Annotated in this window: 317 protein-coding genes, 3 tRNA genes, 10 pseudogenes and 1 riboswitch (1 of these 331 cut by a window edge); of the genes and pseudogenes, 203 read left to right on the top strand and 127 right to left on the bottom strand. The window is 73.5% G+C overall.

The annotated features are described in order from the left end of the window. A pseudogene (locus tag ACTMS0_RS13935) lies at positions 1–216 on the top strand (hypothetical protein); the annotation flags it as partial. A 110-nt stretch (positions 217–326) separates the two neighbouring features. Here the strand turns inward: ACTMS0_RS13935 and ACTMS0_RS13930 are convergent. Beyond that, positions 327–944 carry a DUF4126 domain-containing protein gene (locus ACTMS0_RS13930; protein WP_441155564.1) on the bottom strand — a complete coding sequence of 206 codons (618 nt, stop codon included), beginning with the start codon at positions 942–944 and terminating at the stop codon, positions 327–329. A gap of 82 nt (positions 945–1,026) precedes the next feature. Between ACTMS0_RS13930 and nucS the strand changes: the two genes are divergently transcribed. Continuing rightward, complete coding sequence (gene nucS, locus ACTMS0_RS13925) at positions 1,027–1,686, top strand: endonuclease NucS (protein ID WP_441155563.1); 660 nt, start codon at positions 1,027–1,029, stop codon at positions 1,684–1,686. 34 nt (positions 1,687–1,720) lie between these two features. On the opposite strand, the gene ACTMS0_RS13920 is transcribed toward nucS, so the two are convergent. After that, entirely contained in the window at positions 1,721–3,217 is a 1,497-nt protein-coding gene (locus ACTMS0_RS13920; protein WP_441155562.1) for an aldehyde dehydrogenase family protein, read from the bottom strand. Positions 3,218–3,505: 288 nt separating this feature from the next. Here ACTMS0_RS13920 and ACTMS0_RS13915 point away from each other — a divergent pair, with 288 nt between their 5' ends. The 5 genes from ACTMS0_RS13915 (at position 3,506) to ACTMS0_RS13895 (ending at position 8,502) form a co-directional block, all read left to right on the top strand. Next, the gene (locus tag ACTMS0_RS13915) at positions 3,506–4,003 is read left to right on the top strand and encodes an FHA domain-containing protein (protein WP_441155561.1); all 498 of its coding nucleotides are present in this window, start codon (positions 3,506–3,508) and stop codon (positions 4,001–4,003) included. Positions 4,004–4,103: 100 nt separating this feature from the next. Continuing rightward, complete coding sequence (locus ACTMS0_RS13910; protein ID WP_441155560.1) at positions 4,104–5,171, top strand: alpha/beta hydrolase; 1,068 nt, start codon at positions 4,104–4,106, stop codon at positions 5,169–5,171. Between the two features lie 226 nt (positions 5,172–5,397). After that, entirely contained in the window at positions 5,398–7,188 is a 1,791-nt protein-coding gene (locus tag ACTMS0_RS13905) for a 3-hydroxyacyl-CoA dehydrogenase family protein (protein WP_441155559.1), read from the top strand. A 95-nt stretch (positions 7,189–7,283) separates the two neighbouring features. Next, positions 7,284–7,610 (top strand): hypothetical protein, encoded by a 327-nt coding sequence (locus ACTMS0_RS13900; RefSeq protein WP_441155558.1) that lies wholly within the window; start codon positions 7,284–7,286, stop codon positions 7,608–7,610. 82 nt (positions 7,611–7,692) lie between these two features. Continuing rightward, the gene (locus ACTMS0_RS13895) at positions 7,693–8,502 is read left to right on the top strand and encodes an alpha/beta hydrolase (RefSeq protein ID WP_441155557.1); all 810 of its coding nucleotides are present in this window, start codon (positions 7,693–7,695) and stop codon (positions 8,500–8,502) included. Position 8,503: 1 nt separating this feature from the next. Here the strand turns inward: ACTMS0_RS13895 and ACTMS0_RS13890 are convergent, their stop codons facing one another. From ACTMS0_RS13890 to mce, 5 genes are all read right to left on the bottom strand, one after another. Beyond that, on the bottom strand, positions 8,504–9,778 hold the full coding sequence (locus ACTMS0_RS13890) for an AI-2E family transporter (RefSeq protein WP_441155556.1): 1,275 nt from the start codon (positions 9,776–9,778) through the stop codon (positions 8,504–8,506). Positions 9,779–9,960: 182 nt separating this feature from the next. Next, complete coding sequence (locus ACTMS0_RS13885) at positions 9,961–12,300, bottom strand: hypothetical protein (RefSeq protein WP_441155555.1); 2,340 nt, start codon at positions 12,298–12,300, stop codon at positions 9,961–9,963. 165 nt (positions 12,301–12,465) lie between these two features. Then, complete coding sequence (locus ACTMS0_RS13880; RefSeq protein WP_441155554.1) at positions 12,466–13,710, bottom strand: DivIVA domain-containing protein; 1,245 nt, start codon at positions 13,708–13,710, stop codon at positions 12,466–12,468. Between the two features lie 288 nt (positions 13,711–13,998). Continuing rightward, a complete protein-coding gene (gene ccrA, locus ACTMS0_RS13875; protein ID WP_441155589.1) occupies positions 13,999–15,354 on the bottom strand; it encodes a crotonyl-CoA carboxylase/reductase in 1,356 nt (451 codons plus the stop codon). 268 nt (positions 15,355–15,622) lie between these two features. Continuing rightward, positions 15,623–16,096 (bottom strand): methylmalonyl-CoA epimerase, encoded by a 474-nt coding sequence (gene mce / locus ACTMS0_RS13870; protein ID WP_441155553.1) that lies wholly within the window; start codon positions 16,094–16,096, stop codon positions 15,623–15,625. 62 nt (positions 16,097–16,158) lie between these two features. On the opposite strand from mce, the gene ACTMS0_RS13865 reads away from it, so the two are divergent. The 5 genes from ACTMS0_RS13865 to ACTMS0_RS13845 all read left to right on the top strand — a co-directional run bounded on the left by ACTMS0_RS13865 (position 16,159) and on the right by ACTMS0_RS13845 (position 22,625). After that, positions 16,159–17,358 carry an acetyl-CoA C-acetyltransferase gene (locus ACTMS0_RS13865; RefSeq protein WP_441155552.1) on the top strand — a complete coding sequence of 400 codons (1,200 nt, stop codon included), beginning with the start codon at positions 16,159–16,161 and terminating at the stop codon, positions 17,356–17,358. Positions 17,359–17,401: 43 nt separating this feature from the next. Further along, positions 17,402–18,403, top strand: a complete 1,002-nt coding sequence (meaB, locus tag ACTMS0_RS13860) for a methylmalonyl Co-A mutase-associated GTPase MeaB (RefSeq protein ID WP_441155551.1) — start codon at positions 17,402–17,404, stop codon at positions 18,401–18,403. A 102-nt stretch (positions 18,404–18,505) separates the two neighbouring features. Beyond that, positions 18,506–20,194 carry an acyl-CoA mutase large subunit family protein gene (locus ACTMS0_RS13855; RefSeq protein ID WP_441155550.1) on the top strand — a complete coding sequence of 563 codons (1,689 nt, stop codon included), beginning with the start codon at positions 18,506–18,508 and terminating at the stop codon, positions 20,192–20,194. Positions 20,195–20,320: 126 nt separating this feature from the next. Continuing rightward, entirely contained in the window at positions 20,321–21,235 is a 915-nt protein-coding gene (locus ACTMS0_RS13850; RefSeq protein ID WP_441155549.1) for a tetratricopeptide repeat protein, read from the top strand. A 73-nt stretch (positions 21,236–21,308) separates the two neighbouring features. Then, entirely contained in the window at positions 21,309–22,625 is a 1,317-nt protein-coding gene (locus ACTMS0_RS13845) for an arginase family protein (protein ID WP_441155548.1), read from the top strand. Positions 22,626–22,719: 94 nt separating this feature from the next. On the opposite strand, the gene ACTMS0_RS13840 is transcribed toward ACTMS0_RS13845, so the two are convergent. Continuing rightward, positions 22,720–24,675, bottom strand: a complete 1,956-nt coding sequence (locus tag ACTMS0_RS13840) for a penicillin-binding transpeptidase domain-containing protein (protein ID WP_441155547.1) — start codon at positions 24,673–24,675, stop codon at positions 22,720–22,722. 288 nt (positions 24,676–24,963) lie between these two features. Between ACTMS0_RS13840 and ACTMS0_RS13835 the strand changes: the two genes are divergently transcribed. Next, positions 24,964–30,018 (top strand): NAD-glutamate dehydrogenase, encoded by a 5,055-nt coding sequence (locus ACTMS0_RS13835; protein ID WP_441155546.1) that lies wholly within the window; start codon positions 24,964–24,966, stop codon positions 30,016–30,018. 58 nt (positions 30,019–30,076) lie between these two features. Here the strand turns inward: ACTMS0_RS13835 and ACTMS0_RS13830 are convergent, their stop codons facing one another. From ACTMS0_RS13830 to ACTMS0_RS13810, 5 genes and pseudogenes are all read right to left on the bottom strand, one after another. Continuing rightward, entirely contained in the window at positions 30,077–30,808 is a 732-nt protein-coding gene (locus ACTMS0_RS13830; RefSeq protein ID WP_441155545.1) for a class F sortase, read from the bottom strand. Position 30,809: 1 nt separating this feature from the next. Beyond that, positions 30,810–31,925, bottom strand: coding sequence for a hypothetical protein (locus tag ACTMS0_RS13825; RefSeq protein WP_441155544.1), 1,116 nt, complete (start codon positions 31,923–31,925; stop codon positions 30,810–30,812). A gap of 361 nt (positions 31,926–32,286) precedes the next feature. Continuing rightward, positions 32,287–32,793, bottom strand: a pseudogene (locus ACTMS0_RS13820) (tyrosine-type recombinase/integrase); the annotation flags it as partial. Between the two features lie 95 nt (positions 32,794–32,888). After that, positions 32,889–33,363, bottom strand: a pseudogene (locus ACTMS0_RS13815) (site-specific integrase); the annotation flags it as partial. A 53-nt stretch (positions 33,364–33,416) separates the two neighbouring features. After that, the gene (locus ACTMS0_RS13810) at positions 33,417–33,617 is read right to left on the bottom strand and encodes a hypothetical protein (RefSeq protein ID WP_441155543.1); all 201 of its coding nucleotides are present in this window, start codon (positions 33,615–33,617) and stop codon (positions 33,417–33,419) included. Between the two features lie 154 nt (positions 33,618–33,771). Between ACTMS0_RS13810 and ACTMS0_RS13805 the strand changes: the two genes are divergently transcribed. Further along, positions 33,772–34,107 carry a hypothetical protein gene (locus ACTMS0_RS13805; protein ID WP_441155542.1) on the top strand — a complete coding sequence of 112 codons (336 nt, stop codon included), beginning with the start codon at positions 33,772–33,774 and terminating at the stop codon, positions 34,105–34,107. A gap of 12 nt (positions 34,108–34,119) precedes the next feature. Here ACTMS0_RS13805 and dprA read toward each other — a convergent pair whose 3' ends face one another. The 3 genes from dprA to ACTMS0_RS13790 all read right to left on the bottom strand — a co-directional run bounded on the left by dprA (position 34,120) and on the right by ACTMS0_RS13790 (position 37,378). After that, positions 34,120–35,379, bottom strand: a complete 1,260-nt coding sequence (gene dprA / locus ACTMS0_RS13800) for a DNA-processing protein DprA (RefSeq protein WP_441155541.1) — start codon at positions 35,377–35,379, stop codon at positions 34,120–34,122. A 103-nt stretch (positions 35,380–35,482) separates the two neighbouring features. Further along, positions 35,483–37,003: a YifB family Mg chelatase-like AAA ATPase gene (locus ACTMS0_RS13795; protein ID WP_441155540.1), complete on the bottom strand. Its 1,521-nt coding sequence runs from the start codon at positions 37,001–37,003 to the stop codon at positions 35,483–35,485. A 15-nt stretch (positions 37,004–37,018) separates the two neighbouring features. Beyond that, positions 37,019–37,378: a YraN family protein gene (locus ACTMS0_RS13790; RefSeq protein ID WP_441155539.1), complete on the bottom strand. Its 360-nt coding sequence runs from the start codon at positions 37,376–37,378 to the stop codon at positions 37,019–37,021. A gap of 178 nt (positions 37,379–37,556) precedes the next feature. Here ACTMS0_RS13790 and ACTMS0_RS13785 point away from each other — a divergent pair, with 178 nt between their 5' ends. From ACTMS0_RS13785 to ACTMS0_RS13745, 9 genes are all read left to right on the top strand, one after another. Further along, a complete protein-coding gene (locus ACTMS0_RS13785; protein ID WP_441155538.1) occupies positions 37,557–37,748 on the top strand; it encodes a hypothetical protein in 192 nt (63 codons plus the stop codon). 47 nt (positions 37,749–37,795) lie between these two features. Continuing rightward, positions 37,796–38,731: a hypothetical protein gene (locus tag ACTMS0_RS13780; protein ID WP_441155537.1), complete on the top strand. Its 936-nt coding sequence runs from the start codon at positions 37,796–37,798 to the stop codon at positions 38,729–38,731. A 274-nt stretch (positions 38,732–39,005) separates the two neighbouring features. Next, positions 39,006–39,830: a 30S ribosomal protein S2 gene (rpsB, locus tag ACTMS0_RS13775; RefSeq protein WP_441155536.1), complete on the top strand. Its 825-nt coding sequence runs from the start codon at positions 39,006–39,008 to the stop codon at positions 39,828–39,830. A gap of 136 nt (positions 39,831–39,966) precedes the next feature. After that, positions 39,967–40,794 carry a translation elongation factor Ts gene (gene tsf / locus ACTMS0_RS13770; protein ID WP_441155535.1) on the top strand — a complete coding sequence of 276 codons (828 nt, stop codon included), beginning with the start codon at positions 39,967–39,969 and terminating at the stop codon, positions 40,792–40,794. 214 nt (positions 40,795–41,008) lie between these two features. Next, entirely contained in the window at positions 41,009–41,776 is a 768-nt protein-coding gene (pyrH, locus tag ACTMS0_RS13765) for a UMP kinase (RefSeq protein WP_350648226.1), read from the top strand. A gap of 67 nt (positions 41,777–41,843) precedes the next feature. After that, positions 41,844–42,401: a ribosome recycling factor gene (gene frr, locus ACTMS0_RS13760; protein WP_168000193.1), complete on the top strand. Its 558-nt coding sequence runs from the start codon at positions 41,844–41,846 to the stop codon at positions 42,399–42,401. Positions 42,402–42,787: 386 nt separating this feature from the next. Next, positions 42,788–44,101 (top strand): phosphatidate cytidylyltransferase, encoded by a 1,314-nt coding sequence (locus ACTMS0_RS13755; RefSeq protein WP_441155534.1) that lies wholly within the window; start codon positions 42,788–42,790, stop codon positions 44,099–44,101. Positions 44,102–44,205: 104 nt separating this feature from the next. Further along, complete coding sequence (gene rlmN / locus ACTMS0_RS13750) at positions 44,206–45,351, top strand: 23S rRNA (adenine(2503)-C(2))-methyltransferase RlmN (RefSeq protein ID WP_441155533.1); 1,146 nt, start codon at positions 44,206–44,208, stop codon at positions 45,349–45,351. Positions 45,352–45,382: 31 nt separating this feature from the next. After that, positions 45,383–46,468, top strand: coding sequence for a DivIVA domain-containing protein (locus ACTMS0_RS13745; RefSeq protein WP_441155532.1), 1,086 nt, complete (start codon positions 45,383–45,385; stop codon positions 46,466–46,468). Between the two features lie 75 nt (positions 46,469–46,543). Here the strand turns inward: ACTMS0_RS13745 and ACTMS0_RS13740 are convergent, their stop codons facing one another. Beyond that, on the bottom strand, positions 46,544–46,765 hold the full coding sequence (locus ACTMS0_RS13740; RefSeq protein ID WP_441155531.1) for a DUF2631 domain-containing protein: 222 nt from the start codon (positions 46,763–46,765) through the stop codon (positions 46,544–46,546). An 89-nt stretch (positions 46,766–46,854) separates the two neighbouring features. On the opposite strand from ACTMS0_RS13740, the gene ACTMS0_RS13735 reads away from it, so the two are divergent. The 3 genes from ACTMS0_RS13735 to ACTMS0_RS13725 all read left to right on the top strand — a co-directional run bounded on the left by ACTMS0_RS13735 (position 46,855) and on the right by ACTMS0_RS13725 (position 50,146). Further along, complete coding sequence (locus tag ACTMS0_RS13735; protein ID WP_441155530.1) at positions 46,855–47,721, top strand: tetratricopeptide repeat protein; 867 nt, start codon at positions 46,855–46,857, stop codon at positions 47,719–47,721. A 112-nt stretch (positions 47,722–47,833) separates the two neighbouring features. Then, a complete protein-coding gene (locus tag ACTMS0_RS13730) occupies positions 47,834–49,414 on the top strand; it encodes a Rieske 2Fe-2S domain-containing protein (protein WP_441155529.1) in 1,581 nt (526 codons plus the stop codon). An 87-nt stretch (positions 49,415–49,501) separates the two neighbouring features. After that, on the top strand, positions 49,502–50,146 hold the full coding sequence (locus ACTMS0_RS13725) for a TMEM175 family protein (RefSeq protein ID WP_441155528.1): 645 nt from the start codon (positions 49,502–49,504) through the stop codon (positions 50,144–50,146). Here the strand turns inward: ACTMS0_RS13725 and ACTMS0_RS13720 are convergent. Next, complete coding sequence (locus tag ACTMS0_RS13720) at positions 50,135–51,733, bottom strand: phytoene desaturase family protein (RefSeq protein WP_441155527.1); 1,599 nt, start codon at positions 51,731–51,733, stop codon at positions 50,135–50,137. The two genes, ACTMS0_RS13725 and ACTMS0_RS13720, sit on opposite strands and share 12 nt — an antisense overlap. A 238-nt stretch (positions 51,734–51,971) precedes the next feature. On the opposite strand from ACTMS0_RS13720, the gene ACTMS0_RS13715 reads away from it, so the two are divergent. The 9 genes from ACTMS0_RS13715 to ispG all read left to right on the top strand — a co-directional run bounded on the left by ACTMS0_RS13715 (position 51,972) and on the right by ispG (position 59,498). Further along, complete coding sequence (locus tag ACTMS0_RS13715; RefSeq protein WP_441155526.1) at positions 51,972–53,135, top strand: alkaline phosphatase PhoX; 1,164 nt, start codon at positions 51,972–51,974, stop codon at positions 53,133–53,135. Positions 53,136–53,364: 229 nt separating this feature from the next. Then, a complete protein-coding gene (locus ACTMS0_RS13710) occupies positions 53,365–53,913 on the top strand; it encodes a GNAT family N-acetyltransferase (RefSeq protein WP_441155525.1) in 549 nt (182 codons plus the stop codon). Between the two features lie 99 nt (positions 53,914–54,012). Continuing rightward, positions 54,013–54,162, top strand: coding sequence for a DUF397 domain-containing protein (locus tag ACTMS0_RS13705; RefSeq protein ID WP_441155524.1), 150 nt, complete (start codon positions 54,013–54,015; stop codon positions 54,160–54,162). Positions 54,163–54,219: 57 nt separating this feature from the next. Further along, on the top strand, positions 54,220–54,354 hold the full coding sequence (locus ACTMS0_RS13700; protein ID WP_441155523.1) for a hypothetical protein: 135 nt from the start codon (positions 54,220–54,222) through the stop codon (positions 54,352–54,354). 192 nt (positions 54,355–54,546) lie between these two features. Continuing rightward, on the top strand, positions 54,547–55,005 hold the full coding sequence (locus ACTMS0_RS13695; RefSeq protein WP_441155522.1) for an LppU/SCO3897 family protein: 459 nt from the start codon (positions 54,547–54,549) through the stop codon (positions 55,003–55,005). 170 nt (positions 55,006–55,175) lie between these two features. Beyond that, positions 55,176–55,811 carry a Uma2 family endonuclease gene (locus ACTMS0_RS13690; RefSeq protein WP_441155521.1) on the top strand — a complete coding sequence of 212 codons (636 nt, stop codon included), beginning with the start codon at positions 55,176–55,178 and terminating at the stop codon, positions 55,809–55,811. Positions 55,812–55,854: 43 nt separating this feature from the next. Next, positions 55,855–57,066 carry a 1-deoxy-D-xylulose-5-phosphate reductoisomerase gene (gene dxr, locus ACTMS0_RS13685; protein WP_441155520.1) on the top strand — a complete coding sequence of 404 codons (1,212 nt, stop codon included), beginning with the start codon at positions 55,855–55,857 and terminating at the stop codon, positions 57,064–57,066. Then, positions 57,066–58,316, top strand: a complete 1,251-nt coding sequence (locus ACTMS0_RS13680; RefSeq protein ID WP_441155519.1) for a M50 family metallopeptidase — start codon at positions 57,066–57,068, stop codon at positions 58,314–58,316. Before dxr ends, ACTMS0_RS13680 begins: the two co-directional genes overlap by 1 nt. A 9-nt stretch (positions 58,317–58,325) precedes the next feature. Further along, entirely contained in the window at positions 58,326–59,498 is a 1,173-nt protein-coding gene (gene ispG, locus ACTMS0_RS13675; protein WP_441155518.1) for a flavodoxin-dependent (E)-4-hydroxy-3-methylbut-2-enyl-diphosphate synthase, read from the top strand. 147 nt (positions 59,499–59,645) lie between these two features. On the opposite strand, the gene ACTMS0_RS13670 is transcribed toward ispG, so the two are convergent. Next, the gene (locus tag ACTMS0_RS13670; RefSeq protein WP_441155517.1) at positions 59,646–60,209 is read right to left on the bottom strand and encodes a PadR family transcriptional regulator; all 564 of its coding nucleotides are present in this window, start codon (positions 60,207–60,209) and stop codon (positions 59,646–59,648) included. A gap of 184 nt (positions 60,210–60,393) precedes the next feature. Between ACTMS0_RS13670 and ACTMS0_RS13665 the strand changes: the two genes are divergently transcribed. From ACTMS0_RS13665 to ACTMS0_RS13645, 5 genes are all read left to right on the top strand, one after another. After that, the gene (locus tag ACTMS0_RS13665) at positions 60,394–61,233 is read left to right on the top strand and encodes a GNAT family N-acetyltransferase (RefSeq protein WP_441155516.1); all 840 of its coding nucleotides are present in this window, start codon (positions 60,394–60,396) and stop codon (positions 61,231–61,233) included. 110 nt (positions 61,234–61,343) lie between these two features. Next, a complete protein-coding gene (locus ACTMS0_RS13660; RefSeq protein WP_441155515.1) occupies positions 61,344–62,207 on the top strand; it encodes an ATP-binding cassette domain-containing protein in 864 nt (287 codons plus the stop codon). Further along, positions 62,204–64,438, top strand: a complete 2,235-nt coding sequence (locus ACTMS0_RS13655; protein ID WP_441155514.1) for a YhgE/Pip family protein — start codon at positions 62,204–62,206, stop codon at positions 64,436–64,438. Before ACTMS0_RS13660 ends, ACTMS0_RS13655 begins: the two co-directional genes overlap by 4 nt. A 32-nt stretch (positions 64,439–64,470) precedes the next feature. Further along, positions 64,471–65,064 carry a TetR/AcrR family transcriptional regulator gene (locus ACTMS0_RS13650; protein ID WP_441155513.1) on the top strand — a complete coding sequence of 198 codons (594 nt, stop codon included), beginning with the start codon at positions 64,471–64,473 and terminating at the stop codon, positions 65,062–65,064. Between the two features lie 128 nt (positions 65,065–65,192). Then, positions 65,193–68,729 (top strand): ATP-binding cassette domain-containing protein, encoded by a 3,537-nt coding sequence (locus ACTMS0_RS13645; RefSeq protein WP_441155512.1) that lies wholly within the window; start codon positions 65,193–65,195, stop codon positions 68,727–68,729. A gap of 192 nt (positions 68,730–68,921) precedes the next feature. On the opposite strand, the gene ACTMS0_RS13640 is transcribed toward ACTMS0_RS13645, so the two are convergent. The 4 genes from ACTMS0_RS13640 to ACTMS0_RS13625 all read right to left on the bottom strand — a co-directional run bounded on the left by ACTMS0_RS13640 (position 68,922) and on the right by ACTMS0_RS13625 (position 73,256). Beyond that, positions 68,922–69,989, bottom strand: a complete 1,068-nt coding sequence (locus ACTMS0_RS13640; RefSeq protein WP_441155511.1) for an NADH:flavin oxidoreductase/NADH oxidase — start codon at positions 69,987–69,989, stop codon at positions 68,922–68,924. 67 nt (positions 69,990–70,056) lie between these two features. Continuing rightward, positions 70,057–71,349, bottom strand: coding sequence for a dicarboxylate/amino acid:cation symporter (locus ACTMS0_RS13635; RefSeq protein ID WP_441155510.1), 1,293 nt, complete (start codon positions 71,347–71,349; stop codon positions 70,057–70,059). Positions 71,350–71,584: 235 nt separating this feature from the next. Beyond that, a complete protein-coding gene (locus ACTMS0_RS13630; RefSeq protein ID WP_441155509.1) occupies positions 71,585–72,205 on the bottom strand; it encodes a DUF998 domain-containing protein in 621 nt (206 codons plus the stop codon). A gap of 85 nt (positions 72,206–72,290) precedes the next feature. Further along, positions 72,291–73,256, bottom strand: coding sequence for a glutathione S-transferase family protein (locus tag ACTMS0_RS13625; RefSeq protein WP_441155508.1), 966 nt, complete (start codon positions 73,254–73,256; stop codon positions 72,291–72,293). A 106-nt stretch (positions 73,257–73,362) separates the two neighbouring features. Here ACTMS0_RS13625 and pcaF point away from each other — a divergent pair, with 106 nt between their 5' ends. The 11 genes from pcaF (at position 73,363) to ACTMS0_RS13570 (ending at position 89,497) form a co-directional block, all read left to right on the top strand. After that, the gene (gene pcaF, locus ACTMS0_RS13620) at positions 73,363–74,568 is read left to right on the top strand and encodes a 3-oxoadipyl-CoA thiolase (protein WP_441155507.1); all 1,206 of its coding nucleotides are present in this window, start codon (positions 73,363–73,365) and stop codon (positions 74,566–74,568) included. A gap of 291 nt (positions 74,569–74,859) precedes the next feature. Beyond that, positions 74,860–75,678, top strand: coding sequence for an SAM-dependent methyltransferase (locus ACTMS0_RS13615; RefSeq protein ID WP_441155506.1), 819 nt, complete (start codon positions 74,860–74,862; stop codon positions 75,676–75,678). 5 nt (positions 75,679–75,683) lie between these two features. Next, positions 75,684–77,846, top strand: coding sequence for a putative bifunctional diguanylate cyclase/phosphodiesterase (locus ACTMS0_RS13610; RefSeq protein ID WP_441155505.1), 2,163 nt, complete (start codon positions 75,684–75,686; stop codon positions 77,844–77,846). Between the two features lie 76 nt (positions 77,847–77,922). Next, a complete protein-coding gene (locus ACTMS0_RS13605; RefSeq protein ID WP_441155504.1) occupies positions 77,923–78,423 on the top strand; it encodes a DUF456 domain-containing protein in 501 nt (166 codons plus the stop codon). 377 nt (positions 78,424–78,800) lie between these two features. After that, entirely contained in the window at positions 78,801–80,360 is a 1,560-nt protein-coding gene (locus tag ACTMS0_RS13600) for an amino acid permease (RefSeq protein WP_441155503.1), read from the top strand. Between the two features lie 70 nt (positions 80,361–80,430). Next, positions 80,431–81,222 carry a FadR/GntR family transcriptional regulator gene (locus ACTMS0_RS13595; protein ID WP_441155502.1) on the top strand — a complete coding sequence of 264 codons (792 nt, stop codon included), beginning with the start codon at positions 80,431–80,433 and terminating at the stop codon, positions 81,220–81,222. A 64-nt stretch (positions 81,223–81,286) separates the two neighbouring features. Continuing rightward, on the top strand, positions 81,287–82,651 hold the full coding sequence (locus ACTMS0_RS13590) for a glutamine synthetase family protein (protein WP_441155501.1): 1,365 nt from the start codon (positions 81,287–81,289) through the stop codon (positions 82,649–82,651). 110 nt (positions 82,652–82,761) lie between these two features. After that, entirely contained in the window at positions 82,762–84,117 is a 1,356-nt protein-coding gene (locus ACTMS0_RS13585; RefSeq protein ID WP_441155500.1) for an aldehyde dehydrogenase family protein, read from the top strand. 4 nt (positions 84,118–84,121) lie between these two features. Further along, positions 84,122–84,889, top strand: a complete 768-nt coding sequence (locus ACTMS0_RS13580; RefSeq protein WP_441155499.1) for a 3-oxoacyl-ACP reductase — start codon at positions 84,122–84,124, stop codon at positions 84,887–84,889. Then, entirely contained in the window at positions 84,886–85,596 is a 711-nt protein-coding gene (locus ACTMS0_RS13575; RefSeq protein ID WP_441155498.1) for a gamma-glutamyl-gamma-aminobutyrate hydrolase family protein, read from the top strand. Before ACTMS0_RS13580 ends, ACTMS0_RS13575 begins: the two co-directional genes overlap by 4 nt. Positions 85,597–85,825: 229 nt before the next feature. Then, positions 85,826–89,497, top strand: coding sequence for a SpoIIE family protein phosphatase (locus ACTMS0_RS13570; protein WP_441155497.1), 3,672 nt, complete (start codon positions 85,826–85,828; stop codon positions 89,495–89,497). A 39-nt stretch (positions 89,498–89,536) separates the two neighbouring features. Here the strand turns inward: ACTMS0_RS13570 and ACTMS0_RS13565 are convergent, their stop codons facing one another. Further along, positions 89,537–89,851 carry an STAS domain-containing protein gene (locus ACTMS0_RS13565; protein WP_441155496.1) on the bottom strand — a complete coding sequence of 105 codons (315 nt, stop codon included), beginning with the start codon at positions 89,849–89,851 and terminating at the stop codon, positions 89,537–89,539. Positions 89,852–89,946: 95 nt separating this feature from the next. On the opposite strand from ACTMS0_RS13565, the gene map reads away from it, so the two are divergent. Next, positions 89,947–90,804: a type I methionyl aminopeptidase gene (map, locus tag ACTMS0_RS13560; RefSeq protein WP_441155495.1), complete on the top strand. Its 858-nt coding sequence runs from the start codon at positions 89,947–89,949 to the stop codon at positions 90,802–90,804. Then, positions 90,801–91,514: a VIT1/CCC1 transporter family protein gene (locus tag ACTMS0_RS13555; protein ID WP_441155494.1), complete on the top strand. Its 714-nt coding sequence runs from the start codon at positions 90,801–90,803 to the stop codon at positions 91,512–91,514. Before map ends, ACTMS0_RS13555 begins: the two co-directional genes overlap by 4 nt. A 57-nt stretch (positions 91,515–91,571) precedes the next feature. Here ACTMS0_RS13555 and ACTMS0_RS13550 read toward each other — a convergent pair whose 3' ends face one another. The 7 genes from ACTMS0_RS13550 to ACTMS0_RS13520 all read right to left on the bottom strand — a co-directional run bounded on the left by ACTMS0_RS13550 (position 91,572) and on the right by ACTMS0_RS13520 (position 97,972). Further along, positions 91,572–92,294, bottom strand: a complete 723-nt coding sequence (locus ACTMS0_RS13550) for a nucleotidyltransferase domain-containing protein (protein ID WP_441155493.1) — start codon at positions 92,292–92,294, stop codon at positions 91,572–91,574. A gap of 44 nt (positions 92,295–92,338) precedes the next feature. Then, positions 92,339–92,839, bottom strand: a complete 501-nt coding sequence (locus ACTMS0_RS13545) for a nitroreductase/quinone reductase family protein (protein WP_441155492.1) — start codon at positions 92,837–92,839, stop codon at positions 92,339–92,341. Between the two features lie 90 nt (positions 92,840–92,929). After that, the gene (locus tag ACTMS0_RS13540; RefSeq protein WP_441155491.1) at positions 92,930–95,689 is read right to left on the bottom strand and encodes an FtsX-like permease family protein; all 2,760 of its coding nucleotides are present in this window, start codon (positions 95,687–95,689) and stop codon (positions 92,930–92,932) included. Then, positions 95,686–96,432 (bottom strand): ABC transporter ATP-binding protein, encoded by a 747-nt coding sequence (locus ACTMS0_RS13535; protein WP_441155490.1) that lies wholly within the window; start codon positions 96,430–96,432, stop codon positions 95,686–95,688. The genes ACTMS0_RS13540 and ACTMS0_RS13535 overlap by 4 nt, the downstream gene beginning before the upstream one ends. Beyond that, positions 96,429–97,022 carry a PadR family transcriptional regulator gene (locus ACTMS0_RS13530; RefSeq protein WP_441155489.1) on the bottom strand — a complete coding sequence of 198 codons (594 nt, stop codon included), beginning with the start codon at positions 97,020–97,022 and terminating at the stop codon, positions 96,429–96,431. The genes ACTMS0_RS13535 and ACTMS0_RS13530 overlap by 4 nt, the downstream gene beginning before the upstream one ends. A gap of 57 nt (positions 97,023–97,079) precedes the next feature. After that, entirely contained in the window at positions 97,080–97,529 is a 450-nt protein-coding gene (locus ACTMS0_RS13525) for a ferritin-like domain-containing protein (RefSeq protein ID WP_441155488.1), read from the bottom strand. Next, entirely contained in the window at positions 97,526–97,972 is a 447-nt protein-coding gene (locus tag ACTMS0_RS13520) for a hypothetical protein (protein ID WP_441155487.1), read from the bottom strand. The genes ACTMS0_RS13525 and ACTMS0_RS13520 overlap by 4 nt, the downstream gene beginning before the upstream one ends. A 230-nt stretch (positions 97,973–98,202) precedes the next feature. On the opposite strand from ACTMS0_RS13520, the gene rimP reads away from it, so the two are divergent. The 10 genes and pseudogenes from rimP (at position 98,203) to ACTMS0_RS13470 (ending at position 108,070) form a co-directional block, all read left to right on the top strand. After that, entirely contained in the window at positions 98,203–98,892 is a 690-nt protein-coding gene (gene rimP, locus ACTMS0_RS13515; RefSeq protein ID WP_441155588.1) for a ribosome maturation factor RimP, read from the top strand. Next, entirely contained in the window at positions 98,889–99,932 is a 1,044-nt protein-coding gene (gene nusA, locus ACTMS0_RS13510; RefSeq protein WP_441155486.1) for a transcription termination factor NusA, read from the top strand. Before rimP ends, nusA begins: the two co-directional genes overlap by 4 nt. Before the next feature lie 16 nt (positions 99,933–99,948). Continuing rightward, positions 99,949–100,282 (top strand): annotated as a pseudogene (locus ACTMS0_RS13505) (YlxR family protein). A gap of 93 nt (positions 100,283–100,375) precedes the next feature. Continuing rightward, a complete protein-coding gene (gene infB / locus ACTMS0_RS13500; protein ID WP_441155485.1) occupies positions 100,376–103,381 on the top strand; it encodes a translation initiation factor IF-2 in 3,006 nt (1,001 codons plus the stop codon). Between the two features lie 87 nt (positions 103,382–103,468). After that, entirely contained in the window at positions 103,469–103,762 is a 294-nt protein-coding gene (locus ACTMS0_RS13495; RefSeq protein WP_441155484.1) for a DUF503 domain-containing protein, read from the top strand. Between the two features lie 151 nt (positions 103,763–103,913). Beyond that, positions 103,914–104,396: a 30S ribosome-binding factor RbfA gene (gene rbfA, locus ACTMS0_RS13490; protein WP_441155483.1), complete on the top strand. Its 483-nt coding sequence runs from the start codon at positions 103,914–103,916 to the stop codon at positions 104,394–104,396. A gap of 77 nt (positions 104,397–104,473) precedes the next feature. Further along, entirely contained in the window at positions 104,474–105,496 is a 1,023-nt protein-coding gene (locus tag ACTMS0_RS13485; protein WP_441155587.1) for a DHH family phosphoesterase, read from the top strand. A 123-nt stretch (positions 105,497–105,619) separates the two neighbouring features. Further along, a complete protein-coding gene (locus ACTMS0_RS13480; RefSeq protein ID WP_441155482.1) occupies positions 105,620–106,027 on the top strand; it encodes a hypothetical protein in 408 nt (135 codons plus the stop codon). Beyond that, complete coding sequence (locus ACTMS0_RS13475; protein ID WP_205800853.1) at positions 106,027–106,236, top strand: DUF6186 family protein; 210 nt, start codon at positions 106,027–106,029, stop codon at positions 106,234–106,236. The genes ACTMS0_RS13480 and ACTMS0_RS13475 overlap by 1 nt, the downstream gene beginning before the upstream one ends. A gap of 505 nt (positions 106,237–106,741) precedes the next feature. Next, positions 106,742–108,070: an MATE family efflux transporter gene (locus tag ACTMS0_RS13470; protein ID WP_441155481.1), complete on the top strand. Its 1,329-nt coding sequence runs from the start codon at positions 106,742–106,744 to the stop codon at positions 108,068–108,070. Between the two features lie 37 nt (positions 108,071–108,107). On the opposite strand, the gene ACTMS0_RS13465 is transcribed toward ACTMS0_RS13470, so the two are convergent. Beyond that, positions 108,108–108,434, bottom strand: a complete 327-nt coding sequence (locus ACTMS0_RS13465) for a hypothetical protein (protein ID WP_441155480.1) — start codon at positions 108,432–108,434, stop codon at positions 108,108–108,110. 95 nt (positions 108,435–108,529) lie between these two features. Between ACTMS0_RS13465 and truB the strand changes: the two are divergent. The 7 genes and pseudogenes from truB to ACTMS0_RS13430 all read left to right on the top strand — a co-directional run bounded on the left by truB (position 108,530) and on the right by ACTMS0_RS13430 (position 116,376). Beyond that, a pseudogene (gene truB / locus ACTMS0_RS13460) lies at positions 108,530–109,466 on the top strand (tRNA pseudouridine(55) synthase TruB). A 35-nt stretch (positions 109,467–109,501) separates the two neighbouring features. Continuing rightward, positions 109,502–110,431 carry a bifunctional riboflavin kinase/FAD synthetase gene (locus tag ACTMS0_RS13455; protein ID WP_441155479.1) on the top strand — a complete coding sequence of 310 codons (930 nt, stop codon included), beginning with the start codon at positions 109,502–109,504 and terminating at the stop codon, positions 110,429–110,431. A 272-nt stretch (positions 110,432–110,703) separates the two neighbouring features. Continuing rightward, a complete protein-coding gene (gene rpsO, locus ACTMS0_RS13450) occupies positions 110,704–110,973 on the top strand; it encodes a 30S ribosomal protein S15 (protein WP_441155478.1) in 270 nt (89 codons plus the stop codon). Positions 110,974–111,210: 237 nt separating this feature from the next. Continuing rightward, positions 111,211–113,586, top strand: coding sequence for a polyribonucleotide nucleotidyltransferase (locus ACTMS0_RS13445; protein WP_441155477.1), 2,376 nt, complete (start codon positions 111,211–111,213; stop codon positions 113,584–113,586). A gap of 48 nt (positions 113,587–113,634) precedes the next feature. Further along, the gene (locus ACTMS0_RS13440; RefSeq protein ID WP_441155476.1) at positions 113,635–115,029 is read left to right on the top strand and encodes a M16 family metallopeptidase; all 1,395 of its coding nucleotides are present in this window, start codon (positions 113,635–113,637) and stop codon (positions 115,027–115,029) included. 54 nt (positions 115,030–115,083) lie between these two features. Beyond that, positions 115,084–115,857 carry a 4-hydroxy-tetrahydrodipicolinate reductase gene (gene dapB, locus ACTMS0_RS13435; protein ID WP_441155475.1) on the top strand — a complete coding sequence of 258 codons (774 nt, stop codon included), beginning with the start codon at positions 115,084–115,086 and terminating at the stop codon, positions 115,855–115,857. Positions 115,858–115,899: 42 nt separating this feature from the next. Continuing rightward, on the top strand, positions 115,900–116,376 hold the full coding sequence (locus ACTMS0_RS13430; RefSeq protein ID WP_441155474.1) for a GNAT family N-acetyltransferase: 477 nt from the start codon (positions 115,900–115,902) through the stop codon (positions 116,374–116,376). Between the two features lie 499 nt (positions 116,377–116,875). Here the strand turns inward: ACTMS0_RS13430 and ACTMS0_RS13425 are convergent, their stop codons facing one another. Next, positions 116,876–119,002, bottom strand: coding sequence for an amylo-alpha-1,6-glucosidase (locus ACTMS0_RS13425; protein ID WP_441155473.1), 2,127 nt, complete (start codon positions 119,000–119,002; stop codon positions 116,876–116,878). Positions 119,003–119,148: 146 nt separating this feature from the next. On the opposite strand from ACTMS0_RS13425, the gene ACTMS0_RS13420 reads away from it, so the two are divergent. From ACTMS0_RS13420 to ACTMS0_RS13405, 4 genes are all read left to right on the top strand, one after another. Then, positions 119,149–120,138: a LacI family DNA-binding transcriptional regulator gene (locus ACTMS0_RS13420; RefSeq protein ID WP_441155472.1), complete on the top strand. Its 990-nt coding sequence runs from the start codon at positions 119,149–119,151 to the stop codon at positions 120,136–120,138. A 26-nt stretch (positions 120,139–120,164) separates the two neighbouring features. Next, a complete protein-coding gene (locus tag ACTMS0_RS13415) occupies positions 120,165–121,412 on the top strand; it encodes a sugar ABC transporter substrate-binding protein (protein ID WP_441155471.1) in 1,248 nt (415 codons plus the stop codon). A 78-nt stretch (positions 121,413–121,490) separates the two neighbouring features. Then, positions 121,491–122,612, top strand: a complete 1,122-nt coding sequence (locus ACTMS0_RS13410; protein ID WP_441155470.1) for a carbohydrate ABC transporter permease — start codon at positions 121,491–121,493, stop codon at positions 122,610–122,612. Then, positions 122,609–123,508: a carbohydrate ABC transporter permease gene (locus ACTMS0_RS13405; RefSeq protein WP_441155469.1), complete on the top strand. Its 900-nt coding sequence runs from the start codon at positions 122,609–122,611 to the stop codon at positions 123,506–123,508. Before ACTMS0_RS13410 ends, ACTMS0_RS13405 begins: the two co-directional genes overlap by 4 nt. A 49-nt stretch (positions 123,509–123,557) precedes the next feature. On the opposite strand, the gene ACTMS0_RS13400 is transcribed toward ACTMS0_RS13405, so the two are convergent. Beyond that, the gene (locus ACTMS0_RS13400) at positions 123,558–124,526 is read right to left on the bottom strand and encodes a sigma-70 family RNA polymerase sigma factor (RefSeq protein WP_441155468.1); all 969 of its coding nucleotides are present in this window, start codon (positions 124,524–124,526) and stop codon (positions 123,558–123,560) included. Between the two features lie 36 nt (positions 124,527–124,562). Then, complete coding sequence (locus tag ACTMS0_RS13395; protein ID WP_441155467.1) at positions 124,563–125,144, bottom strand: N-acetyltransferase family protein; 582 nt, start codon at positions 125,142–125,144, stop codon at positions 124,563–124,565. A 35-nt stretch (positions 125,145–125,179) separates the two neighbouring features. Between ACTMS0_RS13395 and ACTMS0_RS13390 the strand changes: the two genes are divergently transcribed. The 7 genes from ACTMS0_RS13390 (at position 125,180) to ACTMS0_RS13360 (ending at position 133,209) form a co-directional block, all read left to right on the top strand. Continuing rightward, positions 125,180–126,439 carry a glycosyltransferase 87 family protein gene (locus tag ACTMS0_RS13390; protein ID WP_441155466.1) on the top strand — a complete coding sequence of 420 codons (1,260 nt, stop codon included), beginning with the start codon at positions 125,180–125,182 and terminating at the stop codon, positions 126,437–126,439. Between the two features lie 10 nt (positions 126,440–126,449). Beyond that, complete coding sequence (locus ACTMS0_RS13385; protein WP_441155465.1) at positions 126,450–127,679, top strand: winged helix-turn-helix domain-containing protein; 1,230 nt, start codon at positions 126,450–126,452, stop codon at positions 127,677–127,679. After that, positions 127,676–128,296, top strand: a complete 621-nt coding sequence (locus ACTMS0_RS13380) for a DUF2752 domain-containing protein (RefSeq protein ID WP_441155464.1) — start codon at positions 127,676–127,678, stop codon at positions 128,294–128,296. The genes ACTMS0_RS13385 and ACTMS0_RS13380 overlap by 4 nt, the downstream gene beginning before the upstream one ends. A 114-nt stretch (positions 128,297–128,410) precedes the next feature. After that, positions 128,411–129,154 (top strand): FAD-dependent thymidylate synthase, encoded by a 744-nt coding sequence (gene thyX, locus ACTMS0_RS13375; RefSeq protein ID WP_441155586.1) that lies wholly within the window; start codon positions 128,411–128,413, stop codon positions 129,152–129,154. Positions 129,155–129,200: 46 nt separating this feature from the next. Then, complete coding sequence (gene dapA, locus ACTMS0_RS13370; RefSeq protein WP_441155463.1) at positions 129,201–130,127, top strand: 4-hydroxy-tetrahydrodipicolinate synthase; 927 nt, start codon at positions 129,201–129,203, stop codon at positions 130,125–130,127. A 52-nt stretch (positions 130,128–130,179) separates the two neighbouring features. Next, entirely contained in the window at positions 130,180–131,868 is a 1,689-nt protein-coding gene (locus ACTMS0_RS13365; RefSeq protein ID WP_441155462.1) for a ribonuclease J, read from the top strand. A 165-nt stretch (positions 131,869–132,033) separates the two neighbouring features. Further along, complete coding sequence (locus ACTMS0_RS13360) at positions 132,034–133,209, top strand: S1 family peptidase (protein ID WP_441155461.1); 1,176 nt, start codon at positions 132,034–132,036, stop codon at positions 133,207–133,209. A gap of 44 nt (positions 133,210–133,253) precedes the next feature. On the opposite strand, the gene ACTMS0_RS13355 is transcribed toward ACTMS0_RS13360, so the two are convergent. Together ACTMS0_RS13355 and ACTMS0_RS13350 are read right to left on the bottom strand one after the other, a co-directional pair. Continuing rightward, entirely contained in the window at positions 133,254–134,894 is a 1,641-nt protein-coding gene (locus tag ACTMS0_RS13355) for a YbjN domain-containing protein (RefSeq protein WP_441155460.1), read from the bottom strand. Beyond that, entirely contained in the window at positions 134,891–135,367 is a 477-nt protein-coding gene (locus ACTMS0_RS13350) for a YbjN domain-containing protein (protein WP_441155459.1), read from the bottom strand. The genes ACTMS0_RS13355 and ACTMS0_RS13350 overlap by 4 nt, the downstream gene beginning before the upstream one ends. A gap of 113 nt (positions 135,368–135,480) precedes the next feature. Between ACTMS0_RS13350 and ACTMS0_RS13345 the strand changes: the two genes are divergently transcribed. Next, entirely contained in the window at positions 135,481–137,931 is a 2,451-nt protein-coding gene (locus ACTMS0_RS13345) for a DNA translocase FtsK (protein WP_441155458.1), read from the top strand. A gap of 81 nt (positions 137,932–138,012) precedes the next feature. Here ACTMS0_RS13345 and ACTMS0_RS13340 read toward each other — a convergent pair whose 3' ends face one another. Together ACTMS0_RS13340 and ACTMS0_RS13335 are read right to left on the bottom strand one after the other, a co-directional pair. Continuing rightward, on the bottom strand, positions 138,013–138,258 hold the full coding sequence (locus ACTMS0_RS13340) for a hypothetical protein (protein WP_441155457.1): 246 nt from the start codon (positions 138,256–138,258) through the stop codon (positions 138,013–138,015). 81 nt (positions 138,259–138,339) lie between these two features. Continuing rightward, positions 138,340–138,654 (bottom strand): DMT family transporter, encoded by a 315-nt coding sequence (locus ACTMS0_RS13335; protein ID WP_441155456.1) that lies wholly within the window; start codon positions 138,652–138,654, stop codon positions 138,340–138,342. Between the two features lie 63 nt (positions 138,655–138,717). Next, positions 138,718–138,783: riboswitch (guanidine-III (ykkC-III) riboswitch) on the bottom strand. 89 nt (positions 138,784–138,872) lie between these two features. Here ACTMS0_RS13335 and ACTMS0_RS13330 point away from each other — a divergent pair. The 7 genes from ACTMS0_RS13330 (at position 138,873) to pspM (ending at position 145,223) form a co-directional block, all read left to right on the top strand. Next, positions 138,873–139,793, top strand: a complete 921-nt coding sequence (locus ACTMS0_RS13330) for an ornithine cyclodeaminase family protein (RefSeq protein WP_441155455.1) — start codon at positions 138,873–138,875, stop codon at positions 139,791–139,793. 103 nt (positions 139,794–139,896) lie between these two features. Continuing rightward, complete coding sequence (gene rimO, locus ACTMS0_RS13325; protein WP_441155454.1) at positions 139,897–141,390, top strand: 30S ribosomal protein S12 methylthiotransferase RimO; 1,494 nt, start codon at positions 139,897–139,899, stop codon at positions 141,388–141,390. Between the two features lie 77 nt (positions 141,391–141,467). After that, the gene (gene pgsA, locus ACTMS0_RS13320; RefSeq protein ID WP_441155453.1) at positions 141,468–142,061 is read left to right on the top strand and encodes a CDP-diacylglycerol--glycerol-3-phosphate 3-phosphatidyltransferase; all 594 of its coding nucleotides are present in this window, start codon (positions 141,468–141,470) and stop codon (positions 142,059–142,061) included. A 76-nt stretch (positions 142,062–142,137) separates the two neighbouring features. Further along, positions 142,138–142,704, top strand: a complete 567-nt coding sequence (locus ACTMS0_RS13315; RefSeq protein WP_441155585.1) for a CinA family protein — start codon at positions 142,138–142,140, stop codon at positions 142,702–142,704. A gap of 138 nt (positions 142,705–142,842) precedes the next feature. Beyond that, positions 142,843–143,292: a helix-turn-helix domain-containing protein gene (locus ACTMS0_RS13310; RefSeq protein WP_441155452.1), complete on the top strand. Its 450-nt coding sequence runs from the start codon at positions 142,843–142,845 to the stop codon at positions 143,290–143,292. A gap of 246 nt (positions 143,293–143,538) precedes the next feature. Further along, a complete protein-coding gene (locus ACTMS0_RS13305) occupies positions 143,539–144,420 on the top strand; it encodes a PspA/IM30 family protein (RefSeq protein WP_441155451.1) in 882 nt (293 codons plus the stop codon). 23 nt (positions 144,421–144,443) lie between these two features. Next, a complete protein-coding gene (pspM, locus tag ACTMS0_RS13300) occupies positions 144,444–145,223 on the top strand; it encodes a phage shock envelope stress response protein PspM (protein WP_441155450.1) in 780 nt (259 codons plus the stop codon). On the opposite strand, the gene ACTMS0_RS13295 is transcribed toward pspM, so the two are convergent. From ACTMS0_RS13295 to ACTMS0_RS13285, 3 genes are all read right to left on the bottom strand, one after another. Continuing rightward, entirely contained in the window at positions 145,224–148,901 is a 3,678-nt protein-coding gene (locus tag ACTMS0_RS13295; protein WP_441155449.1) for a hypothetical protein, read from the bottom strand. It lies immediately after the preceding gene. A gap of 509 nt (positions 148,902–149,410) precedes the next feature. After that, positions 149,411–150,238 carry a hypothetical protein gene (locus tag ACTMS0_RS13290; protein ID WP_441155448.1) on the bottom strand — a complete coding sequence of 276 codons (828 nt, stop codon included), beginning with the start codon at positions 150,236–150,238 and terminating at the stop codon, positions 149,411–149,413. Positions 150,239–150,314: 76 nt separating this feature from the next. Beyond that, positions 150,315–151,166 (bottom strand): DNA-formamidopyrimidine glycosylase family protein, encoded by an 852-nt coding sequence (locus ACTMS0_RS13285; protein WP_441155447.1) that lies wholly within the window; start codon positions 151,164–151,166, stop codon positions 150,315–150,317. 110 nt (positions 151,167–151,276) lie between these two features. Here ACTMS0_RS13285 and ACTMS0_RS13280 point away from each other — a divergent pair, with 110 nt between their 5' ends. Next, complete coding sequence (locus ACTMS0_RS13280; protein ID WP_441155446.1) at positions 151,277–152,488, top strand: hypothetical protein; 1,212 nt, start codon at positions 151,277–151,279, stop codon at positions 152,486–152,488. A gap of 50 nt (positions 152,489–152,538) precedes the next feature. On the opposite strand, the gene ACTMS0_RS13275 is transcribed toward ACTMS0_RS13280, so the two are convergent. Then, entirely contained in the window at positions 152,539–153,324 is a 786-nt protein-coding gene (locus tag ACTMS0_RS13275; RefSeq protein ID WP_441155445.1) for an S-adenosyl-L-methionine hydrolase, read from the bottom strand. A gap of 175 nt (positions 153,325–153,499) precedes the next feature. Between ACTMS0_RS13275 and ACTMS0_RS13270 the strand changes: the two genes are divergently transcribed. Then, a complete protein-coding gene (locus tag ACTMS0_RS13270; RefSeq protein ID WP_441155444.1) occupies positions 153,500–154,051 on the top strand; it encodes a hypothetical protein in 552 nt (183 codons plus the stop codon). Positions 154,052–154,065: 14 nt separating this feature from the next. On the opposite strand, the gene ACTMS0_RS13265 is transcribed toward ACTMS0_RS13270, so the two are convergent. After that, entirely contained in the window at positions 154,066–158,712 is a 4,647-nt protein-coding gene (locus tag ACTMS0_RS13265; RefSeq protein WP_441155443.1) for an ATP-dependent helicase, read from the bottom strand. A gap of 181 nt (positions 158,713–158,893) precedes the next feature. On the opposite strand from ACTMS0_RS13265, the gene ACTMS0_RS13260 reads away from it, so the two are divergent. The 11 genes from ACTMS0_RS13260 (at position 158,894) to ACTMS0_RS13210 (ending at position 171,144) form a co-directional block, all read left to right on the top strand. Then, a complete protein-coding gene (locus ACTMS0_RS13260; protein WP_441155442.1) occupies positions 158,894–159,307 on the top strand; it encodes a hypothetical protein in 414 nt (137 codons plus the stop codon). A 333-nt stretch (positions 159,308–159,640) separates the two neighbouring features. Further along, positions 159,641–162,478, top strand: coding sequence for a Na+/H+ antiporter subunit A (locus ACTMS0_RS13255; RefSeq protein ID WP_441155441.1), 2,838 nt, complete (start codon positions 159,641–159,643; stop codon positions 162,476–162,478). After that, positions 162,475–162,960: a Na(+)/H(+) antiporter subunit C gene (locus ACTMS0_RS13250; RefSeq protein WP_441155440.1), complete on the top strand. Its 486-nt coding sequence runs from the start codon at positions 162,475–162,477 to the stop codon at positions 162,958–162,960. The genes ACTMS0_RS13255 and ACTMS0_RS13250 overlap by 4 nt, the downstream gene beginning before the upstream one ends. Positions 162,961–162,982: 22 nt before the next feature. Then, complete coding sequence (locus tag ACTMS0_RS13245) at positions 162,983–164,488, top strand: Na+/H+ antiporter subunit D (RefSeq protein WP_441155439.1); 1,506 nt, start codon at positions 162,983–162,985, stop codon at positions 164,486–164,488. 55 nt (positions 164,489–164,543) lie between these two features. Continuing rightward, complete coding sequence (locus ACTMS0_RS13240) at positions 164,544–165,128, top strand: Na+/H+ antiporter subunit E (RefSeq protein ID WP_441155438.1); 585 nt, start codon at positions 164,544–164,546, stop codon at positions 165,126–165,128. Further along, positions 165,125–165,388: a monovalent cation/H+ antiporter complex subunit F gene (locus ACTMS0_RS13235; RefSeq protein WP_441155437.1), complete on the top strand. Its 264-nt coding sequence runs from the start codon at positions 165,125–165,127 to the stop codon at positions 165,386–165,388. The genes ACTMS0_RS13240 and ACTMS0_RS13235 overlap by 4 nt, the downstream gene beginning before the upstream one ends. After that, entirely contained in the window at positions 165,388–165,729 is a 342-nt protein-coding gene (mnhG, locus tag ACTMS0_RS13230; protein WP_441155436.1) for a monovalent cation/H(+) antiporter subunit G, read from the top strand. Before ACTMS0_RS13235 ends, mnhG begins: the two co-directional genes overlap by 1 nt. Positions 165,730–165,926: 197 nt before the next feature. Further along, positions 165,927–167,486, top strand: coding sequence for a M20/M25/M40 family metallo-hydrolase (locus tag ACTMS0_RS13225; RefSeq protein ID WP_441155435.1), 1,560 nt, complete (start codon positions 165,927–165,929; stop codon positions 167,484–167,486). A gap of 185 nt (positions 167,487–167,671) precedes the next feature. Further along, the gene (locus ACTMS0_RS13220) at positions 167,672–169,030 is read left to right on the top strand and encodes a hemolysin family protein (protein WP_441155434.1); all 1,359 of its coding nucleotides are present in this window, start codon (positions 167,672–167,674) and stop codon (positions 169,028–169,030) included. Then, entirely contained in the window at positions 169,027–170,091 is a 1,065-nt protein-coding gene (locus ACTMS0_RS13215; protein ID WP_441155433.1) for a hemolysin family protein, read from the top strand. The genes ACTMS0_RS13220 and ACTMS0_RS13215 overlap by 4 nt, the downstream gene beginning before the upstream one ends. Before the next feature lie 120 nt (positions 170,092–170,211). Then, the gene (locus tag ACTMS0_RS13210; RefSeq protein WP_441155432.1) at positions 170,212–171,144 is read left to right on the top strand and encodes a sporulation protein; all 933 of its coding nucleotides are present in this window, start codon (positions 170,212–170,214) and stop codon (positions 171,142–171,144) included. A gap of 13 nt (positions 171,145–171,157) precedes the next feature. On the opposite strand, the gene leuE is transcribed toward ACTMS0_RS13210, so the two are convergent. Both leuE and ACTMS0_RS13200 read right to left on the bottom strand, forming a co-directional pair. Beyond that, positions 171,158–171,826 carry a leucine efflux protein LeuE gene (gene leuE / locus ACTMS0_RS13205; RefSeq protein WP_441155431.1) on the bottom strand — a complete coding sequence of 223 codons (669 nt, stop codon included), beginning with the start codon at positions 171,824–171,826 and terminating at the stop codon, positions 171,158–171,160. Next, positions 171,823–173,067, bottom strand: coding sequence for a bifunctional pyridoxamine 5'-phosphate oxidase family protein/GNAT family N-acetyltransferase (locus ACTMS0_RS13200; protein WP_441155430.1), 1,245 nt, complete (start codon positions 173,065–173,067; stop codon positions 171,823–171,825). Before ACTMS0_RS13200 ends, leuE begins: the two co-directional genes overlap by 4 nt. A 38-nt stretch (positions 173,068–173,105) precedes the next feature. Here ACTMS0_RS13200 and ACTMS0_RS13195 point away from each other — a divergent pair, with 38 nt between their 5' ends. The 10 genes and pseudogenes from ACTMS0_RS13195 (at position 173,106) to rny (ending at position 183,838) form a co-directional block, all read left to right on the top strand. Beyond that, positions 173,106–174,446: an aminotransferase class I/II-fold pyridoxal phosphate-dependent enzyme gene (locus ACTMS0_RS13195; protein WP_441155429.1), complete on the top strand. Its 1,341-nt coding sequence runs from the start codon at positions 173,106–173,108 to the stop codon at positions 174,444–174,446. Between the two features lie 249 nt (positions 174,447–174,695). Next, the gene (locus tag ACTMS0_RS13190; protein ID WP_441155428.1) at positions 174,696–175,397 is read left to right on the top strand and encodes a UdgX family uracil-DNA binding protein; all 702 of its coding nucleotides are present in this window, start codon (positions 174,696–174,698) and stop codon (positions 175,395–175,397) included. A gap of 71 nt (positions 175,398–175,468) precedes the next feature. Then, positions 175,469–176,608 (top strand): acyl-CoA dehydrogenase family protein, encoded by a 1,140-nt coding sequence (locus ACTMS0_RS13185; protein WP_441155427.1) that lies wholly within the window; start codon positions 175,469–175,471, stop codon positions 176,606–176,608. A gap of 79 nt (positions 176,609–176,687) precedes the next feature. After that, complete coding sequence (locus tag ACTMS0_RS13180; RefSeq protein ID WP_441155426.1) at positions 176,688–178,079, top strand: MFS transporter; 1,392 nt, start codon at positions 176,688–176,690, stop codon at positions 178,077–178,079. A 3-nt stretch (positions 178,080–178,082) separates the two neighbouring features. Next, positions 178,083–178,283, top strand: coding sequence for a DUF3046 domain-containing protein (locus ACTMS0_RS13175; protein ID WP_441155425.1), 201 nt, complete (start codon positions 178,083–178,085; stop codon positions 178,281–178,283). Between the two features lie 184 nt (positions 178,284–178,467). After that, positions 178,468–179,319: pseudogene (gene recA / locus ACTMS0_RS13170) on the top strand (recombinase RecA); the annotation flags it as partial. A 60-nt stretch (positions 179,320–179,379) separates the two neighbouring features. Further along, positions 179,380–179,934: pseudogene (locus ACTMS0_RS13165) on the top strand (LAGLIDADG endonuclease); the annotation flags it as partial. 171 nt (positions 179,935–180,105) lie between these two features. Continuing rightward, positions 180,106–180,606, top strand: a complete 501-nt coding sequence (locus ACTMS0_RS13160) for a hypothetical protein (protein ID WP_441155584.1) — start codon at positions 180,106–180,108, stop codon at positions 180,604–180,606. A gap of 9 nt (positions 180,607–180,615) precedes the next feature. Next, positions 180,616–181,299, top strand: coding sequence for a regulatory protein RecX (locus tag ACTMS0_RS13155; protein WP_441155424.1), 684 nt, complete (start codon positions 180,616–180,618; stop codon positions 181,297–181,299). 772 nt (positions 181,300–182,071) lie between these two features. Then, on the top strand, positions 182,072–183,838 hold the full coding sequence (gene rny, locus ACTMS0_RS13150) for a ribonuclease Y (RefSeq protein ID WP_441155423.1): 1,767 nt from the start codon (positions 182,072–182,074) through the stop codon (positions 183,836–183,838). Positions 183,839–183,895: 57 nt separating this feature from the next. On the opposite strand, the gene ACTMS0_RS13145 is transcribed toward rny, so the two are convergent. From ACTMS0_RS13145 to ACTMS0_RS13130, 4 genes are read right to left on the bottom strand one after another with little or no spacing between them, the layout of a single operon-like run. Beyond that, positions 183,896–184,864 (bottom strand): amino acid ABC transporter permease, encoded by a 969-nt coding sequence (locus tag ACTMS0_RS13145; protein WP_441155422.1) that lies wholly within the window; start codon positions 184,862–184,864, stop codon positions 183,896–183,898. Next, positions 184,861–185,568 carry an amino acid ABC transporter permease gene (locus ACTMS0_RS13140; protein ID WP_441155421.1) on the bottom strand — a complete coding sequence of 236 codons (708 nt, stop codon included), beginning with the start codon at positions 185,566–185,568 and terminating at the stop codon, positions 184,861–184,863. Before ACTMS0_RS13140 ends, ACTMS0_RS13145 begins: the two co-directional genes overlap by 4 nt. A 41-nt stretch (positions 185,569–185,609) precedes the next feature. Next, positions 185,610–186,485: a glutamate ABC transporter substrate-binding protein gene (locus ACTMS0_RS13135; protein ID WP_441155420.1), complete on the bottom strand. Its 876-nt coding sequence runs from the start codon at positions 186,483–186,485 to the stop codon at positions 185,610–185,612. A 59-nt stretch (positions 186,486–186,544) separates the two neighbouring features. Beyond that, the gene (locus ACTMS0_RS13130; RefSeq protein WP_441155583.1) at positions 186,545–187,300 is read right to left on the bottom strand and encodes an amino acid ABC transporter ATP-binding protein; all 756 of its coding nucleotides are present in this window, start codon (positions 187,298–187,300) and stop codon (positions 186,545–186,547) included. Between the two features lie 181 nt (positions 187,301–187,481). Here ACTMS0_RS13130 and selD point away from each other — a divergent pair, with 181 nt between their 5' ends. After that, positions 187,482–188,471, top strand: a complete 990-nt coding sequence (gene selD / locus ACTMS0_RS13125) for a selenide, water dikinase SelD (RefSeq protein WP_441155419.1) — start codon at positions 187,482–187,484, stop codon at positions 188,469–188,471. A 201-nt stretch (positions 188,472–188,672) separates the two neighbouring features. Continuing rightward, positions 188,673–189,152: a hypothetical protein gene (locus tag ACTMS0_RS13120; RefSeq protein ID WP_441155418.1), complete on the top strand. Its 480-nt coding sequence runs from the start codon at positions 188,673–188,675 to the stop codon at positions 189,150–189,152. Between the two features lie 25 nt (positions 189,153–189,177). Here the strand turns inward: ACTMS0_RS13120 and ACTMS0_RS13115 are convergent, their stop codons facing one another. Next, complete coding sequence (locus ACTMS0_RS13115; protein WP_441155417.1) at positions 189,178–189,408, bottom strand: DUF2277 family protein; 231 nt, start codon at positions 189,406–189,408, stop codon at positions 189,178–189,180. A 53-nt stretch (positions 189,409–189,461) separates the two neighbouring features. Between ACTMS0_RS13115 and miaB the strand changes: the two genes are divergently transcribed. Beyond that, on the top strand, positions 189,462–190,961 hold the full coding sequence (gene miaB, locus ACTMS0_RS13110; protein WP_441155416.1) for a tRNA (N6-isopentenyl adenosine(37)-C2)-methylthiotransferase MiaB: 1,500 nt from the start codon (positions 189,462–189,464) through the stop codon (positions 190,959–190,961). A 79-nt stretch (positions 190,962–191,040) separates the two neighbouring features. Here miaB and ACTMS0_RS13105 read toward each other — a convergent pair whose 3' ends face one another. Then, positions 191,041–192,249, bottom strand: a complete 1,209-nt coding sequence (locus ACTMS0_RS13105) for a DUF349 domain-containing protein (protein ID WP_441155415.1) — start codon at positions 192,247–192,249, stop codon at positions 191,041–191,043. 352 nt (positions 192,250–192,601) lie between these two features. On the opposite strand from ACTMS0_RS13105, the gene ACTMS0_RS13100 reads away from it, so the two are divergent. The 5 genes from ACTMS0_RS13100 to ACTMS0_RS13080 all read left to right on the top strand — a co-directional run bounded on the left by ACTMS0_RS13100 (position 192,602) and on the right by ACTMS0_RS13080 (position 198,557). Further along, on the top strand, positions 192,602–193,336 hold the full coding sequence (locus ACTMS0_RS13100) for a class III extradiol dioxygenase subunit B-like domain-containing protein (RefSeq protein WP_441155414.1): 735 nt from the start codon (positions 192,602–192,604) through the stop codon (positions 193,334–193,336). Further along, positions 193,321–194,409, top strand: coding sequence for a tRNA (adenosine(37)-N6)-dimethylallyltransferase MiaA (gene miaA / locus ACTMS0_RS13095; RefSeq protein WP_441155582.1), 1,089 nt, complete (start codon positions 193,321–193,323; stop codon positions 194,407–194,409). Before ACTMS0_RS13100 ends, miaA begins: the two co-directional genes overlap by 16 nt. A gap of 7 nt (positions 194,410–194,416) precedes the next feature. Further along, entirely contained in the window at positions 194,417–195,262 is an 846-nt protein-coding gene (dapF, locus tag ACTMS0_RS13090) for a diaminopimelate epimerase (protein ID WP_441155413.1), read from the top strand. A gap of 374 nt (positions 195,263–195,636) precedes the next feature. Further along, the gene (locus ACTMS0_RS13085) at positions 195,637–197,229 is read left to right on the top strand and encodes a hypothetical protein (RefSeq protein ID WP_441155412.1); all 1,593 of its coding nucleotides are present in this window, start codon (positions 195,637–195,639) and stop codon (positions 197,227–197,229) included. Further along, the gene (locus ACTMS0_RS13080; RefSeq protein WP_441155411.1) at positions 197,226–198,557 is read left to right on the top strand and encodes a hypothetical protein; all 1,332 of its coding nucleotides are present in this window, start codon (positions 197,226–197,228) and stop codon (positions 198,555–198,557) included. Before ACTMS0_RS13085 ends, ACTMS0_RS13080 begins: the two co-directional genes overlap by 4 nt. A gap of 85 nt (positions 198,558–198,642) precedes the next feature. Here ACTMS0_RS13080 and ACTMS0_RS13075 read toward each other — a convergent pair whose 3' ends face one another. After that, positions 198,643–200,115: an NAD-dependent malic enzyme gene (locus ACTMS0_RS13075; protein ID WP_441155410.1), complete on the bottom strand. Its 1,473-nt coding sequence runs from the start codon at positions 200,113–200,115 to the stop codon at positions 198,643–198,645. Between the two features lie 176 nt (positions 200,116–200,291). On the opposite strand from ACTMS0_RS13075, the gene hflX reads away from it, so the two are divergent. Then, complete coding sequence (hflX, locus tag ACTMS0_RS13070) at positions 200,292–201,734, top strand: GTPase HflX (protein ID WP_441155581.1); 1,443 nt, start codon at positions 200,292–200,294, stop codon at positions 201,732–201,734. A gap of 57 nt (positions 201,735–201,791) precedes the next feature. Continuing rightward, positions 201,792–203,432 (top strand): hypothetical protein, encoded by a 1,641-nt coding sequence (locus tag ACTMS0_RS13065; protein WP_441155409.1) that lies wholly within the window; start codon positions 201,792–201,794, stop codon positions 203,430–203,432. A gap of 56 nt (positions 203,433–203,488) precedes the next feature. On the opposite strand, the gene lexA is transcribed toward ACTMS0_RS13065, so the two are convergent. Then, positions 203,489–204,274, bottom strand: coding sequence for a transcriptional repressor LexA (gene lexA / locus ACTMS0_RS13060; RefSeq protein ID WP_441155408.1), 786 nt, complete (start codon positions 204,272–204,274; stop codon positions 203,489–203,491). Positions 204,275–204,838: 564 nt separating this feature from the next. Between lexA and nrdR the strand changes: the two genes are divergently transcribed. Both nrdR and ACTMS0_RS13050 read left to right on the top strand, forming a co-directional pair. Next, a complete protein-coding gene (nrdR, locus tag ACTMS0_RS13055; protein ID WP_441155407.1) occupies positions 204,839–205,339 on the top strand; it encodes a transcriptional regulator NrdR in 501 nt (166 codons plus the stop codon). Between the two features lie 58 nt (positions 205,340–205,397). Continuing rightward, on the top strand, positions 205,398–208,271 hold the full coding sequence (locus ACTMS0_RS13050; RefSeq protein ID WP_441155406.1) for a vitamin B12-dependent ribonucleotide reductase: 2,874 nt from the start codon (positions 205,398–205,400) through the stop codon (positions 208,269–208,271). Between the two features lie 208 nt (positions 208,272–208,479). Here the strand turns inward: ACTMS0_RS13050 and ACTMS0_RS13045 are convergent, their stop codons facing one another. Next, positions 208,480–208,665, bottom strand: coding sequence for a DUF397 domain-containing protein (locus ACTMS0_RS13045; protein WP_441155405.1), 186 nt, complete (start codon positions 208,663–208,665; stop codon positions 208,480–208,482). Positions 208,666–208,675: 10 nt separating this feature from the next. Then, positions 208,676–209,536 (bottom strand): DUF5753 domain-containing protein, encoded by an 861-nt coding sequence (locus ACTMS0_RS13040; RefSeq protein WP_441155404.1) that lies wholly within the window; start codon positions 209,534–209,536, stop codon positions 208,676–208,678. A gap of 125 nt (positions 209,537–209,661) precedes the next feature. Between ACTMS0_RS13040 and ACTMS0_RS13035 the strand changes: the two genes are divergently transcribed. Genes ACTMS0_RS13035 through ACTMS0_RS13015 form a run of 5 tightly spaced genes read left to right on the top strand, consistent with a single transcriptional unit; the run spans position 209,662 to position 211,195 of the window. Further along, positions 209,662–209,850 (top strand): hypothetical protein, encoded by a 189-nt coding sequence (locus tag ACTMS0_RS13035; RefSeq protein ID WP_441155403.1) that lies wholly within the window; start codon positions 209,662–209,664, stop codon positions 209,848–209,850. Beyond that, positions 209,847–210,026 carry a hypothetical protein gene (locus tag ACTMS0_RS13030; protein WP_441155402.1) on the top strand — a complete coding sequence of 60 codons (180 nt, stop codon included), beginning with the start codon at positions 209,847–209,849 and terminating at the stop codon, positions 210,024–210,026. The genes ACTMS0_RS13035 and ACTMS0_RS13030 overlap by 4 nt, the downstream gene beginning before the upstream one ends. Further along, on the top strand, positions 210,023–210,241 hold the full coding sequence (locus ACTMS0_RS13025; RefSeq protein WP_441155401.1) for a hypothetical protein: 219 nt from the start codon (positions 210,023–210,025) through the stop codon (positions 210,239–210,241). Before ACTMS0_RS13030 ends, ACTMS0_RS13025 begins: the two co-directional genes overlap by 4 nt. Further along, positions 210,238–210,423, top strand: coding sequence for a hypothetical protein (locus ACTMS0_RS13020; protein WP_441155400.1), 186 nt, complete (start codon positions 210,238–210,240; stop codon positions 210,421–210,423). Before ACTMS0_RS13025 ends, ACTMS0_RS13020 begins: the two co-directional genes overlap by 4 nt. A gap of 55 nt (positions 210,424–210,478) precedes the next feature. After that, the gene (locus tag ACTMS0_RS13015) at positions 210,479–211,195 is read left to right on the top strand and encodes a nucleotidyltransferase domain-containing protein (RefSeq protein ID WP_441155399.1); all 717 of its coding nucleotides are present in this window, start codon (positions 210,479–210,481) and stop codon (positions 211,193–211,195) included. Positions 211,196–211,243: 48 nt separating this feature from the next. On the opposite strand, the gene ACTMS0_RS13010 is transcribed toward ACTMS0_RS13015, so the two are convergent. After that, positions 211,244–211,669: a winged helix-turn-helix transcriptional regulator gene (locus tag ACTMS0_RS13010; RefSeq protein ID WP_441155398.1), complete on the bottom strand. Its 426-nt coding sequence runs from the start codon at positions 211,667–211,669 to the stop codon at positions 211,244–211,246. 91 nt (positions 211,670–211,760) lie between these two features. Here ACTMS0_RS13010 and ACTMS0_RS13005 point away from each other — a divergent pair, with 91 nt between their 5' ends. Continuing rightward, entirely contained in the window at positions 211,761–212,432 is a 672-nt protein-coding gene (locus ACTMS0_RS13005) for an NADPH-dependent F420 reductase (RefSeq protein ID WP_441155397.1), read from the top strand. 77 nt (positions 212,433–212,509) lie between these two features. On the opposite strand, the gene ACTMS0_RS13000 is transcribed toward ACTMS0_RS13005, so the two are convergent. Together ACTMS0_RS13000 and ACTMS0_RS12995 are read right to left on the bottom strand one after the other, a co-directional pair. Continuing rightward, a complete protein-coding gene (locus tag ACTMS0_RS13000; protein ID WP_441155396.1) occupies positions 212,510–212,830 on the bottom strand; it encodes a TraR/DksA family transcriptional regulator in 321 nt (106 codons plus the stop codon). 337 nt (positions 212,831–213,167) lie between these two features. Then, entirely contained in the window at positions 213,168–213,734 is a 567-nt protein-coding gene (locus ACTMS0_RS12995; protein ID WP_441155395.1) for a dihydrofolate reductase family protein, read from the bottom strand. Positions 213,735–213,851: 117 nt separating this feature from the next. Here ACTMS0_RS12995 and ACTMS0_RS12990 point away from each other — a divergent pair, with 117 nt between their 5' ends. After that, on the top strand, positions 213,852–214,841 hold the full coding sequence (locus ACTMS0_RS12990; protein WP_441155394.1) for an asparaginase: 990 nt from the start codon (positions 213,852–213,854) through the stop codon (positions 214,839–214,841). A gap of 22 nt (positions 214,842–214,863) precedes the next feature. Beyond that, on the top strand, positions 214,864–215,106 hold the full coding sequence (locus ACTMS0_RS12985; RefSeq protein ID WP_441155393.1) for a DUF5522 domain-containing protein: 243 nt from the start codon (positions 214,864–214,866) through the stop codon (positions 215,104–215,106). 131 nt (positions 215,107–215,237) lie between these two features. On the opposite strand, the gene ACTMS0_RS12980 is transcribed toward ACTMS0_RS12985, so the two are convergent. Beyond that, positions 215,238–215,924, bottom strand: a complete 687-nt coding sequence (locus ACTMS0_RS12980; RefSeq protein WP_441155392.1) for a metal-dependent transcriptional regulator — start codon at positions 215,922–215,924, stop codon at positions 215,238–215,240. 94 nt (positions 215,925–216,018) lie between these two features. Between ACTMS0_RS12980 and ACTMS0_RS12975 the strand changes: the two genes are divergently transcribed. The 3 genes from ACTMS0_RS12975 (at position 216,019) to ACTMS0_RS12965 (ending at position 220,748) form a co-directional block, all read left to right on the top strand. Further along, on the top strand, positions 216,019–216,891 hold the full coding sequence (locus tag ACTMS0_RS12975; protein ID WP_441155391.1) for a sulfurtransferase: 873 nt from the start codon (positions 216,019–216,021) through the stop codon (positions 216,889–216,891). Between the two features lie 92 nt (positions 216,892–216,983). Next, a complete protein-coding gene (locus tag ACTMS0_RS12970; RefSeq protein WP_441155390.1) occupies positions 216,984–218,168 on the top strand; it encodes an acetoin utilization protein AcuC in 1,185 nt (394 codons plus the stop codon). 24 nt (positions 218,169–218,192) lie between these two features. After that, a complete protein-coding gene (locus ACTMS0_RS12965; protein WP_441155389.1) occupies positions 218,193–220,748 on the top strand; it encodes a bifunctional acetate--CoA ligase family protein/GNAT family N-acetyltransferase in 2,556 nt (851 codons plus the stop codon). Positions 220,749–220,808: 60 nt separating this feature from the next. On the opposite strand, the gene ACTMS0_RS12960 is transcribed toward ACTMS0_RS12965, so the two are convergent. From ACTMS0_RS12960 to sigB, 3 genes and pseudogenes are all read right to left on the bottom strand, one after another. Next, positions 220,809–221,216 carry a VOC family protein gene (locus ACTMS0_RS12960; protein ID WP_441155388.1) on the bottom strand — a complete coding sequence of 136 codons (408 nt, stop codon included), beginning with the start codon at positions 221,214–221,216 and terminating at the stop codon, positions 220,809–220,811. After that, positions 221,215–221,302 (bottom strand): annotated as a pseudogene (locus ACTMS0_RS12955) (ATPase); the annotation flags it as partial. The pseudogene ACTMS0_RS12955 and the gene ACTMS0_RS12960, both read right to left, overlap by 2 nt. A gap of 49 nt (positions 221,303–221,351) precedes the next feature. Next, positions 221,352–222,368 (bottom strand): RNA polymerase sigma factor SigB, encoded by a 1,017-nt coding sequence (gene sigB, locus ACTMS0_RS12950; RefSeq protein ID WP_441155387.1) that lies wholly within the window; start codon positions 222,366–222,368, stop codon positions 221,352–221,354. Positions 222,369–222,619: 251 nt separating this feature from the next. Here sigB and ACTMS0_RS12945 point away from each other — a divergent pair, with 251 nt between their 5' ends. Then, positions 222,620–223,408, top strand: a complete 789-nt coding sequence (locus tag ACTMS0_RS12945; protein WP_441155386.1) for a sporulation protein — start codon at positions 222,620–222,622, stop codon at positions 223,406–223,408. Positions 223,409–223,516: 108 nt separating this feature from the next. Here ACTMS0_RS12945 and dtd read toward each other — a convergent pair whose 3' ends face one another. Continuing rightward, positions 223,517–223,939, bottom strand: a complete 423-nt coding sequence (dtd, locus tag ACTMS0_RS12940) for a D-aminoacyl-tRNA deacylase (protein ID WP_441155385.1) — start codon at positions 223,937–223,939, stop codon at positions 223,517–223,519. Next, positions 223,939–225,423: a DUF7782 domain-containing protein gene (locus ACTMS0_RS12935; protein WP_441155384.1), complete on the bottom strand. Its 1,485-nt coding sequence runs from the start codon at positions 225,421–225,423 to the stop codon at positions 223,939–223,941. The genes dtd and ACTMS0_RS12935 overlap by 1 nt, the downstream gene beginning before the upstream one ends. A gap of 174 nt (positions 225,424–225,597) precedes the next feature. Between ACTMS0_RS12935 and ACTMS0_RS12930 the strand changes: the two genes are divergently transcribed. Beyond that, positions 225,598–226,815, top strand: coding sequence for a S8 family peptidase (locus ACTMS0_RS12930; RefSeq protein ID WP_441155383.1), 1,218 nt, complete (start codon positions 225,598–225,600; stop codon positions 226,813–226,815). A gap of 177 nt (positions 226,816–226,992) precedes the next feature. Here the strand turns inward: ACTMS0_RS12930 and ACTMS0_RS12925 are convergent, their stop codons facing one another. The 3 genes from ACTMS0_RS12925 to ACTMS0_RS12915 all read right to left on the bottom strand — a co-directional run bounded on the left by ACTMS0_RS12925 (position 226,993) and on the right by ACTMS0_RS12915 (position 230,707). Then, positions 226,993–228,051: an ABC transporter ATP-binding protein gene (locus tag ACTMS0_RS12925; protein WP_441155382.1), complete on the bottom strand. Its 1,059-nt coding sequence runs from the start codon at positions 228,049–228,051 to the stop codon at positions 226,993–226,995. Next, positions 228,048–229,583 (bottom strand): ABC transporter permease, encoded by a 1,536-nt coding sequence (locus tag ACTMS0_RS12920; RefSeq protein WP_441155381.1) that lies wholly within the window; start codon positions 229,581–229,583, stop codon positions 228,048–228,050. Before ACTMS0_RS12920 ends, ACTMS0_RS12925 begins: the two co-directional genes overlap by 4 nt. 65 nt (positions 229,584–229,648) lie before the next feature. After that, positions 229,649–230,707, bottom strand: a complete 1,059-nt coding sequence (locus tag ACTMS0_RS12915) for an iron ABC transporter substrate-binding protein (protein ID WP_441155380.1) — start codon at positions 230,705–230,707, stop codon at positions 229,649–229,651. 169 nt (positions 230,708–230,876) lie between these two features. On the opposite strand from ACTMS0_RS12915, the gene ACTMS0_RS12910 reads away from it, so the two are divergent. Then, positions 230,877–231,458 carry an HhH-GPD-type base excision DNA repair protein gene (locus tag ACTMS0_RS12910; RefSeq protein ID WP_441155379.1) on the top strand — a complete coding sequence of 194 codons (582 nt, stop codon included), beginning with the start codon at positions 230,877–230,879 and terminating at the stop codon, positions 231,456–231,458. A 36-nt stretch (positions 231,459–231,494) separates the two neighbouring features. Then, positions 231,495–231,635 (top strand): annotated as a pseudogene (locus ACTMS0_RS12905) (low temperature requirement protein A); the annotation flags it as partial. 187 nt (positions 231,636–231,822) lie between these two features. Here the strand turns inward: ACTMS0_RS12905 and ACTMS0_RS12900 are convergent. Together ACTMS0_RS12900 and ACTMS0_RS12895 are read right to left on the bottom strand one after the other, a co-directional pair. Further along, positions 231,823–232,131 (bottom strand): hypothetical protein, encoded by a 309-nt coding sequence (locus ACTMS0_RS12900; protein WP_441155378.1) that lies wholly within the window; start codon positions 232,129–232,131, stop codon positions 231,823–231,825. A 13-nt stretch (positions 232,132–232,144) separates the two neighbouring features. Beyond that, on the bottom strand, positions 232,145–232,432 hold the full coding sequence (locus tag ACTMS0_RS12895) for a hypothetical protein (RefSeq protein WP_441155377.1): 288 nt from the start codon (positions 232,430–232,432) through the stop codon (positions 232,145–232,147). A 106-nt stretch (positions 232,433–232,538) separates the two neighbouring features. Between ACTMS0_RS12895 and ACTMS0_RS12890 the strand changes: the two genes are divergently transcribed. After that, positions 232,539–232,895 carry a DUF3099 domain-containing protein gene (locus ACTMS0_RS12890; RefSeq protein WP_441155376.1) on the top strand — a complete coding sequence of 119 codons (357 nt, stop codon included), beginning with the start codon at positions 232,539–232,541 and terminating at the stop codon, positions 232,893–232,895. A gap of 135 nt (positions 232,896–233,030) precedes the next feature. Here ACTMS0_RS12890 and ACTMS0_RS12885 read toward each other — a convergent pair whose 3' ends face one another. Continuing rightward, positions 233,031–233,927 carry a carbohydrate kinase family protein gene (locus ACTMS0_RS12885; protein WP_441155375.1) on the bottom strand — a complete coding sequence of 299 codons (897 nt, stop codon included), beginning with the start codon at positions 233,925–233,927 and terminating at the stop codon, positions 233,031–233,033. Then, positions 233,924–234,844 (bottom strand): pseudouridine-5'-phosphate glycosidase, encoded by a 921-nt coding sequence (locus ACTMS0_RS12880; protein ID WP_441155374.1) that lies wholly within the window; start codon positions 234,842–234,844, stop codon positions 233,924–233,926. Before ACTMS0_RS12880 ends, ACTMS0_RS12885 begins: the two co-directional genes overlap by 4 nt. Before the next feature lie 83 nt (positions 234,845–234,927). Here ACTMS0_RS12880 and ACTMS0_RS12875 point away from each other — a divergent pair, with 83 nt between their 5' ends. The 3 genes from ACTMS0_RS12875 (at position 234,928) to ACTMS0_RS12865 (ending at position 237,754) form a co-directional block, all read left to right on the top strand. After that, entirely contained in the window at positions 234,928–235,152 is a 225-nt protein-coding gene (locus tag ACTMS0_RS12875) for a DUF3039 domain-containing protein (protein ID WP_441155373.1), read from the top strand. Between the two features lie 40 nt (positions 235,153–235,192). Continuing rightward, positions 235,193–235,834 carry a trimeric intracellular cation channel family protein gene (locus tag ACTMS0_RS12870; protein ID WP_441155372.1) on the top strand — a complete coding sequence of 214 codons (642 nt, stop codon included), beginning with the start codon at positions 235,193–235,195 and terminating at the stop codon, positions 235,832–235,834. 186 nt (positions 235,835–236,020) lie between these two features. Continuing rightward, positions 236,021–237,754, top strand: a complete 1,734-nt coding sequence (locus ACTMS0_RS12865; protein WP_441155371.1) for a DEAD/DEAH box helicase — start codon at positions 236,021–236,023, stop codon at positions 237,752–237,754. A 165-nt stretch (positions 237,755–237,919) separates the two neighbouring features. Here ACTMS0_RS12865 and ACTMS0_RS12860 read toward each other — a convergent pair whose 3' ends face one another. Further along, entirely contained in the window at positions 237,920–238,153 is a 234-nt protein-coding gene (locus tag ACTMS0_RS12860; protein ID WP_074474066.1) for a DUF7455 domain-containing protein, read from the bottom strand. 244 nt (positions 238,154–238,397) lie between these two features. After that, positions 238,398–240,014 carry an RNA polymerase sigma factor gene (locus ACTMS0_RS12855; RefSeq protein ID WP_441155370.1) on the bottom strand — a complete coding sequence of 539 codons (1,617 nt, stop codon included), beginning with the start codon at positions 240,012–240,014 and terminating at the stop codon, positions 238,398–238,400. A gap of 288 nt (positions 240,015–240,302) precedes the next feature. Here ACTMS0_RS12855 and ACTMS0_RS12850 point away from each other — a divergent pair, with 288 nt between their 5' ends. Beyond that, entirely contained in the window at positions 240,303–241,124 is an 822-nt protein-coding gene (locus ACTMS0_RS12850) for an inositol monophosphatase family protein (protein WP_441155369.1), read from the top strand. A gap of 99 nt (positions 241,125–241,223) precedes the next feature. Here ACTMS0_RS12850 and ACTMS0_RS12845 read toward each other — a convergent pair whose 3' ends face one another. Beyond that, positions 241,224–241,736 carry a LytR C-terminal domain-containing protein gene (locus tag ACTMS0_RS12845; RefSeq protein WP_441155580.1) on the bottom strand — a complete coding sequence of 171 codons (513 nt, stop codon included), beginning with the start codon at positions 241,734–241,736 and terminating at the stop codon, positions 241,224–241,226. A gap of 434 nt (positions 241,737–242,170) precedes the next feature. Here ACTMS0_RS12845 and ACTMS0_RS12840 point away from each other — a divergent pair, with 434 nt between their 5' ends. Both ACTMS0_RS12840 and ACTMS0_RS12835 read left to right on the top strand, forming a co-directional pair. Continuing rightward, the gene (locus ACTMS0_RS12840; protein WP_091269374.1) at positions 242,171–242,467 is read left to right on the top strand and encodes a DUF4193 domain-containing protein; all 297 of its coding nucleotides are present in this window, start codon (positions 242,171–242,173) and stop codon (positions 242,465–242,467) included. Between the two features lie 143 nt (positions 242,468–242,610). After that, a complete protein-coding gene (locus tag ACTMS0_RS12835; protein ID WP_441155368.1) occupies positions 242,611–243,429 on the top strand; it encodes a hypothetical protein in 819 nt (272 codons plus the stop codon). A 25-nt stretch (positions 243,430–243,454) separates the two neighbouring features. On the opposite strand, the gene ACTMS0_RS12830 is transcribed toward ACTMS0_RS12835, so the two are convergent. Next, a complete protein-coding gene (locus ACTMS0_RS12830; RefSeq protein ID WP_441155367.1) occupies positions 243,455–243,943 on the bottom strand; it encodes a DUF3093 domain-containing protein in 489 nt (162 codons plus the stop codon). 84 nt (positions 243,944–244,027) lie between these two features. Here ACTMS0_RS12830 and dut point away from each other — a divergent pair, with 84 nt between their 5' ends. From dut to ACTMS0_RS12810, 4 genes are all read left to right on the top strand, one after another. Continuing rightward, positions 244,028–244,540, top strand: coding sequence for a dUTP diphosphatase (gene dut, locus ACTMS0_RS12825; RefSeq protein WP_441155366.1), 513 nt, complete (start codon positions 244,028–244,030; stop codon positions 244,538–244,540). A gap of 90 nt (positions 244,541–244,630) precedes the next feature. Beyond that, positions 244,631–245,314, top strand: a complete 684-nt coding sequence (locus ACTMS0_RS12820; protein ID WP_441155365.1) for a DUF3710 domain-containing protein — start codon at positions 244,631–244,633, stop codon at positions 245,312–245,314. A 128-nt stretch (positions 245,315–245,442) separates the two neighbouring features. After that, positions 245,443–245,823 (top strand): OB-fold nucleic acid binding domain-containing protein, encoded by a 381-nt coding sequence (locus ACTMS0_RS12815; RefSeq protein WP_155333429.1) that lies wholly within the window; start codon positions 245,443–245,445, stop codon positions 245,821–245,823. A 19-nt stretch (positions 245,824–245,842) separates the two neighbouring features. After that, positions 245,843–246,520 carry a DUF3159 domain-containing protein gene (locus ACTMS0_RS12810; RefSeq protein ID WP_441155364.1) on the top strand — a complete coding sequence of 226 codons (678 nt, stop codon included), beginning with the start codon at positions 245,843–245,845 and terminating at the stop codon, positions 246,518–246,520. Positions 246,521–246,577: 57 nt separating this feature from the next. Here the strand turns inward: ACTMS0_RS12810 and ACTMS0_RS12805 are convergent, their stop codons facing one another. Then, positions 246,578–247,267: a potassium channel family protein gene (locus ACTMS0_RS12805; RefSeq protein ID WP_441155363.1), complete on the bottom strand. Its 690-nt coding sequence runs from the start codon at positions 247,265–247,267 to the stop codon at positions 246,578–246,580. A gap of 2 nt (positions 247,268–247,269) precedes the next feature. Next, positions 247,270–247,935, bottom strand: coding sequence for a potassium channel family protein (locus ACTMS0_RS12800; RefSeq protein WP_441155362.1), 666 nt, complete (start codon positions 247,933–247,935; stop codon positions 247,270–247,272). Between the two features lie 165 nt (positions 247,936–248,100). On the opposite strand from ACTMS0_RS12800, the gene ACTMS0_RS12795 reads away from it, so the two are divergent. From ACTMS0_RS12795 to dxs, 4 genes are all read left to right on the top strand, one after another. After that, complete coding sequence (locus ACTMS0_RS12795; RefSeq protein WP_441155361.1) at positions 248,101–250,197, top strand: APC family permease; 2,097 nt, start codon at positions 248,101–248,103, stop codon at positions 250,195–250,197. Further along, positions 250,194–251,429: a class I SAM-dependent RNA methyltransferase gene (locus tag ACTMS0_RS12790; protein WP_441155360.1), complete on the top strand. Its 1,236-nt coding sequence runs from the start codon at positions 250,194–250,196 to the stop codon at positions 251,427–251,429. Before ACTMS0_RS12795 ends, ACTMS0_RS12790 begins: the two co-directional genes overlap by 4 nt. A gap of 62 nt (positions 251,430–251,491) precedes the next feature. Then, entirely contained in the window at positions 251,492–252,655 is a 1,164-nt protein-coding gene (locus ACTMS0_RS12785) for an anhydro-N-acetylmuramic acid kinase (protein WP_441155359.1), read from the top strand. 106 nt (positions 252,656–252,761) lie between these two features. After that, positions 252,762–254,708: a 1-deoxy-D-xylulose-5-phosphate synthase gene (dxs, locus tag ACTMS0_RS12780; protein WP_441155358.1), complete on the top strand. Its 1,947-nt coding sequence runs from the start codon at positions 252,762–252,764 to the stop codon at positions 254,706–254,708. A gap of 184 nt (positions 254,709–254,892) precedes the next feature. On the opposite strand, the gene ACTMS0_RS12775 is transcribed toward dxs, so the two are convergent. Further along, entirely contained in the window at positions 254,893–256,086 is a 1,194-nt protein-coding gene (locus ACTMS0_RS12775; RefSeq protein ID WP_441155357.1) for a hypothetical protein, read from the bottom strand. Between the two features lie 272 nt (positions 256,087–256,358). Between ACTMS0_RS12775 and ACTMS0_RS12770 the strand changes: the two genes are divergently transcribed. Together ACTMS0_RS12770 and ACTMS0_RS12765 are read left to right on the top strand one after the other, a co-directional pair. After that, entirely contained in the window at positions 256,359–258,152 is a 1,794-nt protein-coding gene (locus ACTMS0_RS12770; RefSeq protein WP_441155579.1) for a hypothetical protein, read from the top strand. Beyond that, entirely contained in the window at positions 258,152–260,014 is a 1,863-nt protein-coding gene (locus ACTMS0_RS12765; RefSeq protein WP_441155356.1) for a hypothetical protein, read from the top strand. Before ACTMS0_RS12770 ends, ACTMS0_RS12765 begins: the two co-directional genes overlap by 1 nt. 9 nt (positions 260,015–260,023) lie before the next feature. Here the strand turns inward: ACTMS0_RS12765 and ACTMS0_RS12760 are convergent, their stop codons facing one another. Continuing rightward, a complete protein-coding gene (locus ACTMS0_RS12760; RefSeq protein ID WP_441155355.1) occupies positions 260,024–261,868 on the bottom strand; it encodes a hypothetical protein in 1,845 nt (614 codons plus the stop codon). A 227-nt stretch (positions 261,869–262,095) separates the two neighbouring features. Between ACTMS0_RS12760 and ACTMS0_RS12755 the strand changes: the two genes are divergently transcribed. After that, positions 262,096–263,382, top strand: a complete 1,287-nt coding sequence (locus ACTMS0_RS12755) for an outer membrane protein assembly factor BamB family protein (RefSeq protein ID WP_441155354.1) — start codon at positions 262,096–262,098, stop codon at positions 263,380–263,382. 105 nt (positions 263,383–263,487) lie between these two features. Beyond that, the gene (locus tag ACTMS0_RS12750) at positions 263,488–264,783 is read left to right on the top strand and encodes an outer membrane protein assembly factor BamB family protein (RefSeq protein WP_441155353.1); all 1,296 of its coding nucleotides are present in this window, start codon (positions 263,488–263,490) and stop codon (positions 264,781–264,783) included. Position 264,784: 1 nt separating this feature from the next. Here the strand turns inward: ACTMS0_RS12750 and ACTMS0_RS12745 are convergent, their stop codons facing one another. Next, positions 264,785–265,981 (bottom strand): peptidase C39 family protein, encoded by a 1,197-nt coding sequence (locus tag ACTMS0_RS12745; protein ID WP_441155352.1) that lies wholly within the window; start codon positions 265,979–265,981, stop codon positions 264,785–264,787. A gap of 130 nt (positions 265,982–266,111) precedes the next feature. On the opposite strand from ACTMS0_RS12745, the gene ACTMS0_RS12740 reads away from it, so the two are divergent. The 3 genes from ACTMS0_RS12740 to ACTMS0_RS12730 all read left to right on the top strand — a co-directional run bounded on the left by ACTMS0_RS12740 (position 266,112) and on the right by ACTMS0_RS12730 (position 268,613). Beyond that, positions 266,112–266,780, top strand: a complete 669-nt coding sequence (locus ACTMS0_RS12740) for a response regulator transcription factor (RefSeq protein ID WP_441155351.1) — start codon at positions 266,112–266,114, stop codon at positions 266,778–266,780. Continuing rightward, positions 266,777–267,949 (top strand): sensor histidine kinase, encoded by a 1,173-nt coding sequence (locus tag ACTMS0_RS12735; protein WP_441155350.1) that lies wholly within the window; start codon positions 266,777–266,779, stop codon positions 267,947–267,949. The genes ACTMS0_RS12740 and ACTMS0_RS12735 overlap by 4 nt, the downstream gene beginning before the upstream one ends. A gap of 277 nt (positions 267,950–268,226) precedes the next feature. Beyond that, positions 268,227–268,613, top strand: coding sequence for a VOC family protein (locus ACTMS0_RS12730; RefSeq protein WP_441155349.1), 387 nt, complete (start codon positions 268,227–268,229; stop codon positions 268,611–268,613). Between the two features lie 93 nt (positions 268,614–268,706). Here ACTMS0_RS12730 and ACTMS0_RS12725 read toward each other — a convergent pair whose 3' ends face one another. From ACTMS0_RS12725 to ACTMS0_RS12700, 6 genes are all read right to left on the bottom strand, one after another. Beyond that, positions 268,707–269,561: a hypothetical protein gene (locus tag ACTMS0_RS12725; protein WP_441155348.1), complete on the bottom strand. Its 855-nt coding sequence runs from the start codon at positions 269,559–269,561 to the stop codon at positions 268,707–268,709. Positions 269,562–269,718: 157 nt separating this feature from the next. Next, on the bottom strand, positions 269,719–270,597 hold the full coding sequence (locus ACTMS0_RS12720) for a hypothetical protein (protein ID WP_441155347.1): 879 nt from the start codon (positions 270,595–270,597) through the stop codon (positions 269,719–269,721). Positions 270,598–271,221: 624 nt separating this feature from the next. After that, a complete protein-coding gene (locus tag ACTMS0_RS12715; protein WP_441155346.1) occupies positions 271,222–273,291 on the bottom strand; it encodes a 3-hydroxyacyl-CoA dehydrogenase NAD-binding domain-containing protein in 2,070 nt (689 codons plus the stop codon). Then, a complete protein-coding gene (locus ACTMS0_RS12710; RefSeq protein ID WP_441155345.1) occupies positions 273,288–274,481 on the bottom strand; it encodes a thiolase family protein in 1,194 nt (397 codons plus the stop codon). Before ACTMS0_RS12710 ends, ACTMS0_RS12715 begins: the two co-directional genes overlap by 4 nt. Before the next feature lie 200 nt (positions 274,482–274,681). Then, positions 274,682–275,944 carry a ribonuclease D gene (locus ACTMS0_RS12705; protein WP_441155578.1) on the bottom strand — a complete coding sequence of 421 codons (1,263 nt, stop codon included), beginning with the start codon at positions 275,942–275,944 and terminating at the stop codon, positions 274,682–274,684. A 290-nt stretch (positions 275,945–276,234) separates the two neighbouring features. Next, positions 276,235–276,807 carry a DUF3000 domain-containing protein gene (locus ACTMS0_RS12700; protein ID WP_441155344.1) on the bottom strand — a complete coding sequence of 191 codons (573 nt, stop codon included), beginning with the start codon at positions 276,805–276,807 and terminating at the stop codon, positions 276,235–276,237. A 211-nt stretch (positions 276,808–277,018) separates the two neighbouring features. On the opposite strand from ACTMS0_RS12700, the gene hemE reads away from it, so the two are divergent. The 3 genes from hemE to hemQ are packed head-to-tail and all read left to right on the top strand — an operon-like array spanning position 277,019 to position 280,229. Further along, positions 277,019–278,116, top strand: a complete 1,098-nt coding sequence (hemE, locus tag ACTMS0_RS12695) for a uroporphyrinogen decarboxylase (protein WP_441155343.1) — start codon at positions 277,019–277,021, stop codon at positions 278,114–278,116. A gap of 5 nt (positions 278,117–278,121) precedes the next feature. After that, complete coding sequence (gene hemG, locus ACTMS0_RS12690; protein ID WP_441155342.1) at positions 278,122–279,531, top strand: protoporphyrinogen oxidase; 1,410 nt, start codon at positions 278,122–278,124, stop codon at positions 279,529–279,531. After that, the gene (gene hemQ, locus ACTMS0_RS12685; RefSeq protein ID WP_441155341.1) at positions 279,528–280,229 is read left to right on the top strand and encodes a hydrogen peroxide-dependent heme synthase; all 702 of its coding nucleotides are present in this window, start codon (positions 279,528–279,530) and stop codon (positions 280,227–280,229) included. Before hemG ends, hemQ begins: the two co-directional genes overlap by 4 nt. 70 nt (positions 280,230–280,299) lie before the next feature. On the opposite strand, the gene ACTMS0_RS12680 is transcribed toward hemQ, so the two are convergent. From ACTMS0_RS12680 to ACTMS0_RS12655, 6 genes are all read right to left on the bottom strand, one after another. Then, positions 280,300–282,609 carry an N-acetylmuramoyl-L-alanine amidase gene (locus tag ACTMS0_RS12680; protein ID WP_441155340.1) on the bottom strand — a complete coding sequence of 770 codons (2,310 nt, stop codon included), beginning with the start codon at positions 282,607–282,609 and terminating at the stop codon, positions 280,300–280,302. A 179-nt stretch (positions 282,610–282,788) separates the two neighbouring features. Then, a complete protein-coding gene (locus ACTMS0_RS12675) occupies positions 282,789–283,442 on the bottom strand; it encodes a cellulose binding domain-containing protein (protein ID WP_441155339.1) in 654 nt (217 codons plus the stop codon). A 119-nt stretch (positions 283,443–283,561) separates the two neighbouring features. Continuing rightward, positions 283,562–284,008, bottom strand: coding sequence for a GNAT family N-acetyltransferase (locus ACTMS0_RS12670; protein WP_441155338.1), 447 nt, complete (start codon positions 284,006–284,008; stop codon positions 283,562–283,564). 43 nt (positions 284,009–284,051) lie between these two features. Beyond that, positions 284,052–284,951 (bottom strand): cytochrome c biogenesis CcdA family protein, encoded by a 900-nt coding sequence (locus ACTMS0_RS12665; RefSeq protein ID WP_441155337.1) that lies wholly within the window; start codon positions 284,949–284,951, stop codon positions 284,052–284,054. 1 nt (position 284,952) lies between these two features. Next, positions 284,953–285,540 (bottom strand): redoxin domain-containing protein, encoded by a 588-nt coding sequence (locus tag ACTMS0_RS12660; protein ID WP_441155336.1) that lies wholly within the window; start codon positions 285,538–285,540, stop codon positions 284,953–284,955. 165 nt (positions 285,541–285,705) lie between these two features. Beyond that, the gene (locus tag ACTMS0_RS12655; RefSeq protein WP_441155335.1) at positions 285,706–285,969 is read right to left on the bottom strand and encodes a Prokaryotic metallothionein; all 264 of its coding nucleotides are present in this window, start codon (positions 285,967–285,969) and stop codon (positions 285,706–285,708) included. A 157-nt stretch (positions 285,970–286,126) separates the two neighbouring features. Between ACTMS0_RS12655 and ACTMS0_RS12650 the strand changes: the two genes are divergently transcribed. The 3 genes from ACTMS0_RS12650 (at position 286,127) to ACTMS0_RS12640 (ending at position 287,893) form a co-directional block, all read left to right on the top strand. Continuing rightward, complete coding sequence (locus ACTMS0_RS12650) at positions 286,127–286,402, top strand: isoamylase early set domain-containing protein (RefSeq protein WP_441155334.1); 276 nt, start codon at positions 286,127–286,129, stop codon at positions 286,400–286,402. Between the two features lie 127 nt (positions 286,403–286,529). Then, on the top strand, positions 286,530–287,270 hold the full coding sequence (locus tag ACTMS0_RS12645; protein WP_441155333.1) for a lytic polysaccharide monooxygenase: 741 nt from the start codon (positions 286,530–286,532) through the stop codon (positions 287,268–287,270). Continuing rightward, the gene (locus ACTMS0_RS12640) at positions 287,255–287,893 is read left to right on the top strand and encodes a DUF305 domain-containing protein (protein ID WP_441155332.1); all 639 of its coding nucleotides are present in this window, start codon (positions 287,255–287,257) and stop codon (positions 287,891–287,893) included. Before ACTMS0_RS12645 ends, ACTMS0_RS12640 begins: the two co-directional genes overlap by 16 nt. A 5-nt stretch (positions 287,894–287,898) precedes the next feature. Here the strand turns inward: ACTMS0_RS12640 and msrB are convergent, their stop codons facing one another. Then, positions 287,899–288,309: a peptide-methionine (R)-S-oxide reductase MsrB gene (msrB, locus tag ACTMS0_RS12635; protein WP_441155331.1), complete on the bottom strand. Its 411-nt coding sequence runs from the start codon at positions 288,307–288,309 to the stop codon at positions 287,899–287,901. A gap of 47 nt (positions 288,310–288,356) precedes the next feature. Here msrB and ligD point away from each other — a divergent pair, with 47 nt between their 5' ends. Next, positions 288,357–289,382: a non-homologous end-joining DNA ligase gene (gene ligD / locus ACTMS0_RS12630; RefSeq protein ID WP_441155330.1), complete on the top strand. Its 1,026-nt coding sequence runs from the start codon at positions 288,357–288,359 to the stop codon at positions 289,380–289,382. A 31-nt stretch (positions 289,383–289,413) separates the two neighbouring features. Here the strand turns inward: ligD and ACTMS0_RS12625 are convergent, their stop codons facing one another. After that, positions 289,414–289,707 carry a hypothetical protein gene (locus ACTMS0_RS12625; protein WP_441155329.1) on the bottom strand — a complete coding sequence of 98 codons (294 nt, stop codon included), beginning with the start codon at positions 289,705–289,707 and terminating at the stop codon, positions 289,414–289,416. A 47-nt stretch (positions 289,708–289,754) separates the two neighbouring features. On the opposite strand from ACTMS0_RS12625, the gene ACTMS0_RS12620 reads away from it, so the two are divergent. Further along, positions 289,755–290,183 carry a hypothetical protein gene (locus ACTMS0_RS12620; RefSeq protein ID WP_441155328.1) on the top strand — a complete coding sequence of 143 codons (429 nt, stop codon included), beginning with the start codon at positions 289,755–289,757 and terminating at the stop codon, positions 290,181–290,183. 78 nt (positions 290,184–290,261) lie between these two features. Here the strand turns inward: ACTMS0_RS12620 and ACTMS0_RS12615 are convergent, their stop codons facing one another. Continuing rightward, complete coding sequence (locus ACTMS0_RS12615; protein ID WP_441155327.1) at positions 290,262–290,705, bottom strand: N-acetyltransferase family protein; 444 nt, start codon at positions 290,703–290,705, stop codon at positions 290,262–290,264. A gap of 74 nt (positions 290,706–290,779) precedes the next feature. Here ACTMS0_RS12615 and ACTMS0_RS12610 point away from each other — a divergent pair, with 74 nt between their 5' ends. After that, positions 290,780–291,292 (top strand): ion channel, encoded by a 513-nt coding sequence (locus ACTMS0_RS12610; RefSeq protein WP_441155326.1) that lies wholly within the window; start codon positions 290,780–290,782, stop codon positions 291,290–291,292. Here the strand turns inward: ACTMS0_RS12610 and ACTMS0_RS12605 are convergent. Beyond that, on the bottom strand, positions 291,219–292,766 hold the full coding sequence (locus tag ACTMS0_RS12605; RefSeq protein ID WP_441155577.1) for an alpha/beta hydrolase: 1,548 nt from the start codon (positions 292,764–292,766) through the stop codon (positions 291,219–291,221). The genes ACTMS0_RS12610 and ACTMS0_RS12605 overlap by 74 nt on opposite strands. A 148-nt stretch (positions 292,767–292,914) precedes the next feature. Continuing rightward, positions 292,915–294,024 carry an ATP-dependent DNA ligase gene (locus ACTMS0_RS12600; RefSeq protein ID WP_441155325.1) on the bottom strand — a complete coding sequence of 370 codons (1,110 nt, stop codon included), beginning with the start codon at positions 294,022–294,024 and terminating at the stop codon, positions 292,915–292,917. Positions 294,025–294,160: 136 nt separating this feature from the next. Here ACTMS0_RS12600 and ACTMS0_RS12595 point away from each other — a divergent pair, with 136 nt between their 5' ends. Then, on the top strand, positions 294,161–294,373 hold the full coding sequence (locus ACTMS0_RS12595; RefSeq protein WP_441155324.1) for a hypothetical protein: 213 nt from the start codon (positions 294,161–294,163) through the stop codon (positions 294,371–294,373). 28 nt (positions 294,374–294,401) lie between these two features. On the opposite strand, the gene ACTMS0_RS12590 is transcribed toward ACTMS0_RS12595, so the two are convergent. Continuing rightward, positions 294,402–294,884, bottom strand: coding sequence for a GNAT family N-acetyltransferase (locus ACTMS0_RS12590; protein ID WP_441155323.1), 483 nt, complete (start codon positions 294,882–294,884; stop codon positions 294,402–294,404). A 79-nt stretch (positions 294,885–294,963) separates the two neighbouring features. Between ACTMS0_RS12590 and ACTMS0_RS12585 the strand changes: the two genes are divergently transcribed. Then, on the top strand, positions 294,964–295,464 hold the full coding sequence (locus tag ACTMS0_RS12585; RefSeq protein ID WP_441155322.1) for a DUF1990 family protein: 501 nt from the start codon (positions 294,964–294,966) through the stop codon (positions 295,462–295,464). Between the two features lie 52 nt (positions 295,465–295,516). Here the strand turns inward: ACTMS0_RS12585 and ACTMS0_RS12580 are convergent, their stop codons facing one another. The 10 genes and pseudogenes from ACTMS0_RS12580 to ACTMS0_RS12535 form a co-directional block, all read right to left on the bottom strand. Further along, a complete protein-coding gene (locus ACTMS0_RS12580) occupies positions 295,517–296,434 on the bottom strand; it encodes a DNA-3-methyladenine glycosylase family protein (protein ID WP_441155321.1) in 918 nt (305 codons plus the stop codon). Positions 296,435–296,773: 339 nt separating this feature from the next. Then, a complete protein-coding gene (locus tag ACTMS0_RS12575; protein WP_441155320.1) occupies positions 296,774–297,433 on the bottom strand; it encodes a COG4315 family predicted lipoprotein in 660 nt (219 codons plus the stop codon). Between the two features lie 206 nt (positions 297,434–297,639). Then, positions 297,640–298,419 (bottom strand): anti-sigma factor family protein, encoded by a 780-nt coding sequence (locus ACTMS0_RS12570; protein WP_441155319.1) that lies wholly within the window; start codon positions 298,417–298,419, stop codon positions 297,640–297,642. Next, positions 298,416–299,111 (bottom strand): sigma-70 family RNA polymerase sigma factor, encoded by a 696-nt coding sequence (locus ACTMS0_RS12565; protein WP_441155318.1) that lies wholly within the window; start codon positions 299,109–299,111, stop codon positions 298,416–298,418. The genes ACTMS0_RS12570 and ACTMS0_RS12565 overlap by 4 nt, the downstream gene beginning before the upstream one ends. A gap of 78 nt (positions 299,112–299,189) precedes the next feature. Next, positions 299,190–300,047, bottom strand: a complete 858-nt coding sequence (locus tag ACTMS0_RS12560; protein WP_441155317.1) for a spermidine synthase — start codon at positions 300,045–300,047, stop codon at positions 299,190–299,192. Positions 300,048–300,151: 104 nt separating this feature from the next. Next, a pseudogene (locus ACTMS0_RS12555) lies at positions 300,152–301,123 on the bottom strand (hypothetical protein); the annotation flags it as partial. Positions 301,124–301,154: 31 nt separating this feature from the next. Then, complete coding sequence (locus ACTMS0_RS12550; protein ID WP_441155316.1) at positions 301,155–303,629, bottom strand: AAA family ATPase; 2,475 nt, start codon at positions 303,627–303,629, stop codon at positions 301,155–301,157. After that, positions 303,629–304,777, bottom strand: a complete 1,149-nt coding sequence (locus tag ACTMS0_RS12545) for an exonuclease SbcCD subunit D (RefSeq protein ID WP_441155315.1) — start codon at positions 304,775–304,777, stop codon at positions 303,629–303,631. Before ACTMS0_RS12545 ends, ACTMS0_RS12550 begins: the two co-directional genes overlap by 1 nt. A 12-nt stretch (positions 304,778–304,789) precedes the next feature. Further along, positions 304,790–306,541 (bottom strand): ATP-binding protein, encoded by a 1,752-nt coding sequence (locus ACTMS0_RS12540; RefSeq protein ID WP_441155314.1) that lies wholly within the window; start codon positions 306,539–306,541, stop codon positions 304,790–304,792. A gap of 125 nt (positions 306,542–306,666) precedes the next feature. Beyond that, positions 306,667–307,413: a pyrimidine reductase family protein gene (locus tag ACTMS0_RS12535; protein WP_441155313.1), complete on the bottom strand. Its 747-nt coding sequence runs from the start codon at positions 307,411–307,413 to the stop codon at positions 306,667–306,669. A gap of 149 nt (positions 307,414–307,562) precedes the next feature. Here ACTMS0_RS12535 and ACTMS0_RS12530 point away from each other — a divergent pair, with 149 nt between their 5' ends. From ACTMS0_RS12530 to ACTMS0_RS12505, 6 genes are all read left to right on the top strand, one after another. Then, complete coding sequence (locus ACTMS0_RS12530; RefSeq protein WP_441155312.1) at positions 307,563–308,108, top strand: plasmid pRiA4b ORF-3 family protein; 546 nt, start codon at positions 307,563–307,565, stop codon at positions 308,106–308,108. 321 nt (positions 308,109–308,429) lie between these two features. Beyond that, positions 308,430–309,722 carry an ABC transporter substrate-binding protein gene (locus ACTMS0_RS12525; protein WP_441155311.1) on the top strand — a complete coding sequence of 431 codons (1,293 nt, stop codon included), beginning with the start codon at positions 308,430–308,432 and terminating at the stop codon, positions 309,720–309,722. Between the two features lie 197 nt (positions 309,723–309,919). Further along, entirely contained in the window at positions 309,920–310,891 is a 972-nt protein-coding gene (locus tag ACTMS0_RS12520; protein WP_441155310.1) for a carbohydrate ABC transporter permease, read from the top strand. 11 nt (positions 310,892–310,902) lie between these two features. Beyond that, the gene (locus ACTMS0_RS12515; RefSeq protein ID WP_441155309.1) at positions 310,903–311,745 is read left to right on the top strand and encodes a carbohydrate ABC transporter permease; all 843 of its coding nucleotides are present in this window, start codon (positions 310,903–310,905) and stop codon (positions 311,743–311,745) included. Next, on the top strand, positions 311,742–313,175 hold the full coding sequence (locus ACTMS0_RS12510) for a GH1 family beta-glucosidase (RefSeq protein WP_441155308.1): 1,434 nt from the start codon (positions 311,742–311,744) through the stop codon (positions 313,173–313,175). Before ACTMS0_RS12515 ends, ACTMS0_RS12510 begins: the two co-directional genes overlap by 4 nt. A 77-nt stretch (positions 313,176–313,252) precedes the next feature. Continuing rightward, positions 313,253–314,299, top strand: coding sequence for a LacI family DNA-binding transcriptional regulator (locus ACTMS0_RS12505; RefSeq protein ID WP_441155307.1), 1,047 nt, complete (start codon positions 313,253–313,255; stop codon positions 314,297–314,299). Positions 314,300–314,458: 159 nt separating this feature from the next. Here ACTMS0_RS12505 and ACTMS0_RS12500 read toward each other — a convergent pair whose 3' ends face one another. Next, on the bottom strand, positions 314,459–315,679 hold the full coding sequence (locus tag ACTMS0_RS12500; RefSeq protein ID WP_441155306.1) for an acyl-CoA dehydrogenase family protein: 1,221 nt from the start codon (positions 315,677–315,679) through the stop codon (positions 314,459–314,461). Next, complete coding sequence (locus tag ACTMS0_RS12495; protein WP_441155305.1) at positions 315,679–316,749, bottom strand: phosphotransferase family protein; 1,071 nt, start codon at positions 316,747–316,749, stop codon at positions 315,679–315,681. Before ACTMS0_RS12495 ends, ACTMS0_RS12500 begins: the two co-directional genes overlap by 1 nt. 147 nt (positions 316,750–316,896) lie before the next feature. Here ACTMS0_RS12495 and ACTMS0_RS12490 point away from each other — a divergent pair, with 147 nt between their 5' ends. Next, positions 316,897–317,595 (top strand): amino acid-binding protein, encoded by a 699-nt coding sequence (locus tag ACTMS0_RS12490; protein ID WP_441155304.1) that lies wholly within the window; start codon positions 316,897–316,899, stop codon positions 317,593–317,595. 106 nt (positions 317,596–317,701) lie between these two features. Then, positions 317,702–318,757: a GNAT family N-acetyltransferase gene (locus ACTMS0_RS12485; RefSeq protein WP_441155303.1), complete on the top strand. Its 1,056-nt coding sequence runs from the start codon at positions 317,702–317,704 to the stop codon at positions 318,755–318,757. A gap of 137 nt (positions 318,758–318,894) precedes the next feature. Here the strand turns inward: ACTMS0_RS12485 and ACTMS0_RS12480 are convergent, their stop codons facing one another. The 5 genes from ACTMS0_RS12480 to bioB all read right to left on the bottom strand — a co-directional run bounded on the left by ACTMS0_RS12480 (position 318,895) and on the right by bioB (position 323,745). Beyond that, entirely contained in the window at positions 318,895–320,460 is a 1,566-nt protein-coding gene (locus ACTMS0_RS12480; RefSeq protein WP_441155302.1) for an aldehyde dehydrogenase family protein, read from the bottom strand. A 376-nt stretch (positions 320,461–320,836) separates the two neighbouring features. After that, on the bottom strand, positions 320,837–321,550 hold the full coding sequence (locus tag ACTMS0_RS12475) for an LPXTG cell wall anchor domain-containing protein (protein WP_441155301.1): 714 nt from the start codon (positions 321,548–321,550) through the stop codon (positions 320,837–320,839). Positions 321,551–321,958: 408 nt separating this feature from the next. Next, positions 321,959–322,465 (bottom strand): GNAT family N-acetyltransferase, encoded by a 507-nt coding sequence (locus tag ACTMS0_RS12470; RefSeq protein WP_441155300.1) that lies wholly within the window; start codon positions 322,463–322,465, stop codon positions 321,959–321,961. A gap of 4 nt (positions 322,466–322,469) precedes the next feature. Next, positions 322,470–322,742: a biotin synthase auxiliary protein BsaP gene (gene bsaP / locus ACTMS0_RS12465; protein ID WP_441155299.1), complete on the bottom strand. Its 273-nt coding sequence runs from the start codon at positions 322,740–322,742 to the stop codon at positions 322,470–322,472. Positions 322,743–322,749: 7 nt separating this feature from the next. Next, entirely contained in the window at positions 322,750–323,745 is a 996-nt protein-coding gene (bioB, locus tag ACTMS0_RS12460) for a biotin synthase BioB (protein WP_441155298.1), read from the bottom strand. A 186-nt stretch (positions 323,746–323,931) separates the two neighbouring features. Here bioB and ACTMS0_RS12455 point away from each other — a divergent pair, with 186 nt between their 5' ends. After that, a complete protein-coding gene (locus ACTMS0_RS12455; protein WP_441155297.1) occupies positions 323,932–325,068 on the top strand; it encodes an 8-amino-7-oxononanoate synthase in 1,137 nt (378 codons plus the stop codon). Between the two features lie 23 nt (positions 325,069–325,091). Beyond that, positions 325,092–325,796: a dethiobiotin synthase gene (bioD, locus tag ACTMS0_RS12450; RefSeq protein WP_441155576.1), complete on the top strand. Its 705-nt coding sequence runs from the start codon at positions 325,092–325,094 to the stop codon at positions 325,794–325,796. Positions 325,797–325,855: 59 nt separating this feature from the next. On the opposite strand, the gene ACTMS0_RS12445 is transcribed toward bioD, so the two are convergent. Both ACTMS0_RS12445 and ACTMS0_RS12440 read right to left on the bottom strand, forming a co-directional pair. Continuing rightward, on the bottom strand, positions 325,856–327,076 hold the full coding sequence (locus ACTMS0_RS12445) for a cytochrome P450 (RefSeq protein ID WP_441155296.1): 1,221 nt from the start codon (positions 327,074–327,076) through the stop codon (positions 325,856–325,858). A gap of 1 nt (position 327,077) precedes the next feature. Then, positions 327,078–327,746: a class I SAM-dependent methyltransferase gene (locus tag ACTMS0_RS12440; protein ID WP_441155295.1), complete on the bottom strand. Its 669-nt coding sequence runs from the start codon at positions 327,744–327,746 to the stop codon at positions 327,078–327,080. 149 nt (positions 327,747–327,895) lie between these two features. Here ACTMS0_RS12440 and ACTMS0_RS12435 point away from each other — a divergent pair, with 149 nt between their 5' ends. Next, positions 327,896–328,747 carry a hypothetical protein gene (locus ACTMS0_RS12435; protein ID WP_441155293.1) on the top strand — a complete coding sequence of 284 codons (852 nt, stop codon included), beginning with the start codon at positions 327,896–327,898 and terminating at the stop codon, positions 328,745–328,747. A gap of 155 nt (positions 328,748–328,902) precedes the next feature. Next, positions 328,903–330,051 (top strand): alkane 1-monooxygenase, encoded by a 1,149-nt coding sequence (locus ACTMS0_RS12430; protein ID WP_441155292.1) that lies wholly within the window; start codon positions 328,903–328,905, stop codon positions 330,049–330,051. Positions 330,052–330,055: 4 nt separating this feature from the next. Here ACTMS0_RS12430 and ACTMS0_RS12425 read toward each other — a convergent pair whose 3' ends face one another. After that, a complete protein-coding gene (locus tag ACTMS0_RS12425) occupies positions 330,056–330,631 on the bottom strand; it encodes a TIGR03086 family metal-binding protein (RefSeq protein WP_441155291.1) in 576 nt (191 codons plus the stop codon). 52 nt (positions 330,632–330,683) lie between these two features. After that, positions 330,684–331,286 (bottom strand): TetR/AcrR family transcriptional regulator, encoded by a 603-nt coding sequence (locus ACTMS0_RS12420; RefSeq protein ID WP_441155290.1) that lies wholly within the window; start codon positions 331,284–331,286, stop codon positions 330,684–330,686. Positions 331,287–331,532: 246 nt separating this feature from the next. Between ACTMS0_RS12420 and ACTMS0_RS12415 the strand changes: the two genes are divergently transcribed. From ACTMS0_RS12415 to ACTMS0_RS12405, 3 genes are all read left to right on the top strand, one after another. Then, positions 331,533–331,605, top strand: a tRNA-Gly gene (locus tag ACTMS0_RS12415). A gap of 34 nt (positions 331,606–331,639) precedes the next feature. Continuing rightward, positions 331,640–331,710 (top strand) — tRNA-Cys (locus tag ACTMS0_RS12410). 12 nt (positions 331,711–331,722) lie between these two features. Beyond that, positions 331,723–331,797: transfer RNA gene (locus tag ACTMS0_RS12405), tRNA-Val, on the top strand. 76 nt (positions 331,798–331,873) lie between these two features. Here ACTMS0_RS12405 and ACTMS0_RS12400 read toward each other — a convergent pair. Genes ACTMS0_RS12400 through ACTMS0_RS12390 form a run of 3 tightly spaced genes read right to left on the bottom strand, consistent with a single transcriptional unit; the run spans position 331,874 to position 334,076 of the window. Continuing rightward, on the bottom strand, positions 331,874–332,749 hold the full coding sequence (locus ACTMS0_RS12400) for an NAD(P)-dependent oxidoreductase (RefSeq protein WP_441155289.1): 876 nt from the start codon (positions 332,747–332,749) through the stop codon (positions 331,874–331,876). 11 nt (positions 332,750–332,760) lie between these two features. Next, a complete protein-coding gene (locus ACTMS0_RS12395; RefSeq protein WP_441155288.1) occupies positions 332,761–333,222 on the bottom strand; it encodes an anthrone oxygenase family protein in 462 nt (153 codons plus the stop codon). Continuing rightward, positions 333,219–334,076, bottom strand: coding sequence for an LLM class flavin-dependent oxidoreductase (locus ACTMS0_RS12390; protein ID WP_441155287.1), 858 nt, complete (start codon positions 334,074–334,076; stop codon positions 333,219–333,221). The genes ACTMS0_RS12395 and ACTMS0_RS12390 overlap by 4 nt, the downstream gene beginning before the upstream one ends. Before the next feature lie 197 nt (positions 334,077–334,273). Between ACTMS0_RS12390 and ACTMS0_RS12385 the strand changes: the two genes are divergently transcribed. From ACTMS0_RS12385 to ACTMS0_RS12375, 3 genes are all read left to right on the top strand, one after another. Further along, the gene (locus ACTMS0_RS12385) at positions 334,274–335,419 is read left to right on the top strand and encodes a nucleotide disphospho-sugar-binding domain-containing protein (protein ID WP_441155286.1); all 1,146 of its coding nucleotides are present in this window, start codon (positions 334,274–334,276) and stop codon (positions 335,417–335,419) included. Positions 335,420–335,529: 110 nt separating this feature from the next. Beyond that, positions 335,530–336,870 (top strand): phosphopantetheine-binding protein, encoded by a 1,341-nt coding sequence (locus ACTMS0_RS12380; protein WP_441155285.1) that lies wholly within the window; start codon positions 335,530–335,532, stop codon positions 336,868–336,870. Further along, on the top strand, positions 336,863–337,480 hold the full coding sequence (locus tag ACTMS0_RS12375; RefSeq protein WP_441155284.1) for a helix-turn-helix domain-containing protein: 618 nt from the start codon (positions 336,863–336,865) through the stop codon (positions 337,478–337,480). Before ACTMS0_RS12380 ends, ACTMS0_RS12375 begins: the two co-directional genes overlap by 8 nt. A gap of 508 nt (positions 337,481–337,988) precedes the next feature. Here the strand turns inward: ACTMS0_RS12375 and ACTMS0_RS12370 are convergent. Both ACTMS0_RS12370 and ACTMS0_RS12365 read right to left on the bottom strand, forming a co-directional pair. Then, positions 337,989–339,071: a beta-ketoacyl synthase N-terminal-like domain-containing protein gene (locus tag ACTMS0_RS12370; protein WP_441155283.1), complete on the bottom strand. Its 1,083-nt coding sequence runs from the start codon at positions 339,069–339,071 to the stop codon at positions 337,989–337,991. After that, positions 339,068–340,390: a beta-ketoacyl-[acyl-carrier-protein] synthase family protein gene (locus ACTMS0_RS12365; RefSeq protein WP_441155282.1), complete on the bottom strand. Its 1,323-nt coding sequence runs from the start codon at positions 340,388–340,390 to the stop codon at positions 339,068–339,070. The genes ACTMS0_RS12370 and ACTMS0_RS12365 overlap by 4 nt, the downstream gene beginning before the upstream one ends. 244 nt (positions 340,391–340,634) lie before the next feature. Between ACTMS0_RS12365 and ACTMS0_RS12360 the strand changes: the two genes are divergently transcribed. The 10 genes from ACTMS0_RS12360 (at position 340,635) to ACTMS0_RS12315 (ending at position 351,388) form a co-directional block, all read left to right on the top strand. Continuing rightward, a complete protein-coding gene (locus ACTMS0_RS12360) occupies positions 340,635–340,970 on the top strand; it encodes a TcmI family type II polyketide cyclase (RefSeq protein WP_366597785.1) in 336 nt (111 codons plus the stop codon). After that, a complete protein-coding gene (locus ACTMS0_RS12355) occupies positions 340,963–341,418 on the top strand; it encodes a cupin domain-containing protein (RefSeq protein ID WP_441155281.1) in 456 nt (151 codons plus the stop codon). The genes ACTMS0_RS12360 and ACTMS0_RS12355 overlap by 8 nt, the downstream gene beginning before the upstream one ends. After that, on the top strand, positions 341,415–342,692 hold the full coding sequence (locus ACTMS0_RS12350; protein ID WP_441155280.1) for a beta-ketoacyl-[acyl-carrier-protein] synthase family protein: 1,278 nt from the start codon (positions 341,415–341,417) through the stop codon (positions 342,690–342,692). Before ACTMS0_RS12355 ends, ACTMS0_RS12350 begins: the two co-directional genes overlap by 4 nt. After that, positions 342,689–343,909 carry a ketosynthase chain-length factor gene (locus ACTMS0_RS12345; RefSeq protein WP_441155279.1) on the top strand — a complete coding sequence of 407 codons (1,221 nt, stop codon included), beginning with the start codon at positions 342,689–342,691 and terminating at the stop codon, positions 343,907–343,909. The genes ACTMS0_RS12350 and ACTMS0_RS12345 overlap by 4 nt, the downstream gene beginning before the upstream one ends. A gap of 59 nt (positions 343,910–343,968) precedes the next feature. Further along, positions 343,969–344,445 (top strand): SRPBCC family protein, encoded by a 477-nt coding sequence (locus ACTMS0_RS12340; protein ID WP_441155278.1) that lies wholly within the window; start codon positions 343,969–343,971, stop codon positions 344,443–344,445. A gap of 24 nt (positions 344,446–344,469) precedes the next feature. Then, a complete protein-coding gene (locus tag ACTMS0_RS12335; protein WP_441155277.1) occupies positions 344,470–346,092 on the top strand; it encodes an FAD-dependent monooxygenase in 1,623 nt (540 codons plus the stop codon). Beyond that, positions 346,089–346,784: a TenA family protein gene (locus ACTMS0_RS12330; protein ID WP_441155276.1), complete on the top strand. Its 696-nt coding sequence runs from the start codon at positions 346,089–346,091 to the stop codon at positions 346,782–346,784. Before ACTMS0_RS12335 ends, ACTMS0_RS12330 begins: the two co-directional genes overlap by 4 nt. A gap of 211 nt (positions 346,785–346,995) precedes the next feature. Then, positions 346,996–348,507, top strand: coding sequence for a right-handed parallel beta-helix repeat-containing protein (locus ACTMS0_RS12325; protein ID WP_441155275.1), 1,512 nt, complete (start codon positions 346,996–346,998; stop codon positions 348,505–348,507). 99 nt (positions 348,508–348,606) lie between these two features. Then, positions 348,607–349,941: a cation:proton antiporter gene (locus ACTMS0_RS12320; RefSeq protein WP_441155274.1), complete on the top strand. Its 1,335-nt coding sequence runs from the start codon at positions 348,607–348,609 to the stop codon at positions 349,939–349,941. 61 nt (positions 349,942–350,002) lie between these two features. After that, a complete protein-coding gene (locus tag ACTMS0_RS12315; RefSeq protein ID WP_441155273.1) occupies positions 350,003–351,388 on the top strand; it encodes an NAD(P)/FAD-dependent oxidoreductase in 1,386 nt (461 codons plus the stop codon). A gap of 91 nt (positions 351,389–351,479) precedes the next feature. Here ACTMS0_RS12315 and ACTMS0_RS12310 read toward each other — a convergent pair whose 3' ends face one another. After that, a complete protein-coding gene (locus ACTMS0_RS12310; RefSeq protein ID WP_441155272.1) occupies positions 351,480–352,508 on the bottom strand; it encodes an LLM class flavin-dependent oxidoreductase in 1,029 nt (342 codons plus the stop codon). A gap of 276 nt (positions 352,509–352,784) precedes the next feature. On the opposite strand from ACTMS0_RS12310, the gene ACTMS0_RS12305 reads away from it, so the two are divergent. The 3 genes from ACTMS0_RS12305 to ACTMS0_RS12295 are packed head-to-tail and all read left to right on the top strand — an operon-like array spanning position 352,785 to position 355,908. Continuing rightward, complete coding sequence (locus ACTMS0_RS12305) at positions 352,785–353,642, top strand: LLM class flavin-dependent oxidoreductase (protein WP_441155271.1); 858 nt, start codon at positions 352,785–352,787, stop codon at positions 353,640–353,642. 7 nt (positions 353,643–353,649) lie between these two features. Next, positions 353,650–354,879, top strand: coding sequence for an FAD-dependent oxidoreductase (locus ACTMS0_RS12300; protein ID WP_441155270.1), 1,230 nt, complete (start codon positions 353,650–353,652; stop codon positions 354,877–354,879). Positions 354,880–354,894: 15 nt separating this feature from the next. Then, positions 354,895–355,908, top strand: coding sequence for a methyltransferase (locus tag ACTMS0_RS12295; protein WP_441155269.1), 1,014 nt, complete (start codon positions 354,895–354,897; stop codon positions 355,906–355,908). Between the two features lie 174 nt (positions 355,909–356,082). On the opposite strand, the gene ACTMS0_RS12290 is transcribed toward ACTMS0_RS12295, so the two are convergent. Further along, positions 356,083–356,327, bottom strand: the final stretch of a protein-coding gene (locus ACTMS0_RS12290) for a methyltransferase (RefSeq protein ID WP_441155268.1). It continues 763 nt past the right edge of the window; the window shows 245 of its 1,008 coding nt (coding positions 764–1,008); its start codon lies off the right edge, out of view; its stop codon occupies positions 356,083–356,085.

The raw sequence follows: 356,327 nt of genomic DNA, 5'->3' as shown, positions 1-356,327 counted from the left end.
CAGCGCCCCTCCAGCGGGTGGGGCACGGTCGAGCAGATCACCGACCCGGAGTACTCGACGATGGCGTTCCTGAAGGGCCTCAAGCAGGTCGACGGCTGGCAGGACATGCCGCTGACCAAGGCCGCCCAGACCGTGCAGGTCTCGGCCTACCCCTTCCACTACGCACAGTGGGAGACCCAGGCCGCCGACCTCGTCGCCGAGCACTGGAACAGCTGACCTCTGGAACAGCTGACCTCTGGAACACCACGCTGGCCGGCACCCGAACACGGGTGCCGGCCAGCGGCGTCTCCACGCCTGGCCCGCACCCGACGACGGGCGTCGGCGGATCAGACGCGGAAGCCGGCGGCGCGGGCCGCCTCCCGTTCGCGCCGGCGGTCGGCGCGGCGACGGCGGAACCAGAAGACGAAGAGCGCCAGGCCCAGCAGGAACGCCAGCACGAGGGCCGGCAGGAGGATGGCGACCACCGACATCACCACGCTGGTGGCGTCCTCGGCGGTGCTCGCGACCGGCGCACCGACCCCGCCCGTGGTCGCGTTGACGACCGGCCGGGCGGCGGACTTGAGCAGGTGCACGCCGAGTGCGATCAGGACGCCGGTCGCCACCGGCACCCACTGGTTCGACGAGAAGAAGCTCGCCGGGTCGCTCACCGTGACCGTCTCGGAGGTGGCGCCGGCCCCGAACGCCAGACCGCCCGCCGTCGGCCGGACCACGGTCTGGACGACGTCGTTGACGTGGTCGACCACCGGGACCTTGTCGGCCACGACCTCGACCGCCAGCAGCACCGCCAGGATGGCGAGCACCCAGCCGTTGCCGAGCCACTGCCACCCGGAGGGCAGGTCGATCAGATCCGTGTAGCGGGCGAGCAGACCCATGGTGAGCAGCGGGATGTACGCGTTGAGGCCCGCCGAGGCGGCGAGGCCGGTACCGGTGAGCACTTCGAGCACCGTCTCAGCATTGCACCGGCACGCCAGTGGCGCTCGGTGGCGTTGTGAGGCTGTCGGGCCGGTCCTCCGCTACCCTCGTCGGGTGCGGTTGGTGATTGCGAAGTGCTCGGTGGACTACGTCGGACGGCTCTCGGCCCACCTGCCGCCGGCCACCCGGCTGCTGATGGTGAAGGCGGACGGGTCGGTGTCGATCCATGCGGACGACCGGGCGTACAAGCCGCTGAACTGGATGAGCCCGCCATGCCGGCTGGAGGAGGCACCGGGCGTCTGGCGGGTGGTCAACAAGGCCGGCGAGGAGCTGCGGATCACCCTGGAGGAGATCTTCCAGGACACCTCGTACGAGCTGGGCGTCGACCCGGGGCTGCGCAAGGACGGGGTGGAGGCGCACCTTCAGGAGCTGCTGGCGGCCAACCCGGAGACGCTGGGCGACGGCTTCACCCTGATCCGCCGGGAGTACATGACCGCGATCGGCCCGGTCGACCTGCTGTGCCGTGACGCCGGGCAGGGCACGGTCGCGGTCGAGGTGAAGCGCCGTGGCGAGATCGACGGCGTCGAGCAGCTCACCCGCTACCTCGAACTGCTCAACCGGGATCCGCTGCTCGCCCCGGTCAGCGGCGTCTTCGCGGCGCAGGAGATCAAGCCGCAGGCGCGCGTGCTCGCGACCGACCGCGGCATCCGCTGCGTGGTCGTCGACTACGACAGGCTCCGCGGCATCGAACGCGACGAGCTGACCCTGTTCTGACCCGGCGGGCCCCGCCGGTGGCCCGGTGTGCGGCTCAGCGGCCGTACATCATCTTGACGACCTTGACCAGGCGGGCGACGTCGGCGTCGGTGCGGTCGAAGGTCATCGCCGGCAGCAGCGACCGGGCCCGGCGGCGGGTGATGGCCTTGGCCCGCGCGAACTCGCGCAGCCCGTCCTCGCCGTGGATGCGCCCGAAGCCGGAGTCGCCCACGCCGCCGAAGGGCAGGGTGGACATCCCGGCGAAGGTCAGGGCCGAGTTCACCGAGGCCATCCCGGAGCGCAGGCGCCGCGCGACCGCCACGGCCCGCCGCCGGCCGAAGACCGAACCCCCCAGGCCGTACGGGAGGGCGTTGGCCAGCGTCACCGCCTCGTCGGCGTCGCGTACGCGGTTGATGGTCAGCGTCGGGCCGAAGGTCTCCTCGCGAACGGCGGCCGAGTCCTCGGGGACGTCGACCAGGACGGTCGGCCGGACGTACGGCGGCTGCACCGCCTCGGCGCCGCCCAGCACCGCGCGGCCGCCCCGGGCCAGCGCGTCGTCGATGTGCCGGCGGATCACGTCGAGCTGGCTCGGCATGGTGATCGGCCCGATGTCCGCGCCGTCGGCGCCGACCGTGAGCCGGTCGGCCCGCTGGACCACCTTGTCGACGAAGGCGTCGAAGACCGGCTCGACGGCGTACACCCGCTCGATGCCGATGCAGGTCTGGCCGGCGTTGGTGAGGGCCCCCCAGACCGCCGCGTCGGCCGCCGCATCCAGGTCGGCGTCGGCGTCGACGATCATCGCGTCCTTGCCACCCGCCTCGATGAGGACGGGGGTGAGCGACTCCGCGCAGGCCGCCATCACCTTCCGGCCGGTGGCCGTCGAGCCGGTGAAGGCGACCTTGTCCACTCCGGACCGGCACAGCGCCGCGCCGACGTCGCCGAGCCCGTGCACCGCGCTGAACACCGGCTGCTCGCCGACGACCTCGGCGAACGTGTCGACCAGCCACTGCCCGACGGCCGGCGTGTACTCGCTGGGCTTGAGCACCACGGTGTTGCCGGCGGCCAGCGCGTACGCGACGGAGCCGATCGGGGTGAAGACGGGGTAGTTCCACGGGCCGATCACGCCGATCACCCCGTGCGGCTGGTACTCGAGGTGGGCGGAGAACTCCGCCAGCACCAGGCGGGACCGCATCCGGCGCGGCCCGAGCACCCGTCGGGCGTTGCGGGCGGCCCAGTCGACGTGCTCGACGGCGGTGACGATTTCGACGATCGCGTCGGGGACGGGCTTGCCGCCCTCGACGTGCACCAGCTCGGCGAGCTCCTCGATCCGCTTCGCGAGCACGGCGCGCCAGCGCAGCAGGCGCTCCCGGCGACCGGTGAAACCCAGCCCGGCCCACCAGGGCGCGGCGGCGCGGGCACGGGCCACCGTCGCCTCGACATCCGCCACGCTCGCGACCGGGACGCGCCCGGCCTCCGCGCCGGTCGCCGGGCTCGTCGACACGAGCCGCCCGTCCTCGATGACCGGGGTCCCCGGGACATGCACAGCCGTCATGGCGGAAGTCTAGACCCGAGGATTACTCACCGGTAGGGGGCGCGTGGGGCGGTGACACGGGGTGGTCCCGAGCCATTGAACGCAGCGGGCGCCCAGCCCGTGTCATGGGGCGGGACCGCGACGGGTGAGGCGCACATCCCTCGATACCGGACACCGGAGACCGAAGAACCGAACATGAGGTGTCCGGCTGGCGACAGGGAGATGGCCGCCCGGGCGGTGAAGACCACTACCGTGTGGTGGCAGGCTGACGCGCGGGGTCACCGTGCGGGGTGGAGGGGCGGACTGTCCATGGAGGAGCATCCGGAGTTTCTGCCGTTGTTGACGGTGGCCGGCGGGCCGATGCGGGGGTTGAGCTTCCGGCTCGGGCGGATCCGGCTGGTGATCGGGCGGGCGCCGACGGCGGACGTCGTCCTGGCCGACGCGCACCTGAGCCGACGGCACGCCGAGATGTGGCTGGCTCCGGAGGGGGCGTCGGTGGCAGACCTCGGCTCGACCAACGGCACCTGGCTCAACGACCGGCGGATCACCGGGGTGGAACGGCTCGCCGACGGTGACGTGATCCGGATCGGCCGCACCGAACTCCGGATCTACGACCCCGGGGTGGCCCGGACCGATCCGGTCGGGCTGACCTTCGGCCTGGGACGCCGGGACCACCGGCCGACCCTGCCGCTGCCGATCGCCACGCCGGAGCTCCCCGTCGCGACGCGACCGGTCGCCGCGGAGCTCCCCGTCGCGGCGGAGGCGGTCGTTCCCGTCCCAGAGCCCGCCGACCCCGTGCCGGCCTGAGCAGCGGCGGGACGCCGCCGACCGCGTCCGGGCGCCACACGTCGGGCACCCGCGTCATGTCGCCGGGCCCCATGGACGGGCGGGTGGGCGGGCTGGCAGCATGCCGCGGATGGAGAGCCAGCAGCAGGTCGTGTCGGCGAACGGGATCACCCAGGCGGTACGGGTGGCCGGGCCGCCGGACGGCGTACCGGTGCTGCTGATCCACGGCAACTGCTCGTCCGCCCTCTTCTGGGAGCCCCTGATCCGGCGCCTGCCCGGCCACCTGCGAGTGATCGCGCCGGACCTGCGCGGCTACGGGGACACTGACACCGCCCCGGTCGACGCGACGCGGGGGCTGGCCGACTTCGCCGACGACGTCGCCGCCCTGCTCGACCAGGAGTCGCTCGTCCCGGCCGGCGCGCGGCCGGTGGTCGCCGGGCACTCGCTGGGCGGGGGAGTGGCCATGCGGCTGCTGGTCGACCACCCCGACCGGGTGGCCGGGCTGCTGCTGGCGGCGCCGGTCTCGCCGTACGGTTTCGGTGGCACCCGCGACCTCGACGGCGCCCCGACCACACCCGACTTCGCGGGCACCGGTGCCGGCACCGCCAACGCGGACTTCGTCCGCCGGCTGGCCGCCAAGGACCGCGGCGACGAGGCCCCGACCAGCCCGCGGGCGGTGCTGCGGAGCGCGTACGTCGCCGATCCGGCCTCGCTCGGCGACGACGAGGAACTGCTGCTGGACACCGTCCTGTCCACCGCGACCGGCGAGGACAACTACCCGGGGACGGCCGAGCCATCCGCCAACTGGCCGGGCACCGCCCCCGGCGGGCGGGGTGTGCTGAACGCCCTGGCGCCGGCGTACTTCCGGCTCGCCGACGACCTCGTCGCCGTCGCCGGCAAGCCGCCGGTCACCTGGGTACGCGGGGACGCCGACGTGATCGTCTCGGACACCTCGCTGTTCGACCTGGCGTACCTGGGGGCGCTGGGCGTGGTGCCCGGCTGGCCGGGGGAGGCGGACTGCCCGCCGCAGCCGATGGTCGGGCAGACCCGGGCGGTGCTGGAGCGGTACGCCGCGGCCGGCGGCGCGTACCGGGAGGTGGTGCTGCCCGGCTGCGGCCACAGCCCGCACATCGAGCGGCCGGCCGAGTTCGTCGCCGAGCTGCTCGCCCTGGTCGACGGCCGGCGCTGACGCGTCGCGGCGGGCTGAGCGTCACCGGGCCGGCCGTGCTGACGCGGCCGGAACGCGACGACCGGCGGCGCCGACCGGACCCGCCATGAGGGCCGGCGTCCATCGACGGCGACGGAGCCGTGAAATATCCCACGGCGTCTCGACAACCGTGCGTCACGTGGCAGACTCCGCTTAACTTAGCGGCCGTTCATGTCGGCTGCGTGGAGCGAACCAGGGGAGGCCGGTCGTGGCGCGCGAGTTCACCAGTGTGGGTGTGGTGGGTCTGGGCACCATGGGTGCCGGCATCGTCGAGGTCTTCGCCCGCAACGGCATCGAGGTCGTCGCGGTCGAGATCTCCGAGACCGCGGTGGAGCGAGGCCGGGCCACCCTGACCGGCTCGACCGACCGGGCGGTGGCCAAGGGGAAGCTCGCGCCGGCCGACCGGGACGCCCTCCTGGCCCGCGTGAACTGGCAGGTCGGGCTGGACGCTCTGCACTCGGTCGACCTGGTGATCGAGGCCGTCCCCGAGCACCTGGACCTGAAGCAGCGGATCTTCGCCGAGCTGGACCGGGTCTGCAAGCCCGAGACGATCCTCGCCACCAACACCTCGTCGCTGTCGGTCACCGAGATCTCGGTGGCCACCACCCGACCCAACCAGGTCATCGGCATCCACTTCTTCAACCCGGCGCCGGTCATGAAGCTGGTGGAGATCGTCCGTACGGTGGTCACCTCCGCGGAGGTGGTCGCCGACGTGGAGGCGCTCTGCGAGCGGCTCGGCAAGGTCGACGTGACGATCAGCGACCGGGCCGGGTTCATCGCCAACGCGCTGCTCTTCGGCTACCTCAACCACGCCGTCAGCATGCTCGAGTCGCGGTACGCCACCCGCGAGGACATCGACGCCGCGATGAAGCTCGGCTGCGGCCTGCCCATGGGCCCGCTCGCACTGATGGACCTGATCGGCCTGGACACCGCGTACGAGATCCTCGACACGATGTACCGGCGTGGTGGCCGGGACCGCCGGCACGCCCCGGTGCCGCTGATCAAGCAGATGGTCACCGCTGGGCTGCTCGGCCGGAAGTCCGGCCGGGGCTTCTACACCTACGAGCGGCCGGGCTCGCCGGTCGTCGTACCCGACGAGCAGACGCCCGTGACCACGGAGTCGGCGCTCGCCGACGGCACGCACGGCATCGCGAAGGTCGGCGTGGTCGGCTCCGGCACGATGGCCACCGGGATCATCGAGGTGTTCGCCAAGGCCGGGTACGAGGTGGTCTCCGTGACCCGCGGTGCGGAGAAGTCCGCCAAGGTCTTCGAGGCGGTCAAGACCTCGCTGAACAAGGGCGTGGTCCGGGGCAAGCTCGGCGAGGCCGACCGGGACGCCGCCCTGGGCCGGATCACCTGGTCCGCCACCCTGGAGCACCTGGCCGACGTCGACCTGGTGGTCGAGGCCGTGGTCGAGGAGCTGAGCGTCAAGAAGGCGCTGTTCGCCAGCCTGGACGAGATCTGCAAGCCGGGCGTGGTGCTGGCCACCACCACCTCGTCGCTGCCGGTGATCGAGGTGGCGATGGCCACCCAGCGTCCGGCCGACGTGGTGGGCCTGCACTTCTTCAACCCGGCGCCGATCATGCCGCTGGTGGAGATCGTGCAGACCATCCGCACCTCGGCGGAGACCACCACCACCGCCAAGGCGGTCTGCGCGAAGCTGGGCAAGACCGGCGTCGTCTGCGGGGACCGGTCCGGATTCATCGTCAACGCGCTGCTCTTCCCGTACCTGAACGACGCGGTGAAGATGCTGGAGGCCAGCTACTCGACCGCCGACGACATCGACCACGCGATGAAGCTGGGCTGCGGCTACCCGATGGGCCCGTTCGAGCTGCTCGACGTGGTCGGCCTGGACGTGTCGCTGGCCATCCAGCGGGAGCTGTACCTGGAGCTGCGCGAGCCCGGGTTCGCCCCGGCGCCGCTGCTGGAGCACCTGGTGACCGCCGGGTACCTCGGCCGCAAGACCGGCCGCGGCTTCCGCGACCACACCCGCCGCTAGGCCCGGTACCCGGGCCGGCCGGCGTCGGGCGTGCGCTCCGCCGCCCGTGCCGGCCGCGCGGCCGGTCCCGCCGGTCCGGCCGTACGCTGGAAAGCGTGAGCCCCCGGCGCAACCGACCCCGTCGTGACGAGACCGCGCACCTGGACTCCGATCGGGCGCGCCAGGGCGTCGCGTCGGTGCAGCAGTGGCGGGACGGGGACTGGCAGGTGCGGGGCATCAGCGGCGGGGCGTCGGTCAAGACGTACCGCTGTCCGGGCTGTGACCAGGAGATCCCGCCGGGTGTGGCGCACGTGGTGGCCTGGCCGGCGGACGGGCGGGGCGACCTGACCGACCGCCGGCACTGGCACAGCGGCTGCTGGCGGGCCCGGGACCGGCGCGGCCCGGCCGTCCAACGGGGGCGCAGCGCACCCCGCTACGGCTGAGCGGCTGTCGGGACGGGCGATCTGGATCACCGCGTTTCCGCCCGGACGGGCGGCCGTGCCGGCGGCGCGGGAGACTGGACGGGTGAGCACACCCATCCGCGCCTCGTCGATCCTGCCCGGCCGCCGGGAGGAGATCGAGCTGCACACCGCCGACGGTCTGCGCCTGGTCGGTGAGCTGTCCCGCCCGGCCGACCGCGAGCCGGTGGCGACGCTCGTCTGCCTCCACCCGCTGCCCACCCACGGCGGGATGATGGACAGCCACGTCTTCCGCAAGGCCGCCTGGCGCCTGCCGGCCCTGGCCGACCTGGCGGTGCTGCGGTTCAACACCCGGGGCACCAGCAGCGTGCGCGGCACCAGCGAGGGCTCCTTCGACAACGCCGTCGGCGAGCGCTACGACGTCGCCGCCGCCATCGAGTACGCGGAGTTCCACGAGCTGCCCGACATCTGGCTGCTGGGCTGGTCGTTCGGCACCGACCTGACGCTGAAGTACGGCTGCGACCCGGCGGTGACCGGGGCGATCCTGCTCTCCCCGCCGCTGCGCTTCTCCACTCCGGAGGACCTGGCGCAGTGGGCCGCGTCCGGCAAGCCGCTCACCGTGCTGGTGCCGGAGTTCGACGACTACCTGCGGCCCGACGAGGCCCGCGAACGGTTCGCGGCCGTGCCGCAGGCCGAGGTGGTCGGCGTGCCCGGTGCCAAGCACCTCTGGGTCGGCGACGCCGAGACCGTGCTCGACGAGATCGTCCGGCGGGTCAACCCGGCCGCGCCGGTGCCGCTGCCGACCACCTGGGACGGCCCGATGGAGACCGGCGACGTCAGCGCGTACGCCGACCGGACCGTGGCCGCTTTTGCCGACACCCCGGTGCCCGGCCCGGAGGCCGGTCGGGCGGGCTGACTCAGCGTCGGTCCTGCCGGGGAAGGATCACCTCGCGCAGGATCAGCTGGATCGCCGCGACGGTCGGGATCGCGATGATCGCACCGACGACGCCCACCAGTGCCACGCCGAGCAGCGCGGCCACCAGGGCGGCCACCTCGTTGACCTTGACCGACCGGCGCATGATCTTCGGGTAGATCAGGTAGTTCTCCAACTGCTGGTAGATCAGGAAGAACACCACGCAGGCGATCCCCACCGGCAGGTCGGTGGCGAACCCGACCAGGCTCACGATCACCGCACCGAGGGTGGCGCCGATCTGCGGGATCAGGTCGGTCACCGCCACCACCACGGCCAGCGCGAACGGGTACGGCAGCCCCGCGATCAACGCGAACACGAACGTGGTCGTCCCGGCGAGCACCGCGATGCTGATCGCGCCGACCATGTACGCGCCGACCTTCGTGATGATCTCGTCGCCGATGAGCTGGACCCGCTGCCGCCGGGACCGGGGCACCAGCGCGTACCCGAGGGCCCGCAGCCGGTCGAAGTACGCCAGGAAGTAGATGGTGAGGACCAGCACGGTCAGCGTCCGGAAGACGGTGCCGAAGATGAGTTGGGCGCCGCCGAGCACCCCGCCGAGGGCTCGCCCCACCGTGTCGGCGTTCGCCGCGTTCTGCGCCCGCTCCATCAGGTCGTACCGCTCGACCAGTTCGTTGATCGTCTCGTTGCGCCGCAGGGACTCCACGTAGCTCGGGATCTGCTCGACGAACTGGCTGGACTGGGTGACGACCGGCGGCACCAGGGCGACCAGGCCACCGCAGAGCAGCAGCAGGACGGTCAGCCCGACTGTGGCCACCGCCAGGCCGTGCGGCAGCCCGAGCAGGCGCAGCCGCGCCACCGCCGGGTAGAGCCCGACCGCGAGGAAGAGCGCGATCACCACCAGGACGAGGACGCCGGCGGCGTTGCGCAGCCCCAGGAAGAGCGCGTACGCCAGCAGCACGCCGAGCCCGCCGGTGAACCCGACCAGGAAACTGCTGCGCCGCAACGGCCGCCCGGGGGCGCCGAACCGTCCCGAGCCGTTGTCCGGCGGGGCGTCGTCCGGGTCGTCCGGGCCGGTGGGAGCGGAGTCGCCGGCGCGGGCCGAGCCGGGGTCGTCCGGGTCGGAGTCGTCAGCGGGGGGCCGTGGGTCGCCGGAGGGCGGTGGGGACTGCTCGCCCGGGCCGGCGCCACCGTCCGGCCGCGACGGCGGACGATCGGGCTGGTCGGCCGGCTCGTGCGACTCCGGATCGCCCTGTGCCACCGAACCTCCCGAGGATCACGCTCCGGCGACCGCCGGAGAAACCTCGACACCGGCCCGCGACTGCGGGTCCCACCGGGAGCGTAGCCGCCCCGGTCGCCGTGGGGGGCAGCCTGCGTAAGCAGATCGTGGATGTCGAGGCGACCCGGAGGGACCTGGTCCGTCCGAGATCCTGGACGGACCGATCAGTCCTTCTCGACGACGACCTTGCTCGGCTTGGCGCTGCGCTCGTCGGTGGTCGGCTTCGCGGGGCGGTTGCCGTTCTCACCGATGCTGGTGATCTTCGCGGGTGCGGCGTCCCGGCCGCCCTCGCCCGGGACGGCCGCGACGGTCGATTCGCCGTCCACCCCGGCGCTGGCGGTCCCGCCGTCCTTGGTGGTCACCGACGCGACCTTCTCCCGGTCCGGTTCACCGGTGGCCGGCTCGATCCGTCCCCGGGCCGGCTGGCCGGCCGCGGCCGGCTCGACCTTGCCGGCGCCGGACCGGACCCGATCGGCCGCTCCGGCAGTCCCCGACTTCGTCGAGGTGGCCCGGGCGTCGGCGGGCGCCGTCGTGGCGGCCTCGGCGCGCGCTCCGGCGGCGGCCGGCGCCGCGGAGCCCCCCTTCGCGGAGCCCTTCGCGGGGCCCGCACCGTCACCGGTGACCGGTGCCGCGGAGCCCTTCGCGGGGCCTGCACCGTTGCCGGCGGCCGCTGCGGTGGAGGCCTTCGCCGGGCCCGCACCGTCACCGGTGGCCGGTGTCGGCGGCCGGACCGTGACCGCCGCCGTCACGCCGTCGGTGCCGGGCGTCGCGCCGCCGGCCGGCCGCCCCGGTGCGCCCGCCAGCTCCAGCCGCAGCTCGGTCACCTGCCGCTGCAGCTCGTCGGACTCCTGCCGCGAACGCCAGGTCTCCTGCCGCAGGTCGGCGAGCTGCTGCTGGGCCTGGGCGATCTCCAGCATCACCTGCGCGAGCTGCTGGCGGCCCGCCGCCGCCTCCTGCTGCGTGGCGGCGAGGTGCTGCTGCGTGGTGGCCAGCGCCTGCTGGGTCGTGGCCGCGTACTCCTCGAACTGCCGCCGGGACTTCGCGACGTGCTCGTCGGCCTTGCGGCGCTTCTCGGTGGCCTCCTCCTCGGCCCGGCTGAGCAGCGCCGCCGCCTCCTCCTCGACCTCGCGGCGCATGGTCAGCGCGTCCTGCTCGGCGGCCCGGCGGATGTCGGCGGCCGCGCCCTCGATCTCGTTCCTCAGGGCGGTGTACCGCGACTCCAGCTCGGCGCGCCGGGTCTCGAAGCCCGACTCCAGCTCGGCGCTGCGCGTCTCGAAGCCCGACTCCAGCTCGGCGCGCCGGGCCGTGAACCCGGACTCCAGCTCCTGCTGACGCGCCGCGTGCTGCTTCGCCAGCTCGACCTGCCGCGACTTGTACTGCTTCTCCAGGTCGTCACGGCGCTTCGTGAACTCCTGGTCGGCGGCGGTACGCCGCTGCGCCAGCTCGCGGTCGGCCGCCTCGCGACGGCTGTTGACCTCCTTCTCCACGCCGGCCCGCCAGGCACCCAGCTCCTGCTGGGTCTGGGCGCGGGCGTGCTGCACGTACGCCTCGGTCTCGGCGCGCATCCGCTGGACGTACGACTCGGTCTCCGCGCGCTGGCGCTTCGCGGCCTCGGCCGCCTGCGTGGTGAGCCGCTCCGCCTCCTGGCGGGCCTTGTTGCGGGTGGCCCGGCCGGCGGTGCTGGCGTCGTCGATGATCTGCTTGGCCTCCTGCTGCGCCTTGGCGTGGGTGGCCCGGCTCGCCTCGGTGGCCTGCTCGACGAGGCGCTTGGCCTCCTGCTGGGCCTTGGCGTGCACCTCCTTGGCGGCCTCCCGCAGCTCCGTCGCCTCCTGCTGGGCCTTCGCGTGCACCTCACGGGCCGCCTCGCGCAGCTTGGTGGCCTCCTGCTGGGCCCGCGTGTGGATCTCCTTCGCGGTGTCCCGGAGGTGGGTCGCCTCCTGCTGGGCCTTCGCCAGCGCCTCCTGCGCGGCCTTGCGCAGCCGGGCAGCCTCGTCGGTGGCGGCCTTGACCGCGGCGTCCGCCTCGGCCTTGCGGGCGGCGGTGTGCCGATCCTCCTCGGCGCGCCGGGCGGTGAGCGCGATCTCGAAGTCCTTGAGGGCCTTGGCCGCCTGCTCCCGCGCCTCGTCGATGATGTGTTCGGCGGCCGCCCGACGGGCCTCGATCTCCTCGTTGGCGGCGGCGAGGATGTCCTCGGCCTGCTCCTCGGCCAGCGTCAGGATCTGCTCGACCCGTGGGCCGAGGTGGCGGAACGCGGCGCGGTCGACGACGCCAACCTGTTTGCGCACCTGGGCGAGATCCCGCTGGAGCACCTCCACCTGGCCGGCCAGCTTGTGGATCTGGGTGTAGGCCTGCTCCCGTTCGGCGGTCAGGGTGGCGATCTCGTGCTCCGCGCGAGCGACGTACCGGTCGACCTGTCGTTTCTCGTACCCCCGCAGAGCGGACTCGAAGCTGGGCTCCGTGGTCACATCCCCGCCGAGAGCGAACAGTTCCTCGCCGTGCGACATGCCCCCATCCTCACACGCAACGGGCCCTCCTGGGGCGATACGGACGCCTCGGATGGCAGCTGCTTCATGGACCCGGTTTCACCTGTTGGGAAACGCGTAACGGCGCGGGGCGGCACCGGTCACCCGGTGTCACCCCGCGCCGTGGATCATGCCCCGTCGGGATGGTCAGTTGGACGCCTCGGCGGCCGCCCGCGCCTCCGTACCCTCGGTCTTCGCCTCCGGCTTGGCGGCCGGCACACCCGGCACGATGCCGGCGAGCCCGGACAGCATCTGACCGAGCTGGGACGTGACGGCGTCCTTCTGGCGGGTCAGGTCCTCCACCTCGCGTCGGGCCGCCTGCGTGGTCAGCTCGGCCTCCGTGCGGGCCTCGGTCAGCAGGCGCTGGGCCTCGGACTTCGCCTCGCTGAGGGTCTTGTCGGCGAGCGCCTTCGCCTTCTCCACCGTCTCGATGGCGGTGCGCTCCGACTCGACCCGGCGCGCCTCGGCCCGCTGCTCGATCTCCTTGGCCCGCTCCTGCGCGGCCCGCGCCCGCAGCTCGGCCTCGCTGACCAGCTTCTGGGTCTGCGCGACCTGGGCGGCGTGCCGCTCCGACTCCTCCCGCTCGGCCTTCTCCCGGCGTTCGGCGAGCTGGAGCTCCAGGGCCTGCAGGTCCTTGTCGCGCTTGTCCCGCGCGTCGGTGAGGAGCTTGGTCGCCTCGGCGCGCTTCTCCTCGGCCTCGCGGGCGGCCTTCGCCCGCTGCTGGGTGATCTCCCGCTCGGCCGTCGCCCGGAGCGTGGCCACCTCCCGCTCGACCGTCGACTTCAGCTCGGCGACCTCGTGCGCGGTAACGGTGCGCAGCTGCTTGGTCTCCCGCTCGGCGTCGGCGCGCAGCGTGTCGGCCTCACGACGGGCCTGGACGCGGACCTCGGCCGCCTCCCGCTCGGCGGAGGTGCGGACGTTGCCCGCCTCGCGCTCGGCGGTGGCCTTCATCGCCGCCGCCTCGGCACGCGCCTTGTCGGTGATCTCCCGCGCCTCGAGACGGGCGGCGGAGAGGATGCCCTCGGACTCCCGCTTGGCGTCGTTGCGGTGGTCGTTGGCCTGCTCCTCGGCGAGCCGGAGGATCTGCTCGACGCGGGTGCCCAGGCCGGACAGGGTCGGCCGGCTGTTCTCCTCGAGCTGCTTGTTGATCTCGGTGAGCTTCTGCTCCAGGGCGCCCATGCGCTGCTCGGCCTGGCGCAGCCGACGCTGGGCGTCGTTCATCCGCTGCTCGGCCTCGGCCCGGGCCTGCTCTGACTGGGTCAGGGCGGCGGTCAGCCGGCCGATGAAGTCGTCGACCTGGCCGGTGTTGTAACCGCGGAGGCCGACCGTGAAATCGGGCTGGGTGTTCGCGTTATCGAAGAACGCAAGAGGGGAGGACTGCTGCTGGGGCATTGGGACATACTGGCAGACGCCCCGGGGTCCTTCGCAAGAGCGTCCCGGAGCTTTCGTGTCCTCTTTACATGGTCAACTCGGCGGCGTCCCGCCGGCCGGACCGGCCGGCGATCTTGGCAGCTCCCGGCCGCGGCTAATCCCACGGCGAAGCACGGAAAAGGGCCGCGCGGACATCCCCGCGGCCCTTTCTCGTTGTCGCCTGGTATCACTCGAATGGGTGCCCGGTGGCGGCGAGTGGAAAGCCAATCGCCGGTCACCGCAATGGTCGTCGGCGCCTCGTCCGTACGGTCAGTGGCCGCGGAACCGGTTGATCCCCGCTTCGTGCCGCGCACGGAACTCGGGGTCACGGACGCCGAGCCCGTCGGCCGGGGCGAGGCAGCGGACGCCGACCTTGCCCTGGTGCGCGTTGCGGTGCACCTCGTACGCGGCCTGGCCGGTCTGCTCCAGCGCGTACGTCTTCGACACGGTGGGGTGGATCTTGCCGAGCGCGACGAGCCGGTTCGCCTCCCACGCCTCCCGGTAGTTGGCGAAGTGGCTGCCGACGATCCGCTTGAGGTGCATCCACAGGTAGCGGTTGTCGTACTGGTGCTGGTAGCCGCTCGTCGAGGCGCAGGTGACGATGGTGCCGCCGCGCTTGGTGACGTAGACGCTGGCGCCGAAGGTCTCCCGACCCGGGTGCTCGAAGACGATGTCCGGGTCCTCGCCGCCGGTCAGCTCCCGGATCCGCTCGCCGAAGCGGCGCCACTCGTCCTGGTCCTGCGTCTGCTCGTCCTTCCAGAACCGGAAGCCCTCCGCGGCCCGGTCGATGACCAGCTCCGCGCCCATCTTCCGGCACAGCTCCGCCTTGTCCGGCGAGGAGACCACGCAGACCGGGATCGCGCCGCCGTTCAGCGCCATCTGGGTGGCGTAGCCGCCGAGGCCGCCGGAGGCGCCCCAGATCAGGACCACGTCGCCCTGCTTCATGTTGGCGCCGTGGTGGGACACGAGCTGCCGGTACGCGGTGGAGTTGACCAGGCCGGGGCTCGCCGCCTCCTCCCAGCTGAGGTGGCGGGGCTTCGGCATGAGCTGGTTGGCCTTGACCACGGCCAGCTCGGCGAGGCCGCCGAAGTTGGTCTCGAAGCCCCAGATCCGCTGCTGCGGGTCGAGCATCGTGTCGTCGTGGCCGGCCGCGTCCTCCAGCTCCACCGACAGGCAGTGCGCGACGACCTCGTCACCGGCCTTCCACCGGGTCACGCCCGGGCCGGTCCGGAGGACGACGCCGGCGGCGTCGGAGCCGACCACGTGGTACGGCAGGTCGTGCCGCTTGGTGAGCTCGGAGAGCCGGCCGTAGCGCTGGAGGAACTTGAAGGTCGACACCGGCTCGAAGATGCTGGTCCAGACGGTGTTGTAGTTGATCGCACTCGCCATCACGGCGACCAGCGCCTCACCGGGGCCGAGCTCCGGGGTGGGCACCTCCTGCACGTGCAGGGCCTTGCGCGGGTCCTTGTCCCGGGACGTCATCCCGTCGAACATCCGCGCCTCGTCAGCGCGCACGACGACGCCCCGGTAGGACTCCGGTACCGGAAGTCCGGCGACGCCGGCCAGCTCGCGCTCCGGTTGCGCCGAGCCCTCCGCCGCCATGATCGCTTCGAGGATGTCCTGCACGTCGACCTCCCGTTCGTCCGCACCCGCGCGTCGCGGCATGGGTGCTGCCATCGTCGGCGCCGGTGCGGCCGCCCGCCATGTCGGCATCCGACACATCCGGCACCGGCCGCGTTGCTGTGGGGCCGGACGTTACTGAACGGTAGCTAGAGTCGGAAGTCCTCTGTGAAAAACTGCATCAGCCGGTGAGTGAAGCTGCCCGGGTGGGCGGTGAACCGCGCAGCGTCGTGCTCGGCGGGGCCGGGGCCGACCGGCCCCGGCCCCGCGTGGATCAGTGGCTCGCGGCGGGCTCGACCAGCTCGACCAGGACGCCGCCGGCGTCCTTCGGGTGGACGAAGTTGATCCGGGAGTTCGCCGTGCCGCGCTTCGGCTCCTCGTACAGCAGGCGGACGCCGCGCTCGCGCAGCTTCGCGCAGGCGACGTCGATGTCGGCCACGGTGTACGCGACCTGCTGCACACCGGGGCCGTTGCGGTCGAGGAACCGCCCGATCGTGCTCTCCGGGCTCAGTGGGGCGAGCAGCTGCACGCAGCCGCCCTCGGTGGTCGGACCGACCGCCAGCATCGCCTCGCGGACGCCCTGCTCCTGGTTCGTCTCCGTGTGCACGCAGCGCATCCCGAAGGTGCGCTCGTAGAAGTCGATCGCGGCGTCCAGGTCGGGGACGGCCACACCGACGTGGTCGATGCGGCGCAGCCCGATGTCTGTGATGTAGTCCGCAGCGGACTCGACGGGGGAGTTCTCAGCCATGGCGCTAGTCTGGCCGAACAATCGTTAAGGCGTACAGGTCGGCACCCCCCTCGGAGGCAGGTATGGCTTCGGTGATCGTCAGCGGCGCTCGGACCCCCATGGGGCGCCTGCTGGGCAACCTCAAGGACCTCCCCGCGACGAAGCTCGGCGGCGTGGCGATCAAGGCGGCGCTGGAACGCGCCGGTGTCGCCCCCGAGCAGGTCCAGTACGTGATCATGGGTCAGGTGCTCCAGGCCGGCGCCGGGCAGATCCCGGCCCGCCAGGCGGCCGTCGAGGCGGGCATCCCGATGTCCGTGCCGGCCCTCACGATCAACAAGGTGTGTCTCTCCGGCCTCGACGCGATCGCGCTGGCCGACCAGCTGATCCGGGCCGGCGAGTTCGACATCGTGGTGGCCGGCGGCATGGAGTCGATGACCAACGCCCCGCACCTGCTGCTCGGCCAGCGCGGCGGCTACAAGTACGGCGACGTGGTGGTCAAGGACCACATGGCGCTCGACGGTCTCTCCGACGCCTGGGACTGCTGCTCCATGGGCGAGTCGACCGAGCGGCACGGCACCACGAAGGGCATCAGCCGCGAGGAGCAGGACGCCTTCGCCGCGGCCAGCCACCAGCGTGCCGCCGCCGCCCAGAAGAACGGCCACTTCGCCGACGAGATCACCCCGGTGGTCATCCCGCAGCGCAAGGGCGACCCGCTGGTGATCAGCGAGGACGAGGGCATCCGCCCGGACACCACGGCCGAGTCCCTGGCCAAGCTGCGGCCGGCCTTCACCAAGGACGGCACCATCACCGCCGGCAGCTCGTCGCCGATCTCCGACGGCGCCGCCGCCGTCGTGGTGATGAGCAAGGCCAAGGCCAAGGAGCTGGGGCTGACCTGGCTGGCCGAGATCGGCGCGCACGGCAACGTGGCCGGCCCGGACAACTCGCTGCACTCGCAGCCGTCCAACGCCATCCAGCACGCGCTGCGGAAGGCCGGCCTGGCCGTCGACGACCTCGACCTGATCGAGATCAACGAGGCGTTCGCCCAGGTGGGCATCCAGTCCACGCGGGACCTCGGGGTCAGCCCGGAGAAGGTCAACGTCAACGGCGGCGCCATCGCGCTGGGCCACCCGATCGGCATGTCCGGTGCCCGGCTGGTGCTGTCCCTGGCGCTGGAGCTGAAGCGGCGTGGCGGCGGCACCGGCGCGGCGGCGCTCTGTGGCGGTGGCGGCCAGGGCGACGCCCTGATCATCCACGTCCCGGCGGGTGCCGAGAGCGAGCAGTGAGCACGGTCCTGCGAGCCCCGCAGGCGCGAACGGAAGGGTCACGGTGACTGACGCCGTCGACGACGCCCCGGCCGCGGCGACGCCGGTGCGCCGCAGCCGGGACGTACCCATCCTGGTCGAGCGGGCCCGCGCGGGCGACCCCCGCGCGGTGGCCCGGCTCATCACGCTGGTCGAGTCCGGCGACGAGACGCTGCCGCGCATCGCGGCGGCGCTCGCGCCGTACGCCGGTCAGGCCCAGGTGGTCGGCCTGACCGGCTCGCCCGGCGTGGGCAAGTCCACGACCACCAACGAGTTGGTCCGGGCGCTGCGGGCGCGGGGCCACCGGGTCGGGGTGCTGGCCATCGACCCGTCCAGCCCGTTCACCGGCGGGGCGATCCTCGGCGACCGGGTCCGCATGCAGGATCACGCCACCGACCCCGGCGTCTACATCCGCTCGATGTCCAGCCGGGGCCACCTCGGCGGGCTCTCGGCGGCCACGCCTCAGGCGGTACGGGTGCTGGAGGGCGCCGGCTGCGACGTGGTGCTGGTGGAGACGGTGGGCGTCGGGCAGGCCGAGGTGGAGGTCGCCTCGCTCGCGGACACCACGCTGGTGCTGCTCGCGCCCGGGATGGGCGACGCCATCCAGGCGGTGAAGGCGGGCATCCTGGAGATCGCCGACGTCTTCGTGGTCAACAAGGCCGACCGGGACGGCGCCGACGCCACGGTCCGCGACATCCAGGGCATGATCGCCCTGGGCGAGCGCGGTCCGGGGCAGTGGCGGCCGCAGGTGGTGCGGGCGGTCGCCGCGCGCGGCGAGGGGATCGACGACATCGCCGCCGCCATCGACAAGCACCGTGGCTGGCTGGTCGAGCACGGCGAGCTGCGCCGCCGGCAGGAGGCGCGGGCCGCCGCCGAGATCGAAGCGATCGCGCTCGGCGTCCTGCGCGACCGCATCGGCTCACTGCGCGACGGTACGGAGCTGCCGGCGCTCGCCGCCAAGGTGGCGGAGGGCTCCCTGGATCCGTACGCGGCGGCCGACCAGTTGCTGACCCAGATCGCCTCCTGACGACCGGTCACGTTACCCACCGGTACGAACTTCCTTAGCGATCGTTCAGGTCGGGGCTCTACACTCGGGGTGCAGTCGAGGACTCGAGGAGGAGCCCCGGGGATGAACGCCGACGAGATCGCCGCCGGACGGGCACGCTGGCAGGCCCGCTACGACGCCGCGCGCAAGCGGGACGCCGACTTCACCACCCTCTCCGGGATGGCCGTCGACCCGGTCTACGGGCCGCCGGACGGGGTGGCCTGGCCGGGCTTCGAGCGGATCGGCTGGCCGGGCGAGTTCCCGTACACCCGGGGGTTGCACCCGACCGGCTACCGCGGGCGGACCTGGACGATCCGGCAGTTCGCCGGCTTCGGCAACGCGCGGCAGACCAACGAGCGCTACAAGATGATCCTGGGCGCGGGCGGCGGCGGGCTGTCCGTCGCGTTCGACATGCCCACCCTCATGGGCCGCGACTCCGACGACCCGCAGTCGCTCGGCGAGGTGGGGCACTGCGGTGTCGCCGTCGACAGCGCCGCCGACATGGAGGTGCTCTTCGATGGCATCGACCTGGCCGGCGTGACCACGAGCATGACCATCTCCGGGCCGGCCGTGCCGGTGTTCTGCATGTACCTGGTCGCCGCCGAGCGGCAGGGCGCCGACCTGTCCCGCCTGGACGGCACCCTCCAGACGGACATCTTCAAGGAGTACATCGCGCAGAAGGAGTGGCTCTTCGACCCCGAGCCGCACCTGCGCCTCATCGGCGACCTGATGGAGTACTGCGCCCGGGAGATCCCCCGCTACAAGCCGCTCTCCGTCTCCGGCTACCACATCCGCGAGGCCGGCTCGACGGCCGCGCAGGAGCTGGCGTACACCCTCGCCGACGGGTTCGGGTACGTCGAGCTGGGGCTCTCGCGCGGTCTCGACGTCAACGTCTTCGCGCCGGGCCTGAGCTTCTTCTTCGACTCCCACGTGGACTTCTTCGAGGAGATCGCCAAGTTCCGGGCGGCCCGCCGGATCTGGGCCCGCTGGCTGCGCGACGTCTACGGCGCCACCAGCGAGAAGGCCCAGTGGCTGCGGTTCCACACGCAGACCGCGGGTGTCTCGCTGACGGCGCAGCAGCCGGTCAACAACGTCGTCCGTACGGCCGTGGAGGCCCTCGCGGCGGTGCTCGGCGGCACCAACTCGCTGCACACCAACGCCCTCGACGAGACCCTCGCGCTGCCCACCGACGAGTCGGCCGAGATCGCCCTGCGGACCCAGCAGGTGCTGATGGAGGAGACCGGGGTGACCAACGTGGCCGACCCGCTCGGCGGGTCCTGGTACGTCGAGGCGCTCACCGACCGCATCGAGGCCGAGGCGGAGGAGATCTTCGCCCGGATCAAGCAGCACGGCGGCGAGGGCCCGCACCAGATCGGCCCGATGACGTCCGGCATCCTGCGCGGCATCGAGGACGGCTGGTTCACCGGGCACATCGCCGAGGCGGCGTTCGCCTACCAGCAGGCGCTGGAGAAGGGCGACAAGAAGATCGTCGGGGTCAACTGCCACACCGGCACGGTCACCAAGGACCTGGAGATCCTGCGCATCTCGCACGAGGTCGAGCTGGAGCAGCGCCGGGTGCTCGCCGAGCGGAAGGCGACCCGGGACGAGACGGCCGTCAAGACGGCACTCGAGCGGATGGTGGCGGTCAGCCGCACCGACGAGAACATGATCCCCGCCATGCTCGACGCGGTCCGCGCCGAGGCCACCCTCGGCGAGATCTGCGACGTCCTCCGCGGCGAGTGGGGCGTCTACCGGGAGCCCGCCCGCTTCTGACGCGACCCGTCCGCACCCCGCCCCCGTGAACGTGGGGGGCGGGGTGCGTGAGCTGGGGTGAGAGACGCGACTGTCGGCGTCTCGGTTGATCGGAGATCGGCGTAGCGCGTGCGAGACTAGGTAACCATGAGCGACCCACGGATCACCTCGTCGATCTTCACCCGCGGCGCGGTCGACCTCAGCGCGCTGCGCACCCCCGCGCCCACCCCGGCGTCCGCACCCGTCCAGTCCGGCCCACCGGCCGGGGCGCCCGGCGGTGCCCCCGCCAGCGCGGTCACCGTCATCGACGTGACCGAGGCGACCTTCCAGGCCGAGGTCCTCGAACGGTCCCTCAGCACACCCGTGGTCATCGACTTCTGGGCCGAGTGGTGCCAGCCCTGCAAGCAGCTCTCCCCGGTGCTGGAGCGGCTGGCCGTCGAGGGCGGCGGTGCCTGGGTGCTCGCCAAGGTCGACGTGGACGCCAACCCCCGGCTGGCGCAGATGTTCCGCGTGCAGGGCATCCCCATGGTGTACGCGGTCGTCGGCGGCCAGCCGGTCGACGCGTTCTCCGGGGTCGTCCCCGAGGCGCAGCTGCGGCAGTGGATCCAGGCGATCCTCAAGGCCGGCGGTGTGACCGTGGCCGAGCCGGTCGACTCCCGCCTGGACGAGGCCGACGACGCGCTGATGAGCGGCGACCTGGACGCCGCCGAGCGCGCGTACCGGAAGATCCTCGCCGAGACCCCGTCGGACACCGCGGCGGAGGCGGGGCTGGCCCAGGTCGGGCTGGCCCGCCGGGTCGCCGGCGCCGACCCGCAGGCGGCGCTCGCGGCCGCGGCCGGAAAACCCGACGACGTCGACGCGCAGCTGCTGGCCGCCGACATCGAGGTGCTCAGCGGGATGGCCGAGCAGGCATACCAGCGCCTGGTCGGCCTGGTCCGCCGCATCGCCGGTGACGACCGGGAGAAGGTACGCCAGCACCTGGTGGGCCTCTTCACCATCGCCGGCCCCGACGACCCCGCGGTGGCCTCGGCCCGCCGGGCACTGGCCAGCGCCCTGTTCTGACCCTGACCACGCCAGCGCGGGCCGGTGCACCCTGGCCGGCCCGCCCCGACACTTCGAGGACGGGAGCCAAACGATGCGCCGGATCGCCGTCCTCGACGCGCCCAGCAACCTGGGTCTGCGCCCGCCCACGCCCACCTCGGTGCCGGGCTGCGCCAAGGCCCCCGGCGCCCTGCGCGACCACGGGCTGCTCGCCCGGCTCCGCGCGCGTGACGCCGGCTGCCTGACCCCACCCCGGTACGATCCCGGCGACTGGCGGCCCGGCGACGGCGTCTGCCACGCCCGGGAGATCGCGGACTACTCGGTGGCGCTCGCCGAGCGCATCGGGGCGATCATCGACCGGGGCGAGTTCCCGCTGGTGCTCGGCGGGGACTGCTCGGTGCTGCTCGGCTCGGCGCTGGCGATGCACCGCCTCGGCGAGGCGGTCGGCGGCCGGATCGGGCTGGTCTTCGTCGACGGCCACTCCGACTTCCGGCACCCCGGCAACGCCTCGTACGTGGGCGCGGCGGCCGGTGAGGATCTGGCCCTGGTCACCGGCCGCGGCCAGGCCGACCTGGCGGCCATCGAGGGGCGGCGCCCGTACTTCCGGGACATCGACGTGGTGGTGCTGGGCATCCGCGCGCAGGACGAGTACCGGCTCGACCTCCAGGCCGCCGGGATCACCACCCGGCCGGTGCCGGCGCTGCGCGCCGAGGGCGCGGCCCGCACCGCGCAGTGGGCGCACGAGCAGCTCGCCGACTGCGCCGGCTACTGGGTGCACGTCGACGTGGACGTGCTCGACCCGGCGGTGATGCCGGCCGTCGACGCCCCCGACCCGGGCGGGATCGCCTTCGCCGAGCTGGAGATCCTGCTCGCCGGCCTGGTCGACACCCCGCACTGCCTCGGCGTCGAGCTGACCGTCTTCGACCCGGACTACGACCCGGACGGGTCGTACGCCGCCGAGATCGTCAACACCCTCGTGGCCGGCCTGCGCCCGGTCTCCGCGCCGGGATCGGTCCCGCCCCGGCTGCTGCCCGAGGCGCCCGCCGCCCCCGCCCCGCGCCGGGGTACGGGACGCCCCGTGGCCGTCGCCGGCCCGGATCCCGTACCGCCGCCGGGGCCCGTCGTCCCGGGAGTCCGGGACGATGCCCGGCAGGAGTCGCCCGCAGTCCCGGAGCCGCGCGTCGACCGGCGGGACTCGCCCGCTGTCCCGGGCGTTTCGGACGGTGACCGGCGGGAGTTGCCCGGCGGTCCGGAGATCCCGCACGCCGACCGGTTGGAGCCGGTCGGGCCGCCCGCCTCGGCCGGGCCCGGCCTGCTGCGCCGCACCCTGCCACCGGGCCTCGGCCCGGACGCTGACGGCCGGCCGGCGACCGACGACGACACGCCGCAGGCGGCGGCCGGCACCGCCTGACCCCGCCCCGACCGCCGGCGAAGCGGCACGGTGTGGATCACCTGCCCCGCACGGCGTCGGCGCGGTGCGGATCACCGGGCCGGCGGCCGCCGGGTCAGCGGGGGAGGGCGCGCAGGAAGCGCTCGGCGATCGGGACGGCCGTGCCGCTGCCGGAGCCGCCCCGCTCGACGAAGACCGCGAAGGCGACGTCGCCCTGCCAGCCCACGAACCAGGCGTGCGTGTTCTTCGGGTTGTCGTCGTACTCGGCGGTGCCCGTCTTGCCGTGGACCGGGCCGCCCGGCACGTCGGCCAGGGCGCTGCCGCTGCCGGCCGTGACCACCTCGCGCATCATCGCCCGCACCGCGGTCAGCGACTCGGCCTTCAGCTCCGGCCCGTCGGCGGCCGGCTTCGCCGGGGCCGGGTCGAGCACCAGCTTCGGCTGGACGAACCGGCCCCGGGCGACCGCCGCCGTGGCCGAGGCCATGGCCAGCGGGCTCACCACCGTGGTGCCCTGACCGATCGCCGCGGCGGCCTGCTCGGTCGGGCCGCCGTTCGCCGAGACCTTGCCGGAGAACGCGTCCAGGCCGACGTCCCAGGTGCCCTCCAGGCCCAGCGCCCGGCCGGTGACGGCGAGCCCGTCGGCGCCGAGCTGCGGCGCCAGCGCCACGAAGGCCGTGTTGCAGGACTTCGCGAAGTCGGTGCGGAACGGGACCGACCCGAGCGCGAAGTCGTCCGAGTTCTTGAAGGACCGGCCGTCGACCTCGCGGGTCTTCGGACACTCCACCGGCTGGTCCGGGGTGACCGCGCCCCGGTCGAGCAGGGCCAGCGCGCTGACCATCTTGAAGGTGGAGCCGGGCGGGACCTGGGCGGTGAAGGCCAGGTTCTCACCGGCCGGGCCGGGACCGTTGGCCGCGGCGAGCACGGCGCCGTCGCTGATGCGGACGGCCACCAGGGCCGCGCGTCGCTTCTCGGCGCCCAGCGCGGTGTCGGCGGCCTTCTGGGTCGCGACGTCGAGCGTGGTCTTCAGCGGCTCACCGGGACGGAACTCCCGGCGGAACAGCTCGGTGCCGGTGGGGGCCAGCGTGCCCTCCGGGCCGGGTCGGTTGACGATGACGGTGAGGCCGGGGGTGCCGCGCAACCGCTCGTCGTACCGGCCCTGGAGGCCCCCGTGGCCCACCAGATCGCCGCGCGCGTACCGGTCGGGGTGCTTGGCCAGGTCGTCGGCCTGCGCCGGGTCCACCGTGCCGAGCGCGGCACGGGCGAACTCGCGGGTGGGCGCGAGCTCCAGCTTGTCGGTCGGGAACCGGGTGCCGGGCAGCTCGTAGACGCGGGGCTTGATCTGCCGGTACGACTCGTCGCGCAGCGTCACCACCTCGACCAGCGCGTCGGGCTTGGCCTCGGCGAGGCGCTTCGGGAGGTCGGCGAGGTCCACCGGCGGGACGAGAGCGGGCCGGATCGCCTTGAACGCCGCGTCGAGCTTCCGGACCACCCCGGGTACGTCGTCGACCTCCTGGGGCACGAGGGAGACCCGGACCACCGGCCGGGGCGCCACCAGCGGCTGGCCGGCCGCGTCCAGCACCGCCGCCCGGGGACCCGCCTCGCGGCGCAGGCCCAGCCGGTCGCCCCGACCGAGCTGCTCGTGCACGACCTGCGGCTCCCAGATCACCTGCCACTCGTCGTCCCCGCCACGGGTGAGCCGCACCGGGCGGTCGTACGCCCAGCGGGTGTCGCCGGGCAGCGTCCACTCGACGCGTACGGTGGCGGTCGCGGTGCCGGACGTGACCGTCGGCTCGCCGGTGCGGCGCAGCTCCGGCGGCGTGGCCGCCAGCTCACCGGACAGCTCCTTGATCTCCCGCGCCACGTCGTCCGCCGGCACCCGCGCGCCGGTCGCGTCGACGAAGCCGACCGCTTGGAGGTTCCCCGAACGCCAGCCCTTCAGGAAGGCGTCGACGCTGCGCGCCGGCCCGTCCTCGCCCGAGCAGGCGGTGAGCCCGCCGGCGGCGAGCAGGGTGGCGGCGAGGAGCGCCAATGAACGTGACGGACGGTGACGGCGATGGTACGACAGACGCATGGAACGATCCCCCGAAGTCCTGGACTTCCTGCACCGTAGTACGGCCTCGCCGTCCGCATCGTGCCCGGTCGGGGTGGCTGGGCGGAAAGACGGACCCGTGACGGTGTGATGAACATCCCGCGGCGGGGTATCCCGGGACGGGCCAACCGCGTACCCGCAACAGGTGAAAGGACGACAGTCCCGATCCGGACGTCCGCACTGTGGTCCGCCGACCAAGGCGCTCATCGGCAGGGCCTAGGCTGGCGGCAGAGTGACCCACAACGCGGTGGGTCGAGGGGAGTGGCACCGATGGACCGGCGTCCGGCTACTAAACCGGGACCCGATCTCCGGCAGGTTGACACCGGCCGGGACGACAACTTCGATTCGGCAACCGATTCCGACGGCTACGGCGAGGTCGACACCGGCGTGACCGGTCTGACCGGCTCGAGCATCGACACGATCTACGACATGGGCCTGCCCGCCGACGCGCTGGCCGAGGACGTGGAGGACGCGGAACTCGACGAACCGGTACCCAACGCGGAGCGCCTGGTGGCCCAGGCGGTCGCGCTCGCCGGCGACGATCACGACTTGGCGACCCTGGCCGGCCGTTACTGGCGGTTCGCGCCGGACGAGGAGCTGATCGGCTTCACCGCCGAGGAGATGCTCGACGCGGCCCGCAGCCACCGGGAGCTGGCCGAGCAACGGGTACCAGGCGAGCTGAAGTTGCGGATCCACTCACCCGACGCCGACCAGCACCACACGGTCGTGGAGATCGTCACCGACGACATGCCGTTCCTGGTGGACTCGGTGACCGCCCTGCTCAACTCGCACCACCTCGACGTGCACCTGCTGGTCCACCCGCTGCTGGTGGTCCGGCGCGAGCCGCTCGGCCGGCTGGTCGAGGTGGCCGCCGACGTGGAGCCCGACGACGCGATCGCCGGTGACCTGGTCGAGAGCTGGATGCGGATCGAGATCGACCCGGTCCGGGACGCCGGCGAGCGGGACAAGCTGCGCCGGGAGCTCCAGCGGGTGCTCACCGACGTGCGCGAGGCGGTCGAGGACTGGCCGAAGATGCGCCAGCGCGCCCTGGCCCTCGCCGACGAGCTGGCCACCGCCCGCACCAGCGACAACCGGCCGCCGGTGCCGGAGAAGGACATCACCGACTCGGTCGAGCTGCTGCGCTGGCTCGCCCACGACCACTTCACCTTCCTCGGGTACCGGGAGTACCGCCTGGTGGACGCGCCCGGCGAGGGCGGCGGCAAGGCGTTGCACGCCGTCCTCGGCACCGGCCTCGGCATCCTGCGCTCGGACTCCACGGAGGCCCGGGTGCTGACGTCGATGACGCCGGAGGCGCACGAGAAGGTCACCGAGAAGCGCCTGCTCATCATCACCAAGGCGAACTCGCGGGCCACCGTGCACCGTTCCGCGTACCTCGACTACATCGGGTTCAAGGTGTTCGACGAGGCCGGCGAGGTGGTCGGGGAGCGGCGCTTCCTCGGCCTCTTCTCCACCGCCGCGTACCGCACCAGCGTGCGGGAGCTGCCGGTGGTCCGGCGCAAGGTGGCGGAGGTGCTCGACCGGTCCGGCCTGAGCCAGCGCAGCCACTCCGGCAAGGACCTGCTCCAGATCCTGGAGACCTACCCGCGCGACGAGCTGTTCCAGATCAAGACCGACGACCTGTACCACGCGGTGATCGGCGTGCTGCGCATGGCCGGTCGCCGCCAGCTACGGGTGTTCCTGCGGCGGGACGCGTACGGGCGGTTCATCTCCTGCCTGATCTACCTGCCGCGGGACCGGTTCACGACGCAGAACCGGCTGCGCATGCAGGACATCCTGCTGCGGGAGCTGAACGGTGTCGGGGTGGACTACACGACCCGGGTCACCGAGTCGATGCTCGCCCGGGTGCACTTCATCGTCCGCACCGACCCGACGCAGCCGCCGGGCGACATCGACGCGGACCTGCTCGCCGAGGAGCTGGCCGACGCCACCCGCCTCTGGGACGACGACTACCGGCTGGTGCTGGAGCGCAAGCTCGGCGACGAGCAGGCCAAGCACCTGTTCAGCCGGTACGCCGACGCCTTCCCGGAGGGCTACAAGGACGGGCACACGCCGTACGAGGCCATGAAGGACCTGGCGAAGCTGGAGCTGCTGGAGGAGCCCGGCCAGCTGGAGATGCACCTGTTCCGCAAGCAGCTGGCGCCGCGCGCCGGCCGCGCTGCGGACGTCGACGAGTCGATGGACGTGCGGTTCAAGGTCTACCGGTACGGCGAGCCGATGATGCTGTCGGCGGTGCTCCCGGTGCTGCACTCGCTCGGCGTGAAGGTGGTCGACGAGCATCCGTACGAGGTGGAGCGTGTCGACGGCCGGATCTGGCTGTACGACTTCGGCCTGAAACTGCCCGAGGCGCACCAGGAGCTGGCCGAGGTGCGCCCGCACGTGGAGAACGCGTTCGCGGCGGCCTGGCGTGGCGAGGCCGAGGTGGACGGGTTCAACGAGCTGGTCCTGCGCGGCGGCCTCACCTGGCGGCAGGTGGTCGTGCTGCGGGCGTACGCGAAGTACCTGCGGCAGGCCGGCACGGTGTTCTCGCAGGACTACATGGAGTCCACCTTCATCGCGTACCCGCGGATCGCGGCCCTGCTGGTGCGGCTCTTCGAGGTCCGGTTCGCGCCGGGGGCGACGAGTGCGGAGCAGCGCCAGCAGCAGAGCAAGGAGCTGGTGAGCGAGATCCACGCCGCGCTCGACGACGTGGCCAGCCTCGACCAGGACCGGATCCTCCGGTCGTACCTGACGCTGATCCAGGCCACCTTGCGGACCAGCTTCTACCAGAAGCGGGCCGACGGGCGACCGAAGTCGTACGTGGCCGTCAAGCTCGACCCGCAGGCGATCCCCGACCTGCCGGCGCCCCGGCCGAAGTTCGAGATCTTCGTGTACTCGCCCCGCTTCGAGGGCGTGCACCTGCGCTTCGGGCCGGTGGCCCGCGGCGGCCTGCGCTGGTCCGACCGGCGGGAGGACTTCCGCACCGAGGTGCTGGGCCTGGTCAAGGCGCAGATGGTGAAGAACGCGGTGATCGTGCCGGTCGGCGCGAAGGGCGGCTTCGTGCTCAAGCAGAAGCCGGGCGACCGGGACGAGGCGGTGGTCTGCTACAAGGAGTTCGTCTCCGCGCTGCTGGACGTCACCGACAACATCGTCAGCGGCGAGATCGTGCCGCCGGAGGACGTGGTCCGGCACGACGCCGACGACCCGTACATGGTGGTCGCGGCCGACAAGGGCACGGCGACGTTCTCCGACATCGCCAACGAGATCTCGACCGCGCACAACTTCTGGCTGGGCGACGCCTTCGCCTCCGGTGGTTCCGCCGGCTACGACCACAAGAAGATGGGCATCACCGCCCGCGGCGCGTGGGAGTCGGTGAAGCGGCACTTCCGCGAGCTGGGGCACGACACCCAGAGGCAGGACTTCACCGTGGTCGGCGTCGGCGACATGTCCGGCGACGTCTTCGGCAACGGGATGCTGCTGTCGAAGCACATCCGGCTGGTGGCCGCGTTCGACCACCGGCACATCTTCCTCGACCCGGACCCGGACGCCGCCACGTCCTGGGAGGAGCGGAAGCGGCTGTTCGACCTGTCCCGGTCGTCGTGGGAGGACTACAACCCCGAGCTGATCTCGGCCGGCGGCGGTGTGCATTCGCGTACCGCCAAGTCGGTGCCGATCACGCCGCAGGTCCGCGTGGTGCTCGGCCTCGACGACGACGTCACCCAGATGTCGCCGCAGGAGCTGATGAAGGCGATCCTGACCGCGCCGGTCGACCTGTTCTGGAACGGCGGCATCGGCACCTACGTAAAGGCGTCCAGCCAGACCAACGCCGAGGTGGGCGACAAGTCCAACGACGCGATCCGGGTCAACGGCAAGGACCTGCGGTGCCGGGTGGTCGGCGAGGGCGGCAACCTGGGCTTCACCCAGCACGGGCGCATCGAGTACGCCCTGGCGGGCGGCCGGATCTACACCGACTTCATCGACAACGCGGCCGGGGTGGACTGCTCCGACCACGAGGTGAACATCAAGATCCTGCTGAACACGGCGGTCGCCGACGAGGAGCTGACCGTCGCCCAGCGGGACGAGCTGCTCGCCGAGATGACCGACGAGGTCGCCGACCTGGTGCTGCGGGACAACTACGACCAGGCGCGGGCGATCAACAACGCCCAGGCGCAGGCGCCGTCGCTGCTCCCGGTGCACCGGCGGATGATCAGCGAGCTGGAGCGGTCCGGTGCGCTGGACCGCGCGCTGGAGGCGCTGCCGCCGGACGAGGAGCTCGCGATCCGGAACGAGTCCGGCCTGACCGCGCCGGAGTTCGCGGTGCTGCTCGCGTACGTGAAGATCGCACTGGAGAAGGAGATCCTGACCGAGGGGCTCCCGGACGAGGAGTGGACGACCGACGTCTTGGTCAACTACTTCCCGACCCCGATGCGGAAGCGGTTCGCCGACCGGATGGGCCGGCACCGGCTGCGCCGGGACATCGTCACCACGGTGCTGGTCAACGACGCGATCAACCGGGGCGGCATCTCGTTCGTCTTCCGGGTGGTCGAGGAGACCGCCGCCAGCGCCGCCGACGTGATCCGCGCGTACGTCGTGGTCCGCGAGGTGTTCGGGCTGCGTGACCTGTGGGCCGCGGTGGAGGCCCTGGACAACAAGGTCGCCCCCGAGCTCCAGACGGGTGTCTACCTGGACACCCGGCGGCTGCTCGACCGGGCGGTGCGGTGGCTGGTGACCAACCGCCGCTCGCCGATCGACGTGCCGGCGGAGATCGCCCGTCTGCGCGGTGGGGTGGCCCGCCTCCTGCCCGAGATGGAGACCCTCTTCTACGGCAGCGAGCGGGAGGCCATCGCGGCGCACATCGACTCGATGGCCGCCAAGGGCCTGCCGCGGGACCTGGCCGAGCAGGCCGTCCGGCTGATGTACAGCTTCGGCCTGCTCGACGTGGTGGAGACGGCGGCGAGCAGCGGCCGGGACGTGGGCGAGGTGGCGTCGGTCTACTTCGTGCTCTCCGACCGGTTCCGGGTGGACTCGCTGCTGTCGAAGATCTCCCTGCTGCCGCGGGAGGACCGCTGGCAGACGCTGGCCCGGATGGCGCTGCGCTACGACCTGTACGCGGCGCTGGCCGCGCTCACCGTGGAGGTGCTGGACTCGACGCCGGACACGCTGCCGCCGCACGAGCGGGTGCACCAGTGGGAGCAGTCGAACGCCACCTCCATCCACCGCGCCCAGCGGGCGATGGGGGAGTTCGACGAGTCCCGTGCCGACCTGGCGGCCCTGTCGGTGCTGCTGCGCCAGATCCGTACGCTGGTGCGGACCTCCGCGGCCGCCTGACGTCGCACGCGGCCGGGCGGTCGGACGAGCCGACCGCCCGGCCGCTTCGCCTCGCGCGTCACTTCGCCTCGGTGGCGAAGACGACGATGTTGTCCGGGTAGCTGCCGGCGGCCTCGTTGAAGGTGCCGCCGCAGGTCACCACCCGCAGACCGACCTTGTCGCTGGGGCCATAGACCAGTTCGGTGGGGAAGGCCGCCTTCGGGTACGCCTTCACCGACTCGACGGTGAAGGCGACCTGGCGCCCGTCGGCCCGGGTGACGTTGACCCGGTCGCCGGGCTTCAACGCGCCGAGCGAGAAGAAGACCGCCGGTCCCATCGCGGCCGAGTCGACGTGCCCGACGATCACCGAGTTGCCGACCTCGCCCGGGCTGGGTCCCGGCTCGTACCAGCCGGCCAGGTAGGCCTGCTCCAGCGGGGGCACCTCGACCGTCCCGTCCGGGTTGGTGCCGAGCTTCATGATCGATGCGTCGACGCCGATGCGGGGAATGGCGATCCGGGTGGGGGCGGACCGGGGAAGTCCGGAGGGGGTCGGCGAGGCGGCCACGTCCGGATCGGTGCCCTCGGCCGGAAGATCCGCCTCGACCGGGCCGGTGGCGTCGGGCTCGGCCTCGACCGAGCGGGTGGCGGCGGGTCCGGCCTGGGCGAGCGGCTGCGGGGGTCGGGGAGCGGGCGAGGTCTTGAGCGAGGCCCCGATCATGCCGGAGCCCACCATGGCGAGCAGGACGACGACGGCGGCGCCGGCGGCGCGCCACGGTTTCCCGTGACGGCCGCCGGCCCGTGTCGTCGTCACGTCAGACCAGCGAACCATCGGTCTGACGGCGGCGCAGCAGCACCAGGCCACCCAGGGCGGCAGCGCCGACCAGGCTCGCCCCACCGGCGGCCAGGCCCCGGTCGGTGCCGGCGGTCAGGCCGCCGTCACCGCCGTCGACCCCGCCCTTCGGCAGCACGACCAGCTCGCCCTCGCCGCAGGAGCCCTTGAGCTCGTACTTGCCCGGCTTGGCCCACTTGTCGACCTTGGCCTCGCCGTAGTAGACGAAGTCCTTCTTGTGCTCCCAGCTGTCCTTGCCGTGGTCGTCCTTCTTGCCGTCGTGCTCACGGTCCTTGCCGTGGTCGTCCTTCTTGCCGTCGTGCTCACGGTCCTTGCCGTGGTCGTCCTTCTTGCCGTCGTGCTCACGGTCCTTGCCGTGGTCGTCCTTCTTGCCGTCGTGCTCACGGTCCTTGCCGTGGTCGTCCTTCTTGCCGTCGTGCTCACGGTCCTTGCCGTGGTCGTCCTTCTTGCCGTCGTGCTCACGGTCCTTGCCGTGGTCGTCCTTCTTGCCGTGCTCGTCGCCGTGGTCGCGGGACTTGTCCTCGTGGTCCTTCGAGTCACGGCCGTCCTGGCCGTGCTCGTCGCCCTTCCAGTCCTTGTGGTCCCGCTCCCGGGCGTCGTCGGCGGCACCGCCGCCGTAGCCGTCGTCCTTGCGGTGGTCGTCCTTCTTACCGTCGTCCTTGCCGTGGTCGTCCTTCTTGTCGTGCTCGTCCTTCTTGTCGTGCTCGTCCTTCTTCCAGTCGTCCTTCTTGTCGTCCTTGCCCTCGTGGTCCTTGCCGTGCTTGTCGTCCTTGCCGTGCTTGTCGTCCTTCCAGTCGTCCTTGTGGTCGCCGTCATGCTTGTCGACCGGCTTGAGCTTGACCTTGCCGGTCACCTTCGACCAGACGAACGCGTGCTTCTGCGGCTCCTCGCAGATCTGCAGCAGCTTGACCTCGTCGCCCGGCTTGACGACGTGCGGCTTCGCGATGACCTTGCCGTCCTTGTCGTGGCGGTGGTGGTCGTTGCCGTCAGCGAACGCCATCCCCGGCGTGAACACGAGCAGGGAAGCGCCACCGAGAGCCGCCCCCGCAACGACTTTCCCGAGCATCTTGTTTGCCATGACCTGCGTCACTCCATCCCTGTTGTCCTTGTCTCGGCGACATCCGAGCTACGACCGACGTTAGACGGCTTCACGAACTATGAAGGGAAAGATTCGTGTTTTCCACTTTACGGAGGTCAGGGGTATTAGATGGGGTACGCACCCTTAGCGGCGCAGCCACCGATCTGCCGGCAAATGGGCTGTTCCCGACCGGCCGCGCGGACCGGTCCGGACCGGGCCGGCTCGGGGGGAACGTCCCACCCGTCCCAGGCCGTAGGCATCGGGGCATTGCTATGGAAGCGCTCCCATGCGAGAATCAGCGCACGCGGGGAGCCACGCACCGCGTATCGGCAGGGAGTCGAGGGCAACCGGTCCAGCCGCTTCAGGCGCGGGGATGGGCCTGCCGGTAGGCGGCACGCAGCCGCTCGACCGACACGTGCGTGTAGATCTGCGTACTGGCCAGGGAGGAGTGACCGAGCAGTTCCTGCACCGCCCGCAGGTCCGCGCCGCCCTCGAGCAGGTGGGTCGCGGCGGAGTGACGCAGCCCGTGCGGACTGATCCGGGGCAGTCCGGCCGCCTCCGCGTACCCGCTCACGATCCGGCGCGCGGTCGTCGCGTTGAGCCGGCCGCCCCGGGCACCGAGCAGCAGCGCGTTCCGCGAGTGCGGTCCCGCCAGCCTCGGACGGCCGTGACGCAGCCATCCGTCGAGCGCCCGCTGCGCCGGGAGCCCGTACGGCACGCTGCGCTCCCGGCCGCCCTTGCCCAGCACGCGGATGAGCCGCCGGCCCGGGTCGATGTCCGCTACGTCCAGCCCGCAGACTTCGCTCACCCGTACCCCGGTCGCGTACAGCAGCTCCAGCAGCAGCAGATCGCGCAGCCGGACCGGATCGGGGTCATCGGCGGCCGACCCGGCGGCCTGTGGAACGTCGGGCGGGTCCCCGGTCGCTGCCGACGGCGCAGTGACCGCCGGGTCCACGTTCGCCGGGTGCACCCCCGCCGGGTCCGTCCCCGCCGGGTCCACGTTCGCCGGGTCGACTCCCGCTCGGGAAGGAGCGACATCTGTCGGTGCCCGGCCTCGTGGGGCCGGTGCGGCGGCCTCGACGAGGGCGGCGGCCTGGTCGGCGCGGAGCACGGTGGGCAGCTCCCGGTGCGCCCGGGGGCTGGTCAGCGGTGCGGCCACGTCGGTCGGCAGCAGCCCACGACGGTGCGCCCAGGCGCTGAAGGTCCGAGCCGCGGCCGCCCGCCGGGCGAGCGTGGACCGGGCGGCCCCCATCGTCCGCTGCCGCGCCAGCCAACTGCGAACCACGGCGAGATCGAGGTCGGCGGGACTGCTGCCACCGCCCCGTACGGCGTGGTCGAGCAGCGAGACCACGTCCGTGACGTACGCCCGGATGGTGTGGGCGGAGCGGTTGCGAACCTGCGCCAGGTGGGTGGCGAACTCGTCCACCGCCTCGCGCATCGCTGGCGGCAGTGCCGCGTGCAGGGCACGCGTCGCCCGGCTGTCCCGTCGACTCACGTGCCGGCCCCGACCGCGCCCACCGGGTCCGGACCGACCACACCTGGGCCCGGCGCGCCCCGACCCGCTCCGGCCGGGTCCACCGCCGCCGAAGTGACCCCACCCAGGTCCGGCGCGCCCGGGCCAGCTCCACCCCGGCCGACCGCGCTGGGCGCCATCTCGGCCGGCCGGGCTCCGCACTCCTTGTCGGCGCGCACCCGTACAGCTTACGGTCGGTGCATCCGCCGTCGACGCTGCCGGCGGTCGCTGGTGGACGCACGTCAGGCGACAGGTGTGTCCACCCGGGACCGTGCGGACACGGTGTGCCGCGCGGTCCGCCACGGCTTCGGACGCGACGGGCGGAGGCACCGCGTGGGGCTGGATGTCGTTCTCTACCGGGCGCTGCCCGCGGGCAGTCGACGCGTCTCGTACGTCCCGGTGCGCGTGGTGCCGGACAACGACGACACACTGCTGGAGCTGCTGGACCGGATCCGGGGCGCCGGTCGGACGCCCCTGCTGGACCGGCTGGATCCGGTCGGCGACCAGGCCTTCGACGCGCGGTCGGTGCCGACCCTCCTCGAAGAGTTGCGCTGCCTGGCGGACGTGGCGGGATCCGAGGTCGAGGCGGCCCGTGTCCGTAGTGTCGTCGCGCTCGCCCGGCGCTGCCTGCGCGAGCCCGGCACCGAGATCCGCTTCGAGGGCGACTGAGCGCGGCCGCGGTCATGGCCCGCCGGCACCGCCGGTCGCCGTCAGCGCGGACGCGGCACCGCGCCTGGGCGGCGCGCCGACCACGTACCCGCCGTCACGCCGGACGACCAGGCCCAGCTCCTCCAGCAGGGCCAGCTTGCGCAGCGCCGTCCGGACCGCCACGCCGGACCTCGCGACCACCGCGTCGACACCGGTCACACCCCGGCGGGGCAGCGACTCCAGCACGGCCGTCGCCTCGTCGTCGAGCTGGTCCCTCGGCAGCTCGGGGCCTCGGGCGGGCGGTGCGAGGTCGTCGCCGATCCGGCCCACTTCCTCGAGCACGTGTGCCACGCCGGCGACCAACCGCGCGTCCGGCTCATCCCGCAGCAGCTCGTGGGCCCCGACCGACATGACGGAGGTCACCGGGCCGGGCACCACCATCGTCCGGCGGCCGATCGCCAACGCGCGCCGGGCGGTCTGCGTGGCACCGCTGCGCGCCGACGCCTCCACCACGACACTGCCGCGCGTCGCGGCGGCGATGACCCGGTTGCGGATCAGGAACCGGGGCCGCAGCGGCTCCGCCCCCGGGGCCCATTCGCTGATCAGCAGCCCGGTTTCGGCGATGCGGTCGAAGAGGGCGGCGTTGCCCACCGGGTACGGCCGGTCCAGGCCGCACGCCAGCACGGCGACGGTCAGCCCACCGGCGCTCAGGGCGCCCCGGTGCGCCGCGGCGTCGATGCCGAACGCCCCGCCGGAGACCACCGTCCAGCCCCGCTCGGCCAGCCCGTACGCCAGCCCGGTGCCCACGTGGACGCCGTACCCGGTGGCGGCGCGCGCCCCCACCACCGCCACCGACCGGTCCAGCGCCTCGCCCAGCGGCCAGGCGCCGCGCACCCAGAAGCAGAGCGGCGGGGCCGTCTCCCGGTCGACCTTGCGGGTCGCCCCCACCAGCACGAGGTCGCGGAGATCGCCCACCGGTGCCGGCCACTCCTCGTCCGCCGGTGTCACCAGGCGGGCGCCGAGTCGGTCCGCCCGCCCGAGCGCCTCGGCGGCCACCGCCACGGGGTCGCCGGCCGCGAGACGGGCCGCCACCGTCTCCCGCAGCGCCTGCTCCGGCGCGCCCCCGTCCAGCAGCAGGGCGAGGGTGGCTACCGCCCCCCGCTGCTCGACAAGGCGGAACACCGCCCGGGTGCCCGGCTCGGTGAGCCAGGTCAGCGCTACCCGGGCGAGCCGGTCGTCCTCCCCGCCGGCAGTCGACGGAGGCATACCGCGTGGTGCGGGGTGGATCGTCATGTCACCTCTCCTGTCGTTTTCCGCGGCCTGTTGCCGTCACCGTGACGACCGCAACCTGTCTCCCTCGGCGACAGCCGCGTGTCCTCGCGGTGTGCACGGGTGCTCACAGCGCCTCCCCGGTGCGTAGCCCGATCGCCTCGCGGACGTCGTCGGCGTCCGGGCGGTCCCGGCCGTCCAGGTCGGCGATGGTCCAGGCGAGCCGGAGCACCCGGTCGAACCCCCGGGCCGAGAGCGAGCCGGCGTCGAGCCGGGCACGCAGCTCCCGCGTGTCCGGCGCCGGCAGGCACCATGGCGGGCGACGCAGCACCGGGCCGGGCAGTTCCGCGTTGATGCGACGGCCGAGACCCGACCAGCGTGCGGCCGCCGCCGCCCGGGCCGCCGCCACCCGGGAGGCCACGGCGGCCGAGGACTCACCGGAACCGGCGACCTCCGTCAGCTCGGCCGCGCGGACCGGCTGCACGGTGACCTGCACGTCGATCCGGTCGAGCAGCGGGCCGGAGAGGCGCCCCAGGTAACGCCGGCGGGTCAGGGGCGAGCACTCGCAGGTGACGTCCCCGGACGGCTTCGCGCAGGGGCACGGGTTGGCGGCCAGGACGAGCTGCACCCGGGCCGGGTACTCGGCGGCGCCGCGGGATCGCGCCAACCGGACCCGGCCGTGCTCGAGCGGCTGCCGCAGCGCGTCCAGCGCGCCCTTGGCGAACTCCGGCGCTTCATCCAGGAAGAGAACCCCGCGGTGGGCCAGCGAGACCGCGCCCGGACGGGCGAGGCCGGAGCCCCCGCCCACCAGAGCCGGGACGGTGGCGGTGTGGTGCGGCGCCTGGAAGGGCGGCCGGCGGATCAGCTGCCCGCCCGGTGGTATCAGCCCCGCGATCGAGTGCAGCGCGGTCACCTCCATCGCCGCGTCGTCGTCCAGCTCGGGAAGGACCGACGGGAGCCGTTCGGCGAGCATCGTCTTGCCCGCGCCCGGCGGCCCGAGCAGCGCCAGGTGGTGCCCGCCGGCGGCCGCCACCTCCAGGGCCCGGCGCCCCAGGAGCTGACCGGCCACGTCGGCCAGATCGGGTACGGGCGGTGCCGCGGCCGGCGCGCCCTGCGGCGGCTCCAGCAACGGGCTCCCCTCGGTGACGAAGGTGACCAGCCGGTGCAGGGTGTCGACGGCGCGGACCCGGACCCCGGGGATCACGGCCGCCTCGGCTGCGTTCTCGACCGGCACGATCACCCGGTCGTGGCCGGCGCGGGCCGCGGCGGCGACCATGGGCAGGACTCCGCGGACCGGGCGGACGGTGCCGTCCAGACCCAGCTCGCCGAGGACCACCACCCGCTCCAGGGGCAGCAGCGGCAACTCCCCGGCACTGCCGAGCACCGCCGCCGCGATCGCCAGGTCGAAGGAGGATCCGTACTTGGGCAGGGTCGCGGGGAGCAGGTTGATGGTGATCCGGCGGTTCGGCCACGTCCGGCCCGAGTTGACCACGGCGGCTCGTACGCGGTCCCGTGCCTCGTGCAGGGCGGTGTCCGGCAGGCCCGTGATCGCCACCGTGGGCAGGCCGGACGCGAGATCCGCCTCGACCTGCACCACGTGCCCGGTGACACCGACCAGACCCACGCACAGCACCCGGGCGTAGCTCACCGGCGTACCCCCATCTCAGAACGCCCCCTTCAGGTGCTCGACGCGGGCCGGGCCGGCGCCGCTGAGGCGGACCGCCACCACGTCGAACCGCACCTCGTCGGCGGTCGTGCCGGTCTCGGCCAACCAGCGGGCGGCGAGGCCGCGCAACCGGCGGGCCTTGGCGCGGACCACCGCCTCGGCCGGCGTGCCGAAGTCGTCGGTGCGCCGCGTCTTCACCTCGCAGATCGCGAGCACGGACCCGTCCCAGGCGATGATGTCGATCTCGCCTTCCGGGCAGCGCCAGTTGCGTGCCACGGGCCGCAGGCCCGCACCGATCAGATGCCGTACGGCACAGCGCTCTCCGTACGCGCCGACCGCCTGGTTCCGTCTGCTCATGCCCGGCACGCTGCCCCGGACGCCGCACCCGCCGCCGCCCCGTCCCGCCGACCTGTGGACAACGAGGTCCCCTGTGGACGACCGGACGATCATGCCTTCGCTGTGTTATGGGGAGGCGCGTCGTCCCTGGTCACCGGAGACCGGCGAACGGCGGCCGGACCGGGTCGGTCCGCCACGCGTGGCGGAAACCGCGAGGGCACACGGGTGCCCCCGCTACGAGTGGGAGCCGGCCGAGGTGCGGGACTGGCCGGTCTACCGGTACCCGGACGAGGTGTGGCGCGACCCGCCGTACACCCTCGGCGCCCGGCACGACGACCTGCGCGCGGACCTCGCGGCGGAGCTGGACCGGCTGATCGGCCACGAAGGGTGAAGCGCGCTCTTCCGCCACTGTGCCCTGGTGAGGTGGGGCGCCGGCGAATGGCGCCCGCGCAGCCGGTCGCATACGGTGCCGACGTGGACGGACGACGGAGCTATTCCGAAGATCAGGAGTCGCGTTGGTATTCCGGTGACCGGGAGCGGGGCTACGGGGAGCCGGCCTGGCGTGGCGCGGGTGAGAGCCGCTACCGCGAGGACGACCTCCGTGTCCCCGAGCAGGGCGGCGGGGAGGCCCGCTACGGGGACGCGGCGGGTGCCGGCCGTGGACGCTTCCCGAGCCCGGAGGACTCCGGCGCGTTCCGCATCGGTGAGGACGACTCGGGACGTTTCAGCGCGGTGAATGCGTACGGGGACAGGCCGGTGGAGACCGAGGGGCACCGGTCGAGGCGGGCCGACAGCGGTCCGGAGGTCTCCGGCGAACTGCCCACCGACCGGCCCGGCCGGCGGTCCCGGGAGGGGCGCGATCCGCTGGCGTCCTCCAGCGCCGACGCGTTGGGCGGGGCCGGCCCGGTCGATCCGGCCCGGGCGGGACTGGGCGGCTACCCCGTCGTGGAGCCCAACCGCCCGGCCGCCGAGACGCCGCACCCGCTGGAGATGCCGACCGGGCCGATGCCGCCGGTCGGGCCTCGGGGTGACCTCGCCCCGGGCACGGTGATCGCCCCCGGGGCCGGCGACGGGGTCTACCGGACCCGCCGTCCGGCGCTGGCGGTGCTCTTCGCGGTGCTGGTGCTGGTCTTCGAGGTGCCGGCGCTGCGGGTGCTGCTCATCGGGGTGACCGGCGACCCGGTCTCGGCGGCGAACGTGGTGGCCGGGACGTTCCTGGTCGGCGGTCTGCCGATCTTCGCGATGGGCCTGTACGGGTTGCGGACCGGCGGGCTGTCGCTGGCTGACGGGAGCCGGGGCTGGCTGCGCCCGCCGACCGCCTACCTGACCGTCGGGCTGGTGCTCTTCGTCGCGGCGGCGCTCGCGGTCGGCTGACCCCGGCGGTCGCGGAAGCCCCTTCCGCAACGTCAGGCGTCGACGAGGGGTCCTTCCTTACTCCCGGGCACGGGGTGGTCGGGAAGGGGCGTACACTGGTCGACTGGCGACCGCCTCGCGCGGTCGACCTCGCGCGCCCTCTCCACGGTTGGTCGTGGGGCGACGGCCTCCCTGGTCCCGATCTTGGTCGGGCCCTTCCTGGCCGGCGACCGGGCGCCAGGACGTCCGGCCGCCGGCCGGGCGTGACAACCAGGGACGCAAGGAGTACCCCACCATGGCCGTCGTGACCATGCGTCAGCTGCTGGAGAGCGGTGTCCACTTCGGGCACCAGACCCGGCGCTGGAACCCGAAGATGAAGCGCTTCATCTTCACCGAGCGCAACGGTATCTACATCATCGACCTGCGCCAGACCCTCGACTACATCGAGAAGGCGTACGGCTTCGTGCGCGGGACGGTCGCCGAGGGCGGCTCGATCCTCTTCGTCGGCACCAAGAAGCAGGCCCAGGAGGCGATCGCCGAGCAGGCGACGCGGGTCGGCCAGCCGTACGTCAACCACCGCTGGCTCGGCGGCATGCTGACCAACTTCCAGACGGTGTACAAGCGGCTCCAGCGGATGAAGGAGCTGGAGGCCCTGGGTGACCTGAGCGGCACCGCCGCCGGTTACACCAAGAAGGAGACCCTGCAGCTCTCCCGCGAGAAGGAGAAGCTGTCCCGCACCCTCGGTGGTCTGCGGGACATGCAGAAGCTCCCGGCCGCGATCTGGGTGGTCGACACCAAGAAGGAGCACATCGCCGTCGACGAGGCCCGCAAGCTGGGCATTCCGGTCATCGCGGTGCTCGACACCAACTGCGACCCGGATGAGGTCGACTACCCGATCCCGGGCAACGACGACGCGATCCGGTCGGCCGAGCTGCTGACCAGGGTCGTGGCCGCCGCCGTCGCCGATGGCCTGATCGCCCGTTCCGGCCGTCGTCGGGGCACCGACGAGAAGCCGGAGCCGGGTGTCGCCTCGGACGAGCCGCTGGCCGAGTGGGAGCGCGAGCTGCTCGAGGAGCCGAAGAAGGCCGAGGAGCAGCCGGCGGCCGCCGCCGCGGAGTGACCGTGCGCCGCTTCCTCGCCGTCCGGTCCGCCCGGACGGCGAGGAGCGGCGGGCAGTTCGGGCAGAACCGGCCCGGATCCGGGTAACCGCCACCTCAGACCATCCCACCCGCAGTCTCAACACCGAAGAGAGAGCCATGTCCAACTTCACCGCCGCGGACGTCAAGAAGCTCCGCGACCTGACCGGCGCCGGCATGATGGACAGCAAGAAGGCGCTGACCGAGGCCGAGGGCGACTTCGACAAGGCCGTCGAGATCCTGCGCGTCAAGGGCGCGAAGGACGTCGGCAAGCGGGCCGGCCGGACCGCCGCGAACGGCCTCGTCGCGCACTCCGGCAAGGCCCTGCTGGAGCTCAACTGCGAGACCGACTTCGTCGCCAAGAACGACAGCTTCATCGCGCTGGCCCAGCAGCTGGTCGAGCACGGCGAGCGCAGCGGCGCGAGCACCGCCGAGGAGCTGCTGGCCACCGAGATCGACGGCAGGACCGTCGCGGACCTGGTCCAGGAGCAGTCCGCCAAGATCGGCGAGAAGCTGGTGCTCAACCGGTTCGCCAAGCTGGACGGCACCGTCGCGGTCTACCTGCACCGCAAGGCGCAGGACCTGCCGCCGGCGGTCGGCGTGCTGGTGCAGTACACCGGCAAGACCGACGAGGCGGGCGACGCCGACGCGCGCGGCGCGGCCATGCAGATCGCCGCGATGCGGCCGCAGTACCTCAAGCGCGACGAGGTGCCGACCGAGGTCGTCGAGTCCGAGCGGCGCATCGCCGAGCAGACCGCCCGCGAGGAGAACAAGCCCGAGGCGGCGCTGCCGAAGATCGTCGAGGGCCGGGTCAACTCCTTCTTCAAGGACTTCGTCCTGCTGGAGCAGGCGTCGGTCACGGACAACAAGAAGACGGTGCAGAAGGTGCTGGCCGAGGCCGGCATCGAGATCACCCGGTTCGTCCGGTTCGAGGTCGGCCAGGCCTGAGCCGCTCCACGGGCGCGTGAACACGCCCGTGGGAGGGAAAGTGGACGAGGAGGTCGCCGGTGTACGTGTCAGGCACCGCGGCCTCCTCGTCACATAGGGTCTGTGGCGAAGTCCCGGCGCGGCCGGGCTGCGACTTCGACGCGGGCCCCTAGGGTCGGTCACGGCAGTTTCGCGGTACGCGGCGCGGGGCGCCGCATGGTGAAGGGCGGGGCGGATGACGCAGGTTGTGAGTGACCGGAGTCTGGCGGCGGACGATCCGACGGCGCCACCTCCCGGTCGGGCCCGCCGGGTGGTGCTGAAGCTCTCCGGTGAGGTGTTCGGCGGGGGCGCTATCGGTGTCGACCCGGACGTCGTCCAGGCCATCGCCCGGCAGATCGCCACGGTGGTCCGGCGCGGGGTGCAGGTCTCGGTGGTGGTCGGCGGCGGCAACTTCTTCCGCGGCGCGGAGCTGCAGAAGCGCGGCATGGACCGGGCGCGGGCCGACTACATGGGCATGCTCGGCACGGTGATGAACTGCCTCGCCCTCCAGGACTTCCTGGAGAAGGAGGGCATCGAGACCCGGGTGCAGAGCGCCATCACCATGGCCCAGGTCGCCGAGCCGTACATCCCGCTGCGCGCCATCCGGCACCTGGAGAAGGGCCGCGTGGTGATCTTCGGTGCCGGTGCCGGCATGCCGTACTTCTCCACCGACACCGTCGCCGCGCAGCGCGCCCTGGAGATCCGGGCCGACGTGGTGCTGATGAGCAAGAACGGCGTGGACGGCGTCTACACGGCCGACCCGCGCATCGACCCGACCGCCAGCAAGTTCGACTCGATCACCTTCTCCGAGGTGCTCCGCCGCAACCTGCGGGTCGCGGACGCCGCCGCCTTCAGCCTCTGCATGGAGAACGGCCTGCCGATGCTGGTCTTCGGTGCCCAGGGCGACGACACCATCATCCGGGCCGTGGGTGGCGACAAGATCGGCACCCTGATCACCACCTGAGCGGCCGACCTCAGCGGTCCTCCGACACGACCAGCCACGACGAGCACAGAAGGAGGCGAGGAGACCGGTGATCGACGACACCCTCCTCGAGGCCGAGGAGAAGATGGAGCGTGCCATCGAGCACGCCAAGGAGGAGTTCGGCGCCATCCGTACCGGTCGCGCCAACGCCGCCATGTTCTCCAAGATCATCATTGACTACTACGGCAGCCCGACCCCGCTGCCGCAGATGGCATCCATCGGCGTGCCCGAGCCGCGGATGGTCATCATCAAGCCGTACGACAACTCGCAGATCAACGCCATGGAGAAGGCGATCCGCGACTCCGACCTCGGCGTGAACCCGAACAACGAGGGCAACCAGCTGCGCATCCTGCTCCCCCAGATGACCGAGGAGCGCCGCCGCGAGATGATCAAGGTGGCCCGGCACAAGGGTGAGGAGGCCAAGGTGGCCGTCCGCAACATCCGCCGCAAGGCCAAGGAGGAGCTGGACCGGCTGGTCAAGGACGGCGAGGTCGGCGAGGACGAGGGGCGCCGCGCCGAGAAGGAGCTGGACGACCTGACCCAGCGTTTCGTCGCCACCGTCGACGAGCTGGTCAAGCACAAGGAAGCCGAGCTGCTGGAGGTCTGACCCCAGCGTCGTGGCACCGGCGTGCGCCCCTCGTGGGCGGCAGCGCGCCGGTGCCACGACTGTTTCCGAGCCGCGGGCTCCCCGGCGGCTGTCGGCAACGTCCGCCCGGCCCGGCAGCTGTCGGCAACGTGCGTCGGCGGGTGTGGAAACGTCCGCCCGGGCCCGGCGGCAGCCGGGCGTCCACCCGGGCCGGCAGCCGGGAACGGTCCCGAGTGCCCGGCGGTGGGTGCAGTAGGCTCGGCACGATTCCCGGGCCACCGTGCGGTGAACGGCGGGGATCGGCCGGCCGACGTGCCGGTCAACCGAAGGGGATAGTCACTCGGGTAGGGGATGGTTGTGGTTGTGCGTCTGGTCGTCGGTCTCGTGCCACGTCCGCGCGGTGCGTGATGTCCCCCGTCGACCCCTACGGCAGCGCCGACCCCCGCGGCTGGGACCGGCCGGACGGGCCCGCCCTGCCCTGGCCCGACCATGACATCGAGCCCGGCCCGTGGACCCGTGGGCCCGCCGTCGCTCCGGATCTCCACGCCGACCCGCGCACCCGCCCGCCGGCCGACCCCGGTCGGGCGTACCCCGGGTACGACGACCGTGACCGCGCCCGCCCCTTCCGGGAGCCGGCCGGCCCCGGTGACCCGGCGTACGGCGGCCGGCCGGCAGCGGTGAACGGCCGCAACGGCCGCCACGGCCCTGCCGGGGACGATCCGGAGTACCCGACCGCGCAGCTGGAACCGGTCCGGGATGACGCGCCCCCGATGTCGGAGTACCCCACCACGCAGCTCGAACCGATCCGGGACGAGTCGGCCCCGGCCGCGTCGCAGCCGCCGTCGGGTCGGCGCCAGCCGGGCCGCCGCCGGGCCGGTGGGCCGAGCGCCCCGCAGGCGTCGTCGAGTCGTGCCGGCCGGAACCTGCCCGCGGCCATCGCGGTGGGCGTCGCCCTCGGCGCCCTCATCCTCGTGCCCTTGTTCCTCTACCCGCCGGCGTTCCTGCTGGTCGTCGCCGGCGCGGTGGCGATCGGCAGCTGGGAGACGGCCCGGGCGGCCCGCCGCGCCGACGCCCATCCGCCGCTGGTCCCGCTGATCGCCGGCGCGGTGCTCACCGTGGGGCTGGCCTGGTTCGCCGGCCCCGACGCGCTGACCCTCGGCCTGGCCGTCACCGTGCTGGGCTCGGTGGTGTGGCGCCTCGGGGACGGGCCGGCCGGCTTCCGGCGGGACGTCACCGCCGCCACCCTCATCGCGGTCTACGTGCCGTTCCTCGGCGGTTTCGCGGCGCTGCTGGCCGCGGTGCCGGACGACGGCCCCCTGCGGGTGCTGGCGACCCTGGTCGCCGTGGTGCTCTCCGACACCGGCGGGTACGCGGCCGGCGCCAACTTCGGCAAGCACCCGATGGCCCCGACGATCAGCCCGAAGAAGTCCTGGGAGGGCCTGGCCGGGTCGGTCGGTGCGGCGGCGTTCGGCAGCGCGGTGCTGCTCTGGCTGCTCTTCGACGTCCCCCTCTGGTGGGGGGCCCTGTTCGGGGTGGCGGTCTCCGCCGCGGCCGTGCTTGGCGACCTGGCCGAGTCGATGGTCAAACGGGACCTCGGCGTGAAGGACATGAGCAACCTGCTGCCCGGGCACGGCGGCCTGATGGACCGGCTCGACTCGATCCTCTTCGCCGCCCCGACGGCGTATCTGCTGCTGGCGGTCCTGGTCCCGGTGGCGGGCTGAGTCGTGGATCACGCCCCGCTGGTGCTCCCGTCCGTGCGGTCCGGCTCGATTCGGCACCTCCGGACGGGTGCGTCCAGCGCCGGGCGTGACAGACTGGACGCGCCATGACGAGCCTGCCCCTGACCCCGGTCAACCTCGACGCCCCCGCACGCCGGGCGGCAATGCCCCCACAGCACCTCGCCGACCTCGACCTCGCCGGCCGCCAGGCGTTGGTCGCCGAGTTGGGGGAGCCCCGGTTCCGGGCCGGGCAGGTCTCCACCCACTACTTCGGGCGCCTCGTGCGCGACCCGCGGCAGATGACCGACCTGCCGGCCGCGACCCGCGACAAGCTGGCCGAGCAGCTGCTCCCCACGCTGCTGACGCCGGTGCGGGAGCTGGCGTGCGACGACGGCGCGACGCGCAAGGCGCTCTGGCGGCTGCACGACGGCTCGCTGGTCGAGAGCGTGCTCATGGGCTACCCGGACCGGGTCACGGTCTGCATCTCCAGCCAGGCCGGTTGCGGAATGGCGTGTCCGTTCTGCGCCACCGGCCAGGCCGGGCTGACCCGCAACCTCTCCACCGCCGAGATCGTCGACCAGGCCGTCTACCTGGCGGGCGTGGCCGCCTCCGGTGCGGTCGCCGGGTCGCCGCCGCGGCTGTCGCACGTGGTGTTCATGGGGATGGGCGAGCCGCTGGCCAACTACAACCGGGTCGTGGCCGCGATCCGGCGGCTGGTCGCCCCCGCCCCGGAGGGGCTGGGGCTCTCCCAGCGGCACATCACCGTTTCCACGGTCGGGCTGGTGCCGGCCATCCGCCGACTGGCCAGCGAAGACCTCTCAGTGACCCTTGCTTTGTCGCTGCACGCCCCCGATGATGAGCTGCGCGACGAACTCGTGCCCGTCAACCAGCGCTGGAAGGTGTCCGAGGTGCTGGAAGCGGCCTGGGAGTACGCGGCCCGCACGGGACGTCGCGTGTCGATCGAATACGCGATGATCAAGGACGTGAACGACCAGCCGTGGAGAGCCGATCTGCTCGGGCGGCTGCTGGCCGGCAAGCTGGCCCACGTGAACCTGATCCCGCTCAACCCCACTCCGGGCAGCCGCTGGGACGCGAGCCCGAAGCCGGTCGAGCGGGAGTTCGTCCGGCGGTTGCGCGACGCCGGGGTGTCCACGACGGTGCGGGACACCCGGGGTCGCGAGATCGACGGAGCGTGTGGTCAGCTCGCCGCCGCGGAGGGCAGTGAAACCGTTGGGACCGGGGAGACACCGTGACCGGGCGTAGCGAACGAGACCAGGAGACATAGTGGCGAGTCAGGGTCAGCGTTTCCGGCGCAAGGCGCTGCGCCGGGGATACAAGGTCGACGAGGTGGACGTCTTCCTCGACCGCGTCGAGGCCACGCTGGCCGGGCAGCCGGTCGGCGCGCCCGTGTCCTCGCAGGAGGTCCACGACGTGGTCTTCCGGGTCCGGTTCAACGGCTACGACGAGTGGCAGGTCGACCTACACCTCGACCGGGTCGAGCGGCAGCTCGCCGAGCTGGAGGAGCGCGGTGGCCTGGCCGGCCGTGGCGGTGACCCCCGCCTGCCCGACCGGCTCGGCCCGCCGGAGCGGATGGGGCCGCCGATGCGCGACGAGCGCGGCATGTCCCCGGTGCCGCAGCCGATGCCGCCCCGGGTCATGCCGGCGCAGCCCGGCCCGCCCGACCGCTACGGCCGGTACGACGAGCCCACCGGCGCCTTCGCCGGCGGCTACGACGCGCCCCGCGGCGGCTACGAGCCGCCCCGCGGTGGCCCGGGTTCCCCGATGGGCCACGGCGCGCCGCCCCGCGGCCTGCCCTCCGGGCCGGGTGGCTACGGCCCGGACTCCGGCCCCGGCGGCTACGGCCCGGACTCCGGCCCTGGCGGCTACGGCCCGGATTCCGGTCCCGGCGGCTACGGCTCGGACGAGCAGCGCTTCGACGGCTTCGAGGCCGGCCGGCACGGGCGCACCGACATGACCGCCGAGATTCGCATGCCCGACCGGGGCCGCGGCATGGGCGGTCCGCCCGCGCAGCCGCAGCCGGGCTTCGGCGGCCCGATGGCGGGCCCGCCGGTTCCCGGCCCGCCCGCGATGGCCGGCCCCCCGATGGCCGGCCCGCCCGGCAGCGACCTGTACCGGGTCGACCAGATCCGCCGCAGCTTCCAGGTGCGCCGCTTCGGCAGCGGGTACGACCCCGACCAGGTCGACCGGTTCTTCGAGAGCCTGCTCGGCGGGATGCAGGGGCGGAACCCGATGCCGGTGAACCCCCGCGACCTGGACACCCTGCGCTTCGGTCTGGTGCAGGGCGGCTACTTCGAGGCGGAGGTCGACGCCGCCCTCAAGGACGTGCAGGACATCCTGCTCGGTCGCTGACCGCGCACGTGCAAGGGCCCGCTCCCGACCGGGAGCGGGCCCGCAGCACTTGTCTCGCCGGCGCGGGCGCCGGACCTACGACCGCAGCCCGTTGCGCCGCAGCACGGCGTCGCCGATGACGATGGCCAGCAGTGTGACGGCGAGGCCGATCAGCCAGATGTCCTCGACCCTGCCCTCGTGGTTGCCGCAGAGCATCGCCAGCAGCGCCAGCGCGACGACCACCGCGCCGATCCGCCCGGACTTGCGGTGCCCCGGCTTGTGCTGGTCCGGCGACGTTACCGGCTCGCTTCCTGCCACTGTCGGTCCTTCCCTCGCGATCGGATCTCCGGTTAGTCTGGCACGCCCCGCGCCGGGCCCGGCGCTGGGTCCGACCTGATGGGGGGCGCATGACCCGCGACGACGACCGGGCGCTGTACGAGCGGGCCCGGCAGGCCTGGGAGGCGCAGGACTGGCCGGTCGCCGCGGAACTGTGGGAGCGCCTGGTGCGGCGGTATCCGGACATCCCGGAAGCCGAGGCGTGGTGGTACAACGCCGCGCTGGCCCACAAGTTCCTCCGGAACTGGGCGAAGGCGTACGAGCTGGGTCGTGAGGCGGCGGCCCGGGCCGAGCGCGGCACCGAGGACCCGGCGTACTGGAACCTGGGCATTGCGGCGACGATCATGGGTGACTGGGCCACCGCGCGGGACGCGTGGCGGGGGTACGGGCTCACGCTGCCCGACGGCGCGGGGGAGATCGTCGAGGACTTCGGCGTCGCCCCGATCCGGCTCGACCCGGCCGGCCGGGCCGAGGTGGTCTGGACCCGCCGGCTCTGCCCGACCCGGGCCAAGGTGCTCAACGTGCCCACCCCGGAGTCGGGGCGACGGTTCGGAGAGATCGTCGTGCACGACGGCGCGCCGAACGGCGAGCGCCAGGTCGACGGGCAGACCTTCCCCGTCTTCGACGAGCTGCTGCTGTTGCGGGAGTCACCGCTGCCCACCAGCAGCGTCCGCATCGCGGCCGCCACGGTCGACGACGTGCACGCCCTGGTGGCGGTCTTCGCCGAGCGCGAGTACGGGGCCGAGCCGGCGAGCGGCGTACGGGCGATCTGCGCGTGCTGCAGCGAGGGCAGCGTCGCCGCCGACCCGAACCACGCGGTGCACGGGGAGCAGTGGGTGAGCCTCGCCGCGCCGCCGGACGAGATCCCCGGGCTGCTCGACGGCTGGCGTGCGGCCGCGCCCGACCGGCGCTCCTGGACGGGGCCGACCGGGGGGTGACCTGCCGTCGGGCGCCTCGCCCCGGTACTCCCGGCGTCGGCGGGCGGCGGGCGGAGCGGCTCCGGTAGCGTTTCCGCGTACACCTTGTTTGTCGTTCTTAGGGGGAACTGCGGTGCGAGTGACCGGTACCGGGCACGCGAGCATGCGGATCGACACCCCCGCGGGCAGCATCCTGTGCGACCCGTGGGTCAACCCGGCGTACTTCGCCTCGTGGTTCCCGTTCCCCGACAACTCCCAGCTCGACTGGGACACGCTGGGCGACGTCGACTACCTCTACGTCTCGCACCTGCACCGGGACCACTTCGACGCCGCCCACCTCAAGCGGTACGTGTCGAAGAAGGCCACCGTCCTGCTGCCCGCCTTCCCCACCTCGGAGATGGAGGACGAGCTGCGGGAGCTGGGCTTCACGCACTTCCTGAAGGCGCCGAACGAGGAGGTCGTCGAGCTGGACGGCGGCCTCAAGGTGATGATCCAGGCGCTGACCAGCCCGACCGACGGCCCGATCGGCGACTCGTCGCTGTGGGTGGAGTACGACGGGGTCCGGCTGCTCAACCAGAACGACGCCCGCCCGACCGACCTCAGCGTCTTCGCCGAGCTGGGCCACGTGCACGCGCACATGCTCCAGTTCTCCGGCGCGATCTGGTACCCGATGGTCTACGAGCTGCCGCAGGCGGCGAAGACCGCCTTCGGCAAGCAGAAGCGGGACCGCCAGTTCGACCGCACCTGGCGGTACATCGACGACCTGAAGGCCGACCACGTCTTCCCGATCGCCGGCCCGCCGTGCTTCCTCGACGACACGCTGTGGCAGTTCAACGACATCCACGGCGACGAGGGCAACATCTTCCCCGACCAGTCGGTCTTCATGTCCGAGTACGCGAAGGTCGGCGGCACCAACGGCGTGGTGCTGCTGCCCGGCAGCGTCGCCGAGGTCACCACCGCGTCGTGCGAGACCACGCACCCGGTGCCGGTCGAGGAGTTCTTCGCGAACAAGGTCGCCCACCTGGAGGAGATGCGGGAGCGCAAGCGCCCGATCATCGAGGCGGAGAAGGCGTCCTGGCGGCACCCCGAGATCGACCTGCTCAAGGAGATGCAGCGTCGCATCGAGCCGCTGCTGGACGAGTCGATCTACATCGCCAAGGGGGTCGGCGGCCCGGTCCGCTTCGACCTGGTCGGCTACGACGGCGAGAGCGTCGAGTCGATCGTGGTGGACTTCCCCGGCAAGCAGGTGCGGCCGTACGCGGACGAGAAGGTGCGCTACCGGTTCCGCACCGAGCGGGCGCTGATCGAGCACCTGCTGCACATCGGCGAGGTCGACTGGGTCAACTCGCTCTTCCTCTCCTGCCGCTTCTCCGCGGCCCGGATCGGCCAGTACAACGAGTTCGTCTACTCCTTCTTCAAGTGCCTCTCCGAGGAGCGGCTCCAGTACTCCGAGGGCTGGTACGACGAGCACGAGCGGGCCGTCGACGCCGAGGACATCACGCTCGACGACTGGGTGGTGCAGCGGCGCTGCCCGCACCTCAAGGCGGACCTGAGCCGGTTCGGCGTCATCGAGGGCGACCAGCTCACCTGCCAGCTGCACGGGTGGCGCTTCGACCTGCCCAGCGGCCGCTGCCTGACGAGTGTGGGGCACAAGATCCGCGCCCACCGCGTCGACGAGCAGACCCCCGCCCCCGCCGGCGAAACTCTCACCTGACCCACGTGGTCCGCCCCGGTGGGCGACCATGCAGGTGTGGCGCCCTCGAAGCGGTCCGGACCCGACGGGACCCCGCGGCCTGGCGAGATGGCGCGGGACCGCTCCCGGGTGGAGTCGTTCAGCGACGGGGTCTTCGCGGTCGTCCTGACGGTGATGGCCGTCGAGCTGCTCCAGAACGGCCCCGCCCGGGCGGATGGGAGGGAGCTTGCCGAGGCACTCTTCCAGGCCTGGCCGACCTACCTGGCGTACGTGATCACCTTCGTGATCTCCGGCCAGATCTGGCTCGCCCATCACAACATGTGGCGGTACGTGGTCCGGGTCGACCACACGCTCCTGGTGTTGAACCTGCTTCTGCTGCTCTTCGTGGCCGCGATCCCGTTCACCGCCGACCTGCTGTCGGACCATCTGCGCGGCGACACAGCCGAGCAGCGGCTGACCGCCGCCCTCTACGTCGGCACCTTGCTCGGTGAAGCGCTCTTCTTCAACCTGAGCTGGTGGTGGGCCAACCGCCGGCGACTGCTCCACGCCGACCTGGATCCTCGGCTGGCCCGGACGCTCTCGTGGCGGATGCGGCTGCGCCCACTGCTCTTCGTGATCGCCTTCGCGGTCGTCTTCGTCGACCCGATCGTCAGCCTGCTCCTCTACCTCGTGATCGTCGGCTTCTTCCTCGTCAAGGATCCCGGGGACGACCCTCGGGCCGCCACCCAGCCGGAGAAGGCGTCAGCGGCCTAGGTCGGCGAGGATCCGCCGGGCCGCGTTGTGGCCGGCGGCGCCGATGACACTGCCGGCGGGGTGGCAGCCGGCGCTGCCCGCGTACACGCCGTCGACCCCGGTCGCGTACGGCATCCGGTCGGTGAACGAGACGGTGTTGTCGACGTGGTGGATGTGCCCGCCGGTGATGCCGAAGTGCGCCTCGATGCCGGGCGGGGGCAGGGGCACCGCGTCCGCGATCAGGTCACCGGCGCCCGGGGCGTACCGTTCGCAGATCGCGACGAGCTTCGCCACGTACCCGGGCAGCGCCTCGTCCCAGGTGGTGCCGGCCAGCTCGTACGGCACCGACTGCACGAACAGCGCGGACGAGTGGTGCCCGGCGGCGTCGGACAGCGACGGGTCAACCGTGGTGTGCAGGTACCACTCAATCGTCGGCTCCTCCGGCAGTCGCCCGGCCTGGACGTCGGCCCACATCGCCCGCAGCGCGGCCATCGGGGACTCGCCCCCGTCCCCGCACAGCGACGCCGAGCCGGGCAGCAGGTGGATGGTCGACCCGAAGGGGCTCGGCGCGTCCTCCGGCAGGCAGGAGAAGCGTGGCAGCCCGGTCAGCGCCAGGTTGAGCTTCAGCGTGGTGCCGGGGCGGCGGACCGCCGCCATCCGCTCGGTGAGCGGCGCCGGGAGCGCGCCGTCGGGCAGCAGGTCCATCAGCCGGTACGGGTCGCAGGCCCCCAGGACCACGGACGCGGCCACCTCCCGTCCGTCGGCGAGCACCACGCCGGACGCGGCACCCCCGTCGAGGGTGATCGCGGTGACCGGCGTACCGGCGAGGATCGTCGCGCCGGCCGCGCGGGCAGCGTCGGCGAAGGTCCGGGAAACGGTGCCCATGCCGCCCTCGGCGATCATCCACGTGCCGTCCGAGCCGGGCAGCCGGCACATGTTGTGCACCAGGAAGTTGTGCCCGGTGCCGGGGTCGTCGGGGCCGGCGTTGAGGCCGGACAGGCCGTCGGTCACCGCGTACATGCTGACCAGCAGCTCGGAGCGGAAGTCGAAGCGGGCCAGGTGGTCGGCGACCGACCCGCGGACCAGGTCGACGAAGACCTGCCGCAGCGCCGGCCGCACGTACCGCTCGGCGGTCTCCTCCACCGGCAGCGGCTCGGCCAGCCAGGCCGGTGCCAGGTCCTCGCGCAGCGCGGCCAGTTCGGCCTGGAGCGCGTCGTCGGCGGCCACGTCGGCGGGGGAGAAGAACTCCGCGAGCTGCTTGCGCGTCGCGGCGGTGTCGCTGCCGAAAAGCAGGTACGGCGAGCCGAGCCCGCCCGGCGTGGGCAGGAAGTAGTGCGGGTCGCGGCGCAGCACGGGGATGCGGACGTCGAGTGCGGCGAGCAGCTCCGGCGGCATCAGCCCGAGCAGGTACGACCCGGTGGAGTGCCGCAGCCCCGGAACCTTCGGGAACGGCGCCTCGGTGCGGGTCGCCCCACCGATGACGTCGGCCGCCTCGAGCACCAGCACGTCCAGCCCCGCCCGCGCCAGCAGGATCGCCGACACCAACCCGTTGTGCCCCGCCCCCACGACGACGACGTCGACCCGCTGCGGAACCTGCTCTCCAGCCATACCCGGCACCTTAACCGGCCCTCAGCCTCTCCGACACCCCCGTTGATCATGGCATTGACGGTGGTCAGGGGGGATCCACACCGCTGTAGGTGATCGACGCAGGTCGGTGCGGAGGCGGAGGGCGCGACGGGTGGCCCGCCAGCCGCCATCCCGCGTTCACCGGATAGCGACTTCCATCGATGCCTCGTCGGCCCTAGCGTGGACGGGGCATCGACCGTCGAGCCCGGGAGGTTGTCCGATGGACCGTCGTACCGTCCTGCGCGCCACCGTCGCCGGTGGCGCCGCCTTCGCCGGCAGCCTCTGGGCCGGCGCCGCGCTGGCCGCCCCCGCCCAGCCGGGCCCCGGCCCGTACGGGGAACTGCTCGCCGCCGACGCCAACGGCCTCCAGCTCCCCGCCGGCTTCACCAGCCGGGTGATCGCCCGCGCCGGCCACCTGGTGCCCGGCACCGCCTACCTGTGGCACTTCGCGCCCGACGGCGGGGCCTGCTTCCCGGCCGGGGACGGCTGGATCTACGTCTCCAACTCCGAGATCCCGCTGGTCGGGGGCGCGTCGGCGGTGCGGTTCCGGGCGGACGGCTCGATCGCCACCGCGTACCGGATTCTCGGCGGCACCAACGTCAACTGCGCCGGCGGCGCGACCCCGTGGGGCACCTGGCTCTCCTGCGAGGAGGTGCCGCTCGGGCGGGTCTTCGAGACCTGGCCGGACGGCAGCCGGTCGGCCGAGGAGCGTACGCGGATGGGGCGGTTCACCCACGAGGCCGCCGCGTGCGACCCGGACCGGCGGGTGGTCTACCTGACCGAGGACGAGGGGGACGGCTGCTTCTACCGGTTCGTCCCGGACACCTGGGGCGACCTGCGCACGGGCCGGCTCCAGGTGCTGTGCGCCCCGGCCGACGTGACCTCCGGGCCGGTGACGTGGCGGGACATCCCGGACCGCGACGGCTTCCCGATCCCGACCCGCTGGCAGGTCGGTGCGGCCCGGCACTTCGACGGCGGCGAGGGCTGCTGGTACGACCGCGGCACCTGCTGGTTCACCACCAAGGGCGACAACCGGGTCTGGGCGTACGACGCGGTCAGCCAGCGCCTCGACCTCGCGTACGACGACTCGCTGGTGCCCGCCGGCACGGCTCCGCTGACCGGGGTGGACAACATCACCGGCACCCCGGGCGGGGACCTGTACGTGGCCGAGGACGGCGGCGACATGGAGATCTGCGTGATCACCCCGACCGGGGTGGTCGCCCCCTTCCTCCGCATCCTGAACCAGGGCGGCTCCGAGATCACCGGCCCCGCGTTCTCCCCGGACGGCACCCGCCTCTACTTCTCCTCTCAGCGCGGCACCAGCGGCGACCGGTCGGGCTCCGGCGGCATCACGTACGAAGTCCGCGGCCCATTCCGCCGCTGACGCCGTCGTCCCAGCCGCGCTCGTCGTCCCCGCCCCGCTCGCGTTGATCATGAAGTTATAGCTCCGGAGAACGCTTGCCCCGGCTATAACTTCATGATCAGCAGCGACAGGTCGTGGGCGCGTACCGGCCGGAAGGCGGCACCGGTGATCCGCTTGGTCCGCTCCCAACCGCCGCCCATCGGGTTCCTCTTCCCCGCCGGCCGCCCCGTCAGTCCTAGACTCGGCCGCCATGACCGTTGTCACGACGCCGCGCCTGACGATCCGGGAGTGGACCGACTCGCCGGTCGACCTGGACCGAATCTTCGACATCTACTCCCGCGACGAGGTGATGCGCTGGCTCGGCGGCGGGGCGGGGATCCTGACCGACCCGGAGCAGGCCGCCGAGCGGGTACGGGCCTGGCGGGAGCGGTCCGCGCCCTCCGGGGGCCGGTACGGCATCTGGGCGATCGAGGTACGCGACAGCGGCCAGGTGGCGGGCAGCGTGCTGCTCAAGCCGTTGCCGGGCGGGGACGGCCGCACGCCCACCGACGACATCGAGGTCGGCTGGCACCTGCACCCGGACTCCTGGGGGCACGGCTACGCCACCGAAGCGGCCCGCGCGATGGTCGCCCGCGAGTTCGCCACCGGCACCCGGGAGATCTACGCGGTGGTGACGCCCGGCAACGACCGGTCGATGGCGGTATGCCGGCGCCTCGGCATGTCCCACGTCGGCCGACGCACCGACTGGTACGGCGGCACCGAGGTGGAGACCTTCATCCTCGAGGCCCCAGTGGCGTGACCGCCCGGGCGTGTGTCCCGGCCGTTGTGACGCCGGGCCGCCCCGGTCCGGCTGCCGGGCCCGGGTCGTGCACCAGCCCTGCGCTGCTTGATCGACTCGATGCCGCCGGCACGCGTGACGGGGTCTGGCGGAGTCGGGGTGCGGGACAGCAAGGACCGGCAGGGGCGGGCACTACGGTTCGCGCCGCCGGCCTGGGCGGCGTTCGTGGCGGCGAGCAGGGCCGGAGGCTTCGATCGCCCAGGGCGGTGACCGCCTGGACCGGGTACGGCGTGGTCGTGTGTACCCGGCGGGTGTCGGCCTGAACCCATGACCACGCCGGGCCAGCTCTACCTCGCCGCCCAGCACCTGCCGGCGCAGGTGGACGCGGCCGACGCCTTCCCCCGTCCCGTCGCGATTCGGTCGGTCGGAAAGTCGACAATTGTCGCCGCCGTGCTGGCATGAATACTGCTCCGGCTACCGTCGTCGAATGCCGCCTGAGCTGCGTCGATGGTGCGTGCGCCGGTTGTCGTGGCGCCGCGTAGGCCCGGGCTGGCCCCTGTCTCGCCGCACCATCATCTCCGTCTCGCGATATGCCAATGTTGGGTCCCGATGTCTCAGCCTTCACCGACCTGGCCGCCTGCCCGAGGAATTGTGATGGATGACGAGAACGCATCGCCCCCCGGCCGGCGGCGCTCCTTTCTACGCTCGCTCGGCACGCTCGGCGTGATCTTCGGTATCGTCGCCGCGATCGCCACCACGGTCGGGGTGGTGTTCCAGGTGATCGAGCGGGTCGGGTCGGACACCTCGTCGCCGGCGAATGTGAGCGCCGGCGACCGGCACACCGCGTTGCGGGCCAACGGCGACGAGCAGTTCGTGCAGGTCGGTCAGTGCGTGCGCGACGTCGGTGACGCGGAGAGCCCGGTGTACGAGATCGCCGATTGCGGTCCCGGGACGCAGCGGGTGGTGGCGCGGGTCGAACAGGCCGTTGACGACGAGAAGCAGGCCGGCGCGGTGTGTGAGAAGGCGGCTCCCGACTTCGTCGACTTCCACTACTCGAACTGGGAGAAGCGCTCCGACTACGTCGACGTGGTGTTCTGTCTCCGTCCCGCCTGACCGGCAGGGCGCCGGGCCGTTTGCGGCCGCGGTGCTGGGCGTTGACGACGGGCCGCTCTTCGATTGTGCGGTACGCCCCGCGGCGCACAGCCTGTGCGATGCGGCGTCGGCGGGGGCTGCGCGGCTAGGCTGAGCCGAGCAGGATGGTCCGCTGAGGGGGGCGACCTGAGATGGCCCAGGCCGCGTTCGCGCCCGAGCCGGCGCCGGAGCCCACCGAGCCGTCGTTCGACGTGCTGCGGTGGCACGACGAGCCGTGGACAGCCCAGCTCGCCCTCGAACTCTTGCCGGAGACCAACGGCCCCAAGGTCGAGGTCCTGAGCGGAAGCCTGATCGTCACCCCACACGCCGGAATCGACCACCAGTCGGTGGAACGTGAACTGCCCTACCTGCTGCACCGTGCCGCGCGTCAGGCGGGTCTCTGGGTGTACCCCGAGATCAACCTGGTCTCCGGGAAGGACCTGTTCATCCCGGACATCGCGGTGCTCCGGTCGTCCGGTGGCGGCCGGTCGGCCGTCGACATCAACCAGGCCGTGCTGCTCGGCGAGATCGTCTCGCCCGGTAACCGGCGCAAGGACGTCATTGACCGGCCGCGGGAGTACGCCGCAGCTGGGGTGCCATTCTTCCTCCGCGTGGACCTGCGGAACCGGGTCCCGAGCATCGCGCTGTTCGAGTTGGCCGAGGGGGAGTACCGGCCGGTGGCCGCCGCGGCTGCGGGCAGCACGTTCGTCATGACGCTGCCATTCCCCTTCTCCGTCGACCCGGCCGATCTGCTCGACGAGGAGGCGCCGGCCGACGTCGACGGCTGAGGCTCCCGGCGGGCGTCCAGGGCCCCTGGGAGAGAATGGCGGCGTGACTTCTCCCCGGGACCTCGTCCTGCTCGGCTCCACGGGCTCGATCGGCACGCAGGCCATCGACATCGTGCGGCGCAACCCGGACCGGTTCCGGGTGGTCGCGCTCGGCGCCGGCGGTGGCAACGTCGAGCTGCTCGCCGCCCAGGCCCTCGAACTCGGCGTCGAGGCGGTCGGCGTGGCGAAGGCATCCGCCGCGCAGGACCTCCAGCTCGCCTTCTACGCCGAGGCGAGCCGGCGGGGCTGGGCCAGCGGCGACTTCAAACTGCCGAAGATCGTCGCCGGGCCGGACGCGATGACCGAGCTGGCGCAGTGGCCGTGCGACGTCGTGCTCAACGGGGTGGTCGGTTCGCTCGGGCTCGCGCCGACCCTCGCGGCGCTGCGCGCCGGCCGTACGCTCGCCCTGGCCAACAAGGAGTCGCTGGTGGCCGGCGGCCCCCTGGTGAAGGCCGCGGTGACGCGGCCGGGGCAGATCGTCCCGGTGGACTCCGAGCACTCGGCGCTCGCCCAGTGCCTGCGCGGCGGCGCCCGGGGCGAGGTGCGGCGGCTCGTCGTCACCGCCAGCGGCGGCCCGTTCCGGGGGAAGCGACGCGACGAGTTGACGCAGGTCACACCGGAGCAGGCGCTCGCGCACCCGACCTGGAACATGGGGCCGGTCGTCACCATCAACTCCGCCACCATGGTCAACAAGGCGCTGGAGGTGATCGAGGCGCACGAGCTGTTCGACGTGCCGTACGCCGATATCACCGTCATGGTCCACCCGCAGTCGGTGATCCACTCGATGGTGGAGTTCACCGACGGCTCGACGCTCGCCCAGGCCAGCCCGCCGGACATGCGGCTGCCGATCGCGCTCGGTCTCGGCTGGCCCGACCGCGTGCCGGACGCCGCCACCGCGGTGGACTGGACGAAGAGCCACACCTGGGAGTTCCTGCCCCTGGACGACGAGGCCTTCCCGGCGGTCGCGCTGGCCAAGGCCGCCGGCGAGGCGGGGCGCTGCCGGCCGGCGATCTACAACGCGGCCAACGAGGAGTGCGTGGCGGCGTTCGTGGCCGGCCGGCTGCCGTTCCTCGGCATCGTCGACACCCTGGAACGCGTGCTGCGGGACGCTCCCGACTTCGCCGAACCAGGTACCGTCGAGGACGTGCTGACAGCGGAGTCGTGGGCCCGCCGGCACGCGCAGGCGATCATCGACGGATCAGTGGAAGGAGCTTGATGGCATACCTGCTCGGGGTGACGCTCTTCGCCCTCGCCATCCTGATCTCGGTGAGCCTGCACGAGGCGGGGCACATGCTCACCGCCAAGGCCTTCGGCATGAAGGTGACTCGCTACTTCGTCGGTTTCGGCCCCACCCTGTGGTCGTTCAAGCGGGGCGAGACGGAGTACGGGATCAAGGGCATCCCGCTCGGCGGCTTCTGCAAGATCGTCGGGATGACCGCGCAGGACGACGACGTGGACCCGGCCGACGAGCCGCGGGCCATGTGGCGGTACCCGGTCTGGAAGCGGACGATCGTGATGTCCGCGGGGTCGATCACCCACTTCGCCCTGGCCCTGGTCACACTCTGGATCATCGCGATCACGGCCGGCCTGCCCAACCCGGACTTCCCGACCACCGAGCAGCAGGTCCGGCAGGAGCCGGCCGTCATCCAGCTCACCGACTGCGTCGTGCCGGAGAACGCCGCCCGCGCCTGCACCACCGCCGACCAGGCCAGCCCGGCCGCTCAGGCGCAGCTGCGCGACGGCGATCGCATCACCGCGGTCAACGGCACGCCGGTCGCCACCTACGGCGACCTGCTCACCACGCTGCGCGGGCTCAAGCCGGGGGAGACGGCGCAGATCGCGTACGTCCGCGACGGCCAGCCGGGCACCGCGCAGGCCACGCTCGCGCAGACCCAACGGCCGCCGCTGGACGACCCGAAGGGCGCCGTCGGGCCGGTCGCCGCGCTCGGCGTCGGTCTCGTCCCCAGCACGCCGACCCGCATCGAGTACGGCCCGGTCGCCGCGTTCGGCGCCACCGCCGACTTCACCGGCGACATGGCGGTGAACACGTTCGAAGCGTTGCAGCGGATCCCGCAGAAGATCCCCGCGCTGTGGACCGCGATCACCGGCGGTGAGCGTGACGTGGACACCCCGATCAGCGTGGTCGGCGCCAGCCGGCTGGGTGGCGAGGCGGTGGAGAACAACGCCTGGCTGCTGTTCTTCATGCTCTTCGTCTCGCTGAACTTCTTCATCGGCGTGTTCAACCTGCTGCCGCTGCTCCCGCTGGACGGCGGTCACATCGCCATCGCCTGGTTCGAGCGGGCCCGCTCCTGGGTGTACGCGCGGCTGCGCCGCCCCGACCCGGGCCGGGTCGACTACCTCAAGCTCATGCCCTTCACGTACGCGGTGATCCTCATCGGTGGCGCGTTCACGCTGCTGACCATCACCGCGGACGTCGTCAACCCGATCACGCTCTTCTCAAGGTGAGTGCCTGAAGTGACCGCTGTCAGCCTCGGTATCCCCGCCGTACCGCCCCCGCCGCTCGCGCCGCGCCGGGCGAGCCGTCAGATCATGGTCGGCTCGGTGCCGGTCGGCGGCGGTGCGCCGGTGTCCGTGCAGTCGATGACCACCACGCTCACCGCCGACGTCAACTCGACGCTCCAGCAGATCGCCGAGCTGACCGCGTCCGGCTGCCAGATCGTCCGGGTCGCCGTGCCGAGCCAGGACGACGTGGAGGCGCTGCCGGCGATCGCGAAGAAGTCGCAGATCCCGGTCATCGCCGACATCCACTTTCAGCCGAAGTACGTCTTCGCCGCGATCGACGCGGGCTGCGCGGCGGTCCGGGTGAACCCGGGCAACATCCGGCAGTTCGACGACAAGGTCAGGGAGATCGCCAAGGCCGCCGGCGACGCGGGTGTGCCGATCCGGATCGGCGTCAACGCCGGCTCGCTGGACAAGCGGCTGCTGGCGAAGTACGGCAAGGCCACCGCGGAGGCCCTGGTCGAGTCGGCGCTGTGGGAGTGCTCGCTGTTCGAGGAGCACGGCTTCCGGGACATCAAGATCTCCGTGAAGCACAACGACCCGGTGGTGATGATCCGGGCGTACCGGCAGCTCGCCGAGAAGTGCGACTACCCGCTGCACCTCGGCGTCACCGAGGCCGGGCCGGCGTTCCAGGGCACCATCAAGTCGGCCGTGGCCTTCGGAGCGCTGCTCGCCGAGGGGATCGGCGACACCATCCGGGTGTCGCTGTCGGCCCCGCCGGTCGAGGAGATCAAGGTCGGTGCCGCGATCCTGGAGTCGCTCGGCCTGCGCGAGCGCGGCCTGGAGATCGTCTCCTGCCCGTCCTGCGGGCGCGCCCAGGTCGACGTCTACAAGCTCGCCGAGGAGGTCACCGCCGGCCTGGAGGGGCTGCCGGTGCCGCTGCGGGTGGCCGTCATGGGCTGCGTGGTGAACGGCCCCGGCGAGGCCCGCGAGGCCGACCTGGGGGTCGCGTCCGGCAACGGCAAGGGCCAGATCTTCGTCAAGGGCCAGGTCATCAAGACCGTCCCCGAGGGGCAGATCGTGGAGACGCTCATCGAGGAGGCGCTCCGGCTGGCCGAGGAGATGGGCGCCGAGCTGCCCGAGGAGCTGCGCGGCCTCACCGGCGGCGCGACCGTCACGGTTCACTGACATCCCCGCCGGGCGCCCGCCCCGCGGGCGTCCCGGTGGACGCACTTTCACGGAAAGAGTGGCCATTCCACGCGGAATGGCCACTCTTTCCGTGTTCGAGGGCTGCGGCGCGCGCCGCGAGGCGCGACCCTCGCGGCCCGGTGCTGGTCACTCCGTCTCGGCGAGGATGGCGTAGAGCTTGCGGCGGGTCTCGTCGAGCACCTGGGCGGCCCGCTCCCGCTGGTCGTCGGTGCCGGTCATCATCACCTGCCGCAGGGCGTGCATCGCCTGCGTGCCGGCCTCCCGTACGTCGTGCCAGTTCGTGACCGTGGTCTCGGCGACCTCGGCCCAGGGCGGGGTCTGCGCGGCGTCGGTGGCCTCGGGCCGACCCTGCTCCGTGAGCGTGAAGCGCTTCCGGCCGCCGCCCTCCTCGGTGGCGGCGATCACGCCCTCGTCCTCCAGAAGCTGGAGGGTCGGGTAGATCGACCCGGGGCTGGGCCGCCAGGCCCCGCCGGTGCGCGAGTCGATCTCCTGGATCATCTCGTAGCCGTGCATCGGCCGCTCGGTGAGCAGGGCCAGCACGGCGGCGCGGACGTTGGGCCGTCGGCCCCGGCCACCGCGACCCCGCCCGCCGTGGCCGTGCGGGAAAGGTGGGCCGGGCGGGAACGGCGGGAAGCCGAACCCTCGCATCCGCGCCTCGTGCAGTGCGTGCATCCGTCGATGGAATCCCATCGGATACTCCTTCGTATTGGACTGTCGTTGATACATCGACGATATATCGGCAATGCATCGGCGACAAGTCATCTGATGAATCCGAGGCCCCGCCGGCCCCGGTTGACGACGTCCTCTCCCCGGCCCCGGGCCGCTGAGCCCGGTCGCCCTACGCGCCCCCCGCCGATCTGGCAGGCTGGTAGCCGTGTTGACGGCGCCGGTGCGGCAACTGGGGGAGTCGGAGCGTGGCGCGGTCGAGCGCCTGCTCGACCTCGACCCGTACGCGGGCGCGCAGGTCGCCGAGCGGGTCGCCGCGCGGGGCCTCGCCTGGTGGCGCGCCGAGGGGCGGGTCCTCGGGTACGGCAGCCGCCGCCACCTGGAGTCGGTCTGCTGGCTGGGCGGCAACCTCACCCCGGTGCTCGCCACCGAGCCGGCCGTCGCCGCCTTCGCCGACCTGCTCGCCGGCGAGGAGCGGCTCTGCTCCTCGATCGTCGGGCGGGCCGACGCGGTGCTCGGGCTCTGGGACCGGCTCTCCGCGTCGTGGGGTCCGGCGCGGGACGTCCGGCCCAACCAGCCGCTGCTCGCCACCGACGCGGTGCCCGCCGTGCCCGTCGACCCGCACGTGCGCCGCGTACGCCGGGGCGAGGTGGACCGGCTCTTCCCGGCCGCGGTGGCGATGTACACCGAGGAGGTGGGCGTCTCGCCGCTGGCCGAGGACGGCGGGCGCGGCTACCGCCGCCGGGTGGAGGACCTGGTACGGGCCGGCCGGGCGTACGCCCGGTTCGTCGACGGGGCGGTCGTGTTCAAGGCCGAACTGGCGGTGGTGACCCGGCGGACCGCGCAGGTTCAGGGCGTCTGGGTGGCCCCCGAGTGGCGGGGCCGGGGGATCGCCACGGCCGCCATGGCGGCCGTCGTCCGAGACGCGCTGCGGCGCGTCGCGCCGACCGTGAGCCTCTACGTCAACGACTTCAACCTGCCCGCCCGTCGGGTGTACGAGCGCTGCGGCTTCCGCCCGGTGGGCACCCTGGCCACCGTGCTGTTCTGACGCGCGGCGGGCGGATGGCCCGGATCACGTCGGTCGAGGGGTCCGGAATCGGACGACCGGCATTACGCTGGGCATGTTTTTGTACTGACCGGTCAGTTCAGGGAGTGCCCGTGGGGGATGTCGTCGTCGAGGCACGCGAGCTGGGCCTGCGTACCCGGCGCGGCTGGGTGTTCCGGGACGTCGACCTGACCGCCGCCCCTGGCGAACTGCACGCCGTCGTCGGGCCGCCGGGCAGCGGACGGACGTCCCTGCTGCTCGCCCTCGCCGGTCGGTTCCCGACCACGCACGGGCGATTGGTCCGACACGGCACGGCGGCGCTCGGGCACGTCCCCGATGTGCACGAGCCCGATCCCGCGCTGACCGTCGCCGAGCATGTCCGGGAGCGGCTGCTGCTCCTCGGGCCGGTCCCGCACCGCCGTCGCCAGTTGGTGCCGGTGGCAGCCCTGCGGGCCCGGCGCGCGTACCGGCGGGACGCCTTCGCCGCCGCGATCGCCGGCGCGGGCCTGACCGGCGACGTGCCCTTCGACCCGGCCACCCGGGGCCGGGACCTGACGCCGTTGCAGCGCCAGGTGCTCGGGCTCGTCCTGGCCACCCTGAGCGGCCCGGCGCTGATCGTCGCCGACGACGTGGACGCCGGCTCGGACCCCGCCGAGCGCGCCTGGCTCTGGGCGGTGCTCGCCCACCTGGCCGACCGGGGGTACGCGGTGGTGGCCACCGCCCGCACGGTCGAACCGGATACCCGGGCGATCGTGCACCGCCTCGGCGACCCGCCGCCGGTGCCCTCCCTGGCCACCGCCCTGGTCCGCACGCGGCACACCGACACCGACACCGACACCGCCGCCCCGCCCGAGACCGCCGCCCCGCCCGAGACCGCCGCCCCGTCCGAGACCGCCGCCCCGTCCGAGACCGCCGCCCCGTCCGAGACCGCCGCCCCGTCCGAGACCGACGCCGAGACCGCCGAGGTGACCCGATGAGCGTGTTCCGACTGGCCCGTTTCGAGCTGCGCCGGATGACGCGGGGCCGACTGCCCCGGGCCGCGCTGGCCGTGCTCACCGTCATCCCGCTGCTCTACGGGGCGCTCTACCTGTACGCCTTCTGGGACCCGTACGCGAAGCTCGACCGCATCCCGGTGGCACTGGTCAACGCCGACCGCCCGGCCACCGCGAGCGACGGAAGCGCCGTGCACGCCGGGCGGGACCTCACCGACGAACTGCTCGACCGGCGCGTGTTCGGCTGGCACGTCACCGACGCCGAGGACGCCGCCGCCGGGCTGCGCAGCGGCCGGTACCACCTGGTGTTCGCCATCCCGGCGGACTTCTCCGCCACCCTCGCCGCCGGCCCCGACCCGGAGCGGCCGGCCCGCCAGGGGCGGCTGAAGCTGGTCAGCGACGACGCCACCAACTACCTGTCCGGGCTGCTCGCCCGGTCCGCCTTCAGCGAGATCCGGGCGGCCGCCGCGGAGAGCGCCGCCGAGGGTTACTTCGCGAAGATGCTGGTCGGCTTCACCGATCTCAAGTCGGAAACGACGCGGGCGGCCGATGGCGCGGGGAAGGTCGCCGACGGACTCGGCACGGCCACGGACGGCGCCGGAACCCTGGCCGGCGGCCTCGACCGGAGCGTCGAGGGGGCCGGCACCCTCGCCGACGGGCTGGGCGCGTCGACCGACGGTGCCGGCCAGCTCGCCGGCGGCCTGGACCAGGGCGTACGCGGCGCCGGCGACCTCGCCGACGGGCTCGGGCAGTTGCGGACGGGGGCGGTGCAGCTCGCCGACGGGACGGCGCGGGCCGCCTCCGCCACCCGGGCCGTCGCCGACCGGGTCGACGCCGCGGCCGACCGGGTCGAGCCGGTGCTGCGGGAGAACGCCGAACTGATCGAGACGTCCGCCACCGCCGTGGCCGAGGGCGCCGAGGCCCTGGCCGCCGGGCTGGACGTGCTGCCCGGCCGGGCCGAGGAGGCGGTGACCGCCGCGCGGGCGGTCCGCGATCGGCTCGACGCCCTCGTCGCGGCCCACCCCGAGCTGGCCGACGACCCGGCCGTGGTCGCCGCCCGCCGCGCCGCCAACCAGGCGGTCGCCGCGGCCGAGGCGGTGGTGGCCGGGCTGGAACGGACCGACCTCGCCGCCCTCCGACAGCGGATGACGACGGTGGCGGCGACCGCGCGGGAGATCGCGGCGGCCGCCCCGCACCTCGCCGACGACGTCGCCGCCGCTCGCGCGAAGGTGGACGAGCTGGCGAAGGGGCTGACCACCCTCGCCGAGGGCAGCGCCCGGTTACGGGACGGCCTGGGCGCGGCGGCCACCGGCGCGGACGAGCTGCACGGCGGGCTGTTCCGCCTCGCCACCGGGGCCCGGGAACTGGACGGTGGGCTCCAGCGGCTCGGCGCCGGCAGCGAACGGCTCGCCGACGGCCTCGTCCGGCTGGAGGGCGGCGCCGGCGAACTCGCCGACGGGCTGACGCGGCTCGGCACCGGCGCCGGGGACCTCGCCGACGGGCTCACCACCGGGGCCGGGAAGATCCCCGGGTACGACGACGCGGACGCCCGCGCCGGCATCCTCGGGGACCCGGTGGCGCTGGACCGCACCGAGCACAACCCCGCCGGCTCGTACGGCGTGGGCTTCGCCCCGTACTTCCTCGGGCTGGCTCTCTGGGTCGGCGCGATGATCACGTACCTGCTGCTGCGACCGCTCAACCGGCGGCACGTGATGTCCGGCGCGGCCGCCTGGCGGGTCGCGCTCGCGGGCTGGCTGCCCGCCGCGGCGATCGGCCTGGCCCAGGCCGGGGTGCTGTTCGCGGTGGTGACCCTGGCGCTCGGGCTGGACCCGGCGCGGCCCGCCGCGACCCTCGGGCTGCTGGCGCTGGTCTCGCTCACCTTCACCGCGATCGTGCAGTGGCTCGGCGCGCAGCTCGGCCCGGCCGGGCGGCTGGTCGCGCTGGCGCTGCTCATGCTCCAGTTGACCTCGTCCGGCGGCACCTACCCGGTGGAGACGTCGCCCGGCTTCTTCCAGGCGATCCACCCGTGGCTGCCGATGAGTTACCTGGTGACGGCGCTGCGGCACACGATCAACGGCGGGACGGTCGGCCCGGTGGTGACCGGGGCGCTCATGCTGGTCGCGTTCGGCGCGGGCGCGCTCGCGCTCACCGGCCTGGCCGCGCGGCGGGCGCGCCGGCTGACCCCGGCCACCCTCCACCCGGAGCTGGCCATGTGAGGATGCTGAGGGCAGGCGCACGGGGAGGGCGAGTGACTGACGGACGGAGCCGGCGGCGGGAGGACACCCGCCAGCGCCTCTTCGAGGCGGCCGTGGAACTCATCGCCGAACAGGGCTACTCCGCCACCACCGTGGACGACATCGCCGCCCGCGCCGGGGTCGCCAAGGGCACCGTCTACTACAACTTCCAGTCCAAGACTGTCCTCTTCGAGGAGCTGCTCCGGCACGGCATCGGTCTGCTCACCGCGGAATTCCGTGCCGCCGTGGCCGGGCTGCCGCCCCGGGAGGCGCTGGCCGCCCTGGTCCGCGCCGAGCTGGAGTACATCCGCCGCTACCGGGCCTTCGCACAGTTGCTGCTGTCGGAGATGTGGCGGACCAACCGGGAGTGGCAGCAGACCCTACGGCTGCTGCGCGGCGAGGCGATCGAGGTGATCGCCGAGACCGTACGAGCCGGCGTGGCCAGCGGTGACCTGCCGGCGGACGTGGACGTGCGGATCGCCTCGTCGGCGCTGTTCGGCGTCGGTCTGGTGGTCGCCGTGGACTGGCTGGTCTTCCAGCCGGACCGGCCCCTCGAGGACGTCGAGGAGGCGCTGCTCGGCATCGTGCGCCGGGTCGCCGAGGTGTAGCGGCACCTCGCTGCTCGACACGATGCGTCACCGGACGGCGACGCATCGACGGGTAAATGCGTTGATCGGCCGGGCCGGGTCGGGTGAGGCTGGGTGTACCGCCACCGTCTGCCGTAAGGGGTCCCGCCGTGCGTCTGCTCCGCGACATGTGGGCCACCGCGCCCCGCCGCATGGCGGTCGTGACCGTCCTGGTCGTGCTCGGCGCCGGCGGCCAGGCGGCGGCCGCGGCCCTCGCCGGGCCGGTGCTGCTGCACCGGTCCACCGGCTACTTCACCGTCCTCGCGGTCGCGCTGGTCGCCGCCGTGGTCAGCGACCTCGTCGTCAGCCTGCTGATGGCGGGCGTGACCGCCGACTGGTCCGCCGCCGTCCGCCGCCGGCTCTGCCGGGTCGCCTTCGGGCAGGACCTGCCCACCCTGGAGACCACGCCGGTCGGCGAGCTGCTCGACCGCATCGACGGCGACGTCTACCAGGTCGCCGCCGCCGTGCGGGCCCAGGGCGTCCGCATCGCGCAGATGCTGACGGTCGGCGTGCTGTCGACGGCCGTGGCGATCGGCGTGTGGTGGCCGGCCGGCGTCACCATGCTGCTGGTCGCCGGTGCGCTCGTCGTCGGTCTGCGCCGGCCCACCGCGCGGATCGTCCCGGCCCGGATGGCGGAGGAGGAGGCCTGGTCCGACCTGGCGGCGGTGATGGAGGAGGCCATCCACGGCCAGGACGACGTCCGCACCAGCCTCGCCCAGCCGTACGTGCTCCGCCTCTACGCCACGCGCGCGGCGGCCGTGCTCTCCCGTGGCCTGCGGGTCTGGCGGATGTCGGCGAAGGTCACGACCGTGGCGACCGGGGTCACCCGGGCCGGGATCGCCGCGGTGGTGCTTGCCGGGGCGTGGGCGCTGGCCGCCGGCCGGATGGACGGTGCCCGGCTCACCGCGGTGTGGCTGCTCGCCATCGCGTTCGGCGCCACCGTCGAGCACGTCAGCCGGATGGTGCCCGAGCTGCAGTACGCGCTCGGCGCCTGGGGCCGTGTGCAGATGCTGGAGGACTCCCCGCAGGAACCCGCCGGCGGCCTGGCCCCGCTCGACGGTGACCTGGCGGTCCGTGGGCTCACCTTCCGCTACCCGGCGGCCGACGGCACCCGCGGCCCGGCCCTGCGCGACGTCCACCTGACCTTCACCCGCGGCCGCTCGTACGCGCTGGTCGGCCGGACCGGCTCCGGCAAGTCCACCCTGACCAAGGTACTCACCCGGGCCGTCGACGTGCCGCCCGGGGCGGTCTTCCTCGGCGGGCGGGACCTGTGCGACCTCGACGTCGAGCAGCTTCGCCGGTGGGTCGCCGTGGTGCCCCAGCGCACCGAGATCCTGGCCGGCACGCTCGCCGAGAACGTCGCGCTCTTCGACCCGGAGCTGCTCGACGACGCCGCCCGCGCGCTGCACGAGCTGGGCCTCGCCAACTGGATCGCCGAGCTGCCCGACGGGCTGCACACCCGGCTCGGCGAGGGCGGGCACGTGCTCTCCGCCGGGCAGGAGCAGTTGGTCGCGTTCGCCCGGATCCTGGTGCGGGACCCGAACGTGGTGATCCTGGACGAGGCCACCGCCCGACTCGACCCGGTCACCGAGGCCCGCGTGCAGCGCGCCACCGAGCGGCTGCTGCGGGACCGGATCGGCATCGTCATCGCCCACCGGCTCTCGTCGGTGCGGCACTGCGACGAGGTCGTCGTGCTGACCGACGGCGCGGTCGTCGAGGCGGGGCCGCTGCGGGAGTCGGAGCGCTTCGCCGAACTGCTCGCCACCAGCCACACCGCCGCGTACGCCCGGGGCGGCACGCGCGGCCGGAGCGGCGGGCTCGACCTGCTCGAGGGCCCGGAGCCGGACGCACCCTCCGATTCCGGTTCGGACGCCGGGCCGGGGGACCGAACACCGCCCACCGCGCCGGTCGACCACACGCCACCGGCGTCGGAGGCCGCGCCCGAAGACCGTACGCCACCGCCGGCGGCGACGCTCGCGGGGACGCTGCGGGAGATCGCGCGGCTGGTCTTCAACGATCCGCGGTACGGGCTGGCGGCGCTGGCGCTGTTCATGGTGCTGGTGCTGATCGGCCTGGACGGCCCGGTGCTGCCGTGGCTCTGGGCGGACGTGGTCGACGGCGTCGGCGACCCGTGGCTGCCGGCGCTCGGCATCGCCGCCGGGCTGCTGGTGACGCTGCCGATCCCCTGGTACACGAGCATCTGGTTCCCCGGATGGTGGGTCCGGCAGATGCTGCGGATCAGCCTGCGGCTGGTGCAGGGGCAGACCGGACCCCGGCGGATCAGCTCGCACACGCCCGCCGAGGTGGTGGCCCAGGGCGGCGACACCGAGCGGGTGGTGCAGCTGGCCGACAACCTCCTCGACCAAGCGGCCGCCCTCGTCCTGCTGGTGGCGATGACCGCGATCTCCGGCAGCGTCGTACCCGGGCTGTTCTTCGCCGGCACGATGCTGGTGTCCGGGCTGGCGGCGACGCTGTTCGGGCCGCGCCTGGAACGCACCGCGCGGGAGACGGTGGCGGCGCGGGCGGCGTTCGCGACCGCGCTGGTCTCCTCGCTGTCCGCCGCCCGGACGGTGAAGCTGGCCGGCGCGACCCGGCCGGTGCTCACCCACCTCGCCGACCTGGACGTGACACGCAGCGAGCGGCAGCGGCGGGAGATCTCCGTGCAGGTGTGGTCGCGGTCGACGCCGTCACTCGTCAGCGGGCTGCTGCCGATCGGCGCCTGGGCGCTGTTCCTGACCGGCACGCTCTCCGCGGGGGCGACCCTGGTCGCCGTGGCCACGCTCGCCGCGGCGCGCTGGTTCGCGTGGACCACCGCGTCGCTGATCTCGCAGGTGCCGTCCGCGCGGGTGTGGACCCGCCGGACGATGGCGATGACCGGGGTGGCCTCGTACTCGGCGGCCGTGCCCGACGTGGACCTGGCCACCGGGGAGGCGCCGGCACCGGCCGTGCCGCCCCGGCACCCGCTGCGCCGGCTGGAGCTGTCCGGGTTCGGCGTGCGGCACACCGACGGCACGAAGGCCGTCCGGGACGTCGACCTGACGGTGGAGCGCGGCCAGCTCGTGCTGGTGGTCGGGCCGGTCGGCTCGGGCAAGTCGTCGCTGCTGCGGGCCCTGGCCGGGATCGCGCCGCACACGGGTCACCTGACCTGGAACGGCGAGCCGGTCACCGAGCCGGAGCTGTTCCTGCGCCCGCACCAGGTGGGGTACGTCGGCCAGCTGCCCCGGGTGCTGTCCGGGACGGTCGCCGACAACATCACCCTCGGCCATCCGGTCGACGCCGCCGCGGCCGTGTCGACCGCCCAGCTCGACCACGACCTGGCGGCGTCCGGGTCCGGCCTCGGGCTGGTCATCGGGCACAAGGGCACGCGGCTCTCCGGCGGGCAGCTTCAGCGCCTCGCGCTGGCCCGGGCGCTCGCGCCGCGTACCGAGCTGCTGGTGGCCGACGACGTGTCGTCCGCGCTGGACGTCACCACCGAGCTGGCGCTGTGGGAGGCGCTGCGGGCGCACGGGGTGACGGTGGTCGGCTCGACGTCGAAGCGGGCGGCGCTGGTCCGCGCCGACCACGTCGTGGTGCTGCAGAACGGCCGGGTCGCCGCCCAGGGCCCCTGGCGCGACCTGGAACCGGCCTGGTCCCACCTGGCCGGCTGACCTCCGGAACGGGCCCCTCGGAAGCCCGCGTTGATCATGAGGTTAGCGGCGTGAAATCGGGCAAACCAAACCGCTAACTTCATGATCAACCGGGTCCGGTGGGCGCGGGGTGGGCCGGGGCCGGGGCCGGGGCCGGGGCCGGGGCCGGGGCCGGGGCCGGGGGCGGGGGCGGGGCCGGGGTGGGTGTTGGTGTCAGGTGGCTCGGTGGTACTGGGCGGGCCAGGTGGATGCGGCGCCGAGCTTTGCGGCGGCGCGGTGCGGCCAGTACGGGTCGCGGAGCAGTTCCCGGCCGAGCAGCACCAGGTCGGCGTCACCGGTCGCCACGATCTGCTCGGCCTGCTCCGGCTCCAGGATCAGGCCGACCGCGCCGGTGGCGACGCCGGCCTCCCGGCGGACCCGGGCGGCCAGCGGCACCTGGTAGCCCGGACCGACCGGAACGACCGCGTCGGGCGACGCCCCGCCGGAGGAGCAGTCGACGAGGTCGACGCCGGCGGCGGCCAGCTCACCGGCGAGCACGACGCTGTCGTCGACCGACCAGCCGCCGTCCACCCAGTCGGTGGCGGAGATCCGGGCCAGCACCGGCACGTCCTCGCCGACGGCGGCGCGGACCGCCCGCGCCACCGTGAGGGTGAGGCGCATCCGCCCGGCGCGGTCGCCGCCCCACTGGTCGGTGCGCTGGTTCGTCAGCGGCGACAGGAACTCGTGCAGCAGGTAGCCGTGCGCGGCGTGGATCTCGACGGCCCGGAAGCCCGCGTCGACGGCGCGGCCGGCCGCGGTCGCGAACGCCTCGACCACTCCGGCGATGCCGGATTCGTCCAGCGCGGTCGGACGCCGGTAGTCGGGGACGAAGGGTTCGGCGCCCGGGCCGACGGGCGTCCAGCCGCCCTCGGCGTCTGGCACCCCGCCCCGCCGCGGCGCCCACGGCCGGTACGTGGACGCCTTGAACCCGGCGTGCGCCAGCTGCACCGCCGGAACCGCGCCCTGCGCGGCGACGAACGCGGTGACGGGCCGCCACGCGTCGACGTGTGCGCCGGACCAGAGTCCGGTGTCCTGGGGGCTGATCCGGCCCTCGGGCAGCACGGCGGTGGCCTCGGTGAGGACGAGGCCGGCGCCGCCGACGGCCCGGGTGCCGAGGTGCACGAGGTGCCAGTCGGTGGGCAGGCCGTCCGGGCCGGCGGAGTACTGGCACATCGGCGCGAGGGCCACCCGGTTGGGCAGCGTCACCGCGCGCAGGGCGAGGGGGGTGAACAGGGCGGTCATCTCGTTTTCCTCTCGACAGCGCGACGGAGGACACCCGGACGGTGTCCTCCGTCGCGGACGGGGGTCGTCAGGCCGGGACGGGCGCCAGTTCCTCGTCCCGGGCCGGCTGCGGCTCGCGCTCGACGGCGTCCCGCCGGCCGACCGAGTCGTACGCGGCACGGTCGAGGGTGCCCTCACGGGCGGAGACGATCGTCGGCACGAGCGCCTGGCCGGCCACGTTGGTGGCGGTCCGGATCATGTCCAGGATCGGGTCGATGGCCAGCAGCAGACCCGCACCGGCCAGCGGCAGGCCGAGCGTGCTCAGGGTCAGGGTGAGCATGACGATCGCTCCGGTCAGGCCGGCGGTCGCCGCCGAGCCGACCACGGAGACGAAGGCGATCAGCAGGTAGTCGGTGACGCCCAGGTCCACCCCGAAGACCTGCGCCACGAAGATCGCGGCCAGGGCCGGGTAGATCGCCGCGCAGCCGTCCATCTTCGTGGTGGCGCCGAAGGGCACCGCGAAGGAGGCGTACTCGCGGGGGACGCCGAGGCGCTCGACCGAGCGCTGGGTCACCGGCATGGTGCCCACCGAGGAGCGGGAGACGAACGCCAGCTCGATCGCCGGCCAGGCGCCGGCGAAGAAGCGCAGCGGGTTGAGCCGGCCGGCCGCCACCAGCAGCAGCGGGTAGACCACGAACAGGACGATCGCGCAGCCGACGTACACGGCGGTGGTGAAGCGCGCGAGCGGGGCCAGCAGGTCCCAGCCGTACGAGGCGACGGCGTTGCCGATCAGGCCCAGGGTGCCGATCGGGGCGAGCCGGATCACCCACCACAGCGCCTTCTGGACGATCTCCAGCAGCGCGCGGTTGAGCTCGACGAACGGCTCGGCGGCCTTGCCGACCAGCAGGGCGGCGGCGCCGACGACGAGGGCGAGGAAGACGATCTGGAGGACGTTGCCCTCGACGAACGCGCCGACCGGGTTGGTCGGCACGATGCCGGTGAGGAAGTCGGTCCACGAGCCGGTCTTCTTCGGCGCGGTGGCGGCGGCGGTGTCCAGGGTGACCCCGCGGCCCGGGTCGGTGAGGAGGCCGAGGCCGATGCCGACGCTCACCGCGATCAGCGCGGTCACGCCGAACCAGAGCAGGGTCTTCAGTGCCAGCCGGGCGGCGTTCGTCACGCCGCGCAGGCTGACCACGCTGACCACGATGGCGGTGAAGACCAGCGGCGGCACGGCCAGCTTGAGCAGCTGGACGAAGAGTCCGCCCACGGTGTCGAGGGTGCTGGTCAGCCAGGTCAGGTCGTTCGCGCGGGCGAGGAAGCCGAGCGCCACGCCGAGGACGAGGCCGAGCAGGATCTGCACGGAGAAAGGGATTTTGCGCATGAAGGGTCCAAGTCCGGAAGAAGGGTCGGTCAGGGCGGGTCAGGGGAGAAGCCGCGCCGGACAGACGCCGCTGGCCTGCAGTCGAAGATCGACGTACAGGCGCACGGTGAGATTCCAGACGTTGGTCATCGCCGATCGACGGTACGCCGCCGGCCAGCAAGTTGGAAGGACCGATCCCCGTGACGCACCTTACAAGGCCGTCTCGACGGGGTGGGCCGACCGCGTCGGATCTTCTTCACCTGCGGAGGGCGATGGTGGTGGCGGTGGCTGTGCCCCAGAGGAGGCAGACCAGCAGGAGCAGCCGTTCCAGCACCGCGATCAGGGTGCCCCGCCCGACGGCGAGCAGGGTCACCGCCGTCGCGGCCGACAGCGGGAGCGCCATGCCGGCAGCCACGGCGCCGAGCCGCCGCAGGGACGCCGGTGCGTCGGGGGTGAGCGCGGTCGCCAGCATCGACAGCACCACGGCACCGACCGCCGCGATGCTCGCCCCGCCATGCACCAGGTCCGCCGTGGTCGCCTGCTCGTAGGGCGGCAGTGGGCAACTCGCGCTGCACGCCACCGCACCGGAGACGAGCGCGGCGACTCCGCCGGCCGCGAGCATGGCGGCGGCCAGGCGGAGCACCGGCGGCAGCGCCGCGGCCAGCAGCAACACCCCGCCGGCCAGGGTGAAGATCCCGATGCGGTACGTCAACGCATAGGTGGTGTCGGTGACGCCCGCCTCGCTCACGTACCCCGCCAGACCTGGACCGGGACCGGCGGCCACGGCGACCGCCACGGCGACGGCGCCCGCGACGGCGCTGCCGGCAGCGGCCGACGCGGCGATGACCCGGGAGGTACCGCCGGCGGCGCGCCGCACGAACGAGCCGGCCCGACGTCCGGTCCCGTCGGCCGGGAGTTCGGTTCTGGCGGGGCGGCGGCCGGGCCCGCCCGCCCGGCGGGGGTTACCCACGTCCGTGGGGCGTCGTCCAGCCGGAGAGGTCCGGACCGAGCGGCACGATGCCGGTCGGGTTGATCGCCTTGTGGGTGGCGTAGTAGTGCCGCTTGATGTGGTCGAAGTCCACCGTCTCGCCGAAGCCCGGCGTCTGGAACAGGTCCCGGGCGTACGCCCACAGCACCGGCATCTCGGTCAGCTTGTGCCGGTTGCACTTGAAGTGCCCGTGGTACGCCACGTCGAAGCGGACCAGGGTGGTGAACAGGCGCACGTCGGCCTCGGTGATCGAGTCCCCCATCAGGTAGCGCCGGCCGGCCAGGCGCTCCGACAGCGCGTCCAGCCGGGCGAACAGCGTCTCGAACGCCTCGTCGTACGCCGCCTGGGAGGTCGCGAACCCGCACCGGTAGACGCCGTTGTTCACGTCCCGGTGGATCTCCGCCATCAGCGCGTCCATCTCCGGCCGCAGTTCCACCGGGTACAGGTCCGGCGCCCCCGGCTTGTGGAAACGCCGCCACTCGGTCGAGAAGTCGAGCGTGAGCTGCGGGTAGTCGTTGGTGACCACCCGACCGGTGAGCGTGTCGACCAGCGCCGGCACGGTCACCCGGCCGGTGTAGTCCGGGTCGGTCGCGAGGTACGCCTCGGAGAGGAAGCCGATGCCGAGCGCCGGGTCGAACCCGTCCGGATCGAGGGTGAACCGCCAACCCCGCTCGTCCCGGATCGGGTCCACCGTGCCCAGGGAGATCACGTCGTCCAGCCCGAGCAGGCTGCGGACGATCCGGGCCCGGTGCGCCCAGGGGCAGGCCCGGCACCAGATCAACCGGTAGCGGCCGGGCTCCAACGGCCAGCGGTCCTGGTCGTCCGGTCCAGCTCCCGGCGCGGCGGTGGAATGCGGGGTGACGCGACCGGCGAACCGGTTGGGCTGGCGGACGAACTCGCCACCGCGACTGGTCTCTGCGCTGAACTGGGCCCGGGCCATGCCGTCAACCTATCCCGTCCGGGCGCGGATATCCTGGCCCCGGAGCGCCACCCGCGACCCGGTGGGGCGCTCCTGCCCCGCCCTTCCCACCCCCGAAGGACTCGCGATGACCGTGGCATACCTGGTGGCCGGTGTCCGCACCCCGATCGGCCGGTACGCCGGCGCGCTCGCCGGCGTCCGCCCCGACGACCTGGCCGCGCACGTGATCCGCGAGCTGGTCGCCCGCCACCCGTCGGTGGACTGGGCCCGCACCGACGACGTGATCCTCGGCTGCGCGAACCAGGCCGGCGAGGACAACCGCAACGTGGCCCGGATGGCGGCGCTGCTCGGTGGCCTGCCCGAGGAGGTGCCCGGCAGCACGGTCAACCGGCTCTGCGGCTCCGGCCTCGACGCCCTCGCGTCCGCTGCCCGGTCGATCGTCGCCGGCGAGGCCGACCTCGTGGTGGCGGGCGGCGTGGAGAGCATGAGCCGGGCGCCGTTCGTGATGCCGAAGGCGGAGACCGCCTTCGCCCGCACCGCCGAGGTGTACGACACCACCATCGGTTGGCGGCTGGTCAACCCGCTGATGAAGCGGGGTTGGGGGATCGACTCGATGCCGGAGACGGCGGAGAACGTCGCCGCCGAGTACGGCGTCGACCGCGCCGCCCAGGACGAGTTCGCGTACCGCTCCCAGCAGCGCGCCGCGAAGGCGCAGGCCGACGGCCGGTTCGCCGAGGAGATCGTGCCGGTCACCGCTCCCGCCGGTCGCCGGCAGACGAAGCTGGTCGAGGTCGACGAGCACCCTCGGGAGACGTCGCTGGAGAAGCTCGCGGCGTTGCCCACGCCGTTCCGCGACGGCGGCACGGTGACCGCCGGCAACTCCTCCGGCGTCAACGACGGCGCGGTGGCGCTGCTGGTCGCGTCCGAGGCGGCGGTCGCCCGGTACGGGCTGACTCCGCTGGCGCGGGTGGCCGGGGCCGCCGCGGCCGGCGTACCCCCGCGGATCATGGGGGTCGGGCCGGTGCCGGCCACCCGCAAGCTGCTCGACCGGCGCGGTCTGGCGCTGGGCGACGTGGACGTGGTCGAGCTGAACGAGGCGTTCGCCGCGCAGGCGGTGGCCGTGCTGCGCGAGCTGGGCCTGCCCGAGGACGCCGAGCACGTCAACCCGAACGGCGGCGCGATCGCGCTGGGGCATCCGCTCGGCGCGAGCGGCGCCCGGCTGGCCCTGACCGCCGCGCTGGAGCTGCGTCGCCGCGGCGGCCGGCGCGCGCTCGCCACCATGTGCGTCGGTGTGGGCCAGGGCATCTCGCTGCTGCTGGAGGCCGCCGACTGAGCCGGCCGCGCCGCACCGTCGGCGCCGGGCCCCGGCGGATGGCCGGCGGCCGAGTGAAATACCGGCCACTGTGGTCGGTCGACTCCTCTCGGTGACGGCGGCACAGTCCCGCGACGACGTCCATCCGGCGGTCGGCGAAGTGGGGGCCTTGGATCTCCCGTACGCGATGGGGCGCGCCTAGAGTGGGAGCACCACACGATCCGCGGGTCGGCCGGTGCGCCTCCGCGTCTGCGCACGCGCCGCGACACCGGTTCCCTCCCGCACCGCGGCGACGACATGGGGTGCAGCACAGTGCAGATGCCGGACGGACTTCCCGCCGAGATCGACCTCTCCCGGCCGAGCGCGGCCCGGGTGTACGACTACTTCCTCGGCGGCGCCCACAACTTCGAGATCGACCGGCAGCTCGCCGAGCAGATCGCGAGCATGACCCCGAACCTGGCGGGCACCATGCGCGCGGGCCGGGAGTTCCTCCGCCGAGCCGTACGGGCGTTGCTGGACGCCGGCATCGACCAGTTCCTCGACATCGGCTCCGGCATCCCGACCGTGGGCAACGTGCACGAGGTCGCCCAGTCCGCGAACCCGAAGGCCCGGGTGGTCTACGTGGACATCGACCCGGTCGCCGTGGCGCACAGCCGGGAGCTGCTGGCGGGCAACGACCTGACCGCGGTCATCCACGCCGACCTGCGGGAGCCGGGGCGGATCCTCGCCGAGTCCCGGGAGCCCGGCCTGCTCGACTTCAACCGGCCGCTCGGCATCCTGCTCGCCGGGGTGGTGCACTTCATCCCGGACGCCGATCGGCCCGGCGACATCCTGGCCACGCTCCGGTCCGCCGCCGCCCCCGGCAGCCACCTGGTGATCTCCCATTCCACGTACGAGGACCAGCCGCAGGAGATGCTCGACGCCCAACGGCTGTCGGCGCGGACCGACACCGAGATCACCCTGCGCTCCCGCGCCGAGATCACCAGCTTCTTCGGGGACTGGACGATCCTCGAGCCGGGCGTCGTCCACATGCCGCTGTGGCGGCCCGACTCCCCGTCGGACGTGGACGACAAGCCGGAACAGTTCGGCGCGTTCGGCGGCGTGGCCCGGTACGACCGGCCCGCCGGCTGATCGAGGTGGCCGCCGTCCCCGAGCCGGGCGGGCACGAGGTCAGCCGGGCCGGCGCCCAGGGGTACGCGGCCGAGTGGGCCCGTGCCGTACGCCGGCTCGGCTTCGTGCCGCTGAGCGCCGGTGAGACCGAGCGGCTGCTGCACCGGCACACCGTTCGGCTGGCGCAGGCTCTGCTCGCCGAGCCGTTCTCGACCCGCCCGGCCGCCGAGATCGGTCGGGCGCTGGTCGAGGCGCACCTGACCGAACCGGGCGTGCTCGACTGGTCCGTGCAGGCCCTCGGTGACCGCTTCCTCGCCCAGGTGCTGCCCGACGGGGTGCGTACGGACGCGGCGGCCGACCGGATCGCCGCGTTGCAGGGCGCGCTCGCGGCCGGGTTCGCCCGCGCGCTGCGGGACCGCACCTTCGCCCAGCAGGAGCGGATCGCCCGGTCCGCCTGGCAGGCCCGGGACGAGGTGGAGCAGGCGCTGCGGGACAGCGAGGCCCGGTTCCGGGCGGTGTTCAGCGGTGCGGCCATGGGCATCGGCATCGCCGGCGTCGACGGTCAGGTCATCGACGTCAACCAGGCGTTCGCCGACATGCTCGGGTACTCCATCGAGGAGCTGCGGCAGATCAACGTGGCGTCGCTGTTCCACGCCGACGACGCGGCCGGGATGTGGGAGCTGTACCAGGAGCTGATCGAGGGCAAGCACGACTCCGCCCGGGTCGAGAAGCGCTACTACCGCAAGGACGGCAGCGTCGTCTGGACCGACCTGGCCGTCTCGCTGGTCCGGTACGACGACGGCCGCCCCCGCTTCACCGTCGCGATGGTCGAGGACATCACCGAGCGGTACGAGCTCCAGCAGCGCCTCCGCTTCCAGGCGCTGCACGATCCGCTGACCGGCCTGCCCAACCGGACGCTCTTCTTCGAGACCCTCGGCCTGGTCTTCGACACCACCGACGCCGAGCGCCGCGTCGGCCTCTGCTTCCTCGACCTCGACGGTTTCAAGGCGGTCAACGACAGTTTCGGCCACGACCTCGGCGACCGGTTGCTGGTGGCGATCGCCCGCCGACTGGCCGACTGCGTCGCCGGTCGCGGCCACCTGGTCGCCCGGATGGGCGGTGACGAGTTCGTCATCCTGGTCGACGACGGCGAGGAGATCGACGACGTGGTGGCGGTGGCCGAGGCCGCCCTGGCCGCCGTCGCCGCCCCGGTTCGCATCGGCGACCACCAGCTCGCGGTCTCGGCGAGCGTCGGCATCGTCGAGTGCCCGGTCGGCACGACCAGCGTGTCGGAGCTGATGAAGGCCGCCGACACCACGCTGTACTGGGCCAAGGCCGAGGGCCGGGGCCGGTGGGCGGTGTGGGACCCGGAGCGCAGCGCGCAGGACATCGCCCGCTCCGCGCTGGTCGCCGGGCTGCCGGCGGCCCTGGACCGGGGCGAGTTCGTGCTGCACTACCAGCCGATCGTGTCCCTGCTGGAGGGCTCGATGCTGGCCGTCGAGGCGCTCGTCCGCTGGCAGCACCCGGAGCTGGGTCTGGTCGGCCCGGACCGGTTCATCGGCCTCGCCGAGGAGACCGGCCTGATCGTCCGGCTCGGCGAGTGGGTGCTGCGGCAGGCGTGCCGGGACGCGCAGGCGTGGCGGCGCGAGTTCCCGGATGGCCGCCTGGTGGTGAGCGTCAACCTCGCCGCCCGGCAGGCGGAGGATCCGGCCATCGTGGACACCGTCGCCGACGCGCTGGCGCGCAGCGGGCTCCCCGCCCACCTGTTGCAGCTCGAGCTGACCGAGAGCGCCGTGATGGGCACCGCCGGCGAGCCGCTGCGGTCGCTGCACCGCCTGGCCGGGCTGGGCGTACGGCTGGCGATCGACGACTTCGGCACCGGGTACTCGAACCTGGCGTACCTGCGCCGGCTGCCGATCCACTGCCTCAAGCTCGCCGGGCCGTTCGTGGAGGGCATCCGCGGCGACGGCCCGGAGGCGGCGGCCGGCCACCGGGACGAGCGGATCGTGGACGCCCTGGTTCGGCTGGCACACGCCCTGGAGCTGTGGGTCACCGCCGAGGCGGTGGAGACCGAGGTGCAGGCCGAGCGGCTGCGGGCGCTGCGCTGCGACACCGGGCAGGGGCGCTGGTTCGGTCCGCCGGTGCCGGCGGCCGAGATCACCGCCCGGCTCCGCGGGGCGGGAACATGACGGGCGTACGCCCGGCGGAGCTCGGCGGACGGGTGGCGCGCGCGCCGGCGCGGCCGGCTGGCGGGAGAGTGGCGACGTGGGGCTGACGGACACGCCGGCGTTGGTCTCCGTGGTCGCCGGGCTGGCGATCCTGGCCGGCCTGGCGGGTGTGGTGGTGCCCGGGTTGCCGGCACTGCCGCTGTGCTGGGGCGGCGTGCTGGTCTGGGCGCTGTTCGGCGACGCCGGGCCGGGGCGGTGGGTGGTGCTCGCTCTCGCCACCGTGGTCACCGTCGGCGGGGCGGTGGTCAAGTACGCCTGGCCGGGGCGCAACCTCAAGCAGAGCGGCGTGCCGACGTCCTCGCTGCTGGCCGGCGGGCTGTTGGGGTTGGTGGGCTTCTTCGTGATCCCGGTGGTGGGGCTGGTGCTCGGCTTCGTCGGCGGGGTGTGGGGCGCCGAGCGGCTGCGGCTGGGCAGCAACGCGCTCGCGTGGCCGGCCACCGTGCAGGCCCTCAAGGCGGCCGGGCTCTCGATGCTGGTGGAGTTCCTCGCCGGGTTGACCGTGGCCGGCCTCTGGGTCGCCGGCCTGCTGTTCGCCTGAGCCGCAGCCGCAGCCGCAGCCGTAGCCGTAGCCGCAGCCGGGTAGGGGCGGCGGCGCGGGGGACCCGTCGGGCACGGCGGAGCGCCGTACGTGAGAGAGAGGTGGTGGGTGCCCCGCGCCGCCGCGGACCGGGCGTTGCCGAGCGCCCGGCGGTGGCCCGTCGTGATCGGGCCTGGTCACGACGTCAAGCATGCGGTCGACGCAGCCGGCTCGGCAATGCATTTAGAGCGGGGCACCGCAGCCCGGCATCGGTTAATGGTCTGGTCCTGGATATTTTTCGGTCGATCTCCATTGACCTGCCTCGGGGCGTGGGCTCATCATCCCGTCAGAAGTGGCGCACGTCACAGCCTTCATCCCCGCGGTCCAAGGAGGCATCGATGAGCTCAACGATCCAGGACGGCGTACCTCCACCCCCGGTCACCGACGAGGAGCGCCTCGCGCAGCTGGGATACAAGCAGGAGTTGCGTCGAAAGCTGTCCGGCTTCTCCAACTTCGCGGTCTCGTTCTCCATCATCTCCATCCTGGCCGGAGCGATCACCTCGTACGGCATCGCCATGACGGCCGGCGGGCCGCTGGCGATCACCCTGGGCTGGCTCCTCGTCGGCGTCATGGTGATCTTCGTAGCGCTGGCCATGGCCGAGATCTGCTCGGTCTACCCCACCGCCGGCGCGCTGTACTGGTGGGCCGCCGCGCTGGCCAAGCGGAACAAGGCCGCGTGGGCCTGGTTCGTCGGGTGGTTCAACTTCCTGGGCGAGGTGGCGGTGACCGCCGCCATCGACTTTGGTGCGGCGATCACCACGTCGGCCTTCCTGAGCCTCACGTTCGACATGGAGGTGACGGCCGAGCGCACCTTCCTGATCTTCCTGGCCATCATCATCGCCCACGGCCTGCTCAACACCTTCGGCGTCAACCTCGTGCGGGTCCTCTCGGACGTCAGCGCCTGGTGGCACCTCGTCGGCGTGGCGGTCATCGTCGCCGTGCTCGCGATCGTGCCGGACCAGCACAAGCCGATCTCCGAGGTCTTCCTCGAGGTGCGCAACGAGACCGGCTTCACCTTCGCCGGCGCGGCCGGGTACGCCGTGCTCATCGGTCTGCTGATGGCGCAGTACACGTACACCGGCTACGACGCCAGCGCCCACGTGGCGGAGGAGACGCACGACGCCGCGCGCTCCGCGCCTCGGGGCATCGTGATGTCGGTGGTGGTCTCGGTCATCGCCGGCTTCGTGCTCCTGTTCGCCATCACCTGGTCCATCCAGGACTACGAGGCCCAGCGGACGACGGACCTGGGTCTGCCCCCGGCGCAGATCTTCATCGACGCGGCCGGGCACGACCTCGGCACCTTCCTGCTCTTCATCTGCGTGGTCGCCCAGTTCTTCTGCGGCATGGCGTCGGTCACGGCGAACTCGCGGATGGCGTACGCGTTCAGCCGCGACGGCGCGTTGCCGGGCTCCCGGATCTGGAAGCGCGTCAACCTCCGCACCGGCACGCCGACGAACTCGATCTGGCTCTGCGTCGCCTGCTCATCGCTGCTGGTCCTGCCGTCGCTCTGGAACACCACCGCGTACCTCGCGGCCACGTCCATCGCGGTGATCGGTCTCTACATCGCGTACGTGGCACCGGTCTTCCTGCGCCGGCGTACGCCGGACTTCGCGGTCGGCCCGTGGAACCTGGGTCGGTGGAGCGCGCCGGTCGGGTGGATCGCGATCGTCTGGGTCGCGATCATCTGCGTCCTGTTCGTGCTGCCGACCAGCAGCCCCGTCACCGCCGCCACGTTCAACTACACGATCGTCGCGGTCGGCGTCGTGCTCGGTGGCGCCTGGCTGTGGTGGGTGCTCAGCGCCCGGCGCTGGTTCACCGGCCCCCGCCACAACGTGGCGGATCCGGTGATCCCCAGGCCGGCGACGGGCACGGAGCCCGTCACCGAGCCGACCGAGTAGGGCATAGGTTGCCCGGGTGGCGGGTGCTCCGGAGGACACCCGCCACCCGGACGCCGGGGAGGGACGGTCGATGACGATCCATGCCGGGGCTGCCGGGCCGGGTGCCGACGCGGCATCGATGCCGGGGACGGGAGCGAAGGCCGCGCCGGCGCTTCCGGTGTGGCGCCCGGTGCGCGGCGGGAACGCCTTCGAGATCACCGTCGCCCGGCTGGTGCAGGCGATCAAGCTGGGCATGGTACGGGTCGGCGAGCGGCTCCCCGCCGAGCGCGAGCTGGCCGAACGCCTGCAGGTCAGCCGGGTGACCCTGCGGGAGGCGATCGCGGCGTTGCGGGACGCCGGCTATCTGGAGTCCCGCCGGGGGCGGACCGGCGGAACCTTCGTCGTCTCGGCGCTGCCCGCGCCCGATGCCGACGGGCGCCCGGACGCGGGAGAGTTGGCCCGCGAGATGGGCGACCGGCTGCACGACGCGCTGGACTTCCGGTGGGTGCTGGAGTCGGGTGCGGCGGCCCTGGCGGCCAACCGCAGCCTGTCGGCGACCGAGCGGCAGCACCTCGTCGGCGCCCTGGGCGCCTCGCGGGACCGCGATCCGCACACCCGTCGCGTCTCGGACTCCCGGCTGCACCTGGTGATCGCCGCGGCGAGCGGATCCCCGTCGTTGGCCGCGGCCGTCGCCGACGTGCAGTTGACCCTCGACCGGCTGCTCGCCGCGATCCCGGTGATCACCAGGAACCTCGACCACTCCGACGCGCAGCACACCCGGATCGTCGACGCGATCCTGGCCGGTGACGCGAGCGGTGCCCGGGCCGTGATGGAGGAGCACTGCGACGGCACGGCGGAACTGCTGCGGGCCCTGCTCACCTGAGGCGGACCGGGCCATTGACGGATGCAAAGGTTCGGTAGTAGACCTTTCGTATGGAGGCTCGCAGATGAGGAAAGCCCCGCTCACTCTGGAACAGCTGCGGGTCGCCGTCGCCGAGCGCGAGATCGACACCGTCGTGCTGGCCCTGGTCGACATGCAGGGGCGGTTGCAGGGCAAGCGGTTCCACGCGCCCTACTTCCTCGAGCAGGTCGTCGCGCACGGCAGTGAGGGCTGCAACTACCTGCTCGCCGTCGACGTCGACATGAACACCGTCGACGGGTACGCGATGTCCGGCTGGGACCGGGGCTACGGCGACTTCGCGATGCTGCCCGACCTGGCGACCCTGCGCCGGGTGCCGTGGCAGCCGGGCACGGCGATGGCCCTGGCGGACCTGGAGTGGCTGGACGGCTCCGGCCCGGTTATCGCCTCGCCCCGGCAGATCCTGCGCCGCCAGCTCGACCGGCTGGCCGCGTACGGGCTGACCGCGTACGCGGGCACGGAGCTGGAGTTCGTGCTCTACCGCGACTCGTACGAGGCGGCCTGGCGGAGCGCGTACCGGGACCTCACGCCGGCCAACCAGTACAACGTGGACTACTCGCTGCTCGGCACCGCCCGGGTGGAGCCGCTGCTGCGGCGGATCCGCACCGAGATGGCCGGTGCGGGGCTGACGCCGGAGAGCGCCAAGGGCGAGTGCAACCTCGGCCAGCACGAGATCGCCTTCCGGTACGACGAGGCGGTGGCCTGCGCCGACCACCACGTGATCTACAAGAACGGCGCCAAGGAGATGGCCGCCCAGGAGGGCATGTCGATCACCTTCATGGCCAAGCCGAACGCGCGGGAGGGCAACTCCTGCCACATCCACTTCTCCCTGCGGGATGTCGAGGGGCGGTCGGCGATGCTCGGCGACGGGCCGGCGCACCTGTCGCCGACCGGGCAGCGGGTGCTGGCCGGGCTGCTCGCCACGATGCGGGAGTTCAGTCTCCTCTTCGCCCCGAACGTCAACTCGTACAAGCGCTACCAGCCGGGGTCGTTCGCCCCGACCGCGCTGCGCTGGGGCACCGACAACCGCACCTGCGCCCTGCGGCTGGTCGGCCACGGCGAGGGGATGCGCGTGGAGAACCGGGTGCCCGGTGCCGACGTCAACCCGTACCTGGCGATCGCCGCGTTGGTCGCGGGCGCCGTGCACGGCCTGGACCAGAAGCTGGAGCTGGGTCCGGAGTGCGCCGGCAACGCGTACGACGACACGCGGGCGGAGCGTGTGCCCGGCACCCTGCGGGAGGCGCACGACCTGTGGCGCGACTCGAGCCTGGCGAGGGACGCCTTCGGCGACGAGGTGGTCGCGCACTACGCCAACCAGGCACGGGTGGAGCTGGCGGCGTTCGACGCCGCCGTGACGGACTGGGAGCTGTTCCGTGGCTTCGAACGCCTGTGACCCGTCCCCGTCCTCCGCGATCTTGCACTTTCGGCCCCTGATTGATGCCGATAAGCGGCATTTGCCGGGGCAGGAACTGCAAGATCGCGGCGAGAGGACGGGGGTGGGCCGTGACTGACGTGGTGAACCCGGCGACCGGGGACGTACTGGCCACGGTGGCGGGGGCGTCGGGGGAGGAGACCGACGCGGCGATCTCGCGGGCCGCTTCCGCCTATGAGGTGTGGCGGGAGGTCGCGCCTGGGGACCGGGCGCGGTTGTTGCGGCGGTTCGCGGCGCTGGTCGACGGGCATCTGGAGGAGCTTGCGCAGCTGGAGGTGCGCAACGCCGGCCACACGATCGGCAACGCGCGCTGGGAGGCGGGCAACGTCCGCGATGTGCTCGACTACTACGCGGGCGCGCCGGAGCGGCTGACCGGGCGGCAGATCCCGGTGCCCGGCGGCCTCGACGTCACCTTCCACGAGCCGCTGGGCGTGGTCGGGGTGATCGTCCCGTGGAACTTCCCCATGCCGATCGCCGCCTGGGGCTTCGCCCCCGCCCTCGCCGCCGGCAACACGGTGGTGCTCAAGCCCGCCGAACTGACCCCGCTCACCGCGCTGCGCCTGGCCGAGCTGGGCCGCGAGGCGGGTCTGCCCGAGGGGGTGTTCACCGTGCTGCCGGGCGCGGGATCGGTGGTCGGGGAGCGGTTCGTCACCCACCCCGCCGTACGCAAGATCTGCTTCACCGGCTCCACCGAGGTCGGCACCCGGATCATGGCCGGCTGCGCCGCGCAGGTGAAGCGGCTGACGCTGGAGCTGGGCGGGAAGTCCGCCAACCTGGTCTTCGCCGACGCCGACCTGGAGAAGGCGGCGGCCACCGCCCCGTACGCCGTCTTCGACAACGCCGGCCAGGACTGCTGCGCCCGGTCGCGGATCCTGGTCCAGCGCCCGGCGTACGACCGGTTCCTGGAACTGCTCGAGCCGGCCGTGCGGGCGCTGCGGGTGCAGGACCCGGCCGCCGAGACCGCCGAGATGGGCCCGCTCATCTCCGCCGGCCAGCGCGACCGGGTGGCGGGGTACGTCGACGGCGCGCGGGTCGCCTTCACCGGCTCGCGCCCCGACGGCCCCGGCTTCTGGTACGCCCCGACGGTGCTGCTCGCCGACTCACCGGCCGACCGGCACTGGCGTGAGGAGATCTTCGGGCCGGTGGTCTCGGTGCTGCCGTTCGACGACGAGGCCGAGGCCGTCCGGCTCGCCAACGACACCGAGTACGGTCTCTCCGGCTCGATCTGGACCCGGGACGTGGGGCGGGCGATCCGGGTGGCGCGGGCGGTGGAGTCGGGCAACCTCAGCGTCAACTCGCACTCCTCGGTGCGGTACTGGACCCCGTTCGGCGGGATGAAGCGCTCCGGCCTGGGCCGCGAGCTGGGTCCGGACGCGCTGCACGCCTTCACCGACGTCAAGAACGTGTTTATCGCGACGGGAGAGTGACGCCGTGCAGGGACGGTTGACGGACCGGGTGGCCGTGGTCACCGGAGCGGGCAGCGGGATCGGGCTGGCCACCGTGCGGCGGTTCGCCGCCGAGGGGGCCCGGGTGGTGTGCGTGGACATCGACCCGGAGGCGGGCGAACGGGCCGCGGACGAGGTCGGCGGTGAGTTCGTCGTGGCCGACGTCGCCGACGAGACGGCCGTCCGGGACCTCTTCGACGGCGTGGTGGCCCGGCACGGGCGGGTGGACGTGGCGTTCAACAACGCCGGCATCTCCCCGCCGGACGACGACTCCATCCTGGAGACCGGTCTGGACGCCTGGGAACGGGTGCTGCGGGTCAACACGACCAGCGTCTACCTGTGCTGCAAGTACGTGATCCCGCACATGCGACGGCAGGGCAAGGGCTCGATCATCAACACCGCCTCGTTCGTCGCGCTGATGGGGGCGGCCACCTCGCAGATCGCGTACACGGCGAGCAAGGGCGGCGTGCTGGCGATGACGCGGGAGCTGGGCGTGCAGTTCGCCCGGGAGGGGATCCGCGTCAACGCGCTCTGCCCGGGGCCGATCGCCACCCCGCTGCTGCTGGAGCTCTTCGCCGCCGACCCGGAGCGGGCCGCCCGCCGGCTGGTGCACGTGCCGATGGGGCGGTTCGGGAAGCCGGAGGAGATCGCGGCCGCGGTCGCGTTCCTGGCCAGCGACGACGCGTCGTTCATGACCGCCGCGCAGTTCGTGGTGGACGGCGGCATCACCGGTGCGTACGTGACCCCGCTGTGACCCGGCCGCTGATCGGCGTCACCGGCTACGTCGAGCCGGCGAGCTGGGCGACGTGGCGGGACGTGCCGGCGGTGCTGGTGCCGGAGGCGTACGTGGCGGCGGTGACGGCGGCCGGGGGCCGGGCGGTGGTGCTGCCCCCGGACGACCTGGACGCGGGCGTGCTGCGGGTGTTGGACGGGCTGGTCCTGGCCGGCGGGCCGGACATCGATCCCGACCGGTACGGCCAGGTGCCCGGCCCGCGCACCGATGCCCGGCCGGCGCGGGACGCCGGGGAGCTGACCCTGCTCACCGGGGCACTCGCCGCCGACCTGCCGGTGCTGGGCGTGTGCCGGGGGATGCAGCTGCTCGTGGTCGCCGCCGGCGGCACGCTCCACCAGCACCTTCCCGACGTCGTGGGGCACGAGCGGCACCGTCCCGCACCCGCGGTGTACGGGGCGCACGCCGTGCGGTTCGCGCCCGGCAGCCTCGCGGCGACCGTGATGGCGGGGATCGACCGGGTGAACTCCTACCACCACCAGGCGGTCGCCGACCCGGGTGGCCTGGCGGTGACCGGGTGGTCGGACGACGGCGTCGTCGAGGCGGTGGAGGACCTCCGTCGCACCTTCCTGCTCGGGGTGCAGTGGCACCCGGAGGAGGAGCCCGACCCGCGGCCGATCACCGCTCTGGTGCGGGCGGCGGCGGGATCCCGAGTGGAGGCCGGCCCCTGAGGCGTGTCCGACGTGGCACCCCGGTCCGATCGGTGTCCCGGCCCGCCGAATGGCGGCGGCGATCCGACGGCGATGGCCGACCGGCACGGTGACGGGCCGACCGAAGGCCGGCTGTGCAGCGTACGACCCCGCGGTATGCGTTACGTTGCCGGTCCGTCTGGGTACCAAGGCGGGGCACGGCCGATGGATCATCGGGCCGAGGCGGGCAACGGCCGGATCGGGAGGCTGCATGAGCTCGGCCCAGGAGGGCGGAAAGCGGGAACACTCCTCCGGGGGTCCCGTGGACGGGACTCTGCCCCCGCTGCTCGAGGCGGCGTTCGCCGCGGGCGGCGAGATGGGCGAGCGGCTGCGCCGCTTCGACTGGTCCACCACCCCGCTCGGCACGCCCGACACCTGGCCGTCCGCGCTCTGCCATGCGATCAGCACCATGCTCGCCTCCCGGTCGCAGCTCGTGATCTTCTGGGGCGAGGACGGCCTGGCCTTCTACAACGACGCCTATCGACCGACCATCGGCACCAAGCACCCGGACGCGATCGGGCAGCCGGCCCGCGAGCACTGGGCGGAGACGTGGGACGTCCTCGGCCCGGTGCTGGCCGGGGTCCGCGCCACCGGGGAGTCGTACTACGGCAAGGATCATCCCTTCGTCATCGACCGGTACGGATTCCTGGAGACGGTGTACTTCGACGTCTCCTACGACCCGGTCCGGGACGCGGACGGGCGCGTGGCCGGGGTCTTCTGCGTCGTGTCCGAGACGACCGGCCGGGTGCTCGGCGAGCGGCGCCTGCGGGCCCTCGCCGAGCTCGGCGGCGAGCTGGCAAAGGTGACCAGCACGGCGGGGCTGGGCCGCGGTGTCGCCCGGGTGCTCGACCGGCACCGGGCGGACGTCCCGTTCGCGCTGATCCATCTCCGGGACGACGCCGGCGGGCTCGCCCTGGCCGGGTACAGCGGCGTCGACCCGGCGTCGGTCACCCCGCCGTCTCCGGTCCTGCTCACCGACCTCGCCGCCGCGAACCCCCCGAACGGCGTCCCGGTGGCGGACCTGCTGGACGGGGTCACCGCCGCCGGCCGCGCGCTGGTGCTGCCGATCACCGCCGCCAACGAGACCTTCGGCACGCTCGTCGTCGGCATCTCGCCCCGACTCCAGTTCTCCGACGAGTACCGCAACTTCTTCTACCTGCTGGCCGCACAGATCTCCCGGGCCGCCGACAAGCAGCAGGCGTACGAGCAGGAACGCGCCCGCGCCGCCGAGCTGGCCGCGCTCAACCGCGCCAAGACCAACTTCTTCGCCAACATCAGCCACGAGTTCCGTACGCCGCTGACACTGGTGCTCGGCCCGCTGGAGGACCTGCTCGCCGACCCGGCGCTGCCGGAGACGTACACCGACCGGCTCACGATGATGCACCGCAACGCACTGCGGCTGCTCAAGCTCGTCAACACGGTGCTCGACTTCTCCCGGCTGGAGTCCGGCCGCCTGGCCGCCCGCTACCAGCCGACCGATCTGGCCGGGTACACGTCCCGGCTGGCCAGCACCTTCCGCTCGGCCACCCAGCGGGCCGGCCTGCGGCTGGTGGTGGACTGCCCGCCGCTGCCCGCACCGGTCTACCTCGACCGGGACATGTGGGAGAAGATCGTCCTCAACCTCGTGTCCAACGCCGTCAAGTTCACCTTCGACGGCGAGATCCGGGTCCGGGTCCGGCCGGTCGGGGACGCGGCCCGGCTGGAGGTCTCCGACACCGGCGTGGGCATCGTGCCGGAGGAGCTGCCGCACGTCTTCGAGCGGTTCCACCGGGTGCCCGGGGTCCGCTCCCGGACGCACGAGGGCACCGGAATCGGCCTGGCCCTGGTCCGGGAGCTCGTCGAGATGCACGGCGGACGGGTCGAGGTGCGCAGCACAGTGGACGAGGGCAGCACCTTCACCGTGACGGTGCCCTTCGGCCTGGCGCACCTGCCCGCGGAGCGGGTCGCCGAGGCGGAGGACGCCTTCCCGGGCGAGCTGGCGCAGGCCGAGCTGCACGTGGCCGAGACCGCGCTCTGGGCCGGTGCGTCCGCCCGGGGGAACGGCACACCCGCCGCGGCGGCCGGTGCCGACGGGGCGACCGCCGCCGGCCGGATCCTGGTCGCCGACGACAACCCCGACCTGCGGGAGCACGTCACCCGGCTGCTCGCCCCGACGTGGGAGGTGGTCACGGTCACCGACGGCGTGGAGGCGCTGCGGATCGCCGTCGAGAGCCCGTTCGACCTGGTGCTCGCCGACGTGATGATGCCCCGGCTGGACGGCTTCGGGCTGGTCGCGGCGCTCCGCACGGACCCGCGTACCCGACATGTGCCCATCGTGCTGCTGTCCGCGCGGGCCGGCTCCGCCGAGGCGGTGGCCGGACTGGCGGTCGGCGCCGACGACTACCTGACCAAGCCCTTCTCGGGGCAGGAGCTGGTCGCCCGCGTCCGGGCGAACGTCGAGCTGGGCCAGCTGCGCGGCCAGGTCATCCGCCGGCTCCGGACCCTCGCCGACGCCGCGGTGGCGGTCAACACCGCCCGCTCCACCGGGGACGTGCTCCAGGTCGCCGCCCGGCACGCGCTCAGTCTCGCGGAAGCCGCCCGGGTCGTGGTCAGCGCCGGCGGTGCCCGGTACGAGGCCGACGCCGGCGGCGTGACCGCCCTCGATCCGTCGTTCGTCCTGCCGCTGACCGGCACCGGCGGGGAGCAGCTCGGCGAGCTGCGGGTCTGGCGTCCGGGCGGCGACGGTGCGGAGACCGACGAGGCGGCGCTCACCCAGCTCGCCCGCCTGGTCGGCGTCCGGCTGGAGAACGCCCAGCTCTACGAGGCGGAACACCGCATCGCCACCACCCTTCAGCACAGCCTGCTGCCCCGCTCGCTGCCGCAGCTGCCGGGCGCCGTCGTCGCCAGCCGCTACCTGCCGGGCACCGCCGACGTCGAGGTCGGCGGCGACTGGTACGACGTGGTCGCGCTCGGCGACGACACGCTCGTGCTCGTCATCGGCGACGTGGTCGGCAAGGGCGTGCGGGCGGCCGCCGCGATGGGCCAGCTCCGCAACGCGCTCCGGGCGTACGTGCTGGAGGGGTTCGACCCCGGCGCGTCCCTGACCCGGCTGAACCGGCTGGTGTCCACCGACGGCCGCTCCTTCGCCACCGTGGTGTGCCTCTCGTTCAGCCCCCGCACAGGCCGGCTCCGGTACGCCAGCGCCGGCCACCCGTCCCCCCTTCTGATCCGCGGAGACGACGTGGCGTTCCTGCACCACCGGGCCCTCGGACCCCCGGTCGGGGCGATCCCGGACACCGCGTACCGGACCGTCGAGGGGGAGCTGGCCGCGGGCTGCCGGCTGCTGCTGTTCACCGACGGCCTCATCGAGGACCGGCACCACGGCATCGACGCGGCGCTGGCGCTGCTGCGCCGGGACGCGGCGACACCCCGGGACCACGTCGCCGACCTCGTCGACGCGGTCGTCGAGCGGGTCACCGAGCGGCCCCGGCGCGACGACGTCGCGGTCCTCGCGCTGGAGGCCACCGAACTCAACCGGTTCGCCCTGCGGCTGCCGGCCGACCCGACCCGGCTGAGCGTGCTGCGCAAGCGGTTGGAGGACTTCCTCGTCGCGCACGCCGTCGGCGAGACCGACCTGTTCGACCTCACGGTCGCCGTCTCCGAGGCCGCGGCGAACGCCATCGAGCACCCCGTCGAGCCGGCCGAGCCGACGATCAGCGTCGAGGTCACCATCGAGGACCGCACGGTGGTCGCCACCGTGCGCGACAGCGGCCAGTGGCGGGAGTCGAGCGGCTCGGGCTTCCGGGGCCGAGGGCTGTCGCTGATCCGGGCGCTGGGGGACCTGTCGGTCCGCCGTACCGACGAGGGGACGGAAGTGACGCTGCGCCGGCGGCTGGAGAGCTAGCCCCGCCGCGACGCGGGGCAGCGCCCGCGGGACGGTGCGTCAGGGGGAGCGGAACCAGGTCTGCCCACCCAGGCCGGAGATCTCCAGCACCCGGGCGACCTGCCGGGACGGGAGCACGGTGAGCGTGTCCGGGAACTTCTGGGCGAGCCGGACCACCGCGTGGATCGCCGCCGAGTCGAAGAAGGTGACCGCCCGCAGGTCGAGCGTCACCCGCCGGGCCGGCTCCCGGAGGGCGGTCTGGAGCATCGTGTCGGCGGTCGCCATGTCGACCTCGCCGGCCACCACGACGTGGAGGTGATCACCGTCGAGCTCCGCGCTCGCGGAGAAGACGGGAGGTGCGCCCCCTTGATCCACGCAGACACCATGGCACAGCGGACCTGGCGGGGCAACAACCCGCAGCGACCGGCGGTGGCGGGGGGCACCCGGCGGCGCGGCGATAGGCTTGCGGCATGACCGTCCGTCCGCCGCTGACCCCAGGCACGCTCTCCCCGTGGCGGCAGGTGCCCGCCCACATCCCCCGACCTGAGTACGTGGGGAAGAAGCGTCCCCAGGAGTGGCGTGGCTCGCACGTGCAGACCCCGGAGACCATCGAGAAGATGCGGATCGCCGGGCGCCTCGCGGCGCAGGCCACCCAGCTCGCCGGCGAGCACTGCAAGCCCGGCGTGACCACCGACGAGATCGACAAGGTGGTGCACGAGTTCCTCTGCGACCACGGCGCCTACCCGTCGACGCTGGGCTACAAGGGCTTCCCCAAGTCCTGCTGCACCAGCCTCAACGAGGTGATCTGCCACGGCATCCCCGACTCGACGGTGCTCCAGGACGGCGACATCATCAACGTCGACGTGACCGCGTACCTCAACGGGGTGCACGGCGACACCGACGCCACCTTCTGCGTGGGTGAGGTGAGCGAGGAGGCCCGGCTGCTGGTCGAGCGCACCCACGAGGCGATGATGCGCGGCATCCGCGCGGTCGCCCCGGGCCGCCAGATCAACGTGATCGGCCGGGTCATCGAGTCGTACGCGAAGCGCTTCGGCTACGGCGTCGTCCGCGACTTCACCGGCCACGGCATCGGGGAGTCCTTCCACAGCGGGCTCTACGTGCCGCACTACGACAGCCCGCGCCCCACCGACGTGATGGAGCCGGGCATGACGTTCACCATCGAGCCGATGATCACTCTCGGCACCTACCAGTACGACATGTGGGACGACGGCTGGACGGTCGTGACGAAGGACCGGCAGTGGACCGCCCAGTTCGAGCACACCGTCGTGGTGACCGAGGACGGCCACGAGATCCTCACGCTGCCGTGACCGACACCCCGGCGGCACTGCGCGAGGCGCACCACGCGGACGTGTCCGGCGGCTGGCTGCGGCCGGCCGTGTTCGGCGCGATGGACGGCCTGGTGACGAACATCGCCCTGATCGCGGGTGTGGGCGGCGGCGGGGTCTCGCCGCGGACCATCGTGCTCACCGGCACCGCCGGCCTGGTGGCCGGTGCCATCTCGATGGGGCTCGGGGAGTACACGAGCGTCCGCTCCGCCAACGAGCAGGTGGCGGCCGAGGTCGCCAAGGAGCGCCGGGAACTGGAACGGCATCCCGAGGCCGAGGCACGGGAGCTGGCCGAGGCGTGGGTCGCGCGGGGCCTGCCCCGGGACCTCGCGATCCAGGTCGCCGAGGCGGTGCGCCGCAACCCGGAGGAGGCCCTGCGGATGCACGTACGGGAGGAGCTGGGCGTCGACCCGGACGACCAGCCCAGCCCGTGGGCGGCGGGGATCTCGTCGTTCCTGTTCTTCTCGGTCGGCGCGCTCGTGCCGCTGCTGCCGTACCTGCTCGGGCTGACCAGTCTGTGGCTGGCCCTGGGCGTCGGCGGGCTCGGGCTCTTCCTGGCCGGGGCGATCGTCGCCCGGTTCACCAGCCGACCCTGGTGGTCCGGCGGGCTGCGCCAGCTCCTGCTTGGCGGGCTGGCCGCCGCCGCGACGTACGCCATCGGCGCGCTGATCGGCGTCCAGGGCGCGCTGTAAGGAAGGGCCCCTTCTTAACGCCTGCGGCGGAGCAGGGGCCCCTCCTTGACACATGCGTCAGCCGTCGAGGAGGTCGTCCACCGTGCCGTCCACCGGGCGACCCCGCGCGGCCAGCTCTTCGGCCTGCTTGGCGAGCACCGCGCTCACCTCCGTCATGTCGGCTCCGGCGAGCCCGGTCCGCCGTACCGCGTCGCCCGGATCCCGGAAGTAGGTGCGGCTGAGCAGGCCACTAACCGTCGCCGCCGCGAGCCGCGCCTCGCCGAGCATGAGCAGGGCCTGGTCGGTCTCGTACCACTCGGCCAGCCGGAGGGCCCGGGCGTGCGCCCCGCTGCCCCGGTACCACGCCTGCCGGGCCGCGGCGCTGAACTCGGCCGGCCGGGCGCGGGCGAGTCGCCCGAGGTGCTCGTCGCGCAGCGTGCGCAACCAGCCGGTCGGGTCGTGCAGCGCGCGCGTGGTGACGTACCGGTCGGCGGTCAGCGGCCAGAGCGGGGTCAGCGCCCGGGCCTGCTGGAGGTAGTCGTCGGCGGAGGCGACGGTCAGGTCGACGAGAATCCTGTCCACCCGCCGGGTCGCCGCGGGCGGGCCGCCCGGCCGGTACGTGACGACCAGCAGCCCGACCTCGCCGTCGCCACCGCCGTCGTCGTCGCCGTGGGCCAGCGGGCCGTGCACCGCCACCGCGAGGACGTCCGCCGGAAACCGCCGGCGCGCCGCGTCGGCCACCCGCTCGGCGACCGACCACCGTGGATCGTCCCGGTACGCCTCGCCGCTCTCGGAGTGCACGCCGCTCACCTCACGCCCCGCCGGAACGCCGGACGGGCACAAGCCTAGTCGTGCCCGGTCGGGCCGGACGGTGCGCCGCGCCCGGTGGGCACGAGCCGGAAGATGCGGATCTCGCGGCCGCCGGCCCGCTGCACGTACGTGCGGTACGCCGGCCACTCGGTCACCAGGAGCTGCCAGAGCCGCTCCCGCTCGGCGCCCTCCGCGACCTCGGCGCGCACCGGGACCCGCCGGCCCTTGACGTCGACCTCGGCGGTCGGGTCGGCCAGCAGGTTCAACGCCCAGCCGGGCTGGTGGGTCTGCCCCCAGTTCGACCCGATCACCACGTACGCGTCGCCGTCCGGGACGTAGAGGAGGGGGTTGCTGCGGGGTTTGCCGGAGCGGCGGCCGGTGGTGGTGATGACCAGCGACGGGATGAGGCCCAGGGCGACCACGCGCCCGCGGGTGAGCCGTCCGACGACGCGGTCGGCGGGGACGAGCAGGCGGGCGGCGGCGCCGAACCAGCGGTGGTGACCGACCCGGCGGGTGAGCGTTCCCAGTACGGACACGGGGACAGTGTGCCGGTTCGGCGACCGGGAGGACATCCCCGAAACCGGTCCCGTCCGGCGCGGCCCGCGCCGGCCGGCGGCGGTCGCCGGTCAGTCGAGACGACGCTCGACCGGTAGCCGGGAGCGGGTGAACAGACCCGCCCCGAGCATCGCCACCAGCGGCACCACCACCAGCACGGCCAGGGTGGTGCCGGGCACCACCAGGGGGTACGGCTCCTCGACCGGCCAGGTGTTCGCGTACCGGCGGTTGGTGGCGACCAGGATGATCAGTGCCGAACCGAGGCCGGCGACGATGCCGAGGGCCGAGCCGAGGACGGCGATCACCCCGGCCTGGCACAGGGAGAGGATCCGGCGTACCGCCGGTGCGGCGCCCACGGCGGCCAGTGTGGACAGATCGGCGCGTCCCTCGGCGGCGGCCAGGCCGGTGGCGACACCGGCGGCACCGAGGGTGATCACGCCGGAGGCGGCCGCGAGCAGCAGGAGGAGGGGCCGGGTGCCGCTCGCGGGCGGACCTTCCTCGTAACTGACCGACACGGCGCCGTGGGGGCGCAGCGCGGCGACGAACCGGTCCCGGCGGTCCCGGTCCGCCGCGTGGTCGGCGGCGAAGGCCCACCCGACGGGCCGGCTGGTCAGGCCGAGGCGAGTGGTCGCGCCGGGGGAGAGCAGCAGCCGGTCCATCGCCTGCCGAGGATTGCGCAGCGCGTAGCCGGGCACGGTCGCGCGGACGGAGACGGCGGCGTCGGGGCCGTCGCGGACGACGATCTCCAGCCGCCCGTCCACCAGGTAGCGCGGGTCGGTCACGACCGCGCCGCCGGCCCGCAGCACCGCGGTGGCGGCCGCGGCGTCGGCGGTCCCGGCGCCGGTGAGCAGCGGCAGCGCCCGCCCGTCGTCGACGGTGACGGCGAAGTACGGCCCCCAGGGGTCCTCCGGTCCGCGACGGCAGCGTTCGTCGGCCCGGGCCCGCCGGTTCTCCGCCTCGGTGAGGCGGCCCCCGACGGGCCACGGGCAGGCCCTGCCGGGCGGCAGCACCGGGGCGACCTGGCAGGGGTCGGCCGCCACGGCGCACCCGACCTCCACCAGCGGCGCCAGCCCCTGGCCGCCCAGGTGCGCCCGGGCCGCCGCGGCGACCGCGCTCTCGGGCGGGCCGGCCCTCCCCTCCGGCGCGACGGCCGGGCCGGTGAGCCGGGTGACGGCCTGGTCCGGCGGGTCCGTCCTGGTGACCAGCACGGTCCCGGTCGGCAGGACGGGCCGCCAGGACTGGTTGCTGCGGGCCTCGTCGCTCGCCAGGTAGACGCCGAGGGCGACGCTGCCGGCGACCGCCGCCATCACCGCCGAGATCGCCGGGGCGGCCGACGAGCGGTTGCGGCTGGCGTCCCGCAGGGCGATCCGCGGTGCCAGCGGCAGGACCCGGCCGACGCGGGCGAGCAGCCCGACCAGCGTCGGCGTGGCGAGGACCAGCCCCAGCTCGCCGAGGACCAGTCCGGCGAGGATCACGGTCGGGTGTGTCCACACCACCGCTCCGGCGGCGGCGAGCACCGCCCCGACGGCCGTGAGCGCCACCCCCGCGACCAGCCACCGGCGCCGGTTCGCCGGTGGCGTACGCCGGCCGGCCAGCCCGGCCACCACGTCCTGCCGGGCGGCCGTCCACGCCGGCACCAGCGCGGCGAGCACCCCGGCCAGCACGGCGACCGCCGCGATGGCCAGCAGCAGCGCGGGCGGTGTCCGGTACCCACCGAAACGTTCCCCGAAGACGTACTCCTCCACCAGTGGCCGGGCGGCGACGGCCGCGGCGACGCCGACCAGCAGGCCGCCGCCGGCCCCGACGGCCCCGAGCACCACCCCGTCCGCGAGGACGATGCGGCGCAGGTGCGGGTCGTCACCGCCGGCCACCGCGACCAGCGCCAGGTCCCGCCGTCGGCGGCGGACGCCGACGGCGAAGGCGGGCCCGACCAGGAGCACCACCTCGAGCAGGGCGAGCCCGCCGACCAGCACGACGCCGCCGGCGTCCGCCACGTCCACGGAGGTGATCCAGGAGGACGTGCCCGACGCGAAGCCGTCCTCCGGAGGCGGCCCGGCGGTGCGGGCCTGCACGACGTACCCGTGCTCGTTGAGTCGGCGGAACAGGTCGTCGTCGGCGGCACCCGGCAGGTCCACCAGCCAGGTGGTCTCCTCCTCCACGCGGGGGCCCGGCGGCAGCACGACCAGGGGACTCAGCTGGTCGGGAAACTCGATCACACCGACCACGGTCCAGGTGCGACGGCCGTCCGCGGAGGTGACGGTCCCGCCGAGGCGGGCGTCGAGCCGCCGCAGGGCGGCCGGGTTGGCGGCGATCTCGCCGGCGGCGGTCGGCGCGCGGCCGGCGTGGACGCGGACCAGGCCGCGCCCGAGCGGGTCGGTGAGGTCGACGACCCGGCCGGACACTCCGTCCTCGACGCGGTCCCCCACACGGGCCTCGAAGAACGTCCAGCGCAGCACGGGGAGGACGCGCGAGCCGGGTGGGAGCAGGGCGATGACCTCTTCCGCGGTGACCCGACCGGGCGGGACGAGGTCCTCGCCACGGGGACCCCACCCGTCGCCCCAGGGGGTCTGCGTGACCGGGTTGCGGGCCGCCGGAAGCAGCTCCGCGTCCGCGGCGCCGAGCTGGCGAGCTGCGTGTTCGGCCCGGGTCAGGTGGGACATGTCCCAGGTCGTCGCCGCGAAGGCGAGGACCAGCACGGGCAGCGTGATCATCGCCAGCACCAGCGCGGTCCGGCCCCGGGCGCGGCGAGTCTCCCGCCGAGCGATCCGCAGCGCGACCCACCACGAGCCGGCCGCCGCGGCGAGCCTCGTGTCGCGCCGGCCGGGGCTCACCGGCCGCTGCCGGTCAGCAGCTGTTCGACGTCACCCAGCGGTGCCGTCGAGTCGACCAGCACCCCGTCACGCAGGAACACCACCCGGTCCGCCCAGGCGGCGTGCCGCGCCTCGTGGGTGACCAGCACGCCGGCCGCCCCCGCGTCGACCCGGCGGCGCAGCAGGTGCAGCACCGCCTCGCCGGTCTGCGAGTCCAGCGCGCCGGTCGGTTCGTCGGCCAGGACCAGCCGCCGCTCGCCGACCAGGGCGCGGGCGATCGCCACCCGCTGCTGCTGCCCGCCGGAGAGCTGGTCCGGGAAGCGGTCACCCAGCTCCGGCAGGCCCACCTCGGCGAGTGCCGCCAGCGCCAGCCGGCGGGCCGCGCGCACGCCGGCGCCGTCGAGTTCGAGCGGGAGCGCCACGTTCTCGACGGCGGTGAGGCTGCCGAGCAGGTTGAGGTTCTGGAAGATGTAGCCGATACGGCGTCGCCGCAGCTGGGCGAGGCGCCGCCGGTCCAGCCCGCCGAGCCGTTGGCCCTCGACGTGGACCTCGCCGGCGGTCGGGCCGTCCAGCCCGCCGGCGAGGGCCAGCAGCGTGGACTTGCCCGACCCGGAGGGACCCATCACCGCGACGAGCTCCCCGGCGTGCACGGTGAGGCTCACCCCCCGCAGGGCGTGGACGGCGGCCGGGCCGCTGCCGTGGGTGCGATGCACGTCGCGGACGTCGAGCACGGGGACGCGTGCGTCGTCCCCCGCCGGGCTCACCGCCGGGCCCCCTCGTCGGTCCGCTCCACCGCCTCGACGGCGGGGTCGGTTCCGGCTCCGTTCCCGGCCGCCGCCGGCCGGTGCCGCACCAGGCTGCTCTCGCAGTGGTCCAGCCAGCGGACCTCGGCCTCGGCCTGGAACACCATCGCGTCCAGCACGAGACGCCAGGGCAGGTCCTCCGGCCGATCGCTCGCGTACTTGAGCCGGGTCAGTTCCTGGAGGGTCCGCATGGTGGCGGCGCGCTGGGTCTGCACCACCGACCGCACGTCGACGCCGGGCGTGGTGAGCGCGAGGGCGAGCTTGATGGCCAGCTCGTCGCGGGGCCGGTCGGCACGGCTGATCGGGGTGGCGAACCAGAGCGCCAGGTCCGCCCGCCCGGCGTCGGTGATCTCGTACGGGCGCTGCCCGGCCTCGCTCTCCGGGAGCGACCGCACCAGCCCGTCCCGTTCCAGCCGGGAGAGCGTGGTGTAGACCTGCCCGATGTTCAGCGGCCAGGTCGACCCGGTCGACTCCTCGAACGCCGAGCGCAGCTGGTAGCCGTACATCTGGCCGCGTTCGAGCAGGGCGAGCAGCCCGTGACGGATGGACATGGTTCCGGAGTATGCATACCTGGTATGTCGGCGGCAACCGGAGGGTCCGACCGTTTCTCAGGCGGGCCGTCCCGGAAACGCCACGGTCAGCGGCGTGACCCCGGCGGTCCGCCGCCAGCGGGTGGCCCGCAGGGCGCAGTCGACGAGTGCGGCGAGCGCCCGCTCCCGGTCGGCGCCGGTGGTGGCCGCCACCGCCGCCCGCCAGAAGGCCCCGGTGCGTTCCTCGACCTCGACGGCGAGCCGCAGCGCGCTCGCCGTGTCGGTGACCGCGAACGGCAGCGCGTAGCCGGCCCGGTCGGGCGGGACGGTGCCGCCGGCGGTGCTGAGCTGGAGCACGAGGTCGTCGCGGCGTCGCCGGTGCGCCGCCTCGGCGTCGCGGGCCGCCTTCCGGGCGGCGTCGGTGAGGCGTACGCCGATCGGGCCGTAGGCCCAGATGGCCGCGTACTCGGCGGTGAGCGCGGCGCCGAGCGCGGCGGCCGGCCCGGCGGTCGGGGTCGGCGCGGTCATCGCAGCGCCTCCAGGTGCGTGGCGCGGGCGGCGGTGACGGACGCGAGCAGCGCGGCCCGCTCGGCCGGTGCCTCCGCGCAGGCGCGGGTCGCCGTCTCCCGGGCCGCCTTCTCGCGGTCGCGCAGCGCGGCGAGCGCGGCGTCGGGGTCGACGGCCGGGGCGCCGGGCGTCGCGGGAGCGGTGGCCGACGGCAGGGTCACCCGGGCGACCCGGGCCAGTTCCGCCGCGTGCGCGGCGTGTGCCTCGGCGATCGGCGTCAGCCGGCCGGCCAGGGCGGGGTGCGCGGTCGCGGCCTCCCGGTACGCCGCGGCGAGCGCGAGCGCCTCGTCGACCAGGGGCGCGAGCGGGTCGGGCGCCGGCGGCTCCCCCCGGTCGAATGGATCACAGCCGGTGAGCGGTGCCACGGCACCACCGAGCGCCAGGAGGGCGCCCGCCCGTATCACGTTTCGCCGGGAATACCCGGTTGTCCGATCGCGCTCTGTCGTTCTGCCCGTCGCCACCGGACAAGTCAACACCATCCTGGCCGGCGGCGTGGCCACCGGCGTCGGTGCGCCGGCCGGGCCGGCGGGCGGACGGCGCGTTACGCTCTGCGCAACCACCGGCGCGTCCGCCCCGGTGGCGTACCGTCGTGGCGACCGGATCGGGCGCCGCCGACCAGCAGAAGGGGCGCCAGATGACCCAGCGTGGCCGCGCCACCCGGCCGACCGGACCGACGGGGCGACCGCGGCCCGCGGCCGGCCCGCGGGGCACCGACCGCGCCGCCCGCGGTGGCGACCTCGCCGCCCGGCGCGCCCGGCTGCGCGAGGTCATCGAGCCGGTGGTCACCGACGCCGGGTACGACCTGGAGGACCTGTCGGTGTCCCGGGCCGGCCGGCGGCACGTGGTGCGGGTGATCGTGGACGCCGACGGCGGGATCAACCTGGACGCCGTCGCGGACGTCTCGCGGGCCGTCTCCGCCGCCCTGGACGCCGCCGAGGAGGCGGGCGGGGACATCGTGGCCGGGGAGTACCAGCTGGAGGTCAGCTCGCCCGGCGTGGACCGGCCGCTCACCCTGCCCCGGCACTGGCGGCGCAACACCGGCCGGCTGGTCAAGGTGACCGTGCGCGGCGGCGAGTCCGCCGGCGATCGGCAGGTGACCGGGCGGGTGGTCGAGGCCGACGACGAGCGGGTGGTCCTGGAGACCGACGCCGGCCGCGCGGAATGGACGTACGCCGACCTGGGCCCCGGCCGGGTGCAGGTTGAGTTCACCCGCCTCGACGAGGTCGAAGAAGCGGACGAGTTCGACAGCACCGACGAGGCCGGCGATGCCGGCCAGGACACCGACGACTTCGACGACGACGATGTGGAGGACGAGGAGAGGTGAACATCGACCTCGCGGCGCTGCGCGCACTGGAGCGCGAGCGGGAGATCCCGTTCGACACGATCCTCGCGGCGATCGAGACCGCGCTGCTGACCGCTTACCGGCACACCGAGGGTGCGGAGGCGCACGCGCGGGTGGAGATCGACCGCAAGACCGGCGCGGCCCTGGTGTACGCGCAGGAGGTGGACGCCGAGGGCAACGTGGTGCGGGAGTGGGACGACACCCCGCACGACTTCGGCCGGATCGCGGCCATGACGGCCAAGCAGGTGATCCTCCAGCGGCTGCGGGAGGCCACCGACGAGGCCCACTTCGGCGAGTACGTGGGCCGCGACGGCGACCTGGTCACCGGTGTCGTCCAGGCGCACGAGGCGCGCGCCGAGAAGGGCATCGTCACCGTCGACCTGGGCAAGCTGGAAGGCGTCCTGCCCCAGTCGGAGCAGGTGCCCGGCGAGCGGTACGTGCACGGCGAGCGGGTCCGCTGCGTCGTGGTGCACGTGGCCAAGGGAATGCGTGGCCCGCAGATCACGTTGTCCCGGTCGCACCCGGCTCTGGTGAAGAAGCTCTTCGCCCTGGAGGTGCCGGAGATCGCCGACGGGACGGTGGAGATCAGCGCGATCGCCCGTGAGGCAGGTCACCGTACGAAGATCGCCGTACGCTCCACCGCGCCCGGCGTGAACGCCAAGGGGGCCTGCATCGGGCCGATGGGGCAGCGGGTGCGGGCCGTCATGAGCGAGCTGCACGGTGAGAAGATCGACATCATCGACTGGTCGGACGACCCGGCGACCTTCGTCGGCAACGCGTTGTCGCCGGCGAAGGCGCTCCGGGTGGAGGTGGTCGACCTGGCCACCCGTACCGCCCGGGTGACGGTGCCGGACTTCCAGTTGTCGCTCGCCATCGGCCGTGAGGGGCAGAATGCCCGGCTTGCGGCCCGGTTGACCGGTTGGCGGATCGACATCCGTTCCGATGCCGAGCAGGCCGGGCCGGCCGGGCGCGGGGGTGCCGATCACGTCCCGGAGCCGGGCGGCGCGATCTCCGGGAGCTAGGGGTAGACTTTCCCCGGTGGCACGACGCGCGCAGCCGGAACGCACCTGTGTGGGTTGCCGACGACGTGCGCCGGCCAGTGAACTGCTGCGGATCGTCGCGATCGGTGACGAGGCTGGACACAGCCTCCGGCCCGATCCGGCCCGCAGCCTGCCGGGTCGGGGGGCGAACGTGCACCCGGATCCGGCCTGCTTCGCGCAGGCGGTGCGGCGTCGCGCCTTCGGGCGGGCGCTGCGCATCACCGGGGTCCTCGACCACGGTGAGCTCGCGGCGCACCTCGATGCGCCAATCACGACGTCCGGTCAAACCCGACCGGGCGCGGGTCGCTAGCAAGGTAGGACGACCGACATGAGCACACGATGAAGTCGCAGAAATGACCAGGCTTCAAGTGCACGAGTGAGGTTGCTGCGGGTGCTGCCCGCACGACCTCGGAGTGAGGAGTGCAGTGGCAGGAAAGGCCCGCGTACACGAGCTTGCTAAGGAGCTCGGGGTCGAAAGCAAGACCGTTCTCGCCAAGCTCAAGGAGATGGGCGAGTTCGTGAAGTCCGCGTCCAGCACCGTCGAGGCGCCCGTCGCCCGACGGCTGCGTGGCGCATTCGTCAACAACGGCGGTGCCCCGGCGCCGGCCGCCCCGCAGGCGGCCGCTCCGTCGGCTCCGACGTTGACCCCGACGCCGTCCCCGACCCCGGGTGCCCCCCGGGTCCCGGCCAGGCCGATGCCGCCCCGGCGGGCGGCCGCGCCGACCCCTGGACCGAAGCCCAAGGGCCCGGTCCCCGGCCCGCCGCAGCCGGCGACCCCGGTCGCCAAGCCGGCGAGCGCGCACGACATCGAGGTGGCGGCCGCCGAGGCGCGCGCCGCCGCCCTCAAGGCTGAGCAGGAGGCCGCGGTCAAGGCCGCGCAGGCCGCCCGCCAGCAGCAGCGGGAGAACGTCCGCCGGGAACCCCCGGCCGAGGGCGGTCCCCGTCCGGGTCCGCGTCCGGGCCCGACCGCGGTGCCGCCGCGTCCGGGTACCCCGGCCGCCGGTCGTCCCGGTGGCCCGACCCCGGGCCCGGGTGCCCGGCCGGGTGGTCGTCCGCCGGCGCGCGGCGCCGGTAACAACCCGTTCGGTATCCAGGGTGGCCAGCAGCAGCGGCCCCCGGCCGCCGGTGCCGGCGGTCCCCGGCCGAGCCCGGCCGGCATGCCGCCGCGGCCCAGCCCGGCCTCCATGCCGCCGCGGCCGAGCCCGGCCTCGATGCCGAGCCAGCGTCCCACCACGGGTCGCCCCGGTGGCCCCGGTGGGGGTCGTGGCGGCCCCGGTGGCGGCGCAGGTCGTCCCGGCGGTGGCGGTGGCTTCCGTGGCGGTCCCGGTGGCGGCGGCGGTGGCGGTGGCTTCCGCGGCGGTCCCGGTGGCGGCGGCGGTGGCGGTGGCTACCGTGGCGGTCCCGGTGGTGGTGGCGGCGGCGGTGCCGCCGGCGGTTTCCGTCCGGGCGCTCCGGCCGGTGGCGCCGGTCGTCCGGGTGGTGGCGGTCGTGGCCGTGGCGGCGGCGCCGCGGGTGCCTTCGGGCGTCCGGGTGGCAAGCCGACCCGCGGTCGCAAGTCCAAGAAGCAGCGCAGACAGGAGTTCGACAACCTGTCGGCCCCGACCATGTCCTCGGGTGCTCCCCGGGGTCAGGGTCAGGTCGTCCGGCTGTCCCGTGGCGCCTCGCTGTCGGACTTCGCCGACAAGATCAACGCCAACCCGGGTTCGCTGGTCCAGGAGATGTTCAACCTGGGCGAGATGGTGACGGCGACCCAGTCGTGCTCCGACGACACCCTGCTGCTGCTGGGTGAGCACCTCGGCTTCAACGTGCAGATCGTCAGCCCGGAGGACGAGGACCGCGAGCTGCTCGCGCAGTTCAACATCGACCTCGACGCCGAGGTCGCGGAGGACCGCCTGGTCAGCCGTGCGCCGGTGGTGACCGTCATGGGTCACGTCGACCACGGTAAGACCAAGCTGCTCGACGCGATCCGCAAGGCGAACGTCGTGGCCGGCGAGGCGGGTGGCATCACCCAGCACATCGGTGCCTACCAGGTCCACGTGCCGCACGAGGGCGAGGACCGCGCGGTGACCTTCATCGACACCCCGGGTCACGAGGCGTTCACCGCCATGCGTGCCCGTGGTGCCCAGGTCACCGACATCGTGGTGCTGGTGGTCGCGGCCGACGACGGCGTGATGCCGCAGACGATCGAGGCGCTCAACCACGCCAAGGCGGCGGACGTGCCGATCGTGGTCGCGGTCAACAAGGTCGACAAGCCGGAGGCCAACCCGGACAAGGTCCGCCAGCAGCTGACCGAGTACGGCCTGGTCGCCGAGGAGTACGGCGGCGACACCATGTTCGTCAACGTGGCGGCCAAGCCCGGCATCGGCATCGAGGACCTGCTCGAGGCCGTCCTGCTGACCGCCGACGCGTCGCTGGAGCTGACCGCTCCGATCGACGGGCCGGCGCAGGGTGTGGCGATCGAGGCGCACCTGGACAAGGGTCGCGGCGCGGTCGCGACGGTGCTGGTGCAGAAGGGCACCCTGCGGGCCGGCGACTCGATCGTCGCCGGTGGGGCGCACGGCCGGGTCCGGGCGATGCTCGACGAGAACGGCAACCAGGTCGCCGAGGCCGGTCCGGCCCGTCCGGTCCTGGTGCTCGGTCTGACCGCGGTGCCGGGCGCGGGCGACACCTTCCTCGCCGCGGCCGACGACCGTACGGTGCGGCAGATCGCCGAGCAGCGGCAGGCGCGACGGCGGGCGGCGGCGTTCGCCAACTCCCGCGGCCGGGCCACCCTCGAGACGCTCATGGAGCAGCTCAAGGAGGGCGAGAAGACCTCGCTCAACCTGGTGCTCAAGGGCGACGTCTCCGGTTCGGTGGAGGCTCTCGAGGACGCGCTGTTCAACCTCGACATCCCCGAGGAGGTCCAGCTCAGGATCATCCACCGGGGTGTGGGTGCGATCACCGAGAGCGACGTCATGCTCGCGAGCGCCTCGTCCGAGGCGGTCACGATCATCGGCTTCAACGTGCGGGCCGCCAACAAGGTCCGCGAGATGGCCGACCGCGAGGGCGTGGAGATCCGGTACTACACCGTCATCTACCAGGCCATCGAGGAGATCGAGGCGGCGCTCAAGGGCCTGCTCAAGCCGGAGTACGAGGAGGTCGAGCTGGGCTCCGCGGAGGTCCGCGAGGTCTTCCGCTCGTCCAAGATCGGCAACATCTCCGGGTGCATCGTCCGGTCGGGCCTCATCCGGCGCAACGCCAAGGCGCGTCTGCTGCGCGACGGCACGGTGGTGGCGGACAACCTCACCATCAGCTCGCTCAAGCGGTTCAAGGACGACGCGACCGAGGTGCGCGAGGGCTTCGAGTGCGGTCTGACCCTGGCTGGTTACAACAACATCCAGGTCGGCGACGTGATCGAAACCTTCGAGATGCGGGAGAAGGCGCGCGCCTGACCCGTTGAGACACTGATCAAGGGGTTTACGCCGAAAGGCGTAAACCCCTTGATCATGTGGGGGTGTGTCCGGGTATCGTCCGAGACGATGTTCACCGGAACCGTGGTTTTCGACCTGCTGCTCCCGGGCGACTCCCGGTCGCTCAAGGCCAAGAGGTCCTACGTACGGCCGATCGTGGCGGCGCTGCGCCGCTTCGAGGTGTCGGCCGCCGAGGTGGGAGCGCTCGACCTGCACGGTCGGGCGCAGATCGGGGTGGCCGTGGTCGCCGCCGAGCCGGCCCACGTGCGCGAGGTGCTGGATTCGTGCGAGCGTCTCGTGGCCGACCGACCGGAGGTCGAGCTGCTGTCGGCGCGCCGACGGCTGCACGGCGAGGACGACTGATCCCGGTCCGTCGCCGGGGTGGTCCGCGCCACCGCCGGCGGCGCACGGCCGCGGTGGTGGCGCGGGTAGTGTTCGAGGTGTTGGCCGGCCGGCCCGGGTGACGTTTTGCGTCCCCCGTCGGCCGGGAGCGGGACGCCGTGGAGGTGGCGAGATGTCGGATCCGGCCAAGGTACGCCGGCACGCGGAGCGGGTGCGCGAACTGGTCGCATCGGTGGTACGCAGCCAGATCAAGGACCCCCGGCTCGGCATGATCACCATCACCGACGCGCGGATCACCGCCGATCTGCGTGACGCCACGGTCTTCTACACCGTGCTCGGTGACGCGGCGGCCCAGTCGGGCACCGCGGCGGCGCTGGAGAGCGCCAAGGGCATGCTCCGCAGCACGGTGGGCAAGGCCCTCGGGCTCCGCCACTCGCCGACGTTGACCTTCGTCCTCGACGACGTGCAGGACCAGGTCAAGCACATCGACGACCTGCTCGCGCAGGCCCGCAGCGCGGATGCCGAGGTGCAGCGCCTCGCCGCCAGGGCCGAGTACGCGGGCGAGGCCCAGCCGTACCGGCTGGAGGACGAGGCGGACGAGGACAGCGAGGACGCTGAGGACGCCGACGAGCCCCGGGGCGGGGACCGGCGGTGACCGATCCGTCCGGCGGCGCGCTGACCGAGGCGGTGCCGTCCGGCGCCGTCGAGACGTCCACCGAGTCCGGCCCGGCGGTGGCGGCCGGGCCGGTCGAGGCCGAGTGGGCAGCGGCGGTCGCCGCCGTACGGGCCGTGCCGGCCGACGGGCGCGTGCTGCTGATCTGCCACGTCAACCCGGACGGCGACGCGCTCGGCAGCATGCTCGGCTTCGGCCTCGCCCTGCGGCGGCTGGGAGTGGGGCGGCTCCAGGCCACCTTCCCCGGGCCGCCCGAGGTGCCCGAGACGCTCCGCGGGCTGCCGGGTGAGGAGCTGCTGGTGCCGGCGGCGGAGGCGTACCCGGATCCGGACCTGGTGGTCTGCTTCGACGCGGCGAGCGAGTCCCGGCTGGGTGAGCTCGTCGACCGGCTGGCGACCGCCGGCACCGCCCTGGTGCTCGACCACCACGCGTCGAACACCCGGTTCGGCGCGGTCAACCTGGTCGACCCGTGCGCGGCGGCTACCTCGGTGGTCGTCGACGAGCTGCTGACCCGTCTCGGGGTGCCGCTCGACGCGGGGATCGCGGAGTGCCTGTACGTGGCGCTGACCACCGACACCGGCTCGTTCCGGTTCGAGGCCACCACACCGGCGGTGCACCGGTTCGCGGCCCGGCTGCTCGCCACCGGCATCCGGCCCGGCGACATCTCCCGCCGGATCTTCGACACCCGGCCGTTCGGCGCGGTCCGGCTCTTCGCCGAGGTGCTGGGCCGGGCGCGGCTGGAGCCCGCGGCGGCGGGCGGCCAGGGTCTGGTCTGGACGTACGCGACCCTGGACGACCTGGCGCGGCACGGGCAGCGGCCGTACGTGCTGGAGGCGCTCATCGACTCCGTGCGGTGCACTGCGGAGGCCGACGTGAGCTGCGTCGTCAAGCAGACGGCCCCCGGAGAGTGGGCGGTCTCGCTGCGCAGCAAGGGTGCGGTGGACGTCAGCCGGGTGGCGGTGGTGCTGGGCGGTGGCGGGCACCGCTTCGCGGCCGGCTTCACCGGGCGGGGCAGCGCCGAGCAGGTCGTCGACGCCATCCGCGATCAGCTGGACGCGGCGCTGATCGACGGTCGTCGCTGACCTGCGGCGGCCGCCGGGATCGCCCGGGCCCGGCCGGGGAGGGCGTCGGCCGGGGAAAGATCAGGGTCGGCTCCGGGGAGTGTCCATCTTTCCGCAGTCGGTGACGGTGGGCAGAATTGCGGGATGGAGCAGCCCCACGACCTCACCGTCGAGGCGCCCCGCGCCTGGGACCGTCCCGCGGTCGCCGTGCCGGTGCTCGTCTGCCTGTCGCTCGTCGGTGGCCGTTTTCCGTCCTTCTCGATCGAGGCCAACCTCTGGACGCTCGGCACCGGCGGCGTGCTGATCTGGCTCGGACTGAGCAACCGGGTGCCCCGGCGGCCGGCGCCGCACCGGCTGGGCTCGGGTGCGGTGTGGTGGACGCTGCCGGTCGTGGTGTTCGTGGTGTTCGAGGGCACTACCTTCGTGGCCGCCGCGGGCGACGACTTCCCCACCTTCTCCCGCCTGGCCGACCCGCTGCTGGAGGACCGGCTGGTCCGGTCCGCGACCTGGCTGGCCTGGCTGTCCGCGTTCTGGGGGCTGGTGCGGCGATGATGCGGGCGTTGGCGATCGGCGGTTTCCTGGTCTCGTTGGCGCTCTTCGCCGTCGTCGAGTGGGCGGCCCGGCGCGAGGGGTCCCGGATCCCCACCCTGGGCGAGGTCTGCGCGTACGTGATGCGCTACGAGGTGGGGTCGGTGCCGGTCGGCCGGATCGGTGTCTTCGGCTTCTGGTGGTGGCTCGGCTGGCACTTCCTGGCCCGCTGAGGGGGCGGTCGCCGACCGTCACGGCTGTCCAGATTCCGGGAACACCGGGCAGCATGTGGACCTGAACGATAGCTTGGGAATTGACCGGCGCCGTGCGACGGTGCTGGTCGTGGGCGGTGGGGCCGCACCCGGCGCCGCCTCCCTCCAGGGTCCGACCGACCCGGGCTCGCTGCCCCAGCAGCCGCTCCGGTGACCCCGGATGAGCTGAGGGCGCACAGACCGCCCGTGAGTTCCACCGTCGTGCCGGTGGCTCGCGCCCTGGAAGGGATCACCACTCATGCCGAACAAGCCCAAGCCCGAGACCACGGACGAGGCCCGCGAGCAGATGCGCCGCGCCCTGCAGACCTCGATGGACACTCGCCAGTGACGCTGGCGCGGATCGGTTGATGCTCGGCGGCGTTCCGCGCCGGTCCGCCGAGCATCCACCATCCGGGACGGGCACCCCGTCCGGTAAGTGATGTACGAGGTTGCAGCCCTTACCTCGCACGTGTCAGGATCGGCGGCGATGAGCCAGCCGGTCGCCACCGCCCCCGAGACCGCGTCGCCACGACGGATCGCGGCGCTCGCCCTGCCCGCACTCGTGGTGCTGGCCGCCGAGCCCCTCTACGTCCTGGTCGACACCGCCGTCGTGGGGCACCTGGGTCGGGTCCCGCTCGCCGCGCTGGCTGTCGGCGGCACCGTGCTCACCCTCATCGCCTGGCTCGGCACGGTCGTCGCGTACGGCACCACCGGCCGGTCCGCCCGCCGGTTCGGTGCCGGTGACCGGGGCGCCGCCGTCGCCGAGGGAGTCCAGGCGTCCTGGCTCGCCCTCGGGGTGGGCGTGGCGGTCGCGGTCGGCATGCAGATCGGCGGCGGGGCGCTCGCGCGTACCCTCGCCGGGGCCGACGGCGACGTGGCCGACTCCGCCGCGCAGTGGCTGCGCGTCGCGGCGCTCGGCGCTCCGGGCCTGCTGCTCGCCGCCGCCGGCAACGGCTGGCTGCGCGGGATCCAGGACACCCGCCGCCCGCTGTGGTTCGTTCTCGGCCCGAACCTGCTCTCCGCGCTGCTCTGCCCGCTGCTGGTCTACCCGGCCGGGCTCGGCCTGGTCGGCTCGGCGGTGGCGAACGCCGTCGCCCAGACGATCTCCGGTGCGCTCTTCATCGGGGCGCTGGTCGCCGAGCGGTTGCCCCTGCGCCCGCGGCCCAAGATGATCGCCCAGCAGCTCGTGCTCAGCCGGGACCTGCTGATCCGCGGTCTCGCCTTCCAGGCGAGCTTCCTGTCCGCCACCGCCGTGGCCGCCCGCTTCGGCGCGGCTGCCGTCGGGGCCCACCAGATCGCCCTGCAACTCTGGTTCTTCACCGCGCTGGTGCTCGACGCGCTCGCCATCGCCGCTCAGGCGCTGGTCGGCGCGGCCCTGGGCGCCGGCGACGCCGCCGAGGCACGCGGCCTGGCCCGCCGGATCGCCCTGCTCGGCGGCGTCTGCGGCGTGGCGTTCGCCGTGCTCATCGCCGCCGGTGCCGGCGTGGTTCCCGGGTGGTTCAGCTCCGATCCCCAGGTACGCGACCAGGCGATGCTGGCGTGGCCCTGGTTCGTGGCGATGCAGCCGCTGGCCGGTGTCGTCTTCGCCCTGGACGGGGTGCTGATCGGCGCCGGGGACGTCCGCTACCTGCGCAACCTCACCATCGTGGCGGCTCTCGGCGGCTTCCTGCCCGCGATCTGGCTGGCGTACGGGCTCGACCTGGGCCTCGGCGGGATCTGGGCCGGGCTCACCCTCTTCGTGGTGCTCCGGCTCGTCGCCCTGCTGCTCCGGCTGCGCTCCGGCGGCTGGGCGGTGGTCGGCGCGGTGCGGGGCTGACCGGACGGCCCCGGCCGCGGCCGGGGCCGACCGTGCGTCAGGCCATCCCGAAGAGGGTGTTGGCGGCCAGCACCAAGGCCAGGGCCACCGCGAAGGAGAGGAAGAAGGCGCTCACCTTCACCACGTTGGGGTAGCGCTGGTGGAGCCGCTGCCGACCCTGCCAGGCCCACCAACGCCGCCGGAGCCGGGCCGCGCCCGGCAACGCGTTGACGGCCCCGGCCAACCGGTCGCCGACGGTGCGGCGCGGAGGCGGCGGGTTGAGCATCCATTCCGGCAGGGTGGAGGGCTGCTGCGGCGTGCGGAGCGAACGCCGGTCGTTGTCGGCGGCGGCCGGGCCGGTACGGCTGTCGTTCGGAGTGGCCATCGGTTCTCCCCGTTGTCCGGACGCCCGGACGAGCCGGCGGGCGTCACTGCGGACATCGTGGCAGGAAGTCGTCACGAACGCAGTCCGGTTTTCGGGTGGCCGTCCCGTTGCCGGTGCGGCCCGCCCCATCTGGCAGGCTTGGCGGTCGTGAGCGCAGACGGACTGATCGTGGTCGACAAGCCCGGCGGCATGACGTCGCACGACGTGGTGGCGCGCGTGCGGCGGCTGGCCCGCACGCGGCGGGTCGGGCACGGCGGCACGCTCGACCCGATGGCCACCGGTGTGCTGGTGATCGGCGTCGGTCGGGCCACCCGGCTGCTGACGTACGTGATCGGGGCCGGCAAGAGCTACCTCGCCACGATCCGGCTCGGGCAGGCGACCGTCACCGACGACGCCGAGGGCGACGTGATCGCCACCACGCCGGCCGGGCAGGTGACCGACGACGCGATCCGGGCCGCCCTCGCCGCGCTCACCGGCGAGGTCGACCAGGTGCCCAGCGCGGTCAGCGCCATCAAGATCGACGGGCAGCGGGCGTACAAGCGGGTACGGGAGGGGGAGAGCGTCGAGCTCCCGGCCCGCCGGGTCACCATCTCCCGGCTGGACGTCCTCGCCGTCCGGCGGGACCAGCCCGACGTGGTGGACGTGGACGTCGACGTCACCTGCTCGTCCGGCACGTACATCCGGGCGATCGCCCGCGACGCGGGGCTGGCGCTAGGGGTGGGCGGCCACCTGACCGCCCTGCGGCGGACCGCCGTCGGCGGTTTCACCCTGGCCGAGGCGGCCACGCTCGACGAGCTTGAGCAGCGTGCGCCCGACGTGGTGAACCTGCCGCTCGCCGCCGCGGCCGACCGCTTCTTCCCGCGTCGGGACGCCACCGCCGACGAGGAGCGGGTGCTCTCCCACGGCGGCCCGCTGGACCCGGTCGGGATCGACGGCCCGTACGCGGTCTTCGGCCCGGCCGGGAGGTTGATCGCTATCGTCAGCGAGCGGGACGGTCGGGCCCGCGCGGAGGTCGTGCTGGCCCCGGCCTGACGGCGGGGTTCGGCCAGCGGCAGGGGAGGAGCAGCATGCAGCGGTGGCGGGGGTACGACGCGGCGCCCGGAGGCTGGGGGCGCTCGGTCGTCACCATCGGCGTCTTCGACGGCGTGCACAAGGGGCACCAGGCGACCATCGGCCACGCGGTGGCGCGGGCGCGGGAGCTGGGCGTCAAGTCGGTGGTCGTCACCTTCGACCCGCACCCGGCGGAGGTGGTGCGGCCGGGCTCGCACCCGGCGGTGCTCACCGAGCCGGCCCGCAAGGCCGAGCTGATCGAGGCGCTCGGCGTGGACGTCCTCTGCGTGGTGCCGTTCACACCGGAGTTCTCCCGGCTGCCGGCCGAGGCGTTCGTGCACGACGTCCTGGTGGAGTACCTGCACGCCACCCGGGTCGTGGTGGGCGCCAACTTCCGGTTCGGGCACAAGGCCGCCGGTGACGTGGCGCTGCTGGAACGGCTCGGGCGGACGTTCGGCTTCGCCGTCGAGGGCGCGCCGCTGGTGTCCGAGGCGGGGACCGTCTTCTCCTCGACGTACATCCGCTCGTGCGTCGACGCCGGGGACGTGGTCGCCGCGGCCGCCGCGCTGGGCCGCCCGCACCGGATCGAGGGGGTCGTGGTGCGCGGCGACCAGCGTGGCCGGGAGTTGGGCTTCCCCACTGCCAACCTGCTCTGCCACCGGTACGCCGCGGTCCCCGCCGACGGCGTCTACGCCGCCCGGCTGGTGCGGCGGGGCCAGCGGGAGCCGCTGATGGCCGCCGTCTCGGTCGGCACCAACCCGACCTTCTCGGGACGGGAGCGGCGGGTCGAGGCGTACGTGCTCGACTTCGACGGCGACCTGTACGGCGAGCGGCTGGCCCTGGACTTCGTGGCGCACCTGCGGGGGCAGGTCCGGTACGACTCGATCGAGCCGCTGGTGGCCCAGATCGCCGAGGACGTCGAACGGACCCGCCGAGCGCTCGGCTGACCTCGTCCGGAGGCTCGCCGGGGGCGGGACGCGGGGCGGTTCCGCGGGGGGTGCGCCCCGGCCTCCGGCGGCGATCGTGCGCCGCTGGCGCCGTCCGGCGGCCCTTGACCGGCCCCTGCGGCCGGTTGCTGGTAGTCTGACGGGGACGTCGGCTGACTGACGTGGGGCCTCGCGTGCCTGCACGACGCCGCGGGTGCGAGGACCGTCCGTTTCCGTTCGGCGAGACCCGACACGACGGACATCGCCCAACAACCCATCGAAACAGGGAGAACATGGCGCTCGACCAGGAAGCAAAGGCCCAGATCCGCGCGGAGTACGCGACCATCGAGGGCGACACCGGTTCGCCGGAGGTCCAGGTCGCGGTCCTCACCAAGCGGATCGCGGACCTGACCGAGCACCTGAAGGTGCACAAGCACGACCACCACAGCCGCCGCGGGCTGCTGCTGCTGGTCGGCCGTCGCCGTCGGCTGCTCAACTACGTCCAGAAGAAGGACATCAACCGCTACCGGTCGCTCATCGAGCGGCTCGGTCTGCGCCGGTGACGTGACGGGGGAGTGGCCGACGAGGCCGCTCCCCCGCTCCGGTTCACCACCACGAACACCGAACAACCAGGGCCGCGCGACCACCCGACACACCGGGAGCCGGTCAGCGTACCGGTCTCCGGTAGTGGCCCCCGGGCATCCGGCACGACGCCGACCGCCCGGGCGCTTCGATCGAAGACCGGCCGTCTGAGCAGCTCTGCGTCGCGGGTCCGTTCACGCGAAGGAGCACAACCGCAGATGACCGAGAGCAGTAACCTCGGCACCGAGTCCCGCACCGCCGTGATCGACAACGGGTCCTTCGGCACCCGTGAGATCACCTTCTCCACCGGCCGGCTGGCCCGTCAGGCCGCCGGCTCCGTCATCGCCCAGCTCGGCGAGACGGTCGTCCTCTCCGCCACCACCGCCGGCAAGCAGCCGAAGGAGCAGTTCGACTTCTTCCCGCTGACCGTCGACGTCGAGGAGCGGATGTACGCCGCCGGCCGGATCCCCGGCTCGTTCTTCCGTCGTGAGGGGCGTCCCAGCGAGGACGCCATCCTCACCTGCCGCCTGATCGACCGGCCGCTGCGCCCGTCGTTCGTCAAGGGCCTGCGCAACGAGGTCCAGGTCGTCGAGACCATCCTCGCGCTCGACCCGCAGCACCCGTACGACGTGGTGGCGATCAACGCCGCCTCGATGTCGACCAAGCTCTCCGGCCTGCCGTTCTCCGGCCCGATCGGGGCCACCCGGATGGCGCACGTCGACGGCCAGTGGGTCGCCTTCCCGACCTACGAGGAGCTGGCCCGGGCCACCTTCGACATGGTGGTCGCCGGCCGTGCCCTGCCGGACGGCGACGTCGCGATCATGATGGTCGAGGCCGAGGCCACCGAGCACACCGTGAAGCTGGTCGCCGACGGTGCCCCGGCCCCGACCGAGGAGGTCGTGGCGAGCGGTCTGGAGGCCGCCAAGCCGGCCATCCGCGAGCTGTGCCGGGCGCAGAGCGAGCTGGCCGACGTGGCCGCCAAGCCGGTCCTCGAGTACCCGGTGTTCCTGGACTACCAGGACGACGTGTACGAGGCGGTGGCGGAGTTCGCCCGGGCCGACGTCGCCGAGGCCCTCCAGATCGCCGGCAAGGCGGTGCGTGAGGAGGCCCTGGACGCGATCAAGGCGCGGATGCTGGACGAGGTCGGCCCGCGCTTCGAGGGCCGGGAGAAGGAGCTGACCGCCGCCCTGCGGTCGCTGACCAAGTCCGAGGTCCGCAGCCGGGTGCTGCGCGAGCAGGTCCGCATCGACGGCCGCGGCCCGCGGGACATCCGCCCGCTGACCGCCGAGGTCGGCGTGCTGCCCCGGGTGCACGGCTCGGCGCTGTTCGAGCGCGGCGAGACCCAGATCCTGGGTGTCACCACGCTGAACATGCTGCGCATGGAGCAGACGCTGGACACGCTCTCCCCGGACAAGTCCAAGCGCTACATGCACAACTACAACTTCCCGCCGTACTCGACCGGTGAGACCGGGCGGGTCGGCTCGCCGAAGCGGCGCGAGATCGGCCACGGCGCGCTCGCCGAGCGGGCGCTGATTCCGGTGCTGCCGGCGCGCGAGGAGTTCCCGTACGCCATCCGGCAGGTCTCCGAGGCGCTCGGCTCCAACGGCTCCACCTCGATGGGCTCGGTCTGCGCCTCGACGCTCGGCCTGCTCAGCGCCGGTGTGCCGCTCAAGGCGCCGGTCGCCGGCATCGCCATGGGCCTCATCTCCGACGAGGTCGACGGCAAGACCCAGTACGTGACGCTGACCGACATCCTCGGCGCCGAAGACGCGTTCGGCGACATGGACTTCAAGGTCGCCGGCACCCGGGACTTCGTGACCGCGCTCCAGCTCGACACCAAGCTCGACGGCATCCCGTCGGACGTGCTGGCCGCCGCGCTGCAGCAGGCGCACGAGGCGCGGCAGACGATCCTCGACGTGATGCAGCGGGCGATCGAGGCCCCGGCCCCGATGTCGGACTACGCGCCGCGGGTCACCACGGTCAAGATCCCGGTCGACAAGATCGGCATGGTGATCGGCCCCAAGGGCCAGACGATCAACGCCATCCAGGACGAGACCGGCGCCGAGATCTCCATCGAGGACGACGGCACCATCTACGTCGGCGCCACCAACGGCCCGTCGGCGCAGGCCGCGGTGGAGCGGATCAACGCCATCGCCAACCCGACGCTGCCGAAGCTCGGCGACCGGTTCCTCGGCACGGTGGTGAAGACGGCCGCGTTCGGCGCGTTCATCTCGCTGCTCCCGGGCCGCGACGGTCTGCTGCACATCTCGAAGGTGGGCGACGGCAAGCGGGTCGAGAAGGTCGAGGACTTCCTCAACGTGGGCGACAAGGTCGAGGTGGAGATCGCCGACATCGACCAGCGCGGCAAGATCTACCTGGACAAGGTGCGCCCGGAGGGCGCCGAGGCCCCGGCCGAGGCCGAGGCGGGCGCCGAGCGGCCGGCCGGCCGTGACCGTGGCGACCGGGGTCCGCGCGACCGGGGTGACCGCGAGCGTGGCGGTGAGCGCGGCAGCCGTGGCCCGGAGCGCGGTGACCGTGGCGAGGGCGGCGAGGGTGGCGGCGAGCGTCCGCGCCGTCGCACCCGGCACACCTGACCGGTAACCACCGCACCACCCACCCCCTCGTCGAACCGGGAGCACCACGTGAGTCGGGCCGCCAGCGCGCCGTTTCCGCCGGATCGACGGGGGGTGGCGGCGTTCCGGGGCACGACCGGGGGCCGCGCCGGCGGCGCCCGCGCGGTGACCCGGACGCTCAGCGACGACCCGCTGGGCGGGACCGTCCGTCGGACGGTTCTGCCCAGCGGCCTGCGCGTGCTCACCGAGGCGATCCCCGCGATGCGCAGCGTCTCCTTCGGTATCTGGGTGTCCGTCGGGTCGCGGGACGAGACCGGCCCCCAGGCCGGTGCCGCCCACTTCCTGGAGCACCTGCTGTTCAAGGGCACCCACAAGCGGGGCGCGCTGGAGATCTCCTCGGCGATCGAGGCGGTGGGCGGCGAGACCAACGCCTTCACCACGAAGGAGTACACCTGCTACTACGCGCGGGTGCTCGACGAGGACCTGCCCCTCGCCATCGACGTGATGTGCGACCTCGTCGCCGACTCGGTGCTCACCCCGGCCGACGTGGAGACCGAGCGGGGCGTGATCCTCGAGGAGATCGCCATGCACGACGACGAGCCCGGCGACGAGGTCCACGACCTCTTCGCCCGGGCCGTCTACGGCGACCACCCGCTGGGCCGGCTGATCTCCGGCACCGAGGAGACGGTCACCCCGATGACCCGCCGGCAGATCCAGAACTTCTACCGGCGTCACTACACCGCCCCGCGGATCGTGATCGCCGCCGCCGGCAACCTCGACCACGCCGCGGTGGTCAAACTCGTCCGCCAGGCGCTGCGCGGCACCCCGCTGGACACCGACCCGGCGGCGCCGGCGCCGTACCGGGCCGCCACCCCGGCGGTACGCACGAAGCCCGTCACGACCCTCGTCGAGCCGAAGGAGACCGAGCAGGCGCACGTCGTGCTGGGCGGCCCCGGCATCGACCGGCTGGACGACCGGCGCTTCGCCCTCGGCGTCCTCAACAACGTTCTCGGCGGCGGCATGTCCAGCCGGCTGTTCCAGGAGATCCGCGAGCAGCGCGGCCTCGCGTACTCGGTCTACTCCTACGCCAGCCAGTACGCCGACAGCGGCCTTTTCGCCGTCTACGCCGGCTGCGCTCCCGGCAAGGTGGACGAGGTGCTGGACCTGACCCGCACCGAGCTGGCGCGGGTGGCCGCCGACGGGTTGACCGAGGCCGAGGTGGCCCGAGGCAAGGGCATGAGCAAGGGCTCGTTCGTGCTGGGTCTCGAGGACACCGGTTCCCGGATGACGCGGCTGGCCAAGGGCGAGCTGCTCTACGGCGACCTGATGCCCGTCGACGAGCTGCTCGCCCGGGTCGACGCGGTCACCCTCGACGACGTCAACGGCCTCGCCGCCGAGCTGCTCGCGCGGCCGATGTCCCTGGCCGTGGTCGGCCCGTTCGGCCGGTCCGACTTCGCCGCGTGAGCGACCACCCCACCCCGGCGGTGCCCGCGTCCCGATTGGGATAGGTTGTGCCCCGTGACTGACGAGCAGGACAAGAGCGCGGACGAGCCGATCCGGGTCGGCGTGCTGGGCGCCCGGGGCCGGATGGGCGTCGAGGTGTGCCGGGCCGTGGACGCGGCGCCCGACATGGACCTGGTGGCCATGGTCGACCAGGGCGACTGGCTGTTCAACGCCTCGGACGCCGGGGCCGAGGTCGTCGTCGACTTCACCACCCCCGACGTCGTCATGGACAACCTGCACTGGTGCATCGACCAGGGCATCAACGCCGTGGTCGGCACGACGGGCTTCACCGAGGCGCGGCTGGAGCGGGTGCGCGGCTGGCTGGCCCGCAAGCCGGGCGTGGGCGTGCTGATCGCCCCCAACTTCGGCATCGGCGCGGTACTGATGATGCAGTTCGCCGCCCGCGCCGCCCGGCACTTCGAGTCCGTGGAGATCATCGAACAGCACCACCCGCGCAAGCTCGACGCCCCCAGCGGCACCGCCACGTACACCGCCCGCCTGATCGCGGAGGCCCGCGCCGAGGCCGGGCTGGGGCCCGCGCCGGACGCCACCAAGGACGAGGTGGCCGGCGCGCGCGGCGCCGACATCGACGGGGTACGCGTGCACGCGGTCCGCGCCACCGGCCTGGTCGCCCACCAGGAGGTGCTCTTCGGCACCACGGGCGAGACGCTGACGATCCGGCACGACTCGTACGACCGGGCGTCCTTCATGCCCGGCGTGCTGCTGGCCGTCCGCGCGGTGCGCAACCGCCCCGGCCTCACCGTGGGCCTGGACGCCCTGCTCGACTGAATCACCTCGCGGGGACCACCCGGGCCGCCCTAGGCTGCCCGGGTGATCGACCATGACCTCCGCGACCGGCTCGGGCGTCGGGTGACCCTGCGCCCGGTCGACGACGACAACTGGCGGGCGGTGGCGGACGTCGCCCCACGCGACGACCAGCGCGCCTGGGTGCCCGCCCTCGCCGCCCGCTACCTGCTACTGACCGACCGCTCCGACGTGTGGACCTCCCTCGCGGTGTACGCGGACGAAACCGTCGTCGGTCACGTCATGTGGGGCGTGGACGACGACGGGTCCCGGTGGGTCGGCGGCATGCTGGTCGACGCGGCCGAGCAGGACCACGGCGTCGGCCGGGCCGCCGTGGTGACCCTCGCGCAGTGGCTGGCCCGGGAGGGCGGCGGGAACCCGGTGCGGCTGTCGTACCACCCGGACAACACTGCCGCCGCCCGCCTCTACACCAGCCTCGGCTTCGCCCGGACCGGCGCCACCGAGGACGACGAGATCGTCGTCGAGCTGATCAGCCCGGTCTGAGAGGCGCTCCGCGGCGCCACCCGCGTACGGTCCGGGTGGTGGATCCGCGCGAGGCGGAGTGCCGCCTCCGCCGCTGTCGAGCTGCCCCACGTATGGGACCGCCCCATCTGTGGGGGCAGCTCGACAGGGCCTCGACCACACCCTCTGCTCCCGCCGCGCCGGTCGCCACCGGTCCTCACGGCGCTGTCGCGGTGGAGCGCCGGGCAGGCGTCCGCGCTCGCCGGTCGCGCGGTCCACGCGGCGCTGTCGCGGTGGAGCGCCGGGCGGGCGTCCGCGCTCGCCGGTCGCGCGGTCCACGCGGCGCTGTCGCGGTGGAGCGCCGGGGCAGGCGGCTACGCTCGCCGGTCGCCCGGTCCACGCGGTGTTGTCGCGGTGGAGCGCCGGGCAGGCGTCCGCCCGCCGGTCCCCGACGACGCCGTCGCGTGTCCGGCCCGGCTGCGGATGCATTCCAGGGCGTGCCTCGGCGACACGCGTCGGCCGGCCTGCCGTCCGGGCGCGCTCAGCCGATGCGCGAGGCGGCGTCGGTGATCGCCGAACGGGGAGCCGGGACCGGCGCGGAGATGGCCGGGCCGGTCAGCTGGAAGCCGGCCGGTAGGCCCGTGACCGAGGTCGCGCCTGTCCGGTCGACCGCGACGGTGACCGGACTGCCGGCGACACGCAGGCCGGCGGCGGAAACCGCGCCCAGGTCGGCGCCGGCCAGCGGGGCGACGTGCACCCGGCCGGCCGGCACGTCCGGATAGACGCCGGTGGCCGCCTGGAGCAGCAGCACGGCCGCCGCCGCCGACCACGCCTGCGGGTGGCAGGCGGCCGGGTACGGCACCGGACGGCCGAGCAGGGCGCGGTCGTCGCCGCCGTACAGCTCGGGGAGCCGGTAGTCGAACGCCTCGGCCGCCGCGAGCAGGCCATCGGCCAGGCCGAGGGCGGCCCGGTGGAAGCCCGCCCGGGCCAGCCCGGCGAGCACGATAGCGGTGTCGTGGGTCCAGATCGAACCGCAGTGGTACGACAGCGGGCTGAACCCGGCGTCGTCGGCGGACATGGTGCGCAACCCGAACCCGCCGGCGAGGGCATCCGTCGTCAGCAGTGCGGCCACCTGAGCCTCCTCCCCGGCGGTGAGCAGGCCGGTGCCGAGCAGGTGGCCGATGTTGCTGGTGAGCGAGTCCACCGGGCGCTTGTCCCGGTCCAGCGCGAGGGCCGGCTGTGGCCCGTACGGGCCGTCCACCCAGAACGCGGCGCGGAACCGCACGGCGAGCCGGTCCGCGTACGCGCGCCAGCGGTCGGCACCGGGGCGGCCGAAGGCGTCCAGCAGGGCCGCTCCCTTCACGGCGGCCTCGTACGCGTACCCCTGCACCTCGGCGAGCACGATCGGCGCGACCGCGAGCCGGCCGTCGCGGAACCGGACCGCGTCCCCGGAGTCCTTCCAGCCCTGGTTCGACAGGCCGTGCCCGGTGGTGTCGACGTACTCGATCAGGCCGTCGCCGTCGGCGTCGGCGTGGTCGGCGAGCCAGCCCAGCGCCGCCTCCAGGTGCGGCAGCAGCGGCGCGACCTGGTCGGCGGGCAGCCCCCAGCGCCACGCGTCGTGCAGCAGGCCGACCCAGAGCATGGTCGCGTCGACCGTGCCGTAGTACGCCGGCGGCAGCCGCAGCCCCTCGCCGGCCAGCGCGAACTCGTGCCGCCGCAGCTCGTGCAGGATCTTGCCGGGCGCCTCGCCGGTGGCGGGGTCGAGGCGGGTGCCCTGCCGGCGGGCCAGCACCCGCAGCGTCCCGGCGGCGAGGTCGGTGCCGAGCGGCAGCATCATCCGCGCGGCCCAGAGGCTGTCGCGGCCGAACAGGGTGAGGAACCAGGGCACGCCTGCGCCGAGGAAGACGTCCTGCGGGGCGTCCGGGTCGGCCAGGCGCAGCCCGCGCAGGTCGGCGAGGGACCGGTCGAGCAGCCGGGTCAGCCGGCGGTCGTCGGCGTCGACCCGTGGGTCGGTCCAGGACCCCTCGGCCGCGGGGGTCGCCACGACCGCGCGCGGGTCGCTGACGGTGAGCCGCCAGCGCAGGGTGACGGCGTCGCGGGGCGGCAGCTCCACCGGCCAGCGCAGGGCCGGTGCGTCGGCCCGGTCGGCGCGCACCTCGGCCCCCTCGGCGGTGAGGTGGACGGTGACGCCCTCGCCGGACCAGGTGAGACCGCCGGCGGCACCGATCTCCGCCGGGACCGGCGCGGTCGCGCCGCCGGACTTGACCAGCTCGATCGGTGCCAGGTCGCACGCGAGGTCGACGTCGACCGTGGCCCGGACCGGCACCGACGCGGTGGAGACGAGCCGTACCTCCTCGGTCAGGCCGCCGGGGTGCAGGTGGCGGGTGCGCTCCACGCGTACCGTCGGGTCGGGACCCGGATCGCCCAGCCAGCGGGCGAGGCCGACGAACCGCGCGCCGTGCGGGCCCGCCGCCCCGCGCGTCAGCGCCTCCGGCTCGCGGCCGTCGACGCGCAGTTCGGCGCGGCTGAGCACCCGGGCGTCGGCGTGGAACACGCCCTGGACACCGGTCGGGCGGATCTGCCCGGCCGCGTCCCCCAGCGCGCTGGTCGGGGCGAGCACGACCCCCACCAGGTCGTGCAGCAGGGGTTGCAGGTGGCGGTCGGTCACGGTGCGGCTCCAGGTCCTTTTCGGCGGGGTGCGGATGTCTTGACAGACCGTCCCCGGGCGGTGCAGAGTGCGAAACATTCCAGCACTTGAACGATCCAATCCTGCCCTATCCAAATTGGATCGTTCAAGACGGCGAGGGGGATCACGTGGCCGAAAAGGTGACCATCGCGACGGTGGCCCGGCACGCCCGAGTCAGCCGGCAGACCGTGTCCAACGTGCTCAACGCGCCGCACATCGTGCGCGAGGAGACCCGGCTCCGGGTGCAGGAGGCGATCGCCGTGCTGGGCTACCGGGCCAACCAGGCCGCCCGCCAGATGCGGACCGGCCGGTCCCGGCTGATCGCGGTCCGGATCGAGCCTACCCGGGACGGAATCAACGGCTCGGTGCTCGACCGGTTCCTGCACGGCCTCACCGAGACCGCCGACGCGGCCGGCTACCGCGTCATGCTCTACACCGCCACCGACACCGACGGCGAGATCGCGACGTACGACGACCTGCTCGGGGCGTACGACCTCGACGCCTTCGTGCTCACCGGCACCGACCACGGCGACCCACGGACGGCCTGGCTCGCGCGGCGCGGGGTGCCGTTCGTGACCTTCGGCCGGCCATGGGGCGCCCCCGACGCCCACCCCTGGGTCGACGTCGACGGTGCGGCCGGCACCGCCGAGGCCACCACCCACCTGCTCGCCGCCGGTCACCGCCGGATCGGCTTCATCGGCTGGCCGGCCGGCTCCGGCGTCGGTGACGACCGGCGCTCGGGCTGGCGGCGCATCCTCGCCGCCGCCGGGGTGGACCCGACCGGGCTGGACCGCGAGGCGGTGGACGGCATCGCCGAGGGCGAACGCACCGCCCGCGGGCTGCTCGCCGAGGCGGCGCCGACCGCGCTGCTGTGCGCCAGCGACTCGCTCGCCCTGGGCGCCCTCCAGGCTGTGCGCGCCGACGCCCCGGACGTGGCGGTGATCGGCTTCGACGACACCCCGGTCGCCGCCGCAGTCGGTCTCACCAGCGTCAGCCAACCCCTCGGTGAGGCGGCGGCCCGCTGCGTCGACCTGCTCACCGCCGTCCTCGACGGCCCTCACCGCACCACCGACCAGGTGCTGCTCCGGCCTGCGTTGGTGCGGCGCCACACCGCATGATCCCCCGTCCCCCACAGGAGAACCCGATGGCATCTCGCTCCCTCACCCGGGCGGCGCTGGCCGGCCTCACCGCCGCCGCCCTTCTCGGATCCGCCGCCTGCGGCAGCGGATTCGACGACAGCTCCGGCGACGTCGCCCAGTCGAGCGGCCCCGCCAACCTCCAGATCCTGATCGGCTCCTCGGGCGACGCCGAGACCAAGGCCGTCCAGGAGGCCGCCGCGACGTGGGCGTCGTCCTCCGGCAACCAGGCGACGGTCACCCCGGCCCAGGACCTCACCCAGCAGCTCGGGCAGGCCCTCGCGGGCGGCACCCCGCCGGACGTGTTCTACGTCGACGCGGCCCGGTTCGCCGACTACGCCAGCAACGGCGCCCTCGAACCGTACGGTGACAAGATCAGCAACACCGGGGACTTCTACGAGAGCCTCCGCACCACGTTCACCTACGACGGCAAGCTCTACTGCGCCCCGAAGGACTTCTCCACCCTGGCCCTCCAGATCAACACCGACCTGTGGACGAAGGCCGGCCTGACCGACGCCGACGTCCCGACGACCTGGGACCAGCTCACCGCCACGTCCCGCAAGATCAAGGCCAAGGGGCTGGTGCCGCTCGCGCTCGGCGACACCCGGGACCGGATCGGCGCGTTCCTGGTGCAGAACGGCGGCTGGCTGCTCAGCGAGGACGGCAAGCAGCCCACCGGCGACACCACGGCGAACGTCGCCGCCCTCACGTACGTCAAGTCGCTGGTCACCGAGGGCCTGGCCCGCTTCCCGAAGCAGCTCGACGCGGGCTGGTCCGGTGAGGCGTTCGGCAAGGGCGCGGCCGTGATGACCATCGAGGGCAACTGGATCAAGGGCGCCCTCAAGAACGACTTCCCGAACGTGAAGTACAAGGTCGTCGAGCTGCCGGCCGGCCCGAAGGGCAAGGGCACCCTCTCCTTCACCCAGTGCTGGGGGATCGCGGCGAAGTCGAAGCACAAGGAGCAGGCGATCAAGTTCGTCGAGGCGATGACCTCGGGCGAGCAGCAGCTGGCATTCGCGACGGCGTTCGGCGTGATGCCGTCCCGCCAGTCGGTCCGCGATCAGTACACCAGCGCCTTCCCGGCGGACAAGCCGTTCATCGACGGCGCCGCGTACGCGCAGGGCCCGGTGAACGCGCCGAAGATGGACAGCGTCCTGCGCGACCTGGAGGCCAGCCTGCAGAGCCTGGCCAACGGCGACCCGAAGACCATCCTGGCGAACTTCGACAAGAACGCCAAGGCGGCGCTGGGCGGCTGAGGTGACCGCAGGGGCTCCCTCCGCGTCCGAGCGGCAGGAGGGAGCCCCTGTAGTTCACCTCCTCGGGAGGGAGGGGAGATGACAACCGAGACACTGGCGGCACCCGCCGCCGCCCGGGCCGGCGGACCGCACCGCCGCGGCGGGAGCGTGCGGGGAAACGAGAACATCGCCGGCTGGTTCTTCGTCGCGCCGGTCATCGTCATCCTCGGGCTGTTCATGCTGCTGCCGATCCTGATGGCGCTGTGGGTGAGCCTCACCGACTGGAACGGTCAGGGCAGCCCGTTCACCTCGCAGGTGCCGTTCGTCGGCGCGGAGAACTACACCCGGCTCTTCACCGAGGACGGGCTGGACCGCCGCGACTTCATGACCAGCATCCGGAACAACATCTACTACGTGGCGATCGTGGTGCCGGCGCAGACCGTACTGGCCCTCGGCCTCGCGTTGGTCGTCAACAACCGGCTGCTCAAGGGGAAGGCGTTCTTCCGCAGCGCCTTCTACTTCCCGTCGGTGACCAGCTCGGTGGCGATCAGCGTCGTGTTCCTGTTCCTCTTCGCCAACTCCGGCGCGGTCAACAACCTGCTCGGCGTCTTCGGCATCGACGGGCCGGAGTGGTTCGCCGACTCCCGGGGGGTCCTGCACCTGCTGTTCGGCGCGGTCGGGGTGGACAGCCCGCCCGCCGCGCTGGCCGGGGGCGGCCCGTTCGGGCTGAGCTGGTGGGACTGGCTGGCCGGGCCGAGCGTCGCGATGACGTCGATCATCGCGCTGGTGGTCTGGACCACCTCGGGGACCTTCATGCTGATGTTCCTGGCCGCGTTGCAGCAGGTCCCGGTCGTCCTGGACGAGGCGAGCACGATCGACGGCGCGAGCCGCTGGCAGCGGTTCCGGCACGTCACCCTGCCGCTGATCAAGCCGACCACCTTCCTGGTGCTCACCCTCGGCCTGATCGGGTCCTGGCAGGTCTTCGACCAGGTGTACGTGATGAGCCAGGGCGACCCGGCGAAGACCACGCTCACCCCGGCGTACCTGTCGTACCGCACCGCCTTCCGGGACTTCGACTACGGCTCCGGCGCGGCGATCTCGTTCGTGCTGTTCCTGATCATCATCGTGCTCACCCTGGTCCAGCGCCGGATCATGGCCGACCGGGACGCCGACGGACGCCGCTCGTGGCGTCGGGCCGTACGCCGAGGAGGGCGGCCGTGACCACGCTGACCAACCGACCCGCGCCGGCGGCGCCCGCGCCGGTCGCCCGCCGCCGCGTCCGGGACGGCCGCGCGCTGGCCAGCCGCATCCTCGGGTACGCCGTCCTGATCTTCTTCGGGCTGGTCTTCCTCTACCCGTTCGTGATCCAGATCGGCAACTCGCTCAAGACCGAGCCCGACGCGGCGGCCAACCCCCTGTCGCCCATCCCGGACCCGCTGGTGCTGGCGGGTTTCGAACGGATCTTCGCCGGCACCAACTTCCCGCTCTGGCTCGGCAACTCGCTGCTGGTGACCGTGCTGGTCACGCTCGGTCGGGTCTTCTTCGACTCCCTCGCCGGGTACGCGCTGGCCCGGCTCCGCTTCCGCGGCAGGCGGTGGCTCTTCGCCGCGGTCATCGCGATGATGGCGGTGCCCCCCGTGGTGCTGCTGATCCCGAAGTTCCTGGTGCTCAACCAGTTGGGCATCTACAACAGCTACACCGGGCTGGTCGTGCCGCTGCTCGCCGACGCGGCCGGCATCTTCATCATGAAACAGTTCTTCGAGTCCGTCCCGGTCAGCGTGGAGGAGGCCGCCCGGATCGACGGGGCCGGAGTCTTCCGTACGTTCTGGTCGGTGGTGCTGCCGATGGCGAAGCCGGCGCTCATCACCCTGACCATCCTGTCCTTCCAGGGCTCGTGGAACGAGTTCCCGCACAGCCTGGTGTCGGTGCAGGATCCGGACCTGTTCACCCTGCCGCGCGGCCTGGCCGACCTGGTCAGCGGCTCGCTCGGCAAGGGCACGCAGTATCCGCTCAAGCTCGGCGCCGCGTTGCTCGCCACCATCCCGGTCGCGGTCCTCTTCGTGATCTTCCAGCGGTACTTCGTCCGCGACGCCGCCGAGGGCGCGGAGAAGGGCTGAGCGGCCGCCGTCCGCGCCGCCCACCGTCCCGGGGCGGTGCGGGCGGCGGTCAGGGCAACCGGTCGGGCAGCCCGAAGAGCGGGAAGAGCCGCGGCTCCAGGAAGTAGGTGATCGCGGTGATCCGGGCCCCGTCGGTCGCCACGAGCTGGATCGAGAACGGTCGGTGCCCGCCGGCCGGGTCGGGCCGGTACTGCCCGAAGCCGGACCCGGCGTTGGCCGTGACGGGCAGCAGCCGCGACCCCCGGCACTCGGCGCCCGGGCCGAGCATCCACCGCCCGATGTCCCGCGGCCCACGCAGCCACAGCGCGTACGGCGGCATGCTGTGCACCGCGTCCTCCCGCAGCAGGGTGACCAGCGCGTCGACGTCGTAGCGCTCGAACAGATGGACGTAGCGGTCGAGCAGCTCGCGGTGGGCCGCGTCCAGCTCGGCGGCCCGCGCCGGGCCGGCGCGGTCGGCCATCGTGGCCCGCGCCCGTTGCAGGGCGCTGTTGACCGAGGCGACCGTGCCGTCGAGCAGGCCGGCCACCTCGTCGGCCCGCCAGCGGAGCACGTCGCGCAGGATCAGCACGGCGCGTTGCCGGGGCGGCAGGTGCTGCAGCGCGGCGACGAACGCCAGCCGCACCGACTCCCGCGCGACGGTCACCTCCGCCGGGTCACCCGCCACCGGCAACACCGCGGCGTCGGGCGCCGGCTCGACCCACCGCGCCTCCGGCGCGCCGAGGGACGCGAGGACCGGCCGGCCGGGCTCGCCGAGATCCACCGGGAGCGCCCGCCGGGCCCGCCCGCGCAGCAGGTCGAGGCAGACATTGGTGGCGATGCGGTAGAGCCAGGTGCGCACCGAGGCCCGGCCGGCGAAGTCGTCCCGCGCCCGCCACGCGCGCAGCAGCGTCTCCTGCACCGCGTCCTCCGCGTCGAAGATCGAGCCGAGCATGCGATAGCAGTAGCCGGTCAACTCGACGCGGTGCGACTCCAGGTCGCCCGGCGTCGTGGGTGCCGCGTTCGCCGTCGCTGCGGTCATGGGGCCACCGTAGGCGACGCCCCCGACAACGGGCGGTCAGCCGGCCGGTGTCGCCTCGGTCGGTACCGCGACGTGCAGGCGCACCTGCGGGACCAGCATGTCGTCCACGTCCAGGGCGCGGGCCGCCCCGTCCGGCTCCCAGCCGGTGCCGGTGAGGAACTTCCGGGTCGCCGCGTCACCGTCGAACGCCCAGGCCACCGCCCGGCCGAACCCGTCGTCGCGCCAGTGGTCCACGCTCGCCGCGAGCAACCGGCTGCCGTGCCCCCGCCGGCCCCACCGCGGCTCGACCAGCAGGTCGGTCACCGCGACGACGTCCAGCCCGAGCGCCTCGGCCGGCTCGCCGGGGGCCAGGGCCTCGGCGTCGGCCGGACCGGAGGCGGCGAACCCCACCAGATACGATTGCTCGGCCTGTTCGACGGCGACCAGCACCCGGTGCGAGCCGGAGGGTGGCTCCTCCACCGCCGCGCTCCACCGCCGGGCCAGCCACGCCTCGTCCAGGTTGTCGAGCACGTGCCGGGGCAGGATGCGGCGGTACGCGACCCGCCAGGTCTCGAGCTGGATGCGTGCGATCTCGCCGGCGTCTTCCGGACGGGCGGGGCGGACGTATCCGAGGGCCATGGCACGGAAGCCTACGCAGGGCGAGGGAGGCGACGGTGGCGCAGGGTGCCGGGCGGACGATCGGGCAGGTCGTCGGCGTGGCCGGACTCGCCGTCGCGGTGGCCCTCTTCCTGTCGGTGGCCGCCGTGCGGCACGGCTTCTTCGACCTCCAGGTCTACTACGGCGCGTTGCGTCACTGGGTGCACGACGGCGGGGAGATCTACGACTACCTGCGCCCGTTCACCCAGTACGGCTTCACGTACCCGCCCTTCGCCGCGCTGGTCATGCTGCCGATGGCGTACCTGCCCTGGACGGCGGCGATCGTGGTGAGCGTGACCGCCACCGTGGTGGTCACCGCCGTCCTGTTCCACTGGTTGATCGACCCGATCTCGCGCCGGGCCGGGTGGACCCGCTGGTTCGTCCTCGCGGTGGCGCTCTGCCTCGCCGCCGCGTACGAGCCGATGCGCGAGACAGTCAACTTCGGCCAGGTCAACATGCTGCTGCTGTTCCTGGTGGCGGTCGACCTGCTCCGGCTGCTGCCGGGCGGGAGCCGCTGGGCCGGGGTGGGCATCGGCCTGGCGACCGCGATCAAGCTGACCCCGGGCATCTTCATCGTCTACCTGCTGGTGACCGGCCGCTGGCGGGCGGCGGTGACCGCCATGGGCACCGCGGCCGCCGCCACCGTGTTCGCCGGCGCGCTCTTCCCGGACGCGTCCCGGGAGTTCTGGACCGAGGCGCTCTGGAACACCAACCGGGTGGGCGAGCTGGCGTTCGTCTCCAACCAGTCGCTGCGGGGGGTGGTGGCCCGGCTGAACCCGGAGGAGCCGAGCACCGTGGCCTGGCTGGCGCTGGTGGCGGCGACGCTGGCGCTCTGGGTGTGGCGGTCCCGGGCGGCCGCGGCCGCCGGTGACGAGGCGACCGGGCTGGCGCTGACCGGCGCGGTGATGTGCCTGGTCAGCCCGGTCACCTGGGTGCACCACCTGGTCTGGCTGCTGCCGGCGCTGATCCTGCTGGTCGACAACGGGATGTCCGCCCCCGCGGGCAGCCGCCGGCGCCGCGCGCTGGTGGCCGCCGCGGCCGTCGCGTACGCCTTCCTGATCAGCCGCATCGTCTGGGTCTGGGAGAGGGACTTCACCGGGGTCGACGGCTTCCTCGCCAGCAACACCTACGTCTGGATCAGCCTGGCCCTGCTCGCCTTCCTGCCGGTCCGGCCGCTGGCGGCGCGAGGGCCGGCCGGGGCGGCCGGTACGACCGGCGCCGCGCGGGCGGGTGGGGTCGACGGGCGGACCCGCAGCGGTGTCGTACCGCTGAACTAGGGTCCCGGCGATGGCCGTACCGGAATCGCTCTCGCTCGCCCAGGCCCGGCGGGTCGCGCTCGCCGCCCAGGGCTTCACCGACCCGGCGCCCGCCGGCGTGCCGACGCGGCGGCACCTGCGCCGCGTGCTCGACCGGGTCGGGCTGATCCAGATGGATTCGGTCAACGTGCTCCAGCGGGCGCACTACCTGCCGCTCTACAGCCGGCTCGGGCCCTACCCGACGGCCCTGCTCGACACGGCCGCCTACCGCCGGCCCCGCGACCTCTTCGAGTACTGGGGGCACGAGGCGTCGCTGGTGCCGGTCGGGCTGCACGCGGCGCTGCGCTGGCGGATGGCCCGTGCCCGGGCCGAGGCGTGGGGCGGCATGCGCCGCATCGCCGAGGAGCAGCCCGGCCTGGTGGCGTGGGTCCGCGACGAGGTGGCCGCCCGGGGCCCGCTCACCGCCGCCGAGATCGAGCACGACGCCCCGCGGGAGACCGGCAACTGGGGGTGGAACTGGTCGGCCGTGAAGCGGGCCCTGGAGTTCCTGTTCTGGGCCGGTGAGGTGACCGCGGCCGACCGCACCACGTCGTTCGCCCGGCGCTACGACCTGCCGGAGCGGGTCCTGCCGCCCGCCGTGCTGGACGCGCCGACCCCGACCGACGCGGAGGCGTACCGGAGGCTGGTCGCCGTGGCGGCCCGGTCGCTCGGGGTGGCCGCCGAGCCGGAGCTGCGGGACTATTTCCGCCTGCCGCTGGCCGGGGCCCGGGCGGCGATCGCCGAGCTGGCGGAGGCGGGGGAGCTGCTGCCGGTGACGGTGCAGGGCTGGCGGCAGCCGGCCTGGCTGCACGCCGAGGCGCGGCTGCCCCGCTGGGTGCGCGGCAACACGCTGGTCAGCCCGTTCGACCCGCTGGTGTGGGAGCGCGGCCGCACCGAGCGGCTGTTCGACTTCAGCTACCGCATCGAGATCTACGTGCCGGCGCCGCAGCGGGTGCACGGCTACTACGTGCTGCCGTTCCTCCAGGGGGAGCGGTTCACCGCCCGGGTCGACCTCAAGGCGGACCGCAGGGCGGGTGTGCTCCTGGTGCCCGCGGCCTGGCTGGAACCCGGCGCCGACCCGGGCGAGACCGCGCTCGCGCTCGCCGCCGAGCTGCACCGGCTCGCCGGCTGGCTGGGTTTGGACGCCGTGGCGCCCCCGGCGGTGGGGGACCTGGCGGCTCCGCTGGCGGGCGCGCTGAAGAGCGTGGCCGGTGTACCGTGATCGGCGTGACGAGCGTTGAGGGGCCCCGCGGCGACGCCGCGCCGCACCCGGTCCCGCCGCACCCGATGGCGACGTCTCCGGCCGCGCCGAACCCGGCCGGGCCGGGTGTCCAGGTCGATCCCCAGGGCGGCTGGCCCGCCGGGCAGGTCGCGGCGTACCCGGCGCCCGAGCCGGACCGGCTGACCCGGTTCGTGGTCCGGCTCTACGAGCGCTCGCCGCGCTGGGCGGTGCCGCTGGCCGCCCTCGGCTGCGTCGCCGCCGGCATCGGCTACGCGCTGATCAGCGACCCGACCCGGTCCGCGCCCGACGCGGCGCCGACCTGCCTGCTCAAGCTCACCACCGGGCTGGACTGCCCGGGCTGCGGCGGCACTCGCGCACTCTGGTACGTGCTGCACGGTGACCTGCCGGCCGCCGCCCGCCACCACTTCCTCTTCGTGTTCGCGCTGCCCTTCCTGGCGTACCTCTTCGTGGCGTGGGCGGGGAAGCAGGCGTTCGGGTGGCGGCTGCCCGAGCTGCGGATCGACTCCCGGCTGATCGGCGTCGTCCTGGCCGCCTGGTTCGCCTTCTCGGTGCTGCGCAACCTGCCCTGGGCCCCGTTCACCGCCCTGTACGTCTGACGCCGGCCGGCCGGCCCGCCGCAGCGCAACGCGGCGAGGTGATCGACATTGCAGCGGGCGAGCCTGGCTTGGGCGGGACCGGGGCTCGCCACTACAGTCGCAGGAATGCCGGACATGGTGCAGCCACAGGTCAAGCTCATCGCGTGGACCCACTTCGCGGCTCCGGACGACGTGCCGTGGTCGACCGACGCCGACGGCGGCCAGGCGCTGGCGGAGTTCGCCGGCCGGGCCTGCTACCAGAGCTGGAAGAAGCCGAACCCGGCCACCGCGACGAACGCGGGCTACCTGGAGCACATCCTCGAGGTGGGCCACCTGAGCGTGCTGGAGCACGGCTCGGTGAGCTTCTACTTCACCGGGGTGTCCCGGTCGTTCACGCACGAGCTGATCCGGCACCGGCACTTCTCGTACTCCCAGCTGTCCCAGCGGTACGTGCCGGAGCGGGACGCGGCGATGGTCGAGCCGACGGTGATCGCCGAGGACCCGGAGCTGCACAAGAAGTTCGTCGAGGCCGCCGAGGCGAGCGTCCGGGCGTACACCGAGCTGCTGGAGGGGCTGGAGCAGCGCTTCACCGACGAGCCCAACCCCACGCTGCGGCGCAAGCGCGCCCGGCAGGCGGCGCGGGCGGTGCTGCCGAACGCCACCGAGACCCGGATCGTGGTCACCGGCAACTACCGGGCGTGGCGGCACTTCATCGCGATGCGCGCGACCGAGCACGCCGACGTGGAGATCCGCGAGCTGGCCGTGGAGTGCCTGCGCCAGCTCCAGGGGGTCGCCCCGAACGTCTTCAACGACTTCGTCATCTCGACCCTGCCCGACGGCACCGAGGTGGCGACCAGCCCGCACGCCGAGGTGTCCTGAGCCCTTCCCCGGCAGGGGCTCGGCTGTCGTCCGCTAGGTTGAACGCATGACGCACGACCACCCTGACACCCCCGCCCCGGCCGCGTCCCGGCCGTTCGGGCGGGTGCTCACGGCCATGGTGACGCCGCTGCACGGCGACGGGTCGCTCGACCTGGACGGCGCGGCCCGGCTGGCGAAGCACCTGGTCGACGAGCAGGGCAACGACGCGCTGGTGGTCAACGGCACCACCGGCGAGTCGCCGACCACCACCGACGCGGAGAAGGAGCGCCTGATCCGCGCCGTCGTGGAGGCCGTCGGCGACCGCGCGAAGGTGGTGGCCGGGGTCGGTACCAACGACACCCGGCACACCATCGAGCTGGCCGCCGCCGCCGAGAAGGCCGGCGCGCACGGCCTGCTGGTGGTGACCCCGTACTACAACAAGCCGCCGCAGGCGGGCCTGCTGCGGCACTTCACGGCCGTGGCGGACGCGACCGGGCTGCCGGTCATGCTGTACGACATCCCGCACCGCGCCGGTGTGCCGATCGAGACCGAGACGCTGGTGCGCCTCGCCGAGCACGGCCGGATCGTCGCGGTGAAGGACGCCAAGGGCGACCTGACCGCGACCAGCTGGGTCACCAGCCGGACCAGCCTCGCCTTCTACAGCGGGGAGGACTCGCTCACCCTGCCCGCGCTGGCCGTGGGCGCGGTCGGCGTGGTCGGCACCTCCACCCACTTCACCGGGGCGCAGACCCAGCAGATGATCCAGGCGTACGACGCGGGCGACACGGCCACGGCGCTCGCCCTGCACCGGCGGCTGCTTCCGCTGTACACGGGCATCTTCCGCACCCAGGGCACGATCCTGGTCAAGGCCGGGCTCGCGGCCAAGGGGCTGCCGGCCGGCCCGGTGCGCCCGCCGCTGGTCGACGCCACGGCCGAGCAGCTCGCCCAGCTCCGCGCCGACTGCGCGGCGGCCGGGCTGGACCTTCCCGAATGATCGAACGACACGACGGACGCCGGATGACGGCGTCGCAGAATGAGGTGGACGCGTGACCGAGGCGCACTTCGAGGCTGAACTTCCGCCGCCGCTGCCGGAGGGCGGGCTGCGGATCATTCCGCTCGGCGGGCTCGGCGCCATCGGTCGGAACATGACCGTCTTCGAGTACGACGGCAAGGTGCTGATCGTCGACTGCGGGGTGCTGTTCCCGGACGTGGAGCAGCCCGGTGTCGACCTGATCCTGCCCGACTTCGGCCCGATCCTGGACCGGCTCGGCGACGTGCAGGCGATCGTGCTCACCCACGGTCACGAGGACCACATCGGCGCGGTGCCGTACCTGCTCGCGCACAAGCCGGACATCCCGCTGGTCGGCTCGCAGTTCACCCTCGCCCTGGTCGAGGCGAAGCTCGCCGAGCGGCGGATCCAGCCGTACACGCTGACCGTGCGGGAGGGCGCCCGGGAGCGGCTCGGGCCGTTCGAGTGCGAGTTCTTCGCGGTCAACCACTCGATCCCGGACGCGCTCGCCGTGGCCATCCGCACCCCGGCCGGCCTGGTGCTGCACACCGGCGACTTCAAGATGGACCAGGTCCCGCTGGACGGTCGGATCACCGACCTGGCCGGGTTCGCGCGGCTCGGCGCCGAGGGCGTGGACCTGCTCCTGTCCGACTCGACCAACGCCGAGATCCCCGGCTTCGTCACGCCGGAGCGGGAGATCGGGCCGGTGCTCGACTCCATCTTCCAGAAGGCCCGGGGCCGGATCATCGTGGCCTCGTTCGCCTCGCACGTGCACCGGGTGCAGCAGGTCTTCGACTCCGCCGTCGAGCACGGCCGCAAGGTGGCCCTGATCGGCCGGTCGATGGTCCGCAACATGGGCATCGCGCGGGACCTGGGGCTGCTGAACATCCCGCCCGGCCTGGTCGTGGGCATCGAAGAGGCCACCACCATGCCGCCCGACCAGATCGTGCTCATGTCCACCGGCAGCCAGGGCGAGCCGATGAGCGCGCTGGGCCGGATGGCCAGCGGCGACCACCGGCACATCACCATCGCCCCCGGCGACACCGTCGTGCTCGCCTCCTCGCTGGTGCCCGGCAACGAGACCTCGGTCTACCGGGTGATCAACCGGCTCGCCCGGGCCGGCGCCGTGGTGGTGCACAAGGACGTGGCGAAGGTGCACGTCTCCGGCCACGCCCCCGCCGGTGAGCTGCTCTACCTGCTCAACGTGGTCCGGCCGAGCAACCTCATGCCGGTGCACGGCGAGTGGCGGCACCTGCGCGCCCACGCCCGGCTCGGCATCGAGTCCGGCGTCGCGCCGGACCGGGTGGTGCTCTGCGAGGACGGCGACGTGGTCGACCTGGTCGAGGGCCGCGCCAGCCTGGTCGGGCACGTCAAGAGCCGGTACGTCTACGTGGACGGCCTGGCCGTCGGCGACGTGAGCGAGTCGCTGCTCACCGAGCGTCGGATCCTCGGCGACGGCGGGTTCATCGCCGCCACCGTCGTGGTCGACTCGGTGACCGGGAAGGTGGTCGGCGGGCCGACCGTCTCCGCCAAGGGCTTCTCGGAGGACCCGGAGGCGTTCAACCCGGTGGTGCCGCTGGTCACCGAGGCACTGAACCGGGCCGCCGCGGACGGCATCACCGACCCGCACCAGCTCCAGCAGATCGTCCGGCGCACCGTGGGGCGGTGGGTCAACGACGCGTACCGGCGCCGACCCATGATCGTCCCGAACGTCGTCGAGGTCTGATCACCACACGTTCCGATCCGCGTACGCTCCGACGCCCGCCGGTCACTCCGGCGGGCGTCGCCGCATTCGCAGCATCGTTTTCCGTCGATCCTTCAACCGTCGCGGTGCCGGTCCCGTACTCCGACGTGGCGGGCGTGACCGCGCCGGCCGGGAGGAGCGTGACGGATGGACCGCAGACGATTGACAGCCATCGGCGTGATGGTGGCGACGGTGGGCGCGGCGGCGGCGGTGACGCTGCCGTCCTTCGCGGGGGAGGAGGCCGCTCCCCGCAGCGGTACGGCCGCGCCGGCGGCCGGTGACGTCGCGCCGGAGGTGGTCGACGCGATGCGGCGGGACCTGTCGCTCAGCCCGGACCAGGTCACGGCACGGCTCGCCACCGAGCGCTGGGCGACCGGGGTGGCCAACGACCTGCGGAGCGAGCTCGGCGCCGACTACGGCGGCAGCTGGCTCGGCGCGGACGGGCGGACCCTCAACGTCGCGGTCGCCGACCGGGCGGAGGCCGAGCGGGTCCGCGCCGCCGGCGCGGTGCCGAAGGTGGTCGAGCGGGGCGTCGGGCAGCTCGACACGTTCAAGACCCGGCTGGACCGCGCCGGCGGGTCGGCGTCCGACGCGGTGTCCGGCTGGTACGTCGACGTCGCCGACAACTCGCTGGTCGTGCTCGCCCGCCCCGGTGCGGAGGAGGCCGCCTGGCGGCTGGTCGACCGCACGCGCGTACCCCGGCAGGCGGTCCGGGTGGACGCCTCCCCCGAGGCGCCCCGGCTGCTCTTCGACGTCCGCGGCGGCGACCCCTTCACGATCGACGGCGCGGGCCGGTGCTCGGTGGGCTTCTCGGTGGTCGGCGGCTTCGTGACCGCCGGGCACTGCGGCCAGGTGGGATCCCGGACCGACGGGGCGAACGGCGTCGGCCAGGGTGTCTTCCGGGCCTCGTCGTTCCCCGGCGACGACTGGGCGGTCGTCGAGGTCAACAACGCGTGGACGCCGCAGCCGGTGGTCAACGACTTCAACGGCGGGACGGTGCCGGTGGCCGGTGCGCAGGAGGTGCCGGTCGGCGCGTCGATCTGCCGGTCCGGCTCCACCACCGGCGCCCGCTGCGGCGTCGTGCAGGCCCGCAACGCCACCGTCCGCTACCCCGAGGGCGCGGTGACCGGGCTGGTCCGGACGAACGTGTGCGCCGAGCCGGGCGACTCCGGCGGTTCCTGGATCTCCGGCGACCAGGCGCAGGGCGTCACCTCCGGCGGCTCCGGGGACTGCACCCAGGGCGGGGTCACGTTCTTCCAGCCGCTGCGGGAGATCCTCGACGTCAACGGACTGACCCTGGTGACCACGGAGAACACGCCCTGACGGTCGCCCGCCCCGCCGGGTCCGGCACGACCGGCCCGGCGGGATCAGGGCAGGGCGGCCACCGAGTCGGCGTACGCGGAGCCGGTGCGTACCGCCGCCGCCAGCAGGACGTCCAGTTGGACCGGGGCCACCCCGTGCGACAGGTCCGTGCTGACGTCCCCGGCCAGCACCAGCTCGGCCCCGGAGTCGTGCACGTAGGCGGTCGGCAGCAGCCGGTCCTGGTTCCAGGAGTTGCAGAACGCGTACGCCTCGGCCCGCCGCGACGCCGGGAGCCGGCGGCTGGCGACCGTGCGGACGTGCAGGATCTCGCCGCGCTCGCCGGCCCGCCGCACCTGGATGAGTGCCTCGCCCCACCGCCCGACCACGGTGTCGGCGGCGTCCACCACGTACCGGTCGCCGCGCCGGTCCAGGGCGGCGGTGATGAGCGCCAGGCTGAGCGGGACCGGCTCCACGTCCGGCAGGTCGTCGGCCGGCGTGTCGGCCGGCGGACCGTCGTCCCCGGTCCGGTCGGCGGGCCATGGGACCGGACTGACCAGCGCCTGCTCGGCCTGCGTCCGCTCGGCCAACCAGGACGCGATCCGGCCGGACTGGTGACCGGTGCCGTTGCGGGCGTCGAAGCTCCCGGCCAGCCCGGTGGCCAGGTCGAGCAGCGCGGCACCGAGCGCCCCGACGTCCAGGTCGGCGGCGGGCCGCGACCCGGACGCCGGCCGGTGCACCGTCCGCCCGCCCAGCCCCGCGTCCGTCGCGACGGCGCACACCAGCGCGCCGGCCGCGGCGAACTCCATCGCGGACAACTCGTCGTCGGCGTGGTCGAGCCTCGGCAACCGCTCGGCGAGGATGTCCAGCCCGCGGCCGGGATGTCCGGCGAGGGCGCAGAAGCGCAGATGGGCCGCGAGGTACGGGAAGGCGGCCCGCTCGCGCCGGTGCCGCCGGTACGCCCGCACGTGCGCCGCCGCGGCCCGCTCCGGCTCGCCGGCCCGCAGCCACGGCAGCATGGTCGCGGCGAGCCCCCGCTCGGGCCCCTCGGTGCAGTCCGCCCGGCCGGCGTCGGCCAGCTCGTCCAGCGCCGCCCGCCAGTCGCCCCACCCGGCGAGCAGCTCCGCCCGTCGTACCCGGGCGCACTCGGGGCAGCCGTCGGCCGGGTCCGGCGCGGCAGCCGCCCAGCGGTCGTACCAGGACCGGGCGGCCGGCTCGTCACCGAGGTGGTCGGCGATCCGGCAGCGGAGCTCGGCGACCACCGGGGCCCCACCGGCGGCGAGGTCGTCGAGCAGGGCGCGGGCCTGGTCCAGCCCGACGCGCGAGCTGCCCAGCAGGGCCTCCACGGCGTACCGCTGGTACCGCGACAGCAGCTCGCGGCCCCCGGGTGGCAGCAGGTCGGGCCGGCGGTCGACGGCGGCGAGGCAGCGGCGGACCGGCTCGACCAGGCGCCACCGCTGGCCGTGCAGCAGGTACGTCTCGATCAGTGCGAGCCGGGCGTCCAGGGCCGACCGGTCGTCAGCGGTCGCGTCGGCGCGCGCCGCGATCCGTTCCAGCTCGGCGGCGCGCGCCTCGCCGTCCGGGGAGTCCCGGGCGTCGGCCAGCTCCTCGGCGAGGGCGCGGTGGTCCCGGTCGGGCCGGCGGCGCCCGGGAAGCCATCCCGGCCAGCCGAACTCCTCCAGCCCGCGGCCGCCGGGCTGCCCGGTCACGGCAGCACCCCGCCGGGCAGACGGGCCACCTCGGCGGCGAGCTGGCAGCCGGTGGAGATGCCGCAGTGCAGGAGCCGGTCGAGCTGGTGCGGGGTCACCCCGTGCTCCAGGTCGGTGATGACCTCACCGCAGACGCGGGCCCGCCCGTCGTCCTCGACGTGCACGAACGCCTTCGGCCAGAGCCGGTCGTGGTTCCACGCGTTGCAGAAGGCGTGCAGCGCCGGGACGTACTCGATGGCGAACGTCGGTGCCGGCACCGTACGCACCTGGAGCAGCTCACCGGCGGCGCCCGGGCGCAGGAACCAGATCAGGCTGTCGGCCCACCGGCCGACCAGGTCGCCGGCCGGGTCGGTCTCGACCGCGTACCCCCGGCCGGTGAGCACGGTGGCGATCAGCTCGCCGGTCAGCGGGCGTAGTGCGCCCGGGTATCCGGACTGGGGGCGGTCCGGATCGTCCGCGATCGGCGACGCCATGGGGGCATCCCTTCTGAGGCGGATATCACGACCGGCGGCGGATTCGCACGACGACGCGCGGACACGACCCGGAAAAGCGGCGATCTGCCGGGTACCGCCGTTAAGTTGATGCTATGGCGGGCCGTACCTCTCAGGCGAGCCGGCGGCGCGGCGCGTCGCCGCGTGGCACTACGAACAGCCGTGCCCGCCAGCCGGCGAAGAAGACTCGTACCCCGGCCCGGCGCCGCACCCGGGCCGCGCGTCCGGGCCCCGCCGCCTACCTCGGCCGGGCCCTCGGGGCACTGTGGATGGGCCTGGCGCACGCCGTGGGCTGGGGGGTTCGCGCCGTCGGCCGGCAGGCCGCCTCGGCCCGTGACCTCGACCCGGAGCACCGGCGCGACGGTGCCGGGCTGCTGGTCTTCGGTCTCGCCCTGCTCAGCGCGGTCGGCATCTGGTTCTCCGGGGCCGGCCCGGTCGGCGCCCGGCTGGCCGACAGCGTCCGGCTGTTCCTCGGCGCGATCGCCATCGTGGTGCCGGTGCTGCTGATGATCGGCGCCTGGCGGCTGATGCGCCAGCCCGCCGACCCCGAGCACCGCGGCCGCGGCCTGGTCGGCTGGGGGTCCATGCTGGTCGCCACCGCCGCGATGCTCCACATCGGGCAGGATCCGGTGGATCCGGTCCAGCGGGACTTCGCCGGCGGCCTGGTCGGCGCGGGCGTCGGCAGCCTGCTGGAGCGCGCGGTGACCGCCTGGGTGGCGGTTCCGCTGCTCGTCCTGCTGCTGGTCTTCGGGCTGCTGGTGGTCACCGCCACGCCGATCAACAAGATCCCCGAGCGGCTGGGCCTGCTGGCCGGCGCGGTGGTCGGCTCCCCGCCCGCCGAGGACGCGGAGGAGGCGGCCGACAAACCGGCGCGCCGGCGCCCGGCGAAGCGGATGCCGCCCCCGCTGGACCCGGACGACTTCGACGACGACCTGGAGGGCGCCGACCTCCAGGAGACGCTCGTGCTGCCCCGCAAGCCGCCGGCCAAGGTGCCGGCCAGCCGCAGGCCGGCCGAGCCGCCCGAGCACTCGCCGCTGCCCACGCGGGCCGAGCAGCTCGCCCTGACCGGCCTGGCCGGCGACTACACGCTGCCCCCGGCGAACCTGTTGAGCAGCGGCGCCGCCCCGAAGAAGCGGAGCAAGGCCAACGACGAGGTGATCGCCGCGCTGACCGGCGTCTTCGACCAGTTCGACGTGGACGCCGCGGTCACCGGCTTCACCCGGGGCCCGACGGTCACCCGGTACGAGGTGGAGCTGGGTCCGGGCGTCAAGGTCGAGCGGATCACCCAGCTCTCCCGCAACATCGCGTACGCGGTGAAGTCACCGGACGTGCGGATCCTCAGCCCGATCCCGGGCAAGAGCGCGGTCGGCGTGGAGATCCCGAACACCGACCCGGAGAACGTGGCGCTCGGCGACGTGCTGCGCTCCCGGACGGCCACCAGCGACCACCACCCGATGGTGGTCGCCCTCGGCAAGGACATCGAGGGCGGCTACGTGGTGGCCAACCTCGCGAAGATGCCGCACATCCTGATCGCCGGCGCCACCGGCGCGGGCAAGTCGTCCTGCCTCAACTCGCTGCTGGTGTCGATCCTGACGCGGGCCACGCCGGACGAGGTGCGACTGCTGCTGATCGACCCGAAGCGGGTCGAGATGACCGGCTACGAGGGCATCCCGCACCTGGTCACGCCGATCGTGACCAACGCCAAGAAGGCGGCCGACTCGCTGGACTGGGTCGTCCGCGAGATGGACATGCGCTACGACGACCTCGCCGCCAACGGGGTCCGGCACATCGACGACTTCAACCGCAAGGTCCGCAACGGCGAGATCAAGGCGCCGCCGGGCAGCGAGCGGGAGCTGCGGCCGTACCCGTACCTGCTGGTGATCGTGGACGAGCTGGCCGACCTCATGATGGTCGCCCCCCGCGACGTCGAGGACTCGATCGTCCGGATCACCCAGCTCGCCCGGGCCGCCGGCATCCACCTGGTGCTCGCCACCCAGCGCCCGTCGGTCGACGTCGTCACCGGCCTGATCAAGGCCAACGTGCCGTCCCGGCTGGCCTTCGCGACCTCCTCGCTGGCCGACTCCCGGGTCATCCTCGACCAGCCGGGCGCGGAGAAGCTGCTCGGCCGCGGTGACGGCCTCTTCCTGCCGATGGGCGCGTCGAAGCCGATCCGCATCCAGGGCGCCTGGGTGACCGAGCGCGAGATCGCCGACGTGGTGAAGTTCTGCAAGGACCAGCGCGAGCCGGAGTTCCGGCCGGACGTGCTGACCGTGGCGCAGGAGAGCAAGAAGAAGATCGACGAGGACATCGGCGAGGACCTGGACCTGCTGGTGCAGGCGGTCGAGCTGGTGGTGACCTCGCAGTTCGGCTCGACGTCGATGCTCCAGCGCAAGCTGCGCGTGGGTTTCGCCAAGGCCGGCCGGCTGATGGACCTCATGGAGACGCGCGGCGTGGTCGGTCCCTCCGAGGGCTCCAAGGCCCGCGACGTGCTCGTCAAGCCGGACGAGCTGGAGGAGGTCCTCGCCGGCCTGCGCGGCGACGACTGACGACGGCTCCGGGTCGCCTACCGAACAGCGCCACGGGCCCGCCGGTACGGCGGGCCCGTGGCGTCGGGGGAGCGGAGTTCGTCAGGAGCCGTAGATCGCCGCGCCGATCAGCAAGCCGATGATCATGCCGGCGAGGCTGGCGCCCGCCGCGTACCAGCCCAGCGGCTTGTCGCCGAGTACGGCGCCCACGACGCCGAGGGCGATGCCCGCCAGGCCGAACAGCGGCGGGAGGAACAGGATCGCGATGACCGCGAAGACGAAGCCCAGGATCGTGCAGACGCGGGCGGCGCTGCTGCGGGGACGGGCGGTGCTGTGGATGTCGGCCATGGTGTCCTCCGTGGTGGGTGAGATGTCCTCGGTGCTGGCCGATCTCTACCCACTGTGGTCACCGGCTACGCCTGGGTGGTGTCAGTGGTAGACCTTCAGGCCGACGACGCCGGCGACCACCAGGAGCAGGCAGATGATCCGGGGGAGGCTGGCGGACTCGTTCAGCGCGACCATGCCGACGACGGCGGTGCCGACCGCGCCGATGCCGACCCACACCGCGTACCCGGTGCCGACGGGGATGTCGCGCAGGGCGTACGCGAGGCCGGCCATGCTGAGCACGAGGGTGACGGCGAAGACCACCGACGGGACGGGCCGGGTGAAGCCGGCGCTGCGGTCGAGGGCGATCGCCCACGCCGTCTCCAGGAGTCCGGAGATCACCAGAACGATCCAGGCCATCGGGTCACCTCTGCGGGGCCGCCCGGACCGCCGGGGGCCGGGACGAGTCGATTCTGCGGGTCACGCGGGGCGTCTTGGCCTGACCGGGTACGCCCACCACTCGTCCGGGGCGGCCGGGGCCGCCGTGGACGACGGTAACACCGGCCACGAACCGCGAGCGGTGATCCGGACCACCGCGAGTGGACCTCAAGCTCACTTCAACTTGCAGTATTGCCGGTATGCCACTGCTCTTCTCCGACCCCGAGGTCGCCGCCGCGCTCGACGCCGCGACGACCGTCGCGGCGATGCGGGACGCGCTGCGGGCCGCTCACGACGGGCTGCTGGTCGCCCCGCCCCGGGCCGCCGCCGCGCTCGGCGGGGGGCGGATGGTGCTGACCGCCGGGCACCTCGTCGGCGAGTGGTACGGCTACCGCTCGTACGACACCTTCGGGCACCCGGAGGGCGAGCAGGTCGTGGTGCTGCACGACGGGCGGACCGGCGCCGTCCGCGCGATCGCGGTCGGGGAGGAGCTGGGATCCCGGCGTACCGGGGGGTTGGGCGGGGTCGCCGTCGACGCGCTGGCCCGCCCCGACGCGGCGACTCTCGGCGTGATCGGCTCCGGCCGGCAGGCGTGGACCCAGGTGTGGGCCGCCGCCGCGGTCCGGCCGCTGCGCGAGGTGACCGTCCACAGCCGCTCCGCCGCCCGGCGGGAGGCGTTCGCCGCCCGTGTCCGCGCCGAGCTGGGCGTTCCCGCCCGCGCGGCCGGGTCGGCCGAGGCGGCCGTGGCCGGACGCGACGTCGTGGTGCTCGCCACGACGAGTACCGCGCCGGTGCTGGACGCCGCCGACCTCGCCCCGGGCACGCACGTCAACGCCGTGGGCTTCAAGCAGGCCGACCGGCACGAGTTCGGCGTGGACCTGCTCGACCGGGCGGACCTGCTGGTCACCGACTCGCCCGCACAGGCGGCCGCGTACGCCCCGCCGATGCTCGCCGCGCTGCCCCCGTACGCCGGGCGGTTGCGCGACCTGGGCGCGGTGCTGGCGGGCGCGGTCCCCGGCCGGACCGGCGCGGACCAGATCTCCCTCTTCTGCTCGACCGGCCTGGCCGGCACGGAGGTGTTCCTGCTCGACCGCCTGGTCCGCGTCGCCGTCCCGGCCTGACGCCGACCGGCCCGGGCGACCCCGCCGGCCGCCAGCCGGTGTGAGCCGGCCGATTCCCGCGGCCCGCCGTGGCGGGGGCCGGTCGCCGGCCCGGTACCCTCGGATGGTGTCTGCCACCTCCCCTTCTCCCGCTGACGGCCGTCGCGTCGCCCTGCTGACCCTGGGCTGCGCCCGCAACGAGGTCGACTCGGAGGAGCTGGCCGCCCGCCTGCACGCCGACGGGTGGCAGGTCACCACGGACGGCGAGGGCGCCGACGTGGTCGTCGTGAACACCTGCGGTTTCGTCGAGAAGGCCAAGCAGGACTCGATCCAGACCCTGCTGGCCGCCGCCGACACCGGCGCGAAGGTGGTCGCGGCCGGGTGCATGGCCGAGCGGTACGGGCGCGAGCTGGCCGACAGCCTGCCCGAGGCGCAGGCGGTGCTGAGCTTCGACGACTACCCGGCGATCTCCGCCCGGCTGGGCTCGGTGCTCGCCGGCGAGTCGGTCGACGCGCACACCCCGCGGGACCGGCGGGAGCTGCTGCCGCTCACCCCGGTCAAGCGCCGGGAGGCGGCGGTGTCGCTGCCCGGGCACGGCACCCGCGCCGCCGTCGAGACCGACGAGCACACCCCGGCGCACCTGCGGCCGGTGCTGCGGCGCCGGCTCGACACCGGTCCGGTCGCCTCCCTCAAGCTGGCCAGCGGCTGCGACCGGCGCTGCGCGTTCTGCGCCATCCCCGCCTTCCGCGGCGCCTTCGTCTCCCGTACGCCGGACGAGCTGCTCGCCGAGGCGGAGTGGCTGGCCAAGACCGGGGTGCGGGAGCTGGTGCTGGTCAGCGAGAACTCGACCTCGTACGGCAAGGATCTCGGCGACCCGCGGGCGCTGGAGAAGCTGCTGCCGCAGCTCGCCGCGATCGACGGCATCGTCCGGGTGCGGGCGAGCTACCTCCAGCCCGCCGAGACCCGGCCCGGCCTGGTCGAGGCGATCGCCACGACGCCGGGCGTCGCCGCGTACTTCGACCTGTCGTTCCAGCACTCGAGCGAGCCCGTCCTGCGCCGGATGCGCCGTTTCGGCTCCACCGACCGTTTTCTGGAGCTGCTGGCCAGCGCCCGGGCCCTGGCCCCGGAGGCCGGCGCCCGCAGCAACTTCATCGTCGGCTTCCCGGGGGAGACCCGGGCCGACGTCGCCGAGCTGGTCCGCTTCCTGACCGATGCCCGTCTGGACGCGATCGGCGTGTTCGACTACAGCGACGAGGACGGCACCGAGGCCGCCGGGCTGCCGGGCAAGGTGTCGGCCGCCACCGTCAAGCGGCGGTACGACAAGATCAGCGCCCTGGCCGACGAGCTGTGCGCGCAGCGGGCCGAGGAGCGGCTCGGCTCGACGGTGGAGGTCCTGGTCGACTCGGTCGACGACGGCGTGGTCGAGGGGCGCGCCGCGCACCAGGCGCCCGAGGTCGACGGCTCGACCACCCTGGTCGCGCCGGCCGGCGGCGGGGTGGACCTGGCCGCGCTGCGCCCCGGCGACCTGGTCCGCGCCACGGTCACCGCGACCGAGGGTGTCGACCTGGTCGCCGTACCGGATGAGATGATCTCGGCGGCGCCCGGCGCGGCACGGTGACGGCGGGCCCGGACGGAGCGAGGGAGCGACGTGGTGAGGTGCCAGGTCGGCCACGGCGGCCGGAGCGAGGTGCCGCGATGACCGGGGCGGCGGAGCCGGCCTCGGCCCCGGTGGTCGCCCGGGTGTCCGTGCTCAACGCGGCCAACGCGCTGACGCTGTTGCGGCTGGTGCTGGTGCCGGTCTTCGCGGTGTCCGTGGTCGTCTCCGCGATGAGCCACGCGGGCTGGCGGATCGCCGCCTGCCTGATCTTCGCGGTGGCCTCGGCCACCGACCTGGTGGACGGGTGGATCGCCCGCCGGTTCGGCATGGTCACGTCGGTCGGCAAGGTGGCCGACCCGATCGCGGACAAGGCGCTCACTGGTGCCGCCCTGCTGCTGCTCTCCTGGTACGACCGGCTGCCCTGGTGGGTGACCGTCGTGATCCTCGTGCGGGAACTGAGCATCACGGCGCTGCGGTTCTGGGTGATCCGCCACGGCGTGATCGCCGCCAGCCGGGGCGGCAAGATCAAGACTGCCCTCCAGATCCTCGCGATCGCCTGGTACCTGTGGCCGATGCCCGCGGCCCTGGCCGCGGTCGGCCCCTGGATCATGGGCGCCGCCGTGGCCGTGACGGTCGTCACCGGCTTCGACTACGTCGCCCAGGCCCTGCGCCTGCGCCGTCCGACCAGCTGAGCCGTCCCTGCCCGACCGGGAGCCGGTCAGGACGAGTACCGCGGCCGGGTCGGGGGAAGGAAAGGTGGCCATGGAGATCGAGACGGACGCCGACGGCGATCGGCCGGTCGGCAGCCCGGCGGCCGGCGTCGTGCACAGCCTCGCCGAGCGGCAGCAGACCCTCGCCACCGTCGAGTCGCTGACCGGCGGCCTGCTCGCCGCGGCGATCGTGGAGATCGCCGGCGTCAGCAGTGTCTACCGCGGCGGCCTCGTGGTCTACGCCACCGAGCTGAAGTCGGGGCTGGCTGGTGTACCGGAGGAGCTGCTCGCCGAGCGGGGGCCGGTCGACCCGGACGTCGCCGTGGCGCTCGCGGAGGGCGGGCGGCGGGGGTGCCGGGCCGACTGGGCCCTCGCCACGACCGGGGTGGCCGGGCCGGAGCCGCAGGACGGCAAGCCCGTCGGGCTGGTGTACGTGGCCGTGGCCGGCCCGTCGGGCAGCGCGGTACGGCAACTGGACCTGGACGGTGGCCGCGACCACATCCGGTCGGCAGCGGTGGTGGAGGCGCTGCGGCTGCTGGCCGAGCGGGTCCAGGGCGCCGACGACGGCAGCCCGGCGGACACCGGTTCCGCGGGGCGTGACCCGGCCGGCGCCGGGCATCGGTGAGGGATCATCCGATTCCGACGGGCGGGGCGGGATGTCGGCCGAGCCGGCAACGGGTACGGTTGCGGGAAGGCTCCGGTGGCCGGGGTCCGGAGGGCTCCGGGCCGTCGGGGCGGAGTGGTGTCCCCCAGGGGAGGTGCGATGGTCCTGCTACGCCGGGTGATCGGTGACGCGCTGCGGACACGCCGGCAGGGGCAGCACCGCACCCTGCGCGAGGTCTCCTCCGCCGCCAACGTCAGCCTCGGCTACCTGTCCGAGATCGAGCGCGGCCAGAAGGAGCCGTCGAGCGAGCTGCTGGCCGCCATCTGCGACGCGCTGGGCGCGCGCCTGTCCGAGCTGCTGCGTGAGGTGAGCGACACGGTCGCCCTCGCCGAGCAGATGCCGGGCGTGCTCGTGCCGGTCCAGGACGAGCCGGTCGAGCAGCGCACCCCGGTGCCGCCGGCCGTGCGCAAGGCCGCCAGCCGCAGTGTCCGTCAGGTCGCCTCCGACGGCACGGTCTCCGTCCAGGTCCGGCACGACTCCCCGCTCAAGGCCACCCTGCGCAGCAGCCGGGTGCGCCCCGCCGACCGCGACGTGGTCTGCGCCGCCTGATCCACCGGGCGTCCGGCCGGCGTCCACGTCCCGGTCCACCTGCGGGGCGCCCCTGGCTCGGCCCTGGTTTCCCGGCTCTCGTGATGGTCGGCCACCCCCGCGCCGCGTAGGGTTGATCGCGACGGTGGCGACCCCGCTCGTCGCGTGCGGATGCCCCGCTGGCGTCCGCCTGGGACGATGGAGCCACTGCCGCACCCGGCCGGACGGCCGCGGGCGGCGCGACGCTACTGAGGGGGTACCGCGGAGATGGCGAACCCGTTCGTCAAGGGTTGGAAGTATCTGATGGCGCTCTTCGGCGCCAAGATCGACGAGCACGCCGATCCGAAGGTGCAGATCCAGCAGGCGATCGAGGAGGCCCAGCGCCAACACCAGGCGCTCGTCCAGCAGGCCGCCGCGGTGATCGGCAACCAGCGGCAGCTGGAGATGAAGTTGTCCCGTCAGATGTCCGAGGTCGAGCGGTTGCAGGCGAACGCCCGCCAGGCCCTGGTGCTGGCCGACCAGGCCCGCGCGAAGGGCGCCGAGGCCGAGGCGACGCGCTACGAGCAGTCCGCCCAGACGCTCGCCACCCAGCTGGTCTCGGCCGAGCAGGCCACTGAGGACCTGAAGACCCTCCACGACCAGGCGCTCGGCGCGGCCGCGCAGGCCCGCAAGGCCGTCGAGAACAACTCGATGATCCTCCAGCAGAAGCTCGCCGAGCGGGCGAAGCTCCTCAGCCAGCTGGAGCAGGCGAAGATGCAGGAGAGCGTCGCCGCGTCGCTGGAGTCGATGTCCGCGATCACCGCGCCCGGCACCACCCCCACTCTGGACGAGGTCCGGGACCGGATCGAGCGGCGGTACGCCAACGCGATGGGCCGGGCCGAGCTCGCCGGCAACTCCGTCGAGGGACGCATGCTGGAGATCCAGAAGGCGACGCTCGACTCGGCCGGTTCCGCCCGGCTGGAGCAGATCCGCGCCAGCATGGCGGGGGAGAAGCTCGGCGGTACGACGGAGCGGCCGGCCGTGTCGCGGCCCGAGCAGGCGGCCCCGGCGGCACCGGCCGCCGACCCGGCCGCTGCCGCCCGGCTCGACGAGATCCGGGCCAGCATGAGCCGGGAACGCGGCAGCGGCGACACGACAGCCGCCGGTTGAGCGGCCCGGGTCGAGGAGGCGACGTGGCAGACGAGCGTACGCGGTACTTCCGGCGGCTCGGCCGGTTGCGGCGGTCCGCCCGCCGGTGGAGCGTGCTGGCCGGGGGCCTCGGTGGCGCGGCCGCCGTGCTCACGCCGTACGCCGGCCTGGGCCTGCCGGACGCGGCGTGGGCCGCCGGCGCGGGCGGTGCCATGGCGCTGGCCGCGTGGCGGTGGATCGACCTGCGGGCGCTGGCCGCCCGCCCGGCCCCGCCCCCGCTCGACCCCGCCGAGGCGGCGGCCCGGTCCCGGGCCCGGCTGATCGCCGCGGTGGAGCGGCTCCCCGTCGGGCCGGGCGTGCTCGCCGAGGTCCGCCGGATGCGGTCGCGGGTCGCGCTGCGCGGCACCAGCGCCGCCGAACCGTTCGCCCGGCTGGACCGGGCCGCCCTCACCTTCGCCGGCATGACGACGCGGCTGACCGGGCTGGCCGAACCCGCCGTGGCCGAGGCCGCCGCGGCCGACCGGTCGCTGCGGGACCTCGCGGCCCGGGTCGCCAGCGTCGAACGCGCGCTGCGGCTCGCGCCGCCGGACGCCCGGCCGCCGCTGGCCGAGGCCCACGCGGCGCTCGGCGCGCAGCTGGAGAGCGGCGTCGCCGCGTACGAGCGGCTGGTGGTGGCCGCCGCCGGCTACGTGGCGGAGAACGCGCGGCCGGGCACCGAGCACCCGGCGGCGGCCCGGTTGACCGAGGCGACCGACCTGCTGCACGGGGTCGCCTCGGCCCTCGCCGAGCTGCGCGGCGTCGGCACCCCGCTGCGCACCCTCTGATCAGCTCGGGGTCGTCACCGCCACGGGCACGGTGAACGGGGACGTGCCCACGACGTTGAACGAGCGGATGCGGTAGTGGTAGGTGACCCCACGGGCCAGGCCGGTGTTTGTGAAGCCCCGCCCGCTCACCGTGAAGGTGGCCACCTCCCGGGTGAACGCGGCGTCCAGGGCCCGCTGCACGGTGAACCCGGCGCCCGGCCCGGCCGTGGTGCTGGCCGCCCAGCCCAGGATCACGGTCGCGGTGTCCGGGGCCGGCGCGGTGGCGGTCACGCTGACCGCCGTCGGGACACCCGGGCGCGGAGGGGTGGTCACCTGCGCGACCGTCGACCACGGTGAGGCCGCGCCGAGGTACGTGGTGCGCACCCGGTAGTAGTAGATGGTGTCCGGCGCGACGGCGGTGTCCAGGTGGGTGTCGCCGACACCGATCGCGGTGGTGCCCGGCCCGCTGGTGAACGTCGGGTTGGTGGCGCGCTGCACGTCGATGCCGGTGGCGAAGGAGCGGTTTCGCCACCGCAGCGCCACCCGCAGCGGAGCCGCCGGCGGCACCGCCGCGGTGAGCCCGGCCGGCGCGGCGAGCTGCACCGAGGCGGGCACGCTGTTCGACCAGGCCGAGCAGCTGACCGAGTTCTCGGCGCGGATCCGGTAGTGGTAGGTGACGCCGGGGGTGACCGTGGCGTCGGTGTACCGGGTGGCGGTGGCGGCGACGGTGATCCCGGTGAGCCCTTCGGTGAACGTGGGATCGGTGGCCCGCTGGAGCAGGTGGCTGGTGGCGGCCGGCCGGCTGCCGTTGCCGGTCCAGGCCAGCGTGATCGCCGGCAATGCGGTGGCCGATCCCGGTGCCGGCGTCGCGGTCAGCCCGGTCGGCGCCTTCGGGGCGACCCGCAGCACGAGGGGCCGGCTCATGCCCTGGTCCCGGTGGCCGGCGAGCTGGCTGTGCCAGCGGTACTCCCAGCCCAGGTTCACCAGCTGGTTGACGATCTGCGCCGGCCGGCCGTCCACCGGGCTCACCGGTGTGGAGCCGGTCCGCACGCCGGCGGGCCGGCCGGGATCCAGCAGCCGTACGCTGTCGCCGATCTTGAACGGCAGAGGTGGCGCGACGGGCCGCAGCGCGACGATCACGTCCTCCCGGGGGTTCACCCGGACCACCTGCTTCCAGCCCAGCTCGTTCTCATCCGGCGGTCGCAGCGTGCCGTCCCACCCCGCCCGGTTGACGAGTTGCAGGTCGACGCCGTCCAACCGGACCGGCTGGGTCTGCCGGCTGGCCCCGCGGATCCGCCAGAGCTGCGTGCCGTCGGCGGGTGCGCCGACCGGTGCCGCCGGGTCGCTGACCTGCACCACCTCGGTGGCCGGATCGGTCGGGCCGAGCGGCAGCACGCCGGGGACGAGCGCGCCGCCGTGCGGGTGCCCGACGCCGAGCCGCCCGGCGAGCCGGCCATGACCGGGCTCGAAGACCTGCTGGACCGCCTTCACGGCGAGGGGCAGCAGCACCGGCGAGCCGCCACCGATCGGGGTGAAGCTCACCGTGGTGGCGTGGACGGGCACCACGGTCTCCCGGGTGGTGCGGGTGCCGAGCGCCGCGTCGTACGCGGGCTGCGGCACGATCGGCGGGCGCTGGCTGGCCGCGTACGCCCGGGGCAGCCGCTCGCGCAGTCGGGCCAGGTCGTACCGCGGCGACGGGGTGCCGCTCACCCGGAACTGGAGCAGCGTCCGTGTGTTCGGGCCGTACCCGGGGCGGCTCGGCGGCGTCCCGCCCTCGGCGCGGAGGTCCGGCGCGTCGGTGTGGTGGTCGTAGCGGGGGTCGAAGCCGGGCAGCGGTGCCGGGGCGTCGTTGTAGAGGATCAGCGTGCCGCCCGGGGCGACGGTGGAGAAGTCGACCAGCACATCGGCCTGCTCCCCGGGGGCGAGCAGCAGGGCGTGCCCGTCGACGTTGAGCACCGTGGGGTCGCGCCGGTCGTACCGGAAGGTCACCGGCTGGTTCGGGATCACCACCGGGGCCGGCAGCAGGCCGCCCTCGTTGCCGATCTGCACCAGCTCCGGCCCGGCGGCACGCGGATCCGGCACCCCGCCCTCCCGCCCGTCCGCGGGCCAGCCGGGCGGCCGGCCCGGCGCCCGGACCGCCTCCACCATCGGGACCTCGCCGGCCCCCGCGTCGGCGAGCCCGCCGTCCGGCTCCCACATCGGACCGGCGGTGCGGGCGCGGTAGAGCTGGAGGTTCAGGCTGCGGTCCAGGCACGCGTTGAGGATGCGGAAGCGGTAGGTACGCGGCTCGACCGCGAGCCACGGGTACGCCACGCCGTTCACCAGCACCGTGTCGCCGTAGGCGTCCGGCACCGCCGACGGGTGCGGCACGCCGGGCGTCATCGGCGGCTCGTCCGGCGCGGTGACCGGGTCGTGGTGCGGGTTCGGCACCGGGCCGGGACCGGCCGCCGCTCCGGCACCGTTCGGCCCCGACGCGCCGTCCGGGCCGGTCTCCTCGGCGGTACGCGACCACGGCCCGTAGTCCCAGCGTCCGGTCGGGTTGCCGCCGCCGCCGCGGTACGGGTTCTGCCGGGGCTGGTAGACGTGCGGGTGCCAGAGGCTGCCGCGGGAGCCCCACCGGTCCCGGTCCCAGGTCGGGTCCTCGCCGGCCAACTGGATGTCGTCGGGTACGAAGGTCTTGTCCTCGAACACCAGCGGGATCTGGTCGGCGGGGAGCACCCCGTCGGCGACCAGCCGTTCCTCGGCCGGGTCGGTGAGCAGGTAGAGCGCGAGCTGCCCGGAGTAGACGGTCAGCCGGGCCAGACCGACGGTGTTGTCCTGGAAGGCGAGCAGCCGTCCACTCTGGTCGTTCGGGTAGTACAACGTGGTGGCTCCCGCCCCGGGGTGCGGCATGTCCGGCACGTGGGTCAGCCCCACCCCGGTCGGGTACGGGGTGATCTCACCCGCCGGGGTGATCCACTGCCACGGGTTTCCCGCGCTGATCCAGCCGGTCTGCGCCCCCGCCAGGTGCAGCACCGCCCGGTTCTGCGGGTACGGCGCCGGCCCGTCGAGCGGCCCGGTGCCCGCCCCCTCGATGGTCGGGTCGACCGGGAGGAACAGCTCGCCGGCCCGCCCGGTGGGCAGCTGGTTGATGAACTTCACCCGTACCGGCCGGCCCCGCCGCGCGACGATGACCGGGCCGAGGTGGACGGGCCGCTCCGGCGGCGCGAGCGTGTTGTGCCCGGTCGGGTCGGTACCGAGGTTGAGCTGCCGGTAGCCGCGCAACCGGGTCGCCGGGAGGTCCCGGTGCAGCCGTTGCGCGTACTCGCGGAGCCCGATCTCGTAGTAGTCGCAGCCGGGGTAGGTGATGGTGTCCGGGATCGCCACCGGCAGGCTGCCGACGGGCCCGGTGCCGGCGGAGCCGACGGCGCCGAGTGTGGGCAGGGGGTCGACGAACTTGCGGATCCCGGTGCCGGGCACCACCCGCCCGTCCGCGTCGACGACCGGCAGCGGGCTGTGGGCGTGGTTGGGTACCGGCCCGAAGCAGCGGGGGAGCGCGGCCGGGTCGAGGCTCGCGGGTGCCGGCGCGGCGTCGTCCGCGCTCCGGGCCGCCGGGACCGTCGGGCCGGCCCCGTCGCGGCGGTGGTCGCCGGTGCCACCGGGGCGGTCGCCGATGGGCCGGTCGGCCCACGGGATCCGGAGTCTGCGGAACAGGTCCATGGCTCTCCCGGCGTCGGGCGCGGGTCCGCCACCTCGGCGTGGCGGCGCGGGCGCGCTGATCTGACGGTGTGTGAGCACTCAACCGCAGCATGCGACCCGGACGGGTGGTTAGGAAGTACCCAATCGTCCCTATCTGGGCCGGCGCACCAATTGATGACCCCGTCTCCGGAGTGTCCCGCCCGACACGCCGTCCGATGTGGTGGGCCCGGCCCCCGCGGGGTGGTGTCGCGACCGGTCCTGACTCGGCATGCCCGGCAGTCATCCGGCGGAGCGCATGGTGCGGTCGACGCCCTGTCGAGCTGCCCTCACAGATGGGGCAGAGGCGGAAGCGTCGCCGGTAGCACAGACGGGTCGGAAGCCGAAGCGTTGTCGGTCCCAGCGCCGGGGGCAGGGAGGAGCGCCGCCCGTCGCACAGACGGGTGGGAAGCCGAAGCGTTGTCGGTCCCAGCGCCGGGGACAGGGAGGAGCACCGCCGGTCGCACAGACGGGGCAGCTCGACAGCGCCCGACTCAGCTCTTGAACTGGGCGAGACGCCTGTCGGCGTCGGTCACCACCGCGTCGATGGAGTCGGCGGCGGCGCGCAGGTCAGCGGCGGTGAAGGTGAGGGGTTCGCCGGCCCGCCAGCGGACCGCGCGGTCGGCGAGGTCCGTCCACGCCGGCAGCAGCTCGGCCAGGTACGCGCCCGCCTCCGCCTTCGACACGATGGCGCCTTGAGTCAGGGTGTGGTGGAGCCGGGCGGGGCCGAGCACCGCCCACGCCACGCCGTCCGCCTCGATCGGCTCGTCGTCGGCGACGCCGCGCAGGTGCTCCCGGATGTCCCGAGCTAGCGGAAGCCAGTACGTGTGCAGGTTGTCCCGCAGGTAAGCCCGCAGTGCCGCGTCGTCACCGGGGATCGCGAGGTCGGCCACCGCCGGCCCGCGCACCGGCACGCCATGCCGGCGCAGCACCAGCCACAGGACCGGGCTGAGGTCGCCGCACGGGCGGTCGGCGTGGAACTGGCCGTTCACCACGAACGGCGTGACCCGGCGGTCTGCGGGGAACCTGGCGAATGTCCGCTCGTCCAGGTAGATCCCGTCGAGGTGGGGTCGGTCCGGCAGCGCGGCGTGGAGGCGGGCCAGCTGCGTCAGGTCCGCGGCGGCCGGCGGACGGCCGGTCACGATCAGCGTGTCGATGTCGCTGGCATTCGCCTGCCAGGCGTCGAGAGCGGCCGAGCCGGTGACGTAGAGCCCGGTCACGAAGCCCGGCAGAGCGGCGTCGACGGTGCGCAGGTACTCCTCGACCGCCGCGAGCACCTCGAGGGGCAGGCGGGTGGGAACATCGGCCGATCCGATGGACATCGGCACCTCCGATCGGTGACCGAGCCTAGGGCACCGCGGGGGCTGCTGTCCGCGTCGGAGCCGCATCGAAGCCGGGTCAGCCGGGCCACTCGGGTTGGCAGACCGGGCACCAGTAGGTGACGCGGTCGCCCAGATCCTCCTTGCGGATGGCCGTGCCGCAACGGCGGCAGGGCTGGGCGCGCCGGCCGTACACGTAGCTGGTCTGCCCGCGGTGCAGCGACCCGGTGGTGCTCTGGGTCCAGCGTCCCCGGTTCGCGGCGAGCAGCTTCTGCGCCAGGGTCACCGTGCCGGCGAGGTCACGGACCGCGCCGACCGGCGTCCACGGCGACACCCCGCGCAGGAACAGCACCTCGCACTTGTAGAGGTTGCCGATGCCGGCGAGGTTGCGCTGGTCGAGCAGGGCGTCGCCGATGGTGGCGTCGGGGTGTGCGGCGAGCCGCCGGACCGCCTCCGCCGGGTCCCAGTCCGGGCCGAGCAGGTCGGGGCCGAGGTGACCGACGAACTGGCCCTCCTCGGCGGTCGGGATCAGGGCCAGGTCGTGCAGGTGGTAGCCGACGGCCACCGCGTGCGGGCTGCGCAGCACCACCCGGATCAGGTGCGCCGGACGCGCGGCCCAGCGTTCGCCCGGCGCGTACGCCCGCCAGGCGCCGTCCATCCGCAGGTGCGAGTGCAGCGTCCAGCGAGTGCCGGCATCCGGCCCGGGCGAACCGTCGGCGGCGGGCGCGGGCCCGGGGGCGCCCGCGCCCGGCGGGGATTCGAGTCGCAGCAGCAGGTGCTTGCCGCGACTGGCCGACTCGCGCACCGTCCAGCCGGTGAGGTCGGTGGCGGCGAGCTGGGGGACCCGGAAGTCGCTTCCGGTCAGTCGGGCACCGGCGAGTGCCCGCTGGAGGACGCGGGCGGTGTTCCAGACGGTGTCGCCTTCGGGCACCTCTCCATCCTCCCTGCCACGAGCCATATTCGCATGTGTCGCTATTTGTAGGCAGGTTCCCCTGGATCTTCTGACAACGGCACTATCAGGGAGTTCTGAGGAGAATGCCCATGAGTCGTCATCGCCGTCCTGTTCGGTCCGCCGTCCTCTCCCTCATCCTCACCCTCGCCCTCCTGCCGTTCGCGACCCCCACCTCGGCCGCCCCGCGCGACGGCAACCGGTGGAGCGTCGACCTCTCCCTCGTCAACGGTGACGACGTCAACGTCCGGTACACCCGCACCGGCCTCCGCCTGGCCGACCTGCGGTCGGCCCCGGCCGGTCCCAGCCCGCACAGCGCGGTCGCCGAGGGCCTGTACCTCTCCGCCCCGCGTACCCTCGCCCGCCCCGCCACCCGCGTCCGGGCCGAGGTCACCGCCCGCGTGCCGCACGGCGCGACGGTCGAGACGCAGGTACGCGGCTGGCGGGCCAGCGGCTGGACCGAGTGGCGGGAGGCCACCCGGGGAGCCCTGTTCGACGTGCCGGTCACCCGGGTGCAGGCCCGGATCGTGCTCACCGGCGGCGCGTCCGCCGAGGTGCGGTCGGTCCGGCTCACCGCCGAGCGGGTCACCGTCACCGCGGTCTCCGCCGCCACCCCCGGCCTCACCTACCGGGTGTACGCCACGCGGATCGGCCACGTCGGCGGGACCACCGCCAACGGTCACACCATCACGGCCCGGGACCACTTCGTCGCCCTGCCCTCCCGGCGCGGCCTGTCGCCGCTGAACGCCGGCGACTACACGGTCCGGGTCTGCACCACCACCGGGAGCCGCTGCGAGTACGCCCCGGTGTGGGACGTCGGGCCGTGGAACACCCGCGACGACTACTGGAACCTGAGCTCGGTGCGTGAGAACTGGAAGGACCTTCCGCAGGGCCGCCCGCAGGCCCAGGCTGCCTACCAGTACGGCTACAACGGCGGCCGGGACCAGTTCGGCCGTACCGTGCTGAACCCGGCCGGGATCGACCTCGCCGACGGAACCTTCTGGGACGGGTTGCAGCTCACCACCAACGCGTGGGTCGACGTCGCGTACCTGTGGACCGGCACCGGTCCGCGCGGCGTGGTCGGCGACGGCCCGCTCAACATCCGGGCCGGGGCCAGCACGGCGTACGCGGTGCGCGGCCTGGCCGCCCGGTACGCCCACGTGCCGATCCAGTGCTCGGTGCTGGGCCAGACCCTCACCGGCCCGTACGGCACCACCAACCGCTGGAACCGCCTGGCGACCGGCCAGTTCGTCAGCCACGCGTACATCCAGGCGGTGTACGGGGGCTCGGTGCCGCGCTGCTGACCGCGTACCTCGCCGGGCCGGGAGGCGTCCCGGCCCGGCGGTGCGCGTCGTCAGGCGGCGGTGACGCGCAGCCGGTCGCCCGGCCGGACCGCCAGCAGGTCGGCGGCCCGGCCGCCGTTGACCGACACCGCGACCAGGCCGGCCGAGTCGACGTGGACGACCAGTTCACCGGGCGGCGCGTCACCAAAGGTCCGGCCGTGCACCGCGGCCTGATGCCCGACCTGAACGGCGGCGGGCAGCGGCTCCAGCAGCGCGGCCGGCGCGGCGAGCTGCACGTTGCCGAAGTGGTCGACCGTCAGCACCTCAGCGGTGAAACCGTCCGCCTCGGGGCGTACCAGCGGCGCGGGCAACCGGACCAGGCTGTCCGGCTCGACCGCCGGGCCGGCGTCCGCCAGCGGCGCACCGAGCGCCAGCCGGGCCGCCACCGGCGCGAAGACGTCCCGGCCGTGGAACGTGGCCGACACCCGCGGCCCGAGCCACTCCGGGTTCGTCAGCTCCACCACCGCCCGTACGCCGCCGAGCGCCGCCGCGGCGTCCAGCAGCAGCCCGTTGTCCGGCCCGACCAGCAGGCCGTCCCCGGCGGCCAGGGCGATTCCGCGGCGCGCGGTGCCCACACCCGGGTCGACCACCGCGACGTGGACGCCCGCCGGCAGGTGCGGCACGGTCTGCGCGAGCACCGCCGCGCCCCGCCGCACGTCGCCGGGGGGCACCAGGTGGGTCACGTCGATCACCCGGGCCGTCGGCGCCAGCCGGGCGATCACGCCGTGGCAGGCGGCCACGAAGCCGTCGGCGAGGCCGTAGTCGGTGGTGAAGGAGATCCAGGGCGTCGGCGCCATGGAACGACAGGCTAGCCCGCCGGAGTGAGCCGTACCTCGAGAACCACCTCGTGCGGCGCGGCGGATCGTACCCGCAGGTCGGAGGGCGTGCCGTGCGCCCGGGCCGGCGGATGTCGGACAGTCCACTGGCCGACCGGCCCATGCCAGCGGCGGTGCGGGTTGGCAGACTGCCAGGGTGACCAACCGGACCCTGCCCGCCGTCGCGGTGCTCGCCATCGCCGCCGCTCTGACCGCCGCCTGCGGCGACGACAACGACAAGTCCTCCGGAGGTGCCTGGGGGGACGGTTCGCGCCCACCGGCCGCCGGCTCCGCGCCGCCCGCCGAGGGGTCGGCGTCGGGCGACGCGGTGGGGCCGAGCGCGACCGGTGCCACCGAGCGCCGGCCGACGAGCGTGCCGAAGGCGGTGCTGCCGTCCCGCCCGACCGCCGCGCCCGGAGCGCGGGAGGTCGTGGCGGCGTTCAAGGCGGCTGGCCTCAAGGTCACCGACGCGAAGGACCGGTCGGTCGACTGTGGACCGGACGGGCTCGGCCTGGGCTGCTCGGAGCTGATCGCCACCGACGGGGTGACGGTGTACGTGTTCCCCGACGAGGTCAGCGCCAAGGAGATCGCCGAGACCTGGGACGGCCAGTCGTTCCAGGACGGCGCGGTGGTGCTCAACTACCTGGAGGCGAAGACGCCGGCCGCCGAGCGCCCGAAGTACGAGAAGGTGCTCACCGAGCTGCGCTGACCTGGGAGACGGTCTCAGCCCCGCAGGCGCAGACCGCGCGGGGTGGCCCGGAAGCCGGCGGCGGTCAGCGCGTCGCGCAGGGGCGACGAGTGCACCGCCTCGCCGTCGGCCCGCTCCACCGAGATCGCCCCGAGCGCTCCGGAGTGGACCACGTCGGCGAGCGCCTTGCCGGCCGCGGCCAGCGTGTCGGCGTCGTCGGTGAAGGAGAGCAGCGTCCGGCCACCCCGCTCGACGTAGAGCACGAGGTCGCCGGCGACCAGCACCACCAGGGCGCCCGCCTTGCGGCCGGCCCGGTGCCCGGTCGCCGGTGCCGCGCCGTCGCCCGAGTCGACCACCCGCTCGGGCCAGGGCAGCGCCGCGCCGTACGGGTTGGCCGGGTCGGTCGCGGCGAGGACCAGGGCCGGCCCGCCACGGGCCCGCCCCCCGTCGGCCGGGTCGGCCAGGGCGCGGAGCCGGTCGACCGCACCGGGCACCGCGAACTGGGCGGCGCCGAGCCCCTCGACGAAGTAGCCGCGGCGGGCGGCCCCCCGCTCCTCCAGCGCGGACAGCACCGGGTAGACGGCGGCGAAGCCGCCGGTCACCTGCTCGGCGACGACCGCGCCCCGGGTCACCACCCCGTGCCGTTCCAGCAGGACGTCGGCGAGGGCCGCCGCGCGGCGGGTCGGATCGGTGTCCCGCTCCGGCAGGCGCGACCACCGCCCGGCGACCGTGGGCGGGCCGCTGCGGGTGGGCAGCGCGACCCGGCCCGGACGCCGGTACCGGGTGCGCGGCGCGGCCGGGCGGGACCGGTGCGCGCCACCACCGCCGAGCACCGCGCGCAGCGGGGCGAGGGTGTCGTTGGTGAGGTGGCCGGCCCAGACCAGATCCCATACGGCGGCGGTCAGGGCGGCGTCGTCCGTCGAACCGACGCGGTCGGACAGGGACCGGAAGAACAGTGCCTGGCCGTCGCCGAGGGCGTCGAGCACCGCGTCGTGCAGCGGGGTGCGGCTGAGCGACTCGTCGGGCGGGGGGAGCAGCAGCGGGGCGGTGTCCGCGTACGCGAGGGTGACCCAGCCGTCGCCGCCGGAGATCGCCCCGGAACCGGCCCACACCACCTCCCCGCTGGCGCACAGCTCGTCGAGCTGGGCGGGGGAGTAGTCGGCGACCCGCGCCGGCAGCACCAGCCGTTCCAGTGCGGACGCGGGCACCGCCACGCCCTGCAACTGCTCGACGGTTGCGGCGACCGCCTCCACCCCGCGCGCCGAGGAACCGACCTGCTGCCACCGGGGCAGGAACGTGGCCAGCGCCCGGGGCGGCACCGGCTCGATCTCCCGGCGCAGCGCCGCGAGGGACCGGCGGCGCAGCATCCGCAGCACCTCGGCGTCGCACCACTGGGTGCCGACCGTGTCGGGCGCGAACTCCCCGGACACCACCCGGCCGGCGGCCGCGAGCCGGCGCAGCGCCTGCTCGACCACGAACACGCCGAGCCCGAACCGGGCCGCGCAGGTGGCGGCGGCGAACGGGCCGTGGGTGCGCGCGTACCGGGCGACGAGGTCGCCGAGCGGATCGGCCACCGGCGCCAGATAGGCCTCGGCCACGCCGACCGGAAGCGCCACGCCCAGCGCGTCGCGCAGGCGGGCCGCGTCCTCCACGACGACCCAGCGGTCCTCGCCGGCGATGCGGACCCGCAGCACCCGCCGGGCGGCCTCCAGCCCGGTCAGCCACTCCGCCGGCACCCCGCGCGTCGCCAGCTCCTCGGCGGTGAGGTCACCGACGACGCGCAGCAGCTCGACCACGTCCTCCGCGTCGCGGGGGCGGCGCTGCTCGGTGAGCCAGCGCAGCTGGCGGTCGGTCTCGGCGAGCACCGCCGGGTCGAGCAGCTCCCGCAGGTCGACCCGGCCGAGCAGTTCCCCGAGCAGTGCCGAGTCCAGCGCGAGGGCGGCGGCGCGCCGCTCGGCGAGGGGTGCGTCGCCCTCGTAGAGGAAGGCTCCGACGTAGCCGAAGAGCAGGGAGCGTGCGAACGGCGACGGCTGCGGGGTCTCCACCTCGACGAGGCGCACCTTCCGCGCGGCCAGCTCGCGCATCAGCGCGGCGAGCGAAGGCTGGTCGAAGACGTCCTGGAGGCACTCCCGGGCGGCCTCCAGGGTGACCGGGAAGTCCGCGTACTCGCGGGCGACGTCGAGCAGCTGCGCCGCGCGCTGCCGCTGCTGCCACAGCGGCTGGCGGCGGCGCGGATCCCGGCGGGGCAGCAGCAACGACCGGGCGGCGCACTCCCGGAACCGGGCCGCGAACAGCGCCGACGTGCCGACCGACTCCTCGACCAGCTGGGCGATCTCGTCGGGCTCGAAGACGATCACGTCGGCGCCGGGCGGCTCCTCCGCCGTGTCCGGCAGGCGGACGACGATGCCGTCGTCGGAGGGCATCACCTGGGCGTCCACCCCGTACCGCTCGGTGAGCCGGCGGCCGATCGCCAACGCCCACGGTGCGTTGACCCGGGCGCCGAGCACGCTGTGCACGGCGAGCCGCCAGTCGCCCAACTCGTCGCGGAACCGCTCCACCACCACCGTCCGGTCGTCCGGCAGCGCCCGGGTGGCCGCCTGCTGCTCGCGCAGGTACGCCATCAGGTTGCCGGCCGCCCAGTCGTCCAGCCCACCGGCGCGGAGCGCGGCGACGGCGTCGTCGTCGCCCTGCCGAAGCAGGGTGCGGACCCGGGTGCCGATGGCCCGGCCCAGCTCCACCGGGCGCCCCGGCTGGTCGCCCTTCCAGAAGGGCATCTTGGCGGCCTGGCCGGGGGCGGGGGAGACGAGCACCCGGTCGGGGGTGATGTCCTCGATGCGCCAGGACGACGAGCCGAGCAGGAAGACGTCGCCGACGCGGGACTCGTAGACCATCTCCTCGTCCAGCTCGCCGACCCGGGCGGCCCGCTCCGCCCCGGCCAGGAAGACCCCGAACAGGCCCCGGTCGGGGATGGTGCCGCCGCTGGTCACCGCGAGGCGTTGGGCGCCGGGCCGGCCGGTCAGCACGTCGGTCGCCCGGTCCCACACCAGGCGGGGACGCAGCTCGGCGAACGCGGTCGAGGGGTACCGCCCGGAGAGCATGTCCAGCACGGCGTGCAGGGCCGAGTCGGGAAGCTCGGCGAAGGGCGCGGCCCGCCGTACGACCACGGCCAGGTCCCCGACCCGCCACGGGTCGAGGGCCACCATCGCGACGATCTGCTGGGCAAGCACGTCCAGCGGGTTGCGTGGGTAGTGCAGCTCCTCGATGGCGCCCTCGGTCATCCGCTCGGCCACCACCGCGCAGGAGAGCAGGTCGCCCCGGTGCTTGGGGAACACCACGCCCCGGGACACCGCGCCGACCTGGTGCCCGGCGCGCCCGACCCGTTGCAGGCCGGCGGCGACGCTCGGCGGGGCCTCGATCTGCACCACGAGGTCGACCGCACCCATGTCGATGCCCAGCTCCAGGCTGGAGGTGGCCACCACCGCGGGAAGCTGCCCGGACTTGAGCGCCTCCTCGATGTGCTTGCGCTCCTCCCGGGAGACGCTGCCGTGGTGCGCCCGCGCGATGACCGGCGGTGCGCCGGCCGCCGCCCCGGCCTGTGCCATCAGCTCGGCCGGCGGCCGGTTGACCCGCGCCGGTCCGACCGGCCCGCCCCAGGCTCCGCCACCCGTCCCGGCGTCCGGGCTCGTGCCGGCACCGCCCGCCGGGCCGCTGGCGGCCAGCTCCTCGGCCGCCAGCTCGTTGAGCCGGGCGCAGAGCCGCTCGGCCGAGCGGCGTGAGTTGGTGAAGACGATGGTCGAGCGGTGCGCCCGGATCAGGGCGAACACCCGCTCCTCCACCGCCGGCCAGATCGACGCCCGGCGCGCGCCGAAGCCGCCGAGATCGTCCTCGGGCGGCTCCTGCTCGTCGAGGCGCGTCATGTCCTCCACCGGGACCTGCACGCCGACCTCGATCGTCTTGGCGGTGGGCGGGGCGACGACGTCGACCGGCCGGACCCCGCCGAGGAAGCGGGCGCAGGTGTCGACCGGGCGGACCGTCGCGGACAGGCCGATCCGCTGGGCCGGGGCGGGCAGCAGCTCGTCGAGGCGCTCCAGCGACAGCGCGAGGTGGGCCCCTCGCTTGGTGCCGGCGACCGCGTGCACCTCGTCGACGATCACCGTCTCGACGCCCCGCAACGAGTCGCGGGCGGCGGAGGTGAGCAGCAGGAACAGCGACTCCGGTGTGGTGATGAGGATGTCCGGTGGGGTGCGGGCGAAGGCGCGCCGCTCGTCGGCGGGGGTGTCCCCGGTGCGCATGCCCACGGTGATCTGGGGCGGGGTGAGGCCGAGGCGGGTGGCGGCCTGGCGGATGCCGGCGAGCGGGGTGCGCAGGTTGCGCTCGACGTCGACCGCGAGTGCCTTGAGCGGACTGACGTAGAGCACCCGGCAGCGCTGCCGGGGGTCGGCCGGGGCGGGCTCGCGCGCCAGCCGGTCCAGCGACCAGAGGAAGGCGGCGAGCGTCTTGCCGGAGCCGGTGGGCGCCACCACCAGGGCGTTGTGCCCGGCGCCGATGGACCGCCAGGCGCCCGTCTGCGCCCCGGTGGGCGCGGCGAACGCGGCGGTGAACCACTCCCGGGTGGCCGTGCCGAACGCGGCGAGCGCCTCGCCCGTCGCCGACCCGCCCGCGTCTCCCGTCGCCTCCGCCACGCCTTCCATCCTGCCCCGGCGGTCTGACAACCACGCCCGCCCACCGCGCGTTCTGTCCGGCTCAACGCCAAAAGCGACGGATATGACAATGAATGCGTTAAGTCTTACTTAACTGCTTGCTTGTGACCCACAACATAAAGTAACTTCACTCGGGACGCGAGGGCGGGGCGGAGGGGATCGGATGGCTGTCGAGGAGCGGAATGTCGAGCCCGGCACCGACGTGCTCATCCGCAAGGTCGACAGTCATCTCGCCGCCGTCCGCGCCGGCCTGACCGGTCCCGAACTGGAACTCGCCGAGCGGCTCGCCCACGCACTGCGCGAGCTGGTCGTGTCGACCGCGCGGGCGAGCGCCGCCGACCGGGGCCGGGTCCGCGCGGCCGTGCACTTCTTCGTCCTGCGCCGGGAGAGCCGGGGGCGGCTGCTGTCGGTGCGCTCGCTCGCCGCCGCCCAGCGGGTGGTCAACCGGGTCGTGGTTCAGCTCGGCCGGCCCGACCTGCTCGTCGAGGCCCGCCGCGACCTCCCGGTCCGCGAGCCGGTGCCCCGCACCGGCGACCCCACCACCGACCTCGCCGACGCCGAGGTCGCCGCCCGCTGACGAGCCCGGGCGTCGCCCGGTCGCGCACTGATGATCGACTCGATGCCGGCGGCATCGCGGGGTTCCGCCGACCAGGATCGCCCGATGCCGGCGGCATCGCGACCGACAGCCGGAACCCAATGTCCGACGGCGCGGCGACGTGCGAATTCCCGCAAAACAACCCCGGCCCTCGGCGATCTGACGTCTGATCGCACCTGGGGCACGGTTCGCAGGTCGACGGCGAAGGCCGGCGGGTGCCGGCCACGCCCCAGGTTCTGACGCCGCCCCGACCCGGGCGGCCCGCGCGGTGCGGCCCGGCCCGGCGCGCCGCCGCCACCTCGACGGGGAGTGCGGGTGCTCGTACTGCTGATCCTCCACCTCGTGGCGGCGCTCGCCGCGCCGCCGCTCGTCCGGTGGTGGGGGCCGCGCGCGTGCTACCTGCTCGCCCTCGCTCCGGCCGCCGCGTTCGGCTGGGCGCTGGCCCGTACGCCGGCGGTCACCGACGGCGGGTCGGTCGTCGAGACGTACCCCTGGATCCGCCAGCTCGGGCTCGAGCTGGCGCTGCGGACGACCACCCTGTCCTGGCTGATGACCCTGCTCGTCGGCGGCGTCGGGGCGCTGGTGCTGGTCTACAGCGGCCGGTACTTCGGGCCCGGCTCCCTCGGCCTGGCCCGCTTCGCGGCCGTCCTGGTGGCCTTCGCCGGCGCGATGCTCGGCCTGGTCCTCGCCGACGACCTGCTGCTGCTCTACGTCTGCTGGGAACTGACGACGATCTTCTCGTACCTGCTGATCGGGCACAGCACCGAACGCCGCTCCAGCCGCTGGGCGGCGGCCCAGGCGCTGACCGTCACCACGCTCGGCGGCTTGGCCATGCTGGTCGGGTTCGTCATGCTCGGCACGCACGCCGGGACCTACCGCTGGTCGGAGCTGGCCACCGCGTCGCTGCCGGGCGGGGCGTACCTGGTGACGGCGGTGCTGCTGATCCTGGTCGGGGCGCTGGCCAAGTCGGCGGTGCTGCCGTTCACGTCGTGGCTGCCGGTGGCGATGGCGGCGCCGACTCCGGTCAGCGCGTACCTGCACGCCGCCGCGATGGTGAAGGCCGGGGTCTACCTGATCGGGCTGCTCGCGCCGGCGCTGGCCACCGTCGGGCCGTGGCGCCCGGTGGTCACGGTCGCCGGCCTGGCCACCATGGTCGTGGGCGGCTGGGCGGCGCTGCGGCAGACCGACCTGAAGCTGCTGCTGGCGTACGGGACGGTGAGCCAGCTCGGCCTGCTCGTCGTGGTGGTCGGCGCGGGTACGCCGGACGCCGCGCTGGCCGGCGTGGCGATGCTGCTCGCGCACGCCCTGTTCAAGGCGGCGCTCTTCCTCGTGCTGGGCATCGTCGATCACGGCGCCGGCACCCGGGACCTGCGGGAGCTGTCCGGCCTGGGGCGCCGGGAGCCGCTGCTGACCGCCGTCGCGGTGCTCGCCGCGGCGTCGATGGCCGGCCTGCCGCCGCTGGTCGGGTTCGTGGCCAAGGAGGCCGTCCTCGCCGCGTTCCTCGACCGCCCGGTGGTGCTCGCCGCGCTGGTCGCCGGCACCGCGTTGACCGTCGCGTACAGCGCCCGGTTCGTCTGGGGCGCCTTCGGCGACCGGCCCGGGGTCGAGCCGACCGACGTCGGCCGGATCGCCGTGCCGCTGCTCGCCCCGCCCGCCCTGCTCGCCGGGGCGGGACTGGTCGCCGGTCCGGCGGCCGGGGTGCTCGATCACGTGCTGCGCCCGTACGCCGAGCTGTTCGGCCCGGTGGGCAAGGACCTGGCGCTGTGGCACGGCCTCAGCCCCGCGCTCGGCCTCTCCGCGGTCGCCGTGGCCGGCGGCGCGGCGCTGTTCGCGTTGCGCGGCCCCCTCGCCCCGGTGCTGGCGCGGCTGCACGCCCCGGTCAGCGGCAACCAGGGGTACGAGTGGATCACCCGCCGGTTCGACCGGCTCGCGGTCGAGGTCACGGCGGTCACCCAGCGGGGTTCGCTGCCGCAGTACCTCGGCACGATCCTGATCGCGCTCGCCGTCGTGTCCGGCGGGGCGCTGCTGACGGCCCGCCCGTGGCGGGAGCGGATCGCCCTGTGGGACAACCCGCTGCAGGTGGTCGTGGTGACGGTGGTCGCCGTCGCGGCGGTGCTTGCGGTGGGGGCCCGGCGGCGGCTCACCGCGATGCTGCTGGTGGGGATGACCGGCTACGGCAGCGCGTTGCTCTTCGTGCTGTACGGGGCGCCCGACCTGGCGCTGACCCAGTTCCTCGTCGAGACCGCCACCATCGCGGTCTTCGCGCTGGTGCTGCGCCGGCTGCCGCAACGGTTCTCGGTCCGGCCGCTGCGCCGGCGCCGCTGGGTACGCCGCGCGATCGGGCTGGCCGTCGGCGTGGTCGCGGCCGGTCTCGCGCTGGCCGCCGGCGGCGCCCGGACCGCGCCCACCATCTCCGACGCGTTCCCCGACCTGGCGGTGGGCGAGGGCTACGGGCGCAACGTGGTCAACGTGACCCTGGTGGACATCCGCGCCTGGGACACGATGGGCGAACTCGCGGTGCTGGTGGTGGCCGCGACCGGAGTGGCCAGCCTGGTCTTCCAGCGCTCCCGCACCGGCCCCCGGCCCCGGCGCCCGGAGCCGGCCGGCCGCGTCAACCGCCCGGGACGGCCGGTGTGGCTGCGCGGTGGCCCGACGCTCAGCGAGCGGCGCCGCTCGATCGTGCTTGAGGTGGTCACCCGGCTGATCTTCCACACCGTGGTGGTCTTCTCGCTGTTCCTGCTCTTCTCCGGGCACAACGCGCCCGGCGGCGGCTTCGCCGGCGGTCTGGTGGCGGGCCTGGCTCTCGTGGTGCGCTACCTCGCCGGCGGCCGGTACGAGCTGGCCGAGGCCGCGCCGGTCGGCGCCGGCACGGTGCTGGGCGCCGGGCTCGCCGTCTCGGTCGGCACCGGCGTGGTCGCCCTGCTCGCGGGCGCGCAGGTGTTCACCAGCACGAAGGTCGACCTGTCGCTGCCGTTGGTCGGCGACTTCTACGTGGTCACGTCGCTCTTCTTCGACGTCGGCGTCTACCTCGTGGTGGTGGGGCTGGTGCTGGACATCCTGCGCAGCCTGGGCGCGGAGGTGGACCGGCACATCGAGGCGGCGGGCCACGGCGACCGCGGCCTGGCCGTCGACCGCGGCGGGGAGGGCTCGTGAGGTCCGGCGTGGCGGGCCCCACCCTGGCGCTGATCGTCGCCGTCGGGGTGCTGGTCGCCTGCGGGGTGACACTGCTGCTGGAACGCAGCCTGACCCGGATCCTGCTCGGGGTGATCCTGCTCGGCAACGGCGTCAACCTGCTCATCCTGCTGGGTGGCCGGTCCGGGGCCGCGCCCGTGGCCGGCACCGCCCCGACCGGCGCGATGAGCGACGCGCTGCCGCAGGCGATGGTGCTCACCGCCATCGTCATCACCTTCGGCCTGACCGCGTTCCTGCTGGCCGTCAGCTACCGAAGCTGGTACCTGACCGGCGACGACGAGGTGCCCGACGACATCGAGGACCGCCAGGTCGTGCGGCAGGCCGAGCGCAACGAGGTGGCCACCGCCGACCTCGGCGGCGAGGGCCCGGATGCGGACCCGGAGCAGGTCGACCCGGGGCCCGCGCACCGCCGCCGGGCCCGCGGCGGGGATGGTCCCGGATGACCGGGTACGCCGGGAGGAAGCGGTGAGCCGCCTGCTGGCGCTGCCGGTGGTGGTGCCGCTGCTCGGCGCCGCCCTGACCCTGCTGGTGGCCAGTTGGCCCCGGGTGCAGCGGACGGTCAGCGTGAGCTGCCTCGCCGCCACGCTGGCGGTGGCGGTGGCGCTGCTCGTGCACGCCTACCGGCACGGGCCGGTGGTCGTGCAGATCGGCGGGTGGCCGGCGCCGGTGGGGATCGTGCTGATCGCCGACCAGCTGGCCGCGTTGATGCTGGTGGTCTCGGCGGCGGTGACGCTGTGCGTGCTTCTCTACTCGATCGGGCAGGGCCAGGGGGAGACCGGGGAGAAGACGCCGGTGGCGATCTTCCACCCGACCTACCTGGTGCTGACCGCCGGTGTGACCAACGCGTTCCTCGCCGGGGATCTGTTCAACCTCTTCGTCGGCTTCGAGGTGCTGCTGGCGGCGAGCTTCGTACTGATCACGCTCGGCGGCACCGAGACGCGGATCCGCACCGGCTCCACGTACGTCGTGGTCAGCATCCTGTCGTCGATGACCTTCCTGACCGCCCTCGGCCTCGTGTACGCGGCCACCGGTACGCTCAACATGGCCCAGCTCGCGCCGCGCCTGGACGCGCTGCCCGACGGCGTACGCCTGAGCCTGCAGCTGATGCTGCTGCTCGCCTTCGGCGTCAAGGCGGCGGTCTTCCCGCTGTCGGCCTGGCTGCCGGACAGCTACCCGACCGCCCCGGCCCCGGTCACCGCGGTCTTCGCCGGCCTGCTCACCAAGGTCGGCGTGTACGCGATCATCCGGACCGAGACCCTGCTCTTCCCCGGCGGGCGCGTGGCCGGCCTGCTGATGGTGGTGGCCGGGGCGACGATGCTGATCGGCATCCTCGGTGCGGTCGCTCAGTCCGACATGAAGCGGCTCTTCTCGTTCACCCTGGTCAGTCACATCGGCTTCATGGTCTTCGGGGTGGCGCTGAGCACCGTCGCCGGGCTCTCCGGCGCGATCTTCTACGTGGTGCACCACATCACCATCCAGACCACCCTGTTCCTCGTCGCCGGGCTGGTCGAGGAGCGGGCCGGCAGCACCGACCTGCGCCGGATCGGCGGGCTGTCCCGGGTGGCGCCGCTGCTCGCGGTGCTCTTCTTCGTCTCCGCGATGAACCTGGCCGGCATCCCGCCGTTCTCCGGGTTCCTCGGCAAGCTCGGCCTCCTCCAGGCGGGCGTGGCGACCGGCGGCGTCCTGCCCGGCGCGCTGGTCGCCGCCGGCACGGTGACCAGCCTGCTCACCCTCTACGTGGCGTCCCGGGTGTGGAACATCGCCTTCTGGCGGGCGCCGCGGCTGGCCACCACCGAGCCGGCGGTACGCCTGCCCGCGCTGATGATCGGCGCGACCGTCGCCCTGGTCGCGCTCGGGCTGACGCTGACCGTGGGCGCCGGCCCGCTCTTCGACGTCACCGCGGACGCCGCCACCGACCTGCTCGCCCGCACTCCGTACGTGCGGGCCGTGTTCCCGGCGGGGACGCCGTGAGCGCGAGGAGTGAGCCGGGTCTGCGAGCCCCGCAGTCGCGAACAGAGGTGCCGCCGTGACCGCCGAACCCGGCAAGGTCGCCCCGCCGCGCGGGCGCGTGAAGCGGTGGCGGGACCAACTGATCGCGTCCGGCTGGCTGGTGCTGGTCTGGAACCTGCTGTGGGGCGAATTCTCCTGGGGCAACCTGCTCGGCGGGCTGCTGGTGGCCGCCGTGGTGCTGGTGTTCTTCCCGCTGCCGCCGGTCACGTTCGCCGGACGCGTCCGCCCCGGCCCACTGCTGGTGCTGGTGCTCCGGACGGCGGGCGAGCTGGTCACCGCCAGTTTCCGGGTCGCCGGGCTGGCGCTGCGGCCCGGCTACCGCCCGCACAGCGCGATCGTCGCGGTGCGGCTGCGCGTGCCCAGCGACCTGAACCTGGCCCTCACCGCGGAGGCGGTGTCGCTGGTGCCCGGCACCCTGATCCTCGAGGTGGACCGGGAGGCCGGCACGCTCTACGTCCACGTGCTGGACACCCACGGTCGGCGGGAACTCGCCGCGAACCGGGAGCGGGTGCGCGCCGTCGAGTCGCGGATCGTGCGGGCGATCGGCTCCGCCGCCGAGCTGCGCCAACTGGACCAGTCCGTCGAGAGGGGTACCCGATGACCGTCGTCCTCGCCGTCGTCCTGACCGTCCTGTTCTCGGTCACCGCGCTGCTGGCACTGATCCGGCTCTACCGGGGACCGTCCCTGCTGGACCGGGTGGTCGCCGCCGACATGCTGCTGGCGACGATGGTCGGTGCGGTCGGCGCCGAGGCCGCGGTGAACCGGCACGCCACGACGCTGCCGGTGCTGGTGGTGCTCTCGCTGCTGGGCTTCATCGGCTCGGTCTCGCTGGTCCGCTTCGCCGTCCGGGAGGAGCACTGATGGCCGGGACCGTCGCGGACTGGCTCGGCGCCACCCTGCTGGTGGCCGGCGCCCTGCTCAGCCTGGCCGCCGGGATCGGGGTGCTGCGCTTCCCCGACGTGCTGGACCGGATGCACTCCGCCACCAAGCCGCAGACGCTGGGGGTGCTGCTCCTCCTGGCGGGGTTGGCGCTGCGCCTCCGGTCCCCGGCGGACCTGGGGATGATCGCGCTGGTGGCGCTCTTCCAACTGGCCACCGCCCCGGTGGCCGCGCAGATGATCGGTCGGGCCGCATACCGCTCGAACCGCGTCGACCGCACCCTGCTCGACGCCGACGAGTTGGAAGGAAGGGCCCCTTATTAACGCCTCCGGTAGTGGAAGGGCCCCTTCTTAACGCCGTTTCCGGCGGGTCGCAATTGCGGCTGGGTGGCGATTCCGGCGGCTTGCGTCTTGCCGTACCGGGTGTCCCGCTGCACCCTGCGCAGTGATGGTCATCGATCGATGGCCGGACCGCGCGGTCGCGCCCACCGGCGCGACCGGGATCCCCGCACGGAGGACCCATGAGACCCCGAACCTCCCGACCCGCCCGGCTGGCTGCCCTGGCCGCCGCGGCCGTGACGGCCGTGACCGCATCGTCGGCCGCCGCCGCGCCGATCGACCCCGACGCCGCCCCGGCGCCGGCCGCCGTCGCCGCGCCGGACATTCCGCTGGCCGACGTGAAGGCCCACCTGACGCAGTTCCAGTCGATCGCCAACGCCAACGGCGGCAACCGGGCGCACGGCCGCCCCGGCTACCTCGCCTCGGTCAACTACGTCAAGGCGCAACTCGACGCCGTCGGCTACAGCACGGTCGTGCAGTCCTTCACCTACAACGGCGCCACCGGCTACAACCTGATCGCCGACTGGCCGGCCGGCGACCCGAACGCGGTGGTGATGACCGGAGCGCACCTGGACAGCGTCAGCGCCGGGCCGGGCATCAACGACAACGGCTCGGGATCCGCCGCCATCCTGGAGGTGGCGCTCGCGGTGCCCGGCAGCGGCTTCACCCCCGACAAGCGCCTGCGGTTCGCCTGGTGGGGTGCGGAGGAGTTGGGCCTGCGCGGCTCGCGGCACTACGTGAACACCCTGCCCACGGCGGAGCGCGCCAAGATCAAGCAGTACCTGAACTTCGACATGGTCGGCTCGCCGAACGCCGGCTACTTCGTGTACGACGGGGACAACTCCGACGGGGTGGGCGCGGGGCCCGGCCCCGCCGGCTCGGCGCAGATCGAGCAGACCATCCAGGCGTACTTCACCTCGATCGGCGTGCCGACCCGGGGCACCGACTTCGACGGCCGCAGCGACTACGGCCCGTTCATCTCGGTCGGCATCCCCGCCGGCGGCACCTTCACCGGCGCGGAGGGCATCAAGTCGAGCACCCAGGCGTCGCTCTGGGGCGGCACGGCGGGGCAGGCCTTCGACCCCTGCTACCACCGCTCGTGCGACACCAGCAGCAACATCAACGACACCGCGTTGAACCGGAACGCCGACGCGATCGCGTACACGGTGTGGGCGCTGGCCCAGGCGGCGACCCCGCCGGGCAGCACGGTCTGGAGCGACACCTTCGAGACGTCCGCCGGCTGGGCCGTCAACCCGGCCGGCACCGACACCGCCACGGCCGGCGCGTGGGAGCGCGGTGACCCCGCCGCCACCAGCAGCTCCGGGGTGACCACCCAGCTCGGCACCACGGTGAGCGGCAGCTTCGACCTCGTCACCGGCGCGCTCGCCGGCAGCAGCGCCGGGGCGTACGACCTCGACGGCGGGATCAGCACGATCCAGTCCCCGGCGGTCACGCTGCCCTCGACCGGCACCCTGACCCTCTCGTTCTCCTGGTACCTCGCCCACCTCACCAACGCCAGCAGCGCCGACTACCTCCGCGTCCGCGTGGTCGGGACCAGCACCGTCACGGCGCTGAACGCCACCGGGGCGGCGAGCAACCGGGCCGCGGCCTGGCAGACCGGCAGCGCGGACATCTCGGCGCTCCGGGGACAGACGGTGCGCATAGTCATCGACGCGGCGGACGCCAGCGGCGCCAGTCTCGTCGAAGCCGCCGTCGACGACGTGAAGATCACCCAGAGCTGACGCTGCGACGGGAGGGGGTCCCCGCGCCGGTGGGCCCCCTTCCCCGCACTGTCAGCGACCGCACAGCGGATTGCCGATAAAATGGGCGGCATGATCGACGCTTCTGCCCAGGAGGGCAGCAGTAGCCAGCCGGGTCGCGCCCGGCATTCCCTGACCCCGACGCGTACGGGAGCCCTGAGCCGCCCGTGCTGATCGTCGTCGGTCTTCTCCTCATCATCGTGCTCACCGCCGCCACCGGTTACTTCGTGGCCCAGGAGTTCGGTTACGTCGCCGTGGACCGGGGCAAGCTCAAGCAGCGTGCCGACGACGGCGACAAGGCCGCCGCCCGGGCCCTCCAGGTGACCGGCCGGCTCTCCTTCATGCTCTCCGGCGCCCAGCTCGGCATCACCGTCACGGCGCTGCTGGTCGGTTACGTGGCCGAGCCGTACCTCGGCGCGGGCCTGGCGCAGCTCTTCGGTGCGGCGGGGATGTCGACGGGCGTCAGCCTGACCCTGTCCGTGGCTCTCGCCCTGCTCATCGCCACCGTCGTGCAGATGGTGCTCGGCGAGCTGGCCCCGAAGAACCTCGCCATCGCCCGCGCCGAGTCGCTCGCCCGGGCGCTCGCGAGCTCCACCCTCATCTACCTGAAGGTCGCCGGCCCGCTGATCAAGCTCTTCGACCGGTCCGCCGTCCGGCTGCTCCGCCGGGTCGGCATCGAACCGATCGAGGAGCTGCCCAGCGGCGCCACCCCGGAGGACCTCGAACAGATCATCGCCGAGTCCCGCGAGGAGGGGCGCCTGACCGCCGAGATGTCCACCCTGCTCGACCGCGGGCTGGACTTCCGGCAGCTCACCGCCGGGGAGGCCATGGTGCCCCGGGTCGACGTGCACACCGTCCGCGCCCACGAGCCGGTCAGCCGGGTCGTCGAGCTGCTGGACACCGGCCGCTCCCGGTTCCCTGTGCGGGGCGCCGAGGGCGTGGACGACGTCGTCGGCGTCATCGGCATCGCCGACGTGCTCGGCGTACCGCTCGAGCGCCGCGCCACCACCCCGGTGAGCGCGGTGGCCGTACCGCCGCTGCTGGTGCCGGAGACCCTGCCGCTGCCGACGGTGCTGGACCGGCTCCGGTCCGGGCACCGGCAGCTCGCGTGCGTGGTCGACGAGTACGGCGGCTTCGCCGGCGTGATCACCCTCGAGGACATCGCCGAGGAGCTGGTCGGCCCGATCCGCGACGAGGACGACCCGCCGGAGCGGACCCCGACCCGGCAGGACGACGGCTCGTGGGTGGTCCCCGCCCGCTGGCGCATCGACGAGGTCGCCGACAGTACCGGCATCTCCCTGCCCGAGGCCCCGGAGTACGACACCCTCTCCGGGCTCGTGATGCGGGAGCTGGGCCGGGTGCCCGAGGTCGGCGACCGGCTGGAGGTCACCCTGCCCGTGGACGGCGACGACGCCACGGTCGGCTCCCGGGCCCTGGTCGAGGTGCTCGCGGTCGACCGGCACGTCGCCGACTCCGTCCGGCTCCGCCTGCTCCGGCCGGGCGGCCGCCAGGAGGTGACCGCGTGAGCCCCGGCGTCGCACTCGTCACCTCGGTGGTCCTGCTCGCGCTGAACGGCTTCTTCGTCGCCGCCGAGTTCGCCCTCGTTGCCAGCAAGCGGTACCGGCTGGAGCACGCCGCCGCGGGCGGCAGCCGCGCCGCCCGGGCCGCCCTCGACGGCGTACGGGAGCTGTCGCTCATGCTCGCCGGCGCTCAGCTGGGCATCACCCTGTGCACGCTGGGCCTCGGTGCGCTCGCCGAACCGGCCATCGAGCACCTGGTCAGCCCCCTGCTGCACGCCGTGGGCCTGCCCGACGCGGCCAGCCACGCGATCGCCTTGATCTTCGCCCTCAGCCTGGTGACGTTCCTGCACCTGGTGGTCGCCGAGATGGCGCCGAAGTCGTGGGCCATCACCGACGCCGAGCGCTCGGCGACGCTCCTGGCGCTGCCGTTCCGGGCCTTCGCCTGGATCTCCCGGCCGGTGCTGTCGGCCCTGAACGCCCTCGCCAACGGCATCCTGCGACTGGTCAAGGTCAAGCCGCAGGACCAGCTCGCCCAGGTGCACGGGCCGGACGAGCTGCGGATCCTGCTGGAGCAGTCCCGGGAGCACGGCCTGCTCGGCGCCGAGCAGCACCGGCTGCTGACCAGCATGCTCGAGCTGCAGGGCACCACCGTGGCCCAGATCATGGAGCCGTTCGACCGGATGGTCACCGTACGCCGCGGCGACGGCGCCGGTCGGATCGAGCAGGTCAGCCGGGACAGCGGCCGGTCGCGTCTCGCCGTGCTGGACGAGGCGGGCGACGTCTGCGGCCTGGTGCACGTCCGCGAGGCCGTACGGGCCACCGCGACCCGCCCGGAGGCGACGGCCGGCGAGCTGATGGCCAACGCCTTCACCCTGCCGGCGTCAGCCACGGTGACCGAGGCGGTGGCGGCGATGCGGGCGCGGCAGTCGCAGCTGGCGCTCGTCCGCAACGGCGGCGGGCCGGCCCGCCCGATCGGGTTCGTCGCCCTGGAGGACCTGCTCGAGGAGGTCATCGGCGAGTTCGACGACGAGACCGACCCGGTCCCGCGCGGACGACGGTTGCGGTGAGACCGGAGGGGTAAGCGGGGTCGGCCGGCGTTCGCGCCGCCGGCCCCGCGGCCGCTCCGGACCCGGCCGCAGGTGCCGGGCGCCCGCCCGGCACGTCGACGCCGAAATCGGGGGAGTGGCGTGCGGCTGACGGGGGTGTCGCCGGAGTCGGGCTGGACGGGGCTGACCGTGCGGACCGCGCTGGCCAACCCGAGCACGCGCCCCGGGCTGCACCTGCCGGGGCGGGTGCTGGTCAGCGCCGGCTCCACCGACGTACCGGTGCTGCACGTCCGGCTCGGCCTGGTCGCCACCGCCGAGCCGGACGATCCCGAGGGTGCCCGCCGGCTGGTGCAGTTCCACCAGGAGGAGGCAGCCGGCGCGTTCGTGCTGCGCGCCGGGCGGGCCCGGAGCATCCCGTTCCAGTTCCCGATGCCGTGGGAGACCCCGGTGACGATCTTCGGCGGGGTGCCGATCCTCAGTATGCGGATGGGTCTGCGGACCGAGGTGGCGATCGAGCCGCAGCTCGACCAGGGTGCGATGGTGCCGGTCTTCGTGCACCCGCTGCCCGCCCAGGCGCACATCCTGGGCGCTCTGGACACGCTCGGGTTCAGGATGCGTCAGGCCGGGCTGGTCGACAGCCGGCTCCCCGGCGTCGAGCAGGCACTTCCGCTGCACCAGCGGCTGGGCTACTGGGTCGCGCCGCTGTACGCCGGACCGATCACCGAACTTGAGGTGATCTTCGTGACGAACTCGGCCGGCCTGGAGGTGCTCCTCTGGTGCGACCGGCGGCTCGCCCTGGCCGGGATCACGCACCAGAGCATCAGCCGCTTCCGGATCTGGCACGCCGACGCCGACCGCCGCGACTGGGTGGCGACGGTGGACGGGTGGCTGCGCGTGGCGATCAACCGGCACGCCGCCGCAGCGGCGCACGCCGACTGGTCGGCGAACATCACCGAATCCGCTCACGTGAGCCGCCCGCCCGACGAGCCGGTCCACCCCGGCTTCGGCCTGGGCGGCACGGCCGGCGGTGCCGGCATCGGCGGCGGCGGCGGCGGAGGTGGCGACGGCACCTGACCGCCCCGGCGGGTCAGCCGCCGGCGGTGGCCAGCTTGACGCTGAAGCCCAGGAAGAGGGCACCGACCCCGGTGGTCGCACCTGCGGCGAGGCGGCGCCGACGGCGGAACTGGGCGGCCAGGAACGTGCCCGCGAAGATCAGCGCGGTCAGGTAGAGCGCGCTGGTGACCTGCGCGATCAGCCCGAGCAGCAGGAACGACAGCGCCGGCCACGCGTACCCCGGGTCGACGAACTGGATGAAGAACGAGACGAAGAACAGGATCGCCTTCGGGTTGAGCAGGCTGATCACCAGAGCCTTGCGGAACGGGCTGCGCATCTCCGCCGGGTCCGCCGCGTCGATGAGCCGCGGGGCGTCGGGGTCGTTGCGCGTGCGCCAGCGCCGCCAGGCCCCGCGCAGCATGCTCAACCCGACGTAGCCCAGGTACGCGGCGCCCGCGTACTTGATCACCAGGAAGAGCGGCGGGTACGCCTTCAGCAGCGACGCCACCCCGGCGGCGGAGAGGAACATCAGCACCCCGTCACCGACGAAGACCCCGGTCGCGGCCCGGTAGCCCGTCCCAACCCCCCGCCGCGCCGCGGTGGAGAGCACGAAGAGCGAGTTGGGCCCGGGCAGCAGAACGATCGCCACGGTGCCCAGCACGTACGTCCAGATGTCGGTGATCCCCAGCACGCCGGACATCATGACGCCGCCGGCACCGCTGGGCGAAGCCTTTCCCGCAGCCTGACCTGTGCGTTTGGCCACTGATCGACGGTCATCGCGTACTGCACCGTGTCCCGCCAGGATCCGTCGGCGCGCTGCCGGTGCATCCGGAGCACGCCCTCTCGGGCCGCGCCCAGACGCTCGATGGCTCGCTGTGAGCGCTCGTTGCGGATGTCGGTGTGCCACACCACCCGGACCGCACCCAGCTCGTCGAAGGCGCGGGTGAGCAGCAGCAGCTTCGCCTCCGTGTTGATGCCGGTGCGCCACCAGGGGCTTCCGAGCCAGGTGTATCCGATCGCGACGGAGCGCCGCTCGGGGTCGACCTCGTAGTACGACGTCGTGCCGATCACCGCCCCCGTCGCCGCGCAGCGCTGCACCCACGGCACCCGTTCGCCGTGGTGGTGCGCGGCCAGGTAGGCCCGGACCACCGATGCCATCCCACCGGCGTCCACCGGCTGGTGGCCGCCGAGGTGTCGCCACACCTCCGGGTCCCCGGTGGCGGTGAACAACTCCTCGGCATGGGCGAGGTCCAAGGGCTCCAGCACCACGTGCTCGCCGCGCAGGACGACCGGCTCCAGCCAGGGCGAGCGGGCCGCCCGCAGGTACGCCGGCACCGGCGCGGTCACCCCGGCGTCCGGCTCGGGAACGCCGGCGGTCAGCCGCAGCGGCACCACCCCGGCCCAGTGCGGCAGGTCGAGGTCGGTCGGCTCGTCGCGGACCCCGCCGGTGCGGGACCGGACCGACACCTCGCGCAGCGGCAGCGCCAGGACGGCGGTCTCGGCCAGCTCGCGCCGGGTCGGCGGGCGGCTCTCGGTGCTGCGCCCCCGGCCCACCTTCTCGACCAGCGCGGTCAGCACCCGGGCCTTCTCGTCGGCGTCGGTGACCAGGTGGGCGGTGCCGTGGGCGACCACCGACCGGTAGTTGGCGCTGTGGTGGAACTGGGAGCGCCCGTAGACCAGCCCGTCGAGCAGCGTCACCGCCACGCAGACCGGGAGGCCCTCGCCCCGTGCCGCGAGCAGCGGGCGGCTGCCGGTCGAGCCGTGCAGGTAGAGCGTGTCGCCGACGCGGACGTGGAGGGTCGGCAGCACCCGTGGCTCCCCGTCGACCGTGAACCCGAGCGCGCAGTCGTACGCCTCGTCCAGCACGGCGTGCGCGGCCTCCGCGTCGTAGCTCATCCGGTCGCGCGAGCGGGTGGGGATGGTGCGAGGGGTGGGAGCGTACATGTGACATCCAGCCTTTGTGCTAGTACAATCTCTGGACTGTGCCAGTACGTTATCAGATCACCGGGGCGACGTCGGCCGCGATTTCGGGCAGCGTGGAGTCCGGCATCCGGTCGGGAGCCCTCGCCGCCGGGGACGCGCTGCCCGCGGTCCGGGCGCTCGCCGCCGAGCTGGCGGTCAGCCCGGCCACCGTCGCGCGGGCCTACCAGGAGCTCCGTCAGCGCGGCCTGATCGTCACCGCCGGCCGGCACGGCACCCGCGTCCGGCCCCGCCCGCCGGTGGCCGGTGGCCGGTCGGCCCTGCTGCCGCCGCCCGCGGCCGGGGTCCGCGACCTCGCGCTCGGCCAGCCCGACCCCCGGCTGCTGCCGCCGCTCGGTCCGCACCTGGCCGCGCTCGCCACGCACCTCGGCCCACCGTCCGGGTACGCGAGCAGAGCCGTCCTGCCCGCGCTCGCCGACGCGGCCCGGGAACGGCTCGCCGCCGACGGCGTGCCGGCCGCGGAGATCACCGTCACCGGCGGTGCGCTCGACGGCATCGAGCGCCTGCTCGGCGCCCACCTGCGCCCCGGCGACGCGGTCGCGGTGGAGGACCCGGGCTGGGCCAACCTGCTCGACCTGGTCGCCGCACTCGGCCTCCGGCCGATCGGTGTGCCGGTCGACGACGACGGGCCCACCGAGGCGGGCGTCGCCGCCGCACTGGCCCTCGGTGCACGGGCGCTGGTCGTCACCAGCCGCGCGCAGAACCCGACCGGCGCCGCCGTCTCCGCCGAGCGGGCCGGGCGGCTGCGGGCGCTGCTCGCCGGCCGGTCCGACCTGCTGCTGATCGAGGACGACCACGCCGCCGAGCTGGCCCGCGTCCCGCTGCACCCGCTCGCCGGGGCGACGCCGAGCTGGGCGTTCGTCCGCTCGGTCAGCAAGCCGTACGGGCCCGACCTGCGGCTGGCGGTGCTGGCCGGCGACGAGGCGACCGTTGCCCGGGTGGCCGGGCGGATGCGCGCCGGTGCCGGCTGGGTGTCCACCGTGCTGCAACGGCTGGTCCTCGACCTGTGGTCCGACCCGTCCGTGGCCGCGCTGGTGGCCCGCGCGGGCGAGAGCTACGAGCGGCGCCGCGCCGGCCTGATCGCCGAGCTGGCGGCGCGTGGCGTGCCGGCCCGGGGTAGCAGCGGGATCAACGTGTGGCTGCCGGTGGCCGACGAGACGAGCACGGTGACCGCCCTGCGGGACGCGGACTGGGCGGTCGCGCCCGGTGCGCTCTACCGGATCGGCGCCGACCCCGCCGTCCGGCTCACCGTCAGCCCGCTCGACGAGGTCGACCTCGCGCCGCTCGCCGACGCGGTGGCCCGCGCCCTGCGCCCCGGCGCTCCCGGTGCCTACGCGACCTGACCCGCCTCGCCGCATCCGCTCTCCGCGTACCGGCGCGTCCGGCCGTGCCGGCGCCGCGCCGTCCGCCAAGATCCGTACAACTTCGGGGAAGGAGTGGCCTCCGGCGGTGACGAGACCACTCTTTCCGGGACATTGCGCGAATTCTGACCGGCGTCCTGGCGGCGGGGCGACCCGAGACGGCGCGGGTGGGGGCGACGCGCCGGGGCGAGGGGCCGCGTGAGTCGGGCCACACGGGGTAGAACGGTCGTCATGGCCGAGACCGAGACCGCGCCCGGTGCCCAGCTGTTCATCCCGCCGCAGGCCGACACGCTCGACGACCTGCGCGTCGCCGCCGCCGACTGTCGGGGCTGTGAGCTCTACCAGGACGCATCGCAGACCGTTTTCGGCCGCGGCGATGAAAGCGCCCGGGTCGTCTTCGTCGGCGAGCAGCCGGGTGACATGGAGGACCAGAAGGGGCTGCCGTTCGTCGGCCCGGCCGGGCGGCTGCTGCGACAGGCGGTCGACGACGCCGGGCTGGACCCGGGGCACATCTATCTGACGAACGCCGTCAAGCATTTCCGGTTCGAGCTACGGGGCAAGCGGCGCATCCACCAGACTCCGGACCGCGTGCACATCGTCGCGTGCCGGCCCTGGCTGGTCGCCGAGTTCGCCAAGCTGAACCCAGAGGTTGTGGTGGTTCTCGGGGCGACCGCCGCCAAGGCGCTGCTCGGCCCGGCGTTCCGGGTGACGAAGCAGCGCGGGGAGCTTCTGCCTTGGCCGGACGCCGCGCAGTACCCCGAGCACTTCAAACAGGTGCCGGTGGACAGTGCCGGCACGGTGGCCGACGCTCCGCAGGCCAGCCTGCTGGCCACCATCCACCCGTCCGCGGTGCTCCGCGCGGACAACCGGGACGTCGCCTACGAGGGCCTGGTCGCCGACCTCACCGTGGCCGCCCGCGCTCTCGTCGCCTGACCCGTCTCCGGCCTGGAGCGGCGGCTGATCGCCTCTGGGCAGCACCGGTGAGCGGTGCCACACTTGCCGCCATGGAGCAGCATCTGTACGAGCGGGACCACGACGATTTCCGCGACCTGTGCCGCGAGTTCCTGACCCGCGAGGCCGTGCCGCACCACGAGCGCTGGGAGGCGGAGGGGATCGTCGACCGGGAGGTGTGGCGCAAGGCCGGGGCGGCGGGGCTGCTCGGCATGGACGTCGACCCGGAGTACGGCGGCGGCGGTCAGCAGGACTTCCGGTTCAACGCGGTGCTGGTCGAGGAGATCATCGCGGCGGGCTGCTCCGGGCTCGGGTTCGGCCTGCACAACGACGTCGTGGCGCCGTACCTCACCGAGCTGACGACCGACGACCAGCGCAAGCGGTGGCTGCCGGGCTTCTGCTCCGGCGACCTCGTCACGGCGATCGCGATGAGCGAGCCGGGCGCTGGCTCCGACCTGGCCGGTGTCCGCACCACCGCCGTCCGCGACGGCGACACGCTCGTCCTCAACGGCCAGAAGACGTTCATCACCAACGGTGAGATGGCCGACCTGGTGGTGGTCGTCGCCCGCACCGCCGACCAGGGCGCGCACGGGGTGAGCCTGATCGCCGTGGAGACCGGCACCCCCGGCTTCAGCCGGGGCCGGCGGCTGGCCAAGGTCGGCCTCAAGGCCAACGACACGGCGGAGTTGTTCTTCGACGACTGCCGGGTGCCGGCGGAGAACCTGATCGGCACCGAGAACTACGGCTTCTACCACCTGATGGCGAACCTGCCCCGGGAGCGCCTCAGCATCGCGGTCGGCGCCGTGGCCGCGGCGGAGAAGCTGCTCGCCGTCACCCTCGACTACGCCCGCACCCGCGAGGCGTTCGGCCGGCCGATCGGGAAGTTCCAGCACAACCGCTTCCTGCTCGCCGAGCTGGACACCGAGGTGACGATCGCGCGGACGTTCGTCAACCACTGCGTCGCCGAGTTCAACGCCGGGCGTCTCTCGGTGACCGACGCGGCCAAGGCCAAGTGGTGGACCACCGAACTGCAGAACAAGGTCGCCGACCGTTGCGTGCAGCTGCACGGCGGGTACGGCTTCATGCTGGAGTACCCGGTGGCGAAGGCCTGGCTGGACGGCCGGGTGCAGACCATCTACGGCGGCACCACCGAGATCATGAAGGAGATCATCGGGCGCGGCCTCGGCCTCTAGCGAATCCGGCTGCCGTCGGCCGGGGTGGATGCGCAAGGATGGGTACGCCGTCCACCCCTTACGTCTCCGGGAGCCGCCGATGGCCACCGACCTGACCACGCCGGCGCCGGCCCGGCCCGACGTCGCGCCGATCCAGCGGCGGACCCTGCGCCTGCTCTTCGGCACCCAGATCATCGGCGGCATCGGCGTGACCATCGGCATCGCGGTCGGTGCGTTGCTCGCCGCCCGGGTCGCCGGCACCGCGGTCGCCGGCCTGGCGCAGAGCGCCGCCGTGGTGGGTGGTGCGCTGCTGGCCGTTCCGGTCACCCGGATCATGAACGGGCACGGGCGCCGGCCCGGACTGGCCGTCGCCTACCTGGTCGGCGCGGTCGGCGCGGTGCTGGTCGTGGTCGCCACGGTCACCCGGTCCGTGCCGCTGCTCTTCCTCGGCATGCTGTTCTTCGGCGGGGGCACCGCCGCGAACCTCCAGGCCCGCTACACCGCCGTGGACCTGGCCGACCCGGCTCGCCGCGGCCGCCAGCTCTCCGTCATCGTCTGGGCCACCACCATCGGCGCCGTGGCCGCACCGAACTTCGCCGCGCTCGCCGACGAGGTCACCAGCGGGTGGGGATTGCCGCCGCTGGCCGGTCCGTTCGCCTTCAGCGCCGCGGCGTTCGTGCTCGCCGCCGGCGTACTTCTCGCGCTGTTGCGGCCCGACCCGCTGCTCACCGCACGCCGGCTGGCGGCGGCCGAGGCGCAGGTCGCTCCGCCGGCCACCGTCGAGGCCGGGGCTCTGGCCGCGGCCACCGTCGTGGCCGACGCGCCGGTCGCTCCGCCGGCCGCGGCCACCGTCGGGGCCGAGGCCCCGGCCGCCCGGCGCGGTGCCGGGATGCGCGCGGCCTGGCAGGTGGTACGCCACCGCCCGGCGGCCCGGCTCGGCATCGCGGCGGTGGCGGTCGGTCACGTGGTGATGGTGGCGGTGATGTCGATGACGCCGGTGCGGCTCGGCGAGTCGCACGGTGACGCCGACGTCCTGCGGGTGGTCGGCATCGTGCTGAGCCTGCACATCGCCGGCATGTACGCGCTGTCCCCGCTGGTCGGCTGGCTCACCGACCGGCTCGGGCGGCGCGCGGTCATCCTCGGCGGCGTCGGGCTGCTGCTCGCCGCGTGCGCGGTCGCCGGCACCGCCGGGCACCACACGCCCCGGCTCTCGATCGGTCTCGTCCTGCTCGGACTCGGTTGGTCCGGCACCATGGTCGCCGGCTCCACGCTGCTGTCGGAGTCGGTGCCGGCGGCGGTCCGCCCGAGCGTGCAGGGGTTCTCCGACCTGACCATGGGGCTGTCCGGCGCCGGGGCGGCCGCGGCCAGCGGGTTTGTCATGCGGGCGGCCGGTTATCCGGTGCTCACCCTGCTGGCGGCGATCGCGGTGGTGCCTCTGGTGGCGCTAGCGTTGCGTCCGGTGTCCGAGGGGGCACCCGACAAGGAGGACTGACACGTGCGGCTGACCGACTTCTGGACGCGACTGGAGGAGGCGTTCGGGCCGGCGTACGCGACCAGCATCGCCAGCGACCAGGTGCTGTCCCAGCTCGGTGGGCGGACGATCGAGCAGGCCCTCGCCGCGGGTGAGGAGACGCACGTGGTGTGGCGGGCGGTCGTCGCCGCGTACCCCGACCGGGTGCCTGCCCGACTACGCTGAGCAGCCTTTTCTCCGCTTCCGCGTGTCGCTTGCCGAGTCGTACACCTGTTCGGCTATTGTCCACAGCGGGGTGCTCGTCCACAGCTCGCGGCCTCGTCGCTGGTTTTCTGTCGGACCCAGCGCCTAGCGTGTCCGCGTGACGCGAAGCTCAGCAAAGACGCCGGCGAAGGCAGGGGTGGCAACGATGGCGGCAGCGCCAGACCGGGAGAAGGCACTCGACCTTGCTCTCGCTCAGATCGACAAGCAGTTCGGCAAGGGCTCGGTGATGCGGCTCGGCGAGCGCCCGGTCATCCAGACCGCGGTGGTCCCGACCGGCTCCATCGCGCTCGACGTGGCGCTCGGCGTGGGCGGCCTGCCCCGCGGCCGGGTCGTCGAGATCTACGGCCCGGAGTCCAGCGGTAAGACCACGGTGGCACTGCACGCGGTGGCGAACGCCCAGCGGGCCGGCGGCATCGCCGCCTTCGTCGACGCGGAGCACGCGCTCGACCCGGAGTACGCGAAGGCCCTCGGCGTCGACACCGACGCCCTGCTGGTCTCCCAGCCGGACACCGGCGAGCAGGCGCTGGAGATCGCCGACATGCTGGTCCGCTCCGGCGCGCTCGACATCATCGTCATCGACTCGGTCGCCGCGCTGGTGCCGCGCGCCGAGATCGAGGGCGAGATGGGCGACAGCCACGTGGGTCTCCAGGCCCGGCTGATGAGCCAGGCGCTGCGCAAGATGACCGGTGTCCTCAACAACACCGGCACGACGGCGATCTTCATCAACCAGCTCCGCGAGAAGATCGGCGTGATGTTCGGCTGCATGTCGTACTCGACCCGGGTCACACTCGCCGACGGTACGCAGGAGAAGATCGGCAAGATCGTCAACCAGCGGATGGACGTCGAGGTTCTGTCCTACAACCCGGAGACCGACCGGGTGGAGCCCAAGCGGATCACCAACTGGTTCAACAACGGGCCGGCGGAGCAGTTCCTCCAGTTCACCGTCGCCAAGTCGGGCGGCAACGGCCGCGCCCAGTTCGCCGCCACGCCCAACCACCTGGTGCGTACGCCGGGCGGCTGGCGGGAGGCGGGAGAGCTGATCGCCGGTGACCGGGTCATGCTGGCCGAGCCCCGGCGGCTCAGCGAGCAGCAGTGGCAGGTGATCCTCGGCTCGCTGATGGGCGACGGGGCCCTTTCTCCCAACCGCCAGGACCGCTCCGGTGTCCGGTTCCGTCTCGGCCACGGCGCTCAGCAGGTCGACTACCTCGACTGGAAGGTGTCCCTGCTCGGCAACATCAACCACTCCCGGCGCACCGACGCCCGTGGCGCCGCGTTCGTCGACTTCACGCCGCTGCCCGAGCTGGACGAGCTGCGCCGCGCGGTCTACCTGGGCGATGGCAAGAAGCACCTCAGCTGGGACTATCTCAAGGCGCTCACCCCGCTGGCTCTCGCCGTCTGGTACATGGACGACGGATGCTTCACGCTGCGCTCGAAGGGCGTCCAGGAGCGCACGGTCGGTGGGTCTGGCCGGATCGAGATCTGCGTCGAGGCGATGGCGGAGGGCACCCGGGACCGCCTGGTGGAGCACCTGCGCGACGCGTACGGCATGGACGTGAAGCTGGTTGCCCGGGGTGCCCGGCAGACCGCGTCCATCATGTTCACCACCGAGTCGTCGGCGCGGTTCCAGGAGCTGGTCGCGCCGTACGTGCCGGCGGCGATGGAGTCCAAGCTGCTGCCGCGGTTCCGTGGGCAGTGCGCCGTCGAGCCGCAGTTCGTCCCGGCGGAGCTCACCCCGGTGCCGGCACGGATCATCGACGTGCGCGTCAAGCCCAAGACCCGGTCGATGAACCGGTTCGACATCGAGGTGGAGGGCAACCACAACTACTTCGTCGACGGCGTCATGGTGCACAACAGCCCCGAGACCACGACCGGTGGTCGGGCGCTGAAGTTCTACGCCTCGGTCCGGCTCGACGTGCGTCGCATCGAGAGTCTCAAGGACGGCACCGACGTGGTCGGTAACCGCACCCGGGTCAAGGTCGTGAAGAACAAGGTCGCCGCGCCGTTCAAGCAGGCCGAGTTCGACATCATGTACGGCAAGGGCATCTCCCGCGAGGGCTCGCTGATCGACGTCGGCGTCGAGCAGGCGATCATCCGCAAGTCCGGCGCGTGGTACACGTACGACGGCGACCAGCTCGGCCAGGGCAAGGAGAAGGCCCGCGAGTTCCTCCGGGAGAACCCAGACGTGGCCGCCGAGATCGAGAAGAAGATCCTGGAGAAGCTCGGCGTCGGGATCGGCGCGGGCGACGCCACCGGTGGCCCGGAGCTGCCGCCGGTCGACTTCTGATCCTGACCCGTGGCATCACGACGCGCCCGTACGGGGCGAGGCTGGGACGCCAGCCCGCCCCGCACGGGTGACGCCCCCGCACCCCGCCGCGGTCGTCGGGCCCGAGCCACCGGGACCGACGCCGAGGCCGCCCCGCCTCGTGACGAGGCCGAGGTGGCTCGGGAGATCTGCCTGCGCCAGCTCGCCGTGCGACCGCGCACCCGGGCCGAGCTGGCCGGCGCGCTGGCGAAGCGGGGCATCTCCGACGAGGTCGCCTCGGCGGTCCTCGACCGGTACGACGAGGTCGGCATCATCGACGACGCCGCCTTCGCCCGTGCTTGGGTCTCCAGCCGCCACGCCGGCCGGGGCCTCGCCCGCCGGGCGCTCGCCACCGAGCTGCGCCAGCGCGGCGTCGAGGGGGACGTCGCCAAGGCGGCGCTCGGCGAGTTGGACGACGACACCGAGGCCGAGACCGCCCGCGCCCTGGCGGAGCGGAAGCTCCGCACCACCCGTGGTGAGCCGGACGCGGTGTTCCGGCGGCTGGTCGGCATGCTGGCCCGCAAGGGCTACCCGCCGGGGGTGGCGATCCGGGCGGTGAAGGATGCCCTGGCGGCGCAGAGCGCCGAGGCGGCCGAGTTCGCCGACCAGATCGACGAGGACGCCCTGGCCGACGCCGAGAGCGACCTGGACCGGGAGAGCCGCCCGCTCGACTGATCGCCGTGCGGAGCGCTCGCGAGGACGTCCCGGGGCGAGCGCGGCGTAGTCGAGCCGCACCGCTTTCGCTCCGTCGACGGTGATCCGTTCGAGCCCGGGCCGTCGACAACGGCGCCGGAGTCGTCCGTCCGGGTGGACGACCGGCCGGAAGCGTCCGGGCGGGTAGGCCGACCTGCCACTGTCCTTCTTTGTCCCCTGCTGTCCGGCCTTCGATCAGCGGAGAGTCGCCTCGCGGATTCTCTCCGTTCGGGGGGTTTGATCATGAGTTCTTGACCAGACCGCCTCCGGAGACCTAGCCTCGCCATACAGGCTCACATTGCCCGACCAGCGCAGGCTAAGCGCACAACATAGATCGCGTAACAGAACAGCATCACTTTGGCCGACCCGGTCGGTCCTGGTGTCAGCTCCGGACAGGCCGGTCCGGAGCCGACGTGACAACTGCACTTGGCCGCCGACGATGCCACCCGGGCACCGCCGGCGGGGAGCTACCCCACGGCCAGCCGCTCCGGTCGGGCGTCCAGAGCCGCAGGAGCGTGCCCACCGGCACGTGCCTGCGGCGCGACGTTCAGGGGGAGGCGCGCCATGGCGAGGCGGCAGGTGTCACCAGGGAGGCCGACATGAGCGGGCGGGCCGGCGCGCCCGGCGCACGGCCTTCCCCAGCCGCCGACGTCCGAGCGCGGGAGATCTTGGAAGAAAATGGCCCCCGGAGGGGCCGAAAGCTTCCAAGATCGCCACGGACGCGGCTCGCGGCGCGGGCCGCCGGGGGCGTGGCATGAGCGCTTTTGACGTCGTCCTTCTCGTCGCCGTCTTGCTGCTGACACTGGTCGTGCTCGGGGCGGTGCTGCTCGGTGTCCGCGTGGTGCGGCGGCTCGGGACGGCGCCGGCCCCGGAGGACCCGGCCTTCATCGCCGAGAAGGACCGCCAGGAGCAGTCCCTCGCCGCCCTGCGTTCGGCGGCGGACGAGGCGAACAGCACGATCGACGTCGCGAAGTCGGCCGCCGCGGCGGCGCGGGCCGAGGCGGCAGCCGCCAAGGCGGAGGCGAAGGCCGCCCGGGCGGAGGCGCGCCGCGTGCTCGACGACGCCCGCGCCGAGGCGGACACCGTCCTGGAACGGGCGCACAAGCAGGCCGAGGCCGATGCCGAGCAGTTGCGGGCCTCCGCCCGGCGCAGCGGTGAGCGGGAGGTCGCCGTCCTCGCCGCGACGACCAGGGAGCAGGCCGCCGAGGTGGAGCGCCGGGCGGCCCGGATGGACGAGCGGGAGCGGCTGCACACCGAGGAGGTGGAGCGGCTCGCCGAGCGGGAGCGGCAGCTCAGCGCCGCCAGCGCCGCCCTCGCGGCCCGCGAGTCCGCCCTCGCCCGGCGGGAGGCGGAGTTGGCGCTAGCGGAGGAGCAGCGTCGCCGGGAGCTGGAGCGGATCGCCGGGCTGACCGCGGACGCGGCGCGGGCGGAGCTGATCGAGGCGATCGAGGTGCAGGCCAAGCGGGAGGCCGCGCTGCTGGTCCGGGACATCGAGTCCGACGCGCGCAGCACCGCCGAGGACCGCGCCCGCCACATCGTCGTCGACGCCATCCAGCGGGTCGCCAGCGAGCAGACCGCGGAGAGCGTGGTCAGTGTGCTGCACCTGCCCGGCGACGAGATGAAGGGCCGGATCATCGGCCGCGAGGGGCGGAACATCCGCGCCTTCGAGTCGGTGACCGGCGTCAACCTCATCATCGACGACACCCCGGAGGCGGTGCTGCTCTCCTGCTTCGACCCGGTACGCCGCGAGGTCGGCCGGCTCACGCTGGAGAAGCTGGTCCTGGACGGCCGGATCCACCCGCACCGGATCGAGGAGGTCTACGACCTGGCCCGGCACGAGGTGGACCAGCTCTGCCAGCGGGCCGCCGAGGACGCCCTGGTCGAGGTCGGCATCACCGAGATCCACCCGGAGCTGGTCACCCTGCTCGGCCGGCTGCGCTACCGCACGTCGTACGGGCAGAACGTCCTCAAGCACCTCGTCGAGACCGCCCACATCGCCGGCATCATGGCGGCGGAGCTGCGGCTGGACGTGCCGACGATCAAGCGCTGCGCGTTCCTGCACGACATCGGCAAGGCGCTCACCCACGAGGTGGAGGGCAGCCACGCCATCATCGGCGCCGACCTGGCCCGCAAGTACGGGGAGATTGAGGACGTCGTCCACGCCATCGAGGCGCACCACAACGAGGTGCCGCCGCAGACCATCGAGGCGGTGCTCACGCAGGCGTCCGACGCGTGCTCGGGCGGGCGGCCGGGCGCGCGGCGGGAGAGCCTGGAGGCGTACGTGAAGCGGCTGGAGCGGATCGAGGAGATCGCGGCCGGCAAGCTCGGCGTGGAGAAGGTCTTCGCGATGCAGGCCGGCCGCGAGATCCGGGTGATGGTGAAGCCGGAGGACGTGGACGACATCGGCGCCGCCGTGCTGGCCCGGGACGTGGCCAAGCAGATCGAGGAGGAGCTGACCTACCCCGGTCAGATCCGGGTCACCGTGGTCCGCGAGTCCCGGGTCACCGAGATCGCCCGTTAGAGCCGGTACGACGAAGGGGCGGTCCGGAGATCCGGACCGCCCCGTTCCGTCGGTGGCTCAGGCGCCGCCGGTGCCCCCCTCGGCCTGCGCGATGAGGGCGGTGGCGGGCGGCTTCTGCGCGGGCATGCCGGCGGTCTTCCGGCCCCGGGAGAGCCGGTGCTGCACGTACTGGGCGAGCTTGGACAGCGAGTAGTTCACGACGATGAACAGCACGGCGATCACCACGTACACCTGGATCGGGTTGTCCAGCGCGCCGATGATCTGCTTGCCGATGTTCAGGGTCTCCTCGTAGCTGATGATGAAACCGAGCGAGGTGTCCTTGAGGACGACCACCAGCTGGCTGATCAGCGCCGGCAGCATGATCCGGAACGCCTGGGGCAGCAGGATCATCCGGGTGGTCTGCAGCGGGGAGAGACCGATCGCGGATGCCGCCTCCGCCTGGCCACCGGGGAGGCCCTCCATGCCGGAGCGGAGGATCTCGGCGATCACCACCGAGTTGTAGATGGTGAGGCCGATGACCAGGTACCACAGCGTGTCGAAGGTGACGCCGAACTCGGGGAAGCCCCGGGCCACGAAGAAGATCGTGATGACGACGGGCAGGCCCCGGAAGACCTCGACACACACGCGGGTCACGACCGAGAGCGTCACGTTCAGCCCGCGCAGCAGGTACGACAGCGGCGTGGCGAGCCCGGTGTACCGGCGCCGGGCGAGGCTCTTGAGCTGGATCCGGAGCACCGCCAGCAGCGTGCCGACCACCAGCGAGGTGACGATGGCGAGCGCCGCGGCGACCAGCGTGTTCTTGAAGCCGACGCCGATCCGCTCCCAGACCAGCGAGAAGTTCTCGTTGGAGGGGCCGATCAGCGGCCCCCACAGCTCCATCGAGAACTGGCCCTTGTCGTCCAGCGGCTGGTAGATCAGGAAGTACGCGCCGACCAGCAGCAGGATCGTGGCGACGATGCTGCTGATCAGGGTGATCCGGCGCTGCCGCGGCCCGGGGACGTCGTAGAGGACGGTCTGCTGGCTCATCGGGCCACCGCCTGCCGCCGCTCGATCCGGTCGAGGAGCGCCCCGAGGGGCACGGTCATGATCAGGTATCCGATCGAGATGCCGATGGCGACCGGGATGAAGGGGTAGCCCTCGGCCGAGGTCAGCTGGTCCGCGGTCTGGGACAGGTCGCCGACGACACCGAAGAAGCCGATGAGCGCCGAGTTCTTGATCATCGCGATGATCACCGACCCGAGCGGCACGATCGACGCCTTCCAGGACTGCGGCAGCACCACGTACCGCAGGTTCTGGCTGAAGGTCAGGCCGAGCGACCGGGCCGCCTCCGCCTGGCCGGCGGGCACCGCGTTCACACCGGAGCGCAGCGCCTCGCAGACGAACGCCGCGGTGTAGAGGACCAGGGCGATGAGCCCGAAGCGGAAGTACGGCAGGTCGGTGTCGAGCCGGCTGAACACGATGTCGAGCCCGGGGACGCGGAGGAAGTCCGCGTTGGAGCCGAGCGCGGGAAGACCGAACGCGGCGAAGAACATCACCACGGTCAGCGGCATGTTGCGGAAGGTGTTGACGTACGCGGTGCCGACGGCCCGCAACGGCGGCACCGGGGAGATCCGCAGGACCGCCACGACGGCGCCCAGGATCAGGGCGCCGATCGCGGCGAGGACGCAGATCTGGAGGGTGAGCCAGAAACCACCCGCGAAGACGTCGAACTTGTCGATGAGCACACTCACGGGTCGGTCTTCCTCCCCACCCTCCAGATCAGACGGTCAGATCAGTAGCGGTTGACGGTCGGAGCGGAGCCCAGCTCGGCACCGAACTTGCCGGCGGTGTCGTCCCAGGCCTTCTTCCAGCTGCCGTCGGCGAACGCCTTCTCCAGCGTGTCGTTGATGAAGTTGCGGAAGTCGGCGTCCTCCTTCTTCACCCCGATGCCGTACGGCTCCTTGGTGAAGTTGTCGCCGGCCAGCTTGAAGGAGGCCTCGTCCTTGGCGATGTAGCCGAGCAGGATCACGTTGTCCGTGGTCACGGCGTCGACCTGGCCGCCCTTGAGGGCGTCACGGCACTTGTCGTACGTGTCGAACAGGACGAGCTGGGTGGCGACGTCCTTGACGTACTGCTTGATCGTCTCGGCCGGGGTCGAGCCGGTCACCGAGCAGACCTTCTTGGTGCCGTCCTTGAACGAGTCCGGCCCGGTGATCGAGCTGTCGTCCTTCTTGACCAGGATGTTCTGGCCGGCCTCGTAGTACGGCCCGGCGAAGGCGATGCGCTCCTTGCGCTTGTCGTTGATCGTGTAGGTCGCGGCGACCAGGTCGACGGTGCCGTTGACGATCACGTCCTCGCGAACCTTCGAGGGGGTCTCGACCCACTCGATCTTGTCCTCGGGGATGCCCAGCTCCTTGACGATGATCTTCGCGACCTCGACGTCGAAGCCCTCCGGCTTGCCCGACAGGCCCTTGAGGCCGAAGCCCGGCTGGTCGAACTTGGTGCCGATCTTGATCTTCTGGGCCTTGTTCAGCCGCTCCATGGTGCTGCCGGCGGCGAAGGACTTGCTGCCGGCGCCGGTGCCCTCCTCGGCGTCGCCGCCGCAGGCGGACATGCCGAGCGCCAGGGCCGCTGCCGCGGCGAGCGCCGCAACGCGCTTCATACGCATACTCTTCTCCTTCTTGGACTCAAAGCCCGCCGGGGGACGGCGTGCTACACGAACGACGCCTAGTGCGTGAGGATCTTGGAGAGGAAGTCCTTGGCCCGCTCGCTGCGCGGGTTGGCGAAGAACTCAACCGGGGGCGCGTCCTCGACGAGCTGCCCGTCGGCCATGAAGACCACCCGGTTGGCCGCGTGCCGCGCGAAGCCCATCTCATGGGTGACGACGACCATCGTCATGCCGTCGCGGGCCAGGGACGTCATCACGTCCAGCACCTCACCGACCATCTCCGGGTCGAGCGCGCTGGTCGGCTCGTCGAAGAGCATCGCCTTGGGCTGCATCGCCAGCGCGCGGGCGATCGCGGCCCGCTGCTGCTGGCCGCCGGAGAGCTGGGCCGGGAACTTGTCGGCCTGGTTGGCGATGCCGACCCGGTCCAGCAGGGCCAGGCCGCGCTCGCGGGCGACCGACGGCTTCTCCTTGCGGACCTTGACCGGTCCCAGGGTGACGTTCTCCAGGATGGTCTTGTGGGCGAAGAGGTTGAACGACTGGAAGACCATCCCGACCTCGCTGCGCAGCTTGGCCAGGGCCTTGCCCTCGGCCGGCAGCGGCTGCCCGTCGAAGGTGATGGTCCCGGAGTTGATCGGCTCCAGCCGGTTGATCGTGCGGCAGAGCGTGGACTTGCCCGAGCCGGACGGGCCGATCACCACGACCACCTCGCCACGCCCGACCGACAGCGAGACGTCGTCCAGCACGTGCAGCGGCCCGAACCACTTGTTGACCGAGTCCAGCACGATGAGCGGTTCGCCCGTCGTCACGTCGTCCACCGTCCCTGTCGTCACGCGGCCGAGGTCGGATGACCCCCGGTTGGGCCACTGTAGGCGGGGTGATGTGGCGGATTGCAACTCCGTTGGTCACGGAGCGGTAACACCGGTGCCGAGAGGCGCCGGGAGTCCGATTCTGACCGCTTGACTGGCGGTCACCGGCCGCGACGGAGATCATGTGGGGATGACCGAAGCGGTCCGGCTGACCCGGTACGCCCGTGGCGGCGGCTGCGCCTGCAAGATCCCGCCGGGTGAGCTGGAGGCGATGGTGGCGGGCCTCGGCCCGGTCCCGGGCGCGGCCGACCTGCTGGTCGGTCTCGACCACGGCGACGACGCCGCGGTGGTCCGGCTCGACGAGCGTACGGCCGTGGTCAGCACCGCCGACTTCTTCACCCCGGTCGTCGACGACGCGTACGACTGGGGGCGCATCGCCGCGACCAACGCGCTCTCCGACGTGTACGCGATGGGCGGTACCCCGCTCGTCGCGCTCAACCTGCTCTGCTGGCCGCGGGACGTGCTCCCGCTGGAGCTGGCCCGCGAGGTGCTGCGGGGTGGGCGGGACGTCGCCCGGGACGCCGGCTGCCACCTCGCGGGCGGCCACAGCGTCGACGACGAGGGCCCGAAGTACGGCCTCGCGGTGACCGGCACCGTCCGGCCGGAGGAGCTGATCACGCTGGACGCCGGCCGGGCCGGGCTGCCGCTGTCGTTGACCAAGCCGCTCGGTGTCGGCGTGCTCAACACCCGGCACAAGGCCACCGGGGAGAGCTTCCCGGAGGCGGTCGCGACGATGACCACGCTGAACCGCGACGCCGCGCGTGCGGCGGTGGCGGCCGGCGTCCGGTGCGGCACCGACGTCACCGGGTTCGGGCTGCTCGGCCACGCGTCGAAGCTCGCCCGCGCCAGCGGGCTGACGGTCGCGATCGACGCCGCCCGGGTGCCGTACCTGGCCGGTGCCCGGGAGGCGGTCCGGGACGGCCACGTCAGCGGGGGCAGCCGCCGCAACCTCGACTGGGTCACCCCGTGGACCGACTTCGGCACGGCCGGAGAGGCGGACCGGCTGCTGCTGGCCGACGCGCAGACCTCGGGCGGCCTGCTCGTCGCGGGCGAGCTCCCCGGCGCCCCGGTGGTCGGGGAACTGCTCCCCCGGAGCGAGCATCTCGTCGTCCTGCGCTGACCCGGTGCCAGGTGCCGCGGGGCGGCACCATACCCGATAAACTGTCACCTTCCCGCTACTCGGAGCAATGGGGCCCGAGGAAATTTTGCCCGGAATGGTCACAGACCGGTAACTTGCCCCCGGCTGAGGTCAAATGCACCCCACCATCGTCAGTAAGGCCCGATCCGGAGGCCGGTGGAACGAGCACAGCGAGGAGGCGGCATGACCGAGCTGTGGAACTGGAGAATCGACCAGGTGCGGCCGGAGGCGGTCTGGCCGGCGCTGGCCGAGGCGCTCGGCCGGGTGGTGATGCCCCTGGCGGTGGCCGACCCGGTGCGACTGCCCCGGTACGCGGTGGTCTGCGACATCTGGCGGGCGCCGGGGGAGTTCGCCACGATCGTCGACTGCTACGGGGTACCCGACGACCTGGCCGAGCTGCCCAGCATCGCGGCCCTCGCCCGCCTGCTGGACCGCAACTGCGTGCTGCGCGACGACACGCTCGACGAGACCCGGCACCTGCTCGTCGCCCCCGACGGCACGATCCGCCCGGTGCACTTCGACGTCCGCGAGACCGACGACGGCGAGGTCCTCAGCAATCAGCGGCTCTGCACCGAGGCCAACCCGGGGTGCCGCGGCTGGTCCCGCTGCCACCGCTCCCGCTGGGCACCCGACTCGGTGCTCCCCGCGCTCGCCGCCGCCTGACGGCCGGCGCGGGCCGGCCGGAGGCTCAGCTCCCCGCGCCGGCCGCGCGCTGGCCGCGTACCTCCAACTGGCCTAGCAGGGTCGCGGTGGCCGCCGCGACCGCGGTGACCGCGGCGTCGAACGCCGCGGCGTTGTGGGCGGCCGGCGCGCGGAACCCGGAGATCTTCCGGACGTACTGCAACGCCGCGGCCTGGATGTCCGCGTCGGTCACCGCCGGGGTGTACGGCTCACGCAGGGTCTTGATGCTCCGGCACACGGTTCCTCCTCGATTCCGGTCCATCCGGGCTGTCCGGATACGCTGTCCACGTCATGACTACCGCAGCGGCGAGCAGCCCGCGCACCTACCAGGTGCGCACGTACGGCTGCCAGATGAACGTGCACGACTCCGAGCGCATTTCCGGCCTGCTCGAGCAGGCCGGCTACGTGCGCGCGGCCGACGCCGACGACACCCCCGACGTGGTCGTCTTCAACACCTGCGCCGTGCGGGAGAACGCCGACAACCGGCTCTACGGCAACCTCGGTCACCTGCGCCCCGTCAAGAACAGGCACCCGGGGATGCAGATCGCGGTCGGCGGCTGCCTCGCCCAGAAGGACCGCGGCGAGATCGTCCGCAAGGCGCCCTGGGTCGACGTGGTCTTCGGCACGCACAACATCGGGTCGCTGCCGGTGCTGCTGGAGCGGGCCCGGCACAACGCCGCCGCCGAGGTGGAGATCCTCGAGTCCCTCGACGTCTTCCCGAGCACCCTGCCCACCCGCCGCGAGTCGACGTACGCCGGCTGGGTGTCGATCTCGGTCGGCTGCAACAACACCTGCACGTTCTGCATCGTGCCCTCCCTGCGCGGCAAGGAGAAGGACCGCCGCCCCGGCGACATCCTCTCCGAGGTCCGCGCCCTGGTCGACGAGGGCGTGCTGGAGGTGACCCTGCTCGGGCAGAACGTCAACTCCTACGGCGTGGAGTTCGGTGACCGGTACGCCTTCGGCAAGCTGCTGCGGGCCTGCGGCGACATCGACGGGCTGGAGCGGGTCCGGTTCACCAGCCCGCACCCGAAGGACTTCACCGACGACGTGATCGCCGCGATGGCCGAGACGCCGAACGTGTGCCACTCGCTGCACATGCCGCTGCAGTCCGGCTCCGACGACGTGCTGCGGGCGATGCGCCGCTCGTACCGGTCGGAGAAGTACCTGGGCATCATCGAGAAGGTCCGGGCGGCGATGCCGGACGCGGCGATCACCACCGACATCATCGTCGGCTTCCCCGGTGAGACCGACGCCGACTTCGAGCGCACCCTCGACGTGGTACGCGAGGCCCGGTTCGCCTCGGCGTTCACCTTCCAGTACTCCAAGCGCCCCGGCACGCCGGCCGCGACCATGGACGGGCAGCTGCCCAAGCAGGTCGTCCAGGAGCGGTACGAGCGGCTGATCGCCACGGTAGAGGAGATCACCTGGGCGGAGAACCGGAAGCTGGTCGGGGAAACCGTCGAGGTGCTGGTCGCGGTCGGTGAGGGGCGCAAGGACGAGCGCACCGGGCGGATGTCCGGGCGCGCCCGGGACGGCCGGCTGGTGCACTTCGACGCCGGAAGCCTCGCCGGGCAGATCCGCCCCGGCGACATCGTGCACACCGTCGTGACGTACGCCGCCCCGCACCACCTGAACGCCGACGGCGAGCCGCTCGCGCACCGGCGTACCCGGGCCGGGGACGCCGCCGAGGCGGGGCGCACGCCGCGTACCCCCGGTGTCCTGCTCGGCCTGCCCACGATCGGCGCGCCGGCCGCGGCGCCCGCGCCGACCACCGGCTGCGCCGCCCACTGACGGGGGTCGTGGCCCGTCGGTCCCGACAAGCGCCGGAGCCCCCGGTCCACAGGGACCAGGGGCTCCGGGGTGTCGACCGTCAGCCGGCCTGCTCGGCGAGCTGGAGGAACTGCCGCTTCGAGGCCAGCGCCTGCTCGGCCTCCCGGATCCGCCGGGCGTCACCGGCGGCCTGGGCCCGGGCAAGCCGCTCCTCGGCCTCCGCGACCTGCGCCCGCATCTGGGCCAGCAGCGGGTTGTCCTGCGGGGTGGTGCGCCGCCACGCCGAGTCCATCACCTCGCGGACCTTCTCGTCGACGGCGCGCAGCCGCCGCTCCAGGCCCGCCGCCGCCTCCCGGGGCACCCGCCCGGCCTCGTGCCACTGCGCCTGAATCTCCCGCAGCTTGGCCTGGGCGCCCTTCGGGTCGCCCTCGACGTCCAGCGCCTCGGCCTCGGCCAGCAGCGCCTGCTTGCGCTCCAGGTTGGCGCGCTGCTCGTTGTCCCGGGCCGAGAAGACCTCGCTGCGCCGGGAGAAGAAGGCGTCCTGCGCGGCCCGGAACCTCTCCCAGAGCCGCTGCTCGGCCTCCTTCGAGGCGCGCGGCGCCGCGCGCCACTGGTTCATCAGTTCCTTGAGCTGGCCCGCGGTGGCCGCCCAGTCGGTGGAGTCCTGGAGCTTCTCGGCCTCGGCGACCAGCTCCTCCTTCACCGTCTGCGCCTGCTTGCGCTGCGCGTCGAGCGAGGCGAAGTGGGCGCCACGCCGGCGGGTGAAGCCGTCCCGGGCCGCCGCGAACCGCTTCCACAGCTCGCCGTCGGTCTTCTTGTCGACCCCGCGGATGGTCTTCCACTCGTCGAGGATCTCCTTGAGCCGGTCCCCGGCGGTCTTCCAGCCGGTCGACTCGGCGGCCAGCTTCTCGGCCTCCTCGACCAGTGCGGTCTTGCGGGCGAGCGCCTCGGTGCGGGCGGCGTCCCGGGCCGCCCGGGCCTCGCCGGCCTTCTCCTCGGCGACGGTGGCGAGCCGGTCCAGCCGGGCGGCCAGCCCGTCGATGTCACCGACGACGTGCGCCTCGGCCAGCGAGGCGCGCAGCCGGCGGATCGTGCTGAGCGAGTGACTCGCGTCCGCCGCGCCCGAGTTGAGCCGAGCCTCGGTCAGATCCACCTCGGTCACCAGGTCGGCGAAGCGACGGGCGAAGTGGGCCAGCCCTTCCTCCGGTGCTCCCGCCTGCCAGGAACCGACCACCCGCTCGCCCTCGGCGGTCTTGACGTACACGGTGCCGTCCGCGTCCACCCGTCCGAAGGCAGTCCAGTCGCTCATGTGCCCATCCTCGTTCTCCCGGCCTCGCGGGTCAGTCCCGCGAGCACCGCCACGGCGCAGCCAAGTTTCTCCTCGGCATTGTCACAGGTGCGCCCCCGTTCCCGTCGAGCGCCTATCGCCGACCGTGACCATACGGTGTCCTACCGCCGTGCGCCCCCGTCGGAGGGCGAGTGTCGGAATCATCCGTACGGCCCACGCCGTCCGCCGGCGGTGACGGCCGACGGCGGACGACCTGAGGAGGCGGCCGCCCGGCGCGGCGGACCCGGGGACCGTTGTACGGCGCAGGGGCGGCGGGCCGCACCGATCGGCGGGCCCGGGATCCGGCCCGCCGCGGTCCCGCTACGGTGGCCTGGTGCCCCTGGTCGCCGCCGCTGTCTGCCCGCACCCGCCCCTGCTCGTCCCCGAGGTGGCCGGTGCCGCCGCACCCGAGCTGGACGACCTCCGTGCGGCCTGTGACGCCGCCGTCGCCCGGCTGTACGCGTCCGGCGCGCGGACCCTCCTGGTGGTCGGTGCCGGCGACCGCACCGCCGACCTCGACTCTCCTTTCCGGGGCACGTTCGAGCCCTGGGGGGTGCCGCTGGAGGTGCGGCTCGGTCACCTCCCCGACGGTCGGGCGGGCACCGACGGTCTTCCACTCAGCCTGCTCGTCGGAGCGTGGCTGCTGAGCCGGGTGCCGCGGCCGGCCGGAGTCGACGCCATGACCTGGCGGATGATGAGTCTCGCGCCCGACGAACCGGTCGCGACGTGCGCCGAGATCGGCGGTCGGATCGGGTCGAACCGGCCGTGGGCGATGCTCGTCATGGGAGACGGGTCGGCCTGCCGGGGCGAGAAGTCGCCCGGCTACGACGACCCGCGCGCCGAGCCGTACGACGAGGGGGTCGCCCGGGCCCTGGCCACCGCGGACGTCGACGCCCTCCTCGACCTCGGCCCGGATCTGTCGGCCGAGCTGAAGGTCGCCGGCCGCGCGCCCTGGCAGGTGCTGGCCGGCGCGGTCCGCGCGGCCGGCGGCGACTGGCGGGGCGAGCTGACCTACGACGCGGCGCCCTACGGCGTGGCCTACTTCGTCGCCTCCTGGGAGCGGGCGTGACCGGCCCGGCCGATCCTGGCCAGCCGGACGGCGCGGCCGGGCCCGCCGGAGCCGGGCCGGACGGCGGCCGGCCGGAAGATGCCGCCGAGCCGGGCGAAGCGGGGAAGCTCGGAGCCGAGCGGGCGGCAACCGGGCCGGTCGGGGCCGGCGGTAGCCGCCCGCCGGTCGGCACCGTGGTCGCGGTGGTCGGGCCCACCGCGGCCGGCAAGTCCGCGTTGAGCATCGCTCTCGCCCACGCGCTCGACGGCGAGGTGGTCAACGCCGACTCGATGCAGCTCTACCGGGGCATGGACATCGGCACCGCCAAGCTCACCGTCGCCGAACGGGAGGGGGTGCCGCACCACCTGCTGGACATCTGGGACGTGACCGAGCCGGCGAGCGTCGCGGAGTACCAGCGGCTGGCCCGCGTGGCCGTCGACGACATCCTCGCCCGGGGGCGGGTGCCGCTGCTGGTCGGTGGCTCCGGTCTGTACGTGCGGGCGGTGCTGGAGCAGTTCGAGTTCCCCGGCACCGACCCGGCCGTCCGGGAGCGGCTGGAGGCGGAGCTGGCGCAGGTCGGGCCGGCGCCCCTGTACGCGCGGCTGCGCGAGGCCGACCCGGAGGCGGCGGCGAGCATCCTGCCGGGTAACGGCCGGCGGATCGTCCGGGCGCTGGAGGTGATCGAGCTGACCGGCGCGTCGTTCACCGCGTCGCTGCCCGAGCCCACGCCGTACTACCCGTCGGTGCAGGTCGGCGTCGACCTGGACACCGCGCTGCTCGACGACCGGATCGCGCTGCGGGTCGACCGGATGTGGGCCGACGGCCTGGTCGCCGAGACCCGCGAGCTGGTCGGCCGCGGCCTGCCCGAGGGGCGTACGGCCAGCCGGGCGCTCGGCTACCAGCAGGTTCTGCGGTTCCTCGCCGGCGAGCTGACCGGGACCGAGGCGTACGAGGAGACGATCCGGTCCACCCGACGGTTCGTCCGCCGGCAGCGGTCGTGGTTCCGGCGCGACCCGCGGATCCGGTGGCTCGACTCGGCGGCCCCCGGGCTGGTGGCGGATGCCCTGCGGGTGGTGGCCGGCGCTGCGCGATGATGGGGGCGTGGAGTTCACCAAGGGGCACGGCACCGGCAACGATTTCGTGATCCTGCCCGACCCGGACGGCGCGCTGGATCTCACGCCCGGGCTGGTCGCCGCGCTCTGCGACCGGCGGCGCGGGATCGGCGGGGACGGCGTGCTGCGGGTGGTCCGCGCGGCGAAGCACCCCGACGGCGCCGCGCTGGCCGGTGAGGCCGAGTGGTTCATGGACTACTGGAACTCCGACGGTTCGTTCGCCGAGATGTGCGGCAACGGCGCCCGGGTGTTCGTCCGCTATCTGCTGGAGACCGGGCTGGCCACGCCGTCCGACGCGGCGCTGCCGGTGGCCACCCGCGCCGGCGTCGTGCGGGCGCGGGTGGAGGGGGAGGGGGTAGCCGTCGAGATGCGCCGTCCCCGGTTGTACGACACGGCGATCGCCGCCCTCGGCGGGCTGACCCTGCCCGGTACGGCCGTCGACGTCGGCAACCCGCACCTGGTCTGCGCGCTGCCGGCCGGCCTGGAGCTGACCACGCTCGATCTCACCCAGGCACCGCAGGTCGACCCGACGGTCTTCCCGACCGGGGTGAACGTCGAGTTCACCGCCCCAGGTGAACCGGTCGACGGCACGGACGGGCACGTCCTCATGCGCGTGTACGAGCGGGGCAGCGCCGAGACCCTCTCCTGCGGCACCGGCGCCTGCGCGGTCGCCGCGGTCGCCCTCCGCGACACGGGCCGGAACACCGGCGTGGTCGCGGTCGACGTCCCGGGTGGCCGCCTAGCGGTCACCATCACCGACGACACCTGCTGGCTGGCGGGCCCGGCCGTCCTGATCGCGACCGGCCAGGTCACCCTCTCGGCGCTGGGCTCCTGACCCACTGGCGCGCGGGCGCGATGTCTACGTGGGGGCGTTGTCGCGTCCTTCGGCCGGCGACGCCTCGATGGACACGCCAGATTGATCTCCGCAATGCGCAATGTCGCATTGCTGACAGCGGCACACCTTGACGACAAAAGAATGTACCTCTCTGGTTCGGACGACGAGATGCGCGACTAGGGCATTCGTCCAAGCGTCGTAGCCGAAAAGAGTGATGGTCGGGCATCTTCGGTGGCGCATTGGCGGACGCCTCAGCGGTAGCGTCGACGGGACTCCTGCCGACGGATGGCATCGAAGTCGCAGGAGAGTCAGGGTGACGCAGTCAGCGCCCTGGACTGTCACATGCATTCCTGGGCTGACGGGTGGGAGGGGCTTTGACCGGATTCGACCCAGCGGCTTTCCGGAGTGGGGCGGTGATCTCCCGAGATGCAAGGCTGCTCCGCCACATCAACCGACTGACGGACGTCTTTCCGGTGGCGCGCCTGCATCGCGAGGCATTCCAATTGCTCGGCTCAGATTTCATCGATGCTCGTGAGCGAAGGGCCTCGAGTGAGCGGGGTTGCTGGACCGCGTTGGTCCGGTTCGGGGAGGTGATCGAGCGAGGATTCGGCCTCACGCGCGAGGTGATGGCTTACTACAGCCCCTACGATGACCTGCAGCTTCGCACATTCGAGCGGCTTCCCCGAGTGAAGGACGATCAGCCGCGACGACCGACGCAAGACCTGTTCATGATCTACGCGCCGGATCCGCTCGCTGAGCGGAAGCTGGATGACTGGAGCGTGAGGGAGCCTTTCGCCGTCGTCGGTCTGCCCCTCTCGGGAGTCACTCCGGCAGAGGCAGCCTCCCGGCTGCTGACAGCACTCACCGATCGCCTCGCGGCGCGGAACCTGTACGAGGAGACGCTTCCGGTGACCGGTCGGGACTTCTTCGGCCGGAGGGATCTGCTGATAAGCCTCGCGGAAGAGCTCCGGGTTGGGCGTGTGTGCGGTGTCTTCGGGCTACGGAAGACCGGTAAGACATCACTCGTCAAGGAGCTCGGCAGGCGGTTCGAGTCCGCGAACTCCGCCAAAAGGATCTTTATCCTGCGGGACCTTGAGGATCTTCCAGCCGAGCCTGAACGGCACGTGCCCAGTCTCCTCGCTGACCTGACCACCAGCCTGCTTCCGCGACTGCGTGAGCACGGACTCAGGACGCACGAGCTAAGTCAGTTGCCGAAGGTGCCGGAGTTCGGCGAGTTCAGGCGTGCCCTTCAGGCCACGCTCGGGGACAAGAACTCTGCCGACGTGCAGTTCGTCGTCGCCCTCGACGAGATCGAGTCGTTCGTCGGGCCCGAGACCGCGCAGGCCAACCAGCGGCCCCACGTACCAGAACTGCTGGGCGCCCTCCGGTCGCTGGTTCAGGAGAATGGCAATTTCAACGTCCTCATCTCCGGTCTGACCAGCGCTGTGCTGGAGGCGGGGCTGCTGTATGGGCGGGAGAATCCACTCTTCGCGTGGGCCAAGCCCTTTTTCATGCCGCCTCTCAGTGTCGAGTCAGCAAGTGATCTGGTCGAGAACCTGGGTAGGCGGATGGCGGTGCGGTGGGAGCCGGAGGCCCTGAAGGAGGTCTACTCGCTCACCGAGGGGCATGTGTTCCTGCACCGAACGCTCTGCGCCCGGATCGCGGCGGCGCTTCCCCGGGACCTCAGTGGACGGCAGGTGACCGAGGAACTCGTGACCCGTTGCGCTCGGCCGTGGCGCCGGGGAATTGCCGAACAGGTGCACCAGATGATGCTGAGCATGCGGCGGTTCTATCCCGAGGAGGCGGATGTGCTCGGGCTGATCAGGGAAGGTGTGCTCAGCAGCGACGAGGTGGAGGAGGCCTACCCGGCCGCGATGAACCATCTCATCAACCTGGGACTCATCGTCGAAGAGAGCGAAGGGTTCCAGCTGACGGCGTTCAGTCGGTTGGCTCTGGGGAAGAGATGACCCAAGGCTGGTACTCCGACGTTGCCGAGAGGATCGCCTCTGCGAACTACACCTTCTTCCACGCGGGCTCGCTCCGCCGCACTGCAAACTTCCTTGAAGACCTCAACGAGGACTTGGTCGGCCGCGGATTCACGCCGCTGCTGATCGACTGCGAGGACATTCTCCGTGACGGCCTGCGTCCATCCCTGGTGCCTGAGGACGGCGGGCCTGCCGACCTCTACGTCATCTGGCGCCCAGAGGTGCTCATGCGCAGAAGCGACTTCGAGGACCAGATCAGGAGGGCCCGACCCGCCGTGCATTCAGCACTGCTGAAGGGCTATCGGGTCGTCATCGTATCGACCATGCCACAAATGATGTTTCCGGTTCCGGTCGGCTCCTCCGTCATTGCCGACGCTGCCAAGATCCATCCTCGGCCGGTCTCCGCAGAACGCCTGCACGAGATCGTGCCTACCCTGTCGTACGACACTGCGGAGCGCATCATCGCGCGGGCCCGTGGGTGTGTCGCCCTCGCCGAGGGCTACGTGCGGATCGATCGGTCCTCGGGATCCGGCAACCGGAAGGCCCGGGACGCGGAGGAGCTTCTACTAGCCAAGCTCCGCAACGCATTCGCGGAGATTGGCCCGGAACTACTCGCGCTTCTAGAGCATCTTGTGCTGGAGTGCCGGATCGTCGACGTGCCACAGATGGACATGCGTGAGCACTGGATGTCGGCCCTCGAGGACGCCGGCCTGGCCACGATCGATGACGCTACCGACGTTGTCCGGCTCTTCGACCCGTTCTGGCGCGATGCCGCGCGGCTTGCACTTTCTCAGGCATTGCGGGACGTGCTTCAGGCGCCGAATGTCTGGCGGGCGGTCGCCACTAGCATGTTCGAGTTGGAGCGCACGGTGCGGTTTGTGGTTGCGCAGGCGTTGGAGCATCAGCATGGGGGCGACTGGCGCGTTAAGGGTCTGGAGAGCGTTGCAGCGAAAGCCCTGGCGCTGGCTCGCGCGGAAACACAGACCAACTACGCCACCATTGCGGATCTACACTCTCCACTTGACTGGCTGCTCCTTGACCAGTTGCTGGAACTGGCGGCAGAGACCTCTCGGCACGTTGTAGTCGGAGGCTTGTCCGACCGGGAGTGGCGTCAGCTCTCCGATCGGGTCGTGCCTATCAGGAACCGCATGTCCCACATGCGCCTGCCGCGTCCCGGCGACCTCGACGAATTGCGGAGGACCCTGCGCATACTTCTGCACCGGATGGACACCGTCACGGCGCCTTCCCCTGTCACACAAAGGCGCAGGGCGTCTGTGCCTACCCAGGCAAGCGGGCTGGTCAACCGGTAACTACTTCCCGCCAACCAACCGCAGATCTTGGAGGATCTTGGCCCCTCCAGGGGCCGAAATCCTCCAAGATCTGCAAACGAGGTGGTCAGGGCGTGGCGCTGGCGTTCGCCGCGATCTCCGGGAGGTCGGCCGGGCCGGGGTCCGCCGCGGGCGGCGGGGTCGCGGCCGGGTTCTGGGCGGCGGCGCGGACCGCTGCCGCGACCGCGGGGGCGACGCGGCTGTCGAAGACGCTCGGCACGATGACGGTCGGGTTGATCTTGTCCGCGCCGACGACGTCCGCGATCGCTCGGGCGGCGGCGATGGCCATCTCCTCGGTGAACTCCTCCGCGTGCGCGTCGAGCATGCCGCGGAAGACACCGGGGAAGGCGAGCACGTTGTTGATCTGGTTCGGCTGGTCCGAGCGGCCGGTGGCGACCACGGCGGCGTGCTTGCGGGCCTCCCGCGGGTCCACCTCCGGGTCCGGGTTGGCGAGCGCGAACACGATCGCGTGCTTGGCCATGGCGGCGATGTCATCGCCGGTCAGCAGGTTCGGCGCGCTCACACCGATGAACACGTCCGCGCCGCGGATCGCCCCCGGCAGGTCACCGGAGTAGTTCTCCTTGTTGGTGTGCTCGGCCAGCCACCGCCAGGCCGGGTTGAGGTCGGGCATCCCGCGGTGCAGGGCGCCCTGCCGGTCGTACGCGATGATGTCGCCCACGCCCTGGCGCAGCAGCAGCTTCATGATCGCGGTGCCGGCCGCGCCGGCGCCGGAGACCACGACCCGGACGTCCGCCAGATGCTTGCCCACGACGCGCAGCGCGTTGGTCAGCGCGGCCAGGACGCAGATCGCGGTCCCGTGCTGGTCGTCGTGGAAGACGGGGATGTCCAGCGCCTCACGCAGCCGCGCCTCGATCTCGAAGCAGCGCGGCGCCGCGATGTCCTCCAGGTTGATGCCGCCGTACGCGGGTGCGATCGCCTTGACGATCGACACGATCTCGTCGGTGTCCTGCGTGTCGAGCACCACCGGCCAGGCGTCCACCCCGCCGAAGCGCTTGAACAGCGCCGCCTTGCCCTCCATCACGGGCAGCGACGCGGCCGGCCCGAGGTTGCCCAGGCCGAGCACGGCGGAGCCGTCGCTGACCACCGCAACGGTGTTGCGCTTGATGGTCAGCCGCCGCGCGTCCGCCGGGTTCTCCGCGATGGCCTGGCAGACCCGGGCCACCCCCGGCGTGTACGCGCGGGACAGCTCGTCGCGGGTCCGCAGCGCGACCTTCGGGCTGACCTCGATCTTGCCGCCGAGGTGCAGCAGGAAGGTGCGGTCGGAGACCTTGCGCACGTCCACGCCGTCCAGCGCGGTGAGCGCGTCGACGACCTGGTCGGCGTGGCTCGTGTCGGCGGTGTCGCAGGTCAGGTCGACGATCACGTGGGTGGGGTCGGAGTCGACCACGTCGAGCGCGGTGACGATCGCCCCGGCCTCCCCGACGGACGTGGTCAGTCGTCCGATGGACGAGGCGTCCGCCGGCACCGCGATCCGGATGGTGATCGAGAATCCGGCACTCGGCAGTCGGGTGATGGCCACGCAGATCCCTCCGTCGGCGCTGAACGGTTCGCCCGCATTTCTACTCTCCGGCGCAGGTCGGCCGGCACCCGGCCCCGCTACCAGTGGGTAGCGCCACGGGCATATAGCGGGTGCGTCCGGCGTTGGCACATGTCAGGATTGCTTCCTACGTGACCAAACGGACAGGAGACGTGAGTTTGCGAGACCAGGAGACCTTCGAACCGTTCGAGGACGACGAGCTCGACGCCACCACCGGCGAGTTCGAGCTGTCGGAGCGGCAGGCGCTGCGGCGGGTCCCTGGCCTCTCCACCGAACTCACCGACATCACCGAGGTCGAGTACCGCCAGCTGCGGCTGGAGCGGGTCGTCCTGGTGGGGGTCTGGACGGAGGGCAGGCAGGACGACGCGGAGAACTCCCTGACCGAGCTGGCGGCTCTGGCCGAGACGGCCGGCTCGCAGGTGCTCGAGGGGCTCATCCAGCGGCGCAACCGCCCCGACCCGGCCACCTACATCGGCCGCGGCAAGGTCGACGACCTGGGCGCGGTCGTGCTGTCGACCGGCGCCGACACGGTGATCTGCGACGGTGAGCTCTCCCCGTCCCAGCTGCGCAACCTGGAGCAGCGCACCAAGGTCAAGGTGGTCGACCGCACGGCGCTGATCCTGGACATCTTCGCCCAGCACGCGAAGAGCAAGGAAGGTAAGGCGCAGGTCGAGCTGGCCCAGTTGGAATACCTGCTGCCGCGGCTGCGCGGTTGGGGTGAGACGCTGTCCCGGCAGAGCGGTGGTAGCGCTCGTGCCGGCGGCGCCGGTGGTGTGGGTCTGCGCGGTCCCGGTGAGACGAAGCTGGAGACCGACCGGCGTCGGATTCGTACCCGGATCTCCCGGCTGCGCCGCGAGATCAAGGGCATGAAGACGGTTCGCCAGACCAAGCGCGCCCGCCGTGCCCGCAACGCCGTACCGGCCGTCGCCATCGCCGGCTACACCAACGCCGGCAAGTCCAGCCTGCTCAACCGGCTGACCGGCGCCGGCGTGCTGGTCGAGAACGCGCTCTTCGCCACGCTGGACCCGACCACCCGCAAGGCGACCACCTCCGACGGCCGCCTCTACACCCTCTCCGACACGGTCGGTTTCGTCCGGCACCTGCCGCACCAGATCGTCGAGGCGTTCCGGTCGACGCTCGAGGAGGTCGCCGAGGCCGACCTGGTGGTGCACGTGGTCGACGGAACCCACCCGGACCCGGAGGAGCAGGTCCGCGCGGTCCGCGAGGTGCTCGCCGAGGTGGGCGCCGACCGGCTGCCGGAGCTGCTCGTGGTCAACAAGGCCGACGCGGCCGACGAGGAGACCCTGCTGCGGCTCAAGCGGCTGTGGCCGGAGGCGATCCTCGTCTCCGCCCACACCGGGCGCGGTGTCGAGAACCTGCGTGCCGCGATCGAGGGCCGGCTGCCCCGCCCGGCGGTCGAGGTCCGGGCGGTCCTGCCGTACGACCGGGGGGATCTGGTGGCCCGGGTGCACCGGCAGGGCGAGGTGCTGAGCACCGCCCACCTGCCCGAGGGCACCCTGCTGCACGTCCGGGTCGGTGAGGCGCTCGCCGCCGAGCTGGCTCCCTTCGAGGCGGCGGAGCCGGTCGGCCCGCGTTCCTAGGCCCCCGGGGCCGTCCAGCCGCGCGGGCGTGTGCCGGCGGCGTGCGACACTATGAGGATGCGCCGCGTTCTCACCTCGGTCACGGGTGTCCTCAGCCTGTTGGGGGCGACCGTGGCAGCCACCGGTGCGGTCCTGGTCGCCACCCCGTCACCGGTCGACGCGGCGGGCCAGAAGCGCTGCACCGTCACCGACGAACGGCTCATCGAGCTGTCCGGGCTGGTCGCCACCAAGACCGGCTACATCGTGATCAACGACGGCACCGAGTTGGAGAGCCGCAAGCGGGTCTTCTTCCTGGACACGAAGTGCAAGATCGCCAAGGACCCGGTCCGCTACTCGGGCGGCGGCCCGGCGGACACCGAGGACCTGGCGCTCTCGCCGGACGGCCGGACGCTCTGGATCGCCGACACCGGCGACAACGTGACGAGCCGGCAGCGCCGTGAGCGGGTGGCGGTGTGGAGCATGCCCGCCGGCGGTGGCAAGCCGCCGACGCTGCACCGCCTCACCTACCCGGACGGCAAGCCGCGCGACGCCGAGGCCCTGGTCATCGGCGACGACGGCAATCCGCTGATCATCACGAAGGTCACCTCCGGCAAGGCGGAGATCTTCACCCCCGGCGGAGAGCTGCGCAGCGGTGACACCGAGCCGGTGCCGATGAAGAAGGTCGGCGAGGTCGAGCTGCCGAAGACGGAGACCGACAACCGGCTCGGAGTGCTCGGCCGGACGGCGATCACCGGCGCGGCCCGGTCCCCGGACGGCTCGCGGGTGGTGCTGCGCACGTACGCGGACGCCTTCGAGTACGACGTCTCCGGCGGTGACGTGGTCAAGGCGCTCACCACCAAGGAGCCCCGGGTGACGCCGCTCGCCGACCCGTTCGGCGAGGCGATCTCGTACAGCCCCGACGGCAAGTCCTTCCTCACCGTCTCCGAGGGCGGGCAGCTGGAGGAGGGCGAGACGGTCGACATCCTCGCGTACAAGCCGTCGACCCAGGGCGCCAAGCCGGTCGCGGCCGCGGCCGGGCCGAAGAAGGCGGCCGAGCCGTCATGGTTCGACAGCCTGTCGTTGCAGGACATCATGTACCTGGTGGGCGCGGTCGGCCTGATCGGCGTGGTGATGGTCGGCGCCGGTGTGTTCGGCATCCTGCGCGCCCGCCGCAACCCCGTCAAGGGTCCGGACGACGACGAGCGCGCCGACGGCGGCCCGGCCGACGCTTTCCAGACACCCGACGAGCGGGCGCGAGGCGGCGTGTACGGCGGTGCCGCCGGCGGCGGCGTGTACGGTCCGCCCGCCGGGGCGGGGCCCGGCCGGGAGCCGGGTCGGGCGGGTGTCCCCCCGGCCGGCAGCGGCGTGTACGGCGGGGGTCGTCCCGCCGGTGGTGCCGGCGGTGCCGTCTACGGCGGCCGCCCGTCCGGCGGGGGCGTCTACGGCGGCGGCAACCCGCCCGGGGCCGGTGGTGGTCGCCCCGCCGCCAACGGTGGCCAACCGGCCGGCGGTGGCCGTGGCGGCGTCTACGGCGGTGGGCCGGGCGGCCGGCCCGGTGGTGGCGTGTACGGCGGTGGCCCGGCCGAGCCTCCGCGTCGCGGCGGCGGGCCGGACCCGCGCGCCGGACGGCGCCGCGATGACGGCCCCGACGAGGGCTGGGGCGGCCCGTACGGGCAGGTGCCCGGAGGTGGGCGCGGCTACCACGGCGACCGCTACTGAGCCGACGGTTCGTCGGTCAGCACGGTTACCGGCGGCGGGCGCCGCCGGTCCCGAGGTCAGATGCGGCGCAGGACGGCGACGACGCGGCCCATGATGGTGGCGTCGTCACCCGGGATGGGGTCGAAGGCCGGGTTCTGCGGCATCAGCCAGACGTGCCCGTCGCGGCGCCGGTAGGTCTTCACCGTCGCCTCGCCGTCGAGCATGGCGGCGACGATGTCACCGGAGTCGGCCGTGGGCTGCTGCCGGACCACCACCCAGTCGCCGTCGCAGATCGCGGCGTCGAGCATCGAGTCGCCCTTGACCTGGAGCATGAAGACCTCGCCCTCACCCACCAGCTCGCGGGGGAGCGGGAAGATGTCCTCGACGGCCTGCTCGGCGAGGATCGGGCCACCGGCGGCGATCCGACCCAGCATCGGCACGTACGCCGGGGTCGGGCGCTGCGAGCGGGTCAGCTCGTCGTCGATCACGTCGCTGGGGGCGCGGACGTCGACCGCGCGCGGCCGGTTGGGGTCGCGGCGCAGGAAGCCCTTCTTCTCCAGTTCCTTGAGCTGGTAGGCGACGCTGGACGGCGACACCAGGCCGACCGCCTCGCCGATCTCCCGCACGCTCGGCGGGTAGCCGTGCCGCTCGACCCAGGTGCGGATGAACTCCAGGATCCGCCGCTGGCGGGCGGTCAGGTCGACCGTCGCCGGGTCGGGGAAGGCGCTCACCACCGGGGTGACCGGACGCACGGCGGGCGCGCCGGTGCGGCTGCGCGCGGCGCCCCGGCGACGCGTGGCCGCCGGGCCCGCCTCGGTGATCTGCTGCGGGCTCTTCGGCCGGCTGGCCCGGTCCTCGGTCACGTCCGTCCTCCCTGGTCGGCGCTGTGGTGCCTCGTCGGCTCGTGGTGCGTGCGGTGGTGCGGGGACGATCGGCGGAGAACCGCCGTGCGTCTGTCGTTCATGACCGTATAGGTGAGATCAGTCATTTTCAAACATCTGTACGACGTCGCTCGGCGTGTCGGGGTGAAAATCCGCGCGGGTCGTACTCGTGTTCTGGTAAATGGTACGTCGCGTCGAACGACTGTTCTAATTCGGCGGATCGTCGGTGCCGGACGGCCGGTGGCCGATAACCGGAGCGGCGGCCGGACGGTTGGGTTTCGGGGCGGCGGGGAAGAGGGGCCGGCGCCGGACGCGGGTGACGCGCCGGACACGCCGGCCAACTTGACCTCACATCGTCGGCGGCATACGGTCAACCCCTAGATGTAGTAGTCACACGGGCGTAAGTTGCCTATAGGTTGGGTTCGACTACCGAACGCACTTCCGTAGCGCCAGCACGGCGAAGACCGTCGGACGACGGCTCCGCCGTGGCGACGCGTGTCCGGAGGGCGGCCGGTGCGGCCCGTGATCGATGAAGGAGGTCGGGCGATGCGGTGTCCGTACTGCCGGCACCCCGACTCCCGGGTCGTCGACTCGCGGGAGGCCGACGACGGCCAGTTGATCCGCCGGCGGCGATCCTGCCCGGAGTGCGGCAAGCGGTTCACCACGGTGGAGGAGGCCGTCCTCGCGGTGGTCAAGCGCAGCGGGGTCACCGAACCGTTCAGCCGTACGAAGATCATCGGCGGGGTGCGCAAGGCGTGCCAGGGCCGGCCGGTCGACGACGACTCGATCGCGCTGCTCGCGCAGAAGGTCGAGGAGACGGTCCGGGCCAAGGGGGCCGCCGAGATCCCGAGCCATGAGGTGGGGCTGGCCATCCTGGGTCCCCTGCGGGACCTGGACGAGGTCGCCTACCTGCGGTTCGCCAGCGTCTACCGGTCGTTCGAGTCGCTCGCCGACTTCGAACGGGAGATCGAGACGCTGCGGGCCGCCGCGCTGGCCCGCGAGGGCGCCGCGGCCGACGCGGTCGAGGCCGCGGGCCGTACCAGTTGATTTTGTGCAGTTTGCGACAGACGGACCGCGCGGGGCGCGCGGACGAGGGGCCGATGAGATGCCGGGGGACGGTGTGACGACGAGCAGGTCACGGAACAAGGCGGGGGCGGGGCTGAAGGTCGAGCGGGTCTGGACCACGGAGGGGGTCCACCCGTACGACGAGGTCACCTGGGAGCGCCGGGACGTCGTGATGACGAACTGGCGGGACGGCTCGATCAACTTCGAGCAGCGCGGCGTGGAGTTCCCGGAAGCGTGGAGCGTCAACGCGGCCAACATCGTGACCACCAAGTACTTCCGGGGCGCGGTGGGCACCCCGGAGCGGGAGTGGTCGCTCAGGCAGCTGATCGACCGGGTGGTCAGCACCTACCGCACCGCCGGTGAGGAGTACGGCTACTTCGCCACCCCGGCCGACGCCGAGGTCTTCGCCCACGAGCTGACCTGGATGCTGCTGCACCAGGTGTTCAGCTTCAACTCGCCGGTGTGGTTCAACGTGGGCACGCCCTCGCCGCAGCAGGTCAGCGCGTGCTTCATCCTCGCCGTCGACGACTCGATGGACTCCATCCTGGACTGGTACAAGGAGGAGGGGCTCATCTTCAAGGGCGGCTCCGGCTCCGGCGTCAACCTGTCCCGGATCCGCTCGTCCAAGGAGCTGCTCTCCTCCGGCGGCACCGCCTCCGGCCCGGTCAGCTTCATGCGCGGCGCCGACGCCTCCGCCGGCACCATCAAGTCCGGCGGCGCCACCCGGCGGGCGGCCAAGATGGTCATCCTCGACGTGGACCACCCGGACATCGAGGAGTTCGTGGTCACCAAGGCGCGCGAGGAGGACAAGATCCGCGCGCTGCGCGACGCCGGCTTCGACATGGACCTGGGCGGCGCCGACATCGTCAGCGTGCAGTACCAGAACGCCAACAACTCGGTCCGGGTCTCCGACGAGTTCATGGCGGCGGTCGAGAACGGCGGCACCTTCGACCTGCGCGGCCGCCTCGACGGCGCGGTGATCGACACCATCGACGCCAGGAAGCTGTTCCGTACGATCTCGCAGGCGGCGTGGGAGTGCGCCGACCCGGGCCTCCAGTACGACGACACCATCAACGACTGGCACACCTGCCCGGAGACCGGGCGGATCACCGCGTCGAACCCGTGCTCGGAGTACCTGCACCTGGACAACTCCTCGTGCAACCTGGCCTCGCTCAACCTGATGAAGTTCCTCCGCGCCGACGGCGACTTCGAGGTGGCGAAGTTCGTCAAGTCGGTCGAGCTGGTCATCACCGCGATGGACATCTCGATCTGCTTCGCCGACTTCCCGACCGAGAAGATCGGCGAGACCACCCGCGCCTACCGGCAGCTGGGCATCGGGTACGCGAACCTCGGCGCGCTGCTGATGGCCTCCGGCCTGCCGTACGACTCGGAGCAGGGCCGTAGCGTCGCCGCGGCGATCACCTCGCTGATGACCGGCACCGCGTACCGCCGCTCCGCCGAGCTGGCCGGCATCGTCGGCGCGTACGACGGCTACGCCCGCAACGCCGAGCCGCACAAGCGGGTCATGCGCAAGCACGCCGCCGCCAACGACGAGATCAAGCCGTCCGGCACCGTGGCCACCGCCGTCCAGCGGGAGGCCACCAAGCAGTGGACCCTCGGCAACAAGATCGGCGACAGGAACGGCTGGCGGAACTCGCAGGCCAGCGTGCTGGCTCCCACCGGCACCATCGGCCTGATGATGGACTGCGACACCACCGGTGTCGAGCCGGACCTGGCGCTGGTCAAGTTCAAGAAGCTGGTCGGCGGCGGCTCGATGCAGATCGTCAACCAGACCGTCCCGCGCGCCCTGCGCAGCCTCGGCTACCCCGAGGAGCAGGTCGAGGCGATCGTCGAGCACATCGCCGACCACGGCCACGTGGTGGACGCCCCCGGCCTCAAGCCGGAGCACTACCCGGTCTTCGACTGCGCGATGGGCGAGCGGTCCATCGCCCCGATGGGCCACGTGCGGATGATGGCGGCCGTCCAGCCGTTCATCTCCGGCGCCATCTCCAAGACGGTCAACATGCCGGAGCAGGCCACCGTCGAGGACGTCGAGAAGATCTACTTCGAGGGCTGGAAGCTCGGCCTCAAGGCGCTGGCGATCTACCGGGACAACTGCAAGGTCGGCCAGCCGCTGTCGGCGGCGAAGAAGAAGGTCGCCGAGCCGGAGACCCCTGCCGCCGTCGCGCCGGTCGTGGAGAAGGTCGTCGAGTACCGCCCGGTGCGCAAGCGGCTGCCGAAGAAGCGCCCCTCCGAGACGATCTCCTTCTCGGTCGGTGGCGCCGAGGGCTACCTCACCGCGTCGTCCTACCCGGACGACGGCCTCGGCGAGGTCTTCCTCAAGATGTCGAAGCAGGGCTCGACCCTGGCCGGCGTGATGGACGCCTTCTCGGTGGCCATCTCCATCGGTCTCCAGTACGGCGTCCCGCTGGAGACGTTCGTCAGCAAGTTCACGAACATGCGCTTCGAGCCGGCCGGCATGACCGACGACCCGGACGTGCGCATGGCCGCCTCGGTGATGGACTACATCTTCCGTCGCCTGGCGCTGGACTTCCTGCCGTACGAGCGCCGCGCGGAGCTGGGCATCTTCACCGCCAAGGAGCGGGCCGCCCAGCTCCAGGCCGAGGCGGAGGCGGAGGCGAGCGGTGCGGACCTCACCGCGATGGCCGCCTCCGCCCCGGTCGAGGCTCCCGTCGAGCCGAAGACCGGCCCGGTCGCCCAGCCGGCGCAGGAGGTCGCGGACGTCGCCGCCGCCAAGCCGGCGCCGTCGGTGGGTTCCAGCACCGAACTGCTGGAGGCCGTCATCGGCAAGGCCGCCGACGCGCCGCTCTGCTTCACCTGCGGTACGAAGATGCGCCCGGCCGGTAGCTGCTACGTCTGCGAGGGCTGCGGCTCCACCAGCGGCTGCAGCTGACATACCGACACGCGGCCCGGGTGGCGTACCCGGGCCGCGCGTCCCGCATGATCGACACAACATGCAGGAAATCGGGGTATCCCAGGCATTCGGATACCCCGGTTCCCTGTATCTCGAGTGGATTTCGGTCCGACAACGATGAGGCCCTGCCCGGAACGTCCCGGGCAGGGCCTCATCGTGTCTCGCTCAGATCGCACCGGAGTGTCGCCTAGTGCTTCAGCCGGGCCAGGAACGCAATCCACGCCTGGCCCTCGAAGCGAAGGGCCGGGCCCAACTTGTCCTTGCTGTCTCGAACGAGGACACCCCTGTTGATTGCCGCGACCTCGACGCAGGCGCCGCCGTTGTTGTCGCTGTAGCTCGACTTGCGCCAGACCGGGCGATCCGAGGTCTCCATGATCACTCTCTCAGGTCTGTTGCCGCTCCATGTCGTTCGCCATCCGGAGGATGAGCTTGCGCGACTCTACCGGCCCGAGAGCGGCGGCCCGGAGTCGGTCCCACAGCCGAGTGTAGGCCCGTACCGCGTCGGGCCGGTCAAGGTAGTCGGCGTCGGTGAAGGTCTCCACGTAGATCACGTCGGACGCGGCGTCTTCGCCGAACCGCAGGATGATGAAGTTGAAGGACGCAGTCTCGTAGGTCTGCGCGTCGAACGGGAAGACCTGGAGTGAGACGTTCGGTTGCTCTGCGACGTCGGCCAAGTGCAGCAGCTGGCTTCGCATGGTTGCTGCGTCGCCGATGCTTCGGCGGAGTGCCGACTCACTGAGGATAAAGCTCAAGTCGGGCCCGCTCTGCTCTCGCAGGATCGCCTGCCGTTCCAGACGAACGGCAACTTGCTGGTCGACGTCGCTAGCCGTCGGGCGTGGATGGGCGGTCGCGTTCATGGCGCGGATGTATGGCTCGATCTGGAGGATGCCGGGGACAACCTCCGGCTGGTACCAACGGATCTCGGATGCGTCTCCCTCAAGGTCCAGGTACTGCCGGAACCAGTCCGGGACCGCGTTGCGGTACGTGCTCCAACGACCCCGTTGTCTGCCGGCTCGCGCGAGTTCGCGGAGTGTCTCCGCCTCTTCGCCGGTTACGTCGTAAAGGTCGAGCAGCAGGTTCAGGTCGGTCAGCTTGATCCCTGACTGGCCGAGTTCCAGTCGACTGATCTTGCTGGCTGCGGCGTCGATGACAGCGGCAGCGTCGTCCTGAGTCTTGCCAGCCTCCTCGCGTGCGCGCTTCAGCGCCAGTCCGAGGCGTCGCCGCTGGATCGTCGGGTTGACCATCGGCCGATTATGGCCCGCCCAACGCGTAGATCCCGCGACACGCCGTAGCAAGGGTTCCCAAAATAGGAGTCCAACTTTAACCTGGATGAACTTCCAAAATAGGAGTCCAAACAGGCGGTGGTGGTGTGAGGCGCTCGGTGTCGTACGACGACTACCTGCTCGCCGTGGCGCTGACGCTGGCCCGACGGCACCGTCCGGTGTGGTCGTGGGGGCGCTGGCGACGCATCTGCCGGTGTGGCGCGGAGCTGCCCTGTCACGCCCGGCACCGCATCCCGATCCGTCGCGGCCACTGGCCGGGGGAGGAGGCTTCGTGACCGAGCACCAGGTCAGCCAGATCCTGGCGGTACACCTGCCCGGTGTCGACGGGCTGTGTGTCGGGTGCCGGCGGTGGTGGGCGCGGCTGTCTCCGTACCCCTGCTATCAGGCGGAATGGGCGTGTCGCTGGGATGCCCGCGTTACCACCTGGCGCTTCCTGGGCGGCCGCTCGTGACCACCCACGGGCCCGTCCTTCCGGTGTGGACCTGCGGTGGCTGCAACGGACCGTGGCCCTGCGCGACCAGGCGCAAGGAGTTGCGCGCGGAGTTCGAGGGTGCGCCGGTCTCGCTGGCGCTCTACATGGGGTCCTACCTGGTGTCTGCGGCCGAGGACCTCACCTGGGTGCCGGCAGGGCTGCTGCATCGGCGCTTCCTGGGTTGGATCCGGTGAGCCTGATCCGGCCCGGTGACGAGCGGTTTCACTACAGCGACGGGTCGCACAAGTGGATCCCGCCGGACCCCGACTACGACCAGGCGGTCTGGGACGAAATGGTCCGGCAGCACAAGCAGCAGCACCTCGACGAGATCTCCCGACGGCGGAAGCCGCGCCAGTCGAGTGACGGCAGCGGGTGAAAGGTGCCCGGCCGCAAGGAAGCGGCGTGTGGAGGGCGGTTCGTAGACTTCCGGCATGGCGACCTCACCAGCCGTCGTTCGGGAGTTCGGCGGTGAGGTCGCGGCGCTCGGCTGGGTCACTGATCTTCTGGTCGCCGGGTCGTTGGCGACCGGCGACTACCTTCCCGGCATCAGCGATCTCGACCTGGTCGCGCTGGTGGACGGCCCGGTCGACGCGGTCCGGCAGGCCGAACTCGCCACCGTGCATCGTCGCCTCGACGAAGGAGCCGGCTCCGGCCTCCATCTGGGTTGCGTCTACGTGGACGTCGCGACGATTCCCGACGCGCGGCTGCGGCATCCGACCTGGACCCACGGGCAACTCGTCCACCGCATCCTGTCCGGGATCACGCGAGCGGAGCTGGTACGGCACGGGTACGCGATCTTCGGCCGCTCCCCACGCGACGTCTTTCCGCCGATGAGCGACGACGACATACGGGCGGCCGCCAGAGCTGAACTCACCGGCTACTGGGCCTGGGCCGCCCGCCGTCCGTGGCTGTGGCTGAACCCCGTCCTCGCGGACCTCGGTCTCACCTCGATGGCCCGGGGTCGCTACGCACTCCGCAACGGCGCGCTGCTCACCAAGAGCGAAGCCATCCGACTGGCCGACGCGCCCAACTGGTTGATCGACCAGGTGAGTGCCAGACGTCGAGGGGAGGCCGTCTCCTCGCCGCGGATGCGCACGGCCCTGATCGCGTGGCGCGACGCCCGGCGAACCGTTGCCCGCGAGCGATAGCTGAATGTGCCTCTCGCGTGAACGCGGCGAGCCGCAGTCGCTAGCAGGTCAGGCCGTGCGGAGTGCCCGGGAGCCCGTTGACGGGTGTTGTTCGCTTTCGTCCATGGCGCTGAGGACCGTGTCCGCGTGCGCGTTCGCCCACTCGCCGAGGGCGTAAATGGGCACGAGCAGGTCATGGCCGGCTGCGGTCAGCTCGTACTCCACCCGTGGCGGCGCCTCGGCGTACCGGTGGTGTCGCACCAGGCCGTAGCTCTCCATCCGCCGCAGCGTCTCGGTCAGGACCTTGTGGCTGATCCCACCGATGCGCTTGCGCAGGTCCCGTGGTCGAACGGGGCCGTCGCGCAGCGTGTAGACGACGACCGGCAGCCACGCGGTGGCGAACAGGTCGACCGCCAACCGCGCCGGGCAGTCAGCGGTGAACTCCCCGTAGGGCGGGAACGGCTCGGAAGGCCCGGTACCCCGTGCGAGCGTCATGCCTGCAGTCTGCCGTCTCCGTTACGCACCTGGGCGTGCGTATCGCCGTGTCTAGCGTGCTTCTTCAAGACCACGACACAGGGGAGATGATGTGCGGATCGGAGTGATCGGCGCCGGCCAGATGGCGACGGCGCTGGGATCGGGCTGGGCGAAGGCCGGACACGAGGTGCTCATCGGGGGGCGTTCGCCGCAGCGGGCGGCGGACGCGGCAGAGCGCATCGGGTCGGGAACTCGTCACGGGGACCTCCACCAGGCGGCACAGTTCGGCGAGGTCACGTTGGTGGCGGTGAGCGGCACCGCGGTGGTGGACGCGGTGCGGCGGGCCGGCGGCGAGGACGGCGCGCTCGCCGGTCGGCCGTTGATCGACTGCAGCAACGCTGTCGCTCCAACGGCGTTCACGGGTGCGGCACCCGGAGCGTTCGTGCTGGCCGAGGACGCAGTCGCCGAGCGGCTCGCCGGCGTCGCCGCCGGGGCTCACGTCGTCAAGGCGTTCAACGTGTGTGCCGCGGAGATCTGGGCGGGCGGTGACCGGAGGTACGAGGGACGCCCGCTCGGGGTGCCGCTGTGCGGTGACGATGCCGACGCGCTGCGGACGGTCGCCTCCCTCGTCGCCGATCTCGGCGGCGAGCCGGTACTCGCGGGTGGCCTCAACCGTGCCCGCTATCTGGAGGGTCTCGCCGTGTTCGCGATGGGCCTGTGGTTCGCCGGGTACGACGCCCGCGCCGTGCTGCCCCAGATCGGCAGCAGTTCGAGCGCGGGTTGATGCCGGCGGATCCGCTCGCTGGGAACGGGGGCTGCCGTGCCGGGCATGGGCACGGCGCGGCAGCCCTCCCCGCGATGTCAGCCGGCGTGCTTCTGCTGGCAGGGCACGCAGAAGCGGGCGTGCGGCAGGATCTCCAAGCGCTCGCGCGGGATCGACGCGGCGCACCGCTCGCAGATGCCGTACCGGCCCTCGGCGATGCGCCGCAACGCGTCGGTGATCTGGTCGAGGCTCTGCCGGGTGGCGGCGATCAGGGCGCTCTGCGTGTGCGCCCCACCCGGGTCGCCGGTGTCCGCGGTGAGCTGGGTCAACCTGGCGGTCTGCACCTCGAAGTCGTGGGTCAGTGCCGTGCGCAGCTTATCGAGCCAGTTCCGCTCGTCAGGTTGGACGTGGGTCGTCATGGGTGACTCCTCCAGAGAAAAGAAAAAGGGCCGAAGCGGTATCGCTTCGCCCTTGGCGGCCGGTCTGAATGTGGTGCTACCGGTCCACGGAGGGCCACGCCCGGTGGGGCTCGGCAGCGTGGTGGCCGCCGAGCCGGCCGGGGACGGCGCGGCGCTACGCACCACCCGGAGCGCGGTGTGCGGCGCCTGTCGGCCGGTGGCGGCCGAGGCCGGCGTCGGCAGGCAGGCAGCGGTGGACGGCGCCGTCACCGCGACGGCGTCGTCTGCCTGCCGGCTCGACGGACGCATCCGGACACCATAGGCCGGGGCGAGGGGGAAACCAACGGCCTTTCGCCGGTCAGCTCGGCGACCGCTCGTGGCAAAGGAGGACGACGCCGTTACCGAAGGTGCGGGTGCCGGCCAGCCGCAGCGGACGCCGTACGCCATCGGCGGGAAAGAGCGGCCGACCGGCGCCGAGGAGCACGGGGTGGACGTAGAGCCGGTACTCGTCGATGAGGTCGTGCCGGGCGAAGGTGGCGGCCAGGTCGGCCCCGCCGAGGGCCATGTCGCCGCCAGGCTCGGCCTTGAGCCGGCGAACCTCGTCCGGGTCGACCTCCCGGACGATCTCCGTGCCCCAGTCGGCCTTCTCCAGCGTCCGCGAATAGACGATCTTCGGCATGTCACGCCAGATGCCGGCGAACTCCCGCACCGGTTCGGTACTCGCCGGGTCCCGGTCGGCGGTCGGCCAGAAGGCGGCCATCAGCTCGTACGAGCGCCGGCCGTCAAGGAAGGCGCTCATCTCGCGCAGCTCGGCGTTGAAATGGCGGTGCAGCTCGTCGTCGACCAGGTGCCAACTCAGGTCACCGTCCGGCCCCTCGAAGAACCCGTCCAACGACACGCTCATCTGCACGACGATCTTCCGCATGACCCCAGCATCGCGCACCGGTACGACAGGACGGGTCAGCACGCCGGGGCGAGCGGCCAATATCCCGGGCGGTACGGTCTGCGGGCCGTCATCGGCGACGGCTGACGGGAGGTCCGCGTGTCCATCGCCCTGTTCACCCTCGGCGGCACCATCGCGATGGGCGGTGTGGGCCGGGACGGACCGGGGGTGGTCACCAGGCTGACCGGCGCGGACCTCACTGCGGCCGTACCCGGGTTAGCGGACCTCACCGTGCCGCTGGACGTCCGGGACGCCCTCGCGGTGCCCAGCGCGCATCTCACGTACCGCCACCTCCTCGACGTGGTCGACGCCGCGGCCCGGGCGGTGGCCGCCGGTGCGACCGGCGTGGTCGTCACCCAGGGCACGGACACGCTGGAGGAGTCCGCGTTCCTGGCCGACCTGGTCTGGCCGCACGCCGCACCCCTGGTCGTCACCGGCGCGATGCGCAACCCCACCCTGGCCGGGGCGGACGGGCCGGCGAACCTGCTCGCCGCGGCGCGGGTGGCGGCCGCGCCCGCCGCCCGCGACCTCGGGGTACTGGTCACCCTCAACGACGAGATCCACGCCGCCCGCTGGGTACGCAAGACGCACAGCACCAGCACCGCCACCTTCGCCTCCCCGAACGTCGGTCCGATCGGGCACGTGATCGAAGGGGAGGTGCGGGTGCTGGCCCGGCCCGAGCGGCGGGAGCCGCTGCCGCCGGTCGACCCCGCCCGGCTGGACGCTACCCGGATCGCCCTGCACACCGTGACCCTCGACGACGACGGCGGGGTGCTCGACGGCCTCGCCGACACCTCCCAGGGGCTGGTGGTCGCGGGCTTCGGTGTCGGGCACGTGCCGGGTGCGCTGGCTCCGGTACTCGGCGTGCTGGCTGAGCGGATCCCGGTGGTGCTCACCTCCCGGTCCGGGGCCGGGTCGGTGCTGCGGCACACCTACGGTGCGATCGGCTCGGAGACCGACCTGCAACGGCGCGGACTGCTGAACGGCGGGTTGCTCGACCCCTACAAGGCGAAGGTACTGCTCCGGCTGCTGCTCGCAGGAGGTGCCGACCGCGCCGCGATCGCCGCCGCCCTCGCCCGTCACGGCTGAGCGGCGTCTTTACACTGCCCCGGTGACCGGAGAGCGACGACCACTGGCGAACCGGCCGCTGACCGAACCGCACCCGTCCCGGCTCCCGCTCGACCACCCGGACCGCGACCGGATCCTGGCGTCGCACACCGCCGCCCTGGCCGCCGGGGAAGCGGGCTACCTGGATCCGGCGACGGGCCTCTTCGTCCTCACCGCCGGCTTCCTCGCCCGCCGCGGCACCTGCTGTGGCCGCGGCTGCCGCCACTGCCCGTACGTCGACGACTGAAGATCCAGAAACACGCCGATCTTGCACTTTCGGCCCCCGTTTTGCCCGCTTCTAGCGGGTATGCCCGGGCAGGAAGTGCAAGATCGGCGACGTGAGTGCGAGGCGTGGCGAGGGGGGCGGCAGGCCCGGCGTCAGCTCGCCGCGACGAAGACGCGGGACGCGACCTCGCGTGGGAGGCGGACCCGGTCGCCGGAGCGGTCGATCGACACCCCGTCCCGCTCCTGGGCCACGGTCACCGTCGCGCCCGGGTCGACGCCGGCGGCGTGGAGCTGCCGCAGCACGTCCGCGTTGGTCTGCACGCTCTCGCAGATCCGCCGGACCACGACCGGGCCGGACAGGCCGGGGAACGCCAGGTTGCGCTCACCCTCGACCGGCTCGGACTCGGCCGGCCCCGGCGAGCCCAGCTCCTCCAGGCCCGGGATCGGGTTGCCGTACGGGGAGCGGGTCGGGCGGTTCAGCAGGTCGTACACCCGCTTCTCCACCGCGTCGCTCATCACGTGCTCCCACCGGCAGGCCTCCTCGTGGGCCTCCTCGTAGGGCATCCCGATCACGTTGACCAGCAGCAGCTCGGCCAGCCGGTGCTTGCGCATCACGGACACCGCCGCGTTGCGGCCGGCCGGGGTGAGCGCCAGGTGCCGGTCGCCCTCGACGGTGAGCAGGCCGTCGCGCTCCATCCGGGCGACGGTCTGGCTGACGGTGGGGCCGCTCTGCCGCAGCCGTTCGGCGATGCGGGCACGCAGCGGCGGCACCCCCTCCTCCTCGAGCTCGAGGATGGTGCGCAGGTACATCTCGGTCGTGTCGACCAAATCATGCTTCACGTCAGCCCTCCGGTGATCGATGCTACCGCGCGTAACGCCGAACGGCCGACGCCGAGCCGCCTGGCAAATACCGGGATGGTGTTGACTGGACGCCATGTCCGGTACCGAGGATCTGCTGGTCGAGGCCGACCGGCTCGCCGTCGAACTCGACAGCGCCGACCCGCCCACCCTGCTCGACGTCCGCTGGCGCCTGACCGGCCCGCCCGGCCGTGACGACTACACCGCCGGCCACCTGCCCGGCGCGGTCTTCGTCGACCTGGACACCGACCTCTGCGGCCCGCCGGGGGCCGCCGGGCGGCACCCGCTGCCCGACCCCGCCGCGCTCCAGGCCGCGCTGCGGGCCGCCGGCGTCCGCTCCGGGCACCCCGTCGTCGTGTACGACGGCGGCGACGGCATGTCCGCCGCCCGTGCCTGGTGGACGCTGCGCTGGGTGGGCCACCGGAACGTACGTCTGCTGCACGGTGGCTGGCCCGCCTGGGTGGCAGCGGGCCTACCGACGTCCACCGAGGCGCCCACCCCGCCGGCCGGTGACATCGAGGTGCGCCCGGGCGCCCTGCCCGTGCTCGACGCCACCGAGGCCGCCCGGCTCGCCGCGGCCGACGACGGCGTCCTGGTCGACGTGCGGGCGGCGGCGCGCTACCGGGGCGAGACCGAGCCGATCGACCCGGTCGCCGGGCACGTGCCGGGCGCGGTGAACCTGCCCGCGCCGGAGTACGCCGCCGAGGGGCGGTTCCCGGCGGCCGACGTGCTGCGGGAACGGTTCGCCGCCGCCGGGGTGGTCGGCGACCGGCCGGTCGGCGCGTACTGCGGGTCGGGCGTCACCGCGGCGCAGGCGGTGCTCGCCCTGCACCTGGCGGGTCGGCCGGACGCCGCGCTGTACGTCGGATCGTGGAGCAACTGGGTCGCCGACCCGTCCCGCCCGGTGGCGGTGGGGGAGGAGCCGCGCGGGGCGGCGCCCGCGGCCTGAGGCGACCGGCGGCGAGACACCAGCGGCGAGACACCAGCGGCGTGAGCAGCACGTGCGCCGGCCGTCGCCGGTCCTCGTGCGACGATGGGAGCATGTCCGACGACGACACGGTGGTGGTGTGGGACGAGTCGATGCTCGCCTACGACATGGGTGACCATCCCCTCGACCCGGTCCGGGTGGAGCTGACCGTCGCGCTGGCCCGGGAGTTGGGGGTGCTGGAGCGGCCGGGGGTGCGCCTGGTCAAGCCGGAGCCGGCCGATGACGACGTGCTGACCCGGGTGCACGATCCCCGCTACGTGGAGGCCGTCCGCGTCGCCCCGCGCGATCCGCTCTTCGCCGGGTTCGGGCTGGGCACTTCGGACAACCCGGTCTTCGAGGGGATGCACGAGGCCAGCGCGCTGATCGCGGGCGCCACGGTGACCGCGGCCGAGGCGGTCTGGCGGGGCGACGCGCGGCGGGCGGTCAACGTGGCCGGCGGGCTGCACCACGCCATGCCCGCGCGGGCCTCCGGCTTCTGCGTCTACAACGACCCGGCGGTCGGCATCGCCCGCCTGCTCGACCTTGGCGCGCGCCGGGTCGCGTACGTCGATGTGGACGTCCACCACGGCGACGGGGTGCAGAAGACCTTCTGGGACGACCCCAGGGTGCTTACGGTGAGCCTGCACGAGACCCCGCTGGCCCTGTTCCCGGGCACCGGTTTCCCCGACGAGACCGGTGGTCCGGAGGCGCAGGGCACGGCGGTCAACGTGCCGCTGCCACCCGGCATCGACGACCCCGGCTGGCAGCGGGCGTTCCACGCGATCGTGCCGTCGGTGCTGCGCGCGTTCCAGCCGGAGATCCTGGTCACCCAGTGCGGCGCGGACGCGCACAAGCTCGACCCGCTCGCCGACCTGCACCTGTCCGTCGACGGGCAACGCGCCACGTACATCGCCCTGCGGGCGCTGGCCGACGAGCTGTGCGAGGGCCGGTGGGTCGCCACCGGCGGCGGCGGGTACGCGCTGGTCGAGGCCGTGCCCCGGGCGTGGACGCACCTGCTCGCGGTGGCCACCGGCGAGCCGCTCGACCCGGCCACGCTGACGCCGCCCGCGTGGCGGGAACTGGCCGCGGCCCGCTGTCCCGGTCGGCAGATCCCGCTGCGGATGACCGACGACGCCGACCCGTCGTACGAGCCGTGGCAGCCGTCCGGCGAGCCGAACTCGGTGGACCGCGCCATCGCCGCCGCCCGCCGGACGGCGTTCCCGCTGCTGGGGCTCGACCCGCACGACCCGCGCGACTAGAGGGCCTGTGGAGGGCCGCCTGCCGTGACCACAGTGGACCAGCCGGTGGACGTGCTGCTCAGTGACGGCACCACCGTCCAGTTGCGGCCGATCCAGCCGTCCGACGCACCGGGCGTCGTGGCGATGCACTCGCGCTTCTCCGAGCGCACCCGCTACCTGCGCTACTTCTCGCCGTACCCCCGGATCCCCGAGCGCGACCTGCAGCGCTTCGTGCACGTCGACCACCGGGACCGCGAGGCGTTCGTCGTCCTCGCCGGCGACCAGATCGTCGCGGTCGGCCGGTACGAGCGGCTCGGGCCGGAGTCCCCGGAGGCCGAGGTGGCGTTCGTGGTGGAGGACGCCTACCAGGGCCGGGGCATCGGGTCGGTGCTGCTGGAGCACCTGGCCGACGCGGCCCGCCGGAGCGGCATCATGAGTTTCGTCGCCGAGGTGCTGCCCGCCAACGGTGCGATGCTGCGGGTCTTCTCCGACTTCGGGTACCAGGTGCAGCGTCAGTTCGCCGACGGCGTGGTCCACCTGACCTTCCCGATCGCCCCGACCGAGGCCACGCTCGAAGTGCAGCGGGGCCGGGAGCACCGCACCGAGGCGCGGTCCGTGGCCCGGCTGCTCGCCCCGCGTGGCGTCGCCGTCTACGGCGCCAGTGCCACCGGGCAGGGCGTCGGCGCGGCGGTGCTCGGGCACCTGCGTGACTACGGCTTCACCGGCACGGTCGTGCCGGTGCATCCGACCGCGACGAGGGTGGCCGGGCTGCCCGCGTACCCCTCGGCGGCCGACTCCGGGCTGCCGGTCGACCTGGCGGTGGTGGCCGTGCCGCCGGAGGCGGCGGAGGCGGTGGTCGCCGACGCGGCCGCTGCCGGGGCGCACGGCCTGGTCGTCATCAGCGCGGGCTTCGCCGAGGCCGGCCGCGAGGGCGCGGCCGCGCAACGCCGGCTGGTCCGCGCGGCCCACGCCGCGGGCATGCGCGTCGTCGGCCCGAACTGCCTGGGGGTGGCGAACACCGCCCCCGACGTACGCCTGAACGCCACGCTCGCCCCACGGCTGCCGGTGCCCGGCCGGGTCGGGCTCTTCAGCCAGTCCGGCGCGTTCGGCGTCGCGCTGCTGGCCGAGGCGGACCGGCGGGGGCTCGGCCTGTCCAGCTTCGTCTCGGCCGGCAACCGGGCCGACGTCTCCGGTAACGACCTGCTCCAGTACTGGCAGGACGACCCCGGCACCGACGTGATCATGTTGTACCTGGAGACCTTCGGCAACCCGCGCAAGTTCGCCCGGCTGGCGCGACTGATCGGCCGGGAGAAGCCGATCGTCGCGCTGGCGTCGCCGGCCCGGCCGCCCGGCGTCGGCGAACGCGCCGGGCCGGACGAGGTGGCGGTCAGCGCGCTGTTCACCCAGTCCGGGGTGATCCGGGTGGACACCGTCAGCGAGCTGCTCGACGTTGGTGTGCTGCTGGCCAACCAGCCGCTGCCCGCCGGTGACCGGGTGGGTGTGGTCGGCAACTCGTCGGCGCTGTCCGGGCTCGCCGCCACCGCCTGCGCCGCGCAGGGGCTCACCCTGGCCGACGGGTACCCGCGCGACGTCGGGCCCCGCGCCGGGGCGGCCGAGTTCGCCGCCGCCCTCGTCGCCGCTGCGGCCGACGACGCGGTGGACGCGCTGGTGGCGGTGTTCGCACCGCCACTGCCCGGGCAGCTGCCGGACACCGAGGCGAACTTCATCGCCGCCCTGCCCGCCGCGCTCGCCGCCGGCAAGCCCACCGTGGCGACGTTCCTGGTGGGGCGCGCCCCGGCCGGGGTGCCCGCGTACCCGAGCGTGGAGGAGGCGGTCCGCGCTCTGGGTCGGGTCACCGCGTACGCCGACTGGCTGCGCCGCCCACCGGGGACGTTGCCCGAGCTGCCCGGCGTCGACCGGGACCGGGCGCAGGCGGCGCTGCGTCCCGAGTCCCTCGACCCGGGCGGGCTGCTCGCCGCGTACGGCATCGAGGTGGTCGAGTCGGTGCCGGCCGGGTCGGAGGACGAGGCCTCCGAGGCGGCGGTCGAGCTGGGGTTCCCGGTGGCGTTGAAGGCCTCCGCTCCGGGGCTGCGGCACCGCCTGGACCTCGGCGCGGTCCGCCTCGACCTGGCCGACGAGGCGGCCGTGCGGCGCGCGTACGCCGAGATGTCGGCGGTGTTCGGCGCGGACGTCCTGGTCCAGCCGATGGTCCCGCCCGGCGTGGCCTGCGTGGTCGAGCTGGTGGAGGATCCGGCGTTCGGGCCGGTGGTCGGCTTCGGCCTGGGCGGCGTCGCCACCGAGCTGCTCGGCGACCGGGCGTGGCGGGCGGTGCCGCTGACCGACCTCGACGCGGCCGAGCTGGTCGACGAGCCGCGCGCCGCCCCGCTGCTGCGCGGTCACCGCGGCGCGGCCCCGGTGGACCGGACCGCGTTGGCGGAGCTGCTGCTGCGGGTCGGACGGCTCGCCGACGAGCAGCCCCGGGTCCGCGCGCTGACGCTGAACCCGGTGCTGGCCCGCCCGGACGGCCTGTCGGTGCTGCACGCGACGGTCCGGATCGGCTCGGCGGCCGCCCGCCCCGACACCGGCCCCCGCCGCCTGTGAAAGGAAGGGCCCCTTCTTAACGCCTGGCGTAGAGGAGGGGCCCCTTCTTAACGCGCCGGCTCAGGCGCGGCTGCTGATCTGCTGGACGGCCCAGGAGTTGCCGTCCGGGTCGTCGAAGAAGACGAAGCCCACGTTGTCCAGCGGGTCCGGCACCGGGCGCGGGTTCTTCCCCAGGAGCTGGATCTCGCTGACCTCGACGCCGCGCTCCACCAGCTGGGCCCGGGCCTTGTGCAGGTCCGGCACCACGAGCTGGAGCCCCTTGAGCGAACCGGGCGGCATGTCCGGTAGGGCGCCCTTGCCGATGACGATGGAGCAGCCGGAGCCGGGTGGGGTCAGCTGCACGATGCGGACATCGTCACCGATGACGGTGTCGTGGTCGACGGCGAAGCCGAGCTGGTCGGCGTAGAACGCCTTGGCCCGGTCCACGTCGGAGACCGGGACGACCACCACTTCCAGGGTCCAGTTCATAGACCCCACCCTGCCCCATCCGCTCGCCGTCCGGCCCCTGCGACACGAACCGCCAGCGGTCGGCCGCCGCGCAGGTTCACCTCGCACGACGACGGCCCCGGCGAACCGCCGGGGCCGTCGTCGGGGACACCCGCGTCAGCAGGCGTACGCCTCCAGGCGCTGCGCCCGCTCCGGGGCCCGCAGCTTGAGCAGCGTCACCTTCTCGATCTGCCGGATCCGCTCGCGGGACAGGCCGAACTCCTTCCCGACCTCGTCCAGGGTGCGCTGCCGGCCGTCGTCCAGCCCGAACCGGAGCCGGATCACCGCCTGCTCGCGCTGGGACAGGGTGGCGAGCACGATGCTCACCTCCTGGCGCAGCTCGCCGTGGGCGGCGGCGTCGTCCGGGCCGGCCGCCGGGTCCACCGCCGCGACGAAGTCACCGAGCGCGCTCTCGCCGTCCTCGCCGACCGCCTGATCCAGGCTCACCGGCTCCCGGTCGTACGAGATCAGCTCGATCACCTGGAACTCCGGGACGTCCAGCGCCCGGGCCACCTCCGCCACGGTGGGCTCCCGACCCAGCGAGACGGACAGCTCGCGGCGGACCCGCACCATGCGGTTGACCTGCTCGACCATGTGCACCGGGATGCGGATGGTGCGGGCCTGGTCGGCCATGGCGCGGGTGATGGCCTGGCGGATCCACCAGGTGGCGTACGTGGAGAACTTGTAGCCCTTGGCGTAGTCGAACTTCTCGACGGCGCGGATCAGGCCGAGGTTGCCCTCCTGGATCAGGTCGAGGAAGGCCATGCCACGGCCCGTGTAGCGCTTGGCGATGCTCACGACGAGGCGGAGGTTCGCCTCCAGCAGGTGGTCCTTGGCGGCCCGCCCCTCGGCGGCGACGAGCTCCAGGTCGGACCGCAGCTCGGCGGACACCGGCGTGCAGGTGGCGAGCTTCTCCTCGGCGAAGAGCCCCGCCTCGATGCGGCGGGCCAGCTCGACCTCCTGGGCGGCGGTCAGCAGCTTCGTCTTGCCGATGCCGTTGAGGTACGCCCGGACCAGGTCCGTGGAGACGCCGCGCTCGTCGGTGGCGTCCAGGTCGGTCAGGGCCTCGGTGCCGTGGTCGGTCTCGATCGTGCCGGCCGGGCGCATCCGGTGCTCCATCATCTGCAGGGCCATCTTTCATCTCTCCCCGTGTCCACGTCTGTGCCGCGCGGTGGTGCCGGTTGACACACAGCTTGGCGGGCGGGGCGTTAAACCGGAGTGAGGCGATCGGGGACCCGACAGGAATCCCATCGAGCGTGTCGCCGACGGGTGTCCCTTGCCGGGGGCGGTTACCGTGCCAGCGACCGGCCGGTGTGGCCGGCTGCCGGTACCGGGCCAGTAGGGCGACCGCCGGCGAACCTTCGGCACAGGTGATGGAGGGCGTCGTGGTCTTCAAGCGGCTCATGCAGGCGATGGGTGTGGGCGGCCCGTCGGTGGAAACCGTCCTGGCGAACCCGAACTGCCGCCCCGGCGGCCAACTGGAGGGGACCGTCCACGTCGCGGGTGGCGATCACCCGGTCGACGTCACGTACGTGGCGCTGGGCCTGGTCACCCGGGTCGAGGTGGAGAGCGGTGACAACGACTACCAGACCACCCAGGAGTTCCACCGCCAGCGGATCACCGGCGCGTTCCGGCTGGAGGCCGGGCAGCGGTACGACGTCCCGTTCCGCTTCGACGTGCCCTGGGAGACCCCGCTCACCGAGCTGTACGGCCAGCACCTGCACGGCATGACCATGGGTCTGCGTACCGAGCTGGAGGTGGCCCGTTCGGTCGACAAGGGCGACCTGGACGCGGTGGCCGTGCACCCGCTCCCGTCGCAGGAGCGGATCCTGGAGGCGTTCCTGCGGCTGGGCTTCCGGTTCGCCCGCGCCGACGTCGAGCGTGGCCACATCTACGGCGTACGCCAGACGCTGCCCTTCTACCAGGAGATCGAGTTCTACCCGGCGCCGCAGTACGCGAACGCGATCAAGCAGCTGGAGGTCACCTTCGTGACCGACCCGCAGCAGATCCAGGTCGTCCTGGAGCTCGACAAGCGGGGCGGCCTGTTCACCGAGGGTCGGGACACGTTCGGCCGCTTCACGGTCGACCACGCGACGGCCGACCGCACCGACTGGACCGCCCAGCTCGACGCCTGGCTCCGCCAGTCCCTCCAGCGCCGGGGCCTCTTCGGCTGACCCGGCCCGTCCGGCTTCGCCACACCCCGTTGATCAAGAGGTTTTGTCGAGATTCGCCGCTCGCGAGACCCGAACTTCTTGATCAACGGGGTTCAGCCGGTGGGGCCGTTACAGGTCCAGCAGAATCGTCCGCGGGCCGACGTTGACGCTCTCCACCAGCATGTGCGCGCGGAACCGTCCGGTCTCGACCTTCGCACCGCGGGCCCGCAGCTCCTCGACGACCGCCGTCACCAGGGGTTCCGCGACCTCAGCGGGGGCGGCCGCCGTCCAGCTCGGTCGTCGGCCCTTGCGGGCGTCGCCGTAGAGGGTGAACTGGCTGACCACCAGGATCGGCGCGCCGGTGTCGGCGGCGGACCGCTCGTCGTCCAGGATGCGCAGCTCGTGCACCTTGCGGGCCATGGTCTGCGCGGTCTGCGGGGTGTCGGTGTGGGTCACGCCGAGCAGCACCAGCAGGCCGTCGTCGATCGCGCCGACCACCTCGCCGTCGACCGTCACGCTGGCGCGGCCGACCGTCTGCACCACCGCCCGCATCAGGCGTCCACCGGCTCGATGAAGCCCCGCTCGACCAGGTGGGCCACGATCGGGCCGGCCGCCTCGGCCAGCTCGCCGGGGGCCACGTCGTGCGCGGCGGCGAGCAGGGCCAGCTGGTCGCGCAGCGGCAGCCGCCCGTCCGCCCCGCCGACCAGGGCCAGGACGAGGGGGTCGATCTCCTCGGTCCAGCGCAGGCCGCGCGGCATGGCGAGCACCTGCCGGTCGACGGCCCAGCCCTCGTCGCCCATGGTGGCCTCCTGCCGCAGCTGGAGGCCGTCGGCGGCCCGGTAGCGCGCGGCGAGCAGCCCGTCGGTTCCGCGTACCCGGAGCCAGTCCTGGCGGTCGAACCAGGTCGCGACGCGGTCGCCGAGCGGCGCCTCCACCCGCTGGCGCAGCTCCTCGACACGGACGACCGGGTCGTCGTGGCCGGCGCGACGCAGCGACACGATGCCGAAGCCGATCGCCTCGACCTTGTGCGCGTCGAACCAGTCCAGCCACTCGGCCATCCGCCGCGGGTCGGCCGCCTCGCCGACGTCGGTGAGCCAGAGGTTGACGTACGCCATCGGGTCGGCGACCTCGCGCTGGATCACCCAGGCGTCCAGCCCGGTGCCGGCGAACCACCCGGTGACCCGCTCGGCCCAGTCCTCGCCGGCGACGTGCACCCAGTTGGCCAGGTACTGCATGGTGCCGCCCTCGGTGAGCAGGCCCGGCGCGGCGGCGGCCAGTTCCGCGCCGATCGCGTCGCCGACCCGGCCGGAGTCACGGTAGACGTGCGTGGTGGTGCCGGGCCCGACGACGAACGGCGGGTTGCTGACCACCAGGTCGAACCGGCGGCCGGCGACGGGGGCGACCATGTCGCCGCGCAGCAGCTCCCAGTCCTGGCCGTTGAGGGCGGCGGTGGTGGCGGCGAAGCGCAGCGCGCGCTCGGAGACGTCGGTGGCGGTGACCTTCCGCGCGTGGGTCGACAGGTGCAGGGCCTGGACGCCGGAGCCGGTCCCCAGGTCCAGTGCCGTCTCGACGGGCCGCCGGACGGTCGCGCCGATCAGCGTCTGGGTCGCCCCGCCGATGCCGAGCACGTGCTCGGCGTGCAGGGGGCGGCCGGGCCGGGCGCTGGCCGGCACGTCGGCGAGCACCCACCAGTCGTCCCCGTACGGCTCCAGGTCCAGGCCCATTCGTAGCCCGTCGCCGTGCGGCTCGACCAGACCGCCGGCGAGCGCCTCCTCGATCGACAGTGGCGCGAGCGCGGCGGCGACGGCGGCCTCCGGCTCGGTCTGCTCGCAAATGAAGACCCGGATCAGCGTGGCGAGGGGGTCGCCGTCCTCGGTGGCGCGCAGCGCGGCGCGGAAGTCGTTGCGGGCCACCCCGCCGGTGGCCTGCGGGCCGAGCCGGGCGGCGATGCCGTTCGAGGTGAAGTTCGCCCGGGTGAGCGCGGTCCGCAGCGCCGCCACCCCGGCGGGGGAGAGCAGCATGTCGTGTTCGTCCACGTCGTCATCCTGCCTCGCCCGTCGGGTCCGGACCGCGCCACCCGCCGGACCCGTCTTCAATTGATGAACGTAAGAGTGACGTATATCGATGTGATGGCTAGTATGGCCAGCACTGACCGTCGATGGTGCGCCGCGCGGGCCACAAGCCAGGCGTGCCGAGTAGGGAGGCAGACGATGCCAGCAGGGTCCGTTCCACGGCGCCTCACCCGGGCGCTCGCCGTCGCCGCCACCGCCGTGGCCGTCGCGGCAGCCGTCACCACCCCGGCGCAGGCAGCGCCGACCGGCGAGATCCGGGGCGCGGGCGCCCCGACCGCGATCAGCGGGAGCTACCTGGTCGTCCTGAAGGGGGACACGGTGGGCGCGGCCGGCTCATCCACCGCCCGTACGGCCGTGCCGGACCGGGCCGCGAAGCTGGTGAAGCGGTACGGCGGCAACGTCGGCGACGTGTACACCGCGGCGCTGACCGGCTTCAGCGCGACGATGACCGCCGGCCAGGCCCGCCGGCTGGCCGCCGACCCGGCCGTCGCCTACGTCGAGCAGGACCAGGTGCTCGCCGCCGTCGCGACGCAGTCCAACCCGCCGTGGGGCCTGGACCGCATCGACCAGCGCAACCTGCCGCTGAGCCGCAGCTTCACCTACCCGAACACCGCCTCCAACGTGCGGGCGTACATCATCGACACCGGCATCCGGACCACGCACACGCAGTTCGGCGGCCGGGCCAGTTGGGGCACCAACACGGTCGACAGCAACAACACCGACTGCAACGGGCACGGCACCCACGTCGCCGGTACGGTCGGCGGCTCCACGTACGGCGTCGCCAAGCAGGTGCGGCTCGTCGCGGTGAAGGTGCTGAACTGCTCCGGCAGCGGCACCACCACCGGCGTCGTCAACGGGGTCAACTGGGTGACCGCCAACGCCGTGAAGCCGGCGGTGGCCAACATGAGCCTCGGCGGCGGGGCCAGCAGCGCACTCGACAACGCGGTGGCCAACTCCGTCGCCTCCGGCATCACGTACGCGGTGGCCGCCGGCAACTCGAGCGCGAACGCCTGCAACTACTCGCCGGCCCGGACCGCGTCGGCGCTCACCGTCGGGTCCACCACCAGTAGCGACGCGCGATCGTCGTTCTCCAACTACGGGTCCTGCCTGGACATCTTCGCGCCCGGGTCGAGCATCCTGTCCGCGTACCGGACCAGCGACACCGCGACCGCCACGCTGAGCGGCACCTCGATGGCGGCGCCGCACGTGGCCGGCGCCGCCGCGCTGGTGCTCTCGGCCAACCCGTCGTGGAGCCCGTCTCAGGTCGGCGGCTACCTGACCAGCAACGCCACCACCGGCAAGGTGACCAACGCCGGCTCCGGCTCGCCGAACCGCCTCCTCTTCGTCGTCAACTGACACCCCGCGCACCCGGCCCGGCGGACCTCATCCCGGTCCGCCGGGTCGCCGGGTCCCCGGGTCGTCGCCACAGCCGCCCGTCGATCTTGCACTTTCGGCCCCCGATCCGCCGGCATTCGCCACTTTCGTCCGGGCACAAAGTGCAAGATCACCGGAGGAGGGGCGGAGGGCGGGCGGTCAGGCAGCCGTCAGGGTGCGGGGGGACGGGGCCGGGGTGGGGAAGGCGCGAGCCGTGCCTTCCACGGTCACGCTCACCTCGGCGCCGACCGGGACCGTCGAGCCGCCGTCCAGGATCCGGGCGGTGACCCGGGTGCCGTCGGCGAGCCGAAGGCCGACCAGCGCGTCGTGCCCGTGGAAGTCGTGCCGCAGCACGGTGGCGGTGATCGGGCCGGGCCCGGTGGCGAGGCGGACCTGCTCGGGCCGCACCAGGACGGTCACCCGGCCGGCCGCTGCTTTGCCGGCGACGGGGAGCACACCCAGGGCGGTACGGGCGCCGCCGTCCTCGACGACCGCCGGCAGCAGCACCGCGTCACCGACGAAGCCGGCCACCCACTCGTCGGCGGGCTCCCGGTAGACGGTGGTCGGCGTCCCGGCCTGCACCACCCGGCCGGCGCGCAGCACCACCACCCGGTCGGCCACCGACAGGGCCTCGCCCTGGTCGTGGGTGACGAGCACCCCGGTGGCGCCGTCGGCGCGCAGCGCCTCCCGCACGTCGTGGCGCAGCCCGGCGCGCAGCCCGGCGTCGAGGGCGCTGAACGGCTCGTCCAGCAGCACCACCGAGGGGCGGGGCGCGAGCGCCCGGGCCACCGCGACCCGCTGCTGCTGGCCGCCGGAGAGTTGGTGCGGCATCCGGTCGCCGTACCCGGCGAGGCCCACCAGGGTCAGCACCTCCTCGACCCGGTCGCCCCGGCGGGCCGCGCGGTCCAGCCCGTACGCGACGTTGTCGGCGACGCTGAGGTGCGGGAAGAGGGCGCCCTCCTGCGGCACGACGGCGATGCGGCGGCGGTGCGTCGGGACGTGCCGACCGGCTCCGGCGACCCGGGTGCCGTCGATGCGGATCTCACCGCCGTCGAGGCGCTCGAACCCGGCGAGGCAGCGCAGCAGGGTCGTCTTGCCGCAGCCGGACGGCCCCAGCACGGCGGTGAGCAGCCCGGACGGCACGGTGAGGTCCACCCCGGCCAGCGCGGTGACCGCGCCGTACCGCTTGACCACACCGGTCAGCACGACATCGCTCATCCCCGGTCCTCCTTGTCGAGCAGGCCGCTGCGGGCGACCAGCAGCCAGGTGGGTAGCGCCGAGATCGCCACCAGCAGCGCCGCGTACGGGGCCGCGGCGGCGTACGCGCCGACCGACGTGGCGGTCCACAGTTCGGTGGCGAGCGTGTCCGTCCCGGTCGGGCGCAACAGCAGGGTGGCGGGAAGCTCCTTCATGCCGGTCAGGAAGACCAGCGCCGCGCCCGCCCCGATACCGGGCAGGGTCAGCGGCAGGGTGACCGTCCGCAGCACGGTCAGCGGCCCCCGGCCCAGCGAGCGGGCGACCTCCTCCAGCCCGGGCGGGGACTGGGCGGCGGCTCCGGCGACCGCGCCGACCGCCAGGGGCAGGAAGAGCGTCGCGTACGCCAGCGCCAGCAGCCACCGGGTCTGGTAGAGGGGGTACGCGACGGTGATGCCGAAGAAGATCAGCGACAGCCCGATCACCACGCCGGGCAGGGCGTGGGCGAGGTACGCCAGCCGGTCGAGGACGGTGGTCAGCAGGCCGGGCGCACGGGCGACGAGCAGCCCGAGCGGCAGGGCCAGCAGCATGGTCAGCGCCGCGCCCGCGAGGGAGACGGTCAGCGAGTTGCCGGCGGCGACCGCGACCTCGGCGAGGGCCCCCGGGCGGGACACCCCGGTGACCAGGCGCTGCGCCAGGCTGACCGCCGGCACGCCGAGGGCGAGCGCGGCCACGCCGAGCAGCGTCGCCAGGGCCGGCCAGCGGGCCGCGCCGAGCCGCAGGCGGACCGGCGGGCGGCGGGCGCCGCCGAGGCGCGCGTACCGGGCGCCCCGGCGGCGGGTGGCCGTCTCGGCGGCGAGCAGCAGCACGGTCAGCGCCACGAGCACGCTGGAGAGCACCAGGGCTCCGGTGCGGTCGAAGCCCAGGTCGAACGCGATGAAGATGGCCCGGGTGAAGGTGTCCGCGCGCAGGATCGACACGGCCCCGAAGTCGGAGAGCACGTAGAGGGCGACCAGCAGCGCACCGGCGGCGGTGGCCGGGCGGATCTGCCGCAGGGTCACCGCGGTGAACGTCTGCCAGCCGGAGCGGCCCAGCGACCGGGACACCTCCTCCTGCGCCGGGTCCGCGCCGCGCAGCGCGGCCGCGACCGGCAGGAAGACGTACGGGTAGGAGCAGAGCGTCAGCACCAGCGCCGCCGGCCAGAAGCCCTCCAGCCCGTCGACCGCGGAGACCCAGGCGAACGCCGCGATGTAGGTGGGCACGGCCAGCGGCAGCGCGGCCAGTACGGCGAAGAACCGCCGGCCGGGCAGGTCGGTGCGGGTCACCAGGAAGGCGGCGCCGACGCCGAGTACCACGCAGGCGGCGGTGACGACGGCCGCCAGGCCGACGCTGCGCAGGGCGAGCAGCGCGACCCGATCGGTCCACAGCTCGTCGGCGATCCGGTCGAGCCCCGCCTCGGCGGTGCGGACCGCCAGGTAGACCAGGGGGAGCAGGGCCACGGCCACCGCCGCGGTCGAGGCCGCGAGCAGCGCCGGGCGCGGGGCCTGCCGCCGCACCTTCCCGCGTACGCGGGACAGGGCCGGCCCGTCGAGGGCCGGCCCTGCGGTGGTCGTCGGACTGCTCAGGGCACCAGCCCCGATTCGGTGATCATGGCGACGGTGGCCTCAAGCGTGTCGAGGTCGTTCAGGTCGATGGCGGGGACCTTCAGCTCGGCCAGCGGCGGCACGTACGACGGGCCCTGGACACCCGTGACCACCGGGTACTCGAAGGTCTGCTCGGCGAAGTACTTCTGCGCCTCCGGGCCGAGCAGGTAGTCGACGAACGCCTTGGCGTCGGCGTCCTCGGCGGAGCGCTTGAGCACCCCGACGCCGGCCACGTTCACCAGCGCGCCGGTGTCGCCGCCCGGGAAGAAGTGCAGCTTGGCCTTCAGGGCCTCGGGCGTGGTGCCCTTCTCCTTGGCCACCTCGCCGAGGTAGTAGTGGTTGACCAGGCCGACCGCGATCTTGCCGTCGTTGACCTCTTCGACGATCTTGACGTTGTTGTCGCGGATCTGCGGCTCGTTGGCCTTGAGGCCGGCCAGGAAGTCCTTCGCCTTCTGGTCACCGTGCTGCACCCGGATCGCGGTGACGAACGCCTGGAAGGACGCGTTGGTGGGAGCGATCGCCGCCTTGCCCTTCCACTTCGGGTCGGTCAGGTCGAACACGGACGCCGGCAGCTGGTCGGCGGTGACCTGGTCGGCGTTGTAGACCAGCACGCGGGACCGGGCGCTCACGCCGACCCACTGGCCGTTCCGCGCCCGGTAGGTCTCGGTGACCTTGCCGGTGGCCGTCTCGGGCAGCGTGGCGAACATGCCCTTCTTGGCCACGGTGCCGAGCGCGCCCGCGTCCTGCGCGAAGAACACGTCGGCCGGGGACTTGTCGCCCTCCTCGACGAGCTGTGCCGCGAGCTGGGCGGTGGTGGCGTACCGGGTCTGCACCTTGATGCCGGTCTGCTGGCTGAACTTGTCCAGCAGCGGCTTGACGAGCTGCTCGTTGCGGCCGCTGTAGACGGTGATCGTCTTGTCGTTCGGCTTGCCGGGGTCGGCGGCGTCGTCCTCGCCGGACCCGCAGGCGACCAGGCCGACGGAGAGCAGCCCGGCGGCGACGAGCGTCGCGGTGGACCGGCGGAACAGTTCGGACACGGTGCGGACCCCTTCAGGACGAGTCGACGGGCGCGGACAAGCGCCGCCGTGGTGAAGTTAGCACAGGCTAACCTCACCGTGAATTGGAGGACGGGTCGGATCACGGACCGCCGTACGGGCCGGTGAGTCGGGGTGTCCGACGGTCGACGCGGCGGGCAGGATGGGGGGCATGACGCTCGCGCTGCCCATCGACCCGGAGGCCAACGCGCTGCTGCGGCGCAGCCCGCTGGCGCTGCTCGTCGGCATGGTTCTTGATCAACAAGTCTCGATGGAGAAGGCGTTCTCCTCGCCGTACGTGCTCGCCCAGCGCCTCGGGCACGAGCCGGACGCCGCCGAGCTGGCCGGGTGCGACCCCGAGGCGCTGGTCACCCTCTTCGCGACCCCGCCGGCCCTGCACCGCTTCCCGAAGGCCATGGCGGCCCGGGTCCAGGAGGTGTGCCGGGTCCTGGTCGACCGGTACGACGGCGACGCGGCCAGCCTCTGGACCGGCGTCACCGACGGCCGGGAGCTGCTGCGCCGGGTCGCCGACCTGCCCGGGTTCGGCAAGCAGAAGGCGCAGATCTTCGTCGCCCTGCTCGGCAAGCGGTTCGGGGTCACGCCGGAGGGCTGGCGCGAGGCCGCCGGCGGCTACGGGGAGGCGGACACGTACCGCTCCGTCGCCGACGTCACAGACGCGGAGTCGCTGCGCCGGGTCCGGGAGTACAAGCAGCAGATGAAGGCGGCCGCGAAGGCCGGGGCGGCCGGCGCCTGACGCAACGCGAGGCCGGCCCGGTTCGTTGAAGCGAGGATGGCGAGAGCGGGTGGGGATCGTGGCGGCGCGGCGTTGCTCCGTCCGAGCGTCAGCTCTCCTCGGGCCACCTTCCTGGAGCTCTTCTTCGACCTGGTCTTCGTCTTCGCGCTGACCCGGGTGTCCCAGCGGCTGATCGAGACGCCGGGGTCGCGGTCGCCGACGGGCTGCGCAGCCGGGGCCGACCCCCGGAGGTGTCGGCGTCCCCGCTGGGGCGCCGGACCTTGGCGGCGGCAACCTCCCGGCCTGATGTGAGTGGCGGTGCTCCGGGACGGACGGCGGTCGATCCCGACACGCTCTGCCGCTGGCCGGGTGGCGGGGGAGTCGGTCAGGCGGCGGTGGGGCGGGAGAGGGCGGCGAGCGCGCGCCGGACGTCGGCGAGGGAGACCGTCGCCGACTCGTCCAGGTCGGCCAGGCCGGCCTCGATCCACTGCCGCATGAGCGTGGTCACCCCGATGCCCCGCGCGTCGGCGGCGGCGCGCACCCGCTCGTACGTCTCGAGCGGTAGCCGGACCGACCGGCTCACCATCGGGCCGTCGGTGTCCGGGGTGGGCAGTTCCGCCGGCTGGCTCTCGTCGATCAGGTCGGCGAGCGCGTCGCCGCCGTGGAACCGCTTGATGGCGTCGTCACGGTTCATGCTGACCGCCTCCTCATCGGCGCTCTCTCCGCACGGCCTCGTCGTAACGCTTGGCCTCCACGTCGGTCAGCTCGCGGGCGGAGAGGATGTCCCAGTCGTTGTCGGTGCCGTCGGCCTCGGCGAGCAGCACGGCCAGCCGGCGCCCCCGGCGGGCGGAGGCGTAGACGACCATCACGTCGTCGCCCAGGTGGCGGATGACCCGCCGGCTGCTGTGCAGCGCCTCCCAGACTTCCCCCGGCGTGACGTCGTAGACCCTCAGGTTGGCCAGCGCCTCGTCGGTGAAGCTGAACCTGCTGCCCACGGCGCGAGCGTACCACGTACGTAACACGGTCCGGTATGCGTTGATTCTCGCTGATCACGCACGGGAGGTGACAGGATGGGGCGTAATCCCCTCGAGGAGGTCCGCGGTGAAGCATCAGGCGTACGAGCCGATCCTGATCACCGATGCCTCGCGCAGTCAGGACGACCAGCTCACCAGTCGGCAGAAGCGGTACGTGCTGATGATGGGGATCCGGGTCGCGTGCGTGATCGTCGGCGCGATCCTGGTCGGCGTGCAGGCCCCGCTGCTCTGGCTCTGGCTGCCGCTGGTCGCCCTGGGCATGATCCTCATCCCCTGGCTCGCCGTGCTGCTCGCCAACGACCGGCCACCCAAGGAGCAGCACCGCCTGGCCGGTCGGTTCCAGCCGCGGCGGCGGGACGAGACGCCGCCGATGAGCCTGACCGCCGAGGAACGGCCACACAAGATCATCGACGCCGAGCCCTGACCCGCCGCTCGGCTCGATCTCCGCGCGGGCGCGCTGTCGAACTGCCCGCCTGTCTGCGCCGTGACGACGGTCCGGACTGCCCCACCGGTGAGGGCAGCTCGACAGCACGTCGACCGGCGGGCCGGCCCGCGGTGGTCAGAGCGGTGGTCGGGCACCCACCTGGCTGACCGCTGACGCGCCCAGGTCCCCGGCCCGGTGCAGTGCCGCCTCCGGCGACGCCCCGGTCAGCCAGGCCGACAGCAGGCCGGCGGCGAAGGCGTCACCGGCCCCGGTCGGATCGACCACCGCCATCCGGCGGGCCGGTGCCACCGCGATCGTGGCGTCCCGGTCCACCCACACCGCGCCCGCCGCACCACGCTTCACCACCACCCGACGCGCCGACGCGGACAGCACCCGCCCCTGCGCCGCCGGGTCCAGGCCACCGGCCAGCACGGTCGCCTCCTCGGCGTTGACCAGCAGCAGGTCGACGCCGCGTACCCAGGTCAGGAAGGCCGGCGCGCCCACCCGCCGCAGCGGGGCCGCGGAGGCCGCGTCGACGCTGACCGTGAGGCCCCGCTGGCGGGCCGCGGCCAACGCGCGCAGCCCGGCCGGTCGCGACCCCGCGTCGAGGAGGGTGTAGCCGGACAGGTGCAGGTGGGCCGCGTCCGGCGCCGCGTCCAGCGCCGCCTCCACGGCTTCCGGGGCCAGCCGCAGGTTCGCCCCCCGCTCGGTGACCATCGTGCGGTCGTCCGCCGTGGCGAGCACGATGACCGTCCCGGTGGGGGCGTCCGGCACCCGGGTGACGGCGCAGTCGACGCCGCCGCGTTCCAGCTCGGCCACCCGGTCCCGGCCCGGCCCGTCGTCGCCGACCGCACCCACCAGCGTCACGGGTACGCCCAGCGCCCCCAGCCACGCCGCCGTGTTCGCCGCCTGCCCACCGCCGGTGAACCGGATCGCCGCCGAGGTGTCCGATCCGGTGACCGGTGGCCCGGACAGCACCGCCACCACGTCGGTGATCAGGTCGCCGACGACCATGACCCGAGGCCCCGTCATGCCGGGCGGGCCGCCGCGACCGCGATCCGGGCGGCGAGGTCGGCGTTGCGCAGGATGATCCGGACGTTGACCGCGAGGCTGGCGCCCTCAGTGGCCGAGTGGAAGTGCGCCAGCAGGAAGGGCGTCACGGCCTTGCCGGTGACCCCCTCGCGCTCCAGCAGCGCCAACCCGTCGACGAGGGTCCGGTCGTGCAGCGCCGGGTCCAACTGTTCGTCGGCGGGCAGCGGGTTGGCCACGATCAACCCGCCGGTGTGCAGGCCGTGCTGTTCGCGTGCGGCGAGCACGTCCGCCACCTGCTCCGGGGAGTCCACCGACCAGTCCAGGTCGAACCCGCCGTCGGTCAGGTAGAAGCCGGGGAAGCGGCGGGTGCCGAAGCCGACCACGCCCACCCCGAGGGTCTCCAGGCGCTCCAGGGTGGCGCCCACGTCGAGGATCGACTTCACCCCCGCGCACACCACGGCGATCGGCGTCCGGGCCAGGGTGGTCAGGTCGGCGGACTCGTCGAACGTGTGCGCGGCCTCGCGGTGCACCCCGCCGAGGCCACCGGTGGCGAACACCCGGATACCGGCCGCCGCGGCCACCGCGCTGGTAGCGGCCACGGTCGTGGCACCGTCCGCGCCGGTCGCGGCCGCCACGGCGAGATCGCGTACGGAGAGCTTCACCACGCCGTCGACGGTGGCGAGCCGGGTCAGCTCGGCGTCGTCGAGGCCGACCACGAGCCGGCCGGCGACCATGCCGATGGTGGCGGGCACCGCCCCGGCGTCGCGGACGGCCTGTTCGATCTGGCGGGCCACCCGCAGGTTGTCGGGCCGGGGCAGGCCGTGCGAGACGATCGTGCTCTCCAGAGCCACCACCGGGCGGCCGGCGCGCAGGGCGTCGGCGACCTCGGCGCCGTGTCGGATGTGAAAGTCGGTCACGACGGTCCACCGTACGACCTCGGCCGGTTCGGCCTGAAGTGGACCGGGCGACGGGTGACCTGCCAGACTTGGCGGTTGGAGGTGTGGAAGTGAGCACACAGGTCCTCGAGCGTCCCGAGCTGAAGGACGCCGACACCGGTCCCGAGATGTTCCACTACGTGCGCAAGGAGAAGATCGCCGAGAGTGCCGTCATGGGCACCTTCGTCGTGGCGCTCTGCGGCGAGACGTTCCCGGTCACGAAGGCGGCCAAGCCCGGCTCGCCGGTGTGCCCGAAGTGCAAGGAGATCTACGAATCGTTCGCCAAGTGAACCGGGGCGGGCGGCGGCACCGCCCGCGTAACCTGCGGCGGTGACCACCTCCACCGCCCTCCTGCTGGCCGATCTCACCGGGGTCGCGGTCTTCGCGGCCTCGGGTGCGTCGGCGGCGGTCGCCAAGCGGCTGGATCTCTTCGGCGTCGTCTTCGTCGGCTTCGTGGCCGCGCTCGGCGGCGGGATCTTCCGGGACCTGGTCATCGACGAGGTCCCGCCCCTGGCCTTCGCGGACTGGCGGTACGCGGCCACGGCCGCGCTCACCGCCGCCGCCGTCTTCTGGCTGCACCCCCAGCTCGCCAAGCTGCGCACCACCGTGCTGGTGCTGGACGCGGCCGGCCTCGGCCTGTTCACCGTCACCGGCACCCTGAAGGCGCTCGACGCGCAGGTGCCCGCGGTGGGCGCCTGCGTCGTCGGCATGCTCACCGCGATCGGCGGCGGCCTCGGCCGGGACCTGCTCACCGCCGAGATCCCCGTGGTGCTGCGCCGCGAGATCTACGCCGTCGCCGCACTGGTGGGTGCCGTCCTGGTCGCGCTGCTGAACGCGCTGGGCCACGCCAACGTGCTCTGGCTCACCGTGGCGGCCGTCCTGGTCTTCCTGATCCGCCTGATCTCCCTGCGCCGCCGCTGGTCCGCGCCGGTCGCCACCTTCCGCCCACCCCGCGCCGGAACCTCGGGCTGACCCGTCACTCGGGCGCCGCGGCCGGGGCGGGTGTGACCAGCGTGGCGTCGAGTGGGGCGTGGGGCCTCCCGCCGTTATGCTGAGTCGGCCTTCGCGGCACCAACTGCGCGGAGGCGTTTTCATGGGCGGCCGCACCCGTGGCCCTCGGCCGGTGCCCCGCCCTCAGGCGGTCGGAGAGGAGCTTCCGTGGCAGCCCGGACGCCGGCGCTCGAGACGTTCCCGGCCCTGCGCGCCTGGCAGCGCAAGGCACTGGTGGAGTACCTGCGCCGCCGTGACCCCGACTTCACGGCGGTCGCCACCCCAGGCGCCGGGAAGACCACCTTCGCCCTCCGGATCGCCGCCGAGCTGCTCGCGGACGGCACGGTCGAGGCGGTCACCGTGGTCGCCCCCACCGAGCACCTCAAGACCCAGTGGGCGCAGGCGGCGGCCCGGGTCGGCATCCAACTCGACGCCGCCTTCCGCAACGCCGACCTGCACTCGTCCGCCGACTTCCACGGGGCCGTGGTCACGTACGCCCAGGTCGGCATGGCGCCGCAGGTGCACCGGCGGCGCACGATGACGCGCCGGACCCTGGTCATCCTCGACGAGATCCACCACGCCGGGGACTCGCGCACCTGGGGGGACGGAGTGAAGGCCGCCTTCGAGGAGGCCGAGCGGCGGTTGATGCTGACCGGCACCCCCTTTCGCTCCGACGACAACCCCATCCCGTTCGTCACCTACGAACGGGGCGGGGACGGTCTGCTGCGCTCCCGTGCCGACGCGGTGTACGGCTACGCCGACGCGCTGCGCGACGGCGTCGTCCGGCCGGTGCTCTTCCTCGCGTACTCCGGCGAGACACGGTGGCGCACGAACGCGGGTGAGGAGCTGGCCGCCCGGCTCGGCGAGCCGATGACGCAGGACCTGATCGCGCAGGCCTGGCGGACCGCGCTCGACCCGGCCGGGGACTGGATGCCCCAGGTGCTGCGGGCCGCCGACGCCCGGCTGACGGTGCTGCGCAACGCCGGCATGCCGGACGCGGGCGGCCTGGTGATCGCCAGCGACCAGCAGGCCGCCCGGTCGTACGCGAAGCTCCTCGAGCAGGTGACCGGTGAGAAGGCCGCCGTGGTGCTCTCCGACGACGTGGGCGCCTCGGCCCGTATCGCGACGTTCGCGGCGTCCGACCAGCGGTGGCTGGTGGCGGTCCGGATGGTCTCCGAGGGCGTCGACATCCCCCGCCTCGCGGTCGGGGTGTACGCGACCAGCGCCAGCACCACGCTCTACTTCGCCCAGGCCATCGGCCGGTTCGTCCGGGCCCGCCAGCCGGGGGAGACCGCGTCGGTGTTCCTGCCCAGCGTGCCGCACCTGCTCGGGCTGGCCAGCGAGATGGAGGCCGAGCGGGACCACGTGCTCGGCAAGCCGAAGGACGGCGAGGGCTTCGACGACGAACTGCTGGAGCGTGCCCAGCGCGACGACCAGGCCAGCGGCGAACTGGAGAAGAGGTTCGCCGCGCTCTCCGCGACCGCCGAACTCGACCAGGTGATCTTCGACGGCGCCTCGTTCGGCACCGCGGCCCAGGCCGGCACACCCGAGGAGGAGGAGTACCTGGGCCTGCCCGGCCTGCTCACCGCCGACCAGGTGGCCATGCTGCTGTCCAAGCGGCAGGCCGAGCAGCTCGCCGCGCAGCGCCGCCGAGCGGCCGAGCGGCCCGCTGATTCGGCCGCTGCCGCCCCCGCGGCGCCTCCAGCACCGATGAGTGCGGCCCAGCGGCGCGTGGCCCTGCGTCGCCAGCTGAACGCCCTCGTGGCGGCCCGGCACCACCGCACCGGACAGCCGCACGGCAAGATCCACGCCGAGCTGCGCCGGCTCTGCGGTGGCCCGCCCAGCGCCCAGGCGACGATCGAGCAGCTCGAGGAACGCATCGCGACGGTCCAGACCCTCTGACCCGCCGTGCCACCCGCTGGGGTGAACCCGGTCGATCAAGAGGTTTTCGTCAAGGACACGCCGACGGGTGTCCCGCAAACCTCTTGATCAACAGGGGTGGGAGACACGAAAAGGCCGGCCGGGCCCCTTCAGGGGCCCGGCCGGCCTTTATGTCGGATTGCGGATTCAGTTCGCCATCAGATCGGCGCCACGCCAGCTGAACTCCGGGTCCGTCGCGAACCGCACGGTGATCTTCACGAGATCCTCCGCGTACTTGTTCGCGTGATGCCCACAGAACACCAGCTCGCTCCCACCCGCGAGGGTGATGCGGAGCTTGCCGGCAGCATTGCAGCGGTCGCACCGTTCATCGGCGGCCGGGGGGGCCACCGTCTCGGGCGGCGGCGTGAGGGTCGGGGTCATCGCCTTCCTCCTCTGGTCGTCACCGATGAACACTCTCTTCGGTCGTTGCTCACCTATCGTGCAACACCCTTGTCGGGCCTCGCCTTCCCTGTGTGCCCGCGGGGGACCGAGGTCACACATGGCCCCGACAGCGTGCCATGCACCAAGGGTGCCACGCCAACGATCACATTCGTGCAACCGAACGATCACCATGTGGCGTTGCACGCCAGGTGTTCAAAACGACACGTTCAGTTGACGACGCCGGTCAGTCCAGGTAATCCCGGAGGACCTGCGAACGCGACGGGTGGCGCAGCTTGGACATCGTCTTGGACTCGATCTGCCGGATGCGCTCCCGGGTCACGCCGTACACCTGGCCGATCTCGTCCAGCGTCCGCGGCTGGCCGTCGGTCAGACCGAAGCGCAGGCGCACCACGCCCGCCTCACGCTCGGACAACGTCTGCAGCACCTGCTGGAGCTGGTCCTGCAGGAGCGAGAACGAGACGGCGTCGACCGCGACCACGGCCTCCGAGTCCTCGATGAAGTCGCCGAGCTGGCTGTCGCCCTCGTCGCCGATCGTCTGGTCCAGCGAGATGGGCTCCCGGGCGTACTGCTGGATCTCCAGCACCTTCTCCGGTGTGATGTCCATCTCCTTCGCCAGCTCCTCCGGCGTGGGCTCGCGGCCCAGGTCCTGGAGAAGCTCGCGCTGGATCCGGCCGAGCTTGTTGATCACCTCGACCATGTGCACCGGGATGCGGATGGTGCGGGCCTGGTCGGCCATGGCGCGGGTGATGGCCTGGCGGATCCACCAGGTGGCGTACGTGGAGAACTTGTAGCCCTTGGCGTAGTCGAACTTCTCGACGGCGCGGATCAGGCCGAGGTTGCCCTCCTGGATCAGGTCGAGGAAGGCCATGCCACGGCCCGTGTACCGCTTGGCGAGCGACACCACCAGGCGCAGGTTGGCCTCAAGGAGGTGGTTCTTCGCGCGCTCACCGTCCCGCGAGATCCACATCAGGTCGCGCTGCATCTCGCGGTTGAGCTTCTCCTCGCCCTCGTCGGCGGCGCGCAGCCGCTCGGCCGCGTAGAGGCCGGCCTCGATCCGCTTGGCGAGCTCGACCTCCTGCTCCGCGTTGAGCAGCGGGACCTTGCCGATCTGCTTCAGGTACGCCCGGACGGAGTCGGCGGACGCGGTCAGCTCGGCGTCGCGGCGCGCCTGCTTGAGCGCCTCGGACTCCTCGTCGTCCCACTCGAAGTCGTTGTCGCTCGCGGAGTTGGCCGCGTCGGTCTCGGCGGCCTGGGTCAGCTCGGCCGGCTCGTCGACGACCACGTCCTCGATCTCGGCGGCCAGCTCCTCCGGATCGATCTCGCCCTCGGCCGCGGGCTCGCCCTTGGCCTTGCCCGCGGCCGTGGTGGCCTTCGCCGGGTCGGCCGCGGCCACCGTCGCCTTGGTGGCCCGGGTGGGCTTCTTGGCGGGCACCGCCGCCTTGGCGGCCACCTCGGCGGTGGTGCCGGCGGCCTTGCGGGCGGTGGCCTTCCGCGGTGCCGGGGCCGGGGCCTCGTCGGCGGCGGGCGCCTGCTTCGGGGCGGGCGCGGCGGCCTTCTTGGTGGTCTTGGCGGTGGTGGCCCGGGACGCCGGGGTGGCCGAGCGCGCCGCCGCCACCCGGCGGCGGGGCGCGGTGGTGGCCGAGCCGTCGACCACGACGGTCACTCCCGCCTCGGAGAGCGCCCGCAGGATCTTCTTGGCCTGGGCCGGCGTCACCTCGGCGGACTCGACGGTGCGCGCGAGCTGGGCCGACGTGAGCTGACCGCCGGCGCTCTGCGCGTGCGCGATCAGGGTGTCGGTGAGCGAGCGAACGTCGGCGCCGGTCTGGCGGGGTTCTGTCACGAATGACCTTCCGGAGGCGAAAAGCGAGCACGGCCGGGTCGTCCGGCGCGAGGCGGAGCGCTTGTGCCGGGCGATGTCGTTGAGGGACCCCCGTGTCCCGGGCCGGCCGGTCGCTGGCGGTCCGTGGCGCGTGGGCAGGGTGAATTGTAACGCCGTCCACGGCGATCATCCGGCGGCGCACGGTGTACCGGCGGGTGGGACCGCCGATTCGGCGCAGATGTGGACTTTGTAAGGATGATACCCGCGCGTGGTCGGGACCACCCCGGTCGTGCGGGAAGGGGACGAAGGATGGTCCGCTCGGCTCCGGAGCCACGGGAACTGCTGGACATCGCGATCGAGGTGGCGCGCGACGCCGCCGCGACGGCGTACCGGATGCGGGCCGAGGGCGTCTCGGTCGCCGCGACCAAGAGCACGGTCACCGACGTGGTGACCGCCGCCGATCGGGCGGTGGAGCGGCAGGTGCTCGACGCGCTGCGCCGGCTGCGGCCCGGCGACGCCGTTCTCGGCGAGGAGTACGGCGAGGCGGGGACCGGCCCGGCCGGGCCCGACGGCGTGCGGTGGATCGTCGACCCGATCGACGGCACCGTCAACTACCTCTACGGACTCCGGCACAGCGCCGTGTCGCTCGCCGCCGAGGTCGACGGTGTGGTGGTCGTCGGGGTGGTGCGCAACATCAGCACCGGCGAGGAGTGGACGGCGACGGCCGGCGGCGGCGCCTGGCGTGACGGCCGGCAGTTGCGCTGCTCCACCGAGACGGACCTGGGCCAGACCCTGGTCGCCACCGGCTTCGGCTACGACCCGAAGCGCCGCGCCCACCAGGCCCGGGTGGTGGCGGAGCTGATCCCGCACGTCCGCGACATCCGCCGCCTCGGCGCGGCCGCCATCGACCTCTGCTTCGCCGCCGAGGGACGGGTCGACGCGTACTACGAGAAGGGGCTCGCCGCCTGGGACCTCGCGGCCGGCGGGCTGGTGGCCACGGAGGCGGGGCTGCGGGTCGCCGGGCTGGGCGGGGCGGCGGCCGGGCCGGACATGGTCGTCGCGGCGCCACCGGCGCTCTTCGGGCCGCTGCACGACCGGCTGGCCGACCTCGACGCTTCCGGCGGCCCCTGACCCCGGCCGGCCCGGCGCCGGCGTGCCGCCGGGGCCGCCGACCTGCCGCCGGACCGCCGACCTGCCGCCGGACCAGGGCGGCCGGCGGCGGCGGGAGGATCAGTCCTGGGGCATCGGGCAGGAGCCGGGCGGTGCCACCGGTGAACCCAGGTCGCCGAGGGACTGGTTGACCTCGGTCGTGGTGGCCAACTGCTGGAACGCACTGCCGAGCACGACGTCGACGGTGTCGTCGGCGCGCTTGGGGTCGTACTCGGCCTCGGCGTTGTCCAGGAAGTACGCCCGCAGCAGGTGCGCCGAGCCGACGCCCTTCGGGCCGTAGCGCAGGACCGCGATGTCGTCGATCTGCTTCTTCTCGTCGCCGGTCTTCTTGATCTGGAACTTCCGGTTGCGGAAGTCGTCGGCGACCTTGCTGGCGAGGCCGGGCTGATCCGTGCCGTTCAACACGTTGATCTTGACGTCCTCCTGCTTGCGCAGCCTCACGTCGGCCTGCGGCCAGCCCTCGGGGCAGCCGCCGCCGATCCCCGCCTCGCTCTGCGTGTCCCGCACGAGGGCGACGACGACGAAGACCAGTGCCAGCACCCCCAGCAGACCGACGACAACGAGTGCTCGCACTCGCGCAAAGCTCATCAGGGCGCTCCCGGAACTGTGGTGGGTGGCGGCGGCCGCCGGCGGTCGGGCCGCCCCGCCGGCCGTCGAGTACGCCGCTGAGGTTAACGGTTGTCCGGCCGTCGCGTGGAAACAGGCGGACATGCCGGCGCGCCGACCGGGAACCGGGTACTACTACCCCTATCTTCGTGTCGCCTGAGTCACATTGGGAACAAGTTCCCGTGCGGGGGCGTACATCTCTGCCACGAGGGCGGTATACATGCCACGCCCAAAGGGGGGGTAAGGTACCGCGCTCGCCGGGGGAGTTCCTCTGGTGGCACCGGCCCGGCAGGCGCCGGGTCGGGTGACCGACACAAGTGGCGGCCGGCCAGCGGAACCGAAACAACGTCGTCCGGCGTTACAACCGGAAGCGACAACATCGACATGGGAGAGTGAAACCGATGGCCACCGACTACGACGCCCCGCGTCGCGACGAGGTCGACCTCGGCGAGGACAGCCTGGAAGAGCTGAAGGCCCGGCGCGTCGACACACAGTCGGGCGCCGTGGACGTCGACGAGGCCGAGGTGGCCGAGAGCTTCGAGCTGCCCGGCGCCGACCTGGCCGACGAGGAGCTCACGGTCAAGGTGCTGCCGATGCAGCAGGACGAGTTCCGCTGCGCGCGCTGCTTCCTCGTGCACCACCGCAGCCAGCTGGCGGTCGAGCGCAACGGCGAGCTGATCTGCCGCGAGTGCGTCTGACCGTGCTCGCGACAACACCGGCGGCGGCTCCCATCCGGGGCCGCCGCTCGTTCCGGCCGCCGTGCGGCGGCCCCGTGGAGCTGCTTGACTCGTGAGGGACGGCCGCCAGGTCGGCGGTGTTTCCACCCGGGAGGTTCGGTGCCATGACCGAGCGGAACGTCGCGCCCGGCGCGGACCCGGCGCGGGCCGCCGGTGGGACGGCGGGTGACAGCGACGAGCTGGGCGCCACCGTCGCCGCGCTGACGGCCGACGACATCGCCCCGGCGCGTCGCCGGCAGCTGCTCGGCCGGCTGGTCGGGCAGGCCCGCGCGCGCGGCCTCGGTGACCTGTTCAAGCCGAAGACCGCCGTGCGGTGGATGGTCGACACGGTCGCCGAGATCGCTCCGCACGTGCCGGTCCGGGACCGGGCCACCCTGCGCCGGCACTTCCCGGACCTGGACGACGAGGCGCTGGCCGAACGCCTGATCCGCAACGCGGCCCGGGCGACCGCGGGCGTCGGCGCGGCCGGCGGCGGCGTCGCGACCGTCGAGTGGGTCGTCACCCCGACCCTGCTCTCCGCTCCGGTCCTGCTGGCCGCCGAGACGGTCGCCGTGGTGGCGATCGAGCTCAAGCTCACCGGCGAGCTGCACGAGGTCTACGGCGTGCCGCTGCCGCAGGGCGGGACGCAGCGGGCGGTGGCGCTCGTGCATGGCTGGGCCTCGAAGCGGGGGATCAACCCGATGATGCCCGGTGTCGGGGTGAGCGCGGTGCTGAGCACCGCGGCCCGCCGGGAGCTGCGCGACACCCTGCTCAGGCGCCTCGGCCGCAACCTCACCACGCTGGGCCCGTTCCTCACCGGCGCCGCGGTCGCGAGCTACCTCAACCGGCGGGCCACCCGGACGATGGCGGACGAACTCCGCGCCGACCTCCGGCGCCGCGGCAGCCTGCCCGGCCCACCAGCCGCGCTGCCCAAGGCCCCCTGAGCGGCCCGCCGGCCGCTGAGCCGGCTCAGCGGCCGGCGGGGCTGGTCCGCGCGGCGCCCCGGGCCGCGAGGATCGCCTCCGCCAGCTCGACCGGCCGGCGCGTGCTCACCACCCAGAACGGGGTGGGGTCGGCCGGGTCGTCCAGGACCACCTGCACGGCACCGGCGATCCACGGCCGCTGCACCACGAACGCCAGCGGGTCCGCGCCGACGCCGAGCACCTCGCGCCGGCCGGCGGCGTCCAGCGGGACCACGTCGGCGACGAAGCGGGCCGGCAGCCGGGCGTCGTCGACCCGCAGCTCGCCGTCGCGGACGGCCACCCGGATCCGGCCCAGCCACGCCATGCCCGCCACGGCGGCGGGGAGCAGCACCACGAACGGCAGCCAGGCCCGGACGCCGGGCGCACCCATCCAGATCTCGGCGGCGAGCAGGGCGGCCACGCCCAGCCCGCCCACCCAGAGCCACCAGGGCAGGCTCAGCCGTTCGGCGTACGACGGAGACGGGGACACGCTCACGTCGTGAAGGGTACGGCGCACGACCGGCCGGCGACCGGGCAGGATGGCAGGGTCACCCAGTGAACCGGACGGAAGAGGGGAACCGTGACCGACGTCGTACCCGTGCCCGTACGTCAGCTCGACCCCGGGCTGCCGCTCCCGGCGTACGCCCATCCCGGCGACGCCGGCGCGGACCTGGTGGCCGCCGCGGACATCGAGCTGCCACCGGGCGGCCGCGCCCTGGTGCCGACCGGCGTGGCGATCGCGCTGCCGGAGGGGTACGTGGGCCTGGTCCACCCCCGTTCGGGGCTGGCGGCCAGGCTCGGCGTGACCGTGCTCAACGCGCCCGGTACGGTCGACGCCGGCTACCGGGGTGAGATCCTGGTCAACCTGATCAACCATGATCGGGAGACGCCGGCCCGGATCGCCCGCGGCGACCGCATCGCGCAGCTCGTCGTGCAGCGGGTGGCGCGGGCGGAGTTCCAACCGGTGGCGGAGCTGCCCGCGTCCCGGCGGGGGAGCGGCGGGCACGGTTCCACCGGTGGCCACGCCGGCCTGGTGCCGGCGCCGGCGGCACCGGGGGCGGACGACCGGCGGCCGGCGGCCGAGGCGCCGTGACGCGGTGCGGCCGACGGCCGGTCCGCCAACGGGCGGGCGGACGGACGGAAGAGGTGGCAGGGTGAGTGCGAACAGCGGAGGGTGTGCTCAGTGATCTTCTCCCGAAAGCGGGCCGGTGCCGGGCGGCACACGCGTGACGAGCGGACCGAGGCCCGCGACGCCAACGAGCTGGAGGCGCCGGTGAGCGCGAAGGCGCCGGCGCGCGGCCCGTACGACGTCAGCGAGGCTCCGGCCGGGGTGCAGCGGCTCGACCTGGGCAGCCTGCAGATCCCGGCGGTGCCCGACGTCGAGGTGCGGGTGCAGGCCGACCAGCAGGGCGTGATCCAGCAGGTCGTGCTCGTCCACGGGCCGAACGCGCTCCAGCTCGGCGTCTTCGCCGCCCCGCGCAGCGACGGCATCTGGGACGAGGTGCGCGAGGAGATCCGCCAGTCCCTCTTCAACGACGGCGCCGCCGCCCAGGAGGTCGAGGGCGAGTACGGCACCGAGCTGAAGGCCCGCGTCCGCACCCCGGACGGCCTCACCGACCTGCGCTTCGTCGGCATCGACGGGCCGCGCTGGATGGTGCGCGGCGTCTTCCAGGGCGAGGCGGCCACCAACCCGGCCGCGGCCGGTCCGCTGGCCACCTGCCTCGAGGGTCTGGTGGTCGACCGGGGCCACGAGGCGAAGCCGGTGCGCGAGCCGCTGCCCCTGCGGCTGCCCCGCGAGGTCGCCGAACAGGCCGGTCCGGACGGCGCCGCCACGGCCGCCGCGGGCGAGGCGGTCCGCGAGGCCTGACCGACGTCCACCGCCCGCGCCGGGGCGGTCCCGTCGGCGTACGCTGGCGGAGCGGTCCCGGCGTCGTCGGGGCCGGTCCACTACCGGCCCCCGGGCCGGGCCAGCGTGGGAAGGGTGACACGGAGGTCATGTCGACCGACGAGCGGCGGGGTTCGCTGCGGCGCATGCTGCGACGGCTCACCGCGAGCGAGGCGGAGATCGAGGCGCAGGAGCTGCGCCGGGAGAGCGCCGAGCACGGCGGTGTGCCGGCCCGGCAGTGCAGCCGGGGCGAGGTGGTCTCGGTGTCCGGCCGGCTCCGCACGGTGGTCTACACCCCACGGACCAACCTGCCGACGCTGGAGGCGGACCTCTACGACGGCAGCGACGTGGTGACCCTGGTGTGGCTGGGCCGGCGGCACATCTCCGGCATCGAGCCCGGGCGGCACCTGACCGCGCGCGGCCGGGTGGCCGTGCGGGACGATCGCAAGGTCATCTACAACCCGTACTACGAGTTGGAACCGCCGAAGTGACCCGGACGGAAGGCGCGCGATGACGACGGGACAGCACCGGGCGGCCGAGCCGGGCACCGGGCCGGACGAAGAGGAGCCGCTGCCGACCATCGCCGAGCAGATGGCCGACCAGTTGGGCGGCTGGCAGGGGCTGCTGGAGTCCAGCATCCCGGTGGTGGTCTTCGTGGTGGCCAACATCGTCGGCGACCTGCGTCCCGCGGTCATCGCCTCGGTGTCCGTGGCGGTGGCCATCGCCGTCCTGCGGCTGGCGCAGCGGCGGCCGGTCCGGCACGCGGTCAACGGGCTGTTCGGCATCGCCATCGGCGCCGCGATCGCCTGGCGGACCGGCGACGAGCGGGACTTCTACCTTCCCGGCATCCTCTACGGCATCGGCTACGGCGTGGCGCTGCTGCTGTCGGCGGCGATCCGGCAGCCCCTGGTGGGCTGGATCTGGTCGGTGCTGGTGGCCAAGGGCCGCTCCGACTGGCGGCACGACCCGCGCCTGGTGCGCACGTTCACCGGGCTCACCGTGCTGTGGGGCGTGGTCTGGCTGGCCAAGGTCGGCGTGCAGGCCGGCCTCTACCTCGCCCAGCAGGACACCGCGCTCGGCGTGGCACGGCTGGTGCTGGGCTACCCGCCGTACGTGCTGCTGCTGCTGATCACCGTCTGGACGGTGCGCCGGGTGACCCGCGAGTCGTCCCCGGCGCCGACGGCCTGACGGCCGGGCCGGCCGCGCCCGGCCCTGCCCCGACGGCCGGCCGGGCGGGCCCGGCGGTCAGCGGGACTCGCGGGTCCGCTCGACGCTGTCCGGGCCCAGCACCACCGCGCGGACCGCGTCCTCCACCTCGGCGGTGCACACGAAGATCAACTCGTCGCCCGCCTCGATCGGGTCGTCCGGGCTGGGCACCAGCACGCGCTTGCCCCGCAGGATCGCCACCAGCGCGGAGTCGCGCGGCAGCGGCACGTCCCGCAGCGGCTGGCCGACGTACGGGGCGGTCGGCGGCAGCGTGATCTCGACGAGGTTCGCCTCGCCCTGCCGGAACGTCATCAGCCGGACCAGGTCGCCCACCGTGACCGCCTCCTCGACCAGGGCGGCCATGACGCGCGGCTTGCTGACCGCGACGTCCACGCCCCACTGCTCGGTGAAGAGCCACTCGTTCTCGGCCCGGTTGATCCGGGCGACCACCCGGGGGACCGCGAACTCGGTCTTGGCCAGCAGCGAGACCACCAGGTTGACCTTGTCGTCACCGGTGGCGGCGACCACCACGTCGCAGCCGGCGAGGTTGGCCTCCTCCAGGCTGGCGAGCTCGCACGCGTCGGCCAGCACCCAGTCCGCGTCCGGAACCCGGTCGGGCCGGAGCATCTTGGGCTGGCGCTCGATCAGCATGACCTGGTGGCCGTTGCCGATCAGCTCCTGGGCGATGGAGCGGCCCACGTTGCCGGCGCCCGCGATGGCGACGCGCATGGTCACTGCCCCCCTTCCGGCGGCCGCGCCGCCACCGACGTGACGGCGTTGACGATGTCGTCGGTGACCAGCATGAAGACCTGGTCACCCTCCTGCACGACGGTGGACAGCGTGGGCAGCGTGCCGATGCCGAACCGGATGAGGTACGCCACCCGGGCCCCGGTCGCCTCCTCCAGCCCGTGCACGGACCGGCCGATCCAGTCCTTGTGAACCGGCACCTCGACGATGGACACGGTGCTCGTCGGGTCGCGGAAGATCTCCACGTTGCCCTCGGGCACCAGGTGCCGGAGCATCCGGTCGGCCGTCCAGCGGACGGTGGCCACGGTCGGGATGCCGAGGCGTTCGTAGACCTGCGCCCGGCGCTGGTCGTAGATGCGGGCCGCCACGCGGGAGACACCGAAGGTCTCCCGGGCCAGCCGGGCCGAGATGATGTTGGAGTTGTCGCCGCTCGAGACGGCCGCGAACGCGTCCGCCCGCTCGATGCCGGCCTGCCGGAGCACGTCGCCGTCGAAGCCGGCGCCGGTCACCGTGATCCCGGCGAAGTCCGGGCCGAGCCGGCGGAAGGCGTCGGCGTCCTGGTCGATGATCGCCACCGAGTGCCCACGGGCCTCCAGGCTGTGCGCGAGGGTCGAGCCGACCCGCCCACAGCCCATGATCACCACATGCACCGCGTCCCCTCCTCAGAGTCCGCACCCGCTCCGACCGGTTAGCGGTCGTCTGCGAGCCTGCCACGTTCCCGGCGCGGGCGCGGACCGACGGTACTCCGCCGGTACACGCTTCCGTGATCGGCCACCCCTGCGGCGGCGGTGCGCGTGGCCGTACGCTTGGCGGTTGTGGCCAGACCCACCTCGCTGCTGAAGCGGCTGCTCCTCGGTCGACCGTTCCGGTCCGACCGCCTCCAGCACACCCTCCTGCCCAAGCGCATCGCCCTGCCGGTCTTCGCCTCCGACGCCCTCTCCAGCGTCGCGTACGCGCCGGACGAGATCCTGCTGACGCTCTCCATCGCGGGCGCGTCGGCGTACCTCTTCTCGCCGTGGATCGCCCTCGCGGTCGTCGTGGTGATGCTGACCGTGGTGGCGAGCTACCGGCAGAACGTGCACGCGTACCCGTCCGGCGGCGGCGACTACGAGGTGGCGACGGTCAACCTCGGGCCGCGCGCCGGCGTCGGGGTGGCCAGCGCGCTGCTGGTCGACTACGTCCTGACCGTGGCGGTCTCGGTCTCCTCCGGGGTGGCCAACCTGGGCTCGGTCGTGCCGTTCGTGGCGACCCACAAGGTGGGCATCGCGGTCACGGCGGTGGTGCTGCTCACCGCGGTGAACCTGCGCGGCCTCCGGGAGTCGGGCACGGCCTTCGCGATCCCGACGTACGGCTTCGTCATCGTGATCGGCGCGATGCTCCTGACCGGCCTGATCCGGATCTTCGTGCTGGGTGACGACCTGCGCGCGCCGAGCGCCGACCTGGTCATCCAGGCCGAGCACAGCGTGACCGGCTTCGCGCTCGTGTTCCTCCTGATGCGTACCTTCTCGTCCGGCTGCGCCGCGCTCACCGGTGTGGAGGCCATCTCCAACGGGGTGCCCGCGTTCAAGGCGCCGAAGAGCCGCAACGCGGCCACCACGCTGCTGCTGCTCGGCACCATCGCGGTCAGCATGCTGGTCGGGATCATCTGGCTGTCCCGCCTGACCGGCCTCCAGTTCGTCGAGGACCCGGCGCTGCAGATCGTGTCCGGCCCCGAGGGGTACGTGCAGAAGACCGTGACCACCCAGCTCGGCGAGACGGTCTTCGGCTCCGGGTCGGTGCTGCTGTACGTGGTGGCCGGGGCCACCGCCCTGATCCTCTTCCTGGCCGCGAACACCGCGTTCAACGGGTTCCCGGTGCTCGGGTCGATCCTCGCCCAGGACCGCTACCTGCCCCGGCAGCTGCACACCCGCGGTGACCGGCTCGCCTTCTCCAACGGCATCGTCTTCCTGGCCGTCTTCGCGATCGTGCTGATCGTCGGCTTCCAGGCCGAGGTCACCCGGCTTATCCAGCTCTACATCGTCGGCGTCTTCGTGTCGTTCACCTTCTCCCAGGCCGGCATGATCCGGCACTGGAACCGGCACCTGAAGACGGAGCGCGACCCGGAGGCACGCCGGCGGATGGTGCGGAGCAGGGCGATCAACACGTTCGGCATGGCGATGACCGGCGCCGTCCTGGTGATTGTGCTGGTCACCAAGTTCCTGCTCGGCGCCTGGATTGCGATCGCGGCGATGGCGGTCATCTACGGGCTGATGCTGGCCATCCGCCGGCACTACGACCGCGTCGCGGTCGAGCTGAGTCCGGACGAGGGGCGGCCGGTGCTGCCCGCCCGCAACCACGCGATCGTGCTGGTCAGCAAGCTGCACCAGCCGACCCTGCGGGCGCTGGCGTACGCGAAGGCCACCCGGCCCGACACGATCACCGCGGTGACGGTCAACGTCGACGACAAGGACACCCGGCAGTTGCAGGCCGAGTGGGAACGGCGGGACGTGCCGGCGCCGCTGACCGTGATCGACTCGCCGTACCGGGAGATCACCCGGCCGATCCTCAACTACGTGGCCGGCGTCCGCCGGGAGTCGCCCCGCGACGTGGTCACCGTCTTCATTCCCGAGTACGTCGTCGGCCGCTGGTGGGAGAACCTGCTGCACAACCAGAGCGCGCTGCGGCTCAAGGGGCGGCTGCTCTTCGAGCCGGGTGTGATGGTCACCAGCGTGCCGTGGCAGCTCGCCTCGACCGCGAGCAAGAACCTGGACCGGCTCGACGCCACGCTCAGCCGTGGCCCGGCCCGTGGGCCCCGCGTCGCGCCGCGCGGCACCCTGCCGCCGAGCGTCCCGCCGGTGGTCTCCGCGCCGCCCGGGGAGAGCTCCGGCCGCGCGGGCGGCGGCGACACGTCAGCCGGCGAGGGCGGCCGGTGACGGGCGAGGGCCGGGGGCTGGAGGAGGCCGAGCGGGTCGAGCTGACCGTCGGGGCCGTGGCGCCCGGTGGCCACTGCGTCGCCCGCGTCGACGGCCAGGTGGTGTTCGTCCGGCACGCGTTGCCCGGGGAACGCGTGGTGGCCGAGGTCACCGAGGTGCACCGCGGGTTCGTCCGGGCCGACGCGGTGACGGTGCTGGAGGCGGCGCCGGAGCGGGTCGAGCAGCCCTGCCGGTACGCGAAGCCCGGCCGCTGCGGCGGCTGCGACCTCCAGCACGTGGCGCCGGAGGCCCAGCTCGACTGGAAGGCGGCGGTGGTCCGCGAGCAGCTCAGCCGCCTCGGCGGGTTGACCGACGCGGAGCTGGACACGCTGGGCGTCCGGGTCGAGTCGCTGCCGGGCGGGCCGCTGGGCTGGCGCTCCCGGGTCCGGTACGCGGTCGACGCCGCCGGCCGCGCCGGCCTGCTCAAGCACCGCTCGCACGAGGTGGTGCCGATCGATCGGTGCCTGATCGCCCACCCGTTGATCCAGACGTTGCCGGTGCTCACGCCCACCGGTGCCCGGTGGCCGGACGCGGACGCCGTCGAGACGGTCGCCTCGACCGGTGGGGACGTGGTGGTGACCGCTCTCGCCGGCGGGGTGCCGCGGCCGGTGAGCGGGCCGGAGCGGGTCCGCGAGCACGCCGTCGGCCGTCGGTGGACGGTGCCCGCGTCGTCGTTCTGGCAGGTCCACCCGGCGGCGGCCGACACCCTGGTCGACGCGGTCCTGGCGCAGCTCGCGCCGCGGCCGGGCGAGACGGCCTGGGACCTGTACGGCGGTGCCGGTCTGTTCGCCGCGGCGCTGGCCGGACCGGTCGGCGAGGCCGGGCGGGTCACCCTGGTCGAGGCCGCCCCGGCGGGGGTCGCCGCGGCCCGGGAGAACCTGCGCGACCTGCGCCAGGTCGGGATCGTGCCGGGCCGGGTCGAGGCCGTGCTGGCCCGCCGGCGGGTCACCGGTCCGGTGGACCTGGTGGTGCTCGACCCGCCGCGGTCCGGGGCGGGGGCCCGGGTGGTGCGGGCGGTGGCCGACGCCGGCCCGCGCGCCGTGGCGTACGTGGCCTGCGACCCGGCCGCCTTCGCCCGGGACGTGCGCACCTTCACCGAGCTGGGCTGGCGGCTGGCCGACCTGCGCGGCTTCGACCTGTTCCCGATGACGCAGCACGTCGAGCTGGTGGGGCTGCTGCTGCCGTCCGGCTGAGTCGGTCTGGCGGGCGGGCGAGGGGCTGGGGCCGCGGGGCCTCGCCCCGCTAACCTGGCCCGATGAAGATCGTCGGGCTGATGTCCGGGACCTCCTACGACGGGGTGGACGTGGCCGCCGCCGAGTTCACGCTCGACGGGGACACGCTCTGGCTGACACCGCTCGGGCACCGGGGCATCGACTACGACGACGGGTTGCGGGCCGAGATCGGGGCGCTGCTGCCGCCGGCGGCCACCACCATCGAGGCGGTCTGCCGGCTGGACAACCGGCTCGGCGAGGTCTTCGCCGAGGCGGCGGCGGTCGGCATCGAGCTGGCCGGCGGCGCCGTGGACGCGGTCGTGTCGCCCGGGCAGACGGTCTTCCACTGGGTCGAGCGCGGCGTGGTCCGGGGCACCCTCCAGCTGGGCGCGCCGGCGCGGGTGGCCGCCCGGGTGGGCGTACCCGTGCTCAGCGACCTGCGCTCGGCGGACGTCGCGGCCGGTGGTCAGGGCGCGCCGCTGGTGCCGGCCTTCGACGCCCTGCTGCTGGACGAGACCGCCGGCGCCCCGCGCGCGGCCCTCAACCTGGGCGGTATCGCGAACCTCACGGTGGTCGCACCGGGCGCGCCCGTCCTCGGGTACGACGTGGGGCCCGCCAACGCGCTGCTCGACGCGGCCGCCCGCCGCTTCCTCGGCCGCCCGTGCGATCTCGACGGCGCCGTGGCGGCGGCCGGGCGCGTGCACACCGGCCTGCTGGACCTGCTGCTCGCCGAGCCCTACTATGCGGCGCCACCGCCGAAGTCGACCGGCAAGGAGCTGTTCCACGCCGGCTACCTGGACGACCGGCTCGCCGCCCTCGGCGAACCGGTGCCGGTCGAGGACCTGCTGGCCACGTTGACCGTGCTGACCGCCGCGACGGTCGCTGCCGAGTGCGCCCGGCACCGGGTCACCGAGGTCGTCGCCGCGGGCGGCGGCGTGCGCAATCCCACACTGATGTTCCGGCTGGCCGAGCTCGCCGCGGGCCGGTGGCGGCTGCGCACCACCGACGAGCTGGGTGTGCCGGCGCAGGCGAAGGAGGCGTACGCCTTCGCCCTCCTGGGCTGGCTCTCCTGGCACGGGCTGCCCGGCGCGCTGCCGTCGGTGACCGGCGCCACCCGGGCCGCTGTGCTGGGCTCCTGGACGCCCACTGGCCCCGCGTACGGCGCCGACCCGGTCCGGCCACCTCGCCGGCTGCGGGTGCGCACCTGACCGGGCGCTCAGGGCGGTGCCCACCGGACCTCGCCGTGTCCCGCGCCGGCCTGCGACGATCCGGGCCGAGCTGCGGAGTGTCGCGCGGCCGATAGACTCTCCGGTCATGAGTGTTGAACAGGACACGGCCCACCACGCCGGGCTGCTGGCCGCCGTGAAGGGTCCGCAGGACGTCAAGCGGATGTCCACCGAGCAGGTGGGCATCCTCGCCGCCGAGATCCGTGACTTCCTGGTCGCCAAGGTTTCCCGCACCGGCGGGCACATCGGCCCGAACCTGGGTGTGGTGGAGCTGACCCTCGCGCTGCACCGGGTCTTCGACTCCCCCCGGGACCGGCTCCTGTTCGACACCGGCCACCAGGCGTACGTGCACAAGATCCTCACCGGCCGGCAGGCCGGCTTCGACAAGCTGCGCCAGCGCGGCGGGCTCTCCGGCTACCCGAACCAGGCCGAGAGCGAGCACGACCTGATCGAGAACTCGCACGCCTCCACCGCCCTGTCGTACGCCGACGGTCTCGCCAAGGCGTACGCCCTGCGCGGCGAGTCGCGCGCGGTGGTCGCCATGGTCGGCGACGGCGCGCTGACCGGCGGCATGTGCTGGGAGGCGCTGAACAACATCGCCACCGCCGGCAACCCCCTCGTGATCGTGGTCAACGACAACGGCCGGTCGTACTCGCCGACCATCGGCGGCCTCGCCGACCACCTCTCCTCGCTGCGGCTCAATCCCGGCTACGAGAAGGTGCTCGACACCGTCAAGGAGGCCCTCGGCTCGACCCCGCTGGTCGGCAAGCCGATGTACGAGGTGCTGCACGCGGTCAAGAAGGGCATCAAGGACGCGGTCGCCCCGCAGGCGATGTTCGAGGACCTCGGCATCAAGTACGTCGGCCCGGTCGACGGGCACGACGTCGCGGCCGTCGAGGGGGCGCTGCGCGCCGCGAAGAACTTTGGCGGCCCGGTGATCGTGCACGCGGTCACCCGCAAGGGCTACGGCTACCGGCCGGCCGAGGAGGACGAGGCCGACTGCCTGCACGGCCCTGGGGCCTTCGACGTCGAGACGGGGCAGCTCGTCGCCGCGCCGTCGGTGAAGTGGACCCACGTGTTCGCCGAGGAGCTGGTGGCGATCGCCGACGAGCGGCCCGACGTGGTGGGCATCACCGCCGCGATGGCCGAGCCGACCGGCATCGCCAAGCTCGCCCGCAAGCACCCGGAGCGGGTGTACGACGTGGGCATCGCCGAGCAGCACGCCGCCACCTCGGCCGCCGGCCTCGCGATGGGCGGCCTGCACCCGGTGGTCGCGGTGTACGCGACGTTCCTGAACCGGGCGTTCGACCAGGTCCTGCTGGACGTGGCGATGCACAAGCTGCCGGTGACCTTCGTCCTCGACCGCGCCGGGATCACCGGCCCGGACGGGCCGAGCCACTACGGCATCTGGGACATGTCCGTCTTCGGTGCGGTGCCGGGCCTGCGCATCGCCGCCCCCCGGGACGCCGCCACGCTCCGTGAGGAGCTGCGCGAGGCGGTCGCCGTCGACGACGGGCCGACCATCGTCCGCTTCCCGACCGGCGCCGTCGCCGCCGACCTGCCGGCGCTGCGCCGGGTCGGGCCGGTCGACGTGCTCGCCGAGTCGGCGCGCACCGACGTGCTGTTCGTCGCGGTCGGCTCCTTCGGCCAGCTCGGCATGGAGGTCGCCGCCCGGGTCGCCGAGCAGGGCTACGGCGTCACCGTGGTCGACCCGCGCTGGGTCCGGCCGGTCCCGGCCGAGCTGGTCGAGCTGGCGGCCGGGCACCGGCTCGTGGTCACCGTCGAGGACGGCGTCCGGGTGGGTGGCGTCGGGGACGCGCTCGCCCAGGCCATGCGGGACGCCGACGTCCGGGTGCCGCTGAAGGACCTCGGCGTACCGGCCGGCTGGCACCCGCACGGCACCCGCGCGCAGATCCTCGCCGACCTCGGCCTGACCGCGCAGGACGTGGCCCGCGACGTCACCGGCTGGATCTCCCGCCTCGACGCCGAGCCCGTCGAGCCAATCGTCACGGACGACGCCCGGGCCCAGAACTGACCCGGTAACCCACTCCGACGGCGGGCGCCCCCAACCCGGGGCCGCCCGCCGTCGCCGTCTCCAGGGGCACCGGCACCTGCCCCTCGTCGATCTTGCACTTGTGGCCCTCGTTACGCGAGGGATGCCCTGGTTTGACCGGGCACGAAGTGCAAGATCGCGGGGGAGAGGCCGGGGGATCGCGGGATTACGGGGCGGTCAGGGAGCGGTAGTGGGTTTTGTCGGCGGTGGCCAGGCTGATCGTCAGGCGGTCCGCGCCCAGCGGGAGGACGGCCAGGCCGGGGCGGTCGACCAGGCGCGGCGTGCCCGGGGGGACCGACAGCGAGGTCTCCCGGTTCGACCGCCAGGTCAGCACGGCCAGCGGCTGCCCGGGCAGCGGCAGCACGTACGCCTGCAACGGCGCGGCCCGGTCGGCGCGTGACGCCACCGGCGTGCCTCCACCGGCCGGCCGGTACACCACCGCCGTCATCGTGCCGTCGGCCGTCTCCCAGGTGAGCTGCTGCACCTCACCCGGCTGGCCGCCGCCGACCGCGACCTCGCCCACGGTGCGGACGGCCAGCTTCGCCATCGGCCAGGACGCCGGCACCGAGTCCCGGGACTCCCGGTCGCCGACCCGCCGCCGGACGCTGCCGAACGGGCCCTCCTCGCCGGCCAGCGCGCAGGTGTCCAGCCCGGCGAGGGCACGCCGGCCGGAGCCCGCCTCGTCGCGCATGAGCGGGTACCGCGGGGCCTCCGTGCCGGTGCCGAGGTCGAGGAGCCGGTCCGTGGCCCGGCCCCGGGGCAGGGACTCGGTGGCGCGCAGGGTGGCGGTCACCGGCACCGCGGCGCAGGCCGGCACGGCGACCGGCGCGCTCAGGCCGTCAGCGATCGTGAGGGCGCGGCCGTCCGGGCCGAGCACCCGCTGGACCCGGGCGGACACCAGGTAGCGCCGCCCGTCGGCGGTGCGCACCGGCAGTACGTCGGAGTAGACCAGGTAGCCGGGATCGGTGTACTCGGTGGCGTGGGTGACCGCGTACCGCCCATCGGGCGCGGTGACCTGAAGCAGCCAGGAGGCGCTCTCGCCGGGCACGCTCGCGGCGACCAGGGCCAGCGGCGCACCCTCGACCTCACCGGCCCAGAGGATGCCGGAGGAGGGCAGGTGCACCCGGTCGTCGATGGGCGACCGCCAGTCGCGGACCGTCGCGGTCACGGCCGCCGTCACCTCCGCGTTCCCGGCGAGGGCGCCCCGCGCCGGCCAGACGGTGAGCGAGCCGTCCCGGCTGTCGTACCCCGCCCGCAGGTCTCCCGGCTGCCGGTCGGCGACCGGCCCGCAGGCGGTCACGGTCGTCACCAGGGTCAGCAGGGCGGTGGCCGTCCTGCCGGGCCGGCGAGCTGGAGCCACCTGTACGCCCCCTCGTTCGCCTCGGCCGTCGTCTGCGAAGCGCCATAGTACGAGATGCCGCTGCGGACCCGTTCACCACCCACATGGGACCCTCCGGTGACTTTGGTGTGATTTACCCGCTCGGGTAGACTCCGCCGACTGTGACGCCTGCCGACACCCGCGCCGAATCCGACCGGGAAACCGCCGCCCCGGCCGGCTCCGATCCACTCGCCGTCGACGTGGACGGCGTGGCCGTCGCCGACGGCGCGACGGTGAACGGACGTACGCCCTCGGTGACCGCGCCGGCGCGGACGCCCGCCTCCGGCGTCCCCCTGCTCCGTCGGCTGCCGCGGTGGACACCTCGACGGCAGCACCTCGCGGTGGTCGGCGGGTTCCTGCTCGCCGCGCTGTGGGTGACCAGCCGGATCTGGGCCGACCCGACCGGCCGGGTGGCCGCGCTCTACAGCAGCGACCCGGCCCAGGTGCAGTTCTTCCTGGCCCACTCGGTCCGCGTGGTGCTGCACGGCGAGTTCCCGTTCTTCACCGAGCAGTTCAACTACCCGGACGGGGTCAACCTGATGGCCAACACGGCCATCCTCGCGCTGGGCATCCCGATGGTGCCGGTGACGCTGCTGTTCGGCCCGGCGGTGACCTTCGTGCTGCTGGTGACGCTCGCTCTCGCCGGCACCGCCACCGCCTGGTACGTCGTGCTCTCCCGGCACGTCGTCCACAGTCGCCTGGCGGCGGCGGTCGGCGGCTGGTTCTGCGGGTTCTCGCCGGCGATGCTGTCGCACGCCAACTGGCACCCCAACATCATCAGCCAGTTCCTGCTGCCGTTCATCGTGTGGCGGGTGCTGGTCATCACCCGTTCGCACCGCCCGTACCGCGACGGAGCGCTGCTGGCCCTGCTGGTGACCGTCCAGGCGTTCATCAACGAGGAGATCCTGCTCTTCACGGCGCTGGCCTGCGGGGTGTTCCTGCTCGCGGTGGTGGCCCAGCGCCCGGCGCTGTGGTCGGCGGCCTGGCGTCCACTGGTGAAGGCGCTCGCGACCTGCACCGTCGTGGCGGGGTCGCTGCTGGCGTACCCGCTGTACGTCCAGTTCGCCGGGCCGATGGCGTACCACGGGCTGAGTGACGCGGTACGCGACTACGGCAACGACATCGCCGCCTTCGTCGCCCAGGGGTCGCCGACCCTCGGTGGCAACGAGCGGGCCAACGTCAACCTCGCCCCGAACTACTCGGAGGAGAACGCCTTCTTCGGGTGGAGCCTCGCCCTCGTCGCCGTCGGTATCGTGCTGTGGCTGCGCCACGAGGTGGTGGTCCGGGCGCTCGCGGTGACCGGGGTGTTCTTCGCGGTGCTGTCCCTCGGGGAGCGGGTCTCGTGGTGGGACCGGGAGATCGTCGTCGGGCCCTGGGAGTGGCTGGTCCGCCTGCCGCTGCTCGACGCGGTCGTGCCGACCCGGTTCGGGCTCATCACGACCGTGGTGGTCGGGCTGCTGCTCGCGGTCGCCGTCGAGCGCTCCCGGGCGCTGCCGGTGGAACGGCGTACCCTTCGGACGCTCACCGTCGCCGGGCTGGTCCTCGCGCTGCTGCCGATCGCGCCCATGCCGCTGCGGGTGACGTCGCGCCCGGCGGTGCCCGACTTCATCACCGCCGATCGGTGGCGCGGCTACGTCGGGCCGGACCAGACGCTGGTGCCGATCCCGGTGCCGAGCATGGGCAACACCCACGGCATGCGCTGGGCCGCCGCGACCAACCTCGACTTCAAGATCCCCGGTGGCTACTTCCTGGCCCCGCGCAACGGCAACACCGGCGACCCGGGCCGCTTCGGCGGCCGGCCCAGCGGGATGGGGCAGCTGCTGGAGGAGGTTGCCACCACCGGACGGACGCCCAAGCTGGACGACCGGCAACGCCGGCGCTCGCTGGACGACCTGCGGCACTGGCGGGCGGCGATCCTGGTGCTCCCGGTGGACCAGCACCACGCGGAGCCGCTGCGCCAGACCGTCGAGCAGCTGGTCGGCCCCGGCCGCCAGGAGCTCGACGTCTGGGTCTGGGACGTCCGCGCCCTGACCGACCCGGCGGCCTGATGTCGGTCCGCACCACGGCCGGCACCCGACCGGACGGACGTACCCGGCTGCCCGCGTGGGCCCCGGACGCCCTGGTGGTCGCCGGGTACGTCACCCTCGCGGCGCTGCTCACGACCCGGCAGTGGGGCCGACCGGACCGGCTGTTCCACCAGGCCGGCGACCAGATCCTGTTCGAGTGGATGCTCGCCCGGGCGGCCCGGGCGGTGGTCGACGGCGAGAACCCGCTGTACGCCACGGCGCTCAACGTCCCGGACGGCGTCAACCTGATGGCCAACACCTCGGTGCTGGGGCTCGGAGTGCCGCTGACCCCGGTCACCCTCCTCTTCGGGTCGCAGGCGGCGTTCCTGGTGGCGGTGGCGGTCTGCCTCGCCGGCACCGCGGCCGCCTGGTACGTGCTGCTGCGCCGCCGGTTCGTCGACTCCCGGGTGGCGGCGGCGCTGGGCGGTCTGGTCTGCGGCTTCGCCCCCGGCATGATCGCCCAGTCCGGCGCGCACCTGCACATGGCGGCCCAGCTCCTGGTACCGGCGATCCTGGCGGCGGTGTTCCCCGCCGACGGCCGCCGCGTCGTGCGGCCCGGGGTGTGGCTCGGCCTCCTCGTCGCGTACCAGGCCTTCCTGGGCGAGGAGGTGCTGCTCTTCCTCGCGCTCGCCGCCGGGGTGTTCGTGCTCGCCTACGCCGTCGCGGATCCGGCGGCGGCGCGTGCCGCGGCGCCCGCCCTGCTCGGCCGGCTCGGCGTGGGCCTGGCGGTGGCGTCGCCGCTGCTGGCGTACCCGCTGTGGTTCCAGTTCGCCGGCGCGGGCCACTACCGGGGGATGCCCTTCCACGCCGACACGTTCCAGCTGGACCTCGCCTCCTACACCGCCTCGGCCCGGCAGACGGTCCTCGGCGACGAATACCTGCCCGGGCTGCTCGCCCCCAACCCCACCGAGGAGAACTCCTTCTTCGGGCCGGGCCTGCTGATCCTCGCCGTGGTCGCCGTCGTCTGGCTCCGGCGCCGGCCGCTGGTCCGGGCCCTCGCCGCCTGCGCCGCGCTGTTCGCGCTGCTGTCGCTCGGTGCCGAGGTACGCCTCGACGGCGCGCCGACCGGGCTGCCCGGGCCGTACCGGCTGCTCGGCGGCGTGCCCCTGCTCGACCTGGCGGTGCCCGCCCGCCTCGCGCTGGTCTGCGTGCCGGTGCTCGGCATCCTGCTCGCCCTCGCGACCGATCGGGTCCTCGCGGCCACCGCCGCGCCCGAGCGGCCCGGCGCGCCCGAGCAGCCCGCCGCGCCTGAGCAGCCCGCGCCTGAGCGGCCCGCAGTGCCTGAGCGGCCCGGCGCGCCTGGGCGGCCCGCACTGCCGGTGCGGCTGCTCTGGGGCGGTGCGGTCGCGGCCGCCCTGCTTCCACTGGTCCCCACACCGATCCGGACCGTGCCGGTCTGGCCGGTGCCGGCCTTCGTCGCCGACGGCGGGTGGCGGGCGTACGTGCCCCCCGGCTGGACCGTGGTGCCCGTGCCGCCGGTGACCGGTGCCGCGGCGAGCCCGGGGATGCTCTGGTCGGCGCGCACCGGACTGGCCTTCGACGCGCCGGGCGGGTTCTTCATCGGCCCGAGCACGGCGGACGACCCGACCGCCCGCTGGGGCGCCCCGGACCGACCCACGTCGGTGTTGCTGCGCCGGGTCGCCGAGACCGGCGAGGTGCCGACCGTGACGGACGTCGAGCGGCGACAGGCGGTCGAGGACCTGCGGCACTGGCGCGCCGCCGTCGTGGTCCAGGGTGGACTGCACCTCGGCGACCCGGTCCGCCGTACGGTCGACGCGCTGCTCGGGCCCGGCCGGGAGGTCGGCGGCGCGTGGGTGTGGGACGTCCGCCCGCTGGTGGGCTGACGCCGCCGCTCACCCCACCAGAGAGCGGACGTCCCAGAGCCAGACGTCGTCGACCCGCTGGGGCGCGCCCAGCAGGGCGGTCATCAGGTCGCGCAGCACCGCCTCCCGGGGGTGGGCGGCGAGCACCACCACCGACGCCCGCCAGAACCGCAGGTCCTCGACCGCCTGGCGGCGGTGCTCCTCGGTGATGTTCGGTGTCGCGTTCCGGTCCATCGTTGCGTAGACGAGCGTGCTGGTCGGGCGGTTCGGCGCGCCGAACACGCCCTCACCCTTCTCGTTGGGCCCGATGAAGTAGCCGCCGGGGACGGGGAACGCCTGCTGGGTCAGCGCGCTCCAGCGCAGCGTGGGCAGGCCGTGCACGTTGCTCGGGATCGGCACCGGCACCAGCGTCCGGCCCTCCGGCACGTACGGGCGCCAGCCGCCCGCGGTGATGAAGTGCGGCGGCGGCTCCACCGGCTGGGCGGGCAGCGGGCGCGGGATCAGCGGCAGGACGGCGAGCGCGATGGCCGCGTACCCGACCGGGCGCAGCCAGCGCCGTCGCACCGGCGGGGTGTTCTCGCCGGTGCGCGGGGCGGGCACCGGCGGGCGGCCGGCGCCGGACAGCACGTCCCAGGCCAGGGCGAGCAGGACGCCGACGGCGGCCACCACCACCAGGCTCAGCCGGGTCGGCATCATCATCTCGACCAGCGGCACGTCGTCCGGGATGTAGGCCCACGGGCCGTCGGTGGCGGTCTCGACGCCGTCGAAGCGGATCTTCGGGCCGAGCGACGCCACCGTGAAGAGGACCGTCAGCACGGCCAGGATGCGGGCGACCAGGGACCGGGCGACCAGCAGCACCAGGGCCACCACCGCCAGCACCACCAGCGGCCAGCCGAACCAGGTGTTCTGTTCGGTCAGCCCGATCGTCTGCTCCACCGCCTCGTCACCGGCGATCGTGTCGCGCGGGAAGGTGACGAAGGCCTTCAGGTCCTCGCCCCAGTTGTGGAAGACCCCGCCCTGAAGGCCCCGGTAGGACTGCGGGCCGTTGAACTGGAACCAGATCGGGTACGCGGTGAGCAGCAGCGCCAGCCCACCGCCGACGCCGAGCGCGGCAGCGAAGGCGCCGGCCTGCCGCCATGCGGCCCGGGGCCGCATCGCCGCGTACGCGACGACGACGACCAGGCACGCCAGGGCGGTCAGCAGCAGCATCTCCTCGTTGATGAAGATCTGGTACGCGACCAGCAGGCCGAGCACGACGCCGTTGCGCCGCCAGCGGCCCGGCTCGCCCAACCGCATCACCCGAAGCACGATCAGCGGGAGCAGGAAGTTGGAGACGAAGTTCGGCTGGCCGTTGGCGTGGTGCACGATGCCGGGCGCGAAGCCGAGGAACGCGCCACCGACGAACGCCGCCGCCCGCGACCGCACCAGATGCCGCGACAGCACCCAGTACGACGTGGCGGCGGTGGCCGCGAGCGCGGCACCGAGGTAGAGCGCGTACATCACCTGGGGGCCGACCAGCATGGTCAGTGGCGCCAGCGGCAGGGTCACCCCGAGCAGCGACGTGTTCGCCATCATGTTCACGCCGTCCGGGGCGTTCTGGCGGCTGGTGAAGAGCGGGTTCTCCAGGTGCCGGACGGAGTATGCGCCGTGCGCGAAGAGCCACTCGAACCAACTGTGGTCGGTCGGCAGGTGGGAGGACACCCGGTTCTGTACGTCCACCCAGTAGTTGAGGCAGACCAGGACGCCGAGCCCGACGTAGACGCCGACGGCCAGCACGTCGGCGCGGGCGGGACGCCACCGGGCCCCGCGCGACGACTGCGCCGCAACGGGCTCGGGAACGGTCTTCAATGAGGGATCAACCACCGGCACAGCCACGACGCGCCATCGTACAGGTGGGATCCGCCGGATTTGCCGTCCCCGTACGCCCACGGCCGGTTTGCCGGACGGTGATCTGCGCCGCCCCGTCGAGTGGCGCGGCCCGTGCCGGGGTGACCTGCCGGACGGGGCGGACTGGACGGACCTGCTGCGCATACGCTTCCATCGCCAGCAGCGAGCCGGCGGCCGGGGATCCGGCGCGGACGGCTGCCGGGAGGGGGTGCCGGATGACCCTGATCGACCTGGGTGAGCTGCGTGACGCCGAGGACCCGGAGCCGCCCGCCCGCCGGTCCCGGCCGGCCGCCAACCGGCTGCCGAATTTCCTCGCGGTGCTGCTGCTCGCCCTGCTCACGCTGGCCGCCGCGACCCCGCCGCCCGGCCGGGTCGCCGTCGTCGTACCGGCCCGGCTGGGGGTCGACCGGCTCGTCGCCGGGAACCTGCTGCTCGTCGTGGACCCGCTCAACCGGGACCGGACGCCACGGTCGGTGGCGGCGTACCGGCTGCCCGGCGGCGATCCGGCGTGGCGGGCGCCGCTGCCGGTGGACGGCCGGTTCTGGGGACTGTCCGCTCAGGGGGACCTGTTGCTGATCAGCGGGTACGACGAGCCGCCCGACGGCCGGGGGAGTGTCACCCTCGCGCTCGACGCGGAGACCGGGGCGTACCGCTGGCAGCAGGCCGGCTCGGCGCTGGAGGTGGCCGGTGGCGGCCTGCTCCTGGAGGACTTCAGCGGGGACGGCACCGGCACCCTGCGGGCCGTCGACCCCTGCTGCGGCACGCTTCGGTGGACCGTCCACGTGCCGGCGGGAGAGGTCGGCTACCGGTTCACCGCCGCCGGGACGGACCGGGTGGTCCTCAGCGATCCCCGGGGACGGGTCGAGGTGCGGGACGCCGCGACCGGCGCCGTCCTCGCCGCGGCCGACCTCTGGTCCGCCGCCGACCGGCCGTACCGCTCCACACAGGTGGTGGGGGACCTGCTGCTGACGATCGGGGGTATGCCTCCGGTGATGACGGCGTACGGGATCGACCGGCTGGAGCGTCGGTGGCGGGCGACGGTGCCGGACGCGGCGTACGTGCTGGACTGCGGCGGGGTGATCTGCGGTCAGACGCGGCCCGGGACCCTGTGGGCGCTGGACCCCGCGACCGGCCGTCCGCTGTGGACCCTTCCGGGCTGGGACCGGATGTGGGCGGCGCGTGGTTGGCTGGTCGTCGTCCAGGTCGACGGTACGCGCACCGGACCGGCCGACCTGTCGGTGCTCGACCCGGTCACCGGTCGGGTCCGGGGGGAGCTGGGGAAGTGGGAGCTCGTCCAGCAGGAGCCCGGTGACGGCCCATTGCTCGCCGTCCGCCCGCACCCGGCCGGCGGGCTACTGGTCGCCGAACTGGACGCGGCGGCGGCCACCGTCCGGATGCTCGACGTGCTACTCGAGGCGTCCGGCGACTGCCACGCGGTGGAGGGTGATCTGCTGTGCCGGCGGCCCGACGGCTCCTTCGGCCTGTGGCGGCTGCGTCGCTGACGGACCAGTTGGCCTGGGCGGCCCTGCGGGCCGTGGCGGCGGAGAGCGCATAGGCTTCCGTCGCCGAGGCGCCCGGACCGCCTGGCCACGGGGAGGGGAGGGCCGATGACGCTGATCGACCTGGGCGAACTGCGGGACGTGGCGCAGCCGGAGCGGCCGGCCCGCGCCCGCCCGCCGTCCCGCCGGGTCCCGGTGTTCCTCGCGGTGCTGCTGGTCGCCCTGGTCACGCTGGTCGCCTCGGCTCCACTGCCGGTACGGGACGTCGTCCTCGTGCCGTTCCGCCTCGGTTCCGACCGGATGATCGCCGGTGAGCTCCTGCTCGTCGTCGATCCGTCGGACCGGCCCGGCGGGTCACGCTCGGTCACGGCGTACCGGCTGCCGGTCGGGGAGGTGGGGTGGCGGGCGCCGCTGCCGGTGGCGTGGCGGGCGCCATTGCCGGTGGCCGGCGAATTCTGGGGTGTCTCCGCCGTGGCCGATCTGCTGCTGGTCACCGGGTACGACCCGCAGGCCCACGACAACCGGACCTTGGCGGTGGACGCGCGGACCGGGGCGTACCGCTGGCAGCAGCCGGGTTCCGCCGTGGCCACGGCGGGCGGTGGCCTGCTCCTGGAGGTCTTGGGCGAGGACCGCAGCGGGACGGTGCGTGCCGTGGACCCGTGCTGCGGAACGCTGCGCTGGCAGGTCGTTGTCGCCGCCGGAGGTCCCACGTACCGGGCCACCGGCGGGGAGATCGACCGGGTGGTGCTGAACACGCCGGGGGGACGGGTCGAGGTGCGCGACGCCGGCAGCGGTCGGATCCTGACCGCCGCCGACCTGCCCGTCCCCGAGAGCACGTTCGGTTCCGCGACGCAGGTTCTCGCGGACCTGCTGGTCACTGTCGACGGCGCGCTGGTGACCGCGTACGGGTTGGACCGGCTGGACCGACGCTGGCAGGCGACCGTGCCGGACGTCGTCTACGTGATGGAGTGCGGGCACGTCGTCTGCGCCCAGACCCGGTCGGACGTCCTGGCGGGGCTGGACGCGAGGACCGGAGCTCCGCTGTGGACCCGGACAGGCTGGAACACGGTGTGGGCGGAGGGGAGGCACCTGATCGTCACGTCCATCACCAACACCGGCGGCGAATTCTCGGACCTGGTCCTGGTCGACCCGGCCGACGGCAGCGTCCGGGCGGAGCTGGGGCGGTGGGACTTGATCGGCCGGTGGACCAACGCGGAACCGCTGCTCGCCGTGCGCCCGCGCCCGACCGGCGGTCTCGTCGTCGCCGAGGTGGACGCGGAGGCGGCCTCGGTCCGGATCCTCGACGTGCTGCCCGAGGCGATCGGTGACTGCCAGAGCGTCGACGGTGATCTGCTGTGCCGGCGGCGCGACGGGTCTCTGGGACTGTGGCGGCTGCGCCGCTGACCTACCAGTTGGCCTGGGTCGGTGGTGCCGGCAGCGGCACCCCGGGCGGGCGGACGACGTACGCCACCCCACCGCTGCCGGCCTGCCAGGCCCGGGCGAACGCGTCACGGTCGACGGTGCGCCGCACGCCCTCGTCGTCCGGGGCGTACGGGTCGTTGAGCACCGGGTCGCCGTCGGCGGTGAACCCGACCAGCACCATGAGGTGCCCGGCGGTGTCGTAGTGCAGCCCGGGCACCTCGCCGGCGCGGAACGAGGCCGAGACGATCAGCGGAATGCCGGCGGCGACGAACACCTCCGCCTCGGCCAGCGAGCGGAGCCGGGTGACGAACGCGTCCATCCCGTGCACCCCCGCGTACGCGGTGTTGAACGGCCAGTTCCCGGCGCCCGCGTACGCGTGGTCGAAGCAGTGCCGGGCGGCGTGCACCACCACCGGCCGGGGACCGGGTGGCCTCACCCACGCGTAGCGTTCCGGCGCCGGTTCCGCGCCCCAGTACGCGAGGACCATCGACGTGCAGGTGGGACTGCACCAGGAGTCCCCGCCGCCGGCCCACTGTGGGTGCGCGCCGGCGTGGACGCGCTGGGAGTACCGGGGCACGTCCAGCACGGTGCCCCAGGCCGCGCCGGAGCTGTCCGTCCCACCCGGCGCCGGGCGGCCGTCGTCCGGCCGGGGCACCGGGCCGGTCGCGACCGCGCCGACGGTACGCAGGACCGGGCCGCTCGTCGCGTCGTCGGGCCGGAGCAGCGTCACCCGGACCTGCCAACCCGTCGCCGCGGTGGACAGCACCAGGGTGTCGGTGTCCACGGTGGCGACGGCGTCCCGCTGCCCGGGGATCGAGGTGCGGCGGACGGCGTGGTCGTCGGCGGCCCACTCGGCCAGCACGTACCACCCGGTGGCCGGGGCGCCGTCGTGCCAGGCGCGCAGCTCGATCCGGAGCCAGCCGTCGCCGGGGGTGTCCGCCGTCCACGAGGGCACCACCTCGCGGACGGCGAATCCGGCCGGCACCGGTGGCGAGGTCCAGCTCCCGACGGCGTACCGTCCCACCTGGCCGTCCGGGTGGCGGTGTGTCACGCGGTCGGCCCCGCCGTCGAGCACCAGCCCCCGGTCCGTCCCGCGCAGCCCGGTGGCGGTGCCGAGGCGCAGGTCCGCCGGGAAGCGGAAGCCGCGGTAGGCGACGTCCCGTCCCGCCCGGTCGCTCATGGCACCCCGTTTCGTAACTCGGTGCCGGCAGCATCGCGTACGCCGAAGGTTTTCTGCAACAGCGACCGGCGCGGACCCGGGCTTGGCGGCCGGCACTAGGTTGTCGGGAGTCAGGCGCGAGGAGGCCGGGATGCGGATACTGGTGGTCGAGGACGAGCGCAACCTCGCCGACGCGATCGCACGCGGGTTGCGCAAGCGCGGCATGGCGGTGGACGTCGCGTACGACGGCGACAGCGGCCACGAGATGGCCTTCGTCACGCGGTACGACGTGGTGGTGCTCGACCGGGACCTGCCCGGCATGCACGGTGACCAGATCTGCGCCGAGCTGGCCGCCTCGGGTGCGCTGACCCGGGTGCTGATGCTGACCGCGAGCGGCACGGTCGCGGACCGCGTCGAGGGGTTGCAGCTGGGCGCCGACGACTACCTGCCCAAGCCGTTCGCCTTCGACGAGCTGGTCGCCCGGGTGCAGGCGCTGGGCCGGCGCGCCACCCCCGCCGCCCCGCCGGTGCTGGCGGTGGCCGACCTGGTGCTCGACCCGGCCCGCCGGGTGGCCACCCGGGGCGGCGTGCCGGTCGACCTGACCAACAAGGAGTTCGGCGTCCTGTGCGAACTGCTCAAGGCGCGCGGTGCCGTGGTCTCCAGCGAGGAGCTGCTGGAACGGGTCTGGGACGCCAACACCGACCCGTTCACCACCATCGTCCGGGTCACCGTGATGACGCTGCGGAAGAAGCTCGGCGATCCGCCGCTGATCGAAACCGTCGTCGGCGCGGGCTACCGCGTCGCCGAGGCGGCGTCATGACCCGCAGCCGCCGGCTGCGGCCCACCCTGCGGCTGCGCCTCACGCTGCTCAACGGCGTCCTGCTGGTGGGCGCCGGCGCCATCCTGGTGCTGCTGGCGTGGCTGCTGGTCCGTGACGCGCTGCGCCCCACCGACGAGCTGCTCCCCGGGACCACGGTGGTGCTGGCCGACGGCCGCTCCCTGGACGCCGCGCAGTGGCAGCGGCAACTGGTCGACGCGGCCAGCCGCGAACTGCTGGCCAAGGGCCTCGCCGCACTGCTCGCGATCGGCGTCGTCGGCGTGGCCGGAGCGTACGCGGTCGCCGGCCGGGCGCTGCGTCCGCTGCACCAGGTGACCGCCACCGCCCGGCGGCTCGGCGAGACCACCCTCGACCAGCGCATCGGGTACTCGGGGGCGGACGACGAGGTGGCCGAGCTGGCGCAGACCTTCGACGCGATGCTGGACCGCATCGGCGCCGCCTTCGAGGCGCAGAAGCGGTTCGTCGCCAACGCCTCGCACGAGCTGCGGACCCCGCTCGCCGTCATGCGTACCGAGATCGACGTGACGCTCAGCGACGACGAGGCGGACGCCGCCGAGTACCGCCGGATGGCCACCGTGGTCCGGGACGCCTCCGAACGCGCGAACGGGCTGGTCGACGCGTTGCTGGTGCTGGCCCGCAGCGAGGCCCAGGCCGGCCGCCGCCTCGCCCGCCGGACGGAGTGCGACCTGGCCGCCGGCACCGCCAACGCCCTGTCGGCGGTACGCCGGGAGGTGGAGCGCATCGGCCTGCGGGTGCAGACCTCGCTGGAGTCGGCGCCGGTGGTCGGTGACCCCGGGCTCCTCGACCGGCTCGCCGGCAACCTCATCGAGAACGCGGTCCGCTACAACCACCTGCACGGCCGGCTCTGGGTGCGGACCGGGTCGGACGGCCGGCGGTCCTGGCTGGTGGTGGGGAACACCGGCTTCGAGGTGGACCAGGCCGACGTGCCGGGGCTGTTCGAGCCGTTCCGCCGGGGTGGCCGGGAGCGGACCGGCGCCCGGGGCTCCGGTCTCGGGCTCTCCATCGTGCGGGCCGTCTGCGACGCGCACGGCGGCACGGTCAACGCCGTCGCCCAGCCGGGCGGCGGCCTGGAGGTGACGGTGACGCTCCCGGCGGCGGACGTCGGGCCGGACCCCGACGCGACCCTGTGACGCCGACCGGGGGCCGTGCCGCCCGGGGGTTGCGATCGCTCGGCGGCGATGTGAGGATCATGCGGTCAGCCCGATGAGGGAGGGGGGTGCGTCGATGTTCACCGTCATGCTGTCCGCGCCCCGCCTCGTAGGCTGACGCTCACTCACGCGGGGCCATCACCTCTCGACGTCGAGCGACCCGTGCGTCCACGGATCAACGGAGTCGTCCGTCGACTCGATCCCCACGCCGGTCCGGCTGCACAGCGCGCCGGGCGGCGTCCACGACAAAGGAACCAGAGTGAGCGCACGCATCCACAACATCAGCATCGACTGCCGCGACACGTACGCCCTGGCCGGCTTCTGGGCTCAGGTCTTCGACTGCCCCCGCCAGCCGGACGATTTCCCCGGTGACCCCGAGGCCATGCTCCTTCCCGAGGGCGGACCGGAGGTGCTCTTCCTGGCAGTGCCGGAGGGCAAGCAGGTGAAGAACCGCCTCCACCTCGACCTCGAACCGGCCGACCGGACCCGGGCCGAGGAGGTGAAGCGGCTGCTCGCCATCGGCGCGACGCAGGTCGCCGATCACGTCCGCCCGGACGGCTCGGGCTGGGTCGTGCTCGCCGACCCGGAGGGCAACGAGTTCTGCGTCCTGCGCAGCGCCGCCGAACGCGCCGCCGCCCAGGGCTGACGCCCGAACCCGCCGTTCAGGGCTGAGGCGCTGACGCGCCGGGCCCCGCCCACCTGGAGGTGGACGGGGCCCGGTCGTCGTTCGGGTCGATCGTCAGGACTTCTGCTCGATCTGGCCGCGCATGGTGACCAGTTCCTTCTGCACGTCCGCGCCGGTCTTGAAGTAGATCATGATCATGCCGACGCTGCCCTTGTCGCTCCAGACGCAGACGCCGATCGGAACGTCGGCGGCCTTGGCGTCGCCGCACCTGGCCTCCCCGCCGAGCGGCCCCGGGTCGACCGAGGACATCTCGCCGACCTTGACGTCGCTCTGCCGGGCACCGGTGATCGTCTCCTCGAGGGTCTTCGCCGGGTCGGTGTTGAGCCCGGAGGCGGCCGCCACCATCACCAGGTCCTGCTTGGCGGGGTCGCCGTAGAAGGCCCCGACGGTGCTGGTGGCGTCCGGGAGGGACTTGTTCAGCTCGGTCTCCAGTTGCTGGCTGATGCCCTGGAGGTTGGCATCGGTGACCTTCGGCCGGCCGGCGAGCGTCTCCGGCTCGACGACCCGGATCTTTGTGGCGTCGACGGTGTCCTTGACCTCGTCCTTGACGGCGAAGAAAGCGACCGCGGCCCCGCCCAGGCAGAGCACCAGCACGGCCGCGAACACGATCAGCAGGATCTTGCCGGCCGACCGCTTCTTCGGCGGCGGCGGCACCGCGCCGAACGGCTGGCCGGGCGCGCCCGACACGGGCGGCGGGAAGCCGCCGGCCGACTGCGGCGGCGGGTACCCGCCGGGCTGCTGGGGTGCCGGGTACGCGCCGGGCTGCTGGGGTGCCGGGTACCCAGCGGGTTGCTGGGGTGCCGGGTAGCCGCCGGGCTGCTGCGGGGGCGGGTAGGCGCCCGGCTGCGAGCCGTACGGTGCGCCGCTGCCCGGCTGGGAAGGATAGGGATTGACTGGCGGCTGGGACATGGGTCAGCTCCAGGTCTTCGACAAACGCGACGCGTGATCTTAGCCAGCGTGGGCCGCACCTACCGTTCGGCCGCCCGCCGGGGTGATCCACCTCGCTGCCGGACCTGGGCGGGTCGGCGTCCTCCTCAAGGGTGCCGACCCGCCGGATCCCGACTGTTCAGGAGCGCTTCTCGACCTGCCCCCGGATCGAGGTGAACTCGGACTTCGCCTTGCTGCCGGACGAGAAGAACATCACGATCATGCCGACGCTGCCCTGGTCGGCCCAGACGCAGACACCCAGCGAGATGTCCGAGGCGCTGCCGTCGCCGCACTTCGCCACGCCGCCGAGCGGGCCGGGGGACACGGTGGACATCCGCCGGACGTTCAGCTCCGCGGAGAGCGCCTTGACGGCGTCGTCCAGCTCCCGCTTCGGGTCGAGCACGAAGCCCGAGGCGCCGGCGATCATCACCATGTTCTGCTTCTCGGGGCTGCCGTAGAACGCGCCGATCGCGCCGCTCTCGCTGCGTACCGTCGACTTCATGTCCCGGACCATCTCGTCGGCCAGGGCGCGCAGTTCGGGGTCGGTGCTCTTCGCCCGGCCGCCGAGGGTCTTCGGCGCGACGAGCCGGATCCGTGGGTCGGAGCTGGGCTCGGCCGACGGTGCCCCCTCCTCGGCGGTGGTGCGGGGCGTGGCGTCGCCGCTGGGCGCCGAGGACGGCGCCGGCGCCGGCGCCGGGTCGTCGTCGCCGGACAGGGCGACGTAGGCGAGGCCGCCACCGCCCAGGCACAGCACCAGCAGGCCCACGAGACCCAGCGACAGCACCAGCGGGAGCCGGGACCGCCGGGCCGGCGCGCCGCCGGGTGCCTCTCCGCCGGGCGGCGGCGACGGGTACGCACCCGGTTGGGGGTACGGAGTGCTGCCCGCCGCCGGCTGGCCGTACCCCGGGGCGCCGGAGGTCGGCTGGCCGTATCCCGGCGGGCCTGACGTCGGCTGGCCGTATCCCGGTCCACTCGTCGGCCTGTCGGCGGGAGGGATCGGGGGGAACGAGGCGAACACCTGGGTGGGCTGGTCGGCGGGTGCGGGCGGCCGCGATCCGGGCTGCGGGCCGGGCCAACCGCCCCCGGCGGGGGCCGGCGGGTTTCCGCCGCCCGTGGGCCGCCACGTCTCCGCCGGTTGCTGCCAGCCGCCGGCCGAGCCGGCCGGGGTGGGCGGCGGTGTGGTCTCCGGCCAGGATCGCGTCGGCGGGGTCTGCGGGGAGTTCGGCCAGGCGGCCGTCGGCGGAGTCGCGGGCCGGGTCGGGTCGGCCCAGCCGGCCGGAGGCGGCGGTGGAGGCGGCCAGGCACCCCCCGGTCCGGTCCCCGCCGGCGGGGTCGCGCCGGGAGCGGGTGGCCAGGCGCCCGGCTGGGGCTCGTGGGCGCCGGGGTGCCGCCCCCACTGCGCCGGGGGAGGAGGCGGGGGAACAGGGGGCGGGGAACCGGGGTGCGAGCCGCCGCGCTCCGGTTGCCCGGACCAGGGGTCGACCGGCGGTGAGGACATGACATCAGCTCCAGGCGCGAAGATGCGAACGGGTGATCGTATCGGGCCGGCGGGCCGTCCCGCTGCCCCGGACCACGCCGTGGAAACGACGATCGCGGTGGCCGCCGGCTGGGCGGCCACCGCGATCGCGGGAAGCGGACTGCGTCAGGCCGGCAGGCTGGCCGCGCCCCGCGGCAGGAACCGCTTGCCGGCGACGCGCTCGGAGGTGCCGGTCCGGTCCAGGTACGGCGTGACGCCGCCCAGGTGGAACGGCCAGCCGGCACCGAGGATCATGCACAGGTCGATGTCCTGCGCCTCGGCGACCACGCCCTCGTCGAGCATGAGCCGGATCTCCTGCGCCAGCGCGTCGAGCGCGTTCTGCCGGACCTGCTCGGCGGTCAGCGGCTGGTCGCCGACGACCAGCAGCTTCGCCGCCTCGGCGTTGATCTCGTCGTCGACGACGATCGGCTGGCCGGAGTCGGCGATCCGCTTGAGGTTCTCGCTGACGCCGAACCGGTCCGGGAACGCCGCGTGCAGGGTGCCGCCGACGTGGTACGCCACGGCCGGCCCGACCAGCTGGAGCAGGGCGAGCGGGCGCATCGGCAGGCCCAGCGGGTCCAGCGCGCTGTTCGCCACGTCCAGCGGGGTGCCCTGGTCGACGGCGGCGAAGACGGTGCCGAGGAACCGGGTGAGCAGCCGGTTGACCACGAACGCCGGCGCGTCCTTGACCAGCACCGACGACTTCTTCAGCTGCTTGCCGACCGCGAACGCGGTCGCCAGGGTGACGTCGTCGGTCTTCTCACCCCGGACGATCTCCAGCAGCGGCATCATCGCGACCGGGTTGAAGAAGTGGAAACCGACCACCCGCTCCGGGTGCTCCAGGTCCTCCGCCATCGCCGTCACGGACAGCGAGCTGGTGTTGGTGGCCAGCACCGCCTCCGGCTTGACGATCTTCTCCAGCTCGGCCCAGACCTGCTTCTTGACGTTCAGGTCCTCGAAGACCGCCTCGATCACGAAGTCGGCGTCGGCGAAGACGGACTTGTCGACCGAGCCGCTCACCAGGCCGTACAGCTTGGCGGCGGTGCCCTTGTCCATCCGGCCCTTGCTGACCGACTTCTCGATCTGCTGGTGCACGTACGCCACGCCCTTGTCGACCCGGGCCTGGTCCAGGTCGGTCAGGACGACCGGCACCTGGAGGCGGCGGGCGAAGAGCAGGGCGAGCTGGCTGGCCATCAGGCCGGCGCCGACGATGCCGACCTTGGTGACCGGACGGGCGAGGCCCTTGTCCGGCGCGCCGGCCGGCCGCTTGGCCCGCCGCTGCACCAGGTCGAACGCGTACAGGCCGCTGCGCAGCTCCTCGGAGAAGACCAGGTCCGCCAGGGCCTCGTCCTCGGCGGCGGTGCCGGCGGCGAAGTCCGCGTCCTTCGCCGTCTCCAGCAGGTCCAGCGCCTTGTACGCGGCCGGGATCGCGCCGTGCAGCCGCTGGTCCAGGGTCTGCCGGGCGAAGTAGAGCACGCCGCCCCACATGTCCCGGTCGACCTCGGGCCGGGTCACGGTGACCTCGCCCCGGACCACGCCGGCGGCCCACTCCAGGGACCGCTCCAGGAAGTCGGCCGGCTCCAGCAGCACGTCCGCGATGCCCATCCCGGCGGCCTGCTTCGGCTTGAGCATCTTGTTCTGCATCAGCGGGTTCTGGATGATCACCTGGGTCGCCGCCGGGATGCCGATCAGGTTCGGCAGCAGCTGCGTACCGCCCCAGCCCGGGATGAGGCCGAGCGAGACCTCGGGCAGCGCGAGGGCCGCCGCGCCCGCCGACAGCGTCCGGTAGTGGCAGTGCAGGGCCAGCTCCAGACCGCCGCCCATCGCCGCGCCGTTGACGAACGCGAAGGTCGGGATCTCGCTGTCCTTGAGCCGGGCGAAGACCCGGTGGCCGAGCCGGCCGATCTCCAGGGCCTGCTCGCGGTCCGCGAGCAGCGGCAGGCCGGTGATGTCCGCACCCACGCAGAAGATGTACGGCTTGCCGGTGACCGCGATGAACGCCGGGTTCGCCGCGAGCGCGGCGGTGATCGCCTCGTCCAGGCTGGTCAGGCCACCTGGCCCGAAGGTGTTCGGCTTGGTGTGGTCGAAGCCGTTGTCCAGGGTGATCAGGGCGGCCGGGCGGTCCAGCCCCGGTACGTTCACCTGCCGCAGCAGCGCCTTGGTGACGACCTCGTTCGGTGCCGCGAGCGCGCTCACTTGTTGCCCTCCCAGTGCGGGTTCTCCCAGATCACGGTGCCGCCCATGCCGATGCCGATGCACATGGCGGTGAGGCCGTAGCGGACCTCGGGGTGTTCGGCGAACTGCCGGGCGAGCTGGGTCATCAGCCGCACCCCGGAGGAGGCGAGCGGGTGACCGATGGCGATCGCGCCGCCCCACGGGTTGACCCGCGGGTCGTCGTCGGCGATGCCGAAGTGGTCGAGGAAGGCGAGCACCTGGACGGCGAACGCCTCGTTCAGCTCGAACAGGCCGATGTCGTCGATGGTCAGGCCGGCGATGCGTAGCGCCTTCTCGGTCGACGGGATCGGGCCGACGCCCATGACCTCGGGCTCGACGCCGACGAAGCCGTACGACACCAGCCGCATGGCGACGGGCAGGCCCAGCTCGCGCGCGGTCTCCTCGGCGGCGAGGAGGCTCGCGGTGGCGCCGTCGTTCAGGCCGGCCGCGTTGCCCGCGGTGACCTTGCCGTGCGGGCGGAACGGGGTCTTGAGGGTGGCGAGCTTCTCCATCGAGGTGTCCCGGGGAGCCTCGTCCACGGTGGCCAGGCCCCAGCCGTTCTCCTCGTCGCGGATCGCCACGGGCACCAGGTCGTCCTGGAGCTTGCCGTTGGCGTACGCCTTGGCGGTCTTCTGCTGCGAGGCGAGCGCGAACGCGTCGGTGCGCTCCTTGGTGATGTGCGGGACCCGGTCGTGCAGGTTCTCCGCGGTGGCGCCCATGACCAGCGCGGACGGGTCGACCAGCTTCTCGGCGATGATCCGCGGGTTCGGGTCGACGCCCTCACCCATGGGATGGCGGCCCATGTGCTCGACACCGCCGGCGATGGCGATGTCGTACGCGCCCATGGCGATGCCGCCGGCGACCGTGGTGACCGCGGTCATCGCGCCGGCGCACATGCGGTCGATGGCGAAACCGGGGACCGTCTTGGGGAGGCCGGCCAGCAGGGCGGCGGTCCGGCCGATGGTCAGACCCTGGTCACCGATCTGCGTGGTGGCGGCGATGGCGACCTCCTCGACCCGCTCCGGCGGCAGCTGCGGGTTGCGGCGCAGCAGCTCGCGGATGCAGCGGATCACCAGGTCGTCGGCGCGGGTGTTGGCGTACATGCCACCCGCCTTGCCGAACGGGGTACGGACGCCGTCGACGAAGACGACATCTCGAACTTCACGGGGCACTTGAGCCTCCTAGCCGGCACTGGCGTTTCCTCGGATGCTACTCGCCAGTAACCAACGGGAACACCACCCCCCGTGTGGCCCACCCCACACCTGCCGGCGCCGGCTCCACTCGCGTTGATCATGAGGTTGGCGGCGATGTCGATCTCCGTTGCTGCCGTCAACCTCATGATCAACGCGGAGTCACGGCGCGGAGTCCGGGGTCAGGGAGCGGGCGGTGGGTCGGTCAGGGCGTCCGTCAGGGCGGGGAGGAGGAGGTGGATCTGCCACTCGCGGGCGCCGAGGCCGCGGAGGGTCTCCGCGACCGTTCCGTCTGTCACGTCCTCGGGTGGGACCCAGGCGAGCCGGCGGACCGAGTCGGGGGCGATCAGGTTCTCCGGCGGGAGCGTGTGCGCGCCGGCGACCTGGACGACCACCTCCCGGCAGCGGGCCAGCCGGGCGGCGGCCACCGGGTCCCGCTCGGCCCACCGGTGCGGTGGCGGCGGGCCCTCGACCGTCGGCGCCACCGGCAGCGCGTCGTCGGGCAGCTTCCGGGCGTCGTCGAGCGCGGCCAGCCACGTGCGGGCCAGCCGGCGCACCGACCGGCCGCCGAAACCGGGCAGCGTGAGCAGGGTCTTCTCGTCCTTCGGGTCCAGCTCCGCGGCGGCGACGATCGCCGAGTCCGGCAGCACCCGTCCCGGGGCGGCGTCGCGGCGGGCCGCGATCTGGTCCCGCGCGTACCACAGGGACCGGACCCGGGCCTGCGCCCGCGCACCGCGTACCCGGTGGATGCCGGAGGTGCGGCGCCACGGCTCGGCGCGGACCCGGGGCGGGCGGGCGCCGTTGCGGATCACCGCGGCGAACTCCTCCGCCGCCCACTCGGACTTGCCCTGCCGGGCCAGTTCGGCGTCGAGCGCGTCGCGCAGCTCGACCAGCAGCTCCACGTCCAGCGCGGCGTACGTCAGCCAGGACTCCGGCAGCGGCCGGTTCGACCAGTCCGCCGCCGAGTGGTGCTTCTCCAGGCTGAAGCCCAGCAGCTGCTCGGTGAGCGCGGCGAGGCCGACCCGCTCGAAGCCGGCCAGCCGGGCGGCGAGCTCGGTGTCGAAGAGGCGGCGGGGACGCAGCCCCAGCTCCGCCAGGCAGGGCAGGTCCTGGCTGGCCGCGTGCAGCACCCACTCGGCCTCGCCGATGACCTCGTCGAGCGCGGTCAGGTCGGGCAGCGGCAGCGGGTCGATCAGCGCCGTGCCGGCGCCCGCGCGGCGCAGCTGCACGAGGTAGGCGCGCTGGCTGTAGCGGTACCCGGAGGCGCGTTCGGCGTCCAGGGCCACCGGGCCGGTCCCCGCCGCGAAGCGGGCCACGACCTCCTCGAGCTCGTCCGCCGTGGTCACCGGCTGGGGCGTGCCCTCGCGCGGGGCGGTCAGCGGCACCGGCCCGTCGGCGGGGACGTCCTCGGGACGGGCGGCGCCGGCGGCGTCGGTCGGCGGCACGGGCCAGCCGGCGCTCGGGTGGCCGCCCGCGTCGTCCGGCTCCGGCAGGGCCGACGGCGGGTGGTGCGGTGCGTCTCCCGTACGACTTTCGGCGGCCCGACGGCGCAGGGGTGGTTCGTCGGTCACCTGACAACCCTATTGCCCGCCGGGCCCCTGCTGCGCGCACCCGGCCCCGCAGCGTGTCCCCGTCCCCTGCCACACCCGCCGATCATGCACTTTCGGCCCCTGTTTCGCGCCTTCTGTGGCGGTTCGTCGGGGCAGAAAGTGCAAGATCGCGGGGAGGGGACGCGTCAGGACGGGGGGGTGCGGTGCGGGGTGGGGAGGGCGGTGACGCCGGGTGGGGGGAGGCCGGCCGTCGAGGCGAGGAGGGTGCACCAGGCGTACAGGTGGGGGGCCAGGTCGTCGTCGAGGGGTGTCCAGGAGGCGCGGATCTCGATGTCGCCCGCCGCGGGCGGCCCGGCCAGGTCGCCGAACCGGGTCGACATGGTCTGCGTGACCGTGCCGCCGATCGCCCGGTGCCGGGCGCCCTGCACGTCGAGGGCGTCGGTCAGCCACGTCCAGCCGACGCCGGGCAGCAGCGGGTCGGCGGCCAGGTCGACCTCCATCTCCGCGGTCACGTACGTGACCAGGCGCAGGGTGCCCTGCCACGCCTCGTGCCCCGCCGGGTCGTGCAGCAGGATCAGCCGGCCGGTGGCCACGTCGTCGCCGTCGCGGAGCACCGTGGCGGAGAGCGCGAACGCGTACGGCGCGAGCCGCTGCGGCGCCCCCACCTCCTCGAGCAGGATCTCCGCCCGGGGCGCCGCGGACCGGAGCCCGGCGACCGCGCGGGCGAAGGTCTCCGGGAGCGCGATCGGGGGGGCCATGCTCGAAAGCGTATGCCGCCGCCGACCCGCCGACCCGGCGGCGCGCCGGGGCGGCCGGCCGCGCCCGCCGAGCGGCTCCCGGTGTTAACCGGGGACCCTTCCGCTACCGGAGGCGTTAACAAGGGGCCCTTCCTTGCACCCGGGCGGGCGCTGCTCACAATTGGTGGCGGTGGCGGTGGGGCGCAGCGGCCGTCGTGGCACGATTGCCGCGATGAGCACCGACACCGCGGGCACCGCCGCCCGAGACGAGGACCCCCGCTCCGGCGGTCCGGCCGACTCAGCCTTCGTCCGGGCGTGCCGGCGCCAACCCGGCCCGCACACCCCGGTCTGGTTCATGCGTCAGGCGGGCCGGTCGCTGCCGGAGTACCGCGAGATCCGCGCCAACGTGGCGATGCTGGAGTCCTGCCGGCGTCCCGACCTGGTCACCGAGATCACCCTCCAGCCGGTCCGCCGGCACGGCGTCGACGCGGCGATCCTGTTCAGCGACATCGTGGTGCCGGTCGCCGCCGCCGGGGTGGACCTGGACATCGTCCCCGGCACCGGGCCCGTGGTGGCCGAGCCGGTCGCCTCCCGCGAGGACGTGGAGCGGATCCACCCGATCACCCGCGACGACGTCTCCTACGTGGACGAGGCGGTCCGTATGCTGGTGAAGGAGCTGGGCGGCACCCCGCTGATCGGCTTCGCCGGCGCCCCGTTCACCCTGGCCAGCTACCTCGTCGAGGGGGGCCCCTCGCGTACCCACGCGAAGACCAAGGCCCTCATGTACGGTGCCCCGCACCTGTGGCACGCCCTGGCCGGCCGGCTCGCCGAGGTGACGCTGGCGTTCCTGCGGGTCCAGGTCGACGCCGGTGTCTCCGCGGTGCAGCTCTTCGACTCCTGGGCGGGCGCGCTGTCCGAGGCCGACTACCGCCGCTTCGTGCTGCCGCACTCGCAGGCGGTGCTCGCCGGTCTCGCCGACGCGGGCGTGCCCCGCATCCACTTCGGGGTGGGCACCGGCGAGCTGCTGACCGCCATGGCGGAGGCCGGCGCCGACGTGGTCGGCGTCGACTGGCGTACGCCCCTGGACGTCGCGACCCGCCGGATCGGGCCGGACAAGGCCGTGCAGGGCAACCTCGACCCGTGCGTGCTGCTGGCCCCCTGGCCGGTCGTCGAGGCGGAGGTACGGCGGGTGCTGGAGCAGGGCCGGGGTGCCCCCGGTCACGTGTTCAACCTCGGTCACGGGGTGCTGCCGGAGACGCACCCCGAGGTGCTGACCCGGGTGGTCGCCCTGGTCCACGAGTTGTCCGCCCGCCCGGCCCACCAGGGCTGACCGGCATGGCGGCGCCGTGGCGGGTCGCGGTGGTCGGCGGCGGGATCGCCGGCCTGGCCGCCGCCGTCCGGTTGCGCGACCGCGCCCCCGCCGGCACCGAGATCACCGTGTACGAGCAGAGCGGCGCCCTCGGCGGAAAGCTGCGCACCGGCGAACTGGCCGGTCAGGCGGTGGAGTTCGGGGCCGAGTCGTTCCTCATACGGGACCCGGCCGGCGGGGAGTCCGCCGCCGTGGCCCTGGTCCGCCGGCTCGGGCTGGCCGACCGAATCGTCCACCCGACCGTCGGGCAGGCCGCGCTCGCCGTCGACGGCGGGCTGCGCCCGATCCCGGGCGGCACGCTCGTCGGCGTACCCGGGGACCTGGCGGCGGTGGCGACGGTCGCGCGGCCGGCCGCGGACGCCGACCGGGACAGCGGCCGCCCGCTCCTCGGCCGGGACGACGACGTCGCGGTGGGGGCGCTGGTCCGCGCGCGGCTCGGCGACGAGGTGGTCGACCGGCTGGTCGACCCGATGCTCGGGGGTGTGTACGCGGGCCGGGCCGACGGCCTGTCGCTGGCCACCACGATGCCCGCGCTCGCCCGGGCGGCCCGGGTGGAACACACCCTGGTCGGCGCGGTACGCGCCGCGCAGGCGGCCGCCCCCCGCGCGCCCGGCGCGCCGGTCTTCGGGACCCTGGCCGGTGGCCTGGGCACCCTGGTCGAGGCCGCGGCGACGGCCAGCGGGGCGACGATCCGCCGGGACGCGGCGGTCCGCGAGCTGACCCCGACCGGCGCCGGCTGGCGGCTGACCGTCGGCCCGACCCGCGACGCGGAGCACGTGGACGTCGACGCGGTGGTGCTGGCCGTGCCGGCCCGCCCGGCCGCGCGGCTGCTCGACGCCGTCGCGCCCGGGGCCGCGACGACGGTGGGCGGCCTGGACTACGCCAGCGTCGCGCTGGTCACCCTCGCGCTGCCGGAGCCGGCGCTGCCGGCGCTGTCCGGGTTCCTGGTGCCGGCCACCGAGGGGTTGCTGATCAAGGCGTCGACGTTCTTCACCACGAAGTGGGGGCACCTGCGCCGGCCGGACGGGCTCGCCCTGGTCCGCGCGTCGGTCGGCCGGTACGGGGACGAGGCGCAGCTCCAGCGCCCCGACGAGGACCTGGTCGCCACCGTGCACCGGGAACTGTCGGCGGTGCTCGGCACCCCGCTGCCCGCACCCGTCGCCGGGCACGTGCAGCGGTGGGGCGGGTCGCTGCCGCAGTACGCCCCGGGCCACCTCGACCGGGTGGCGTCCGCGCGGGCCACGCTGCGGGCGGGCCATCCGACCCTGGCTCTGGCCGGCGCCGCGTACGACGGCGTCGGCATCCCGGTCTGCGTGCGCTCCGGCGCGACGGCGGCCGACGAGATCATCACAGCACTGGGAGGTTCCGGGAGATGACCGAGCAGACCAACGCGGCCCGGCTGAAGGAGCTGAACGCCACGATCCGCTACACCATGTGGTCGGTGTACCGGGCCACCAGCCCCCTGCCGTCGCTGCGGGAGAACGTCACCGGCGAGGTCGAGGCGCTCTTCGAGGAGCTGGACGGCAAGGACGTGACGATCCGGGGCACGTACGACGTCTCCGGCCTGCGCGCCGACGCCGACCTCATGATCTGGTGGCACTCCTCGTCGAGCGACGCGCTCCAGGACGCGTACCTGCGGTTCCGGCGCACCACGCTGGGCCGCGCGATGGCCCCGGTCTGGTCGCAGATGGCGCTGCACCGGCCGGCCGAGTTCAACAAGAGCCACATCCCGGCGTTCCTGGCCGGCGAGGACGCCCGCGCCTACCTGTGCGTGTACCCGTTCGTCCGCTCGTACGAGTGGTACCTGCTGCCGGATGCCGAGCGGCGCGAGCTGCTGGCCGAGCACGGCAAGATGGCACGCGGCTACCCGGACGTGCGGGCCAACACGGTGGCGTCGTTCGCGCTGGGCGACTACGAGTGGATGCTCGCCTTCGAGGCCGACGAGCTGGACCGCATCGTGGACCTGATGCGCGACCTGCGCGGCTCCCGGGCCCGCCTGCACGTCCGCGAGGAGATCCCCTTCTACACCGGCCGCCGCCGCTCCATCGCCGATATCGTCACCTGCCTGCCCTGAGCGCGAGCCGCCCCCGAGGCGGTACGGAAAGGGGCCCCGGAGATATCTCCGGCGCCCCTTTTCGTGTGCGTCACCGGACGTAGACGAGCCCGTCCGTGATGACCCGAGGGCGGCCCGAGGTGCCGACCACCACGATCTTCACCGTGTGCCGAGCGCTGCCGGTCCAGCTCTTCGTCCAGACGATCCGACGGTACGCGGTGGTGCTGGAGCGGAGGTCCACCGTCTTGACCTTCACGCCGTCCACGTAGATGTCCGCCTGACCCGAGGTCGACGTCGTGGTGGCGATGAAAGCCACCGAGCGGCCGGTGAAGGTCCAGCTCAGCGACGCCCCGCGCGCCGTCGCCGTGAGCGCCGACCCGCCCAGGTAGTTGCTGCTGGAGTAGCCCGACCAGGTGCCCGTGCGGGTGGCATTGGCCTCGGGGATGAAGACCGGGGTCCAGGCTGCCGAGGAGGTGGCCGTGTTGCCCGCCCAGTCCTGTGCCCGCATCGACCAGGTGGTGGTGACACCCGGCTTGGTGGTGGTGGCGTACGCGCCGCTGGCGGCGAAGGTGCCGCTGGTCGGCGCGGTCAGGGACACCGACCGGACAGCCACGTTGTCCGCCGACCGCCAGGCCAGGCTCACGGGCACGACCGTGCTGCTCACCCCTCCGGTGCGCAGGGAGACGGTGGGCGCCTGCGGGAAGGTCGGCGCGGTGACGTCGGAGACGACCGCCTGACCAGCGGTCACGGCGGTACGGCCCAGCCGGTGCACGCCCCGGACCTGGACGGTGTGCGAGCCCGGGGTCAGGCTGATGCCGACCGAGCGGGCGGTGCCCGCCGCGGTCGCCGCGACCGCCCCGTCCACCAGCACCTCGAAGCGGGAGATCAGGGCGCTCGGCGTGCTCGCCGACCAGGAGACGTTCGTCGTGGACCGGACGTGGTACGTGGTGCCGTTCCTGTTGCCGGTCATGCCGGTCAGGGCGAGGCCCTGGACGCTCGCCGCCTTGTTCCGGATGATCCCGAGCTGGTTGTAGAGCGCGGTGCCGGGGCACTCGGTCGCCACGGCGTCCCGGTGCCCGGAGATCCGGTCGAAGACCACCTCCTGGCCGAGGGCGAACTTGCCGTTCACCCCTGAGGTCAGGGTGACCTTGCCGAGGGGGTCGTTGCCGTACGCGCCGAGCTTGTAGGCCGCGACGTGGGCGACCGCGTCCTGCACCACCGCCGGGACCCCGGAGCTGGTGTAGGTGCCCAGCACCGCGATCGCCGCGGTGTTGGTGTTGAAGCCGTACGTGTGTGCTCCGGTCACCGGCTTGTCGATGCCGCCCTTGCGACCTTCGAAGACGGTGCCGCACTTGTCGACCAGGAAGTTGTAGCCGATGTCGTTCCAGCCGTTGCTCTTGACGTGGTAGACCTCGATGCCCCGGACGATCGCCGCCGAGTCGGCGCAGCTGTAGGTGTTGGTGCCGGCGGTGTGGTGGACGAAGAACGCCTTGACCGTGGTGCCGTACGTCGGCGGGTCGGTGACGATCATCTCGTCGGCCTTCCACTCCGCGCGGGTCACCACCTTCGGGGTGGGGACCGGGTTGGCGGGGGCCGCGGGTGGGCTCGGCGTGGCGGTCGCGGGGGCCGACGTGGTGGTCGGTGCCGGAGCCGAGGTGGTGGTCGGCGCGGGCGCAGTGGTCTCGGACGGCGGCGGGGCCGTGGTCTCGGTCGGCGGCGGAGTGGTGGTCTCGGTCGGCGGCGGGGCGGTGGTCTCGGTCGGGGTGGGCGCGGTTGGCGCCGGATCCGTCGGCGTCGGCTCCAGCGCCCGCATCTCGGCGACCGGCTGCAACCGGTCCGCCCCGGCGTGACCCGCGTCCGCCGCTGCCACCTTGCGGCGCTTCGGCTCGCCGGGGTCCACGAGTTCCAGGCGGAGCCCGGCCGGGATCCGGTCGGTTGTCTTGCCCGAGGCCGCCACGGCTCGCACCTCGACCCCGTCGGACGGGCCGACCCAGAGCGGGTCGGTGCCACCGCGCGCCTTGCCGGTGGTCTTCTCCAATCCCGGCTCCGGACCGAAGTGGTTGTCGATGTCGAGCTCGCGCCAGTCGGACCAGTCACCGGTCACGGCCCGGGTCCGCACGGAGATCGTGCCCTTGAAGTCGACCCTGGGGTCGGTCCAGGTCACCCCGACCATGGCGAAGCGGTCCGCGTCCCGCTCCGGGATCCTCACCTCACGGCCGCTGGCGGCCGGAAAATCGACGGTGTGCAGGGCGGTGGTGACCGGTCCGTCGGCGACCCACTCGGCCTCCCCGCCGCCGAAGCCGACCGCGACCAGGGTCACGGTGCTGGCAACAGCGGTGGCCGCGACGGCGGCCCCGATCCCGGCGGCCCGGCCGCTCCAGCGAATCCCCGTCAATCTCACCGTCTCGTCCCTCCGCAAATGATCAACCGAAACAGCTCAGCGCCGTCGAGGCGCGGAGTGTTACCTCTGTCCGGTGCCCGCCGGAAGGTAGCTGCCGGCCGACCTGCGGCTGGCCGTCGGCCGGTGGCGGCCGACCGGGGCCACGCCCGGAGGGAGATGGGCGCGGCCCCGGCCGGGACTCAGGCGGTCGTGCAGGCCACGACGGGTACCGGGTTGCTGCCGTTCCAGGACCCGGTGAAGCCGAACGTGGTGCTCGCGCCGGCACCGAGGTTGCCGTTGTAGTCGACGTTGCGGGCGACGACCGTGTCACCGCTCCGGCTGACCGTGGCGTTCCAGGCCTGGGTGACCTGCTGGCCGTTGGCGAACGTCCAGCTCACCGACCAGCCCCGGATCGCCGAGCCGCCGGCGGTGACCGTCACGTCGGCCTGGAAGCCACCGGACCACTGGTTGCCGGTCCGGCCGGGCGCGTTCGCCGGGATCTGGATCGACACGCCGCCGTCGCTCTCCGGGGTCCACTGCGAGGCCGGGGTGTTGCCGATCTGGCCGACCAGCTCCAGGTTGCCCCAGCCCAGCGGTTGCGTGAGCGCGTTGAAGCCCTGCTTCGTCACGTACACGCGGATGTAGTCGGCGCCGTGACTGGCCTGGTCGTACAGGCGGACCCGGAAGTTGCTGGACACCGGCGAGGTCTTCCAGGCGCCGACCGCGTCGAGGGCGTTGTAGCGCCCGCCCTCGGTACGGCCGCCGCTGCACAGTTGCCCGTCCGGGATGGCGCCCTGGTGGTTGCCGGCGACGCCCTCCCGGAACAGGCCGTTCCAGTTCCACAGAGAGGACATGGGGCCCCCGGGGGAGTGGTCGGATCGACGACGACGCCCGGACGGCTCGGGAGTTGCCCCTCCCGCACCCGCGTCACCCGCGCGGTTGGCTCCGCCGGCAGACTCCCATATCAATCGGATTACGTCAATGCGTTCCGGCGCATGGGGGTGTGCGGGATGCCGTCCTCGACGTACTGCGGGCCGCTGACCGCGAAGCCGTGCCGCGCGTAGAAGTCGACCAGGTGCGACTGCGCCTCCAGCACGGACGGACGGTCGCCGACCTCGGCCAGGGCCGCCCTCATCAGCCGGCCCGCGTACCCGCCGCCGCGCGCCTGCCTGGCCACCACCACCCGGCCGATCCGCGCCACGCCGTCCGGGTCGGCCAGGATCCGCAGGTACGCCAGCGGCACCCCGTCCTCCTCCAGCCAGACGTGCCGGGTGCCCGGCTCGACGTCGCGGCCGTCCAGTTCCGGGTACGGGCACGCCTGCTCCACCACGAACACGTCGATCCGCAGCCGGAGCAGGTCGTGGAAGGTGCGGGCGGACAGGTCGGCGAACGAGGCGGAGCGGAGTTCGGTGTGCGGCACCCCGCGATGGTAGGCGGCGGACCTCCCCCGATCCCGGCCGGACTCAGGCGGCGTCCACCGGCTCGCCCCGGGCGGGAGCCGGGCGATCGGTGGCGTGCCGGCGGCGTACCACCGTGGCGCCGGCGGCCACCGCGAGCAGCGCGCCGGCCGCGGCCCCGACCAGCCACGGGCCGAGCCCGCCCACCCAGCCGCTGAGCGCGGTCTGCGCCCGGCCGGCGGCGTCGATCACCGGGTCGGCGGCGCCCCGCCCGGCGAAGAGCCGGATCTCGTACCAGCCGTACCAGGCCACGTAGCCGCCGGTGAGCACCAGCAGGACGCCGGCGAGGCGGCCGAGCAGCGGCGCGGCCCGCCGGGTGCGGCGCACCAGGGACTCCCGGGCCAGCGCGACGGCGAGGGCGGCGGCACCGACCACCAGGCCCATGCCGATCGCGTACGCGACGAAGAGCCCGACCCCGGCGAGCGGGCTGCCGGCCCGGAACCCGGCGACCACGACGGCCAGGAACGGCCCGATGGTGCAGCCGAGCGAGGCGACCGCGTACGCCGCGCCGAAGAGGACCATCGACCCGAAGCTCCGCCGCACCTCGGGGCCGCCGGCCAGCCGGGGCGCGATCGTGGGAAGCGCCCGGCCCGCGAGCAGCCAGCCGCCCGCGGCGACCAGGGCCAGCCCGATCGCGACCGACACCCAGGGCAGGCGGCTCGCGAGGGCGTCGGCGGCGGGACCGGCGAGCAGGCCGAACGCACCGAAGACGGCGACGAAGCCGACGGTCATCGCGGCGGTCAGGGCCAGCGCCCGGCCCACCGGCGCGAGCGGCCCGCGCGCGTCCGCCGGGCCGTCGCCCAGCACCAACACCGACAGGTACGCGGGCAGCATCGCGAAGCCGCACGGGTTGACGGCGGCGAGCAGGCCGGCGCCGAGCGCGAGACCGTAGGGGGCGTCGGGCATGTCAGCTCAGCTCGGCGACGCGTCGGCGCAGGTCGGCCTGCGACAGCGGCCCGGTGTGCACGACCTTCCCGGTCGAGTCCAGCAGCACGTAGTGCTCCTGGCTGGTCACGCCGAACCGGCGCCACACCGCGCCGTCGTCGTCGGCGAGGTTCGGGAAATCCTCGATGCCGGTGTCCCGCGCGAACCGGCGCATCGCCTCGTCGCCGCTGCCCAGCCCGGCCACCCCAATCAGGTTGACGCGGGCCGCATTGTCCCGTTGGACCGCGGCGACCGAGTCGGCGACGCCCCGGCACCGGGTGCACCAGGCGGCCCAGAACCACAGCACGGCCGGCCTGCCGGCGAGGCTGGCCCCGGCGAAGGAGTCACCGGCGATGGTCCGTGCGGTGAAGTCGAGGGTCTGTGGCACGGTCGTACCCGCGGTGGCGGTGCTGCCGGCGGGACCCGGCGCGGCGGTGGTCGGCGCGCCCGGGGCCGCGGTCGCGGTACGTCCGGGCTCGGCGCCGCGGGGCTCCTCGCCGGTGCCGGCACAGGCGGTGAGCGCCAGGACGGCGGCCAGCGCGGCCGCGACGGGTCTGGTGGTGGCGGGCATGTCCGGATGCTAACCGGACCCCGCGCCGGAGCACCCTTACCACTCGCTTACGGCGGCGGGACCCTCACGGGCCGTGGTGCTCCCCGTTGATCGGATGATGCCCGGCCGGTCGACACGCCGAGTGTCGACCGGCTGCGCATCATCCGATCATGGTCGGGTGGTCTGCTACGACGCCGGGCGGGCGCCGACGGCGTCGCGGACCTGGGCGCCCTGCTCGCCCTCCTCGGCACGGGCGCAGTGGGCGCAGCAGAAGAAGCGCCCGGACACCTCCACGCCGTGCCCTACGATCTTGATCTGGCAGTGCTCGCAGATCGGTGCCATCTTGTGAATCGCGCACTCGAAAGAGTCGAAGGTGTGCACGTCGCCGCTGACCGTACGCACCTCGAACGCCATCCAGTAGTCGTTACCGCAGACCTCACAGGTCGCCATGACAAAACCCCCGATTGTGGACACGTAACGCAAGCGTCGAACACGTGACACGCTCCGGCAACCGGAACCGGCGAACCTGATCCGGTTCCACGGCGAGTCGTCCCCGGCGTGTCGGCCGTTGGTACCGATGGAACACCCGACCCCCGGAGGAAAGACCGTGATCAAGCGCAACAGGCTCTTCGGCAACCAGACCCGCGTCACGTTCTGCCTGCCCCGCGACACCCCGCCCGGGACGGTCAGCGTGGTGGGGTGCTTCAACGGGTGGCAGCCGGGTCGGCACGAGCTGGTCGCCCGCCGGGACGGCACGCGCACGATCACGGTCAAGCTCGCGCCGGGCGAGTACCGCTTCCGGTACCTCGCCACCGGCGGGGTCTGGCTCGACGACGACTGCGCCGACCGGATCGACGAGCAGGGCAGCCTGCTGCGGATCTGACCCGCGCGCTCGCCGCCGCCGTCTCCGGGCTCACCTCCGTCGATGTTTTTATCGACAGGGGTCTTTACTGTTAACAAGGTTTAATTTACCTTGAGTGGCATCTTTCGTCCGCAAAGGAGATGCCGCCATGCGTCGAAGAATCACCCTCCCGTTGGTCGCGACGGGCGCCGTCCTGTCCTCGCTGGCCGTCGCGGCGCCGGCCCAGGCGCACGGGTACGTGTCCGGCCCGCCCAGCCGTCAGGCGCTCTGTGCGCAGAACCGGGTGCCCGACTGCGGCCAGATCAAGTGGGAGCCGCAGAGCGTCGAGGGCCCCAAGGGGCTGCGGAACTGCCACGCCGGCATCGCCCACTTCGCCGTCCTCAACGACGACAGCCGGGGCTGGCCGGCCACCAGCGTCGGCAGCACCGTCACGTTCACCTGGACCAACACCGCCCGGCACGCCACCAGCAACTGGGAGTACTTCATCGGCAACACCCGGATCGCCGTGTTCAGCGGCGGCGGTCAGCAGCCCGGCGCCACCGTGTCGCACACGGTGAACCTCGGCGCCTACTCCGGCCGGCAGAAGGTCCTCGCGGTGTGGAACATCGCCGACACTGCCAACGCCTTCTACTCCTGCGTGGATCTCCAGATCGGAGGCGGGGGCGGCCCCACGCCGACCACGCCGCCGCCCACCAGCCCGAGCCCGACGCCGACCGCCGCGCCGACCACCCCGCCTCCCGCCCCGGGCGGCACCTGGACGGCAGGCCGCACCTACCAGGTCGGCGACCAGGTGACCTACGGCGGGGCGACGTACCGGTGCCGCCAGGCGCACACCGCGCTCCCCGGCTGGGAGCCGCCGTACACCGCGGCCCTGTGGACCCAGGTCTGAGCGACCGGGTGCGGCCCCGTACCCAGAGCGGGCCGCACCCGCCGACCACGCCCTCGACGGGAGGACGCATGACCCGGCGCGTGTGCATCCTGCTGGCGGCGCTGCTTCTGACCGGCGGCTGCACGGGCGGCCCGGGCGCCGCGAGCTCCGCCGGCACCTCGCCACCGGTGGCTCCCGCCGCCACCCCGACAGCCCTTCAGGGCGTCGACGCGCCCTTCCTCACCGCGATGGTGGCGCACACCGAGCGGACACTGGAGATCGTCCGCGTGGTTGAGGGCCGGCTGACCGACGCCCAGCTCCGGACCCTGGTCGACGCGATCGAGGCAACCGAGTCCGACGAGTTGCGGACGATGCGGACCTGGCTGCGTGACGCCGGCCGGCCCACGAGCGGGAGCGGGCACGACCACGCCGGGCACGCCGACGCCGACGACCTGGCCCGCCTGCGCGGCGCGGCCCCCGCCGACGTCGACCGGGTCCTCCGGGCGGTGCTCGCCGAGCATCAACGCGCGGCAGCGGACCTCGCCCGGGCGCACCTCGCGGTGGGTGGCAGCGCACCCGTGCGCGACCTCGCCGAACGCGTCGCCCGCTCGCGTACTGCCCAGGTCGACCTGCTGGCGGGGTGAGCCGCTCAGCCCTCGCGCGGCTCCAGGCGGACCGAGACGGAGTTTACGCAGTGCCGGGTGTCCTTCGGGGTGAACCCCTCGCCGTGGAAGACGTGGCCCAGGTGGCTGTCGCACCGTGCGCAACGGATCTCCGTCCGGGCCATGCCGAGGCTGCGGTCCTCGATCTCCTTGACCCGACCCGGGATGGCGTCGTCGAAGCTCGGCCAGCCGCAGTTCGAGTCGAACTTGGTGTCGCTGGAGAACAGCTCCAGCCCACAGGCGCGGCAGTGGTAGACGCCGGGCGTCTTGGTGTTCACGTACTCGCCGGTCCACGGGGCTTCGGTGCCGTGCTCGCGCAGCACCCGGAACTCCTCGGGGCTGAGCCGGACCCGCCACTCGTCCTCGGTGCGGGGCAGTTCGGTGTCGTCGAGACTCACCCGCCAACGGTACGCCGGATGTCGGAGTCATCGCATATGGTCGCGCAATGGGTGGCACGAAGGCCGCAGTCGAGGAGATCGAGGTCGCCGGGCACCGCGTCCGGCTGAGCAGTCCGGACCGGGTGATGTTCCCTGAGCGGGGCTTCACCAAGGCCGACGTCTTCCACTACTACCTTGCCGTCGGCGACGGCATCATGCGCGCCCTGCGCGACCGGCCGACCACCCTGCAACGCTTCCCGGAGGGCATCGAGGGGGAGATGTTCTTCCAGAAGCGGGTGCCGGCCCGGGGCGTCCCCCCGTGGGTCGAGACCGCGGAGATCAGCTTCCCCAGCGGCCGGAAGGCTGCCGAGCTTTGCCCGGCCGACCTGGCCCACGTGGCCTGGGCCGCTCAGATGGGCACGGTGGTGTTTCACCCGTGGCCGGTCCGCTCCGCCGATCCGGACCGCCCCGACGAGCTGCGCGTCGACCTCGACCCGCAGCCCGGCACCGACTTCGCCGACGCCGCCACCGCCGCGGCCGAGCTGCGGGGGATCCTCGACGAGCTGGGTGTTCCCGGCTGGCCGAAGACCTCCGGCGGCCGTGGCGTCCACGTCTACCTGCGCATCCAGCCGCGCTGGACGTTCGTCGAGGTCCGCCGGGCGACCATCGCGCTGGCCCGGGAGCTGGAGCGGCGCCGGCCGGAACTGGTCACCACCGCCTGGTGGAAGGAGGAGCGCGGCACCCGGGTCTTCGTCGACTACAACCAGATGGCCCGGGACCGGACGATCGCGTGCGCGTACTCGCTGCGGGCCAACGCCCGGGCCACCGTCTCCACCCCGCTGACGTGGGAAGAGCTGCCCGACGTCGACCCGGACGACTTCGACCTGCGCAGCGTCCCGGCGCGGCTGGCCGAGCGGGGCGACCCGCACGCCGGCATCGACGACTCCGGGTGGGACATCACGCCGCTGCTGGAGTGGGCCGAGCGGGACGCCGCCGCCGGGCAGGGCGACATGCCCTATCCGCCGGACCACCCCAAGATGCCCGGTGAGCCGAAGCGGGTCCAGCCCTCCAAGGACCGCGACCGCCCCCGCTGACCGTCCGCCCGGAAACCGCCCGCCCCGTGTCTCAGCGGGGCCCGACGACCGCGTCCACGACCGCCTTGGCGGAGCGCAGGTCGGCCCCGGTGGCCTTCCGGTAGGCCGCGATCGCCTTGATCCGGTCGCCCCGGGCCAGGTGCGCCCGGACCTCCGCCGGCACCGGGTCCCGGTCGACGACCCCCAGGTGGTCCATCACCAGGGTCAACCGACGCTCCAGTTCGGCCAGACGGTACGCGGTGCGGGCGGCCTGCCGGTTGGCGGGCGCCTGCGCCAGCACGAGCACGAGCACGACGGCGACGAGCAGAAGGGTGACTGCGTCCATGAGGCGATCGAAGCAGGTGCATGCCAGCGTCCGGCACACTGGTCGACATGACCCCCTCGACCGGTGTGATCCGACGGCTGATCGGCGTCTACCACGCCGACGGCGGCCTCCGTGGTGAGCTGGCGTACCTCATCGGCAAGCTCCGGGGCACCACGGAGTGCGCCCTCTGCGACATCACCCACCGGGGGTTCGGGCCGAAGCGGGAGTGGCGCGACCTCGTCCCCACCCTCGGCGTCCCGATGCACCTGGTGCACCTCAACGAGCGCAACGCCGACGTCCACGCCGCGAGCGAGGGTCGTACGCCCTGCGTGCTCGCCGTGACCGACGGCGGGCCGGTGCTGCTGCTCGGGCCGGCCGAGCTGGCCGAACTGGACGGCAGCGTGGCCCGATTCGTCGAGCGGGTCCGGGACGCCGCCGAGGAGGCGGGCCTGCGCTGGCCGGAATCACGGGACGGGCGGCCGGCGTCGACGGCCTGACGGCTGACCGACCCGGCACGCGGCCTCCCGGCACGCCGCACGCCTCGCGATGCCGACTGCCTCCGCCCCGCGCCGGCGTCAGAGGGCCAGCTTCATGCCCTCGTGGCTCGCCACGAAGCCGAGGCCCAGGTAGAAGCGGTGCGCGTCGTGGCGGGACTTGTCGGTGGTGAGCTGGACCAGCCCGCAGCCACGGGCCCGCGCCTGGTCGATCGCCCAGGTGATCATCTGCCGGCCGAGCCCGCGCCCGCGCTGGTCCGACCTCACGCGGACCGCCTCGATGAGCTGCCGCTCGGTGCCGTGCCGGCCCAGCCCCGGGATGTAGGTGAGCTGCATGCACCCGAGCAGCTCACCGTCGGCGTCGGCGACGATGAGCTGGTTGCGCGGGTCGGCGGTGATGTCGGCGAAGGCGCGCTCGTACCGCTCGTCGACCCCGCCGTGGTCCCGCGTCCGGCCGAGCACGTCGTCGGCGAGCAGGGCGATGATGGCGGGAAGGTCGGCCCGGACGGCTTCACGGAAGATCATGCGGCCGAGCTTGACACAGGGACACCGACGGATGTGCGGGCGGTGGTTGCGGACAGCGGGCAGCATGATGCCCCATGGACGTCCTCCTGCTGCCGTTCCGGTGGATCTACCGGGGGCTGATCTGGTTCGCCAACTCGCCGCGGACGCTGATCACGTCGTACCTGCTGATGATCGTGATCGCCGGCGTCATCTACGGCGAGGTGGAGAACCGCACCCCCGGCGACGCGGTGTGGTGGGCGGTGGTGACCGCCTCCACCGTCGGCTACGGCGACATCTCACCGGAGAGCTGGGCCGGGCGCACCCTGGCCGCGCTGCTCATCTCCACCATGGTGCTGCTGGTCATCCCGCTCATCACCGCGCACTTCGCCAGCCGGCTCATCGTCGACGACGACGCCTTCGAGCACGACGAGCAGGAGCAGCTCAAGGCGGACATCCGTCGGATGCGGGCGCTGCTGGAGGAGATCGCCACGCGGCACGGCATCGACCTGCCGGACCTGCCGCCGGAGCACCCGGTCAGCGGGCCGGGCAGCGCAGCCCCTCCCTGGGAACGGTCAACGAGATCAGGTAGGCGTCGACCGCCGCGGTGACGCAGGACGTCTGCGGGTAGGCGGTGTGCCCCTCGCCCTCCCAGGTCAGCACCCGGCCCACCCCCAGCATCCGCGCGAGTGCCGGCGTCTGCTCGTACGGGGTCGCCGGGTCCCCGGTCGTGCCGACGACCAGGATCGGCGGCGCGCCGTCCGCCCGTCCGGTCGGGTACGGGTCCCGACCGCCGGGCCACTCGGTGCAGGAGAGCATGCCGACGGCGAGCGCCGGCCCGAACAGCGGGTACGCCTCCCGCCACCGCGTCTGCAGCTGCCGGATCTGCTCCCGGCTCGGCTTCTCCTCCTCGTCGGCGCAGTTCACCGCGAGGTTGGCGTCGAACAGGTTCGAGTACGTGCCGTCGGGCTCCCGGCCCGCGTACGCGTCGGCGAGGCGGAACACGTGGGTCGGGTCGCCGCCCTCCAGCTCGTCGATCGCCCCGGCCAGCTCCTGCCAGCCCGACTCCGTGTAGAGCGAGGAGACCACGGCGTAGAAGATCCACCCCGGGGTCGCCTCCCGGCCGCCGTCGCCCCGGACGGGGGACACCCGCGCCTTGTCGATCGCTGACGTGACGGCCGCCCGGGCGTCGGGTGCGATCGGGCAGCGGCGGCCGGCGTTGGCGGCGCACCACCGGGAGAAGTTGGTGAACGCCCGCTCGAAGCCCTTGGCCTGGCTCTCCGAGGAGGCGATCAGGCCCTGCCGCGGGTCGACCGCCCCGTCGAGCACCAGCGCCCGGACCCGCTGGGGGTACAGCTGGGCGTACGTGGCGCCGAGCAGGGTGCCGTACGAGTAACCCAGGTAGGTCAGCTTCTCGTCGCCGACCGCCGCCCGGACCGCGTCCATGTCCCGGGCGGCCTGCTCGGTGCCGTAGAGCGGCAGCTGGTCGCCGTACCGGTCCCCGCAGCCGCGCCCGATGCGCTGGCTGAGCGTGACGAAGCCGTCGAACGCCTGCTGGCTCTCCGGATCGGGGTCGTAGCCGAAGCTCGCGTCGAGGTCGTCGTCGGAGATGCATTCCACGGGGCTGGAGCGGGCGACGCCGCGCGGGTCGAAGCCGACGATGTCGAAGCGCTCGGTGACCGAAGCGGGCAGGCCGCCCAGCGCCGAACCGAAGGACAGGTAAACGGCCGTGTCCACGCCCGATCCGCCGGGACCGCCCGGGTTGATCACCAGCGAGCCGATCCGGGCCCGCTGTTTGGTCGAGCGGGCCCGCAGCAGCGCGATCTCGAACGTCTCCCCGGCGCCCGGGCCGGAGGTGGCGCCGGTGCCACCACCCCAGTTGCGCGGCACCTCGATGCGGGCGCACTCGTACCGCATGTCCGGCGCGGTGCGGCCGACCAACTCCTCGGCCACCTCCGGGCAGGCCCGCCAGGCCGGTGCCGTGCCCGGGGCCGCGGCTTCGCCCTCGACATCCGTCCGCGGAGCGAACGCCGGCACGGTGCAGCCGGCCAGGACCAGGGTGGCGGCGACCAGGCCGGCCAGGATTGGAGACCGTCGGGAAACCCGGGGGCGAGCGAGGCGGATCACCGGCTGGACCCGCCGCAGCCGCCGCGAGGTTTCCCGACAGTCTCCTGGCCGGCGGGCGGAAGTGCGAACCACGAGCGCGCCTTTCGTGATCGGGATCGTGGCCAGGCTACGCCGGCCCGGACGCGGGGCCGACGCTCGCCGGATCACCCCGCAGCACCTGGTCCACGTCGAAGCGGACCGGACGGTCGAGCTGGTCGTAGCGGCAGGAGCGGGGGTCCCGGTCCGGCCGCCACCGGACGAAGCGGGCGGTGTGCCGGAACCGGTCGCCCTCCATCGCGTCGTAGCCCACCTCGACGACGAGCTCGGGGCGCAGCGGCTCCCACTCCAGGTTCTTCGTGCCGGTCCAGCGGCTGACGCCGCCCGGGATGCGCTGGCCGCGCTCGTGGTCGCCGTGCACCCACGGGTGGTCGGCGCCGGCGTCCCGGTACGGCTCGAGCTCCGCCAGCAGCTCCTCACGCCGGGCCATGGTGAACGACGCGCTCACCCCGACGTGGTGCAGCACGCCCTCGTCGTCATAGAGGCCGAGCAGGAGCGAGCCGACCACCGGGCCGGACTTGTGCCAGCGGAAGCCGGCCACCACGACGTCGGCGGTGCGCGCGTGCTTGACCTTGAACATCAGCCGTTTGCCCGGCTCGTACGGCAGGTCGGCCGGCTTCGCGATCAGCCCGTCGAGCCCGGCGCCCTCGAACAGGTCGAACCAGCGGTGCGCCGTCTGCGGGTCGGTGGTGATCTGGGTGACGTGCACCGGCGGCCGGACCCCGGCCAGCGCCGCCTCCAGCCGGGCCCGGCGCTCCGGGTAGGGCTGGTCGAGGAACGTCTCGTCGTCCAGCGCGAGCAGGTCGAACGCGACGAAGTCGGCGGGGGTGGTCTCGGCCAGCAGCTTCACGCGGGACGCGGCCGGGTGGATGCGCTGGGCCAGCAGCTCGAAGTCGAGCCGGGGCTGACCACCCGGCCCGTCGCGCCGGATCACGATCAGCTCGCCGTCGACCGCGCAGCGTTCGGGCAGTTGCCGGCGCGCCTGCTCGACCACCTCCGGGAAGTAGCGCGTCATCATCTTGCCGCCCCGGCTGGCCAGCTCGACCTCGTCGCCGTCGCGGAACACGATGCACCGGAAGCCGTCCCACTTCGGCTCGTACGTCATCCCGGGCGCGGTGGGGACCCGCGGGACGCTCTTGGCGAGCATCGGCTCGACCGGTGGGGTGATCGGCAGCTTCACGGCGACCAGTCAACCAGACGGCGCCGACAACCGTGAGGAGGATCACCGCCGGCCGGCGGGTGGCCTGTCCCTCGGCGTCCCCCTTCGTCGTCCTCAGGGCAATCGGGAATCCGCAGGTCAGAGCTACTTTCGCGAGGTGCCGGAGTGGGTCTGTGGGTGCTGCGGGCGGTGGCGGGTGAGTGTCGAGCTGATCCGCGGCCGCTACCGGTACCGGCTGGTGCACCGCTACCCGGAGAGGTTCGGCGGGGGCAAGAACGTGCTCGGCGAGGTCGGCACGGTCGACGAGCTCGCCGAGCTGTTGCGCCGGCGTACGCCGCTGGAGCTGGCCGACCTGCGCGAGGCCGCCTGAGCGACCGTCGGTCTCGACAGCCCGCCGCTCAGCAGCGGAGCGTCACCGGCTTCTCCAGCAGGGCCAGCCGGACGCCGTTCGGATCCGGCTCGTGCCCCACGACCCGGTAGCCGTGTCGCTGGTACAGCCGGAGGTTCTCCTCGCTGTCCGCCCCGGTGAACAGGGCGAAGCGGCAGACGCGCGCGGCCACCACCGCCTCGACCGCCCGCAGCAGGCGCCCGCCGATGCCCCGGCCCTGCTGGTCCGGGGCGACCGACAGCCGGCCCACATGGGCGATGTCCGTCTCGACGCGGACCCGGACGGACCCGACCAGCCGGCCGCCGAGCCGGGCGGTGAGGACGCTCTGCGGCCCGGCCAGCACCGCGCGCACCTCGTCCAGCGTCTCGGTGAGCGGCGGCAGGAACGGGTCGGCGTAGCGCTGCGCCTCGGTCAGGTAGGCGGCGCGCTGCACGGTCAGGATCTCCCCGGCGTCGGCCGGGGTCCCGGGGGCGATCAGCGGTGGTGCGGTCACGCGGCCCAGCCAACCACAGGCCGCCGGGTCCGCGGTGCCCCGCGTACCGGGGGTGAACGCGTCGTGGCACTGTGAACCCGTGCCCGACCTGACCTACGCCGAGGTGGGTGCGACGCGTGACGGTCCGCTGCCCGCCGGTTACCACCACCTGCGGCACCGGGTCCGCCTCCCGGAGGGCGCCTTCGCGGTCGCCGCCGAGGCGGTCCTCACCTGGCGGCTGCACCGGACGGCCGGGGTGCGGATGCGTACCGAGGCCACGCGCGCGGCACCGGGTGTCGCCGTCACCGCGGGCCTGGGCGTCGGTCCCCTCCGGATCTGGGGCCCCTGCGAGGTGGTCTGGACCGAGGACGGCCCGGAACGGGCCGGCTTCGGGTACGGCACCCGACCGGGCCACCCGGAGCGTGGCGAGGAGGCGTTCCTGGTCAGCCGGGACGCCGCCGGCCACGTCTGGTTCGAGGTGGTGGCATTCAGCGTCCCGGACCGCTGGTTCGTGCGCGCCGCCGGCCCGGCGGCCCGGGGCGTGCAGCACGCGTACGCCTGGTGGCTGGGCCGGACGCTGCGCCGCCTCTGCGCCCGCTGACCGGTCGCGCGTCCGGCCCGTCGCGCGCCCAGCCGGCCGGGCGCGACACGGCCTAGAAGCGCGCGAAGGAGCGGATCGGTGCGCGGGGGCCGAACTTCGGCGCCTGGATGCCGGCGGCCTCCAGCAGGACGCAGACGCGGCCCCGGTGCCCCCGGAACGGCTCCAGCAGGGCCAGCATCCGGGCGTCGTCTCCGCGCGGCTCCCCGGCCAGCGCCCAGGCCACCGTGTTCGGTACGTGGTAGTCGCCGACGCTGACCGCGTCCGGGTCGCCGTACGCGACGCGCACCACTTCGGCGGCGGTCCACGGCCCGATCCCCGCGACGGCGGTGAGCCGGCGGGTGGCCTCGGCCGAGTCGGCGCAGCGTTCCAGCCGGTCGGCCACCGCGGCGGCCCGGCGCAGCGTGTCGGCGCGGCGCTGCTCGACGCCGAAGGGATGGAAGACCCAGTACGGGGTGGCGGCCACCGCCGCCGGCTCCGGCGGGAGCAGCAACGGCACCGGACCGGGAGCCGCCGCCCGGAAGTGGCGGACGGTGGCGGCGTACGCCCGGTAGGCCTCCTTGCCGGTGACCTTCTGTTCGAAGATGGCCCGCAGCAGCCGGGGAAACACCTGGCCGGTGGTGGGCATCCGGAGCCCCCGTTGCCGGGCCGCCAGCTCGGCCACCACCGGGTGCGCGGCGGCCAGCTCGGCGAACCCGCTCAGGTCGTCCCGGAGCCCGGCGACCGCGTCGGCCCGCTCCACCACCCAGTCCGCGCCGGGGCCGTACCCCTCGGCCACCAGGTCACCGGCGGCGGGCCGCAGGGCGAGGGTCGCGGGTCCGGCCGGGGTGCGGGTGGCCCACCAGAAGGTCCCGGCGGCGACGCGCGCGCAGGGGTCGTACGGGCTGAAGGTGAGGGATCGGACCGACGCGGCCAGCCGGTACCCGGCGGGCGGGCGCAGCACCCGGCGGGCGGAGGGTTCGGTCCCGGTCACCCGGACATGCTGCCACGCGCGGGGCAGGTGACGGACGACACCGCCGGCGCCTTGGGCGCCGACGGTGTCGTCCTTACCGGGCGGACCGGCCGGAATCCGGCCGTGGGTGCGGGTTGGGGGGACCACGGCGGGCCGCCTGCCGGCGTGGGCGGCCTGCCGCCCACGTCCGCGCCGGGGGCTGCGCGACGGCCGGGGACCGTCGCAGCGCGGCGCCGGCCCGCGGGACGGGCCGGCGCCGCGGTCGGACGCGTGGGCGTTGCCGGTACGCCGGGCGTCCGGATCTGGCGGCGGTGGCCGGCCGGCCCTCCCTCCTCCGACCGGCCACCGGGTCCGGATGGGTCAGTACGAGTAGTCCGAGCCCTCGTCCTTCTCCGCGTCCGACGGCGGCGCGACGGGCTTCGGCGTGCCGGTCGGGAGGCAGGTCAGGTTCTTCTTGCCGTCCGGGGCGACCACGAACCAGGTCCCGCCGACGCCCTGGCCCTTCCACTGGCCGGGCTTCTTGTCGCCGATGTAGCGGTACAGCGGCCAGCCGTCCAGCGTGATCTGCCGGGTGCCGTCCTGGCGCGTGATGGTGCCGACCAGGTCGTCGGTGACGTTGTTGAGCTGCGGCTCACCGTCGGTCAGCGCCGGCGGCCACACCTCCGCGCACTTGTCGACGCAGTTCGAGGCCGCCGGGTCGTTGGTGTCCTTGTCGAAGCGGTACAGGATCCACCCGTCCTGGTCGGTGACCACACTGCCCATCCGGGCGACCTTCTTGCCGATGAGCCGCTCGGTGAGATCGACGTTGGCGGGCGGCTGCTGTGGGGCGACGTCGTCCGCCGGCGGTGCCGCGGACGCGGTCGCGCTCGCCTCGGGTTCGACAGCCGCGGTGGGCTCGGCCGCGGCGACGGCGACCGGCTCGGCGGCGCTGGAGTTCGCCCCGTCGTAGCCCGCGGGAGCGCAAGCCGTAAGTGCGACCATCGCACTCGCGACGATGACGGTCCGCTTCATCTGTGCCACGTGCCCTCCTCATTCTTGGCAGTTCACCCGGTAATACGACCGATGTGCTGTCAAGGTTGAATGTGGAACAGTGGCCAATTTCACTCGGGGTCGATTGAACCGATCGGCCCCGCGATTCGTGTGTGGACGCGGGAAGCAATTCTGTAAAAGGGAACGGCTGATCGGCGCCGGCCAATGTGGCCGGCGCCGATCCGTTGCGGTGCCCGTTACTTCATGGGGACGGTCACCAGCGGGCTCGCCACCCCGTTCACGTCCACCGACTGCACCTGAAGGTGCTTGATCTGGTCGGCCGACGTCGACGTGGCGGCGGCCAGCTCCAAGGGGATGGAGTTGGTGTTCGTGCCGTAGCCGCTGCGGGGCACCGACCAGGTGGAGATGATCTCGCTGGTGTTGTTGTTACGGACGACGACCAGGCGGCAGGTGCGCGGCCCGGGCAACTTGCCGAGGGCGAAGGTCACCCGGGTTCCGAAGTCCTTGCGAGCTACCCAGAACGTCGCCTCCACCCCGGTGCTCGGGTCGGTGACCGACGTCTGCTCGCCTTCGATCGGGGTGCCACCGATGCCAGGACCGGACCGGGTCGGCCCCGGAGCCGGCGGGCTGGTCAGGACGGTGTTGGACGGCTCGGCCAGCACGCCCCTGGGAGCGCTGTCCTCCACGATGTTGGCGAAGCCCACCCCGGTCAGCCCGCCGAAGACCGCCACGGCGGCGGCCGTGGCGAGCACCTGCCGGAACCGCGTCTTCCGCCGGTGCGCCCGGACCGCGACCAGCGTCCGGTCCAGCAGCGCCGGATCCGTCTGCGTCTGCTCCAGGACCGTCATCGTCTCGCCGTCGATGCCGGAGAGCAGCCCGACCACCGGCACCATCGTCTCCAGCTCGGCCGCGCAGGCCCAGCAGGTGGCGAGGTGCTCCTCGAACCGCTCCGTGTCGTGCTCGTCCAGCACGCCGAGCGCGTACGCGGCGACATCCATGTGGTCCGCCCGGCTCATTCCGTCACCCCCCGTTCCTGCAGAGCCGTGCGCAGGGCGCGCAGCGCGTAGTAGACCCGTGACTTCGCCGTGCCGAGCGGAAGGCCCAACTCCTCGGCGGCCTCCGGGACCGTCCGGCCCCGAAAGTAGGTCGCGACCAGGATCTCCCGGTGCGACTGACTCAGCGTACGCAGCGCGTCCGCCACCGTCATCGTGCGCAGCACCCGGTCGGTGCTGTCCGCCTCGGCGAACGCGGTCAGGTCCCGGTCGTACGTCTCGGCCGGCCGGGCCTCTGCGCTGCGGTGCTCGTCGATGGCGATGCGGCGCGCGACGGTGACCAGCCAGGGCCGCAGCGAGCCCTGCCCCTGCGCGCCGAGCCGGTGCGCGTTGCGCCACGCCCGCAGCAGCGTCTCCTGGACGATGTCCTCCGCCCGCTGCCGGTCCCCACCGGTCAGTCGCATGACGAAGGCCAGCAACGGCCCGGCGTGCTCGGCGTAGAGCAGCCGGACCAGATGGTCTGAATGGCTCGCCTCGGCGGACGGCGCCGCCTGGTGGCGTCCGGGAGCGGGTCGGGGCGTCACCGGCCCATTCTGGCGAGGGACCTGTCGTGCGTCGACCCCGCGAGCAGACGCGCTCGGCCGTGACTGGGAACGCGCGGACATCCAGCCCGTACGCACCCTGTCACCGTGCCAGCCGGCCGCCACCGCATGCATGCAGACCTCCGGGAGATGACTGCGGCCGTCCCCCCACGGGCAGGCCGCCCGGTGGTACGCACGGCGTGGCCGGACGGATCAACGGCGGACCGAGAAAATTCCCGGCGGCGGTGGCGTCGAGTCGGTGGCATCGGCGTCGTGCACCACCGGAGCGCCGCCGGCGAACCGGTCCAGCTCCTCGCCGGCGACGACGCGGCCGGGGAACCAGTCCCCGGCGACCCGGCGGGTGAGCTCCGGCAGCGGCGGGTCGGCACGGCCGGCGAGCAGCACGAGGTTGCCGTAGCGGCGGCCCCGCAGCACGGCCGCGTCCCCGATCAGCGCGAGACGGGGCAGCACCGACCGGACCGTGGCGACCTGACGGCGGGCGTGCCGCAGCGGCGGGCCGTCGGCGACGTTGGCCAGGTACCAGCCGTTCGGCCGGAGCACGCGGGCCACCTCGGCCGCGTACTCCACCGAGGTCAGGTGGGCCGGGGTGCGGGCACCGGCGAACACGTCGGCGACGACCACGTCGACGCTTGCGTCGTGGGTGCCGGCGAGCACCGCCCGGGCGTCGGCGACCCGGACGCGGAGCCGGGCATCGGACGGCCAGGGCAGTTCCCGGCGGACCAGGTCCACCAGGGCGGCGTCCACCTCGACCACCCGCTGCGTCGAGCCGGGGCGGGTGGTCGACACGTAGCGGGGCAGGGTGAGCGCGCCGCCGCCCAGGTGCAGCACCCGCAGCGGTGCGCCGGCCGGCGCGAGCAGGTCGATCGCGGCGGCGAGCCGCCGTACGTACTCGAACTCCAGGTGGGTGGGGTCGGCGAGGTCCACGTGCGACTGCGGCGCGCCGTCGAGCAGCAGCGTCCACGAGCCCGCCCGGGCCGGGTCGGGCACCAGCTCGGCCCGACCGGTGTCGACCTCGGCGACGATCCGGTCGGTGGCCCGCTTCCGGCCCATCAGCCGCGCTCGCCGGCCGCCGGCAACTCGGGCGCGGCGTCCGGCCGGGGCGCCGGCGACCCGGGCGCGGCGGGCGGCGGCGCGGCGGGCGGTCGGGGCGTCGCGGGCGCGGCAGGCGGTCGGGGCGCCGCCGCCCGGGCCGCGGCGGTGAGTGCCCGGTGCAGCAGCCGGGAGTCGCCGAGCAGCCCCCGCAGCCGGCGCTCCAGTCCGGCGATCGGGACCAGGTTCTGCGGGGCGCGTGGGTCCTTGTACGGGGTGGACGCGAAGCGCGGAAGGGTGACGACCGACAGGTCGGCCAGCGCGACCGCCTCGGCGACCTCGAGATCGGCGGAGCACTCCACCCGCACGATGCCCGCCCACGGGGCGCCGTGGGCCACCGGCAGCCGCAGATACCACGACCAGCCGCCCCAGGCGGTGCCCAGCCGGAACACCGGGGATCGCTCGCCGGCCGCCAGCCCCGTGACCACGGCCGTGAGGCGCGCGTCCAGGTACTGGCTGTGCTGGGTCTTCACGTAGCCGAGCGTGCGCGGCAGCTGCCGCCGGTTGCGCAGCGGGCCGTCCACCACCAGCAGGTCCCCGTCGGTGCGGGCCCCGCCGGAGACCTCCACCTCCAGCGCGGTCAGCGGCCCCTGCACGGCGGCCGGCAGCTTGGCCAGCTCGCCGGTGCCGCTCACCCGGTGCACCGGGTAGTGGACGCTGCCGGCCCGTACGTCCCCGGCGGACGGGCTGGCGGTGAACAGGCCCCGCCCGACCTTCGCGCCGGCGAGCTGCGCCGCGCCGCGCTCCAGGTCGCAGCGGACCACGCCGGCGGCGTACGAGGCGGCCAGGCCCGGGTACGACCCGCCGTCGTCCTCGGCCGTCCACACGCTGGCGTCGATCCGGCGGACCCCGTCGACGAGCAGCACCACGTGCGGTGCGCGGACGCCCGGTCGCGGGCCGATCGCCCGCCAGTCCACGGCGGGCAGCTCGTGGTCCGCCTCGACCTGGGCGCTGCTCGGCGCGGCGGGGCCCGCACCGGCGGCCTCGAACGACGCCCCGTACGCCGGATCCCAGGCGTCGACGAAGAACCGGCTCACGCGGGACGCCCCCCGACGGTGCCGACCGCGCTCACCGGCCGGTCCGCTCGACGCGGGCCGACCGGGCGTCCTTGCGGACCTCGAAGCGGACCGGGATGCGTTCGGCGAGCGCCGGCACATGGGTGACCACACCGACCATCCGGTCGCCCCGGGCGGCGAGATTCTCCAGCGTGGCGGCGACCGTGTCCAGAGTGGCCGCGTCGAGCGTGCCGAACCCCTCGTCCAGCACGATCGACTCCAGGCTCGCCGCCGTCGTGGACATCCCGGCGAGCTGCTCGGACAGGGCCAGCGCCAGCGCCAGCGAGGCCTGGAACGTCTCCCCGCCGGAGAGCGTGCGCACCCCGCGTCGCAGCCCGGCGTCGTGGTGGTCGACCACGAAGAACTCGCCCTTGTCGTGCACCAGGTCGTACTGGTCGCCGGAGAGTTCCCGCAGGATCCGCGAGGCGCCGTCGACCAGCAGGTCGAGCGCCTCGGCGAGCAGCCACCGCTCGAAGTTGTTGGCCCGCAGGTGCCCGGCGAGCGCGCGGGCCACCTGCGCCTCGCGCTCGTACCCGGCCCGCTGTTCGCGCAGCTCGCCCGCCTGCTCCCGCCGGCGGGTCAGCTCCCGCAGCTCCGCCTCGGCGCGCTCGAGGGCGACCGCGGCCGCCCGGACCGGGTCGTCGGCGGCCGGGACCCCGGCGGCGGCGAGCAGCCCGGCGACGCGTTCCTCGACGGCGACCACCCGGGCCTCGGCCTCGGTCACCGCCGCCACCCGGCCGGCCCGCTCGCCCCGCCGGCGCTCCGCCTCGGCGCCGGCCCAGCCGGTGAGGGCGGCCCACGCGGCCGCCAGGTCCTCCCGGTCGGCGGCGGGCGGGCCGAAGGGCGCCAGCCCGTCGCGCGTCGCGTCGAAGGCGCGCCACGCCGTCCGCAGGCGCTCCTCGGCCGCGTCCACCGCGGCCCGTGCCCGCCGGGCGGCGTCCCGGCCGGCGCGCACGGCCGCCGCGGACTCCTCCAGCGCCCGGCGCAGCCGGGCGTGCTCGTCCAGCTCCCGACGGAGGATGGCCGGCTCGGCCGCAGCGGCGAGCTGAGCGTCCAGTTCGGCCAGCCGGGCGTCGAGCTGCTCCTGCCGCGTCCGCGCCGCCACCAGCACCCGCTCCAGCTCGCGGGCGGCGCCGTCCCGCTGCGTCACCGCCGCCTTGGCGGCCTCGCTGGCGGCGCGGGCCGCCTTCCCCGCCGCGACCGCTGCCGCCACCGCCGAACCCGGCGGCACCGCCGGCACCCGGGCCACGGTCTGCTCGCAGACCGGGCACGCCGCGCCCTCGCGCAGGTGCGCGCGCAGGGCCACCGCCTGGTCGGTCGCCTTCGCCTCCTCGTGCGCCCGGAACGCCGCCTCCAGCTCGGCCTCGGCCCGCTCGGCCGCCGCCCGTGCCGCCGCCAGCGCGGCCGTGGCCGCCTCGTGCTCGTCGTGCGCCGCCGCCACCGCCGCCCGGACCGCGTCCGCCTCGCCGGCCAGCTTGTCCCGGTCCGCGTACGCCTTCAGCAGCAGGCGCAGCGCGCTCTCGTCGCCGGCGGCCGCCAGCTCGCCGCGGAGCTTCTCCTCCCGCTCCTCGGCCAGCGCCACCACCTGGGCCGCCTCGTCGGCGCCGGACCGCGCGGCGGCCACCGCCCGGGCGAGCTCGGCCATCCCGTCCGGGGCGCGCACGGCGTCGAGCACGGCCAGGTCGGCGTCGAGGGCGGCCAGCGCCGCGCCCGCCTCCCGCGCCGCGGCACGGGCCGCCTCCCGCTCGGGTACGGCGTCCGTCACCGCCCCGATCAGCTCCCGCATCCGGTCCACCCGTGCGGACGCCTCGGCGAGGGTGGCGTCGTCGACGTCGGCGAGCCCCGCGAGGGCCTGGTCGACCGCCTCGAACTTCGCCTCGGCCTGAGCGGCCCGGGCGGTCGCCTTCTCGCGTACCTGCTCGTAGACGCCGAGGCCGAGCAGGTTCACCAGGATCTGCTGCCGGGTCGCCGGCTTCGCGTGCAGGAAGTCGGCGAACTGCCCCTGCGGCAGCACCACGCAGCTGGTGAACTGCTCGTACGGCAGCCCCACCGCCGCCAGCACCGCGTCGTCCATCTCGGCGGCGGTGCCGGCCAGCACCTCGCCGAGGTCGTCCGGGCTGAGGCCGGTGTCCAGCTTCACCGGGTCGAAGCCGGGCGGCATGAGCTGGAGGCCCGCGCCCGCGGTCTTGACGTTGCCCCGGCTGTCCCGGCGGACCACGCGGGTCGCCACGTAGCGGTCGCCCCCGGACTCGAAGACCAGCCGGACCCGGGCCTCCGTCGCCGACGGGGCCAGCGCGTTCGTCAGACCCCGGGTGCCGCCCCAGCGCGGCACGGTGCCGTAGAGCGCGAAGCAGATCGCGTCCAGCACCGTCGACTTGCCCGAGCCGGTCGGCCCGACCAGGGCGAAGAAGTCGGCGTCGGTGAAGTCGATCGTCGTCTCGTCGCGGAAGACGGTGAACCCGGCCAGGTCCAGTCGCATCGGACGCATCAGTGCTCGATCTCCTCGAACAGCTCGTCGAAGAGGTCCCGGACGCCCTCGTCGTCGTGGCCGCGACTGTCCAGGTAGTCGGCGAACAGGTCCCGCGGGGACCGGCCGGCCCGCTGGGCGACGCGCGTGCCGCTGCCGGGCGCGGGCACCAGCTCCGGGTCGATCCGGATCTCCAGGGCCCGGGGGAGCAGCTCCTGCACCTCCTCGCGGAGGCCGGCGCGGGGCTGCTCCCGCACGTAGACCCGCAGCCAGGCGTCCGGCGCCTCGATCTCGGCGAGCTGCGCGAGCGTGCCCCGCACCGTACGCAGGGCGGCGGCCGCCGGGATCGGGACCTCCCGGATCTGCGCCGCCGTCGTCGCGGTCGCCTCGACCAGCGTCACCGACGGGACGTTCTCCTGCTCGCCGAAGTCGACCGCGAGGGGACTGCCGCTGTAGCGGATCGGGCACGGGCCCTGGACCCGCTGGGACCGGTGCAGGTGGCCGAGCGCCACGTAGTGCGCGGTGCCCGGGAAGACCGTCGCCGGGACGGCGTAGCCCATGACGGTGTGCGCGTCCCGCTCGCCGCCGCCGGTCGCCGCCCCGACCACCGTGAGGTGGGCGGTGACCAGGTGCACCCGGTCCGGCTCGGTGAAGCCCTCGGTCAGCCGGGTGATGATCCGGCCGAGGTGGTCGGCGTACGTCTGGGTGGCCTCGGCGGCGGTCAGCTCGTACATCTCGACGGCGCGGATCGCGTACCGCTGGGAGAGGAACGGCAGCGCGGCCACCTGCCAGCGCTCGCCGCCCGCGGTGGTCCCGTCGATGACGTGCTCGTCCGGGTTCTCCCGGACGCCGCCGCGCAGGCTGATCCCGGCAGCCTCCGCCCACGGGCGCAGCGCGTCCAGCGCCGGGCCGTTGTCGTGGTTGCCGCCGATCGCGACGACGTCGGCGCCGGTGCGGCGCAGCGCGGTCAGCGCGCGGGTGACCAGCCGGGTCGCCTCCGGGGTGGGCGCGGCGGTGTCGTACAGGTCCCCGGAGACGATCACCAGGTCCGGCTGTTCCCGCCGGGCGACGTCGATCACCCCGGCGAGGACGGCCTTGTGCTCCTCGGCCCGGGACCTTCCCTTGAGGACCTTGCCGACGTGCCAGTCGGAGGTGTGCAGGATCTTCACCGGTGGACCACCTCAGAACGGGATGTCGTCGTCGGAGCCGCCGCCCGAGCCCACCACCGCGAACGGGTCGGCCGACTGCGTGATCGACCGGAGCGTCTGCGAGGGCGCCCGACCGGCCTCGGAGACCCGCGTGGCCCAGGCGGGGAACGGGAACTCCAGACAGAGCGGCACCGGGATGTCGGGCTGGTTGACGAACATCGTGCCCGGCTTCGCGAGCAGGGCGCGCTGCCGTTGGGCCGGCGGGAGGAAGCCGTACTCCGGCCGGGACGCCTCGGCCGGGTCGAGCCGACCGACCACGCGGATCGCGGAGTTGGTGACGATGCGGCGTTCCACCTCGCTCGCCGTCTGCTGGGCGCCGACCAGGATCACGCCGAGCGACCGCCCGCGCTCGGCGATGTCGAGCAGAACCTCCTTGATCGGGGAGGACCCTTCGCGGGGGGCGTACTTGTTCAGCTCGTCGAGGACCACGAAGAGCAGCGGCTTGGCCGTGCCGGCCTTCTCCTTGCGCTCGAACTCGCTCTTGAGCGTCACGCCGACCACGAAGCGCTGCGCCCGGTCCGGCAGGTTGTGCAGGTCGACGACGGTCACCTGGGCCGACTCGGCGGTGTTGATGCTGTGCGGGCGACGGGTGGCGAGATCGCCGCGGATCAGCCGGGACAGGTCCTTCTTGCTGCCGATCAGCCGCCGCGCGAACGCGTTGACCGTGCCCAGGCCGACCGCGCTGCCGGCCCAGTCGCCCCGGGTCTCGTCGTCGTTGAGCTGCTCGACGATGTGGTCCACCAGGTCGGCGTACGTGCCGAGGCGCACGCCGTCGATGCTCACGCCGCCGTCGGCGGGCTGCGCGTACCGGGCCAGGTGGGCGGCGACCGAGTGCACGACCATCGTGTACTGCTGGCGTTCGTCGTCGGCGTCGGCGAACACGTACGGCAGGAGACGGTCGGCGCAGAACTCGGTGAGCGTCCAGTAGAAGCTGTCCACCCCGCTGAGCCGGCTGCTCACGTCCGGCGTGCCCGAGGAGTCGCCGACCCGGGGCGGCGCGTACACGCGGACGTCGGGGAACGCGCCGGCGGTCAGGCCGAGCTGCGCGTACGCGGCCCGGGTCGGCTCGTCCAGCCGGACGTTGGGATGGTCGAGGAACAGCAGGTCCTCGCCCTTGACGTTGAAGATGAGCGCCTTGGCGTTGACCGCATCGCCGCCGAGCACCCCGGAGCGGAACACCGAGTAGAGCAGGAAGGTGGCGAAGCTGGTCTTGGTGGCGACGCCGGAGATGCCGGAGATGGAGACGTGCGCGCCCCGCGTGCCGTCCAGGAAGTCGGCGTTGAGGTAGACGGGCACCCCGTCGCGGCCCATGCCCATCGGGATGCGGCGCTCCATCCGGTCGAAGTGCAGCGCCCGCGCCCGGGCGTCACCCTCCGCGCGGTGCACGAGCGCGCCGGGCGACGGCGGCACGTACAGCTCCGGGTCGACCCGGGTGGTGGTGATCTCGGCGGCCTCCTGCACCTGGGCGGGCAGCGTGCCGTCGGCGATGGCGAAGACGTCGGAGTCGAACTGGGCGCCCTCGTGCCGGGCCCGCACCTGGGTGACCACCCCGGCGATCGTCACCGGCTCCCGGTCCGGCAGCTCGCGTCGCGTCACCACGACGTCGTCGAGCTGCAGGTAGCTGGTGGGGGAGACCGCCGTCCAGAACTGCAGCGGGGTCGCGTCGGCGGTGCCGAGCACCCGGCCGACCTCCTCGCCCGGGCCGTCGAAACCGTGGTCGGTCATCGGGCAACTCCGCGGGGCTGGTGGTCGAGGTCGGCACGCACGCCCTGCATCCTGCCCGAGACGTACGACAGGACGCCACGCGACGCGGCGGAGACCACGCGGCCGCACCCCCGGTCGTGACCCGGTCAGTCGCGGGCGTAGCGGAGCATGAGCACGCCGTCGGACGCGGCGAGCACGTGCCGCAACGGCAGGTGCCGCACCGGGCTCGCCTCGCCGGCGGTGATCCGCCCCGGGCCCGGGCCGGCGAGCAGCGGGGCGACCGTCAGGCAGACCTCGTCCACCAGGTCGGCCGCGGTCAGCGCGCCGAACAGCAGCGGGCCACCCTCACTGAGCAGTTGGTCGAGCCCGCGTCGGCGCAGCTCGGCCAGGCCCGCAGGAAGGTCCACCCGCTCGTCGCCGCACGGGACGACGTCGGCGACGTCGGTCAGGCCGGGCGGGGCGGCGGCGCCCGCGCGGGTGAGCACCACCGGGCGGACCGGCGCGTCGGCGAAGGCCGCCTGGGCCGGGTCGAGGTCGAGCGAGCCGGAGACGACGACGAGTGTCGGGTACTCGGCGAGGCCGTGCTCGCGGCGCCAGGCGCGCCGCCGCTCGTCCAGGCGGACCGCCCGGTACCCCTCGTGGCGCAGCGTGCCGGCGGCGACCACGAGCCCGTCGCAGAGCATCCGCAGCAGGCCGAAGACCCGCTTGTCCGGCTCGCCGGAGAGGCCGGCCGAGTAGCCGTCCACGGCGACCGCGCCGTCGATGCTGGACACGAAGTTCACCCGCAGGTGGGGGTGGTCGGCCCGGCCGTAGCGGGCGGCGATGGCGGCGTCGTCCAGCGGGCCCGCGGACGGCTCCGGCCAGAGCGCGGAAATCGGCATTCCGACGCTCATTCGCTGGCCGGACCCGTGACCGGAGGGGTGGGCCGGGGGGTACGGTGCTGGCAGTCGCACCAGTTCCGGCCCCGACAGTCGTCGTGCCGCCTCGCCCGGCACGCTCGGCAGATCATGCCGGCAGCCTATGCCGAGGAGGATGGGACAGCATGCCGCGTCAGATCTTCCAGCTGAGGATTTCCCTGGCCGGGGTCCGGCCGCCGGTCTGGCGCCGGGTGCTCGTCCCGGGCGGGTACACCCTCGACCGGGTGCACCGGGTGGTGCAGCACTCGATGGGGTGGCGGGACTGCCATCTGCACTCGTTCGAGATCGACGGCCGGCAGTACGGCGAGCCCGACCCGGACGGGGAGCTGTCCCTGCACGACGAATTGGACGTACGGCTCGACGCCGTGGTCGGCAAGGGCAGCCGGTTCCACTACACGTACGACTTCGGCGACTGGTGGGAGCACGACCTGGTGGTCGAGGACGTCTTCACCGCCGACCCGGAGGAGCGTTACCCCGCCTGTCTCGACGGCGAGCGTGCCGGTCCGCCGGAGGACGTCGGCGGACCGGCGGGCTACCAGGCGCTGCTGGCGGCGCTGGCCGACCCGGGGCACACCGAGCACCACCTGATGCGCGACTGGGTGGGGGACACGTTCGATCCCGAGGCCTTCCACGCCGCCCGGATCGGCACCCTCCTGCGCCGGCTCTGCTGAATCGTTTCGGTTCCACGCCGCCCCGCCCCTGGGACGCGGCGGGTCACCTGCCGGAGTGCGTACTGAATCGCCTCGGAGCAGGTCGGCGCGATCGACGGACGGTCGAACCGCGCTGCCGGTAACGATCTGGGAACGCTCCCACAGGTCTATTGACACCCCGGGACGCGTGCCGTCAATCTCATGGGAGCGTTCCCAGACGCGTGACCCGGCTCACCCGCGTCCGCACCGGGAGGCCGTCGCCGCCCCGCCGGCGCCGGTCAGCGCAGTACGGCACCCCCCACCACACCCGACACAGCCTCACCACCGAGAAGAGGGGTCAGGATGAGCCTCACCACGCGGCGTTCCCGCCTGGCGGCCGTCGCCCTTGCCGCGATCACCGCCGTCGGCGGGCTCGCGGCCTGCGGCACCGACGACGACGCCCCGGCCGCCGGCGAGAAGCCCGACAAGCTGGTCGTCGACACGTTCGGCGAGTTCGGCTACGACGAGATCGTCAAGCAGTACGAGAAGGACACCGGCATCAAGGTCGAGCTGCGCAAGACCGCCCAGCTCAACGAGTACCGGCCGAAGATCGTCCGCGCGCTCGCCACCCGCAAGGGCGCCGCCGATGTGATCGCCTTGGAGGAGGGCATCCTCAACGAGTTCAAGGCCAACCCGGCGAACTGGGTCGACCTCGCCCCGCTGGTCGCCGACCACAGCAAGGACTACCTGCCCTGGAAGTACGAGCTGGGCAAGGCGCCGGACGGCCGGCTGATCGGTCTGCCCACCGACGTCGGCAGCCTCGCCGTCTGCTACCGCCGGGACCTCTTCCAGGCCGCCGGCCTGCCGACCGAGCGCGACCAGGTCGCCGCGCTGTGGCCGGACTGGAACGCCTTCATCGAGACCGGCAAGAAGTACCGGGCCGCCACCAACAAGGGCCTGCTCGACTCGGTCACCACCGCCGCCAGCGCGGTCATGTTCCAGCAGGGCGGTGACCTGTTCTACGACAAGCAGGACGCGATCGCCGCCGACAAGAGCGCGGCCGTGAAGACCGCCTGGGACACCGCGATCGCCATGGCGGACGCGAACATCACCGCCGAGACGGCGACCTGGTCGCCGGAGTGGTCGGCCGGCTTCAAGCAGGGCACCTTCGCGGCCACCTTCTGCCCGTCCTGGATGCTCGGCATCGTCGCGGACAACTCCGGCGCGGAGAACAAGGGCAAGTGGGACGTCGCCCCGGTGCCCGGCGGCGCCGGCAACTGGGGTGGCTCGTGGCTCGCCGTCCCCGAGCAGAGCAAGTACCAGAAGGAGGCGGCGAAGCTCGCCGAGTACCTGACCAACGCGCAGAGCCAGGTCGCGGCGTTCAAGCTCAAGGGCCCGCTGCCGACCAACCTGGAGGCGCTGAAGAACCCGGACTTCCTGAGCTACACCAACGAGTACTTCAACAACGCCCCGACCGGCAAGATCTTCGGTGACAGCGTCGCCAAGATCCAGCCGCTGCACCTCGGTCCCAAGCACCAGGCGGTGAAGGAGAACGCCTTCGAGCCCGCGCTGCGCTCGTACGAGAACGGGCAGGCCGGCAAGGACAAGGCCTGGGAGCAGTTCGTGAAGGACGCCCAGACGCAGGGCGCCTTCTGACCCCAGCACGTCGCGTAGGTGGCGTCCGGGCACGACGCCCGGGCGCCACCGGCGGCGTCCGTTCCCCGTACCACCGCCGGCGCGCCGGCCCGCGCGCCGGGCGGGAAAGGACTGAGAATGAGCGAGCAGAGCGAGCGAATCAGCCAGCACAGCGTCCATGTGCCTCGTGCCGGTGCCGACCCCAGGGAGGCAGCGGCATGAGTCTGTCGGCCACGACGGCGCCGCCGTCACCCGCCGCGCCAACACCCCCGCCACCCCGGCCGCACCGGTCCCGCTCGTCGTCGTTGACCCGCCTGGACCTCAGGTACTCCCCGTACCTCTACGTCGCGCCGTTCTTCGTGATCTTCGGGATCTTCGGGCTCTACCCGATGCTGCGGACGGCCTGGATGTCGCTGCACGACTGGAACCTCATCGGCGACCACACCTTCACCGGGCTCGACAACTACGCGAAGCTGGTCACCGACGAGTACTTCTGGAACGCCACGTTCAACACGTTCGGCATCTTCCTGCTCTCGACGATCCCGCAGCTGCTGCTCGCGCTCTTCCTCGCGAACCTGCTGAACCGGACCTTCCTGCGCGCCCGGACGCTGTTCCGCATGGCGATCTTCATGCCGAACGTCGTCTCCGTCGCCGCGGTGGCGATCGTCTTCGGCATGCTCTTCCAGCGCGACTTCGGCGTCTTCAACTGGCTGCTCGGCTTCGTCGGCGTCGACCCGATCGACTGGGACGCCGAGCGCTGGAGCTCGTGGACCGCGATCGCGTCGATGGTCAACTGGCGGTGGACCGGCTACAACACGCTGATCCTGCTCGCCGGCATGCAGGCCATCCCGCGGGAGCTCTACGAGGCGGCGGCGCTCGACGGCGCCGGCCAGTGGCGGCAGTTCTGGCGCATCACGCTGCCGATGCTGACGCCGACCTTCCTGTTCGTGGTCATCCTGTCCACCATCGGCGGTCTCCAGCTGTTCACCGAGCCGCTCGTCTTCGCCAACGGCAACATCATCGGCGGCGACCAGCGCGAGTTCCAGACCCTCACCATGTACATGTACGAGCTGGGCATCGAGAACCTGAACACCGCCGGCTACGGCGCCGCGGTCGCCTGGGCGATGTTCCTGATGATCGCGCTGATGTCGCTGGTCAACTTCCTGCTCGTCCGCCGTACGGTGAAGTGAGGAGCACGGCCATGAACTCTGCCTCCCGGCGCCTGTGGCGCACCAGCCCGCTCACCTACGTGGCGCTCGTCCTCGCGACCCTGCTCTCCATCTACCCCTTCTACTACATGGTGGTCATCGCCACCCGCAGCCTGGACTCGATCAACGACGTGCCGCCGCCGATCACGCCGGGCGGCGCGTTCGGCGACAACTTCGGCCGGGTGCTCGACAACGACGCGGCGAACTTCCTCACCGGCCTGCTCAACTCGGTGATCGTCTCGTCGGTGGTGACCGTCAGCGTGGTCATCACCGGCTCGCTCGCCGGCTTCGCCTTCGCCAAGCTGCGCTTCCGTGGACGCAACGCCCTGCTGCTGGCGATCATCGTGACCATGATGATCCCCACCCAGCTCGGGCTCATCCCGCTGTGGGGCATGATCCAGGACCTGAACTGGTACGGCACCCTCTACGCGGTGACCGTGCCCTTCCTGGTCAGCGCGTTCGGGGTGTTCATGATGCGTCAGTACGCCACCCAGGCGGTCTCCGACGAGCTGATCGAGGCCGGCCGGGTCGACGGGGCGAGCACGTTCCGCATCTACTGGAACATCGTGCTGCCGGCGCTGCGCCCGGCGGCGGCCGTGCTCGGCCTGCTGACCTTCATGGAGACCTGGAACTCGTTCCTGTGGCCGTACGCGGTGCTGCCGCCGGAGAACCCCACGCTCCAGGTCTCACTGGCCTTCCTCTCGTACGCCTACTACACCGACTACTCGCAGGTCTTCGCCGCCACCGCGGTCGGGACGATTCCGCTGGTGGTCGTCTTCATCCTGTTCGGCCGCCAGATCATCGGCGGGATCATGGAAGGTGCCGTCAAGTCGTGAGCAACCCCGCGAGCCCACCCGCCGTCGGCGTCCTCGCCGAGCGTGCACCGCTGACCTTCCCGCCCGGCTTCCTCTGGGGCGCCGCCACCGCGGCGTACCAGATCGAGGGCGCCGCGGCCGAGGGCGGCCGGACGCCGTCGATCTGGGACACCTTCAGCCACACCCCCGGCCGGGTGGTCGCCGGGCACACCGGCGACGTGGCCTGCGACCACTACCACCGGCTCGACTCCGACGTCGCGCTGATGGCCGAGCTGGGGCTGAAGTCGTACCGGTTCTCGGTCTCCTGGTCCCGGGTGCAGCCCGGCGGCACCGGCCCGGCCAACCCGGAGGGTCTCGACTTCTACCGGCGCCTGGTGGACGCGCTGCTGGCGAACGGCATCGAGCCGTGGCTGACCCTCTACCACTGGGACCTGCCGCAGCCGCTGGAGGACGCGGGCGGCTGGCCGGCGCGGGACACCGCGGCCCGGTTCGCCGACTACACCGCCCTGGTCGCGGACGCGCTCGGCGACCGGGTCCGCTACTGGACCACGCTCAACGAGCCGTGGTGCTCGGCGTTCCTCGGCTACGGGTCCGGGGTGCACGCACCGGGCCGCTCCGACCCGGCGGACGCCGTCCGGGCCGGGCACCATCTGATGCTCGGCCACGGGCGCGCCGTGCAGGCGCTGCGGGCCGCCCGCCCGGACGCCGAGGTCGGGGTGACGGTCAACCTGTACCCGGTCACCCCGGCCACCGACTCGCCCGCCGACGCCGACGCCGCGCGGCGGATCGACGCGCTGGCCAACCGGTTCTTCCTCGACCCGCTGCTGCGCGGGTCGTACCCGGCGGACCTGATGGCCGACCTCGCGGCGGTCACCGACTTCGGGCACGTCCGCGAGGGGGACCTCGCGACGATCGCCGCCCCGCTGGACCTGGTCGGGGTCAACTACTACAGCCGGCACGTGGTGGCCGCACCGGTCGAGGGGGCGGCGCCGGAGGCGTACTGGCGGGCACCGTCCTGCTGGCCGGGGAGCGAGGACGTGCGCTTCGTCACCCGGGGCGTCCCGGTCACCGACATGGACTGGGAAATCGACGCCCCCGGGCTGGTGGAGACCCTGCGCCGGGTGCACGAGGAGTACACCGACCTGCCGCTGTACGTCACCGAGAACGGCTCGGCGTTCGTCGACGCGGTGGTCGACGGCCAGGTGGACGACGCCGACCGGCTCGCGTACTTCGACGCGCACCTGCGCGCCGCCCACGAGGCGATCAGCGCGGGCGTTCCATTGCGGGGCTACTTCGCCTGGTCACTCATGGATAATTTCGAGTGGGCCTGGGGCTACACCAAGCGGTTCGGCATGATCTACGTCGACTACGACAGCCAGGTCCGCATCCCCAAGTCCAGCGCCAGGTGGTACGCCGAGGTGATCCGACGCAACGGTCTGGCCGCACAATAGGCTCGGGCCAGCCATCCGGGCGGTCCCGGTGCCACCCTCGCGGCGGCACCGGGCCTCCCGACGTCGGAGGAGAGACGATGACAACGCAGCGCACCCGGTCGCTCGGGCGCCCGACCCTCGACGCGGTCGCCGCGCGCGCCGGCGTCGGGCGCGGCACGGTCTCCCGCGTCGTCAACGGCTCACCCCAGGTGAGCCCGGAGGCCCGGGCCGCGGTGCAGCAGGCGATCGCCGAGCTGGGGTACGTGCCGAACCGGGCCGCGCGGGCCCTGGTCACCCAGCGCACCGACTCGGTGGCCCTGGTCGTCTCGGAGTCCGGCGACCGGGTCTTCACCGAGCCGTTCTTCGCCGGCATCGTCCGGGGTGTCAGCTCCGGGCTGCTGGAGACCCCGCTGCAGTTGTGGCTCGCGATGGTCCAGTCCCCGATCGAGCGGGAGCGGGTGGAGCACCACCTGACCAACCAGCATGTCGACGGCGTCCTGCTGCTGTCGCTGCACGACGCCGACCCGCTGCCCACGCTGCTGGAGGAGCGCGGCCTGCCGACCGTGCTCGGCGGCCGCCCGGCCCGCATGCTGCAACCGGGCGCGCAGCCCGCCTGGTTCGTCGACGTGGACAACGTCGGCGGCGCCCGGCACGCGGTCGAGCACCTCGCCGTGCGGGGGCGGCGGCGGATCGCCACCATCGCCGGCCCGCAGGACATGGGCGCCGGCCTGGGCCGGCTCACCGGCTACAAGGAGGCCGTCACGGCCGCGCTGGGCGGCGTCAACCCCGACCTGATCGCGTACGGGGACTTCAGCGAGGGCAGCGGGGCGGCCGCCATGCGCCGGCTGATGGAGGTGTGCCCCGACCTGGACGCGGTCTTCGTCGCCTCCGACCTGATGGCCTTCGGCGCCCTGCGTACGCTGCGGGAGGCCGGCCGGCGGGTGCCCGAGGACGTCGCCGTGGTCGGCTTCGACGACGCCCCGATCGCCCGGCAGGCCGACCCTCCGCTGACCACGGTCTTCCAGCCGGTCGAGGAGATGGGCCGCCAGATGGCCCGCCTCCTCGTGTCCCGCATCCGCGGCGAGGACCTCTCCTCCCCGCACATCCTCCTGGACACCCAACTGATCGAACGCGCCAGCGCCTGACCCGCCGGGCCCCGCTCGCGGTGGCGCCGTCCGGCCCCCGCCCCCGCCTCGCCGATCTTGCACTTTCCGCCCTGACATTCGACGCAAAAGCCGCGTGTCAGGGGCCGAAAGTGCAAGATCGCGGGGTGACGGGGCGCGGGGTAGGTCGTGGGTGGGGTGTCAGGTGGGGGTTGTCCAGCGGCGGAGTTCGCGCTTCGCCAGGGAGGCCTTGTGGACCTCGTCCGGGCCGTCGGCCAGGCGGAGCGTCCGGGCCTGGGCCCAGAGGGCGGCGAGCGGGGTGTCCTGGCTGACGCCGGCGGCCCCGTGCCCCTGGATGGCCTTGTCGATCACCCACTCCGCCATCGCCGGCGTGGCGATCTTGATGGCCTGGATCTCGGTGTGCGCGCCCTTGTTGCCGACGGTGTCCATCAGCCACGCGGTCTTGAGCACCAGCAGCCGAGCCTGCTCGATGCGGACCCGGGACTCGGCGATCCACTCCCGCACCACGCCCTGCTCGGCGAGCGGGCGGCCGAACGCGACCCGGTCCAGGGCGCGGCGGCAGAGCAGCTCCAGCGCCCGCTCGGCCATGCCGATCAGCCGCATGCAGTGGTGGATGCGGCCCGGGCCGAGCCGCGCCTGGGCGATGGCGAAGCCGGCGCCCTCGGCGCCGACCAGGTTCTCCGCCGGCACCCGGACGTCGGTGAAGTCGATCTCGGCGTGCCCGCCGTGCGGGCCGTCGCTGTACCCGAAGACGCGCATGCCCCGCCGGACCGTCACGCCGGGCGTGTCCCGCGGTACGAGGATCATGCTCTGCTGCCGGTGCCGGTCGGCCGACGGATCGGTCTTGCCCATCACGATGAAGATCTCGCAGCTCGGATCCATCGCTCCGGACGACCACCACTTGCGGCCGTTGACCACGTAGTGGTCGCCGTCGCGGGTGATCCGGGTGCCGATGTTCGTCGCGTCGGAGGAGGCGACGTCCGGCTCGGTCATGCAGAACGCCGAGCGGATCTCGCCCTCCAGCAGCGGGCGCAGCCACCGCTCCCGCTGCGCCTCGCTGCCGAACTCGGCGAGCAGCTCCATGTTGCCGGTGTCCGGTGCGGCGCAGTTCAGCGCCTCGGGGGCCAGGTGCGGGCTACGGCCGGTCAGCTCGGCGAGCGGAGCGTACTGGAGGTTGGTCAGCCCGGCGCCGTAGCGGGCGTCGGGGAGGAACAGGTTCCACAGGCCACGCTTGCGGGCCTCGGCCTTCAGCTCGGCCAGCACCGGCGGGCGCGCCCACGGGTCGCCGGCCGCCGCGACCTGTTCGGCGTGCGCCGCCTCGGCCGGGTAGACGTGCCGCTCCAGGAAGTCGGTCAGCTCGGCTCGCAGCTGCTCGGTGCGCTCGTCGTACGCGAAGTGCATCACTTCTCCTCCACCGCGCCGAGCCCGTGCGCCACCAGCGGGGCCACCATGTCGCCGATCCGGTCGAAGCCCTCGCCGAGCGTCTGGCCCCGCGTGTGCCGGTAGTGGATGCCCTCGCAGATCACCGCGAGCTTGAAGCACCCGAGCGCCACGTGCCAGTGCAGCGGGCCGACGTCGACGTCGCTGCGGCCGGCGTACCGGTCGATCAGCTCCGCGCCGGTCGGGAAACCGGCCCGGGGGCCCAGCCCGTCGGCGACCGGGTTTCCCTCGGCGGCGTCGCTGTCACCGAGCACGTCCCAGTACGTCAGCAGCAGGCCCAGGTCGGCCAGGGGGTCGCCGAGGGTGGCCATCTCCCAGTCGAGGACCGCGCGGACCGCGACCGGGTCCACGGTGGCGAGCAGATTGTCCAGCCGGTAGTCGCCGTGCACGATCCGCCCGGCGTTGGCGCCCTCGGGTGCGGTCGCGGCGAGCCGGTCCCGCAGCTCGTCGATGCCGGGCAGCGGCCGGCTGCGCGACCGGTCGAGCTGCCCGGACCAGCGGCGCACCTGCCGGGCCAGGTATCCCTCCGGACGACCGAAGTCGGCCAGCCCGACGGCCGCCGGGTCGACGGTGTGTAGGGCGGCGAGGGTGTCCATCATCGCCATCGCCAGCCCGCGCCGCTGTTCGGCGGTGAGCGGGTCGGTCTGGGAGCGGGCGCGGAACACCTCGCCGCGGACGCGCTCCATCAGGTAGAACGGCGCGCCGATGACGTCCGGGTCCTCGCACAGCAGCAGCGCCGCCGGCACCGGCACGTCGGTGGGGGCGAGCGCCGAGATCACCCGAAACTCCCGGGTCATGTCGTGCGCGGTGGCCAGCACGTGCCCGAGCGGCGGGCGGCGCAGCACCACCTCGTGCCCGCCGGCGCGCAGCAGGTACGTCAGGTTGGACTTGCCGCCGGCGATCAGCGTGGCCGACAGGTCCCCGCCGGCCAGCTCGGGCCGGTGCGTCGCCAGGTACGCGGAGAGCCGGTCCAGGTCGAGCCCCCGGGGTGAGGCGTGCGGGGCGGGGGAGTCGAGGGCCGGCTCGGTCATCCGATTAGTTGATGGCAGCTCAGCTTTGTTGTCAAGGTCAGATTTTGCCCTCGGGATATCCGGCCGCAACAGGGGCGAAACGGTCGCGGGGAAGGCTGGTGCCCAGCCTGCCGGCGGACCGCGCCGGCCCGCCGAGCGGAGGATCATATGCTGCTGCGAGTTCGGGTCACCCTGCCGGACCGTCCCGGCACGCTCGGCCAGGTCGCCCGCACGATGGGCGTCTCCGGCGCCGACATCGTGCAGGTCGTGGTCCTGGAGCGGCTCGGCGGCCGGGCGGTGGACGACTTCACCGTGGTGTGGCCGGGGGCGGCCCGGGTGGAGCGGCTGATGGCCGGTCTCGCGGCGATCCCCGGGGTCCGGGTGGACGGGGTGTGGCGGGCGATCGGCGCGCCCACCACCACCGGGCAGGACGCGGAGCTGCTCGCGCAGGTCGCGGGGAACCCCACCGACGGGCTGGCGACCCTGGTCGACGCCGTGCCGGGGCTGCTCGCCGCCGACTGGGCGGTCGCCGCGGTGGTGCCGGTCGACTGGGCCTCCCGGGCCGGCGCCGGCAGCGAGGCGACTGTCGGGCATGCCAGCTGGCGGGCCCCCGTACCCCCGCGGCTGCCGGACGTGACGCCGCTGCGCGCCCGCGCGATGAGCGCGCCCGGCGGCGCCCACTTCGCGGTGGCGCCGTTCGGGCGGGCCGGGCTCGTGCTGGTCGTGGCGCGGGAGGACACCGAGCCGCTGGTCGCCGCGGCGTTCCACTCCACCGAGGTGGACCGGCTGGCGCAGCTGGTCCGCGCCAGCGCGGTGATCCTCGGCGACCGTCTCGACCTGGTCGGCACGCCGCCCATGGCCGGCTGACGGCGACTGTGGCGCATACCGCACCCGCGGATCCCGAGCCGTCACCACAGGGCAACCGGCCGGCAACAGCCAGCGGCGAGGGTCGTACGGGGGAAGGGAGCGAACCATGACGCTGTGGCGAATCCGGGCCACCGTGGACGACCGGCCGGGTTACCTGTCGGTCCTCACGGCGAGCCTGGCCTTGCGTGGGGTCAACATCCTCACGGTGCAGGTCCACACCACGGAGCGGGGCGCGGTCGACGACTTCCTTGTCGACGCCCCCGACGCACTCGACGAGGCCGACCTCGTCGCCGCCGTGGAACGGGGGCGGGGCCGCGACTGCTGGGTGACACGAAGCGAGGCGCGCGGGCTGGCCGACCAGCCGACCCGGGTGCTCGGGCTGGCGACCCGCCTGGTGCGGGACCCGGACGCGACCGGGGAGGCGCTGCGGACCCTGCTCGCTGCCGACTCGGTCACGTGGCGGCCGTCGCCGGCCGGGCCCCGACCGGGGATCACCCCGTCCACCATGCTGCTGGCCGATCCGGGCGGCGGGTCGTACGAACTACGGCGCGTGGCGCCCGGGTTCACCCCGGCCGAGTACGCCCGGGGGCAGGCCCTGGTCGAGCTGGCGGCGACCGTCGCGCGCCGGGCCGCCGAGCAGGTCACCCTGGTCCTGCCCGACGGCTCGGAGCTGGGCGTACGCCCGGCGACCGGCGACGACCTGCCGGGCGTCGTCGAGCTGCACGAGCGGTGCTCGGCGCGCAGCCGGCACCGGCGGTACCTGGGCGGCGCGGCCCTGCCCGCGCCGGCCCGGATGCGCCGGCTGCTCGAACCGGCGCGCGGCGTCACCCTCCTCGCCACGGCCACCGGCGCCGGCGGAGCGGTGGAGTCGGTGGTGGCGATGGCCAACCTCCTCGCCGAGGGGGACGTGGCCGAGGTGGCGCTGCTGGTGCGCGACGACTGGCAGCGCCGCGGGCTCGGCTCGGCGCTGCTGAGCCGGCTCGTGCGCCACGCGGAGCGGGCCGGGTACGCGGCCCTGGTCCTGCACACCCAGGCGGAGAACACGCCGATGCTGCGGACGGTCCGCCGCCTGGGCCGGCCGGCCCCGGTGGACCGGGACGGGTCGCTGCTCACGCTGACGATGCCGCTCTCGGTGACGGCGGTGGGGCGGGCTCGTGTCTAGGCCGCCGGGCCGCGGTGCGCGGCCCGGTCACGCCGGTCCCCGATGACCGGCACGGCGGCCGACTCCCGGTGCGGGAGACGGTGAAACGGCGGGGCTCCCGGTGCGGGAGCCCCGCCCACCGCTGTCGCCGACCGGTCTCAGGTGGCGGGGTAGCTGCTGTAGTCGGGGAAGTTGCCGTAGAGGCGGCCGTCGCCGCCGACCGTGACCGCCTGCACCAGCAGGTCGCCGCCGACGAAGGCGCCCTTCCACGAGGCGCCCCGGCCGCCGAACGGCTCCTCCCGGTCGCCCCGCGAGCGCGGCTTGTTGATGCCCACCTTGAACGCCTGGAGGTCGACCGCGAGCTTCGCCGCCTCGTCTTGGTCGTCGCAGGCCAGCGAGGCGACCAGCGCGCCGTTGGAGGCGTTCATCGCGGCGAGCAGCTCGTCGGTGGTGTCGACGACGACGATCGTGTCGACCGGGCCGAACGGCTCGGCGTGCATCAGCCGGGACCGCCCGGGCGGGGCGAGCAGCACCGACGGCGCCACGTACGCCGAGGTGTCCTGCCCGTCGAGGAACGGCGCCCCGTCGAGCCGGCCCCGGTACAGCGGGACGGCGCCGCCCCGGACCGCCTCGTCGACCTTGCGGCGCAGCTCGTCGGCCTTGGCGGCGCTGATCAGCGGGCCGAAGTCCAGCTCGGGGAGCGGGTCACCGGCCGACCAGTCGTCGCCGACGGCGAGCGGGTGGCCGAACCGGACCGACCGCACCACGGGCAGGTACATGTCGAGGAACTGGTCGACCAGCTCCCGCTGGACGACGAAGCGGGGGTACGCGGTGCAGCGCTGCTTGCCGTACTCGAAGCCCTTCTTCAGGTGGCCGGCGAGCAGGTCCCACTGGGAGAAGTTCCAGATGCCCCAGGCGTTGAGGCCCTCCTGCTCGATGAAGTGCCGCTTGTCGGTGTCGAGCAGCGCCGCAGCCACCTTGCCGCCGTTGGAGCGTCCGCCGACGAACGCCACCGCGCCGATCTCGGGGGCGCGGACCAGCACCTCGGACAGCTCCTCGCCGCTGCCGGACAGCAGCGTGGCGGGGAGGCCGGCGCGGCGCATCAGGGCGTGCGCGACGGTGAGGCAGACGGCGCCGCCCTGCGACGGCGTCTTGGCGATCACCGCGTTGCCGGCGAGCAGCTGCACCAGCTCGGCGTGGACGAGGACGCTCATCGGGTAGTTCCACGACGCGATGTTGCTGACCGGCCCGGGCAGCGGTTCCCGCCCGTCGGCCAGCATCCGGTCGATCTCCCCGACGTACCACCGGACGCCGTCCAGGGCCCGGTCGACGTCGGCGCAGGCGAGCCGCCACGGCTTGCCGATCTCCCACACGAGCAGGAGGGCGAGCAGGTCGCGGTGCGCGGTGAGGGCGTCCAGGGCGTCGGTGACCCGGGCCTTCCGGTCGGCGAGGGAGGTTGCGGCCCAGTCCCGGTGGGCGGCGGCGGCGTGCGCGACGGCGGCGCGGGCGGTCGCCGCGTCCAGCCGCGGCAGGTTGACCAGGACGGTGTTGTTGACCGGGGTGCGTACCGCGGCGGGCGAGCCCACCGCCTGCCAGTCACCCTCGATCAGGTTGTGCAGGGTCAGGACGCCGTCGACCGGGGCACCGAAGGCCTCGGGCGCGGCGGCGGCCGCGCGGGCCAGGACGTCGGACCAGGCGGTTCCGTCGGCGAGTCGTAGAGCCATCGCGATCTCCTCAGGGTCGTCCGGGGAGCGGCGGCGTCCATGGCACCGCTGGTGTCGCGTACTGTCGCCCGCCGAAAACGGGGCCGGCAACAGTACGTTCGTATGTCAGGACGCGACGTCCGCGCCCGGCCGGCCTTCCGGCGCGTCACGCACCGTCGTTCATCAGCCTGACCTGGGCATACGTCGACAGTCTATCCATATCTCTCGATGATGTGATGAATCTCCGGGCGCCCTTGACCGGGTTACCGGTCAGTACGGTCGTGCTCCTCCGACGGATCAAACCTCTGTCGTGATCTTCCCCTCCCGGCCTCGAGGAGGGCTCGAAACGACGACCGGCCGCCGGGAGCCCCGGCGGCCGGTCGGATGGTGACTCGGGTCAGCTGGTGAAGGTGACCTTGTCGCGGCGCCGGCGCAGCACGGTGAGCGCCACGCCGCCGCCGATCAGGGCGAGGCCGGTCAGCGCGATGCTGGTGCCGGCGACACCGGTGATCGGCAGGCTGCCGTCGTCCTCACCGTCACCGCCGCCACCGCCGGTGCCGGGGGTCGGCGTGCCGGACCCACCCGGGGTGGACGGGTTCTCCGAGCCGCCCGGGTCGCCCGGCGTCGTCGGCACCGGGGTCGTGGGGGTCGGCGTCCCCGGGGTGTCGCCGTCGCCCGCGCAGGTGTGGCTCAGGTTGAACTTGTCGCCCTCCCCGCTGATCTCGGCGCTGCCGCCGACCAGCTGCCACCCGGCGGGGGTGAACACGTAGGCGTGCTTGACCTGCCCGTCCTCGCCGTTGTTGCTGAGGAAGTCCGGGATCGTGTCCGAGGCGTCCGGCACGTTGACGGTGACCGTCTCGGCGCCGTTCTTGAACTTCAGGGTGAGGCTCAGGAAGTCGCCGGCCTTGTTGGTCGGCAGGACGAAGTGCCAGCCGTCGTAGCCGTCGGGCAGATCGGCGAAGTTCTCGTCGCCGCACTGCTGCGGCTGGAACTCGCTCGCGAAGTCATTCGTGTGATCGGGGTGGAGCGGAATGGTGCTTGAGGCCCAAGCCGGGGTGGCGAGGGTGAGGCAGGCCGCGGCGGCGGCACCGGAAACGGCCGCGCGCGCCACGCGCCGACGCTGTGGCATGAGGATTCCTCCGGGAGGGGGGGGCGAGAGTCAAGGCATGATCGCTAAAGGGTCACGGTGGGCGACATCAGACGAACGTCCGACCTTTGTTGACCTGCTGGTCCGATCTTCCGTAGCTCGCGGATTCGTCACGCTACGCAGGCGTGTCGATGTAACGCGACCGGCTCCTCCGGCGCTGCACCGGTCTCGATCATGGGCAGTCTTCACCAGTGGGTGACGCGATGATTGCAGTGTCGGGCACTCCGGGAACGCTCGCGGCCCATGGGTTCGCCCCACGACCACCGTCGGCGGCCGGGCGTCCCTGCCGCGCTGGCCGGCTTCCCGGCGGCCGGCGACGCCCGTCGAGGCCGGGAAACGCAGGATCCGGTCGCCCGGGGTCCCGAAATGTCGTCAGTCGGCCAGTTCGTCGGCGAGGAGGTCCATCAGGAGCGCGTCGTGCCAGCGGCCGTCCTCGCCGCGCTCGTACCGACGCAGCACGCCGACCGGGCGGAAGCCGACCTTCGCGTACGCGCGGATCGCCGCCGAGTTGGCCGCCGCCGGATCGATCGTGAAGCGGTGGTGGCCGTGCTCGTCGATCAGGTGCCGGGCCAGGGTACGGATGGCGTCTCCGCCCAGCCCGGCGCCGCGTACCGAGGGGTCGAGGAAGATGTCCATGCTGGCGTGGCGGTAGTCGGGGTCGTCCTCGGCGTACCACTGGATCGCGCCGACGACATGGCCGTCGTGCTCGACCGCGTACACGGTCAGGTCGTCGTCGGCGAGGTCGGCGCGCACCGCGGCGGCGAGGTCGTCGTCGCCGCGCCACCAGCGCCGCACCTCGGGGTGGGCGCGGATGGCCGCGAGGGCGGGCACGTCGGCGGCCGTCGCCGGCCGCAGGGTCACCGCCCGGCCCCGCAGCACCGCCTCAGCCCCGGATCTCGCCGTGCGCGACGCAGACCGCCGACCAGCCGACCGGCAGCACCTGCACCTTCATCCGTCGCCGGCAGTGGGTGCAGTACCGCGGCGGCTCCAGATCGCGGGCGGCCCGGCAGGCCAGGTGGTCGCCGGCGCCGGCAGGCTCGCCACAGCGGTCGCACCAGACGACAGCCGCGCCCTGCGCCGACGTGCCGCTCGCGGCCGGCGAGCCGACGCCCGGCTGCGCCGGGCCGGTCGCGGCCGTCGCGTCGCTCCTCGTCACCGCGGGCTCACAGGGTCGCGGAGAGGGCCTTGACCGGCATCTTCAGGTCGTCGAGGAGCTTCAGGTCCTCGGTGGCCGGGCGGCCCAGCGTCGTCAGGTAGTTGCCGACGATCACCGCGTTGATGCCGCCGAGCAGGCCGTCGCGGGTGCCGAGGTCGCCGAGGGTGATCTCGCGGCCGCCCGCGTACCGGAGGATCGTGCGCGGCATGGCGAGCCGGAAGGCGGCGATGGCGCGCAGCGCGTCCTTGCCCTCGACCACCGGACGGTCGCCGAGCGGGGTGCCGGGGCGGGGGTTGAGGAAGTTCAGCGGGACCTCGTGCGGGTCCAGCTCGGCGAGCTGGGCGGCGAACTCGGCCCGCTGCTCGACGGTCTCGCCCAGGCCGAGGATGCCGCCGCAGCAGACCTCCATGCCGGACTCACGGACCATCCGCAGCGTCTCCCAGCGCTCCTCCCAGCTGTGGGTGGTGACGACGTTCGGGAAGTACGAGCGGCAGGTCTCGAGATTGTGGTTGTAGCGGTGCACGCCCATGTCCACCAGCTCGTCGACCTGCTCCTGAGTGAGCATGCCGAGCGAGGCGGCCACCTGGATGTCGACCTCCGCCTTGATCGCGGCGACACCCTCGCGCATCTGCTTCATCAGCCGCGCGTCCGGGCCGCGGACGGCGGCCACGATGCAGAACTCGGTCGCGCCGGTCTTCGCGGTCTGCTTCGCCGCCTCGACCAGGGACGGGATGTCCAGCCACACCGAGCGCACCGGCGAGGTGAACAGGCCCGACTGGGAGCAGAAGTGGCAGTCCTCCGGGCAGCCGCCGGTCTTCAGCGAGACGATGCCCTCGACCTCGACCTCCGGGCCGCACCAGCGCATCCGTACCTCGTGGGCGAGCTGGAGGGCGGCGGGCAGGTGCTCGTCGGGCAGGTTCAGCACGGCGAGGACGCCGGCCTCGTCGAGGCCGACGCCGTTCTCCAGCACCTGGGAACGGGCCTGGTCGAGGATCTCTGGCATGGCCCGTACCCTACAAGGCCGCTCCGGCGGGGGAAACGGCCGCGCGGCGCCCCCGAGTGCGGCACGAGCGGGAGTGGAGAGCCACGCCACGCAGGCCCGCGCCACGCCGGGGCCGCTGTGGCCAGGTGGTACCTTCGCCCCGGCGCGAGGCGCCCGACGGGCGGGTGCCGCGGGATGGGAGTGGCGGTGGCGGACTGGCTGGCGGCGCTGGATCGCCGTGCCGACCTGCGGGCCAAGGCGGGGCTCACCCGCACGCTTCGCCCGCGCTCCGCCGGCGACGCCGTGGTCGATCTCGCCGGCAACGACTATCTCGGCCTGTCGACGCACCCGGAGGTCACGGCCGCGGCCGTCGCGGCGGTGCAGGCGTACGGGCTGGGGGCCACCGGGTCGCGGCTGGTACGCGGTTCCACCGACACCCACCATGCCCTCGAGGACGACCTGGCCGACTGGCTCGGCACCGACCGGGCACTGGTCTTCTCCTCCGGCTACCTGGCCAACCTCGGTGCGGTCCGGGCGCTCGTGCAGCCGCGCACGCTGCTCGTCTCCGACGCGCACAACCACGCCTCGCTGATCGACGGCTGCCGGATCTCCGGCGCGGAGACGGTGGTGACCCCGCACGCCGACGTCGCCGCTGTACGCGCCGCGCTCGCCGCCGCGCCCGGCCGGCCCGCGGTGGTGGTCACCGAGTCGGTGTTCTCCGTCGACGGGGATCTCGCCCCGCTGGCCGAGCTGCACGCGGTCGCCCGCGCGCACGGCGCGCTGCTGCTCGTCGACGACGCCCACGCGCTCGGCGTGACCGGCCCGGGCGGCGCCGGCGGAGTGGCCGCCGCCGGCCTGGCCGGTGAGCCGGACGTGATCGTCACGGCCACCCTGTCGAAGGCGCTCGGCGGCGCCGGCGGGGTGGTCGCCGGCCCGGCGGAGTTCGTCCGCCACCTGGTGGAGACGGGCCGGACGTTCATCTTCGACACCGCGCTACCGCCGGCGGTGGCGGCCGGCGTGCGGGCGGCCGTCGGGCTGGCCCGCGCCGGTGACGACCTGCGGGCGGAGCTGGCCGAGCGGGCCGGTCTCGCGGTCCGCCGGCTGCGCGCCGCCGACCTGACCGTGTCGGCGCCCGACGCCGCGGTCGTGTCGGTCACCGCGCCCGGGCCGGAAACGGCCACCGCGTGGGCGGCCGACTGCCGGGACCGGGGCGTGGCCGTCGGCTGCTTCCGCCCGCCCTCCACCCCGGACAGCCGGTCCCGGCTCCGCCTGACCGTCAGTGCCGGCGTGCCCCGGGCGGACTTCGAGCGGGCCCTGGAGGTCATCGTGGAGTGTGCTCCGTGAGCGGGTCGCCCTGGCGTGGTGCCGTGCTGGTGACCGGCACCGACACCGAGGTCGGCAAGACCGTGGTGACCGCGGCGATCACGGCCGCCGCGCAGGCCGCCGGGCTGCGCGTCGCGGTGGTCAAGCCGGGCCAGACGGGTACGGCCACCGGCGAGCCCGGTGACGTCGACACGGTCACCCGCCTCGCCGCGCCGCTCACCGGCCGTACGTTGGCGAGCTTCCCGGAGCCGCTCGCCCCGCTGGCGGCGGCCCGGGTCGCCGACCTGCCGCCCCTGGAGCTGTACGCGGCGGTCGACGCCGTCCGCGAGGAGACCGACAAGCACGACCTGGTGCTGGTCGAGGGGGCCGGCGGGCTGCTCGTACCGATGGGGTTGCGGCCCTCGGGCGAGCCGTGGACGGTGGCCGACCTGGCGGTCTCCCTCGGCTGCCCGGCCGTGGTGGTGGCGCGGGCCGGCCTCGGCACGCTGAACCACACCGCGCTCACCCTGGAGGCGCTGGAGCGCCGGGCAGTGCCGGCGGGTGTGGTGGTCGGCGCCTGGCCGACGGATCCGGAGCTGGTGCACTGGGCCAACCTCACCGACCTGGTGCCGCACCTGCTCGGCGCGGTCCCGGCCGGGGCCGGCGCGATGGATCCGGGCGTGTTCCGGCGGTCCGCACCCGGCTGGTTCACCCCGTCGCTGTACGGGGTGCTCGACGACTGGCGCGCCTGGGCCGAGGAGATCAGCTGAGTCGTCAGCGGCTCCCGTAGGGGCGAGGCGGGCGCCATTCCGGGGTGGGGCCGGCGGTGTCAGTGTGCCGGCATGGTCCTTCCGCCGCCTGCCGTCGTCCGCGCAGGTCCGGGTCGGCCGACGACGAACGCGTCGGGCATGCGGAAGGTGAGGTTGTCCGGGCACCAGGGTGCGCGCAGCACCGTCACGTCGTCGAGCAGTGGCGTCACCTGCTCGACGACCACCGCCGCCTCCATCCGGGCGAGGTGGTCGCCGACGCAGCGGTGGGCGCCCGCCCCGAAGGCGAGGTGCCGGCGCGAGCCCCGCTGACCGGGCCGGAACTCGTCGGGTGCCTCCACCGCGGCCGGGTCGCGGCCGGCGCGGGCCAGCCACAGGACGATGCTGGTTCCCGCCGCCACCGCCGTACCGCCCAGCGTGGTGTCCGCGGCGGCGACCCGGCGCCAGGTCACGATCGGCGGCTCCAGCCGCAGCCCCTCCTCGACCACGTCGGCGACCGCGACGGTGCCGGCGCGCAGGCCGGCGCGGACGGTCGGCTCGCCGGCCAGCCGGTGCAGCAGCAGCGTGAGGAACTGCGACGTGGTCTCCTGGCCGGCGACCAGCAGGAAGAACAGCGCCCCGACCACCACGTCGGGCGGGTGTCCGGCATCGCGCAGTGCCCCGGCGAGCCCGCCGCCGGTGGCGGCGAACTCCCGCAGCACCCGGTGGAACCGCCCGACCTCCTCGGCGAGAGCCAGCTGGCGGTCGGCGTCGAGCGGGGCCCAGAAGAGTTCGAGGGCGGCCCGCGCGAACTCCTTCACCGCGCCGACCGGGGCGTCCGGCAGCTCCACGAGGCGGGCCAGCACCAGCAGCGGCAGGTCGGCGGCCAGGTCGGCGTAGAGGTCGGCGGGCGTGCCGGCGTCGAGGGCGGCCCGGATGGCGGCCACCCGCTGCCCGACCAGATCGGTGAGCCAGGGCCGCTGGGCGGCCACCTTCGCCGGGTGCAGGGCGTCGGCGACGACCGCGCGGATCGCCGGGTGGCTGGCGCCGCCGTTGTTGGCGAGCGTCGCGGGCAGCCGGAAGCGGTGCCCGGCGAGCACCCGCAGGGCGGCCACCGGGACCGGGGTGACGGCGTCGAGGGCGTTGTCCGGGCGGTACGTGAGCGGGTCGGTCAGCACCTGCCGGACCAGCGCGTGCCGGGTCACCACCAGGTGCTCGACGCCCACGTGGTCGGCGACGCGGGCCACGTCCGGCCACCGGGCGTCGGCCGGCTCCGCCCAGCTCCGGAACAGCACGCCGGACACGCTAGCGGGCCGCCCCCGGCAGCCCGGGCCGCAGCCGCCACACCGTGGTGCGCTTCACCCGTACGCTCTCCAGCGTCTCGGGGACCGGCACGTCGTACGTGGCGACCTCGTCGAAGCGGTCGCGGGGCAGGAACGCCCGACCGGGGTCGCCGACCAGCACCGTCGCGCCGGCCCGGGCGGCCTTCAACAGGAAGCGGAGCACCCGTTTCGCCATCACATCGCTGTAGAAGACGTCGCCGGCGAGCACGACCTCGGCGCCGCCCGCGTCGCCGTCGAGGATGTCGCCCAGCTCGGCGTCGAGGCGTACCCCGTTGGCCTCGGCGTTGAGCGCGACGGCCGCGACGGCGAGCGGGTCGACCTCGACGGCGCGGACCCCGGCGGCGCCGGCGCGGGCCGCGGCGATGGCGACCAGGCCCGACCCGGAGGCGAGGTCGAGCACCCGTCGCCCGGTGATCAGCTCGGGGTGGTCGGTGACGTACCGGGCGAGCGCCTGCCCGCCGGCCCAGGCGAACGCCCAGAACGGGGGCGGCTGGGCGCTGCGGAACTCGCCCTCGGTCAGCTCCCACAGCCCGACCGCGTCGTCGGCCTGGTGCAGTCGCACCTCGGGGACGAAGGCGACCGGCGCGAGGCGTGCGTGCAGCCGGACGAAGGCGGTGGCGAGTTCGGACACCGGCAGATTCTCCCGCAGGCCCGGCGACCGGCGTGTCGCGGGGAGGGCGTGACCGGTTCACCACGCTGGGTGAAATCACCCGGCGTGCTTGGCGGTCCGTGCGAACACGCCCGTCTACCGGCTGCCTCCGGGCGCTCCTAGCGTCTCTCGTGGAGGCGACCGACGGGAGGGCGGAGAAGGTGACGTTGTGGCGGTACGTGTTGCGGGCCGGGGTGGTGCTGGCCTGTCTGACCGCGGTGTGCCTGGTCGCGCCGACGCCCGCGTCGGCGGCCAACAGCACCGAGTTGAGCGGCCTGCCCGACGAGTTCCGGGCCGGTGACCGGGTGGCGACGGTCTCCGCAGTGGTCCGGCGTGACCAGGGCGGCTGCGTCAAGGTCCGCTGGTCGATGGTGCTGCGGGTGTCGGGCCTGCGGCTCGACCAGGTCCAAATGGACCGGGTCGAGGAGACCGGGTCGTTCCCGCTCGATGTCCGCACCGACGGTGACGTGGCCCGGCTGACCGACCGGCAGCTCGATCCCGGGACGCTCTGCCCGGACCGGACGGTGACCGCCAAGTACCGGGTGGCGTTCGCGGAGGACGTCACCCGCGGGCGGGTCACACTGGAGGCGGAGGCGTACGACCCGGACCTGCGCCTGCTGGCACGGCAGAGCGCGACCCGGACGGTGGTCGGGCCGGCCGTGGCGTCGCCGAGCGAATCGGCGGAGGCGTCCGAGGCGCCGGCCGATCCGAGTGAGCCGGCGGTGGAGGAGACCGGCGAGGAGGTGCCCGCCGAGGACGGCGTCGCGGAGGTGCCGCCGGCCGCCGGGGCGGGCCGCCCGGTCGCGCAGTCCGGTGGCTTCGGTGCGGTGCAGGCCGCCTTCCTGCTGGGTGGGCTGCTGCTCTCCCTCGGCCTCGGGCTGCTGTTGCGCCTGCGGCACCTGACCCGGACGGCGGGCGACGACGCCGGGTCGGCCCGGGGGCGCGCGTCGCGCCGGTCGCGGGGGTGGGCGGGGGGACGCTGATCGGGGGCCGCCGGGGGTGGTGACCTGCCGTGCCACCCCCGGCGGACGTCCATCCGCATGGAACGGATTCGACTTTACAAAATACCGACCCTTGTAAAACGGCGTGACGGCTGCCACAGTCAGGAGGGAGACCGGCGAGAGATCGGAGGTCGGCCATGGCCGTCGACGCGACTGTCACCCCCAGCGCCTGGCGGGACACCCGCAAGCCACTCTGGCCGCTGGCGCTGCTCGTCCCCGCGCTGCCCTTCATCGCCTGGCTGTCTTGGCGGGGCGCCGAGGCCGGGTGGGCCTGGTGGATCACCCCGGCCGTCGTGTTCGGGTTGATCCCCGTCGTCGACCTGTTGATCGGCGACGACCGGCGCAACCCGCCGGAGGAGGCGGTGCCGCGGCTCCAGGCGGACGGCTACTACCGCTGGCTCACCTACCTGTACCTGCCCGCCCAGTACGCCGCCCTGGTCCTGTGCTGCGCCGTCTGGGCCGATGGCGGCCTCTCCCCGCTGGCCGCGGCGGGTCTGGTCGCGACCGTCGGGATCGTGAACGGGATCGCCATCAACACCGCCCACGAGCTGGGCCACAAGCGGGAGACCATGGAGCGCTGGCTCTCCAAGGTGGCGCTGGCGCCGACCGGGTACGGGCACTTCTACGTCGAACACAACCGGGGTCACCACACCCGGGTGGCCACCCCGGAGGACCCGGCCAGCTCCCGGCTGGGGGAGAGCTTCTGGGCGTTCTGGCCGCGTACCGTCTGGGGCAGCCTGCGGTCGGCCTGGCGGCTGGAGATCGGCCGGTTCCGCATCCGCGGCCGCAGCCCGTGGACGTGGCGCAACGACATCCTCAACGCCTGGGCGATGACGGTGGTGCTCCACACGCTGCTGGTGGTCGCGTTCGGCCCGGGCGTGCTGGTCTTCCTGGTGCTCCAGGCCGTGGTCGGGTTCAGCCTGCTGGAGGCCGTGAACTACCTGGAGCACTACGGCCTCGCCCGGCAGCGCACCTCCGCCGGCCGGTACGAGAAGGTCGACCCGCGGCACAGCTGGAACAGCGACCGTACGGTCACCAACGTCTTCCTCTTCCAGCTCCAGCGGCACAGCGACCACCACGCCAACCCGCTGCGGCGCTACCAGACGCTGCGCAGCTTCGACTCCTCGCCGCAGCTGCCGGCCGGGTACGCGACGATGGTGGTCGCCGCGCTGGTCCCGCCGGTGTGGCGGCGGGTCATGGACCACCGGGTGCTCGCCCACTACGGCGGCGACCGGACGCTCGCCAACGTCCACCCGCCGGCCCGGCCCCGCCCCCGGAAGGGGTGACGGCCTACGGCGCCCAGTCGGGGTCGCGGCCGAACGCGGCGATGAGCTGGTCCTGCGTGTCGGCGTCGGCCGCCACCTCGACCCCCGACCGGGTGAGCTGGCCCCGCTGGTAGTAGTCCATCCGCTCGCGGAACCACCGGGCGCACTCGGCCACCGCGTCGGCGTCCAGGCGCGGGTCGGCGCCGATCGCCACCGCCAGGTCCCATCCGTGTACGAGGTGCTCCGCCATGAGCTGGTGCAGGTACTCGTCGGCCGGCGTCGGACCGGAGGAGAGGTCGACGGTGGTCTCCAGCGCCGAGGGGCGGGCGAAGGCCAGCTCCGCCTGCGCCGCCGCGTCCCGGGCCGCGGCCACCGGGTCGCCGTCGAGCTGGTCGCCGTCGTACCGGTCACCCACCTCGGCGATCGTGCGTCCGGCCATCAGCGCCACGCTCCACCGGTCCTCGCCGACCACGTGGTTGACCAGCGTCCGGACGTCCCAGCCCGGGCAGGGGGTCGGCGCCGCCCACTGGCCCGGACCGACCTGCGCCACCCGGTCGGTGAAGTCGGCGAGGCTGCGACGGTACGTCTCGAGCAGGTCCATGCCCGGATTGTCCCGCCCCGGGTCCCCCGCCACCGCCGGTTTCCCGCACCCCTCAGTCCAGCTGGGCCGGGTCGAGCCCCAGCTCCCGGGCCGTCACCAGGCGGACCCACTCGGTGAACTGCCGGCGGGAGATCACCCGGTCGTGCACCGCGAGCTGCACGGCGAGGCCGTCCATCACCGCGCTGATCCGCCAGGCGGCGCCGTCGGGGTCGGCGCACTCGAAGGTGCCGTCGCGGACTCCCGCCGCGATCACCGCGGCCAGGTCCTGCCGCCAGCGCAGGTCCAGCCGGCGGGAGACCTTCTCCAGCTCCGGCGTGCGCAGCGACTCGGCCCAGCCGTCGATCCACAGGGACCAGGAGATCGGGCGGCCGGCCGGGGTGTAGAGCTTGACGATCCGCCGCAGCTTCGTCAGCGGCGGGGCGCCGGAGCGCATCACCGCGTCCAGCCGGGCGAGATCCTGCTCGACGGCGTACGCGAACGCCTCGGCGAGCAGCCGGTCCTTGGTGGCGAAGTGGTAGAAGACCAGTGCCTGGCTCACCCCGGCGGCCTGGGCCACGTCGGAGGTCCGGGTGTTGGCCAGGCCGCGTTCCACGATCACGTCACAGGCCGTGCGCAGCAGGGCATCCAGGCGGATCTCGGCCGCACGTCTCGTCACGTCCGTTACGGTAGTACATCGCAACGGACACGGGCCGTTACCGACCAGCGCGGATGTGGCGCGCAAACAGTCGGAAGTCGGACAGTTCGTCGGAGGGCCGTGACGATGCGTCTCGGCCGGCGCCGGCCGACCGTCCCGACGGCCGGTCACCCGGTCCGGCCGAACGACGCGCCGGGGGGCCCGAGTTGGCAACCGCTCGCCGGCTCGGCTAGAGTTCTCATCCGTCACCGGGAACGCCGGGGGCATGCGGACGTAGCGCAGCTGGTAGCGCATCACCTTGCCAAGGTGAGGGTCGCGGGTTCGAATCCCGTCGTCCGCTCGGAGATGCCGCCACGCATGACGGGGGCAACCTCGGTGGGGTGGCCGAGAGGCGAGGCAACGGCCTGCAAAGCCGTGTACGCGGGTTCAAATCCCGTCCCCACCTCGGCACGGACGAGGGCGATTGGCGCAGTGGGAGCGCGCTTCCTTGACACGGAAGAGGTCACTGGTTCAAACCCAGTATCGCCCACCAGCGGAAACGAGCCCGGCACCACGGTGCCGGGCTCGTCGCTTTCCACCGCCGGGCCGCGGCGCTGCCCGGCTCCCGGTCAGCGCACGGGGGAGCGGGGCTCCGCGACGACGGCGGCGTCCTTGTCGCCGTCCCCGGCCCGCACCGCCTCGGTGAACCGCTCGGCCGCGCAGGCGGTCACCGCCAGGCCGACGCCCCGGGCGTCCGCCTCGTCGACGGCCAGCCGCAGGTCCTTCGCCATCAGGTTCACCCGGAACTGCGGGGGCTCGTAGCTGCGGTTGCGCACCATCTCCGCCCGGAACGCCAGGGTCGGCGAGCTGAACCCGCTCGCGGTGAGGGCGGCGAGGAACCGCTCCCGGTCCAGGCCGCTGCTCTCCACGAACGCCACCGCCTCGGCCAGCGCGGCGACCTGGTTGCCGAGGATCAGGTTGAAGGCCAGCTTCAGCGTGCTCGCCGCGCCGACCGCGCCGACGTACCGGATCTCCTGCCCGAGCGTGGCGAGGACGTCGTGCGCCTCCTCCACGCCCGACCGCTCACCAGCGGTGAAGATCCGTAGCTTGCCCGCCTGCGCCATCGGCGGGTTGCCGAGGACGCACGCCTCGATCCGCCGCACGCCCACCCGCGCCAGGCGCTCGCTGGCCTCGGCCGAGTACGCGGGCGACAGGGTGGACGTGTCCACCACCAGCGTGCCCGGTCGCAGGTAGCCGAGCATCTCCCCGAACAGCACCTGCTCCACGGCGTGCTGGTCGCTGAGGCTCAGCACGACGATCCGGGCGTTCTCCACGGCCTCGCCGCTGGTGGCGGCGACGCGCGCGCCGGCCTCGGCCAGGGGCGCGGCCTTCGCCGCCGTCCGGTTGTGCACCACGAGGGGGCGGCCGGCGGCGCGCAGGCACCGCGCCATGCCGGCGCCCATTCCGCCCAGCCCGACGAAGGCCAACTCTCGGTCGTGACTCATCTGTGGTCCTTTCAGAAGGCGGTCACGGCGAGGCTGTTCGCCGTGAAGGCGACGAGCGCCAGGGCGGTCCGCAGCAGGTGCCAGCGCCGCCAGACCGGGCGCGGGTCGGCCCAGTCGGTCGGGATGGCCGCCGGGTCCGTCCGGTGTACGCGCCGGTTGATCGGCACGTTCCGGAAGTGCGAGACCACCGACACCCCGAGCAGGCACACGGCGGCCACCACGATCAGCGCCCGGGGCGTCGACGCGGTCGTGCGGAACGCGAGCCAGAGGTCCAGCAGGGTGGTGCCGAGGACGATCAGCGGCATCGTCGGGTCCCAGTTGCGACCCAGCAGGGTGTGTGCCTGCACGTACCGGTCGGGGGTCATCGCCGCGAGCGCCGGGACGGTGCTCAGCGCCACGGCGAAGAGCACCCCAGCCACCGTGCCGCTGCCGAGCAGCACCAGGACGTGCAGCGCCTCGGTCACCGCGCTCACCCCAGGACGGCGTCGGCGATCAGGTCCGCCTGCGCCGGTTCCGGGACGCACGGGAAGAGGATCAGCTCGTCGCAGCCCACCGCGCGGTAGTCGGTGACGAACGTCCGCAACTGCTGCGCGTCCGTGAGGACGCTCTTCACCGCGATGTCGGCCTTCCAGCCGAGGAAGCCGTAGTAGTCGCGCAGGTACGTGCCGGCCCGGTCGGCGGCGCCGGGGCCGAGGGCCACGTACGCGATGGCGACCAGCCGGGGCCGGTCGGTCCGCCCCGCCGCCCGCCACGCCTCCCGGGCGCGGCCGGCGAGCTCGTCGTACCCGCTGGCGGAGCTGCCGCCGGCGATCCACCCGTCGCCGTACGCGGCGGCCCGCCGCATCGCCGCCGCCGAGTGGCCGCCGACCAGCAGCGTCGGCCCGCCGTCCGGGCAGCGCGGGCCGGGCACCAGGGCCTCCGGGCCGCCGTCCCACGACCGCCGCAGCTCGCCCAGCAGCGCGTCGAGGCGTCGGCCCCGCTGCTCGTACGGGGTGCCGCAGGCCTCGAAGTCGTCCGGCCGGCCGCCGGCCGCCGCACCGACCACCAGCCGCCCGCCGGAGAGCCGGTGCAGGCTGGCCAGTTGCTTCGCCAGCAGTGCCCGGTCACCCCGGTAGGCGGCGATGAGAATGGTGGTGGTCAACCGGATCCGGCTGGTCGCGCCGGCCGCCGCGGCCAGCGTCATCAGTGGCTCGTAGCCGTCGTACATCAGCCGGTCCAGCACCCCGAGGGAGGCGAAGCCGTGCTCCTCGGCACGGCGCGCCCAGGTGAGCAGATCCGCGCCGGCGATCCCCGGGATCATCGTCGGCAGCCCGATGCCTAGCTCCATGTCACCCTCTCGCGTCCGGCGGCAGGCGTTCAGGGGAACCCAACACCAGTGCGCTGGTCGCTCGCTGGCGGCGCGGCGGGCGGGCGGGGCGAGCCGGACCGGATGCTCGAGCCCGGCTCGACCGTCGACCCGCCCCGGGCGGCGCGGGTCGAGCGGTCGTGGAGGGCCCGCCCAGCCGGCGGTGCTGCCATGGGGCGATGCGGATCCTCTTCACCACCTGGGCGTGGCCCTCGCACCTGTACGCGATGGTGCCGCTCGCCTGGTCCTGCCGTACCGCCGGGCACGAGGTCCTGGTGGCCAGCCAGCCGGCCCTGACCGACGTGGCCCTGCGTACCGGTCTGCCGTTCGCCCCGGTCGGGCGCGACGTCGACGCGGAGGCGGCGTTCCGCGAGATCCTCGCCACGCCGCCCGGCGCCAACGGCGGCGGGCCGCGCGTCCTGCGCCTCTTCGCCGAACTGGCCGACGCGATGCTGGACGACCTGGTCGGCCTGGCCCGGCGCTGGCAGGCGGACCTGCTGGTGTTCGAGCCGAGCGCCTTCGCCGGGCCGGTGGCCGCCGCCGCGGTGGGCGTACCGGCGGTCCGGCACCTGTTCGGCACCGACCTGCTCGGCGGCCGGGCGGGGAAGTTCCTGCCGGCCGTGCTCGACCCGCTCGGCGCCCGGTACGGGCTGACCGGTGTGGACCCGTTCGGCGTGGCCACGGTCGACCCGTACCCGGCCGGCCTCCAGCTCCCGCAGGTCGGCTCGCGGCGGCTGCCGGTGGGCCAGGTGCCGTTCAACGGCCCGGGCGTCGCACCCCCGCCGCTGCCGGAGCCGGGCGCGCGTCCGCGGGTCTGCGTCACCTGGGGTACGACGATGGGTCGCCTCGGTCCGGACTACTTCCTCGCCGGGACGGTGGTGCGGGCGCTCGCCGACCTGGACGTGGAGGTCGTGGTCGCGGTGACCCCCGACCAGCGCGACCTGCTCGGGCCGGTGCCCGACGGTGTGCAGGTGGTGGTCGGCTCGCCGCTGCACCTGGTGCTGCCCGGCTGCGCGGCCGTGGTCGCCCACGGCGGCGCGGGGTCGCTGCTCACCGCCGTGTCGTACGGGCTGCCGCAGGTGCTCGTGCCCCGGCTGCCCGACCACACCCGGCACGCCGCCCGGCTCGCCGAGACCGGGGCCGGCCTGGTGGTGCCGGCGAAGGACGCCGACCCGGCGGCGGTGGTGGCGGCCCTGCGGCGGGTGCTGGACGAGCCCGGGTACCGGGAGGCGGCCGACCGGCTGCGCCGGGAACTGACCGCCCAGCCGTCGCCCGGACAGGTGGTGGCGGAGCTGGAGCGGCTGGTGGTTGCCGCCCCCCGCTGACCGGGCGGTCGACCACGGTGCGAGCGGTGGTGGATCCCGCCCTGTGACCCTCGGCGGGCGTCCGGACCGGGACACGCGACGACGAGTACGAGACGTACGGGAGTGACCGAATGAATTCCACACCCCAGTTCGAGCACGAGTCCTTCGCCCGGCGGCACCGGGGGGGCATGCTGCTGGAACGGCACGGCATCGACCTCTACCCGCACCCGTTCCTCGGGTTCACGCTCGCCCCGGGCCTGCGGTCGGACATGCTGAACACCGACGACGCGGGGTTCCGGCTCTCCGCCTCCCCGTACGGCACGGTGGACTCGGCGAGCTGGCTGGCCGCCGGCGGCGGCGGGATCCTGCTCGGCAACTCGGTGGCCCTCGCGCTCGCCGCGTCGTCGGACTCCACCACCGTGGCGTCGTACCTGGCCGGGCTGACCGGGGTGCGGCAGCTCAACCTGGGCCTGTGCGCGGCCGTCTCGCTCCAGGAGCTGGTGGCCGCGATGCCGTTCCTGGAGAAGGCGTCCACCGTGGTCGTCATCGGCGGCGGCCCGGACTTCGTGAACCTGGTCGGCTCGCTGACCCCGGACAACCTCTACGGCACGGTGTCGTACGAGCGCACCTTCGACGACCTGACCCAGGTCCCGCTGTTCGACCTGGCGGTGCTGGCCGCGGGCAAGACGGTGCCGGACCTGGACGCGGTCCGCCGTCCCCGCACCACCACACCGGCCTGGGACCTCGCCCAGGTGCGCGACCGGATGGAGGTGGCGGCGGCACGCCGGCTGCGGGACCTGCGGGTGCTCGCCAAGGCCGTGCCCGCCGGCACCCGGGTGCTCCTCTGCCTCCAGCCGCTGGCCTCCACCCGTACCCGCGACATCACGCCCGAGGAGCGGGCCCGCTACGACTTCGACGCACCCGTCTTCGGCATCCTGCACAGCGCGATCGAGGAGAACTGGAAGGCGTACGCCGACCTGCTCGCCGCCGGCTGCGCCGAGCTGGGAGTGTCCTTCCTGGACCTGGCGGCGGACCGCTTCGTCGGCGACTCGTTCGCCGACACCGTGCACCTCACCGACGCCGGCAACCGGCAGGCCGCCGAACTGATCCAGGCGGCGCTGGGCGGCGGGAGCGGCACGGCCGTCGTACCGTCGCCGCGGGTCGCGGCCGAGCCGGCGCCGAAGGTGACGGCCGCGCCGGTGGCGAACGCCGGGGCGGACGACGACCGGACGGCGCAGCTCGCGGCCGTCGTGACGGAGATCCTCGAACTGGATCCCGGGCAGCTCACGCCCGACGGCGACTTCATCAACGACTACGGCGCAGACTCCATGCTGGTCATCGACATCCTGGCCCGGATCGAGGTGGACATGGGGGTCCGCATCCCCGACGCCGACATCCCCAAGATGACGAGCCTGGCGGCGGTGGTTGCCCTGGTCGAGGAGAACGTCGGTGAGACGGAAGCGGTTGCCTGAGCCTGTGCAGCCGGCGGGCGGCGTCGTACGGACCGGCCCGCCCGTGCCGTCCCGGGGACCGGGCCGGGTCGTCCTGGCCGGGGAGTGGTCCGCGTCACGGGCCACGGCGCTGCGCGCGCTGCTCACCGTCGTCGACGACCCCTGCTCCCCGGTCGACTGGCTGCTCGTCGCCGTTGGCGCCGGGCCACCGCCGCCCGGCGCGCTGCGCGGGCCGGCGCAGCCCCGCCGCCCCCGGGTGGCCGTCGTCGACCCCGGCTGCCGGTGGCCGGAGGGCGCGGACAGCGACGTCTACCTCGCCGGGGACGTCGAGCCGGCGGAACTGGTAGCCGCGCTGCGGCTGGCCGGCACCGAGTTCACCATCCGCCGGGTGGCGACGCCGGCGCGGCGGGAGCTCCCGGCCAGGCTGACCGGCCGCGAGGTGGAACTGCTGCGGGCGCTCTGCGCCGGCCTCGGCAACGACCAGATCGCCCGGCAGCTGCACATCTCGCGCAGCACGGTGGAGTTCCACCTCACCCGCATCTTCCGCAAGCTGGAGGTGTCCAGCCGCGCCGAGGCCATCGTCCGGGCCCTGCGGCACGACCCCGGGCTGGCCACCGCCGCCCACCGCTAGGTGAGGCGGCGGCGGCCCGGCCCGCGCGCGCCGGTTCGTGCCCACCTGTTCCGCGGGCTGGCTGCCCGCGGCGCGCGTCTGCGCGCCGCCCGCCTGCGGGGCCGAGCCATGTCGGGCCGGATCGAGCCGGTCGGGACACTGTCGAGCTGCCCCGTCTGTGCGACCACTCGAAACTCGCCCTCCCGGACCGCGATCTCGACCGCCAGCACGGCCCCCATGGGCTGCCCCATTCATGAGGGCAGCTCGACAGCGTGACAGCGCACAGGGCAGGCCGACGGAGCGTCCTGCGGCCCGGGCAACGGTCGGGAGCGGCGGGCTTCGTATCGGTCCGGTTCGGCCTCCGGGAGCCGGCCCCCTGGGGAGCCGAGCTGCGGCCAGGTGCCAACCATCAGCACCCGCCCCCGGAGCCGGCACGTCGAGGTCCGTCGACCGGAGCCGGCACGTCGAGGTCCGTCGGCCCGCAGCCGGCTCGTCGGGGGTCAGCCGACCGGAGTCGGCTCGTCGGGAGTCAGCCGACCGGGGTTGGCACCCGGGCGCCGGGGGCCAGGACCGCGCAGGCCACCTGGCCGTCGGGGTCGATGGACGTGACCAGGGTGACGCCGGCCGGGGGCGCCGCCGCGGCCTCAGCGATCGCGTCGGCCTCGACGATGGCCGCGGCGACGCCGAACGCCGCCGACGCGCCGTACGTGTCGCCGACCCGCGCCGCCGGGTCCAGCACGGGTACGCCCGGCACGACGTCGGCGAGGACCGCCGTCTCGTCGTCGGCGTAGCGGCCCGGAGCCGAGGCGCCCCGGACGACCGTGGCCACGTCCCCGGCGGTGACGCCGGCCTGGGCCAGCGCCCGGGTCACGGTGCGATGCAGCGCCGCCCGCCCCTCGTCCGGGTCCGGGAAGAAGCCGGCGGTCAGCGCCAGCGGGGTGGCGAGCACCCGGCGGCCGCCCCGTTCGGCCGAGTCGGCGGTCTCCACCAGGAAGACGCAGCAACCCTCCCCGGGCAGCGCGGTGGCCCGGTCGGCGGCCGACTCCAGCCGCAGCCGACGCGGGCTGAGCGCCTCGAACGCGCCGGCCAGCACCGCGTCCGCGCGGCCGGCCGCGACCAGCCGGCGGGCGCAGCCCAGGGCGGTGAGCCCGCTCGCCCGGCCGGACGTGACGGTGACGTTCGGGCCGCGCAGGTCGAAGCGGATGGCGGCCTGGCTGCTGGTGTAGTTCATGATGCCCGGCGGCATCAGGTTGTGGTCGATGAAGTGCGGCTTCGCCCCGGCCAGCGAGCCGCCGGAGACCGCCAGGTACGAGTCGAGGCTGGCCAGCGCGCTGCCGAGGACCACGCCGCGCCGGGCGGCGGGCACATCACCCAGGTCGTACGCGGCGAGCAGGGCGCCGACCGTGCCGACGGCGAGGGCGGACGAGCGCTCCTTGAGCCGGACCCGGCGGTTGGGGGTGAAGTCGTCGCCGGTCAGCTCGGGCAGCCGGGCGACCGGCGGGTCCTCGCCGGGGCTGGCGGCGGGCCGTGCGGCGCGCCACCCGGCGACGAACGGCCCGGTCCCGAGACCGAACGGCGACACGACCGCCAGGCCGGAGATGACCACCTTCATACGTCGACTCCTTCTGCCTCGGGGTGCGGGCCGGCGGGGCCGCGCAGCACCAGGGAAGCGTTGTTGCCGCCGAAACCGAGCGAGTTGACCAGCGCGGTACGGACGGCGGCCGGCCGGGCCACGTTCGGTACACAGTCGACCTGGCACTCCGGGTCCGGCACACGGAAGTTCACCGTGGGCGGCAGGAACTGGTGCTGCATCGCGAGCAGCGCGGCGATGGCCGTGTGCGCGCCGACGGCGCCCATCGTGTGGCCGATCATCGACTTGACGCCGACCACCGGCGGCGGGGGCCGGTCGCCGAAGATGTCGCGGATGGCACCCACCTCCATCGGGTCGCTGGCCCGGGTGCCGGTGGCGTGGGCGAAGATCACGTCCAGCTCGGCGGCGTCGACCCCGGCGTCGGCCAGGGCGCCCGCCATGCACTCGGCGACCCGTTCCCGCACCGGGGCGGTCGGGTGGTCGGCGTCGCAGTTGAGGTGGAGGCCGAGCACCTCGGCGAGGATCGGGGCGCCGCGCCGCCGGGCGTGGTCGAGGCTCTCCAGGACCAGCATGGCGGCGCCCTCGCCCCACATCGTGCCGTCGCGTTCCCGGTCGAACGGCCGGCACCGCTCGTGGGCCATGGCGCCCATGCGGACGAAGCCGGCGAACGCCATCCGGTTGACCGCGTCGGCGCCGCCGCAGATCGCGTACTCGGCGTCGCCGGAGCGGATCGCGTCCACGCCGTAGCTGATCGCGTAGTTGCCCGCCGCGCAGGCGGTGGGAATGGTCAGGGTCTCCACGTCCCGCAGGTCGAGCTCGGCCGCGGCGGCGGTGGCGAGGCGTCCGGGCTGGAGCAGCCGGGCGAGGTCCGCGGGCGGCACGGCGTCCGGCTCGCGCAGCTCCACCTCGGCGAGCGCGTCGAGGTCCAGCGACTGTCCGCACGTGGTGCCGACCGCGATCAGGCCGGCCTCGTCGCGGACGCCGGCGGGGTCGAGGCCGGCGTCCCGGACCGCCATCCGGGACGCCGCAGCGGCGAGGGCCGCCACCTGGCCGCTGCCCTTCGGGTCGAGGCGTTCCAGCACGGACGCCGGGTCGAAGTCGGTGACCTCGCAGGCGTGTTCGTGCGGGAAACCGGCGGCGTCCCATTTGCTGATCGGTTTCGCGCCGCACCGTCCCGCGCGGAGGCCGGCCAGGAATTCCGCCCGCCCCGATCCGATGCTGGAAATGACTCCGAAACCGGTGACGACGACCCGGCCGGCCGGATCGTCGCTCCAATTCTTCCCGTTCGCGTGGAAAACTCGGGGACTCGTCAACGCGGCCTCCGGAATGGGTGGGGACACCGGCCCCATTGTCAGCGGCCGAGGCGCCGGCAACCACTGGGTGAATCCCTAGTGGCGGGTGCGCGCACCGGCTCTCACCAGGCCGGCCGCACGATCCGTACGCCGCGCCGTCGAGCGGCTGTCGAGGCAGACGCGGGCCCGGGTACGCGGACCGCACCGGTGTCGCCGGCCCCGCCGAAGCGTCGAGCAGCGTTCGACCGTCCCTGTCGGAAGATGCCGCATCATCGGCGGCAACGAGTGAGAGGTGATTGGTGTGCATCGAACGCTGATCGTTGCCCGGATGGCCCCTGAGAAAGCGGACGACGTGGCCAAGATATTCGCCAGCTCGGACTCCACCGATCTGCCGCGGATGATCGGCGTCACGCGCCGTACGCTCTTCCGTTTCCACGACCTGTACTTCCACCTGGTGGAGGCCGACGAGGACATCTCGCCCCGGCTCTACCAGGCCCGGAGCCACCCCCTCTACGGGCAGATCAACGAGCAGCTGTCCCACCACATCCGGCCGTACGACCCGAACTGGCGCGAGCCGAAGGACGCCATGGCCGACCCCTTCTACGTCTGGGAGGCCCCCGGTGAGTGAAGTCGCGCAGACCCCGACCCGCGCGTTGCGGGTCTCCGCCCGTGACGTGCCGGCGAACCGGCGGCGCGGTGGGGACATCCGGGTGGTGCTCAGCCCGAAGACGGTGGGTTCCACCTCCGGCTTCATGGGCACCCTGACCCTCGCCCCGGGCGAGCACGTGACCGAGCACTACCACCCGTACTCGGAGGAGTTCCTGCTCGTCGTGGCCGGCCGGCTCACCGCGCGGGTGGAGGACGCCGGCGAGGTCGACCTCCTTCCCGGCGAGGGCCTGCTCGTGCCGATCGGCAAGCGCCACCGGGTGTGGAACGCCGGCACCGAGGAGGTGCGGGCCGTGTTCCACCTCAGCCCGCTCGCCCCCCGGCCCGAGCTGGGGCACGTCGACACCGAGGAGCTGCCCGCCGCCTCCGGCGGCGCCCCGGTCCCGGACGTGGGGGGCCCGCGCCGATGACCGGACACCGTCGGGTGGTCGTGACGGGCATCGGCGTGGTGGCGCCCGGGGGCATCGGGACCAAGGCGTACTGGGACCTGCTCACCGCCGGGCGCACCGCCACCCGTCCCATCACCCTCTTCGACGCCTCGCACTTCCGGTCCCGGATCGCCGCCGAGTGCGACTTCGATCCGGCCGCGAACGGGCTGAGTCCCCAGGAGATCCGCCGGATGGACCGGGCGGCCCAGTTCGCCGTGGTCTCCGCCCGCGAGGCGTGGGCGGACAGCGGGCTGGAGGACGCCGACGTGCCGCCGGAGCGGACCGGTGTGAGCATCGGCAGCGCGGTCGGTTGCACCACCGGGCTGGAGGAGGAGTACCTGGTCCTCAGCGACGGCGGCCGGCGCTGGCTGGTCGACCCCGGGTACGTGGTTCCGCAGCTGTACGGCTACATGGTGCCGAGCACCATGGCCACCGAGGTGGCCTGGACGGTCGGTGCCGAGGGCCCGGTGTCGCTGATCTCCACCGGGTGCACGGCCGGGCTGGACGCCGTCGGCAACGGGGCCAGCCTCATCTGGTCCGGTCGCGCCGACGTCGTCGTCGCCGGCGCGACCGACGCGCCGCTGTCGCCGATCACCGCCGCCTGCTTCGACGCGATCAAGGCCACCTCGCCGGACAACGACGACCCCGCCCACGCGTCCCGCCCGTTCGACGCGAAGCGGCGCGGGTTCGTCCTCGGCGAGGGGTCCGCCGTGCTGGTCCTGGAGGAGCGCGAGGCCGCGCGCCGTCGGGGCGCCCACGTGTACGCCGAGATCGCCGGCTACGCCAGCCGCAGCAACGCGTACCACATGACCGGGCTGAAGCCCGACGGCCGGGAGATGGCCGAGGCGATCCGGCAGGCCCTGGAGGCGGCCCGGCTCGACCCGTCGGACATCGACTACATCAACGCGCACGGTTCCGGCACCCGCCAGAACGACCGGCACGAGACCGCCGCGTTCAAGCGGGCGCTGGGCGACCGGGCGTACCGGGTGCCGGTCAGCTCGATCAAGTCGATGGTCGGGCACTCGCTCGGCGCGATCGGCTCGATCGAGGTCGCGGCGTGCGCGCTGGCGCTGGAGCAGCAGGTGGTGCCGCCGACGGCCAACCTGCACAACCCGGACCCGGAGTGCGACCTGGACTACGTGCCGATCACCGCACGCGAGCACCAGATGCGGGGCGTGCTCAGCGTCGGCAGCGGCTTCGGCGGCTTCCAGACCGCGATGGTCATCACCAAGGACCGCGGGGAGGACCCCCGATGAGCCGGACGGCCGTGGTGACCGGGATCGGCGTCACCGCCCCGAACGGGCTGGGCACCGAGGCGTACTGGGCGGCGACGCTCGCCGGCCGCAGCGGCATCGACCGGATCAGCCGTTTCGACCCGACCGGCTACCCGGTGCGGCTGGCCGGCGAGGTCCGCGACTTCGACGCCGCCGCGTACGTGCCGAGCCGGCTCATCCCGCAGACCGACAACTGGACGCATCTCGGCCTCACCGCCGCCGCGTGGGCCCTCGACGACGCCGGCGCCGACCCGGCGGCCTTCCCCGAGTACGAGATGGCCGTCGTCACCGCCAGCTCCTCGGGGGGTACCGAGTTCGGGCAGCGGGAGATCGAGCGGCTCTGGACGAAGGGCCCGTCGTGGGTCGGGGCGTACCAGTCGATCGCCTGGTTCTACGCGGCCACCACCGGGCAGATCTCCATCCGGCACGGGATGCGCGGGCCGTGCGGCGTGGTCTGCACCGAGCAGGCCGGGGCGCTGGACGCCGCCGGGCAGGCCCGGGCGCTCGTGCAGCAGGGGACCCGGCTGGTCGTCACCGGCGGCACCGACGCGTCGCTGTGCCCGTACGGGCTGACCGCGCAGCTCAGCAAGGGCACGCTGAGCGGCGGCGACGATCCGGGGCGGGCGTACCGGCCGTTCGACGCCGACGCCGGCGGCTACGTGCCGGGTGAGGGCGGCGCGATGCTGATCGTCGAGGACGCCGCCGACGCGCGGGCCCGCCGCGCACCGCAGGTGTACGGCGCGATCGCCGGGCAGGCGGCCACCTTCGACCCGCGGCCGGGTTCCGGGCGGGAACCCGGCCTGCGCCGGGCGATCGAGCTGGCGCTGGCCGACGCGGGCGTCGCCCCGGCCGACGTGGACGTGGTGTTCGCCGACGCGGCCGGTGTGCCGGACGCCGACCGGGCGGAGGCGGCGGCGATCACCGCCGTGTTCGGTCCGGCCGGGGTGCCGGTGACCGCGCCGAAGACGATGACCGGCCGGCTCTACGCCGGCGGCGCCGCGCTGGACCTGGCGTGCGCCCTGCTCGCCCTCCGGGACCAGGTGATCCCCCCGACCGTCGGGGTGGAGCGGCTGGCTCCGGGGTGCGACCTGGACCTGGTGCGGGACGTGCCCCGGGAGGCGCGGCTGCGCACGGCGCTGGTCGCCGCCCGCGGGTACGGCGGCTTCAACGCCGCCGCGGTCGTCACCGCGGCGGGCTGACCGGAGCGGCCGGCCGGGTGTGGAACCCGGACCGGTGTCGAGTGAGGAGAGACAGCACCATGGCAGGACACACGGACAACGCGATCGTGATCGACGCGCCGATGGACGTGGTGTGGGACATGACCAACGACGTGGCGTCGTGGCCGCAGCTGTTCAGCGAGTACGCCGCCGCGGAGATCCTCGAACGGGACGGCGACAGTGTCACGTTCCGGCTCACCATGCACCCCGACGAGGACGGCACGGTGTGGAGCTGGGTGTCGAAGCGCACCGTCGACCGGGAGCGTCGCGAGGTCCGGGCTCACCGGATCGAGACCGGCCCGTTCGAGTACATGAACATCCACTGGACGTACGCCGAGGTCGACGGCGGGGTGCGGATGCGCTGGGTGCAGGACTTCCACATGAAGCCGCAGGCGCCGGTCGACGACGAGGCGATGACCGCGCACCTCAACCGCAACACGGTGATCCAGATGAACCGGATCAAGGGGCTGGTCGAGGCCGCGGCGGCCGCGCGCGGCCCGGTGGCCCGGGCGAGCTGAGCCGACGAGCCCAGGAGGAGCAGGATGTACGACGAAGAGGTACCGGTACTGATCGTGGGCGCCGGCCCGGTGGGCCTGTCCACGGCGGTCTTCCTCGGCCGGCACGGGGTGCGAACCCTGGTGGTGGAGAAGCGGCCCAACACCTCCCGGCTGCCCCGCGCCCCGGGTCTGCAGGCGCGCACCATGGAGCTGTTCCGCGCCGCCGGCATCGGCCCGGACATCCGGGCCCTGGAGATCGGCGACTCGCACCGCTACTTCGAGGGCGGGATCCTGCGGGTCAACACGTACTCCGACATCGCGGACGCCGAGGTGCTGGAGGCCCCGTCGCTGGACGGCCCGGAGATCAGCCCGGAGCGGGTGATGGGCTGCGGCCAGGACCGCTACGAGGTGGTGCTGGCGGCCAAGGCGACGGAGTTCGGGTCGGAGATCCGCTTCGGCGCCCGGCTGACCGCCGTCGCGCAGGACGAGGACGGCGTGACCGCGACGGTGACCGACGAGAGCGGCGCCGAGCGGACGATCCGGGCCCGCTACCTGGTCGGGGCCGACGGGGCCGGCAGTTCGGTGCGGGGCCTGCTGGGCGTCGGACGCTCCGGTCGCGGCTCGGTGTTCCACGCGCTCAGCATCTACTTCCGTGCGCCGGAGCTGGAGCGGATCCTCGCCGACCGGCCGTTCATCCTCTGCTACGCCACGGTGGGCGGGACGATGACCGGGCTGTCCCGGCTGCACGGGTGCGACCCGTGGCTGGCCGCGCCGGTCTACCACCCGGACCGGGGCGAGTCGCCGGAGGACTTCACCGACGAGCGCTGCGTGCGGATCGTCCGGGAGGCCGCCGGCAAGCCCGACATGGCGGTCGAGGTGATGGCCAAGGTGCCGTGGGAGGGCTCGCAGCTGGTGGCGGACCGGTTCCGGGTCGGCCGGGTCTTCCTGGCCGGCGACGCGGCGCACGTGCACCCGCCGGCCGGCGGGTTCGGTGCCAACACCGGCATCCACGACGCGCACAACCTGGCGTGGAAGCTGGCCGCCGAACTGCACGGCTGGGGCAACTCCGCGCTGCTGGACACGTACCACCAGGAGCGGCACGCGGTGGGCTCGGCGATGGCGGAGCAGGCCATGGTCCGCAACCGGATCCGGCACGGGCAGAGCGACGGCCGCCCCGAGAAGGAGATGGTCGACGACATCATCATCACCCTCGGCTACCGGTACCGGTCCGCGGCGGTGCTCGCCGACGACCACCCGCCGGTGCTGACCGCGCCGCTGACCCTGGCCGGCGAGCCGGGCACCCGGGCACCGCACCTGTGGTTGCGTGAGGGTGCCCGCGAGCTGTCCACGATCGACCTGTTCTGGGACTCGTTCGTGGTGATCAGCGGGGCGGAGGACGACGGCTGGCACGAGGCGGCGACCCGGCTCGCGGCGCGGACCTCGGTGCCGCTGCGGTCGGTACGCGTCGGCCCGGGCGGTGACGTCACCACGACCGGCGCCGACTGGGCGGCGGCGTTCGGCGTCTCCCCGCGCGGCGCGGTGCTGGTGCGGCCGGACGCGTTCGTGGCCTGGCGCAGCGTCGAGGGCTCCGGCGAGCCGGAGAAGGTGCTGACCGATGTGCTCGCCGAGGTGTCCGGCGCCGAGCGGCTGACCCCGGCGGCGTCGTGACCGCCGGGCCGGCGACCCGGGCCCGGCCCCAGGACGAGTTGGCGGCGCTCGCGGCGCCATTGGTGGAGCGGGTGACCGCCCAACCGTTCTGGGCCGGGCTGCGCGACGGGACGCTCCCGCCGGAGGCGCTGTGGTGGTTCGCCGAGCAGGACGCCCGGTACGTCGTGCCGGCGTACGCGCGGGCGCTGGCCCGGTGCGCGGCGGGTGCCGACCGGGTGGAGCACGCCGGCCTGTTGGCCGGGGCGGCGCAGGCCACGGTGGGCTCGCTGCCCCGGCTGGACCGGGAACTGGGCCGGCTGGCGGAGACGCTCGGCCGGCCCACCGGCCCGGCCCCGGCCGGCCCCGGGCCGGCGGTGCACGCGTACACGTCGGTCATGCTCGCGGCGCCGGTGACGTCGTTCGCGGCGGGCGTCGGCGCCCTGCTGCCGATGAGCTGGTTCCACCTGCTCGTCTCCGACGACCTGCGGCGGCGCGCCGACCTCTCGTCGCGCTACGGGGCGTGGATCGAGCAGTACCTGGCGTACGACGGGTTCGCCGACTACGTCGCCGAGTGGCTGGCGATGGTCGACGAGGTCGTCGAGGCGGGCGGTGACGACAATCGGACCCGCCTCGTCGAGTGGTTCTTGACCAGTGCTCGCTGTGAGTTGGAGTTCGCGGACGCAGCGTGGCGGCGGCAGGGGTGGGCGGTGTAGCGGCGGTCGAGGGAATCCCAACCGTCGAGCCCACATCGAGACGGGAACTCCACCATGGACGGGCTACCGCCCGTCCGCACCGGTCCTGCCGTCCCCGCAGCTCAGGGGCGGTGGGCCGGGCACAGCCATTGGAGTCCGCGTCATGACAGATACCCCTGGTCGTCCCCGAACACGTCTGGCCCGCGTACGTCGAATCGGAGGTCGGATATTAATGGTCGCCCTGAGCGCGAGCCTGGCGGCGGCGGTCACGCCCGCCTCGCCGGCCAACGCCGGCACCTGGCAGGCCCGGACGTACCACGTCGACTGCGTGGCGGGCAACGACTCGGCCGACGGCACGAAGCCGACGACCGCCTGGCGGTCGCTGGAGCGGGTCAACAAGGCCACCTTCGGCCCGGGTGACTCGATCCTCTTCCGCCGCGGCACCACGTGCCAGGGCGTGCTGGAGCCCAAGGGGTCGGGCAGCGCGTCGTCGCCGATCAAGGTCGGGGCGTACGGCACCGGCGCCCGGCCGAAGATCGTCGCGCCGGGCACCCGGGCGGCGGTCCTCCTGCGCAACGTGCAGGGCTGGGAGATCCGCGACCTGGAGGTGACCAACCCGGGCCCGGTCGACGGGACCGCCCGGGTCGGCATCTACGTACTGCTGGAGAACTTCGGCACCGGCAAGCACTACGTGGTCGAGAACGTCTACGTCCACGACGTGCCCGGCTGCGACTGCCTGGACCCGGCCCTGGAGAACAGCGGCGGCGTCCTCTTCGAGGCGACCGGTGACTCGGTGCCGACCACCTTCGACGGGATCCGGGTGACCGACAGCGTCGTGAGTGGCGTCGACAACGTCGGCATCGGCACGCTCTCCAGCTGGTCCAAGCGCGACATGTTCCCCGCTGGGCGCAACCACTTCATGCCGATGACGAACGTGAAGTTCCTCCGTAACACCCTGTCCGACCTGGGTGGCGACGGCATCCTGGTGATGAACGGCGTCGACTCGCGGACCGCGCGCAACAAGATCGACGGCTTCGGCCTGCGGGCCGCCCAGTCGCACGCGGCGATCCTCGCGTACAACTCCGACCGCCCGGTGCTGGAGCACAACGAGATCACCGGCGGCGCCGCCTTCCCGCCGTCGTTCTCGCTCACCGTCGACGCCGGCACCAAGGACCCGCTCTACCAGTACAACTACAGCCACGACAACAACGGGCCGTTCATCCTGTTCTGCGCGTCGAGCGGGTCGTTCTCCGACGGAGCGGTCATCCGCTACAACATCAGCGACAACGACAAGGACATCAACCTCAACGGCTTCATCATCCCGGTGGTCGCGGCGGGCTGCGACAACGGGATCACCAACTCGAAGTTCTACAACAACACGATCTACGCGCCGAACGCGGAGAACCTGGCGGGCGCGTTCCCGCACACCTCGATCGCCTTCACCAACAACATCTTCTCCGGCAAGGCGACGGGTGCGCGGATCGACGACCCGGTGGGCGTCTACGACCACAACCTGTACCAGAACGTCAACGCCGTGGCGGCCAACACCACCAACGCCCTGAACGGCGACCCGCTGTTCCGTAACACGACCACCGACCGGCCGGCCGGCTTCCGGCTCCGGTGCGGCTCGCCGGCCATCGACGCGGGTGTGGCCGTGCCGAACAACGGCGGCCGCGACTTCTACGGCAACGAGGTCACCGGCACCACGCCGAACATCGGCGCCTACGAGGGCCCCTGCCTCTGACCCGCTTTTCCGCGGACAGCCTTACCGCGCCCCGCGCGGTAAGGCTGTCCCGTTGTCGGCGGCGGTGCCCGGTGACCAGGACATCAACGGGAGGACGACATGACCCTGGCCACCGCGCCGCTCGGATTGATCTCCGCGACGGATCTCGAACGGTTCCTCTTCCAGGTGGGGCTGCTCCTGCTGGCCGCGCTGCTGCTCGGCCGGCTCGCCCAGCGGCTCGGCCTCTCCGCGGTCGCCGGCGAGCTCTGCGCCGGCGTCCTGCTCGGGCCCAGCCTGCTCGGCCACCTGCCCGGCCTCGGCGACTGGTTTCTGCCGCAGTCGGCCATCCAGATCAACCTGCTCGACGCCGTGGGTCAGGTCGGTGTGCTGCTGCTGGTCGGGCTCACCGGCATCCAGCTCGACCTGGACCTGGTCCGGCGCCGGGGGCTGACCGCCGCCCGGATCAGCGCCGCCGGGGTGCTCCTGCCGGTCGCCCTCGGCGTGCTCACCGGGCTGGCCCTTCCCGAGTCGTTGATGCCCGACGGGGTGGACGAGATCACCTTCGCCCTCTTCCTCGCCGTGGCGATGGGCGTCAGCGCCATCCCGGTCATCGCCAAGACCCTGACCGAGCTGCGGTTGGTGCACCGCAACGTCGGGCAGCTGATCCTCTGCGCGGTCACCGTCGACGACATCGTCGGCTGGATGCTGCTCTCCGTCGTCTCCGCGATGGCCACCACCGGGGTCCGCGCCGGCGGCATCGCGTTCTCCCTCGTCGCCCTGGTCGCCGTCCTCGTGCTGGCCGTGCTGGCCCGCCCACTGGTCCGCCGGGCTCTGCGCACCGCCGCGCGGGCCGACGGCGACGACGGGGAGGCGGTGACCGTGACGACGGTCGTCGTCCTGGTGGTGCTCGCCGCCGCCGCGACGCACCTGCTGCACCTGGAGGCGGTTTTCGGCGCGCTCGTGTGCGGCATCGTGATCGGCAGTTCGGGCGCCCTCGACCGGTCGCGGTTGCGGCCACTGCGGACCGTCGTCATGTCCGTGCTCGCCCCGCTCTTCTTCGCCATCGCCGGCCTGCGGATGGACCTCACCGTGCTGTCCCGGCCGTCGGTGCTGCTCTCCGCGCTGGTCGTCCTGACCGTCGCGGTCGTCGGCAAGTTCGTCGGCGCCTACGTGGGCGCGCGGATGAGCCGGCTCGGGCACTGGGAGTCCCTCGCCCTGGGTGCCGGCATGAACGCGCGCGGCGTCATCGAGATCATCATCGCCATGGTGGGCCTGCGTCTCGGGGTGCTCGGCGTCGAGACGTACACGATCCTGGTGCTGGTGGCGGTGGCCACCTCGATGATGGCGCCGCCGGTGCTGCGGCTCACCATGCGGCGGGTCGAGCAGACCGCCGAGGAGCGCCTGCGCGCGCAGGAGCACGGCATCCCGCTGCGCGGCCCGGACGTGGCGGCGTGAGGCCATGGCGCCTCGACCCGCGATCGACCGGCCACCCATCAGCGATCATCATGCTCTCGGTATGCGTGAATCAACCCAGATTCTGATCATCGGTGGCGGCCCGGCGGGCTCCACCACGGCCGGCCTGCTGGCCCGGGAGGGCTTCCAGGTCACTCTGCTGGAGCGGGACCGCTTCCCCCGATATCACATCGGGGAGTCGATCCTGCCGTCCTGTCGCCCGATCTTCGAGAAGCTGGGCGTCTGGGAGAAGATCGAGGCGCACGGCTTCCAGCCGAAGGGCGGCGCGTACTTCGCCTGGGGGCCGGAGGAGTGGGAGGTGCGCTTCACCGACCAGGGCTCCGACAACGCCAACGCCTTCCAGGTGGTCCGCAGCGAGTTCGACCAGATCCTGCTCGACCACGCCCGGGAGCTCGGCGTCGAGGTCATCGAGGGGATCACCGTCCGCGACATCGAGTTCGACGGCGACCGGGCGGTCGCCGCCCGCTGGCAGGAGACGAAGAACGCCGACAAGGGCGGGCGGATCGCCTTCGACCAGCTGGTCGACGCGTCCGGGCGCGGCGGCGTGATGGCCACCCGGCACCTGCACAGCCGCCGCTTGCACGACGTGTTCCGCAACGTCGCCGCCTGGTCGTACTGGAAGGGCGCCCGGCCCTTGGGCAAGGGGCCGGACGGGGCGATCGCCGTCTGCTCGGTGCCCAACGGCTGGTTCTGGGCGATCCCGCTGCACGACGGGACGCTCAGCGTCGGACTGGTGACCGGCCGGGACCTGTTCAACGACAGCCGGCAGCGGCTGGGCAGCATCCAGGCCGTCTACGACGAGGCCCTCGCAACCTGCCCGACCGTGCTGGAGATGCTCGAAGGCGCCGAACAGGTCGCCGACATGAAGGTCGAGCAGGACTACTCGTACGTGTCGGAGACCTTCGCCGGGCCGGGCTTCCTGCTCTCCGGCGACGCGGCGTGCTTCCTGGACCCGCTGCTGTCCACCGGCGTGCACCTCGCCACGTACAGCGGCATGCTCGCCGCGGCCAGCATTTCCAGTGTGCTGCGCGGCGAGGTCGCCGAGGACCAGGCGGGGCGGTTCTACCAGACCGTCTACCGGCACGCGTACGAGCGGCTGCTCGTGCTCGTGTCGGTGTTCTACGACAGCTACCGCGGCAAGGACTACCACTTCTACAACGCGCAGCGGCTCACCAGCGACGAGCGGGACCGGCTGCACCTGCAGGCGGCGTTCGACCGGATCATCACCGGCATCGCCGACCTCAACGACGCCGAGAACGCGTACAAGCTGGTCCAGTCGCACCTGCAGGGCGACACCAGCGGCGACCCGAACCCGCTGAACAACCTCAACCGGGTCCACGAGATGAAGCAGTCCCCGTTCAACCCGGACAACGCGGTGGAGGGCCTCTACCTGGCGCTCGAACCGCGGCTCGGGCTGCAGCGCCGGTAGCCGGCGGTCCGACGGGAGATCGCCCCACCTCCGCAGCGGAGGTGGGGCGATTCCGTGTACGGGTCGGTCCTGGGGGCGCAGTCGCTCCGGGTCAGGTGGCGGCGGCCTGGCTCAGCCGGCGCAGCAGCCCCTTCGGGTCCGCCAGCGGCGGGAGCGCCGCCAGGATGCCGGACACCCCGACCTCCTCGAGCCGGCGCAGGTGTGCACCGACCTCGGCCTCGGTGCCGGTCACCCCGGTCATCTCCAGCGCGAGGTCGACCAGGCCCAGCTCCTCCAGCAGCCGCGCGTTCTTGCCGCCGATCGTGTGGTCCCAGACGTCGTAGCGCCGTTCCATCTCCTCCACCGCGGGCAGCAGCTCGGGCGGGACGGTGGAGCGCATGTGCGGCGACTTCAGCCGCAGCGCCACGTCGGACGCGAGCGCCGCGCCGATCTCGACGTTCGCCTCGGCCCGGCTGTCCTTGACCGAGATGAAACTGAAGCCCCAGACCTGGACCGCGTCCGGGTCCCGGCCGGCGGCCTCGGCGGCCGCCCGGACCTGGGCGACCTTGCGGGCCACCCGCTCGGTGGACATGCCGACCGTGGTCACCACCCCGTCGGCCAGCTCGCCGGCGAGCCGCAGGCTCTTCGGGTAGTCCGCGGCGACCAGCACCGGCACGTCGCGGACCCGTTCGAGCGGTTCGGTGTCGAAGCCGTCGACCCGGGCCGAGTCGCCGCGCAGCACCGCCCGTACGGCGGTCAGGTAGTCGCGCAGCTCGTGCGGGGTGGCCACCGGGGAGCGGCCGACGACCCGCCGGACGCTGCCGCCGTTGCCGACCGCGAGCATCGTCCGGCCACCGGTCACCTCGTGCAGCGTGGAGATCGCGGTGGCGGTCGCCGCCGGGTGACGGAAGAACGGTGTCGTCACCATCGGCGTGAGCGTCGCTCGTCGCGTCTCGTACGCCGCGACGGTGAGCGACACGTACATCTCGTAGGCGCGGGCCGGCGTGTCGCCGACCCCGATGACGTCGTATCCGAGGTCATCGGCCAGTCGGACGACGCTCCGGAACTCCGCGAGGTCGTCCGCCCATTCAATGATCGCTCCGAGTTTCAGGGGGCATCCCTCCGCCGGTACGGCTGGCACGGCCGGTGCGCAGCTCACGGACATTCGGCGCTGACGCGCGACCTCCATCGGACACGACCGGCCTCGAGGGGGTGTCGAGCGTGGGCGTACCGCCCGGGCCGGGCGGGAGCGGACGGTCCCGGCGGCGCCGCGCCCCACCTGAGGTCGACCGCCGCTCGACCGGCGCTCCGGTGCTCCCGGCCACAGTGGCCGCACCGCCGCTCGGAGGAGGGCGGTGCCGCCGGGCGCCCGGACGCTCGGCAGGAAACCCGACCGGTGAATCCCAGGGAGTCCGCAATGGATATCGGAGTCTGCCTGCCGACGACCATCCCCGGCGCGCAGGGGCGACAACTGATCGAGTTCGCCCGGCGCGCCGAGCGGCTCGGCTTCCACAGTCTGACCGTCGCCGACCGCGTCGTGTACGACAACTACGACGGCATCGTCTCGCTGGCCGCCGCCGCGGCGGTGACCGAGCGGATCAAGCTGGTCACCGGCATCCTGCTGGCCGCGTACCGGCCCAGCCCGGTGGAGCTGGCCAAGCAGCTCGCCAGCCTCGACCGGCTCTCCGAGGGGCGGCTGATCCTCGGCGTCTCCGCCGGCATGCGGGAGGACGACTACGCCGCCACCGGCACCGACTTCCACACCCGTGGCCGACGGCTCGACGCGATGCTCGAGGATCTCCGCCAGGTGTGGCAGGGCGCCGGGCCGGTGCCCGGGGTCGGGCCGCGACCCACCAACGGCGACATCCCGATCTGGGTCGGCGGGCACTCGCCGGCCGGCCTGCGCCGGGCGGCCCGCTACGGCATCGGCTGGATCTCCCCCGGCGGCCCGCCGCACAAGTACCCAGAGCTGGTCACCAAGGTCAAGGAGCTGTGGGCCGAGGAGAAGCGCGAGGGTGAGCCGCGAATGGGCGCCAACCTCTACGTCTCGCTCGGGCCGGACGGGCAGCAGCTCGCCCTGGAGCACATGCACAGCTACTACGCCTACATGGGCCAGATGGTCGAGCACCTCGCGAAGGGCGCCATCACCGACGAGGGCAAGCTCCGCGACGTCGTCGACGGGTACGCCGCCAACGGCTGCGACGAGCTGCTGATCCTGTCCTGCACGGCCGATCCGGACCACCTCGACCGGATCGCCGCCGTGGTCCTCGGCTGACGCCGCCATGGGAAACCAGAACGGCCGGCGGATGCGGGTGCTCGTCGTCGGCGGCGGCGTCGGCGGGCTCTGCCTCGCGCAGGGGCTGCGCCAGGCCGGCGTCGCCGACGTCACGGTCTACGAGCGGGACACCTCCGCCGAGGGCCGCATGCAGGGGTACCGGCTGCGGATCAGCCCCGAGGGTGAGACCGCCCTGCGGGAGTGCCTGCCCCGGCGGGCACAGGACCTGCTCACCGCCACCGCCAACGACCGGCACCAGCTCGGCCTGGTCGCCTTCGACGAGCGGCTCAACCCGCTGCCCGCGCCGACCTTCGACGACCCGCGCGGCGACGCGCCGGACAAGATCGACGCGGTCGACCGGGCGACTCTGCGCCGGGTGCTGCTCGCCGGCCTCGACGACGCGGTCCGCTTCGGCAAGCGGTTCGTCCGCTACGAGCAGGTCGGCGACGAGGTGGTGGCGCACTTCGCCGACGGCGACCACGCGGTCGGCGACATCCTGGTGGCGGCCGACGGGGCGCACTCCGCCGTCCGCGCCCAGCTCCGCCCCGACGACACCACCCAGGACCTCGGCGTACGGGCGATCCTGTCCCGGACGCCCCGCGCGGCGGCGATCGAGGCGGGCCTGCCCGAGTCGCTGCGCGACCGGTTCGTCAACGTGACCGCGCCGGACGGGCTGCGGCTCGCCCTCATGCCGATGGTGTTCCGGACGCCGCCGGCGCGGGCGGCCGAGGAGCTGTGGCCGGGGCTGGAGATGGGCGGGTCCGAGGACTACTACATGTCCGTCTTCAGCGTCCACAAGAACCTGCTCGGCATGGACGACGAGGCGTTCTTCGGGCTCACCGGCGAGCAACTGTGCCGGCTGGTGCTCGACCGTACCGTCGACTGGCACCCGGACCTGCGCGGCGTCTTCGCCCACGCGCAGCCCGCGGAGACCTACCCCCTCGCGCTGCGGGCGACGGTGCCGGTGCGGGCCTGGGAGCCCGGCCCGGTGATCCCCCTCGGCGACGCGGTGCACCTGATGCCGCCGACCGGGGGAGTGGGCGCGAATACCGCCCTGCGCGACGCGAGCGCGTTGTGCCGGGCGTTGACGGCCGTCGCCCGGGGCGAGGCGCCCCTGGCCGAGGCGGTGGCCGGTTACCAGGCCGAGATGGTGCGGTACGCCACCGAGGCGATCGAGATGTCCCTCAAGATCGCCCGGTGGTCCATGAAGAAGATCGACGTCGGCGTTCGAGCGTAAAGGCGGGCGGTTTCAGTGACCACGACAGCGACAGACACCAGCCGGCCAGCCGGGATCCTGCGGCTGGCCAACTCCTTCTGCGATGCCAAGGCACTGCTGACGGCGGTGGAACTCGGCCTCTTCACCACCCTGCGGGAGGGCCCGGCCAGCCTCGAGGAGATCCGGAGCAGGCTCGGCCTGCACGGCCGCGGCCTGTCCGACTGGCTCGACCTGCTGGTCGAGCTGCGCCTGCTGGAGCGGGCGGACGGCCGCTACCGCAACGCCGAGGGCGCCGACCGGTTCCTGGTGCGCGGCGAGGAGTCGTACATCGGCGGCTTCATCGAGCGGTCCAACCGCAACCTGTACCCGGCGTGGGGCCGCCTGGCCGACGCGCTGCGCACCGGTCAGCCGCAGTCGGGCAGCAGCTTCGAGGCGGTGGTGGACAACCCGCAGATCCTGAAGCAGTTCATCCACTCCATGGACGCGCTGACCCGGGTTCTCGGCCCGCAACTGATCGAGGCGTTCGGCGAGTGGTCCGACTACGGCTCGGTGCTCGACGTGGGCGGCTGCCGGGGCAGCCTGGCGGCGCAGATCGTCACCGCCCACCCGAACCTGGCCGGGCACGTCTTCGACCTGCCGCAGATGGAGCCGTTCTTCGCCGAGCAGGCCGCCGAGAAGGGCCTCACCGACCGGCTGACGTTCCACGGCGGCAGCTTCTTCGAGAACCCGCTGCCCCGTGCGGACATCGTCGTGATGGGGCACGTGCTGCACGACTGGGACCGCGACCAGCGGAAGTTCCTGGTCGAGAAGGCGTACCAGGCGGTCAACCCGGGCGGCGTCCTGCTCGTGTACGACCGGATGCTCGACCGCCCGTCCAGTCGCGTCGAGAACCTGGTGATCAGCCTGGACATGCTGCTGGTCACCGACGGCGGCTCCGAGTACACGGTGGGCGAGCTGCGCGAGCACGCCGAGGCCGCCGGCTTCGTCAAGATCGAGGACCGCCTGCTCGGCGACGACGACACCCTGGTCGTGGCCCGCAAGGCCGCCTGACGGCACGGTTCGAAAGGCCGGGGTACGCCGCAAGCGGCGTACCCCGGCCTCGCCGTGCCGGGGCACCCAACCCCGCGATCTTGCACTTCCTGCCCCGGCAAAGGCCGCACAAGCGACAAAAGAAGGGCCGAAACTGCAAGATCGCGGGGGGGGGTCTGCGTGGTGCTGGGACGGTCAGGCGGCGCGGTGGCAGATCACCAGCGTCTCGTTGTCGTCGAGGGGTTGCTGGCGCACCGACGTGAAGCCGGCCGCCCTGGCGTAGCCGGCCAGCTCGCCGACCGGGTACTCCGAGCCCTCCTCGGTGACCAGCGCCATGATGAGGCTGGCGACCAGGTTGTCGACGCGGGGCGACGCCTCGTCGAGCATCCGGTCGTGCACCAGCAGCACACCGCCCGGCCGGACCGCCCGGTACGCGGCCC

The organism is Micromonospora sp. H33 (assembly GCF_052068455.1).
GTDB lineage: Bacteria > Actinomycetota > Actinomycetes > Mycobacteriales > Micromonosporaceae > Micromonospora.
Note: the sequence above shows the minus strand (reverse complement) of the source record. Positions and strands in the feature narration are given on the sequence as shown.

Coding starts and splice junctions, on each gene's coding strand:
- ACTMS0_RS13695 (WP_441155522.1), top strand. CDS start 54,547: ATGGATGACGAGAACGCATCGCCCCCCGGCCGGCGGCGCTCCTTTCTA.
- ACTMS0_RS12755 (WP_441155354.1), top strand. CDS start 262,096: ATGACCCTGATCGACCTGGGTGAGCTGCGTGACGCCGAGGACCCGGAG.
- ACTMS0_RS12570 (WP_441155319.1), bottom strand. CDS start 298,419: ATGAGCCGGGCGGACCACATGGATGTCGCCGCGTACGCGCTCGGCGTG.
- ACTMS0_RS13595 (WP_441155502.1), top strand. CDS start 80,431: ATGACGATCCATGCCGGGGCTGCCGGGCCGGGTGCCGACGCGGCATCG.
- ACTMS0_RS13335 (WP_441155456.1), bottom strand. CDS start 138,654: ATGGCCTGGATCGTTCTGGTGATCTCCGGACTCCTGGAGACGGCGTGG.
- ligD (WP_441155330.1), top strand. CDS start 288,357: ATGGGTGGCACGAAGGCCGCAGTCGAGGAGATCGAGGTCGCCGGGCAC.
- ACTMS0_RS12675 (WP_441155339.1), bottom strand. CDS start 283,442: ATGTCCTCTCTGTGGAACTGGAACGGCCTGTTCCGGGAGGGCGTCGCC.
- hemG (WP_441155342.1), top strand. CDS start 278,122: ATGGCGGCGCCGTGGCGGGTCGCGGTGGTCGGCGGCGGGATCGCCGGC.
- ACTMS0_RS13570 (WP_441155497.1), top strand. CDS start 85,826: ATGAGCTCGGCCCAGGAGGGCGGAAAGCGGGAACACTCCTCCGGGGGT.
- hemQ (WP_441155341.1), top strand. CDS start 279,528: ATGACCGAGCAGACCAACGCGGCCCGGCTGAAGGAGCTGAACGCCACG.
- ACTMS0_RS12810 (WP_441155364.1), top strand. CDS start 245,843: ATGACGACGGGACAGCACCGGGCGGCCGAGCCGGGCACCGGGCCGGAC.
- ACTMS0_RS12610 (WP_441155326.1), top strand. CDS start 290,780: ATGGACGTCCTCCTGCTGCCGTTCCGGTGGATCTACCGGGGGCTGATC.
- ACTMS0_RS12785 (WP_441155359.1), top strand. CDS start 251,492: ATGAAGATCGTCGGGCTGATGTCCGGGACCTCCTACGACGGGGTGGAC.
- ACTMS0_RS12430 (WP_441155292.1), top strand. CDS start 328,903: ATGGCCGTCGACGCGACTGTCACCCCCAGCGCCTGGCGGGACACCCGC.
- ACTMS0_RS12400 (WP_441155289.1), bottom strand. CDS start 332,749: ATGAGTCACGACCGAGAGTTGGCCTTCGTCGGGCTGGGCGGAATGGGC.
- ACTMS0_RS13395 (WP_441155467.1), bottom strand. CDS start 125,144: ATGGCCCTCGGATACGTCCGCCCCGCCCGTCCGGAAGACGCCGGCGAG.
- ACTMS0_RS13455 (WP_441155479.1), top strand. CDS start 109,502: ATGCAGCGGTGGCGGGGGTACGACGCGGCGCCCGGAGGCTGGGGGCGC.
- ACTMS0_RS13910 (WP_441155560.1), top strand. CDS start 4,104: ATGCCGCGGATGGAGAGCCAGCAGCAGGTCGTGTCGGCGAACGGGATC.
- ACTMS0_RS13350 (WP_441155459.1), bottom strand. CDS start 135,367: ATGGCGTCGCCGATCGCGGACGATCCGGACCGCCCCCAGTCCGGATAC.
- ACTMS0_RS13790 (WP_441155539.1), bottom strand. CDS start 37,378: ATGAGCAGACGGAACCAGGCGGTCGGCGCGTACGGAGAGCGCTGTGCC.
- ACTMS0_RS13120 (WP_441155418.1), top strand. CDS start 188,673: ATGACCGAGCTGTGGAACTGGAGAATCGACCAGGTGCGGCCGGAGGCG.
- ACTMS0_RS13600 (WP_441155503.1), top strand. CDS start 78,801: ATGAGCTCAACGATCCAGGACGGCGTACCTCCACCCCCGGTCACCGAC.
- ACTMS0_RS13160 (WP_441155584.1), top strand. CDS start 180,106: ATGAACCGGTTCGACATCGAGGTGGAGGGCAACCACAACTACTTCGTC.
- ACTMS0_RS12740 (WP_441155351.1), top strand. CDS start 266,112: ATGCGGATACTGGTGGTCGAGGACGAGCGCAACCTCGCCGACGCGATC.
- ACTMS0_RS13710 (WP_441155525.1), top strand. CDS start 53,365: ATGACCGTTGTCACGACGCCGCGCCTGACGATCCGGGAGTGGACCGAC.
- ACTMS0_RS13040 (WP_441155404.1), bottom strand. CDS start 209,536: ATGGTCAACCCGACGATCCAGCGGCGACGCCTCGGACTGGCGCTGAAG.
- ACTMS0_RS13410 (WP_441155470.1), top strand. CDS start 121,491: ATGACAACCGAGACACTGGCGGCACCCGCCGCCGCCCGGGCCGGCGGA.
- ACTMS0_RS12725 (WP_441155348.1), bottom strand. CDS start 269,561: ATGTCCCAGCCGCCAGTCAATCCCTATCCTTCCCAGCCGGGCAGCGGC.
- ACTMS0_RS13180 (WP_441155426.1), top strand. CDS start 176,688: ATGGCCACCGACCTGACCACGCCGGCGCCGGCCCGGCCCGACGTCGCG.
- ACTMS0_RS13590 (WP_441155501.1), top strand. CDS start 81,287: ATGAGGAAAGCCCCGCTCACTCTGGAACAGCTGCGGGTCGCCGTCGCC.
- thyX (WP_441155586.1), top strand. CDS start 128,411: ATGGTGCAGCCACAGGTCAAGCTCATCGCGTGGACCCACTTCGCGGCT.
- ACTMS0_RS12350 (WP_441155280.1), top strand. CDS start 341,415: ATGACCGGACACCGTCGGGTGGTCGTGACGGGCATCGGCGTGGTGGCG.
- nrdR (WP_441155407.1), top strand. CDS start 204,839: ATGCGGTGTCCGTACTGCCGGCACCCCGACTCCCGGGTCGTCGACTCG.
- rny (WP_441155423.1), top strand. CDS start 182,072: ATGAGCGCTTTTGACGTCGTCCTTCTCGTCGCCGTCTTGCTGCTGACA.
- ACTMS0_RS13655 (WP_441155514.1), top strand. CDS start 62,204: ATGAGCGTGTTCCGACTGGCCCGTTTCGAGCTGCGCCGGATGACGCGG.
- ACTMS0_RS13015 (WP_441155399.1), top strand. CDS start 210,479: ATGGCGACCTCACCAGCCGTCGTTCGGGAGTTCGGCGGTGAGGTCGCG.
- ACTMS0_RS13915 (WP_441155561.1), top strand. CDS start 3,506: ATGGAGGAGCATCCGGAGTTTCTGCCGTTGTTGACGGTGGCCGGCGGG.
- ACTMS0_RS12625 (WP_441155329.1), bottom strand. CDS start 289,707: ATGGACGCAGTCACCCTTCTGCTCGTCGCCGTCGTGCTCGTGCTCGTG.
- ACTMS0_RS12660 (WP_441155336.1), bottom strand. CDS start 285,540: ATGCCCGCCACCACCAGACCCGTCGCGGCCGCGCTGGCCGCCGTCCTG.
- ACTMS0_RS12645 (WP_441155333.1), top strand. CDS start 286,530: ATGCGTCGAAGAATCACCCTCCCGTTGGTCGCGACGGGCGCCGTCCTG.
- ACTMS0_RS13345 (WP_441155458.1), top strand. CDS start 135,481: ATGGCGGGCCGTACCTCTCAGGCGAGCCGGCGGCGCGGCGCGTCGCCG.
- ACTMS0_RS13780 (WP_441155537.1), top strand. CDS start 37,796: ATGGCGCCCGCGCAGCCGGTCGCATACGGTGCCGACGTGGACGGACGA.
- ACTMS0_RS12615 (WP_441155327.1), bottom strand. CDS start 290,705: ATGATCTTCCGTGAAGCCGTCCGGGCCGACCTTCCCGCCATCATCGCC.
- bioB (WP_441155298.1), bottom strand. CDS start 323,745: ATGCCAGAGATCCTCGACCAGGCCCGTTCCCAGGTGCTGGAGAACGGC.
- ACTMS0_RS13225 (WP_441155435.1), top strand. CDS start 165,927: ATGAGACCCCGAACCTCCCGACCCGCCCGGCTGGCTGCCCTGGCCGCC.
- ACTMS0_RS13480 (WP_441155482.1), top strand. CDS start 105,620: ATGGAGCAGCCCCACGACCTCACCGTCGAGGCGCCCCGCGCCTGGGAC.
- ACTMS0_RS12540 (WP_441155314.1), bottom strand. CDS start 306,541: ATGACCGACCACGGTTTCGACGGCCCGGGCGAGGAGGTCGGCCGGGTG.
- ACTMS0_RS12860 (WP_074474066.1), bottom strand. CDS start 238,153: ATGACCCCGACCCTCACGCCGCCGCCCGAGACGGTGGCCCCCCCGGCC.
- ACTMS0_RS13275 (WP_441155445.1), bottom strand. CDS start 153,324: ATGGCGCCGACGCCCTGGATCTCCTTCACCACCGACTACGGCCTCGCC.
- pyrH (WP_350648226.1), top strand. CDS start 41,009: ATGACGCAGGTTGTGAGTGACCGGAGTCTGGCGGCGGACGATCCGACG.
- ACTMS0_RS12515 (WP_441155309.1), top strand. CDS start 310,903: ATGAACTCTGCCTCCCGGCGCCTGTGGCGCACCAGCCCGCTCACCTAC.
- selD (WP_441155419.1), top strand. CDS start 187,482: ATGACCGAAGCGGTCCGGCTGACCCGGTACGCCCGTGGCGGCGGCTGC.
- leuE (WP_441155431.1), bottom strand. CDS start 171,826: ATGATGTCCGGCGTGCTGGGGATCACCGACATCTGGACGTACGTGCTG.
- ACTMS0_RS12750 (WP_441155353.1), top strand. CDS start 263,488: ATGACGCTGATCGACCTGGGCGAACTGCGGGACGTGGCGCAGCCGGAG.
- ACTMS0_RS12900 (WP_441155378.1), bottom strand. CDS start 232,131: ATGAACCGTGACGACGCCATCAAGCGGTTCCACGGCGGCGACGCGCTC.
- ACTMS0_RS12485 (WP_441155303.1), top strand. CDS start 317,702: ATGACGCTGTGGCGAATCCGGGCCACCGTGGACGACCGGCCGGGTTAC.
- ACTMS0_RS12735 (WP_441155350.1), top strand. CDS start 266,777: ATGACCCGCAGCCGCCGGCTGCGGCCCACCCTGCGGCTGCGCCTCACG.
- rpsO (WP_441155478.1), top strand. CDS start 110,704: ATGGCGCTCGACCAGGAAGCAAAGGCCCAGATCCGCGCGGAGTACGCG.
- ACTMS0_RS13855 (WP_441155550.1), top strand. CDS start 18,506: ATGAACGCCGACGAGATCGCCGCCGGACGGGCACGCTGGCAGGCCCGC.
- ACTMS0_RS13495 (WP_441155484.1), top strand. CDS start 103,469: ATGTTCACCGGAACCGTGGTTTTCGACCTGCTGCTCCCGGGCGACTCC.
- ACTMS0_RS12505 (WP_441155307.1), top strand. CDS start 313,253: ATGACAACGCAGCGCACCCGGTCGCTCGGGCGCCCGACCCTCGACGCG.
- ACTMS0_RS12550 (WP_441155316.1), bottom strand. CDS start 303,629: ATGCGTCCGATGCGACTGGACCTGGCCGGGTTCACCGTCTTCCGCGAC.
- ACTMS0_RS13190 (WP_441155428.1), top strand. CDS start 174,696: ATGGCCGAGACCGAGACCGCGCCCGGTGCCCAGCTGTTCATCCCGCCG.
- rimP (WP_441155588.1), top strand. CDS start 98,203: ATGACCCAGCGTGGCCGCGCCACCCGGCCGACCGGACCGACGGGGCGA.
- ACTMS0_RS12765 (WP_441155356.1), top strand. CDS start 258,152: ATGTCGGTCCGCACCACGGCCGGCACCCGACCGGACGGACGTACCCGG.
- ACTMS0_RS13290 (WP_441155448.1), bottom strand. CDS start 150,238: ATGTCCATCGGATCGGCCGATGTTCCCACCCGCCTGCCCCTCGAGGTG.
- ACTMS0_RS13705 (WP_441155524.1), top strand. CDS start 54,013: ATGCCGCCGGCACGCGTGACGGGGTCTGGCGGAGTCGGGGTGCGGGAC.
- ACTMS0_RS13145 (WP_441155422.1), bottom strand. CDS start 184,864: ATGAGCCAGCAGACCGTCCTCTACGACGTCCCCGGGCCGCGGCAGCGC.
- ACTMS0_RS13185 (WP_441155427.1), top strand. CDS start 175,469: ATGGAGCAGCATCTGTACGAGCGGGACCACGACGATTTCCGCGACCTG.
- ACTMS0_RS12655 (WP_441155335.1), bottom strand. CDS start 285,969: ATGGCGACCTGTGAGGTCTGCGGTAACGACTACTGGATGGCGTTCGAG.
- ACTMS0_RS13850 (WP_441155549.1), top strand. CDS start 20,321: ATGAGCGACCCACGGATCACCTCGTCGATCTTCACCCGCGGCGCGGTC.
- ACTMS0_RS12335 (WP_441155277.1), top strand. CDS start 344,470: ATGTACGACGAAGAGGTACCGGTACTGATCGTGGGCGCCGGCCCGGTG.
- ACTMS0_RS12995 (WP_441155395.1), bottom strand. CDS start 213,734: ATGCGGAAGATCGTCGTGCAGATGAGCGTGTCGTTGGACGGGTTCTTC.
- rimO (WP_441155454.1), top strand. CDS start 139,897: ATGGTGTCTGCCACCTCCCCTTCTCCCGCTGACGGCCGTCGCGTCGCC.
- ACTMS0_RS12315 (WP_441155273.1), top strand. CDS start 350,003: ATGCGTGAATCAACCCAGATTCTGATCATCGGTGGCGGCCCGGCGGGC.
- pcaF (WP_441155507.1), top strand. CDS start 73,363: ATGACCGTGGCATACCTGGTGGCCGGTGTCCGCACCCCGATCGGCCGG.
- ACTMS0_RS13880 (WP_441155554.1), bottom strand. CDS start 13,710: ATGCCCCAGCAGCAGTCCTCCCCTCTTGCGTTCTTCGATAACGCGAAC.
- ACTMS0_RS12525 (WP_441155311.1), top strand. CDS start 308,430: ATGAGCCTCACCACGCGGCGTTCCCGCCTGGCGGCCGTCGCCCTTGCC.
- ACTMS0_RS13260 (WP_441155442.1), top strand. CDS start 158,894: ATGGCTGTCGAGGAGCGGAATGTCGAGCCCGGCACCGACGTGCTCATC.
- ACTMS0_RS12700 (WP_441155344.1), bottom strand. CDS start 276,807: ATGGCCCCCCCGATCGCGCTCCCGGAGACCTTCGCCCGCGCGGTCGCC.
- ACTMS0_RS12745 (WP_441155352.1), bottom strand. CDS start 265,981: ATGAGCGACCGGGCGGGACGGGACGTCGCCTACCGCGGCTTCCGCTTC.
- ACTMS0_RS12620 (WP_441155328.1), top strand. CDS start 289,755: ATGACCCCCTCGACCGGTGTGATCCGACGGCTGATCGGCGTCTACCAC.
- ACTMS0_RS13525 (WP_441155488.1), bottom strand. CDS start 97,529: ATGACCGCGCCGACCCCGACCGCCGGGCCGGCCGCCGCGCTCGGCGCC.
- ACTMS0_RS12565 (WP_441155318.1), bottom strand. CDS start 299,111: ATGCATGCGGTGGCGGCCGGCTGGCACGGTGACAGGGTGCGTACGGGC.
- ACTMS0_RS12835 (WP_441155368.1), top strand. CDS start 242,611: ATGACCGAGCGGAACGTCGCGCCCGGCGCGGACCCGGCGCGGGCCGCC.
- ACTMS0_RS12490 (WP_441155304.1), top strand. CDS start 316,897: ATGCTGCTGCGAGTTCGGGTCACCCTGCCGGACCGTCCCGGCACGCTC.
- ACTMS0_RS12970 (WP_441155390.1), top strand. CDS start 216,984: ATGTCCGACGACGACACGGTGGTGGTGTGGGACGAGTCGATGCTCGCC.
- ACTMS0_RS13755 (WP_441155534.1), top strand. CDS start 42,788: ATGTCCCCCGTCGACCCCTACGGCAGCGCCGACCCCCGCGGCTGGGAC.
- dapA (WP_441155463.1), top strand. CDS start 129,201: ATGACGCACGACCACCCTGACACCCCCGCCCCGGCCGCGTCCCGGCCG.
- ACTMS0_RS12560 (WP_441155317.1), bottom strand. CDS start 300,047: ATGGGCCGGAAGCGGGCCACCGACCGGATCGTCGCCGAGGTCGACACC.
- ACTMS0_RS13715 (WP_441155526.1), top strand. CDS start 51,972: ATGGACCGTCGTACCGTCCTGCGCGCCACCGTCGCCGGTGGCGCCGCC.
- ACTMS0_RS12535 (WP_441155313.1), bottom strand. CDS start 307,413: ATGAGCGTCGGAATGCCGATTTCCGCGCTCTGGCCGGAGCCGTCCGCG.
- ACTMS0_RS12840 (WP_091269374.1), top strand. CDS start 242,171: ATGGCCACCGACTACGACGCCCCGCGTCGCGACGAGGTCGACCTCGGC.
- ACTMS0_RS12325 (WP_441155275.1), top strand. CDS start 346,996: ATGGTCGCCCTGAGCGCGAGCCTGGCGGCGGCGGTCACGCCCGCCTCG.
- mnhG (WP_441155436.1), top strand. CDS start 165,388: ATGGCCGGGACCGTCGCGGACTGGCTCGGCGCCACCCTGCTGGTGGCC.
- ACTMS0_RS12815 (WP_155333429.1), top strand. CDS start 245,443: ATGTCGACCGACGAGCGGCGGGGTTCGCTGCGGCGCATGCTGCGACGG.
- ACTMS0_RS13640 (WP_441155511.1), bottom strand. CDS start 69,989: ATGACCGCCCTGTTCACCCCCCTCGCCCTGCGCGCGGTGACGCTGCCC.
- ACTMS0_RS13530 (WP_441155489.1), bottom strand. CDS start 97,022: ATGTCCATCCGTCACGGGCTGCTCGCCCTGCTCGAACGCGGCCAGATG.
- ACTMS0_RS12910 (WP_441155379.1), top strand. CDS start 230,877: ATGACGCTCGCGCTGCCCATCGACCCGGAGGCCAACGCGCTGCTGCGG.
- ACTMS0_RS12520 (WP_441155310.1), top strand. CDS start 309,920: ATGAGTCTGTCGGCCACGACGGCGCCGCCGTCACCCGCCGCGCCAACA.
- ACTMS0_RS13835 (WP_441155546.1), top strand. CDS start 24,964: ATGGACCGGCGTCCGGCTACTAAACCGGGACCCGATCTCCGGCAGGTT.
- miaB (WP_441155416.1), top strand. CDS start 189,462: ATGACTACCGCAGCGGCGAGCAGCCCGCGCACCTACCAGGTGCGCACG.
- ACTMS0_RS13680 (WP_441155519.1), top strand. CDS start 57,066: ATGGCATACCTGCTCGGGGTGACGCTCTTCGCCCTCGCCATCCTGATC.
- sigB (WP_441155387.1), bottom strand. CDS start 222,368: ATGGCCCTGCAGATGATGGAGCACCGGATGCGCCCGGCCGGCACGATC.
- ACTMS0_RS13045 (WP_441155405.1), bottom strand. CDS start 208,665: ATGGAGACCTCGGATCGCCCGGTCTGGCGCAAGTCGAGCTACAGCGAC.
- ACTMS0_RS12925 (WP_441155382.1), bottom strand. CDS start 228,051: ATGAGCGATGTCGTGCTGACCGGTGTGGTCAAGCGGTACGGCGCGGTC.
- ACTMS0_RS13340 (WP_441155457.1), bottom strand. CDS start 138,258: ATGGCCGACATCCACAGCACCGCCCGTCCCCGCAGCAGCGCCGCCCGC.
- tsf (WP_441155535.1), top strand. CDS start 39,967: ATGTCCAACTTCACCGCCGCGGACGTCAAGAAGCTCCGCGACCTGACC.
- ACTMS0_RS13280 (WP_441155446.1), top strand. CDS start 151,277: ATGAGTCGTCATCGCCGTCCTGTTCGGTCCGCCGTCCTCTCCCTCATC.
- ACTMS0_RS13885 (WP_441155555.1), bottom strand. CDS start 12,300: ATGTCGCACGGCGAGGAACTGTTCGCTCTCGGCGGGGATGTGACCACG.
- ACTMS0_RS12340 (WP_441155278.1), top strand. CDS start 343,969: ATGGCAGGACACACGGACAACGCGATCGTGATCGACGCGCCGATGGAC.
- ACTMS0_RS13845 (WP_441155548.1), top strand. CDS start 21,309: ATGCGCCGGATCGCCGTCCTCGACGCGCCCAGCAACCTGGGTCTGCGC.
- ACTMS0_RS12495 (WP_441155305.1), bottom strand. CDS start 316,749: ATGACCGAGCCGGCCCTCGACTCCCCCGCCCCGCACGCCTCACCCCGG.
- ACTMS0_RS13080 (WP_441155411.1), top strand. CDS start 197,226: ATGACCCAAGGCTGGTACTCCGACGTTGCCGAGAGGATCGCCTCTGCG.
- ACTMS0_RS13475 (WP_205800853.1), top strand. CDS start 106,027: ATGCGGGCGTTGGCGATCGGCGGTTTCCTGGTCTCGTTGGCGCTCTTC.
- ACTMS0_RS12305 (WP_441155271.1), top strand. CDS start 352,785: ATGGATATCGGAGTCTGCCTGCCGACGACCATCCCCGGCGCGCAGGGG.
- hemE (WP_441155343.1), top strand. CDS start 277,019: ATGAGCACCGACACCGCGGGCACCGCCGCCCGAGACGAGGACCCCCGC.
- ACTMS0_RS13445 (WP_441155477.1), top strand. CDS start 111,211: ATGACCGAGAGCAGTAACCTCGGCACCGAGTCCCGCACCGCCGTGATC.
- ACTMS0_RS13720 (WP_441155527.1), bottom strand. CDS start 51,733: ATGGCTGGAGAGCAGGTTCCGCAGCGGGTCGACGTCGTCGTCGTGGGG.
- ACTMS0_RS12300 (WP_441155270.1), top strand. CDS start 353,650: ATGGGAAACCAGAACGGCCGGCGGATGCGGGTGCTCGTCGTCGGCGGC.
- ACTMS0_RS12390 (WP_441155287.1), bottom strand. CDS start 334,076: ATGGAGCTAGGCATCGGGCTGCCGACGATGATCCCGGGGATCGCCGGC.
- ACTMS0_RS13310 (WP_441155452.1), top strand. CDS start 142,843: ATGGTCCTGCTACGCCGGGTGATCGGTGACGCGCTGCGGACACGCCGG.
- ACTMS0_RS13465 (WP_441155480.1), bottom strand. CDS start 108,434: ATGGCCACTCCGAACGACAGCCGTACCGGCCCGGCCGCCGCCGACAAC.
- ACTMS0_RS12975 (WP_441155391.1), top strand. CDS start 216,019: ATGTCCGGTACCGAGGATCTGCTGGTCGAGGCCGACCGGCTCGCCGTC.
- ACTMS0_RS13865 (WP_441155552.1), top strand. CDS start 16,159: ATGGCTTCGGTGATCGTCAGCGGCGCTCGGACCCCCATGGGGCGCCTG.
- ACTMS0_RS13920 (WP_441155562.1), bottom strand. CDS start 3,217: ATGACGGCTGTGCATGTCCCGGGGACCCCGGTCATCGAGGACGGGCGG.
- ACTMS0_RS13000 (WP_441155396.1), bottom strand. CDS start 212,830: ATGACGACCCACGTCCAACCTGACGAGCGGAACTGGCTCGATAAGCTG.
- rbfA (WP_441155483.1), top strand. CDS start 103,914: ATGTCGGATCCGGCCAAGGTACGCCGGCACGCGGAGCGGGTGCGCGAA.
- ACTMS0_RS13235 (WP_441155437.1), top strand. CDS start 165,125: ATGACCGTCGTCCTCGCCGTCGTCCTGACCGTCCTGTTCTCGGTCACC.
- ACTMS0_RS12320 (WP_441155274.1), top strand. CDS start 348,607: ATGACCCTGGCCACCGCGCCGCTCGGATTGATCTCCGCGACGGATCTC.
- ACTMS0_RS13360 (WP_441155461.1), top strand. CDS start 132,034: ATGGACCGCAGACGATTGACAGCCATCGGCGTGATGGTGGCGACGGTG.
- ACTMS0_RS12500 (WP_441155306.1), bottom strand. CDS start 315,679: ATGCACTTCGCGTACGACGAGCGCACCGAGCAGCTGCGAGCCGAGCTG.
- ACTMS0_RS12345 (WP_441155279.1), top strand. CDS start 342,689: ATGAGCCGGACGGCCGTGGTGACCGGGATCGGCGTCACCGCCCCGAAC.
- ACTMS0_RS12885 (WP_441155375.1), bottom strand. CDS start 233,927: ATGACGGGGCCTCGGGTCATGGTCGTCGGCGACCTGATCACCGACGTG.
- ACTMS0_RS13065 (WP_441155409.1), top strand. CDS start 201,792: ATGCGCCGCGTTCTCACCTCGGTCACGGGTGTCCTCAGCCTGTTGGGG.
- ACTMS0_RS12380 (WP_441155285.1), top strand. CDS start 335,530: ATGAATTCCACACCCCAGTTCGAGCACGAGTCCTTCGCCCGGCGGCAC.
- ACTMS0_RS12530 (WP_441155312.1), top strand. CDS start 307,563: ATGCCGCGTCAGATCTTCCAGCTGAGGATTTCCCTGGCCGGGGTCCGG.
- ACTMS0_RS12480 (WP_441155302.1), bottom strand. CDS start 320,460: ATGGCTCTACGACTCGCCGACGGAACCGCCTGGTCCGACGTCCTGGCC.
- ACTMS0_RS12850 (WP_441155369.1), top strand. CDS start 240,303: ATGGTCCGCTCGGCTCCGGAGCCACGGGAACTGCTGGACATCGCGATC.
- ACTMS0_RS12425 (WP_441155291.1), bottom strand. CDS start 330,631: ATGGACCTGCTCGAGACGTACCGTCGCAGCCTCGCCGACTTCACCGAC.
- ACTMS0_RS13700 (WP_441155523.1), top strand. CDS start 54,220: ATGACCACGCCGGGCCAGCTCTACCTCGCCGCCCAGCACCTGCCGGCG.
- ACTMS0_RS13305 (WP_441155451.1), top strand. CDS start 143,539: ATGGCGAACCCGTTCGTCAAGGGTTGGAAGTATCTGATGGCGCTCTTC.
- ACTMS0_RS13200 (WP_441155430.1), bottom strand. CDS start 173,067: ATGTACGCTCCCACCCCTCGCACCATCCCCACCCGCTCGCGCGACCGG.
- ACTMS0_RS13415 (WP_441155471.1), top strand. CDS start 120,165: ATGGCATCTCGCTCCCTCACCCGGGCGGCGCTGGCCGGCCTCACCGCC.
- ACTMS0_RS13725 (WP_441155528.1), top strand. CDS start 49,502: ATGGCGCGGGACCGCTCCCGGGTGGAGTCGTTCAGCGACGGGGTCTTC.
- mce (WP_441155553.1), bottom strand. CDS start 16,096: ATGGCTGAGAACTCCCCCGTCGAGTCCGCTGCGGACTACATCACAGAC.
- ACTMS0_RS13330 (WP_441155455.1), top strand. CDS start 138,873: ATGCCACTGCTCTTCTCCGACCCCGAGGTCGCCGCCGCGCTCGACGCC.
- ACTMS0_RS12805 (WP_441155363.1), bottom strand. CDS start 247,267: ATGCGCGTCGCCATCGCGGGCGCCGGCAACGTGGGCCGCTCCATCGCC.
- ACTMS0_RS13295 (WP_441155449.1), bottom strand. CDS start 148,901: ATGGACCTGTTCCGCAGACTCCGGATCCCGTGGGCCGACCGGCCCATC.
- ACTMS0_RS13825 (WP_441155544.1), bottom strand. CDS start 31,925: ATGGCAAACAAGATGCTCGGGAAAGTCGTTGCGGGGGCGGCTCTCGGT.
- rpsB (WP_441155536.1), top strand. CDS start 39,006: ATGGCCGTCGTGACCATGCGTCAGCTGCTGGAGAGCGGTGTCCACTTC.
- ACTMS0_RS13690 (WP_441155521.1), top strand. CDS start 55,176: ATGGCCCAGGCCGCGTTCGCGCCCGAGCCGGCGCCGGAGCCCACCGAG.
- ACTMS0_RS13840 (WP_441155547.1), bottom strand. CDS start 24,675: ATGCGTCTGTCGTACCATCGCCGTCACCGTCCGTCACGTTCATTGGCG.
- map (WP_441155495.1), top strand. CDS start 89,947: ATGACCGTCCGTCCGCCGCTGACCCCAGGCACGCTCTCCCCGTGGCGG.
- ACTMS0_RS13400 (WP_441155468.1), bottom strand. CDS start 124,526: ATGACCGCAGCGACGGCGAACGCGGCACCCACGACGCCGGGCGACCTG.
- ACTMS0_RS13670 (WP_441155517.1), bottom strand. CDS start 60,209: ATGGGATTCCATCGACGGATGCACGCACTGCACGAGGCGCGGATGCGA.
- ACTMS0_RS13105 (WP_441155415.1), bottom strand. CDS start 192,249: ATGAGCGACTGGACTGCCTTCGGACGGGTGGACGCGGACGGCACCGTG.
- dxs (WP_441155358.1), top strand. CDS start 252,762: ATGAGTGTTGAACAGGACACGGCCCACCACGCCGGGCTGCTGGCCGCC.
- ACTMS0_RS13635 (WP_441155510.1), bottom strand. CDS start 71,349: ATGCGCAAAATCCCTTTCTCCGTGCAGATCCTGCTCGGCCTCGTCCTC.
- ACTMS0_RS13625 (WP_441155508.1), bottom strand. CDS start 73,256: ATGGCCCGGGCCCAGTTCAGCGCAGAGACCAGTCGCGGTGGCGAGTTC.
- rlmN (WP_441155533.1), top strand. CDS start 44,206: ATGACGAGCCTGCCCCTGACCCCGGTCAACCTCGACGCCCCCGCACGC.
- ACTMS0_RS13010 (WP_441155398.1), bottom strand. CDS start 211,669: ATGACGCTCGCACGGGGTACCGGGCCTTCCGAGCCGTTCCCGCCCTAC.
- dprA (WP_441155541.1), bottom strand. CDS start 35,379: ATGACGATCCACCCCGCACCACGCGGTATGCCTCCGTCGACTGCCGGC.
- ACTMS0_RS13050 (WP_441155406.1), top strand. CDS start 205,398: ATGCCGGGGGACGGTGTGACGACGAGCAGGTCACGGAACAAGGCGGGG.
- dtd (WP_441155385.1), bottom strand. CDS start 223,939: ATGCGGGCGGTGGTGCAGACGGTCGGCCGCGCCAGCGTGACGGTCGAC.
- ACTMS0_RS12370 (WP_441155283.1), bottom strand. CDS start 339,071: ATGAAGGTGGTCATCTCCGGCCTGGCGGTCGTGTCGCCGTTCGGTCTC.
- ACTMS0_RS13135 (WP_441155420.1), bottom strand. CDS start 186,485: ATGCGTATGAAGCGCGTTGCGGCGCTCGCCGCGGCAGCGGCCCTGGCG.
- ACTMS0_RS12930 (WP_441155383.1), top strand. CDS start 225,598: ATGCCAGCAGGGTCCGTTCCACGGCGCCTCACCCGGGCGCTCGCCGTC.
- ACTMS0_RS12960 (WP_441155388.1), bottom strand. CDS start 221,216: ATGAACTGGACCCTGGAAGTGGTGGTCGTCCCGGTCTCCGACGTGGAC.
- ACTMS0_RS13470 (WP_441155481.1), top strand. CDS start 106,742: ATGAGCCAGCCGGTCGCCACCGCCCCCGAGACCGCGTCGCCACGACGG.
- pgsA (WP_441155453.1), top strand. CDS start 141,468: ATGACCGGGGCGGCGGAGCCGGCCTCGGCCCCGGTGGTCGCCCGGGTG.
- ACTMS0_RS13735 (WP_441155530.1), top strand. CDS start 46,855: ATGACCCGCGACGACGACCGGGCGCTGTACGAGCGGGCCCGGCAGGCC.
- ACTMS0_RS12385 (WP_441155286.1), top strand. CDS start 334,274: ATGCGGATCCTCTTCACCACCTGGGCGTGGCCCTCGCACCTGTACGCG.
- ACTMS0_RS12665 (WP_441155337.1), bottom strand. CDS start 284,951: ATGCCCGACGCCCCCTACGGTCTCGCGCTCGGCGCCGGCCTGCTCGCC.
- ACTMS0_RS13385 (WP_441155465.1), top strand. CDS start 126,450: ATGGCCGTACCGGAATCGCTCTCGCTCGCCCAGGCCCGGCGGGTCGCG.